The organism is Comamonas odontotermitis (assembly GCF_020080045.1).
GTDB classification, from domain to species: domain Bacteria; phylum Pseudomonadota; class Gammaproteobacteria; order Burkholderiales; family Burkholderiaceae_C; genus Comamonas; species Comamonas odontotermitis.
In genome coordinates, this window is record NZ_CP083451.1 from 3,574,069 (window position 1) to 4,035,441 (window position 461,373).

The window sequence follows — 461,373 nt, forward strand, 5'->3', positions numbered from 1 at the left end:
TCCTGGGCTTTACCATTGCAGCCTGCTCCTTGATGGCCATCATCTACGGGCTGATGGCACCCGAAAAATGGAACGCGCGCTTCAACCCCTCGCTCGATCAGGAGGCCGCACCCGGCCGCACCAACTGGATCACGGTGTTCGGCATTGCCGCTGCGCTGATGATCGGCACCGCCATCCTGATGGCCAGCTTCGCCTACAGCTTTGAGCACTATTTTCAGTACCAGATCGAAGAGGCGCGCAAGATTTCCCAGTGAAGATTGCTATTGTTTTTGCAAATGGCGGTTGAGAAAGCCAAAGACCTGCGCCTCATAGGCCTGTGGGGCAAAGCGATACAGATCGACATGCCCCGCACCAGGCACGACCCACAACTGCTTGGGCTCCGCAGCTACTGCAAACATCTGTTCGGTCTCGGCCTGCATGGTGTAGCGGTCGTCGGCGCCACCAGCCACCAGCACGGGGGCAGCAAGCTGCGCCAGATGGTCGACAGGCCGCACCTGGTCTGCCGCCAGGCCCAGACGCAGCGGCATCTGCCCCAAAAGCAAGGGCGACACCACCGCCGATAACGGACCCAGGCGCTCCCGCACACGGTTGTCCACCGCAGTTTCAATTCGGGTGAACACAGCTTCCAGCACCACCGCATCGGGAGGACGTCCCTGGTGCGCCAGCAACAGGCCCGCGCCACCCAGTGATGCACCGATGACGCCCAAGCGCTCGTGCGGGAGGCGGTTGCGCAGCCAGTCGAGGGCACTGCGCACGCCTGCAGCCTCTTTCGGCCCGAAGCTGATCATGTCGCCATCACTCTCGCCATGCGCGTACAGATCGATCAGCAGGACTGCGTAGCCACGTTGATTCAAGGCGCGCGCCCGGGGGAGCATGGCGCGGCGGTCTGCCCGCACACCGTGCAGCAACAGCACTGCGCCACGTCCAGGCGCCCCATCCGCATACCAGCCTCTGACGAGCCCTTCCGCTGAGCCAATCTCTACAGCCTGCGCATTCCAGCCCTCAGGCACGGGCCCCACAGGGTGCTGCTGCGGCTGGGCGATCCAGCTTCCCGCCGCCCAGGACACTCCTGCCACAGCCACCAACCCGGCAGCAGCTACCGCCAACCAGCGCCAACCACGAACCATCGGGCGCGCACCGCGAGAAACTGTGGAATCAGCCATACGTCAATGAAAAAAAGGTTGGCCGATCATATCTGCCAACCTTTTGCACCTGATGTGCCAATCCTTAGTACAGCTGTAGGCTGACCCAGTACGCGAACGCGGCGACAAAGGCGGCTGCCGGAATGGTCAGCACCCAGGCCCAGACGATATTGCCTGCCACGCCCCAGCGCACAGCGCTGGCACGCTGCGTGGAGCCCACGCCGACGATGGCCCCGGTGATGGTGTGCGTGGTGGATACGGGCACGCCCAGCGCAGTGGCAATGAACAGCGTCATCGCGCCACCGGTTTCAGCGCAGAAGCCGCCCACGGGCTTGAGCTTGGTGATCTTCTGGCCCATGGTCTTGACGATGCGCCAGCCGCCAAACATGGTGCCCAGGCCGATGGCCGCGTAGCACGAGACAATGGTCCACAGCGGTGGCTCGGCGTCGTTGGGCGACGCGTAGCCGGTGGACAGCAGCAGCAGCCAGATGATACCGATGGTCTTTTGCGCATCATTGCCGCCGTGGCCCAGGCTGTAGGCACCGGCAGACACCAGTTGCAGCCGGCGGAACCATTTGTCGACGCGACCGGGTGTGGCGCGGCGGAATACCCACGCAACGATCACCATCATCAAGGAGCCCAGCAAAAAGCCCAGCAGCGGCGAGACGAAGATGAAGGCAATCGTCTTCCAGATGCCGCTGGCAATCAGCGAGCCCGCGCCAGCCTTGGCAATGACCGCGCCAACAATGCCGCCGATCAGCGCGTGGGACGAACTGGACGGAATGCCGTAGTACCAGGTGATGACGTTCCAACTGATGGCACCCACCAGGGCGCCGAAGATCACGTGGGTGTCGACAATACCCGGCTGCACGATGCCTTTGCCAATGGTGGCAGCCACGCTCAGGTGGAAGACAAAGATGGCAACAAAGTTGAAGAATGCCGCAAACACCACTGCCTGGGTGGGCTTGAGCACGCCGGTGGAGACAACGGTCGCAATCGAATTGGCCGCGTCGTGAAACCCGTTCATGAAGTCGAACAGTATGGCAAGCGCCACCAGCACGACAATCACCCACAGGGCGGTTTGCATCGGTTCCATGGGGCTGCCCGATCAGGAGTTTTCGAGAATGATGCCTTCGATGTGGTTGGCCACATCTTCGCACTTGTCGGTGATGGTCTCGAGCAGCTCGTAGATCGCCTTGAGCTTGATCACCTCGCGCACATCGGGCTCTTCACGGAAGAGCTTGCTCATCGCAGAGCGCATCACGCGGTCAGCATCGCTCTCGAGGCGGTCGATTTCTTCGCAGGTCTTGATGGCCGCTTCGGTCGTGGCCGGCTCGGCAATGCGGTCGAGCATCTTGACGGCATCGCGCACGCGCTCGCAGCACTTGACGCTCAGGTCGGTGAGGCGGGTGATTTCCTCGGTCATGTGGCGCACGTCGTACAGCGCCATGGTTTCGGCCGAATCCTGAATCAGGTCCGCCACATCGTCCATGGTGTTGATCAGCGCGTGGATCTGCTCGCGGTCAATCGGGGTGATGAAGGTCTTGTGCAGGGTGCGGTTGACTTCGTGGGTCACACGGTCAGCGGCACGCTCGGCGTTGTCCACATCCTGGTTGTAACGCTCGCGCAGATGCGGATCGTTGTAGTTGGCCACCAACTGTGCAAATGCATGGGCCGCTTCGACGATGCGGTCCGCATGTTGGTTGAACAGTTCGAAAAAATTACCTTCGCGCGGCAAGAGTTTGCCAAAGAGCATGGGGGCACCTATACGGTTTCAATGCGGGAGAGGGATGACGGACGGGAGATCCGCCCGGGAGGGAAACAGTTGCTGCACTGCACAATTCATCAATTTTAAATGCAGCTGTCATTATTTTGTCTCAATTCAGGCAGCACCCCGAAAAACAAAGTAGACCGCGCCCAGGAGGCACAGCCCTGCCCAGAGGTAATCGAGCTTGAGCGGCTGGTCCAGAAACCAGACCGAAAACGGCACAAACACCAACAGGGTGATGACCTCCTGCATGATCTTGAGCTGGCCCACATTGAACTGCGTGGCGCCAATGCGGTTGCCGGGAACCTGCAGCATGTACTCAAAAAACGCAATGCCCCAGCTGACGATGGCGGCGATATACCAGGGCGAAGTGGAGAGGTTCTTGAGGTGTCCGTACCAGGCAAAGGTCATGAACACGTTGCTAAGGACCAGCAGCAGCACCGTTTGCACGGGCACAGGAATGGACTGGAGGAAATTCACACAATCACCTTGAAAAAGTTGCGCCATTGTCATGCAAGTGGCCGCTTTTTGCTGCCACGTGCCGCTGCGGCAACACTTTCATCAGCAGATTTCATCGTCAGCCCTTTCCCGTAAAGCGCCAGACGCTATCAAATCATGAGCAATAAAAAAGCACCGCCATGCGGTGCTTCTGATCGACTGTCGGCTGTCTGCGGGCTCTTCTGCCCGGCGCGCCCTACTCGCCCAGGTAGGCGGCGCGCACGCGCGGATCGGCCAGCAACTCCTGGCCCGGGCCGGTCATCGTGATGATGCCCGATTCCATCACGTAGCCACGGTCGGCAATGGCCAGCGCGCGGCTTGCGTTCTGCTCCACCAGCACGATCGTCACGCCCATGGCGTACACATCGCGCACCACTTCGAAGATCTTGTCCACCATGATGGGCGACAGCCCCATGGATGGCTCATCGAGCAGCAGCAGCTTGGGTTGCGCCATCAGCGCGCGCGCCATGGCCAGCATCTGCTGCTCGCCGCCGGACATGGTGCCCGCCAGCTGGTCCTTGCGCTCGCGCAGACGCGGGAAGATGTTGAACATTTTCTCGATGTCGGCCAGGATGCCCGCCTTGTCCTTGCGCAGGTAGGCCCCAAGCATCAGGTTGTCGGTGATGGTCTGGCGCGTGAAGACACCCCGCCCTTCGGGCACCATCACCAGGCCCTTGGCCACCAGATCCCAGGCACCCAGGCCCTTGATGTTCTGGCCCAGGAACTCGATCTGGCCGTCGTTGATCGCCTGCGTGGCGGTCACGGCCTTCATGGTCGTGGTCTTGCCCGCGCCGTTGGAGCCGATCAGCGACACCAGTTCGCCCTCGTGCACCTCAAAATCCACGCCCTTGACAGCCTGAATACCGCCATAGGCCACCTTCAGCCCGCGTACCTTCAACAACACCGGGTTGCTTGTCTTGTCCGTCATGCTCAATGTCCTCCGGTGCCCAGGTAGGCCTCAATCACTTTTTCGTCTTTCTGCACTTCGGCAGGCGTGCCCTCGGCCAGGCGCTTGCCATAGTCGAGAACGGTCACCCGGTCACACAAGCCCATCACCAGCTTCACATCGTGCTCGATCAGCAAGATCGTGCGGCTGTCTTTGCGGATGCGGTCGATCAGCTCGCGCAATTGCACCTTTTCGGTGGCATTCATGCCGGCGGCCGGCTCGTCGAGCGCGATCAGCTGCGGATCGGTTGCCAGCGCGCGGGCAATCTCCAGGCGCCGCTGGTCGCCATAGGACAGGGTGCGCGCCTTGTAATCGGCATAGCGCTCGATGCCCACGTACGCCAGCAGTTCGCGGGCACGTTCCTTGATCGCCATTTCCTCGGCCTTGAAAGCCTGGGTGCGGAAGATGGCGCCGATCAGACCGGACTGGCTGCGCACATGGCGCCCCACCATCACGTTCTCGAGCGCCGTCATCTCGGCAAACAGACGGATGTTCTGGAACGTGCGCGCAATGCCCGCCTTGGCCACCAGGTGCACTGCCGTCGGCTGGTAGGCCGTGCCTGCCAATTCGAAGGTGCCGCTATCGGGCGTGTACAGGCCCGTGATCACATTGAAGAACGTGGTCTTGCCGGCCCCATTGGGGCCAATCAGGCCGTAGACCTGGCCGCGCTCAATGGTCAAACCCACATCGGACAGCGCCTGCAGACCGCCAAAGCGCTTGGAAATACCTGCCACTTTCAGTGCAGGAGCGTGTGTACTCGTCATGCTCTATTCTCCTGCTCAGTCTTTCTGGATGGCGCTCTTGCCGTGTTCGGGCGCGGGCCACAGGCCACGCGGACGCAGCAGCATCACCACGATCATCGCCACGGCAATCAGCAACTGGCGCAGGATGGAGGCGTCAAGCCGCCCATCCGTCAGCTGCTGCAGCGGGCCAGCCACATAGCGCAACACCTCTGGCAGGGCCGACAGCAGCACCGCGCCCAGAATGACGCCGGGAATATGGCCCAGGCCCCCCAGCACCACCATGGCGACGATCATGATCGACTCCATCAGGCTGAACGATTCCGGAGACACAAAGCCCTGGAAGCCCGCAAACATGGCGCCGGACACGCCGCCGAACGTCGCGCCCATGCCGAATGCCATCAGTTTCAGGTTGCGGGTGTTGATGCCCATGGCCTTGGCGGCGATTTCGTCTTCGCGGATCGCCATCCAGGCGCGACCGATACGCGAGTCCTGCAGACGGTAGCAGATGGCCACGCTGGCCACCACCAGCACCAGGAACAGGTAGTAGTACAGGGTGACGGACGAGACCGTATAGCTGCCGATCTCCAGCGGCTTGGCAAAGTCAAAGCCGAAGATCTTGATCGAATCGATCTGACCCAGGCCCTTGGGGCCGTTGGTGATGTTGACAGGCTGGTCCAGGTTCAGCATGAAGATACGGATGATCTCGCCAAAACCCAGGGTCACGATGGCCAGGTAATCACCCCGCAGCTTGAGCACCGGAAAGCCCAGAATCATCCCCGCCAGCGCTGCCAGCAGCGCCGCCAGCGGAATCACCAGCCAGATCGAGGTGTGCAGCCCATTGGGGAACATGGCCTTGAAGCCTTCGAATGTCTCGGCCAGATGGGGCGAAGCCATCAGGCCCAGCATATAGGCGCCTACCGCGTAGAAGGCGACATAGCCCAGGTCCAGCAGGCCGGCAAAGCCCACCACGATGTTCAGGCCCAGGGCCAGCATCACATAGAGCAGCGCCAGATCGGCAATCCGTACCCAGGCATTGCCAAAGTACTGCAGGATGAGCGGTAATACCAGGAGCGCAACCGCGCCCAGAATCCATTGTGCTTTGTTGTTCTTCATGCTGTGTTCCCCTTACGCACGATCGGCCACACGCTCGCCCAGCAGGCCCGAAGGACGCAGGGTCAGCACGATGATCAGCACAATGAACGAGAAGATGTCGACATACTGGCTGCCCAGGATGCCGCCGGTGAGTTCGCCGATGTAACCGGCGCCAATGGCCTCCACCAGGCCCAGAATCATGGCGCCCACCACGGCGCCAGCCAGATTGCCGATGCCGCCGAACACTGCGGCGATGAACGCCTTCAGACCCGGCAGGAAACCCATGGTGTGCTGGGCAGTTCCATAATTCGATGCCCACAGCACGCCTGCAATCGCCGCCAGCACGGCACCGATCACGAAGGTGGCCGAAATCACCATGTCAGGCTTGATGCCCATCAAGGCCGCAACGCGGGGGTTTTCCGCCGTGGCACGCATGGCGCGGCCCAGGCGGGTGTAGTTGACCAGGTACATCAGCACCGCCAGCACAATGGCCGTCACGCCCAGCACCAGAATCTGGGTCGGCGTGATCACCGCGCCCGCCACTTCAAAGGGCTCAGCCGGCAGCAAGGTCGCATAGGGCTTGTAGTTGGGCTTCCAGATGATCATGGCCAGCGTCTGCAGCAGGATCGACATGCCGATGGCCGTGATCAGCGGCGCCAGGCGCGGGCTGTTGCGCAGCGGCCGGTAGGCCAGCTTTTCAATCGTGAAGTTGAGCACTGCCGCCACCACACAGGCAATCAAGGTGGCAATCAGCAGGATGATCCAGCCGGGCGTATCGGGCATGGCGCCCTGCATCCAGCCGATGATGCTCCAACTCGTCAGTACACCGATCATCAGCACTTCGCCGTGCGCGAAGTTAATCAATTGAATAATGCCGTACACCATGGTGTAGCCCAAGGCTATCAAAGCGTACATGCTGCCCAGGACCAGACCATTAATGATCTGCTGCAGCAAAATGTCCATAACCAACCCTTCACCAGTTGAACCACGATGGCAAAGACTGCATTCACCTGGTGATTACCCTGTAATACAGACCGCCTCTAACCGCGATAACAGTTTTATGCGGATCGCAGGAATTCTATCGACGGGCCGGTGTTTTCAAGCTCTTTCGCCGCTAGCGCTTTCCCTAGTCATTTGCGCCCAAAGGTCACGAAAATTGACGCTTTTGGTATCTCCTCCTAGGGAATTCACCAGTAATAAAGATATAAGCACGATGAATACTTACAAATAACTTACACCACCCGTGATTCCTTATTGATGACGCGCAAAAGAGTGCGCGGTATCAGTGCAAATGCCATTCCCGGTATTTACACCGGCTGAAACATCGGCTGGATGCAAGGCAGTTCCTTTCGAACCCAGCAGGCGCCCTGCTCTGTTGCGGGGCCTGTGCCGCCCTCTGACAAGGCTCCGTTTCCAGGCAGCGCCGCGGAATAAAAAACGCGGCCAGGCCGCGTTTTTTCCGAAAGGGCTGAAATTACAGCTTGCCCGCCATATCGGGTACCGCCTCGAACAGGTCGGCCACCAGGCCATAGTCAGCCACGCTGAAGATCGGCGCCTCCTCGTCCTTGTTGATCGCCACGATCACCTTGGAGTCCTTCATGCCCGCCAGGTGCTGGATCGCTCCCGAGATGCCCGCTGCAATGTACAGCTGCGGCGCCACGATCTTGCCCGTCTGGCCCACCTGCAGGTCGTTGGGCGCGTAGCCCGCATCCACCGCCGCGCGGCTCGCGCCAATGGCCGCGCCCAGTTTGTCGGCCAGCGGGGTGATGACTTCGTTGAACTTTTCCGCACTGCCCAGCGCCCGCCCGCCCGAGACGATGATTTTGGCAGCCGTGAGTTCGGGCCGGTCGTTTTTGGTGACTTCGCGGCCTGCGAAGGCGCTTTTGCTGCTGCCCTCGACAGCGGCCACGGTTTCGACGGCTGCCGTGCCGCCGGTGGCTGCTGCTGCATCAAAGCCGGTGGTGCGCACGGTGATGACTTTCTTGCCGTCGGTGCTTTGCACGGTGGCTATGGCGTTACCCGCGTAGATGGGGCGCTCGAAGGTGTCGGGGCCGTCTACCTTGGTGATGTCGCTGATCTGGGCGACGTCGAGCTTGGCCGCTACGCGGGGAGCCACGTTCTTGCCGCCTGCCGTGGCGGGAAAGAGGATGTGGCTGTAGTTGCCTGCAATGGCGAGCACTTGCGCTGCCACGTTTTCGGCCAGGCCGTCCTTGAGCGATGCGCCTTCAGCGAGGATGACTTTGGCAACGCCTGCGATCTGGGTTGCGGCCTGGGCTGCAGCGGCTGCGCCTTCACCCGCCACGAGGATGTGGACGTCGGCTCCGCAGGCCTTGGCGGCCGTGACGGTGTTGAGGGTGGCGGGTTTGATGCTGTGGTTGTCGTGTTCTGCAATAACGAGAGCGGTCATGTCTATCGTCCTTCAATTCAATGTGTCGGTATCGTTTGCGGCCTTCAAAACTGGCGGTCCCGTGCGGCGGGACGACTAGCAAGGGCCGCCCCGCAGCCGGGGCTGCCCCAGCGTGGTCGTCGTCCCCCTGGGGGGAAGGCGCCGCAGGCGACTCAGGGGGGATGGGTGAAGCTTAGATGACTTTGGCTTCGTTCTTGAGTTTGTCGATCAGGGCCGAGACGTCAGCGACTTTGACGCCTGCGCCGCGCTTGGCAGGCTCTGCCACTTTGAGGGTTTTGATGCGAGGGGTCACATCCACGCCCAGCTCTTCGGGCTTGACGGTGTCGAGCTGCTTTTTCTTGGCCTTCATGATGTTGGGCAAGGTGACGTAGCGCGGCTCGTTCAGACGCAGGTCGGTGGTGATGACCGCTGGCGTTGTCAGTTGCAGGGTTTCGAGGCCGCCGTCGACTTCACGGGTGACGCTTACCTTGTCGCCCGCGACTTCGACCTTGGAGGCGAAGGTGGCCTGGGGGAGGTCTGCCAGCGCTGCGAGCATCTGGCCGGTCTGGTTGCAGTCGTCGTCGATGGCTTGTTTGCCGCAGATGATGAGGCCGGGTTGCTCTTTGTCGACCAGGGCTTTGAGGAGCTTGGCAACGGCCAGGGGCTGGAGCTCTTCGGTGGTCTCGACCAGGATGCCGCGATCGGCGCCGATGGCCATGGCCGTGCGCAGGGTTTCCTGGCATTGGGCCACGCCGCAGGAGACGGCGATGATCTCGGTGACGACGCCTTTTTCCTTGAGGCGCACAGCCTCTTCCACCGCGATTTCGTCAAACGGGTTCATGCTCATCTTGACGTTGGCAATGTCCACTCCCGTGCCGTCGCTTTTGACGCGCACTTTCACGTTGTAGTCCACCACGCGCTTGACGGGTACCAGTACTTTCATAGTCGCTATCCTCTAAAGTTAATCATCAAGAAGCCTGTCATCGCCCGTCAATCAAGCGCAAACAGCTATCAAATCAGAAGCACTCATCAGGCAGAATCATTCGGGCAGCGTCAGCACGCCCTGCGCCTTCAAGGCCTGCAGTTGTTCGTCGGTCATGTTCAGCAGATTCTGCAACACTTCGCGCGTGCCTTCACCCAAGGTGGGTGGCGCATGGCGAATCGGAAGACGCTCGCCATCCATGCGATAGGGAGGCGCCATGACATGGGTCGATCCGGCCACCGGGTGCGGCATCTGCTGCACCACGCCGCTGTCCTGCGTGCGCTGTGAGGTGAGCGCCTCGTGCAGCCCCAGCACTTCGCCGCCCGGGATTCCGGCTTTCTGCAGGCGAGAGAGCAAGGTGGCGCGCTCGAACGTGCCCAGCAGTTCGATGATCATCGGCAGCAGCAGCTTGCGGTGCTTGGCGCGCTCCACATTGGTGGCAAAACGCGGGTCTTCGACGATGTCGGGGCGCATCACCACCTGGCGGCAGAACTTCTCGAATTGCGCGTTGTTGCCCACGGCAATGATCAGCGGCCCGTCCGACGCATAGAACATGCCGTAGGGCACGATGGACGGATGGGCATTGCCGTAGCGCTCGGGGTCCTTGCCCATCAGCAGCGCATCGAGCCCGTAGTAGCCCGTCACCATCACGCCGCTGTCGTACAGCGACATTTCGATCTGGCGGCCCCGGCCGGTGCGCTCGCGTGCAAACAGCGCAGCCAGCACGGCCTGCGCGGTGTACAGGCCGGTGGTCATGTCCACCACGGCCATGCCGAACTTCAGAGGTGGCTGGCTGGCTTCGCCGTTCATCGCCATCAGGCCTGCTTCGCCCTGCACCAGAATGTCGTAACCAGGGCGCGCGGCTTCTTCCGTGGCGGTGTTGTAGCCAGTGACCGAGCAGTAGATGATGTCGGGCTTGACGGCCTTGATCTGCTCGTAGCCCAGGCCCAGCTTTTCGGCGCCACCGAACTTGAAGTTGTGGATAACCACATCGAACTGCGGCACCAGCTCCAGGATCAGCGCCAGCCCTTCGGGCTTTTGCAGATCGACGGTGATGGACCGCTTGTTGCGGTTCATGCTGTTGTAGTAGGTGGTTTCGGTCTTGCCGATGCGCAGGCCCCAGTCGCGCGTGTCGTCGCCTCGGCCAGGGTGTTCCACCTTGACCACATCGGCGCCGAAGTCGCCCAGCACCATGCCGCACAGGGGGCCGGCAAATACGCGGGAGAGGTCGAGCACCTTGATGCCGGTCAACGGCCAATCGGCGCTGGTTTGAGTTTGGGCTTCACCCATTTGCATGTCTCCTTGTGATGAAATCGTGCGCTAGCGCCCGTCCCACCTACGCTATCAGCTATGGTTTTCGAATCTTCACATAATCTGCCGGGCGTTTTTCCAGAAAGGCGGTGATGCCTTCCAGCGCCTCATCCCTGCCCTGCGCGCGCACCATCAGCTCGGCTTCCATGTCGAGCTGCGCTTCCAGCGTCTGGCTGTAGGCGGCGCGGCATAGCTGCTTGATGCTGCCCATGGCCATCAGCGGCCCGCTGGCCAGTTGGGTGCCCAGCGCCACGGCCTCCTGCAAGGCGGCGCCGGGCTCGGTCAGGCGGTTGACCACCCCCAGCTGCTGCATGCGCTCGCCGCTGACGCGGTCGCCAGTCAGGCACATCTCGGTCAGCAACTGGCGCGAGAGGTGTTCGGCCAGAAATGCCGTGGCGCCACCGTCGGGCGAGAGGCCCACTTTCACATAGGCCACCGAAAACACGGCGTTGCGCGCCACCACCATCATGTCGCAGGCCATGGCCAGCGACAGGCCCGCACCCGCTGCCGCGCCTTCGACGGCTGCAATCACCGGCTTGGGGCAGTCGCGCAGTGCGCGTACCAGGTCGTGCAGGCCTTCGAGCAGTTCGCGGCGCTTTTCAATCGGTTGCTCGCGGCGCGTGGCGATACGGCGCAGATCGCCGCCAGAGCAGAAATGCCCGCCTGCGCCGGTCAGCACGATGGCGCCCACCGAGTTGTCGGTGGCTGCGGCTTTGAGGGCTTCGGTCAGGCCCAGGTAGAAATCGGGTGAGAGTGCGTTGCGCGCAGCCTCATTGTTGTTGGTGAGCACCAGCACGCCGCCTTCGCGGCGCGCCAGCAGCGCGGGTTGTGCGTTGCCTGCGGTGCTCATCAGGCGGCCTTGCGGGTATTTTGCGCAGCGCGCTCCTGGGCCTGCAGCTCCATGTAGCGCGCCAGGTGGTGGTCCATGTCGCCCAGTTGGTGGTCGATCATGATGAGGCGCTTGGCGTAGTGCGCCAGCGGCAGCTCCCAGGTCACGCCGATGCCGCCGTGCATCTGAATGGCTTCTTCCGCCATCAGGGTGCCGATCTGGCCCACGCTGTACTTGGCAGCCGAGAGCGCTTTCTCGCGCTCGATGGCGTCGGGGCTGTCGATCGCCGCAGCCGCGTTGATGACGGCCGAGCGCGCCTGCTCCGCCTCCAGCAGCATGTCGGCCATGCGGTGCTGCAGTGCCTGAAAGCTGCCGATGGGCACGCCAAACTGCTTGCGCGTGCGCAGGTATTCGAGCGTGTGGTTCTTGGCTACGTCCATTGCCCCCAGCGATTCGGCAGCCAGCGCCAGCAGGCCGAAGCCGGTGATGCGCTCCAACAGGGCATGGCCTTCGCCTGCCTTGCCCAGCAGCGCATCGGCGCCTACCTTCACGTTGGCCAGCGCCACCTCGGCAGCATGACCTCCGTCAATACGGCCATAGCCACGGCGGGTGATGCCTGCGGCATCGCCCGGCACCAGAAAGAGCGAGATACCGGCCTTGTCGTCCACAGCGTCCGCCGTGCGTGCAGACACCAGCAGCAGTTGCGCCTCGTCGCCAAACAGCACCACGGCCTTGCTGCCGTTCAGCACCCAGCCGTTGCCGCCCTGCTTGGCCGTGGTGGCCACGCGGTTCAGCTCGTAATGGTTGGCAGGCTCGTCATGCGCCAGCGCCGCAATCGTCTCGCCGCCAATGATGGCTTCGAGCTGTGCCTTCTGCGCGTCGGTGCCCGCTTCGGTCAGCGCACGGCCCACCAGCAGCGCGCCCAACAGGGGCTCGGCCACCAGATGGTTGCCCAGCGCCTCGAACACCACGCTGATGTCCACGCCTTCGCCGCCAAAACCGCCGTCGGATTCCTTGAACAGCGCACCGATGGCGCCCAGTTCGGCCAGCTTGGCATAGGTTTCGGCGCTGAAGCCCTTGGCCCCGTACGCAGCCTTGTTGCGGTATTCGGTGCCGTACTGCTCGCTCAGGTAACGGTTCAGCGCATCCGCCAGCATGCGGCGGTCTTCGTCCAGTTGAAAGTTCATCAAAATCTCCTTACAGGCCGAGGATCATCTTGGAGATGATGTTGCGCTGGATTTCGTTCGAGCCGCCAAAGATCGACAGCTTGCGGTAGTTGAAGTAGGCCGCTGCCGCAGTGGCCGCCTCCTTGGGGCCCACCGGTTCATCGGCGTATTCGGCAAACTGCGCCTCTTCGATATAGGGCAGCGCATACGGGCCCATGGCGCGGCGAACCAGCGACAGCAGTTCCTGGCGGATGACGGTGCCCTTGATCTTGAGCATGGAGCTTTCCGCGCCCGGCACACCGCCGCCTGCCACCGAGGCGATCACGCGCAGGTTGGTGGTGGCCATGTTCAGCAACTCGATCTCAACCTTGGCCATGCGGGTGGCGAACTGCGGGTCTTCGATCAGCGGCTTGCCATTGCGCTGCACGCGCTGGGCGATCACCTTGAGCTTTTCCAGCCCGGCCATCGAGAAGCCTACGCCAGCGATGCCGGTGCGCTCGTAGGTCAGCAGGTACTTGGCATAGGTCCAGCCCTTGTTCTCTTCGCCCACCAGGTTTTCCAGCGGCACCTTGACGTCGGTCAGGAAGACTTCGTTCACTTCCTTGTCGCCGTCCAGCGTGCGGATGGGGCGCACTTCCACGCCAGGCTGTTTCATGTCGATCAGCACGAAGCTGATGCCTTGCTGCGACTTGACCTCTTTGTTGGTGCGCACCAGGCAGAACATCATGTTCGCGTGCTGGCCCTGCGTCGTCCAGGTCTTCTGGCCGTTAACGATGTAGTGGTCTCCATTGCGCACGGCCGTGGTCTTGAGCGAAGCGAGGTCGGAGCCTGCGCCGGGCTCGGAGTACCCCTGGCACCACCAGTCGTCACCGTTCAGAATGCGCGGCAGCCAGTGGTTTTTCTGCGCGTCGTTGCCGTACTTGATCAGCACGGGGCCGAGCATCGACAAGCCGAACGGCACCAGGCGCGGGCCGCCTGCAATGGCACATTCGTCGTCAAAGATGAACTTCTGCACGGGCGACCAGCCAGTGCCGCCATGCTCCTTGGGCCAGTGGTAGGCGAGCCAGCCCTTCTTGTTCAGGATGGCGTGCCAGTTTTCCTGGTCAAAGCGCGTCAGGCGCTGGCCTGCCTTCACCTTGGCGGCCAGTTCCTTTGGCAGGCTGTCTTTCAGAAACGCACGCACTTCGGCGCGGAACGCTTCTTCTTCGGGGGTAAATTGCAAATCCATTGCTATCTCCTCAGTAACCGTGGGCAGGCAAGGCCTGTACATCTCAAACTCTCCGCTGCACGATCTACGTGACGCCGAGCAAGGGCCGCCCCGCAGCGCCTCAAGGGGTCAATAAATCTCGAACAGGCCGGCCGCGCCCATGCCGCCGCCCACGCACATGGTCACCACGCCCCACTTCACTTTCTCGCCACGGGCCTTGCGGCGCTGGCCTTCGAGCAGGATGTGGCCCGTCAGGCGCGCGCCGGTCATGCCAAAGGGGTGGCCAATGGAGATGGCGCCGCCGTTGACGTTGAGGCGATCCATCGGGATGCCCAGCTTGCGCTGGCAGTACAACGCCTGCGAGGCAAATGCCTCGTTCAGCTCCCACAGGTCGATGTCCTGCACCGTCAGGCCGTGGCGCGCCAGCAGCTTGGGCACGGCAAACACCGGGCCAATGCCCATTTCGTCAGGCTCGCAGCCAGCAATGGCCATGCCACGGAAGGCGCCCAGCGGCGACAGGCCGAGTCGGGCGGCTTCCCTGGCTTCCATCAGCACACAGGCGGCCGAGCCGTCCGACAGCTGCGAGGCATTGCCTGCAGTCACGAACTTGCCCGGCCCCTTGACCGGCTCCAGCTTGGCCAGGCCTTCGAGGGTGGTTGAGGGGCGGTTGCAGTTGTCCATGGTGGCAACCACGTCCTTGTAGGTGACTTCGCCGGTTTCCTTGTTCTTCTCGGCCATGCGCGCGGCGCAGGGCACGATTTCGTTGTCGAAGGTTCCATTGGCCTGGGCGGCTGCCGTGCGCTGCTGGCTTTGCAGCGAGAACGCGTCCTGGTCTTCGCGGCTGATGCCATAGCGCTGGGCCACCACATCGGCGGTGTCGATCATCGCCATGAAGAGTTCGGGCTTGTGCTCCACCAACCAGGGGTCGGCGTCTGCCGGATTGGTGTTGCTTGAGCGGATGAGCGAAATGCTCTCCACGCCGCCTGCCACCATGGCGGGCGCGCCATCCACAATGATGCGGCCAGCCGCAAATGCAATCGCCTGCAGGCCCGAGGCGCAGAAACGGTTGACCACGGTGCCGCCCACGCTGATGGGCAAGCCCGCGCGCACAGCAGCCTGGCGGCCGATGTTGCGGCCGGTGGTGCCCTCGGGGTAGCCGCAGCCCAGCACCACGTCTTCGATCAGGGCCGGGTCGATGCCAGAGCGCTCGACCGCTGCGGTGATGGAATACGCAGCCAGTTGCGCGCCAGGGGTGACGTTGAATTCGCCACGGTGCGATTTGGCCAGCGGCGTACGGGCGGTTGAAACAATGACGGCTTCACGCATTGCGTTGTCTCCTTGGGTCTGTTCGACCGTTGATTTTGATGCTTGATGCCGCCAGTGCTTGTTACATGCGCGCCAGCAGCTATTCTTTATATAGCAACCCAGGGTTTGGCGATTTGGAACGCCCCCGGGTTGCACCTCGGCGTCCTGGCCAGCCATTCCATGAATCCATCAAGCGAGCACGCGAAGGCAAGGCCGACAAGGTGATCGCTTGATTTAGAAATGGAATCAGACCGCCTTGTTCAGGCTCTCGAAGTTCTCGCCCTTCTCCACCAGCTCCACCAGCAGGGGCGAAGGCTTCCAGAACAGCGCGTCTTCCTTGGCGAACTCGCGGATGTCGGCCAGGATCTTGTCGAGGCCCACCATGTCGGCCCATTTCATCGGGCCACCACGGAAACGCGGAAAGCCGTAGCCATACAGGAAGGTGACGTCCACATCGAGCGGGCGCAGCGCAATGCCCTCGCGCACCACGTTCGCGCCCTCGTTCACCATGGCGGCCATGTAGCGGCGCATGATCTCCTCATTGCTGAAGCTGCGGGGCGTGACACCGGCGCGCTGGCGTTCGGCATCGACGATGGCGAGCACTTCCGGGTCTTGCTGGCCAGTGCGCGCGCCTTGCGGATACAGGTAGTAGCCGCGCTGGGTCTTCTGGCCGAACCAGCCTTTTTCGGCGATCCGGTCGGCAATCTGCACGTAGCGGGCCTTGGGGTCGCGGGTGGCGGCCTTGCGCTTGCGCGTGGCCCAGCCAATGTCGCCGCCCGCCAGATCGGCCACCTGGAACGGCCCCATGGGGTAGCCAAACTCGCGCACGGCTTCGTCGATCTGGTAGGGCGATGCGCCGTCTTCCATCAGGTAGTTGGCCGCCTCGCGGTACACGGCCAGAATGCGGTTGCCGATGAAGCCATCGCACACACCGGCGCGCACGGGTATCTTCTTCATGCGCTTGGCCAGTTCGAAGGCGGTGGCCACCACATCGGCGCTCACCTTGGCGGGCACCACAATCTCCAGCAGCTTCATGATGTTGGCCGGGCTGAAGAAATGCAGGCCGATCACATCCTGCGGACGCGAGATACTGGCGGCAATGGCGTCGATATCGAGGTACGAGGTGTTGGTGGCGATCACCGCGCCGCCCTTGCAGACCTTGTCCAGCTCGGCAAACACGGCCTTCTTGACGCCCATCTCTTCAAACACGGCCTCGATCACCAGATCGACCTGGGCAAGCGCCGCGTAATCGGTGCTGCCGCTGTAGCGCGCCATGATGGCGGCCTTCTTCTCGGCCGTCATGCGGCCCTTGGCGATCAGGCCGTCATAGACCTTTTCCACATTGGCCCGGCCACGGGCGATGGATTCGTCGTCGCGCTCCACCATCACCACAGGAAAGCCTGCATCCAGCGCGGCCACGGTGATGCCCGCGCCCATGGTGCCGCCGCCCACCACGCCAATGGTGTTCAGCGCGCGGGGCGCTGCGGCCTTGGCCTCGGGAATCTTGGCCGTTTCACGCTCGGCAAAGAAAGCGTGTATCAGCCCTGCACGTTGGGGGCTCTCCAGGCACTGGACGAACAGCTTGCGCTCGTTCTTCATGCCTTCGTCAAATGGCAGATCGAGCGCGCCCTGCACGCACTCGATGATCTTGCCGGGCGAGAACAGGCCACGGTTCTTCTTGGCCGATTCGGCCTTGGCGGCGTCCAGCTCGGCCTGCGCAGCAGCCTTGTCGGCCAGCGCTGCGGCCTCGCGGGTGCGGCGCACGGGGGCTTTGTCATCCAGCAGCTGGTTGGCGTAGGCAAGGCCCGCGCTGCGCGCGTCGGTCCCCGCAGGCGCCACCTGGTCCACCAAGCCCATGGCCAGTGCCTCTTCGGCTCCGGCATGGCGGCCCGACAGCATCAGGTCCAACGCAGCCTTGACGCCAATCAAGCGTGGCGTGCGCTGCGTGCCGCCAGCGCCGGGCAGCAGGCCCAGCTGCACTTCGGGCAGACCCAGCTTAGCGCCCGACACGGCCAGACGATAGTGGCAGGAGAGCGCCACCTCCAGGCCGCCGCCCAATGCCGGGCCATGGATGGCGGCGATCACCAGCTTGTCGCTGCTCTCCAGCTGCATCAGCACATCCGGCAGGCTGGGCGGCATGGCGGGCTTGCCGAACTCCCGGATATCGGCACCCGCAATGAAGGCTTTGCCGCTGCCCACCAGCAGCACCGCCTTGATCTCGCCGTCGCCCTGGGCCTGGGCCACGGCATCGGCCAGTCCCTGGCGCACCGCCTGGCTCAGCGCATTGACGGGTGGGTTGTTGATGGTGACGACCAGCACGCGCCCTTCACGGGCAGTGGTCACAACGGCGTTCTCTGCGCTCATGCATGTCTCCTGGGTATGAATGGAACCGAAGTTTCAACCCATTGTCAGCCACGGCAGGCTTATTTGACAATCACATAGATCATTGACAGACTGTCAAAGAAATTTGAACAATTACTTGTTTTTGTTGCATGGATCACTCCGCCCTGACACTGCTCGTGGAAATCATCGACGCTGGCAACCTGAGCCGCGCCGCTTCCAAACTGAAGATGAGCCGCGCCAATGTCAGCTACCACCTCACGCAGTTGGAAAAGACCGTTGGCGTGCAGTTGGTGCGCCGCACCACGCGCCGGGTGGAGCCCACCGAAGTCGGCCTGCGCCTGTACGAACACGGCCACGCCATCCGCAACGAACTGGCTGCGGCGGGTGAAACCATTCGCAGCCTGGGCAAAGGGTTGCAGGGCCGCGTGGGGCTGGCCGTGCCCAGCGGCTACGGCCAGTTGGTGATGACGGATTGGCTGATCGCCTTCAAGCGCCAATACCCCGACATCGTGCTGGACCTGATTTTCGAGAACCGCGTGGACAACCTCGTGCGCGATGAAGTGGACATTGCCGTGCGCGTGCTGCCCACGCCGCCCGACAGCCTGGTGGCGCGCCACATGGGCGAGATGAACTACGTGGCCTGCGCCAGCATTGACTACGCCCGCCAGAACATGCTGCCCCAGCAGCCCGAGGACTTGCGCCATGTACCGCTGATCACCAGCGGCGTCGTCGGCAAGCAGTTGCTGGTGCGCGCCTACCAGGGCGAGCTGCGCAAGGAGATCCGGCTGGAGCCCACCTTGATCTCCGAGCACTTTCCGTTTCTGCGCCAGGGCATCATGGCAGGGCTGGGCGTGGGCATCGTGCCCGATTACGTGATCCGCGCCGAGGTGGAACGCGGCGAAGTCGTCACCACCCTGCGCGACTGGCGGCTGAGCATCTTCGGCAACAACATGTACCTGCTGTGGATGCCCAACCGCCACCAGACCAAGGCCGTGCGAACGATGATCGACTTTCTGCTGGAGCGGGCCGAGGCGGAGCGCCCTGCCTGAGTCTGTGAAAACTATTAAAACAATAGCATCAAACGCATACTGGGTAAGCGCCAGGATTGCTTTTTGCATCAATCCCAGCTGCAGTCACAGCAGAATACAGTCCCTGACCTTGGGCTTGGCCGTGCGCGGCGGCTCGCCCACCACCTCCAGCACCGAAGATTCGATCGTGTAGCACAGGCTGCCCAGGGCCAGGTCATTGGCAGCCAGGCCAAAGGGGTGCTCCAGCTCGGCGCCCAGGGCCTCCAACGCAAAGAAGGTGTAGCCCAGAAAACAGACGATGACCGGCGTCATCGGGCCGATCGTGTCCAACAGGCCAAAGGGCAGCAAAAAGCAGTAGATGTACACGCAGCGGTGCAGGATGACCGAATAGGTGAACGGAATCGGCGTGCCCGAAATGCGCTCGCACCCACCCACCGCATTGCCCAGGCGCGCGAGCGATTGCTCCAGCGCGGGCACCACGGCCGCCGCCACCTTGCCGCTGCGCAACTGCTCGCCCACCCACTCCTGCACCAGCAGCAGCGCCATCGCGGCGGGAAAACGCGCACCGGCAACGCGCTCCACATCGCCCGGCGGCAAGAAGGCCGCGAGCTCGGCGCGTGCATCGCTCTCGCGCAACTGGTGCTTGAGCGCATAGGCAAATGCACACAGGCGCTGCGCCAGCAGCTTTGCATGGGCCCTGTCACCTGCCTCGTCACCCACCACGGCCAGCGCCTGCGCCGTCAGGTGGCGGCTTTCCACCAGCAGCACGCCCCACAGGGTGCGGGCTTCCCAGAACCGGGCATACGAGGTGCTGTTGCGAAAGCCGAGAAAAATCGCCAGCGTCAGGCCAATCAACGAGAAAGGCACGAAGTTCAGCGACACCTTCCAGTCCAGGATTGAGCCGTGGATCACGGTAACGACGATGGCCAGCACCGTGATGGTGATCAATTGCGGCAGGATCACCGGCAGGATGGAGCCGCGCCACACAAAGAGCATGCGCAACCAGTGCACCGAAGGACGAACGATCATGGCCGGTATTGTCCGCCTTGCCGCCCGCCTGCTGCGCAGAAATTGCTAAAAATCTGATGCTTTTGGCGGGCGCAGCCAGCGCCCTGGCCCCGCGTCAATCCTGCGCCTCGTCTTCAGCGGGCTTGGCAGCCGCGTTGCGCGCGCGCAGCTCGTCCAGCTTGGCGCCGATCTTGATCTCCAGGCCGCGCGGCACCGGTTGGTAGAAACTGGGCGGCTCCATGTCCTCTGGAAAATAGCTTTCACCTGCGGCAAAGCCGCCCTCCTCGTCGTGCGCATAGCGGTAGGCCTTGCCGTAATCGAGGTCCTTCATCAGCTGGGTGGGCGCATTGCGCAGGTGCAGTGGCACCGGCCGGGTGCCGTCCTGCTTGACGAAGGCCTTGGCCTGGTTGTAGGCCATGTAGCCCGCATTGCTCTTGGGAGCCACTGCCAGGTAGAGCACCGCCTGGGCCAGTGCCAGTTCGCCTTCGGGGCTGCCCAGGCGCTCGTAGGTGGCGGCGGCGTCGTTGCACATCTGCATGGCGCGGGGGTCGGCCAGGCCAATGTCCTCCCAGGCCATGCGCACGATGCGGCGTGCCAGGTAGCGCGGGTCGGCGCCGCCATCGAGCATGCGGCAGAACCAGTACAGCGCGGCGTCCGGGTCCGAGCCACGCACCGATTTGTGCAGCGCGCTGATGGTGTCGTAGAACTGCTCGCCGCCCTTGTCGTAGCGGCGCATGCGCTCGCCCAGTACCTTGAGCAGCCACGCATCGGTGATGGTTGCAACCTTCGCCTGCTCGGCGGTGATGGCCAGCGTCTCCAGCGTGTTCAAGAGGCGCCGGGCATCGCCATCCGCATAGGCGATCAAGCGCTCCATTGCTTCACTTTCGATGGCTGGAATCGCTTGCAGTGCCTGCGCCTTTTCGACAATCTGCCGCAAATCGTCAGCGGTCAGGCTTTGCAGCACATAGACGGCGGCGCGCGAGAGCAAGGCCGAGTTGACCTCGAACGAAGGGTTTTCGGTGGTGGCGCCGATGAAGGTGAAGAGCCCGCTTTCCACATGCGGCAAGAACGCATCCTGCTGGCTTTTGTTGAAGCGGTGCACCTCATCCACAAACACAATGGTGCGCTGTTGCATCAGGCCGTCGCGCGCAGATTGCGCCTGCTCCACGGCTTCGCGGATGTCCTTGACGCCGCCGAGCACGGCGCTGATCGAGATGAACTGCGCGTCGAAGGCATCGGCCATCAGGCGCGCAATCGTGGTCTTGCCCACGCCCGGCGGCCCCCACAGAATGCAGCTGTGCGGGCGGCCTGATTCAAATGCCAGCCGCAGCGGCATGCCTTCGCCCAGCACCTGCTGCTGGCCCACCACATCGGCCAGCGTGCGCGGGCGCAGGCGCTCGGCCAAGGGTTGGTGTGATGGATGGAAAGAAGGGCTACTCATACAGTGTGCGGCGGGTGCCGCACGCAGCGCCCACCCTGGTTCAGAACATCGGTCTCGGTTGATGGTACGCCTGCGCCATTGCTGCCAACAGCGCATGCACCGTACGGCATATCGTAGCCTGCCTGCAGCCTGCGCGCGGCAAAGCCATGGCTCGGCCGGTGCGGCAGGCAGCGCGATAGGCCGCCTGCTGCACAAGACAACCGCCCCTCCAGCGTCCCCACCCCCTGCAGGCCCATCGATTGACCGGTGTCACGGGCCTCTTTAGGATCGGGCACGCCCCTTTGCGGCGTTCCAAGGAGATACCCATGAGCGCAGATACCCCGGTGAAAGGCCCGGCTTCGTACTTTCCATCCATCGAGAAGACGTACGGCCACCCGGTCGCACACTGGTTCGGGATTCTGGACACGGTCAAGGAGAAAAAGCACATGGAACAGGTCGCGTTTCTGAAAGAGCACCACCAGCTCGGCCATGGGCATGCCAACGCCCTGGTGGCTTTCCACCTGGCCCGGCAAAAGGGCTAAGAACGCGTTTACGATCTCCTCCAGAACTACTTGCCTGGGGTCTGCAGAGAACCCCTAGCCGCCGTCCGGCATCCCTTGCCTGCGCGGGCCGGTTTCCCTATCATCCGGTCTGCCCTTACGCACCCATGCGCAAACAGGGCCGTAAGCGTTCAACGTCAAACAACGCGCCACCATCTCCGGCAGGGCCGGGGTGCTTGCCCTTTCTGGGCGAAAGGCGCCTTTGCTTGACCCGGTCTTTGACTTTCTTATGAACGCTTTCAACAAACCCACCATTTTCTTCGGCATCCCCAAGCTACCCGCCCGCTATGCCTCGCTGGTCATGCCGCTCCTGCTGTCCATTCTGATGACGTGCATCGTCTCGCTGATCAGCACCTTCAATGGCATCGGCCTCGCCCCCGAATTTGCGTCCAAGTGGCTCAGGGCATGGGGTGTTTCGTGGCTGGTCGCATTTCCGGTACTGCTGCTTGCGCTGCCGGTGGTTCGCAAGGCAACAGCGGCACTCGTGCATACCCGTTGAGCATTACGCGTTTCTGGGCATCAGCGCTTTCTCAGTAAGCGCTGGTAGCTATATTTAGAATAGCACCACCTTTGCCTATCCAGATATGACGCCGCACATCCAGGAAATTCCCGCCCACGAAGCGCCCATGGCGCTCCTGCTGCTTGCCGACCCTTCGGAAGACAAGATCCGCGCCTACCTGCCCGGGTCACGCTGCTTTGTGGCGTCCAACGGTGTAGAGATGGTTGCCGCATGCGTGGTCAAGCCCATGGGCGGCGGCATTCATGAACTCATGAGCATTGCCGTGCCACCTGCCCACCAGAAGCAGGGCCACGGGGCGACGCTGTTGCAATGGGTGATTGCCTTTTTCCGCAATGCAGGCGCACACCAGCTGGAAGTGGGCACAGGCTCGTTTGGCTATCAGCTCGCCTTCTACCAGCGACATGGGTTTCGGGTTTCCAGCATCGAGCGGGATTTCTTTGTCAACAACTACCCTGCACCCATCTTTGAAGACGGCATCCAGCTTCTGGACATGCTGCGCCTCACCTTGCCATATTCCGGCAAGGCACGCTGAAATGCTTCTGCCTTGGAGCATTTGGTGATTTCCTGCTGAAAATCAGACTTTTCGGCAAGGATGAATGCACTTTGCGCCGAAAGGACACATTTTTCGCGGAAAATAAGGGTTTATACGGACCCATGAGCGCTCTGCAGAAAAGGGCTGCCATCCACCGCCAGGAACCCGTTTGCCGGTGATGCAGCCATTGCACAGCCACCCACTTCGGCGGGATTGCCGCCGGCACCTGCAAAACGATGCGCCCTGCCATGCCGGCAGCGCGCACGGCCTCCGTGAATGAATCTTTCAGGCGCTGACGCTCCCCGCGCACCGCCTGTTCTGCATTGGGATCACCATGAAAACACTGAAAACCAGGGACATCATCGCCCTCGGGTTCATGACCTTTGCCCTGTTTCTGGGCGCTGGCAACATCATCTTTCCGCCGATTGTCGGCATGGCGGCTGGCGGCAATCTGCTGGGCGCAACCATCGGCTTCCTGCTCACTGGCGTGGGCTTGCCGCTTCTAGGCGTCGTGGCGCTGGCGCGCGTGGGCGGTGGCCTCGATACCCTCACCCACCCCATTGGCCGCATTGCAGGCACGGTACTCGCCTGCGCCATCTATCTCACGATTGGCCCGCTGTTTGCCACGCCGCGCACGGCCACGGTCTCGTTCGAGATGGGTCTGGCGCCCTTTGTCGGCAACACGCCCGTCATGCTGCTGGTGTTCACCATTGTCTATTTCTCGCTGGTGATGCTGCTGTCGCTGTTCCCGGGCAAGCTGATGGACAACATCGGCAAGATCATCACGCCGGTGCTGATCTTGGCGCTCGCCATTCTCGGTGGTGCCGCCATTTTTGCACCTGTGGGTGGCTACAGCACGGAAACTGCTGACTACAGCACCCAAATGGCAGCATTCGCCCAGGGTTTTCTGCAGGGTTACCAGACCATGGATGCGCTCGCCTCGCTGGTCTTCGGCATCGTGATCGTCAATGCCATCAAGGCTGCGGGCGTGGCAGACCGGCGCCTGCACACCCGCTACGCCATCTATGCGGGGCTGATTGCTGCCACAGGCCTGGGCCTGGTGTATGTGTCGCTGCTCTACCTGGGCGCGACGAGCGGAACACTGGCCGGCAATGCGGCCACCGGCGTGCAGATTCTGACGACCTATGTGCAGCACACCTTTGGCAGCGCGGGCCTGTACCTGCTGGCCGCCGTCATCCTTCTGGCTTGTTTGACGACGGGCGTGGGCCTGGTGAGCGCCTGCAGCGCCTTCTTCAGTGACCTGACCGGTTTTTCGTACCGGGGCGTTGTGGTGGCTCTGAGCATTTTCAGCGCCACCGTCGCCAACCAGGGCCTGGCGCAGTTGATCGCGGTCGCCGTGCCCGTGCTGGTGGGCATCTACCCCGTGGCCATCGCGCTGATTGCGCTGAGCCTGATGCACCGCTGGAGCCAGCCCAGCCGTGTCTACATTCCCGTGATGCTGGTGGCCCTGCTATTTGGCCTGCTCGATGCCGCCAAGGCACTGCAATGGACAGCCCTGGTGCCCGACTGGCTGGACCGCCTGCCCGGCGCAGCCCTGGGCATGGGCTGGGTGACACCGGTGGTTGCTACCCTTATTGCAGCAGCTTGCGCAGACTGGGTGAGCGCCAGGCAACAAAAACCTGTCAAGGCCTGAGGCCTGGCATCTTTGACGGGGCGAGCGCCTCGGCCCCTCCAACAACAAAGCCCTGGCAGCACATGCGGCCAGGGCTTTTCCACGATTGGAGTTCCGGTTTGCCGCCGGTTTACTGCCGGATCACTTCCGCCCCCGAGGGAATGCTGAATTCAAAGGCAGACGAGGGGAGCGATGGCAGGGTCTTGAGCCCCACAAACCGCACCACAGAGCGCTGGCCAAAGCCGTCTTCGATCTCCAGCGCCGTCAGCTCGTCGCCCTTGAAGCCGACCTTCACATTCTTGAGCTGGCCATCCTGGCCCTTGGGCGTGGCCAGCACCCATTGCTGACCATCGGCATCGGGGGCATTGGACAGGTTGAATTCGCTCTTCAAGGCCTGCAGGCTGGCTGCGGATGCGAGCAGTGCAGCGGGCGTCTGGCCCAGGGCCTTGCTCTGCTGGCGTTGGGTGACCTGGTTCAGATCGGCGTCGAATAGGGTCAAGGTGGTGCCGTCAGCCACGATGGTCTGCTCGAAAGGCTTCTTGTACAGAAACTTGAACTTGCCCGGCCGCTGGAATGCAAAGCTGCCGCTGGAAGTCTTGACGCGCGGCGCCTGGCCTTCCTTGGCGGGCGAGGTGACTGTCTGGGTAAAGCTGGCTTCGCCAGCCTGCGAATTTTTCAGAAACTGTTCAAGGCTTTGCAGGCCATCAGCCTGAGCCCAGCTGCTGAAGCCAGCCAGTGCGGCGGCGGCAATCCAATATTTCATCCGAATTCCTTTCTGGACACAGGCCAGCGCCTGCGCAATGGGGCAGATTATGGGGTTGGAATGCAAAAGGCACCGAAAGTGCCGGCAACTGCCAGGTTTTCGGTGCCTTTTGCGCTAATTTACGCGGCAGAGATGCTGGTAACCGCCTGCATCACTCGTCGCCGCCGGGCCTGTGGGCCACCAGCACCTCACGCTGGCCGCTGCCGGTGAGCGCACTCACCAGCCCTGCACGCTCCATCTCTTCGAGCAGGTTGGCCGAACGGTTGTAGCCGATGCGCAGCTTGCGCTGCACGTACGAGATGCTGGCCTTGCGGTCCTTGAGCACGATCTCGACCGCCTGGTCGTACATCGGGTCCTTTTCGCCGCTGCCGCCGCCGTCCTCATCGCCAAAGCCAGAATCGCCGTCGCCCGTGCCACCTTCGAGCACGCCTTCGATGTAATCGGGCTCGCCCTGCTCCTTGAGGTAGCTGACCACGCGGTGCACTTCGTCATCCGAGACAAAGGCGCCATGCACGCGCACCGGCAGGCCCGTGCCGCTGGCCATGTACAGCATGTCGCCCATACCCAGGAGCGCTTCGGCGCCCATCTGGTCGAGAATGGTGCGGCTGTCGATCTTGGAGCCGACCGAAAAGGCAATGCGCGAGGGGATGTTGGCCTTGATGAGGCCGGTGATCACATCGACGCTGGGCCGCTGGGTGGCCAGCACCAGGTGGATACCGGCTGCGCGCGCCTTCTGCGCCAGGCGGGCAATGAGCTCTTCGATCTTCTTGCCCACCACCATCATCAGGTCGGCCAGCTCGTCGATCACCACCACAATGTGCGGCAGGCGCTGCAGCGGCTCGGGGGTCTCGGGCGTCAGGCTGAAGGGGTTGGGAATGAACTCCTCGCGCGCCTTGGCCTCGTCGATCTTGGTGTTGTAGCCGGCCAGGTTGCGCACGCCCAGCTTGCTCATCAGCTTGTAGCGACGCTCCATTTCGGCCACGCACCAGTTCAGGCCATTGGCGGCCTGCTTCATATCGGTCACCACCGGGCACAACAGGTGCGGAATGCCTTCGTAGACCGACATTTCCAGCATCTTGGGGTCGATCATCATCAAGCGCACGTCCTTGGCCTCGGCCTTGTAGAGCACCGAGAGGATCATGGCGTTGATACCCACCGACTTGCCCGAACCGGTGGTACCGGCCACCAGCACGTGCGGCATCTTGGCCAGATCGGCCACCACAGGCTTGCCGATGATGTCCTTGCCCAGGCCCATGGTGAGCAGGCTTTTGGCCTCGTGGTACTCGTGGGAGCCCAGGATCTCCGTCAGGCGGATGGTCTGGCGCTTGGCGTTGGGCAGCTCCAGCGCCATGTAGTTCTTGCCGGGGATAGTCTCCACCACGCGAATCGACACGAGCGAGAGCGAGCGCGCCAGATCCTTGGCGAGGTTGACGATCTGCGAGCCCTTGACGCCGGTGGCGGGTTCGATTTCGTAGCGGGTGATCACCGGGCCAGGCGCAGCCTCGACCACGCGGACCTCCACGCCAAAATCCTTGAGCTTTTTCTCGATCAGGCGGCTGGTCATCTCCAGCGTCTCGTACGACACCGTCTCCTGCACCTTGGGCGCAGGATCCAGCAGATCGACCTGCGGAAGGCGCGTATCGCTCAATTCATTGAACAGCGGCTTCTGACGCTCCTTCACCACCCGGGCGCTGGGCTGGGCCTGCGGCTTGATGGGCTCGGCAATATGCAGCCCCGGCTCCGCCTGTACCGGGCGCACAGCCTTGCCCTGCGGTGGCAGGTCGAACATGCTGTCAAAGCCATCACCGGACGGATCGACACGGGCTGCAGCAGGGGCAGCACTGCTCACCTCGGCCTCGCGGGCCTGGGCGGCCTTCTTGCCGACCGCCTTGTCGGCGGCCGCTTCGCGGCGCAGCATCAGCTTCTGGAAGAAGCCTTCAATGCCCGCGCCTACCTTTTCGGTGATCTGGCCCCAGGAAAAACCCAGAATCCACGACATGCCCAACAGCAGCAGCATGACGCCCACGATGCCGGAGGCGGTAAAACCCATCCATTTTTCCGCCAGCGGGCCCAGCAGGTAGCCAAGCACACCGCCAGCCGCGCCGGGCAGCTTGGGCTCGAAGCGGTACAGGCGCGACCATTCCAGCGCCGAGCTGGCCAGCAGCAGCAGCAGCAGCCCGCCCCAGAACACGATACGGCGCCACCACAGTGGACGTGGGTCGCCCGGCGGGTTTTCACCGGCGCGCAGCCAGCGCGCCAGCGACGAAAACCAGGCCAGCACGGCAGCCACCACCAGCCACCAGACGGAAAAACCGACCATGAAGTAGCCGCCATCGGAGATCATGGCGCCCAGGCGCCCCATCCAGTTGCTGACGTGCCCCGCCGCCTGCGTGCCCGAGGTGGACCACGCCGGATCCTTGGGCGAGTAGCTCACCATGGCCGCCACGCAGAATGCCATCATCAGGAAAGTGATGATGAGGACCAGCTCATGCCCAAAGCGGCGCACCCCCATGACCAGCGAGGTGCCAGCGCTGTGGTGCGCGTTCGATTTTTTCGTTGAATTAGTAGCCATAACCTAAGGGCAAGAGCTTACCTGAAGAGCAATACAAATTCGATAGCAAAACAGACATGTCGGCCACAGTGATGCGGTACAGCGACGCGGGCCGCTGTGCGCGCCAACAGAGCAAGCGCTTGCCTGCGGATGCCTTTTTCCTGCTTCCCCAAGGCAATTTCTAATAAAAACTCCGTACTGTGCCCAGCATATAAACGCCGCAAGCTATGAAAACAGAAGCACTCATTCCGCTCAAGAAACACTTTGTAATTGCGCCAGCAACTTGACAAGCCTCAAAACAGCCATGTCCGGCCAATCTGCATTGGACGATTGTTGTCATTTGCTGCAGCGCACCAAATTGAGAATCTCCGCCCAAGATGGCTTGTGGCGATCAAGGACATTGATACAAACCATCCACGGGCAGGCCGTTGTGTTCGATACTCTTGGGTGTTACCGCCGACTGTGCTTGCCCGGTCGGCGCTGCCTTTTTGACTGGTGGGTGCGCAGCGCCCGCCCCACGAATGCGATAGGAGTTCCATGTCTTCCGTCAACCAACACGCCAAGGTGCTGATTCTGGGCTCGGGCCCTGCCGGCTACACCGCTGCCATCTACGCCGCCCGCGCCAACCTCGACCCGGTGCTGATCACCGGCATGGCCCAGGGCGGCCAGCTGACCACCACGACCGAAGTGGACAACTGGCCAGCCGATGTGATGGGCGTGCAAGGCCCGGAGCTGATGCAGCGCTTTCTGGAGCACGCAGAGCGCTTCAAGACACAGATCATTTTCGACCACATCAACAAGGTCGATTTCAGCAAGCGCCCCTTCACCCTGACCGGTGACAGCGGCACCTATACCTGCGACAGCCTGATCATCGCCACTGGCGCCTCGGCCAAGTACCTCGGCCTGCCTTCGGAAGAGGCCTTCATGGGCCGCGGCGTTTCGGCCTGCGCCACCTGCGACGGTTTCTTCTACCGTGAGCAACCCGTCTGCGTGATCGGCGGCGGCAACACCGCCGTGGAAGAGGCGCTGTACCTGTCCAACATTGCCAGCAAGGTGACCCTGGTGCACCGTCGCGACAAATTCAAGGCCGAGCCCATTCTGGTGGACAAGCTGATGGAAAAGGTCAAGGAAGGCAAGATTGAGCTCAAGACCCATTTCACGCTGGATGAAGTGCTGGGCGACGCATCGGGCGTGAACGGCATTCGCATCAAGAGCACGCAGGACGGCCATACCGAAGACATCCAGCTGCAGGGCTGCTTCATTGCCATCGGCCACCACCCCAATACGGACATCTTCCAGGGCCAGCTGGAAATGGAAAACGGCTACCTCGTCACGCAGATGGGCCGTGGCGGCTTTGCCACGCAAACCAGCGTACCCGGCATCTTTGCCGCAGGCGACGTGCAGGACCATGTCTACCGCCAGGCCATCACCAGCGCAGGCACGGGCTGCATGGCCGCGCTGGATGCGCAGCGTTTTCTGGAACAGGAATAAGCAGGAACAAACAAAAATAGCGCGCGCTGCGGAGAGGCCGCAGAGCAACGGAGCGGCGGCCACAAAACCCCACACAACGCAAGCTGGCCTATTTTTGGCAATCGCGTTATAATGCTTGGCTTTGCTGCTTGCCGCCTTTTGCATCTCTTTCGCAATCCACGGCGCGTGAACAGGAAACTACTGCCGGCTGGCCTGCCAGTTGGCAGTGAACATGGGCTACCGCCACCCTTTGATTGGCGAGGTGAGGCTGCAAGCCGAGCTGCTCTTTGTGACGCAGCCAGGGCGCGCAGCTGTTAAAACTTTCGGAGTGTCCTGATGGCACGCGTTTGCGAAGTAACGGGCAAGAAGCCCATGGTGGGAAACAACGTTTCCCACGCCAACAACAAAACCAAGCGCCGGTTCCTGCCGAACCTGCAATATCGCCGTTTCTGGGTGGAATCGGAAAACCGCTGGGTGCGCCTGCGTGTTTCCAGCGCTGCCCTGCGTCTGATCGACAAGAACGGTATTGATTCTGTGCTCGCAGACCTGCGCGCACGTGGCCAAGCTTAAGGAGATACACCATGGCTTCCAAAGGCGGACGCGAAAAAATCAAGCTGCAATCGACTGCAGGCACCGGTCACTTCTACACGACCACCAAGAACAAGAAGACGATGCCTGAAAAGATGGCAATCACCAAGTTCGATCCCAAGGCTCGCAAGCACGTCGAGTACAAGGAAGTGAAGCTGAAGTAATTCGGCCTTGCTGATCAAAGAACCGCCCGGCGCAAGTCAGGCGGTTTTTTTATGCCCGCATGCTCCATCAAGCCCTGGGCGGCATGCCCAGCTGGGCGTGCATCATGCGGCCCAGGGTGTGGTAGCCCTCTTCCACCTGCGGCGTGAATGGCATGCCACAGCTCAGCCGCACAAAGTGGTCGTAATGGCCCGTGTTGCTGAACATATCGCCCGGCGCAATACGAATGCCGACCGCTAAAGCTTCGTCATACAGGCGGCTGGCCGAGACCAGCTCGGGCAGCTCCAGCCAGATGGCAAGCCCCCCGGCTGGCAAGCTGAGGCGTGTGCCGATGGGGAAATACCGCGCCACCGCCTGCGCAGCCGCCTGCCGCTGCACGCGCAATTGCTGCCGCAGCCGCACCAGATGGCGCATGTAGGCGGGCGAGCCTACCGTGCGCGCACCCAGCAGTTGCGGCCACACCGGCAGATTGCGCGAACGGGCAAACTTGATCATCTGCACCCGCTCCTGCCAGCGGCCCGCGTTCATCCAGCCCAGGCGCAGCCCCGGCGCATAGCTTTTGGAGAGCGATGAACAATAGATCACCGTGCCGTCGGTATCCCAGGCCTTGCAAGGGCGCAGCACTTCGTCGGTCTCGACAAATTCGCGGTAGATATCGTCCTCGATCAGCGCCACGCCATAGGTACGGCACAGCACCACCAGGCGCTGTTTGTGGCTGTCGGGCATGGTGGCGCCCTGCGGCATCTGCAGGTGCGGCACCACGACAACGGCCTTGAGCTGCGGATGCGTGCGCAGCGCCAACTCCAGCGCTTCGAGCGACATACCGGTGTGCGGACTCGATGGAATTTCGAGTGTTTGCAGCTTTTTAGCCTCCACAGCTTGCAAGATACCGTAAAAAGCCGGAGATTCGATCGCTACCATGTCGCCGGGCTGGGTCAGCGCATCCAGGGCCAGATTCACAGCTTCCGAATTGCCAAAGGTGGCGGCCACATCCATCGGAGCCACGCGCACGCCAAAACTGAGTGCATAACGCGCCATGGAGGCCTGAAACTCCGGGTGGGTGAACGGCGCAGAGGGACCATGCACCAGTATCTGCGGCTGCTCGCGCAACAGGGCCACAGCATGGTGGTTCAGCAGCTTGGCATCGAACAGTTCGGGCGCCGGCATGGCACTGCCCAGATCGACCAGCAGCGGGCCCCGAAGCCGCGCCTTGTTCAGGTACTCGGCAGCGCGCGCGCCAATGCCCTCGAAGCGATTGTCCTGCATGGGCATGGGCGCCAGGCGCAATGGCTCACGTGCGGCGGGCATCTGCAAGGCGGTATCGCAGACAAAGTAGCCCACGCGGGGCCTGGCCTCGATCAGGCCACGCGACTCCAGCACGCGCAGCACCTGCAACGCCGTGCTGTGACTGACATGGTGCAGGCGCCGGATCTCGCGCACCGAGGGCATGCGCGCGCCCACGCCCAGCGTCTGCTGGGCAATGGCCTGCTCAAAGTGCGCAGCAATGCGCTCATACAAAAAGGTGTCATCGGCAGCATCCGATGCATCCAGCACCGGTAGCACGGGTACTTGGCGATGGGTCGCAGGGGGCGCCAGCAGGCTTTCGTCTATCAGGGACATGGGGTGATTCCAGGCTCGCAAGCTCTGTATCGTCCGTCTTTTCAATCGACCAGAACAGATACAGATGCCACGATTTTGAACCAGAACAGCAGCAACTCCAATGCCCTGTTCCGCATCACAGCGTGGTCACCTGTGTCTGTTGCGTTGCAGCACGATTTTTTACGCTAGAGGCCTCTACTGTGAAAGCTTCACCATGCGCCTCAGCCACCCACACACGCTCTCCAAAACGCTTGGCCGGACTGCCCCTCACACTTGCGGCGAACAGGTCATACCCCTGCAGATTGCCCCTAGCCAGGGCCTGTGGTGCCACCTGGAAGCGGGCAGCACCCTCCTTTGTACCGGCGGCCACCTGCAGATCAGCTCCCCCTGGTCCCCGGCACTGAAGCTCGACGCAGGCGATGCACCGTATTGCAACGGTGCCCATGCAGGCTGGCATTGGCTAGAGGCACAGGGCTCCGAACCCGTGCAATTGCACCTGGCCGAGCGCGCTTACGCTGGCTGGCATGGCGCATGGCTGGCCTTGGCGCGTTGGGTGGGGTGGAGCCGCTGAGGGCCCCCCAAGAAACGGGCCACATTGCGTGGCCCGAAATACTTCTCTTTTGATAGCTTTCAGCGCTTATCCATCAAGCACTGAAAGGCATTTTCAGTACTATTTTCTTTGCCACACTGCGGCAAAGAAGCCATCCGTCTGGTGCAGATGCGGCCACAGACGCAGGTACTGGCTGCCGGTGTCACCGCCGCTGCACAGGCTGGCGGCATTCTCCACCTTCAGGCCGATGAGCAGTTCACCCGCATCCAGCGGCACAAAATCGGGGTGGGCAGCAGCAAACGCCTCGGCAATGGCCTCGTTTTCAGCAGGCAGGATGCTACAGGTGGCATACACCAGACGCCCGCCGCTTTTGACCATGCGTGCAGCACTGCCCAGGATGGCCGCCTGCTTGACGGTCAATTCGTCGATGGCCTTCTGGCTTTGGCGCCACTTGAGGTCCGGGTTGCGGCGCAGGGTGCCAAGGCCTGAGCATGGTGCATCCACCAGAACGCGGTCCATTTTGCCTGCGAGGCGCTTGATGCGTTCGTCACGCTCGTGCGCAATGGCGGCAGGGTGCACGTTCGACAGTCCCGAGCGGGCCAGGCGCGGCTTGAGCGCCTCCAGCCGGTGGGCCGACACGTCAAACGCATACAGGCGCCCAGTGCTGCGCATGGAGGCGCCAATGGCCAGCGTCTTGCCGCCAGCGCCCGCGCAGAAGTCGGTCACCATCTCGCCACGCTTGGCATCCAGCAGCAATGCCAGTAGTTGCGAGCCTTCGTCCTGCACCTCCACCCGACCCTTTTGAAAGGCCTCCAGGCGCGAGAGCGCTGGCTTGTCAGCCACGCGCAGGCCCCAGGGCGAATATGGCGTGGGCTCTGCGGCAATGCCGACGGCCTTCAGCTCCTTTTGCAGGTCGGCGCGCTTGGTGCTGAGCGCATTGGCGCGCAGGTCGAGCGGCGCCATCTCCAGCATGCTAGCGGCCAGTTGCTCGAACTGGTCGCCCACCTGTGCCTGCAGTGGCTCCACCAGCCATTCGGGCAGGTTGTGACGGTGCTGCGGCATCAGGCTGTCAGGCGTAATGGCGTCACATTCATCGAGCCATTTCACCTCGGCCGGATTGAGTGCGCTTTTGACAAAGCTGCGCGGGCCGGCAAACCCGAGGATTGCCAGGCGCCTCTCACGCGCGCCGCTGCCCGAGCGGGCCAGCGTCTCAAACAGGGTTTTCTTGCGCAACACCGTATAGGCCGTCTCGGCCAGGGTGGCCCGCTCGCGCGGGCCCAGGTTGCGGTGGTCTCGGAAATATCGCGACACCACGGCATCTGCCGGGTGTTCAAAAGTCAGGACCTGCGCCACCAGCTCGGCGCAGGCATCTAGTAAGGCTTTGGGATGCATGGGCGCTATTGTCCCATTGCGCCAGTATCCGGGCACCGCCACCGGCTACCCGGCACTGCGCTATGCCACGGTGCGGTCATAGAACAAGGCAGCGGGGATTTCCGAAAGCACCAGCCCCGCCTTGTCGCCCAGCTCCTCCAGGCTGACCAGCCACAGCGGCATCAGACGCGTGACCAACAGCTCGCGTTCCAGATACCCGCGCAACTGGGCATGCCAGAGACGGTCTTCCTGGTAGCCGACGCCTGGGCGATCCAGCACCAGCAGCAAGGCCTGCGATCCGCGCATCGATTGCAGCGGCCGCACCAGCAACCATGCACGACGCAGCCGTTTGGCTGCCGCCAGGTGCAACTGGATCACCGCCAGCTCCGATTCCCACAACGGCTCGCCCAGTTCGGCATACGACCTAGCTTGGTGGAGCAGGCCCAGGTCATTCACTTCCTCGGACAGGTTCGTGCGCAACTGCTGGGCAAGCTCCTCGCGCCTGGCCCACTCCCGCCTGGCGCGGCGGATCGGCGCCTCGTAGTGCTCGTCGGCTTCCAGCACATCCAGCACGCCCCGCGCAAGGTTGCACCACTGGCCGCGCATGGCCGGCAGCACTTCGAAAGCCTGCGCCAGATAGGGCAGTTGCGCCTCCGGGTCCATATCGATATACAGGCTTGCGAACGCGCCGATGGCTCGCTTGCAATCAGCCTGCTGCTCCAGGGCCCGCTGGTAGAAAGGCTGTGGATCATCCCGGAACGCACCTGCCTGCATGTACCAGCCCAGTTCCACCAGACTGTCCGCCTGCAGATAGGGCTCGCGCGGCATCAGCGATTGCACCCGTGCATGGGTTTGCTGCAGCACTTGCCGATGCACCTGCCAATCGGAACCAAACCGCAGGCACCAACGGTCGTCCAGCAGTTCGATCCAGCGGTCCGAGCGCTTGCCCAGCCATGCCAAGCAGTTGCTGCTGGACATGGGGGTCAGACCCGGCGGCACATCCAGCGCGTCCAGCCTCTCCCGCAGACTGGGGGCCGTGTCTTCATAGCTCGCAAGCGCCTGATACTCCTGCTTCCAGGCCTGGTACACCCAGTTCACATCCATGCTGTGGTTCATCACCCCGGCCATCAGGCTGAAAGGGCCGATGGCCTGCTGCAGCTCATGGGCGCGCGACCAATGCATGGTCCAGAACCGCTCGCGCAGCCAGCGCCCGCGCACAGCCACCTCGGACAGCGCGTCGCCCATCAACTGCTTGCTCACCAACCTGGCGGCCAGGCGGTCTGCCACCAGTTCGTCATGCCGGGCCACCACAAAGCTGGCGGCCCACCAGCGCGGCAGGTACCAGCGCATGAAACGCTCGTTCAGCCAGCCCAGACGGGTCATCTGGCGCGCATCGGACAGGCGGTCGCGCAAGCGCTGCATGCGGCGGCGGCCGCGGTACACCCAAGCACCGAGCCAGCCCTGGTTGCGCCGCAGGTGTGCGTATTCCTGCGTCAGCACCGCAATGAGACGCGGGCGGTCGATCGCCATGGCCAGCGGCAAGCCCAGCAACAGGTAGTTGCGCTCCGGCAGCAAACCGCCAAGCCGCACCTGCTGCACAATGCGTGCGCTATAGTCTTCGGTGATCACCAGGTGATGGACGCGCGGGCCACCATTCTTCTGGCGGATACGTTCCAGCGCTTCATATACGCGCGGGCATTCGGGCTGCGGCACATGGATTCCGTCCGGCTCCACCCAGTCCGACCGGGTCAGGCGCAGCACGCTCAACATCAGCGCCAGGCCACCAAAGAAACCAAAGATCTGCAGCCCCTGGAAGCCATCACTGACAAACGACAACACGGCCCAGGCCAGCAATGCCAACCCCAGAATCAAGCCGCCCCAGATCCATGCTGCAGCCAGCAATGTCAACCCAAGAATCCGCCTGCGGAAAGCCCATGGCTGCTCCGCACTGGCCTGCTCATAGGCATCCACCCGCTGCACAAATACGATGTGCTCCAACCCACCCTCCAAAAATTGTTATCGAGGCCAGAGGCCGCAGACAATACCGTCTGCAGCGCACGATGAGCCACTTCTTTTTCAATGCGAGGCCCGATAGCCTCAAACAATTCTCAGATTATGGAACAAAGCCCCTCTCGCACACCAGGCATTTCGCCCGGTTTGTATCGCCACTACAAAGGACAGCTCTACCAGGTCATGCAAGTGGCACGCCACAGCGAAACCAGAGAATGGCTGGTCGTCTATCAGGCCCTGTATGGCGACTACGGGTGGTGGGTGCGGCCAGCTGCCATGTTCAACGAAACCGTGGAGGTGAACGGCTTGCGCGAGCCCCGCTTTGCGGCATACGTCCCTCTGCCGCAGGAGCGTTGAACTACATGCGCTCCAGCAGGGAACGCACGGCCTTCGGGTAAATCTGGTGTTCCTGCACAATCACGCGGGCAGCCAGCGTGGCAGCCGTGTCTCCCGGCAGCACGGGCACCAGACCCTGCTCGATGATCGGGCCTGCATCCAGATCAGCCGTGACCATGTGCACCGAAGCGCCAGCAAACCTGCAGCCCGCATCAATCGCGCGCTGGTGGGTATGCAGCCCGGCGAATGCGGGCAGCAAAGAAGGATGGATATTGACCAGGCGACCGGCAAAATGGTTGACAAAGCCCGGCGTAAGAATGCGCATGAAACCCGCAAGCACCACCAAAGCTGGCGAGTGCTGATCGATCTGCGCCATCAATGCAGCATCGAACGCTTCACGGCTGGCATAGGCCTTGTGATCAACAACTGCGGTCGCAATACCGTGATCGCGGGCAAATTCCAGCCCGCCAGCGTCTGCCTTGTTGCTCATCACGGCCACCACCCTGGCGCCCAGGCGGGTGTCCCAGCGCTCCTGCTGCGCAGTGCGCACAATGGCTGCCATGTTGGAGCCGCCGCCAGAGATGAGAATCACGATATTTTTCATGGAGGCGGCATTATCGCAGGCGGCAACATCCACAAACGCAGGCACGGGCCAAATGTCGGATAATCAAAAGCTTTACTGATTTCCATACAGCCATGTACATGCATGTACATGGGTCCATCCCGGATTCACTTCATGAGCGCCAAAGCACCTGTCGATCCCATCCGCAAATACCTTGAAACTGCCCGCCACCAGATTTCGGTGGGCAACCTCACCGGTGCCGCGCAAACCCTGAACGATGCCCGCCAGCGTTCGCCGCGCGATGCTCGCCTTTTCATGCTGGCCGCACTGATGGCCGAGAAGTCTGGCAATCTCCATGGTGCCTTTGATGCCATGCAGCGCTGCGTCACCATGGCTCCGGAATGGGGCCCTGGCCTGCTGGAACAAGCCCTGCTCTTTGCCCGCCATGACCGCGACAACGAAGCCATGGCGGCGGCAGAGAAAGTCATTGCACTGGAGCCCAACAACCCGCATGTCATTGCCGGCGTCGTCGACATTGCCCACCGCGTCGGCAATATCGAGATGGCGATCCGCCACCTGCAGCGCGTGCTCGAACTCACGCCGGGCGACCGGACCCTGCGCCGCCATCTGGCCGTCGATCTGGGCCATATCCACAAGTGGGATGAGGCTCTGGCCGTTTTTGAGCCGCTGATCAACGAGCAGCCTGGCGACCATCTGGCCCGCATCGCCCGCGTGCAGATGCTGCAGGCGCGTGGCACCATGCAAGACGCCTTGCCTGATACCGAAGCACTTCTTGCGCTCAAGGCCGATGACAAGGTCTACCAGTACTACCACCAGTTGGCCAAGGGCGAAGTACCCGCCCATGTGCCCGTGGAACTGACCACCCGCATGTTTGACGACATGGCCGGCACCTATGACAAGCACATGGTGCGCGCTCTGGGCTATCGCCTGCCCAAGCTGGCGGCCGATCAGCTGCTGGAAATCTTCCCAGACCGGCGCTTCAACCTGCTGGACCTGGGCTGCGGCACCGGACTGCTGGGCGCCGTACTGGGCCCCATTGATGGCTATATCCTGGGTGTGGACATGTCATCCAAGATGCTGGCCGAAGCCGCCAAGCACAAGGTGTACTACAAGTTCCACCAGGTCAATCTGCTCGAAGCGCTGTCAGCTACACCGGCCAACACCTTTGAAGCCATCACCGCGCTGGATGTGCTGATCTACGTGGGTGACCTGCAGCAAACGCTGGCAGATGCCTATCGCGTGCTGGCCCCTGGAGGCGTGCTGATCTTCTCGTGCGAGCACGGTGATGTGACCGGCCCCGACAGCCAGTTGCAACCGTTTGGCCGCTATACCCACACGCTGGCCAGTACCGTGCGTCTGGCCAAGGCAGCCGGTTTTGAGCGCGTCGACACTAAGGATGTGGATCTGCGCATGGAAGCGGGCCAGCCGGTAGACGGTTTCGTGGTGACGGCTTTCAAGCCCAAGGAAGGCTGATCTCCCAGCCCTCCAGGCAAAAGGCCTTGCATGTCTGCAAGGCCTTTTTTCATTCAATGGGCAAGCATCGACGAGGCTATGCCGCCAGACGCGAGCTTTTGGGCACATGTGCCATCAGAAATTCCATCTGGTCCGCCAGAATGCGACGGTTGCGCAGGATGAAGTCTTCCCACAGGCTTGGCGTGTAGGGCGCATACAACAACGGCATATGCGCCTGCTCGGGCGTGCGCCCTGCCTTGCGATGGTTACATGACGCACATGCAGTCACCACATTCATCCAGGTGTCGGGCCCTCTTTGCGAGACGGGAATCACATGCTCGCGCGTCAGATGGTCCTCGGCAAACCACTGGCCGCAGTAGGCGCAGATCTGGCGATCCCGGCAGAACAGCTTGCTGTTGGTGAGCGCCATGCGCATGGCAAACGGATCGATGCTGGGCTTGCCCCGGGTGCCGATGATGCTGGCCACCTCGATGCGCGACTGCAGGCCGGTGACCGCATTGTGTCCGCCGCGAAAACACGCCACATGCGAGCCCGCCTCCCAGCGAACATCGTCTGCTGCGTAATGCGTCACCGCCTCCTGCAAAGTGATCCAGGATTGGGGTACGCCGCTTGCCGATAGCTTCAACACCTTCACAATGGGCCTCCTGCACATTGGGAATAGATCCAGATACCGCAGAGCCCGCATGCCATCAAAGACACTGGCACCACCATGCATGCCATGCAGGTGCCTGGGCTCCAAGCCATAATGGTCAATATACACTTTTATTGTGAAATTTGACACCAGCGCGCGGCCAATGCGCGCAAGCAGCTATAAAAACTAAAGCAACGATGAAAATCTTCCGAGGATTCGATCACCCCCAGGTCACTCGCCATTGCGCCGTCACCATCGGTAACTTCGACGGCGTGCATCGTGGCCACCAGGCCATGCTGGCCTTGTTGCGCAGCGAAGCCCAGCGCCGGGGCCTGGCCAGTTGCGCGCTCACCTTCGAGCCCCACCCGCGCGACTACTTTGCGCAGGCGCTGAACAAGCCTGACATGGCGCCCGCCCGCATCTCCACCCTGCGCGACAAGCTCGATCAGCTCGCCCAATGCGGTATCGACCAGACCATCGTGCTGCCTTTCAACGCACGGCTGGCCGCGCAGGCGCCGCAGGCCTTCATTGACGATGTGCTGCTGGCGGGCCTGGGCACCGGCTATCTGCTGGTCGGCGACGATTTCCGCTTTGGCCACAAGCGCGCGGGCGACTATGGCATGCTGGTCAATGCGGGTCGCCTGCAGGGCTTTGATGTGGCGCGCATGAACAGCTACGAGTCCGATGGCCTGCGCGTCTCCAGCACGGCGGTGCGCCAGGCGCTGTCGCTGGGCGACATGGCAGGGGCCGCCAAACTGCTGGGTTACCCGTACGCCATCTCCGGCCATGTGGTGCATGGGCGCAAGCTGGGCCGCCAGCTGGCCGAGAGCCAGGCGGGCGCCGGGGACGGTTTTCGTACGCTGAACCTGCGTTTTGACCACTGGAAGCCGGCCGCCAGCGGCATTTTTGTGGTGCTGGTGCACGGCCTGTCCAAACAACCGCTGCCCGGTGTGGCCAATCTTGGCATCCGCCCTTCGCTTGACCCCAATGATGTGAACGGCGGACGCGTGCTGCTGGAAACCCATTGCCTGCAATGGCCCGCCGAACTGGGTGGGGACGGCGCTTACGGTAAAATCATCCGAGTGGAACTCCTACACAAATTGCACGACGAGCTCAAGTACGACAGTCTCGATGCCCTCACAGTCGGCATTGCCAAAGACTGCGCAGACGCCCGTGCCTACTTCAGCACCCCCACGCACGCCGAAACGCGTCGCCAGACCACGCGCGACCGAATTTGACGCCGACCTTGCTGCGCCCCGCCGCGCAGAAGTCATCGTAAAAGTGCGTGCCCGCGCGCGTCCTGCCTCACTTCTGCGCTCACCTATTTCAACCTGACCGGCCCCACCCCTTGCTCTGCGCCGGTTCAGGACCGTGTTTTGCTTTGAAGGTTTCTATGTCCGACAAAACGCCCCATGCAGAAAAAGCCTCTGCGTACCGTGCAACCCTGAACATGCCTGATACCCCCTTCCCGATGCGCGGCGATCTGCCCAAGCGCGAGCCGGGCTGGGTCAAGGAGTGGGAAGACAAGGGTCTGTACAAGAAGCTGCGCGATGCCCGCCATGGTGCACCCATGTTCATCCTGCACGACGGCCCTCCCTACGCCAACGGCAAGCTCCACATCGGTCATGCGGTCAACAAGATCCTCAAGGACATGATCGTCAAGAGCCGCCAGCTCGAAGGCTACGACGCACTGTACGTCCCGGGCTGGGATTGCCACGGCCTGCCGATCGAGAATGCCATCGAAAAGCTCCATGGCCGCAACCTGCCGCGCGATGAAATGCAGGCCAGGAGCCGTGCCTTCGCCACCGAGCAGATCGAGCAGCAGATGGTGGACTTCAAGCGCCTGGGCGTGCTGGGCGACTGGGACCACCCCTACAAGACCATGAACTACGCCAACGAGGCGCAGGAGCTGCGCGCGCTCAAAAAGGTCATGGAGCGCGGCTTTGTCTATCGCGGCCTCAAGCCCGTGTACTGGTGCTTCGACTGCGCGTCGTCACTCGCCGAATTCGAGATCGAGTACGCCGACAAGCAGAGCCAGACCCTGGATGTGATGTTCCCCGCTGCCGAGCCTGCCAAGCTGGCTGCAGCATTCGGCCTCTCCAAGCTCGACAAGGAAGCCTTCATCGTCATCTGGACGACGACGGCCTGGACGATTCCAGCCAACCAGGCACTCAACGTCAACCCGGATCTGGAATACAGCCTGGTTGATACCGAGCGCGGCCTGCTGATCGTGGCGTCCGCCCTGGTCGAGAAATGCCTCGCACGCTGGAAGCTCGAAGGCAAGGTACTGGCCACCGCCAAGGGCGAAAAGCTGGACCATATGCCCTTCAAGCACCCACTGGCACACGTGGACAAGGGTTTTGACCGTATCTCGCCCGTCTATCTGGCCGAATACGCCACCGCCGACGACGGTACCGGTATCGTCCACTCGGCACCAGCCTATGGCGTGGACGACTTCAACTCCTGCATGGGCAACGGCATGGACTACAAGGACATCCTGAACCCCGTGCAGGGCAATGGCGTGTACGCAGCCGATCTGCCGCTGTTCGGCGGCCAGCACATCTGGAAGGCCGTGCCCGTCATCATCGATGCGCTCAAGGTAGCAAGCCGTCTGCTGGACTCCAAGACCATCACGCACAGCTACCCGCACTGCTGGCGCCACAAGACGCCGGTGATCTACCGCGCTGCCGCCCAGTGGTTCATCCGCATGGACGAAGGCGAAGGCGTTTTCACCGACCCGGCCCAGAAGCCCGAGAAGACCCTGCGCCAGATCGCGCTCGAAGCCATCGACCACACCAGCTTCTACCCCGAGAACGGGCAGGAACGCCTGCGTGCCATGATTGCTGGCCGCCCGGACTGGTGCATCTCGCGCCAGCGCTCCTGGGGCGTGCCGATCCCCTTCTTCCTGCATGTGGACACGGGTGCCCTGCACCCGCGCACCATGGAGATCGTCGATCAGGCAGCTGACATGGTTGAAAAAGGCGGCATCGAGGCCTGGAGCCGTGTCACGGCCGAAGAAATCCTGGGCGCCGAGGACGCAAAGAACTACACCAAGAGCACCGACATCCTGGAGGTGTGGTTCGACTCGGGCAGCACCTTCTGGCACGTGATGCGCGGCACCCATGCCGACATGCACCATGACCAGGGCCCCGAGGCGGATCTGTACCTCGAAGGCCACGACCAGCACCGTGGCTGGTTCCACAGCTCGCTGCTGCTGGCATCTGCCATCTTTGGCCGCGCGCCCTACCGTGGCCTGCTCACACACGGCTTCACCGTGGACGGCCAGGGCAAGAAAATGTCCAAGTCGCTGGGCAACACCGTCGCGCCACAGGATGTGAGCAGCAAGATGGGAGCCGAGATCATCCGCCTGTGGGTGGCATCCACCGATTACTCGGGCGACCTGGGCATCGACGACAAGATCCTCGCCCGCGTGGTGGACGCCTACCGCCGCATCCGCAATACGCTGCGTTTCCTGCTGGCCAACACCAGCGACTTCGATCCGGCGACTGAAAGCGTTGACTACAAGGACATGCTGGAGATCGACCAGTACGCCCTGGCACGCGCAGCCCAGTTGCAAAAGGAGATCATCGGCCACTACCAGGTCTATGAATTCCACCCGGTGGTTACTAAGCTGCAGCTGTTCTGCTCTGAAGACCTGGGCGGCTTCTACCTGGATGTGCTCAAGGACCGGCTCTACACCACGGCACCCAAGAGCCTGGCCCGTCGCTCGGCACAGACCGCGTTGCACCAGATCACCCAGGCGCTGCTGCGCTGGATGGCGCCGTTCCTGTCGTTCACGGCCGAGGAGGCCTGGAAGATCGTGGGCAACAGCGACACCATCTTCCTGGAGAAATTCACCGACTTGCCCGAGGGCGATGACGCGCTGCTCACCAAGTGGACCCGCATCCGCGAGATCCGCGACGTGGTCAACAAAGATATCGAAACCGTGCGTGGCGAAGGCAAGGTGGGTGCATCGCTGCAGGCCGAGATCACCGTGGCCGCCCAGCATGAAGACCTGGCGCTGCTGCAAACGCTGGCCGATGACCTGAAGTTTGTCTTCATCACATCCGGCGCGCAGGCTGTGGCAGGCGACGAACTGGCGGTCACCGTCACGCCTTCGGAGCATGCCAAGTGTGAGCGCTGCTGGCACTACCGCGCCGATGTAGGAGCGAACCCCGAGCACCCGAGCCTGTGCGGCCGTTGCGACAGCAACCTGCACGGCAGTGGAGAAGTACGCACCAAGGCATAAGCGTCTTGCTGTAAAAAAGTGAGCTGTTTGCGCCTGCTGGACAATATTTTCCATATCAAACGATTTTGAAAATATTGCACAGCAAGCGCTGACAGCTATCAAAACCATTGCACCCAAAGTGACATGAGCAACAAGCAGATGACGGGAAAACGCGCTTTCGCGCTATGGCTGGCCCTGGCCGCCGTACTGTTCTGGCTGGACCAGTGGACCAAGGAATGGATTCTGTCCCACTACCAGTTGGGCGAGTACACCACCATCACCGGCTTCTTCAATATCGTGCGCGCGCACAACCCCGGCGCAGCCTTCTCGTTTCTGGCTACCGCCGGTGGCTGGCAACGCTGGCTGTTCACCGGCATAGGCGTCGTAGTGGGCGTGGTCATTGCATGGCAGCTTTACAAATACAGCCACAAAACGCTGTTCTGCCTGTCGCTCAGTTGCATTCTGGGCGGCGCCGTGGGCAACGTGGTGGACCGCATGCGCCACGGCTATGTGGTGGACATGCTCGATTTCCACTGGGCGGGCAGCCATTTCCCCGCCTTCAACCTGGCCGATACCGCCATCACCATTGGCGCCATCCTGCTGATTCTGGACGAGTTGCTGCGCATGAAGCGCGGCGAGCAGGCCTAGCCCGAAAAGCTAGCCGCATCGCACCTCGCCCAAAACCGCCCTCGTACAACGACGGCGGTTTTTTTACTTCTGCCCCACAGCAAGTCAAGCAGCCCCCATAGAGCCCTCTTCCAAAGCCAGTGAAAACAGGGAGAAGCGGTTGATCTGGCACTCAGGCTACCAGCCCATTGTCAAAAACAAAGAAAAATGGGCGCTATGGCATACGCCCTACAACAATTTGCTGCTATCAGGGGTATAGTGTTCGGTTCGCCTTATGAAACACCTGCTCAATCTTCTTGCCGCCATTGCGCTGCTGGTTTGGGGGTCTCATATGGTGCGCACAGGGGTGCTGCGCGTCTTTGGCGCCAACCTCCGCAACCTGCTTGCGCGCAGTATGAGCAACCGTTTCACCGCCATGCTTTCGGGCATCGGGGTGACCGCACTTGTGCAATCGAGCACCGCCACCTCGCTGATGACTGCCTCCTTCGTGGGGCAGGGCATGATTCCGCTCACCGCCGCCTTGGCCGTGATGCGGGGAGCCGACGTGGGCACGGCCCTGATGGCCGTCCTGTTCTCCACCGATCTGTCGTGGTTGTCGCCGCTGCTCATTTTCCTGGGCGTGGTGCTTTTCATCTCCAAGCAGGATTCCACCGCAGGCCGCGTGGGGCGTGTCTTCATTGGTCTGGGCCTCATGCTGCTCGCGCTGCGCCTGATTGTGGAGGCCACAGAGCCATTGTTGGCATCCGAAGCCGTGCGCACCTTGCTCGTCAGCGTCAAGAGCGACTTCTTCATGGAATTGCTGCTGGGCGCCATTCTTGCCATCGTCGCATACTCCAGCCTGGCCATCGTGCTCCTGATTGCTGCCATGGCCGCCTCGGGCGCCATCACGGCCGACATGTCGCTGGGCCTGGTGCTGGGCGCCAACCTGGGCAGCGGCGTGCTGGCCGTGCTGCAGACTGCCAAATCGTCCATTGAAGTGCGCCAGGTCACAGTAGGCAACCTCATCTTCAAGATTCTGGGCATCGCCATCGTCGCGCCGTTCACCGGCCTGTGGACAATCTATGCCGCGCCCTATATCAATGACGCCGGACGCTCGGCTGTTCTGTTCCACCTGGCGTTCAACATCCTCAACAGCCTGGGTTTCATCTGGTTCACCGGCATCATCGGCGACTGGATGCGCAAACTGCTGCCCAAAGAAGACGCCGCCAAGAGCGGCCCGCAGCGCCCGCGCCATCTGGACCCATCTGCGCTGTCCACACCATCCCTTGCCATATCGTGCGCCGCTCGCGAGGCTTTGCACCAGGCGGACGTTGTCGAATCCATGCTGATCGGCCTGCACAACGTGGTGCAGACCGACAACCAGCAACTCTCGCAAGACCTGCGCAAGCTCGACGACACCGTCGACGAACTGTACTCCGCCATCAAGTACTACATGACCAAGATCTCGCGCGCCGAACTGGACGAACGCGAGAGCCAGCGCTGGACGGAAATCATCAACTTCACCATCAACATGGAGCAGATCGGCGACATCATCGAACGCGTGCTCACCGATGTGGAAAACAAGAAAATCAAGAAGCGCCGCCAGTTCAGCAAAGCGGGCATGGAAGAGATCAACGAACTGCACGCCCACCTGCTGGACAACCTGCGCCTGGCGATGAGCGTTTTCCTGACCGGCAATGTGCGGGATGCGCAAAAACTGCTGGAAGAAAAAGCGCGCTTTCGCGATCTGGAGCTGGCCTACTCTGCGTCACACCTGGAGCGCCTGTCGCACAACACCGTGCAAAGCATCGAGACCAGCTCGCTGCACATCGACCTCATCAGCGATTTGAAACGTATCAACTCCCTGCTGTGCTCGGTGGCCTACCCCATTCTGGAATCCGCAGGCGCCCTGGCCCACAGCCGCCTCAAGGACGACCCCGAGCCCACCCGCCACTGACGGGAAGCCAGGGAGGCAGTTGCCAGCGCCAATCCTGGAAGCAAGGCCGATTTGGCATACAATGCCAGCTGTTTTCTGCGCCCCACTCGCGCAGCAATGACAAGGAAGCGTGGCAGAGTGGTTGAATGCACCGGTCTTGAAAACCGGCGATGGTGAAAGCCATCCGTGAGTTCGAATCTCACCGCTTCCGCCAGAAATCAAAAAAGCACTCGGCTTGCAACAGCAGCGAGTGTTTTTTGCATTTCTATAGCTTCCGAGAAGACTTGCTCCCTCTCAAGCACCAAACTGCAGACACCGCATGCTGAGCGTGCCGCTCTGAAACCCCTCGTACATCTGCATGGGTGCAGCACTGCCCTGCGCCGCACCCAGCGCGTACAGCAAGGGCCAGTAATGGTCTGGCGTAGGCACAGCCATCCTGGCGGAAGCGTGCAGTTGCTGGTAGTTCAGCAGTGCCTGGTCATCGCGCGCCAGCAAAGCCTTCTTGACGACATCATCGAACTGCTGCGCCCAGTCGCGCGCCGCCATCAGACCCTCAGGGGCACCACGCACCGTCGCCCGCAGGTTGTGCACGATATTGCCACTGCCAATGATCAGCACCCCCTTGTCGCGCAAGGCTGCAAGCTCACGCCCCACAGCGTAGTGGTACGCAGCGGGCTGGTCGTAATCGATTGACACCTGAAACACTGGCACATCCGCCTGGGGAAACAGATGGTGCAGCACCGTCCAGGTGCCGTGGTCCAATCCCCACTGGTCCGTCAGCTGTGCCCTTCCCGTGCGTACCAATGCAGCGGCTTCGGCAGCCATGGCCGGATGGCCTGGGGCCGGGTACTGCATCTCCTGCAAAGCAGCAGGAAAGCCCGAAAAATCATGAATGGTGCGGGGCCTGTCGTTGGCAGTGACCTCCGTGGTGCCGCGCGTCAGCCAGTGGGCAGACACCACCAGAATGGCGACCGGCTTTGCCAGCTTACTGCCCCAGCTGGAGAGCATATGGGTAAAGGTATTGCTGCTGACCGCATTCATCGGACTGCCATGGCCAATGAAAAGCACCGGCATATTGCCCGCCGGCACGGGCGCACTGCGCGCCAAGGCATCGCTCAAAGGCGTCAGCCCGGCCATGACAGCACCAAGGCTGCCAGACAACAGAAGAGAACGGCGGGAGTACATAGAAAAGGAAAGTAGCGAAGGCCCCGGTCAGAGCCAGGGCGGCGATGCAAGTTCCCGCCCTAAAAAACAAAAGGCCTGCCACTGGCAAGCCTTGTTCTTCTCCCAAATAGCGGTCACTGGTAGGGCGTGACAGACTTGAACTGTCGACCAAAGGATTATGAGTCCCACAAAAATTCTATTTGACTGGATAGGAGTGCATAGCCATATCAAATAAAATCAATTATTTATGAAAAATATACTGATCAAAAATACAGCAATCTGTTGACTAACATTCGCTAGAATATGGGAAGTTTGGCTACACAGTGGCTACACAGAACTTACGTGTAGCCAGGAAAAGGAAAGACTATGGCCCGCCCAAAGAAGGACACTCCGCTTGACTTGACTCAGCGCATACCATTGACAGTGGGGGCCATTGAGCGGCTGACCTGCCGCACTGACATCAAAGCACAGGCGTTTTTGCGTGACAGCGAGGTTCCAGGTCTGCGGGTTCGTGTTACCAATACTGGGGCGAAGTCATTTGTCTTTGAAGGGAAGCTGAATCGGCAAACCATCCGCCGCACTATCGGAGATGTGAAGACTTGGACAATTGAACAGGCCCGGGCCGAAGCTAGACGCTTGGCCGTGACTCTTGATAGCGGGCAAGACCCCAGGGAGATCGAGCGCCAGCAGCAAGCGCAAGCGCAAAAACGCAAGGCTGCCGCCCGAGTTCAAGCCGTAACCATGGGAGAGGCTTGGAAGATATACATCCAAGAACGTACCCAGCATTGGGGGGCTCTTCACCTGAATGACCACATACGCCTTGCAAGGGCCGGTGGTACTCCATCATTGAGGGGCACCAAGGGCAGAGGCGTTACGGGTGACGGCCCCTTATATGCGCTGCTGGCGCTGCCATTGTGTGAACTGACAGCGCCAACAATTGAAGCTTGGGCAGCCAAGGAGGGACAATCGCGGCCCACCACCGCACGCTTGGCATGGCGACTATTGCGCGCCTTCCTATCTTGGTGCGCCGAGCATTCAGAGTTTGCCGCTGTGGTGCCTAGCTCCAATCCAGCCAAAACTCGCAAGACCCGAGAGGCATTGGGCAAGGCTGGGGTGAAGCAAGATGCGCTGATGAAGGAACAGCTTGCTGCGTGGTTTGAAGCAGTGCGCGCCATCGGCAATCCAGTGGTATCCAGCTACTTACAGGCCATTTTGCTAACCGGTGCGCGCCCTGGCGAAATACAGGCCATGCGCTGGGAGGACATCAACGCCAAATGGCGTGGCCTGACCATTCGTGACAAGGTAGAGGGTGAACGCGTCATTCCACTTACACCCTATTTACACCATCTGCTGATGGCATTGCCCCGCCGCAATGCTTATGTGTTTTCCAGTGACCGTAAGACGGGCGCTGCGATTACCGATCCCAACCACGCACATGATCGGGCTTGCAAGGTGGCAGGTCTTGACAACCTCACTCTGCACGGCTTGCGTCGTAGCTTCAAGAGCTTGACGGAGTGGCTGGAAGTGCCCGCAGGCATTGTGGCCCAAATCCAAGGCCACAAACCAAGCGCCACGGCAGAGAAACACTACACCGTTCGTCCCCTTGATTTACTACGCCTACACCATGAGCGTATCGAGGCATGGATTCTGGAACAAGCCGAGGTGCAGTTTGACGCCTCAAAAGAGCCCGGCAAGCTGCGCGCGGTGCAATAGACCACCATTCAACCAGCGCCATCAATACATTGCCAATTACCCTGCTGCACCCGTGTGGCAGGGTACTTGTCCCATTGCTCACCCGTATGCAAACCTACAGGCACTGGCACAAATATATGTATGGATATACAGTATTATTACTACTCCCAGGCTAGATCTGTATTCCGAAAAGCGGGCTCCCTACCCGCCTGCCCTGGGTACTCTGTATAGGGCGTAATGCGGGGGGCCAAGATGGACGTGAGCCAATTGCCAGACTTGTCGGACTGGCGCTTTGTCGAAGTTTGGACGCTTGAAGAGGCTGCAATGCTGTGGGCTGCCATTGATCCACTCATGCACCACGGCAAGCGCATCGCTGAGTTGCAAGGAGCTATACAAGAGACGCAGTACCGCAAAGCACTCCTTTATCTTCGTGCAGCCACTGAAGCCGTTTGCGCTGGAACCCTGCCATTCACTGAAGCGTGGGAAGATCACCACGATGACCAAGGGAATTCTTGGACGAACAAGATTGCGTTCCCGAACCTGCCCGAACCTATTCGAATTGCGCCGCAGATGACACGCGTCAAGCAAGCTGCGTTCATCAAGTGGGCGCAAAGCAAGTGCATTCCCTCGTACCGGCGCAGCCTTCAATTGGCTCAGCCGACAATCGACCTGCATGCCATGCCAGAACCTCAAAAAGTCGCAGAGCCGGTGCTACTGCTGGCAAAACCATCTGCACTTGACGAGTCCCATCCATGCCACTCGGTGGAACTCAGAGCAGGTATTGAAGTTTGGGAAGGAGTGGTAGCAACCGGTGCCTATGAGCGGGGCAAGTCGCCCAAAACGGTATTGCTGGAGGCGCTTGATGCACATCCTCGGTACAGCCTACTCAGCACCGAGGCAAAAACGCGCATATCCACCGTTGCCAATTGGAGCAAAACGGGAGGGGCACCCAAAACGCCCACCAAAGCAAACCCACCCCCCCTTGGTGAGTAACCTCCCCACCTTTTCAAACCCGCATGGTTCTTGGCCTTGCGGGTTTTTTGCTGTCCAGTGACCTTGTGGCCTGGTAAACCTCCCCTCCCCTTGGCTTCCCAACTGACCCACCATTTATCCACCATTGCCCCCCCGCCCTTCAAGGCTCGACGGTGGGCAGGTTTTCTGAAGCTCCCCAGCTATTCATCAGTACCTGGAATCACAAAACTGCGGCTATCGCAACCAACGAAAGCAAACGATGCCCGCAAACACCAAACCTGTCGCAACACCTTTTCCGCCACTGGAGCAAGAAACCCGTCCTTGCGTACCCACTGCGCAAGCCGCCCACTACCTGATGCTGGCGCCGCAAACCCTGCGTGAATGGGCCTGCTATGGCAAATACCCTGCCGCACTTCGCCCGGTGCGCGTAGGCAGCCGCCTGGCTTGGCCTGTGTCCGGCATCCGCGCGGTGCTGGGCCTGCACTGCTCTTCGGAGGGCGCGTAAATGTTCATGGCAATTTTCTACCTGACAACCTGCATTCGCGCGTGGAGGGCAAGCCATGGCAGTTGACCCATCCCGCAAACCTGACCCGCAGAGCTACTACGAGGCTGAGGACTTGAAGCTGGGCAAGGGCAAAAAGTGGGTCACCACCGCCTGCGCTTTTCACGGCGGCAGTGACTCCATGCGGATCAACCTGCACAGCGGCGCATTCGTCTGCATGGCCGGTTGCGGCGCCCGTGGCGGTGATGTTCTGGCTTACCACATGGCAGCCTACGGACTGGGGTTCATTGATGCCGCAAAGGCGCTGGGATGCTGGATCGAGGACGGCTCCCTTGCGCCAGCAAAACCAACACCCTTTACTGCCCGCCAAGCGCTGGAAGTGCTGGCGGTCGAGAGCAATTTGATTGCAATTGCAGCAGCAAATATAGCTTCTGGGGTGGTGTTGTCGCAAGACGACCGGCAACGCGTACGGCTGGCTGCAAATCGCATCCACCAGATTGGGGAGGTATTTGCATGACCTATCAAAAATCGGCCTTCGAGGCGGTAGATGCCAGTGTTGCACAAGCGCTGGCCTTCCGTCCGCCCATGCGTGAAGCCGTGCATCACCAGAATTTCGATCTGCCAGCCGAGCCGACCTTTCCACCCCTGGAGGATGACGCCTTCGGCAAGAGCGGCCACTCGCCCGCGCACAAGCTCGCCAGCCGGGTGATTCTCCAGCGTGGCACAGACCTGCATCCCGAGCCAATCCGCTGGCTGTGGCAGCACTGGCTGGCGCTGGGCAAGCTGCACATTCTGGCTGGCGCCCCAGGGCAAGGCAAAACCACATTGGCGCTGGCCATGGCCGCAACCGTGACCATGGGCGGGCGCTGGCCAGACGGCACGCGGGTGGAGAGGGGCAACATCCTGATCTGGAGCGGTGAGGACGATCCGGCAGATACCTTGCTGCCCCGCCTGCTGGCCGCTGGTGCAGATCGTGACCGCTGCTACTTCATCCAAGGTGCGCAGAGTACGGATGGCAAGATGCAGCCGTTTGACCCGGCCCGCGATCTGGACGCACTGCGCCAAGCCATTGCAGAGATCGGCGGTATGCGCCTGCTGGTTGTTGATCCGGTGGTCTCAGCGGTAACGGGCGACAGTCACAAGAATACCGAGGTGCGCCGGGCCTTGCAGCCACTGGTGGATCTGGCTTCCGAGTGCGGCTGTGCGGTGCTGGGTATCAGCCATTTTTCCAAGGGTGGGCAAGGGTCAGACCCGGCACAGCGCGTGGTGGGCTCCGTGGCCTTTACCGCCGTGGCCCGCGTCGTGCTGGTGGCAGCCAAGGTCAAGAGCACAGAGACAGGTGAGGACGCCCGCATTCTGGCGCGCGCCAAGTCCAATATCGGTCCGGATGATGGCGGCTTTGAATACCACCTAGAGCAAACCGAGCCGCTCCCAGGCATTGAGGCATCGCGCATTGCATGGGGCAAGGCGGTGGACGGCACAGCCCGCGATCTGTTGACTGATCCAGAGGATGACAGCAGTGCAGAAGACAGCAACGACATTTGCGAGATGCTCAAAGCGTGCCTGACGGCGGATTGCTGGACGCCTGCCGATGAAGCGCAGCGAAGTGTTCTCAAAGCCGGTTTCAGCAAAAAGCAAATCTGGACAGCCAGCAAGAAACTGGGAGTGGTTCGCAAAAAAGGGGAAAACGGGGCGCGTGATGGATGGTACTGGCGACTGCCCCAAGACTCTGGTTCCACCCAAGATTCCAAGATTCCCAACTTTCAAGACGTGGAATCTTGGAATCTTGGCAGGGAATCTTCTGCAAGCAACCCGGGTGTGAAGGCCGACAAGGAGGTGTTCTGATGCATGCAGAAAACATCCTTGCCGAGCTGTTGGCATGTGGCATCACCCCTACGGTCACGCCAGACGGCACCGGCATTGAAGTGGATGCCGGTTGCCTGACCGATGCGCAGAGAGTCTCCATCAGAGCGCACAAGCCCGAGCTGATCGGCTGCATCCAGAAGACGGCACGCATTACCTCTGAGCTGATGGCCGCTGCCATGCGTGCTTGTGACTATTGGCGTGACAGCTCCAAGGCCCGGGAGCAAATGCGCCTGGAGATTTTGGAGACCAGGCCAGAGCACCGAGAGGAGCTGCTGCGCATGTTCAAGGCCGACTACCCGGCATCTGGAGCGCAAAACGCATCTGCTGGCGAAGGGTAGAAACACGCCACGGCAGTACCCGGTTTTGAGACCAGTACGCGCGCGCGAGGTTTCCTCACCACCACATACCAGCGCACTTCATAGCGAACTCGCAAACGCAGGCACAAACGACAAAGCCATCTACCCCAGTCGCCGCGACTGTGGCTGACTGGGGCTGCAGGTGACTTCTTAATGAGTTTGAGAGGGAAAAATGGCGTTGTTGCATAAATCGGCCATAGACCGAGGTATCCCCAGCCCCAGATGCAGTTATGCAGCAGCGACCGTCTGGGGTGTGCCCAGCGCGGTAAATTGATTGAGGATAGATGCACGGATATTGAGCTCGGCCACCTGCCGCTCAAACGTCCTGGCCATCACCTTCTCGCCCAGGCGCTTGAAGCAATTCATCTTGGTCTCCACCAGCGACCTTCGGTGGTATCCGCTCCAGCGTTTCCAGATAGCTCTCCCAAACCGCCTACACGCCTTAACCGCTTCATTGCGGTGAGCAAATGCCACCCCTTTGCGCAGCTTCGCTCCTTTGCGTGGCGGGATGATTGGAATGGCTCCCCTCAGGTAGCACGCCTTATGTACATCCTGCGTGTCGTACGCTCCATCACCGGTAAAACTAGCTATCTCTTCATTGCTTGGGATTTGACCTAGCAGGTCAGCTGCCATGGGCGAGTCGCCCACTTCATTGGTGGTGACTGCGATGGCCCGAATCTGCAGCGTCTGGGCATCAATACCCAGATGCACTTTGCGCCACTGGCGGCGGCGCTCGGCACCGTGCTTTTTGGTCTTCCACTCACCTTCGCCTAAGAACTTGATGCCCGTGGAGTCGGCCAGCATGTGCAAGCCTTTGTCGCTTGCGCGGTAGTGCACTTGCACATTCAAGCTGTTTTGCCTGCGGCACACCGTGCTGTAGTCGGGCACTGGCCAAGGCAGGCCTGCCATACGCAATAGCGATTGCACCAGGCCCAGCGTCTGGCACAAAGGCTGGCCAAACAAGCACTTGATGGTCAGACAAAACTGGATGGCCGCATCTGAGAAAGTTTGACTGCGCCCACGCTTGCCGCTAGGCACGGCCAGCCACTGCATCTCTCTATCCAGCCAGATGCTCAGGTCCCCTCGCGCCTTCAACGCTGCGTTGTACGCCTTCCAGTTTGTTGTGCGGTACTTGCGCCGTCCCCAGCTTGTCTCACTCATCTCCTCAGCCTACGCTAGCTGAGGACGGCATTTGTGCAACAACGCCCATCATCCCATCAGGACGAAGAAGTAAATCTGACCCACCCGTACACATTCTTTCCTTGCTCTCAGCCGTTGGGCACGGCAGTTCTGCGAGCCGTTTGACCCGCCTTTCGCTTGTCCTTGAGCCGGTAGCTCTCGCATATGATCTGTACGATATGCGCGTGGTGCAGGAATCGATCCAGCATCGCCGTGGTGAGCGTCTGGTCATCTGCAAACGCGCCGGCCCACTGGGTGAGAACGGCAGGTTGCTGGTCAGCACCATGGACCCTCTCTCGTAGCGCTTGGCTACCACGTTGAAGAACAGGTTGGTCGCCGCATGCATCCGCGCATTGGCGATCTCGTCCAGCCAGCAGCGCACATGCACGTTGGCCTCTTTGGCCCGCAGCTTCAGGCTCACTGCCTTTAGAGAGGCCGCCAATGGCACCAGAAAGCTGCCTTTGAGGTAGCCGTTGAACCGCTCCACCTTGCCCTTGGTCTTGGCCCGGTACGGCCTGCATAACTTGCTGACGAACCCGCATTCCTCGGCGAGCTCACGCAGGCTCTCGTTCCAGCGGTGCATACCTTCGCCGTAGGCATCGCGATCAATCACCACGGTCTTGAGGTTGTCGAACATTACATGCTCGGGCACCCCGCCGAAGTAGGCTAGCTCTTAAACCGCTTCTTGACATGTTTATCGCCCTGCACCTCGGGCAGCCGCGAGATACCGTGCCGCTGCAAGCAGCGGTGCAGAGACGAGCGCGTCAGATGCGGGATAGTCGGCTGCAGCGCGTAGAGACAGTCATCCAGCGGCAGCATGGTATGCCTGCGAAAGGCGACGATCGCTGCCTCATCCTCAACGGACAAAACGGTGGAGCGCGGCTGCCTGGGCCCTGTCGGCAGATCGGTGACCGAAGGCCGATTCTTCCACTTCGCCACCGTCTTCTGATTGATGCCATAGCGTGCAGAAAGCGCTCTCAGGCTCTCTTGACTATGTTGTATCGCTCGACGGATCGCCTCCGTCGTTGTGGCGCTGCCGTGCAGAACCTGGCCCATAGTGCTTCCTTCCATTCATGAGAAAAGATTGCACCATCAAAACCTGGGACCATACACCTAGGACAAGCGAATCGCCCCCCCATTTGCCGGTGTGGGACTGTATTGACCCGGTGAAAACCATCCTCAGATGGAGCCGAGTTTGCCTCTGTCCGTGGGGTTAGGGCCCGTTTACTGGCCCCCGGGGCTTGGAACTGCCGAGCCATCAAGGCTGGCTCGCTCCCAATTAATCTGGTCGTGTTCGCGCAGACGAAACAACATGGCGTGATGCAGTTGCTCCCACACCCCAGCCGCCTTCCGGTCGCACAGTCGACGCCAGCAGGTCATGCCACTGCCAAAGCTCATGGCTTGGAGCAAGTCCTCCCTCGGGCTGCCTGTTTGAAGCACGAACAGAATCTCATTGAGGGCGGCTTCATCGCTCACGGTGAGCGTTCTGGGGCCACCTTTGCTGGATGGAACAAATGCTGGAATCAGTGGCTGCAGCTGTTGCCACAGCTCTTTGCTTACGGGACGTCGGGCCATGAGGGCGCTGAGCATAGCCGATGGGACCTTGGCCAGCGAATTCCATCAGGGACCGCGGCAGCGTGCTGTCGCAAAAGTCCCGATATACGCGTGCAATCTTGACCTTCCTGGCATCACGAACTGACGGCTTGGCAAACCGGAGCGTCCATATACGCTCTTATTCGCCAAAAAGCAGCTTTGTATACTTCTTGGACACAGCCCCACTGCGCTGTCCATTCGCGCTGTAATAGCGATCCTCACGACACAACCGCTCTTTTACGTCGCAGAATAGTCCGTTCGCAAAGGTGAACTCAGTCAAATCGACATCGCTCGAAGTGAGCACCTCGTTTGCAGCAGCCTTCTTACCGAGATACTTCTCTGTCAGGTCACGGGAAATCCCCTTATCGTTGGCGCATACATATCGGTCGCAGAGCACGCCCGGCGCGGGCGACTGGATCTTGGCGAAAGGCTTTGCCTGCAAGGGCATAACGGACGAGGCCAGCAGCGCGGCCACAGAACATAAGAGCGTTGTCTTGTTCAATGCGATAACCTCCGTTAGTCAGTGAGTTTCTGATTTTCGCCAGGCGTGGCGGAACAGGCTCACAGCCCATCCCAGTCCGCCGAACAGTACGAGCGCCCAACCCAGCAGCAACAGGGCGAATGGCTCCTGTAAGCGGCCGTCCGGCGCGATGGACCCGCCAAGAAGGGCGAACAGCAATAAGCAACTGACGCCGACAAGCATGAAGAGTCCAGAAATGATTCTAAGTTTCAATGGGAACCTCGCTGTTTGCTTTTCTGACCCAAACACTTGTCGAAAGTTCAATCTAGAGCTCAATCAGGCATTCATCCCTCTTGATCCTATGACCTGTTCACTAAGGAAGTTCTGCAAAACCCCATTCGCTAGCCCAGCACAGCCTGATGTTGAACGGAAGGTCGCCTGATTCCTGCGCAATCCGCTGCTTAGGCCCGATTAGCATGGTTTACAGGCCCGTTTCAGCCCTTGCAGTGCCACCTCGGCACCCCGCAGACACTCCTACCCCTGCAGCGCCATGATCCGCTTCCTGGCCGTCCACAGATTGCCCAGCGCAAACAGCATCGTCAGCCGTGCCGTGTTCTTTTGGAGGCCCCTGTAGCGCAGCTTGGCATACCCAAATTGCTGCTTGATCACTCTGAACGGGTGCTCCACCTTGGCCCGCACACTGGCCTTCAGGCGCTCGGCCTTCTCCAGCAGTTTGTGCAGCTCCCGATGGGCATCGAGCGCCTTGCGCTTGCCCGGGCGCATGGCCACGTGCCACTTGATCTTGGCCTTGGCTTTGCTCCCTTGCATCTCCTGGCGCTTGTCCACTCCCTGGTAGCCCGCATCACCCCAAGCATGCTTTTCTTTGCCATGCAGCAGGCCTGCTGCCTGCGTCACGTCGTTGACGTTGGCGGCCGTGCCGATGACGGTATGCACCAGTCCTGAGTCGGCATCCACGCCAATGTGCGCCTTCATTCGGCCTTGTTGCATTACAGAGACTTCCCATAAAAGCAAGCGCTGATGGTTTTCTTTTTGATAGACCTGAATGCCGTGGTGTTCAAGAGGCGTAAAACGAGGAACAGACTGCACATCTACAGACGGGGTTGTGCACCTGGTGTGCGCCCCAAGAAACAAACCGCGCAGCAGGGCTCCTTTCAAATCCCGTGAGCATGTGCAGGTCGTGCCCTTCCAGTCCCGAGGATAGAACAACTCGTTCTTGAGGCGGCCGAAGAAGCCTTCGCAAGCCGCGTTGTCAGGAGAGCAGGCCTTGCGAGACATCGAGCGGGTGAGGTTCGCCTCGCTCATCCTAGAGAGCCAGCCTGGCCAACGGTAGTGGCCACCACGATCAGAGTGGACCACTGGACGATCGCTTGTGTCTGCCACTGTCTCAATCGCTGCATCCAGCATTGAGTTGACCAGCTCTGCGTCCGGGCTCGTTCCAATGGTCCAGCTCACCACCATGCCGTCGAAGGGCGTTGTTGCACAAATGCCGTCCTCAGCTAGCGTAGGCTGAGGAGATGAGTGAGACAAGCTGGGGACGGCGCAAGTACCGCACAACAAACTGGAAGGCGTACAACGCAGCGTTGAAGGCGCGAGGGGACCTGAGCATCTGGCTGGATAGAGAGATGCAGTGGCTGGCCGTGCCTAGCGGCAAGCGTGGGCGCAGTCAAACTTTCTCAGATGCGGCCATCCAGTTTTGTCTGACCATCAAGTGCTTGTTTGGCCAGCCTTTGTGCCAGACGCTGGGCCTGGTGCAATCGCTATTGCGTATGGCAGGCCTGCCTTGGCCAGTGCCCGACTACAGCACGGTGTGCCGCAGGCAAAACAGCTTGAATGTGCAAGTGCACTACCGCGCAAGCGACAAAGGCTTGCACATGCTGGCCGACTCCACGGGCATCAAGTTCTTAGGCGAAGGTGAGTGGAAGACCAAAAAGCACGGTGCCGAGCGCCGCCGCCAGTGGCGCAAAGTGCATCTGGGTATTGATGCCCAGACGCTGCAGATTCGGGCCATCGCAGTCACCACCAATGAAGTGGGCGACTCGCCCATGGCAGCTGACCTGCTAGGTCAAATCCCAAGCAATGAAGAGATAGCTAGTTTTACCGGTGATGGAGCGTACGACACGCAGGATGTACATAAGGCGTGCTACCTGAGGGGAGCCATTCCAATCATCCCGCCACGCAAAGGAGCGAAGCTGCGCAAAGGGGTGGCATTTGCTCACCGCAATGAAGCGGTTAAGGCGTGTAGGCGGTTTGGGAGAGCTATCTGGAAACGCTGGAGCGGATACCACCAAAGGTCGCTGGTGGAGACCAAGATGAATTGCTTCAAGCGCCTGGGCGAGAAGGTGATGGCCAGGACGTTTGAGCGGCAGGTGGCCGAGCTCAATATCCGTGCATCTATCCTCAATCAATTTACCGCGCTGGGCACACCCCAGACGGTCGCTGCTGCATAACTGCATCTGGGGCTGGGGATACCTCGGTCTATGGCCGATTTATGCAACAACGCCTTGCAAGATAACGGCTCTAGTATAGGCTTTGACTGGAGGTCCATAAAACACTCTAATCTCCACTATAAATTCCATGCAAAATTCCACCAATGATGCTTGGAACTAGAATAACGAGAAGCAAAAAGACTACTAAAACACTCTTCATCGGTGTAATGCTGGCAAGAAAGAATGCTAAAAAAAAGCCAGTTGCAACGCCTGCATAGATTCTCCAGAATCGCCTAAAATCAAGAAAATGAGTTACTGTATCTATTGTGTCAAATATAAATTCGAGCACACTTGACTCCTTTCGGTTAGCTTGAATATATATGCCATGCGATATTTGTAAATTATGCATATGAATATTCGTGTCGCACGGTCCTTAAATTCAAAAATATATAATATCAAACTAAGAAAAATTTAACGTGAAATTTATGAATTCTTGATCGCTCAGATAATATATGCCCAATGAATGGCTTGCCAAGATACACGGCAGTAGAGGCACATTCTTGATAAGCCTCAGATAGAGCCATATGTGCTGTATCAACAGAATAATTCTTACATGAGCTCATGAAATTCGGGTCTTTCCATCTCAAAGGGCAAACCCCAATTTCCTCAAGAAGAATTAATAGATTTTCTTTTTCCTTGGTTAGGCGCTTAAATGCATTATTTCTTTTTATTATTCCAAATGATCTTAGAGTACAATCTAATTCCAGTTGTGAAACATGCCATATGGTAATACATAGCATCTCGTGAAGATGCAGCCATGAATAAAAAATATTGTTTCTATTCAATTTCATTATTGATACTTTTTGTTAAATAACAATGCGCGACATCATTATTAAGCGGAGAATTTTACTTCATAATAATCATAAAATGGCCTGAATTAAATTTAACTCAGGCCATTAATTTCATGAATAGCCATTTAGAAGCGCAGTGAGATTCTAAATTTTTATGCTTGCGCTCAGTTTTTAATGGATAGACTTTTATTCATGCCTGCGACGTATTTGCAGATAGCATATCCCACCTAATGCGATGGCCAGAAATAGCAAACCGTATTTTGAAAGCGAAGGGACAGGGGTAGCATTATTTGCGCCAGAGACTTTAATGGTGACGGTTGTTTTTTGGCAAACCGCTGGATTAGAAATGTCGCACAGCGCATATGTCATGGAGTAAACGCCAGCAGCTGTATTTGCAGTCGTATTGACGCTACCTGTAGCAGGGTCTAGAGTAATGCCTTGATTAATGGCAGATTGTGTACTACTATCAGATTCAATCTTAATAATTGAATTATTCAGTGTTGCAGGTTGGTTATTTATCGTGTCATTTTCTCTGACATTTGCAACCGGTGTGCTTGCTACTCCAGAAACTGCTGTTCCCATATCCATTGCTGGGGCTATTTTTGATGTTCCAGTATCGGTTACTTCAATATTAACTGAAGTTATATTGCATACTGTTTGGTCAGCCGCATCACACAAGGTATATTCTAAGGTATAAATTCCTGACGGTGTCTGTGCAGTTGTTGAAACCTCTCCAGTCTTGCTGTTAATAACTATCCCTTGAGCAATTGCTGCTTTGGTGTCACTATCAGTCCCTATGAAGATAGTAGAGTTGCTGGGAGTTGCCGGCTGGCCATTGATTAAATCATTGGCACGAACATCTTTTACAGGGGTGCCAGCTGTACCCGCAGGGACTTTTCCAGTATCAGGACTAGGATCTGCATTTGCACTGCCAGGTGGTACAACTACCACGGTTATTAATGCCGTGTTGCACACAGTGGAGTTTGCCTGAAGACACAATTGATAAGTTAACTGGTAGGTGCCAGCAGGTGTTGCCGCAGATGTATTTACTGCCCCAGTTTTATTATCTACGCTAATACCTTTGGTTAGGGCCTGAACAGTGGATCCATCTTTGCCTAATGTAAACGTCGAATTATTTTCCGTGGCAACAGCTCCGTCGACAAAGTCATTAGAGCGGATATTGTTAATAACTGTTCTTGGTACGCCTTCTACGCTACTTCCACTATCTTGGAAAGGGGTGGCCGATGGGATCGAGTTATTAACAAATGTGCACTTTACTGCATGATTTGCTGAAGGGTTAGGAAACTGATATGTAAGTGACGTACCTGATCCTGACGCTACTTGAGTATTGTTGTTTAGTGTATCAATGCATTGATAAACAGTAGAGTAAGAATTGGTGCCATTATCTATTCTGGTTTGCGTTAACGTGTATATGCCTCCTGGGACACTAATGGCATCTGCAGTGCCAGCCTCAGACACACTTGCGTTTGTTTGTGCCTCATACACTTGGCCACCACCTGTAGGAGGATTCAGCGTAACCTTAAAATCATCTGAAGGATTTGCACGAGTTGCAAAACTAGTCTTCACAGACAACGTTCCATTCAGGTGGCAAGAAGCTAGGTCAAATAGGCCGCGTGCACCGAAGTCGAAATCTGGCTGGGACAGAATTGCACCAGTGTGCACGTTGACTATTGTCTCTTTATTGAGGCCAGTATTGCTAGGGGCGCTATTAATAACTAAAGTTCCATCGCTTAAAAAAGCAGCTCCGTTTGGTGGGGTAACACCATCAACTGTGGTAATGATTTTACCTAGATTCAACGTAGGTGTTGGTGTCGCTGCTACCATTGGAATGGGGGCTGGAAATTGATACAGCATTCCTTTGTTGGTAGGCGTTACGACAGGGATACTCGATGGCGTATATTCGGTGGTGTAATACAGGTTGCCAGCAGCATCAAAGGTAATATCTCCGTTGCGGGCTGATCTTGCGGGGTCACTGCCAGCAGGTAGATTTACAATTAGATTTGCTACGCGGCCAATATATGTATTTGTATTTGTATTAAATGCATAAACAGGAAGGGTTACTGTTCCATCGGGATTTGCTGCCCCCGTAATTGCCATGAAATATATTCCGTCACTTCTAATTGCGCCGCTAAGAAAATCGCCATCGGTGCCAGCTGGAATACTGGAGTCTGCAAATGAATATTTATTGGTTTGTCGGTTTGCTGGGTTGTATGAATAAACCGCATGGCCACTCACGCCAGGTGTGACCTCATACTGGGCAACTCCATAAAATATTCCTGATTTACCAACGGCTAAACCATTAACGGAGTCCTGAGTTGGAATAGAGTCAAATGGATTAAAGGTTGCTGGTTGTGTCGTCAGATCCATTTGCAATAGAATATTTCCTCTGCGTGCAACGCCAAACAAATTATTGGAGGAGCAAATCGAGGTGGGTGGCTTAGACACAATGGTCGTCACCCCGAGGCTGGTGGGATTATTGGCCGTCGCTACACCATTGGAATTCAGTGTTGCAATACTGTTCACTCCCAACGGCGAAGTTAGGCTGTTAGCCTTCGCTTCAACCACTACTACGCAACGACTACTTGTATTACTTAAGGCGCCAACAAGTGTGGCGTTCACGGTATTGTTAGCTACGTTTAAATTATTTGCGCAGTTTGAAGGATTATAGTTCTCGTCGAATACACCTAAGATTGTGACATTGCTTAGAGTGTTTTCGATATTAAAAGATGCGGTAGCACCTGAGTTGGCTGGAATAGTGGTAGATGAGTCTGTGCTCTTAAAGCCTAAAAAAAACTGAACAGTGTCATTTAATTGAAAGGCAACAGCTAAATAGGGAGTGCTGGCGTTGTCTGCGTCAGTTTTTGGGGTTAGTACATTTGGTGGAACTCCAGCTGCTCCGCTATAGCGTTCGCGAAGTTCAAGACCTAAGCTTTGAGCAAATACTGAGTTGCTGCACAATAATATTAATAGAAAAAAGCTGTGAAGTATTTTCTTGGTCATTTTAGGCACCATGTAAATTGAGAAATTTGATAATGAATTCCATATGCAATTGATATCAACTGAGTAGGGCTGAAATATAACTCTAGTCATTAGTTAACTCACAGGTCCTCATAGGCGGGAGCGTTTTGCGTACGCTGCGCACTGGTGACCTTGACATGGGAATGGCGAAGCTGCCGTTACGCATGGCCTGCAACCGTGTGGCGGTACGGCCGAGTCGCCTGTTTAGGGCCATAAAAGCGTAGCATTCGATTCGTTTTATTACTTTCCAGATTCCGCCAATCCAACGTCCTTCCACGCAGAGATGCGATGGAAGAGGCGGAATTTAAAGGGCGGAACACCAGCCACGTTCTGGAATGCGCGGGTGAAATGTGCTGCGCTCGAATAACCCATGGACATAGCTATGTCTGTGATCTTGATGTCTGTCTCTTTGAGCAGATGCGCGGCCTTCTCAAATCTGACTGTATTCAAGATGTCACGGTAGCCCATCCCTGCTTCCGCCAGCAAGCGCTGAAGACTGCGGGTGCTGGTGTTGGCCATGTCGGCAATGTCTCGGAGTGACGGAGTTTTTCCATCGATGTAAGCTGGTAATAGCAGCCTTAAAGAATGGATCAAACTATTCGGGTTTTCTAGAGCCGACTCGAGATCGGTGTTGTCGTCTCTCTCCTTATTGATAGGAGTCAAACCCAAATACTCCACGGGGACATCGATCCAGGAGGACTTTTCCGCCGCAAGAAAACGCGTAGCGGGCCATAGCGCTTGCACTGAGAGGCCTGGGACATATCGTGCCTCGAATGCCATGGTTTCGGGCGCCCATCGACGCCCAACAAAGTGACGGACGATTTCGATTGGTAGGATATTCTGAATCCACTGTGGGTATTCTAGATGGTGGTGCCCAGCAGTACCCTGGAGGTGGGTACAAACCCGAAGGCTGGACTTATGAAACTCCAACCACATCTTGGAGTTGGTGGCCTCAAATCGCGTTCGAAGGCAAGCAACTCGAAGTGCCTGAAACAGCGTCGGAGCATTCGCCATTTGCAGACGTGTGCCATAGGTCAAGTGCTCTACCGTATATAATTTTGCGATCTCCCAGCCGCAGTCAGTGATGCCCTGGGCCCGCGCGGCAGTTTCAACGAAATGGATGGAGTTTTTAATCGGGAGATATGCATCTTCCTTGCCATAGAGGAGGGCTGGCAACTTGTGTTTCTCTAGGAGGGACTCCGTCGGAGCCCCAATTTTCCCCAGCATTTCCCAGAATAGAATGATGTGCTGACCGCGTGTGAGCGGAATTTCGGCCATTGCGCTCTCCCATTACTTGCCCGTGAGTCACCCAGGAGGAGGGAAACATCTCAAGCCATTACTTCCTTTGGAGTGCAACAAGCAGATCAGTGACGGCGCATTGGCCGAAATGATAATCTATTTATCTAGTCTCCGATTAATTAACGGAAGTGGTTTAAATAATAATTGAATCTAGAATGTCAGTTGGCTAAATTAAGTAAAATTAATAATGATTATTAGAGAGTCTGTTGCCGAATACTTTCGGAGTGGCCTGTGTTAGGTAACGACTGCACGTATCGCCAACGCATGTGCTTGGCAAGGTCTGAGCAACTGAGACGATTGGGGGCTTGAGGCAACACTGCCTGGGCCTGGGCCTGCGCGGCAGCCCCGACGAAACGGAGGGGAGTTTTTGATGGGGACATAGGCGTATTCCTTGCCGTAGAGGAACGCTGGCAACTCGTTTTTCTCCAGGAGGAACTCCGTCGGAGCCTAATTGTCCCCAGCATTTTCCAGAATAGGACGATATGCTGACCGCGTGTCAGCGGAATTTCGACCATTGCGCTCTCGTGTCACTTGCCCACGAGCCACCTGGGAGGAGAGAAACGTCGCAAGGTATCATCTTTGCAACTATTATTAAGTGAGCACTGGAAATTTACTTACCATTTCCCGCCAACATCTCCTGTGGAGTCCGTCAAGCAGATCAGTGACGGCACATTGGCAAAAGGGTATCCAGTTTTGCCTGACCATCAAATGTCTGTTCGGCTTGCCTCTGCGGCAAACCTTGGGCTTGGTGCAGTCGTTACTCAAATTGATGGGCCTGCCTTGGGCTGCGCCCGACTACAGCACGGTGTGCCGTAGGCAAAAGAGTCTGGATGTTCTGGTGCACTACCGTCCAAGCAGCCATGGCCTGCACATGCTCGCTGACTCCACGGGCATCAAGTTCCTGGGCGAAGGCGAGTGGAAAACCAAGAAGCATGGTGCAGAGCGGCGTCGTCAGTGGCGCAAGGTGCACCTTGGCATAGATGCAGAAAATATGCAAATACGGGCCATGGTGGTGACCACCAATGAAGTCGGTGACTCGCCAGTGGGTGCCGAGTTACTGAATCAAATCCCCAGCCATGAAACTGTGGTCAGCCTCACGGGTGATGGAGCGTATGACACGCAGGACGTGCATGAGGCTTGTCACAGGCGGGGAGTCATCCCCGTTATCCCGCCGCGCAAAGGAGCAAGGCTGCGCAAAGGACTGGCATTCACCCATCGCAATGAGGCAGTCAAGGCATGCAAGCGATTGGGTCGTGCCATCTGGAAACGCTGGAGCGGCTACCACCGCAGATCACTGGTGGAGACGAAGATGAATTGCTTCAAGCGCTTGGGTGAGAAGGTGATGTCCAGGACGTTTGAGCGACAAGTAGTCGAGCTCAACATTCGGGCATCCATCCTCAATCGCTTCACCGAGCTGGGCACGCCCCAGACGGTTGCCCTGGCATAACTACGTCTGGGGTTTGGGGAGACGCAGCCTCAGACCGATTTGAATACGAAGGACTTCCCGCCATCTTGGTCTGTTTGATATGCAGTGTCACGATGGGTCGGCAAGCCAATTTCTTCGTCATTCATCAGGAGTCATGCCATGCAAACTATCGTCCGTGTCGGGGTATATCTCGCAAAGAATGTGCTGCAAGTCCATGCAGTAGATGCTCAAGGCAGGATGGTCACTAACCGATCTATCCAGCGCAGCAAGTTCTTGGCATGTTGCGCTCAATTACCTGTAGGGTGTCTGGTAGCCATGGAAGCTTGTGGTGGTGCTCATCACTGGTGTAGGAAATTGCTACGCATGGGGTTGGATGCTCGCATGATGGCCGCAGCCTTGGTTTCCCCTTATCGTATGCAGGGCAAAGGTGGCAAGAACGATGCCAACGATGCAGCCGCTATCTGTGAGGCGGCTAGTCGTCCCCAGATGCGCTTTGTGTCCGTCAAAACACTCGACCAACAGGGTATGCTCTGCGTGCACCGGCTGCGCGAGGGCTTTAAAGAAGAGCGCACCGCCTGTAGCAACCGTATCCGTGGGTTACTCGCTGAGTTCGGGATTGTGTTGCCGCAAAGTCCCCGAGTTTTACGTGCACATCTGCACGATATCTTGGAGGATGCAAGCAATGACATTGCCGGTACGGCTCGCCTTGTGCTGCAGCAGGCCCTTTCGCATTGGCAGGAACTCGACGCCCACATCCATTGGTGCGAGCAGCGTATCAATGCCCATTACAAAGACGACGAACAAGTCCAGCGGGCAGCTGGCATCAAGGGATTAGGTGCACTGAGCGCATCAGCCGCCGTAGCAACAGTCGGCGACTTCAAACAATTCAAGAACGGGGCGCAGTTCGCTGCTTGGCTGGGCTTAACGCCCAGGCAAAACTCCAGCGGTGGCAAATCCAGCCTTGGCCCCATTACCAAGCGCGGGGATAGTTATCTGCGCACGCTACTGATTCAAGGTGCCAAAGCGGTAGTGCTCACCGGCAAGTACAACCTAGACCCCATCTCGCAGTGGGCCATATCCCTGAGGCAGCGCGCTGGATGGCAAAAGGCCGTCGTGGCCTTGGCCAACAAAAATGCGCGAATCCTCTGGGCACTGATGACACACCAGCGCCGCTATGAAGCGAGCCACATTAGCTCAAGGCCATTAGCGGTCTTGGCTTAAAAATTCTCTGAACTTGCCAGACGTGAAATCAAAGATGCAATGAACAGGTCAGACCAGCAGCAGGCAAGCTCGATTGTTGCACTGTGAGTCGCAAGACATCACGGGATTTGAAAGGAGCCCTGCTGCGCGGTTTGTTTCTTGGGGCGCACACCAGGTGCACAACCCCGTCTGTAGATGTGCAGTCTGTTCCTCGTTTTACGCCTCTTGAACACCACGGCATTCAGGTCTATCAAAAAGAAAACCATCAGCGCTTGCTTTTATGGGAAGTCTCTGTAATGCAACAAGGCCGTGTCAGATAGCCTGACTCCGGCGCGATGGCTGCGAGAACTACGCCTATAACTTCGGAGTCCACTTCGACAATGGCAACAGGCCACACGAGAAATAACTTCTCAATGCCGATGCAAAACTGGGTTCGCTAACCAACCCGGAACTGATCGCGTCCGTCAACAAAAGAACTGAACTCGGTGTGGAGGGGGGGGGCTGAAAGTTGAGAACCCTGTCGGGTGGACACCGCACTGTTCCTCACGCGCAGAAAATTTCCCCCGTATGATTTTTATTCAAACATCAGCAAATCGCCCGCTAGCCTGCATGGATGCTGGCTCTGAGGGCTCTTTGAATTCGTTTGATTTGTTGATTCCCGTTTGATTGCTGTTAAAGCTTTAACATCCGTCCCGCTAGGCCTGACGAAGAAGCCATACTAGATGCTCTAGGAGTCAGGACTGGGGAGCGCTGGCAAGCCGGAGCACGCTACACAGCGTGGACATCTATCCGTATCCCGTGTGCAAGGGGGCGCCACCTCGCTATCTCTGGCCGCTAATGACCGCGGTGGTCACAGCTCCGATGTTTACGATATCCCTCATGGCGAGTTTCCCCAGGGTCGTGCCAAATATTCATTTCGGAGATGTACGCGCGCGAGCGCCATTGTTTCTTCTCTATGTGGCCGCCTCGTAGGTACGCAACCTGTGGTACGCAGCAAGGTACGCGCACAAAGTCCGCCATGCCATGGTCATCATTTCGACGACGTGCACAACCATTGCAACACAGGCTGAGGTGAGCGCCAACAAAGCCTAGGGTGTACCAAAAGTCCATTCCCTCCTGACAAGGACCGACATCGAAACCAAACTTTTGCGCTGTCAGGTTAGAAAATTCGTTTTTTTGGGTTGGTGTGGCACAACTTCATGCCAGGCGCGCCTATGACGACCCAAGCCACAAGGGACTTTCACAGAAGTTGAGAACTTTTGAGATGTACGCGTACGCGCGCGAGACACTGACGGATGAGCAACACCAGGAGGTAAACCTGAGCTGCAAAACCATGCACCGATGGCTACACAGTGGCTACACGCATTATAGAAAGGAAATTTTGCTACCCATTAAATAGCAGACTTCCTATATGAGTACTGGTAGGGCGTGTTGGACTTGAACCAACGACCAAAGGATTATGAGTCCTCTGCTCTAACCAACTGAGCTAACGCCCCAGCACCACCACCTTTGCAGGTGAAGCTAGGCATTCTAGCGTCTATTTGGAATGGCTCAGCGCGTTGGAAACCAGCTTTGAGGTGATTCCAACAATCTGGATCATCTTTTCATAAGACATGCGCTTGGGCCCGATCACCCCCAGGGTACCCACGATCTTGCCATTGATCTGGTAAGGCGTACTCACCACCGACAGCTCCTGCACCGGCAATATCTGGCTTTCACCGCCGATATAGATCTGCACGCCTTCGGCCCGGTTGGAGCTTTCGAGCAGATGCAGAATCTGGGTTTTCTGCTCAAACAGGTCAAACGCGCGACGCAGATTGGTCATGTCATTGCTGAAATCGCTGACAGCCAGCAGGTTGCGCTCGCCCGCGATGACCAGCTCGTCCTGCGCCTGGTCCTCATCCTCCCCGACATGAACAGCCGCCAGCATCAGGGCGCCAATCTCGTCGCGCAGCTTTTCCACCTCTTTGCGCAACAGCTGGCGCACCTGGTCAATGGCCAGGCCCGCATAGTGTGCATTCAGGTAGTTGGCCGTCTCGATCAGCTGACTTTGCGAGTAATCGGATTCGGTGAAGATCACGCGGTTCTGCACATCGCCATCGGGCGACACCAGAATCACCAGAATGCGCTTTTCCGACAATCGCAGGAATTCGATATGCCGAAAGGATGAGCTTTTACGCGGAGCCTGCACCACACCCACAAACTGCGACAGGTCGGAAAGCACTCCCGCAGCGCTCGCAATCACCTTTTGCGGCTGCTCAGGCGCAATTTCCGCAGATACCATTTGGTCCTGCTCGACCGTCAACATCGTGTCGACAAACAAGCGGTATCCTTTCGCAGTAGGCACCCGGCCTGCGGAAGTGTGCGGACTGGCGATCAGGCCCAACCCCTCCAGATCAGCCATCACATTGCGTATGGTGGCAGGAGACAGATCGAGGCCAGACGCCTGCGTGAGCGCACGCGACCCCACCGGGTGACCATCCGCTATGTAGCGTTCCACCAGGGTTTTCAGCAGCAATCGGGCGCGATCATCGAGCATGGTGGCATTTTAATGATGTAATTTGCGTATGCAGTCTCGCTTTCAACACATTGCCCTGATTGGCAAATACCATGCGCCGCCTTCTGCGGAGGTGCGCCAGCAGTCCATTGTCGCCTTCAGCCAGATTGCCAGCTATGTCGAGGCCCGGGGCGGCACTGCTTACCTGGAGCAGGAGACGGCCAACTTCACCGGCATGGACCACTACCCCACGCTCAGTCTCGACGAGGTGGGCAGGCGCTGCGATCTTGCCATTGTGTTGGGCGGCGACGGCACCATGCTGGGCGTGGGGCGAGAGCTGGCCAAGTACAACACGCCGCTGGTGGGTATCAACCAGGGGCGGCTGGGCTTTGTGACGGATATTCCGCTGCAGACTTTCCTCGCTCCCTTGTCGGCCATTCTGGCGGGCGAGTACGAAGAAGAGATTCGCTCGATGATCCATGCGCTGGTGATCCGCGATGGCGAGTGCGTATTCCAGGCCTTGGCGTTCAATGATGTGGTCGTCAACCGTGGCGGCACATCGGGCATGGTGGAGCTGCGGGTGGAGGTGGACGGCCAACTGGTGGCCAATCAGCGCGCCGACGGCTTGATCATCGCCACCCCCACCGGCTCCACAGCCTATGCGCTGTCGGTAGGTGGCCCGATCGTGCACCCGGCGCTGGCCTGCTGGGTCATGGCGCCGATTGCGCCGCACATGCTCTCCAACCGCCCGATCGTGGTGCCCGATACACAGGAGATTTCGATCGAGGTGATTGGCGGACGCGATGTAGCGGCCAATTTCGATATGCAGTCGCTGGCCTCCATTCTGCGTGGCGACAAGATTCTGGTGCGCAGCGCTCCCCATAAGACACGATTCCTCCACCCTCGCGGCTGGAACTACTACGCCACCTTGCGCAAGAAACTGGGCTGGAACGAAGGGGGCATCACACCATGAGCCTCAAGCGCATTGCGCTGCGCGATTTTGTGATCGTCGAGCAGTTGGAGGTTGATTTTTCGCCCGGCTTCACTGCCTTGACCGGAGAGACCGGCGCTGGCAAATCGATTCTGATCGACGCACTGCAACTGGTGCTGGGCAGCCGCGCCGATACCGGCTTTGTGCGCCAAGGCGCTGTCAAATCAGAATTGATAGCAGAGTTTGATACGCCGTCTGCGCTGATGCCGTATTTGACTGAAAATGAGCTGCAGCCCGATGCATCATTGCTGCTGCGCCGCGTGATTGATGCCCAGGGCAAGAGCAAATTCTGGATCAACGGCGTGGCGGCGACCGCAACCCAGCTGCGCAACATTGCCCCGGCCCTGGTCGACATTCACGGCCAGCACGCCTGGCAAAGTTTGATGCAGGCAGAGCCCGTGCGACGCCTGCTGGATGCCTACGCCAATGCCGATTGCAGCGGCGTTCAAGAGGCTTACCTCGCCTGGCGCGCCGCAGACAAGGCGCTACAGCAGGCCCGCAGCATGGAAGCGACCCACCAGCGTGAGCGCGAGCGGCTGCTGTGGCAGATATCCGAAGTGGACAAGCTTGCCCCCGCCGAGCAGGAATGGGAAGAACTCAACACCCAGCATACGCGGCTGTCCCACGCCCAGGCCCTGATGGATGCCGCCACCCATGCAATGGGCGCCCTGGAAGATGAGGACAGCGGCGCCAGCGTGCAAGCCAATCGCGCGTTGCACACCTTGCAGGCGCAGGCCCATGTCGAGCCACAATTTGCCGCCATGGCTGAAACACTGGAAGGCTGCATCGCACAGCTGGAAGACCTGGCGCGCTCGCTGGGCGGCTATTTGCGGCATGCAGAGCTGGACCCTGACAAACTCGAACAACTGGACGAGCGTCTGGGCAGCTGGATCAGCCTGGCTAGGCGCTACAAGCGCCCGCCCGAAGAACTGCCCCCGCTGCTGCAAGGCTGGAAGAACGAACTGAAAGCCCTGGATGCGTCTGCAGACATTGATGCGCTGGAGAGTGCTTCCGCACAGGGTTGGAAAGTCTACGAAAAGGCTGCCCAGGCGCTCAGCAAGATACGCACGCGCGCCGCGGAGCGCCTGTCGCAAACCATTACCAACGCGATGCAGGAGCTGGGCATGGCTGGCGGCCGCTTTGTCGCCACCATTCATCCGGCCAAGGAGCCCCGCGCCGATGGCATGGACGATGTGGAGTTGCTGGTGGCCGGACACCCTGGCACCGAACCCAAGCCCATTGCCAAGGTCGCCTCGGGCGGCGAGCTGTCTCGCATCTCACTGGCCATTGCCATCTCCACCAGCCAGCTCGGCCAGGCTCCTACCTTGATTTTTGACGAAATCGACTCGGGCATTGGCGGTGCCGTTGCCGATGCCGTGGGCCGCGTCATGCACGCACTGGGCCAGGATCGCCAGGTGCTGGCAGTCACCCATCTGGCGCAAGTAGCTGCACGCGGCGACACCCATCTGGTGGTGACCAAACAACGCAGCAAATCCGGCACCAGCAGCCATATCAGTGCAGTGACGGAGAATGGCCGGGTCGATGAGATCGCGCGGATGCTCGGCGGGGAGCATATTTCTTCCACCAGCAGGGCACATGCACGGGAAATGATTGCAGGAGGTGTACATGACCAATAGCGCAGACCGGCGAACGCCGCTGCAGGTAGTGGTGCTGACGGGCATGGCCGGCTCGGGAAAGTCGGTCGCGCTGCATGCGCTGGAAGACATTGGCTACTACTGTGTAGACAACCTGCCGCCAGAGCTATTGCCCTCGCTGGTGTCGCTGGAGCATTGGCAGCATGGCAACCGCGTTGCCATTGCCATTGACGCGCGCAGCGCCAAGGCCTTGTACCTGGTGCCCGAGCAGCTTGAAAAGCTGCGCGCGACCGGCGCCCAGGTGCAGCTCATCTACATGGACGCGCTGCGTGACATCCTGATCCGGCGCTTTTCCGAAACGCGCAGGCGCCACCCGCTGACCAATGAAACGCTGCAGGCCGGCCCGCGCGCCCTGGTGCAGATGATTGACGAAGAACGCGCCCTGCTGGCCGATCTGCGCGAGCAGGCGCATGTGATTGACACCAGCAACCTGCGCGTGTCGCAATTGCAGGCCTACATCAAGCAGTTCATGCAGGCGCCTACGTCCAGCTTGACCCTGGTCTTCCAGTCATTCGGCTTCAAGAACGGCATTCCCATGGACAGCGACTACATGTTCGATGTACGCATGCTGCCCAACCCTTACTACGAGCCGGATCTGCGCAGCCACACCGGGCTGGAGGCGCCGGTTGCGCAGTTTCTGGCACAGCAGCCAGCCGTGCTCAAAATGCGGGAAGACATCATCCGCTTCCTGGACAACTGGCTGCCCGAGATGGTGCTCAATCACCGCAGCTATGCCACCGTCTCCATCGGCTGCACCGGCGGCCAGCATCGCTCGGTCTACCTCGTCAACGCACTGGCGCAGCACTTCCAGAGCCGCTGGACCACACTGCAGCGCCACCGCGAACTAGACCAGAGAACGCATTGATGGCAGCGGCAGTGCGCCCCTGCACTGCAAAGCATGCCTGCGTTTCGCAAAAACCATAGCATCTTGCGCTTACCCCTACTGGGTTTCAAATAAAAATCAATCAAAACCCAGTCATGGAGCGCGCAAACAGCTCTCTTTTTTGATAGGTACCTGGATAACCAAGCCACCAATAAGGCTGAAGTCGCTGTTCAGCCCTGCAGCAAACTGCGCACAGGCGCAGGCAAACCCAGTGCGGACAATTGATCGCGCCGGCACCAGCCTCCGGCTGTCGCTGGTAGCGGTGGGTTTTCGGCATGAATCCGCTCCGGGTGCAGATGCAGATCCTTGTGGGTGAGCACATGCAGAAACGGCGCGAGCGGCTCTGGCGCAGCACCGCCCCAATCCTGGGCGGCCTGCTGCAACTGCGCTGCGGTTTCGTACACCGGCAGGCAGTACAAGCTGGCCCATATGCCTTTGGCCGGGCGCTTTTCCAGCCAGATGGCGCCGTCGGCACGCTCCACCCACAGCAGCCACCAGCTGGCTGAAGTGCGCTTGAGCTTCTTGGTCTTGACCGGGTAGCGTTCGGGCGCACCTTCGCGCCGCGCTGCGCAACTACCATGCACGGGGCACAACAGGCAACTGGGCTTTTTGGGTGTACAAATAGCTGCACCCAGGTCCATCATCCCTTGGGTGTATCGTGGCATCGCGGTGGGGAGGTCGGTAGTCGGCAGCAGGTCTTCCGCCAGTGCCCAGAGCCTTTTCTCGGCAGCGCTGCTGGCCAGATCGTCCGAGAAACCCAGCGCCCGTGTCAGCACCCGTTTGACATTCGCATCCAGAATGGCTGCGCGTACTGCAAAGCAGAAAGATGCAATGGCGCTGGCGGTCGATCGGCCGATGCCGGGCAGTGAAGCAAGTTCTTCAACCGTGCGGGGAAAGGCGCCGCCAAAACGCGACATGACTTCCTGCGCACAGCGGTGCAGGTTGCGCGCCCTGCTGTAGTAGCCCAGGCCGCTCCACAGCGCCATCACTTCTTCATCACTCCCTGCCGCCAGGTCTGCAACCGTTGGAAAACGTTGCAGGAACCGCTCGTAGTAGCCCAGAACCGTGGTGACCTGCGTTTGCTGCAGCATGATTTCTGACAGCCAGACGCGGTACGGGTCGCGGGTGTTCTGCCAAGGCAAGTGGTGGCGTCCGTGGCTTTGCTGCCAGGCGACGATCTGTTGTGAAAATTGACTCAAATCTAGACTCGAAAAGAAAGAACTGCGGATGGTAGGCATCGGAATCAGCCATGGTGCACCTCCGATGCAAGCGCCCGGTCAAAGATGATCAATGACGGAGCTGGCCTGGCCTCGGGTCGTCGGCGCCACTTCCTATTTCTGGCACTTGCGGCAATAGTACGTGCTGCGCTGGCCTTGCTTGATCGCAATCACAGGCGCCCCACACTGCTTGCAGGGCTCCCCTGCCCTTCCGTACACATTGGCCTGCGCCTGAAAAGCGCCCGCATAGCCGTTGACCTGCACAAAATCCTTCAAGGTGCTGCCGCCCAGATCAATGGCTTTTCCCAGCACCTGGGGAATGGCCGTGTGCAGGCGCTGCGCCTGGGCCTTGGTCACCTTGTTTGCAGGCCTGGAAGGCAGAATGCCCGCAAGGAACAGCACTTCGCTCGCATAGATATTGCCAACCCCGACCACCAGTTGCCCACCCAGCAGCAACTGCTTGATTGGCGTGCTGGAGCGCTTGAGCCCGTCTGCGAAATAGTTCAGGCTGAACCCTTCGTCAAACGGCTCCATGCCCAGATGGTTGAGCAGCTTGGCCGCCATGTCCGACGCGATATCCGGCGCCCATACCACCGCACCAAAGCGCCTGGGGTCATGCAGCCGCAGGACACCCCGGTCCGTCACCAGATCGAAATGGTCGTGCGGCCCGGCGGGCGGCAAGTCGGGCGCAATCTGCAGGCTGCCCGACATTCCCAGGTGCAGCAGCAAGACGCCCTGGTCCAACTGCAAAACAATGTATTTACCTCGTCGCAGAACATGCTGCACCATGCGGCCGGCAAGGGTTGCGGGCTCAATCCCCAGCGGCCAGCGCAAGGGCTTTCCAAGCAAGATGCGTTCAATGGTGGCGCCCTGCAAGGGCTGAACCAGTCCGCGTCTTGTCACTTCCACTTCTGGTAACTCAGGCACTGTTTTCCTTCTGCATGGCTCGTGGGCTATCGTTTATTATGGGCTGATGAAGCACGCTCTCCGATATTTGGCATATTTTCTGGCAACCGGTTTGACCGTGCCCGCGCTGGCAAATGCAAGCCCCACCGCGCAATCCCATCCTTCCGCAAAAGGGCAGAGCATCGCCTCCGCAGAACGTGCGGAAGATGCCCAGTCTCAGCTGGACGCCGAGCTTTTCTATGAGCTTTTGCTGGGCGAAATGTACGCCAGCCAGGGCGACGCCACCACCAGTGTGGAACTGCTCCTGGATGCTGCACGCCGCACCGGCGATGAAAAGGTGTACCAACGGGCCGCGCAAATTGCACTGCTCTCCCGCTCTGCCCAGAAAGCCAGCATGGTTGCCCAGGCCTGGAGGCAGGCGCATCCGCAATCGCGCCAGGCCAGCCGCTATTTGCTGCAGGTCATGCTCTCGACCAACCACGGCGAAGAGACAGGCGCGCTGCTGAAGCAGGAAATTGCCCTGGCCAAGCCCGACGAAAAACTCGAATGGATTCGCGCCATTCCCAGTATCTACCGACGTGTCAGCGACCAGAAGCAGGCCGCACGCATTGTGCGCGAAGCACTGACGCCAGAACTGGAAAATCCAGCCACAGGGCCTGACGCCTGGGCAGCCATCGGCACCATGGAACTTGCCGCAGAGCAGCCCACAGCGGCGCTGGAAGCCGCTCGCAAGGCGCTGTCGCTCGATGCCAGCAACCAGGCTGCGGGCCGGCTGGCTGCGGCCCTGGTTGCTGCCAATGTGCCCGAGGCCGAATCACTGGTCACCGACTTTCTCAGCAACTCCAAAAGCGCCGATGCGCATCTGGCCTATGCCCGCAGCCTGATGAATGCCGACCGCCTGGAAGAAGCCCAGAAGCAGTTGAACGAGGCTACACGGATCGATCCCAGCTCTGCCGATGCCTGGATTCTCAAGGCGGCGCTGCAGGCCCAGCTCAAGCAGTATTCGGATGCCGATGTATCCCTGCTCAAACTCGACACCTTGATCGACAAGTTCCCATCCCAGGTTCTGCAGCGGGAAGTGCGCATCCAGAGCCTGATGCTGCGCGAACAGATGGCAGAAGCCCAGAAGAAATGGGAAGAAGCCGAGCACTGGGCCGACGAAATCGCCAAAACCGGCAACCAGCCCCTGGCGACACTGCGCAAGGCGTCCATCCGCATGCAGCAAGGCCAGTTTGAAGCGGCAGCTGCCTTGCTGAACGACTTGCCAGAAACCAATCCCGGGGAAATTCGCACCAAGCTGTCTGCGCAGGTTCAGTTGTATAAAACCGCCAAGAACTACACCCAGGCGCTCGAAGTGCAATCCAAACTCGTGGCTATGCAGCCCAACGACCCGGATCTGCTTTACGAACAGGCCATGCTTGCCGAACGCGCCGACAAGATCGAAGAGACAGAAGCACTGCTGCGCAAGCTCATCGCACTCAAGCCTGATCACCACCATGCCTACAACGCGCTGGGTTACCTGCTGGCAGACCGTGGCCTCAAGCTCGACGAGGCCAAGTCCCTGATCGAAAAGGCGCTCAGCATGGTGCCTGGCGACCCTTTCATCACCGACAGCCTGGGCTGGGTGGAGTACAAGCAGGGCCATCTGGAGCAGGCCGCACAGTTGCTGGAAAAGGCCTACACCAAGCAGCCCGACCCGGAAATCGGTGCGCACCTGGCCGAAGTCTGGTGGAAGCAAGGCAAGTCCAAGCCTGCAGAAGAGTTGCTGCGGGCCGCCAGAAAGGATGCGCCGGACAACGAAACCGTGCTCAAGACCTTCAAACTCCTGGGCATTGAGCCATGACACCTGTGACAGGTTTGAGCAAGCCACTCGCCAGAAGGCGCTTTTGCGCCACACTGGCGGCCGGGACGGCACTGGCCCTGCTCGCAGGTTGCGCAACGCCCCAGCGGCAATTGACCGCAGCGGCCGGCGCAGGTTACTGGAGCGGGCGCATGTCCATGCAGGTGCAGACTGCACCACCGCAGACGACCAGCGGCAGTTTTGAGCTGTCCGGCAGTCCACGCCAGGGCGAACTGGTATTGCTCAACCCGCTGGGCAACATTGTGGCCCGCGTCCATTGGACTGCAGAGCAAGCCAGCGTCACTCAAGGCAATACCGTCCGCGAAAAGGCTTCGCTCGATGAATTGACCGAGGAACTCCTGGGTGCCAACCTGCCCATCGCAGCACTTTTTGACTGGCTGCAGGGCCGCAATACGCCCGCAGTGGGCTGGCAAGCCGACCTGGATGCCTTCAGCGACGGAAAAATCACTGCCCAACGCACCTCGCCCCTCCCGGAAGCCAGCCTGCGCATCGTGCTTGAGCGCCCTTAGCCCTTTGTTGAATTGATCCGCACCATGCGTACGCTGTACGACGTCCCCGCCCCGGCCAAACTCAATCTCTTTCTGCACATCACCGGCCGCCGTGCAGACGGCTATCACCTGCTGCAGTCGGTCTTTATGCTGATCGACTGGGCCGATGAACTGCATTTTGAAACCAACCCCTCCGGCACCATCACCCGAGAAGACCTGGGCACGCCATTGCCCGCAGACGACCTGATCACCCGCGCAGCGCGGGCGCTGCAGCAAGCCACAGGCTGCACGCAGGGGGTCCATATCGGTGTTCACAAGCACCTGCCCGCGCAGGCCGGAATGGGAGGCGGCTCGTCCGATGCCGCCAGCACCCTGCTGGCGCTCAATCAATTGTGGAATCTACAACTGAGCCGCGATAAGCTGCAACGCATCGGGCTGCAGCTTGGGGCCGATGTTCCGTTTTTTATTTTCGGAAAGTCGGCTTGGGTGGAAGGAATCGGTGACATAATACGCCCACTCGAAAACGAGCAGCAGCTAGCAGACACCGCGCTGATAGTTGTGAAGCCGCAAGAAGGCCTGGATACGAAATTAATTTTTTCAAACCCCAACCTGAAACGCGATTCAAAAGCTGCTACAATTTCGGACTTCGCTGCAAAGCACTTTGATTTCGGTCAAAACGACTTGCAGCCGGTCGCAGAAAGCCTGTGTCCATCGATAAAAAAAGTCAGTGACTTTCTTGAATCGCAAGGATTACATGCTAGAATGACGGGCTCAGGTAGTGCGGTGTTTGCAGTAAAAAAGCAAGCTATTAGCTGCCAAAGCAGTTTTTCACAAGACTGGACAGTGAAAGATTGCAAAAGTCTTATTGAGCATCCCTTGTTTGGATGGGCAAGAGACTAAAGGTTTTTAGGAATCAGTGTTGCTTAGCATTGATTCTTGTAGGGGAGTCGCCAAGCTGGTTAAGGCACCGGATTTTGATTCCGGCATGCGAAGGTTCGAATCCTTCTTCCCCTGCCAATTTCTTACCGCGCAAAAGCAGCGCTCACAGCTAACCCATACCCACTGGGACGCTATGCAAAACCATCATCCAGACTTCATGGTTTTCAGTGGCAATGCCAACACAGGCCTTGCTACTGAAATTGCACAACACCTTCACACCTCTTTGGGCGCAGCCGATGTAGGCCGTTTCTCCGATGGAGAGGTCACGGTGGAGATCAAGCAAAACGTCCGTGCGCGCGACGTTTTTATCATTCAGCCCACCTGTGCTCCAACCAATGACCACCTGATGGAATTGCTGGTGATGGTGGATGCATTGAAGCGCGCATCGGCCGAACGCATCTGTGCCGTGATTCCATACTTTGGCTATGCCCGCCAGGACCGCCGCGTGCGCTCCACCCGCGTGCCCATCACCGCCAAGGTGGTTGCCAACATGCTGCAGGCCGCTGGCGTGAGCCGCGTGCTGACCATGGACCTGCACGCAGACCAGATTCAGGGCTTCTTCGACATTCCGGTGGACAACATCTATGCGTCGCCAGTGTTGCTGGGCGATCTGCGCCAGAAGAACTACGAAGACCTGATCGTCGTATCGCCGGACGTTGGTGGTGTGGTGCGCGCACGCGCCCTTGCCAAGCAACTGCAATGCGATCTGGCCATCATCGACAAGCGTCGCCCCAAAGCCAATGTGTCTGAAGTGATGCACGTCATCGGCGATATCGATGGCCGCAACTGCGTCATCATGGACGACATGATCGACACCGCGGGCACCTTGGTGAAGGCTGCCGAAGTGCTGAAGGAACGTGGCGCCAAGAAGGTCTACGCCTACTGCACACACCCCATCTTCTCGGGCCCTGCCATCGAACGCATCGGCAATGGCGCAGCTTTGGACGAAGTCGTGGTTACCAACACCATTCCCCTGTCAGCGAGCGCCCGCGCTTGCGGCAAGATTCGCCAGCTGACCGTGGCTCCGCTGTTTGCAGAAACCATTCACCGCATCGCCACGGGTGAATCGGTGATGAGCCTGTTCCAGGACGCCTGATGAATTTTCGGGCATTGCCCCAAAATTCATCATCTGCTAAAATCGACTGTTTTCGCTGGCCGCTGCAAATGCAGCGGCCTTTTTAACCGGGTAGGCTGGTCGCGGCCTATCCCCATTGGAGTATAAAAATGAACGTTGTCGCTTTTGCGCGCGCTAAGCAAGGTACGGGTGCGAGCCGCCGCCTGCGTAATTCTGGCCGTACGCCCGGCATCATCTACGGTGGTGCAGCCGAGCCTCAATTGGTTGAAGTGGACCACAACACGCTGTGGTACGCCCTGAAGAAAGAAGCTTTCCACGCATCCGTGCTGGAAATGGATCTGGACGGCGCCAAGAGCCAAGTGCTGCTGCGCAATGTGCAGTACCACCCCTTCAAGCAACTGGTTCTGCACGTTGACTTCCAACGCGTGGACGCCAACACCGTGCTGACCATGAAGGTGCCTGTGCACTACTCCGGCGCCGAAGAATCGCCTGCAGTGAAGATCGACAAGTGCATGGTTACGCCAGTCGTGACCGAAATCGAAGTCCGCTGCATGCCCAAGGATCTGCCTGAATTCATCAACGTGGACCTGAGCAAGCTGGAAAAGGGTGCAACCCTGCACCTGAACGATGTGGCTCTGCCTAAGGGCGTGACCCTGGTTTCCCACAGCAATGCTGCTGTGATCTCCGTGGCTGCTCCTGCTGGTGGCGCTGCTGACGAAGCCGCTCCTGCTGCTGAGTAAGCACATAGGTATGACGGCGCATTGGCGCTGAAATACCCCAAAAGGCTGCATTGGTCACAATGCAGCCTTTTTTTCATCTCCATGCTCCATCGAGACAATAGCTCTTCTTCAGAAGGACATCACCCGCACCCTGCAGGGTATGCGGAATGCACCTTCGCAGCACCGATAATTCTCGCCCATGATCAAGTTGTTTGTTGGCCTCGGCAACCCCGGACCGGAATATGAAGGCACCCGCCACAACGCGGGCTTCTGGTGGATCGATGCGCTCGCCAGCCATCTGCGCGTACAGCTCACTCCTGACCGCAACTACTACGGCCTCGTCGCCCGCACAACGGTGCAAGGCGAATCCATCTGGTTGCTGGAGCCGCAAACTTTCATGAACCTCTCCGGTAAGTCGGTGGGCGCTCTGGCACGTTTTTTCAAGATCAAGCCAGAAGAAGTTCTGGTCGCGCACGACGAGCTCGACCTTCCCCCTGGTCAGGTCAAGCTCAAGAAAGGTGGCGGTCATGGTGGCCACAATGGCCTGCGCGACATCCATGCGCAACTGGGCTCGCCTGACTACTGGCGCCTGCGCATCGGCATTGGTCACCCCGGCAACAAGGAGGAAGTGCCTCACTGGGTGCTGCGCAAGCCAGCCCCCGACCAGCGCACTTTGATTGAAGACAGCATCATCCATGCCATGCAGGCTGCACCAGAACTCCTGTCCGGCGACATGGAAAAGGCCACCCTCAAGATCCACACCACCAAACCGGCCCGTCCCAAGCCTCCACGGCCCGCGGGCACCTGATCTTGCCCCCAAATACCGAAAAAGCGCCCTGATGGCGCTTTTTTCGTTTTGGACGATGAACGACGCAGCAGGCTACAAGCCCTTCTCTGCCTGAAGACGCAGGTACTTCTGCATCAGCGTCTCCTGGTTCTCCACAAACTCGGGGTTGACCGGAATACACGCTACCGGACAGATCTGCACGCATTGGGGTTCGTCAAAGTGCCCTACGCACTCGGTGCATTTGTTCGGCTCGATCTCGTAGTACGCCTCTCCCAGATAGATGGCATCGTTCGGGCATTCAGGCTCGCACACATCGCAGTTGATGCACTCATCGGTAATCATCAAAGCCATGGTTGCACCTCCATGTTGGAATGGAGCAAAAAGTGTGACATGAGCGACATTATCCCGCCTTCGCCTTCGCCATACTCGCGTCTTTGCGAGTAAGCATGCATGGTGTGCCGGAATTTTTCGCGTTATGCTGGCAACGCTTACCAAGACAAGAGTCTTCGCTATTGTTTTTGAGAACACTTAACCACGACAGCCGACCATGGGTCTTTTTTTCATCAAGCGCACCCTCACGCTGCTGCTCACACTGCTGGGTACGTCCATCGTCGTGTTTCTGGTGCTTGAAATACTGCCCGGCAACGCAGCCCAGATGCTGATGGGGCCTGATGCCGCTCCCGAGGCAGTGGCCGAACTGGCCGAGCAACTGGGCCTGAACCAGCCAGCCTGGGAGCGCTACTGGCACTGGATCAGTGGCCTGGTGCAACTCGATCTGGGCAACAGCTACAGCTATGGCACACCGGTGCTGGAGCTGATCTCCGAGCGCCTTGCCCTCACCGTTCCGCTGGCAGTGATGGCCATGGTCATCACCACCGCCGTGGCCCTGGTTGCCGGAATCTATGCTGCCAGCCACCATAACAAGATTGGCGACGTCAGCGTCATGGGTCTGGCGCAGCTGGGCATCGCCATTCCCAACTTCTGGTTTGCCATTTTGCTGATTCTGTTGTTTTCGGTGCAGCTCAAATGGTTTTCGGCCGGCGGCTTTCCGGGCTGGACGGAGGCATCGGGCGGCTCGTTCTGGGGCGCCATCAAGGCGCTGATGCTGCCCGCCGTGTCCCTGGCCGTGGTGCAGGCGGCCATTCTGGCCCGCATCACGCGGTCTGCCGTGCTGGAAGTGCTGCGCGAGGATTTTGTGCGCACCGCTCGCGCCAAAGGCCTGTCCCAGCGTGCTGCGCTCTACAAGCATGTGCTGCGAAATGCGCTGATTCCCGTAGTCACCGTCATGGGGCTGCAATTTGCCAATCTGCTGGCAGGCACCATCGTGGTGGAGAACGTGTTCTACCTGCCAGGCATGGGACGGTTGATTTTTCAGTCCATCGCCAACCGCGACCTGATGGTGGTGCGTAACTGCGTCATGCTGCTGGCATCGATGGTGGTGGTGGTCAATTTCCTGGTCGATCTGCTCTACGCCATGATCGACCCCCGTATCAAGGCCAGTGACATCTAAGCTATGAGCCAGCCCTCTTCCCCTCTGGCAGCGCCGCTGCCGACTACAGCGCTTCCGGCGCGCGCGGCTCCCGCAGCCCCCAGCTTCTGGCGCCGTGCGCGGCACAACCCCAGTTTCATCATCGGTGCTGTCCTCACGCTCGCGCTCCTGCTGGCCGCAGCGATTTCGTATCTGTGGACGCCGTGGTCTCCCTACGATATCAATATGGAAGCCAAGCTCCAGGCTCCGACGCTGGCGCACTGGCTGGGCACCGATGCCTATGGCCGGGATGTGGCGTCGCAATTGCTGGTGGGCGCCCGCAATTCGATTCTCGTAGGCCTTGTGGCGGTGGGCATTGGTCTGACCATCGGCACCGCCCTGGGGCTGCTGGCGGCTGCCAAGCGCGGCTGGGTGGAAGAAACCATCATGCGGCTGTCCGACTTCACCTTTGCCTTTCCCGCCATTCTCTCGGCCATCATGTTGACGGCCGTGTTTGGTGCGGGCATTGTCAATTCCATCATTGCCATCGGCATCTTCAATATTCCGACCTTTGCACGCATCACCCGTGCATCGGCCAATGCCATCTGGTCGCGAGAGTACATTCTGGCGGCCCGCTCCTGCGGCAAGAACAGCTGGAGCATCACCTGGCAGCACGTGCTGCCCAATATCCTGTCGGTTTTGATCGTGCAGGCCACCATACAGTTTGCACTGGCGATTCTGGCCGAGGCCGCGCTGTCCTACCTGGGCCTGGGCACACAGCCGCCACAGCCGTCCTGGGGCCGCATGCTGAGCGAAGCGCAGACCCTGATGTTCCAGGCCCCCCTGCTTGCTGTGTTTCCGGGCGTGGCGATTGCGCTGTCGGTGCTGGGCCTCAATTTGCTCGGCGACGGTCTGCGCGATCTGCTCGATCCCCGTCTGGCCCGCAAACGCTAAGGATTGGCCATGGCTTTGATAGATGTATCCAACCTCAGCATCCAGCTCCAGACGCACCGTGGCCCGGCACGGGCTGTGCGCGACATCAGTTTCCAGATCGAGCGCGGGCAGGCACTGGGGTTGATTGGCGAATCGGGCTGCGGAAAATCCATCACCGCCATGGCGTTGATGGGTTTGCTGCCCGAATCTGCGCAGGTGAGTGGTAGCGCATTGTTTGACGGCCACAGCCTGGTTGGCCAGCCCGACCGCTGGTGGCGCACGGTGCGCGGAAACCGCATCGGCATGATCTTTCAGGAGCCGATGACGGCATTGAACCCCGTGCAGACCATTGGCCACCAGATCAGCGAGCCCCTTCGCCTGCACAAAGGCATGAGCGCACGCCAGGCCCGCAACGATGCCATTGCCATGCTCGATCGCGTCGGGATCGCCCAGCCAGCGCAGCGTTACGATGCCTATCCCCACCAGTTCTCCGGCGGCCAGCGCCAGCGCATCACCATTGCGATGGCGCTGGCCTGCGGGCCCGATCTGTTGATTGCCGACGAGCCCACCACGGCGCTGGATGTGACCATCCAGCAGCAGATCCTCGATCTCATCAATGGCCTGGTGGCCGAGCGCAACATGGCGCTGCTGCTGATATCGCACGACCTGGGGGTGATCTCGCAGAACGTCGACAAGATGGTGGTGATGTACGGCGGCACCGTGGTCGAATCGGGCAGCACCGAGGCAGTATTCGAGCACATGGCCCACCCCTATACCCGCGGCCTGCTGGCGGCGCGCCCCAGCATGCAGCCGCGTGTTGATGGCAAGCCCCAGCGCCTGCAGACCATTGCCGGCACCGTGCCGGAGCTGGTGGACCTGCCTGTCGGTTGCACCTTTGCCGGACGTTGCAGCTTCACCCAGCCGGCCTGTGCTGCGCAGGTGCCGCCTTGTATTGATCTGGTGGCTGAAGCGGCAGGAGAACCTGACCAAGCCCACCAGGTGCATTGCCTGCGCCCCGAAGCCTACGCAACAGCCACCACCGACGCAGGAGCCACCGTATGAGCAGTATCCCTTTGCTGGAGGTTCGCGATCTGGTGCGCACCTACACCCTGCCCCGCGAAAAACTCTTTACCGCGCCGCCCACGGTAGAGGCGCTCAAGGGCGTGGGCTTTAGCCTGCATGCAGGCAAGAGCCTGGGCGTAGTAGGCGAGTCGGGCTCAGGCAAATCGACCCTGGCACGCCTGGTGATGGCGCTTGACGCACCGACCTCCGGCCAGGTGCTGCTGCAGGGCCAGGATTTGCACCGCATGCCGGCGGATGCCCTGCGCAGCGCGCGCAAGGATTTCCAGATGGTGTTTCAGGACCCATATGGCTCGCTGGACCCGCGCCAGACGGTGGAGCGCATCGTCAGCGAGCCACTGCAGGCTCAGGGAGACAGCAGCCGTGCCGAGCAGCGCGCCCGCACCATCGAGGTGTTGCAGCAGGTGGGCATGCGCCCGCAGGACGTGGACAAGTACCCGCATGAATTCTCTGGCGGCCAGCGCCAGCGCATTGCCATTGCGCGCGCCCTCATCACAAAGCCCCAGCTGATCGTGGCCGATGAACCGGTCAGCGCACTCGATGTGTCCGTACAGGCCCAGGTGCTCAACCTGATGCAGGACCTGCAGACTGAGTTTGGGATCACCTACATGCTGATCAGCCACGATCTGGCCGTCATCAACCATCTGTGCGATGAAGTGGTCGTTCTCTACAAGGGCGAAATCGTGGAGCGCGGCACGCCCGCGCAGCTGTTCCAGCATGCGCAGCACCCCTACACGCAAAAGCTGGTGGGTGCAGTGCCGCAGGTACGGCCCCGGCGCCGCCATCTGCAGGCTACACAGACCATGCAGGCGCAGGCCATGCCAAGTCCTGTATAACCTGAGTCTCAAGGTTCTGTCTTTGGAGGAACGTGGCAGGTCATCTGCGGTGCAGCACACAAAAACCATAGCTGCCAGCGCTTGATGCTCTTGGTCTTAAACCCTAAGACCATTGATAATGCAGCAGCGACGCGCGCCACCCGCTCTTCTTTTCAGAGCAGAACCGAGGACCATGAATCCGTCATCCGCTAGAAAATTGTTCCAAGGAGTTCCTGGATGCTGAATCGTAGAAATCTGCTTGCCGCAGGCGCACTGGCCCCGCTGCCACTGTGGCTGCCCGCCACCGCCCAAGCGCAGAACAAGAAAGACACTGTTGTGCTCGGCATGACGCTGGAGCCGCCAGGGCTCGATCCCACGGCCGGCGCGGCCTCCTCCATTGCGGAGATCACCCAGTACAACATCTATGAAACGCTGACCAAAGTCAATTCCGATGGAAGCGTATCGCCCCTGCTGGCCGAAAGCTGGGAAGTCTCGCCCGATCTGAAGACCTATACCTTCAAGCTGCGCAAGGGCGTCACCTTCCACAACGGCGAGGCCTTCAACGCCCAGTCGGTCAAATTCTCGTTCGACCGCGCCGCTGGCGAAAAAAGCACCAACAAGGACAAGCGCACCTTTGCCAACCTGACAGCCCAGGTGGTGGATGAGCACACCGTCGTGATCCTCAACAAGGAAATCGACCCTGACCTGCTCTTTGTGCTGGGCCAGGCTACCTCCATCATCGTCGACCCCAAGAGCGCCGATACCAACGCCACCAAGCCCGTGGGCACTGGCCCCTACAAACTGGGCAACTGGAGCAAGGGCGCGTCGATCACCCTGGAGGCATGGCCCCAGTACCGCAATGCAGGCACCATTCGCATCCGCCGCGCCACCTTCCGCTTCATCTCGGATGCTGCGGCCCAGGTGGCTGCGCTGCTGGCAGGCGACGTCGATGTATTCCCCCGCGCAACGCCTCGAGGCGTTGACCAGTTCAGATCCAACCCGCGCTACCAGGTGGTGACCAGCGGATCGCGCGCCAAGACCATCGTCGCCATCAACGAACGCCGCAAACCGCTCGATGATGTACGCGTTCGCCGCGCGCTGTCGGCCGCCATTGACCGCAAGGCCGTGATCGCAGGTGCTGCAGAAGGCCTGGGTGTGCCGATCGGCAGCCACTACGTGCCCGGCGCGTTCGGCTATGTCGATACCACCGGCATCAACCCCTATGACGTCGAGAAAGCCAAGAAGCTGCTGGCCGAAGCCGGTGTCAAGACGCCTCTGCAGCTGACCATGACCCTCCCTCCCACGCCGTATGCGCGCCAGGGCGGTGAGATCGTCGCAGCCCAGCTGTCCAAGATTGGCATCGATGTGAAGCTGCAGAACGTGGAATGGGCGCAGTGGCTCTCGGGCACCTATACCAACAAGAACTACGACCTGTCGATCATCTCGCACGTCGAGCCGTTTGACCTGGAAAACTACACCCGCACGGATTACTACTGGGGCTACAAGTCGGAAAAATTCAACAAGCTGTTCGAGCAGATCAAGCTGGAAGCGCGCCCCGCCGACCGCGCCCGCCTGCTGGGCGACGCGCAACGCCTGCTGGCCGAGGACGCCGCCAACGTCTACCTGTACCAGCCGCAGTGGATCACGGTTGCCGCCAAGAACCTGCGCGGCCTGTGGAAGGACATGCCGATCTTCGTCAACGACCTGTCATCCATGTACTGGGCATAAACAACGCGGCTTGCTACGCTTGCTGCAGGGCCTGTTCGCCTCACGCCAAGCCCATCACAGGCAACGTGCCGTGATGGGCTTTTTTCATTGAAACCCAACCGATTCCACTCACCGTCTCCATGACCGCGCTGCACGATCTGCCCGCCACCGAGCTCCTGGCCGCCTACCAAAGGCACGAGCTATCCCCTGTCGATGTCATGCAATCCGTCATCGACCATGTATCGCAGTGGGAGCCACGGCTGTGCGCCACCTACCTGTACCGCCCCGAACAAGCCCTGGCGCAGGCGCGCGAAAGCGAAGCGCGCTGGAGCAGGAACGCACCAGCCGGTCTGCTGGACGGCGTACCCGTCACCATCAAGGAAAACATTGCCACACAAGGCGACCCGCTGCCCGCAGGGACGGCCGCCGTCAAGCTGGTGCCTGCGGCTGCCGATGCACCGCCCGCAGCCCGCATGCGGGAAGCGGGCGCCATCATGTTCTCCAAGACCACCATGCCCGATTACGGCATGCTGTCGTCAGGCCTCTCCAGTTTTCACCATCTCGCGCGCAACCCCTGGGATCTGAGCAAGGGCCCGGGCGGCTCCAGCGCTGGCGGTGGCGCGGCTGCCGCAGCTGGCTACGGCCCGCTGCATATCGGCACCGACATCGGCGGCTCGCTGCGGCTGCCTGCCAGCTGGTGCGGCATCTACAGCCTCAAGCCCAGCCTGGGGCGCATTCCGATCGATCCGCCCTACACTGGTCGCGCCGCAGGGCCGATGACGCGCACCGTAGCCGATTCGGCACTGATGATGCAGGTGCTCTCGGCTCCCGACGTGCGCGACACCATGAGCCTGCCCGCGCAAGACATTGCCTGGAGCTCGGTGGCAACCACCACACCTGATTTCATCCGGGGCAAGCGCATCGGCCTGCTGCTCGATGCAGGCTGCGGATTGCCGCTGGAGCCCGAAGTCAGAGCTGCCGTTGAACGTGCCGCCCATCTGCTGCAGGAGGCAGGTGCACAGGTCACGCGTATGCAGCCTTTCATGACACAGGGCATGCTCGACGGCATGGACCACTTCTGGCGCATGCGCTCGTTCACCGACATGCAGGCGCTCAGCAGCGAACAGCGCGACAAGGTGCTGCCCTATATTCGCGCATGGGCCGACAGCGCCCAGGGCATGAGCGGCACGGAGGTCTTCCACGCCAGCCAGCAATTCCACCTGGTGCGCGTTGCCACCGTTCGCGCCACCAGCGCGTTCGACTATGTCATCTCTCCGGTTGCACCCCATGTGGCATTCCAGGCCGAATGGGCCGGACCCACCAACGACCCAATGCGCCCGCTGGAGCATATCGGCTTTACCGTGCCCTACAACATGTCTGAGCAGCCTGCGGCCTCCGTCAACTGCGGCTACACCGCAGCCGGCCTGCCCATCGGCCTGCAGATGGCAGGCGCCCGGTTTGACGACCTGGGCGTTCTGCAGCTCTCGCGTGCTTTCGAGCAGATCCGCGATCCACAACACCCCTGGCCGCAGCCGCCAGCGGCATAAGAGAGGAATGCAGCATGGGCGCCCAGCATGACCTGTACGGTAACCCGGTCAGCTGCGATGCGGCCGCCTTGCCCTATCTGAACGACTTTGCCGAAGGCTTTGCCGCGTGCGAGATGCGCGTGCTGCGCCTGCTGGAGATTGCCGGGCAGGATGACAGCCCGCTGGTACAGATCTGGAGCGCCGCGCTCCATCTGTTTGCAGAAGATGCCCAGGCTGCCTCCAATGCTCGCCCCTTTTTGCAGCGCGCACGCGCCATGCAACCGCGGGCCAATGCCCGCGAAATGCTTTGGCTGACAGCCATCGAAGCCTGGGCAGATGGCGATACCCCCCTGGCGGCAGCGCAGCTGGAAGCGCTGGTGCAGCGCCATCCCCGCGATCTGGCAGCCTTGAAACTGGCACACTACCACGCCTTCAACCTGGGCGATTCTCCTGCCATGCTGCGCATGGCGTTCACGGCCCAGCCGCACTGCGCCGATGTGCCCTACTTTCACGGCATGCTGGCCTTTGCCTACGAGCAATGCCACCTGCTGCGCCAGGCAGAAGGCGCGGCACGCCACGCGGTGCACATGCGTTTCAAGGAACCCTGGGCCCACCATGCGCTCGCCCATGTATTGCTGACCGAAGGCCGTGTGGACGAGGGCCTGGATTTCATGCAGAGCGCCAGCGGCAGCTGGAGCGGCCTCAACTCCTTCATGCAGACGCACAACTGGTGGCATCTGGCGCTGTTCCTGGTGGAGGACGAACGCCACGACGAAGCCCTGCAGTTGCACGACAGCCAGGTCTGGGGCGTGGTGCCCGCCTACTCGCAGGACCAGATCGGCTCCATCTCGCTGCTCGCGCGGCTGGAGCTTGAAGGGGTCGATGTGGGCCACCGCTGGCAGCAGCTCACGCCATACCTGCTGCAGCGCCAGCATGACCATGTGCTGCCTTTTCTGGATCTGCAATACCTGTACGGCCTGGCCCGCGCCCAGCAGTGGGAGGCCGCGCAACAACTGCTCGCCAGCATGCAGCGCCACGCCGATGCGCAGGAACACCCCCAACTGCGCGCCATCTGGCAAGAGGTCTGCCTGCCCGCAGCGCGAGGCGTGCTGGCCCATGCACAGGGCCAGTACCAGCAAGCGGCCCGACAATTGGGGCCGCTGATTGCACGCCTGGTGGAAATCGGCGGCAGCCACGCTCAGCGCGACCTGTTCACCCAGTTGTACTGGAGCGCATTGCGCCATACCGGCCGGTGGACGGCCTTGCAGAACCTGGTGCAGCCCTGGCGCAACCAGCAGCCGCAGTCCAAACGGCTGGCACGGCACATGCAGCGCATCTACCAAGGGCTGGGCCTTCCCCCTGCCCTGGCAGATTCAGAGAACTAAGAGCCGCTAACACAACCCAGCAAATCGTAGATTTGCGGTTGAGACGAGGAGTGGCAGTACAAAAGTACGACAAGGCAAAGCAACGACGTATCAAGGGTTGTGTTAGCAGCTCTAAGACACCCAATCCGACTGCAGCAATGCCCGCACCTGCTGCACCAGCGCGGATTCTGCCGCGCGCGCTGGCAGCAGGCCGAACTGCACCCGCGTGAGGCTCGGCAAACCCGCTTCGGGCAAGACGGGCGCCATGTGCTGTGTCAGAGTCGCCGCATTGATGCACGCCACCCCCAGGCCTGCAGCAATGGCCGATTGCAAACCCGCTACCCCGGAGGCCTGGTGCGCCACCACATAGTCCACGCCCTGCTGCCGCAGGCGGGCTTCGGCATATTGGCGCAGCGCACAGGTCTCGGGCAGCACGAGCAGCGGCAAGGGCTGTCCGGCCTCTGGCACCCAGTGGCGTGCGCGGGCCCAGACCAAGGCCTCCTCCGGGCCGAGCGTCTGCAAACGCTGCCTGAAGGGAGGCGTTGCCATCACCACTCCCAGATCGCATTGCCCCTGGGCATGCGCCGTTTCCACATCGGAGCTTTTGAGAACGCTCACCTCCAGCCGCACAGCAGGATGCTGCTGCGCCAGAGCCTTGAGCATGTGCGCCAGCGCGTCGGGCTTGTAGTAATCGGTGACAGCGAGCTTGAGCGTGCCCTGCAGCGCCATGCCACGCATGTCACGCAAGGCATGGTCTGCCATTCCCACCAGTGCCCGTGCATGGCCCAGCAGTTGGATGCCCGCTGCCGTGGGCACCACGCCTGTCTTGCTGCGCAGCAGCAGGGGTTTGCCCACGCAGTCTTCCAGTTTTCTGATCTGCTCACTGACGGCCGACTGCGAAAGAAAAAGCTGGGGCGCTGCAGCCGTCAGGCTGCCTGCATCCACAACGGCCATCAGGGTTCTGAGCTGCGCAAGGTCGAGATGAGCCATGATTTATCCAACGGATTAACAGATGGATTCAATCATATCTTCCCGTTTTACAGATGCATAGAGGGCTTTCAGAATAGAGCCATCGTTCATCTTTCAAGGTTTTTCAGGAGAACACCATGCCCCACATCGCCATCCAGCTTTCCGGCCCGCGCAATGCCCAACGCCAGCAGCAGATCAGCGAGGCCATTGCCCAGTTGACGCAGGACATTCTGGGCAAGCGGCCCGAAGTCATCGCCATCACGTTCACACAGGTTGCGGCGCAAGACTGGTGGATTGCAGGCAAGACCCTGGAGGAATTGGGCCAGTCCGCGTTTCAGCTGGATATCAGCATCACCGACGAAACCAATACCAAGGCAGAGAAGGCGCGCTACCTGCAAGCCGTCTATGACACGATGGCCGCGCTGCACCCGCAGTTGCACCCGGTGTCATATGTGCATGTCATCGATGCCCGCGCTGCCGCCTACGGCTATGGTGGCAAAACGCAGGAATACCGCTACCACCAAGGGTGACAAGCGCATATCAGCGCTGCGACGTGGCCAGCTTCACCGCCAGCCCCACAAACACCACGGCCGTGATCTTGTTGAGCCAGAACTGCGCCCGGGGTGAACGCAGCAGCAGATTGCCAAAGACGCCGGAGAACAGCGCAATGGCGCCGAACACCAGAAACGCCGCCAGTATGAACACCGCGCCAAAGACAAAGATCTGCGGGCCGATCGGGCCAATGGCGGGGTCGGCAAACTGCGGCAAAAATGCCAGAAAGAAGATCAGTACCTTGGGGTTGGTGAGGTTCATCACCACGCCACGGCGCACCATGGCCAGCAACTCCTTACTACTGATTTCATAGCCATTGGCGCTCTCTGCGCTTGCGCCATTGCCTGATTTCTCTGCAGAAACAGGCGCCCGCCACGCCCCCCAGGCCAGGTAGGCCAGATAGGCTGCGCCGCACCACTTGAGCACGGTGAACGCAATGCTGGAGGCGGCAAACACCGCCGCCAGCCCCAACGCCACCGCCGTGGTGTGCACGACCACCCCCAGGCACAAGCCCACCACCACGGCAATGCCTACACGCCAGCCGCGTTGCACCGATTGCATCAGCACAAACAGGTTGTCGGGCCCCGGCGACAAGGCCAGCAGCACCGCAACACCAAAAAAAGCAACCAGGGACTGAAGGGTAGGCATAGAAAGGTATCCAGGCGACTTACAGACAAAGGCAGAAACCGGCACATTATGGCTTGCCGCCTGCCAGTTGCCATCTAGCCCCACTTACGCGCGCGACAGCGGGGCGGTCACGATCCAGCCTTCCAGCGGGTCCGCACCCGTAGGCAGACCGTAGAGCGCATCGCCCTGCAGATGACGGCTCAGGCCCCAGGCGGCCTGCAGCATGCAGATGGCGGCATCCAGGTGATCGCCGCTTGCGTCCTGCAACATGCATTCCTGCTGCGACGCACTGGCACTCAGGCGCAGCTGCAACGAATGATCGCCTTGCAGCAGGGCCGCCAGGCAATCCTGCCGCGCAGCAGCGCGCTCGGGTGTCTGGCGCTGCCTGTCATCGCTTTTGTAGCTGCCGCGGCCAATCAGCTCGCGGGCCAGCAAGCCGGGATAGGCTTCCAACGCGACCTTGCGGCTCTTGCGCCGAAGCAGGCCTGGAAAATCGGCCCCCGCGGCAAGAAGGCGCGGCACACCGGCATGCAGCATGTAAGCCACAGGGGGATTGACCCATTTCATCGACGGGCTGGAGCCCGCCGGGCCATCGGTAGCGCGGTGCGCAAACTTGCCGCCTACGGGCCGCCCTGCGCAAAAGGCCTTGAACTGCTCACGAATCAGGGTGCGATCCAGGCCTGCATAGTGTTGCATGCAGGCTTGCCAATCGATAGGCCAGCCCAGTTGCTCCACCAGTTCGCGCGGCAGCGCAAACGGCAAATCAAAGCCGCCCACCCAGGCGATGTCCTGCGCGAGAAAATCGCTCCACGCATCCAACGTGGCAAAACACGCAAAGCCTTGCAGCTGTACGCTGCGGCTGGCCGCATCCCAAGCACCATACGCCTGCACAATGGGTTTTCGCCTGCCGGGGCTGCTGCTGAAATCGCAGCCCAGCACCAGGGGATGCGCAGATGGCATGGCAGGCCGCGCCATCGCTCAGCCCAGCCCCAGCGCCGTCACGCCCACTGCAATCAGTACGGCCCCGGCAATACGCAAGGCGCGGTCCCCTTCGCCCAGCAGCTTGCCACCGATCAAGGCGGCAAACAGCATCGACACCTCACGCGCTGGTGCCACGTGCGAGATGGGCGCGCTTTGCACAGCGTACAGCACCAGCACATAGGCGATCGGGCTGAAGATGGCAACCACCAGCGCGTATTTCCACTGCAGTTGCCACAGGCGCCAGGTTTCCGCCCGGTTGCGCAGGCCCAGCGGCGCCAGCACCACGCAGCGCAGCAGGTTGCCCATGTAATCGAGCAGAATCGGCGACATCAGCAGCACCTTGACGGCATAGCTGTCCACCACCGTGTAGGCGGCAATGAAGACACCCGTCAGCAAGCCGTAGTACAGGCCTTTGATGGTGCGCTCACGCTTTTCGCCCCTGCCGCCCTGGGTGGCCGTGCGCAACATGGCCGGGCCGCCTGCAATCAGAAACACGCCCGCCACCACGCCGGCAATACCCAAGGCCCCCATTGCTGACAGGTGCTCGCCCAGAAACAGCACCGCCACCAATGACGACAGCAGAGGCCCGCTGCCGCGCGCCAGCGGGTACACCACCGTAAGATCGGCCACACGGTAGCCGCGCAGCAAAATGATGAAATAAAACACATGCAGCAGCGCACTGGCCGCTACAAAGCCCCATTCCGCCCAACCCCACTGCGGCACCACCTCGCGGCCCAGCCACCAGCCCAGCGGTAGCCAGACGATGGCATTGAGCACCGAGGTGAACAGCGAAAAGCGGGCATCGCCGCCGGCCTTCTTGGCAACGATGTTCCAGAACGCATGGATGATGCCCGCAACAATGATCAGCGCAAACGCGTAGAGCGTCATGTCCCCTCTTTGCTCAAAAAATGGCTTCTGTGCCGCACTGGGTCAGAAACCGCCGCGCTTCGAAGCAAGCACCGCGCTGCAGCACGGGCAAAAAAACCGCCCGGCAAAGGCCGGGCAGTTGGTGATGGTGGATGGAGGACTTCAGTTACCTGCACGCTGCGGAATCAGCGAGAGAAATTCACGCCGCAGGTTGGGGTTGGTCAGAAACTCGCCACGCATCACGGAGTTGAGCATCTTCGAGTCCATTTCGCGCACGCCGCGCCAGGACATGCAGAAATGCGAGGCCTCCAGCACCACGGCCAGGCCATCGGGTTGGGTCTTGTTCATGATCAGGTCCGCCAGTTGCACGATGGCTTCTTCCTGGATCTGCGGACGGCCCAGCACCCAGTCCACCAGGCGCGCATACTTCGACAAGCCGATCACATTGGTGTTCTTGTTGGGCAGCACGCCAATCCATACCTTGCCGATGACCGGGCACAGGTGGTGGCTGCAGGCGCTGCGCACAGTGATGGGGCCCACGATCATCAACTCGTTCAGGTGCTCGGCATTGGGGAATGCCGTCACCTCGGGTTGCGGCACATAGCGGCCCTTGAACACCTCGTTGATGTACATCTTGGCCACGCGGCGCGCTGTGTTGCGGGTGTTGTGGTCGTCTTCGGTATTGATGACCAGGCTGTCGAGCACGCCCTGCATCTTGTGCTCCACCTCGTCCAGCAGCTTTTCCAGCTCGCCGGGTTCGATGAAATCCGCGATGTTGTCGTTGGCATGGAAGCGCTGCTGGGCCGCCACTATCCGCTCGCGGATCTTGACGGACACCGGTGTGCCTTCTGCGCTGGCAGGTGCTTTTTTCGGATCGGATAGTTCGGTAAACATAGCAGGCATGGTACCAGCGAAATCTGTCCTCATGGGTATTGGTGTTTATCGCCCGCTGCGCTTATGTGACGCGCGCAAGAAGCTATATTTTTTATAGCGAACCATTCTAGAGCGTTGCCGGTCTTCGTCTGGCAGCATGTACCCCTCCCGGAGCGATCCCTCTCTCCCATGGCCCACCGCTTGCAGCAAAGCGGCGCTGGCAGCGAATGCCCGCGCATCCGGCCCTCCGTCAATCCCGCAGGCGGAACTCTGCAATCAGCGGCAGGTGATCGGACATGCGCCACCAGATGCGCCCGCGCGGAACAAACAGGCCGCAGGGCGTCAGGCCCCGCGCGTAAACATGGTCGAGCTGCACCACCGGCAGGCGCGAGGGATAAGTCATCAGCGGCTGCTCGTCGTACTCGAACAGCCCGAACCCGGCGAGCATGGACTTGACCTGGAACCCCCAGTCGTTGAAATCGCCCGCTACCACCACCGGCTCGTCGTCCGGTACGTATTCGTTGATGAACTGCTGAATCTGCGCCGTCTGGCGCAAGCGGCTGCCATGCACCAGCCCCAGGTGTACCACCACTGCATGGACACGGCGCCCGGCAATCTGCATGGCGGCATGCAGCAGGCCGCGCTGCTCGAAGCGGTGGTCCGAGATATCGCGGTGGTGCGTCTCCAGGATCGGCCAGCGCGTGAGCAATGCATTGCCGTGCTCACCCCACTTGGTCTGCGCATTGGTGTAGTAGGCAGCGGTGTAGCCCAGCGGCGTCAGAAAGTCAGCCTGCGTCTGCTCAGGCCAGTTGTCAAAAAAACCGGCTTCCTTGCGATTGTCCTTGCGCACCTCCTGCAGGCAGACGATGTCGGCATCCATTTGCTCCACGGCGAGCCCCAGGTTGTGGATCTCCAGCCTGCGTATCGGCCCCAGCCCTTGCACACCCTTGTGGATGTTGTAGGTGGCCACGCGCAGAATCGGATGTTCGTCGTCAAGTTCGGTCATGGATGCAGGAACCTTGGCAGCCACAAAATGGCTTCGCTGTTCGATATGGAATAGCAACGCTCTGCCGCCTCTCTCCAATCATGCCACGCATAGGCGCTGTGCTCTCGCGGGCTGAGGGTGATGTTGGTGTAGGACGGCACCTGCAGGCTGAGTACGTGCTCGGTGTTCAGGCGGACCCCGGGTGCATAGCGGTGCAGCCACTGTGGATAGATGGGGTAGATGTTCTCCAGGTTCCAGTCGCGCAGGGTGCAATCGGGGTGATGGGCATCAATCCCCGTTTCTTCGCCCACCTCCCGGATCGCGGTCTGCACCCAGGTTTCATCTTCCGCATCCTTGCTGCCCGTCACAGGCTGCCAGTAATCGACTCCGGCCATGCTGCCCACACGGCGCAGCAGCAATACCTGCAAGTCAGCCGTATGGATGATGACCAGTACAGATTGCGGAATTTTGAAAGGCTTGGAATTCACAATGGTGGGGCGCGGGAAAAATCACAACAAGGCAGTTGCAGCGGCCTGCATCCTTTAAAAAAGAATAGCATTCAGCGCTTATCCACTGAGCGCGAATCGCCTTTTTTTCCAGAACTTGCATGGCCATTGGCACCCGCCGTCGCCACCGGAGGCGGCAGATCCTTGGCCTGCAACAGGCGCACCTGCTGCACCAACTGGTTGTGGGCATGGAGGAATGCCGCCGCAATGACCTTGCCTTCGTTCGTATTGCTCCAGCCGGCGCCAGCGCCACCTCCCAGCTTGCCCAATACCACGCCCCCCATACCCAGATCAGTGGCGCGGGCCGAACCCGTGGCCGCAGCGACCTGCTCCGTGGTTTCATTGTCGGTAAGAAAGAGCGCCGTCTGCGCTTCCTTGAGCTTGACCTGCTCTGCCACACCAGCCAACCCCGCAATGTCGCGCAACATGGGAATCATCGCAATGATGCCAGCGAGACCGCGCCCTGCATCCTGCTCGCTGAAAGTGAGGTTGGGCACCATGGTGTACTGCGCTTCGTAGCCTTTGCGCTTTTCCACCGTGCCATTGGGGCGCAGAAAGCCTGCATCCTGCAGTTCGCCCTCGCGGATCGTGCCCTGCAGGCCGCCCGCACGGTCCACCACGCGAAAACAGCCACTTTGCTGCATCAACAGGCGCACCAGTGGTACCGGCGTGGGTGGCAGGTTGGCAGCGCTGGGCATCACATAGCCGCGCGGATTCTCCAGCAAGGCCACAGTGGCAATCGGCGCATCGCAGCGCTCCAGGCTGGCATGGGCATTCTGCCCGCCAGCAGGCCCGGCGGAGCCCGATATCTCCGACCCGCCCTCGCCCAACTCGGTCTTCTTTTCGCCGCAGGCGGCCAGCGCCAGTGCCGCAGCAATGGCAATTACCGCTCGTACCGTGCCTGCCTTGGTGTAGTGCATGCCTCGCCTCTCCAGATCATGAGCCCGCAAGCATAAAGCCTTGCTTTCAATGCAAAACGCCAAAACCTTGCGGCTTTGGCGTTTTATCGTTGCCAGATGCATCAGCCCCAAAAACCGATGCCGGGCCAGTGCTTACTGGGCAGCGACCGCATTGCGCAGCTTGATGTGCAGCTCGCGCAACTGCTTTTCGTCCACGGCCGAAGGCGCCTGCGTCAGCAAATCCTGGGCGCGCTGGGTCTTGGGGAAAGCAATCACGTCGCGGATGGACTCGGAGCCCGTCATCAGCGTGATGAGACGGTCCAGGCCGAACGCCAGGCCACCGTGCGGAGGCGCGCCGTACTGCAGCGCATCCAGCAGGTAGCCGAACTTGGCACGTTGCTGCTCAGGGGTGATGTTCAGGGCGTCAAACACCTTGGCCTGCACGTCGGCACGGTGGATACGCACCGAGCCGCCGCCCAGCTCCCAGCCGTTCAGAACCATGTCGTAGGCCTTGGCGATGCACTTGCCGGGTTCGGTGGCCATGAGTTCTGCGTGACCGTCCTTGGGGCTGGTGAAGGGGTGGTGCACAGCGGCCCAGCGGTCGTTTTCCTCGTCGTACTCGAACATCGGGAAATCCACCACCCACAGTGGTGCCCACTTGTTCTCGAACAGGCCACCGGCCTTGCCGAAATCGCTGTGGCCGATCTTGATGCGCAACGCGCCGATGGCGTCGTTGACGATCTTTTCCTTGTCTGCACCGAAGAAGATCAGGTCGCCATCCTGAGCACCAGTGCGCTTGAGAATCTCAGCAATAGCTGCATCGTGGATGTTCTTAACGATGGGCGACTGCAGGCCATCACGGCCCTTGGCCAGTTCGTTGACCTTGATGTAGGCTAAGCCCTTGGCGCCGTAGATCTTGACGAACTCGGTATAACCGTCGATTTCACCACGCGAGAGGCCGCCCTGCTCGCGGGCGCCACCAGGAACGCGCAGGCCCACCACACGGCCGCCCTTCATGTTGGCCGCGCCGGAGAACACCTTGAAGTCCACGTCCTTCATGACATCAGTCAATTCGGTGAACTCCAGCTTGACGCGCAGATCCGGCTTGTCCGAACCAAAGCGGTACGCCGCGTCCTGGTAGGTCATCATCGGGAATTCGCCCAGATCCACGCCCAGCTGGGTCTGGAACACTTCCTTGATCATGCGCTCGAAGATCGCGCGGATCTCTTCCTCGTTCAGGAACGAGGTTTCACAGTCGATCTGCGTGAACTCGGGCTGGCGGTCGGCGCGCAGGTCTTCGTCACGGAAGCACTTGGTGATCTGGTAGTAACGGTCGTAGCCGGCCACCATCAGCATCTGCTTGTACAGCTGGGGCGATTGCGGCAGTGCGTAGAACTCGCCGTCGTGCACGCGCGAAGGCACCAGATAGTCGCGAGCGCCTTCTGGCGTGGACTTGCCCAGCATCGGGGTTTCGATGTCGATGAAGCCTTCCTTGTCGAGGAAGTTGCGCACCTGGATCGCGGTCTTGTAGCGCAGCATCATGTTGCGCTGCATGACCGGGCGGCGCAGGTCCAGCACGCGGTTGGTGAGGCGCACGGTTTCCGACAGGTTGTCGTCATCGAGCTGGAACGGAGGCGTGACCGAGGCGTTGAGCACATTCAGCTCGTGGCACAGCACTTCGATCTTGCCGCTCTTGATGGAATCATTGGTCGTGCCTTCCGGACGGGCACGCACCACACCCTTGACCTGCACGCAGAATTCGTTGCGCACGCCCTCGGCGGTCTTGAACATCTCGGCGCGGTCCGGGTCGCAGACCACCTGCACATAGCCTTCGCGGTCACGCAGGTCAATAAAGATCACACCACCGTGGTCGCGACGGCGGTTTACCCAGCCGCACAGCGTTACGGTTTCGCCCATCTGGGCCTCGGTCACCAGACCGCAGTATTGCGAACGCATTGCCATAGCCAATCTTCCTGCGCCTTGTGGGCGCTCTAGTCCTTTAGTTTTTGGAGATCGAGGGACGCTGCTCCGGAGGAGCCACCACACCCATCGACACGATGTATTTGAGCGCGGCGTCCACGCTCATATTCAGTTCCACACAGTCGCTTTTGCGCACCATCACCAGATAACCGCCCGTGGGGTTGGGGGTGGTGGGCACATACACGCTGACAAATTCTTCCTGCGCACCCACTGCGACCAGATGATCAGCCAGCTCGCCGCCGGGCGCGCCCGTCACGAAACCGATGGTCCACATGCCGGAATGCGGCCATTGCACCATGACGGCGGTACGGAATGCATTGCCGCTTTCGGAAAACAGGGTGTCGGACACCTGTTTGACGCTGGAATAGATCGAGCGCACCACCGGTATGCGGCTGACCAGGGCATCCCCCCAGCTCACCAGCTTGCGGCCAACGAAATTGCTGGCCGTGCCCCCCACCAGCAGCAGGATCGCCAGGGTGAGTACCACGCCGAAACCCGGCACATGGTAGCCCAGGACCTTGTCTGGCTGCCAGCTCTCCGGCAGGATCTGCAGGGTCTGGTCAAGCGTGCCGACGATCCAGCCGAGCACCCAGACCGTGATCACGCCGGGCACAACGACCAGCAATCCGGTCAGCAGCCATTTGCGCAGTGCAGCCATGGGTGGTGGGAATCCTTATGCAGCAGAGCTGGTTAAGGTTGCGGGTGCCGCAGCAGGCGCAGGCGCAGGCGCTGCAGCGGGCGCAGCCTTGCTGTCGCTGGACGAGCTAGCTCCGCCCGCGTCCGAGCTGGATTTCTTACCGCTGAAATCGGTGGCGTACCAGCCGGTGCCCTTGAGCTGGAAGCCCGGCGCAGTCAGCTGCTTGGAAAAGCTCGCTTGCTTGCATTCGGGGCATTCGGTCAGCGGCGCATCCGATATTTTTTGCAAAACATCCTTGGCAAATCCGCAGGCACTGCACTTGTAGGCGTAAATAGGCATCGCGCAAAGTCAGAAAACGAAGGGAAACCCTTGATTATAGGCTGGCTTGCACAAACCAGCCCGGGCCGCCGGGCCTTTCGGGATTCGCAGGCATGGATTGAAAAATGAAAGCTGACAGCGCCTGTTGCTATTGAAGTTCATATCAAAAATGACATGAAGGCCAATAGATATAGGCGCAGGCAGCTCTCATTTTTATAGAAACCGCCCTGCTTCAGCGCGCCATGGCCCCTGCGGGCGCGGCGTCCGGCTCAAACGGAATCACATCCGTCTTCTGGTTGGGGACCCACTGTGGTGCAAGCGAGCCTGCCACCATGCCGGCAAAAGCGGACAGCACACCGGCCAGCTGCGCCGGAAAAGCGCTGCCCCAGGCCATGTTGAGGCCCGCCAGCCACACGCCGATGCCCAGAAACACCGCCAGCAGGGCGCCTTGCGTGGTCGCGCGCTTCCAATACAAACCCATGGTGAGCGGCACAAACGCCCCCACCAACGGCACCTGGTAGGCGCCGGACACCAACTCATAGATCGGCGTGCCTTCCATCTTGATCGAGTACGCAAGGACACAGGCGCTGAACACCAGCACGCTGATGCGCATGGTGCGCAGGTTGTCATGATCACTCACATGGGGGCGGAACTGGCGCCAGATGTTCTCGGTAAAGGTGACGCTGGGCGCCAGCAGCGTGGCCGATGCACAGGATTTGATGGCCGACAGCAGTGCGCCGAAGAACAGGATCTGCATGATGAACGGCATCTTCTCCATCACCAGGGTGGGCAGCACCTTCTGCGGATCTTCCTTGAGCAGGCTCGCCGTTGCCTCGGGCATGATGATGAGCGCACTGGCCACCAGGAACATGGGCACAAAGGCAAACAGGATATAGGCAGAGCCACCGATCACCGTGCCGCGCACGGCCGATTTCTCGCTGTTGGCCGACATCACGCGCTGGAACACGTCCTGCTGCGGAATCGAGCCCAGCATCATGGTGATGGCTGCGGCAAAGAAAAACACGATGTCATGCCAGGTCGGCTCGGGCCAGAACTGGAACAGGTCACGGCTGGTGGCCAGATCGATGACCTTGCCGGCGCCGCCCGCCATGTCGGAAGCAAAGAACGCCAGCACCATCAGGCCGACCACCAGGATGATCATCTGCACGAAATCAGTCACCGCCACCGACCACATGCCGCCAAACAGCGTGTAGGCCAGGATCGAAACCACGCCGATCACCATGCCCATCGAGGTGCTGATTGCGCCATGCGAGAGCAGGTTGAACACCAGCCCCAGTGCCGTGACCTGCGCCGACACCCAGCCCAGATAGCTGAGCATGATGATGAGCGAGCAGATGATCTCCACCGACCGGCCGTAGCGCTTGCGGTAGTAATCGCTGATGGTCAGCAGGTTCATGCGGTAGAGCTTGGCGGCAAAGAACAGGCCCACCAGAATCAGGCAGGTGCCCGCGCCAAACGGGTCTTCCACCACATTGCGCAGGCCGCCTTCGATGAACTTGGCGGGCACGCCCAGCACGATCTCCGAGCCAAACCAGGTGGCAAACGTGGTCGTAATGATCATGAACAGGGGCAGATGGCGCCCTGCGACTGCAAAATCCGCCGTGTTCTTGACCCGTTTGGCGGCCCACAGGCCCACGCCAATGGTTACAAAAAGGTAGGCAATCACCATGTAGAGCAGCACGTTGTCACTCCTGCAAAGCGTAAAAGGTCAAAAGATACGAACGCGAATCAGGAGCTGCAGCACCACCAGCCCCAGGACAAAACCGATACCGCCACTGACAATGATCTGCAGCAGCTTGTTGGTCAGCTTCTGCTGCGCCAGCAGTTCCTTGAGAGTCTCGTCGTTGTCGCGGCCCTGTTGCGACAGGTACTGGTGCACCAGGCGCGGCATGTCCGGCAGCAGCTTGGCATAGCGCGGCGCCTGGCTTTTCAGCTCACGCCACAGGCGCTGCGGCCCCATCTGGTCGAGCATCCACTTTTCAAGGAAAGGCTTGGCCGTGCTCCACAGGTCCAGATCCGGATCCAACTGTCGGCCCAGGCCTTCGATGTTGAGCAAGGTTTTTTGCAGCAGCACGAGCTGCGGCTGAATCTCGACATGGAAGCGCCGCGAAGTCTGGAACAAACGCATCAGCACCATGCCCAGCGAAATCTCCTTGAGCGGGCGGTCGAAGTACGGCTCGCACACTGCACGGATCGCCGCTTCCAGCTCGTCGACCCGCGTGTCGGGCGGCACCCAGCCGCTTTCGATGTGCAGCTCTGCAACACGCTTGTAATCACGGCGGAAGAAGGCCGTGAAGTTCTGCGCCAGGTATTCCTTGTCAAACTCCGTCAAGGTGCCGACGATGCCGAAATCCAGCGAGATATAGCGGCCAAAGCTCTCGGGCTCCAGGCTCACCTGGATATTGCCCGGGTGCATGTCGGCGTGGAAAAAGCCGTCGCGAAACACCTGGGTGAAGAAGATGGTCACGCCGTCGCGCGCCAGTTTTGGGATATCGACGCCAGCGGCACGCAAGGTTTCAACCTGGTTGATGGGCACGCCATTCATGCGCTCCATCACCATCACCTCCTGGTGGCAGAAATCCCAGAACACCTCAGGAATCAGCACCAGATCGAGCCCTTCCATGTTGCGGCGCAACTGGGCAGCGTTCGATGCTTCGCGCATCAGATCGAGTTCGTCGTGCAGGTAGGTGTCAAACTCTGCCACCACCTGACGCGGCTTGAGGCGCTTGCCGTCGGCAGAGAATTTCTCCACCAGCTCAGCCATGGTGCGCATCAACGCCAGGTCGCTGTCGATCACCGGCAGCATGCCTGGCCGCAGCACCTTCACGGCCACATCGCGCAGCTCGCCAGCGCGGGTGCGGATGGTGGCAAAGTGCACCTGGGCTATGGATGCGCTCGCAACTGGTTTTTCATCAAAGCTGACGAACACCTCGGCAATCGGCTTGCGGAACGCCCGCTCGATGGTCTCGACCGCGATGCGCGGGTCAAACGAAGGCACGCGGTCCTGCAGCAGCGACAGCTCTTCGGCAATATCGGGGGGTAGCAGATCACGCCGGGTCGAAAGCACCTGTCCAAACTTGACGAAGATGGGTCCGAGCTGCTCCAGCGCTTCGCGCAGCCGCTGGCCGCGCGGCTGCGTCCACTTGCGGCCCAGGCGCAGCACACGGGTGATGCCCTTGAGCCACGGGTGGTTGAAGCTGGAGAGCACCATGTCGTCCAGCCCATAGCGCCACACCACCCACAGGATGGTAAAGCCACGGAAAAAACGCTTCATGAGGGCTGGCGCTCGCTGGGAGAATCGGCGCCTGCGCCATAGCCCGGGGGCGTGGGCGGCGCTGGCGGTTGCGCCTGCTGGTCGGAGCGGCCACCGCCAAAGCGGTCTGCCGTGCGCACCCCCATGTTGACGAACTGACGCAGCGCCACTGCGATGCGCTGACCAAAGGAAGCCAGCCAGTGCGCGGGCGTATCGCCCACGATGCGTGCCAGGTCTTCCTCGACGTCCCAGCGGACATGGTCGACCAGCCACTGGATCTCGGCGGCGAACTGCACATCGCCGTCAATGCGGATGGCGGGCTTTTCGCCCTGCAGCACATCACGCGCCAGCGCGAGTGGCGATTCATCGACCACATGCACGCGCAGATCAGGCGTTGCGCCAGGCTCTGCAAGGTCCAGCAGGCCGGCTGGCGTGATCTGCAGCGCCAATTGAATGCTGCGCCACTGCACCTGAACCACACGCCCACTTTGGCGCGTGAGGCGCTCCATGGCGATGCTTTCCTGCATCAGCACATGGTTCAGGAACAGCACCACACGGTGTTGCACCTCGGACACCAGCCACTGCGGTGGTTGGGCCGAATCCAGAATGCGCGCAAAAATGCCGCCCGGAAAAGAAAAAGGGGACTGTGTTGCCATAGTCCCCAATTATTCCCCAACTCGATCGCCCATGCCTCCGATTAACAGGCATGGCGATGGAGTTTTATGACACCGCGCCAAGAACGTGTTTGCAATCTCTACGCATCCGCGTTGGAGTGCAATCGGGATGAGTTCGAAGCGATGGGCCGCAGCTTGCACCGGGGTGCAAGCAAGGGACAGCGCACAGAAATCGCCCGATTTCACTCCAACCCGGAGGGACAGTGGCCTTGCGGGCGGTCTGCGTTGTTGCAAATCCTCGCAATAGCATGGCTATTGCTGCGGTATTGCGCCTAGCATCCCATCCCGCAAAGCCACTGTCGCGGCGCGAGGAGATCGCAACCACGTTCTTACTGCAGTGCTTGCAGACCGGCGACCAGCCAGCCGCTGGAGCCGTCCTTCGGCTTGGTCATGTTCCACACTTCGCGGAAGGGGCTGGGGCCCGCATTCGCCTCTTCGCGGATCATGCCGGAGAACTCGACGCTGGCCATGTAGGCATTGCCCAGGTCCTCGATACCCAGCAATTGGGCTTCAAGCATCACGACATCGGTCTGGTTGGGCTGCACGCCTTCGCGGTGCTGCTCGCGGTCCTGCAACTGCCCCTTGACTTCCGTCAACATGGTATCGGTCATCATCGAGCGCAGGGTCTGAACATCACCACGGTCCCAGGCGGCCTGCAAGGTCACGAAATTGCGTTTGGCCGCATCCAGAAAGCCCTGGGTATCAAAGCCTTCGGGCACGCCCCAGTTCTGCGAGCCACCCAGGGCCGAGCCGATCATGCTGCCGCCTGCGGCCGCAGCTACGGGCGCCGCACCTTGCTCCCAAGGACGAGCGGATGCATCATTGCCCACTTTCTCAGGGTTGTACTGGCGCGCCATGGGAGCCGATTCGGGCGCCTGAGGCGTGGCGTTGCCTGCGCCCTGGAAGGCGAAAGGCGAGTTGCCGGCGGGCGCTGCCGCACCACTCTTCTTGCGCATGATGAAGCCGACAATCGCCAGCACCGCCATGATGGCCAGACCTACCAGCAGCATGTTGGCAAACGCTTCACCGAAGCCCAGGCTATGTGCCAGCCAGGCCAGGCCCAGACCGGCGGCCAGGCCACCCAGCATGGCGCCCCAAGGTTTCTTGGGCGCAGCCTGCGGGGCTGCATTCGGGGTTGCGGGGCGCTGTGCCTGCTGGGCAGGCGCGGCCTGGCTGGGCGCCTGGGAAGGCGTTGCCTGGCGTTGCGTCACATTGCTCGATTGCTGCCCCACGGACTTGCCGCCTCCCATGCGTTTGGCATCAGCATCCACATGCACAAATGCCAGCAGAACCACCAGGGCGACTGACCATAGTTTCATCATATTTGCTCCATTCTTTTAACGGCCCACGCACCCCTCGGTGTCGGCCTGTTTGCTGTTACGCCCCTTACCTGCATGGTCGGCTTGTTGTGTTGTAGTGCGCCAGACGCTGGGCCGCGTCCGTCTTTTCAACCTGCCATGCGATTCAAATCATCAGCACTTGATGCCCACATGCAACGCGGTGATACCCGCCGTCATGTTGTGGTAGTCGACATGCCCAAAACCTGCCTGATGCATCATGGCCTTCAACTCCTTCTGGCCAGGGTGCATGCGAATCGATTCAGCCAGATAGCGGTAGCTGTCCGCGTCACCCGCCACCATCTGCCCGATACGTGGGAGCACCTGGAAGGAATACAAGTCGTACGCCTTCTCGAGCGGCTTGGCCACCTTGGAAAACTCCAGCACCAGCAGCTTGCCGCGCGGCTTGAGCACGCGGTTCATTTCCTTGAGGGCCACATCCTTGTGCGTCATGTTGCGCAGGCCGAAAGCCACGCTCACCACGTCAAAGTAGTTGTCGGGAAAAGGCAGCGCCTCGGCATCGCACACCATGGTGGGCAGATGAATGCCTTTGTCGATCAGGCGGTCACGCCCCACCCGCAGCATGGCTTCGTTGATGTCGGTGTGCACCACCTGGCCGCTCTTGCCCACCTTCTTGGCAAAGGCCAGGGACAGGTCGCCCGTACCGCCGGCGATATCCAGCGCGCGCTGGCCTTCCTTGAGGTTGGCGACCATCACGGTGTACTGCTTCCAGATGCGGTGCAGCCCACCGGACATCAGGTCGTTCATCACGTCGTACTTGCTCGCAACCGAATCGAACACGCCGCGCACTTTGCGCGCCTTGTCCTTTTCATCAACCGTCTCAAATCCAAAGTGGGTGGTACTCATAGTTCGAATGCTAGCAAGCTCTGCAACGCCTCTCCTGACAAACCCCGCCATATGGGCGGGTATGCAATCAAAGGTATTTGATGCCGCAGCTCAATATGATCAAGCGCATGCAGCTATCAAATCAATAGCTTTATATACAAAATATTTCGTCTGATCCATGCAGCGCATGGCCTGCACAGCGCCCCGCCTCGCGCAGCGGCGCGCTTTTTCCGATCAATGGTGGTGGCCGCAGCTCCCGCCCGAAGCGCCTGCCTTTGGCGCCATGGGCTGGTCGCGGTCCACACCGGCAGCCTGCAACTTGTCCAGATAACCCTGCCACAGCTCGCTCTGCCGCTCACCCAGTTCGTACAGGTACTGCCAGCTGTAGAGGCCGCTTTCATGCCCGTCCGAGAAGATGGGCTTGATGGCGTAGTTGCCCACCGGCTCCACGGCAACGATGGTTACATCGCGCTTGCCGGTCTGCAGCACCTCCTGCCCGGGGCCGTGACCCTGCACCTCGGCAGAGGGCGAATACACACGCAGCAGCTCGAACGGCAGCTTGAATGCAGCGCCATCGGCGTACTGCACCTCCAGCACGCGCGAGGCGCCATGCACGGTCAGCGCGGTCGGTGTCGGGGTGTCGCGGTTCAAGCCAGCCATGGGGTTCCTTTGCAGATCCACAGCTCGCACTGCAGATAAAACAGCCTCTTGCGCACATCTGGCGTGCGCAATGCCATCCAAAACAATAGCAATTATGCCGCAACCAGACGCTCAAGCGCAGCAACCATGCGCGCCTCGGCGGCGGGCAGCTGCGCGGCCAGTTCAGCCTCTAGCGCAGTGTTGCGCTCGCGCTGCACCGCAGCCCACACCGAGCCCGGAAAGTGGCTGTCGTCGCTGTAGCGGGCAATCACATGCCAATGCAGATGCGGCACCATATTGCCCAGTGCCGCCACATTGATCTTGCGTGGTGCAGGGGTCATTGCACGCAGTGCCAGCTCCACGGCCACGACGGCATCCATGCACCATTGGCGCTGATCGGCAGGCAGATCGGAGAACTCTGCCACATGCGCAGCCCAGACCACACGATAAAAAGCAGGAAAACCCGCTTCTTCCGCATGGATGACACGCAAGGCGCCGCCCGCACGAGCGCCCTGCCATACCAGGCGGCCACCTGTGCCGTGGCACAGCGGGCAACCGGGGTTCGGTTCGATGGCAGGGTTCGTCATACCAGCACCCGCTCGATGCCGCCGTTATTGGCGCGCTGCACGTATTCGGGCATCCAGTTTTCACCCAGGATCTCGCGCGCCATCTCGACGACGATGTAGTCAGCCTCCAGCAGGCCGTTCTGCAGATCGTCCTGGTAGCGGTTGAGGCCCTGCAAGCAGCTCGGGCAGCTGGTCAGAATCTTGACGTTGTCCTTGGCGTCCACCTGGCCTGCATCGCGCAACTGGGCTTCGCCCTTGCGGATTTCCTCGGTCTTACGGAAGCGGATCTGGGTCGAGATATCGGGGCGGGTCACGCCCAGCGTGCCCGATTCGCCGCAGCAGCGCTCGCTCTTCAGCACGTTGTCACCCACCAGCGCCTTCACGGTTTTCATCGGGTCCTGCTGCTTCATCGGCGTATGGCAGGGGTCGTGGTACAGGTATGCACTCTTGCCCTGCAAGGTCACGCCCTTTTCCAGCAGGTATTCATGGATGTCGATGATGCGGCAGCCCGGGAAGATCTTGTCGAACTGGTAGCCCTGCAGCTGGTCGTAGCAGGTACCGCAGCTCACCACCACGGTCTTGATGTCCAGGTAGTTCAGCGTGGTTGCCACGCGGTGGAACAGCACCCGGTTGTCGGTGATCATCTTCTCGGCCTTGTCGAACTGGCCGCTGCCGCGCTGTGGATAACCGCAGCACAGGTAACCCGGCGGCAGCACGGTCTGCACACCGGCATGCCACAGCATGGCCTGCGTGGCAAGGCCCACTTGGCTGAACAGACGCTCCGAGCCGCAACCGGGGAAATAGAACACCGCCTCGGTTTCCGAATTGGTGGTTTTCGGGTCGCGGATGATGGGCACGTAATCCTTGTTCTCGATATCAAGCAAGGCGCGCGCCGTCTGCTTGGGCAAGCCGCCAGGCAGTTTCTTGTTGACGAAGTGGATCACCTGCTCCTTGATCGGCGCAGTGCCCACGCTCGCTGGCGGGTGCGCGGTCTGGCGCCTGCCCAGGCCCTTGAGCACATCAACGGCCAGCCGCTGGGCCTTGAAGCCCACGCCCACCATGGTCTTGCGCAGCAGCTTGATGGTGTCGGGATTGGTGGCATTGAGCATGGCCATCGCCACCTTGTTGCCGGGGCGGAAGCTCTTCTTGCCCATCTGGCGCAGCAGATTGCGCATGTTCATGGTCACGTCGCCAAAGTCGATCTTGACCGGGCATGGCGTGGCGCACTTGTGGCAGACCGTGCAGTGGTCCGACACGTCCTCAAACTCCTGCCAATGGCGGATGGACACCCCACGGCGCGTCTGCTCCTCGTAGAGGAATGCCTCCACCAGCAGCGATGTCGCCAAAATCTTGTTGCGTGGCGAATACAGCAGATTGGCGCGCGGCACATGGGTGGCGCACACCGGCTTGCATTTGCCGCAGCGCAGGCAGTCCTTGACCGAATCAGCAATCGCGCCGATATGGCTTTGCTGCATGATGAGCGATTCATGCCCCATCAGGCCAAACGACGGCGTGTAGGCATTGGTCAGATCAGCATACATCAGCGATTTGCGCGATTTGTCGCCTTCGTGCGTCTGCTCCAGCAGCAGGCGGCGCTCCTCGGCCCGCAGCAGCTTGCCCTTGTTGAAGTGGCCGTGCGGGTCGATCTTGGCCTTATATTCGGCAAAGGGGCGCAGTTCGTCGTCGCTCAGGAACTCCAGCTTGGTGATGCCAATGCCATGCTCGCCCGAGATCACCCCACCCAGGCTGCGAGCCAGGGTCATGATGCGCGCCACCGCCGCATGGGCCGTGGTGAGCATCTCGTAGTCATCACTGTTGACGGGCAGGTTGGTGTGCACATTGCCATCCCCCGCGTGCATGTGCAGCGCCACGAACACGCGGCCCTTGAGCACGCGCTGGTGGATGGCCACCACCTCGTCCATGATCGGCTGGTAGGCCGAGCCGGTGAAGATCGCAGCCAGCGGCGCGCGCAGATCGGCTTTCCAGCTCGCGCGCAGGGTATGGTCCTGCAGCAGGCGGAACTGGCCTTCCACGTTGTTCAGCCAACCCTGCCAGCGCCCATGCACCTCGGTCACCAGCGACAGGGCCTGCGCCACGCGGTCTTCCAGCAGTTCTGCGGACGGAATCTCGCTCGCGTCGTCCTGCTTGCCCAGCGGCAGTTGGCCATTGGCAAAAAAGGCGTGCAACTCGTCGCACAGCTTGATCTTGTTCTGCAGCGACAGCTCGATGTTGATGCGTTCGATGCCGTCGGTGTACTCGGCCATGCGCGGCAGCGGAATCACCACGTCTTCGTTGATCTTGAAGGCGTTGGTGTGGCGGCTGATGGCCGCCGTGCGCTTGCGGTCCAGCCAGAATTTCTTGCGCGCCTCGGGGCTGATGGCAATGAAGCCTTCACCGCTGCGCGAATTGGCGATGCGCACCACCTCGCTCGTCACGCGTGCCACGTCGTCCGGGTTGTCGCCCACGATGTCGCCAAACAGCACCATCTTGGGCAGGCCGCCGTGCTTCTTGCTCTTGGTGGAATAACCAACCGCCTTCAGGTAGCGGTCATCCAGGTGCTCCAGCCCCGCCAGCAGCACGCCCGAGCGCTTTTGCTCGGCGAACATATAGTCCTTGATCTCGACGATCGAAGGCACCGCATCCTTGGCATTGCCAAAGAACTCCAGGCACACCGTGCGGGTGTGTTCCGGCATACGGTGCACCACCCAGCGCGCGCTGGTAATGAGGCCATCCGTGCCTTCCTTCTGCACGCCCGGCAGGCCCGAGAGGAACTTGTCGGTCACATCCTTGCCCAGACCTTCCTTGCGGAACTTGTAGCCCGGAATGTCGAGCCGCTCCGTGCGCAGCAGCTTCTTGCCTTCGGCATCGAGGTACTTCAGCTCGAAGCTAGCCATCTCGGCATCGTGGATCTTGCCCAGGTTGTGGTCCAGGCGCGTCACCTCCAGCCACTGCGCATCAGGCGTCACCATGCGCCAGCTGGCCAGGTTGTCCAGCGCCGTCCCCCAGAGAACGGCCTTCTTGCCGCCTGCATTCATGGCGATGTTGCCGCCAATGCACGATGCCTCGATCGATGTCGGGTCCACGGCAAACACAAAACCACCGCGCTCGGCCGCATCGGCAACGCGCTGCGTCACCACCCCGGCCTGCGACCAGACCGTAGGCACCAAGTGATCCACACCGGGCAAAGACACCATCTCCACCTCGGTCATCTTTTCCAGCTTTTCGGTATTGATGACCGCGCTGCGCCAGGTCAGCGGAATCGCGCCACCCGTATAGCCGGTGCCGCCACCGCGCGGCACGATGGTCAGCCCCAGCTCGATACAGGCCCGCACGAGCCCAGCGATCTCTTCCTCGCCATCGGGCGTCAGCACCACAAAGGGGTATTCGACGCGCCAGTCAGTGGCATCGGTCACATGGCTCACGCGCGAGAGGCCATCGAACTTGATGTTGTCCTTGGCCGTAATGCGCCCCAGGGTGCGCTGCACCTTGCGGCGCAGCTCCGTGGCCTCCTGCAGGGTTGTATCGAATTCGGACACTGCAACCTGGGCGGCTTCAATCAACTGCCCCACCAGCGCATCGCGCGCAGCGTCTTCTGCGGGTGCGCGGCGTTTCTGCACCTCGGCCAGGCGGTGGTGCAAGGCTTCCACCAGTTGCTTGCGGCGGCCGGGGTTGTGCAGCAGGTCATCCTGCAGGTAGGGGTTGCGCTGCACCACCCAGATATCGCCCAGCACTTCATAGAGCATGCGGGCCGAGCGGCCCGTCTTGCGCTCCTGGCGCAGCTGGCCCAGCAGGTTCCATGCATCGAAACCCAGCAGGCGAATCACGATTTCACGGTCGGAGAACGAGGTGTAGTTGTAGGGAATCTCGCGAAGACGGGCTGGCCCGTCGACCTGTGCTTGCAAGGTAGCCAGCGCAATCGGTGCATTCATGGATGAAACCTGTACGGGAGCGTGGGGCTCCCTGGGAGTTGGCAGTGGGGGCACCGATTTTATGACATGGGGCAATTACGCATGGCTCCAGCCCGCAAAAGCAGATATGTCGCTCCAGTTCTCCAAGATCAAAGCCTTTTCCCAGCACCAGGAATTTTCTCTATTTTTCTCATTTGATCGAATTTGAGCATTTAATCGGGTCGGGACATGCCTAACACAGATGTTTGACCCCCTTGTGTGACAGCCCCAACGATGGACTAGGCAAATTCCCGGGTGGTTACATTTTTTCTTTCAACCTAGAATACAGCCTGTCTTACAATCGTAACGTCTTGTATTTGTTGACGCTGTATGCCTGTACAACCGGGTTTCCCCAGTTGCTTCACCAACGGCGATATGCCACAACGTCACAGAACATTCACAAACGCCTCATACGATTCGTTTTTGAGCGTTTTTCATAACCCAGGAGCATTCATGCACTTCAAGCGTTTGGCCATCGCTGCCGGTATCGCAGCCACCACAAGCCTGTCCGCCCATGCAGTCACCGACATCCAATGGTGGCATTCCATGACCGCCGTGAACAATGAGTGGGTCAACGATCTGGCCAAGGAGTTCAATGAAAGCCAGAAGGAATACAAGATTGTTCCTACCTACAAGGGCGCCTACGACGAATCGATGACCGCTGCCATCGCGGCCTTCCGCTCGGGCAACGCGCCAGACATCCTGCAGGTGTTCGAAGTGGGCACCGCCACCATGATGGCCTCCAAGGGCGCCACCGTGCCCGTGGGCAAGGTGATGGCCGACGCTGGCGTCACCTTTGACCCCAAGGCCTACATCCCTGCCGTGGCCGGTTACTACACCGCCCCTAATGGCCAGATGCTGAGCTTCCCCTTCAACAGCTCGACCACCATCTTCTATTACAACAAGGACGCCTTCAAGAAGGCCGGCCTGAACCCCGACAAGGCCCCCACCACCTGGCCTGAAGTGTTTGAAGCTGCCAAAAAGCTCAAGGCAAGCGGCCACAGCTGCCCCATGACCCTGGCATGGCAAGGCTGGACCCAGCTGGAATCCTTCTCCACCTGGCACAACGTCGAGTTCGCCACCGAGCAAAACGGCCTGAGCGCCAATGGCTACAAGGCGCGCATGAAGATCAATTCGCCCCTGCACGTCAAGCACATCGACAATCTGGCCGCAGCAGCCAAGGCTGGCGAGTTTGTCTACAAGGGCCGTGGCTCGATTCCTCAGGCATCGTTCACCGCTGGTGAATGCGCAATGATCCAGACCTCGTCGGGCTTCTACGGTGATGTGGCCAAGAACGCCAAGTTCGCCTACGGCCTGTCGACCCTGCCTTACTACTCTGATGTCAAGGGCGCGCCTCAGAACACCGTGATCGGCGGCGCCTCGCTGTGGGTGATGGCAGGCAAGTCGGCCGACCACTACAAGGGCGTGGCCAAGTTCTTCGAATTCCTGTCGCAGACCAAGGTGCAGGCCGCCTCGCACCAGCGCACCGGCTACCTGCCTGTGACCATGGCTGCCTATGACCTGACCGAAAAGTCCGGCTTCTACCAGAAGAACCCTGGCACCGACACGGCCGTGACGCAGATGATCCGCAAGGTGACCGACAACTCGCGCGGTATCCGCCTGGGCAACTACGTACAGATCCGTACTATTGAGGACGAAGAACTCGAGCAGGTCTGGGCTGGCAAGAAGAGCGGCAAGGAAGCGCTGGACTCCATCGTGACCCGCGGCAACGAGCTGCTCACCCGCTTCGAGAAATCGTACAAGAAGTAATCCTTTCACGGACTCGCATCTGCCCTGTCTACACGGGGTGGATGCAGGCCTGATCCCGCCCTCCGGACGCTGAAAAAAGCTCCGGCGGCTTTTTTGTTTTTAAGCTCCATTATGGAAAAACGCGTCCTTTTCCGATCCAAGTGGCTACCCTGGGTGCTGATAGCACCGCAGCTGCTGATCATCGGCATTTTCTTTTTCTGGCCCGCCGCGCAGGCAGTGCTGCAGTCGTTCCAGATGGAAGACGCTTTCGGCATGAGTACGGAATGGGTCGGCCTCGACAACTTCCGCACCCTTTTCGCCGACCCGACCTATCTCGACTCGTTCTACCGCACCGCCATCTTCTCAGTACTGGTTGCGGGCATCGGCATTGCCTCATCGCTGGCACTTGCCATTTTTGCGGACCGCATCGTGCGCTTCGCCATGGTCTACAAGACCTTGCTCATCATTCCCTATGCCGTGGCACCCGTGATCGCTGGCGTGCTGTGGATCTTCATGTTCTCGCCATCCATCGGCGTGGTGGCCTATTTCCTCGACAAGCTGGGCTATACCTGGAACCACCTGATGAACGAAAACCAGGCCATGGCGCTGATCGTGCTGGCCTCGGTGTGGAAGCAGATCTCGTACAACTTCCTGTTCTTCCTGGCTGGCCTGCAGTCCATCCCCAAGGCGTTGATCGAAGCTGCCTCCATTGATGGTGCCGGTCCATGGCGCCGTTTCTGGAACATCCAGCTGCCACTGCTCTCACCCACCACCTTCTTCCTGCTGGTGATCAACATCGTCTACGCCTTTTTTGACACCTTCGGCATCATCGATGCGGCCACCCATGGCGGCCCCGGCCAATCGACCTCGATTCTGGTCTACAAGGTGTATCTGGACGGTTTCAAGGCGCTTGACCTGGGTGGATCGGCCGCGCAGTCGGTGATCCTGATGTGTATCGTTGTTGTGCTGACTGTGATCCAGTTCCGCTACGTTGAAAAGAAAGTGCAGTACTGATCATGGTGGACCGCAACCCCTGGCTTAGTTTCTTCTCGCATGCCGTGCTCATCCTCGGCGTGGCACTCGTGGCCTTCCCGCTGTATCTGGCGCTGGTGGCTTCGACGCACACCTCTACCGAAATCGTGCAGGCGCCTATGCCGCTGCTGCCCGGCACCCACATGTGGGAAAACTACAAGGAAGCGCTGCTGGGCTCCGGCAAGCTCGGCTCCAACACCAATGTAGTGCACATGATGTGGGTGAGTTTCGTGGTCGCCATGATCATCACCGTGGGCAAGATCGCGATCTCGCTGCTGTCGGCGTTCGCCATCGTCTACTTCCGCTTCCCCTTCAAGATGGTCTGCTTCTGGGCGATCTTCCTGACGCTGATGCTGCCTGTGGAAGTGCGTATCCTGCCCACGTACAAGGTCGTGGCCGAGCTGGGCCTGCTCAACAGCTACGCGGGTCTGTCCCTGCCGCTGATCGCCTCGGCGACCGCCACCTTCCTGTTCCGACAGTTCTTCCTGACGGTGCCGGACGAACTGGTAGAAGCAGCGCGCATTGACGGCGCCGGTGCCATGCGCTTTTTCAAGGACATCCTGGTACCCCTGTCCAAGACCTCGATCGCGGCCCTGTTCGTGATCCAGTTCATCTACGGCTGGAACCAGTACCTCTGGCCGCTTCTGATGACCACCTCGGAGGACATGTACCCCGTGGTCGTCGGTATCAAGCGCATGGTTGCTGGCGGCGGTGAAGCTGCCATCGACTGGAACATCGTGATGGCCACGGCCATTCTCGCCATGCTGCCGCCAACCTTGGTGGTGATGCTGATGCAAAAGTGGTTTGTCAAAGGCCTGGTGGATACCGAAAAGTAATCCCCCGTCTTACCCATCCACCATCTTTGACCGATTGAAAAAAAACCCGTTATGGCTTCCATCTCTCTCAAGAACATCGTCAAACGCTATGGCAGCGGCAAGTCTGCCGTGCCCGTCATCCACGGCGTCAACGCCGAAATCAAGGACGGCGAATTCATCGTGCTGGTCGGCCCTTCGGGCTGTGGCAAATCGACCCTGCTGCGCATGATCGCAGGCCTCGAGGAGATCACCGGCGGCGATCTGATGATCGGCGACCAGGTCGTCAACAACCTGGAACCTGCCAAGCGCAACATCGCCATGGTGTTCCAGAACTATGCGCTCTATCCGCACATGAGCAACTACGAGAACATGGCCTATGGCCTGAAGCTCGCCAAGGTGCCCGAGGACGAGATCAAGCTCCGCGTCGACAAGGCCGCCAAGATTCTGGAACTCTCCCACCTGCTGGACCGCAAGCCGCGCCAGCTGTCGGGCGGCCAGCGCCAGCGCGTGGCCATGGGCCGCGCCATCGTGCGCCAGCCCCAGGTCTTCCTGTTTGATGAGCCTCTCTCCAATCTGGATGCCAAGCTGCGCGGCCAGACCCGCATCGAAATCCAGAAGCTGCATGCCGAGCTGGGCATCACCAGCCTGTTCGTGACCCACGACCAGGTCGAGGCGATGACCCTGGCCCAGCGCATGATCGTGATGAATGGCGGCAATGTGGAGCAGTTCGGCACGCCCGAAGAGGTCTACCACACCCCCGCCTCCACCTTTGTGGCCGGCTTCATCGGCTCGCCTCCGATGAACCTGCTCAAGAATGCCCCTGGTGGCAAGTCTGGCCAGATTCTGGGCATTCGCCCTGAGCACATCGACCTGGTGCCTTCGGGCGGCTGGGAATTCAAGGTGGACACCGTCGAACTGCTGGGCGCAGAACGCCTGCTGTATGGCAAGGTGGGCGGCGAAGACCTGACCGTGCGCGTGGAAGAAGGCCAGGCCTACCCCAAGCCCGGCGAGACGGCGCGGATCCAGGCACGCGAAGACCGCCTGCACTGGTTCAACGCCGAAACCGGCAAGCGTATCTAAAACAGCAGCGAGTCGACGTGCGGCGCCTCAGGCCTGTTCTGAGGCAGCCACCACGGCCTGCCATGCAACGCAACGCACAACAAGCGCCCAAACTCATACTTTGCGGCGCTTTTTTACGCACTGCGGTTGATGTTTTTGCCAAAGGTCTATAGTCAAACACAGCTTTTTAGCCCGTCCCTCAAGCGCCAAAAGCTACTAAATTGATAGTATTCGAGAACGCCATGACACCCTCCACCCACTGGCCCTATCCCCGCTGGATCGCCCACCGCGGCGCTGGCAAGCTTGCGCCCGAAAACACCATGAGCGCCTTCCGCCTGGGCGCATCCTTTGGCTACCGCATGTTCGAGTGCGATGCCAAGCTCAGCAGCGACGGAGTGCTGTTTCTGATGCACGATGCTGATTTGAAGCGCACCACCAATGCCCAGGGCACGGGCAGCGACCTCAGCATGGGCGCGCTGGCCCAACTCGACGCCGGCAGTTGGCATTCGCGCAGCCATGCGGGCGAGAACCTGCCCACACTGGAAGCCCTGGCACGCTGGTGCTTGGCCAACCAGCATTTCCTCAATGTCGAGATCAAACCCACGCCCGGCCAGGAACTGGAAACCGGCCGTGCCACTGGCGCGCTGATGAACCGCATCTGGCCCCAAAATGTGGTGCCGCCGCTTTTCACCTCGTTCAAGCCCGATTCGCTGCGGGGCGCCCGCGAGGTTGCACCACACATCCCGCGCGGTCTGCTGGTGGACAAGTTTGCCGATGGTTCGGGCGAAGCCGACCTGCAACTGGCCGTGGAACTGGGCTGCCAGGCCCTGGTGCTCAATCATGCGCTGTGGAACACCGCGCTGGTAGCCAAGGTGCACGCCGCTGGCCTCTACTGCAGCAGCTACACCGTCAACGACGAATGGGCGGCCCAACGCCTGATCGATCTGGGCACGGACGGCATCATCACCGACCGGGTCGACCTGTTCAGCCCCGCCCAGGACGGCCCGAAGCTATGAAGAATGGAGCAGACAGCGTTTTTTCCATTTGATTTTTTGAATGAAAAGTCATAAAAACCATGGAGTGACGTGCGCAAACTGCTCCTGTCTTGATCGCACCCTCAAAAAAGCCCGGCAATGCCGGGCTTTTTCGCCAAAGTGCCTGGCCTCAGTCCATCTTGGTACCCGATGCCTTGACGGCCGCCGCCCAACGCGGCATTTCGCCCGTCAGGAATTTGGCGAACGCATCGGCGCCCAGGAAAGCAGGATCAGCGCCCTGCTCTACCATTCGCCCGCGCACATCGGGCATCTGCATCACCTGGCCAAAGGCACTGCTGAGCTTGGCCACCACCTCCTTGGGCGTACCAGTGGGGGCGAGGAAACCATAGAAACCCACCACCTCGAAGCCCTTGAGCCCGCTTTCGATGGCGGTAGGCACTTCGGGCAGCGCAGGGTTGCGCTCCTTGCTGGTCACGGCCAGTGCACGCACCTTGCCTTGCTTGTGGTAGGCGGCCGCCTGCGGAATGCTCTCGGCCATGAACTGGACCTGGCCACCCACCAGATCGGTGAAAGCCGGTGCGCTGCCCTTGTATGGGATATGAACCAGATCAAGACTGGTCGTGCTCTTGAACATCTCGGGCACCAGATGGCTGATACCACCATTGCCCGCCGAACCGAAGTTGACCTTGCCAGGATTGGCCTTGGCATAGGCAATGAACTCCTGCAGATTCTGGGCCGGCACCTTGTTGTTGACCAGCAACGCCAGCGGCTGCATCGCCGTGCGCGCCACCGGCGTGAAATCCTTCAAGGTGCTGTAAGGCAGCTTGGGATAGAGCGCCGGGTTGATCACCATCACACCAGTATTGGCGAGCATCAAGGTGTAGCCGTCGGCGGGCGACTTCATCACATCCTGCGCACCCACCGCACCACCTGCGCCGGGCTTGTAATCCACGATGATGGGCTGGCCCAGCACGCCCTGGAGCTTGTCGGTCAGCAGACGGGCATGCTGATCCAGCGGACCGCCAGCCGGAAAGCCGATGACGACGCGTATCGGCTTGGTGGGAAACGGCTGCTGCGCCTGCGCAGCGGTCACAAATGCCAGCCCAGCCACGACGGACAGGCCGATCAACACAAATTTCTTCATCGAGTGTCTCCCACAGGTTGTTATCAAAAGAGAAGCTTGCAGCGCAAGTTCTGCCTTATTTATAACGATAAAACTGCCTAAAAACCTTTTACGGCAAGCGTCAGTTACTCACTTTTTTGATGGGTGCCGAGCATTCCCGGCAGTACAGGCGCCGAAACCTCCGGGGCGTGCCCCGCTGCCTTGCGACGCCTCCATACCCACAGCCACCCCAGGCATTGCAAGCCGGTCAGAAGCACCAGCATATCCAGCGCCAGTTGGGCAGCCCATAGATGCTTGCTCATGTCGCGCACGCCTTCACCCAACAGCACGATGATGACCTGAGACACCACAAACAGCCCCAGCAGCAGGCTCCCCGCCGCCAACTGGCGCAGCCCGCTGGCATGGCGGCTGCGGCTGGCCGCAAAAAGCAGCAGGGAGCCCAACAGGAACAGTGGCGCCAGCGGCGTGATGGTACGCTCACGCACCTCGGTCATGCGCAGCAGCAGGTCCGTCACCCCAGATGCTCCGCCTTCCACCCGCCTGAGGTAGAAACTTCCAGGAAACACATGGAAGTACTGCACGGTGAAATGGCTGGGCAACGCATATTCGGCCAGGCGCCACAGAACTTGCGGATGGTGCAGGTAGGGCCGCAGTACGTCGGCCTTGCCCAGCTTGGGCGTGACGGAGTAGCAGGTGTGCTCGGTGTGCTGCACCTGGGTGCCGCCCGGGCCGGAGAGCGCATTGCCCCAGGCATCCACACCGATGCAGGCACGCCGGTCTGCCGGCACGCCCAGGTCATCGAGCTGCGCAGGCGTCAGCACCATGTACGAGCCCAGGTACACCCCATGGTAGGCATTGAGCCCGGCATTCTTGCCGATCAGCAAGGGCACCAGGCACACCACTTGTACGGCAAACAGGAGCTTGAGGAGTGCCCTGTCGGGCACCATCCGCTGCCAACGGCTGGCAGCCCACACGCACACCAGCGCCAGCAGCGGCAGATAGAAGTACTGCACCTTGGCCAATCCGCACACCAGGGCCCCAAGGCCCAGGCACAAAATCCGAACCGTCCGGCGCGATGCCAGCATACCCACCAGCAACAGGGGCAGTGCAACCAGGCATGCGTATTCGGCATAGAACGATTGGGCCATGCCGATGTTATGTGCCATGAAGAATACGGCCAGCCAGCCCAGGGCAAACACCGTGCACCACACCGCCCCGCGCTGCAATGCGGCTGCGCACTGCCAGGCCAATGCGCCAGCATACGCCAGCAGCAGCAGCTTGGCCGCCAGCGCGGTGCGGGAGATATCGAAAACCGCCCCCGGCAGGTAACGCTGCACCCAGCCTGCAAAGGTGAAGATGTGGGAAGCCAGTTCTGGATTGCCAGGCATGCGGAAGGGCCGCTCCGGCAGCGCCCAGCGAATGCCGTCCCCCAGAGGGGTTAGGTACAGGTGACCGACAACGCGCTGAAAATCATTGGTATCGACAAACAGCAAGGCCTGCGATCCGCAGATCAGGGCCACGCCAGCGACTCCCGCAGCAAAGAAACCAATAAAGAAAAGCCACCTGAAACGGCGGCTTGGCGGGGTCTGTGCGGAGGTCATCCCGCAATTATGTCTGAATTGTAAAGCTGCGAGGAGCTAACGCCGCCAGCTGCCCAGCACGGCCCACTGGCTGGTGGCGAGAGTCAATACCAGGAGCGCATAACCCACCACGCTGCCGTCGCGTCCCTGCCACAGCAACGCGACAAAAAGCGCAGCACATCCCGCCAGAAAATGCAGCGCCAACTGCCCATACCAGGGCAGGAGCGGTGTCGCCTTGCGCGCAAACACCCAGCGCGCGAGCACCAGGAGCACCGCCAAGAAGGCGGCGGGGGCACAGAAATTCAACAGATGCCACAGGCTGGCGATAGCAGGCATAAAACGAGGTGATTGATATAAGTCAAGGTGGTACTGACACGACAAGCGCTGGTTTGGCAGAGATTTTATAATCCATGCCATGGCAGTTTGGGCCCTGGGCATCAACCACACGACGGCGCCGGTCGATATACGCGGCCGGTTTGCATTTGCACTCGACAAGATTGCGCCGACTTTGCAGAGTCTGCGCTCCTCGATTTCGGGTGTGCATAGCCACGCCGGTGTGGAAACCGCCATCCTGTCCACCTGCAACCGCACCGAGATTTACTGCGCTGCCCGCGAGCCTGCGCTGGACCACACCCTGCGCTGGCTGGCCCAAAGCGGCAATCTGCCGCCCGAGGCGCTGCAGAAATACACCTATTCCCTGCAGGACGGCTTTGCCGCGCGCCACGCCTTCCGCGTGGCCAGCGGGCTCGACTCCATGGTGCTGGGCGAGGCGCAGATTCTCGGCCAGATGAAAAATGCCGTGCGTGCCGCCGAAGACGCCGGCTCGCTGGGCACCACCCTCAACCAGCTCTTTCAGCGTAGCTTTGCAATCGCCAAGGAAGTGCGCTCATCCACGGAGATCGGCGCGCACAGCATCAGCATGGCGGCAGCGGCCGTGCGCCTGGCAGGCCAGCTGTTCGAGGATCTCACCAGGATCCGCGTCCTGTTTGTCGGCGCAGGCGAGATGATCGAGCTATGCGCCACGCACTTTGCGGCCAAGCAGCCCGCGCACATCACCATCGCCAACCGCACCCTGGAGCGCGGCGAAAAGCTGGCCGCGCAGTTTGGCGCCAGCACCATGCGCCTGTCCGAGTTGCCCGATCACCTGCACGAGTACGACGCCATCATCAGCTGCACAGCGTCCAGCCTGCCCATCATTGGCCTGGGCGCCGTGGAAAGCGCGCTCAAAAAGCGCAAGCGCCGCCCGATCTTCATGGTCGATCTGGCCGTGCCGCGCGATATCGAAGCCGAGGTCAAAGACCTGGGCGATGTGTATCTCTACACCGTGGACGACCTGGCCCATGTCGTCAAGGCCGGGCAGGAGCTGCGCCAGGCAGCCGTGGTGCAGGCCGAAACCATCATCGACACCGGCGTGCAGCGCTTTGTGCAATGGATGGACCAGCGCGCCCCAGAGGGCGGCGCGGTACCACTCATCCAGCAGATTCATGCACAGGCCGACGTCTGGCGCGCAGCCGAGATAGAACGCGCCAAAAAGCGCCTGGCCAAGGGCGAAGATGTGGATGCCGTGCTCGAAGCCCTCTCGCGCGGCCTTGCGCAGAAGATGTTGCACGGCACCATGGCCGAGCTGCACACGGGCGACGCCGATGCACGCGCACAGACCGCCGATGTGGTCTCACGCCTCTTTCTGCGTGGCCAGCGCGGCGGCCACCAATCCGGCTTGTAGCGACGCTGCTCCCGCTGCAGCCACCCGCTCCTTTCCTTCCTCTTTTCGCTCCTGTTTTTGATAGCGTGCCACTTGTACGGCTGCCGCTGCAGGGCTATTTGACACCAAAATCATCATGAAAGACTTCCTCCGCCAACAGCTGGAACGCTATGTCGAACGCCTCAAGGAGCTGGATTTCCTGCTCTCGCGCGAAGACATCATGGCCAACATGCCGCAGTTCATGAAGCTCTCGCGCGAGCACACCGATGTGGCAGCCGTGGCCGAACGCTATGCACGCTTTGTGCAGGTGGAATCGGACATTGCAGGTGCCCGCGACATGCTGGCCGACCCGGACATGGCCGACATGGCGCAGGAAGAGATCACCAACGGCGAGGCCGAGTTGGAGCAACTAGCGGCTCAGCTGCAGCGCATGCTGCTGCCCAAGGATCCGGACGATGCCCGCCCCGCCTTCGTCGAAGTGCGGGCAGGCACGGGCGGCGACGAATCGGCGCTGTTTGCCGGCGACATCACCCGCATGTACACGCGCTACGCCGAACGCATGGGCTGGAAGGTCGAGATCATGAGCGCCAACGAGGCAGAACTCGGTGGCTACAAGGAAGTGGTGCTGCGCATTGACGGCGGTGACAACGTATACGGCACCCTGCGTTTTGAAAGCGGCGGCCACCGCGTGCAGCGCGTCCCCGCCACCGAAACGCAGGGCCGCATCCACACCAGCGCCTGCACCGTGGCCGTGATGCCCGAGCCCGACGAGCAGCAGGCCATCACCCTGAACCCGGCCGACCTGCGCATTGATACCTTCCGCGCCAGCGGCGCAGGCGGCCAGCACATCAACAAAACCGATTCGGCCGTGCGCGTGGTGCACTTGCCCACCGGCATCGTTGCCGAATGCCAGGACGGCCGCAGCCAGCACAGCAACAAGGCCAAGGCGCTGCAGGTGCTGCAGGCGCGCATCCAGGAAAAGGAGCGCAGCGAGCGCGCCGCCAAGGAAGCGGCCATGCGCAAGGGCCTGATCGGCTCGGGCGACCGCAGCGACCGCATCCGCACCTACAACTTTCCACAAGGCCGCTGCACCGACCACCGCATCAATCTGACCCTGTACAAACTGAGTTTCATCATGGATGGCGACCTGAAGGAGTTGATGGACGCCCTGCAATCGGAGCGCGAGGCCGAGCTGCTGGCCGAGCTGGAAGTCAACCAGTAAACCAGCAAGACTGGCGCACCATGTTCACCCACCGCCCCGGTATTGCCATACGCTCGGCGTTGTGCGTTGCATTGGCACTGGCTGCCAGTGGCACCTCTGCCCAGTTGGCGCGCAAGCCATCCATGTACGAAGACGGTCGCGCGGCTGGCACCGCCGCGCCGCAGGAGCTGATGGCGCGGCCTGCAGGCACGCCGACGCCCTCGCAAGCCATGGGCAATCACAGCAGCCAGCCTTTTGCGGCAGCGCTGCATAGCCAGGCGGAGTTTGACCAGTTCGCCCGCGTCTACAACACAGGCACGCCGCTGGCCCAGCCCCATGTCATCTTTGTGATCGATCGCCAGGCCCGGCCGGCACCTCGCCTGTATTTCATCAACACCCCCCGTTTTCAGTTGCATGACCGCTTTCTGCGCGAGCAAGGCCTGCTCGTGGGCGGCAAGGAGGCATTGAACCGCAACTACCGTGACGCCGGCCGCCGCTTCATTCTGGGCACGCTCAGCTGGCAGCCGCAGATCGATGGCTTTGTGTACGAGTTCTGGGAAGGCGATCAGTTGACCGCCACCCTGCTGCGCGAGACCGAAGCCCGGCTGCAAGGCAGCTTTTTTGCGCCCGTGCGCTTCAAGGCCAACTCCAGCGCGCAGGAACAGGTGGCTGCCGGCGCGGGCATCGCGCCGGTCACGCAAAGCGCCCTGATCGGACAGCAACGCTTCTTGCCGCTGAACCCAGGCCAGGCCGTAGGCCGCCTGCGCCTGGTGGACGATATCGACCAGGCGCGCGACCTGCTGCCCAGCGACATCGTCGTGCTGCGCCAGGTGCCCATCACCCTGCCACCCGTCGCTGGCGTGGTGACCGAGCAGCCCTCCACCATGGTCTCGCACGTCAACCTGCTCGCCAGGGGCTGGGGGGTGCCCAATGCCTATGTGCGCGATGCCAGCCGCGTGCTGGCGACCCACAACGGCCAATGGGTACAGTTGACCGTAGGCGCCAAGGACTACCAGCTGCGTGCCGCAACGGCCGACGAGCGCGAGAACGCCATCCAGAAATCGGCGCTCAAGCGCAGCGTTGCGGGCGCCAGCATCCACAAGGACACGCGAACGACCGCCCTGCAGCCGCTGGCTGCCCTGCGCGCGCAAAATCGCAGCCAATGCGGTGCCAAGGCCGCCAATCTGGGCGAGGTGCGACATGCCGCCATAGCGGGCATCAGTGTGCCGGACGGCTTTTGCGTGCCCTTTGGCAGCTATACCAGTGCCATGCAACGCTTTGGCCTGGCAGAAAAAATGGCGCGCATGCAGCAGCAGCCCGGCTTTGACAGCGACGCCGCCGTGCGCCGCACTGCTTTGGCAGCGCTGCGCACCGAGATCGAGCAGATGCCGCTGGACGCCACCCTCACCCAGCATCTGCAGGCACGCTGGGCCAGCCAGTTGCAGACAGCAGGCGTGTTCGTACGCAGCTCATCCAGTTCGGAAGATCTGCCCGGCTTTAGCGGAGCGGGCCTCTACACCACCGTGCCCAACGTGAAGGGCGAAGCCGCGCTGCTGGACGCCGTGCGCAAGGTATGGGCCTCGGTCTTCAATTTCGAGGCCTGGGAGGCGCGCCACGCCGCAGGCATTGCGCAGGACGCCGTCGCCATGGCCGTGCTGGTGCAAAAGGCGGTGGATTCTGAGGCCTCGGGCGTGATGGTGACGCGCGACCCACTGGGTGGCACGCCACACAGCGTTTTCATTGCTGCCAAGCGCGGCATCGGCATCCGCGTGGTGGAGGGCCGCCGCGTGGCCGAGCAGGTGCTGTACTCGCGCCGCAGCCGCGCCGTGCAGGTACTCAGCCGATCTGCCGAAGACACCGAACTGCGCCTTGCACCCGGTGGTGGCGTGCAGGAAGTGGCAGTGGCACAGCGCCAGGTGCTGACGGATGCACTGGTGCAACGCCTGGCAGATGCAGGTGCGGCGATCGAAGCGCGCTTTGGCGCGCGCACGCAGGACATCGAATGGGCCGTGGCCGGAGACCGTATCCTGATCCTGCAATCCAGGCCTTTTGTGCAGTCTGCGCGCAACTAGAAAGCGCAGATTGCTATCAAAATCATAGAAATGAATGCATCCACACCCATGACGGTTGCGCAGGCGCTGGCCCAGGCAGCTGCCCAAGGCATCGCGCGCATCGATGCGCAGATGCTGCTGCTGCACCTGTGCGGCCAGCCCACACACAGCCGAGCCTGGCTCATCACCCATGACGGCGATGCCTTGACCGCCGAGCAGGCGGCCCAGTGGCAGCAGTTGCTGCAACGCCGCGCAAACGGCGAGCCCGTCGCCTACCTGACCGGCCACAAAGGCTTTTACGGACTGGATCTGGCGGTGGACGCCCGTGTGCTGGACCCGCGCCCTGACACCGAAACCCTGGTGGACTGGGCACTGGAGCTACTGCCCGACAACGGGGAAGCCCCCCCACAGCTGCGCTTGGCCGATCTGGGCACGGGCAGCGGTGCCATTGCACTGGCCCTGCAGCATGAGCGGCCCGCCGCCGAGGTGTGGGCGGTGGATGCGAGCCTCGATGCGATTGCGGTCGCCAGGGCCAATGCGGCGCGGCTGCAATTGCCCGTCCACTTTGCCCACAGCCACTGGCTGTCGGCGCTGCAAGGCGACTTTGATGCCATCGTCACCAACCCGCCCTATATCCGCGATGACGACCCGCACATGCCCGCGCTGCGCCACGAGCCGCGCCAGGCCCTGACGAGCGGTGCCGACGGCCTGGACGATATCCGCCACATCGTGAACACCGCGCCACAGTACCTGCGAAGCGGCGGGTGGCTGTTGATCGAGCATGGCTGGGACCAGGCGGGCGATGTTCGCGCCTTGCTCACAGCACGGGGTTTTGCCCAGATACAAAGCCGCAAGGACCTTGCTGGCATCGAGCGCGCCAGCGGCGGACAATGGACTTCCGTGAAATAATGGTCTCCATCCGGCTTGATATGGGGCGGTCTGCCCTTACCTAAGCGCTAATTCACACAACACTGAAACCACTCTCCCAAGACGGAGCCAACCCATGAGCGATACCCAACAACGCATCGACCAACTGGTCAAGGGCAATGACATCGTGCTGTTCATGAAGGGAACAGCCAGCTTTCCACAGTGCGGCTTCTCCGGCCGCGCCGTGCAGATCCTCAAGGCCAGCGGCGTTGATGCCAGGAACATCACCACCGTGAACGTGCTGGAAGATCCCGAAATCCGCGAAGGCATCAAGAACTACAGCCAGTGGCCCACCATTCCCCAGCTGTACGTGAAGGGCGAATTCATCGGTGGCTCGGACATCATGATGGAAATGTACGAATCGGGTGAATTGCAGCAACTGGTGGCTGCGGCCTGATCCAGATTAATTCCTCACAAAAGCCGCCTACAAGGCGGCTTTTTTGTGCGCGCCACGCAGCTCTTGCAATGGCCTTGTCGCCGCTGGGAGCAGGCGCATGCGGTAAGCTGGCTGGGGTTTGGCATTGCGCCCTTCAAGAGCGGCAAGCCCAACCATGCCAATCTGGCGCTGCAAAGCCTGCAGCGTCGCCCTCACGAAAGCACTTGCCAGCCGCTTGGCTGGCATGCGACCATTGAACAAATTTCAAGAATCGGCAGTGCCCACGCGCCCTGCCAACGCTTTCGCCGATAGATGCGAGCAGCCGGTCTGCACTGCTCCAACCGTTTTTGCTTATGAATGTGACGCAGAGCCTCCTCACCATTGCCTTGCTGATTGCCCTCAGCGCCTTTTTCTCCACAGCGGAGATTTCGCTGGCTGCTTCGCGCCGCCTGCGGTTGCGGCAAATGGTGGACGATGGCGATGCGCGGGCTGCCCTTGTCATCCGCACACAAGAGCAGCCAGGCGAATATTTCACCGTGGCGCAGATCGGCGTCAACGCAGTCGCCATTCTGGGCGGCGTGGTCGGTGAAGGCGCGCTTACCCCCTTCTTTGCAGCATGGACCGAGCCTTGGCTGGGTACCGAGCGCGCCGCCACCGTTGGGTTTCTCGCCTCGTTCACCCTGGTGACTTCTCTGTTCATCCTGCTGGCCGACCTGCTGCCCAAGCGCCTGTCGATGACTGAGCCCGAGCGCCTGGCCGTGCTGGTGTGCCGGCCCATGCAGTGGCTCACGGTAGTGTTCAAGCCGCTGGTGTGGCTTTTCAACCGGCTGGCCACAGGCCTCACACAGCTCCTGGGCCTGCCCACGGTGCGGGACGAGCGCATCACCTCCGAAGACATCCTCGCGCTGACCGAAGTGGGCGCCAAGACCGGCCTGCTCGCCATCGGAGAGCAGCAGGTGATCGCCAATGTGTTCGAGCTTGACTCGCGCACCGTGGGCTCAGCCATGACGCAGCGCGATCGCATTGCCTTCTTCTACCAGGACGACAGCGACGACATCATTCGCGCCCGCATCGCCGAAGAGCCGTTTTCCACCTACCCGGTATGCGTGGGCGACATCGACCATGTGGTGGGCTATGTCGATGCCAAGGATCTGTTCCAGCGCGTGCTGAACAACCAGCCCATCAAGCTGACCGACGAGGCGCTGGTGCACAAGGCGCTGGTGGTGCCCGACCGGCTGACGCTGGCCGAGGTGCTCACCCAGTTCCGCCAGGCGCACGAGGATTTCGCCATCATCGTCAACGAATACAGCCTGGTGGTTGGCGTTGTCACGCTGAACGATGTGATGAGCACCGTGATGGGTGACCTGGTCGGCCCGTCGGATGAAGAGCTGATCGTGCGCCGTGACGAGACATCATGGCTGATCGATGGCATCACACCCATCGAGGATGTGGAACGCGCCCTGCTGCTGAACGAGTTGCCGCATGCCGAAGAGTACGAGACCCTGGCGGGTTTCCTGATGGTGATGCTGCGCCGCATCCCCCGCCGCACGGACAAGGTTGTCTGGGGCAAGTACCAGTTCGAGGTGATGGACGTGGACAGCTACCGCGTCGACCAGGTGCTGGTGACCGTGGTCGATCCCAACAAGGTACCCGACACGCCGGTGCCGCCGTCCACGCCACCGGTCGCCTGACGCACTGAGCCACCTCGCCAGGACTGCATTCACGCGATGTGGCCCCGAATGGGGGAAGCAACAAAAAACCACCTCACGGTGGTTTTTGTATTTTCAGGCTTTGGCACTTACTGAGTGGACGCAGGCAGCTATCAATCAAGGAGCAACCAGATTATTGATCAGGCTTCCGTTTTGTTTTCAAACAGCCATTGGCGCTGCGCGCCGTACACGAGGTTGGGATAGGTATCCTTGCCTCGGCTGCCGTTGTAGCGGCCCAGGGCCATGAACAGATCGCCGTTTTCACGGTCGATGTAGTGGCGCAGGATGACACAGCCAAAACGCAGGTTGGTCTGCATGTGGAACAGCTTGCCTGGATCGCCGTCGCCGATCACCCGCGTCCAGAAAGGCATCACCTGCATGTAGCCGCGTGCGCCCACGTTGGACATGGCGTACTTGCGAAAACCGCTTTCCACCTGCACGAGCCCGAGCACCAGCGATTCGTCAAGACGCGCACGCTTGGCCTCATACCACACGGTCTGCAGGAAATCGCGGCGCACTTCCCAATCGGGCTTGCGGCGGCGCAAGCGGTCGCTCATCGAGCCAAGCCAGCGCAGGTAGCGTATCTTGGCTTCGGTCGAGACGAACACCGGCTCGGGAGGTGCTGCACTGTTGATGGCGGCACTGAGAGCCGAGCGCACGGAGTCGATCAGGGGCTCTTCCAGCTGGCCGCCCGCATGCGCAGCCTGTGGTGCAGCCAGCCACGCGCCCGGCCCCGCCAGCAGCGACGCCATGGCCGCGCGGCGCGATACACCTGCGGATGAAACAATGGACGAACCCGTCATCTCGACAATCCCTCAGAACAACTCTGCGCTTGTGCGCTTTTTTAAGATTTTTGAATACGGCTGGTGACAAAGCCCAGCACGTCAGCCACGGCCACCTTGGTGGCGGCGGTATCCCGGCGGTGTTGGTACTCCACCATGCCTTCCTGCAAACCGCGGTCACCCAGCACCACGCGGTGGGGCACGCCGATTAGCTCCCAGTCGGCAAACATGGCGCCAGGGCGCTCGCCACGGTCGTCCAGTATCACATCCACGCCCGCAGCCAACAAGTCTGCGTGTAGCTTTTCAGCCGCAGTCTTCACGGCTTCGCTGCGGTCCATGCCGATGGGGCAGACCACCACGGTGAACGGCGCAATCGCGTCGGGCCAGATGATGCCGCGCTCGTCATGATTCTGTTCGATGGCGGCAGCTGGCAGGCGTGTGACGCCAATGCCGTAGCAGCCCATCTCGAATTCGGCAGGCTTGCCGTTCTCGGCCAGGAAGGTCGCCTTCATTGCCTTGGAGTACTTGGTGCCGAGGTAGAACACATGACCGATCTCGATGCCGCGCTCGATCAGTAGCTCGCCCTTGCCGTCGGGCGATTTGTCGCCAGCCACCACATTGCGCAGGTCAGCCACCACCTCAGGCTCGGGCAGATCGCGGCCAAAGTTAACACCTGTCAAATGGTAATCGGCCTCATTGGCTCCGCAGACCCAGTCGGCCATCACGGCTACATCGCGGTCTACCACCAGCTTGACGGGCTTCTTCAGATTGACCGGGCCCAGGTAACCAGGCTGGCAGCCAAAATGGTCTTCAATCTCGGCCACCGTCGCAAAGCGGAAATCCGCCAAGCCCGGCACCTTGCCAACCTTGATCTCGTTCATGTCATGGTCGCCGCGCAACAGCAGCAGCCAGACCTGGGTTTTGACGATATCACCCGCCTCGTTGCGCTCGTCGGTCGCCAGCACCAGCGATTTGACGGTGTTCTGCAGGGGCAGCTTCAAAAGCTCTGCCACATCAGCGCAGGTGCTCTTGCCGGGCGTGGCGGTCTTGGCCATGGCCTGGGCGGCAGCGGGGCGCGCCTGCACAGGTGCCAGAGCCTCGGCCTTTTCGATGTTGGCCGCGTAGTCGCTGTCAGGGCAGTAGACGATGGCGTCTTCACCCGTGGCGGCAATCACCTGAAATTCTTCGCTCAAGTCGCCTCCGATGGCGCCGCTGTCGGCACGCACGGCACGGTACTGCAGACCGAAGCGGTCGAAGATGCGCCTATAAGCGGCGCGCATGGTCTGGTAGCTGATCTGGGCGGCATCGCGGTCCTTGTCGAAGGAGTAGGCGTCCTTCATGATGAACTCGCGGCCACGCATCAGGCCAAAGCGGGGGCGACGCTCGTCGCGGAACTTGGTCTGGATCTGGTAGAGGTTCTTGGGCAGCTGCTTGTAGCTCTTGAACTCCTGGCGGGCGATATCGGTCACCACCTCTTCGCTGGTGGGCTGGATCACAAAATCGCGCTCGTGGCGGTCCTGGATGCGCAGCAACTCGGGGCCCATCTTCTCGAAACGGCCGGTTTCCTGCCACAGCTCTGCCGGTTGCACCACGGGCATCGATACCTCGATGGCGCCTGCACGGTTCATCTCTTCGCGCACGATGGCTTCGACCTTGCGGATCACACGCAGCCCCATCGGCATGTAGTTGTAGATGCCTGCACCGAGCTTTTTGATCATGCCGGCGCGGGTCATCAGCTGGTGGCTGACGATTTCAGCGTCCGCAGGCGCTTCCTTCAAGGTCGAGATGAGAAATTGCGAAGCTTTCATAGTCTGTAGCAATGAGCCTAGTAGTTGCCCGCTTGAAGATGGCTTCAAGGCGCAGGCATAATGGACACAGTTTAAAAAATTGGGGTTAGATTATGCTGGACCGAGATGGCTTTAGGCCAAACGTCGGCATCATCCTGCTCAACCAGCGCAATCAGGTGTTTTGGGGCAAGCGCATCCGCACCCACAGCTGGCAGTTTCCGCAGGGCGGTATCGACCGTGGAGAAACCCCCGAGCAGGCGATGTTTCGAGAGCTGCATGAAGAAGTGGGCTTGCGACCAGAGCATGTCCGTATTGTGGCTAGAACGCGTGACTGGTTGCGATACGAGGTGCCCGAGCGCTTCATTCGACGCGATGCAAGAGGCTATTATCGCGGACAAAAGCAAATATGGTTTTTGCTCCAGTTAACCGGCAACGATTGGGACCTGAATCTACGTGCCACCAACCATCCCGAGTTCGATGCCTGGCGCTGGAACGATTACTGGGTGCCACTCGATGTGGTGGTGGAGTTCAAGCGCGGCGTGTACGAGATGGCTCTGACCGAGCTGTCGCGCTATGTACCCCGCCAGGACGCCCGCAACCGCTACTTGCGCAGCAATGCGCGCCAGCGCGACCATGAGCATGGCGAGCATTACCCGGCAGCGCTTCCCGCGCAGGCCGTGACTGAGACGCTGCAGGTGACCGTGACCACCACCACGGTCAGCTACCACTCGCCGCTGCGTATGATGCAGGAGATGGAGCTGCCCCCGGGCGCCAGCTTCGACCCCGATCCGGCCAACGCCACCCGCAGCAACCCGCCTTCCGGCAAGGCATGACCCAGCCTGCATCCCGCTGAAACACAAAAGCGCCCCTCCGGGCGCTTTTGTTTTGATAGCCGCCTGCGCCCTGCTACCGAGCACCGGAAGCCCATTTCATCCATGGTTCAGTGGCCGGTCAGCACCATGTTGTCACGGTGCAGCATTTCAGGCTCGCCGGTATAGCCCAGCAGTTGCTCGAATTCGCCAGAGGGCTTGCGGCACAGGCGGCGCGCCTCGGTACTGCCATAGTTGGCAAGGCCCCGCGCCAACTCAATGCCTTCGGGGTCGCGCACGCCAATCACTTCGCCGCGCGAGAACTCGCCATGCACGCTGACCATGCCGATGGGCAGCAGGCTCTTGCCTTCGCTGCGCAGCTTTTGCGCAGCACCAGCATCCACCGTCACATAGCCATGCATCTGCAGGTGGTCCATCATCCATTGCTTGCGAGCTTGGTTCTTGTGGGTATCGGCCACCAGCAAGGTGCCAATTGCCTCACCCGCCACCAGGCGCAGCAGCGCGTTCTGCTCGCGCCCCCAGGCGATGACGGTCGATGCACCCGAACCCGCCGCCCGCTTGGCCGCCAGAATCTTGGTCAGCATGCCACCCTTGCCGATGCCGGAGCCGGCGCCGCCCGCCATCGCCTCCAGCTTCAGATCGCCCGCCTGCGCCTCGTGCACGAACTGGGCATCGGGGTTCTTGCGTGGATCAGCGGTGTAGAGGCCCTTTTGGTCTGTCAGGATCACCAGTGCATCGGCTTCCACCAGGTTGGCCACCAGCGCACCCAGGGTGTCGTTGTCGCCAAACTTGATTTCGTCGTTGACCACGGTGTCGTTCTCATTGATCACCGGCACCACGCCCAGTTGTAGCAAGGTCAGGAGCGTGACACGCGCGTTCAGGTAGCGCTCGCGGTCTGCCAGATCGGCGTGCGTCAGCAGCACCTGGGCGCTACCCAGATTCTGTTCGCGCAGCTTGGTTTCGTACATCTGCACGAGACCCATCTGGCCGACGGCAGCAGCGGCCTGCAGCTCATGAATCTCCTTGGGGCGCTGGTGCCAGCCCAGACGCTTCATGCCCTCGGCAACGGCCCCGCTGGAGACCATGATGACTTCGCGCTTGATGCCGTCATCGCCATGCACCAGGGCCGCAAGCTGGCGGCTCCATTCAGTGATGGCGCCTTCATCCAGGCCTTTGCCTTCGTTGGTGACCAGACTGGAGCCGACCTTGACCACGATGCGACGTGCGTCGCGCAGAACATTCGATGCCATTTTTTGCTTTTTCTGGCGTTTGCGCCCGCCTGGCAAGCGCAAGCAGCTATCAATAAATGAGTAACCTATGGATGCAGCGGCCGCCGCTCAATCGGGCGACGAAAAACGCGGATCGTCCGAGTAATCGGGCTGCTCCAGCTCAGCACCTGCCACAAAGCGCGGATCCACCTCTTGCGGCTCCTGCTCTGCCTTTTGCATGCTGTGCACGAACTGGAAGATTTCCTTGATCAGCGGCTCACAGCCCTCACGCGTCAGAGCCGAGATTTCGTACACCGGACCCTTCCACTTGTAGCGCTTGACGAAATCCTTGACCTTGGCGGCACGTTCCTCGACCGGAATCATGTCCAGCTTGTTGAGCACCAGCCAGCGCGGCTTGCTGTAGAGTTCTTCGTCGTATTTCTTCAACTCTGCCACGATCGCCTTGGCCTGCGCAACGGGATCCACACCCTCGTCGAACGGCGCCAGATCGACGATATGCAGCAGCAAACGCGTACGCTGCAGGTGGCGCAGAAACTGGTGGCCCAGGCCCGCACCGTCGGATGCGCCTTCGATCAGGCCAGGGATATCGGCCACGACAAAGCTCTTCTCAGGCCCTACACGCACCACGCCCAGATTGGGGTGCAAGGTGGTGAAAGGATAGTCGGCAATCTTGGGGCGGGCGTTGGATACCGCAGAGATGAAGGTGGATTTGCCCGCATTGGGCATGCCCAGCAGCCCAACGTCTGCCAGCACCTTCAGCTCCAGCTTCAGGTTGCGGCGCTCACCTTTCCAGCCAGGGGTTTTCTGGCGCGGAGCACGGTTGATGGCGCTCTTGAAGCGCAGGTTGCCAAAGCCGCCGTCACCGCCCTTGGCAATGGTGATTACCTCGCCAGGGTTCAGCAGTTCAAAAAGCACCTCACCGGTTTCAGCGTCGGTAATGATGGTGCCCACCGGCATGTGCAAGGTGATGTCCTTGCCGGCGGCACCAAACATGTCCGATCCCTTGCCATGCTCGCCCCGCTCCGCATCATGGCGACGCGAGTAGCGGTAGTCGATCAGGGTATTGAGGTTGACATCGGCCAGTGCGTACACGTGGCCACCACGACCGCCGTCGCCCCCATCAGGACCGCCGAATTCCTTGTATTTTTCGTGGCGGAACGACACACAGCCATTGCCACCATCGCCAGCTGCAATGTCAATAAACGCTTCATCTACGAATTTCATGGTCGTTATCCACCCGCCCAGATACCGGGAATACGGGATTTGTCTGCTGCACCTTGCCGAGATGCCCGGCTGCAGCGCTGCCAAAACCGCTATTGTCGCATCCACAGCAACAGCGGCATGGCCCAAAAACACCAAAGCCCCGCCGGTGCGGGGCTTTGACCAGGGCCGAAGCCCAGGAGACACTTGTTTGTCTTAAGCAGCCTTGGTGATGCTCACCGTGTGCTTGGACAGAGCGCCCTTGGTTTCGAAGGTCACATGACCATCGACCAGAGCAAACAAGGTGTGATCCTTGCCCACGCCGACATTGGTGCCGGGATGGAACTTGGTGCCGCGCTGGCGAACGATGATGGAACCTGCGCTGATCAATTGACCACCGAAAGCCTTCACACCCAGCATTTTTGGCTTGGAATCACGTCCATTTCGCGTAGAGCCGCCGCCTTTTTTCTGTGCCATGAGATATAGCTCCTGTTAAGCTGCCAACATTAAGCAGCAATTGCACCGATTTGCAGTTCGGTGAACTGCTGGCGATGGCCTTGACGCTTCTGATAGTGCTTACGACGACGCATCTTGAAAATGCGCACCTTGTCGTGCTTACCATGGGCTACCACCGTAGCCTTAACCGTTGCACCGGACACCAAGGGCGTGCCGATCTTCAGTTCTGCGCCGTCGCCGACTGCCAGGACCTGATCGATCACGATTTCTTGGCCTACGTCCGCAGCAATCTGTTCTACCTTGATTTTTTCGCCGGAAGCAACGCGATACTGCTTGCCGCCGGTTTTTATGACCGCGTACATATGAACCTCTAAAAGGGGATAGCTTGCAAAGAAATTTCGCAAGAGCCGAAGATTCTATCACGCTCCTCAAAAAGCTGCAAGCAGTACTCTCATCCAGTCTTCTAGCGCATGTAAAGAGCACATCACCAAGGCTGGCACCGGGGCATGTGCACCAGGATTACTGCCACGGTTTCTATAATGCTGCATCCATAAAAATACCGAGATAGCCGCCTTGTCCGAGTCCAACACCACCACTCAGCCCCATCCTCTCAGCCTGGTCGCCGACGACATGCGTCAGGTGGACGCCGTCATTGCCCACCGGCTGAGCTCCTCGGTTCCACTGATTGGAGAGATCGCGCACTACATCATCTCGGCAGGCGGCAAACGGCTGAGGCCTGCATTGCTGCTGATGGTGGCCGGCGCGCTGGGCTACAAGGGCGAGCAGCGCTTCAATCTCGCAGCTGTGGTGGAATTCATTCATACCGCCACCTTGCTGCACGACGATGTGGTTGACGAATCAACCATGCGACGCGGCAAACCGACGGCCAACGAGAGCTTTGGCAATGCAGCCAGTGTGCTGGTTGGCGACTTTCTGCATTCGCGCGCCTTCCAGATGATGGTGGATGCCGACAGCATGCAGGTCATGCAGATTCTCTCGGAAGCGACGAACATCATCGCCGAAGGGGAAGTGCAGCAGCTCATCAACACCCACAATGTGGATCTGGATGAAGCAGGCTATCTGACCGTCATCCGCTCCAAGACCGCCAAGCTCTTCGAAGCCAGCGCACGCCTTGCCGCCGTACTGGCGAGCTCGGACGCAACAGTGGAGACTGCCTGCGCTGGCTACGGCCGCGCGCTGGGCACCGCATTCCAGGTGATCGATGATGCGCTGGACTATGACGGCGACACCGAAGTGATGGGCAAGAACATCGGCGACGACCTTCGCGAAGGCAAGGTCACCCTGCCCCTGATCATCGCCATGCAACGTGCAACAGCGGCAGATCGTCAATTGATTGTGAGTGCCATTGAAACAGGCGCCACCCCGCATATGGCTGAAATTGTGCAGATGGTCAAAGCCACCGGTGCGCTGGATGCCACCCGCGCCGCAGCGGGCCAGCAGGCCCAGGAAGCCATCGACTGCCTGGAGCATCTCCCCCAGAACACATTCACCGAAGCCTTGCGCGGCCTGGCTTCGCAACTGCTTACACGCCGGGTGTAAGAACGACCAAGGCCACCACGGCTTGGTCAATGAAGGCAAACTGTCGTACATCCACTGCAGACAGGCAAGGAGAGCCGGGCTTTTTTTGTTAAATCTCCGAACAACTGCTACAGTTTCCGGAATACGCAGAGAGGCTATCTACGATAGGCGTAACCGATTACATGGCTGACAACACCACAATTTCTCCAGCACCATCCATTGCACTGCCGGGCATCGCCCGTGCCTTGGTCGCCAGCGGCAAGCTTCCGTTGGCCAAGGCCGAGGCTTTGTATGCCAGCAGTATCAAGAGCAAAAACAGCTTCATTGGAGAACTGGTTGCCAGCGGCGCTGTTTCAGGCATTGATGTCGCCACCATCATTTCTGCCGTCTACAGCGTCCCGCTGATTGATCTTGACGCGGTCGATGCAGACCGGCTGCCCAGCGGGCTTCTGGATGCCAAACTGGCATCCGCCAACAAGATCGTCGCACTCGCCAAGCGCGGCAATCGCCTGGTGGTAGCCACTGCAGACCCCACCGACCACTCCGTGGCGGAGCAGATCAAGTTCAGCACGCAGCTCAGCGTGGATTGGGTGGTTGCCGAGCACGCCAAGGTAACCAAGCTGCTCGAATCGGTCGCCAAGCAAACAGGAGACAACCTCAACGACATGGTTGGCGATGTCAATCTCAATGAGTTTGAGATTTCGGACGATACAGACTCGACCGACAAGAGCGCCAACGATGAGATGGACGTCGAGGATGCGCCCATCGTCAAATTCCTGCAGAAGATGCTGATCGATGCATTCAATATGCGCGCATCCGACCTGCATTTTGAGCCCTACGAGCACAACTACCGCATTCGCTACCGTATCGACGGCGAACTGCGCGAGATTGCATCGCCGCCGACAGGCATCAAGGACAAGCTCGCCTCCCGCATCAAGGTCATTTCGCGCCTGGACATCTCCGAAAAGCGAGTGCCGCAGGACGGCCGCATGAAGCTGAAGATCGGTGCGGACCGGGTGATCGACTTCCGTGTGAGCACCTTGCCAACCCTGTTTGGCGAGAAGATCGTGATCCGTATTCTGGACCCGAGCAGCGCCAAGCTGGGCATTGACGCCCTTGGCTATGAGCCCGTTGAGAAGGAGCGCCTGCTTGATGCGATCAAGCGTCCCTACGGCATGATCCTAGTGACGGGCCCGACTGGCTCGGGCAAGACCGTGTCGCTCTATACCTGCCTCAATATCCTGAATACGCCAGCAGTCAACATCGCCACGGCAGAAGACCCTTCGGAAATCAATCTTCCGGGCGTCAACCAGGTCAACGTCAATGAAAAGGCGGGCCTGACCTTCGCGACGGCCCTCAAGGCGTTTCTGCGGCAGGATCCTGACATCATCATGGTGGGTGAAATCCGTGATCTGGAAACGGCCGATATCGCCATCAAGGCCGCACAGACAGGTCACTTGGTGCTCTCAACGCTGCACACCAACGACGCCCCCACCACGCTCACTCGTATGCGCAACATGGGTATTGCGCCGTTCAACATCGCGTCCAGCGTGATCCTGATCACCGCTCAGCGCCTGGCGCGGCGTCTGTGCCCCAATTGCAAGCGCCCGACGGAAATTCCGCACGAGAATCTGCTGGAAGCCGGATTTGCCGACGAAGATCTGGATGGAACCTGGATGCCCTATGAGGCGGTCGGATGCGATGCCTGCAACAATGGTTATAAGGGGCGGGTCGGTATCTACCAGGTGATGCCCGTTTCCGAAGAGATTCAGCGCATCATCCTGCGCGACGGCAGCGCACTGGAAATCGCGGAACAGGCCGAGCTGGAGGGCGTACGCTCCCTGCGCCAGTCTGGTCTTCACAAAGTCAAAAAGGGATTGACCTCGCTGGAAGAGGTTCTGGCCGTCACCAACGAATAAAGCAATGAGGGCAGGGAGAAATGGCAACAACCGTCAACAAGAAAACATCGAACGAAGCCGTTTACGAGTGGGAGGGTAAAGACCGCAACGGCAAGATCGTGCGCGGCGAAACCCGCGCCGGCGGCGAGAACCAGGTAGTCGCGTCCTTGCGACGCCAGGGCATTTTGCCGTCCAAGATCAAGAAGCGCCGCATGCGCTCGGGCAAGAAGATCAAGCCCAAGGATATTGCGCTCTTCACCCGCCAGTTGGCGACCATGATGAAGGCAGGCGTTCCATTGCTGCAGGCCTTTGACATTGTGGGCCGTGGCAGTACCAACGCCAGCGTGACCAAGCTGCTCAATGACATTCGCAGCGATGTCGAATCGGGCTCGTCGCTCAGCACCGCCTTCCGCCGCCATCCGATGCAATTCAATGCCCTGTACTGCAACCTGGTGGAAGCTGGGGAAGCCGCCGGTATTCTGGAAAGCTTGCTAGATCGCCTGGCCACCTACATGGAAAAGACCGAGGCGATCAAGAGCAAGATCCGCTCGGCGCTCATGTACCCAGCGGCAGTGATCATTGTTGCTTTCGTGGTGGTTACCATCATCATGATCTTCGTGATCCCTTCCTTCAAAGAAGTGTTCACCTCCTTTGGCGCCGATTTGCCGGGCCCGACGCTCATTGTGATGGGCATCAGCGACTTTTTCGTCAAGTACTGGTATTTGATCTTCTTTGGCATTGGCGGTGCCGTGTACTTCTTTCTTCAGGCCTGGAGGCGCAGCGAAAAAATGCAGCGTTTCATGGACCGCTGGCTGCTTCGCATCCCTATTTTTGGCCCATTGATTGAAAAGTCCTGCGTAGCCCGCTGGACCCGTACGCTGTCGACCATGTTTGCGGCAGGTGTTCCGCTGGTGGAAGCCCTGGACTCCGTGGGCGGCGCCTCCGGCAACTCGGTATTTGCTGTCGCCACCGAAAAGATCCAGCAGGAAGTCTCCACGGGTACCAGTCTGACCGTGGCCATGGCCGATGCCAATGTGTTTCCATCAATGGTCATCCAGATGTGTGCCATTGGTGAGGAGTCCGGCTCCATCGACCATATGCTGGGCAAGGCTGCGGACTTCTACGAAGCCGAGGTGGACGAGGCCGTTGCCGGCCTGTCCAGCCTGATGGAGCCCATCATCATCGTGTTCCTGGGCACCATCATCGGCGGCATCGTGGTATCCATGTATCTGCCCATCTTCAAGCTCGGCCAGGTGGTGTAAACGTGTCGGAAAGTTCCTTGTATGTGGCCTTGTTTGCGCTGCTGGGTTTGCTGGTCGGCAGTTTTTTGAATGTGGTGATCCACCGCCTACCGATGATGCTGGAGCGGCATTGGAAGCAGGACGCTCAGGCCCTTTTGGCGGGAGACGCAGAGGCCCCCGGCGTGGAAGGCGAAGTAAAGGCTGACCGCTTCAATCTCTGCACCCCTGCTTCGCGCTGTCCGCATTGCCAGCACCAGATCCGCTGGTTCGAGAATATTCCCATCGTCAGCTGGCTGTTCCTGCGCGGCAAATGCAGCCAGTGCAAAACAGGCATCTCCGTGCGCTACCCCTTGGTGGAATTGGCCAATGGACTGCTGTGGGCCTACTGCATTCATCGCTGGGGGCTGACTGCCACTGGCGCAGCCTGGTGTTTTTTCTCGTCCATGCTGCTCACCGCAGCCCTGATCGACTGGGACACGACCCTGCTGCCAGACGACCTGACTCTGCCGCTGCTGTGGGCCGGACTGCTGTGCAGCGCGCTGGGCTGGATTCCGGTACCCATCAAGGATTCGCTTTTTGGGGCCGCCGCAGGTTATCTGTCGCTGTGGAGCATCTATTGGGCCTTCAAGCTGCTGACCGGCAAGGAAGGCATGGGGTATGGCGACTTCAAGCTGCTGGCCGCATTGGGCGCCTGGTTTGGCTGGCAGGCGCTCATTCCAATTGCGTTGTTCTCTTCCGTAGTGGGCGCGGTGATTGGAATCGGCCTCAAGGTCTTTTCCAGCCTGCGTGAAGGCGGCTATATGCCGTTTGGCCCCTTCCTGGCAGGTGCTGGCTTCTTGGTGATGTGGTTTGGCACCGGCATCATTGACCGCCTGCTGCAGCCCTGATTTACGGATCAGAAGGCGATGAAACCCCGCATCGGCGTCACAGGCGGTATCGGCAGCGGCAAGAGCACGGTCTCCGAGCGGTTTGCGCAGTTGGGCTGCGCCGTCATTGATGCCGATCAGATTGCACGTAGCCTGACACTGCCGGGTGGTGCTGCCATTACCGCCATCCGAGCGCAATTTGGCGCGCATTTCATCACCCAGGATGGCGCGCTCGACCGCGCCCAGATGCGAGAAGCCGTTTTCAGGGACCCTTCCGCCAAACAGCAGCTGGAAGCCATTCTTCACCCCTTGATTCAGCGCAGCATCTTTGATCGCTATGCGGATGCGTGTTCGCACAGCGATGCAAGAATGGTCATTTTCGATATTCCGCTCCTGGCCGAATCGGGCCAATGGAGCCCACGGCTGGACCAGGTCATCGTCGTGGACTGCGAGGAGCGCACGCAACGGGCCCGCGTGCAGGCGCGCAGCCAGCTTTCTGCCGAAGCGGTGGATGCCATCATGGCGCAACAGGCCAGCCGGGAACAACGCCTGCGCAAGGCCGATTGGGTCATCTGGAATGAAACGCTCTCGTTACAAGCGCTAGGCGATGAGGTCCTGGGCCTATACAATGAATTGATAGCAGCCCTTGCGCTCCAACACTGACGTCTTTCTGTGATTGTTTACGAGTACCCATTTAACGAACGCGTACGTTCCTACCTCCGGTTGGAGTATCTGTTGCGCCGGTTGGATGTACTTCTGCAACGCAGCACCGATGTCGACCACCATTTCGCCATCACCACGCTGTTCGAGATCATGGATGTGGCCTCGCGCACCGATTTGAAAGCCGACCTGCTCAAGGACCTGGAACGCCAGCGCCAGCAGTTCAACGCCTACCGTGCCAGCCCCATGATTGCCGTCGACATGCTCGACAAAGTGATCGCTCAACTGGACAGTGCCCACGCACAGCTGCGCGAACAAAACGGCAAGCCCAGCCAGTTGCTGATCGAGAACGAGTGGCTGATGGCCATCCGCAACCGCTCGGGCATCCCAGGCGGCACCTGCACTTTTGACCTGCCCAGCTACCACACCTGGCTGCATGCGGACAGCGAATTGCGACGCGCAGATCTGCAACGCTGGACTGAGCCTTTTGCGCCACTGGCAGGTGCACTCTTTCTGTTGCTCAAGCTGTTTCGCGATTCCGGCACCCCACAGCGCATTGCCACCATCCGCGGGCAGTTCCAGCAAAACCTGCCCCAAGGCCGCACCTACCAGTTACTGCGCCTGCGGCTCGACCCGGAAGCCGCTCTGGTGCCCGAAATCAGCGGCAACCGGCTGATGATCTCGATCCGCATGCTGCACAAGGCCGACAACGGCCAGATGGTGCTCACCCAGCAGGACGGTCAGTATGAAATGGTGCTGTGCGCTTGATCGATTGATTTTTTGCTGAAAACTGGCTGCAGCGTACAGCTGATATGTGCTGATTGCTATGGTTTTCTAAAAGCATATGCCTCAGCAATGGTTGAGTGGCCCCGTCTACAATCACTGCATGAGTATGACCACGGACCACGCCACCCCAGCCATCACCTGCCCCCAGTGCGGCGGCCCCTCCAGTTTTGCCAAGAGCAACCGATTCCGCCCGTTCTGCAGCGAACGATGCAAGCTGATTGACCTGGGAGCCTGGGGCAATGAGGATTTTCGCGTGCCCGCCGAATCTCCGCCGCTGGATGCGCAATATGGCGACCCGCGCCACGAAGACTAGCCGAATCGAGTCATCGCAAGGGCGCCACGCAAACGGATTCACCGGGGCTTCTGCCAAAAAGAGAGCTGAAAGCGCTTGGCTACATTGGCATTGACTGTATTACCTATCTCAATCCAAGTAACAGCAAGCACCATCAGCTATATGTTTTGATGCACCACTGCATTCTGGTGCATAGCGTGCCCGGTTACTGCCCTTCCACCAGGGCTGCATTGGCGTACTGCGCCACATCAAACGGCAGCCCGCGCTCTTCGCTCAGCCATTGCAGTACCGGAAAAGACCCCTCCAGCACCGGCCGCACGGTCAGCGGCAACTGTTGCCAAGACATCTGCTGGCCTTCGCGCATCTCGAATTCGCCCGACCATTGCGTCACCTTGCACCAATGCAGGCGCACCAGCGCGTGCGTGTAGCTATGCTCCGTCACCTTCCAGGCGATGCAGTTGGCAATGGTGATACCCAGCTCCTCCTGCAACTCCCGGCGCAAGGCCTGCTCCACCGTCTCACCTTCTTCCAGCTTGCCGCCGGGAAACTCCCACCAGCCCGCACGCGGCTTGCCCGCCGGGCGGCTGGTGATCAGCAGTGCGTTGTCGCTCTCGCGGATCAGCACGCCCACGGCCACTTCCGTATATTTGCGTGGCTCTGCGCCAGTTGTGGATAACTCAGTCACTTTTCACCCAATTTCCGTTTAATCTTCTTCAGCCTCTTCGCCCAGATCTGCCACGTCGGCAATGCGGGCTCGGCCAACCGCCTGGCGGTTGGCTCCGCGCCCCGCCCAATCGCGTGCAAACTGATGCGCCACCCGGCCGCTGCGCGATCCACGCTCCAGCGCCCAGACCAGCGCCTCGGACCGGGATGCTTCAATCTCGTCCGCAGGCACGCCCAGCGCCGACAACCACTGTGCCACCACGCGCAGGTACTCATCCTGGCTGAAGGGGTAGAAGCTCACCCACAGGCCAAAGCGCTCCGACAGCGAAATCTTCTCTTCCACCACTTCACCCGGGTGGATTTCGTCGTTCTCGCCCTTTTGCTGCGCCAGGTTGTCCGTCATGTATTCGGGCAGCAGGTGGCGCCGGTTGCTGGTGGCGTAGACCAGCACGTTGGGCGTGGCAGCGCTCACCGAGCCATCCAGGATCGATTTCATCGCCTTGTAGCCGGGCTCGCCCTCTTCAAAGCTCAGGTCATCGCAATAAATGATGAACTTCTCGGGGCGGCCCGCCACCACATCCACAATATCGGGCAAATCGGTCAGGTCGGCCTTGTCCACCTCGATCAGGCGCAGCCCCTGGGGGGCGTAGCTGTGCAGGCAGGCACGGATCAACGAGGACTTGCCCGTGCCGCGCGCACCCGTCAGCAACACGTTGTTGGCCGTCCGCCCTTGCACAAACTGCTCGGTATTGCGCGCAATCTTGTCTTTCTGAACATCAATGTTCTGCAAGTCACTCAATTGCATGGCCCCTACGTGGCGCACCGGCTCCAGCACACCGCAGCCGTTGGCGCGCTTGCGGTAGCGCCAGGCAATCGCGTCATTCCAGTCGGCCGGAGCCTGCAGCGCCTGCGGCAGCACCGCCTCGATACGCTGCATCAGTTGCTCGGCACGCACCACCAGACGCTCCAATGGAGAAAAAGAGGAATCCAAGGACACGGTATCTGTCTCCGATTTACTATATTTTCAATAGCTACCAGCGCTTGACGAGCAAGCGCCAGAACGCAATAACGCTTAAAAATACCACAATACAAAGCACAAAGGGCCCGTAGGCCCTTGGTGGTATGTCGCAAGCTACGGAGGCTGCCTTTCCCACTACAGAGGGGCGGCCATGCCGGGATCCGCAGGTGCTGGCTGCACTGCTCAGGAGCGGTAGTCGGCGTTGATGCTGACGTAGTCGTGGCTCAGGTCGCAGGTCCACACGGTGGTATTGGCCGCGCCGCGGCCCAGTTGTACACGCACGATGATTTCCTGCTGCTTCATCACGCGCTGGCCATCGGCTTCTTCGTAGGATGGGTTGCGACCACCCTTGGTGGCCACATGCACATCGTCCAGGTACAGCTCGATTCTGGTCTGGTCCAGGTCTTCAATGCCGGCATAGCCCACGGCGGCCAGAATGCGGCCCAGGTTGGGGTCGCTGGCGAAGAAGGCGGTTTTGACCAGTGGCGAATGGGCAATCGCATAGGCCACCTGGCGGCATTCTTCCTCGGTACGGCCCTGCTCCACCTCGATCTGGATGAACTTGGTAGCCCCTTCACCATCGCGCACAATGGCCTGCGCCAACTTCTGCGCAACATCGCGCAATGCAGCCATCAAGGCCTGCCCGTCGGCGCTGCTCCAGTCGGTCAACGCCGCATTGCCAGCCTGGTTGGTGGCAACCACAACAAACGAGTCATTGGTCGACGTGTCGCCATCAATCGTGATGCGGTTGAAGGACTGGTCTGCCAGTTGTTTGGCCAGCGCGGGCAGCAGTGCTGTATCAATGGCAGCATCCGTTGCCAGAAAGCTCAGCATGGTTGCCATGTTGGGGCGAATCATGCCGGCCCCCTTGCTGATGCCGGTGACATGCACCGTCTTCCCATCCACCACGGCCTTGGCAGAAAAGGCCTTGGCAATGGTGTCGGTCGTCATGATGCCCTCAGCCGCCTTGGCCCAATTGCCAGGCTGAGCGTCTGCGATGGCAGCGGGCAGGCCAGCAGTGATACGGTCCACCGGCAGCGGCTCCATGATGACGCCGGTCGAGAACGGCAATACCTGTTTGGCATCGATTTTCAGCAAACCGGCCAGCGCATCGCAGGTGGCGTTGGCACGGGCCAGTCCATCCGTACCCGTGCCTGCATTGGCGTTGCCTGTGTTGATGACCATGGCTCGAATGGCGCCCTGCGTAGCCAGATGCTCGCGGCAGATCTGCACGGGTGCCGCACAGAAACGGTTTTTGGTGAACACCCCGGCCACGTGGCTGCCTTCATCGAGCAGAAATACGGTCAGATCCTTGCGGTTGGCCTTGCGCACACCGGCCTCCGTCACACCAATGCGAACACCGGCGATCGGTGCCAGATCCTGCGCCACAGGGGCTTTCAAATTGACGGGCATGTCAGTCTTTCAAAAATGAATGAGAAAGAAGGGAAAAACCAAGAAAAAACGGGCTCTGCACCTGTCAAAGCCCGTCTTCTACAGCATTACAGTGTCAAGCGAGTTTACCGTGGCAGAGCTTGAAACGTTTGCCGCTGCCGCATGGGCAGGGATCGTTGCGGCCCACGCGCATGCCCTCGGGCAGCGCCAGCGGCTCCATGGCTTCCGCCTCTTCCGCCGAGGGCTCCTCCGCACCACTGTAGTGGACGCTGGTGCGGGCATTGCTTTGCTCCAGCTGTTCAGTGGCTTCGTCGAGCTGCTCGGGCGAGCGGATCTGCACCTGCATCATCACGCGCGTGACCTGACTCTTGACGTGGTCGATCAGTTGGCGGAACAGCTCAAATGCTTCGCGCTTGTACTCCTGCTTGGGCTGCTTTTGCGCATAGCCGCGCAGATGGATGCCCTGGCGCAGATAATCCAATGCAGCCAGGTGGTCACGCCACGAGGAATCCAGCGTCTGCAGCAGCACGGCACGCATGAACTGCATGAAGTTTTCCTTGCCCGCCTGCTCCAGCTTGCTGCTGAAGATGCGCGCGCCTTCGGCGACGACCTTTTCCTCGATCTCTTCGTCGGTCAGCGATTCGGAGCCGTCCAGCAGTTGCGCCAGTGGCAGATCGATCTGCATCTCTTCGCGCAGCGCCTTCTCCAGGCCTGGCAGGTCCCACTGCTCTTCCATCGACTGCTCGGGCACATACTGGCGCACGATGTCGGCCAGAGTGCTGTCGCGCATGCCATCAATCATGGGCGACAGATCAGCGGAGTCCAGAATTTCATTGCGCTGCTGGTAGATGACCTTGCGCTGGTCATTGGCCACGTCATCGTATTCCAGCAGCTGCTTGCGCATGTCGAAGTTGCGCGCTTCCACCTTGCGCTGTGCGCTTTCGATGGAGCGGGTCACGATACCTGCTTCAATGGCTTCGCCATCGGGCATCTTCAGGCGTTCCATGATGGCCTTGACCCGGTCGCCCGCGAAAATGCGCATCAACTGGTCGTCCAGCGACAGATAGAAGCGCGAAGAGCCCTTGTCGCCCTGACGGCCTGCACGGCCGCGCAACTGGTTGTCAATACGGCGCGATTCGTGGCGCTCCGTCGCAATGATGCGCAGACCACCCAGTTCGGTCACCTTGTCATGCTCCAGCTTCCACTCGGCGCGCAGGGCTTCTACCTTGCTCTTGCGCTCCGACTCGGACAGCGATTCGTCGGACTCGATGGCGGCAATCTGCTTTTCGATGTTGCCACCCAGCACGATGTCGGTACCACGGCCAGCCATGTTGGTGGCGATGGTGATCATGCCGGGGCGGCCCGCCTGGGCAATGATGTCGGCCTCGCGCTCGTGCTGCTTGGCGTTGAGCACCTGGTGCGGCAGGTTTTCCTTCTTCAGAAGCTCGTCGATGATTTCCGAGTTTTCGATCGAGGTGGTGCCCACCAGCACCGGCTGGCCGCGCTCGTAGCACTCGCGGATGTCGGCAATGGCGGCCATGTATTTTTCGGGCGTGGTCTTGTAGACACGGTCGAGCTGATCATCACGCTTGCTGGGACGGTTCGGCGGAATCACCACGGTCTCAAGACCGTAGATCTCCTGGAACTCATAGGCTTCTGTATCGGCCGTACCCGTCATGCCGCCCAGCTTGGCGTACAGGCGGAAGTAATTCTGGAAGGTGATCGAAGCCAGCGTCTGGTTCTCGGCCTGGATCTCCACGCCTTCCTTGGCCTCCACAGCCTGGTGCAGGCCTTCGCTCCAGCGGCGGCCCGACATCAGACGGCCGGTGAACTCGTCCACGATCACCACTTCGCCGTTCTGCACCACATAGTGCTGGTCGCGATGGTAGAGGTGCTCGGCGCGCAACGCCGCAAACAACTGGTGCACCAGGGTGATGTTGGTGGGGTCGTACAGCGAAGCGCCTTCGGCGATCAGGCCCTTCTCGGCCAGAATGCGCTCGGCGGCCTCATAGCCCGCTTCGGTCAGATTGATCTGGTGGCCCTTTTCATCGACCGTGAAATCGCCCGGTTTGGTGACGCCTTCACCCGTGCGCGGGTCGGCTTCGCCTTCCTGGCGGGTGAGCAGCGGCACCACGGTGCGCATGGCCAGATAGGCGGCCGTATGGTCTTCGGCCTGGCCGGAAATGATCAATGGGGTGCGCGCCTCGTCGATCAGGATCGAGTCCACCTCGTCAACGATGGCGAAATTCAGATGGCGCTGCACGCGCTCCGTCTTGTCCTGCACCATGTTGTCGCGCAGGTAGTCAAAGCCGTATTCGTTGTTGGTGCCGTAGGTGATGTCTGCGTTGTAAGCCGCCTGCTTTTCATGCTTGGGCAGTTGCGACAGGTTGATGCCCACCGACAGCCCCAGGAAGTTGTAGAGGCGGCCCATCCAGGTCGCATCGCGTGTGGCCAGGTAATCATTCACGGTCACCACATGCACGCCGTTGCCTGCCAGCGCATTCAGGTACACCGGCAAGGTACCGGTCAGCGTCTTGCCCTCACCTGTGCGCATTTCAGCAATCTTGCCGTAGTGCAGGGCCATGCCGCCCAGCATCTGCACATCGAAGTGGCGCATCTTCATCACGCGCTTGGAACCCTCGCGGACCACGGCAAACGCTTCCGGCAGGATGTTGTCCAGCGATTCGCCCCCGGCAATGCGGTCCTTGAATTCCTGGGTTTTCTGGCGCAATTGCTCGTCGCTCAGCTTTTCGTACTCTGGCTCCATCGCATTGATGCGCGCCACGACCTTGCGGTATTGCTTGAGCAGGCGATCATTGCGACTGCCAAAAATTTTGGTGAAGAAATTGGTTGCCATGCGAACAAAACCACGCGGCGCAAATCAGCACTGGTGCCAATTCCGCCGCGCGACCGGAATTCCTAGTGATTAGTGTTGTGTCAGATGGAGACTATGCACCCGGATTCAATACCGGCTGCACCACCTGCCAAATAAAACATTCTACAACCCTGACTAGAATACGTCGTGGCAGGTGCGCCAATCCATGGTCATCCGCCAGCGCACAACCTATGACACCCTCCAACCGCAGGCATTACGCCATCACCGTCGAACAAGCCGCCAGCGAAGCGCCAACACTCGCCAGCCTGGCCGCGCTGACACGCGAATCCACCACCCGCTACAAGCTGGTGGAGTTCCTGGTGCCTCCGATGCTGCGCCCCTCCATCAAACCCGGCCCCATTGACGGGGATCAATGGTGCCTGCTGGTGGCCAACAATGCCTGCGCCGCCAAGCTCAAGCAACTGGTCCCCGCCATGGCCGCACACTTGCGCGTCAAAGGCTATCCAACGGCCGACATCCGGCTGAAAGTGCTGGGCCAAGGGACAAATCGCCCTTCCACCTACTATTAAATCAGTAGCATTCTGCGTGCACCCATCATCACCAAAGACCCATTTAGGCAATAAAAAAGGCCTGCATCGCAATGCAGGCCCTGGAATTGGGATGGTGCCGATTATCGGAATCGAACTGATGACCTACCGCTTACAAGGCGGTTGCTCTACCAACTGAGCTAAATCGGCAACATTCGGAATTCTATACGCGAAAGCGCGCAAAAAAGCCGAATTCTGCCTATTTCACCAACTTGAGCGAAGGTTTGCCAGCCTTGGGGGGCTTGCTTGGCCCATCGCCCTCGGGCGGAGCCGTGTCGTCACTGGACGATACGACCTGCATCACCGGCGGCGAGGAAGCCGAAGCATCGGAGGCATCCTCCTCATCAGCCGAACCTTGCAATGCCTGTATTGCAATATCTGCGTCGTCGTCCAACAGATCCTCTGGTGGCGGAAAGCCCATGCCCTGGCCGGTTTCACGCGCAAAAATGGCAATGACGCGGCTGACTGGCACCATGATTTCACGCGGCACACCGCCAAAACGGGCAGTGAACTCAATGTAGTCATTGCCCAGCTTGAGCGCATTGGTGGCGTCGTAGCTGATGTTGAGCACGATTTCACCATCTTTGACAAATTCGCGCGGCACCTGCACGGTCTTGTCCACCCGCACGCTCAGATAAGGCGTGAGCCCGTTGTCGTTGCACCACTCCACCCAGGCGCGGATCAGGTAGGGCTGGGTCGAGGTTGTCTGGATTTCACTCATTCGGCACTTTCTGCTTGTCGCCCGGGCAGCCGCGCAAGGCCAGCTCGGGGAGCCCGGCCGCCAAGCCGGGCCAGGCGATCATTACTTGCGCATCACCTTTTCCGAAGGCGTCAGTGCCTCAATGTAGGCAGGGCGCGAGAAAATACGCTCGGCGTACTTGAGCAGAGGCGCGGCATTCTTCGACAGTTCAATGCCGTAGTAGTCCAGGCGCCACAGCAGCGGAGCAATAGCCACATCCAGCATGGAGAAGTTCTCGCCCAGAATGAACTTGTTCTTCAGGAACACCGGTGCCATCTGCGTCAGGCGGTCACGAATTTGCGAACGTGCCTTTTCCAGCGCCTTTTCATTGCCCTTGGCCGCACGCTCTTCGAGCGTGTGCACGTGGGTGAACAGCTCTTTTTCGAAGTTCAGCAGGAACAGGCGCACACGGGCACGCTCCACAGGGTCGCCGGGCATCAGCTGGGGATGCGGGAAGCGCTCGTCAATGTACTCGTTGATGATGTTCGATTCGTACAGAATCAGATCGCGTTCCACCAGAATGGGCACTTGCCCATAGGGATTCATCACGCTGATGTCTTCGGGCTTGTTGAACAGGTCCACATCACGGATTTCGAAGTCCATTCCCTTCTCAAACAGCACAAAGCGGCAGCGGTGGGAGAAAGGGCAGGTCGTTCCCGAATAAAGCACCATCATGGTGGAAGGCTCCTAAAATCAAAAAGAGTGGGTAGCAGTCAATGCCGCCCACTCTACACAAATCGGCAACCAGAATTCAAGCCCTGAAAACAGGGCCGGGCCTGGCTGCTCGCAAAAACAGTGATTACTTCACATCTTTCCAGAACGCTGCATTCAGGCGCCAGGTGATGAGGATCAGACCCAGCAAGAAGATCAGCACCCAAACACCCACGCGAATGCGGGTGTTCTGGCTGGGGTCACCCATCCATTGTAGATAGTTCACCAAATCACCCACATTCTTATCGAATTCGGCCGAACTCATCGTGCCGGGGGTCACTTGGTTCCATCCCTTGAACAACTGCACCTTGTGGCCGTGTTCCTCCACCTCCTCATACACCGGTGTGCGCACACCCTGCAGCTCCCACAGCACATGCGGCATGCCTACAGACGGGAAGGCCATGTTGTTCCAGCCTGTGGCCTTGGTGTCGTCCTTGTAGAAAGTACGCAGGAAGGTGTAGAGGTAGTCTGCCCCCGTACCCTGGCTGCCGGCACGCGAGCGCGCCACCAGCGTCAGGTCGGGCGGATTGGCCCCAAACCACTCCTTGGCCTGTTTGGGGTCAATGGCCGCCTTCATGGTCTCGCCCACCTTGTCGGTGGTCAGAAGCAGGTTGTCCTTGATCTGCTGCTCGGTCAGGCCAATGTCCTTGAGGCGGTTGTACCGCATGAACGAGGCGGAGTGACAACTCAGGCAGTAATTGACAAACAGCTTGGCGCCGTTTTGCAAAGACGCCGTATCGTTGGTGCTGGTCTTGAACTTGTCCCAGGCAACACCGCCTTCAGAGGCCTGCACCGGAGCTGCCCCCATCCAGACACCAACGGCCAGCAAGGTGGAAAGAATTATTTTTTTCATCGTGATGCTCTCCCGGGCTCAGTGCGCATGAAAGGTAACCCGGTCAGGCACCGGTTTGGGCGTTCCCTTGCGGCTCCACCAAGGCATCAGCAGGAAGAAACCAAAATAGAACAAGGTACCCACCTGTGAGACTTTTTCGCCAATGGGCGATGGAGGCTGTACTCCCAGATACGCCAACACGATGAAATTGACCACGAACACCGCGTACACATATTTGTGCCAGTGCGGGCGGTAACGGATCGACTTGACCGGGCTGTGATCAAGCCAGGGCAGGAAGAACAGGATGATGACTGCCAGGCCCATCACCACCACGCCCCAGAACTTGGCATCAATCCCCGACAGCGCCTTGATGCCCGTAAAGGCAAAGGCACCGAACAGCGCCAGCACCACGACAGCCACGGCAATCAGCAGGCCCTTGAGGGCACCAGCCATGCGCGTCTTCACGCAGACAAAGGCAACGGCAATGATGAGGATGGCCGAGAGCGCAACCATCATTTCGCTGGTGATGGCTCGCAGCATCGAATAGAACGGCGTGAAGTACCACACGGGCGCAATGTGGTTCGGCGTCTTCAATGGGTCGGCCGGAATGAAGTTGTTGTATTCGAGGAAATAGCCCCCCATCTCCGGCGCAAAGAACACGATGGCCGAGAAGATGAACAGGAAAACAGCCACACCGAAGATGTCGTGCACCGTGTAGTAAGGGTGAAAAGGAATGCCATCGAGCGGATTGCCCTTGGCATCCTTGGCCGCCTTGGGGCCCTTGATCTCGATGCCATCCGGGTTGTTTGATCCCACATCGTGCAAAGCCAGCAAGTGGGCCACCACCAGGCCGAGCAGCACCAGCGGCACGGCAATCACGTGGAAGCTGAAGAAGCGATTCAGCGTGGCATCGCCGACCACATAGTCACCACGAATCAGCAGCGCCAGATCAGGGCCGATGAAGGGAATGGCCGAGAACAGGTTCACGATCACCTGCGCGCCCCAATACGACATCTGACCCCAGGGCAACAGATAGCCCATGAAAGCCTCTGCCATCAGGCACAGGAAGATGGCGCAACCAAAGATCCAGACAAGCTCGCGTGGCTTGCGATAGCTGCCGTACAGCAGGCCACGGAACATGTGCAGGTACACCACAACGAAGAAGGCCGAGGCCCCCGTGGAGTGCATGGTGCGGATCAGCCAGCCCCAGGGCACGTCACGCATGATGTACTCGACCGAGGCAAAAGCCACGGCTGGCGCACCAATCACGCCACCCACCGGATTGGCGTCTGGCTTGTAGTGCATCACCAGGAAGATGCCGGTGACGATCTGAAGCACCAGCACCAGGAGCGCCAATGAGCCGAAGATGTACCAGAAATTGAAGTTTTTCGGAGCGTAGTACTCCGACATGTGAACGCGATAGGCATCAAAAGCCGTGGGAAAACGGTTTTCCAGCCAGTTGCTCGCCTTGGCGCCAATGGAGGCATTGGGCGATATGTCCTTGAATTCGTGTGCCATGCCGCCTCCTTATGCCTTTTTGTCTTCGCCGATCAGCAGCCTGGTATCCGAGAGATACATGTGCGCTGGCACTTCGAGGTTATCGGGTGCGGGCTTGTTCTTGAAGACGCGGCCAGCGAGGTCGAATGTCGAGCCGTGGCAGGGGCACAGAAAGCCGCCCTTCCAGTCATCGGGCAGTGATGGCTGCGGGCCAGGCGCCAGCTTGTCGGTCGGCGAGCAGCCCAGATGGGTGCAGATACCGATCACGACCAGTACATCGGGCTTGATGGAGCGGGTTTCGTTCTTGGCGTAATCAGGCGTGGGATACGCCGTACGCTCTGATTTGGGATCGGCCAGTTGGCCGTCGAGCTTGGGCAATTCAGCCAATTGCTCCGGGGTGCGGCGCATGATCCAGATGGGCTTGCCGCGCCACTCTGCAGTGATCTTCTCGCCGGGCTTGAGCTCCGAGATATCCACCTCGACCGCTGCACCGGCGGCCTTGGCCTTCTCCGAAGGCTGGAAAGAACTGACAAAGGGAACTGCAGTGGCAACTCCACCCACTGCGCCTGCACATCCTGACGCTATCAGCCACGTCCGCTTACTGGAGTCGATGGAAGAATCACTCATGGGGCTCCTTGATCAAGGCTTATATCTCGGTTTTGGGCGGATTGTACGGATGGAGCCCCCTGTCATGCAATGCGCCGAAACCCTCGAAGCTGAGCGATACTGTAGCCCATGTTTATTTATGCTAGGAGCCTGGTATGAGCTTCATGAAGGAGTTCCGCGAGTTCGCGGTTAAAGGCAATGTGATGGATCTGGCCGTCGGTGTGATCATCGGTGGCGCATTCGGCAAGATTGTCGATTCGGTTGTGAACGACCTCATCATGCCGCTGGTCGGCATGATCTTCGGCAAACTGGATTTTTCCAATCTTTTCGTAGTGCTTGGCACCGTTCCCGACGGTATTCCACGCACGCTCGATGCGCTGAAAAAGGCGGGCATTCCGGTGTTTGCCTATGGCAACTTCATCACCGTCGCGGTCAACTTCCTGATCCTGGCATTCATCATCTTCCTGATGGTCAAGCAGATCAATCGCCTCAAGCGCGAAACACCTGCCGAGGCCCCTGCAGCACCTGCTGAAGACATCGTGTTACTGCGTGAAATTCGCGACAGTTTGCAGCAGAAACGTTGATCTTTCGCAACGATATAGACCGCTCGTACAAAATTTTGCAAAGAGAAGCAGCCGAGAGGCTGCTTTCTTTTTTCACGGGCCATTCGTTGCGTTCCCGCCGGTGGTCGGCGAGCAGCCCAGAGGCAGAAAGAACGCGAAATCTCAGACCGCGACCAGGTGTTGCGCCGTCTTCACCGCCTCGATCAGGCTTGCTGCGTCCGCCACGCCCTGTCCCGCAATATCGAACGCCGTGCCATGGTCCGGGCTGGTACGCACCAGCGGCAGACCCAGGGTCACATTGACGCCCTGCTCCAGCCCCAGATACTTCACGGGAATCAGACCCTGGTCGTGGTACATCGCCACCACCACATCAAATTCGCCCACCTTGCCCGGCGCACTGCGTGCGCGCATGAAGACGGTATCGGGCGCTTCGGGGCCCGTCACATCCATGCCTTGCGCCCGGGCCGCTGCAACGGCCGGAGCAATCTGCTCGATCTCCTCACGCCCCATGTGGCCGGCCTCGCCTGCGTGCGGATTCAGCCCTGCCACAGCGATGCGCGGCGCACGGCCCAGCGACCTCTCAAGCGCTGCGTGGGTGATGTGCAGCGTCTCCAGTACATTGGCGCTCGTCACCGCATCGATCGCGTCGCGCAGGGAGACATGAATACTGACCAGAACGGTGCGCAACGATTCATTGGCCAGCATCATGCGCACCGGCATCTGTGCAATGGGCACACCGGCATGGGCCGCGGCTTCTGCCTGCAGAAGTTCCGTATGGCCGGGAAAATCCACCCCCGCCAGATGCAGTGCCTCCTTGTGCAAGGGGGCTGTCACGAGGCCATCAATTTGCCTGCGCAAGGCCGCGCGCGCAGCCCATTGCACGCAGGCCGCAGCAGCGCGCCCCGCCTCTGCCTGCACCAGCCCAAAGGGCAGCGGGCCGGGCAAACTAGGCAGCGGCAGTACCGGCACGCAACGCGGCGGTACCTGCAGCGCATCTTGCGCGGCTGCAATCACCGCAACAGGCAAGGCGCAGCGCCCCGGCCCTTGCAGCAACTGCGCGGCGCGGCGCAGGGTGGCCACGTCGCCCACGACGAAGCAGCCTTGCATACGCTCAGGCGCATCACGAAAGGCCTTGGCAATGATCTCAGGGCCAATACCGGCGGGATCGCCCTGGGTGATGGCCAGAAGTGGAGTGCGGCTCACGGCACAAACCTTTGATTAAAACAAGCTCCAGCGCATATTCATCAAGCGCAAAAGCTATTAAATGAATAGCAAAATCAGGCCGGATTATCGATGTCGATGAACTCGTGCACAACGCCCAGTTGCTGTGCCACCAGCGCTGCCACAGCCGGGGCTCCGTAGCGCTCGGTGGCATGGTGGCCACCGGCAAAAAAGCTCACACCAGTCTCGCGTGCCAGATGGGCCTGCGGTTCAGAGATTTCGCCGGTCAAAAAACCATCGGCACCGGCCGCGATGGCGGCCTCAAAAAAGCTTTGCGCCCCCCCGGTACACCAGGCCATGCGACGGATGGGGCGAGGGTTTTCGCTTGTCGCCAGCGTGACGGAGCGACCCAGGGCCTGTTGTATCTGCGCCGCAATCTGCTGTGCAGACGCTTCCGGGATGCTGCCGATAAAGCCGAGATCCTGCTCCCCGAAGCGCCCGTCTGCCTGCCAGCCCAGGTGCACGCCTAGCTGCGCGTTGTTGCCCAGTTCCGGATGGGCGTCGAGCGGCAGGTGGTAGGCAAACAGATTGATGTCGTGCTTGATCAGGCGCTCAATGCGCTGCTTCATCCAGCCGGTGATGCGCCCGTCATACCCGCGCCAGAACAGGCCATGGTGCACAAAGATGGCATCTGCCCCGGCGGCGATGGCCGCATCGATCAGCGCGCGCGACGCGGTCACGCCGCTCACCAGCTTGCGGATCTCGGTCTTGCCCTCGACCTGCAGGCCGTTGGGGCCATAGTCCTTGAATCGTTCGGGTTGCAGCAGGGTATTGAAGGCCTGCAGCATGTCTTGGCGGGTGGTCGTCATGGCGCAATTGTCTCAGAAGGGAATTTCTCTTATGCCTGAAACACACGATAACCACCGCAGAGTGGCCATTACACTGGCGCGCCCTCCTCCTGCCCCTCCACCTGATTTCCCCATGCTTGGCGTTGCACTTCTTTTCATCGGCGCGGTTCTGATCGTCAATGGCCTGTCGCTCGCTGGCCGCATCGCGCCCCGGGACACGGTGGCACTCAACCTGCTGGTGGGGCTGCTGGCACTCTTCACCAACCTGCTGGGGCTGGTGCGCGCAGGCGGCACGCCGGATTACCTTGCAAGCGCGGGCGGCCTGCTGTTCGCCTTTACCTACCTGTATGCGGCGGCCACCCACTGGTTTGGCCTCAAGGGCGAGGGGCTGGGTTGGTACAGCGGCTTCGTGGCCATCAGCGCCCTGGTTTTTGCTGCAGCGCAGCAGGACTGGCGCATGGCGACACTCTGGTTGCTATGGGCCAGCCTGTGGCTGCTCTTCTTCGTCTCCTTGGGCCTGGGCCGCCGCCTGCGCCTGCTGCCGCACTACACCGTTGCCTGCGGCGTGGGCACCTGCTGGGCGCCGGGTCTGCTCATGCTCACCGGCCGCTGGTAGGCTTAGGTTGCCAGCCCGTGCTGGCCAGGGGCCAGAAACCCAGCACCGCGCCCAGAATGCCCATGGCTGCCACGTAGTGGGCAGGTGCCATCACATCGGTCTGCTGCCAGACGGAGACCAGCATGGGCGTGAGCCCGCCAAATACCGCGTAGGCCATGTTGTAGGCAAAGGACAGGCCGGTGAAGCGCACCGGCGCCGGGAAGGCGCGAACGCCCACCACTGGCAGCAGCGAGATGCTGCCCACAAAGAATCCCACCAGCGCATACGACCACAACAGCGACGCATCGGTGCCCGGCAGGCCCAGGTAGAAAACATAGGCGGTAGCGCTCATGCCTAGCCAGCCCAGCATCATCACCACCCGGGTACCCAGGCGGTCGGACAGCCAGCCCCAGAACACGCATCCCAGCGTCAGGGTGACCGTGGCCAGCGCATTGGCCTTCATGGCCGAGGCCGGGTCAATGTGGAATACCTTCTGCAGATAGGCAGGGGTGAACAGCACCACCACCACGATGGCAGTGGACAGCACCCAGGTCATCAACGCCACCAGCACGCAGGCCGCGCGGTGCTCGCGCAGAATGGTCTTGATCGGCAACTCGCGCCCGGCTTCCTTGCGTGCCTGGAGTTCCTGAAATACCGGCGTCTCGTGCAGAAAGCGGCGCAGGTACACCGACACCAGGCCGAAGACACCGCCCAGAATGAACGGGATGCGCCAAGCCCAGTCGTGGATCTCGGTGGCGCTGTAGCTGCTGTTGAGCCACACGCCAATGATGGAGCCCAGGAAAATACCGCCGGTGATGCCGGAAGTGAGTGCGCCAATGGCAAAACCATAGTGCCGCGCCGGTGCGTGCTCGGCCACGAACACCCAGGCGCCCGGCATCTCGCCGCCAATGGCTGCACCCTGCAGCACGCGCATCAGCAAGAGCAGCAAGGGCGCGGCAATGCCGATGGAGGCATAGGTGGGTAACATGCCAATCACCAGCGTGGGCACCGCCATCAAAAAGATCGACAGCGTGAACATTTTTTTGCGACCTAGGATGTCACCGAAGTGCGCAATCAGGATGCCGCCCAATGGCCGCGCCAGATAGCCGGCGGCAAAGATGCCCAGGGTCTGCAGCTGGCGCAGCCAGTCAGGCATTTCGGCCGGGAAGAACAGCGTACCGATCACGTTGGCAAAAAAGACGAACACCACGAAGTCGTAGAACTCCAGGGTGCCGCCCAGGGCGGAGAGGCCCAGGGTCTTGTAGTCGCCGCGCGTCAACGCGCGGGCAGGCGCTGCAGCGGCAGCGCCTTGGGGGAAGGTTTGCGAAGTCATGTGTCCTCTAGCTTTCAGAAGACAGCGCGGTGCAATGCGGCGCAGTTATGAGCGCAATCACCGGGTTCGGGATCGCCGGGGTACGGGATCGTGGCAGGCAAGCCTGGAGGATGGCCAGTTCGCGAGGAACCGCAATGTGCAGGAAAGGCGCAGTCAAAACGACAATTTTAGGTATAAACCCTTGCAACAATCACCGCCCGGGCACCCACCAACCATCGCCATCAGCGATGCCCGCAGCCTCCGTGCACGATACAAAGGGGTGGCGCAGCCGCAAAAGCAGAGGCGTCCGGACACGAATGACATAATCACCCCATGCGGGGCCGCCATTGGTGCGCTCCAGACCCATGGCATCCTCTTCCCTTTCGCCTCTATGAAACGCCTCTGGCTTCTGTTTACCCAGGTAGTCACCGTACTGCTTGGCATCTATTTCGTCGTGGCTACCCTGCAGCCCAGCTGGCTGCAGCGCAATAAAAATGTGCGCAGCAATGCGGGTATTGCCCTGATTGAAGCGCCCAAGGACGACAGCACCCATGCCGCAGTCGCCACCAGCAGTTTCAGCCCCGCAGCCAAGAAGGCCGCCCCTGCCGTGGTCAGCATCAATACCAGCACCGAGGTCCGCCATCCGCGTGCCAACGATCCGTGGTTTCAGTTCTTCTTCGGCGACCAGGGCGTACAGAACCAGGCAGGCCTGGGCAGCGGCGTCATCATCAGCCCCGATGGCTATGTGCTGACCAACAACCATGTGGTGGAAGCAGCCGACGACATCGAAGTGACCCTGACCGACGGCCGCAAATCCAAGGCCCAGGTGATTGGCACCGATCCGGAGACCGATCTGGCCATTCTCAAGATCACGCTGGACAAGCTGCCCGTGATCGTGCTGGGCAATTCGGAATCGGTCGAAGTCGGTGACCAGGTGCTGGCCATCGGCAACCCCTTCGGCGTAGGCCAGACGGTCACCAGCGGCATCATCAGCGCACTGGGCAGGAGCGAGTTGGGCATCAACACCTTCGAGAACTTCATCCAGACCGATGCCGCCATCAACCCGGGCAACTCCGGCGGCGCGCTGGTCGATGTGAATGGCAACCTCGTGGGAATCAACACCGCCATCTATTCGCGCTCGGGCGGCAGCATGGGCATCGGCTTTGCCATCCCTGTGGCCATTGCCAAGAACGTGCTCGACAGCATCGTGCGTGACGGCAAGGTGACGCGCGGCTGGATCGGTGTGGAACCCAACGACCTGACGCCCGAGCTGGCAGAGACTTTTGGCGTGAAAGCCGACGAGGGTGTGATCATCACCGGCGTGCTGCAGAATGGCCCGGCAGCCCAGGCAGGCATCCGCCCCGGTGATGTGATCACCCAGGTGGGTGAAAAGCCCGTGCGCCATGTGCAAGAGCTTTTGACCGCCGTGGCCGGCCTGATGCCCGGCACCGAAGCGCAGATGCAGATCCGCCGCAACGAAAGCAGCCTGACCATCCGCATCACGCCGGATACCCGCCCCGCCAGCGGGCGCGCCGTGCCGCAGATGCCTCAGGGGCGACGCTGAACCGCTGCCTGCAGGAGCAGACACCCAGGTCTGGCAGAGCCCCATGCCCGGCATTTCAGCAAACATCGCTTGCTGAAATGCCTCTGCCCACGGTCAAGAAACATCGTTGAAATTCAATGACATCAAGCGCATGAAGCTCTTCTTTTCGTAGCAGACTTCAACCAAAAACGCCAAAACTCCCCCACTACGGCGAGCATCGGCAAAAACAAAGAAAGCCCCGTGCTGGAAAGCAGCCGGGGCTTTTTTTCTGCTCTTGAGACCCGTAAGCAGGCCATCGCATCTGCAGCCGCTCAGGCTGCGCTGTTGGTGTCCGCCTCTTCGTCCTTCTTTGGCGCGTTGCGCGAGAACCAGGTTGCGCCCCAGATGCCAATCTCATACAGAATGCACATGGGCACCGCCAGCGAGATCTGTGAGAGCACATCGGGCGGCGTCACCACAGCGGCAATGATGAAGGCCAGCACGATGAAGTAGCCGCGGAAGGACTTGAGCTTGTCGATTTCGACAATGCCCAGGCGCACCAGCAGGATCACGACAATCGGCACCTGAAACGCCAGGCCGAAAGCCAGATACAGCGACAGAATGGCTTCGACGTAAGAGGCGATATCGGGCGTTGCGGCCACGCTTGACGGCGTGAAATGCTGGATGAAGCCGAACATGCGGTCCAGCACGAACAATTGCACGAAGGCAATGCCAGCGTAGGCCAGCAGGCTGCCAAAAAATATCAGTGGCAGTGCAAAGCGCTTTTCATGGCTGTAGAGCCCGGGCGCCACAAAGGCCCACAGTTGGTACATGATCCAGGGCAGGGCCAGCAGCACCGCCGCCATCCCCAGCACCTTGAGCGGCACGATGAACGGCGAAAACACGCCGACGGCAATCAGCTTGGCGTCAGGCGGCATGTGCGCCTTGATGGGGTGGGCGATGAAGTTCATCAGCCCATCGGGGCCAGGCCAGATGGCCAGCAGGATCAAGGCCACGACAATGCCGCCGATGCTGTAGACCAGGCGGTTGCGCAGCTCCATCAGGTGCTGCACGAAGGGCTGCTCGGTGCCGGCCAGTTCGTCTTCTTGGGAGGGAGTTTCGGACATGGAAAAATTCTTGTGAACAGGTGCCTGCCGTCAGTTGCGGGCGGACGCGAGGCCGCTACCCTGCATTCTCCGCATCACGCCTTGGGACCGCGCGACTTGGGCCGGAAACGGGCGACCCGGGCTGCCCCTGATTGCACGTGGGTGCGCACGCCTGCGCGGTGCTTGTACCACTGGGGCGTCGCGCCACGTTTGACGCGCCAGTTCTTGCGCGGGTGCTGGTACACCGGAGAGACGGACGAAGCCGTACTGCCATAGCTCTCGGCATAGGGGTCTGCGGTGTAGAAGTTGTCTTCGCCGGTCGACGACTCCCCCGACAGTGCGCCCTTGACGCCATGCGCCTCGTCGTTCAGGTTCTTTTCGAAATCGGAGGCATTGGTGCGGATCGTGCTTTCCACATCGCGCGCTGCCGATTCGACGCTGTCCTTCATCTTGCGCAGCTCGTCGAGTTCCATCGAGCGGTTGACCTCGGCCTTCACGTCATTGACATAGCGCTGCGCCTTGCCCAGCAAGGTGCCAACCGTGCGGGCCACGCGCGGCAGTTTTTCGGGGCCGATCACGATCAGTGCCACCGCACCGATCAAGGCCATTTTGGAGATACCGAGATCAAACATTCCAGTCCCAACGATGGCAGGCCAGCGACAGCGACCGCACGGGCATGGCCAGCACGGTCGTCACGGGCATGCGGCGCATCAGCCCTTGTTCTTGGCTTCGACGTCGATCGTGGTCTTGTCTGCCACGGGAGTCTGGCCCACCTGCTGCTGAGCCGTAGTGGTAGATGCTGGGGCAGCGGCGCTTTCGTTGCCGTCCTTGATGCCATCCTTGAAGCCCTTGACGGCACCGCCCAGGTCCGAGCCAATGTTCTTGAGCTTTTTGGTGCCAAACACCAGCACCACGATGGCCAGAACGATCAGCCAATGCCAAATAGAAAAGGAACCCATGAATTTCTCCTTGCGAATGCAAACATTTTAGACGCCCCGGGCGCCTGCAAGTTTCGTAATACTGTCACGCAGCGCGGTATTAACTCAAGCTGGAATCAACCTTTGCGCCAGGGACGGGCGCCGCCCAGGATGTGGATGTGCAGGTGGTGCACTTCCTGGCCACCCTCTTCGCCCGTATTCACCATGAGGCGAAAGCCGCCTTCGGGATAAGGGTTGCAGCCATTGGCCCGGGCCAGCTCGGGCGCCTTGACCATCATGCAACCCAGGAGGGGCGCATCCTCGGCAGTCACCTGGGCCATCGACGGGATATGGCGCTTGGGCACCATCAGCAAATGCACGGGTGCGGACGGGTGGATGTCCTTGAAGACCAGCATGTCCTCGTCTTCATACACCTTGCTCGAAGGGATATCGCCCGCGATGATTTTGCAGAAAATGCAGTTTGGATCGTGCATAAGATTCATGAGTAAAAAGATGCCTTGGTGCGCATCCACTGTGCGCATGCAGCTATACCAAGCATAGCGCAATCGGCCTGCTGCACCCGCAGCACGGGCGACAGCGCCATTACACCTTGAAGCCCGAGCGCACGCCAACATCGGCGCGGTGGCGCTTGAGCCAGGCGAGGCCCGATTCGCGCCCCTTGTCCATCAGCTCGCGCACAAAGGCCATGTCGGAGCGGTTCTTGCTCGATGCCCCATAGGCCTTGAGCACCTTGCCGCCATCCACATGGTGCATCAGCATGTATTTGTAGCGCTCGGAATCGAGCTTGCCCTCTTCCAGCAGACGGCGCACAAAGCCCATGGCACGCAACTCGGCCAGCAGGCTGGCGTTGAATGTGATCTCATTGATGCGATCCATGATTTCCTGCGCGTTGGACGGCACCTCGTCATACTCGATCGGGTTGAGCTGCACCAGCAGCACATCGCTGTTGCCCGTCTGGTAGATCAGCGGATAGAGCAGCGGATTGCCGGAATAGCCACCGTCCCAGTAGAACTGGTCACCCACCTCAACCGCCTTGTACAGCATGGGCAGGCAGGCGGATGCCATCACTGCGTCTGCCGAAAGCCGCTTGCCGCTGAAGACTTCGCCCTTGCCGGTGCGAACATTGGTGGCGCAGACGAAGACGCGCGGCGCGCTCTTGCCCTGCTCCTGCTGCAGAAAGTCGAAATCCACCACGCGCTCCAGCAGGCGGCGCAGCGGATTGATATCGAGCGGGTTGGTCTGGTAGGGCGAGAACCACTGGCTCATCATGTCCATGATGGCCTTGCCCGCCGCAGGCACGCCCGCCATCAGGCTGCCCATGGTGCCCACGCCTTCCCAGAACTGACGCAGGCTGGCCCGAGCGGCTTCACAGCCCGCTTCATGGGCTTCGCGCCTGTCCTTGATTTCGACGGCCGCGCGGCCATAGCCGTAGGCCATCACCACCGCATTCATGGCCCCGGCACTGGTGCCGCTGACACCTTCAAACCACAGGCTGCGCTCTTCCAACAGGGCGTCCAGCACCCCCCAGGTGAAAGCGCCGTGCGAGCCGCCGCCCTGCAGCGCCAGGCTGATGGGCGGCGTATTCTCGTCAACGCCCTTGGACCGTGCAAGCCGCGTGCGCTGCGGCGCAGTTCCACCCGCCTCAGCCGCCTGCGGGGACAGCGCGCCGTCTGCCGGCTCGATGTGGTTAGCCATGGACGGCCTGGTCCTTGTTCATGGCGACCATGCCGCGCACGATGCGGTAGAGGAACCAGATCGAGATGATGGTCCAGGCGATCCATCCCGGCACCAGAAAGAATATCCACAGCGGTGCAGTCACTACATACAGGATGCCCGCCCAGATCACACTGCGGATGCGCCAGGAAAAATGGCTCTCCTGCCAGGTACCCCTGGCATCGCCACGCTTGACCAGATCGATCACCAGCGCCACGACGAGCAGGAACACGCTGACCTGCGCGCTTGGCACCACCGCAGCCACGGCCACGATCAGGTGCAGAAAATAGCTCACCCAACCCCAGGTTTTCAGGCTTTCCATTTCAGCCGCATCCACGGCTTTGACTTCGATCACATCACTCATGGAACACTCCCTTCTTCGGCTTCACGACTCTTGACCTTGCGCATGGCCTTTTCTTCCAGGCCACTCAAGCCTTCGCGGCGCACCAGCTCATTGACCACATCCTGCGGGCTGAGGCCATAGTGGGCCAGCGCCACCATGGTATGAAACCACAGATCGGCCACTTCGTACACCAGCTTGGCAGCGGGTGCGCCGTGGTCGACATCCTTGGCGGCCATCACGACTTCGGTGGCCTCTTCGCCCACTTTCTTCAGAAATGCATCCGGCCCCTTGTGCAGCAGGCGTGCCACGTAGCTGGACTCCGGATCGCCGCCATTGGCGGGCTTGCGCGACTCCAGCAGCTCCGCCAGGCGCATCAGCGCATCGGTTGCAGGCAGGGCAGAGGAAGAATTCTTGTCGGTCATAACAGCAATGTATTTCGCCCTGCCCCTATGGCAAAGGCTTCGGGCCAGGGCTTTGGGCCATGGCCCTTATTTATAGATGGATTCAGGATCTTTCAAGACCGGATCGACCGGTTGCCACTGGCCTTCGCGCAGTACGCTGTAGAAACAGCTGTGACGGCCCGTGTGGCAGGCAATGCCCGGCTCGTGGCCGGTTTGCGTCACGGTCAGGAGGACCACATCATTGTCGCAGTCGATGCGAATCTCGTGCACCTGCTGCACGTGGCCAGACTCCTCGCCCTTGAACCACAGCTTGCCACGCGAGCGGCTGAAGTACACCGCCCGCTGCAGCTCTGCCGTCTTCTGCAGCGCCTCGCGGTTCATCCAGGCAAACATCAGGACATCGCCCGAGCCTTTTTCCTGCGCAATGACGGGCACCAGACCCTGCGCATCCCACTTTATGTCGTCTAGCCAAGTCATGTGGCGATTGTCGGCGATCTGCGATACCCCCTGAACCCGCCAAACGATGTCCCTGGTATTGAATTTTTTATAAAAAAGTGAGCAACCCGTGGTTACTGGGTATCAGATAGCATGCTTTTTCTATCCAAAGTCCTTACAGAGAATACGCCACATGCTCCCCTTTTGGAAGCACGCAAGGAATCCGCACCGCCCAAAGAAAAGAGGCTGGCGCACTACACGCCAGCCTCTTGAGCTCCTCCAACGCCTGCTGCGTCCTAACGTCTGCCGCTCCTGCTCTGCCAGCCTGCAGCCAGCATCAGCAGTACAGCCAGCAGCAACAGCATCGTGCGCGAATCCACCGGGACGGGCGCAGGCACGGCAGGCGGTTTCGGACCAGGCGTGTAGGTGGCTGCAGCCGAAAGGCTCGCCGTACAGGCATTGATGCCTGCCGGATCATTCTGCGTGTCCCAACAGGCCTGCGCCGTATTGGTGACAGGGGCGGGAGTGGCCACGAACTGCGCCTCAAACACCACCTCGACCCGGTTTGCACCTGTGGCCGTTCCGTTGTCCGGTGCCAGCGTGGCATCCACGACAAGGCGGTTGTTCGCCTGGTCGTAGTAACAGCCCGCAGGCGGGGCCACCACCGTGGAGGCGCCATTGGCCGCGCAGCTCACGCTGCCGCTAACGAAGGTCATGCCTTCAGGCATCGGGTCGCGCATCTGCACCACCATCGCCGCAGGATTGGGGTTGTCCAGCACAATGATCCACTTCACATGCCCATCGCTGCCCTGTGCGGCGGCCTTGGTGATGAAGGGCGGATCGACGACTACCGGCGGCACCGGCTCGATCGGATCGCTGTCAGTGGCGGTACAGCTCGCTGGCGTGCTGGGCTCAGTGCCAGCACCGGCCACGCAGCCGCCGCCCACCAGGTTGGCCGTGTTCACGGCCTGCGCCCCAGGTGCTGCCGCGCCGACAGTGCCAGTCACTGTGTAACTGACAGAGCCACCATTGGCCGCCACCGTGATACCCGTGCAAGCCAGGCCTGCGCAGGTGCCGAGATCAGACCCGGCCGAAGCAGCCCCCGGGGCAATGCTGGTGATGCCCGACAGGCCGCTGACTACTGCGTCACGCCACTCCACCCCGTTTGCCGCCGTGCCGCCGGTATTGGTGATGGTCACCGTGTACGTGGTCTGGGTGCCCGCCGTCAGTTGGTTCACACCATTGGTCTTGCTCACGAGGAGCGCAGCTGGCATGTTCACCGGTACATCCTCCGTGCTGGGGTTGCAGGCCAGCGGGTTGCCATCGAGCTTGCAGGCTGGGTCGCCTCCGCCGCTCAGGTGCGCTGTGTTGGTACCCGCTGTCGCCCCCACGGTGGCATCACTCGTGTCGATGGGGATCGTGATGATGTAGGTGCCCAGGTTCAGCGTCACACCTGTAGTGCCGCTGAGTACGCAGTCCGCTCCCAGGCTGGTGTCTCCTGCTGCTCCGCAGGCTTCCAGCTTGGGCACGCTCGCTCCTGTGCCCGCCTCTACCGTCGGCGCACCCGCCAGCTTGATGCCGCTGGGCAGTGCATCGGCAATCGTGATCCCGTCCATGGTCGGCGCACCAGCTATCGTCACGGTGATCACGTATTTCTGGCCCGACGCTCCCTTGATCAGCGCAGCAGGCTCTGCCACCTTGGTGGCCGAGACCTGCGGCAAGCCGCTGTTCTTGTAGGTACACAGCAGCTCAGGCGCACCGGCTGGCACCGTCAGATCCTTGCCCGCCAGGCTGCCAGCACTGCACGACACCGTCTTGGTGTACTTGGCTGTGTTGTCAGGATTGGAGAACACTTCTTCGGGCAGCGTCAGCACGTCGCCCGCATACACGGTGGCGGCGTTGGTGCCGGTATCGGTCTTGTCCGAGTCCGTGGCGGTCGAGATGATGGAGGCCGTGGTGCCGTTGTAGGCCGCCGTGATGTTGACCGTCTCACCGCTGGTGCCGTTGATCCACTGCTTGGCCAGCTTGAGCTGCGCGCTCTTGCGCGTGTTGGTGACCGTGCAGGTGACTGCCGCATTGGGCATGGCAAAGCTGGAGACAGCGCCAATGCCGTTGTCGCAGCTGTAGGCCACGTCATAGTTGGCGCTGTTGCCTGCCGTCCAGCCCTCTGCAATCGCCACGGTGCTGCCCACGATGGCCGTCGCCGTGGCATCCACCACTGCGCCGCCCACGGCCGAGCTGCCGCCCACCGCACCGGTCACGCCGGAGCCAGTGATGGCCAGGCTCACCGCATCACCGCTCTTGCCGTTACTCCATGCCTTCTTGAGCGTGATTCCAGCTGTGGCCTGCCCTGTCAGGTCGCCGCAGGCATTGGCACTTGCAGCCGTTGTACCCGTAATGCTGGCGGTATTGAAGGCGCCATTGCCGGCACTGCCGTTGCAGGCCAGCGCCATGCCCCCCACCATCGTGTAGTCAATGGTGACCGTATAGGTGTGCGTCGCACCGGCTGCGATGGGCAGGCTGGATGCGCCAATCTGCTGCTCGGCTCCGTTGGCTGGGTTGCTGCGTGGGAAGGCACGGCCTCCCAGCACACCGCCGCCAGCTGGCTGAGCATTGATGCTGGTCAAGGTGGCACTGCCGGCAAAGCCAGGGGTGTCAGAGAGCGTGTAGCTGCCGTCCGAGCCGCCCGTGTTCTTCACCGTCAGCTGGTAGCTTGCCGTGTACTGGTTAAGACCTGCGGCAGCATTGATCGCAGGTGCAGACTTCTCCACCGTCAGCGCCGCTGGCGTGTTCACATCGGTGGACCAGTTAGCGCAACTGGTCGTTGTCGCATCGCAGGCGGCGCCTGGCGGGCTTGGCGGATTGCCGCTGCCGCTGGGGTGGGTTGCTGCGTAATTGACCAACGCCCCGGCTGTGGCTGGCGCCTTGACTGTCACCGTAAAGGATGCCGATGGAGACTCACCGCCCGCCTCGGTCAAGGGGCCCGGCACGGCGCAGGTCAGCAAGGTCTGTTTGTCGCTGGCAGCGCCAGTACAGATGTCACCCTGGGCCGACACGAACTCCATGCCTTCAGGCAGCAGATCCTGCACGGTCAGGACCGGTCCCGTCGGCAGTTCGCCGGTATTGGTCAGCGTCAATGTGTAGTTGAACTGTTCACCGGTCAGCACGACGCGTGGACCCGTCTTTTGCAGGGTGATTTTGGCATTGGCCTTGAGCGGGTTGACGATGCTGCCCACGGCACCAATGGCGATGACATCCGCTGGCGGGGTCGTGCTTTCCGCAGCCCAGCTGTAGTTCGCAGGCGGTGTGGCCTTGCCGGTTTCATTCAGGGCGGAGCATGTGGCTCCTTTCGGCACCTGCACCGTGGTGCTGCCCGAGACGCCATTGGCCGCAATGCCCACCGCGCCCGTGTAGGTGCCGGTATCGCAAACCAGCGAGAAACCATAGTTGCCTGGCGCACCAGTGGCTGGCGCGCCCGTCACCGTCTTGTTGATGGTGACGCTCACCTGATCGCGCGTCAGTGAGTTGGCGATCGTAGCTGCCAGCGTGCCGCCCGCTGCCATGGGGCCACCGGGATTCGTGATCTGCTCCGCTCCCCAGGTGTAATTGGCTACCGGCGGCTTGGCCCCTTCGGTCACCGTACAGCTGGAGCCTGCTGGGATATTGCCGACCGATGCCGAGGACCCTGCAGACACATTACCGCTGGCAGAGAAGCCGCCAGCAGGCGCTGCACCACCCGTGCAGCTCACGCTGAAAGGAAAGCTCAGGGCAGGCAGCGGGCTGGGGCCGCCCGTCACGGTCTTGCTCACCGTCAAGGTGCCTGGATTGGCACTGAGAGAATTGGCAATGCTGGCCGCCAATGCGCCACCGGGAGCCATGGCCCCCGCTGGGTTCGTGATCTGCTCCACGCTCCAGGTGTAGCCGGGCACGGCAGGTTTATTGCCCTCGGCCACACTGCAGGTGGAGCCCGCCGGAATGCCGGTCACCTGCGCCGAGCCACCTGCGGCCACATTGCCGCTGGCATTGAATGGAGCAGCACCGCCAGAGCAGCTCACGCTGAAAGGAAAGCTCAGAGGAGGCAGCGGACTGGGGCCACCGGATACGGTCTTGCTGACCGTCAAGGTACCCGGCAGTGGCGAGAAATTGGCCACCACGGCCATGTCGGCGTTCGTCGGCGTCAAGGTGCAGTTGTTTGTGTTCTGGCCCTGACTGCAGGCGGCGCCCGTCCAGCCTGTGAAGCTCCAACCCGGTGTGGTGGTGGTGACCTGGCAGGTGCTGGAGACGCCGCTCGCTACCGGTGATGGCGTGCAATTGGCGCTGCCGCCATTGACAACGCCCCCGCCCACCGGGTTGACCGTGGCCGTGACGTTGTAGGTGATGGGGGCGTTGGTGATGGTGCAGACGATGTTGTCACCAGCTACGGGGTTGAACTCGGGCCATTGCAATTGCGTGCCCTGCGCCGTTCCTGGGCCGCTGGGCGCTGCTGCCGTAGAGCCCGAGCAACTGAGGCTGGATGTGTACGCGCTGGGCAGCTGGTCTGCACCCGTGCCATTGGCCTTGAGGGCCTCAAAGAACTGCAGCGTCTTGCCTGCCTGAAGCACCTGCAGGCCAGTGGTTGCGGTGGCGGGTACGGTAGTGCCAGTCGTGGTTGCGCTGGATGCCGGAATGCCTCCGGAAGACATGCGGATCTGGAACTGATCGGTAGCCGCAATGCGACCCGTCAGGTTCTTGTTGAGGGTTACCCACACAGGCGTGGGTGTATTCTGGCAAGCGGCATCGCTGCTCGTGCCAGCCCCCATGCCGGTGACTGTCGCGGTTACGCTGTTGAACAGGCCCTTGCCAGTGGTTCCGTCGCAAATGTCAGCACCCACCTTGCCTGGTTTGACCGTGAAGCGCACGACCATCGAATAGGTTTCGGTTCGGCCACTGGCGAGCCCATGGCTGCTGCTCAGCGTCCAGGGGCCAGCCCCATTGATGGAGCTGGGCGGATTGCCGCCGCACGCCGTGCCTCCGCCACCACTTCGGGTGCATGTCAGCGACTGCAGGCTGTTGATCGTCACATCGCCATCAAAGCCCGGCGTGTCGGTCAATGCATAGGTTCTGTTGCCCGTAGTGTCGTTCGTGACCACAACCGTGTAGCCGATGTCGAACTGATCAGGCTGGCCCGCCACTGGCACGGGGGCCGATGCCACGGTTTTCTTGACATTCAGCGGGCCATCATCATCAACAATGGTGTAGACCGCTGGCGACGCATCCTGCCCGCACACATCATTGGAGCTGCGCACATATTGGGAGGATGGCTGGATCTCGAAGTTGATGGTCTTGCTGGCTCCGGCAATGGCGTTGCCAACGATATAGATTGGCAGCTGGATCAAGCTGGCAACCGATGTGCCGTCGTAGCTGCCAGCTGCCACATTGACTGTGAATGTATCGCTGGTGCCACTGCTTGTGCCCGTGAAGTAATCAACACCCCGCACCGCGCTTCCGCCGGTGATCTTGACGGTAACGGTCATGCCTCCCGCAGGAACCACGCCATTGACCCGAAAGGTGGGCAGATCAGTGCCTCTTTGCGAGCCACTGTCGCCTTCCAGATCCGAGTAGCTGGTCTTGGAAAAATCGACAAACGGAGTGAGGGCCAATTGCACGTTGTCCAGGAAATTTCCTGAGCTGGCTCCGCCAGCCGATCTGATCGACTCGAATCCGAAGTTGGTACCACCGGTCGCCCCGGCATACGTGAAGGCGCCACTGTAGTCGCGCCAGCCATTGGTGGCGGCCGGCACCGGCGTATTGACCGTTCCCAGGTATGCAACTGGTGTGTCCATTGCACCATTTGATGTCGTTCCCACCTGCGCGACCGAGGTAGTGGCGCCGATCTTGACCTCTGCCACGTCTCTGACCGTGGCGCTTGACCGCCCCCGGTGGCTGAACCGCCAGTTGACCGTTTCACCCTGTACCAGGCAGATTTTCTGGTAGAGCCGCGAGGCCTCATTGGCGTTCAGCTCCACAAAGTTGGAGCCATTTCTTGCCACAACCCCCATGAAGCTGGAGCTCCACATCTCGATCAGCCCACCCGTGGCCACGAGATTGGGCAGGTTGCAGGTTCCACTGACCGAGCCCGCCCGGTGTGTGGTGTCCCAGCCCGGCACGTTGTCGCTGGGCATGGTTTGGTAACAGCTGGCCGGCAGCACCGGCTCCTCAAAACCCGGGTTGATAAAAATGCGCTGCACCTGTGCTTGCGCTGGCACTGCAGCGACGCAGGCCAAAGCCAGAACGCCTCCCAACGCCCATGGGCGCCAGCCCAAGACCGGAGGGGTTTTGCGAAAGTTCGAAACCGGGGAAGGCAGTGCCTGTGGGGGCGCCGCATTGCGATACGGGCTTGGAATGATCATCATTACTCTTCATCCAACTGAACGCGCCAGCAAATGCAAAGCGGCGGAGGTGGGCGTGAGAGGATTCATCCTCAACACACCTTCCTCCGCCGCTTTGTATGGGCTGTGGGCGCTCAAATAATTAAATAAATTTAAGAATCGCCATTGTTTATTAATATTTGTAACTATTGTACAAATGAATCATCTTATAGATTTCGATCAAATTGTTAATAATTCTATTTTTCAACTATTCCACTATAGAGAACGCCAAAAAATACCCTCTAAAAACACAGGATGCAAGCACTCACACCCATCAACAATTGATCAAAATTCTTAATTAATATGATTAGATATTTTTGAAAATCGCGAAGGATCTTCCTTACCCCACCTTTGGCGACATCCTTGCACCCAGTCAGCCGCCGTACTGCGATCCGCAGAAACGATGTTGAAAAAAGGAGCTGCCAGCGTCTGAAACCAGACGCTGGCAGCTCCTTATTTGAGAGCATCTGGCCCACAAGGCCAGAAAGGGTCTACTGCCGCACAGGAATGCCTCGCTGCGCCATCAGCGCCTTGGCCTGCCCCACGGTGTATTCGCCGTAGTGGAAGATGCTGGCGGCCAGCACTGCGTCCGCACCACCCACGGTAACGCCATCGGCCAAATGCTCCAGATTGCCAACGCCACCCGATGCGATCACCGGCACGCCAACGGCATCGGCCACGGCGCGCGTCAGCTGCAGGTCAAAGCCGCTCTTGGTGCCGTCGCGGTCCATGCTGGTCAGCAGAATCTCGCCCGCGCCGCGGGTGGCCATTTCAGAAGCCCAACGCACGGCATCCATGCCCGTGTTCTTGCGGCCGCCGTGGCTGTACACATCCCACCCTGCGCCCACGGGCTGACCATTGGCACCGATGCGTTGCTCATCCTGCGCGCTGCGGCGTTTGGCATCGATGGCCACCACGATGCATTGCGCACCGTATTTGTCGCTGGCGGCGTTGATGACTTCCGGGTTGGCAATGGCCGCCGAGTTGAAGCTGGTCTTGTCCGCACCGGCATTGAGCAGTCGGCGCACGTCTTCGACCGTGCGCACGCCGCCACCGACGGTCAGCGGGATGAACACCTGGCTGGCCACGGCCTCGATGATGGGCAGGATCAGGTCACGCCCATCGCTGGTGGCGGTGATGTCCAGGAAAGTCAGCTCGTCCGCGCCCTGCGCGTTGTAGCGTGCCGCAATTTCCACCGGGTCGCCAGCATCACGCAGTTCGACAAAATTGACACCTTTGACGACACGGCCGCCCGTGACGTCCAGGCAGGGGATGATGCGTTTGGCAAGCATGGAAACTCTCGTGAAAGATGGAAGAAGGCAGACGAATTTTCTACAGGGCAAAACCATACCACGCCAGGCCTTGGCGGTAGCCATTCGCCCGTGAAAAGCCCCTGCCCCGCTTCACCTGTGCGTCACCGCAGCCACAGGGCGCCCTGACAGGGCCCCCGGAGACCCTCTGCCAAGGCCTGGCAATGAAAAACCGCCGCGAAATCGGCGATTTCTGCGGCGGTTTTCCGGAATGGACCCACAGGATCAATGCACGCTGCGGCCCATGCCGATCTGCCAGCGCCAGACGTCCTCCATCATGCGATCGAGCCCCAGCTGCGGCTGCCAGCCCAGCAGCGCACGCGCCTGGCTGATATCGGCCCAGCAGTGGGCCGCATCGCCATTGCGGCGCGGCCCGACACGGAAGGGCACGGCGCGGCCATTGGCATGCTCGAACGCGCGCACCAGCCCGAGCACCGACGTCGGCTGGCCCGAACCGACGTTGAGCTTGAGCAGCCCCGCGTGGCCCCGCAGATAGTGCAAGGTGGCGACATAGGCACGCGCCAGATCGGTCACGTGCAGGTAATCGCGCACCGGCGAACCGTCCGGGGTGGCGTAGTCGTTGCCGAAAATGCGCAGGCAGTCGCGCTTGCCCGCTGCCACCTGGGCCAGGTAAGGCGCCACATGGGTGGACATGCGGGGCGGGTCTTCGGCGATCAGGCCGCTTTCGTGGCAGCCCACGGCATTGAAGCTGCGCAGCAGCGCCATGCGCCAGCGCTTGGGGGAGGCCTCGTCCAGGCTGGAGAGCACCTGCTCGACCATCAGGGCCGTCTGCCCGTAGGGCGTGCTCGCGCAGACCTGCGCATCCTCGCGCACCGGCATGGCAGGCGTGTCGCCATAGACGATGGCCGACGACGAGACGATCAGATTGCGGATGCCAGCGGTCTGCATGGCACGCAACAGACCCACGGTACCCGAGACGTTGTTGTCGTAGTAACGCAGCGGCTCGCGCGCGGCGTCGGCTGACGATGTGAGAAAGGCGTTGTGGATCACCGCATCGAAATGCTGCTCGTCAAACAGCTGCTCGAGCATGGCGGTGTCGCGCACGTCAGCATCGATACACGGAGGCGCAAAACCCAGGATCTTCTCCAGCCGCTGCAGCACCGAGCGGCGTGCATTGCTGAAGTTATCCAGGATCAAAAAAGGCAGCCCTGCTTCTGCGAGGGCAACACAGAGGTGAGAGCCGATATAGCCGGCTCCGCCAGTCACGAGTATCACGGGGTGCTTTCTAACAGTCTGCGGAATGCGTGTCCAGCATCTGCTATGGATTCTGACATTTCGCGCGAGGCCTATTGTCCGATACGCCGGGAAATTGCGGCGAATTTGGCCCATATCATATGTGCCACGCGGTAACAACTGGCATTTGTTGACATTTATCAATGTCCAACCAGGATCCGCCAGTATGACAACGCATCAGCATCGCCTTCCTACCGTCGCAGCAGGCACTTTTCAGGCAGCCGCCTGACACACACCCCAACGGTTTGTTGCAATAGAAAAAGCCGCACAGCGTGCGGCTTTGCAAGCGGAGTGGCCAGCCTCAGCCTTCGCTCAATTCATCGGCGCGGTTCTGCGCCGCTTCAAAATCGAGGTCGCCGGTATAGATGGCGCGGCCACAGATCACGCCTTCCACGCCTTCGGATTCGACCGCGCAAAGCGCCTCGATATCGGCCATGCCCGACAGACCGCCCGATGCGATCACCGGAATGCGGATGGCCTGCGCCAGCTTGACCGTGGCATCCACATTGATGCCGGTGAGCATGCCATCGCGGCCAATGTCCGTGTAGATGATCGACTCCACGCCCCAATCCTCGAAACGCTTGGCCGTTTCGATGACCGAGTGGTTGGTGATCTTGCTCCAGCCATCGGTGGCCACCATGCCGTCCTTGGCATCGAGGCCCACGATGATGTGGCCTGCAAATGCGGTGCAGGCGTCCTGCAGAAAACCGGGGTTCTTGATGGCTGCGGTGCCAATGATGACGTACTGCATGCCAGCATCGATATAGCGCTCGATGGTGTCCAGGTCGCGGATACCGCCACCCAGTTGCACCGGCAGTTCATCGCCGAACTCCTGGAGGATGGCCTTGATGACATGCAGGTTCTTGGGCTGGCCGGCGAACGCGCCATTCAAATCCACCAGATGCAGGCGGCGAGCGCCCGCATCGTACCAGCGGCGCGCAACCTCGACAGGGTCTTCGCCGAACGTGGTGGATTGATCCATATCGCCCTGTTTCAGGCGTACGCAGTGACCGTCCTTCAGATCAATGGCAGGAATGAGCAGCATGGTGGTGGTTGGCTGACGTTGAAAACAAAAAGGATTGAGGAAAAGGCTTAGGGATTCCAGTGCAGGAAGTTGCGGTACAGCGCCAGGCCCTGGTCCGCACTCTTTTCCGGGTGGAATTGTGTCGCAAAAATATTATCGCGGCCAATCGCACATGCAAAGCGCTCGCCATACTCGGCCGTGCCATGGCATTGGCTGGCCTCTGCGGGCTCGGCATAGAAGCTGTGCACGAAGTAGAAATACGATTCGTCAGGCACCCCTTGCCAGACCGGGTGCGGCTTGCCCGCCGGGGTCTCCTGGCGCACCTGGTTCCAGCCCATCTGCGGCACCTTGAAGCGGCTGCCATCTGCCTGCAGGCGGCCCGCCAGCTGAAACTTTCTCACCTGTCCGGCAATCAGGCCCAGGCCCGGCGTATCGCCTTCTTCGCTGTGGTCGAGCAGCATCTGCATGCCCACGCACACACCAAACAGCGGCTTGGTGGCCGCAGCTTCGAGCACGCTCTCCTGCAGGCCGGAGGCCCGGAGTTCGGCCATGCAATCGCGAATGGCGCCCTGACCGGGCAGCACGATACGGGTGGCAGCGCGCACCACGTCCGGGTCCGAGGTGACCACGACCTGCACCGCCGAGCCGGCTGCGGCGGCCTGCACCGCCTGCGATACCGAGCGCAGGTTGCCCATGCCGTAATCGACCACCGCCACGGTGTTGTTCTTCAAATTCATAGCAGCCATCGCTTTTTGATAGGGGATTTCAGAATGAATTCACATTGAAAACTATACGTAGCAATTGCTACACGCTCTGATTTAGAGAGCGCCCTTGGTGGAAGGGATGACGCCCGCCATGCGCTCATCATGCTCCAGCGCAAAGCGTAGCGCACGCGCAAAGGCCTTGAAGATGGTTTCACATTGGTGGTGGGCGTTGAAACCCTTGAGGTTGTCGATGTGCAGGGTAACGCCCGCATGGTTCACAAACCCCTGGAAGAATTCGTATACCAGCTGCGTGTCGAGCTGGCCGATGCTACCTGCGGTGAACTTGACCTCCATGTGCAGGCCGGGGCGACCCGAGAAGTCGATCACCACGCGCGAGAGCGCTTCGTCCAGCGGCACATAGGCGTGGCCGTAGCGGCGAATGCCTTTCTTGTCGCCCACGGCCTTGGCAAAGGCCTGGCCCAGGGTGATACCGATGTCTTCGACTGTGTGATGTCCGTCAATGTGCAGATCACCTGCGCATTCGATGTCCAGATCGATCAGGCCGTGACGGGCGATCTGGTCGAGCATGTGGTCGAGAAACCCGATGCCGGAGTGAAGGCGTGCCTTGCCGGTACCGTCAAGGTTGACACGCACGGCGATGCGCGTTTCTGCCGTGTTGCGCTGCACCTCGGCAATGCGGGGCAGTGGTTGGGCTGCAGAGGGGATGATATTGCTCATAGGCTTTCTTTCAATGCCGCCAGCATCTGGGCGTTTTCTTCGCGGGTACCCACGGTCAGGCGCAGGCAGTTGTTCAACAAGGGGTGCATGGCAGAGACATTCTTCACCAGTACGCCACGCGCCTTCATCTCGGCCTGTGCCCGGCCTGCATCGCGCACGCGCAGCAGCACCATGTTCGCCTCGGACGGCCAGACTTTTTCGACACCGGCGATGGCCTCCAGCGCATCGATCAGTGGCTGGCGCTCGGCGCGGATGGCAGCGGCCTGCTCCGCGTACAGCGCCTCGTGCTCCAGCGCAAAGATAGCAGCTTCGCAATTGAGCACGCTCACGTTGTAGGGGGGACGCACCTTGTCCAGCTCGTTCACGATAGCGGCAGGCCCGATCAGGTAGCCCAGGCGCGCACCGGCCAGGCCAAACTTGGAGAGCGTGCGCATCAGCAGCACATGCGCATTGCGCTGCGGCTCGGCCTGCATGCGGGTGATCCAGCTGCGGCAGGCAAAGGGCTGGTAGGCCTCGTCCATCACCACCAGGCCTCCCACCTGCGCCACCGCATCGATGATGGCCTGCACCTTGTCTTCATCCCACAGCGTGGCCGTGGGATTGTTGGGATAGGCGAGGTAGGTGATGGCAGGCTGGCGGGTGGCAATCGCCGCCTGCATGGCGGGCACGTCCAGATCAAAATCGGCCGTCAGATCGACACCGATGAAGTCCAGCCCCTGCAGCTTGGCCGACAGCGGGTACATGACAAAGCCGGGCATCGGCGCGAGCATGGTGGCGCGGCCGCCCTGGGCAGGCTGCGCAGTGGCCAGTGCCAGCAGAGTGATGAGCTCGTCCGAACCATTGCCCAGCAGCACGACCGAGCCCGCAGGCGCGCCTGCGTAGGTGGCCAGCATGTTCTTCAGCACTTCCTGGCGCTCGCCCGGGTAGCGGTTGATTTCGAGCGCACCCAGGCGCTCGCCCAGCTGCTTTTGCAGCTCGGAAGGCAGGCGGTACGGGTTCTCCATCGTGTCCATCTTCAGCAAGCCTTGCGAGGCCTGCACATGGTAGCCCTGCATGGCGCGCACATCGGCGCGAATGCGTTGCAGGGCTTTGGACGGGGTGTCTGGAACGGTCATGGGATGGAGTCTTTCACACAGGGCACGGGTTGACCAGTTTGGACGGCGCTTAGAACGTGTTTACGATCTCTACGCAGCCGCGTTGGAGTGCAATCGGGATGAGTTCGAAGCGCTGAGCCGCAGCTTGCACCGGGGTGCAAGCAAGGGTCAGCGCACAGAAATCGCCCGATTTCACTCCAACCCGGAGGGACAGTGGTTTTGCGGGCGGTCTGCGTTGTTGCAGCGCTTGCCAATAGCTGGCTATTGGCCGCGCACTGCGCCTAGCAGCCCATCCCGCAAAGCCACTGTCGCGGCACGAGGAGATCGTAAACACGTTCTTACGCCTTCTCTTCTTGGGGGGCAGACTGCAGCAGCGGGTGCAGCACGGTCACGCCGCCAAACTCTGCACCGTGGGGCAGGTGCAGGCTGAGCATGTGGCTGCAGCCGCTGTGCTGGGCGCAGGCCACAGCCAGACAGTCGCCAAAATCCAGGGCATGGCGGGCCTGTACGGCCCAGGCCGTCTCCAGCGTGGCGGCATCGGTCTTCCATGGCGTCCAGGTCTGGTAGCGGCGAATGGCAGCCCGGGCATCGCCCTGAGGCATGGGGTTGGCGGCGGTGGTGACCTGGTCGTAGAACTCGGTGAGGGCCTGGTTGCCGGTGCGGCCCGTGCGCGTGCGCCAGAGCCAGTCGAGCCAGCCCAGGGTGGCCTCGTACAGCGCGCCGTCCGATACGTTTTCGGACGCGATCAGGACCGAGGTGTCCACAAACACCGTGCTCATGCCTGCTCCTTCTTGCCGCTGGGGTTGTTTCTGCCATTTTGGCCACCCGCGCGCACCAGTTGTGCGCTGCGCGCTTCCTTTTCAGGAGCACCATCAGCGCCAGCGCCGCCTTGCCAGGTGCGCTCGTCGGTACGCCAGGCGAGATAGGCCCGCTCGTAGGTGTCTTCGCGCTGCTTCATCTCGGCCATGAAGTCGCCCACCATGCGCGAAACACTGGTACCCCGGCGGGCCGCCTCTACGCGCGCCCACTCCAGCACACTGTCTTCCACGGTGATGGTCAAATTCTTCATGGATCGAAGTTTACACGAATTTCGTGTCACACGAAATTCGTGTATTAAATTACAACCCCGCCGACCCGTTCACCCAGGCTTTCGGCCCATGCCATGATGGCGGCCATCTGTAGTGCCACCCATGTCGATCACCTCTCCCACACCCTTCTCCTGCACGCTGCAGGATCTGACCGCCGTGCTGACCCGCCACCATCCCTGGACGGTGCTTACCGGGGCCGGCATCAGCACCGGCAGCGGAATTCCCGACTACCGTGACGAGCACGGTGCATGGAAGCGCCCCGCCCCGGTCAATTTCCAGGACTTCATGGCACATGCCACCACACGCCAGCGTTACTGGGCGCGTAGCCTGGCAGGCTGGCCGGTATTTTCACAGGCGCGGCCCAATCTTGCGCACCAGGCGCTTGCACAGCTGGAGCACGCAGGCTTTGTGCAAGCCGTCATCACGCAGAATGTTGACGGCCTGCACCAGCAGGCAGGCAGCCGCAATGTGGTGGATCTGCACGGCCGCCTCGACGAGGTCATCTGTATGGGCTGCGGCACCATCAGCCCACGTGCCGCTTTTCAACATGCACTGGTGGCCGCCAACCCGCATTGGCACCACCACAGCGCGCCTGCCGCACCGGATGGCGATGCCGACCTGAGCGGCGTGGATTTTTCGGCCTTTTCGGTACCTGCCTGCCCGGTGTGCGGCGGCATTCTCAAGCCCCATGTGGTGTTTTACGGCGAGAATGTGCCGCTTGCCCGCAAGCAATATGCGATGGAGCAACTCGCTGCCAGCCGCGCCCTGCTGGTGGTTGGCAGCTCGCTCATGGTCTATTCCGGACTGCGCTTTGTGCATGCGGCCAAACAGCAGGGGTTGCCGGTGGCAGCTATCAACCTGGGCGCCACGCGAGCCGATGCCGAACTGGATTTCAAGCTGCGCGCGCCCTGTGACGAGGCCCTGGCCCAGCTGTCTGCCGTGCTGAAAGCGCCTGCTCGCGATCCCAGCCCGTAGCCAGACCGCCAACAACCGCTGTCGATCCAGGCCACCAATGCGGTCCGGAGCGTTTACAGTGTGCCCCTGCATGACCCGTTCACCCGCTATTTGATTTTGCTCAATCTCTCATGACCAGCGCCTCTCTGCCGTCGACCCCCCTGCCGCGTGCCCTTTTCTGGGTCGCCGTCATCTATGCGCTGGCCTGGTCGCTCGTGCCGCCTTTTCTTGCACCCAGCTTTCCGCTGGATATTGTGGAGAGCCTGGGCTGGGGCCGGGAATGGCAATGGGGCACCTACAAGCACCCACCGCTGCCCCCTATTGCGCTGCATGTGTTCTGGGTGGTGTTTGGCCGTTTCGGGCCCTTTATCCTGAGCCAGCTGTGCGTGGGCCTGACGCTGTGGCTGGTGTGGCTCACGGCCTGCCGCCTCGTCTCGCGCGACCGCGCACTGATCGGCACCGTGCTGACCATGGGCGTGGTCTTCTACACCCGGCCTGCGCTGGAGTTCAACCACAACATCGCGCAGATGCCTTTCTGGGCGGGCATCTGCTACTTCTACCTCGCCGCCTGGCAGGACGGCAAGCTGCGCCAGTGGCTGGCCCTGGGCGTGATAGCGGGCGTGGGGCTGCTGTGCAAGTATTCCATCGGCCTGCTGCTGGCATGCCTGGCCCTTTTCACCGTACTGACACCAGCGCGCAGCGTGCTGCGCCGGCCCGGCCCGTGGCTGGCCATTGTGGCCATGGCGCTCGTCTTTTCCCCGCATGCCCTCTGGCTGCATCAGAACGACTGGCTGCCTTTTGCCTATGCGCGGGGACGCACTGCCAAGGTCGGTACATCGCCGCAGATGGGAGCCCTGTCTTTTCTGCTGACCCAGATGCTCAACCACCTGCCGCTCCTGCTGGTGGTGCTGTTCGCCTGGGCGCGAACCCGATTCACCAAGCAGCTGGCACCTGCGCAATCGGGCTGGAACATCCACAGCAGCCAGCCGCGTTACCTGCTGCTGATCGCTCTGGCCCCGGGCCTGCTGCTGGTACTGGTAGGCCTGGTGGCCGGAGTGCGCCTGCGTGACATGTGGGGCGTTCCGATCTGGCCCTTCACCGGCCTGCTGGTGGCCAGCCTGCTGCCTGCGGCCTGGCTTGCCAGCATGCGCCCTTACCTGCTGCGCGGCATCACCGTATGGCTGGTGCTGATTTCGCTGCTCTCGGGCTCGTACCTGGCTTACGTGCACGACTGGCGCAAGCGCCCCGTGCGTTCCGACTGGCCCGCCGCAGCCCTGGCCCAGCAGGCCGGCCAGACCTGGAACCAGCTCTCCACCTGCCCGCTGGACACCGTTGCCGGCGATGCATGGACCGCTGGCTTGATTGCCATCCACACGCCCAGCCAGCCATCGGTACTGCTTTTTGGCGACCCGCGCTTTACCCCGTGGGTGACGGCCGAGCGCGTGCAGCGCCATGGTGCGCTCTGGGCGTGGAGACCGGAAGACGCGGAGGACGGCGAGCCCGCGCCGGTGGCCGTTCTGCAAGACCTGGGCAGCCGCCCCGATATGCGGATGCAGGAAGGCACCTGGAGCATTCCCTGGCCGCGCGCACAAAAGCAGCAACCGCTGGTGGTGCAATGGCGGGCTTATGTGCCTGCGGCCTGCGAGCGGCGTTGAACCAGCCACCCGGCCCCACTGCTGGCGTTTCGGGTGGTTCAGACATTCATGCGGCCTTGCCTGACTGCGTTCGTGATTTGAACGGATTCAAGGCATGATGGATGGTCAATGAAAAACACCAATACCTTGTCGGCGCAGGAAGTGGTGGCACATCTTCGGCGCGCCCTCCGGGCAGAGATCACCATCACTGCCGAAGAGCGGTCCGCTCCCTATAAGGGAGAAACAAGCTACAAGGTGGGAGACTGGCGTATCGGGGTCTTCTACTACGAGGGACGCCTCGACTACTGTGACCGGGTGTCGGCACCGAACGGAAGGGCTGGCGGGTACGCCGATTGGGCGGATAGCAATGGCGATGGCAACCCCGTTTCCCTCCTGAGCACCGAAGAGGCCTTGGCGCTGGAACAGATTTTCAATCTGGCCCACTGACTCTCCACCAATTGCACGATAGGTGGTGAGTTACGGTAAGGATATGAGGGGCGCACCTATAGCCGCAGCAATAGCCATGCTACCGGGGGAAAGCAACAACGCAGCCTGCCGCTCTGGCTAAACGCCCCCCTACTAGACACTAATAACCAGGCATCCGCAAACCCGCTCTCTGCAAGTTGTGTAGAGATCACAAATAGGTTCCGAGAAGTTGAACCACTGCAGCAGCAGATGGATACACAGCAGCACCGCCTCGCCTGCGAAGGCAGGCTGGCGAGTCGCCTCTAGCAGGCGACGCGGCTCGATGAGCGCGACCAGCGCAGGTCAGGTAACGACCAAATCCACCACATTCACCAACTTCCGCTACGGGTTCGCTTGAATGTCTTCTTGAACTCGGTAGCAAGGCCGATTGCTTCATCTATGGATGATCCGCCTGCGCTGTAGAGAGTCGGTCGCTGTGCAGAGATTCCCCTAGCGGCCTGCTGATCATTCAACCAAAACTTGAAAAATGATGCAATTGAGACAGTGCGAATCAATTATTTTGATTTATATCAAAATAGGTGCCGCCATCGCCAATTTTTGCACTTTTGAAAAAATACTTTGCAATCAAAAAATCAGACTTTATATAAACTAAAAACATAAAAAAGCATCGCATCCATCAAATTCTAAAAATAATGAAATCTAATTATTTTATAAAATTCCAACAAATTTATTTATATTGCAAATTTATATCTAAACGACACACTCAAAGAAGTAGCAAAATTGATGCACCTCATTTGAAATGTTTAGAACCTCACTATTGACAAAATTCAAAATGGAGAGATTTACCATGGGAAAAATTCTAAGAGTGTTGAGATGCATGCTCATTGGCATGTTTTTAATTGGAGGGGGTCAGTTGGCCTTTGCACAGAAGGTGCTGATGCTGACTACGAATGTCACAGGCCCGAATACAGAGAATCAAGAGGCAATCGATTTATACAACAATATGCAGGCCGAATTTACGGCAGTGGTGGGGGCATCCAACTTAACCCGTCTATCTGTACTCGGGGATACCAATGCTATCTCGCAAGCCACATTTTCCAATGCCCAAGGGCCTTATGACATTGTTATTGTCTCAAGCGTTTACCGCCTTATTGACAGCACCAATTGGGCTGTCTTGCAGAACGCAGTAGCAAATCGATGGGCCAATTCCATTATATTTTTTGTTGACGCGTGCTGCGGCGGCGCCAATGGGTCTGCAATGCTGACAGCACTGAATGGCGCAACGGGATCCTCTTTCAGTCTAGGAACCGTGCAGGCGGGATACGCGACATTCCCTTTGAACACCAACGCTTCCTTGGCTTCTTCATTCACTGGCCTCAATCCGATCCATGGTGGTGACCTCGCTTATATCAACAATGTACCTGCCAACAATGCACTTTACCTTGCTACGGGTACTCCATCTACCAGCTTCCCTTCTGCCGGCTCAACGGCACCAGTCAACGATGTATATGGACTATTGATACCTGCAGACCAATCAAATGCTGGCAGAGGTGCCTGCGTTTTCGCCACAGTGGATGCATCTCCCTTCTTTGATCTGCTCCCAGGCTACCCGATGTGGACCAACAACCGAGGCAAAATAGGGCCAGCCTTTGTGAATGCAGCAACGTCTACAAGTGGCAGTTGTGGTTATCCCAAGGTCACAAAGTCATTTGATGTAACGGATATATATCTGGGCGATAACGGTAGCACACTGAGCATTCAGTTACTCAACGACACTACCTCAGCCATATCGGTCACTAACCTCACGGATAACCTTCCTGCCCCCTTGCAGATTGGTGCGGGTGTAGCGGCAAGCCATACCTGCACAGGAGGTACCCTTACAGCCACGTCAGGTGCAAGCAATATCAACTTCACCGGGTTCAGCATTCCTGTTGGGGGCTGCAGTGTATCGGTGCCAGTCATCTGGCCCATCACCTCTGCGGGCCTACAGGCCTGTGTCAGCACACCAACGGTTATCAACACCATCACACCCGGAGTTGACTTTGTCACCTCTGTCGGTCAAATCACCACACCAGCCACGGCGTCGCTTACCTGTCATGCCGCGCAGCTCACCGTATCCAAGCAAATTGTGTGGCCTGCCAATGTCACCCCGGTCGATCTGACGGGAACGAGCTACCCCGTATCAGTAGCCTGTACTGGTACAAACGGCATGGCAATGCCACTGATTGATACAGCCATAACGCTCACATCGTCTGCCAGCGGAAACACCATTGTCAGCCCTGTGATCGCGAGCGGCTCTTGTGTGGTTACGGAAACATCGCGCCCGGCCCCGCCTGCCAACCATATCTGGGTTGAAACCGCACTGCCCAGTGCAACAGTTGCCATGGCCGCGCCGCCCGCAGCCAACACTGTGCAGATCAGCAACACCCTGGCCCGGGCCACAACTGATATCACAATTCAGAAAACGGTGAGCGGCGGGCCTGCAGCAGGTATGTCTGGCGTGTTCAACTTCACCGCCAACTGCGGTGCAGACGGCACCTTCCAAGCCGCTGTCACACTCAATGCGACGAGTGTGGGAGCCATTGCCATCACCAACGTTCCGCAAGGCGCAAGCTGTACCATCAGCGAAAACGCCACGCTGCCTGCAGCACCCGCAGGCTATGCATGGAGTACCAATGCACCGCCTGCTGTGACCAGGGTGACCACAGCCACCGGAAATGTAGCCACCTTTGTCAACACGCTGACCCGGCTCACATCTGGTATCACGATCCAGAAAACGGTGAGCGGCGGGCCTGCAACCGGTGTGTCAGGCGTGTTCAACTTCACTGCCAACTGCGGCCCAGACGGCACCTTCCAAGCCGCCGTTGCACTGAGCGCTGCAAATACTGGCTCCATTGCCATCGCCAATGTTCCTCAAGGTGCCAACTGCACTATCAGCGAGTCCGCTGCGCTGCCTGCTGCTCCCGCTGACTATGCCTGGGGCGTTCTGCCTGCTGCTGTGACCTTGGTAACCGCGAGCAGCGGAAATGTGGCGACGTTTGTCAACACACTCACCAGCACCGCAGCACCCGTACCGAACCCTGTGCCGACTCTTAAGGAGTGGGGTTTGATGGCACTGTCACTGTTCCTGGTGATGATGGGCGCAGTGCAGATGCGCAAGCGCCAAAGTTAATTCCGAAAGCCTCCTCCAATGTGAATGCCAGTCAGTTAAGCGCTGACTGGCATTTTTCTTTGTGGAGAACTTGCAGCAAGGGCAGTTTGACACCGCACGGAAAACTTGGCCCCTAGCTACGCATAGAGAACACCAAAGGTTCGCATTCCAAAAGGGCTCGGGACCGAGCGGCAGCAGTGCGCCGCCAGTAACCGGCTATCGACCAGTTATTGGCAAGTGCTATAGCACTGCAAGCCGCCCGCTCAGCCTCTGCTCGGGTCGAGGATTTCCATCAAGGCCTCAGCCGCATTTCCGCCGCGCGGGCATGGCCCTGCAGGCCTTCGCCATAGGCGAGCACGGCGGCTGTTTTGCCCAAAATCTGTGCACCGGCTTCGCTCACTTCGATGAGGCTGGAGCGCTTCTGAAAGTCGTATACACCCAGTGGTGACGAAAAGCGCGCCGTGCCGCTGGTGGGCAGCACGTGGTTGGGGCCAGCGCAGTAGTCGCCCAGGCTTTCGCTGGTGTAGGCGCCCAGGAAGATCGCGCCTGCATGGCGCAGCAAGGGCTCCCAACGGTGCGGGTCGCTGCTGGAGACTTCCAGGTGCTCGGGGGCAATGCGGTTGGAGATGGCGCAAGCCTCTTCCATATCGCGCGTCAGGATCAGCGCGCCGCGGTCGGTCAGGCTCTTGGCGATGATGGCCTTGCGCGGCATCTCGGGCAGCAGACGGTCAATTTCGCGCTGCACGGCCTCGATGTAGGCGGCATCGGGACACAGCAGAATGGACTGCGCCAACTCGTCATGCTCGGCCTGGCTGAACAGGTCCATCGCTACCCACTCGGGCGGCGTCGTTCCGTCGGCCAGCACCAGGATCTCGGAGGGGCCGGCAATCATGTCGATGCCCACGATGCCGAACACGCGCTTCTTGGCGCTGGCCACGTAGGCGTTGCCGGGGCCAGTGATCTTGTCCACCTTGGGAATGGTGGCCGTGCCGTAGGCCAGGGCCGCTACGGCCTGGGCACCGCCGATGGTGAAGGCCCGGTGCACACCCGCCACATAGGCAGCGGCCAGCACCAGCGCATTCTTTTCGCCCTTGGGCGTTGGCACGACCATGATGATGTCCTGCACGCCCGCCACATGGGCAGGGATGGCGTTCATCAGCACGCTGGAGGGATAGGCCGCCTTGCCACCCGGCACGTAGATGCCCACGCGGTCCAGCGGCGTGACCTTCTGGCCCAGCAGCGTGCCGTCTTCGTCGCGGTAGCTCCAGCTTTCGCCATTGGCCTTCTTCTGCGCCTCATGGTAGCTGCGCACGCGGCGTGCGGCCGATTCCAGGGCCTCGCGCTGCTCGGAGGGCAGGCCCTCGAAGGCCGCCTTGAGTTCGTCCTGTTTGAGCTCCAGCGCAGCCATGCCCTCAGCCTGCAGGCCGTCGAAGCGAGCGGTGTACTCCAGCACAGCCGCATCACCGCGCTTTTGCACATCGGCCAGGATGTCTGCCACGCGCTGCTCGATGGCTGCATCCGTATCGGCCGACCAATGCAGGCGCTGCGCAAATTCATGCTCAAAAGTGGCACTGGCAGTTGACAGTCGGGCGGGAGCAGCTACGAATTCCATAGTAATCACCAGGGTGTGAAGTCCATCATTTTCCATGTCTGGCGCATCGAGATGCAGCGAAGACGGCAACCGACCGGATGGCCGAGGGAGGGATCAGTTGTTTTTGGCAATGCCTGCCGCAAACACATCAATGATATGGCGCAGGCGCTGCTGCTTGAGCTTGAGCGCGGCCTGGTTGACCACCAGGTGCGAGCTGATATCAATGATGTGCTCGACCTCCTTGAGGTTGTTGGCCTTGAGTGTGTTGCCGGTGCTCACCAGATCGACGATGGCATCGGCCAGGCCCGTGAGCGGCGCCAGCTCCATGCTGCCGTAGAGCTTGATCAGGTCGACGTGTACGCCCTTGTTGGCAAAGAACTCGCGCGCGATCTCGGTGTACTTGGTGGCCACGCGCAGGCGGGCACCACGCTTGACGGCCTGCTCGTAGTCAAAATCGTTGCGCACGGCCACGCTCACGCGGCACTTGGCAATCTGCAGGTCCAGCGGCTGGAACAGGCCGCTGCCGCCATGCTCCAGCAAGGTGTCCTTGCCGGTCACACCGGCATCGGCGCCGCCATACTGCACATAGGTAGGCACATCGGTGGCGCGCACCAGCACCACCTGCACATCGGGCTGGGTGGTGGGAAAAATCAGCTTGCGCGACTTTTCCGGGTCTTCCAGCACCTCAATGCCAGCGGCGGCCAGCAGGGGCAGCGTTTCGTCAAAGATGCGGCCCTTGGAGAGGGCCAGGGTGATCATGGTGTTCTTGTCCATGGAAGCACTTTCGCTGCTGATTTTGAATGAAACCAGCCATCAGCGCATAGTGGATGCGCGCCAGCAGCTATCAAAACAATAGTATCAAACCGATTGCGCCGCCCACTCGGCGGGCGTGAGGGTCTTCATTGACAGGGCATGCACCTCGTCGGTGTGCATTTTCTGGCCCAGCGTAGCGTAGACCAGCTGGTGGCGCTGGATCAGGCGCTTGCCTTCAAACGCGGGCGAGACGATGGTGGCAAACCAGTGGCGGCCATCGCCTTCCAGCGCGATATGGTCGCAGGCCAAGCCTGCGGCAATGATGTTTTGGAGTTCGTCAGCAGTCATTTCAGTTTCTGATTTTGTAGCCCGTGCGCAGCAGATGCACAGCCAGTGCGCTCACCAGCAGCCATGCCACGCCCACAATGCCCAGACTCAGCCACGGCGAGGTATCGCTCTGGCCGAAAAAGCCATAGCGGAAGCCGTCGATCATGTAGAAGAACGGGTTGAGGTGGCTGACCTTCTGCCAGAACGGTGGCAGCGACTGGATGGAATAGAACACGCCCGAGAGGAAGGTCATCGGCACGATGACGAAGTTCTGGAACGCAGCCATCTGGTCGAACTTGTCGGCCCACAGCCCGGCAATCAGGCCCAGCGTGCCCATGAGCGCAGCGCCCAGCACGGCAAACATCAGAGCCCAGGGCAGCGACGCAAAATGCGGTGGTGCGAAGAACAAGGTCACCACGTACACGCCCACACCCACCGCCAGGCCGCGCACCACGGCCGCGCCCACAAAGGCAAAGAACCAGCCCCAGTGCGACAGCGGCGTGAGCAGCACGAACACCAGGCTGCCCATGATCTTGCTTTGCACGAGGCTCGATGAGCTGTTGGCAAATGCGTTCTGCAGCAGGCTCATCATCACGAGGCCGGGCACCAGGAATGCGGTGTAGCTGACGTCATTGAACACCGTCACCCGGCCTTGCAGCACGTGGCCGAAGATCAGCAGGTACAGCACGGCGGTCAGCACCGGCGCCGCGATGGTCTGGAAGCTCACCTTCCAGAAGCGCAGCACCTCTTTGTAGAACAGGGTTTGCCAGCCGTTCATCGCGCCACCCCCTGGCCCAGCTGGGCAGTGGCGTGGGGGGATGCGGCATCGCGGGACATCACTTGCAAGAACACATCCTCCAGGTCCGCGCGGCGGATCTCCAGGTCTTCCACGGGCACGCCCACGCTGCGCAACTGCGCCAGAATGCGCTCCACATCGGCCGCGCTGGCAGCAGGCAGCTGCACGATGCGGCCGGTGATGCGTGCCTGCGCCGCCAGATCGGCCGGCAGCAGCGCATCGGTCTTGAACTGCAGCACATTGGACGAGCCGCCCTGCAGCAGCTCGGCCATGGTGGAGAGCGCAACGATATGGCCCGAGCGCAGCATCGCGATGCGGTTGCACAGGGCTTCGGCCTCTTCCAGGTAATGGGTGGTGAGCAGCACCGTGTGGCCCTGCTTGTTGAGCTTGCTGACAAACTGCCACAGGGTCTGGCGCAATTCCACATCCACACCCGCCGTGGGCTCGTCGAGCACGATGATGGGCGGTTTGTGCACCAGCGCCTGAGCCACCAGCACACGGCGCTTCATGCCGCCCGAGAGCTGGCGCATGTTGGCATTGGCCTTGTCGGCCAGGCCCAGGCTCTCCAGCAACTCGTCAATCCAGGCATCGTTGTTTTTGACACCGAAGTAGCCGGACTGGATGCGCAGCGACTCGCGCACGTTGAAGAAGGGATCAAACACCAGCTCCTGCGGCACGATACCCAGCTTGCGGCGGGCATTGGCATAGTCCTCCCGCACGTCGCTGCCGAGCACCTTGACGGAGCCGCCGCTGGCGCGGGCCAGGCCCGCCAGAATGCTGATCATGGTCGTCTTGCCAGCACCATTGGGGCCGAGCAGGCCAAAGAATTCGCCTTCCTCGATATCGAGGTTGACGTTATTCAATGCCTGGAAAGGACCCTTGGCGGTCTGGTAGACCTTGGAGACGGATTGGAAGGCGATGGCGGACATGAGCCAGCCATTGTAGGCGCAGCGCGCGCGGACTGCTGAACTGGGGAGAAAGATGCAACAGGGGTGCTTTACGCGCAGCCCGCCGCAGGCTTATGCCACCTGCAGCATGCCCTCGACGCCATAGAGGCGCGCCAGCGAAGCGGCGGCTGACGGCAGGCCCGCCACCTGAAAAGTCTGGCCTGCGGCAAGCGCCGTGCGCCGGCATTCCAGCAATACGGCAAGCGCCGCAGAATCGAAGACCGCCAGCGCGCTGGCATCCACCACCGCTGCGCTGCCTGCTGGCAACCGTGCCAGGCCCGCCTGCAATTGCTGCAGGCAGGCGGTGGCCTGGGCGTTGGTGAGGGTGGATGGCAGCCGAAGCGCAGTCATGCCTTACTTGCCCGCGTTGGCCGTGTTGCGGGCTGCGATGGAGTCGATCAGTGTCTGGATGCTGCCACCGGGCTTGTTCAACTCCTGCTGGAACTGGTTGCGGTAGGTCTCGACCATCCAGATACCCAGCACATTCAGGTTGTAGATTTTCCAGCCCATGCCCTGGCCCGGTGTCTTTTCCAGTCGGTAGTCGAGCTGAATCGGGTCGCCACGGCCCAGGATTTCGGAGCGCACCACCACTTCCTTGTCGCCCTCTTGCATGCGCACAGGCTTGACGCTGATGGTCTGGTCGCTCACCTGGTGCAGGGCGCCCGCATAGGTGTTGACCATCAGCTTCTTGAACTCGTCCTGCAACTGCTGCTGCTGGGCTGCGGTGGCATTGCGCCACTTGGGGCCGACGGCAGAAGCCATCATGCGGCGGAAATCCACATTGGGCATCACCACGCTGTCGACGTAGGAGGTGATCTTGCTCACATCGCCAGCGCGGATGCTCTGGTCGGTCTTCAGGGTGTTCAGCACCTGTTCAGACAGTTGCTTGATCATGGCGTCGGGTGCCATGTCGGCCGCGCTCGCTGCCAGCGGCGCTCCTGCGAGGCACGCCACCGCAGCCCATGCGGCAGAGTATTGCACCCATGCGCGACGATTCATCATGTCCATTCCTTTCAAGCAGCCTTCTGCATGTGCAGACGAGTGCATTTTTGACACGAACGCCGGCGGAGAAGTTCAATCCGGCGTGTGTCTGGTGTAAATGTTTATGTCTTACTTCTTGAACACCTTGCCCATCGGGGTCGGTTCGGCAGCGGATTCGTTCATCCACTGCGTCTCGTCCTCCACCTCGTCAGGCGTTGCGGCACGGTGGCGCAACTGCAGGTAGGCATCGCGGGTAAAGCTGTACTTGTCGAGTGCTGCAGCCTCCACCAGCGAAGTGGTGCCCAGCAGGTTGGCGCGGGTGTTGACGACGCGCAACGCATAGATGGAGTTGCGCGCGCCTATGTCGTTGACGTAGCCAACGGGATCGCCTTGCCAGTCCACGACAAAGCCCACCGAATCACGCACCGACGAAGGGCCGAGCAGCGGCCAGACGATGTAGGCGCCCGCAGGCATGCCGTAATGCGCCATGGTCAGGCCAAAATCCTGCTTGCGGCGCTCGATGTCCATGTCCGAGGCGATGTCGATCAGGCCACCGAGGCCAAACACCGTGTTGGTGGTAAAGCGCACCACGCTGTTGTAGGTGCCCTCACCCTTGAGCTGCAAGGCGTTGTTGACGACAGACCACAGATCGCCCAAGTTGGAAAAGAAATTGGTCACAGCTGTGCGCACGGGCTTGGGCGTGATGTCCTTGTAGCCGGTGGCCACAGGCTCCAGCACCGCGTTGTCCAGCGCATCATTGAACTTGAACACCGCACGGTTGTAGGGCTCCAGCGGGTCGCGGGGGTCGGCATTGGGGCCGGTGGCACAGCCGGCCATCAGGGCACTTGCACCCAGCGCCCCAGCCATCAGCCAGCTGCGGCGCGCGCCAAATCGGGTTTGCGTCTTGGTCATCGTTGTTCTCTTGTTATTTCTAGAATCATTCTTGTGGCTTGGTGCTCGCGCCTTCCGAGGCCTTGCCATACAGGAACTGGCCAATCAGATTTTCCAGCACCACCGCCGACTGGGTGTTGGTGATGGTGTCACCAGCAGCAAGGGCTTTCTCGTCATAGCCCGGCTCGACACCCACATACTGGTCGCCCAGCAGGCCGCTGGTCAGGATCTTGAACGAGCTGTCCTTGGGAAAGGCATAGCCGTTGTTCAACTCCAGGTGCACATCGGCCTGGAAAGTCTTGTCATTGAACGTGATGTTCTTGACCTTGCCCACCTTGACGCCAGCGCTGCGCACCGCCGCCTGCGGCTTGAGGCCACCAATGTTATCGAAGCGGGCAGTGACCTCATAGCCTTTGCTGAAATCCAGGGTCAGCAGATTGCCTGCCTTGAGCGCCAGAAACACCAGCGCGGCAGCTCCCAGCATCACGAACAGGCCGACCCAAAAATCGGTTTTAGAGGGTTGCATATGCAAATCCGTTTCTTGTCACTCTATTTTCTATAGCATCAAATGCTGAACATGGTTGCGGTGAGCAGGAAATCCAGCGCCAGCACTGCCAGCGACGCCATCACCACCGTGCGCGTGGTGGCGCGCGACACGCCCTCAGGCGTGGGCTTGGCCACGTAGCCTTGCAGCAGCGCCACAAAGGTCACCGTCACACCGAACACGAAGCTCTTGATGACGCCATTGCCCAGATCGGTCAGCACATCGACACCGTTCTGCATCTGGCCCCAGAAGGCGCCGCCGTCGATATTGAGCATCAGCACGCCCACGATCCAGCCGCCGATCACGCCCACTGCGCTGAACACGGCCGCCAGCAAAGGCATGGTGATGAGGCCCGCCCAGAAACGCGGTGCCAGGATGCGCTCGACCGGGTCGACCGCCATCATCTCCATGGCAGACAGCTGCTCGCCGGCTTTCATCAGCCCGATTTCGGCCGTGAGTGCCGTGCCGGCACGCCCGGCAAACAGCAAGGCGGTCACCACGGGCCCGAGTTCGCGCAGCAGGGTCAGTGCCACCATCATGCCCACGGCTTCGGTCGAGCCGTAGCGCTGCAGGATGTAGTAGCCCTGCAGGCCCAGCACAAAGCCCACGAACAGGCCCGAGACGCCGATGATGGCTAGCGAATAATTGCCCAGAAAGTGAATCTGGTCGCGCAGCAGCGCCGGGCGCCTGAGCACATAGCCCAGCGCGACCACCAGACGCAGCAGCAGCCGCGTGGCCTCGCCCACGCCCACCGCCTTGCTGCGCAGTGCAAAACCAATATCTGAAGGATGCCACCAACGCATCAGCGGCCCCCTTTCCTGGCTGCCCCGAAGTCTTCTTCCATGCTGGGCCCTGGAACGTGAAAAGGCACCGGGCCCTGTGGCAGCGCTCCCACAAACTGGTGCACCAGCGGATCGGTGCTGGCCCGGACCTCGTCGGGCGAACCTTGCGCGGCCACCACGCCCGGGCCCAGGATGATCACCTGATCGGCCAGCTTGAATGTTTCTTCGACATCGTGCGAGACGATGATGGTCGTCAGCCCCATGGCATCGTTGAGTTCACGGATCAGCTGCGCCGAGGTGCCCAGCGAAATCGGGTCCAGCCCGGCAAAGGGCTCGTCATACATGATGAATTCGGGATCAAGCGCAATCGCCCGCGCAAGCGCCACGCGTCGCGCCATGCCACCCGATATCTGCGAGGGCATCAGATCGCGCGCGCCGCGCAGGCCCACGGCCTGCAGTTTCATCAGCACGATGTCGCGGATCAGCGGTTCTGCCAGATCGGTGTGCTCGCGCAGCGGAAACGCCACGTTCTCGAACACGCTCATGTCGGTGAACAGCGCGCCAAACTGGAACAGCATGCCCATGCGGCGCCGTGCTGCATACAGCTGGGCCTGGTTCATCGCACCCACATCCTGCCCGCCCACCAGCACTTCGCCAGCCTGGGCGCGCACCTGACCGCCAATCAGCCGCAGGATTGTGGTTTTTCCGCCGCCGGACGCCCCCATCAGTGCCGTCACCTTGCCGCGCGGAATCGTCAGCGACACATCGCGCAGGATGGTGCGGTCGCCATATCCAAAGGTGACGTTGCGTAGCTCTGCGAGTGGTGTGGAAGCGGTAGATGGCATAGAAAAACCGGATGGAACCGGCTTGATCATCATACGTGATCGCCGTCATCCTCATTGTCGTCAATTGGTGAACGCAGCAACCCTCTGGCGGCAACATTTGCAACAAACATTCACGCATGTATTTATAGCATCACATCACCACTTTGCCAGTGGAGGCCCCTTGCCGCCGCAGGCTATTGGCGCGGCAGTTGCACGATTTGCTGCAGTGCGGCAGCCCTGCGCCATCGGCCTACGGCACTGCTATGAAAATTGCATTTTCAATAGCAAAAAGCGCCCATCTGTCGGGCGCTTGAGGTCAATATCGGCCACTCCGGCAGCACTTTTCTGCGCGCTGGAGCATTCTCTTTCACTCACTCAGAGCATGTTTTCCAGGAACGACCGGATGCGCGGGTGGCTGCATTCCTCAAAAAAGGCCCTCGCCTGCTTGGCTTCGATCAGCTCGCCCTGGTCCATGAACACCACGGTATTGGCCACTTCACGGGCAAAGCCCATTTCGTGCGTGACCACCAGCATGGTCATGTGCTCTTCAGCCAACTCGCGCATGGTGCGCAGCACTTCGCCGGTCAGTTCGGGGTCCAGCGCGGAGGTTGGCTCGTCGAACAGCATGATGTCCGGCTCCATGGCCAGCGCGCGCGCAATGGCCACGCGCTGCTTCTGGCCGCCCGACAGGCGAGCGGGGTAGGCATCGGCCTTTTCCGACAGACCCACCTTGCACAGCAGCGCCTGCGCCTTGGGCATGATCTGGTCGCGCGTCATGCCCTTGACGATCATCGGCGCCTCGATGATGTTCTCCAGCACCGTCAGGTGCGGGAACAGGTTGAACGACTGAAACACCATGCCCATGCGGCGCAGAATGGGGCGCAGCTCGGCGTCGGGCACGTACTGCGCCACGCCCTGGGCATTGTTCTGCACCAGGGTGGCACCGCCCACCACGACGGAGCCGGAATCGATCACCTCCAGGTGGTTCAGGCAGCGCAGGAATGTGCTCTTGCCCGAGCCCGACGGCCCGATCACCGCCACGACCTCGCCCTTGTGGATATCGAGCGACACGCCCTTGAGCACTTCGGCACCGCCGAAGGCCTTGTGGATGCCACGGGCCTGCACCATGACGCCTGCCTGGGTGAAATCAAGCGTCGTACTTGGCATAGCGTTTCTCCAAACGGTTGAAGCCCCAGGTCAGCACCAGGGTCATGATGAGATAGAAGGCCGCAGCCACCACGAAAGGCGTGGTGGTGAAATCGCGCTGCACGATGCCGCGCGCAGCGCGCAGCAGGTCGTTCAGTGCCAGCACGTAGATCAGCGAGGTGTCCTTGACCAGGGTGATGGTTTCGTTGCTGACTGGCGGCAGGATGGTGCGGATCATCTGCGGCAGCACGATGCGGCGCATGGTCTGGCCATACGACAGGCCCAGCACCTTGGCGCCTTCGTACTGACCACGGTCCACGCTCTGGATACCGGCGCGGAAGATCTCGGCAAAGTAGGCTGCGTAGTTGAGCGCAAACGCCACCACGGCCGCAGGAAAATCGGGCAGGCGAACGCCGACCACCGGCACGAACGGCAGCGCAAAGTAGATGAACAGCAACTGCAGCATCAAGGGCGTGCCGCGCATCAGCCAGATGTAGCCCTCGACCAGGCGCGAGAGCCATTTGAAGGGCGAGATGCGCGCCAGCGCCAATGCCAGGCCCAGCGGCACCGACAGCACCAGGGTGATGACAAACAGCTTGAGAGTCACCAGGGCGCCATTGGACAGCGGCCCCAGAAGTGAAATTACATAATCCATCGCATGCCCTCAGGTGGCGCCCTGCCTCGCGCGCCGTATGCCTGACGGTGTGCGGCGCATCTCGCCACCACACACTTCTATCAAAAAGAGAGCTGGTGGCGCTCATCCACATTGAACTTCAATGGCTTTCGTGCCAATGAACCAATATGGCTGCGCGCTACCAGCTATGTTTTTTGCAGATTTCTTGCACCAGCAGGGCGCGGTGTGCGCCCAGCAATCCGCTATCAGTGCTTGATCACGTCCGCGCCAAACCACTTCTTGGCGATCTCTTCGGCCTTGCCGTCCTTCTTCATCTCGCCCAGCACGTCGTTGATCTTGTTGCGGGTGGCCTCGTCGTCCTTGCGGAAGCCCACGCCGTAGTCTTCCGTGCCAAAGTCGTCTGCCAGCACCACATAGTTGTCAGGCTTCTTGTTGACCAGGTAGCGTCCTACCACCTCGTCCACCACCACCACATCCAGGCGACCGGCTTCCACGTCCATCAGCGCAGCAATGTTGTCGCCAAACAGCTTGGTTTCCTTGAACTTGGACGACAGATCCTTGTCCTTTTCCATCGCCGTCACGGCGCTGGAGCCTTCCTGGGCGCCCACCACCTTGCCGGCCATGTCGGCCTTGGTCTTGATGGGCGAGCCAGCCTTCACGATGATGATCTGCTTGTTGACCATGTACGGATCGGTGAACAGGATCTTTTCCTTGCGCTCTTCCAGAATCGTCAGGCCGTTCCACAGCGCATCCACGCGCTTGCCCAGCAACTCGGCTTCCTTGGCGTTCCAGTCGATGGGCTTGAATTCCACTTCGATGCCTGCGCGCTTGGCCGCTTCGCGGGCCATGTCGATGTCAAAACCCACGATTTCGTTCTTCTCGTCACGGAAACCCATGGGCGGGAAGTTGTCGTCCAGGCCCACCACCAGCTTGGAAGCCACAGCAGCGACCGGTGCAGGCGCTGGTGCCGGCGTTTCTGCCGCAGGCTTGGGAGCTTCATTCTTGCTGCAAGCGGCAAGCAGGGCAGACAGCGCCAGGGTGGCAACGAAGGAACGTTTTTTCATGGTGTCCAACAACGCAAAGAGAAAGACAAAATAAGAGCACCTGGCTTGTTCGGGACAAGATACCAAGTGCGGGCGAAGCGGGTATTGTCTCCGATCACACGAATTTCGTGTCGCCTTTATGGAAAACTCTGCCGGGCTAGTCGGACGTCGGCAAGCCGCTACGATGGCGACCCTGGCTGGCACAGGCTGGCCCCTGCCGTGATTTTCAATGGAATATGCCGCCATCGCTTACCCTGCAAGCGCTGGCAGCTATCAAACTATGACCACCCTCTCGCCCGCACTGCGCAAGGCCTTTGAAGAAACCCAGTACCACGTACTGCACCAGGCGCCCTTTGGCTTGCAGGTAGGCCAGGCCCAGCCTGCGCTCGCGGCCATCTACCTGCAGCACCAGACCGATTGCGCGTGCCTGATCACCGCCTTCAACCCGATGGGCGAATTGCTGGACAAGGACGAAAACATCGAGCGCCATGCCCAACTGGGCCGCGCCCTGGGCGCCGCCGGCTACGCGGCACTGCCCACTGTGGCCCAGCACCCTGCCAACGGCTGGCCCGCCGAGCCGGGCTTTCTCGTCATCGGCATGGGCCGCGAGGACGCCCAGCGCTGGGCCGCCGAATGGGAACAGCTGGCGGTGCTGTGGACCGCAGCCGATACCGTACCCCAGTTGCTGGAAACCCAGGTGCCGGGCTGGTTGCGCTGACCGCCAGAATCGGCCCGGCTGAAGGGCGTGAACGCGGTTCTCGATAGTGCCCCCCGCCCCTTGCCTGCTTGACTCGCCTCCATGAAAGGAAATCACATGCTGTTGATTGTTGGTACCGTCCGCCTGCCTGCCGCCAACCTGGAGCGCGCCAGACCTGCGATGCAGGCGATGGTGCAGGCCTCGCGTGCCGAAGCCGGGTGCCTGGAGTACAGCTATGGCGAAGATGTGCTGGAGCCGGGCTTGATCCATGTGAAGGAGTTGTGGAGTGACCAGGCCGCGCTGGATGCACATTTCGCATCCAGCCACATCCAGGCCTGGCGCGCCGCATGGCCTGCGCTGGAGATTGGTGACAGAAACCTGCGCGCCTATGATGTGGGATCGCCGCGCAGCACCTGATGCGCGGCTTGCAATGTGCGGCTTGCCCTCCACCCTTGCGGGAAAGTATTGACGATGCCTGACTTCAACAACTGGCTGGCCTTTGGCCTCATCTCACTGGGCATGGTGCTGACACCAGGGCCCAACATGGTCTACCTGATCTCGCGCTCCATCTGCCAGGGGCGCACCGCAGGCCTGATCTCCCTGGGCGGTGTGGCACTGGGCTTCGTGTTCTACATGGTGTGCGCGGCTCTGGGCATCACCGCCATCGTGATGGCCATCCCATTTGCCTATGATGCGCTGCGCATTGGTGGTGCTCTGTATTTGCTGTATCTGGCGTGGCAAGCCGTCAAACCCGGGGGACGCTCGCCGTTCGAAGTGCGGCAACTGCCGCAGGACAGCCCGCGAAAACTGTTTGCCATGGGCTTTCTCACCAACCTGCTCAATCCCAAGATCGCTGTGATGTACCTGTCGCTGCTGCCCCAGTTCATCAGCCCCGTGAATGGCAGCGTCTTTTCGCAGTCGATGGTGTTGGGTTTCACCCAGATTGTGATCAGCGTCAGCGTGAATGCCGCCATTGCAATGCTGGCAGGCTCCATCGCCGTGTTTCTGGCGCAGCGCCCCAGCTGGATACAGATTCAGCGCTGGTTGATGGGCACCGTGCTGGCAGGCCTTGCCCTGCGCATGCTGACCGAGGCGCGCAAGTAGCCCGGCAGCAGCCGGTCGGCCTCGGCGTGCTGCAGGCAACAGGCGCTGCGCCTGCGCTGTTGCCCTTGTGGGTATTTACAGTTGCTGCAGCGACTGCACGGCCTGCGTCAGCAGCGCTGCCTTGGCGCGCGAGCGCTCGTTGGCCGCTCCACCGTAGCCCCGCTTGCTGCCTGTCAGCATGCGGGTGTGGGCCACCTGCTTGACATATTTGGTACGCGCGCGGTCGCGCAGGTTGCGCGCTTTTTGCAGCAGACGGCGGCGCTCCTTGACCGGCAATGCACCAACCTGTTGCTCGGCCTGGCTCAACTGGAAAAGCGACAGCTCCTGCTTGTCGAGAATCTGGTGCGGTTCATAGGCAGTCGGCATGGCATTCCTTTCAAAGATTCCAATGGGTCACGAGGTTCGAGTGGGTCGAATGGGTCGAATGGATCGCTGTAGCGGCCCAAGCCGCCACCTCTGAAGCTATCCTGCCATTATTTATAGAGCCGTCCTATCAATCGCCACGTCAGACAACGCCGTCCTTGTGCCAGCGCAGCAAAACTGCAAACTGCTCCGCCCGATGGTGACGCCTGTGCAGGTCAGCCGCGCAATTGCTCCGCGTGGTGGCGCACATGGTCTTCGATGAAGGTCTGGATGAAGTAGTAGCCGTGGTCGTAGCCCGCATGGCGGCGCAGCGTGAGCGGCTGGCCCGCCTTGGCGCAGGCAGCCTCGAAGGCTTCGGGCAGGAGCTGCTTTTCGAGCAGAAACTTGTCGGCCAGCCCCTGGTCGATCAGGATGCCTGCCGGGTATGGCGCCTGCAACTGCGCGGCCATCAGCTCGGTGGCGTCATGCTGCGCCCACACTGCCTTGTTGTCGCCCAGGTAGCCAGAAAAGGCTTTCTGACCCCAAGGGCAGTGAATGGGGTTGGCAATGGGTGCAAAGGCCGATACCGATTTGAACACCCCGGGGTGGCGCAGCGCCAGAGTCAGCGCGCCATGGCCGCCCATGCTGTGACCAAAAATGCCCAGGCGCTGCAGATCGACGGGCAGCCTGGCGTCCACCAGCGGCAGCAGGTCATGGAGGATGTAGCTTTCCATGCGCCAGTGCAGCGCCCAGGGCTTGGCCGTGGCATCGAGGTAGAAACCGGCCCCCACGCCAAAATCCCAGCTCTCCGATTCGCCCTGCAGGCCCGCCCCGCGTGGGCTGGTGTCACACGTCAGCAGAGCCACATTCAGCTCGGCCGCCAGGCGCTGCGCGGCAGCCTTGATCATGAAGGTCTCTTCGGTGCAGGTGAGCCCTGCCAGGTACAGCAGCACAGGCACCTTTTCACCCTCGATTGCCTTGGGCGGCAGATAGACGGAGAACTTCATCGCCAAGCCCGTTTCGCTGGAGAAATGCTCGTAGAAGCGTTGCGCACCTCCAAAAGAGGCGTGGGCAGCAGTGAGCTTGAGGGTAGAGGCGGCGTCAACCATGGAAATCCTTTTCAATTCACTGCGTCGTCTTGCCAGGGCGGGCCGCAGGCATGCCTGCCTGTTGTGCTGCCGCGCGCAGTTTGTCTTTCTTGCTCATGCGCTTGCCCTTGATGCCGCCGTTGTTTCCGTCTTCCTGCGGCTGGGGCGTGGGCTCGGGCTCAGTCACCGGATAGGCGGGCAACTGCTCCAGCTCCACAGCAAGCGCATTGCGTTTGGCAATCAGCTTCCAGTGCGCCAGGCTTGCGGGCGTGACCAGGCTGATGGCCAGGCCGCTCAGCCCTGCACGGCCAGTACGGCCGATGCGGTGTGTGTAATCGGTCGGCGAGCGCGGCAGGTCGTAGTTGACGACCAGCGGCAGCGCATTGACATGGATGCCGCGCGCCGCCAGATCGGTGGTGATCAGCACCTGCCACTGGCTGCTGCGAAACTCCTGCAGCACCTGCTGGCGTGCCCCCTGGCTCAGCTCGCCATGGAAGGCCGTGGCGTTGATGCCCCGGTCGTACAGTTTGTTGGCCACGTGCTCCGCGCTGTAGCGGCTGGCCACGAACACCAGCATGCGCTGGCCCTTGTACTGCTCGATCAGATCGCGCAGCACCGGCGTGCGCTTGGCGGCATCCACGTACAGCGCGCGCTGCTCAATGGTGGCGTCTTCCAGGTGGGTGGATGCGATCTCGACACGCGCATGGCCGTCGCGCAGCAGCTGGGGCACCAGGGCCTGTACGGCTGGGGCAAACGTGGCCGACAGCAGCAGGGTCTGGCGCTGCGCCTTGGCAGGCACCAGGGCCAGCACACGGTTCAACTCGTCAGCAAAGCCCAGGTCCATCAGGCGATCGGCCTCGTCCAGCACCAGGGTGCGAATGGTGTCCAGCCGCAGTTTGCTGTGATCCACCACATCCAGCAGACGCCCGGGGGTGGCAATCACCATGTCCACGCCCCCGCGCAGGGCCAGCAGTTGCGGATTGATGGATACACCGCCCGTGAGTACTGCCACCTTGGGGCGGCGGCCCAGTGCCTCGCCCACAAAATAGACCAGTTCGGCCACCTGCGTGGCCAGCTCGCGCGTGGGCACCAGAACCAGTGCCTGGGTTTCGCGCGCCCCGGGCCTGTCGCACGCGTCGCTCAGCATCCAGGCCTGCAACAGCGGCAGCACATAGGCGGCGGTCTTGCCCGAGCCTGTGGGCGCGCAGGCCAGCAGGTCACCCCCGTCCAGAATGGCGGGGATGGCTTGCTGCTGGATGGCCGTGGGCGCAATCAGCCCCTGCGATTGGGCGGCATGGGCGAGCGATGGCGCAAGGCCAAGTGTGGAGAAGGACATGGAGACAAGGGCGCGGCGGCTGCCGCAATAAAGCATTCAGCCCGCCATTGTCGGGCCTGCGGGCCGATTGCGTGCGGCGAGGTTTTATTCGACGTAATTGACGACCGAGCGGATCGACTTGCCTTCATGCATCAGGTCGAACGCCTCGTTGATCTGCGCCAGGCCCATGGTGTGGGTGACAAACGGTGCCAGCTGGATCTTGCCCGCCATCGCGTCTTCCACCATGCCAGGCAGTTGCGAGCGGCCCTTGACACCGCCAAAAGCCGTGCCCATCCACTTGCGGCCGGTCACCAGCTGGAACGGGCGGGTCGAAATCTCCTGCCCGCTGCCTGCCACGCCGATGATGATGCTCTGGCCCCAGCCACGGTGCGCGCATTCGAGCGCGGCCCGCATGACGTGGACGTTGCCAATGCATTCAAAGCTGTGGTCCACGCCCCAGCCGGTCATCTCGACGATCACCTGCTGGATTGGCTTGTCATGGTCCTTGGGGTTGACGCAATCGGTGGCGCCAAAGGTGCGGGCCAGCTCGAACTTGCCGGGGTTGGTATCGACGGCAATGATGCGACCGGCCTTGGCCAGCTTGGCGCCCTGGATCACCGCAAGGCCAATGCCACCCAGGCCAAACACGGCCACGGTATCGCCTTCCTGCACCTTGGCGGTGTTCTTGACAGCGCCCAGGCCTGTGGTTACGCCGCAGCCCAGCAGGCAGACCTGCTCGGGGTTGGCATCGGGGTTGATCTTGGCCAGCGACACGGCAGCCACCACCGTGTACTCGCTGAACGTGGAGCAGCCCATGTAGTGGTAGATGGGCTCGCCGTTGTACGAGAAGCGCGTGGTGCCGTCGGGCATCACGCCCTTGCCCTGGGTAGCGCGCACGGCGGTGCACAAATTGGTCTTGCCGCTCTTGCAGAACAGGCATTCACCGCATTCGGCGGTGTAGAGCGGAATCACATGGTCACCAGGCTTGACGCTGGTCACGCCCTCGCCCACTTCCACCACAATGCCTGCGCCTTCATGGCCCAGCACGGCGGGGAAGATGCCTTCGGGATCATCGCCACTCAGCGTGAAGGCATCGGTGTGGCACACGCCAGTATGGGTGATCTTGACCAGCACCTCACCCGCCTGGGGCGGCGCGACGTCGATCTCGACGATCTGCAGGGGCTCTCCGGCTTTGAAGGCAACAGCGGCGCGGGATTTCATGGGTGGACTCCTTGTAGGTCAAACGATTTATGACAGATATTCATGACACGGACGATGCCCAAGTTGCGAGACAGCGAGGAAGGGCCTACGCCGGCCGCGCCGCCCCACACCGAGGCTGTCGTTCCCCTGCCTGCATGGCATCGCCACGCAAGGGTAGCGGGAAGGCGCACAGCGCCACAGGGGGGATATTCATTTCAGGTACGAGCGCAGCAGCGCCAGCATCTCCTCGATATCGGCCTGCGACGGCGCCGGTTGCCTGGCCATGGTCTCGCGCAGATGGCTATCGAGCAGATCGGCCATCAGCCCGTGCACGGCTCCGCGCATCGCAGCCAGCTGCTGCAGGATGGGCGCGCAGTCGGTGCCTGCCTCCACCGCGCGCGCCAGCGCATCGGCCTGTCCACGAATGCGGTTCAGGCGCGTGATGGCACGGCGTTTGTCTTCGGCAGAATGAGGCATGGTGCAGATTTTACATATACTGGTAGATAGTATAAAAGATCAGCGCACAGCCAGTAAACGCAAAACGCACAAAATTCACCGTTACTCAGGGGGAGTACACTACCAACCAGTCTCACCGCTTACCAGTTGCCAACAAAAAAGCCGCACACCTTCCGGTATGCGGCTTGGTTTTACAGCTGTGGATCAACAAGGCAAACGGTCAGGTTGCCTTTTCACGAGACCCCAAAGGGCGACCGGGAAGGCCACCCCACCCTATCAACGTGGCAGGTCGCTTTCTCCCATCAGGAACTCATCCACCGCGCGCGCTGCCTGGCGGCCTTCGCGCAAGGCAACCGGTCAGGTTGCCTTTTCACGAAACCCCAAAGGGCGACCGGGAAGGCCTCCCCGCCCTGTCAACGTGGCAGGTCGCTTTCTCCCATCAAGAACTCATCCACCGCGCGCGCTGCCTGGCGGCCTTCGCGCAAGGCAACCGGTCAGGTTGCCTTTTCACGAAACCCCAAAAGGGCGACCGGGAAGGCCTCCCCGCCCTGTCAACGTGGCAGGTCGCTTTCTCCCATCAGGAACTCATCCACCGCGCGCGCTGCCTGGCGGCCTTCGCGGATCGCCCAGACCACCAGCGACTGTCCCCGGCGCATGTCGCCAGCGGCAAACACCTTGCTCACATTGGTGGCGTAGCCTCCGGTGAAATCGGTCGTTGCCTTGGCGTTGCCGCGTGCGTCCTTGTCCACACCAAAGGCGTCGAGCACGCTGGCGACCGGATTCACAAAGCCCATGGCCAGCAGCACCAGGTCAGCAGGCCATTCTTTTTCAGTACCCTTGACTTCAGTCAACTTGCCGTCCTTGAACTCGACCTGCACGGTGGTCAGGCTCTTGACCTTGCCCTTGTCGCCGTTGAACGACTTGGTGGAGATGGCGAACTCGCGCACCGCCCCTTCTTCGTGGCTGGAGCTGGTGCGCAGCTTGATCGGCCAGTAGGGCCAGACCAGCGGCTTGTTTTCCTCTTCGGGCGGCATGGGCATCACCTCGAACTGGGTGACGCTCTTGGCGCCGTGGCGGTTGCTGGTGCCCACGCAGTCGCTGCCGGTGTCGCCGCCACCGATCACGATAACGTGCTTGCCATCGGCTCGCAGCTGGCCCTTGAGCTTGTCGCCCGCATTGATCTTGTTCTGCTGGGGCAAAAACTCCATCGCAAAGTGGATGCCGTCCAGATCGCGGCCCGTCACGGGCAGATCGCGCGACTGCTCGGAGCCGCCGGTCAGCAGCACGGCGTCGAACTCGGCCTTGAGCTGCTCGGGCGAGACGGTTTCCTTGGCCCAGTTGGTGACCTTGCTGTCCTTGCCCAGGCCGTCCTTGCCCGCCACCAGCACACCGGTGCGGATGGTGACGCCTTCGGCCTCCAGCTGCTTGGCGCGGCGGTCGATATGGCTCTTGTCGAGCTTGAAGTCAGGAATGCCGTAACGCAGCAGGCCGCCGATGCGGTCGTTCTTTTCGAACAGGGTCACATCGTGGCCCACGCGAGCCAGCTGTTGCGCCGCCGCCATGCCGGCCGGGCCGGAGCCAATCACGGCCACCTTCTTGCCGGTCTTGGCGCTGGCCGGGCGGGGCAGCACCCAGCCTTCTTCCCAGGCACGGTCGATGATGGCGTGCTCGATGGACTTGATGCCCACCGGGTCGTTGTTGATGTTGAGCACGCAGGCGGCTTCGCACGGCGCAGGGCAGATGCGGCCCGTGAACTCGGGGAAGTTGTTGGTCGAGTCGAGCACGTGGAAGGCTGCTGCCCAATCCGCGCGGTACACCAGATCGTTGAAATCCGGAATGATGTTGTTGACCGGGCAGCCGTTGTTGCAGAACGGGGTGCCGCAGTCCATGCAACGGGCGCCTTGCTGCTTGGCCTGCTGCGAGTTCAGGCCGACAACGAATTCCTTGTAATGCTTGACGCGCTCTTCAACGGGCGCATAGCCCTCGTCGATGCGCACAAATTCCATAAAGCCAGTGACTTTTCCCATGATCGGATCTCTTGCTTGGCTACCGCCTGCGCCATGTGGGCAGGCGGCAATCGTGGTCTATTAGGTCTTTTGAAAAGGGTGGTGGACGTCAGCGGCCGCGCCATTGGTACAGCGCAGCCGTTATGCATCACTTTGCCGCTGCGTCTGCACTCTTCTTGGCGGAGGTCTTGGCCTTGGTCAGCTGCGCCTTGGCTTCTGCCTTGGCATACATCTCGCCCAAAGCGCGCTTGTACTCGGTCGGGAAGACCTTGACGAACTTGGCGCGCGAAGCCTCCCAGTGGTCGAGCAGTTCGCGGGCGCGCTTGCTGCCCGTCCAGCGCAGGTGGTCGGCCAGCAGTTGCTTGAGCTGGGCTTCGTCGGTCTGTCCATGGTGCCAGACGGCCTTGTCGATGGAGGCCTCCTGCTCCGCCTGCGGCAGCACCTTGTCCAGCGCCACCATCGCGGTGTTGCAGCGGCTGGCAAACTGGCCGTCTTCGTCATAGACGTAGGCCACGCCACCACTCATGCCCGCCGCAAAGTTGCGGCCGGTCTTGCCCAGCACCAGCACGGTGCCGCCGGTCATGTATTCGCAGCCATGGTCGCCCGTGCCTTCCACCACCGCCGTTGCACCCGACAGGCGCACGGCAAAGCGCTCACCGGCCACGCCGCTGAAGAAGGCTTCGCCCGTGGTTGCGCCGTACATCACGGTGTTGCCGACGATGATGTTCTGGTGCGCATCGCCACGGAAATCGAGGCTGGGGCGCACCACCACACGGCCGCCGGACAGGCCCTTGCCGGTGTAGTCGTTGGCATCGCCAATCAGGTACAGGGTGATGCCGTTGCAGAGGAACGCGCCAAACGACTGCCCGCCTGTGCCTTCCACGCGGATGTGGATGGTGTCGTCCGGCAGGCCTTCGGGGTGCACCTTGGTGACCGCGCCCGAGAGCATGGCGCCCACGGTACGGTTGACGTTGCGCACGGTCTCCAGAATCTTCACGCGCTCGCCCTTGTCGATGGCGGGGCGCGATTTCTCGATCAGGATGTTGTCGAAGGCTTTTTCCAGGCCGTGTTCCTGCTCTTGCGTGTGGAACAGCGGCACATCGGCACCCACCTCGGCACGCGCCAGCAGGCGGCTGAAATCCAGACCCTTGGCCTTCCAGTGGGTGATACCAGCCTTCATGTCGAGCAGGTCGGCGCGGCCGATCAGGTCGTCGAACCTGGCGATGCCCAGCTGGGCCATGATCTGGCGCGCTTCTTCTGCAATGAAGAAGAAGAAGTTCACCACGTGCTCGGGCTTGCCGCTGAATTTCTTGCGCAGCTCGGGGTCTTGCGTGGCAACGCCCACCGGGCAGGTGTTGAGGTGGCACTTGCGCATCATGATGCAGCCTTCCACCACCAGCGGCGCCGTGGCAAAGCCGAACTCATCGGCACCCAGCAACGCACCGATCACCACGTCGCGGCCGGTCTTCATCTGGCCGTCGGCCTGCACGCGGATGCGGCTGCGCAGGCCGTTGAGCACCAGGGTCTGCTGGGTTTCGGCCAGGCCGATTTCCCATGGCGAGCCCGCATGCTTGATGGAGGACCAGGGCGATGCGCCCGTGCCGCCATCGTGGCCGGCAATCACCACGTGATCGGCCTTGCACTTGGCCACGCCTGCGGCAATCGTGCCCACGCCGACTTCGGACACCAGCTTGACGCTGATCGACGAATGCGTGGCGACGTTCTTGAGGTCGTGAATGAGCTGTGCCAGGTCTTCGATCGAATAGATGTCATGGTGCGGCGGTGGCGAGATCAGGCCCACGCCGGGCACCGAGTAGCGCTGCTTGCCGATGTATTCGGACACCTTGCCGCCAGGCAGCTGGCCGCCTTCACCGGGCTTGGCGCCCTGGGCCATCTTGATCTGGATCTGGTCAGCCGACGCCAGGTACTCCGCCGTCACACCAAAGCGGCCCGATGCCACCTGCTTGATCTTGGAGCGCAGGCTGTCGCCTTCCTGCAGGACGTAGTCGGACTCGATCTGATCCTTGCCGATGACCGATGCCAGGCTCTCGCCCTTCTTGATCGGGATGCCCTTGAGCTCATTGCGGTAGCGTGCGGGGTCTTCGCCGCCTTCGCCGGTGTTGCTCTTGCCGCCGATGCGGTTCATCGCCACTGCCAGGGTCACATGGGCTTCGGTGCTGATCGAGCCCAGCGACATGGCGCCGGTGGCAAAGCGCTTGACGATCTCGGCCGCCGACTCGACCTGCTCGACCGGAATGGCCCGGGCCGGATCGATCTTGAACTCGAACAGGCCGCGCAAGGTCATGTGGCGCTTGCTCTGATCGTTGATGAGCTGCGCGTATTCCTTGTAGGTGTTGAAGCTGTTCGAGCGCGCCGAGTGCTGCAGCTTGGCAATCGCATCGGGGCTCCACATGTGCTCTTCGCCACGGGCGCGCCAGGCGTATTCGCCGCCGGTATCCAGCATGGTGGCCAGCACCGGGTCATCGCCAAACGCAGCCTTGTGGCGGCGGATGGCCTCTTCGCCGATCTCGAACACGCCCAGGCCTTCCACGCGGCTGGAGGTGCCGGTGAAGTACTTGTCGATGGTCTCGCTGTTGATGCCGACGGCCTCGAACAGCTGCGCACCGCAGTAGGACATGTAGGTGGACACGCCCATCTTGGACATGATCTTGGACAAGCCCTTGCCGATGGCCTTGATGTAGTTGTAGATCGCCTTGTCTGCCGACAGGTCACCGGGCAGGTGCTTGTGGATCGAGGTGATGGTCTCCAGCGCCAGGTAGGGGTGCACGGCTTCGGCACCGTAGCCGGCCAGCACGCCGAAGTGGTGCACTTCGCGGGCGGTGCCGGTCTCCACCACCAGGCCGCACGCAGTGCGCAGGCCTTCGCGGATCAGGTGCTGGTGAATAGCCGAGAGCGCCAGCAGTGCCTGGATGGCCACGCGGTTCTTGCTGACTCCCTTGTCGCTGATGATCAGGATGTTGTGGCCAGTCTTGATGGCGTCCACAGCCTGCGCGCACAGCGAGGCCAGGCGCGCTTCCACGCCTTCGCTGCCCCACTCGAGCGGATAGGTGATGTCGAGCACCGCCGAATTGAACTTGCCGGCCGTGTGCTCGCGGATGTTGCGCAGCTTGACCATGTCGGCAAAATCGAGCACCGGCTGCGTCACTTCCAGGCGCAGCGGCGGGTTGACCTGGTTGATGTCCAGCAGGTTGGGCTTGGGGCCGATGAAGGACACCAGGCTCATCACGATCGCTTCACGGATCGGGTCGATCGGCGGGTTGGTCACCTGCGCGAACATCTGGCGGAAGTAGTTGTAGAGCGGCTTGTTCTTGTCAGACAGCACGGCCAGCGGGCTGTCGTTGCCCATGGAGCCGATGCCCTCTTCGCCGTTGGCAGCCATGGGGCTCATCAGGAACTTGATGTCTTCCTGCGTGTAGCCAAAGGCCTGCTGCAGATCCAGCAGCTCGGGCGAATCCTGCTCGTCGGCAATGGCGCCGAACTCCTGCGAGGCCTGGGCCTGCTGGTCGATCTGCGACTCGCCTGCCACGGGAGTTTCCACATCATCCAGGCGGATGCGCAGGTCTTCGATCCAGCGCATGTAGGGCTTGGCGTTCGTCAGCGACGACTTGACTTCCTCGTCGTCAATCAGACGGCCTTGATCCAAGTCAATCAAAAACATCTTGCCCGGCTGCAGGCGCCACTTCTTGACGATCTTGTGCTCTGGCACGGGCAGCACGCCCGATTCGGAACCCATGATCACGAAATCGTCGTCGGTCACGCAGTAGCGCGCGGGGCGCAGGCCATTGCGGTCCAGCGTGGCGCCGATCTGGCGGCCGTCGGTGAACACGATGGAGGCCGGGCCGTCCCAAGGCTCGATCATCGAGGCGTGGTACTCGTAGAACGCGCGGCGGCGCTCGTCCATGGTGGTGTGCTGCTCCCAGGGCTCGGGAATCATCATCATCACCGCCTGTGCCAGCGGGTAACCTGCCATGGTCAGCAGTTCCAGGCAGTTGTCGAAGGTGGCGGTGTCGGACTGGTGCGCAAAGCTGATCGGGTAGAGCTTTTGCAGATCGTTGCCCAGCACGGGCGAGCTCATCACGCCTTCACGGGCGCGCATCCAGTTGTAGTTGCCCTTGACGGTGTTGATTTCACCGTTGTGCGCCACATAGCGGTAAGGGTGGGCCAGCGGCCACTCGGGGAAGGTGTTGGTGGAGAAGCGCTGGTGTACCAGACCCAGCGCCGATACACAACGCTCGTCTTCCAGGTCGCGGAAGTAGGTGCCCACCTGGTCGGCCAGCAGCAGGCCCTTGTAGATGACGGTGCGGCTGCTCATGCTGGGCACGTAGTACTCTTTGCTGTACTTGAGCTGCAGGTTCTGGATGGCGGCGCTGGCCGTCTTGCGGATCACGTACAGCTTGCGCTCCAGCGCGTCCTGCACGATCACATCGGCGCCACGGCCAATGAACACCTGGCGGATGATCGGCTCTTTCTCGCGCACCGTGGGCGACATCGGCATGTCGCGGTTGACCGGCACATCGCGCCAGCCCAGCAGCACCTGGCCTTCGGCCTTGATCGCGCGCTCCAGCTCTTCTTCGCAGGCCAGGCGCGAGGCATGTTCCTTGGGCAGGAATACCATACCCACGCCATATTCGCCAAAAGGCGGCAGGGTCACGCCCTGGGCGGCCATTTCATCACGGTAGAGCGCATCCGGCAACTGGATCAGAATGCCCGCGCCGTCGCCCATCAGCTTGTCTGCACCGACTGCGCCGCGGTGGTCGAGGTTTTCGAGAATCTTGAGGGCCTGGGTCACGATGGCATGGCTCTTGTGGCCCTTGATGTGTGCCACAAAGCCAACGCCGCAGGCGTCGTGTTCCATTGTCGGGTCGTACAGACCCTGAGCTTGCATGTGCTCGCGTGCAGATGCCACCATGGCGCAATCCTTCAAATAATCTATCGCGGGAAGGCCAATGTAGAGCAGCAGCTAATACCCGAGCAAGAACTTTATTCAGGGTCAGATACCTATTTATTTGACATTGAATTTTCAATAATTAAATTAGGGTCATATTAAATTCAATAAAAAAGATGTTGATTTATATGGATTTCATGAATTTATTCGGCCTTGACCGGCTGCAGGCGTGGTCGCCCCGCACTCTTTTTGTGCAAACGCCGCTCGGTCGTGGACTGGAGCTGCTGCACAAAAGCGTCGCCCCCCAGTGCCCAGCCGCCATTGACGGCCGCCTCCAGAGCCTTGGATTCCCGTTGCGACAAGCCTTGCGCCAGCAAGCGCGCGTATTCCGCCTCGCGCGCAAACGGGGTATTGCCCAAGGCCCAGAAGGCAGCGGGGTCGCGCAACCACGGGATGTTTTTTGCACCTAAATGGTGCGCGCAGCTGGACCAAGGGTAATCTGCAGCCTGCACCGCCTGCCCTGCCCGCTGGGCACAGGCGTCAATGTAGATGATGCATTGCAGCAACGGTGCCGCTGGCTCCACCACGGTGGAGCGATAGCGCCCTTCCCACAAAGTGCCGGTGCGCACATGCCGTGCGTTGAAGTAGCGCACATAGGCCCGGCCCAGCGCCTGCATCAACTGCGGCAGGCCTTGCTCGGTCTGCGGAGTAACCAGCAGTTGGAAATGATCGGGCATCAGCACAAAGGCATGCACCGCGACCAGATGCGTCTGCGCCAGTTGCTGCAGCAGCTCGACAAAAGTCTGGTAATCGTCCGCGTCCACAAACACCGTTTGCCGGTTGTTGCCCCGGTGCAGCACATGATGTGGCAGGTTGGGAATGGTGAGACGGGGAAGGCGGGCCATGGGGGTCAATCAATGCGTGGTCGATGCGGGATCTGGCATGGAGATTATCCGTGCCTGCGCCCAGCGGATGCAAAAACAACCCGCCGCGCCGCTTCGCGCCTCCAACCAGCCAGCAGCTACCAGCTGGTGATGCCCAGCACCAGCAGCAGTGCAAGGCAGGTGCCCGCCAGCCCCAGTGCCAGCAGACGCGGGCCGTGCAGCTTGGTCCACAGCAGAAAGCCAGTGAGCGACAAGGCGATCAGCGCGCCCGCCAGGGTGTCGGTGAGCAAAATCCAGGCCACGCTGGCGCCCGCGCCGGTGTGCAACCGAACCAGCTTGCCCAGAAAATTCGGATCGGTGCGCTCCACGCTGACGGAGCGGTTGCCCACCCAGTACTCTGCATTGACCACGGCGCGCGGCGTGTTGAACGCGATTTGCCAATGCTCTGGCTGCGTAGCCCCGGGCCAGGGCGCGGGACCTGCGGGCTCCACCTTCTTGCGGTGCGGCTCGCGGTTGAGGGCCATCGATTGCTTCAGGTACGCCGCCAGTTCATCGACCGTGGCGGGCGGTGGAGACGGCAGCTCCAGCTGCCATTGGGTTTTGGCGTAGCTGGTTCCCGGCACCTTCATGGTGGCGCGGTGGTTCAGGAAAAAGCCGGTCAGTCCAAACAGCAGGCCCATCACTGCGCCCCACACCCCCAGCCATGCGTGGGTGCGCCGCAACCATTTCAGTACCGCTGGGCGGTGCCAGCGCCGCGGCACAAAGAGATGGCCGCCCGCTGGCTGCGGGCGCTTGCCAGATGGCGCTGGAGCTTGCTGAAAACCAAGTCGCGCGCTGTGCTGCGGTTGGCCGCTTGCGGGGGGAGTCATGGAGCGCAGATGGTTCAGAAACGGTAACGAGCGACCAGTTGCACCGAGCGCGGCGCGCCGGGCAGGTTGAGGTTGGGGCTGGAGCCGTGGCCTGCCACGATGTAGCGGCGATCAAAGATATTGTTCAGCTTCAACTGCAGATCCACACCGTTCATGCGGTAGTACCCCATGGCGTCCACCGTGGTGTAGCCCGGCAAGGTGACGGTATTGCCCGGGTTGGCAAAGCGCGCACCCACATAGTTCACGCCGCCGCCAATGCCAAAGCCGTTGCCCAGCGCCTTGGTCAGCCAGATGTTGGCGCTGTGCCGGGGCGTGAGCGTGGGCCGCTTGCCTTCCACGGGCTGGCCCGCATCCTTGGCAGGCGACGAGGTCATTTCCCCCAGCAGATAGGCGTAACCCGACCAGATCTGCAAGCCATAGGGCAGGTTGCCCGCCAGACTCAGCTCCAGCCCGTTGGTGCGTTGCACGCCCAGCGGAACCACCTTGTTCGTCACCGCATCCACGCTTTTGATATTGGTGCGCTCCACCTGGAACAGCGCCGCAGTCGCCGTTGCCTTGCCTTCCAGCACATCCCACTTCACGCCCACCTCCTTGCTGGTGGTCATCTCGGGCGCCAACTGGGCATTGGTAGCTGCCAGCGCAAAGGTCTCACCAGACGGCTGGAACGATTTGCTGTACGAGGCGTAGTACGACAGCGCGGCGCTGGGCTGGTACACCACACCCAGCCGCGGGCTCCAGGCCACATCGGTGCGCGCCAGATCGGTGTTGGCTGGCAGCAGGTCGTCGGTCTCCTGGCGGAAGCGGTCGTACCGCACGCCCGCCAGCAGCTTCCACTGCGGCGCCAGGCTCACCAGGTCTTGCACATAGGCGCTGGCCACATTGAACACGCTGTTGTTGTTGGCGCCAGGTGCTGCCGTCAACTGCGGCGGCACCACGGGCAGCACCGGCTTGAACAGGTCGATGGTGCCCGGCACCGCCTGGCTGATGTTGAGCAGCGCCTTCTTCTGCCGCCCCAGCTCCAGCCCGTACAGCATCTGGTGCTGCATGCCCGCCAGCTGCAGCTTCTGCGTGAGTTCCGTCTGGTTGAAAAAGCCGTGCTCGCCCCGCTCCACATGGCCCCGGGTCAGTGTTGCGGTTTGCGCCGCCTCGTTCACCGAGCCGACCAGCGTGTTGCTGCGGTCCAGCGAATAGTCGTAGTAGCGCAGCGCATTGCGCAGGCTCAGGCTGTCGTTGAACCGGTGGTTGAAGGTGGCGGAGAACGAGCTGACCTCGCTGGTACTCACATCTGCCTGCCGCGCATTGGCTGCGCCATAGTAGGTGCCTGGCGATACGTTCACGGGCCGGCCCTGGTAGGCGGGCACGCCAAAGTCGGTGATGCGGCTGTCCTTGAGGTAATCGGCCTGCAGCAGCAGATTCGTGTCGGCGCTGAATTTGAACAGCACCGAGCCTGCCAGCGCCTTGCGATCGAGAAACTGCGGATCACGGTAGCTGTCGGCGCGCTCCAGTGCGCCCGTCAGGCGGTAGGACACCACGCTGTCCGCAGGGGCGCGCGCAATGTCGAACTCCCCCCGGCGCTGCTTCCAGCTGCCCAGGGTCAAGCCCACTTCGTTCAGGTTGGCGCCCGGCTTTTTGGTGATGCGGTTGATGAGCCCGCCCGATGATCCGCGCCCATACAGCACCGATGCCGGGCCCTTGAGCACTTCCACCTGCTCGATGTTCGACAGATCCCGAAAGTACAGCGCGTCATCGCGCATCCCATCGACAAACTGGTCCGCAATCGCCGAAAAGCCCCGGATGGTGACCTGGTCGCGCTGCCCGTCGCCGTGCGACATGCCAATGCCGGGCACGGCCTTGAGCACATCCTGCATGGATTGCGCCGCCTGGTCGCGCATCAGGGTCTGTGGCACCACGTTCACGGTCTGCGGAATATCACGCAAAGGCGCTTCGATCTTGGTGGCGCTGGTGGCGGTGACTGCGTCGTAGCGCGCTTCGGCTTCTGCACTGCCCTGCACGCGCACCTCTTCGAGCGTGGTTTCGGCAGCAGGTGCGGTGGATGAAGCAGGTGCAGCAGGTGCCGACTGTGCCTGCACGCAAGTGGAAAACAGGGCCGCAGCTGTTGCAGCCCAGGGTTTGAGGGGGTGAGCCATTTCGATTCCTGTTATGGGTTGGCACGAATCTGGTCTGGCTGCAGGGGGCGGGAAGCCCGGCTTGTCTTGCTACTACCGAGAAAGCCCGCACATATTAATGAGAAATGATTCCCATTTGTGAAGAGCTGATGAATTTGTATAAACACAACCATGGCAAGCCCGGCGCGGCATGGCTCTGGCACGTAGACTCAATCACCGTTTGCACTCTTATCGCTATTATTTTTGAATATCTAGTGCGCTCCTGTAGAGCGCCAGCGGGCGTTTTTCATTCAAAACCACCGCCCAGCACAATCAGCGCCGCACCGCTCCCGCCCGCGTCGCACCGGATCCAGCCCGGTAGCCCAGCAGCGCCGACACGCGCCCAGCCGCCTGAAGCAGCTGTGGCAGCAACTCCTGGCGCATGATCTCGGGCGTGGTGCGGTTGGCCTGGCCGCTGATGTTCATCGCAGCAACCACCTTGCCTGCTGCATTGCGGATGGGGGCTGCGACCGAGGTCAGGCCCTCCTCCAGCTCCTGGTTCAGCAGGCACCAGCCCTGCACGCGTACCTGGCCAATCTGTGCCAGCAGCGCATCGTCGTCCTGCACCGTCAAGCGGGTGAACTGGCTGCGGTCGCGTGTTTCAAGCAAATGCTGCAGCTCGTGCGCGGGCAGTTCGGCCAGCAGCACGCGTCCCAGCGACGTCCAGAACGCAGGCAGGCGCGAGCCGATGCCCAGGTTGGTGCTCATGATCTTGTGGGTATGCACGCGCATCACGTACACCACGTCCTGCCCGTCCAGCACCGCGATGGAGCAGGATTCATGCACCTGCTCCACCAGCGCGTCCATCACCGGCTGGGCGCTGTGCCACATCGGCATGGATGTCAGGTAGGCAAAGCCGAGATCGAGAATTTTCGGCGTCAGCTCGAATGCCCGGCCTTCCATGCGCACGTAGCCCAGGGTGTGCAGCGTCAGCAGGATGCGGCGTGCGCCCGCGCGGGTCAGGCCCGTGGCGTCCGCCACCTCCGTGAGCGTCTGGCGCGGCGCGGCAGCACCAAAGCTGCGGATCACTTCCAGCCCGCGCGCAAAGGATTGCACGTAGCTGTCACTGGGGCGGAGGGTCTGGTCGTCGTCTTTCATAGCGATCTCTGCGGCAAGCGCAACATGGCAGCAAGGTGGAGCGCAGCCATGGCTGCAAAACTGCAAAAGTCAGTCACCAAGGCGTCGGTGGCAGTTGAACCGAAAGTCTATAATTCTTTTATCGAACTATTGTTCTATATACGAACATTTTGGTCAATCCCCAAGGCTGCAAAAGTCACCCAGGCACCAGCGTCGCCATCGTGCCTGATGCACTTCTGTGGTCACATGGGGCCATGCGCTGCCGAACCGGATGGCAGCACGGGTTTCTACTGACAGGAGACAGCGGATGATCAACAAGATTTCGGACTCGGTGGCCGAATCGCTCAGCAAGGTCCAGGACGGCTCGACGGTGCTGATCGGCGGTTTTGGCACAGCCGGCATTCCCTCGGTACTGATCGACGGGCTGATCGCCCAGGGCGCGCGCGAGCTGACCGTGGTGAACAACAACGCGGGCAATGGCGACACGGGCCTGGCAGCCCTGCTCAAGACGGGCGCTGTGCGCAAGATCATCTGCAGCTTTCCGCGCCAGGTGGACAGCTATGTGTTTGACGGGCTGTACCGCAGCGGCAAGATCGAACTGGAAGTCGTGCCCCAGGGCAATCTGGCCGAGCGCATGCGCGCAGCAGGTGCCGGCATTGGCGCCTTTTTCTGCCCTACGGCCTACGGCACCGAGCTGGCAGCAGGCAAGGAAACGCGCGAGATCAATGGCAGGCACTACGTGCTCGAATACCCCATCTACGGCGATGTGGCCCTCATCAAGGCCGAACAAGGCGACCGTTGGGGCAATCTCACCTACCGCAAATCGGCGCGCAATTTCGGCCCGGTGATGGCGGCAGCGGCCAAGTACACCGTGGCCACCGTGCACGAGATTGTGGAGCTGGGCACGCTGGACCCGGAAGCCGTCGTCACCCCCGGCATCTATGTCAACCAGGTGATCAAGATCGACCGCGTGGCCACGCAGGCCGTCGGCATCAAACAGGCTGCCTGATCGGCCGCAGCGCAGGAGATAACACCATGAGCAGCTACCAAAAACGCACCAAGGATGAGCTGGCCGCACGTGTGGCGCAGGACATCCATGACGGCGCCTACGTCAACCTCGGCATCGGGCAGCCGACCGCGGTTGCCAACCACATTCCCAAAGACCGCGAAGTGATTCTGCAGTCGGAAAACGGCATCCTCGGCATGGGGCCCGCCCCGGCGGCTGGCGAGGAAGACTACGACCTGACCAATGCCGGCAAGCAGCCCGTGACGCTGCTGGCGGGTGGCTGCTACTTTCACCATGCCGACAGCTTTGCGATGATGCGCGGCGGCCACCTCGACATCTGCGTGCTCGGCGCTTTCCAGGTGGCCGAAAACGGCGACCTGGCCAACTGGAGCACCGGCGAGCCCGGCGCCATTCCCGCCGTGGGCGGCGCGATGGATCTGGCCATTGGTGCCAAGCAGACCTGGGTGATGATGGATCTGCTCACCAAGAAGGGCGAGAGCAAGATCGTCAAGCAATGCAGCTACCCGCTCACCGGCATCGGCTGCGTCAAGCGCATCTACACCGATGTGGCAACGATCGAAGTCACGCCCCAGGGCCTCAAGCTCATCGACACCGTGGCCGGGCTGGACAAGCCCGCGCTGGAAGAGATGATCGGCCTGCGCCTGATCTAACCACCCTTCCTTTTCATTGACACCCATTCAGGAGACCACCATGACCGACGCATTTATCTGCGATGCCATCCGCACCCCTTTTGGCCGCTACGGCGGCGCGCTCTCCGGCGTGCGCACCGATGACCTGGGCGCAGCGCCCATCAAGGCGCTGATGGAGCGCAACCCCGGTGTGGATTGGAAGGCCGTGACCGACGTGATCTACGGCTGCGCCAACCAGGCAGGTGAAGACAACCGCAACGTGGCCCACATGTCGAGCCTGCTGGCCGGCCTGCCCGTGGATGTGCCCGGCGCCACCATCAACCGCCTCTGCGGCTCGGGGCTGGACGCCATCGGCACTGCAGCCCGCGCCATCAAGGCGGGCGAAGCGCGCCTGATGATTGCAGGCGGTGTCGAATCGATGAGCCGCGCACCGTTTGTGATGCCCAAGGCGGAGTCCGCCTTCAGCCGCAGCAATGCGGTGTATGACACCACCATCGGCTGGCGCTTCATCAACAAGCAGATGAAGGCGCAGTACGGCGTGGACTCCATGCCCGAGACGGCAGAGAACGTCGCGGATGACTTCAAGATCGAACGCGAAGCGCAAGACCGCATGGCGCTTACATCGCAGCAAAAAGCCGCCGCCGCCATTGCCGCAGGCTACCTGGCCCAGGAAATCGTGAACGTCGTCCTCCCGCAGAAGAAGGGCGACCCCATCGTTGTGAGCCAGGACGAGCACCCCCGCGCCACCACAATCGAAGCGCTCGCCAAGCTCAAAGGCGTGGTGCGCGAGGGCGGCACGGTAACAGCGGGCAATGCATCGGGTGTGAACGACGGCGCCTGCGCCCTGCTGCTGGCCAACGCCGAAGCCGCCAAACAATACGGACTGACCCCCAAGGCGCGCGTGGTGGGCATGGCCACTGCCGGCGTGGCGCCGCGCATCATGGGTTTTGGCCCGGCACCTGCAGTGCGCAAGGTGCTGCAGCTCACGGGCCTGACCCTGGACCAGATGGACGTGATCGAACTGAACGAAGCCTTTGCCGCGCAAGGCCTGGCCGTGCTGCGCGATCTGGGCCTGGCCGATGACGACAAGCGCGTCAACCAGTGGGGCGGCGCGATTGCCCTGGGCCACCCGCTGGGCGCATCGGGCGCGCGCCTGGCGACCACGGCAGTCAACCAGCTGCACACGCTGGGCGGCCGCTACGCGCTGTGCACCATGTGCATTGGCGTGGGCCAGGGTATTGCGGTGATTCTGGAAAAGGTCTGAAAACCTTTCCCGGCGCACACCAGCACCTCCCTGAAGACGGCCGAAAGGCCGTTTTTTCATTACGATAATTCAACAAAAAGAAATTCCAGAGCCCTACCATCAAGCGCCAAATGCTACCAAATATATAGCAATCTACATGCTTGGGATGGCACGTGGCAGTGAAACCCCCAATTCGTTTACGGCGCAAGCCCGTTCTGCCCCAGTGTCTGCGCCATCGCCTGCTGCAGCCAGGCATGTACCTGCGCGGTACGCGCATCTTCCAGCCCGCGCGCATGGATCAGCACATAGCCGGAGCCATCTGCGCGCCAGCCCAGCGGGGCCACCAGGCTACCTGCCTGCACGGCGGCATCGGCCATGTACACCGACGCCAAGGCCACACCCAAACCGCTGATGGCGGCCTGCAGGCACAGATAGAAATGCTCCAGCACCATGCGTTGCGGCAGGTCTGCCGGGCGGTTGCCCGCCGGGCTGCCAGCCCACCAGTTGGCCCATGCCTGCGGGCGCGTGGCGGAATGGAGGGCCACGCGTGCGGCAGAAGGCTTTGCACCCGCCGAATCAGGCAATAACCAATGTTGTGCAAGCGCTGGCTGGGCCACCGGCCCCATGTATTCCGGCGCAACGGCATGCACCTGCCAATGCGGCTGCAGCGCAAAATCGTTGCGGCGCAGGGCGAGGTCGATGCCATCCCGCCCAAAATCCACCGCACCACCGCCCGCCACCAGGTGCAATTGCACGCCAGCGCACGCCGCCTGCAATTGCGGCAGACGGGGAATGAGCCAGTGCATGGCCAAGGTTGGCTCGCACGACAGCACCAGCGGACGCGTGGCTACAGGCGCGCGCACGGCATCCACAGCCTGTGCCAGGGTCTGCAGCGCCTGCGTGCAGGCCTGGTGCAGTTGCTGGCCAGCAGCGGTGAGGTGTACGCCCCGGTTGCGCCGCTCGAACAAGGCCACGCCCAACGCCTCTTCCAATTGCCGCAACTGCTTGCTGACGGCACCTTGCGTCACGTGCAAGGCGTCTGCCGCCCGCACCACAGACCCCGTGCGCGCCACTGCCTCAAAGGCCTGCAGGCTTTTCAACGGTGGAAGGCGCTCCGAATTCATTGAATTTTTCTCATCTTTCTTGCAGAGAATAAATCGATATTCTTTCTTTTATACCTCTTTCACAATGCGCCTCATCATTGAATTGAAGGAATGTATATGGAATGGCTCGCAGTGATCAGCATCACTATTTTGGCAGTCATCAGCCCCGGGCCCGATTTTGCGATGGTGACGCGCTGTAGCCTGCTGTATGGCAAGCGCATCGGCATGCTGGTGGCCTGGGGCATTGCCCTGGGGGTGCAGGTGCATGTGTGCTACAGCATGCTGGGCGTGGCTTGGCTGCTGCAGCATTCGCCCGCGTGGTTTACGGCCTTCAAGCTGGTCGGCGCAGCCTACCTGGTTTGGGTGGGCTGGCAGACTTTGCACAGCCCTGCTCTGCCCGCAGCGGTGGATGGGCCTGAAGGCAACCACAGCCCGGCGCAGACCAGTACCATGGGGCCCTGGGCAGCAGTGCGCACCGGCTTTTTCACCAATGCGCTGAACCCCAAGACCACCTTGTTTGTGGTGAGCGTCTTCTCGCAGGTGGTTCAACCGGGCGCGCCGTCATGGGTGCTGGTGGGCTACGGCCTGTTCATCTCTGTCGCGCATGGCGCGTGGTTCACGGCGGTGGCCTGTGTGCTGGCCACACCGGCGATCCGCAATCGCGTGCTGCAGAAGGCGCAATGGCTCAACCGGGGCATTGGTGCCGTCTTGATGGCCATGGGCATCGCACTGGCCTTGGCGCGCTGATACATCAGTAAAAAGAGCTTTCTGCGCAATGGCGACATGCGCAAAAAGCTCTTGTTTTGATAGCAAATGAGGCTATGCTTGCTGGATATCTGCAGCAACTGGCAAAGGGTAGCGGTGCTGCAGCAAGGTATCGAGGCCAAACTCAGCAAGCAACTGCTGCAGCCGCTCGGCCGCGCTGCGCTTTTTCTGGCCGGTGTAGCGCGCCAGAATCAACTCGTTCTTCATGCTGTGCTCCCAGCCCACCAGCTCGGTCACCGTCACCTGGTAGCCCTGGCTTTCCAGGTACAGGCAGCGCAGCACATTGGTGATTTGGCTGCCTATCTCGCGCGTGTGAATGGGGTGGCGCCACAGTTCGGCCAGCGGCGTGCGCGACAGCTGCAACGCCTTGTTCTGGCGCAGGCAGGCTGCCACCTCGGCCTGGCAGCAGGGCACCAGCACCATGGCCCGGGCCTTTTTCTCCAGGCCGAAGGCAATGGCATCGTCGGTGGCGGTATCGCAGGCATGCAGGGCGGTCACGATGTCGAAGCGCTCAGGCATGGTGTCGGCACGGGTGGAATCGGCCACCGACATGTTCAAAAACGCCATGCGCTCAAATCCCAGGTCTGCGGCCAGCTGTTGCGACGCATCAACCAGGGGGGCGCGCGTTTCAATGCCGTAAATGCGACCGCGACCCAGTTGCTTGAAGAACAGGTCGTACAGGATGAAGCCCAGGTAGGACTTGCCCGCGCCGTGGTCGGCCAGGCTCACGGCGTGCTCGTTCTGCGACAGCTCGGCCAGCAGGGGCTCGATGAATTGGTAGAGGTGGTAGACCTGCTTGAGCTTGCGGCGCGAATCCTGGTTCATCTTGCCGTCGCGCGTGAGGATGTGCAGCGCCTTGAGCAGTTCGATCGACTGCCCGGGCTTGAGACCCAGTTGCTCGGCAATGTCCTGCACCACAGGCTGCTTTTTGCCAGCGGTGTTCACGTCACGCTGGGGCTTGGTCTTTGTCATCAATCGGCTTTCTGATCGTCGGCATTGCCTGCTGCGGCATTTTTTTGCGATTCCTTGTGAGGAAAGGGGCAACGCGCACCCACACCCAGATCCAGCCAGCCTTCGAGGCCCAGTTGATCGAGCGTGTCCATGTTCTTTTCGTAGATCGACTCCGCCTCGGGAAACACTTCGACGGCCTTGTCGATGCTGTCTTCGCGCAGCAGGTGCAAGGTGGGATACGGCGAGCGGTTGGTGCAGTTGGTCACATCGTCCACGTCCGTCCCCTCGAACTGGTAGAGCGGATGGAATGACGCTACCTGCAGAATGCCGCCCAGATCCAGCTCGTCGATCATGTCGTCTGCCAGCTCCAGGAATTCGTTGAAATCCAGAAAATCGTGCAGCGCATACGGCAGGATCAGCAAGGTGGTGTCGCGCTTTTCGGGGTTGGCCTCGGCCAGGGCCTCCAGTTCGCGGTGTAGTGCCTGGGCCACGCCCTCCACGTCGTCGGCGTCGCTGACGGTGTAATGGATCTGCCCTTTGACATGCACGCCCTTGGCAAACGGGCACAGGTTGAGGCCGATCACCGCCTTCTCCAGCCAGTTCACGGTGTCGGCAATCACGACTTCGTGCATGGATGTGCCTTGCGCAGGCGTCGCGTGATCATCGGTCATGGCGGGCTTTCTGGTGGGTATTGTGTAGGTATTCGCAGACGGCGCAGACAGGCGGTGCACAGCGGCGTCGGCAGCCTGCAGGGCTTACAGGAGCGTGTCTACGCTCCCAGGGCTGCAGGGCAAGGCGGAATTGGGCACATTGTAGCGATTGCGCTTTTCTCGCCCATGGCAGTAGAGCAATCGCTCGCTTGCGCAGCGGCGCCCAACAGGCTCCGAGCCTGCACGATGGGCGGCTATCCGCCCGTTGCAAGCGCATGCCTACGCCGTCAAAACCGCTATTCCGTCAATAGCTGCTTGCCGGTCAAGCGCTCATGCTCACGCAGGGCATAGCGGTCTGTCATGCCAGCGATGAAATCGGCTACCACGCGCGCGCAGTGGGCTAGCTCCAGGCCCTGGGCCCGCGCGGCATAGCGCGGCTTCATCTCCTGGGGCCGGGCCAGGTAGATATCAAACAGCTCGCGCACCACGATCTTGGCGCGGCTGGTGGTGTCCACCACCTGGGGATGGCGGTAGAGGTTTTGAAACAGAAAGCGCTTGAGCGCTGCAGATTCCGCGCGCATGGCATCGCTGAAGCCAACGAGTGGCGGCAGCGCCCGCACCGCATCTGCGCTTGCGGGCTGCGCGGCCTGCAAAGCGGCCCCCGTGTTGCGGATCACGTCGTACACCTGCTCGCTGAGCAAGCGGCGAATGGTCTCGTACAGCCAGCGGCGCTGCCAGTTGCTCTCCTGCAGTTGCGGATGTTCGCGCACCGCTTCGTCCGCATAGCGTGCAAACAGCGGAATCTCCATCAGTTGCTCAACGGTAATGAGCCCTGATCGCACGCCATCATCCACATCATGTGCGTTGTAGGTGATCTCGTCGGCGAGGTTGGCCAGTTGCGCCTCCAGCGCGGGCTGCCCGCCCACCAGAAAGCGATGGCCTACGCCACCGGGCTCCCGCGCCTCCAGCTTGCGGGCGTTGGCGGCAGAGCAGTGCTTCAAGATACCCTCGCGCGTTTCAAAACACAGATTGAGGCCGCTGTAGCCGGGGTAGCGCTCTTCCAGATCGTCCACCACGCGCAGGCTCTGCAGGTTGTGCTCAAAACCGCCAAAGCCTGCCATGCAAGCGTTGAGTGCATCCTGCCCAGCGTGGCCAAATGGCGTGTGCCCCAGGTCGTGTGCTAGGCAAATGGCTTCGGTCAGGTCTTCGTTGATGCGCAGTGAGCGCGCAATGGAACGGCCCAGCTGAGCCACCTCGATCGAATGGGTCAGCCTTGTCCGAAACAGGTCGCCTTCGTGGTTCAGGAACACCTGGGTCTTGTAGACCAAGCGGCGAAACGCAGAGGAATGCACGATGCGGTCGCGGTCGCGCTGAAACTCGCTGCGCGTGGGCGCGGCATCCTGCGCATGGATGCGGCCCTTGCTGAGGTGCGAATAGCAGGCATACGGCGCAAGCTCGGCCTCGGTCCATACGGGAGATGAATCTACGGCCTGCATGCTCCCCTTTCCATCAACCTCGGGATGCGATCAATCGCGAGAGAAAACCGCATACCGCATCACCGCTGGCAGCTGTTTTGCAGAAAGGCGCCGTCATGCCGCGCAGCAGGTATCGATGACTTCGCGCACCAACGCATCAGGCGCCTCGCGCACCACGGCTTTGCCCGGGCCATCAATCAATACAAAGCGGATGGCGCCCGCCTGCGATTTCTTGTCCAGGCGCATCAGCTGCAGGTAGCGCCCGGCATTGTCCTGCGTATCCAGAATGGCCCCCCGTACCGGCAGCCCTGCCCTCTCGATCAAGACCCGCAGGCGCTGCACAAAAGCGGAATCCACCAGGCCAAGGCGCTGCGACAGCTCAGCGGCCATCACCATGCCGGCCCCTACGCCTTCGCCATGCAGCCACACGCCATAGCCCATGCCCGCTTCGATGGCATGGCCAAACGTATGGCCAAAGTTCAAAATGGCGCGCAGATCGGCTTCCTTCTCGTCCTTGGAGACGACGTCGGCCTTGATCTCGCAACTGCGGCGCACGGCATGGGCCAGGGCTTGCTTGTCGCGTGCCATCAGCGCATCCATGTTCGCTTCCAGCCAATCCATGAAGGCCATATCGGCGATCGGCCCATACTTGATCACTTCTGCCAGCCCGGCGCTCAGCTCGCGCGCAGGCAAGGTATCGAGCGAATCGAGATCGCACACCACCAGTTGGGGCTGGTAGAACGCACCAATCATGTTCTTGCCCAGCGGATGGTTGATGCCGGTCTTGCCCCCCACCGATGAATCCACCTGGGACAGCAACGTGGTTGGAACCTGCACAAAAGGCACTCCGCGCATGAAGCTCGCGGCAGCGAAGCCCGTCATGTCCCCCACCACGCCACCACCGAGTGCAAACAGGACCGTCTTGCGATCGGCACCGCTTTGCAGCAAGGCATCGAAAATGGCTTGCAGGGTGTGCCAGTTCTTGTGCGCTTCACCATCGGGCAACTGCAGCACCTGCACCTGCGGATAGCGGCCTGAAAGCGCGCGCTGCAGCCGCTCGGCATACAACGGTGCCACAGTTTCATTGCTGACAATCAGCGCCTGTGCCGCCTTGGGACAGGCCGCAAACGTGTCTGCCAACGACATGGCGCCACCAGCAATCACGATGGGATAGGAACGATCACCCAGATCGATATGGACAGTTTCGGTCACGGTTGATGAAGCTAATGATGGGTAACTGGTGATTATCTTATCCGGCTCCAGTCCTTTTAACAGCCTGGACTAGATGGATATCGGCCTGCCTTGCCTGGGCTCTGCAGCACGTCAGTCTGTGTGACGTCAATCCGCACTCCGTGCCGACAACATGCCTCAGCAAATCGCAGATTTATGTTGAAGCCAGAGAACCTCTCTACCAATGCGGACCCCAGGCAGGATAGGGCAATGACATGCATACCCATGTTAGCGCTCTTCGCGCAGGGCGCCACCCCATGGTATCAATCCCTTGTCACTACGACTTCGTTGCCGCCCCTGCCATGGGAACCACGCCCGCGAGCTCGGCCTGCATTGTCACTTTGCGCACCACCTGCGCGGTCGAGCAGCGCACGGTGTCAATGACGAAATGCGCTGTCTCCTCATACAAAGGCGCGCGCACCGCCAACAAATCTCGCAAGCGCTTGAGCGGATCTTCGCCCTGCAGCAACGGCCTGCTGGTGTCATTTCGCAGGCGGCGGGCAATGTCTTCAGGGCTGGATTGCAAATAGAAAACCGTAGTATTTGCATGCAACACGGCGCGGTTCTCAGCTCGCAGCACCGCTCCCCCCCCCGTTGACAGCACACAGGCTGACTGCCCACGCGCAAGATCGGCAAGAACTTCCGCTTCCGCATCCCTGAAAGCCTGCTCGCCATGCGCTGCAAAAAAATCCTTGATGGCGCAGCCCAGACGACGCTCCAACACAAGATCTGAATCCACAAACTCCACGCCCCAATTGCGGGCGAGCTGACGGCCAATTGTGGATTTTCCAGATCCCGGCAGACCAATGAACGCAATAACAGAAGACATGAAACACCAAAATGCAAGAATCGGAATTCGGGGACTATGGCATAAAACAAAGCCCCAAGCCAAGGCTTGGGGCTTTGTTTATATAAGCCTCTCTACTTGCAGTTTATGGAGTAGTGGCTGGTGTTTCGTGACAGCTAGGATCATCCAACACTGTAATGGAGACTTGGCGTGTCACTGAGTTGGTTGCATTCGACGCTGTTACAAAGAACTTCGCCATACCAACGCTCTCGCAAGTTAGGGCCCCCTTGGCGGCGATCAGCCCAGTAGTACCGGTAGCACTTGCATCCAGCCAGCCCGGCAAGCCTTGATAAGACCAATTAATCGTGCCACCACCTGATGCAGAGAATGCATAAGCATAGCCACTGCCTACGACACCAGAAGGTAATGGGCAAGCGGTATTGATTCCGCCAGAACAGCCCAAGATATCAAACGCGACAGGGGTTGCAGGCAGCTCACCCGTGATTGTCAGCTTCATTTGCTGCGTTACAGTTGCTCCAATCGAATCCGTAACGCGCACAGTGACTGTATAGCTACCGGGCTTGGCCACCCAGGGCGTGCCTTGCAACACACCAGAACTACTCAAAGTCAAACCAGTCGGTAGACCTGCAACTGCTTCAAATGTGTAAGCCGGCACCCCTCCACTAGCAGTCAACGCAGCATAGAAGGGCTGTGCATTACTGATGGTCAGACTTTCGAGTTGAGTAGCATCAAGTGCCAAAGGCGTCGTGGCAATAGCCTTTGCCACTGGCACCGCAACCAAACGCGTTATAGGCTCTTGAATCCCATTCGTCACATCATTGTCCGCTCGATCCGAGGTCAACTCTAACAGCACTGCTCCTTCAGAAGCCCCGCTTGCCAAGGAGAATTGCGCAACTCCGCCATTGGAGCGCAAACTCATCGAGGTTGCAGTCTTACCCTCAATCATCAGCCGTGCGCCAGGTGCAGCTGAACCACCACGAATACTAACCTGCACATTGGCACTGGTTCCAGCCGATACCGGTTGATTATTATCATTCCACAACTGCGCTTGCATGGCAATGCGGGTATCCAAGCCAGAAACATTACCACTCGTTCCCAAGGTTCCCGTTGACAATAGCGTTATGTCTCCTGGAGTATTGGTGCTAGCACTACCTACAACTACATTGGCGCTGGAAGTATAAATTTTTCCATCACGGGGGTCGGTGACAGAACACACTACAACAACTGTACCAGCCTTATCTTTGGCATGCAGATGGAAAGACGCGCCCCCAGAGTTAGCCCCAAGCGTGATGGAGCGATATGCCAAAGGGTTACCCTTATCATCTTCATGAGCCTTATCCCCATCCAAATAATAAAGAGAACCGGAATCCAAGCCAGAAGCGATATTACAGCCAAAGATATTCTCCCCCCCAGGAATGGCTTCACCACCCCGCTTAGCAGAAACATACATGCTGGTTGTGTATGGAGCATAAGCACCTTGACCCGCTGCATAACCATATAAATTAACTGGCAGCGATGCTTTATCAGAACGCAAGGAAATGCTGTACTGCTCTTCGGTTGCACCACTACTACCACCACCACCACCGCAAGCTGTTAATATTACAGGAATGCCCAAAAATAAAGGCCTCATTTTCAGCAAAATTTTCATTTCCATTACTCCCATTTTCAACGCATCTCACCACGATCCGAAATCATCTTCGGAGTTATAAATACCAACATTTCACGCTTTTCCGATTCGCGAACATTGTTTTTAAACAAATTACCGATAACAGGAACATCGCCAAGCAGAGGTATCTTATTCGTAGTTTGCGTTTCCTGCAACTCAAAAATACCACCAATTACTACAGTACCACCATTCTCAACCAGCACCTGAGTTTTGATATGTTTAGTATCAATAGCGGGTCCAGCAACCGTATCTGCCCCTTTAGAGTCTTTAGAAACATCCAAATCTAGAATAATATTCCCCTCAGGCGTAATTTGGGGCACAACCTCCAGCTTCAAAACTGCCTTTTTGAATTCAACTGTGGTCGCGCCATTTTGTGCTGAGTTTTGATATGGAATTTCCGTACCTTGCTCGATCAGAGCCTTGGTTTGATCTGCAGTTATCAATCGCGGACTAGAGACAATTTTACCTTTACCATCAGCCTCCAATGCCGACAACTCCAAGGACAAGAATCGATTTGCCGCAGAATTAAAAATGGAAAGAGCAAATGTCCCTGCTGTACCAGAAGCTAAGGTAGCAGCAGGTAAATTCACAAAATTACCATTCGATGTATTGGAGCCGCCCATTCCAGTCGTTCCAACTGCATTGTCATAGCTCGTACCAAAGCCTACCCGATTCCCCCCCCCAAGTGAGTACCCGCCATCCCCTCCTTTTGCCGCACGCATATCTCCCCCACCCAATCGAACACCCAAAGAGCGACCAAAAGTATCTCGTGCCTCTACAATTCGAGCCTCAATAAGCACTTGACGCACAGGAACATCCAGCGTCACCAAAAGACGCTTAAATTCCTCTAGTTTAGCAGGAATGTCCGTGATAAAGATTTGATTCGTTCGAGGCTCAGAAATTGCTGAACCTCTAGATGTTAAAAATCTACTTTGAGCTCCAGAGGTACCGCCACTTCCTGAGCTACTAGTAATTTGCTTCAACAAATCCGTCGCTTTTGCATAATTCAGCTGGAATGACTGTGTCTGCAATGGCGTTTTTTCTTCCAGCTTTGCGACCGCATCAAAATCCTTTTGAATGCGCTCGTCAATTTCATCCTTGGGAGCGATCCAAAGTACGGTTCCTGACTTGCGCATTCCTAGGCCCTTGGCATCCAGAATAATCTGGAGTGCCTGGTCCCAGGGCACATCCTTCAAACGCAATGTCAAAGATCCATTGACCGTATCTGAGGTGACGATATTGAAGTTGGTGAAATCTGCAATCACCTGCAGCAGAGAGCGGACTTCAATATTCTGGAAACTCAGCGACAGCTTTTCTCCGGTGAATGTTCCACCAGATCCCAGCTTGTTGGGATCAGACTTGCGTTGACGAACTTCAACGACAAACTGGTTGTCGCTTTGGTAGGCGCTATGCTCCCATTCGCCCGTGTTCTTCAGGTCGACATAGGTGGCATTACCGGCCTGGCGAGAGGAAATCATCCGGACAGGCGTGCCGAAATCGGATACATCCAGCTTTCGCCGCAACCCCTCGGGCAGCGTCGTGTGCTGCAACTCCAAGGTCAATCCATCCGCCATCTTGGCAATGTTCACCCCGACACGGTTGTTGGGCAGAGCGATGACCAGGCGTCCGGCACCATCGGTTCCGCGACGGAAATCAACATCAGACAGAGGCTGCGAGAACGCGTTGCCGTCAGCAGAAAATTGCTGATCCTGCTGAGTGGCCGTCACTTTCTTGGCAGCTGGCTCGATTGCAACCAGCAGGTCCTTCCCACTGACTTCTGTCTTGTAGGTGGTGCTTTCTTTCAGATTCAGTACCAGTCGCGCCTTAGTATCGGTCTCCACCACATTCAATGAGCGCAAGTTCCCCTGGTTGAGCTCGATGCGGTTGCTGGGCAGCGCACTCTTGAAGCCGGGCAGATCCAGCACGACGCGTGCAGGAGACTGGATGCTGAAGGTCTCGGGCAGTGCGAGAGGCGCGCCGTCCGTCTCGATCTTGACGAGTTCCACGCCATCACGCACGACAGTGGAGACACTGTTGATCTTGCCTTGCGCCAACACCGAGGCAGGCAACAATAGCATCGCTGCCAGCGGCAGCAAAAGAGTGAATTTTTTCATTTTTTGGCCTCCTGCAGTTCGAGGACTGCATCTCTCTCTACCCATTCACCAACGCCGTCCTGGACGATTTCACGTATGGTGATGGAGCTCTCATTGACGTTTTTGATCTTGCCGTAGTTCTGCCCCATGTACATGCCTTTGTTGACCTGATAGATCAGGCCATCCACCTTGACCAGGCCTACATCTGCACTGCCTTTTTTGAGAAAGCCCACCATGGAGATGCCATCCAGCGGAAATGACTCCAATTGCTCCTTGCGACGGACTCGCTCTGGAGCAACCAGCGCATCGGAGATCGTAGGCGGCGCACTGCCGCTACCGCGCAGCACGGCAGCCAGTCGCTCCTTGCTGAAAGGATCCAAGGTGGTCGCCGCCACATATGCCTGTGGCACAAACTCCTTGGGAGGAGCGATGGGCTTTACAGAAGGTCTGGTTGCCGCTTGTTCCTGTTGCATCCATGTGTGGAGATTGTCGCTTTCATCATCGCACGCAACGAGTAAAGACGCAGTGGCAACGCCCAAGAGAAGCTGAGTAAAACGATTCATTCCGCCCCCTTATTTCTTGGCCTTGGTCTTGGCATCCTGCTGCTCCTTGAGCTCTTGCGGATCCAGATAGCGGAAAGTACGGGCAGTAGCATCGAGCACCAGCATGTCAGAGTCCTTGTTTGCAGGTGCCAGTCCAATATTGTTCAGCGTCACGATGCGCGAGAGGTTCGCAATATCGGCAGCAAAAAAACCGATATCGTGGTATTTGCCATTCACCTTGATTGAAATTGGCAACTCTGCATAGTAATCCTTCACCACCGTTTGCCCGGGCTTGAACAGATCAAACTGCAGGCTGCGACCAATACCCGCCTGATTGATATCGGACAGGAGAGCGGCCATTTCAGCCTTGCTGGGCAACTGCTTCTCGAGCTGCGTCACATATTGCAATACCTGCTCGCGCTGCTTGCGCAATGCTTCCAGATTGACGGCCTTGCGCAAACGCGATTTGTAATCGTCCTTGAGCTGCAATTCCTTGCCTTGGGAGGCGGTCAGTTCCTCATCGAAGTTGCTCAGATACAGATACCAGCCCAGGCCCACGACCAGAGCAGCGATCATGATCAGCAGCATCCAGCGCGGGGCCGCAGGCCACAACGAAGGATCCTTGGGATCCAGATTCTGGAACTGCCGCTGCAGATTTTTGAATCCCTCTCCCAACTGCATATTCTTTTTGGTTGCCATGGCAGTCCCTATTTCTTTTGATCAGGCGAAGCATTCGCCTGTTCCATTTCACTGGAGCGGACCAGCCGGAAGCGAAGGTTAAAGCCAGATACCCGTTTCTTCTCTTTGGCATTGACCTGAGTCGTGGTACCCACAACCTCCACCAATTCAGGCTTGGAGAGCCAGGGGGTTTTGGTGGCGAGGCTGTTGAGCAATTCCGACACCCGCTCATTGGACTGTGCAATCCCTTGAATCTGTACGGTTTGCTCCTGTTGCTTGAGGCTCTCGACATAGACGCCATCGGGCAACTGCAGCACCAGTTCATTGAGCAAATGCACAGGAAGATTGCGATCCGACTGCAGGTCTTCCACCGCCTTCTGCCGTGCCTTCAGCGCAGCGATTTCGGCGTCAATCTTGGCCACATCGGCAATCTTTGCATCCAATGCCTTGATCTCGGAAGTCAGGAGCGCATTACGCTGCTCCTGCTGGTCAAGTCGATATTGGTAGAGCAGATAGATGGCACCACAGATAGCAGCACCAAACAGCGCAGCAGCCAGCATGGAGACCTGAAAGTTCTCTTTGCGCTTTTTTCGTGCAAGTTCCCGGTGGGGAAGCAGATTGATCAAAATCACGCTGCATACCTCCGCAGAGCCAGACCGCAGGCCGTCAGATAGGTGGAGAAATCCTTGTTTTTGCTGCGCGAGCGAACCGCAGCATCCATCACCATTTCTTCAAACGGGTTGGCCACGGAGGTTGCAAACCCCGTCGCGTCAATCACTGCATCGGTCAGGCCGCTGAGAACCGCTGAGCCGCCCGCCAGCAGAATGTGGTCGATTCTGTTGTGTGGCGTGCTGGTGAAGAAGAACTGCAGCGCACGGTTGATTTCCTGCCCGACGCTTTCCACAAACGGACGCAGCACCACTGTCTTGTAATCGGCAGGCAGATCGTTGTTGCGCTTTTTCTGCTCAGCCTCTTCCTGCGAAAAGCCATACTGCCGCATGATCATCTGCGTGAGTTGTCCGCCGTTGAACGATTGATCGCGCTCGTAGATCACATTGCTGTTGTGGATGATCTGCAGAAAAGAGGCGTTGCCACCAATTTCGAAGATGGCGATGAAGGCATCCTTGCCCTTGCTAGGCATATTGCTGATCAGACGGCGTGCTGCCAGCGCCGTGGCGTTCGATTCAATCTCCAGCACAGCGGGCTTGAGCCCTGCCGCTTCCGCCAGGCCCTGGCGATCCTGCACCGTTTCCTTGCGGGCAGCGGCAATCAGCACGTCCACGTCTCCCACGGAGTTGGCGGATGGCCCGATCACACAGAAGTCCAAATTCACCTCATCCAGGGAAAAAGGTATGTATTGGTTAGCTTCTGATTCAACTTGAAACTCCATTTCCAGCTCGGACAAGCCGGCGGGGAGTACGATTTTCTTCTGGATGACTGCAGAAAGGGGCAGCGCCAGCGCAGCCTGCTTGGTGCGTGTACCGCTTTTTTTGACGAGGCGGCGCAATGAATCGGCGACCTCATCAAAACGCTCAATGCCCGACTCGGTGACCCAGCCAGGCTCCAGTAGCTCTTGTGCACAGCGTTCAACCACATATTGACCGCCGCCACTCCTCCCCAGTTCAACCAACTTGATGCTCGACGCGCTCACGTCAATGCCTAACAGGCTTGGCGGCTGGCGTCGGAACATAGATCCCATTGAGACCAAGATGGACTCCTCCCTTATTTTTGCTCTATGTTGAGCTACAAAACTTAACACCCTCTATGGATGCTATCAGCAAGATAGTCGCGCAGCAAAGAACGGCGTGATCTGCATTTCAATTCGTTGTCAAAACAATACGATACAAGGTATACATTGAAATTTAGATGACATTTGGCCCAGCCTAAATCACACCTGCCTGTGCAAGCGCGGCTATGCCCCGCGTGATAGGATTTCCCGCTTATGCATGCCTATCTTGACTGTCTGACCCAATGAATCCAGACGCCCCCCTCTCGCGCCGAACCCCTGAAAAGCCCCAACCCAGGCCAAGCAGCCTGGGCAGCAAGGTGCTCAAGTTCTTTGGCGGCCTGATTGCATTGTTCATTGCTCTGGCAATCGCTGCGGTCGCTGTCGTTGCTGTCGGCCTGGCCATGGCCTACCCCAATCTGCCCGATGTTTCGGAACTGGCCGACTACCGCCCCAAACTCCCCATGCGAGTCTACTCGTCAGAAGGAGCGTTGCTGGGCGAATTCGGTGAAGAACGTCGAAATTTGACACCCATCAAGGAAATTCCGAAGATCATGGTCGATGCCGTTCTTGCCATTGAAGACACGCGCTTCTTTGAGCACAACGGCGTCGACTACAAGGGCATGGCCCGGGCCCTGCTGGCCAATCTCGGAAGGGAAAAGGCCCAGGGCGCGTCCACCATCACCATGCAGGTGGCGCGCAATGTGTATCTGTCTTCAGAAAAGACCTATACCCGCAAGATCTATGAAATCCTGCTGACCCTGAAGCTGGAGCACACGCTCTCCAAGAACCAGATTCTGGAAATCTACATGAACCAGATCTACCTGGGCAACCGCGCCTATGGTTTCTCGGCAGCATCAGAGACGTATTTCGGCAAGCCGCTCAAGGACGTGACCGTGGCCGAAGCGGCCATGCTGGCCGGCCTGCCCAAGGCGCCATCGGCCTACAACCCGATCAGCAACCCCAGGCGTGCCAAGGTGCGCCAACTCTACATCATCGACCGGATGGAAGAAAACGGCTTCATCACCAAGGCGCAGGCCGACGAAGCCCGTGCCGAGAAGCTGCGCATCCGCTCCAGCTACGCCGACAACAAGGTGCATGCCGAATATGTGGCCGAAATGGCGCGCCAGCTGATCTTTGCGCAGTACGGCAGCGAAGCCTACACACGTGGCCTGAACGTCTACACCACCTTGATCGCCAGCGACCAGGAAGTGGCCTACGATGCGCTGCGCAAGGGCATCATGGACTACGAAAAGCGCCAGCACTACCGGGGGCCCGAGAAGTTCATCAACCTGCCCAAGACCCAGCAGGAGCGCGACGACGCCATCGACGAAGCCCTGGCCCAGCACCCGGACAACGGCAACATTCTGGCTGCCGTGGTGTTAGAGGCAACGCCGCGCAAAGTGGTGGTGACCCGTGCCGACGGCGACCCGATCGAGATTACGGGCGAAGGCCTCAAACCCGTGCAGTCCGGGCTGAGCGACAAGGCGCCACCCAACACCAAGCTGCGCCCTGGCGCCGTGGTGCGCATCATGGAAACCAGCAAAAAGACCTGGGAACTGACCCAGCTGCCCGAGGTGGAAGGCGCCTTTGTTTCGCTGGATCCGAACTCCGGCGCCATCAAGGCCCTGGTGGGAGGTTTTGACTTTGACAAGAACAAGTTCAACCATGTCACCCAGGCCTGGCGCCAGCCCGGCTCCAGCTTCAAGCCGTTCATCTATTCCGCCGCGCTGGAAAAAGGGTTTTCTCCGACCACGGTGATCAACGACGCACCGCTCACCTTCCCCGGCTCGGGCGGACAGCAACCCTGGGAGCCCAAGAACTCTGACGGCCGTTTCGATGGGCCGATGACCATGCGCCAGGCCCTGGCCCGCTCCAAGAACCTGGTGACCATCCGCGTCATGCAATCCGTGGGCGCCAAGAAGGCGCAGGAATGGGTCACCAAGTTTGGCTTTGATGCCGACAAGCACCCGCCCTATCTGCCCATGGCTCTGGGCGCGGGCGCTGTCACCCCCATGCAGATGGCGGCAGGTTATTCGGTATTTGCCAATGGCGGGCACCGCGTCAATCCGTACCTGATTGCCAAGATCACCGACCACCGGGGCAACGTGCTGTCTGAGTTCACACCTCCGGCGGTAGAGGACCTGCCCCGCGCCATCGATGCACGCAACGCCTTTGTCATGGATTCGCTGCTGCAGGACGTGGCACGCTACGGCACCGCCGCCAAGGCACAGGCCCAGCTCAAGCGCCCGGACATCTACGGCAAGACCGGCACCACCAATGACTCGGTCGACGCCTGGTTTGCAGGCTTCCAGCCCACCACGGCAGCGGTCGTATGGATGGGCTACGACAACCCGCGCAGCCTGGGCGCGCGTGAATTCGGCGGCGGCCTGAGCCTGCCCATCTGGATCAACTACATGCAGCATGCACTCAAAGGCGTGCCCGTGGCCCAGATGCAGCCGCCCAGCGGCCTGGTCAACCAGGGTGGCGACTGGTACTACGAGGAATATGCGCGCGGCGGCCCGAACCTGGGCCTGGATACCCCGATACCGGGTGCGACTTCGCCCGTGCCGGCGCCCAATGCGGAAGAGCGCAACAAGATCCTCGATCTGTTCCGAGACTAGAGATTCTCATGCCGACAAACACAAGCCCCGCATCGCGGGGCTTGTTTCATGGCGCTATCGATTTTGCAGCTATAGGCACAACCCCATCAAGCGCCAAACACCAGCTTCATGGCAGATTGTGCAGTCGCATCGCGCGTCAGGTCGGCATAGAAGTCATTGCCGGTCTTCGTATCTTTCCACAGCTTGCCATCCCATTTGTAGTGATAACCGCCCGATTTGGCCGCCATCCATACCTCATGCAAGGGCGGCTGCAGGTTGATGATGATCTGGCTGCGGTTGGAAAAGGTCAGCGTCACCATACCCCCTACGCGCTGGGCGTCGATGTCAGCGTCGGTGTCGTCATTGATGCGGTCGCACGTCTGCTCCACGGAGAGCAACAGCTTTTCGGCAGCATCCAGGTATTCGAGTTCGTTCATTACAATGTCTCTATGCGGAGTATTTCTCAAATTGTATGCAAGGCCATTGTCCTTGCCGGCGGTGCGGCAGTCCTGGCGGCCTGCGGCCAAAAGGGCCCACTGTACCTGCCCCAGGAGCCTGCGGCAGCCAACCGCGCCACCCTGCCCCAAACCCTCGATCCGCGCGGAGAGACTCCCGAGCCCGATCTCAAGCCTCTGCAGCCCAACATCAGTAATCAAAAATAATAGCGCGCTGGGCCTGAAAAATGGGTGCTGTCGCCGCGCGCGGCTTCCAACCAGCAGGCAATTCAACCGCTTGGCCGTTACTTGATTCACATCAAGTCTCGCTCGCCCTGCATTCGCTACAGTGCAACGCGTTGTAACGAATGCATGGAAAAGAGATGGCGCTGGCACCTGTGGAACTGTACCGGGACGAGCACCACGCTTGTCTGATGTTCACCGATCTGGTGGAGGAAGATGCGCAGGCCGTACAAGCCAACCAATTCCTGATCGTGGACCATGGCACCGGTGCCATCATCGATCCAGGTGGCAATCTGGCCTTCAACGAGCTGTACATGGGCATGGTGCGCTATTTTTCGCCCCACAAGCTCTCGTACCTGATTGCCTCGCATGCCGATCCGGACATCATCGCTTCGCTGGACCGCTGGCTCACCTCCACCAAGGCGTCGCTGGTCATCTCCCGCGTGTGGGAACGCTTCGTTCCGCACTTCACCAAGGTGGGCAAGACGGAAAACCGTGTCATTCCGGTGCAGGATGCCGGCGGCATTCTGCCCCTGGGCCAAAGCCAGCTGCATATCCTGCCCGCACACTTTCTGCATGCAGAGGGCAATTTTCACTTCTACGACCCGATCAGCCGCATTCTGTTCACCGGCGACCTGGGCGTCTCGCTGACTGACGGCTACATTGCCCGCACGCCGGTGACGGATCTCGCACCGCACATTGCGCGCATGGAAGGCTTTCACCGCCGCTACATGGTCTCTAACAAGGTGCTGCGCCTGTGGGTGGCCATGGCGCGCCAGCTGGAGATTTCTCTGATCGTGCCGCAACATGGCGCCCCCATCATGGGACAGGCGATTGCACAGTTTTTTGACTGGCTGGATCACCTCATGTGCGGTATCGACCTGATGGACAACCAAAGCTATACCCTGCCCCGCGCACCGATCTCGCCACAACCGGTAGCAGCGGCGCGTTAAGCCGTCAGCGCACTGCGGCCCGCAAGCGCCTGCGCTGTACCGCCCACGCCACGCGCGCCATCAGCAGTGCAGCCAGTATGCTGCCGTATACCCACACGTCGCCAAAATGGTTTTTGCCCGCGCGCATCCACCAAAAATGCAGCACGCCCAGGATGGCGACGGCATAGACCGCGCGGTGCAGCTTCTGCCAGCGCCGGCCGCCCAGGCGTCGCACCAGGGCAGGGAGGGAGGTGACCGCCAGCACCAGCAAAACCAGCCACGCCAGGGTGCCCACCAGAATGAAGGGCCGCTTGGGCAGATCGGCAACGATGCCTGCCCAGTCCAGCCCCATGTCGAACACCACATAGGCCAGCCAGTGCAGCGTGGCATAAAAGAAGGTGTAGAGGCCCAGCATGCGGCGGTATGCCGCCAGTTGCGGCCAATGCAGCCACTGGCGCAGCGGCGTTACAGCCAATGCCACGCACAGAAAGCGCAACGCCCAGTCTCCCAGAGATCGCAGCAGTGCCTCGGCGGGGTTGGCCCCCAGTCCGTCCGTGGCGGCCAGATAGAACAGCCAGGCTGCAGGCAGCCAGCACAGCAGGTGCAGGGCCGTGCGAATGGCGGCCTTTGCAGCGGAAGATGACATCATTTGCTATGAATAAAGGAGTTGCAGCGCTTGCTGGATAATCCCTGGCGGCCAGTTTTCTCAGAAATTCTTCTTCAGATCCATACCCGCGTACAACGCTCCCACCTGCGCCTCGTAGCCATTGAACAGCAAGGTCTTGTGCCGCTTGGCAAACAGGCCGCCCTCGCCAATGCGGCGCTCGGTCTCCTGGCTCCAGCGCGGGTGCGGCACGCCCGGGTTCACATTGGAGTAAAAGCCGTACTCGTTGCGTGCCGCCTTGTTCCAGGCAGTGCCCGGCTCCTTTTCGGTCAGACGGATGGTGACAATGCTCTTGGCGCTCTTGAAACCGTACTTCCAGGGCACCACCAGGCGCAGCGGCGCGCCGTTCTGCTTGGGCAGTTCGTTGCCATACATGCCAAAAGCCAGCAAAGCAAGCGGGTGCATGGCCTCGTCCAGACGCAGGCCCTCGGTATAGGGCCAGTCCAGCACACGGCTTTTGAGGCCCGGCATCTGCTTGTCATCTGCCAGGGTGACGAACTCCACATACTTGGCGCTGCCTTGCGGCTCCACCTGCGCCAGCAGCTTGGACAGCGAATAGCCAATCCACGGAATCACCATGGACCAACCCTCGACGCACCGCAGGCGGTAAATACGCTCTTCCATGGGGCTGAGCTTGAGCAGCTCTTCAATGCCAAAAGTCCTGGGCTTGTTCACCAGGCCTTCGACCTTCACCGTCCAGGGGCGTGTCTTGAGGCTTGGGGCATTGCGCGCCGGGTCTTCCTTCTCCAGACCGAACTCATAGTAATTGTTGTAGCTGCGCGCGTCGGTATAGGGAGTGAGGGGCTCCATGGTCATCGCCCCTGCAACGGTGGATTTGACCGATGTCATCTGCGCCAGCCCTTCCACCGCCTTGCCTTGTGCCCAGACGGCACTGCCAGTTGCTGCCATCCCACCCGCTGCGGCCAGGCGCAGCCACTGGCGGCGCTGCAGGTACAGACTCTGCGAAGTGATTTCGCTGCTGTTCGGGTGGATAAAGCCGCTATCGTTGTCTTGTATCAGCATGGCGAATTCCTCAAAACGGTAGGCATTGGAGTTTGCCAAGAATACAAAAATTCCCCGCTCTGCACCCTGAAAATAAAAAAACTCCCCGCAGGGAGTCTTTTTGCCAAGCCCGGCCTTCTACAAAGTACCGTAGCTGTGCAGACCGGAGAGAAACATATTGACTCCGAGAAAGGCGAACGTCGTCACCACCAGCCCCACCAGCGCCCACCAGGCCGAGACGGTACCGCGCAGCCCCTTGACCAGGCGCATGTGCAGCCAGGCCGCATAGTTCAGCCAGACGATCAGCGCCCAGGTTTCCTTGGGGTCCCAGCTCCAGTAGCCACCCCAGGCCTCGGCCGCCCACAGGGCGCCCAACACGGTGGCAATCGTGAAGAAGGCAAACCCGACGGCGATGGCCTTGTACATCAGGTCATCCATCACCTCCTGCCGGGGTGTGGCGCGGTTGATCCAGTTGCGTGCAGCAATCATCAGCGCAAAAAACACCAGAAGCGGCACGGCCATGCGCAAGGTCTTGTCGATGGCCGGGAAGAAATTGGGGTCGCCCGCCAGGCGGAAAGCTCCAAGCGGCAGCACCAGTACCAGCACGGGCACCAGCACCAGGCCCACCCACAGCGCGCGCTGGGTAGCCGATTTGAGCAGATACGCCAACGCCACCATGGCAGCCAGTGCAAACGTGCCATAGCCCACAAAGTTGGCCGGTACGTGCAGCTTCATCCACCAGCTCTTGAGAGCCGGCACCAGTGGCTGGATTTCGTGCGCCTGGCGCACCACGGTGTACCACAGCAAAAAGCCCACGGCAGCGCTCACCACCAGCATCACAAACGCTCCCAGCGAGCGGGTGCGGTAGTGCTGCTCGAAATACAGGTAGAAAAGCGCCGTCATCCAGGCAAACAGCACGAACACCTCATACAGGTTGCTCACCGGGATGTGACCGATGTCCGGCCCCATCAGATAGCTTTCGTACCAGCGCGCCATCGTGCCCACCAGGGCCATGGTTACCGCCAGCCAAGCCAGGCGCGTGCCGATCACCGACAGCGCCGAGCCTTCACCCCTGGAGAACATGCCGATCCAGTAAAAGATCGTGCTCATGAAGAACAGCACGCTCATCCACAGAATGGCCGACTGGCTGGAGAGAAAGTACTTGAGGCCGAATACCGTCTCCGAGCGCGCAAGCTGGCCCGCACCGTCCACCCGGTACAGGCCGATCGCCAGCAGCGACAGCGCTGCCACCACCACCATCAGCAGTTGCAGCGGCCGCCAGAACCAGCCCAGCCAGATGAAGAATGGCACGCTGGCCACCAGAATGCCTTTTTCGTAGACGTCCATGTGATGGCCATACAGGAACAGGGCATAAGCACCACCTGCCGCCAGAGCAAGGGCAAACAGCCAGTCCCACAGAGAGCGACCGCTGAAGTAGCCTTCGCTCAGTTGCACGGTTTTGACCACATTGCCTACAGGCGGCTGCTGCACGCCGGTTGTCGCGGTATTCATCACTGGCCTCCCACAGGCTTGACGCCCAACAATTTCTCACTCAGCCCTTCAAACTCGCGGTCCACATCCATGGTCTTGCGGTTGGTGGACAACGCCATGCGCGCGTCCGTGCTGCCATCGTCCCGCGGAGCCAGCCACACCCAGACACGCCGGTCTCGCACATACAACATGGCGAACACCCCCAGAATCAGGAACAGGCAACCCAGGTACACCACCAGCTTGCCCGGCGCCCTGGCCACTTGAAAGACACTCGCCTGCACCTGCTCGAAATTCGTCAGCTCAAATACCACGGGCTCGGGATACAGTTGCACATCGCTGAGCGACAGCACGGCCTGGGTCATGAACTTCTGCGTTTTCTCGTCTGCCGCCAGAGGCTGCAGGCCATCTCCAGCGCGTGCAGACTGCATCAGCTCAAACAACACGCCGTTGAGGATGCGCACCAGCACCTCGCTGGCCTTGGGGCGCTCGGCCTCAGGCACATTCTGCTCCATGAAATCCGAAATCGCCTGCAAACCCGCGACCCGCTCGCCCTTGTCATTGGTAGCACCTGCAAAGATCGTCAATGCCTTGAGGGCGGAGGCATGCAGTTGCTCGCGCAACTCTGCCCGATCTGGCGCCACCGAAGCCTCCACATACCGGCCCACTGCGGCTTCACGCATCGCCGGGTCCTGCAGGGCTGTTTTCAGGCGCATGAAGCCGCGCCAACTGCTCTGGTCATCCGCAGGCACGCGCAAATAGCGGAACTGGCCTGCCAGGGTATCGCGCACCCCCCACAGAAAAACGGGCTGGCCATCACCCGTATCCACGGGCAGCATGTAGTTGTTGAACTCGCGCGCCTGGCCGGATGCATCGCGCAGCTTGTAACTGACACTGGGCCCCACGTTGCGCAACTCTTTGGGTGTGAGCACCTTGTTGCCCGCCCCCAGGTGGTTGTCCAGGGTCGATTTCAGATCCACCTTGCGCACATCGATAGCGCCTTCACTGTCCTGGCCTTCGCCATTGCCGCCCATGTTTTCCACATTGATGGTGCGCAGCCCGGTGAATTCCAAGGTGAGCGGGGGCTTGCCCTCGCCGGTATTGATGGAGGTGGAGCCGCCCACCTCGCCCTGAATGTCGAAGCTCTTGAAGCCTGCCGCCAGCGGCACGGCCCGCAATGAAAGGCGCGAGCCGCCGTCGTCAAAGCTTGACTGGTAGATTTCGATGCCCTTGAAGCTGGCCGGGTGGTTGACTTCAATGCGCTTTTCGACTTTTTCACCAGTTTCTTTGTCGTGGATCACTACATCGCTTGCAAACAACTTGGGCATGCCGGTGGAGTAGTACTCGACGATGAATTTCTTGAGCTCGACCGCGAATGGCAGCTCCTGCAACAGGATGCCATCCGACTGGCTGAGAATGGCGGTGTCGGACTGCGTCCCCTCGGCCACCATCAGATTGCCGCGAAATGTGGGGTTGCTGGCAGACAGACGGTGCTGCTGCGCCACTTCCGCGACCAGGCCTCCACCGGTATAGACCGACTTGCCACCCAGCAGCATCTGCGCACGCACGATCAGATCGCCATCCAGCAAGCCGCCCAGGCAGATCAGCACGATGGCGCTGTGCGCGGCCAGGTACCCGATCTTGTTGGCAGCGCCAGCCTTGGCAGCCACCATCCAGCCCTCGTGGCCAGCACCCGTGCGCTCCTGCAGTCGCACCTTCCAGCCGCTCCCCGCCAATTGCTGGCCCACACGCTGCGCAGCCTGTGCCGGAGTTTCAGCCAGATGCGCCTGCGCCTTGTGGTGAAAGGCCTGCAAGCTTTGCACACGCACATTTTCCTTGTAGTTGCGCAGATCCGCCAGGTATTTGGGCGCGTGCTTGGCGATGCACAGGCTGGTGCTGGTCACCAGGAACGCCAGAATCAGCAGAAACCACCAGGCGCTGTAGACCGCATTGAGCTTGAGCGCCATGAACAGTTGCGACCAGAAAGGGCCGAACTGGTTGACGTAGTTGGCTGCAGGCTCATGCTGGCGCAGCACGGTACCGATGACAGAGGCAATGCAGATCACCGTCAGCAGGGCAATCGCAAAGCGCATGGAAGAGAAAAGCTCGTACAGTGCACGCCCTTGAAGACGTGGCCTGGGCGCATGCCCCTGCACAGAAGAGAGTTCAGACATGTATCAACAACGCAATCGGTACAAAAGCAAAGGGCGAACCGTCGTTGTCCGATCAGTCCGCCCCGGTTGGGTCAGCGCTTGCGAGCAAGGTTCCCTGTAGAGAGCCCATCTTAGACGGTAGACTGCCAGGGATAACCCGTAATCCCTGAACTGCCAGGGACGATTCCCCGACAGCGCGGAAGCGATCAGCGCAGGCCGGCGATGTAGTCGGCTACAGCCTTGATCTCCTTGTCGTTCATTTTGGCAGTCACCCCCGACATCTGGATGCTGTTGTTGCGCTTGCCATCACGGAAGTCGTGCATGGTCTGGACAATATAGTCCGCATTCTGGCCTGCCAGACGGGGGTATTGCGCCGGGATACCCGCACCATTGGGGCTGTGGCAGCCGGCGCAGGCGGCGATCTGGCGGTCCGGCAAGCCTCCGCGGTAAATGCGCTCGCCCAGAGCCACGGTATCCTTGCTCTTGGCAAAGCCCAGCTTGCCCGGCTTGCTGGCCAGCCAGTGCGAGATATTGCGCATATCGCCATCCGTGAGGCCAGCAACCATGCCTTGCATCACTGGATTGCTGCGCTTGCCGCTCTTGAATTCTTCCAGCTGCTTGATGAGGTATTCGGGATGCTGCTGCGCCAGCTTGGGATTGATGGCAATGGAAGAATTGCCGTCTGCATTGTGGCAAGCCGCGCAGACGGCGGTGTAACTGGCCTCGCCTTTCACCAGATCCGGCTTGGCAATTTTGGGCGCGGCCTCCGATGCCGAAAATGCAGAAACGGACGAAAAAGCCAATACAGCAGTCGTCAACAGGGAGGCGATCAACTTCATATCGAGGGTCTTTATCTGGTTTATATGCACACGGCCGGAACGACCGGCTCCTACAATGCTACCTTAGATGAATTCAAAAACATATGATGACAATGCCTAGTACCTCCCCAGCCGTTGCAGACGCGCCAAACATTGATGGCAAGTCTGCCATGGGATGGATGCACACTGCGCGCTTTCTGACAACAGCAGCCCAGTTACATCAACTACCCGTCATCAATGTGCCCGAATTTGCCTTCGTGGGTCGCTCCAATGCAGGAAAATCGACCTCGATCAATACATTGACACAACAGAACCAGCTAGCGTTTGCATCCAAGAAACCCGGGCGTACCCAGCACATCAATCTGTTTGCACTGGGCAAGAAGGGCGTGACCGATGCTGTGTTGGCCGACTTGCCGGGCTACGGCTACGCGGCGGTGTCGCGCGAAGACAAGCAGCGCTGGCAGCAGGTGATGGTGAACTACCTCGTCAGCCGCCCCAGCCTCACTGGCATCGTGCTGCTGTGCGACCCGCGCCTGGGGCTGACCGAGTTGGACGAAGCATTGCTCGATATCATTCGCCCACGCGTCGAACAAGGTCTGAAATTTCTGGTTTTATTGACGAAAGCCGATAAATTGACTCGCGCCGAGCAGGCCAAGATTCTGTCGATCACCAAGCTCAATGCCGGTGGCGGCGAAGTGATGATGTTCAGCGCCCTGAAAAAGCAGAACGTAGACAAGGTGGCCCAACTGCTGTGGCAATGGTCGCACCCGGAAGGCGTTGCAGACCCCGAAACAGTGCCGCTGTCACTGGAATAGCCCAAGGGGTTCTCTGCAAAAACCTCGCCAGATGGGAGGGACGGGGACTGGGATAAGCCGCAAGGCGTCTTTTAAAGGCAATGGCCGTAGCTATTGACGAAAAGGACAAAGCAGCGGACCGCCCGAGACCGCGTTCAGGCCGCAGCAGGGAGTTTCGCAGAGGGGCTCTAGTTACAGGCTGCGCCCCGCCCTTGTACGGTGGCGACATAGGGTTGTTGCAGCAGCACTGCCCCACCGCTGCTTACCGGCCGAATCGCTTCATTTTTGATAGCTATCAGCGACTGTTACACAAGCGCCAGCAGCTATTTTCTTATGAATAAACCGACGCTTCTCCCTCCGGCCGGGTCTTGAAGCGTTTATGGACCCAATAGTACTGCGGCACCATGGTGCGGATCTGCGCCTCCAGCTCCCGGTTCTGGCGCGTGGTGTCGGCCACCACATCATCCGTCGGGAAGTTCTGCCATGCGGGCGAGATCGTCACCTCATAGCCGGCGGGCGTCAACCGGGTGTACATGCCGATCACCTTGGCACGGCCCAGCTTCGCAAAACGTGACAAGGAAGGAATCGTCGCTGCAACCTGGCCGAAATACGGCACGAACAGCGAATCGCTCGGGCCGAAATCCATATCCGGCAGCAGATACAGCAGGCCATGGTCCCTGCGCAGGCTGGCAATGATGGGTTTGACGCCATCGTCACGGTTGAGCATGCGCACGTCGCCGAAGCGCTGACGGCCCTGGCGAATCCAGGCATCCACATCGGCATTGGGTTGGGTGGAAAAGATCGAGGTGAACGGCCGGTTGCAGTAAATGGTGAGCGCCGTGCCCCCTGCGTCCATACCGTAGAAATGCGGCGCGAACATGATGGTGGGGATATCCCCCTCCAGCTCTTCAAGTGCGCCAGTCATCCGGGTGCGCTTTTCCACCGTTTTTTGCGGAGCGAACCACAGCCAGCTGCGATCAAGCCAAGTTTGACAGAAGACAACAAAACTCTCTTTAACCCAGGCCCTGCGCTGAGCAAGCGACGCCTCCGGAAAGCACAACTCCAGATTGCGCAGGGCAATTTTTCGGCGCGAAGGCACCAGATAGAACAGGATGCGGCCCAAACACCAACCGATGCCGCGCAACACCGACAGGGGCAGGTGTGACATCAACCACATCCAGCCAATAAACAACTTACCCATGTTTGTGACTTTCTGGCTCCGCCGCGACCATACTCCGGGGCTGCTTGTAGCGCGCATAGCCCCACAGATACTGCTCAGGACTCTCGCGGATCAAGTGCTCCATCTCCTGGTTGATCTGCATCACGGCAGCTTCCATATCGGTGGCCAAGGGCTCGGCCAACTTGCGCACATGCAGATCAAAGCCCTGCCCCCAGGGCCGGCGCACACAGCGCGCCAATATAACAGCCGCACCTGTCTGTTGGGCCAACTTGGCAGCCAGCGTCATCGAATAGGCAGGCTTGCCAAAAAACGGCGACCAGATGCCCTGTCCATCGGGCGGCACCTGGTCGGGGAGCAATCCCACACTGTGTCCCTGGCGCAGGGCCTTGATCATCTGGCGCACGCCCGCCATGGTGGTGGGTGCAGATTCCAGCCCGGGGCGGGATCTTGCGGTCTCCATCAACCTGGCCAGCCATGCCTGGCGTGCCGGGCGGTACAGCACCGTGATCGGCCCGTGCACCACACCCCAGCGGCGGGCCATGGCCTGCGCCGATAATTCAAAGCAGCCCATGTGCGGCGTCAGGAAAACGATGCCTTTGCCTGCGGCAATACCGTCATCGATTACCTCTGCACCATGCATCTCGCACGGCAGCGGCTGACCAAACCACAGACGCGGTACCTCGGCCACCATGCGCCCGGCATGGGCAACGGCGCGGCGCACATCGGCAAACCGGTAGCCCGCCTGCGCCGCGTTGGCCACAAACCGCCTGCGATAGGTGGGAGACGCGACAAAGGTGAGCCACCCCATGGCAGCACCCAGCCCATGCAATAGCCACAATGGCAGTGCAGCAAACAGTCGAAACAAGAAAGGCATTAGAATAGGAGGGTCGCTGAGTTAAAGAGCAACTTGCAGGGCGACTTTAAAACAAAACTGCTAAAGCGTTCGCCAAGCTCCTGAAGGACTCGGGCAACGCAATTGCCCAAGTACTGAAGGAGTTTTTTGTTTATGGCAAACAGCGATTTTCTGTTCACTTCGGAATCGGTCTCTGAAGGCCATCCCGACAAAGTGGCTGACCAGATCTCCGATGCGATTCTGGACGCTATTTTCACCCAAGACCCGCATAGCCGCGTGGCGGCCGAGACACTGACCAACACCGGTCTGGTGGTATTGGCGGGCGAAATCACAACCGGCGCCAATGTGGATTACATCCAGGTGGCGCGCGACACCATCAAGCGCATCGGCTACGACAACACCGATTACGGCATTGACTACAAAGGCTGCGCCGTGCTCGTGGCCTATGACAAGCAGAGCCAGGACATCGCCCAGGGCGTGGACAAGGCGAGCGATGACGAACTCAATACCGGCGCTGGTGACCAGGGCCTGATGTTTGGCTACGCCTGCGACGAGACGCCCGAGCTGATGCCCGCGCCCATTTACTATGCCCACCGCCTTGTGGAACGCCAGGCCCAGTTGCGCAAGGACGGCCGCCTGCCTTTCCTGCGCCCCGACGCCAAGAGCCAGGTGACCATGCGCTACGTGGACGGCAGGCCCCACAGCATCGACACGGTGGTGCTGTCGACCCAGCACAGCCCTGATCAGTCGGAGACTGCCACCAAGATGAAGGCCAGCTTCACTGAGGCCATCATCGAGGAAATCATCAAGCCCGTGCTGCCCAAGGAATGGCTGCAGGACACCAAGTACCTGATCAACCCGACCGGACGCTTCGTCGTCGGTGGCCCGCAGGGCGACTGCGGCCTGACCGGCCGCAAGATCATCGTGGACACCTATGGCGGTGCCTGCCCCCACGGCGGCGGCGCCTTCTCGGGCAAGGACCCAACGAAGGTGGACCGCTCGGCCGCCTACGCTGCCCGCTATGTGGCCAAGAACGTGGTGGCTGCTGGTCTGGCACGCCAGTGCCAGGTGCAGGTGGCTTACGCCATTGGCGTGGCACGCCCCATGAACATCACCGTGTACACCGAAGGCACCGGCGTGATCCCCGACGCGGAAATCGCCAAGCTGGTGGCTGCGCACTTTGACTTGCGCCCCAAGGGCATCATCCAGATGCTGGACCTGCTGCGCCCGATCTACAGCAAGACTGCTGCCTACGGCCACTTTGGCCGCGAAGAGCCTGAGTTTACGTGGGAGCGGACCGATAAAGCGGCATTGCTACGCGCTGCTGCAGGCTTGAAGTAAATTTTCAGCCTCTCTGAAATCCGCCTGGAGCAATCCGGCGGATTTTTTTATGGGTTGTCGTGGGTACTACTCAGCGCTCACAACCCCCGCACACTCAGCGCCAGCTGTCGCCGGAAAGCAGGCCGTACACGGTGCAGTTGCGCCGGGCGATGGGCGCCTCCGGCCAGCATTTCACCGGGCACGGGCTCAAGCATGCCCAGCTCATCCATCTTGCGCCTGAAGCTCACCTTGTTCAAAGGCTCGCCCAGAATGCCCTCATACACCAGCTGAAGTTGCGGCAGGGTGAAGGTCTCCCCGAAAAAATGCACGGGCAACGATGAATACTGGCTTTTGCTGCGTACGCGTGCCAGCGCCGCTTGCAGGATCAGCCCATGGTCAAACGGCAACTGGCCAGGCGCGTCCACAGGCACAATCTTCATATCCGAACGCTGCACAGGCAATCTCTCCTGCGGAACCAGTGCGCAATAGGCAATCGCCACCGACCAGCCACGCGGGTCGCGCGCCGGGCCGGTGAAAGTGGCCAGTTGCTCCAGGTAGGCCCCCTCGATACCCGCCTTGGTGCGCAGCACGCGCACTGCGCTGGCATGGGCATCGGCGTCCTCGTCCGCATGGATGTACCCGCCCGGCAAAGCCCAGACACCGGCGAAAGGTGCATGAGCGCGCTGGACCAGCACCACACTCAGCACACCCTCTACCAGCGTGAGCACCACGACATCCACGCTGGTCAGTACATGGGCATGTGCCGTTTCACTTTGATTCATTTTTGTACCAAGCATTTCTTATGAAGCTGCAGTATGCCCCTGCCACCCGCAGGCATCAATATGCATGCATCATTCTCCTCATGAATCTTCCTTGCCTTGATTCATTTAGTTAGTTGCAAAATTATTCTAACTAGAATAGACTGCAATACATCGAAGGAGACGGACATGCGCCACCGCACACAGTTACTCATCATCGACCCGCAAAACGACTTTTGCGACCTGCCCCAGGACTGGCGCCCCGCTACTGCTGCAACCAGCATGCCTTTTGCACCCAGCCTGCCGGTGGCAGGTGCCCATGCAGACATGCAACGCCTTGCAAAGTGGATCGGGCGCCAGAGCGAGCGGCTGGACAACATCACCATCACGCTCGACTCCCACCAGGCCTATGACATTGCCCATCCCGCTTTCTGGCAGCAAGGGAATGGCAGCGCGGTGCAGCCCTTCACCACCATCACCGCCGATCAGGTGCGTGCTGGCAGCTTCGCGCCCCGCAACGCTGCCGAGCGCGATCGCACACTGGCCTATCTCGATACGCTGGAAACCCAGGGCAGCTACACCTTGATGGTATGGCCGCTGCACTGCGAGATCGGCAGCATTGGCCACAGCGTGCATGCCGACGTGTTGACCGCCTGTCGCCACTGGCAGACCGCGCGCCAATGCGCTGTGCGCCATGTGTTCAAAGGCATGAATCCCTTCACCGAACACTACAGCGCCATTCGCGCGGAGGTGCCTGATCCGCAGGACCCCGAGACCGGCCTGAACACCGCCCTGCTGCAACATCTGGCGCAGGCGGACACCCTGGTGATTGCCGGTGAGGCGGGCAGCCACTGCGTGCGCGCCACCACCGAGCACATCGTGCAGAACATCGGCACGTTGTGGGGAGCAGACGACTGCTCGCGCATCGTGCTGCTGACCGATTGCATGAGCCCGGTTGCAGGTTTTGAGTCTGCACAAGAAACCTTTTTGCAGCAGATGCATGCCATCGGTGTACGCTGCACCACCAGCACTGCTTTCAATTTATAAGCATTTTTGACCACTAGCGCTTGATAGATAAGCGCCAGCAGCTCTCATTTTGATAGAGAAAGACGCGGTATGCAGCCCATCATCACCAGCCTGCTCGACACCGATTTGTACAAGTTCACGATGTGGCAGGCCATGCTGCACCGGCATCCGCAAACCCAATCCACCTACCGCTTTGTCTGCCGCTCTACGCCCGAGTTTCCGCTGGTGGATCTGCTGGACGAGGTGCGGACAGAGATTGACGCGCTGTGCACGCTCAAGTTCAAGAAAGATGAGCTGGACTACCTCGCCAGCCTGCGCTTCATGAAAAGCGATTTCATCGATTTTCTGCGCATCTTCCAGTTCCAGCGCGATTTCATCGAGGTAAAGGCCGACGGCAGCAGCCTGCACATCGTCGCCAATGGCCCGCAGGTGCATGTGATGGGCTTTGAGATTTTTGTGCTGTCCATCGTCAACGAGCTGTACTTCCGCCGCTTTGACCAGGCCTCTGCCCTCGCCGAAGGGCGCAGACGACTCGGAGCAAAAATAGTGCGTCTGCAGGAGCTGGCGCAGGAAGCCAAGCACCGCCATCCCTTCGAGCTGTTTGATTTCGGCGTGCGTCGGCGCTTTTCCGGCCCCTGGCAGCGCGAGGTGGTGCAAGCCTTTGCCAGCCAGACGGCGCAGTGGTTCAAGGGCACCTCGAATGTGCTGCTGGCGCGCGACCTGAACCTGGTCCCCATCGGCACCATGGCCCACGAATACCTGCAAAGCTACCAGGCCCATGGCGTGCGCCTGCGCGACTTCCAGATCGCCGCACTCGAAGACTGGGTGCAGGAATACCGGGGCGACCTGGGTATCGCACTGACCGACACCGTTGGCATGGACGCCTTCCTCGCCGACTTCGACATGTACTTTGCCAAGCTCTTCGATGGCCTGCGCCACGATTCGGGCGACCCCAAGGAATGGGGTGAAAAGGCACTGGCGCACTACGCCAAGCTGCGCATCGATGCCAACTCCAAGCGCCTGGTGTTCTCCGATGGCCTGACGCTGGACGCCGCACTCGATCTGTACCAGCATTTTGCCGACCGCATTCAGTGCGGCTTTGGCATCGGCACCCAACTGGCCAACGACATGGGGCTCAAGCAGCTGAACATCGTGATGAAGCTCACCCATGCCAACGGCCAGCCGGTAGCCAAGCTCAGCGACAGTCCGGGCAAGACCCTGTGCGACGACGAAACCTATCTGGCGTACCTCAAACAGGTCTTCCACGTGAAATATTGATTCAACCATCCCGCCACCGGAAGCAGACAGAGCGACCGGTGGGTGCGGACATGGGAGGAAATGGAAGGAAATGACCATGCTCAAGATCACCCTTGCCCAACTGGACCTGACCGTGGGCGACATCGACGGCAACATCGATCAGATGGTGCAGGCTGCCCAGAAGGCGCAGGCAGAAGGCGCGCAACTGGTGGTCTTTCCAGAGCTGTCGATCACCGCCTACTACCCCGGGGACCTGCTCGACGAACCCGAGTTTCTCGCCCGCGTGGACGCCGGCATTGCCCGCCTGCGGGAAGAGACCCGCAAGCTGCCCGGGCTGTACTGGGTAGTGGGCGCCCCCACCCGCCGCCAGGGCCCCGGCAAGCAGCTGCACAACAGCCTGCTGGTGCTGCAAGACGGCACTGTGCGCCTGCAGTACGACAAGCAATTGCTGCCCACCTACAACATCTTTGATGAGCGCCGCCATTTCGAGCCGGGGCGCGACGCTGCCAAGGTACTGCGGATCGGCAATGCACAGGTGGGCTTTCTGATCTGCGAAGACGGCTGGAACGACAGCGGTGCCGACTACGCCACCAACCCCTTCGAGCGCATGGCGGATGCTGCACCCGACGTCGTCGTCAGCATCAACGCCAGCCCCAGCCACCTGGGCAAGCGCGAGCAGCGCCACCAGATCTTCAGCGAAGCGGCCACCCGCCACGGCCTGCCCATCCTCTACGTCAACCAGATCGGCGGTCAGGACCAGATCGTGTTCGATGGCGCCTCGTTTGCCGTGCAACCCGGCGACGGCATTGTGTGGGAGGCCCCTCGCTTTGCAGAAGCCACCTGCACCCTGGGCTTTGACAATGGCCAGTTCCGCACCTCCAGCGGCCAGGCCACGCAACGCCCGGCCATACAGGGGCTGCCGACCATGGAGTTCTACCGCCAGCAGATCATCCTGGGGCTGCGCGATTACGCCCGGCGCTGCGGCTTCCGGCAAGTGGTGGTGGGCAGCTCCGGCGGCATTGACTCGGCCCTGACGCTGGCGCTCGCCACCGAAGCGCTCGGCCCCGACAACGTCGTCGGCATCACCATGCCGTCGCGCTACTCATCCAGCGGCTCGGTGGATGATTCCGTCGCACTGTGCCGCAACCTGGGCATTGCGCTCAAAACCCACCCAATAGCAGATTTGGTGGCCGCTTACAGCTCTCAATTCGAGAGCAGCTTCAACACCCCGCTACAGGGTCTTCCGCTGGAAAACCTGCAGGCGCGCATTCGCGGCACCATCCTCATGGAATTCAGCAATGCCTTCGGCCACCTGCTGCTGACCACGGGCAACAAGTCGGAAATCTCGGTCGGCTACTGCACCCTGTATGGCGACACCAACGGCGGCCTGGGCCTGATCGGCGACCTGTACAAGACCGAGGTCTTCGCGCTGTCACGCCACATCAACGACAGTGCAGGCCGCGAAATCATTCCGCAAGCCATCATCGACAAAGCGCCATCGGCTGAACTGGCGCCTGGCCAGAAAGACGAGGACAGCCTGCCGCCGTATGAAATCCTGGACGAAATCTTGAAAATTCTCATCGAAGGCCAGCGCCTGTCCACCCAGGAGTACACAGCCGCCTGCGTCTTTGTCGGCAACCTGCAGATGACGGAAAACGGCCGCGCCATGGTGGCCAAGGTGCAACGCATGGTGCACCGCAGCGAGTACAAGCGCAGGCAGGCGCCGCCGATACTGCGCCTGCGCCCCCGCGCCTTCGGCACCGGCCGCCAGATGCCGATTGCGGCATGGTATCCGTGACTCACCACAGCACCGCTGCTACCCAGGCTCTTGCCCCGGGTCTTCCGCATGGGGGCAGCGCCAGCTTGGAAAATTGCAACCGCAATGCACCGACAATGACACCATGAGCCCTACGACCGACACCTATGACCTTGCCGTGCTGATCGGCCGCTTTCAGCCCCCTCACCTGGGCCACCTGGCCTTGCTGCAACAGGCACTGGCGCGTGCGTCCAGGGTCATCGTGGTACTGGGCTCGGCCATCCAGGCGCGCAGCCCCAAGAACCCCTTCACCTGGCAGGAGCGTGCGCAGATGTTTGCCGGCGCACTCAGCCCGGCCGATGCCGCGCGTGTGGAGTTTGTGCCGATCCGTGATTACTACGACGAGCCCCGCTGGGTGACCGCTGTGCGCGAGGCCGTCACCAGCCACAGCCAGCCCGGCGCACGCATCGGTCTTGTGGGCCACTTCAAGGATGCAAGCAGCAGCTACCTCGCGCACTTCCCCGGCTGGGATCTGGTGAGCCTGCCGCGCCAGAACAGCATTGACGCCACACCCATCCGCGATGCCTACTTTGGTGCACCGGCTGCCGGGCCGGCAGGCGACTTGAGCCCGCTGAAAGAGATGCTGCCTGCCAGTTCGCTGGCATTTCTGCAGCGGTTCAGCCAGACGCCTGCGTATGCGGAACTGTGCACCGAATGGCAGATGCTGCGCAAATACCGCCAATCGTGGGCGGTCGCGCCCTACCCGCCGGTCTTCGTCACCGTTGATGCCCTGGTGCGCTGTGGCAATGAAGTGCTGGTGATCCGCCGCGGCCACGCGCCTGGAAAAGGCCTGCTGGCGCTGCCCGGTGGTTTTCTGGAGCCGCGCGACACCTTGTGGCAATCCTGCCTGCGCGAGCTGCAGGAAGAGACCCACTGCACACTGGAAGAGACCAGCCTCCGCGCCGCACTGCAGTCGGTCACCGTGTTCGACCACCCGGACCGCAGCCAGCGCGGCCGCACCATCACCCATGTGCATTACTTTGACCTGAAGCAGAGCCCCAAGCCCGCCGTGCGTGCCGATGACGATGCCGCAGAAGCCTTCTGGCTCAGCATCGACGCCATCCGGGCGCGCGAGGCAGAGTTCTTTGAAGACCATTTCCAGATTCTGCAGAAGCTCCTGGTGCCCAGTTTCACTGCGTACTGAAAGCAGGGCCCGTATCGCTGCGCCTCACAGCATCCAAGACTACGTACATTTCACCAAGACCGCTTGACCATGCCCGCCCTCCACATTCGCCCCGCTACCATCGACGACACCGACACCATCCTGCGCTTTGTGCGCGACCTGGCCGTTTACGAAAATGCCGAGCACGAGGTGCTTTCGACACCCGCCCATGTGCACAAGACCATGTTCAGCGAAGGCGCGACGGCACACGGGCTGATCTGCGAGCAGGATGGCCAGGCCATCGGGTTTGCGGTTTACTTCTTCAACTACTCCACCTGGCAAGGACGCAACGGTCTGTACCTGGAAGACCTGTATGTAGACCCTGCCTATCGCGGCAGTGGCGCGGGCAAGGCCATCTTGCGGCACCTGGCCCGTATTGCGGTAGAAAAGGACTGCGGCCGCTTCGAATGGAGTGTGCTCGACTGGAACACGCCCTCGATCCAGTTCTACGACAGCCTCGGCGCCAAGCCGCAGAGCGAGTGGATTCGCTACCGCATGACCGGACAGGCCCTGCGCGATCTGGCTCAGGCCTGAGAACGTGTTTACGATCTCCTCGCGGCTGTATAGAGATCGCAAACACGTTCTGAGGGGCACGCGCCCCCCGTAGTGCCTCTCAAGGGTTTAACGGCCGGCCCGCTCCAGCATGGCGTGCAGCAACACATTGCAGCCAGCTGTGATGTGCTCGGGCTTGGCATCTTCGATCTCGTTGTGCGATATGCCATCCTTGCAGGGAATGAAGATCATGCCCGCAGGCGCCAGACGCGCCATGTAGACGGCATCATGGCCCGCGCCGGAGACGGCATCCATGTGTGAATAGCCCAGCATCTGCGCGCCACGCCGCACGGCGTCGATGCAATCGGGGTTGAAAGGCTGCGCGGTATAGCTGGACACCAGATCGATCTTGATCGGCAGCCCTGTTTCTCGGCTGATACGATCCGCCACCGCACGAATGTCCTGATCCATGGCTTCGCAGTCGGCATCGGTCGCATTGCGCAGGTCGATGCTGAATTTCACCTCTCCCGGAATCACATTGCGGCTGTTGGGGTGCACATGCACCATGCCCACCGTTCCGCGCCCGTGCGGCGGGTGGCGGTGCGCACAGGCCACCACCTCCTGCATTACCTGGGTGGCGACCTGGAGCGCGTCTTTGCGCAGCGCCATGGGCGTGGGGCCGGCGTGCGCTTCCATGCCGGTGACGGTGCAGTCGTACCAGCGAATGCCCAGCACACCGGTCACCACGCCAATGGTCTTGTCGTGGTCTTCCAGCACCGGACCCTGCTCGATATGGGTCTCGAAGTAGTAGCCAATGGGGTGATCGCCCGGCTCCTGCGGGCCGATGTAACCGATGCGCGCAAGCTCGTCCTTCACGCTCTTGCCTTCGGTGTCCTTCGCGGCATAGGCGTGCTCCAGCGTAAATGCCTTGGCAAAAACGCCCGAGCCCATCATCACCGGAACAAAGCGGGAGCCTTCTTCGTTCGTCCAGAATGCCACCTCGATCGGCGCTTCCGTCTCTATGCCGTGGTCGTTGAGCGTGCGCACCACCTCGATGCCTGCGAGCACGCCGTAGTTGCCGTCGAACTTGCCGCCCGTGGGCTGGGTGTCGATGTGGCTGCCCGTCATGATGGGCGGCAGGCTGTTGTTGCGGCCGGGGCGGCGCATGAAGCCATTGCCAATCTTGTCGATGGTAACGGTCATGCCTGCCTCCTTAGCCCAGCGCGTCACCAGGTCGCGGCCCTGGCGGTCAAGATCGGTCAGCGCCAGACGGCACACGCCCCCCTTGGCGGTAGCACCAATCTGGGCCAACTCCATCAGCGAATTCCAGAGCCGCTCTCCATTGACGCGCAACTGGCTGGTATCGGTCTTCACTTTCGTGTCCATGTTCGATCTCCTTGTTTCATTGCGCGCGAGCAACAGCCGTGGGCGCCATTTCCTGCGCGCGCTTTTGCACCGCCTGGAAGTTGGGGCCGAACGCCGGCCGCTTGAAATACTGGCCTGCATTCTTCTCGGCCCGCAGATCGCCGTTGGCATACACGACCTTGCCGCGGCTGATGGTGTGGCTGGGCAGGCCTGTCACCTGTCGGCCCTCAAAGATGTTGAAGTCGCCCTTGGAGTGCTGGGTCTTCACCGACAGCGTCTTGGTGGCTTTCGGGTCCCACAGCACCACATCTGCATCTGCGCCCGCGCCGATGAAGCCCTTGCGCGGATAGACGTTGAACAGTTTGGCCGTGTTGGCCGAGGTAATGGCGACGAATTCGCTGGGCGTGAGGCGCCCCGTATTCACGCCGGCATCCCACACCACAGCCATGCGCTCTTCGACGCCGCCGGTGCCGTTGGGCGTCTTGGCAAAGTTGTCTTTGCCAGCTGCCTTTTGTGCAGCGCAGAACGTGCAATGGTCCGTTGCCGTGGTGTGCAGGTGACCGGCCTGCAGGCCGCGCCACAGCGCCTCCTGGTGCTCCTTGGGGCGGAACGGAGGGCTCATCACATAAGCTGCGGCAGTGGCGTAATCGGGATGGCGGTACACGCTGTCATCAATCATCAGGTGACCGGCCAGCACTTCGCCATAGACGCGCTGACCGCGCGCACGGGCACGAGCAATGGCATCTGCCGCCTCGATGCAGCTCACATGCACCACATAGATGGGCACGCCCAGCACATCGGCAATCGCAATGGCGCGATTGGCAGCTTCGGCCTCGACCATGGGCGGGCGCGACAACGGATGGCCTTCGGGGCCGGTGATGCCCATGCGCGCCACTTCCTGCTGCAGCAGATAGACCAGTTCGCCGTTCTCGGCGTGCACGGTGGGCATTGCACCCAGCTCCAGCGCGCGCCGGAAGCTGTTGACCAGCGTTTCGTCGTCGCACATGATGGCGTTCTTGTAGGCCATGAAGTGCTTGAAGCTGTTGATGCCCTCATCGCGCACCAGCACCCCCATGTCCTCGCGCACCTGATCGCTCCACCAGGTCACGGCCACATGGAAGGAATAGTCGGATGCCGCTTTTTCCGCCCAGCCGCGCCACTTGCGGTAGGCATCCATCAGCGGCTCCTGCGGATCAGGAATCACGAAGTCGATGATGCTCGTGGTGCCACCGGCCAGGCCTGCGGCGGTACCAGTGAAGAAATCGTCGGCGGTGACCGTGCCCATGAAGGGCAACTGCATGTGCGTGTGCGGATCGATGCCGCCGGGCATCACGTACTGGCCGCTGGCGTCCAGGGTTTCGGCGCCGGCAGGCGCCTGCGCCGCAGCCCCCTCGCCCACTGCCACGATCTTGCCGTCTGCCAGCAGCACATCGGCACGCTCCTCACGGTCTGCGTTCACTACGGTGCCACCACGGATCAGAAGGGGGCGGCTGGCTGTGCTCATCATGTCTCTCCTTTGGGTTCAGGTCACAAAAATTCGTGCAGGGCTCCGCTCACGCCCGCCGCAGTGCGGCCTGAGAAGCCACCACATGGCTTGCCATGCCGATGCGGTACACCACGCCTGCAATGAAGAGGCCAATGAACCATGCATACGCATACAAGTCCTTGAAGATAGCCCCCACATTCGGGAAACTCGCAGGAAACGCTGCATTCAGAAAGCCTGGAATATTGGGCGCCACGCCACAGGCGAATGCGGCAACCGCCACCCAGTTCCAGCCGCCGGAATAGCTGTACTTGCCGCCTTCACGGTAGAGCTCGGGCACATCGAGCTGCGTGCGGCGGATGAGGAAGTAATCCACCATCAAGATCCCGGCAATGGGGCCCAGCAGTGCGGAATACCCGATCAGCCAGGTAAAGATGTAGCCTTGGGTCGACTCCAGAATCTTCCAGGGCATCATCAGGATGGCAATCGCCACCGTGATGTAGCCGCCCGTGCGGTAGCTGATGCGCTTGGGGTCGAGCGCAGAGAAGTCGTAGGCCGGCCCCACCAAGTTGGCAGCCAGGTTGACGCTCACCGTGTCTACCAGCAGCACGATGAGCGCGATGAGCACAGCAGCTCCGGTCATGCGCGCAGCCACATCCACTGGATCCCACAGCGCCTTGCCGTAGATGACGACGGTGGCCGAGGTGACGATCACCGCCAGCGCCGCCAGCAGCCCCATGGGCACAGGCAGGCCAATGGCCTGGCCCACCACCTGGTCACGCTGCGACCGGGCAAAACGGGTGAAATCAGGAATGTTCAGCGCAAGCGTGGCCCAAAAACCGATCATGGCCGTGAGCGACGGCCAGAAAGTACCCCAGAACTGACCCGCCTTGGCTTCGCCCGGGGCAAATGCGGACGGCTTGTCCAGAATCGGGCCAAAACCGCCGGCCTTCTCATACACCCACCACAGCAGCACAAAGCAGATCACGATCTTTGCCGGTGCGGTGTAGGTCTCGAGCTTGCGGATGGACTCAATGCCATGCACCACAAAATAGAACTGAATGGCCCAGAAGACCAGGAAGCAGATGAGCTGCGCGATGTTGATGCCAAGACCTGCAATCTTCTCGCTCTCGAGCGGATGGCCAATGATCACACCCAGCAGCGTATAGATCATCAGGCCGCCGAACCAGGTCTGGATACCGTACCAGCCGCAGGCCACCAATGCGCGCAGAACCGCCGGGAGCTTTGCGCCCCGGGTGCCAAACGATGCGCGCGCCAGCACCGCATAGGGAATGCCATATTTGGCGCCCGCATGCCCGATGAGCAGCATTGGCACGAGCACGATCACGTTCGCGATGAAGACGGTCATGACCGCCTGCATGGCCGACATGCCGCCTTCCACCAGGCTGGCTGCCAGCGTGTAGGCAGGAATGCACATCACCATGCCTATCCACAACGCCGTGAAGTGGTACCACGTCCACGTTCGCTGCGATGCTTGCGTGGGTGCGAGGTCGTGGTTCCAGAGGCCGCCGGCTTCACTGCCAGCGGCGCCTCCTGCTTGCGCGTCATGGGACATTGCTCACTCCTTGAGAGGTGTTTTCAATACGTTCTAATCATCCAAATCCAAAATCTTGCGTTCCATCCTGTAGGCACTTCTGACAAAGCAAAAAGCGCGCCACCACAGGTGATAGCGCGCCAGCCATTTATGGCGCGACCTGCGCCGTCACCCGAGCCGGGTTGTTGGGGTGTGTCGTCCAGTTGGCGTACTCGCCCGTCACGGCTTTGCCGGTGCGCGCGTCCACCTCACCGGGCTGAAGGCAGCGCATCGAGATCGTGTCGGGCACCGGGCAGATCGAGACGCACAGGTTGCAGCCCACGCATTCGGCTTCGTTCACCTCGAAGCGGCGTTCACCCGCCTCGCCCTTGTTATAGAAGATGGCCTGGTGCGAGGTGTCTTCGCACACCACATGGCAGCGCCCGCACTGGATGCAGCTGTCCTGGTTGATCACCGCCTTGTCGATGTGGTTGAGGTTCAGGTCCTTCCAGTCCTTGACGGTGGGCACCGCACGGCCACAGAAGTCATCGATGGTCTTGAAACCATGCGAGTCCATGTAGTTCGACAGGCCATCGCACATGTCCTGCACGATCTTGAAGCCATACACCATGGCGGCGGTGCACACCTGCACCGTGCCGCAACCCAGCGCAATGTATTCGGCCGCATCCTTCCAGGTGGTGATGCCACCAATCCCCGAGATGGGCAGGCCCGCAGTCTGCGGATCGCGGGCGATCTCGGCCACCATGTTCTGGGCAATCGGTTTGACGGCCGGGCCGCAGTAGCCACCGTGCGACCCCTGTCCGTCGGTGCTGGGGTGCATCACCAGCGTATCCAGGTTCACGCCCATCACCGAATTGATGGTGTTGATCAGCGACACCGCATCGGCCCCGCCCGCCTTGGCCGCCCGCGCCGGAAAACGCACATCCGTGATGTTGGGCGTGAGCTTCACGATCACCGGCAGACGGCTGTAGTGCTTGCACCATTCGGTCACCATCTGGATGTACTCAGGTACCTGGCCAACTGCCGCGCCCATGCCACGCTCACTCATGCCGTGTGGGCAGCCAAAATTCAGCTCGATACCATCGGCGCCGGTGTCTTCAACCATCGGCAGGATGCGCTTCCAGCTCTCTTCCACGCAAGGCACCATCAGCGATGCAATGAGCGCGCGGTCCGGCCAGGCCCGCTTCACCCGGGTCATCTCTTCCAGATTGGTCTTCAAAGGCCGGTCGGTGATCAGCTCGATGTTGTTGAGGCCCACCACGCGCCGGTCCTGCGACATGAGCGTGGAATAACGCGGCCCGTTGACGTTGACCACATGCGGGTCCTCACCCAGTGTCTTCCAGACCACGCCGCCCCAGCCGGCTTCGTAGGCGCGGGTGACATTGATTTCCTTGTCGGTGGGAGGCGCAGACGCCAGCCAGAAGGGATTGGGGCTGCGGATACCCAGGAAATTGCTGCGAATATCGGCCATGACGACTCCTTGATTCAGTGGAAACGGTGCGTATTGCGCGCTGTCATGCGCTGATGCCGACTTCGCGCATCAGCATGCGGTGCATGGCTGCAGCGGCGCGTTTGCCATGCTCCACAGCCTCCACCGTCAGATCGCGGCCGCCCCAACGGCAGTCACCCCCGGCCCATACCCGCTCCACGCTGGTCTGGCCGTCATCGTCCGTTTCGATCCGCCCCCCTTTGAGCGCAACACGCGAACCCGCAGGCTCTGCGATATAGCTCTGCCCGATGGCCTTGAGCACCATGTCGGCGGCAAGCACCGTGGTCTCCCCAGTGTTCTGCAGCTTGCCATCCACCAGCTGCGTGCTTGCCAGGCGTATGCCGGTGACCGCACCGTTTTCCACCAGCACCTCCTGCGGCGCTGCCCACAGACGGATCGTCACGCCATGGGTCTGCGCCCATTGCTGCTCCACAGTCGACGCCGACATGGCATCCTGTCCGCGCCGATAGACGATGGTGACTTCTTCTGCGCCCAGCAGGCGGGCCTGGACGGCGGCATCCACCGCAGTCATGCCGCCACCGATCACCACCACACGCCGGCCCACAGGCACCGTGGATTTATCGCTCGCCTGGCGAATATCGGCAATGAAATCGACCGCGTTGCGCAAGCCCTGGGCCGCTGGCTCGGCAATGCCCAGATCATTGACACCGGCAAGGCCCAGGCCCAGAAACACGGCGTCGTGGCTGGCCAGCAGGCTGTCCAGGGTAAAGTCACGGCCCAGCCGCTGGTTGTTTCGTGGGGCAATGCCCCCCACCGACAGCAGCCAGTCAATTTCCTTCTGCGCGAAATCATCGGTGGTCTTGTAGCTGGCAAGGCCATACTCATTCAAGCCACCGAGCTTGGGCTTGGCGTCCAGCAGGCTCACATCGTGACCTTGCAAGGCCAGCAGGTGCGCGCATGCCAGCCCGGCAGGGCCCGCACCCACCACGGCCACCTTCTTGCCCGTGGGGTCGGCCCGCTTGAACAGCGGCGCGCCGCCAGCAGCCATGAACCGGTCGGTTGCGTAGCGCTGCAGTGCGCCGATTTCCACTGGTTTGTCCTCATTGGTGTTGCGCACGCAGGCCTGCTCGCACAGCACCTCGGTGGGGCACACCCGGGCGCACATGCCGCCCAGCGGATTCGATTCGAGAATGGTTTTGGCCGCGCCCCGGATATTGTCCTGCGCGATGCGGGCAATGAAGCTGGGCACATCGATGCCGGTGGGACAGGCCGTGGCACAGGGCGCGTCGTAGCAGTAATAGCAGCGCTCGGCTTCGATCGATGCCTGCGCCCACGTCAGCGGCGGGTGTGCATCGGAAAAATTGTCGGCGTATTGATCCGCGCCAAGCCGTCCTGCGCGCACACCGCATCCCTTGGATCCATCCATGACTCATCCTCCTCGACCGGGTTATCAGCACCAGTTCGAGCGGCGTCATCACTCTGCCGCCTTCCCAGCGCCATCGCATCCACAACTCACCAAGCAGACCGGAATGCTGCGCAATCCGTCCGCCTCCAAAGCTGCACCAACCGGGGAGGGTTCATCAGGCCCTCATCGTGGGTGTTTTATCTTCTGCGCTGCTGTTGCCGCAACGCTGTTGAAATCCATTAAAAGCCTTATTAAAGTTTTACGCACTGGTAAAAACACTAGCATTGAACAATCGATTACGGACTGCTTCCGCATAGCGTGTTGACCGCCGCCACTTCATACACCTGAAAGACTGGGTTCATTTTGTTGTGCGTCAAAGTACACAATGGGCATGGCATCTGGCCGCACAATAGGCAGGTAGGCGCCCGTCCCAGCTTGTGGCGCCATCCGAGCTTGTGAGTTGCCATGTCCAGCGCGTCACCGTCCTCCACCGCCTCTGCGGATTCATCTTCGGGCTACAGCCTGCTGCGCGGCCCGTCGGCAGCACGCCTGCGCAAGCAGAACCACATCCTCTCCTGCGCCGAAGAAGTGTTTGCACGCGATGGTTTCGAGGGCGCCTCGCTCGAGGCCATTGGCGCGGCATCGGGTTTCAGCCGCCACAACCTGCTGTACTACTACCCCAGCAAGGAGGCGCTGTACCAGGCCGTACTCGAATCGCTGCTGGACGACTGGCTTGTCCACATGACAGACCTGTCCAAAGATGGTGATCCCCGCCAGCAGATCCGCGAGTACATCCGCGCCAAGTTTGCGTTTTCGCGCAACCGCCCCTTTGCGAGCCAACTGTTCACCAAGGAGATGATTGCGGGTGCCCCCTTTGCGGGCGCTGCCGTACGCGAACGCATTGCACCGCTGCTGGCGGCCAACGTAGCCGTGTTTGAGTACTGGGCCACGCAAGGCCTGATTGCGCGGGTCGATTTCACCCATCTGATGTTCACCATTTGGGCACTGACCCAGGGCTACGTGGACCAGCGCACCCAGTTTGCTTTGCTGCTGGGCCAAAGCCAGCTTGAACCCACCGATTACCTGACGGCTGAAACCCTGCTCGTGCAGATGATTGCAGCCACCCTGAAGGTCGATCTGGCGAGCTGATGGCTTCCTTCAAGAGATACGAAGGCTCCAATTTGCTCCTGTTTCAATAGCTATATGCGCTTGCGCTGCAAGTGCTTATTCTCATTTTCGCCTGAAACCCTGCAAGACCATGAGCGGCCAACACCGATTTTTTAACCCCCCGCTCTTGAACTGTCATCAAACACCCTTATTATTAGCACTCGAAGGGGTGGAGTGCTAAGTGCCGCCAACACAACCCTTGATACGTCGTTGCTCGGCCTTGTCGTATATCTGTACTGCCTGCTGCCTCGCGCCTCGTTTCAACCGTAAATCTACGATTTGCTGGGTTGTGTTAGCGGCTCTGGTTCACCATTCCTGACCGTTTTGCACTCAAGGCTTAGCCCTTTGCGCTGGGCCTTTTCCCATCAAAACCCGGTATTTGATATTGAAGGAGTTGTTATGAACCTGCGTCCTCTGCACGATCGCGTGATCGTTAAGCGCCTGGAAAACGAAACCAAGACGGCTTCGGGCATCTACATTCCTGACAACGCAGCGGAAAAGCCCGACCAAGGCGAAGTGCTGGCTGTCGGCCCAGGCAAGAAGAACGACAAGGGCGAAGCCATCGCCATGGGCGTGAAGGTCGGTGACCGCGTGCTGTTCGGCAAGTACTCTGGCCAGACCGTGAAGGTCGACGGCAATGAGCTGCTGGTAATGAAAGAAGAAGACCTGTTCGCAGTCGTCGAAAAGTAATCTTTCGCTCATTCAATTTTCATAGCTACCAGCGGTTGATACATAGACCCTGGAAGCATATTTGAACCCAATCTTTGTAGGAGCCAAAAATGGCAGCAAAAGACGTAGTATTCGGCGGTGAAGCACGTGCACGCATGGTTGAAGGCGTGAACATTCTGGCAAACGCCGTCAAGGTAACCCTGGGCCCCAAGGGCCGCAACGTGGTGCTGGAGCGCTCGTTCGGCGCCCCTACCGTGACCAAGGACGGTGTGTCCGTGGCCAAGGAAGTGGAACTCAAGGACAAGCTGCAGAACATGGGCGCCCAGCTCGTGAAGGAAGTGGCCTCCAAGACCAACGACATCGCCGGTGACGGCACCACCACCGCTACCGTGCTGGCTCAGGCCATCGTGCGCGAAGGCTCCAAGTATGTGGCCGCTGGCCTGAACCCAATGGACCTCAAGCGCGGCATCGACAAGGCTGTCGCCGCCCTGGTGGAAGAGCTCAAGAAGCAATCCAAGGCTACCACCACCTCCAAGGAAATCGCCCAGGTCGGTTCGATCTCCGCCAACTCCGACGAATCCGTGGGCAAGATCATTGCTGACGCGATGGACAAGGTCGGCAAGGAAGGCGTGATCACCGTCGAAGAAGGCAAGTCGCTGGACAACGAACTCGACGTCGTTGAAGGCATGCAGTTCGACCGCGGCTACCTGTCGCCCTACTTCATCAACAACCCAGAAAAGCAAGCCGCTGTCCTGGACAACCCCTTCGTGCTGCTGTTCGACAAGAAGATCAGCAACATCCGTGACCTGCTGCCTACGCTGGAAGCCGTGGCCAAGGCTGGCCGTCCTCTGCTGATCATTGCAGAAGACGTCGAAGGCGAAGCCCTGGCAACCCTGGTGGTCAACACCATCCGCGGCATCCTGAAGGTTGTGGCTGTGAAGGCTCCTGGCTTCGGCGACCGCCGCAAGGCCATGCTGGAAGACATCGCCATCCTGACCGGTGGCAAGGTCATCGCTGAAGAAGTCGGCCTGTCCCTGGAAAAGGTGACCCTGGAAGACCTGGGCCAAGCCCAGCGCGTCGAAATCGGCAAGGAAAACACCACCATCATCGACGGTGCTGGCCAAGCTGCTGAAATCGAAGCCCGCGTCAAGCAAATCCGTGCCCAGATCGAAGAAGCGACCAGCGACTACGACCGTGAAAAGCTGCAAGAGCGCGTGGCCAAGCTGGCCGGCGGTGTTGCCGTGATCAAGGTTGGCGCTGCAACCGAAGTCGAAATGAAGGAAAAGAAGGCCCGCGTGGAAGACGCGCTGCACGCAACCCGTGCTGCCGTGGAAGAAGGCATTGTGGCCGGCGGTGGCGTGGCCCTGCTGCGCGCCAAGCAAGCCGTGGGCAGCCTGGCTACCGGCAATGCCGAGCAAGACGCCGGCATCAAGCTGGTGCTCAAGGCCATCGAAGCGCCTCTGCGTGAAATCGTGTCCAATGCCGGTGGCGAGCCATCGGTGGTGGTGGATGCCGTGCTCAAGGGCAATGGCAACTTCGGCTTCAACGCTGCCAATGACACCTACGGCGACATGCTGGAAATGGGTATCCTGGACCCAACCAAGGTGACCCGTACCGCACTGCAGAACGCTGCTTCCGTGGCATCGCTGCTGTTGACCACCGAGTGCATGATCGCAGAAGCCCCCAAGGCTGAATCCGCTCCTGCCATGCCCGACATGGGCGGCATGGGTGGCATGGGCGGCATGGGCATGTAATTGCCACCGCTGTCATAGCACACCATCGGGCCTCGGCGTTCTGCGCCAAGGCCTGATACAGAAAACCCGGCATCTTTTGGTGGCCGGGTTTTTTCATGCCTGCATGCGGACAAGACTGCTATCAATTAATTAGCATCTAACGCTTATCCGACGCATGTCGGGAGCCAATTTCTTCAAAATTCCATGCTTACGCAGCCATCCCAGGGCTCTTCTTGGCTGGTGCCGTGCGCTTGAGCACCGCGCCTGTACGCGTTCCCAGGTAGGTACCCGCTTCGTAGGCGACAGCGCCGTTCACGATCACACAGTCAATACCTGCAGCGGCCTGCATCGGGTCGTCAAAGGTGGCGGTGTCACGCACCGTGTGCGGATCGAACACGGTCACATCGGCAAAGTTGCCTTCGGCCAGCACTCCACGGCGCTCAACACCAAAGACCTGGGCAGTCAGGCCCGTCATCTTCCACACGGCGGTCTCCAGCGGAAACAGGCCTACATCGCGGCTGTAGTGGCCCAGCACGCGCGGGAATGTGCCCCACAGGCGCGGGTGCGGGCGCTCGTTGGAAGGAATGCCGTCCGAGCCGATCATGGTGGGCTCGAAACGGAGGATGCGCTGCACATCGCGCTCGTCCATGCTGAAGTAGATGGCGCTGGCTGGTTGCAGGCGGGCCGATGCCTCGGCGCGGGAGACCCCCCAATCCTTGGCGATCTCGCCCAGCTCCTTGCCTTGCAGCTCCGGGTGCGGCTCGCTGGTGGCGATCAGTATCTTGCCAGGCAGGCGCTCTTCCTGCAGGTGCAGCATGGTGGAGCTGGCATGGTAGGGGTAGCAGTCGAGCGATACGCACTGGCATTGCATGGCCGATTCGATCTGCGGCAGGGTCTTGGTCGAATTGCCCCAGTTGGCCTGGCCCGCCAGCTTGTGGTGCGAGATGACCACGGCCGCCTGCGCACCTCGGCCAATCTGCAGGGTTTCGTCGATGGACTGCTGGCAGTGCACACCTTCGTCGCGCATATGGGTTACGTACAGCGCATCGAATTCAGCCAGGGGCTTGGCTACCTCGCTCACTTCTTCGGTAGTCGCGGCGGCAGCCGGCGGATAGTAAGTACCGGTGGAGAGTCCTACGGCGCCCGCCGCCAGCGCCTCGCGCAGCAGCGCCTGCATGTGCGCAATCTCGTCCTGGCTGGCTGCGCGGTTCAGATCGCTCATCGCCAGCACGCGCAGATTGGTGTGGCCCACCATGGGGATCACATTGACGGCAGGCGGCGCTGCCGTGAGTGCGGCCAGGTACTCCTTGAAGGTGGAAAACCGGGTCTTCGCGTCGCTCAGCAGATTGAGCGGCGCAGGCATAGGCGATTCCGGCAGGAGTGGCGCCACGCTGATACCGCAGTTGCCTGTCACCACCGCCGTCACGCCTTGCGACACCTTGAACTCCATCTGAGGCTGCAGCAGCAACGCCTGGTCATCGTGCGTATGCGAATCGATGAAACCGGGCGCGACGATCTTGCCTGCCGCATCGATGACCTGGTCAGCCGTGGCAGCCTGCAGATCGCCGATGGCCACAATCTGGCCCGCGCGAATGCCCACATCGGCCTTGAAGCGCGGGCGCTTGCTGCCGTCAATCACTTCGCCACCGCGAATCAATATCTCAAAATGCTGTTCTGCCATGGTGCAGCCCCGAGGTTCAATACGATGAAATACTATAAAAACAGAAGCTGTCAGCGCAATCTGGAAAAGCGCTGAAGGCCATTTTCAATCAAAAATTATCAATCCACCTTGGCGCCACTGGTCTTGACCACGGCGCCCCATTGCACGCGCTCCGAATCGGCCAAGGTCTTGAAGGCTTCCGGCGGCCCGCCCAGAGGCTTGAAAGCCATCCGATCGAGCTGCGCAATGATCTCGGGGGTTTTGAGCACGTCGTTCAGCGCGGTGTTCAGCGCCATCACCACATCGCGTGGTGTGCCCGGCGGTGCCACCAACCCGCCCCAGGCATTCATCACGAAGCCGGGCACCCCGGCTTCCTGCATCGTCGGCAGATCGGGGAACTGGGGTGAGCGCTCCTTGCTGGTCACCGCCAACGCGCGCACCTTGCCAGCCTGTACCTGCGGGGCAGCGGTCACAATGTTCTCAAAATAGAACTGCAGGCTACCTGCCATCAAGTCGCCCATGGCCTGCGGCGAGCCCTTGTAAGGGATGTGTTCAGCCGATTGCAGGCCCATCTTCGTCTTGAACAGTTCCGCTCCCAGATGGCTGGTGGTGCCGATGCCCCCCGATCCATACTGCAAGGGCTTGTCTGCCTTCTTGCCGTAGGCCACAAGCTCGGCCACCGTTTTGGCAGGCACGTTGTTGTTGACCAGCAAGAAGCTGCTGGTGGTGGCAATACCGCCCACCAGCACCAGAGTCTGCGGGTTGTAGGGCAAGCGGCTGAAAAGAAACTCGTTGGTCGTCAGCGTGGCATTGTTGCCATAGGCCAGCGTGTAGCCGTCGGGCGCAGCGCTGACCAGGGCCTGGATGCCGATATTGCCGCCCGCGCCGCCCTTGTTGTCGATCACCACAGGCTGGCCCAGTTTTTTGGACAGCTCGTTGCCGATCAGGCGCGTGAGCACATCGGGGCTGCCACCCGCCACTCCGGGCACGATGATCTTGATCGGCTTGTCCGGGTATGCGGCCTGCGCTGCAAAGGCGGCCGCGCATGCAGCAGCCATTACCCATCGGCGTGTCCAGTTCCCTGCGGCCATGCGGCTCTCCTTGTCTGTGATCTGTCGGGCTAAACGCATGCCATGCTAGAGGCGGCTCTGCGCAAGTGCTGTCGCGCATGTGTTCATACGCCCGCGCGTTGTGATTTGCAGCAGTTGGCAAAACACACGAAATCCCCACGCCACATGGGTAGAGGCAGATCCGATAGGCTTGGCCTTGAAACAAGTTCATCCCAAAGAATCCATGACAAGCAAGAACCTCCTGGGCCAGCTGCAATTCCTGCGCGAAGCCGAGCGTCTCAAGAGCGTGCTCAGAAGCGCGCATACTTCCACCGGCAGACCGGAAAGCACCGCCGAACACAGCTGGCGGCTGTGCCTGATGGCCATGACATTCGAGCAGGAACTGGGCCCGCTCGACATGTGCAAACTGCTCAAGATGTGCATCATTCACGACCTGGGCGAGGCCATTCACGGCGATATTCCCGCCATCGACAAAGGCGCACATCCCGACAAGAGCGCGCAGGAAAAAAGCGATCTGCTGCAACTGAGCCAAACGCTGGAGTCCGCGCAGCAGGATGCCTTGCTGGCCCTGTGGCAGGAGTACGAAGATGCCGCCAGCCCCGAGGCCCGGGCGGTCAAGGCGCTGGACAAGCTGGAGACCATCCTGCAGCACAACCAGGGACAGAACCCTGCGGATTTCGATTACGGCTTCAACCTCTCCTATGGTCGCCAATACACCGATGCCACGCCGCTCTTTGCAGCGCTACGCCAGGCGGTGGACGAGGACACGCGCCAAAGAATGCAGGGCAACTGACGGGTGGCACACAAGGCGGGCGGTACCCGCCTCCGAGCAATCGCTGGCGTGAAAAGGCCCACGGCTCCATGAAAACCGCGGGCCTGGGTATGCAAAAAAGCTGAAGCCTAGAACCAGCCCTTATCGCGCCTTCTCGAATGCCTGTGCCAGGCGCTCCACGGCCTGCTCGATCTGCGCCACATCCGGTGCAGCGAAGGACAGGCGCATGGAGTGCAGATCGGCATTGTCGGCATAAAAGGCCTTGCCGGGCACAAAGATCACATTGGCAGCAACCGCTGCATCAAACAGCTTTTGCGGATCGATGCCTTTGTCGAATGTGAGCCAGACAAACATGCCGCCTGCAGGCTGCACAAACTGCACAAGATCACCCAGTCGGGCCTTCATTCCATCGGTCAGCGCCTGCATGCGGCGCCGGTACTCGGCACACGCCGCAGCCACCGCCTGGGCGTAGCGGCCCGACTGCAGGTAGCTCGCCGCCACCGCCTGCGCCAGCGGCGAAGTGCACAAGTCGTTGGTCTGCTTGGCCACAATGGAGCGGCGCAGCACGGCGGGGTCTGCCACCATCCAGCCCACGCGCAAGCCGGGTGCTACGGTTTTGGAGAGGCTCGACAGGTATACAACCGGGTTCTCGCCTTCCGCCTCGCCTCTCTGCTCTTGCAGCAGCTGCTGCGCCGCTGCATAAACCGGCGCGGGGCGCTGGTCGGTAAAGGCCAGTTCGCCGTAGGGATCGTCTTCCACCACAACAAAGCCGTATTGCAGTGCCAGTTGCACCAGCCTGGTTCGCCGCTCCTGCGTCAGCAAGGTGCCGCAGGGGTTGGAGAAATTGGGCACGGTATAGAGGAGACGCGGGCGCTCATCTTCAGGCAGCTCTTCCAGCAGCACCTGCAGTGCATCCAGGTTCAGGCCATGCCCATCCACCGGTGTGCTCAGGATACGGGCACCGGCCTGGCGCAACGCCGCAATGGTGGCCGGATAGGCTGGCGTCTCCACGCACACCACGTCGCCGGGCTGCACCAGCACCCGCAGCAGCAGATCAAAGCCCTGCTGGGAGCCGGTGGTCACCAGTACGTCGCTGGCTGCACAGCGAATGCCGCGCGCCTGGCACTGCGCTGCCAGTTGTTCACGCAGTGCGGGTGAGCCTTCGGTAGCACCATACTGCAGCGCGGTGGCCCCCGTGGTCATGGCCTGTGCCGCCGCCGTTGCGAGCCCTTCCTGGTCAAACAGGCTGGGCGATGGATAACCACCAGCCAGCGAGATCATGCCGGGGCGGCTGAGATAGGGAAACAGTTCGCGGATCGGCGAGCCCTGCGGATTGGCGAATGCCGGGGTGAAGCGGAAAAATGACATGGTTGCGTGTCTCCTTGTTGTTCTTGAATAGCAAATCTGGTCCGGACAGGCATGCGGCACACCAGGATCGTGCCCCGGTTACATCTAAAAGCGCCTGCTCGACGTCTGTCTCTATTGGCTTTGGGCAATTCTCATATTGCAGACTGAAGCAAGGTGCGCGCTGTCAGCGATGCTTTTGAAAGCATCTGCCAGACTGCACGCGCCCTATTTCCTATTTCTTTACTTGGCCACACCCAGATCCACCGTGCCGCACAGGCGCTGCGGATCGAGCCGCTCGCGCCAACCATCGGCCCATTGCTGCAGCAGCGCAGGTGTGAATTGCCGGTAGTAAGCGATGTTGTGCGGGCCCACGCCATGCTCGGCGCTGTAGCTGCCACCAAAATCCTGCACCACCATCGTGTAGATCGCATCGCGCAGGCGCTGCACCACGGCTGCGTCGTAGGGCTCGGCTGCATCCTTGCGCCAGATGACATTGAAATGCACGCCGCCATCGGCAATGTGTCCGAAATCCACCACCGTCAGAAACGGGTAGTCGCGCGCCACCAGTGCGCGGCCCTGGCGGCAGAATTCCATGATGCGCGAGCGCGGTACGGAAACGTCGAACGCAATCGGCTTGCCCAGCGCACGCGCGCCTTCGCTGATGCTGTGGCGCAGGTGCCAGAGCTCTTGCGCGTTGCCCAGCGCCGCGTTGACGATGGTCGATTCGAACTGGTCTTCCAGAAAGCCGTTCAGTGCTTCCTGCAGATCCAGATTGCTGTACTTGGTGGCCGCATTGGCCTCCAGCTCGATCAGAATGGCGAAATCAGGTGCGCCTTCGGGTGCAAACGGGTTGCGCAGATTGGGCACATGGTCAATGGCAGCCTGCATGGCGTTGCCGGAGATGCCTTCGAACGCGGCCAGCCAGTCGCCCAGATCACGCTCCATGGCCTGCAGCAGCTCCATCACGGCCTCATCCGATGCAGGCACCACCAGCGCCGTGGCCCGCTGCGTGGGGCGCGCATGCACCTGTATCGTGGCCTGCGTGACGATGGCGCCAGCGCCCGAACCACCCACCAGCAGTTGCTTCCAGTCCACGCCGGTATTGTTCTTGCGCAGCGCGCGACCCAGCTCCACCACTTCACCCGGCGGGTGCATCAGCACAGCCTGCACCGCCATCAGGTTGGAGCGCACATCGCCGTAGCGGATCAGGCGCGTGCCACCGGTGTTGGTGGCAATCATGCCGCCAATCGATGGATTGGCGCCCAGGTCGATGGGAAACCACAGGCCATGCGGCTCCAGCTTGTCATTCAACTCCTGCAAGGTAACGCCAGCATCCACCACCACGCTGCGGTTGGCTGCATCCACCTCGCAGGTGGCGCGCAGGCGCGACAGGTTCAGCACGATCTGCGTGCCGCTCATGTCGGGCGTGCTGGCCCCCACCATGCCGGTGTTGGCCCCTTGCGGCAAAAGCGGAATCCGCTGCGCCGCGCAGAGGCGCACCACCGCCTGCACCTGCTCAACATTCGCTGGCCGCACCACCAGGCGCGCGTGGCCCTGGCCGTAGCGCGCGCCTTCTTCGTAGGCGGCCATATCGGCACCCTGCAGCACACCGCTGGCGCCCACGATGGCGTGCAGCTCGGCCAGCAGCGCCGTGTTGTCCACTGTATGGCTTGCCTCGATTGCACTCATGACTCAGGCCACGCTTTCTACAGCATTGGCAGACAGCGCTGCGCGGACAGCACGCAGCGACTCATCCTGCATCGATTGGTACAACGCAATCTCGTCGTGCACCTTGGCCCCCAGGTCGGCTTCGAAAGCCTGTTGGGCCTGGTTGGCTGCGTAGTGTTTCTGCTCTTCGCCACCCAGGTTGGACTGGAAGATGCCTGCCGCACTGACGGGCAGAAAATCTTCGTACACGATGGGCTCGGCGCGGACGACGCCGCTTGCGATCAGCGCTTCGATATCGGTATCAACGGCATCAGAGGCCAGGTCCGCATCGGTGTTTTGCAGCACATAGCGGTAAAAGGCCAGGCCCTGCTGGCGCATTGCTTCGTGCGCGTCGGGGAAGGCCGTAAACGCCGTCTGCAGGCGATCCTGGTAGTTGGTGCTGGCGCTGCCGGCATTGCCCATGCTGCGCACATTGGCCAGCAGCTCGTCATACAGCGCGCGGCCCTTGCGGGTGAGTGCCACGCCGCGCTGTTCAATCTCGCCAAAGCGCGCGGTGTGGGTACCCTGGCCACTGCTGTCGCCGGGAAAGTTCACCTTTTCCTGCAGCGCCTTGAAGCTGGTCTGGCGCAGCAAAATCGGGCAATGGCGGCGCGGCGGACCTTCGACCACATCCTTGGCATCCATGCCATGCTGCGGCATGCCCGCCTGTGCGGCATCGATGTCCAGCGTACGCGGCGTCAGGTGGTTGATGTGCGGGCCTTTGAAGCAGACCACATCGGCAATCAGGCGGTGCGCCTTGTGCAGCTTGTCGTAGGTGGCCGCATCGACAGTGGCCTCGCTGTGCCAGCGGAAGGTCTCCAGCGCCTCGTTCACAAACTCGGTGGCTTCGGCGTCCGTCAGGCCACCAGCGGCTTCATGCTGCGCAATCAACGTCAGCGCCCGTGCCGTGAAGATATTGCGTTTGGCCAGAATGGCGGCAGCCTCGTCGCGCAAGGCAGCATCGGCGATCAGGTCCAGGCGCAGCAGCGAGGTGAACACCCGAAACGGATTGCGGTTGAGCGACTGTGTGGCGACCGGCCGGAAGGCGGTGGAATGCACAGGCACACCGGCTACCGACAGATCGTAGTAGCCCACGGCTTCCATGCCCATCACGGCGAACAGGCGGCGCAGCGTGGACAGCTCCTGCTGCGTGCCGACACGGATGGCGCCGTGGCGCTCCACATCCAGCCGCGCCAATTCATCGGCCTGCTGCATGGCTGCCGCCAACTGTGGCTGCGCCTGCAGCACCTGCCCGTTCACGTCGGCCACCAGGTCGATCAAGGAGCCGTATTGCGGCACTTCTTCGCGGTACATATCGGACATGGCGCGGGAAAAGCGCGCGCGAACTTCATCGGGGTGAACAAACGCAGTCATTACAAGTATAAATTTAATAGCATTAAAACCATGCAGGATAGGCGTAGATGGCAATTTTCTCGCCATCGACCATCCTATCCTTCACTGCGCATGATGCTAGAAGCCGCCTTGCCTGCGGTCAAACGCCAATAGCGCGCGACTTTGTTCCAAATACGCACAATATCAAGACGGGCTCAGAGCGCCGCATGCACATCTGCAGCGCACATCGGCTGTGGCCAGAGCTATTGAAACTCGGCCATCGATGCAGACAACTATTGGCTTTTCAAGCCACCAACGCCGCCCGCTTCTGGCGTGAAGTGTGCACGCAACCCGGCATACAAGGCCTTGAACCGCATATGCCGCCTCTGGTGGCTCTCAGCCTTTGTGAAATCGGGTTCAAAGCGCTGCCGCACCACAGGGGTTGTACACACGGCACTCGCCATGCCACCATCGGCCAGGTGCGCCAGACGGGCCGCCCCCAGCGCCCCGCCGGCTTCGCCCCCCTCGTGCAAGGTGAGTGGAACTTCAAGGATGTCCGCCAGCAATTGCGCCCACCAGGTGCTGCGCGCCCCCCCACCCACCAGTGCCAGTGCACCGGCAGGCGACTCCAGCGTATCCAGGCCATCGCGCAACCCCATGCTCACGCCCTCCACAACGGCATACGCCAGGTCTGCCCGGCCATGTGCCTGGGTCAGGCCAAACAGAACGCCTTGAGCGTGGGGATCGTTGTGGGGAGAACGCTCTCCGCAGAGGTAGGGAAGAAACAGCGGAGCATGTACACGGGCGCTGTTGTCCAACGATGCGGCAGCAGCGAGCAGCGCAGCTTCGTCCTGGAAACCCAACGTACCAACGGCCCACCGCACGGCGCTCGCCGCCGAGAGCATGACCGACATCTGATGCCAGCGGCCCGGCACGGCGTGGCAGAAAGCATGCACGGCCTGCCCGGGGTTCGGGGCAAAGTGCTGGCCTGCGATGAAGATCACCCCCGACGTACCAAGGGAGACAAACCCCTGCCCCGGATTGACCACACCCATGCCAACCGCGCTGGCAGCATTGTCGCCACCGCCCCCCGCAATCACCACACCGCCCTTGTGGGCTGTGCCGATACCCCAGCGCCTGGCCAGTTCCGGCCGAAGCCAGGCTGATGCGTCGCTGCCTTCTACCAGCTTCGGCATGTGAGCCCTTGTAAGGCCGGTGGCAGCCAACAGCTCATCCGACCAATCGCGCCGCCCAACATCCAGCCACAGGGTGCCGGAGGCATCCGACATGTCGCTCACCGCATCGCCGCTGAGCAGCAACCGCAACCAATCCTTGGGCAATAGCACGCGAGCGATGCGGGCGAACAATGCGGGCTCCATCTCACGCATCCACAGCAGCTTGGGCGCCGTAAAGCCCGGCATGGCCAAATTGCCTGCAATGCGGGTCAGGTGAGGCACACGCTGGCTGAGTTTGGTGCACTGCTGCGCGCTGCGGCCATCGTTCCACAGTATGGCGGGACGCAGCACAGCGCCCGCAGCATCGAGCGCTACAGCACCATGCATCTGCCCTGATAGACCAATGCCTCTGACCTGGGCCAAGGCATCCGCGTGAAGCGCGCCCAACGCGGCCATCACCCCCTCCAGGGCCTGTGCCCATTGGCTGGGGTGTTGTTCCGACCACAGCGGCTGTGGATGGTCGACCGAAAGCGGCGCATCTGCGATGCCAACGATGTCGCCCTCATCCGTCAGCAGCAAGGCCTTCAGCGCAGATGTGCCCAGATCCAGCCCAAGATACATGGGTTCAATCTTTCATATAAGGAGAAATGGCATTGCACAATCTGTGCATGCAACGGCGTGCCGGCCATTCGCGGCCCTGGCGCTGTTGCATCAACGCTGGCCTCCAAACCGGTGGTCTGCCTGCCGCCGGAATTCGGTTGGCGTCATGCCCTTGATTTCCAGAAAGCGGCGATTGAAGTTGGCGACATTGTTGAAGCCCACCTGGTAGCAAATGTCCGTCACATAGTGGTCCGTCTGCATCAGCAAGTGGCATGCATTGTTGATGCGCACGCGATTGACAAAATCGGTAAAGCTGTTGCCGGTGGAGCGGCGAAAGAATCGAGAAAAGCGCGATTCCGTCATACCCAACTCCGCTGCCAGATCGCCCATGCTGATCGAGCTGCCCACATGGGTGGTGATGCGATCGACGATCCGGCTGATCTGGTCCTGCTCTGCGCCGCCGTCACCTTGCATTTGCACGGTGGACAACAGCCGATAATCCGTGCATTGCGTCAGATCGGCCATGAGCTCGCAGAAGTGGCCAAAGCGCCGAATGCCACGCGATGCCTTGATCAGGTCCCAGTGCGCGCGGGCACGCTCGGACACGCCAAAGAACTCCACGCCATAACGTGCGCGCCCAAGCAGTTGCATCACATCATGCAGCTCGGGAATGCGCTCACCTGCGCTTTGCAGAGGCTCGTGGAGAAACTGGATGACCAGATCGCGCTCCTCCACCGTTTTTCCACCCGTGTCCAGCGATATCCAGTTATGTGGCAGTCGTGGCCCGCACAACACCAGATGGCCCGGCTCAAACGGCCCGATCCAGTCTCCGATAAAGGCTTTGCCCGATGTTGCCGTGATGAGGTGCAGTTCGTACTCGTCATGGAAATGCCAGCGTGCCAATGGCGTGGGAAAACCGTGCGCCAGGCAACGCACCAGGCCGGCCTCTTCGGGCGTTTCATAGCCCAGCGCGGGGGAGCGCAGAAATTCGCGCTCCAATTCCGGTTGGCGCTGGCGAGGGCGCACCTGGACAGGATGTGGAAATGTGCTCATGGCGACATCAAAGCCGTTAAATCACCTGGCCGCCATCAACTTCTGGGGCCACAGTGCGCAGATGTGCCTGCCGCTTTGCGGGCCAGGATGATGTTGTGCCATGAAACTTTCTCCCCCCTGTTATATCTGCCAAACAGTGTCTGCAGCATGTACCCCAAGGCCTTTGCGCATTCCGGGATGAGAGACTGCGTGCATCCATGCGGCTCGGACGCTGCAAACAAGCCTGCAGAAAAGCAACGCCAGTGACATTCACGCATTGCTCCCGCGCGCCAGCAATGCATCCACTTCCACGCGATGCGGCGGATTGGCGCCTTCACGCGTGCAGTTGATGGCGGCTGCCGCAGTGGCAAACTTCAGAACATCCCGCCAGCACTCGGAGGGCAATGCCGCCAAGGCTGCAGTATCTTCAACCCCACGCTCCAGCAAAGCCACCGACAGGCCTGCTGCAAAGGTATCGCCTGCACCAATGGTATCAGCCACTTTGATAGGGGGCGATGCGACTTCCAATGGCGCTGCCCCCGGGCGGTACAGTGTTGCCCCTTCCCCGCCGCGCGTGATGACTATGGCACGTGGCCCAAGGCGTAAGCAATCGGCTGCCACATCGGCGAGCCCCCGCCCCGGCGCCAGCAGTGCCGCATCCTCATCACTCATCTTGACCACATCCGCGGCAGCAAACCATTGTTCGCAGCGCTTGCGCCAGCTGAGAGGATCGGCGATCAGGCTGGGCCGTGCATTCGGATCGAACAACACCATGCGCTGGCCACGTTGTGCTTGTACGAATTCAGTAATACGGGTGGCAGCCGGCTCCTGAAGCAGCGCGATCGATCCAAAATGCAGCCAGCGGCAACTGGCTGGCAGAAGGGGTAGCTCCGCTGGCGACCAGAGTGTGTCTGCCGTGCCCTGCATGTAAAAGGCATAGCGGTTGCTTGAGGGCGTTCGCTCCACAAAGGCGAGCGTGCTGGGTGCATCGCTGCGCAGCACAAAACGGGTGTCGATGCCATTGCCTTGCAGGTAATCCAGCAGACGCTCACCAAACAGATCCGACGAGAGCTGGGTGACAAAGCCTGTCGGTTGCCCCAGCCGCGCGCAGGCCACGGCACTATTGGTGAGCGCGCCACCTTCGTGCCCCTGGAAAACCAGCCCGCTGGCAGCGGTAAAGTCGATCAGCGATTCGCCGACGAACATGATGCGCATCGAAGCTGTCATACAAGGCCCCCGGCCAGGTCAGTCCATGCCTGTATCATGCCGCGGCCTGCAACTGGGCAACCCGGCTGGCTGCGCGGCGCACCGCATCGGTCAGACGCGCTTCGCCTGCAATATCGCCCCACAAAATCTTGTCGGCGCACAAAGCCTCCACGGGATCGGCAGCGGCGCAGATAGCATGCGCTACGGCTGGATTCATGCTCTGGTCCTGGTAGGTATAGCTCAACTGCCCTGCATGCCAGCGCTGTAGAACGGCAAGAAACAGGGCGGGCAGCATGGCCACACTGTCAATCTCAGCATGTGCCGCCAGCCGCTCGCGTACGGTGGGCGCGATGAAGCCCGGAATCTTGGCAAACCCATCGGCCGCCACACGCTGATTGGTGTCACGGATGGCGGGGTTGGAAAAACGCTCCAGCACTACATCGCGGTAGGCGGGTAAGTCGACGGGACTGGCGTGACCGGGTTGGCTCAGACAGGGGATGGCATCGTTGGTGACATAGTCGTAAGCCATCTGGCGAATGGCCGGTGTACGCACGCCTTCGTGGATGTATTGCAGCCCGCAGAGCGTAGCGGCCCACGCGATACAGCTATGGCTGGCGTTGAGAATGCGGATCTTGGCTTCTTCATATGGCTGCACGGATTGCACCAGTTCTACACCCACGCGCTCCCAAGCCGGGCGACCAGCAATGAAATCATCCTCGATCACCCACTGAATGAAGCTCTCGGCGGTGACCGGCGCAGCATCATCCCAGCCAGTGGCGTGACGCACGCGACCACGCAAGTCGGCAGGCGGACGTGGCGTGATGCGGTCCACCATGGTGTTGGGGCTGGCCGTGTGCGCCTGGGCCCACGCCAGCAGCGGCGCATCTCCAGCGTATTCAATGAAATCCAGCAGCCCGGCACGAAAGCGCTCGCCATTGTGGCGCAGATTGTCGCAATTGAGCAGCGTCACCGGCCCTGCCTTGGCTGCCATGCGCGCGCGCAAAATGGCAGTGATTGCGCCATAGATGGTCGTGCCTTCTGCGCGCAATTGACCGCGCCGTGCGCATTCGAGATCCACCAACAGATCGGGGTAGCTCAGATCCAGCCGATGCTCGTGGTTCAGGTAGTAGCCTGCTTCGGTGACGGTGAACGAGATGATGCGTGTAGCCGGATCGGCCCCTCGGGCCAGCATGGCAGCCTGGCCCGGTACATAGGGGATGATCTCCTGGATGGCTTCGATGCGCTCGTAGCGGTACTCGCCTGCGGGAGACACGGTTTCCAGCGTGTAAGCGCCATTTTGCGCACGCAGCGCATTCAATACATCCGCCATGTCGGGCCGCAGATTGGTGCCAGCCAGCGACCATTGCACCTCGCCCGCACCGCGCAATGCCTGCAAGTATGCCGCTTGATGCGCGCGATGAAAGGAACCCAATCCCAGATGAAGCACCACCAGCCCGGCGGGTGCAGGAGAAGATGTCACACAGACCTCCCAGAAATTCTGACTACAAAATCACGCAGCGGCAAGGCTGCGGCCGTCACGGTTGAACAGGTGCAGCATCGACGGATCCACCTCCACCCCCACGCCGTCGCCCGCATGCAGCGTTGTGCGATCGTTCTGTCGCGCCACCATGGTGATGCCATCGATATTCACGTGGATCAGCGTATCTGCCCCCAGCGCTTCCACCAGTTCCACGCGCCCCGGCATACCGCTGGCTGCGCCTGGGTGGATGCGAACACTCTCGGGCCGCACGCCGACAAACCCATCTGCCGGCAATCGCCCGTCACTCAGTTGCGACACCGTAGGCAACGCGTTGGCTGGCAGCATGTTCATCGATGGCATACCAATGAACTGGGCGACGAACTGGTTGGCCGGTCGGTCGTACAGCGCAAGTGGCGATCCCACCTGCTCAATCAGCCCATCCTTGAACACCACCACCTTGTCAGCCAGGGTCATGGCTTCCACCTGGTCGTGCGTCACGTAGATCGTCGTGGCGCCCAATGATTCGTGCAACTTCTTGATCTCTACCCGTGTATTGCCGCGCAACGCGGCGTCCAGATTGGAGAGCGGCTCGTCAAACAAGAAGACCTTGGGCGCACGCACGATCGCGCGCCCGATGGCCACGCGCTGGCGCTGGCCCCCCGAAAGTTCCTTGGGCGTACGCTGCAGGTATTTGGAGAGATTGAGCTTGTCAGCGGCGGCTTCGACCTTCTGCCGGATCTCCGGCGCCGGCACCTTGGCAAGCTTGAGCGCAAAGGACATGTTGTCGTACACGCTCATGTGTGGGTAGAGCGCGTAGCTCTGAAATACCATCGCCAGATCCCGCTTTCCCGAGGGCGCATGGGTGATGTCGCGTCCGTCCAGCAGCATCTGCCCGCTGCTGACCGGCTCCAGGCCGGCGATCAGGCGCAGCAGGGTCGATTTTCCGCAGCCCGACGGGCCGACGAAGACGATGAATTCGCCTTGTTCAATCGACAGATCCACGCCTTTGATGATGTGTGCATCGCCAAACCGCTTCTGGATGTTCTTGAGTTGGAGGAAAGCCATGATGTTGTCTCCATCTTTTGGTTACTTGACCGCACCAAAGGTGAGGCCCTGAACCAGTTGTTTCTGCGAAAACCAACCAAAAACCACGATTGGTGCAATGGCCATCAGCGAAGCCGCCGACAGCTTGGCCCAGAACAGACCCTCCGGGCTGGAGTACGACGCGATCAGCGTGGCCAGCGTGCCTGCCTTGGCTGATGTGAGGTTCAGCGCCCAAAAGGCCTCGTTCCAGCTCAGCACCAGGCACAGCAGACCACAGGAGGCCATGCCACCCACCATGAGGGGCATCACCACATAGCGGAACTCCATCCACAGCGTGGCACCATCCATGCGCGCAGCTTCCAGAATTTCGTGCGGGATGTCCTTGAGGCTGGTGTAGAGCATCCACACCATGATGGGTAGATTGGAAAGCGTAAATACCACGATCAATGCAGGCAGGCTATCGAGCATGCCTGCGGTCTGCGCCATCACGTAGACAGGCACCAACGCGCCAACCGCGGGCATCATCTTGGTGGAGAGCATCCACATCAGGATGTCGCGCGTCTTTCTGGTACGGAAGAACGCCATCGAATAGGCCGCAGGCAATGCAATCGCCAGACCAATGAGGGTAGAGGCCACACTGGTGATGAGCGAGTTGCGCGCATACAGCAGGTAATCGCTGCGGCGCTGTACTTCGGCAAAATTTTCCAGCGATGGCTCAAAGACGAAGAGCGGCGGCACGGCAATGGCCTGCAACTCTGTCTTGAACGCCGTGAGAAACAGCCAGCCAAGCGGAAAGAACAGCAGCAGCGAAACGGCCCATGCAGCCGCCGTTCGGGCCAAGGTAGGAACAAGAGTGCGGAGCGCAAAAGGGTGGGATGACATGCAGGGCTCCTCAATCCAGGTTTTTTCCGATGATGCGAATCAAGAAGGCCGCGACGATGTTGGCCAGCACCACTGCAAAAAGCGCACCGGCAGAGGCCACACCCACGTCAAAATTGAGCAGCGACTGCTTGAAGATCATGTAGGTGATATTTGTGCTGGCATTGCCCGGGCCGCCGCCGGTCGTGATGGCGATCTCGGCAAAGACCGAGAGCAGAAAGATCATCTCGATCATGATGACCACCGCCATCGGCCGCCCCAGATGCGGAAGCATGAGGTAGAAGAAGCGCTGCGGTCCATTCGCGCCATCCATGCGCGCAGCTTCCATCTGGTCGCGATCCAGTGACTGAAGCGAAGTGATGAAGATCAAGCATGCGAAGGGCAGCCACTGCCAGGAAACCATGATGATGATCGACAGCAATGGCCAGTCGGTCAACCAGTCAACCGGTTCGGCGCCGAAGCTGCGCCACAGATCGGCCAGAATCCCATAGATCGGATTCATCATCATGTGCTTCCACAGCAGCGCATTGACGGCGGGCATGACGAAAAAAGGCGAGATCAGCAACACCCGCACAAGTCCACGCCCTGGAAAAGGCTCGTTGACGAGGAGCGCCAGCAGCACACCCAACACCACGGTGATGCCGATCACGCTGCCAATGAGCAGCAGCGTGTTCCACACAGCCGGCCAGAAATCAGGATCAGTGACGAAGTACTGGAAATTTTCAATACCTGAAAAACTGCGCTCACCCGGTTGCATCAGGTTGTAGTTGACGAACGAGAAGTACAGCGTCATCAACAGTGGCACGATCATCCAGAGAAGGAGCGCAATCACAGCAGGCGCCATCAGGGCGCGGGGAAGCAGACGTTGCATAAGGCATTCCGGCTAACAACAGTGAACATGAGCGTGAGAAATGGCTTGGCGCATGTATGAACCTACAGGCTCCAGCCTCTTCTCAAACGCCTTGCCTTTATCCCCGCAGTCACTGCTGCATGGATAGGGCTGGTGCGTACTCCACAGGGAGTGCACAAGCAAGAAGCACGAATGCGCTTACTTGTAGTAGCCGCCCTTTTTCATTTCACGCTCGGCCATCGTCTGCGACGTCTTGAGCGCCTGCTCGACCGACACCTTGCCTGCGAGTGCCGCGCTCATCTGCTGGCCCACTGCAACGCCAATGGCCTGAAACTCCGGAATGGCTGCGTACTGCACGCCCGCATAGGGCGATGGAGGCAATGTGTTCTCTCCAGCATTGGGGTTGGCCGCATCGATGGAGCGCTTCTCAGCTGCAGCAAATCCGGCGACCTTCTGGAACTCCGGGTTCGCGTACGTCGATTTGCGCGTACCCGTAGGTACTGCCCTCCAGCCGTGCTCCCTGGCAACCAGGCTGATGTAATCCTTGGAGGTGGCCCACCGGATGAACTTCTGCGCTGCCTCGCCCTTGGATGAGCTGGCGGGAATGGCCAGATTCCACGACCACAGCCAATTGGCACCCTTGGGGGTGACAGCCACCGGCGCCTGTGCATACGCCACCTTGTCGGCCACCTTTGATTGCTTGGGATCCGAGATGAAAGAGGCAGCAATGGTCGCATCCACCCACTGAGCGCACTTTCCTTCGTTGAAGAGCGCCAGGTTTTCGTTGAAGCTGTTGGCCGATGCGCCCGGGGGGCCATTCTTTTTCATCAGATCGACGTAAAAGCCGATTGCATCCTTCCACGGCTGGGTTTCAATCTGCGGTTTCCAGGCCATGTCGAACCACTGGCCACCGTAGGTATTGACCATGGTTGTCAGAAGCGCCATGTTGTCGCCCCAACCAGGTTTGCCACGAAGGCAGATGCCGTATACACCGGCCTTGGGGTCGTTAACCTTGGTCGCAAAATCCTTGACCTCTGTCCATGTCGGCGGATCGCTGAACTTGACGCCCGCCTTGTCAGCGAGATCCTTGCGGTACATGAGCATGGAGCTTTCTGCGTAGAAGGGCGCCGCATAGAGCTTGCCCTGGTGGCTCAGCCCGCTGCGAATGGCAGGCAGCAGATCGTCCACGTCATAGGCGGCATCGGTGGCAATGGGCTGGAGCCAGCCTTTCTTCGACCAGATCGGCGCTTCATACAAACCGATGGTCATCACATCGAACTGCCCACCTTTGGTGGCGATATCGGTCGTCACACGCTGACGCAAGGTACCCTCTTCCAGCGTCACCCACTTGAGCTTGATGCCTGGGTTGGCCTTCTCAAAAAAGGGGGTGAGCTTCTGCATCTCGATCATGTGGCCGTTGTTCACGGTGGCAATGACGAGTTCGGTATCCGCATGGGCATCAAACCCGACAGTAGCGAGTGCAAGCACGAGGCCGGCTGGGGCAAAGCGCATCATGACATCTCCTTGGTGTTATCTATGACCGAGGATTGTCCGCATGCCCGCTTGCGAGTCCGGTACCATTTTCTCCACATTCAATACTCTCTTGCACCAATGCAATAGGGTATTCCCTTTTTTAGAGATACAAATACAGATAGAAGTTACGCCACCACGAAACCACCGCCTACCGCGAGGCGATCACAACCACCTGCGCGGTCTGGCCAGCCGCCCCTTCTCCGCCGCACACCCCGGTGCTCCATACAATCGGAGGTACGGCATGGGCCCGATGTGAACGGAGCCCGGCGATAGAAATTGGCAACAAAAAACCCAGCCAAAGCTGGGTTTGCAATCAAGCCAGGGAGAAGACCTTACTGGTCGGCGTAGGCTTCCAAGGGCTTGTCGTTGGGTTCCAGGATGAGTTTCTTCAGCGTGTCGCTCATCGGCAGATTCAAGGCCATGTTCTTGGGCGGAATCGGCTGCATGAACCACTTGTCGTATACCTTGGCCAGTTCGCCGGATTTCATCAGCTTGGTCAGGCTGTCGTCCACCGCCTTCTTGAAAGCAGGGTCGTCCTTGCGGAACAGGATGGCAATGGGCTCGGAGCCCAGCACTTCTCCCACGATCTTGTAACCCTTGGGATTGGCGGAGTTGGCAATCACGCCCGCCAGCAGGTTGTCATCCAGCACAAAGGCATCGGCACGGCCGGATTCGAGCAGCATGAAGCTCTCGAAATGGTCCTTGCCCAAGGTGGTGGGCAGGTTGACGTTGTTGTCCTTGCCAAACTTGCGCAGCAACTGCACGGCCGTGGTGCCTGCCGAGGCGGCCACGTTCTTGCCGTCAAGCTGCTTGAGGCTGGTGATGTTGGAATCTGCCTTGACGGCTGCGCGCACCTGGCTCACATAGGTTGTCACCGCAAACGACACCTGCTTTTGGCGGGTGAGGTTGTTGGTCGTGGGGCCGCAGCCGATGTCCACCGTGCCGTTCTGCACCAGCGGCATGGTGTTCTGCGCGGTCAATGCCATGTATTCGATCTTGGCATTGGGCGCGATTTCCTTGAGCACGCGCTCGCACAGTTCCACGTGGTAGCCGCCAAAAGTCTGGTTGGAACCAATGGCATAGGCCATGGGTGCCGAGCTTTCGCGCACGCCCATCACCACCTTGCCGGTGCTATTGATCTTGTCGAACGTGCTTTGCGCCATGGCTGCGCCGCCTGCGGCTACGGCCATTGCCGCCACCGCCATCTTGATGCTGAATTTCATTATTGGTATCCCCTTGGAAATGACGAATGCAGCAGTCCGGTCGATCTCCGGGCTGCTGCGCCAGCCTTGTCAGTGTGCTGTGGGCTCTGCGCGGTCGCCATCCAGAAAAGCCCCGAGTGGGAGCCGGCCCGAAAGTTTGCGCTCGCGCAATAACTGAACAAGTATTCCAGAGACCGAGAGGATTCCCAACCGCTGATTCGGAAGCATGTATTACCGAATTGGAAACAACATGCTGCAGCGCAGTGTCAAGCAGCCATTGTCGTCAAGGAGCCAGCTTGTTCACGAGTGCCTGGGTGGAAGGGTCCACGCCCTGCCAGTCGTTGCGGTCGCGCCGGGCGAACAGTTCTTTGGCCAGTTGCTTGCCCAGCTCCACGCCCCATTGGTCAAAGCTGTTGATGCCCCACAGGGCCCCGCTGACAAATACACGGTGCTCGTACAGCGCAATCAGTGCGCCCAGCGTCATGGGCGAGAGCTTGTCCACCAGCAGGAAAGTGCTGGGGCGGTTGCCCGGGCAGTATCGGGGGCCGGTTTCCTCGGTGCGCCCCACCAGCAGGGCCTGGGCCTGTGCGATGGCGTTGATGACCAGGTTATTCTGGTGGCTCGCCAGCGTCTTGCCGCCATCGCGGGCCGCGATGAACTCGACTGGAATCACATCCCGCCCCTGGTGGATCATCTGGAAGAACGCATGCTGGCCATTGGTGCCTGGCTCCCCCCAGACCACGGGAGAGGTGGAATATGGCAACACCTGGTTGTACACGTCCATGCCCTTGCCATTGCTCTCCATCTCCAGCTGCTGAAGGTAGGCTGAGAGACGTCGCAGGCCATGGCTGTATGGTGCGACGCAGCGCGAACCAAAGCCGAAGAAGTTGCGATACCAGATATCGAGCAGACCCATGCGCACCGGCAGGTTCAACTCCAACGGCGCCGTCTTGAAGTGCACATCCATGTCATGCGCGCCGCGCAGCAACGCACGAAAATGATCCGCCCCCACCGCGATCGCAATGGGTAGCCCGATGACCGACCACAGCGAATAGCGGCCACCCACCCAGTCCCAGAAACCCAGGGTGGTATCGATACCAAACTTGGCGGCAGCCTCGGTGTTGGTTGTCAGCGCCCAGAAATGCCTGGAAATCGACAATGCCGCAGCACGGTCGTCGCTGCCACCTTGCGCCACAAACCACTCCCGCGCCGAATGCGCATTGACCATGGTCTCCAGCGTGGTGAATGATTTGGAGGCCACCAGGAACAAGGTGGACTCGGGCCTGACCTGCGCCAGCACGTGGCCCAGCTCATGGCCATCCACATTCGAGACGAAGTGGAAGCGTTTGCCTTCGATACGCCAGTCTTCCAGCGCATTGACGACCATGGCCGGCCCCAGGTCGGAGCCGCCGATGCCGATATTGACGATGTCGGTGATCTGCGGATTGGCTCGCACCTGCTCGGCCAGCGCCAACATCTGGTTCAGGCTGGCGTGGACTTCCTGCAAAGCGCCGCGCACCGCAGCGTTGCTGCCAGGCAGCCAGCTGTTCAGCCCTTCTTCGGGCTGGCGCAGCAACCAATGCATGACGGCGCGGTCTTCCGACTGATTGATGGCATCGCCTGCAAACATCGCATCGCGATAGCGTTCCAGCTCGCATTCGCGCGCCAGTTGCAGCAGCAATTGCTGGCTGGTCGCATCCACCCGGTTCTTGGACAGATCGGCAAACACGTGTGGCGCCTGCTGCGAGAAAGAGGCATAGCGGGACGGATCCTGCACAAAGGCCTCGCGCACGTCCAGCTGCTGGCCGGTCGTCCCAAAATACTGCTGCAGCTGCTGCCAGGCAGGCGTCTGGTCGCAGCGCTTGCGCTGCATGGAGAAAGCTGAGTTCATGGTGGTGGGCCTGCATACCGGAGGCGCAGGCGCTTGAGAAACAATCACTGAAACGGTCTGGCAAGCTGCAGTCTGATCGACCCGGCGCGAAGAGGCCAGGCGAAGACGGCGACGCAGGCCGAATGCAGTCCTCTATCAGGCCGCTTGCAGCAGTTTATCGAGCTTGATGGCATCGGCGACAAAGGCACGAATGCCCTCGGCCAATTTCTCGGTGGCCATCGCATCTTCATTCAATGCAAAGCGAAAACCTGCTTCGTCGTACTGCACGGGCTCCAGCTGCATGCGCTTGGCGGCATCGGCTGACAGAGCCTGCGCCACTGGCGCATCGGCGGCGGCCAACTGCGCCAGCAGATCGGGCGATATGGTCAGCAGGTCGCAGCCAGCCAATGCAATCACCTGGCCGATATTGCGGAAGCTCGCACCCATCACCTCGGTTGCAATGCCAAAGTGCTTGTAGTAATTGAAGATGGCCCGTACCGATTGCACGCCCGGATCATTGGCGCCAGCCATGGCGGCCTCGTCCCAGTTGCTGCCCGCCTGCTTTTTGTACCAGTCGTAGATGCGCCCCACAAAAGGCGAGATCAGCTGTACCTTGGCTTGCCCACAGGCAATGGCCTGGCATTGCGCGAACAGCAAGGTCAGGTTGGTGTGGATGCCTTGTTCTTCCAGGCGCTTGGCTGCCTGAATGCCTTCCCAGGTCGATGCGACCTTGATCAGCACGCGGTCGATATGCACGCCTTCGGCCTGGTACAGCGCGATGATGCGCTGGGCACGGACCACGGTGGCCTCAGTATCGAATGAGAGGCGCGCATCGACTTCCGTCGACACCCTGCCAGGAATGATGGACAGGATCTCGGTGCCAAAGCGCACCAGCAGACGGTCCATGATTTCATCGGTGGGCTTGCCGCGGAACTTCTGCACTGTTTCCGTCAGCAGCGGCGCATATTCCGGCTTTTGCACGGCTTTCAGAATCAGCGACGGATTGGTGGTGGCATCCTGCGGCTGGAATTGCGCCAGTTGGTGGAAATCGCCGGTATCTGCCACCACCGTGGTCAGCGCTTTCAGTGCATCGAGTTGGTTCATGGTCGCTTGCTAAAAAAGAGAGCTTTCAGCACCCATCCATATTGGGTTTCAATGATTTTTATCACTAAACTCCAATCAAGACGAGCGCCATCAGCTATGGTTTTTGCACTACTTCCGCTGTTTTCCAGGGGAATGCATGCATCGCTCACTTCGTTTGTACGACAGAGACGCCGTGCTGGCCCAAGCTTAACCCAACTTGCGCCCCGATCGGCAGCACCCGGCCCAGATCGGGCGAGACAACAAAAATCGCGCCCAGTGCCGTATCGAATGTGTATTCGTAGCCGCTTCCCAGATAGGCGCGCTTGGCCAGGGTAGCGGCAATGCCTGTGCCCGCAGCCTCAATCTGCCATGCTTCGGGCCGCACGGCCACTTTCACCTCTCCGGGTACCACCGGCTGGCGCGGGTTCAGCACCAATGGCCCCAGATGCACGCGGCCATCGGCCTGGGCCACTCCCGGGAACAGCATGGCTTCACCCATGAAACCCGCCACAAACTCGGATTGCGGCGCCTCGTACAGCTCTTGCGGCGTACCACGCTGCGCGATGCGCCCCACATCCATCACGATGATCTGGTCACTGACGGCCAGCGCCTCGCTTTGGTCATGCGTCACGTAGGCAACGGTCAGTTGCAGGCGCTGCTGCAGTGCGCGAATCTCTTCACGCATTTCGCGGCGCAGGCGCGCATCCAGATTGGAAAGGGGCTCGTCAAACAGCAGCACTGCCGGCTCCAGCACCAGGGCCCGCGCCAGGGCCACGCGCTGCTGCTGGCCACCCGACAGTTCACTCGGCAGCCGGTCATCGAACCGGTCCAGACCCACATTGCGCAGGGCTTCCACCGCGCGGCGCCGACCTTCCTCCTTGGCCACACCGGACATGCGCAGACCGTACTGCACGTTTTCCAGCACGGTCATGTGCGGAAAGAGCGCGTAGCTCTGGAACATCATGCTGACGTTGCGCTGCGCGGGGCCCAGCGTGGTCACATCCTGTCCGTCGATGAAGATACGGCCACTGGTGGGAGATTCGAGCCCGGCGATCATGCGCAGGGTCGTGGTCTTGCCGCAGCCCGAAGGGCCGAGGATGGTGCTCAGGCTGCCTCTGGGTACCTCAAAACTGATGTCCTTCACTGCCAACGGCGCATCAGCACTGCTGCCATAGCGTTTGGAGATATTTTCAAAAACAATACCGCTCATATCAATGCACTCCCTGCGTTCCTGCTGCAGCCTTGGCCTTGCGGCGGCCCAGCGAACGCTCTCCCACCAGCCACTGGATGGCCGCCGTTACCAAAGACATCAGCACGATCAGCACCGTGCAGTAGGCCAGCGCAATGCCATAGTCGCCATTGCCGACGCGGCCGATGATGTAGGTGGTTGCCAATTCGTTCTCGGCGGTGACCAGAAAGATCACCGCGCTCACCGTCGTGATCGCCCGCACAAAGCTGTAGACCAGCGCCGTCACCAAGGCGGGCTTGAGCAGCGGCAGCACCACATGGCGCAAGGTCTGCACGCTGCCTGCGCGCAGCATCATCGAGGCTTCATCCAGCGATTTGTCCAGTTGCTTGAACGCCGCCGTACCCGCACGCACGCCAACTGGCAGGTTGCGGAACATGAAGCACAGAATGATGATGAGCGAGGTTCCCGTCAGCTCAAAAGGTGGGACATTGAAGGCCAGGATATAGCTCACGCCCAGCACCGTGCCAGGGATGGCAAAGGCCAGCAGCGCTGAGAACTCGAACGCGCTCTGGCCCTTGAACTCGGTACGCGCCAGGAGCCACGCAATGAGCAACCCAACCGTAGCGGTCATTGGCGCCGAAATGGCAGCAAGCTTGATGGTAGTGAAGAACGAGTTCCAGGCCGTGCCCGCCCACACGATGCCAAACTGCCCCCACTCCAGCGCAAAAGCCGAGCGGAAATGGTTCAGGGTCGGCGTGTAGTCACGCCCCCAGGTCTGCACAAAGCCGCCGGCAAACGCGAACGCATACACCACCAGGGTGAACAGCATCCATGGCACTGCAATACCGTATACCGCACGACGAATACCAGTCGGCAGCGGCATGGGAATGCCCGCATCGCCCTTGCCAGATACCGTGGTGTAGCTCTTGCTGCCCAGTACCTTGCGCTGCAGCATGAAAACGCCCAGCGCAAATACCATCAGAATCCAGGCGAGTGACGCGGCACGCCCCTGGTCGTACTGCGCACCAACAATGGAGAAGAAGATTTCGGTAGACAGCACCGCAAACTGACCGCCCACCACAATCGGGTTGCCAAAATCGGCCATGCTTTCGATAAAGCCGACCAGGAACGCATTGGCAAGACCCGGCTTGAGCAGCGGCAAGGTGATCGTCCAGAAAGTCTGCACCGGGCTGGCGCGCAGCGTTTGCGCTGCCTCTTCCATGCTGGGTGCCACACCTTGCACCACGCTGCGCATGATCATGAAGGCAATCGGCGTGAACGCGAAGGTCTGCGACACCCACACGCCAAACCAGCCATAGAACCAACGCGTCGGCTCGATGCCGAACCAGGACTCAAGCGCTGCATTGACGATGCCTGCGCGGCCAAACAGCAGAATCAGGCCCAGGCCCACGACAAACGGCGGTGTGATGATGGGCAGCAGCGCCAGCACATTCAGCGCCTTGCTGCCCTTGCGGCCTGAACGCTCGGCCATCAGCGCCATCAAGGTCCCCAGGAAGGTGGTGCTGGCAGCCGTCATCAGGCCGATGAACAAGGTGTTCCAGGCCACACCGCAGCGCTTGCCATCGCTGATGCAGGCCAGCCCGAAATTGCGTTCGTTGAAGACGCGGCCGATGATGGCGGTCCACTGCAATTGGTTGTCTTCGGTGAAGAAGGCACCAGCGAGCGCCTTGGTGACCGGGTAGACGATGAAAAGTGCCAGCAGACTCGCGCACCCCACCACGGCTGCCGCGACAAACAGATCGCCCTTGAAGAACCCGCGTCGCGCCAGACCGAAGGCGAACAGAACCATCAGGCTGGTGAGCACGACAAATGCCCCCCAACCGAAGCCGAATTGGCGCACATCCAGCTCGCCCCAGGCCTGGTTCATCCATTCGTACGACCAGCCGCGCGCGCCAATGGAAAAACCGCTGCCGAGCAAGGCCAGCAAACCCAGCGCACCACCCAGCAGCAGAACCGCACCCTGCTTTTTGCCCGCAGGCATGCCGGCCGCCACCGCTGCCAGCGCCAATCCGGCTACGCCGCCCCACAGCCAACCCCTGCCCCATTGCAAGGCCTGCATCAGTCCATTGCCCGCCGATTCGTCGCTGAACACATCAGCGACCTTGGCAAGCCCGTTGGCATCCTGAATGGCATACCACGGCAGCACCACATAGGCTGCCAGCCCTAACAACACCCAGGCCCAGAGCGCCTGGTTGGCGCCCTGGGCCTTGCGTGCAGGGCGTATTGCCGGTGATGGCACCGGCATTTTTGCTACTGCATTCATTGCTTTCTCCGCCCGGATGACGGGCGCTAAGACCTGTTTTACTTGGAGTCCTGAACTTCTTTTTCCCACTTCGAGATCAGGCGGCGGCGCTCGGCGCTGGCGCCGTACTTCGCATAGTCGTAGTTGATCAGCTTCATCTTGGCGGGATCAACGACACGCGGGTCCTTGGGCACATTCTTGTTGCTGGGCAGTTGGTACTGTTTGGCCGCCAGACCGAATTGCTGGCCGCCCGGCGTCAGCGCCCATTCATAGAACGCCTTGGCGTTGGCGGTGTTGGGACCATGCTTGACGATGCTCATGGAACCGATTTCCGCCCCCGTGCCTTCGGCAGGGGTGTTGGAATCAACCGGAAAGCCATGTACGGCCTCGGTGGTCACATCATGCACAAAACTGATCGACACCATGGTCTCGCCCCGCGCCACCGCCTTGACCGGCGCCGTGCCCGCACGGGTATAGGTGGAGATGTTCTTGTTGAGCGCGCGCAGGTAATCGAAGGCCTTGTCCTCACCCATGATCTGCACCAGGGTGGCAATCACCGTATAGGCGGTGCCGCTGCTGGCGGGGTTGGCCATCTGCACCTCGCCCTTGTACTCGGGCTTGATCAAATCAGCCCACGAGGCAGGCGCTGCCACCTTTTTCTTGGCCAGCAGCTCCTTGTTGAAACCAAAGCCCAGAGGGCCCAGGTAAACGCCCACCGTGCGGAACTTGGAATCTTCTGCCTGGCGAACCGCCCAGGGGTACAGCTCCTTGAGCAGCGGCGATTTGTATTCCAGAGTCAGGCCCATCTCGGCTGCCTGCAAATGCGTGTCGCCGGTACCGCCAAACCACAGGTCGGTCTTGGGATTGGCCTTTTCGGCATTGAGCTGTGCCAGCGCCTCGCCAGAGCCCTTTTGCGTGATGTTGACCTTGACACCCGTCGTCTTGGTATAGACCGTGGCCATGGTGTTGCACCATTCGGCCTGCACCGAGCAGATCACATTGACTTGCCCCTGGGCTTGCGCTCCCCACGCTGCGGCCACCAACGCGCCACCTATCAACCAACGCTGCATAGTTTTCTCCTTGCCGGATAAATGTATTAATTGCTCGATTGTCGCTGTCGATTATCGTCATCAAACTGACATATTTCAAAAAGCGACGCTTCATTCGCCTGAGGGCTTCCACCGATCAATGAAACTAAGTTACATTAATAACTGCCTTAATGTTCAGGAAGTTTCATGAGCTTTGATCTGGTTTTGTTTGGTGGCACCGGTGATCTGGCATGGCGAAAACTGCTGCCCGCACTGTTCCAATCCTTTCGGCATGGCAGCTTGCCAGCAGACGGCCGCATCATTGGCGTCGGCCGCAACGAGATGTCCGATGACGAATACCGTGCGCTGATTGCCCAGCGCCTGGCCGAGGTGGAGGCCGACAAGCGCCCCAACAACGGTGAGTTCGCGCAGTTCGCGCAGCTATTGCGCTACCAGCGCATGGATTTGTCGCACCCGGGCGACTACGCAGCGCTGCGCGATCTGCTTTTGCAGCGCAAGGCCGATACGGTGGTGATGTACCTGGCAACGGCGCCTTCACTGTTTTCCACCGTCGTCGAGCAATTGGGTGCCTGTGGACTGAACACGCCGCACACGCGTGTGGTGCTGGAAAAGCCGCTGGGCCACGATCTGCCATCGAACATGGCCATCAATGCCGCAGTGCGGCAGGTATTCGACGAGGCCCAGATCTTCCGTATCGACCACTACCTGGGCAAGCCGTCGGTACAGAACCTGCTGGCATTGCGCTTTGGCAACACGATTTTCGAGCCGCTGTGGCGGCGCGAGAACATCGCCAGCATCGAGATCACGATGGCCGAGCAGTTGGGCGTGGAAAAGCGCGGCGAGTTCTACGACACCACCGGAGCACTGCGCGACATGGTGCAGAACCATGCGCTGCAACTGCTGTGCGCAATAGGCATGGAGCCGCCCATCAGCGCCGATGCCGATGCGATACGCAATGAAAAGCTCAAGGTGTTGCAATCGCTCAAGCGCTGGACGCCCGAGACGCTCAGCCGTGATGTGGTGCGCGGCCAGTACGCGCCCGGCCAGATCAAGGGCCAGCCCGTCCCCGGTTACCGGCAGGAAACTGGCGTTGCGCCCCACAGCCAGACAGAAACCTTTGTGGCGCTACGCACCGAAATCAGCAACTGGCGCTGGGCCGGTGTGCCGTTCTTCATCCGTACCGGCAAGCGACTGGCGGGCCGGGAGGCCTCCATCGTGGTGCATTTCCGCCAGGTGCCCCACGCCATCTACCGCACGCCCATGGGCGCGGCCAACCGCCTGGTCATCCACCTCCAGCCCAAGGACGGCTTGACCCTGCACCTGATGGCGGCAGCGCAAAGCCAGGGCGATGCCGGAGGCGTTCAGACGCTTTCCCCCGCTGCGCTCGACCTCGATTTTGACCAGCGCTTTGGCAGCGAGCGGGTCGGCGCTTACGAGCGCCTGCTGCTTGATGTAATCGCCGGGCGCCTGAACCTGTTCGTTCGCGCAGACGAGCAGGAAGCAGCCTGGCAATGGGTAGAGCCGATCCTGGAGAACTGGCAGCAGGCCAACGCCAACGGAGAAGGGCCACGGCCCTACGCGGCAGGCAGTTGGGGCCCCGGTGCTGCCAGCGCATTGGTGGCACGCGATGGCCATAGCTGGATGGAGGAACTGTAAAGATGCTGGATCGCATAACCGCCTCCCTGCCCTCGCTGGCCCCGGCTGAACAGCGCGTGGCACGCCTGGTACTGGCCGACCCGCGCGCGTTCGCATCGCTGCCGGTGCGCGAGCTGGCTGATCGCTCCCATGTCAGCAAGCCTACCGTGGTGCGATTTTGCCGCAGCATGGGCTATGACGGGCTGGCAGATTTCAAGCTCAAGCTTGCTGGCAGCGTGAGCGAAGGCGTGCCCTTCATCCATCGCAGCGTGGATGCCGATGACAAGACCAGCGATGTACTGGTAAAGGTGGTTGACAACTCGGTAGCCGCTTTTCTGGCCTACCGCAATGCCGCCAGCACCACGGCGCTGGAGGCGGCAGCCACCGCCATCGTCGCGACCTGGCGCGCGGGCAAGCGCATCGAGTTCTATGGAGTGGGCAACTCCGGCATCGTGGCGCAGGACGGGCAGCACAAATTCTTTCGCCTGGGCGTGACCAGCCTTGCCACCAGCGACGGCCACATGCAGGTGATGAGCGCCACCATGCTGGGTGCCGGAGACTGCGCCATCGTGATTTCCAACTCGGGCCGCACGCGCGACCTGATGGACGCCACGGACATCGCCAAACGCAACGGCGCCACCACCATCGCCATTACCGCCAGCGGCTCGCCGCTCGCGCGTGCCGCAGACATTCACCTTGCCGCCGACCACCCCGAGGGCTACGACCGATACAGCCCCATGGTTTCACGCCTGCTGCACCTGCTGATCATCGATGTGCTTGCCACCGGTGTAGCCCTGCGTATTGGTGAGCCGCTGCAACCCGTGCTGCTACAGATGAAGGACAACCTGCGCGCCAAGCGCTATACATGATGCAGCGCCTTGGCCACAGCGGATGCCACTCGGCGCAAAGGCTGGCCGCCAGGTCCTGGGCGAAAGAATGGGCAGCACCAGCTGCCCATTTTGCTTTGCACCACCAACTACTCAACGGCCACCTGCAAAGGATTTGGTGCTGTACAGATCCGTGGGCAGACGTTTGAGCACCGGCAGGTCTGTCGCAGCATCCTTGGCCTGAGACTCGATGTAATTGAATAGCACGTCGGCATCGAGCACGCCAATGTCCAGGCGGCGATCAGCTGGAACCGATGCCAATGTCTTGTAGCCATCACCCCCATTGGCATTGAAGCTCAGCACGAAGAGCCGATAGGTCTTGCCCTGGTCCAGAGAGGCCCACTGGCCGGTCAAGGCGTCTCGCACTTCGATGCCCGAAACACGGCTGCCAAAGGCCGATGCGGCATTCACATCAAAACGCAGGCCACCCGTGTAAGGGTAGGGACCCGTGGTGCCGCCAGCGCCATAGACCGCCTCCAGCCCGTCTTCCAGCATGTTCTTCACCTCTGCACCGGTCACATTCAAGCGGTACAGCATATTGCCAAAAGGCAGCACCTGGATGACGTTGGCAGCAGTGACTTCTCCGCTCAAGGGAATGCGCACCCCACCACCGCTTTGCAGAGAGATATCGGCGCCACCATATTTGGCGTTGGCCACTTCCAGATACGCCTGCGCCACCAGCTGCTGGATATCTCCGCCACGCAAGCTGACACCGCCTTCGGCATTGCATGCGGCGCTGGAGCGACTGTAGTCCATGGTGCCTTCACCACCGGGCACCCGGCGCGAGCACAGCTCCTGCGGGGCCACTGCCACCTTGGTGGTGTTGAAGCTGGCAACCTTGTCGGTGAAAGCTTGCAGCACTGCCTGGGCCTTGGCAGACGGCGCCGTCATCCTCAGGAATCCCGCGGCATTGACGCTGTTCACAATGGCACTGCGCTGCGCCTCCATCACATCCTGGCCGCCAATCTGGAACTTGTCACCGATCAGCACATGTGGCGTTCCCTTGCATTCGCTGACCTCGCCATCTTTGTTGAACTTGACCTTGAGCTCACCCACCACCTGCGAATATTCCCAGGCCTGCACGATGCACACGGGTTTACCGTCCTTGTCGGTAGTGCCGGTCGGGTACGCGCCCGCGGGAGAGCCCACGCCGAGGGTCTTCATCGCCTCTGGTCCCAGCAAGGTGTGAGAATCGCCACCCACGATCACATCCACACCACGCAGCTTGCGGGCCAGTTCCCTGTCATTGTCGTAGCCGATGTGGCTGAGCAGCACTATGCGTTTGATGCCCTGGGCCTGCAGCTTGTCAATCTCGCGCTGCGCCGCCGTGGCTTCATCTTCAAACATCGTGTCCTTGTCGGGGCTGGACGAGGCCTTGGTCTTCTGGGCAATCGTCAGCCCCACGATACCGATCTTGTTGCCGCCACGCTCCATCACAGTGGAGGGGCGCACCATATTGGGTGCGCGACTCGGATTCAATGCCGAATTGGCGCCGAACTGTACATTGGCACTGAGTACGCTGGTGTTGCAGCTACCGCTCTTGAGTCGGTCGAGAATGCCCTTGAGACCGGTATCTCCCTTGTCGAATTCATGGTTGCCCAGCGTATAGGCATCAAAGCACACCGTATTGAGCATCGCCATGTCGGCCTCGCCATCCGCGCCCGCACGGTTGAAGTACAAGGTGCCGGTGATTGCATCGCCCGCATGCAGCTTGAGTACATTGCCTGATTGGGCGGCCAGCTCCTCGATGGCAGCGGTCACCCGCGGAAAGCCCGCAGCATTGACGGTGACTGCCGTCGTCTTGCCATCTACAGGCAATTGCAAGGTCGCAGTCTTGCTGGCCAACGTGGAGTGATGGTCGTTGACATGCAGAATGGTCAGTACATCGTCTTTTGCGCCATCGTCCGAGCCGCCTCCTCCACAGGCAACCAGCACGGCAGCAGACACGCCGCACACCGCCCAATACATCGCCTGACGCGCACACTCTCGCATCCACACTGCTGCCATGCCCATCTCCGTTTCAAGAAAGGACTCCATGGTTTGGCAGTTTGATGACGTGCGTATGAATCCCGCAAGGCACAAGGCGTCAACGTATCTTCATCCGTTCATAGGCAAGAGAACGCCCGTTCTCTTCAAATCCGGGCGTAAAAAAACCGGCATGCACGCTGCCGGCCTTTCAAGAGAGCATCTGCTTAAGCGGCAATGACGGGAATGCGCTTCTCCTCCACGGCGTGGCACGCCACCTTCACTCCATCATCATCCAACAGTTGAGGACGCTCATTGCGGCAGCGGTCATTGGCCAATGGGCAACGCGGATTGAAGGCGCAGCCGGTCGGAGGATTCAACGGATTGGGCACCTCGCCTTGCACAGGGGTACGCGCCTTGCCGGTATCGTGCATCTTGGGAATGGCGTCAAGCAGCATGCGCGTATAGGGGTGACGCGGCTTGGCAAACAGGGTCTGTTTGTCAGCCAATTCCACCAAACGGCCCAGATACATCACGCCGACCTGGTCACTCACATGGCGAACCACCGCCAGGTTGTGCGAGATGAACAGGTACGTGAGGCTGCGCTTTTTCTGCAGGTCTTTCATGATGTTGAGCACCTGCGCCTGCACCGATACGTCCAGCGCCGATGTCGGCTCGTCGCAGACCAGGAACTCCGGCTCGGTCGCGAGGGCGCGCGCAATCGAAATACGCTGGCGCTGCCCGCCCGAGAACTGGTGCGGGTACTTGAGCATGTCCATGGGAGCCAGACCCACCTGCACCAGCAACTCCGCCACGCGGGCTTTGAGCTGCTCGGTATTGGTGATCAGGCCGTGCTCCTTGAGAGGCTCACCGATGATCTGCTCGACCGACCAGCGGGGGTTCAGGCTGGCATACGGGTCCTGAAAGATCATCTGCACGCGTCGGCGCATGGCTCTTGCGTTCGGGTCCTTGAACGCGGCGTGTGCATCCTGGCCGTCAAAGGTGAAGGTGCCACGCGTGGGGCCATACAGGCCCACCAGCAGGCGCGCCACGGTGCTTTTGCCGCAGCCCGATTCGCCCACCAAGGCGAGCGTCTTGCCTTTCTCGATATCGAAGCTCACCCCGTCCACAGCTCGAAGCAGGCTGCGCGGCTTGCGTTCCAGCACGCGGTTGAGCCACGGGGCCGACACATCAAAAGTCTTTGCCAGGTCGCGTGCCTGCACCAAAGGCCCACGTCCAGCCGAGCCTGCCGCCGTACCGGTTGCAGTGTTTTTTTCCATCGTCGCCACCTCGCTCATACCGTTTCCTCCGTCGCTGCCACACCCGGCCGATTGTCGGCTGCATGCAACCAGCATGCGGCCTGCGTCGCCCCTGCCGCCATCAAATCGGGGCGCTGCTCCATACAGCGGTCGAACACCTTGGTGCAGCGCGGGTTGAATGCACAGCCCTTGGGAATAGCATTGAGGCGCGGCATGGCGCCATCGATCTGGTTCAGACGCTCACGGTCTGCCTCCATATCCGGAATCGAGGCCATCAGGCCACGCGTATAGGGATGTGCAGGATGGTTGATGACCTCATGCACCGGGCCGATTTCCGCAATGCGGCCGGCATACATGACGGCCACGCGGTCACAGGTCTCGGCAATCACCCCCATGTCGTGGGTGATGAGCATGACGGCAGCACCGCGCGTGCGGCAGATGTTCTTGAGCAAGGTGATGATCTGCGCCTGGATCGACACATCGAGCGCCGTGGTAGGCTCGTCGGCCACAATCAGCTTGGGCTCGGCAGCCAGCGCCAGTGCAATCACCACACGTTGGCGCATGCCGCCGGAGAACTGGTGCGGGTAGTGGTCAACACGCTCCTCCGCCGCCGGAATGCCGGTGTCTCTGAGCAGCTGGATCGCACGCTCGCGCGCATCCTTGTCCGACAGCTTGAGATGGGTCTGGATGGTCTCGATCAACTGGCGCCCCACCGTGTAGAGCGGGTTCAGCGAGGTCAGTGGATCCTGAAAGATCGCGCCAATGCGACGGCCACGGATATGGCGCATCTTCTCAGGCGGCAGATGATCGATACGTTCGCCCTCCAGCACGATCTCACCCGAGGCCACATGGCCCGGCGGCTCCAGCAAGCCAATGATCGAGGCTCCAGTGAGCGACTTGCCCGCGCCCGATTCACCCACCACACCCAGGATTTCTCCGGGAGCAATGGAGAACGAAATATTGTCCAGAGCCCGCAATACACCATGGCGATTGGGGAACTCGACCACCAAATTCTTAACTTCCAACAACGACATCGTGGTTCGTCCTTCTTCGTCTTGTGATTGCACCATCAGCGCAGGCGCGGGTTGAGCGCATCGCGCAGCCAGTCGCCCAGCAGGTTGACCGACAGCGCGATCAGCACCAGCATCAGGCCCGGGAAGATGGTGATCCACCATTCGCCAGAGAACAGGTAATCATTGCCCACACGGATCAGGGTGCCGAGCGACGGCGATGTGGGAGGTGCGCCCACACCCAGGAATGAAAGCGTGGCTTCAGTGATGATGGCCGTAGCTACCTGGATCGTGGCCAGCACCATCACAGGACCCAGCACATTGGGCAACACATGCTTGATCATGATGCGCAGCGGCGCCACGCCGGTCACTCTGGCAGCCTGCACGTATTCCTTGTTGCGCTCCACCATCGTGGAGCCGCGCACCGTGCGCGCATACTGCACCCAACCCGTCAGTGATATCGAGATGATCAGCACGCCAAAGGCCAGCGATTCATTGGCGTTGGGAAACAACGCACGCCCCACACCTGCAATCAGCAATGCCACCAGAATGGCAGGGAAAGACAGCATCACATCGCACAGGCGCATCAGCACCGAATCGATCCAGCCCCCCTTGAAGCCCGCCAGCAAACCCAGAGCCACCCCGACAACAACCGATAGCGCCACCGATGCCAGGCCCACGATCAACGAGATGCGCGCGCCGTACATCAGCGCAGAAAGAATATCCCGGCCCTGGTCATCCGTGCCCAGGATGTACTTCCAGCTGCCCTCCTCGCTCCACACGGGTGGAATGCGGGCGTCACTGAGCTCCAGGGTGGTCAAGTCAAATGGGTTGTGCGGAGCCACCCAGTTGGCAAAAATCGCGCAGAACACACAGATGGCTGCAATGATGGCTGCCACGATCGCCATCGGCGATTTTCGGAAGCTGTAGCCCACATCGCTATCGAGCCAGCGTTTGAGTCGGTTTTTCGTCGTCATCAATATTTCTCTCATCTATGGTGGCACTGCCGGTCATGGCCTGGCAGCACCGATCCATCACTGCTTATTTCTTCACCGTCATCCATTTGAAGGGCATGAAGCCATCGGCCATCTGCACCAACTCCACGTTCTTGCTCACACCCCAGTTCATGTACTGCTGGTGCAGCGGCAGGTAGCCGACATCGTCGGCAACGATCTTCAGCGCCTCCTGGATCTGCGCATTGCGCTTGGCCGTATCTGTCTCCGACTGCACCTGCCGGGTCAGCGCGTCCACCTTGGGGTTGCAGTAGTTACCGTAGTTGAACGCCCCTGCGCCCTTGCCATCGTTGCAGTTCATCAGGGCCAGCAGCGGGTTGTGCGCGTCATAGGTCGACGGCGTCCAGCCAAGGATGTAGAACGCCGTTTCGTGGCGCATGATGCGCGGGAAATAGGTTCCCTTGGTTTCTGCGTTGAGCTGCACCTTGACGCCAATCTTGGCGAGGTTGGCCGATACCGCCTGGCAGATACGGCTGTCATTGATGTAGCGATCATTCGAGCAGTTGAGCGTCACCTCGAAACCATCGGGATAGCCCGCATCGGCCAACAGCTTCTTGGCGGCAGCCGGGTCATATGGCAGGCGCTTGATGTCGTCGGTATAGCCATTGACGCCCTTGCCGATCAAGGTGGCCAGGTTGCCGGAGGCACCACGCATCACCTGCTTGTGCAGGCCCTCGATATCGATGGCCTGGTAGAAGGCCTGGCGAACGCGCTTGTCCTTGAACGGATTCTTGCCCTTGACGCTGGAGTTGAGCAGCTCATCGCGCTTGTGGTCCATGCCCATGAAGATGGCACGCAACTCCGGCCCGGAAACCACCCGCGTGCTGCCGGTGTTGTTGACGCGGTCAATGTCCTGCACCGGCACCGGGTCGATCACATCGACCTGGCCGGACAGCAAGGCCGCGACACGCGTGGCATCGTTGGCAACCAGCGTATAGACCACCTCCTGCACATTGCCATCCACCTTGTCCCAGTAGTTACCACTGCGGCTGAACACGGTGCGCACATTGGGCTGTCGCTCGCGTACACGGAAAGGGCCCGTGCCATTGGCCTTGAAGGAGGCCGCGTTCTCAATACCCTTGCGGCGGTCGACGGGGTTGACCGCGTTGTTCGCCTCCGTCCACTTCTTGCTCATGATGTAGACCTGCGAGATCATGCTGGGCAGGATGGGGGCGGGCTCCTTGGACTCGATCTCGACGGTGTAGTCATCGATCTTGCGCGTCTCCTTGATGGCGTTGGTATAGGTCTTCATGTCCGAGCCCTCCAACTGCGTGCGCATCATCGAGAAGACCACATCGTCTGCCGTGAACGGCGTGCCATCGTGGAACTGAACGCCCTTGCGCAGGGTGAAGCGCCAGACTGTCGGCGATGTCTGCTCCCACTTGGTGGCCAGCACCGGGCGAAGGCTCAGATCCTTGTTGCGCCCGGCCAGTGGCTCATAGACGTTGCCCGTCACGCTCAATTGCACGGTTTCATTGAAGGAATGCGGGTCCATCGACAAAGCATCGCCCTGGGCGCCAATGCGTACCGTCTGCGCCCCCGCCAGCATGCAGCCCGCAGCCAGCATGGCCACCACCAAGGTCTTGTGCATTGCATGTTTCATCATCTACCCCTTGTGAATGCCGACTCGTGGCCGGCTCTCGTTGGACAAGCTTCAGACCGAAGCAAGTGGCATACCACGCTCCACAATGCCGGCGTGCAGCGCGGCCCCGAGGGGTAGCACATCGTCATTGAAGTCGTAGCGGTTGTTGTGCAGTGGGATGATGTCGTCACCGACCGCCTGGCCCAGGCGCAGATATGCACCAGGCTTGTGCTGCAGCATGAAGGAAAAATCCTCCGCGCCCATGCTGGGGTCCATGTTGCGCACGACCTGAGCCTCGCCGACCAGCTCGGCAGCCACATCGCCAGCAAACAAGGCTTCATCGGGTGTGTTGATGGTGGCCGGGTACGAGCGCTCGTACTGAAGCTGCGCCGTCACGCCAAAAGCAAGCCCGACGGCCTGGCACAGCTCGCCCAACCGGCGCTCCACCAGATTCTGCACATCGGGGTTGAAGGTGCGCACCGTTCCCACCAGAGTGGCAGAGCCTGGCGTGACGCTGAAGGCGCCCAGGTCGCCCGACTGCACTGCGCAGATACTGACAACCGCAGCATCAATGGCACGCACGTTGCGCGACACGATGGACTGGATGGCAGTGATCAGGTGTGCAGAAGCCAGCACCACATCATTGGTCTGGTATGGATGCGCGCCATGGCCACCTTTTCCAGCCACATTGATCTGGATGCGGTCGGCCGCCGCCATCATTGCACCCGGGTTGATGCCAATCGTGCCCTGGCGCATGGCAGGCCAGTTGTGCATGGCATAGATGGATTCCACCGGGAATTGCTCGAACAGCCCATCCTGGATCATTTCACGCGCGCCCGCGTAACCTTCTTCTCCCGGCTGAAAGATGAGCACGGCGCTGCCATCAAAATTGCGGGTTTCAGCCAGATAGCGCGCAGCACCCACCAGCATGGCGGTATGGCCATCATGGCCGCAGGCATGCATCAGGCCTTGTTTGCCTGATTTCCAGCTGCAGTTGCCCTGTTCGGTGATGGGCAGCGCGTCCATGTCGGCACGCAAGCCAATCATGCGGCGGCTCGCATGCTTCTTGCCACGGATGACCCCTACTACACCGGTCTTGCCGATCCCCTGGTGGATTTCGTCAACACCGCACAGACGCAGTGCTTCTGCCACGCGGGCTGCGGTGTATTTTTCTTCAAAGCCAAGCTCTGGGTTGGCATGCAGATCGCGGCGAAACGCCGTGAGCTCAGGGTGAATCTGCGCCAGATGAGAAAACGCCCGCGAACTGGCGCTGTATGGAAGACGCTGCATGTCAGTGTCCTCCCGACTTTTCGACGCGCAGGCGCGGGTCGACCACGAAATACAGCAAATCCACAATCAGATTGATGACCACAAAGATCAGCGCGATCAGACACAGGTATGCCGCCATGACGGGAATATCGGCAAACGTCACCGCCTGGATGAACAACAGCCCCATGCCCGGCCACTGGAACACGGTCTCCGTAATGATGGCAAAGGCAATCAGGCCGCCCAGCTGCAGACCGGTAATGGTCATGACCGGTACCAGCGTGTTCTTGAGTGCATGGCCAAAGTAGATGGTGCGATTGGTCAGGCCGCGCGCCTTGGCAAACTTGATGTAATCGGTGCGCAGCACCTCCAGCATCTCGGCACGCACCAGGCGCATGATCAAGGTGAGCTGGAAAATAGCCAGGGTGATGGCCGGCAGAACGATGTGGTGCCAGCCCTTGGCGCTGAGCAGCCCGGTGCTCCAGAAACCCAGCTGCGTAGTCGTTCCGCGGCCAAAGCTTGGGAACCAACCCAGGTGCACCGAGAAGATCAGGATCAAGAGGATACCGATCAGGAAGGTAGGCAGCGAGACACCCAGCAGGGACAGGGTCATGAACATCTGGCTCATGAACGTGCCACGCTTGAGTGCCGCATACACCCCCATCGGCACACCGATGACCAAAGCCAGCACGGCGGCGACCATGGCGAGCTCAAAGGTAGCCGGAAAACGTTCGGCAATGAGCGAAGACACCTTAGCACCCTGGCGGAGGCTGATGCCAAACTCCCCCTGAGCAGCATTGACCAGAAAATGCCAGAACTGCACGAAGAACGGCTGGTCCAGCCCCAGGGCCTTGCGCAACTCGGCAATCTGATCGGGAGTTGCGTCTTGCCCCAGCAGGAAGGTGACCGGATCACCCACGTACTGGAACAGCATGAAAGAAATGAACGCCACGGCGACCATCACGATCACCGCCTGTATCAATCGGCGCAATATGAATGCAAACATAGCTGACTCTCTTCAATGGCAAATCAACGGTTTGCGCCCGTCCTGTTTGCCTAACCCGCTATCTCTTAAATAGCCCGGCGCCGCCAGCGGCACCGGACACAAGGCCAAAATTCTCTATCAGTTGATGGTCACCAGCTTGATGTCCACACGGTTGTCCGCGCGGTGCACCATGTCGATGTTCTTCTTCATCGCCCAGGGGATCATCTGGTCATACAACGGCAGGTGGGATACGGTGTCGTTCGACAGTTGCAGACCTTCGGTCAGCATGCGCGTGCGCACGGGCTGGTCGGTTTCCGTCTTCACGCGATCCACCAGATAGTCCATGCGCTCATTGCTGTAACGGCCCACGTTGTAGTTGCCGTCGCCACCCTTGCCCACCGTGCGCACCAGCGATTGCAGGCTGTAGAGCGAATCGAATGTCGGCACACCCCAGCCCAGCATGTAGATGCTGGCTTCATTGCGCTGAATCATAGGGAAATAGGTGGCCATTGGCAGGGTACGCAGCTTGGCCTTGACGCCAACCTTGGCCCACATGGCAGTCACCGACTGGCAGATGGCCTCGTCACTGATATAGCGGTTGTTGGGGCAGGCAAAATCCACCTCGAAACCATTGGGGTAGCCAGCCTCGGCCAGCAGCTTCCTGGAAACCTCTTGGTCATAGGGCAGGCGCTTTCCAACCGCTTCGGTCCAGCCATTGACCTGGGGCGCCACCAAGGTGCCGGTAGGCTTGCCCAGACCACGCAGAATGGTCTTGGTGATGGCATTGATGTCAATGGCCTGGTAGAGCGCCTGGCGGACCTTCTGGTCCTTGAGTGGGTTCTTGCCTTTGACGCTGGAGCCTGGCAGCTCATCGCGGAACTGGTCCATGCCGAAGAAGATGGTGCGGTTTTCCAAGCCTTCGAGGATCTTCAGATCCGGGCTGGCACGCAGGCGGTTCAGATCCTGTGGCGTGGGGTCCAGCACCATGTCCACTTCACCAGAGAGCAGTGCCGCCATGCGGGTGGCCGCCGACTTGATCGGCGTATACGTGATTGCTGTCACGTTGCCCGGCATATTGCCCCACCAGTTGGGGTTCTTCTTGAGCACCATCTTCACATCAGGTTGCCAGGACTCCAAGATGAAGGGGCCTGTCCCCATGGCATTGCGGTGCGCGAAGTTCTCATCGGCCTTCTTGATGTCCATCGGCTCTGTGGACTTGTTCTTTTCAGCCCAGGCCTTGCTCATCATCCGCAGTTCGGTGAGTTGGCGCAGCAAGACCGGATTGGGATCGACCATGTAGATGTCGATGGTCGAATCATCCACCTTGACGACCTTCTCGATGCCCTGCACAAAGGGGCCATAGTTGGATGTCTTGCCCATCGCACGGGTGATGGAGAACACGGCATCGTCTGCCGTAAAAGCCGATCCATCCTGAAACTTCACGCCTGTGCGCAGGTTAAAGCGCATCTGCTTGGGATTCACCTCTTTCCACGAAGTGGCCAACAGCGGCTCGGTCTGGAAATTTTTACTGTTATAGGTAACCAGAGTTTCGTAGACGTAAGGATGGATGGCGTTATGCAGACCGTTGTTTTGCGCGTGGATATCCCAACTGGCCACATCGGCCTGGCTGGCCCATTTGAAAGACTTGGCCTGGGCAACACCAGTTGCCATGGCGGCGGCTACCGCTATTGCAGCTAGAGCAAGAGAAGGCTGTTTCATAAGGTCTCGCAGAAAAAAGAGTTCCACTATGCCGCAAGGAACTCAACTGCCTCATGGTGCTTCCCCCAGGGTAGGAAATCGTCAAATTTGTGAGTTTTCTGTTAAACGTTGCCTATGCCTCATTTCACAGACTGCACAAGAATGTTTTCAATATGAAAATCACTATTTGGCAACACAAATAGAGATAGCAATCACTAACACTTCGCACGCAGAATTCCTGTTATCGCACCGCATTGAAAACAATGACAGATACCGGTTTCAGATATTCCTCAATATCCCGCGAACACCTGCATGGGAGTCGACTATTTGTAGGACAATTCCCTACAGATTGACAACAAAACCAGACTGGCGACAAGCATGGGCAGCAGGTAGCTGTTCAGTCCCGGCATTTGATGGATCGGATCTATCTTGAACCGTTCAGGTTCGGATGTCCACTGTTTGCAGATGAATTCGTAGGGTGTCAGGCCTTTGAGGGTCTTGAGCCTGCGGCCGAAGTTGTATGCATCGATGAAGTTGGCGAGGTGCTGCCGCAACTGCGCGTGATCGTCATAGTGGAAGCGCTTGACGGTGGCTTCCTTGATGGTCCGGTTCATTCGCTCGACCTGCCCATTGGTCCACGGATGCTTGACCTTTGTGAGGCGATGTTCGATACCGTGTTCCTCGCAGACTCGACCAAAGATGTGCTGGAAGGCGTACCGGTCTGAACTGCGGTTGGCAAACTGAATGCCGTTATCGGTGAGCACCGTATGGAGGGTGTACGGCACCGCTGCGATCACATTGCGCAAGAACTGCGCCGCAGTCATCTTGTCAGCCGAGGGATGGAGTTCGGTGAGTGCGAACTTGGACGTCCTGTCGATGGCCACGAAGAGATAGAGCTTGCCCTCGACTGTCTGCACTTCGGCGATGTCGACATGAAAGTAGCCAATGGGGTAGCTCTTGAACCGCTTCTTGGCTGGCTTATCGCCCTGCACCTCGGGCAGCCGCGAGATACCGTGCCGCTGCAAGCAGCGGTGCAGAGACGAGCGCGTCAGATGCGGGATAGTCGGCTGCAGCGCGTAGAGACAGTCATCCAGCGGCAGCATGGTATGCCTGCGAAAGGCGACGATCGCTGCCTCATCCTCAACGGACAAAACGGTGGAGCGCGGCTGCCTGGGCCCTGTCGGCAGATCGGTGACCGAAGGCCGATTCTTCCACTTCGCCACCGTCTTCTGATTGATGCCATAGCGTGCAGAAAGCGCTCTCAGGCTCTCTTGACTATGTTGTATCGCTCGACGGATCGCCTCCGTCGTTGTGGCGCTGCCGTGCAGAACCTGGCCCATAGTGCTTCCTTCCATTCATGAGAGAAGATTGCACCATTAAAATCTGGGACCATACAGGTAGCCAATGCCTGCATGCACCAACAGCCGACCTAGCCATGCTGTCTCGCGAAGAGCCATGTGACTCGTCCTGTCATAGGTTGACACCTATTCGCGACTAATCTCCAGCCCAAGCTGGTTGGCGAGAGACGCCCGATGTACTGCATCGGGCGTTTTGTATTTTAGGGACAGGTGCGGCCGGCGCTCGTTGTACAGCCGTACCGATTCGCCCACCATGGTGCGGGCCTGCGAGAGATCGGCAGGTCGTTGCAACAAGTATTCCATCTTGAGGATTCCATTGACCCGCTCAGCCAGAGCGTTTTGGTAGCAATCGTAGCCATCGGTCATGGAGCAGGTGATGCGGTGGCGTGCATGGATGCGCTGGTATTGAGCCGAGCAGTACTGAACACCTCTATCAGAGTGGTGTACGAGCGGCTGATCTGTTCGCCGCTGACGCAGTGCCATCTTCAACGCTTGGCTGACCTGCTTGGTCTCCAGACTATCGTGCACGTGCCAGCCCACGATCTTGCGCGAGTAGGCATCGGTCACCAGGCTCAGATAGGCAGTCTTCTCCTTGGTGGGTAGATACGTGATGTCAGCGACCCATAGCTGCTCACAACCACTTGCCACTGTTTTGGTCGGGCCCTCCTTGAGTAGATTGGGGTGCCTGCGGTAGTGATGATGGCTATTGGTGGTCTTGTGGTACGCATGCCGTGGCAGCACCAGCATGCGTGCTTGGCGCAGGACAACGAACAGTGCATCGCGCCCGATCTGGATTCCCGCCTGTTCAAGCGGCGGCTTGAGCAAGTGCAGCAGTTTGCGTGTGCCAATGCGTGGCTGATGGCGCCTCTCTTCACTGGCCAACTCCACCACCGCCTTGTCCCGCTCGCTGCGTGCACGCTGGCAGACCAGGCGCTTGTAGTGCGCTTGGCGGCTGATTCCCATGTAGCGGCAAGCCCTCGTGACGCTTAACCCTTTGACGAGCTTTTGCGTGAGGACTTGCCCGCAGGCTTTTTTGTGACTTGGACTCCGTAGTCGCGCTTGAGCACGTTCACTACCGCTTCAAAGAAGACCGCTTTCTCGCGGGCTTCTTTCAGTTGCACTTCCAGCTCCTTGATGCGCTGCTCTGGAGTCAGCAGCTTGGGCGATTCAGGCATCTTCTGTAATCCTTTGCCCCTTGATGATGCAGCTTTCCAGTCCTGCCGTCCGTGCTTGCGAAGCCACACCAGTACAGTTGAGGCGCCCTGGATTCCGTACCGCTCATGGGCCTGCCGGTAGGTCAGCTCACCTCTTTCTACTTGATCGACTACTGCGAGTTTAAAAGCCAGCGTGTAGTCCCGTTGCGTTCTCTTAACCCACTGTTCCATTTGACTTTCCTTTCTGTTCTTCAGAAAGGTGTCAACCCAATTCAGGACGGGTCAATGTGCAAAATAAAAAAGCCCGTCTTTCGACGGGCTTTTGACTTTTCAGATTGAAGCTGGGAAACCCAGCAGTCAATTAGAAAGCGTGACGGATACCAACGGTCAGAGCGTTTTGGTTCTTGCCGCCAGCTGGGGTAGCGATACCCAGGCCGTTAGCGCTGACGCTGAAGGTTTCAGACTTTTGGTTCTTCAGGAAAGCGTAGGTGCCGTACAGAGCGGTGCGCTTGGACAGGTTGTGCACGTAGCCCAGCGACAGTTGGTGAGCCTTGCCGTCCACCGACTTCACGTCGTAGTAGTTGTAAGCAGCACGGACTTCGCCAGCAGCGCCCACAGGAGCGGTCACGCCCAGGGAAGCGGAGTTCATCTTCCACTTGTCACCACCACCAACAGGGGTGTTACGTTGTTGACGGATCAGACCAGCCAGCTTCACAACACCGAAGTTGTACGAAGCGCCCAGACCCAGGGATTGCTCCTTGTCGAAAGCAGCAGATGGGTCGTTTTGTTGTTCCAGACCCAGGCCAACGCTCAGAGGGCCGTTGTCATAGCCAACAGAACCACCGATGTAACGGCCGAACGAGCTGTCGCCAGCGGTTTCACCGAAACCGTAGTTGATGCCAGCCTTGAAGCCAGACATGCCAGGAGTGTAGTACGAAACCATGTTCGACACGCGGAAAGGCGAACCAGCCACGCCGAAGCCGAAGTGTTGGCCGATACCAACTTGACCGAACACGTCGTATGCGCTCACAGTGTTGTAAGCAGCGGTCAGTTCACGACCCAGACGCACTTCACCGAAGTTGCCCATCAAGGACACGGTCGAGCGACGCTTGAATTCGAAGCCAGGACCCGAAGCGCCACCGCCAGCACCGGTGCCGGAGTCGTTCTGAATAGCGCCTTCCAGCCAGAAGCCAGCCTTCAGACCACCACCCAGGTCTTCCACGCCGCGGAAGCCCAGACGGCTGGTAGCGTTACCAGAGTTGGTCAGGCCGTACACGGAGTCGCCACCGCTGGTCTTAGCGTAGGTCACGCCAGCGTCAACGATACCGAACAGGGTCACGGAAGATTGAGCCATTGCGGCGCCGGAAGCGGCCAGCACTGCCAAGGCAACAAGAGATTTTTTCATTGCGAGTTACTCCAAGGTTTAACAGACGGCGCTGGTACGGGGGGGTTGATGTCAGCCTCACGGATCTGCACAACTTCTACCTGCTCCCGCGCCAACCTCCTAGTGTGGAAGTTATCTCTATTTCAACAGACCACAGTCGGTTGCGCAAACAAATTCCCCCACTTGGACGACGAATCCGTGTAAATCGTTGCTTGTGTGCAACGTTTAACGAATGTCAGCAGCCGTTGTTTTTTCAAAAAAATTTGCCGCAAAACAAGGCCTTGCGAGAGCAATATGCCAGCCGTTTGCAGCAGTTCCATTGTAGTGGGTACCATTGGCAGTTATGCAAGACCGACTTCTTTGTGCCGCTGATACTGCGCTCCGTACCCTGTTTGCAACACCTCGCGCCAGCCAGCCCTCGCCGGCTTCGGGCATCGAGGAGGCCGATCTGAGTGAGGCAGAGAAAAAGCTCTCTGGCGCCTATATGCGCGTGAACCATGTCGGAGAGGTCTGCGCCCAGGCGCTCTATACGGCTCAGGCCATGGTGACCAAGGATGAACGCCTGCGCGAACACCTGCTAGAAGCGGCACAAGAAGAGATGGACCACCTGGCTTGGACCCATCAGCGCCTTCAGGCTCTTGGCGAACGCCCCAGCATTCTGAATCCCCTGTGGTTTGCTGGCGCGTTTCTGATCGGAACCGTGGCAGCCAAGGTGAGTGACCGCGCCAGCCTGGGTTTTGTGGAAGAAACCGAAAACCAGGTGTCCGCTCACTTACAGTCCCACATCGATCGCCTGCCGCCACAGGATGCCGCGTCGCTCGCCGTGGTTGCACAGATGAAGGATGACGAAGAGCGCCACGCAGCCGCCGCAGTGGACGCCGGAGCGGTGCCCGTTCCCCCTCCTGCCAAGGCTTTGATGCAAGTGGCCGCCAAGGTGATGACGACCACCGCGCACTATATCTAGTGCATTTTTTATAGACCTTGCGCCTGCTGCACCTGAGACAGGTTGGCCCCGCCATCCTGCGGCGATCCAATTCCCTGATCGCCACGGAGCGTCAATGAAACGGATTCGCCGGGCAGTACCCCCGGCAACTCTGTAATTTTTGATAGCTGCCCACGCTTGCCAGTCAAGCGCCAGAGATCTTTTTCGCCCCGATCAGGCTTCCACCAGATCAAAACCGGTCGTGATCTCGGCGGTCTTGCTCAGCATGATGCTGGCCGAGCAGTATTTTTCGTGGCTCATGGCAATGGCTCGCTCCACCGCTGCAGGCGGTATGCCCTTGCCCGTCACCGTGAACTGCATGTGGATCTTGGTGAAGACCTTGGGCTCGGTGTCTGCTCGTTCCGCTTTCAAGGCGACGGTGCAGTTCTTCACATCATGGCGGCCACGCTTCAAGATCAGGACCACGTCGTAAGCCGTGCAACCGCCCGTACCCGCAAGCAGCAACTCCATGGGCCGCGCCGCCAGGTTTTGACCACCATTGGCTGGATTGTTCGCATCTGGCGCACCGTCCATGGCCACCACATGGCCACTGCCGGTTTCGGCGACAAAACCCATTCCTGATCGCGCACCGCTTGCGCCTGTCCAGGTGACTGTGCATTCCATTGCATCTCTCCAAAATTCAACGGCTGCCAGTGTGACAGAAACGGCGCTGTCCACACCAACCATTGATGGCTATAGCCATGATTGTGAAAAAACATGAGCCGTCGGCATAATTTTGCTGCATTGCAACAGAATCACCGCTATACTTGGTTCATCTGCTCTTCGCAGTCTTCGCCCCGCAAGGGCTGACGAATGTAGCATGCTGGTTGTCTCCTCCACCTCTCAATGGTGGTTTCAAGCCCCTGATGCATATCAGGGGCTTTTTTTATCCTTGTACCCAAGCACACGGCCGCCTCCACTCAATCGCCCGCGATCCCAGCAACGATCCCAGGCCAGCCGAACAGCCCACGCGGCGACAAATCTGCCGCCGTGCCGCTGTATGGTGCGCCAGCGGTTATAGTGCAGCGATCCCTATTGATGCGCTGATTGTCCACCGGCACTCTCCAGGCAGCCACAAGCGACGCCTCGGGTCAGCGCATCGGCAGACACCCTTTGTCTGCACCCGGCCGATCCCTTTGCCTGTCTGTCCTGTTGCCCATTTCCCCAAGCGTGCATTTCCTATGCCCTCCAAGACTGCTGCCGCGCTGACGCCGGCCGACTACCTGAAGAAAATCCTGACCGCGCGCGTCTATGACGTCGCCGTGGAATCAGATCTCGACCCTGCCAAGAATCTGAGCCGTCGCCTGCACAACAAGGTGCTCTTGAAGCGAGAAGACCAGCAGCCGGTGTTCAGCTTCAAGCTGCGCGGGGCCTACAACAAGATGGCCCAGCTCTCACCCGAGCAGCTCAAGGCCGGCGTAATCTGCGCATCGGCGGGCAACCATGCCCAGGGTGTGGCGCTGTCCGCCAGCCGTCTGGGCGTGCGCGCGGTGATCGTGATGCCCGCAACCACCCCGCAGATCAAGGTTGATGCTGTCAAAAGCATGGGCGGTGAAGCCGTGCTGGCAGGCGAGAGCTTTTCCGATGCCTACGAACACGCCCTCCAACTGCAGAAGGAACAGGATCTGACCTTCGTCCACCCGTTTGACGACCCCGATGTCATCGCCGGGCAAGGCACGATTGCAATGGAAATCATGCGCCAGGTGCAAAAAATCGGCTCGTCACAGCTCCATGCCGTGTTCGTGCCGATTGGGGGGGGCGGTCTCATTGCCGGCGTTGCCAACTACATCAAGGCCGTACGCCCTGAGATCAAAGTCATCGGCGTGCAGATGAACGACTCCGACGCCATGGTGCAGTCGGCCCGTGAAGGCAAGCGTGTTGCACTGCCTGATGTTGGCCTGTTCGCCGACGGCACGGCCGTCAAGCTGGTGGGTGAAGAAACCTTCCGCGTTGCCGCGAGCCTGGTCGATGAATACATCACAGTGGACACCGATGCCGTCTGTGCAGCCATCAAGGACATTTTTGCCGACACCCGCTCGGTGGTGGAGCCATCTGGCGCCATGGCGGTCGCTGCCATCAAGCAGTATGTGGCCAAGCACAAGACCAAGGGCGAGACCTATGCCGCGATTCTGAGTGGCGCCAACATGAACTTTGACCGCCTGCGCTTCGTGGCCGAGCGCGCCGACGTGGGCGAAGAGAAGGAAGCGTTGCTTGCAGTCACCATTCCCGAGGAGCGGGGCAGCTTCAAGCACTTCTGCGAAGTGGTGGGTAACCTGCCCGGCGGTGCGCGCAGCGTCACCGAGTTCAACTACCGGATCAGCGATGACCGTCGCGCTCATGTGTTCGTCGGCATTTCAACCAACAGCAAGGGGGAATCGGAGAAGATCACCCGTAACTTCCAGAAAAACGGCTTTGAGGCGCTGGATCTGACCTTTGACGAGTTGGCCAAGGAGCATGTACGCCACATGGTGGGTGGCCATTCAGCGCTCGCCAAGGATGAGCGCCTGCTGCGTTTCATCTTCCCTGAGCGGCCCGGCGCGCTGTTCAAGTTTCTGAGCCTGATGGCGCCCAACTGGAACATCTCCCTGTTCCACTACCGCAACCAGGGTGCAGACTATGGCCGCATTCTGGTGGGCATGCAGGTACCCAAGAGCGACTCCAAGGCCTTCGAGAAATTCTTGAACAACCTGGGCTACCCCTGGGTGGAAGAAACGAATAACCCGGCCTACCAGCTGTTCCTCAGGGCTTCATCATAAGATCGGCATCCAGCGCACATATACAGGTCGTTGGATGCTATTTTTGGCATAGCAAAAACAGCACCATGCAAGCCCTTCGCCATTTTTTGCTGGCCGTACAGTTCTTCACCCGCATCCCTATCACAGGCCGCCTGGCGAACTGGGTGGGCTACAGCCCCGAAATGCTGCGCGCCAGCGCAGGGCATTTTCCCGGTGTAGGCTGGATCGTGGGCTTGGTGGCAGCGGGCATCCTGGCCGCCTTTGACCAGTTGCTGCCTGCTGGCAACACCTACAGCTCCCTGGTTGCCGCCATTTTCAGCACCCTGGCGACCGTGCTGCTGACCGGCTGCTTCCATGAAGATGGCCTGACTGATGTGGTAGACGGCCTGGGCGGCAGCCATGATCGCGAGCGCGCGCTGGACATCATGAAAGACTCGCGCATTGGTGCCTATGGCGCCATGGCCATGTTGCTGGCTGTACTGAGCAAAGTGGCGCTGCTGGCCTTGCTGACCAGCCACCGCCTGAGCCTTGCAATGGCCGCGCTCATCGGCGCCCACGTCATTGCACGGCTGTGGCCCATGCTGGTAGTCCGCAGCCTGCCGCATGTAGGCGACACCGCCAAATCCAAAAGCAAGCCGCTGGCCGAATTCATCACCCGCAAGGGTCTGGTGAGTTGCATGCTGTGGGCGCTGCCTTCTGCAGTGCTGGTTGCCTGGTGGCAAGGCCTGCCCGCCCTGCTACCTGCATTGGCTTTGAGCGCCGCCGCCGCGCTATGGATGCGCCAGTGGTTCCATCGCCGCCTGCAAGGCTTTACCGGCGATGGGTTGGGAGCGATCGAGCAGGTGAGCGAGATTGGCTTTTATCTCGGGGTTGCGCTCTCGATTCGGCCTTCTTTCTAGTACTAAGCCTCTGCTCCAATGACAAAGGCCAAGCGGCAATGCGCTTGGCCTTTGTCATTGGAACATACATGCGCACCGTCAATCTACCGGATTCACCTCCCGCCAATTGATCAGTTTTACCGCACGGCCAGTAGCGGATTTCAGCTTGAGTTGAACCACATTGCCTGCAGCGTCTCCAGCCAGCCCGGTGGTCTCGCCATCTTTGCTGATGACCGTATTGTCCGTTGGTATAGCGCTAAAACGGCGTTGATGCACTACACAGAGACTTCCCATAAAAGCAAGCGCTGATGGTTTTCTTTTTGATAGACCTGAGTGCCGTGGTGTTCAAGAGGCGTAAAACGAAGAACAGACTGCACATTACAGACAGGGTTGTGCACCTGGATCGTCTTGGCAGACAGGTCAGTCAAAAGTTAATGATCAGCGCTTGCATTGACGGGAAATCCCTGTATAGCAACAAAGCCGCGTGAATGGTTCCGAGAAGCGTGCGCAGGAGACCAGGTCCGGCACCCTGCGCTTGCACGAGCTCAAGAAACCCCTTTTCTTGATTGTCAATAGCTATTACTGAAAAATTTCCAATAGATCCGTCTATCTAGGTGGAACGACCATTCGTCGTGTTTCAAAACGCCCCCATTGATACATCAATATTATTGAAATCATGAGTCGGATCCATCATCTCTATCAATCACATCATCACAAAGGCTCCGAAGGCTTTACCGCCATTGAGTTGTTGGTGGTCATCAGCATTATTGCCGTATTGGCTTCATTAGCAGGGCCAAGCTTTAGTGGCTTGATTGAGCGCTGGCGTGTGCGCTCTGCAGTCGAAGACCTGCAATCCGTGTTGTATTACGCACGCGCCGAAGCGATCAAGCGCGGCGGTAACGTAACGCTTGAACCAGCGTCGGGTGGATGGACCAGTGGCTGGGAGGTCAAAAACGGCGGCACTACGTTACAGACATCTCCTGCACCTACCCGCGTGGATATTCGTTTAGCTGATAGCAGCGACGCAAATGTCAGCGGCAGCATTGGCGCGGATCAATGGGGGCAGCTTGCCAGTACGGCCGGCAGTGGACAGGTGTTTGTCTTTCGGCTCACGCCTGCAGGGGCCAGCGCTAGCAGTCCAGCTGCTACCAGTTTATGTGTCTATCCCGCGGGCAGCATCCGGCGCCTTGGCGATGGAAGTGGTGCGTGCTGAAGAGCACTCTACGCCGCCTAAGCACCTAGTCCTCTTATGTGTATCTCCTTATTTCGTCGTTCCGTCCCCCCCTGGTGGGGCAGAGAGGCTTTGAGAGTCCCCGAAATCACGAGTCCAAGTTATCCCCAAAGACACCCCATGCCGCAACAATTGAACTCCGCATCGAAGGCTTTGACTATCTCGTCTGCGCAGACTCGTGCATATCGCGCTAGTGGCCAACATGGCATTACCTTGATTGAATCGCTCATTGCCATTTTGGTAGCCGCACTTGGCATTCTTGGCATCATCGGCGTGCAATTGCGTACCCTCGCCGACACGCAAACGACGGTACGGCGTGAACAAGCTATTCGGCTGATTGAAGATTTCAGCGAGCGCATGAAAATCAGTCCCAATGCCCTGGTCAACATGGGAAGTTATACCAGTGGGTGGTCGACCTCCCTGCCAACTCCAGATGCTGGTACGAGCTGCACAACCGGCACCTGTACACCTGCCCAGCTTGCTGCCTATGACCTGGCGGAATGGAAGCAGCTCGTGCAGGCCAGCCTTCCCATGGGTGACGCCAACGTCTTTCAAGCGACAGGAGAAACGGTTGCAGCCAACCGCCGCCAGCTTGGAATCATGATTCGCTGGCGAGAAAACGAAAAAAATCAAGACGCCGACTATCTTTCAAATCTTCAAATCAGTGCGGCCGCTAACGGCAGTGGCGGTACAGCCGTCACCTGTGATACCGGCTACACCTGCCATCTGCAATATATCCCCGTCAGTGCTCGATGCGCTCCATATAACGGCACTGCTACCACTCGGTATTTCTGCCCTGGAAATTAAATCTTAGCAATGGAAAGCAATATGAAAAAAGAACTGGCTGCCTGCGCTTACGGTTTTGGCGTACAAAGACAAACAAATATAGAAAATCTGCAGAGTCATTATCTGAGGTCGCGTCAGCACGGCTTCACCCTGGTTGAGCTCATGGTCGGTATCGCCATCGGCCTGCTCGTTGTTGCCGTAGCTGGAGGGGCATTAATGGTATCGCGAGGTGTGTCTGGCACGGTCAGTGATGCCAGCACTCTGCAACAACAAGCCAGTTATGCCTTTCGTGTCATCGGGCAACAATTGCGCCAGTCTGGATCACTTTATCTCAATCTAGATCCCAATAGCGTGGGCAACGCGACTTCTGCAACAGAGGCCTCCGCTACCCCCTATGCCCTGCCTGTTGCGATCGAAACAAAGAAGGCAGGGGCCGACAATAGTTTTGACCCCCGTCAGATTTCTAATAGCCTCACTGGCACCAATAGTACGGTCACCGCTGGCTATCGCCGCTACAAAGAAGACTCTTATCAGCCAACTGCCGCAACACCTGCCATGCAATCCCAATCGCGTGATTGCATGGGTGGGCCCACTGATGACACGGCGAATGATGGGTACGCTCGCCTGCAAAGCACATTTAGTCTGGCCTCAGATGGCACTCTTCGCTGCACTGGCACAACCAGCACTACCGCGCAACCAATTATTCGAAACGTTGCCAATTTCCGCTTGCGATACCTTGTTCTTAGTGGTGGGGGCACCAGTAACCCCGCTGTCAGATACGTGGATGCGGGTGCTACTGGTTCTGGCATCTCTAACTGGGCGCAGGTGACGGGTGTAGAGGTTTGTCTGGTGCTGTTTGGAAATGAACGTATGGACATTCCCACAGGCACCAAATATACCGATTGCGACGGCGCCACTACCGTTGATATGTCCAGCGCTACAGCGACTGACATGTCAGGCAGTGCAATAGGCACAGCGCGCGCTGGGCGCATGCACATGGTGTTTCGAAATATCTACCAACTGCGTAGCCAGGGGCTGATTGGCAGCGTGCTGTAAGCCCAAAAATACCGCGCAAAGCAATAATCATGATTGAAAATCGTTTCTTTTATTTTTCTCCTGGTCGAGGCAATCAGCGCGGCATAGCGCTGTTTGTTGTTATTGTTTTCGTGATGTTATCCATGCTGCTGGCATTATGGGCATCACGCACATCGCTGTTTAGCGAAATGATAGTAGGCAATGATGCAGATTATCAGAGAGCGTTTGAAGCCGCCCAGGCTTTAATGCAAGACGCAGAGTTAGATATACGGGGTGAAAATGCGAATGGTACTGTATGTACGCCCGACACGGGCGATAGTAAAGTCTGCCGTCGCAGCAGCGTGCCCCAAATTCCGCTAACAGAGGCAGAAGTTGCCCCGCTGTTGTCGGAGCTTGCGAATAAAACCTACCAGTGCAGTCATGGCCTATGCGTCAAACATACCAAAAAACAGGACTTCTGGAACATTCCCAGTAGTGTTACCAGTCAGGGTTTTAATCTCGCTCAGATGACAGGTACCAATACGAGCGACGGCAGTCCCGTTGGTGCACGTTACGGTATGTATACCGGCGCGCAGCTTGGTAGCAGTGGTAATGCCAATCCTATTTTGGCTGATCGCAGCAGCGCTACCAGCGGTGGATGGTATTGGATCGAAGTGCTCAAGTACGACGAAAGCAGCAGGACATCCGGTCTGATTGTGGCGCAAAGTGCAGGCGTCAGCACTGCCAATAACAGCTATCTGTCTGCCAACTTGGTTCCTAACGTTATGTACCGCATCACTGCCCTGGCCTATGGCCGAAAAGCAGGCATGCCGCCTGTCGTAATCCAAGAAACCTATGTGCGACAAAAAACGAAAGACCTATAAAGAGAATCCATAGGACGCCCCTGCTGCAAAAGCTGCCAAAACACGGACCGCATACATTAATTTTTTATTCGCTGCAGCCTCGCTCTATTAATAAATAATTGATCTAAGAGAGGAATACTTCATGTCTATCGATCTCCCCCAAAAAAGACGTTTCAGAAAAAATGTGCTGGCCCTGGCTGTTAGCGCCGCCTTGGCCCCTCACGCAGGTTGGGCCATTGACATTGCGACTGCACCGCCGGGCACCAAGCAGCCATATGTGGCGCCGAATGTGATTCTGTCATTGGATGATTCTGGCAGTATGGAATCCAAGGACATGGCTAATGGTACAAAAACTCGCACCCAGGTACTGAAAGAAGCCTTATCCGCCGTATTTAACGACATGACGTTGCTGCCTGATGGAAAAATCCGCTTTGCATGGCAGTCCATGAATAGACACGGCGGTCCGACTTCTGAGGCATTGCTGGGCACGGCAGCAGCCGCGGCAAATATATCGCCCATTACGACCAATAACATTAACTTTATGCGTCCATTGCAGGGAGACCATAGAGCTAATTTTCTTAACTACGTCACTGCTTACACATCTCCCGGCGGCACACCAACGCACCCAATGATGCAGCGTGCGGATGAGTATATGCGTGGAGCCATGAACCGAAATGGTCCCTGGGCGACAACCCCTGGCCAAGGCAACGGTGAATACTTGGCTTGCCGCCGAAATTACCACATTCTGTTCACTGACGGTGGCTGGAACGCAAGTTATGTAGCGACTTCGCCTGTTAATTACGATGGTACAAGCCGGACCTTGGCAGATGGTATTTTCTATGATCCTACTTCTGTCAATACCCGTGTGTACAAGGATATGGATCCGATGACAACGATTGCGGATTGGGCCTTTAGAAGCTGGGCGACGCCGTTGCAGAATCCTACCAATCCACTATTTGGGGGAACTACCGTACAGCCTTCCAATAAATATACAAGTGCACCGGCATCAGAGACATTCACCAACAGGGTCACCCATACAACTGCGACGATACCTAAGTATTGGAATCCGCGCTATGACCCGGCCACCTGGCCACATATGCAAACCTATACCATTGGCTTTACTGCCAATGCAATTCCTCTTTATAACTTTGCTTCTGACGATGTATCGGTTGCGAAAGTGAGCAATGTCACTGCTCCTTCGGCCACACTGCCATATGGGTTTGACGGCAGCTTTGCGGACTATGCGAACGGCACTTATGTTTGGCGCGCCTCCGGCAACACCATGAGTGACAGCCGAACTACAAAAGTCGATCGGGGCCACGACATGTGGCATGCCGCGCTTAATGGCAGAGGTGGCTTTTATGCGGTCACTCAGGCTAATGACTTGAAAAAGGCTTTTGAGGACATTATCGACAAAATCAATACTGCCAACGAAGCTCAAACTACCGCTACCGCCGCCAGCGGTACCAGTGCGGCTCGCATAGACGTTGGTACCTTTACCGCCCGCTATGAGCCCCAAAAGGCTTGGAAGGGCTCTGTTTCATCCGCAACAGTTAACAAGGACGGCACTGCCACGGCCGGCTGGAGCGGCAAGACCACTGCCGATTTGCTTGATGCCATGGCGCCAACCAGTCGTGTCATTTTGAGCTGGAGTGATAAATGGACGACTGGCACAAATGTGAATAATGTGGCCTCTCTGTCCTTCAATAAAGGGGGCGTTCCTTTCAAGTGGGCTAGTGATGAGAGCAATCTGAGTACGCCGCAAAAGGCTAAGCTGGGCTTGGATACAGCCACACCCGTCGCTACCAGTGGACAAGACATTCTCGAATACATTCGCGGTGTACGCAGCAATGAGGCGACAACGGGCCCATTCCGAACACGGCAAAGTGCTCAGGGCGACATCGTCAATTCCGGCATTTGGTACACGGGCGCCCCCGCTCAAAGCTATGCATTACAAGGGTATGACAGCTTTGTGCGTGCACAAAAAAGCCGCACCCCGATGATTTATGTGGGTGGCAACGATGGGATGTTGCATGGCTTTTCTGCCACTGATGGCACCGAGAAAATTGCTTATGTACCCAATGGCGTGCTGTCAAAGCTCAAAGATTTGGCAGATCCCAATTATTCCCATAAGTACTATGTAGATGGCTCGCCGATGACAGGCGATGTGGAGTTGGGCGGAGTGGTTGCACCAGTTGGCGGAACCAGTTACTACCAGACAGACTGGCGCACCTTGCTGGTGGGGACACTAGGGTCGGGTGGTAGGGGTTATTTTGTGCTCGACGTGACCAATCCCGTTTCCGCCAGTAGTTCCATAGCGCCGGCTTTTGGCGATACGGCCGCCTTGGCTCAAAAGTTGGTACGGCTTGACCGGACACGAGGTCAAGCCGATACGCTTGATTGCACTACCGTTACTGATACTGCGCAAAATTCCGCCTGTTTGAGAATGGCAAGTGAAGATGCAGATATTGGCCATATTACTGCCCAGCCCGTGCTGAACGAGACTGATCCATTGCAAACTACCCAGATCACCCGCACAAATAATGGTCGCTGGGCGACGATACTGGGCAATGGCTACAACAGTTCAAACCAACGCCCAGTTTTGCTTGTGCAGTATCTCGATGGCGCACAGGAGCTGCTGCGTATTCCTGCGACCGCAGATACTGCGGGCAACGGTAATGCCAAGGACAATGGATTGTCAGCACCTCGCTTGGTCGACTTGAATGGCGACGGTCGGGTGGATATCGCTTATGCGGGCGACAATCTTGGCAATTTATGGAAGTTTGATCTGACCAGCGAGACGGTGACAGCCAATGCTGATGGTGTTGTAACTGCAGGCTGGGGTGTGGCATTTGGTGGCCAGCCACTGTTTACGGCGCTGGCTCCGGCAGCACTCAATGGGGCGCGTACTACAACACCATCCGACACTAACCGGCAACCTATTACCGCACCGCCCACCGTACGCGCCAATGACCGGCAAACAGGTGGCGCTGTTCCCGGCACCACAAAAGCCTTGGGAGGCATGATGGTCGCATTTGGCACTGGCCGCAATATAGCGACTGACGATCCGATTGATAAAAAGGTGCAGACCTTATATGCAGTGCTCGACAATACGCGCTATACGATCGATCACACCAATGGCACCAAACAATGGTTGAAGGTAGCTGCCGCCACCACCTGTCCAACCCCTCCTGGTGAATGCCTCGAGGTTCCTGCGCCCAGGACTGTCAGCATGGCTAACTTGGTCAAGCGCCAGATTACCGCCGCTTCAGTAGGAACGAGTCTGGGAGCTGGCCGTGTGGATGAAGACTCTGGCAATCCCCTCTATAACGCCAGCGGCTTGTGGATCGCCGGCAAGCAAGGCTGGTACATGGATTTGCCCGAGGTGGGTGAGCGTCTGCTCAAGAGCTTGGAGTTGTACGATGGCTCTAATGTCTTGCTGGCTTATACCCAAGTGCCCGCCAAGGGGTCTGTGGATTCTGCTACTGCGACTAATGTTGAGAGTTGTAACCCGATTACCGTCGATGACGAACGCCAGTATCGAACCATGTTAAACATCATGGATGGCAAGCGCCCCACAATGCAGCTGATCGATGTAGCTGGTAATGGCTCTTACAGTAATGCAGACAACGACAATGCATCTCGGCGCCAAGTAAGTAAGGGAGGACATAACGTCATCGCCTCTTCGGACACGAGGACCAAGGATATAGGAACCTGCCCGCCTGGCACCATTTGTACGGACGAAATCCTGCGTGCGCCCGAACAATCTTTGCGTCCAAGCTGGCGTAAGGTGAAATAACGAGGAGCCACGAAAATGCATAAAAAATATACGCTGTCTTGGCCACGCGGTTTTACGCTGATCGAGGTGATGATTGTGGTGGCTGTGGTTGCAATCCTATCTGCGATCGCTCTACCTAGTTACCAGGAATATATTCGCCGCGGCCATCGGGCTGATGCACGAGCGGGCTTGCTGCAAGCTGCGCAATGGATGGAGCGAGCCGCAACAGCAGGAGGCAATTATCCAACAATACTGCCGAAATCCTTGCAATGGAGGCTTGCTGATGACACTCCAGATCCACAGAAACGTTACACCATTGGGTTTGCATCCGGTAATACTGCGAGTGCGTTCACACTACAGGCGGTCCCCCAAAACCCTGGCCCCCAGGCAGGCGACAAGTGCGGCACTTATACGCTGACCAATACTGGTGTGCGCGATGTTACGGGCGCCAGCAGTGATGCTGCCAGCTGCTGGGGTAAATAGAGCCTTTGCTGCATAAATCGATTTGAAATCGACCTACCCTAAACCCCAGACGCAGTTGCACCACAGCCACCGTCTGGGGAAGCTCAGCCTCAAAATAATTTATGCAATAAAGCCCAAGGTATGGCGAAATGGTCAGCAATCGCCAGTTGTCGCAAAGCCACCAAACATCTGTTGGCAGAAGATCTCATCCAATCGCGAAGCTTTCACTTCTCTCGCCGTACATGCCCCAGCACCGAGCACTGCAACCGTCTCAACACTCCCCCCCTCCGCCCCTGTGGCTGCAACGCCATGCCCAGCCCATCGTTGCTCCCGGGGTTTGTTATGGACGCAGCAATCTGGCGGCTGACGACAGGGCCACGGCGGCTGCTGCCGCTGCCTTGCAGCGAGCCTGGCAGGAAGAGGGACTGGCGCCGGGCGAAATATGGCATTCCCCGCTACAAAGATGTGAGCAACTTGCGCTTTCCCTTCAAGCACTTGACTCTGTTTTCACACTGAAACCCGATCCCGATCTGGTCGAAATGAATTTTGGCGACTGGGAAGGCCTGCGCTGGGATGCCATCGCCCGCACCGAGATGGACGCCTGGACTGCCGATTTCTGGAACCACCCACCCGGCGGCGGCGAATCGCTGGCTGCGATGATGGCTCGCGTGGGCCGTGCTTTGGCCGCTGCACGCGTGCAGTCGCAGGCAACAGGCCAGCCCGTGCTGTGGCTGGCCCATGCCGGGGTGGCACAATGTGCACACTGGCTCATTACGCGTGGCGAGCGCCAGCCCACCGCCAAGGACTGGCCTTCGGTCAAGCTGGGTTATGGCGAATGGATTCGGTTACCGCTTCGCTGAGCCATTGCAGCCCACATCCAGCCAACTCACCTTGACTGAGGCCTGGCAAGCTGTCAGTACGACCGCAGCACAATGCCCCAGCGTCCTTCATGCTGCACGGCAACCCACAGATTGCGATGGCGGCTCAACTCGGCATCATCCGCACTACGGCGGGTGTAATCCACCACGAAGTGCACCTTGTCCGCACTGGCGAGCACCGGAGAAATGGCCTCGTAGCGGGTGTGGGTCCAGCCAGTGGCACGCAAGAGCGCAAAGAAATCCGGTGGATGGCTCCCCGGCTGCTGCCACACCAGCAATTGCGTTCCGGACCACATCTGGTGCGGAAAGTGGAGGCATGCGTCCATGCCCGGCAGATCCTGCTGGTTGAAAGCATCGGTAAACCGCTCAAGGCATTGTGTCGCCTGCGCGATGACAGTGGCAATATCGCCCTCCTGCCGGGGCTGACCGATCAGCGCATCCGCAATGCGGCTCATGGCTCTGGTCAGCGATCGCGCAGCACGCCGGTGCTGTGGTCCACATTGGCTTGCTGCGCGGCTGCTGCCGGTGCGGCCGAAGGCTGTGGCTCAGCGCCTATACCCTTGATGGTTGGCAACTCGATGGTGACTGCAGCGGGGCCATCGACGTCAGCGCCCAAGCTCACGGCACGGGGGGCATCGCTGTGCAGCGACTGGAGCACAAGACCATCGGCCACCGTGCTGCCTACGCGAAACACCTTGGCCGGCTGGTCGTCCACTGCGATCACAGCGGCTCCGCCGCCGCTGTTTTTGCCAGCCATGACCCCCAGCAAGCGCCAGCGTGTGGGAGCCGCGGGTGCGACAACAGGCGCACCGTCCAGCACGCCTAGCACGCGTGCCATGGCAGCGCCGCTGGCCTGTATAGGCGCGGTGCCGCCTGCCTGGGGTACCGCAGACACCTGGCGCGGTGCCGAGAGCGTCAGCCCCCAGAACACTGCCAATGCAGCGGCGCCAGCCCATAAAAAGCCGGCGGCGAGCCGAGGAGACCAGGGATTGCGCGAGAGTGTCACCATTCGCAGATTATGATGCACGCAGATGTCATTTCCGAAACTTTGCCCAGAGAGCATGATGTTTTCTACCCGCCTGCTGCCGGCTGTGCGCCGCGCCTCAGCCCACGTTCAGCGTGGCTTTACCTTGATCGAGCTGATGGTGGTGCTGGTCATCATCGGAGTGCTGGCCGCACTGATCGTACCCAATGTGATCGGCGCCGCCGACGAAGCGCGGGTCACCGCCGCCCGCACCGATGTGACCAACATCATGGGCGCTCTGAAGCGCTATCGGCTGGACAACCAACGCTATCCCACCGCAGAGCAAGGGCTGGCTGCACTCATCAACCGCCCTGCCAGCGGCCCGCAGCCCATGAACTGGAAGCCCTATCTGGAAAAGCTGCCCAAGGACCCCTGGGGCAACCCATACCAGTACCTGAACCCCGGCGTGAAGGGCGAAGTCGATGTAATGAGCTTTGGCGCAGATGGCCAATCGGGCGGCGACGGCAACAATGCCGACATCGGCAGCTGGCAGTAAGTCGGCAGGAACGTGTTGGCAGCCATGGGCACCCGCAACGTTTTCGAACTTATTTCGGCTGCTGGCATGCATCCATATTGCGGATGATCATCAAAAACCATAGCAAATCAATGCACGGACTCCACCAAGGCTTTACGCTGGTGGAGCTTCTGGTCGTGATCGCACTGATGGCACTGGTGAGCATCGGCGTCGTATTTGCCATGGGAGACAACAACCAGGACCAGTTACAGCGCGAAGGCCAGCGTCTGGCCGCACAGCTGGAGGCAGCGCGCGCGCAATCTCGCGCCAGCGGTCAGCCTGCACGCTGGCGTGCGGACAGCAATGGTTTTGTGATTGAAGGCCTGCAGGGCGGCACGCGCCGGGTGGCATGGTTGCAGCCGCCGGTCGCAGCGCGTACCGGGGGCGACATCATCCTGGGCCCCGAGCCGCTGATTGGCCCGCAAGCCATTGCCATCGCACATTCCAGCCGAAGTGCCAGCACGGTACTCGTGGCGACCGACGGCGTGCGCCCGTTTGCGCTGCAAGGCCAGTAGGACTGCAGGCCATGGGACATCACACGCGCAGCCTGCATGGGCATAGCCAGGGCTTCACCCTGATCGAGGTTCTGGTGGCGCTCGCCATCGTTGCCATTGCACTGCTGGCTGGTGGCAAGGCCATGAACGCCCTCACGCAGACCGCAGGGCGCCAAAGCGATGTGATGCTGGCCCAGCTGTGTGCCGAGAACCAATTGGCCGCAGCGCGCCTGTCACAGCAGCTGCCGGGCCTGGGCACCAGCAGCGTGGCCTGTGAACAGGCCGGCCGCGTTTTTGACGTACGCGTGGGCGTGTTTCCCACTCCCAACCCGGATTTCCGGCGCATCGACGCGCATGTGTTTGACGGCGCCACCCCACTGCTGCGCCTGACGACGATCGTGGGCAGATACTGAGATGTGCCCTGCCCTGAATCACTTCACGCCCCCCCCTCAGGGGAGAGATGACATTCACCAGGCCAGCCCGCGCTGCGGGGCGGCCCCGGCTGGCTATGCAGCGCTAAAGCCGCGCAAAATTGCCGGTGGCTCCCAAGGTTTCACGCTGATCGAGCTATTGATCGCCATTGCCATTCTGGCCGTGATGACGGTGGCCAGTTGGCGCGGCATCGATGGCATGGTGCGCGCACAGGAGCAGGCCAGGGTCTACAGCGAAGAAGTGATGGTGGCGCAGGCAGCGCTGGCGCAGTGGAATACGGATTTGAACGCGATCGAGCGCGTGGGCGCCACCATCCCCATCGAATGGAATGGCCGGGTATTGCGCATCACCCGCCGCAGCAGCGACATCAACGAGCAAGGGCTGCGCGTGGTGGGCTGGGCGTTGCGCAATGTGCAGGGTCGCTCCCATTGGGTGCGCTGGCAGTCGCACCCGCTGCGCAATGCGCAGGAATGGCAGCAGGCCTGGGAGATGGCCAACCACGCCGTGACCAATGGCGCCATCAATGGCAATGCAGGCAACAACGGCGACGGCATTCCGCAGACCACCGTGCTGATGCCGGTGCGCGGGTGGCAGTTGCTGTATTTTCGCGGCAACAGCTGGAGCAATCCGCTGTCGAGCAGCGCCACCGATACCCGAGCCGACCCGAACAACCCCACCGACACGCCCCTGTCCGATGGCGTGCGCCTGAGCCTGGAGCTGCCCGCACCCGGAGCCCTGTCCGGCACCATCACATCCGATTGGGTGAACCCCATTCTGGGGGGCAACAAATCATGAGATATGGCACCCGCCTGGGTCAGCGCGGCGCCGCCCTGCTGGCAGCCATGCTCACCGTCACCCTGGTGGCCACCATTGCGGCCAGCGCCGTGTGGCAGCAATGGCGAAATCTTGAGGTAGAAGGAGCCGAGCGCACGCGCGTGCAGGCCGCGTGGCTGCTGCTGGGCGGGCTGGACTTTTCGCGCCAGATCCTGCGCCATGACGCGCGTACCAGCGGCGGCACCGACTCGCTGACCGAGCCCTGGTCGGTTCCACTGGCCGAGGCACGCCTGTCCACCTTTCTGCAGGCTACCAACAACCAGACCAATGTGGACGATGCCACCATCGACGCGGCGCAGGCCTTTCTGTCCGGTGCCGTGGTGGATGCGCAGGCACGGCTCAACATTCGCAACCTGGTCAGCAGCAATGCCTTGAATCCAACAGCCCGGCGCCAGTTCGAGCGCCTGTTCGAGCGCCTGGGCCTGCCCAGCGCTGAGTTGACCCTGCTGAGCCAGCAAGCCCTGGCCGCATTGCGCAGCGAAGGCAAGACCGCCAATGCCCCACTCCTGCCCCGCACCTACAAAGAACTGGCCTGGTGGGGCTTGTCACCCGCCACGCTGGCAGCACTGGAGCCCTATGTGACACTTCTGCCGCAAACCTCGCTGGTCAATATCAATACGGCTTCGCCCACGGTCATCTGGGCAGCAGTCGATGGCCTGGACTTTGCTACGGCCCAGCAGATCGCGCAGATGCGCACAACCAAGGCATTTGAAAACACCACAGACATCAAGCAACGCTTTCCCAACAACCAGGCACTGTCAGCGGCGATTGGCCTGCTCGATGTGAGAACCGCCTACTTTGAAGTCTGGGCGCGTCTACGCTTTGATGACCTGGTGGTGCAGGAGAAATCGCTGGTCTACCGCCAGGGCCTGTCCGTGTCGACCGTGGTGCGCGAGCGCGGAGCAGCCATGCCCGCCTCTTTGCTGGCAGAAGGCAGCTCGGCTTTTCCGGGAGGGCAGTGACCGCTCTCTCTTCTTGTAACAACGTCAGCCACGCTTGCTGGCCCCATCACCCAGAAAGTGTCTTTCGCTATAAAAACAAGAGCATCATCTACTTTCCAGACTTGAATTTTTCATATATCTCGGTCAAAACCCAATCGCAATGTGCGCCAGCCGCTATTACTTTTGAAAACACCTACCGCTACAAGGCAGCAGCGACGAGATCGCCGTAGAGACAAGCCATGACAAGCGTATTGCAGTTCGGTGAACGCCAGCCCTCTACAATGCAGCGCACAACACGCTCATGAGTACATTACTGATTTCATTGCCGATGGCCAATGGCCCGGACACAGGCGCCCTGGGAGCTGGCACAGCCCCCAGCTACAGCTATGCCTTGTCGCCGGACGGCGAGGCCATCAGCCAGCAAGGTAACACCACTGCCGGACTCTTGCCCCAGCCGGGCCGCACGGGCGAAGTGGTGGCCGTGGTGCCGGCGGCCATGCTGTCATGGCAACGCGCGCCCCTGCCGCAGGGCGTGGGGCCTGGGTCGCCCCGCCTGCGCGCCGTGCTGGAGGGAGTGCTGGAAGAGCACCTGCTCGACGACCCGGCCCAGCTGCACTTTGCACTGCAGCCGGATGCTGTGGCCGGCGAGCCCATATGGATTGCCTGCTGCCCCCGCGCCTGGCTGCGCGAACATCTGCAAAACCTGGAAGCCGCTGGCCGCGCCGTTGCCCGCGTCGTGCCCAGCCATGCGCCCGGGGAACCTTCGCCAGATGGTGCACAACTGCTGATCACCGGCAGCCCCGAGTGGCCGCAAGCCGTGGTGTACGGCACCGGTCCGGATGACGCCGTGCTCGTGCTGCCGCTGTCGCGCGACACCCTGCCGCTGCTCCCCCCCCTGGATGCTGACAGCGCAGTGCATGCCGAGCCTGCTGTGGCCGGCACAGCCGAGCAACTGTTGCAGCGCCCGGTACGCCTGTACTCCCCAGCCCAATCCATGTTGGATGCTTCGCGCAGCGACTGGGACCTGGCCCAGCTGGAATTTGCCAACAGTGGCCGCAACCGCCTGCAGCGCCGCCTGGGCAGCGGGCTCAACGATGTACTGCATGCCCCCGCCTGGAAACCGGCCCGCTGGGGCGTAGTCGCCCTGGCACTGATTGCCGTGATCGGCGCCAACATCTGGGCTTGGCAGGAGCGCCAGCAACTGCGCGCCAAGGCAGCGCTGGTGCGCAGCACGCTCACCACGACCTTCCCCAAGGTGCAGGTGGTGGTCGATGCCCCTGTGCAGATGGCCCGCGAAGTGGCCAACCTGCGCCAGGCCTCGGGTGGCCTGACAGCGGGTGACGCCGAGCCACTGCTCGCTGCGGCGGGTGAAGCACTTGCCGCACTGCCAGCCAGTGCCACGCCATCGGGCATCGAATACAGCAACAGCGAATTGCGCCTGCGCGGCCTGCCCACCGATGGCTTTGATGCCTTCCGCACCAAGCTGCAAGCCCAGGGCTTGCGCGCCGACATGCAAAACGACCAATGGGTGATCCGCGCGGAGGCCCGGCCATGAGAAACAACGCATCCATGCCTGGCCGCAAAGCGGCTTCCACCAATACCGCCTTCGCGCAACTGCGCCAGCGCTGGATGGCGCTCGATGCCCGCGAGCGCCATGGCGTATCGCTAGCTGCAGCGGTGGTCCTGATTGCCCTGCTGTGGTGGCTGGCCATTGCCCCCGTGTTGCAGGCCTGGCGCACTGCGCCCGCAGAACACGCACGGCTGGATGCCGACCTTGCCCGCATGCTGTCACTGCAAAGCGAAGCGCGCCAGCTGCAATCGGCCACCACCTTGACGACCGCACAGGCGCGCCAGCAGCTGGAATCCAGCCTCACCCAGCAACTGGGCGCGACCGCCAAGCTGTCTGTGCTGGGCGAACGTGTCACTGTCACACTGAGCAATGCATCCGCAGCTTCCACCCAGCGCTGGCTGGGACAGGTGCGGGCCAATGCCCATGCCATTCCCACCGAGCTGCGCCTGACGCGCAGCAATGCAGCCAAGGCAGATGCTGCGCCCACCTGGTCAGGCAGCATCGTGCTGCAACTGCCGGTGCAGGCCGGGCAGTAAGGCGGCACATTTCCATGTCCCAGCATCGCTCGCACCCGACCATGACTGCCGCCAGGCCCGCGCGCGCGCCCTGGCGCTGGGCAGTGGCCGGAGCATGCATGGGCGGCGCGGCGGCACTGGTGGCATACGCACCCGCCTATTGGCTGGCCCATGGCCTTGCCTGGGCAACCCAAGACCAGTTGCAACTGCGCGAGCCGCGCGGCACGGTCTGGAACGGATCAGCCCAGTGGGTGCTGACCGGTGGCAAAGCCAGCCGCGACCAGATGGCGCTGCCCGGCCGGGTCGATTGGCAATTGCGCCCCCAGTTCACGGGCCTTGCCATGCGCTGGAATGCGGACTGCTGCATGGCAACGCCGCTGCCCATCCATATCCAACCCCATTGGGGTGGCGCCACCATCACACTGGCATCGCACGAAAGCCGCTGGCCTGCTGCCCTGCTTGCAGGCCTGGGCACACCGTGGAACACCATCCAGGCCCAGGGACAGCTGCTGCTCAAAACGCGTGATCTTTCGCTCGCATTGAATGCAGGGCGCCTGCAGGTGCAAGGTGGCGCCGAGCTGGATGCCATGGCAGTTACATCGCGCCTGTCCACCATCCAGCCTTTGGGCAGCTACCGGGTGCAGGTACAAGGCGGCGACATGACCACCTTGCAACTGTCTACCCTGGACGGCGCCCTCCAACTGCAGGGCAAGGGCCAATGGATTGGCCAGCGCCTGCGTTTTCAGGGTGAGGCCTGGGCGGCCGAGGGCCGCGAAGCAGCCCTCGCCAATCTCTTGACTATGATTGGGCAGCGCAACGGCAAGCGTGTGCTGCTATCGGTGGGCTAGATGAACGCTCCCCTGAATCGCTTCGCTTTTTCCCTCAAGGGAACGATGACTATGGATAGCGCCCATTTGGTGCCTTGCGACCTGAATGACTGAATTTATGAAGAATCTCACACAGAACAGCGTTCGATTTGCTCTGCATTCAATCGCAGCAAGCCTTTTGCTGGCGGGCGCCACAGGCAGCATCCATGCGCAAACCGCTGTCAGCACGGCCACATCCAGCATTCGCCCGGGCGAGCCGGTGACGCTGAACTTTGCCAATGCGGACATCGAATCCATCGCTCGTACCATGGCCACCATCACCGGCAAGAACGTGGTGGTGGATCCGCGCGTCAAGGGCACAATGAACCTGGTGACCGACAAGGCGGTAACGCCCAGTGCAGCCTTCGAACAGTTTCTTGCCGCGCTGCGCCTGCAGAACTACACGGTGGTCGAAGCCGCAGGCCTGTACAAGGTGGTGCCCGAGGCCGATGCCAAGCTGCAGGGCGGCACCGTGCGCATCAGCCAGGGCGGAGCCGGTGGCCAGGTGCAGGGCGGCGGCCAGATCGTGACCCAGATCTTCAAGCTGAACTACGAAAACGCCAGCAACCTGGTTCCCGTGCTGCGCCCCCTGATCAGCCCCAACAACACCATCAACGTCAACCCCGGCAACAACTCGCTGGTCATCACCGACTACGCCGACAATCTGCAACGCCTCTCGCGCATCGTTGCCAGCATGGATGTGGCCAACGCCAGCGATGTCGAGATCGTGCCGCTGCAGCATGCCGTGGCCAGCGACATCGTCCCGCTGCTCCAACGCCTGGTAGAAGGTGGCAACGCCGCCACCAGCAGTGGCGGCGTACCGAGCGCTGCCGCGCAGCCCGGCGGAGCCCAGGCAGACAACGCCTACCGCACGGCCATCCTGGCGGACAGCCGCACCAACAGCATCCTGCTGCGCGCGGCCAACCCGGCCCGCCTGACCCAGGCCAAGAACCTGATCAGCAAGCTCGATAGCCCGAGCCGGGGCGACGCTTCCGGCAACATCCATGTCGTGTACCTGCGCAACGCCGATGCCACGGCGCTTGCTACCACCTTGCGCGCGGCGCTGACCGGCCAGGATGGCGGCGGAGCCAGCCCGGCCACCAACCTGTCGAGCAGCAGCCAGAACAGCAACACCCGCATGGGCGGCAGCACCTCGCTGGGCGGCACATCCTCGGGATCGCTGGGTACCAGCACCAGCAACAACAGCACCCTGGGTGGCAACAACCGCCTCAATACCGGCACGGCCCTGAGCAGCAGCACCGACACCGGCAGTGCCACTGGCGGCATCATCCAGGCCGATACCGCAACCAACTCGCTGATCATCACCGCGCCCGAGCCGCTGTACCGCCAGATCCGCGCCGTGATCGACCAACTGGACAGCCGACGCGCCCAGGTGCTGGTGGAAAGCCTGATCGTGGAAGTCAGCGCCGAGAAGGCCGCCCAGTTTGGCGTGCAATGGCAAAGCCTTCTTGGCCAGGGCAACAATGTGGTGGGCATATTGGGCAACAATTTCAGCGTGGGCGGTGCCAACCTGTTCGACCTCGCAGCAGGCATTGCCACCGGCCAGAACAATGGCAACTATTCTGGAGCAAAGCCCAGCGCAGGCATGAACGCAGGCATCGCCTTCAAGCACAACGGCGAATACGTGCTTGGCGCCCTGGCCAACCTGCTGCAGTCCAACGCGGATGGCAATATTCTGGCCACGCCCAATCTGCTGACCCTGGACAACCAGGAGGCGCAAATTCTGGTGGGCGAAAACCGGCCATTCGTGACCGGCTCCTATGCATCCACCAACAGCACCAGCACGGTCAATCCCTTCACCACGGTCGAGCGCAAGGATGTGGGCCTGACCTTGCGCGTACGCCCGCAGATCAATGCCAACGGCACGGTCAAGCTGACCATCTACCAGGAAACCTCCAACGTCATCGACGGCACGGCCAAGGACACCAACGGGCCCTCCACCACCAAGCGCTCCATCGAGTCGACCGTGCTGGTGGATGACGGCTCCATCATCGTCATCGGCGGCCTGTTGCAGGACCAGTACTCCGGCTCTGTGCAAAAGATCCCGTACCTGGGCGACCTGCCCGGCATTGGCGCGCTGTTCCGCAGCGACTCCCGCTCGCGCAAGAAAACCAATCTGATGGTGTTCCTGCGTCCCGTTGTCATGCGCGATGCAGATACCACGCGCCAGGTCAGCCTTGACCGCTACGACCTGATGCGCGGCCTGCAGATCAGCAACCAACCGACGCCGAGCACCATGGTGCCGGTCAACGATTCGGCCATCATCACGCCGATGTCACAGCAAACCTCCGGCACCCCGCTGGGCTATTCCGAAGCGCCGGTGTTGCAGGCACCAGCACTCACCGTCACGCCGCAAGGCATGCGTTTCGAGCCTTGATCGAAGAACGGTTGACCTGATGCGCCACCCTCTGCCCTATGCCTTTGCGCGCAGCAGCCAGTTGCTGCTGGAAGAAGATGCCGACCAATACCTGCTGTGGCACGGCGCCGTGCCCAACGGCGCCGCACTGTCCGAGGTGCTGCGCAAGTTTCCGGTCCAGCATCTGGCCCAACTGGCCGACGCCGAGCTGGCCCAGCGCATCAGCGCGGCCTACTCGCACAGCGAATCGAACGCCGCGACCGTGATCAGTGAAGTGGAGGAAGGCACCGATCTTTCGCGCATGATGCAGGACATCCCGGCGGTGGAAGACCTGCTGGAATCCGCAGGTGATGCGCCCATCATCCGCATGCTCAATGCCTTGCTGACCCAAGCCGCGCGTGATGGAGCCAGCGACATCCATATCGAGCCCTACGAGCGCCATTCGAGCGTGCGCTTTCGCATCGACGGCGCACTGCGCGAAGTGGTGCAGCCGCACCGCGCGCTGCACGCAGCTCTGATCTCGCGCCTCAAGATCATGGCCGACCTCGACATTTCGGAAAAGCGCCTGCCGCAGGATGGCCGCATCAGCCTGCGCCTGGGCACGCGCGCCATCGACGTGCGCGTCTCCACCCTGCCCAGTGCCCATGGCGAGCGTGCCGTGCTGCGCCTCCTGGACAAGAGCGAAAACAAGCTCAGCCTTGGCTCGGTCGGCATGCAGGGTGAAACCCTGCGCCGCTTTGAAAAGCTGGTGGCCCAGCCACACGGCATCGTGCTGGTGACCGGGCCCACGGGCTCGGGCAAAACCACCACGCTGTATGCCGCGCTGAGCCAGCTCGATGCCAGCCAGGGCAACATCATGACGGTGGAAGACCCGATCGAATACGAATTGCCCGGCATCGGCCAGACACAGGTCAACCCCAAGATCGACCTGACCTTTGCCAAAGCCCTTCGCGCGATCCTGCGCCAGGACCCGGACATCATCATGATCGGCGAAATCCGCGATTTCGAAACCGCACAGATCGCCATCCAGGCCTCGCTCACCGGTCACCTGGTGCTGGCAACGCTGCACACCAACGATGCCACCAGCGCCATCACCCGCCTGACCGACATGGGCGTGGAGCCGTTTCTGCTGTCGTCATCGCTCCTGGGTGTACTGGCCCAGCGCCTGGTGCGCCGCGTGGATGACACCGAGCCCAGCGGCTACCGCGGCCGAACCGGCATCTTCGAGCTGCTGGTGGTGGACGACCAGATCCGCGCGCAGATCCATGCGCAGGCGCCGGAATCCGAGATTCGCAGCGCCGCCATCGCCGCCGGCATGCACCTGATGCGAGATGATGGCGAACGCCTGGTGCGCGAAGGCATCACCACCGCCGAGGAAGTAGTGCGCGTCACCCGAGACTGATTCCTGCTCCGATGTCGAATGACGCTCCACATCACCCCGGTAAACCCGTGCCGGACGCCAGCTGACCCGGTGTTTGCGACAATCGCCGCATGATCGACTCCCTCACCCAATGGGCCGCTCCGTATGGTGGCGCCCTGTTTGTTGCCATGACGGCGCTGGCCGTCATATCGCTTGCTGCTCTGTGGCATCTGCGCCCGCGCCTCTCAGGTCAGCAACTGCGGCGCATGATGCGCGTTGCAGCCCTTGTGGCCCTGGCGGGCTCCTGGGTGGCCATGCAGCAAGGCGAGCAGTACCTGGCCACGGCGCTGCTGATCCTGCTGTGGGGCATTCTGGTGGGCATCACCTGCGCGCGCGAAATCGCCAGACGCAGATAAGCCACCTACAAGCCGTCAAACCTCAGGCACGGGCCCCTTGCGGGTCGGTGCTTTTTTTGTGCCAGCCTTGCGTATAACAGTCGGTGAGGCAGGCACCGGCATCAACACCCCGCAAAGCAGCTGCTCCACGCACTGGTCAATCACCTGCTCTGCCGTGTAGTCGCCATCTTCCTGGTACCAGCGGCCAATCCAGCTCAGCGCACCGGCAATCACAAAGGCCGCCATCTTGGGATCACAGGGGCGCAGCAGGCCTTGCTCTATCCCCTGCGCCACCAGCTTGCGAAACTCGTGGTCAATGGCTGACTTGAGCCTGCGCAGCTCCTTGCGGCTTTCAGCGGGCACCTGCTCGTCTCCAACGCGGATCAGGCAGGTGCCGAAAGGCTGGATCACGATGGCCGCATAGCTGCGCATGCAGGCCTGCAACTGGTCCAGCGCATTGCCCCCAGCCCGGCGCGACGCCTCGATGCCGTCCAGCGTCATGTGCAAGCCCTTGCGCACGCACTCCAGCAAAATCTCGTCCTTGTTCTTGACGTAGTAGTACAGCGTAGGTTTGGAAACCTGCAGGCGCGCGGCAATGTCGTCGAGCGAGGTGGCAGGAAAGCCGCGTTCGTTGAACATCTTTGCCGCAGTCGTCAGCACCGCATTGCGCTTGGCCTCGCGCTGCACCTCGCGGCTGGGCGCGCCGGCCCAGGGCGATTCCTCCGCCACCAACCGCCCCGTGGGCTTGCCCGATCGCGGGGCCACTTTGCGCTGTTTATCTGTTGATTTAGCAACTGTTGACGCCATCATCATTCCTCATCGGAGCGGGAAAATACCGATGTCATACGGGATCATCATCTTCAAAATCTACTCACGAGTAAAGAGTCTACGCAAAAGTAGACCACCACCGCATCGAACATACCCGTAGAGGAAGCCGATGGAGACAAGACAGCCGGGCAGTGCCAAGGCAACTGCCCCTTTGTTGCAGGTAGATGGAGTCACGCTGGCGTTTGGCGGCGTCAAGGCGCTGTCAGGCGTGGGCTTTGGCGTGCAACCAGGCTCGATCACCGCCATCATCGGCCCCAATGGCGCGGGCAAGACCTCGCTGTTCAATACCATCTCGGGCTTTTACCGCCCTACCAGTGGCAGCATCCATTTCCAGGGCCAGGACATCACGCGCATTTCCGCGCCCCGCAGGGCAAAACTGGGCCTGGGGCGCAGCTTCCAGAACATTGCGCTGTTTCGCGGCATGACGGTGCTCGACAACATCAAACTGGGCCGCCACGCCCACCTCAAGACCAATGTATTCGACGCCCTCTTCTACCTGGGCCGCGCCCGCCGGGAAGAAGCCGAACTGCGCCGTGATATTGAAGAGCGCATCATCGATTTCCTCGAAATCGACCACATCCGCCACGCGCCGGTGGCTGCCCTCTCGTACGGCCTGCAAAAGCGCGTGGAGATGGCGCGAGCCCTGGCCATGCAGCCGCAGATTCTGATGCTGGACGAGCCCGTGGCCGGCATGAACCGCGAAGAAACCGAAGACATGGCACGCTTCATTCTGGACGTGCGCGCCGAATGGGGCGTCACGGTACTGATGGTGGAGCACGACATGGGCATGGTGATGGACCTGTCCGATCACGTAGTGGTGCTGAACTTCGGACAGGTGATTGCCCAGGGCACGCCTGCCGTGGTGCAGGCAGACCCCGAAGTAGGCCGCGCCTACCTCGGGTCGGGCGATGTGGGCGAGTTGCGCAGCAAGCTCCAGGCCGCTACGCGCCCGGCTACCACAACTTCAGGAGCCGCATGATGGATTGGGCCTACCTGTTCGAGATCAGTCTGACGGGCTTGGCGAGCGGCGGCCTCTATGCGCTGGCGGCGCTCGCCTTCGTCATGGTCTACAAGGCCACGCGCGTAGTCAATATCGCCATTGGCGAAATGCTGATGGCAGGCGGTTATCTGTTCTTCACCTTCGCCGCCATGTGGGCACTGCCACTGTGGCTGGCCATTCCAGCCGCCGTGCTGGCCTGTGGCCTGCTCGGCGCGGTGATCGAGCGCACCATGATCCGCCCGCTGCTGGGCGAGCCGCCCATCTCCGTCTTCATGGTCACAGTCGGCCTGTCGTCGGTCTTGATTGGCCTGGTTGAAATGATCTGGACCGCTGACCAGCGCCGCCTGCCCGAGTTCATGCCCAACCAGCCCATCATGGTGGGGGACGCCTTTCTCGCCCCCAAGGTGTTCTGGGGGGCGGTGATTGCGGCAGTCTTCATCGCGTGCGTGTTGCTGGTGTTCCGATTCTGGCGCGGCGGCGTTGCGCTGCGGGCAACGGCCAGCGACCAGGCTGCCGCCTATTCGGTCGGCATCAATGTGCCACGCGTCTTTTCGCTGGCCTGGGTGGTGTCGGCCATGCTGGCAGCCATCTCCGGCATCATCGTCGGCTCCATTGGCGGCATCTCGTCGAGCATGGGCGTGTTTGGCCTGTCTGTACTGGTGGTGGTGATCGTGGGCGGCCTTGACAGCGTGCTGGGCGCCCTGGTCGGCGGCCTGATCATCGGGCTGGTGGAGGCGCTGGCAGGCGTCTACCTGGGCGGCGAGTACAAGCTGCTGGCCACCTTTGTCGTGCTGGTCATCATTCTGATGATCCGGCCCTATGGCCTGTTTGGCACGCACGAGATCGAACGTCTTTAAGGGCACAACACCATGCGCATCGGAACCCTCAAAGAAAGCTATACCGCAGACGCCGCGCTGTTCGACTCGCGCACGCAAAAGATCTGGCTGGCCATAGCCTCCATGCTGCTCATGCTCTTTCCCTTTGTGGCCAGCGATTACTGGCTCTACCTGGCATGCCTTGTGGCCATCCATGTGGCAAGCACCACCGGTCTCAACATCCTGACAGGCTACACCGGCCTGGTCAGCCTGGGCCAGGCAGCCTTCATGGGGCTGGGCGCCTACACGGTCGCCATTCTGCAAACCCGCTGGGGTACGCCGTTCGCATTGAATCTGCTGGCTGGCGGCCTGGTAGCCATGGTGGGCGGCATCATCGTCGGTATTCCTTCGTTGCGCGTCAAGGGGCTGTATCTGGCAATTGCCACGATTGCCGCGTCCTTCATCGCCCATTTTCTGTTTGCCAACCTCAAGATCACCGGTGGCACGGCAGGCATCTCCTTGCCGCCCGCGCGCATGCTGGGTATCGATCTGGATACATCGTTCCGCCTGTACTGGCTGATCGTGCCGGTAACGGTGCTGATGCTGCTGGCTGCTGCCAACCTGTTCCGTACCCGCATCGGCCGCGCCTTTATCGCCATCCGTGACCGCGACATCTCGGCGGAGGTGCTGGGCATTCCGCTTCTGCGCTACAAGCTGCTGTCGTTTGGCCTGTCGTCGTTCTATGCAGGCGTGGCAGGCGGCCTGTGGGCGTACTTCTTTCGGGTGGTCACGCCCGAGAGCTTTCCGCTCACCATGTCCATCTTCTTTCTCGCCGCCATCATCGTGGGCGGCATGGGCTCCATCCTGGGCGGCATCCTGGGCGCAGTGTTCATGACCATGGTGCCCGAGTTGCTCAAGCTCATCGTCGACCTGCTGCCTGGCGGGGCGGAACTGACCGTCTTTCTCTCGCCCGTGCGCCTGATCATCTTCGGCGGGCTGATCATCGCCTTTCTGGTGTTCGAGCCGCTGGGGCTCGCAGAAATGTGGCGCCGTGTGCGGCGCTTCTTCCACCTGTGGCCTTTCCGCAATTGAGTGGTGTGGGCCACTGATTTTCTCTCAACAGAATCACAGGAGACAAGCATGGAGCAACCACACATTTCGCTCAAGCGCCGCAATCTGATGCTGGGAGCCGCTGCGGCGGGCGTGGCGGCACTGACGCAGCCCTTGTCGGTGCTGGCCCAAGGCGCCGACGAGATCGTCATCGGCGGCTCGATTCCAATGACCGGCGTGTTCGCTTTTGCCGGGGTGGGCATCAATGCCGGCATGCAGGATTACGTGAAAATCGTCAACGACGCAGGCGGCATCAAGGGCCGCAAGATCAGGTATGTACCCGAGGACACGGGCTACAAGGTCGATGTCTCGGTCGCCACCTTCAAGAAACTCACGAGCCAGAACAAGATCAATCTGTATTACGGTGACAGCACCGGCTTTGCCAAGACCATCAACCCGGAGCTGGATCGCAATGGCCAGATTCTGATGGCTGGCGCCTCGTTCGCATCCGAGCTGAACGACCCCAAGAAATATCCCAACCAGTTCCTCGTCGGGCCGGATTACACCGAGATGTTCGGTATTCTGCTCAAGCACATCGCCAAGGAAAAGCCAGGGGCCAAGGTCGCCTTCGTCTACTCGGATTCGGAATTCGGCCGTGACCCGATCGAAGCGAGCGAAGCCGCGGCCAAAAAGCTCGGCCTGTCGGTGCCGATCAAGATCATGACACCCGCTGGCAGCGTGGATGTCTCCACCGAAGTCATCAAGCTGCGCCGTGCCGCGCCCGACTACACTATCTTTCACGGCTATATCCTCGCGCCCATCCCGGAGTTCATCAACCAGGGCAAGCAGCAAGGCATGAAGAGCAAGTGGATGGGTACCTTCTGGACGATGGACAGCTCCACCGTCATGAAGATGGGCGAGGCCGCCGACGGCTTCATGGGTGTCATGCCTTTCCGCTACTACTACGACACCGAGAAAGCCCCGATGCTGGAGAAGATTCGCGCCATGCGGCCCGAATACCAGAGCACCGCCTACGTCCAGGGCTTTCTGGCGGCCATGCTGTTCCTCGAATCCGCCAAGCGCTGCCTCGATGCCGGCAAGCCGCTGTCGGGCCCCAACCTGAAGGCTGCGCTCAACAGCCTCAAGGACTTCGACACCGGCGGCCTGATTGGCGTGCCCATCACCATCAGCGGCAACTCGATTCCGGTTGGCCGCGTCTACCAAGCCGATATGAAGGCCCAAAAAATGGTGGCTGCCTCTGATTGGATCAAGCTGTGAACTCCCCGCTGAGCGGCTGCGCAGCCTCCCTTTCTCACCCACCGCTTCGCGTGGCGGGAAGGAGAACGGCACCCTTGCTGCGGTGCGGCCCTTGCTCGGCGCTCCACGCTCAGGCTCTGCGGGTGCTCGCATCGCAGATCCGGCATGCACTGTGACGTTCTGCCCATGACCATGACCGACGCTGGCTCAGACTACGTCCTCGAAGTGAACAACATCGAGGTCATCTACAACAAGGTGGTGCAGGCCTTGCGTGGCCTGTCGCTGGCAGTGCCGCGTGGGCAGATCGTGGCTCTGCTGGGCAGCAACGGCGCAGGCAAGAGCACCACGCTCAAGGCCGTATCGGGCTTGCTGGCGCTGGAGAATGGCGCGCTTGAATCAGGCACCGTTCGCTTCAACGGCGCCAGCACCGCCGGTATTGCGCCACAGCAGTTGGTGCGCCAGGGATTGAGCCATGTGATGGAAGGCCGCCGGGTGTTTGAAGACCTGACGGTGGAAGAAAACCTGCTGGCGTCCACCTATGCGCTTTCTGGCCGCCCGCAGGCCGCCAAGCCGGACTTTGACCTGGTCTACACCTACTTTCCGCGTCTGCACGAGCGGCGCAAGGGCCTGGCCGGCTACCTGTCGGGCGGAGAGCAGCAGATGCTTGCCATTGGCCGCGCGCTGATCGCACAGCCTGAGCTGATTCTGCTGGACGAGCCCTCGCTCGGCCTCTCTCCCAAGCTGACCGAGGATATCTTCAGCATCATCGCCCGCATCAACGCCGAACGCGGTACCTCCATGCTGCTGGTGGAGCAGAACGCCACTGTCGCGCTGGCCGTGGCGCACAGCGGCTACATCATGGAAAACGGCAAGATCGTGATCGACGGGACGGCCGAGCGCCTGGCCAGCGACCCGGATGTGCGCGAGTTCTATCTGGGCATGGGCGGCGGAGGCGAGGCAAAGAGCTTCAAGGACATCAAGCACTACAAGCGCAGGAAAAGGTGGCTGTCTTGAAAGAACACACCCCTCAAGCGCTACGCGCCTTCCCTCCACACCCGCATCGCAAAACGATGCGGGCAGGCGGACGGAGCCCTCGGTGCGGAGCGGCCCTTTCTCGGTGCCGCGCACCTGAGCCGTGCCAGTTTTTAGGAGTACGCCAGGCACGGCGTACTGGATGAGCGCTATGAATCTTCCTGAACTCACCTTGCCACAGATGCTACGCCAGCGCGCCCGCACCGATGCGCAGCGCATCGCCATCCGGCAAAAGGATTTTGGCATCTGGAAGCCCATCAGCTGGGCGCGGTACCACGAGCGCGCCTGCCACTTCGGCCTGGGTCTGGCTGCCCTGGGCATGACGGAGCGCGGCCATGTCGGCGTGATTGCGGAGAACCGCATCGAATGGGTGCTGGCCCAGATGGGCGCCGGGTTGATCGGGGCCATCACCGTGGGGGTCTACCCCACCAGCCCTACGGCCGAAGTGGCCTATGTGATTGGCCACGCCGATGTCGAGATCATGGTCTGCGAAGACCAGGAGCAGACGGACAAGGTGCTGGAAGCACTGCCCAACCTGCCGCTGCTGAAAAAAATCATCGTGATGGAAACCAAGGGCCTGCGCAGCTTTGCTCCTGAGGTGCGCGCGATGATCACAACATTTGACGAGGTGGAGAAGCTCGGCGCCGCCAACCGCCAGTACCACATCATCGACGAAGCCCTGGCCCGGCAGGCGTTCGATGACATCGGGCTGATGATCTACACCTCGGGCTCCACTGGCAAGCCCAAGGGCGCGATGATCTCGTGGCGCAACATGCGCGGTGTGGCGCCCGGCATCATCGAGCGCCTGCAGCTCGATATGCGCACGACGCACCTGTCCTACCTGCCGCTGTGCCATGTGGCAGAGCAGATGCTCACCACCTTCTGCCCCATCTATCTGGGCTCGCAGGTCAATTTCGGCGAATCCATCCGCACCGTGCAGGAAGACCTGCGCGAGGTCGCGCCCAGCATGTTCCTGGGTGTACCTCGCATCTGGGAAAAGCTCCATGCCGCCATCACCATCAAGATGATGGAGACTGGCCGCCTGCGCAGGGCGCTGTACGCCAAGGCCTATGCGGCCTGCGCGCCGTTGGCCGAAAAGCCCCGCAGCCGCTGGACCGGTGGCGAGCGGCTGCGCTTTGCCGCCAGCTACTGGCTGGTCTTCAGGGCGCTGCAGAACTTCATCGGCCTGCGCGAAGCCAAGGTAGCGCTCACCGGTGCCGCCCCTATTCCACCCGATGTCGTGCGGTACTTTCGCGTGCTGGGTGTGCCGCTGATCGAGGTCTATGGACTCACCGAATCGACCGGCATGATCACCGGGCACCGGCTGGACGATGTCATAGTGGGCACCGTGGGGCCAGTCACGCAAGGCGTGGAATACCGTCTTGGCCAGGCGGGCGCTGCGGACGACAGCAGCCAGGGTGAGCTGCAGATCAAGGGCGATATGGTGTTTGCCGGTTATTACAAGAACCCCGAGGCTACCGCCCAATCCATCCAGAATGGCTGGCTGCACACGGGCGATGTGGTGCGCGAGGTGCAAGGCCAACTCAAGATCGTCGACCGTCTCAAGGACATCATGATCACTGCTGGCGGCAAGAACCTGACGCCATCCGAGATCGAGAACACGATGAAGGGCAGCCCCTACATCAAGGAATGCATCATCGTGGCCGAAGGCCGCAAGTTTGTTGCAGCGCTGGTGCAGATCGACTATGAAACCGTCGGCAAATGGGCCGAGGCCCAGCGCCTGCCATTCACCCACTTCCGCTCGCTGGTCGATGCGCCGGAGGTACGCGCACTGATCGATGCAGAAATCAGCCATGGCAACCACCGACTCGCCCAGGTCTCGCAGATCCGCAAGTTCCACCTCTTGCAGAAGGAGCTGGATCACGACGACGGCGAAGTGACCGCAACCATGAAGGTGCGCCGCACCAGTATCTACAAGACCTATGCGCAAGAGATCGAGGCACTGTACCAGTAGTCTCATGGATGGCTGCAGCGCCACTCCCAAAAGCGCATCCAGCTATTAATTCAGGAGCAAAACATGACATCCACCGCGCCCTTGCTCATCCGACGGCAGGCAGGCATCGTCACCCTGCAGTTCAACCGCCCTGAAGCATTCAATGCACTGAATGTGGAATTGGCTCAGGAATTTGCCGCCGCAATGCGCTCGCTGTCTGCCGACCAGGGACTGCGCGCTCTGGTGCTGCAAGGCGCAGGCAAGGCTTTCATCGCAGGCGGCGACCTGGCCACCCTGCAGGCCAACCCCACGCAAGGCGCCCAGGATTTGCTGGATCCGTTGATCGAAGCGGCCACCCTGATGCACCAGCTGCACGTCCCCATCATCGCCCAGGTACATGGCGCCGTGGCAGGCGCCGGCCTGTCTCTGATGATGCTGTGCGATTTTGTGCTGGCCGCGCAAGGAACACGCATGAATCTGGCCTACATCAATATCGGCGCCAGCTGCGACATTGGCGCATCGTGGACATTGCCGCGCCTCGTGGGCCTGCGCCGCGCGCTGGAAATTGCGATGCTGGGCGAAAACCTCGACGCCGACGAAGCGCTGCGCCTGGGCCTGGTCAACCGCGTGGTGCCTGCTGCGGAGCTGCAGGCCGCCACCAACGCCCTGGCAGAGCGGCTGGCCAATGGCCCTACTCAGGCCTATGCGCAAATGCGGCGCCTGATGCGCGGTGGTTTCGAGCGCGATCTGCCCACGCAATTGCGTGCCGAAGGTGAAGCCTTTTTGCACTGTGCCCAAACGCATGACCTGCCCGAAGGCATCAACGCCTTTTTTGCCAAACGCCAGCCACAGTTCATCGGCGCCTGAGTCACCCCGTCCTTTTGCATATCCTCGGAGTTCCCCATGCCCCATCGTGATGTATTCGTCGCCAGTTGCGCCCGCACCGCCATCGGCACTTTTGGCGGCAGCCTCAAGGACGTGCCCAACAGCCAATTGGCCACCATCGCCGTCAAGGCAGCCATTGAGCGTGCGGGCATCGCCGCCGATGCGGTCGGCCACGTGGTGATGGGCAATGTGATCCCCACCGACACCAAGGATGCCTATCTCGCGCGCGTGGCGGCCATCGATGCAGGCTGCCCGATCGAGACGCCCGCGATGAACGTGAACCGCCTGTGCGGCTCGGGCCTGCAGGCGATCGTGTCGGCAGCGCAGGCCATTGGTTATGGCGACTGCGATGTGGCCGTCGCGGGCGGCAGTGAAAGCATGAGCCGGGGCCCCTATTTTGACCAGGCTGCGCGCTGGGGCCAACGCATGGGCGATGCCAGAAGCATCGACTACATGCTGGGCATCCTGCATGACCCATGGCAGAAGATGCACATGGGCATCACCGCCGAAAACGTGGCCGAGCGCTACCGCATCAGCCGCACCATGCAGGATGCACTGGCTGCGCAAAGCCAGCAGCGTGCCGCCGCAGCCATTGCTGCAGGGTATTTCAAGGAGCAGATCACGCCCGTGCGGCTGGAAACCCGCAAGGGCACCACCGTGTTCGACACCGATGAGCATGTCCGTGGAAGTACCAGCCCAGAGGTGCTGGCAGGCATGAAGCCCGCCTTCAAAAAGGATGGCGGCACAGTGACCGCCGGCAATGCCTCGGGCATCAACGACGGCGCGGCAGCCGTCACCCTGGTGGCTGGCGACCGGTTGGCTGCGCTGGGTATCCAGCCGCTGGCGCGCCTGGTAGGTTGGGCGCATGCGGGTGTGGAGCCTGCGTACATGGGTATCGGCCCCGTACCAGCTACACAAAAGCTCATGCAGCGCACCGGACTCACCGTGGGCGACATGGATGTGGTCGAAGCCAATGAAGCCTTTGCCGCCCAGGCCTGCGCAGTGATTCAGGAACTGGCGCTGGACCCTGCCAAGGTCAACCCTAATGGGTCAGGCATTTCGCTCGGCCACCCGGTGGGCGCCACCGGCGCCATCATCACCACCAAGGCGATCTATGAGTTACACCGCACCGGTGGCCGCTACGCCCTGGTGACCATGTGCATTGGTGGAGGCCAGGGCATATCGGCGATTTTCGAACGGGTGTAAACGGTTGTACCTGCTATCGATATCCACAGTCAGCAAAGGATATTTGCCTAGGCAAGAATATCTGCATGACTGAGACACACAAACGACCCGCCCTTTCGATGTTGGATCTGGTGGCCGTGCGCGAAGGCGGCACGGTCGCCCAGGCGCTGCAACTGGCGGTGCGCACCGCGCAGCATGTCGAATCCCTTGGCTTTGCACGGTACTGGCTGGCGGAGCACCACAACATGCCGGGCATTGCCAGCTCGTCCACCGCCGTGCTGATTGGCCATATCGCCGGGGCTACACAGCATATCCGCGTGGGCTCGGGCGGCATCATGCTGCCCAACCATGCCCCACTGGTGGTGGCCGAAGCCTTTGGCACCCTGGCAGAGCTGTACCCGGGCCGCATCGATCTGGGCCTGGGCCGTGCCCCTGGTACCGACGGCATGACCATGCGCGCCCTGCGCCGCGACCGGGTCGAGAGCGAAGAAGACTTTCCCCGCGATGTGATGGAGCTGCAACGCCTGCTGGCCGATGCAGAGCCGGGCCAAAAGCTCATTGCCACACCAGGCGCAGGCACCCGTGTGCCGATCTGGCTGCTGGGCTCCAGCCTCTTTTCTGCCCAGTTGGCCGCGCACCTCGGCCTGCCCTATGCGTTTGCATCACATTTTGCGCCGCGCATGCTGTACCAGGCAGTGCAGCTGTATCGCGACCTGTTCAAACCGTCTGCCGCCCTCGCCAAGCCCTATGTGATCGTTGGCGCACCCGTGATCGCCGCGCCCACCGACGCTGAGGCTGAGTACCTGGCCAGCAGCACCTACCAACGCGTGCTCGGCATCCTGACGGGCCAGCGCGGCTTGCTGCCGCGTCCGGTGGAAGGCTTCATGGAAAAACTGAACGACGCCGAGCGCCAGGCCATTGAAGGCTTTCTCGCCGTTGCATCGATTGGCGGGCCTGATCGTGTGCAACAACGCATGCGGCAGTTGGCCGACTCCACCGGCGCCGATGAGCTGATGCTGGTGAGTGACGTCTACGACGGAGAACTGCGCCTTCGCTCGCTGGATATTGCCGCACAGGCCGTGCGTTCCTGGGGTTAAAAACTATCATTTTGATAGCTATTAGCGCCCATCATTCGTACGCTGCTGCGTCTTTTCACTTAAAGCACACGGCAAGGGTGTACAGCCGCGCTATGCTTGGGGCATGTCCGTCTCCCCACGAATTGCCCTGACCGGGGTATTGAGCGCCTGTGCGCTCAGCACCCTGCTGGCTGGCTGCATTCAGCAGCCGCCTGAAGACCCGCCCTCCACATCCGCGCCTGCCCAGCCACAGGCGGCGGCTTTGCCAGCATCCCCCGCTGCCAACGAAGACCCTCAGCTCGCTGCGCACATGAAGACGCCGGAGTTCCGCCGCGAATACCGCACCAAGCAGGAACAACTGCAGAACGAAGCACAGATCCAGGAAAGCGCTCCCTGGCTGGGACACACGGGCCTGAGCGATGCACAGGAGCGCGCGCTGCCGCGCTATGTGCGCATGGAACTGGGCCAGTCTCTGCAAGACGCCCATGCCGTCCAGGCCCAGGATCTGGAGTACATGGGCAACTACCCTGAACCGGATGGCACGGTGTACTACTGGCGCATTCCTGACAAGGCCAACGCCCATGGGGATACACACGCCGGCCCTGCCTATGCCTACATCCGAAAAGGCACGGACGGTGTGTACTACACCGACTGGGGCAACCGCACACCGCCGCTTGGCTAGTCAAATACCTGCTCATACGGCGCATCAGGTCACTCCAGGCTGACACGCCCGCAGGACTTGCTGCCCCGTGTGTGCAAGCCCTGGCAGGAATAATGCATATTCCGCCCATGGCCGGTGGCTGCTTTCATAATGGCCAGTGGAGACACCACACCATGAACAACGCACCGCACCCCGTGCTGGCCGATCCCCGCCGCGATCCCCAGCAGTTTCTTCTGGACCTGTACCGCACCGCTGTGCAGCGCGCGCAGCCCCTGCACAGCATGGCGCAGCATCTGCCAAAGCCACCCAAGGGCCGCACGGTGGTGCTGGGCGCGGGCAAGGCGGGCGGCTCCATGGCCCAGGCACTCGAAGCGCTGTGGCCAAAAGATGCACCGCTGTCAGGCCTAGTGGTTACGCGTTACGACCATATTCCGCCGCGCCCGCAAGGACTGCCCCAGCGTCTGGAAATCGTGGAAGCTGCGCACCCCGTACCCGATGCGGCAGGCCTTGCCGCAGCCGAGCGCATACTGGCGCTGACCGAAGGATTGACGGCGGATGATCTGGTGCTGTGCCTCATCTCAGGCGGTGGATCGGCCCTGCTGACACTCCCAGCCGAAGGCATTGATCTGCAGGAGAAGCAGCGCATCAACAAGGCCCTGCTCGAGAGCGGTGCCGCCATCAGCGAGATGAACTGCGTGCGCAAACACCTCTCACGTATCAAAGGCGGTCGCCTCGCTGCCGCCTGCCACCCGGCCAAGGTGGTAACGCTGACCATCAGCGACGTGCCCGGTGACGATCCCTCGATCATCGCCAGCGGCCCCACGGTGCCCGATGCATCGACCTGCGCAGATGCTCTGGCCATCCTGGATCGCTACCAGATCAGCGTGCCCGACTCCGTGCGTGCCGCGTTGGAAGATGGAACACTGGAAACGCCCAAGCCTGGCGATCCACGCTTTGCAGGCCATGAAGTCCACCTGATCGCCACGCCCCAGCAATCGCTGGACGCCGCAGCCGCAGCCGCGCGCTCGGCCGGTATCGCCGCCCATGTGCTGTCGGACGAAATCGAAGGCGAATCACGCGAAGTAGGCAAGGTGCATGCCGCCATGGCGCGCGCCGTAGCCCGCCATGGCATGCCATTTGCACGGCCCTGCGTCATTCTCTCGGGTGGCGAAACAACGGTGACCATCCGCCCCCGCCAGCCTGGCGCCGCCAAGGGGCGCGGCGGCCGCGCGGGGGAATTCTGCATGGGCCTGGCGCAAGCACTACAGGGCCAGGAAAAGGTCTGGGCCCTGGCCGCCGATACCGACGGCATCGACGGCGTGGAAGACAATGCCGGCGCACGCGTGGCACCAGACACCCTGCAACGCGCAGCAGCCATGAGTCTGCGCATCAGCGACCATCTGGACCGCAACGATGCCTATGGTTATTTTCTGGCACTCAATGACCTCGTGGTGACCGGCCCCACGCATACCAACGTCAACGATTTCCGGGCAATTCTGGTGCTTTGATTGCTTTAATTTTTATAGCAATGAGCGCTTGATTGAAAAGCGCCTCAAAGCATCACGCCCTTCAAATCCCGCTAGCCACCATTGGGCAGATTCTCCCACCAGGCAGCATCGAAGGTGCCTTGCAGAAACGCGATGAACGACTGCACCTTCTGCGGTACAAGGCGCGGCGACGGGTAGACGGCGTGGATCTCCTGCTCGGGCAGGCGGCAGGTCTTGAGCACCTCGACCACACGGCCGTCTTTCAGCGATTCATGCGCCACATAACGCGGCAATGCCGCGATACCCATGTGCGAGCGCGCGGCAGCCAGCAAGGCCGATAAGTTATTGGAGCGCAAGCGCCCCGTCACAGGTACCGAGACCGGCTCACCACTGGCATTGCGCAGCCGCCAGATATCGTTGCCCTGCACGCTGCTGTAGATCAGCGCGGAGTGCTCTTTCAGATCGGATGGCCTGCGTGGCGTTCCATGCTTGCGCAGATACGATGGCGACGCCACCAGCGTCCAGGGGTTCACGCCCAGCATGCGCGCGCCCAGCGAAGAATCTGCCAGCTTGCCCAGGCGCAGTGCTACATCAATGCCATTGGCCACCAGATCGGTGTAGCGGTCCTCAAAGCTCAGGTCCACCTGCACCTGGGGGTTGTGCTTCATGAATTCCATCGCCAGCGGAATCAACACGCGTCTCCCGAAGGCGACCGAGCTGCCAATGCGCAACTGGCCTTGCACCTGCGTCTGCCGCACCTTGACCACGTTCTCGGCCTCGGCCACATCACTCACGATGAGCTTGCATTTTTCGTAGTAAAGCGCGCCAGCCTCGGTCAGGCTCACGCCGCGCGTATTGCGGTTGAGCAGGCGTACCTTCAACCGCGCCTCCATGGCCGCAACCTGCTTGGTCACGGTGGGTTGGGTGGTGGAGAACTCCTGCGCCACCTTGGTGAAGCTGCCGGTCTCCACCACGCGCACAAACATGTGCATGGCATCGAGTCTGTCCATGATTTTGTCTCCTTGAAGTGTTCTGCCCGAACCGCGCGCAATGCCGCCGTTGCACCTGAACGCAGATGCTGGCGGCGCGGCGCTCCAAGCGAAACGCTCTTATCTATTCTTGAGTGGAATAAATTTTATGGTCTGCATGCGCCTTCCGGCAAGCGTTTGTCTTCAATACAGTCAATCCCAGTTGTAAAGGAGACCTCATGGCCAAAATGAAAGCAATCGAAGCCGCAGTCCGCGTGCTCGAAAAGGAAGGTGTGACCGTTGCATTCGGCGTGCCCGGCGCTGCAATCAATCCGCTGTACGCAGCAATGAAGGACCACGGCGGCATCGGCCACATCCTGGCCCGCCACGTCGAGGGCGCGAGCCACATGGCCGAAGGCTATACCCGCGCCGTCGCAGGCAACATCGGTGTGTGCATCGGCACCAGCGGCCCGGCGGGTACCGACATGATCACCGGCCTGTATTCGGCCAGTGCCGATTCCATCCCGATCCTGTGCATCACCGGCCAGGCACCACGTGCCCGCCTGCACAAGGAAGACTTTCAGGCCGTAGATATCGCATCCATTGCCAAATCCGTCACCAAGTGGGCCACCACTGTGCTGGAGCCCGCCCAGGTGCCACGCGCCTTCCAGCAGGCGTTCCATCTGATGCGCTCCGGCCGCCCCGGCCCCGTGCTGATCGATCTGCCCATCGACGTGCAACTGGCAGAGATCGAATTCGACATCGACACCTACGAGCCACTGCCTGCTTACAAGCCTGCTGCCTCGCGCAAGCAGGCCGAGAAGGCCATCGAAATGCTCAACACATCCGAGCGTCCCTTGATCGTCTCCGGCGGCGGCGTCATCAATGCCGACGCGGCCGACCTGCTCGTGGAGCTGGCAGAAACGCTGAACGTGCCCGTAATCCCCACACTGATGGGCTGGGGCACCATCCCCGACGACCACCCATTGATGGCAGGCATGTGCGGTCTGCAAACCAGCCACCGCTATGGCAACGCCACCATGCTGGCATCGGACTTCGTGTTCGGCATCGGCAACCGCTGGGCCAACCGCCACACCGGCTCGGTCGATGTGTACACCAAGGGCCGCAAATTCATCCACGTGGACATTGAACCCACCCAAATCGGCCGCGTGTTCGCGCCCGACTATGGCATCGTCTCCGACGCCAAAGCGGCGCTGGAGCAATTCGTTGCCGTGGCCCGCGAATGGAAAGCTGCGGGCAAGCTCAAGGACCGCAGCGCCTGGGTCTCCGAGTGCCAGGGCCGCAAGAACAGCGTCGAATACCTGCGCAAGACCAACTTCGACAATGTACCGATGAAGCCTCAGCGCGTGTACCAATGCATGAACCGCTCGCTGGACCGCGACACCACCTATGTATCCACCATCGGCCTGTCACAGATTGCAGGCGCCCAGTTCCTGCACGTGTACAAGCCCCGCAACTGGATCAACTGCGGCCAGGCAGGCCCACTGGGCTGGACCACGCCTGCCGCCCTGGGTGTGCGCGTGGCCGATCCCAAGCGCAAGATCGTGGCCCTGTCCGGCGACTACGACTTCCAGTTCATGATCGAGGAGCTGGCCGTGGGAGCGCAGTTCAAGCTGCCCTACGTCCATGTGCTGGTCAACAACAGCTACCTGGGTCTGATCCGCCAGGCGCAGCGCGCCTTCAGTATCGACTACTGCGTGCAGCTCGCCTTCGACAACATCAACATGAGCGAGGATGAGGCCGCGCGCGGTTATGGCGTGGACCACGTCAAGGTCGTCGAGGGCCTGGGGTGCAAGGCCATCCGCGTGCACCGTCCCGAAGACTTTGCCCCCGCCATGCAACAGGCCGAAGCCTGGATGGCCGAGCACCAGACACCGGTCGTCATCGAATGCATTCTGGAGCGCGTGACCAATATCGCCATGGGCACCGAAATCGACAACGTGGTCGAGTTCGAGGGTCTGGCCGCAGGCAAGGCCGATGCCCCCAGCGCGCTCGCCCTGCTGGATTGAACGTTCCCCTTTTTCACTGGAGTTTTGCCATGCCCCGTTTTGCTGCCAATCTCAGCATGCTGTTTACCGAGGTACCCTTCCTCGAGCGTTTCGAGCGCGCCGCCAATGCAGGCTTTGAAGCTGTCGAATTTCTGTTTCCCTATGCCCACACGGTCGAAGAAATACAGGAGCGGCTCAACGCCACAGGCCTGCAGATCGTGCTGCACAACCTGCCTGCGGGCGACTGGGATGCGGGTGAGCGCGGCATCGCCTGCGACCCCAGGCGCGTGGATGAATTCCGCGCCGGTGTGGCCAAGGCCGTGACCTATGCCCACGCACTGAGCGTGCCTCAGCTCAACTGCCTGGCCGGCAAGGTACCGGCAGGTGTGGACGCAACCACGCTGCGCCGCACCTTCGTCGAAAACCTGCGCTTTGCCGCCGCAGCGCTCAAGATGGCCAACCTGCGCCTGCTGGTCGAACCCATCAACCCGTTCGACATTCCCGGCTTCTACCTGAACCGCACGGACCAGGCGCTGGACATTCTGGACGAAGTGGGCGCCGCCAACGCCTTTGTGCAGTACGACATCTACCATGCCCAGCGCACCGAAGGCGAACTGGCAGCCACCCTGCAAAAGCATCTGGCCCGCATCGGCCACGTGCAGTTGGCCGACAACCCGGGCCGCAACGAGCCGGGCTCGGGCGAGATCAACTACCCCTTCCTGTTCTCGCACCTGGACCGCATCGGCTACACCGGCTGGGTCGGCTGCGAGTACAAGCCCGCCAAAGACACCGAATCCGGGCTGCGCTGGATCGAGACTGTTGCAGGCCAGAAATGCGCTGCCGTGGCCGCCTGATAAGCGCCATCCACTATAGAAATTGATATTCAAGAAAACCAAGGAGATCTCTTCATGAATGCAACGCCCCTCAAGCTCGGTTTCATCGGCCTGGGCATCATGGGCGCACCCATGTGCAGCCACCTGATCGCGGCCGGCCACCAGCTGTTCGTCAATACCCGAGGCAAGATGCCTGCGAACATCGCTGAAAGCAGCGCGACCCAATGCACCACCGTGCGCGGTGTGGCCGAGCGGGCGGACATCATCTTCGTGATGGTGCCCGACACGCCTGATGTCGAAGAAGTCCTGTTCGCCGAAGACGGCCTGGCTGCAGGCCTCAAGGGCAGCACAGGCAAGATCGTGGTCGACATGTCCTCCATCTCGCCTGTTGCCACCAAGGAATTTGCCAAGCGCATCCAGGCCCTGGGTGTTCAGTACCTGGACGCGCCCGTCTCCGGTGGCGAAGTCGGCGCCAAGAATGCCACGCTGTCCATCATGGTCGGTGGCCCGGACGCCGCCTTCGAGCGCGTCAAGCCGCTCTTTGAGAAGATGGGCAAGAACATCACGCTCGTGGGCTGCAATGGCGACGGCCAGACCGCCAAAGTCGCCAATCAGATCATCGTGGCACTGAACATCGAGGCGGTGGCCGAGGCATTGCTGTTCGCATCGCGCGCTGGCGCCGACCCTGCCCGCGTGCGCGAAGCGCTGCTGGGTGGCTTCGCTTCTTCGAAGATTCTGGAAGTGCACGCCGAGCGCATGATCAAGCGCACCTTCGACCCGGGTTTCCGCATCGCGCTGCACCAGAAGGATCTGAACCTGGCGCTCTCCAGCGCACGGCAATTGGGTGTATCGCTGCCCAACACGGCACAGGCGCAGGAGCTGTTCAACAGCTGCGTGGCACATGGCGGCGCAGGCTGGGACCATTCGGGCCTGGTGCGCGCACTGGAGATCCAGGCCAACTTCGAGATCGGGCAGAAAGCGCCCGCATAAAACACCCGTTGGCATTGCGAGTGAAAGGCCGGCTGACAGAGTCGGCCTTTTTTATGGCAAGCGTGGCCCGGAAGGAAACCGCTTCTTCGACGAGTGCTGGCCAGGCTTTTTTGCGCCTCTCTCCACAGCCCCTCGGCACAGGCGCGCTATGCTTGCGCCATGTCCCGTTCTGCCCGTCTACTGCAACTGCTCGATCTGCTGCGCCGCGCGCGCCAGCCACAAACCGGGCCAGCATTGGCCCAGACCCTGGACATCAGCCTGCGCACGCTCTACCGCGATATCGCCAGCCTGCGTGAACAAGGCGCTGCCATTGAAGGTGACCCTGGCGTGGGATTCGAGATGCGACCCGGTTTTCTGCTGCCGCCCTTGATGTTCAACGCCGATGAGCTGGAGGCCTTGCTGCTGGGCGCACGCTGGGCCAGCCTGCAGGCAGATCCTCACCTTGCCCGGGCCGCCGAAGCTGCCATGGCCCGCATCCGAACCGCGCTGCCGCTGGACTTGCGCATTGCCGTTGACACCAGCGGACTGCTGGTGCCCAATATGCATGAGACTCCTGCGCCAGAGGCTTGGCAGGCCGCGCTGCGCCGCGCCATCCGCGCCGAGCACAAGGTAGTGCTGCACTACCAGGACCAGCATGGCACCTTGACCGAGCGCCTGGTATGGCCCGTGGCCATGGCCTATTTTGAGCGCAGCCGGGTCGTCACCGCCTGGTGCGAGCTGCGCCAGGCGTTTCGCCATTTCCGCGCCGACCGCGTGCACCACCTTCAAGACCTGGGTGAGCGTTACCCAGAGGCGCGCCAGCACCTGATCCAGCGCTGGCTGGCCGAGACGGGTTACACGCTGGATTAGAAGACGCTGAGGCTCCGAGAACCTGTTCACTGCTGACAAAAACTGTCAGCGCCTCTTTCTACATTGCCTGCATGGCAGCTTCGCCATGACGACAAGGACATACCGTGAACGCTCACAACCCCGCTCCACTTCGCTTTTTCTACCACCCCCAATCGCGCGCCCGCATCGTACGCTGGATGCTGGAGGAATGCGGCGCCACCTATGAGCCCGTGCCACTGGAATTCGGCACCACAATGAAGGCGCCGGAGTACCTGGCGCTCAACCCCATGGGCAAGGTACCCGCACTGCAGCATGGCGACACGGTGATCACCGAGACCGCCGCCATCCTGGCCTACCTGGCCGATCTGTTTCCACAAAAGCAATTGGCTCCAGCGCTCGGCGATCCGGCACGCGGCACCTACTACCGTTGGCTGTTTTTCGTGGCGGGGCCGGTGGAAGCCGCCATCACCGCCAAGGCCGAAGGCTGGCTGGCCCAACAGACGAACGAGCAGGCCCTACGCGCCGGCTTTGGCCGTTTTGACGATGTGGTTCGCAGCCTGCAGCTGGCCGTCCAGGGCAAGCGTTATGTGTGCGGCAACCATTTCACCGCTGCTGACCTGTGCCTTGCCAGCTACATCGGCTGGGGCATGATGGAAGGCAGCCTTCCGTCTCTGCCTGAGTTCAAGACCTACGCCGAGCCCCTGCTGCAGCGCCCGGCCTCGCAGCGCGGCGACGCACTGGACGGTCCCATGGAGACCGAAGCGTCCGCTGCGGTCTAACGCAAAAGCGGTTTCGCCGCCCGGTTGGTGCGCGCCAGACCATCTAAATTGATAGCAACCGGCATCGCTTGACCATGCAACCTGCGCATGTGGAGCGATGCCATCGCCGTGCCATGGGGATCAGGCACAATAGACCGGATGTGGCCGGTGCCACCTTGTTCCACTCAGCCACCCATGCCAGCTTTTTCGTACGAAGTTCTAGACGCCCAGGGCCAGACCCGCAAGGGAATGATCGAGGCCGACAGCGCCAAGGCAGCACGCAACCAGCTGCGCGCCCAGGCCATGGTGCCGCTCGTGGTCGAGCCCACCTCCGGCAGCGACGACACGACGCCCGGTGTGGCGCGCAGCCGCCGTTCGGTCTTCAACGCCACGGGGCTGGCGGTCTGGACGCGTCAGCTCGCAGGCCTCATCAGTTCTGGCCTTCCGCTGGAGCGGGCGCTCACCGCGCTGATGGAAGAGATCGACAGTGAACCGCAGCGGCAACTGGTGGCCAGCCTGCGGGCCGAGGTGAATGGCGGATCAACCTTTGCCAATGCTCTGGGGCTCTACCCCCGCGATTTTTCGCAGATCTACCGCGCCGTGATCGACGCAGGCGAGCACAGCGGCCACCTCGACCGTGTGCTGGAGCGCCTGGCCGACGACCTGGAGGAGCGCGAACAGCTCAAGAACAGCCTGGTGGGCGCAGCGCTCTACCCAGCCATCGTCACCTGCTTTGCCTTTGTGGTGGTGATGGTGCTGATGAGCTATGTAGTGCCGCAGGTCGCCGAGGTATTTGCCGGAACCAAGCACGCGCTGCCGATCCTCACCCGCATCATGCTGGCCTTCAGCGAACTGATCCGCCACTGGTGGTGGCTGGCGGCTGGTGTGGCGGTAGTAGGCACGGTGATGCTGCGCCTGTCGCTGCGGCAGCCGCATTTTCGACAACGTTTTGATGCGGCATGGCTGCAGTTGCCCATCGTCGGTAAGCTGGCCCGCAATTACAACGCGGCGCGTTTTGCCTCCACGCTGGCCATGCTCAGCAACGCTGGCGTGCCCATTCTGAAAGCCCTGCAGGCTGCTGCGCAGACCGTGAACAACCAGGCCATGCGCCAGGATGCCATCGACGCGCTGGACATGGTGCGCGAAGGCGCGCCGCTGGCATCGGCCCTGGCACAGAAAAAGCGCTACCCTGCGCTCCTGTCCATGTTTGCCCGCCTGGGCGAGCAGACTGGCGAGTTGCCGCAGATGCTGCAGCGCGTGGCCAACCAGCTGGCGGGCGATGTCAAGCGCCGGTCGATGCGCCTTGCAACCATCCTGGAGCCGCTGCTCATCGTCGGCATGGGCATTGTTGTCGGCATCATCGTGATGGCAGTGCTGATGCCCATCATTCAGCTCAACCAGTTTGTGCGCTAGCGCATGCGGCGCTGTGCGGCCTTATCTGTCGCACCGCATTTTTAGCCCCCTGAGTCCGTAGAGAACCCTATGCCCGTCACGCTCGATAACAAGCTCGTCGTTGCCATCTCATCACGGGCGCTGTTCAATTTTGAGGAAGAGAACCTCGTGTTCGAGCAGGGTGACGACCGCGCCTATGTCGCGCTGCAGATGCAGAAGCTGGACGTACCTGCACCTCCGGGCGTGGCGTTTTCGCTGGTCAAGAAGCTCCTGGCTTTCAACAGCGGCACCGACCAGAAGGTGGAAGTGGTACTCCTGTCGCGCAACGATCCCGTCAGCGGCATGCGCGTGTTCCGCTCCTGCAAGGCGCATGGGCTCGACTCGATCCAGCGCGGAGTTTTCACACAAGGGCGTGATCCATTCAGCTACCTCAAGCCGCTGGGCGCGCACCTGTTTCTCTCCGCCAATGCAGTGGATGTGCAGCAGGCGCTGCAGCTGGGTTTTCCAGCGGCGCGCGTGCTGACCGAATCGGTTCAGGCGCACGACGGCCATCCGCATGAAGTACGCATTGCCTTTGACGGCGATGCCGTGCTGTTCTCCGACGAAGCCGAGCGCGTCTACCAGGCCCAGGGCCTGGATGCTTTCCAGCGTCACGAGATCGAGCGCGCCTCGCACCCGCTGCCCGATGGCCCTTTCAAACCCCTGCTGGCCGCCCTGCACCGCCTGCAGCAAGATACGCAGAGCCAGATGCGCATCCGCACGGCCCTGGTGACGGCGCGCAGCGCGCCAGCCCATGAACGCGCGATCCGCACCCTGATGGACTGGAACATTGGCGTGGACGAGGCGATGTTTCTGGGAGGCCTGGCCAAGGGAGAGTTCCTGCGCGAGTTCGAGCCGGATTTCTTTTTTGACGACCAGACCGGCCACGTCAACAGTGCCGCACGCCATGTGCCCGCCGGCCATGTGAGCAGCGGGATTGCCAACACCTGAGGGCAGAAGCTGGCGCCGCCCTCGGCTTGCTGCTCTGCCCGCATGAGAATGAATGAAAAGAGCCACCGGCAGCCTCACAGAAGGCGCTGGCAGCTCCTTTTCAATGGCAATTCAAGCCATCAGAACTGTTTGACGAACCCCACGGTCACCGAGCGGCCCCGCAGCGGCGCTGCGTTCTTGATGTACGAGGTGTGCGCATACGCGAGCTTGTCGGTCAGGTTGTCCACCTTCAGGTAAGCCTGCCATGGCGAGCCGTCGCTGGCGCGGTCGTGGTAGCTCAGGCGCCAGCCCAGCATCCCGTAACCGGGCGTTTCGGTTTCGTATTCCGCCACCTTGTTCTGGCGTTTGACGAGCGTCCATTCCGCTTCGCTGCGCCAATGCTCCCACTGGCCCGCCAGCCGCAAGCCGACGCGTGCGGGAGACAGGCGCGGGATGTGGCTGCCGTCATCCAGCCTCGCGTGCACCATATCACCCCAGACCGTGGCTCGCCAGTTGGCATTGATCTTGTGCTGCACCTTGGCTTCCAGCCCGGTAAAGGTGGCCGTCTGCTGGCTGTATTGCAGCAGTTGCAGACCGTCTACCGCGTCCAGCGTCTTGCCGTAGATGTAGTTGGCAATGTGGTTGCGGTAGAGGTTGACACTGGCAATGGTATTGCCCTGGGAATCGAATTTGCGCTCCAGCCCCAGATCGATGTTGTTGGAGCGCTCGGCGCGCAGCCTCGAATTGCCCAGCTCGTAGGTGGCCGTTGCCATGTGCAGGCCATTGGCATACAGCTCTTCGGCGGTCGGCATGCGGGTCGCGGTGGTGAGATGACTCGTCAGGCGCCAGCCGGGGGCGAAGCGCCAGCCTGCTCCTATCGACGCAGAAGTGCCGTGGTGGCTGCGGCGCTCGCCACCGCCAGCCTCGTCGGCATCGACACTCTGCCAGTCATGGCGCACTGCGGCTTCAACGCTGACATCGCCAAACCGCTGCTGCTCCATCAGGAACAGGCCATTCTGGCGGGTAACGGTAGGCTGGAGATAGGCTTCCTCTCCTACGGCGCTAAAGCGCCGGCGTGAGGTTTCCAGGCCAAACACGCCCGTCCATCCGGCAATGGGCTCGTGCACGGCTTCCAGGCGCAGATCGTGCGCACGGTTGCGGAAGGTGGTGGCCACTGCTCCATCCTCGACCTCGTCGTGCTTATAGTCCGTGACACCGCCGCGCAGGCGCACGGCACTGATCCCTGCAACAGGGTTGCGCCACTCGCCGCGCAGATCGTAGCGCTCACTCTTCAGGCGCACCACGGGTACATCGCCGCTTTCATGGTCGTGGTCATGATCTTCATGGTCGCCGTCGCCATGGTCATGCCCGCCGCAGTGCAGGTGCAGGCCATGCAGGTGGCAGCCTTCAATACTATGGTTGTGGCCAGGCAGGCCATAGTTTGCCGTCTGCCGCGTGTAGGCCGCGCCCAGATAGCTGCCGTCGTCTCCAATCCAGGAGAGGCCAACGCTGCCATCATTGCCTCGCGAGCGGCTGCCTGCCACCTTGCCTCCGCCTTCCCAGCCGCTGCCGACGCGGTAATCGTGCGCATTGCGGGCCATGCCCTCGGCATGGATGGCGAAATTGCCGCTGCCGCCGGTCACCGACACGGCTCCTGCTGCACCCGCACCGCCTGTGCCCGCGCGCATTTCGACCTGGCCTTCATAGCCTTTTTTCGGCACGCTGGTGGGAATCTTGTCGTCCAGCACATTGACGACGCCGCCAATGGCTCCCGCGCCATAGATCAGCGCCGATGGGCCGCGCAATACCTCGATCTGCCGCGCCAGCATGGGTTCGGTGGTCACCAGATGGTCTGGACTGACGGTAGAGGCATCCTGGATCGCCGCGCCGCTTTGCAGCACCTTGACGCGCGCACCGTCCATGCCACGGATCACCGGACGGCTCGCCCCTGCGCCAAAGTGGGTTGCCTGAATGCCCGGCTCCCCTGACAAGGTATCGCCCAGGTTGGCGCCCCGGCGTTGTACCAGCTCGTCGCCGGTCAGCACATCGGCAGGCGTGGTCAGGTCATCCACGCTGCGCGCCAGTGCATCGGCCTGCACCGTCACCTGGCCCAGCGTGACCTCTTCGGGGGCTTGCTGCGTGTCCGCAGCGTTTTGTGCAAACACGGCCGTACTGGCGCACAGCGCAGCCACTGCAGCAACGATGGCCGGTTGCGCCAGACTCGCCGTGAAGGAAGAAAAGTATTTGGAAGAATAAGACATGGCATGCCCAAGGGCTGCGCGCCCGCATGCAACGCCAGCGGGCAGGCAACCAAAGATAGAAAGAAACGGCCTGTTGCGCCTATGAATGAAGCGCTTTAAGCTACAAATTAAATAGCATCAACCCATTTCAGATCAAAGGATCGCGCGGGTACACAACACACTCCCGTTGCCGCGGCCCAGCAAAAGCCTGGCCCGGCTGGCGCATTCAGCAGCGCAGATACCTGATTCAGAAATGGAACAGCGCCGTGGGCGGGCCACGCGCAAAGAACAGCGCCGGGCTCTGGCGCAACAGTACGGCCCCCATGCAGGCATTGCGCACGGGTGCAAACAGGAAGGTATGCAAGGCCGTGGCCACACCGGCCATGGCGGGCCCCAATGCCAAGTGGTGAAAAAGCTCGCAGTCAGCGCTGCCGTGCGCGCCAAACCAGCGCTCGATACCGCTTGTCGCCGGGCTGTCGGCCACCGGGTTGTCGGCCACCTTTTTATCTGCGGCGGGCCAGGAGCCATCTGCAGCGGCTTGGGCAATACCAGGCACGGGCAAGCTAGGCGCACCAGCGTCGTTCTTCCACGCCTCCAACGCTGCCCCCGCGCGCGGCGCATGCGCTACCTGGTGCATCTGGCCAAGCATGGCCATGAACACCTGCAAAGCGCAGCAGGCCAAGAGCCAACGCACGCAGACCGCACGCACCCGTCCATTGGCCTGCCGAGCCATGAAGCAGCGGGTTGGGTGAAGGCGGAACATGGGGTGGACTGCGCGTTGTAAACCGACAATTATTGCAACATCGTTGCATTATTCCACATCGCGGGCATGAAAAAGGCCTGCATGGCAGGCCTGGGTGGATATATAGCGGCGGCAAGTACTTACAAGAAGCGCTCCAGCAGCTTGCGCGACGCCTTGTCAAGCCTGGTGGTGTCGGGCAGTTTGTAGTGAATGCCGTCTGCCGACGTGATCAACAGGTTCTGTCGGCTGCCGAGCTTGCGGATGTCTTCTTCCGCCTTCAAGGTCATGCGTACCGGGCCACGGTCGGTCTCGACCTCCCAGATGCTGGGCACGGAGAAGGTAGAGACACTGAGGATGCGCTCGATCAGCGGCTGGAACTCGCGCGCGGCCAGGTCTTCATCGAGCAAGGCGCGCGCTGCAGTATCAACGGCGTCCAGATCGGGAATCCACAGTGCTTCCTTGCCGTCTTCGGCAATCAGCGAAATGCCATGCACCGGGGCAGACAGCGGAAAGGCGCGTACCGGGTTGACCACGGCACTGGTTCCGTCTTCCTTTTGCAGCACCAGGCGCCCAAAGGGGTTGCGCGTGAGCGGCATTGGTGCTGCCACCTGAGCGGCAGGGGTGAGGTTCGTATTCATACGGGTACTTTCTGCGCCGGATGGTCAGGCGTTGTCGTTCAGCGACTCGGCATTCGTTTTGGGAATCGCCTGCACGTCGTAGGTTACGCCAGCGGCGCGCACCGTCACCACGCCTGCGGCTTCGGCATCTTCTTCGGCGCGGCGGGCCTGGGCCATGTACAGGCGCCAGTAGGCACCTTCCTTGGCCATCAGTTCGTCGTGCGGGCCCACTTCCACAATCTCGCCGCGGTCCATCACCACCAGGCGGTCGGCCTTGCGCAGGGTAGACAGGCGGTGGGCAATCGCAATCGTAGTACGGCCTTGCACCAGGTTGTCCAGCGCACGCTGGATTTCCTTTTCGGTTTCAGTATCGACCGCAGACGTTGCCTCGTCAAGAATCAGGATGCGCGGATCGATCAGCAGCGCCCGTGCAATCGAGATACGCTGACGCTCACCACCCGACAGGCCCTGGCCGCGCTCACCCACGAGCGAGTCGTAACCATGCGGCAGGCGCAGGATGAATTCGTGCGCATGGGCAGCGCGGGCGGCAGCCACGATCTCTTCGCGCGTGGCGTGCGGCTTGCCATAGGCAATGTTTTCGGCAATCGTGCCAAAGAACAGGAACGGCTCCTGCAGCACCAGGCCGATGTTGCTGCGGTAATCCGACACCGCAATGCGGCGCACATCCACGCCATCGAGCTGGATCGAGCCATCGGTCACGTCATAGAAACGGCTGATCAGGTTGACCAGCGTGCTCTTGCCCGAGCCGCTGTGGCCCACCAGGCCAATCATCTCGCCGGGCTTGATCTGCAGGTTCAGATCCTTGATGACCGAGCGGCTGCCATAGCGAAAGCCCACGTTCTCCATGGTGATCGCGCCCTGCACCTTGCCCAGCTTGACCGGGTTCGCCGGGTCGGGCACGTTGCTCACATGGTCCAGAATGTCGAAGATGCGCTTGGCGCCAGCGGCTGCCTTCTGTGTGACGGAGACAATGCGGCTCATCGAATCCAGCCGGGTATAGAAGCGGCCGATGTAGGCGATGAAGGCCGTCAGGATACCGACCGTGATCTGCTCGTTGGCCACCAGGTAGATACCGAATGCCCAAACGATGAGCAGGCCGATCTCGGTCAGCAGCGTGACCGTGGGGGTGAACAGCGACCAGGTCTTGTTGACGCGGTCGTTGGCCTCCAGGTTGACCTGGTTGGCGTGGGCAAAGCGGTCGGCTTCGCGCTGTTCCTGGGCAAAGGCCTTGACCACGCGGATACCCGGAATGGTGTCGGCCAGCACATTGGTCACCTCGGACCAGACACGATCAATCTTCTCGAAGCCGGTGCGCAGCTTGTCGCGCACGGTGTGGATCATCCAGGCGATGAAAGGCAGCGGCACCAGCGTTACCAGCGCCAGCCAGGGGTTGATCGAGAACAGAATGACCGAGGTCATCACGATCATCAGCACATCGGTGGCGAAATCCAGCGCGTTGAGCGACAGGAACAGGTTGATGCGGTCGGTCTCTGCGCCAATGCGCGCCATCAGGTCGCCCGTGCGCTTGCTGCCGTAGAAATCGAGCGACAGCTTCAGCAGGTGGTTGTAGGTGGTGGTGCGCAGATTGGCGCCGATGCGCTCGGACACACGCGCCAGCACAAAGGTGCGCGCCCAGCCCAGCACCCAGGCCACCAGAGCAGACACCAGCAAGGCCCCCAGGTAGAACATCACCAGGCTTTTATCGATCTTTTCGCCGTTCTGGAACGGAATCAGGATCTTGTCCATCAAAGGGATCGTCAGGTACGGCGCCACCATGTGCGCGGCGGTGGACAGCAAGGTCAACACAAAACCCAACAACAATTGCATTTTGTAGGGCTCGGCAAACCGCCACAGGCGCAGCAGCACCCAGCTGGAGGTGGGTGCGTTGTTCTGGCGAGCGCAGGCCGGGCAGTCTTCGGCATCAGGGGGCAACAGGGTGCCGCATACCTGGCAGTGGGCGCGTTCATCCTCCAGGTGCTGGTAAGCCTCATTGCGCAACAGGCGCTCGCGCTGCTGCTCGAATTTCTGCACCAGCCCCAGCACGGCGGTCTGGTGGGTCAGGGTCATGCGCCACAGGCCCAGGCGCTGTGTGGTGTCGTGCAGTTCCAGATTACCTACACCGCCATGGTCATAGAAGCGTACGCTCAAATCCGTAGCAAGCGCCCACTCGCTCCACTGCCGGGTCGTGGGATCGGCCACCAGAACCCGCTGTGACGTCAGGGCGATCAGACCGCTGGCAAAACGCAAATCAGCCCCCAAGTCAACGGGAGCGACGGCTAAGACGTTTTCTTGGTTATTGAGCTTGGCTCGCAGTTCGGCCCCCAAAGGGCCAGCAAAGAATGCTGAAGCATCCGCGGATTGGTGATTTTGCATATAGCGTTGTTTTTCCCCGCCCTCGGCGGTCGCAGCTGCCCGGCGTTGCTGCCGGCAGGCCGCTTATTATTGCGGCGATACGGAATGACGTTGGCACCCGTCCATCTCCCCATTAACGCATGACCATGCATTTGGGCTGACAGCCCACCGCCTTGCCCGATTTGGGCGCACAATGCATTCCCATCGACGGCAATTCTCCAGAATTGTTACCAATGTTTATCCGCTGATTGATATGGCGAAATTCAACGACATCCAACTCTTGCGCACAACTTTCCTGCGTGGCCCCAGCGTCTGGACCTACCGCCCGGTACTCGAGGTCTGGCTTGATCTGGGAGAGCTGGAAGACTATCCGTCCAACAAGATTCCCGGCCTCAATGAACGCCTGACCAGTTGGTTGCCCGACCTGATCGAGCACACCTGCGGTGTCGGCGAGCGCGGCGGCTTCATTCAGCGCCTGGAGGGCGGCACCTGGATGGGCCATGTGCTGGAGCATGTGGTCATTGAACTGCTGAACCTGGCGGGCATGCCTGCCGAGTTTGGTCAGACGCGCGAGATCTCCAGGCGTGGCGTTTACCGCATGGTGTTCCGCTGCCCCGAAGAAGCCGTAGCCCGCGTAGCGCTGGAGCATGGCCACAAGCTGCTGATGGCGGCCATCAACGATGAGCCATTCGATCTCAAGCCCGCCGTACATGCCATCAAGACGGCGATCAATGACCGCTACCTCGGCCCGTCGACCGGCTGCATCGTCGATGCCGCCAGCGAGCGCCGCATTCCCCATATCCGCCTGAACGATGGCAACCTCGTGCAGCTGGGCTATGGCGCTGCACAGCGTCGCATCTGGACGGCTGAATCCGACCAGACCAGCGCGATTGCCGAAGGCATTGCCCAGGACAAGGATTTCACCAAGCGCCTGCTGACCGCCTGTGGCGTACCTGTGCCGGAAGGCCAGATCGTCGCATCGCCCGAGGAAGCCTGGGAAGTGGCACAGGACATCGGCTTCCCCGTCACCGTCAAGCCATCGGACGGCAACCACGCCCGTGGCGTGACGCTGGAGCTGTCTGAAGAAGCAGACATCAAGGCCGCTTTTGCGCTGGCAGAGCCTGAAGGCTCGGATGTCATTGTCGAAAAATTCATCGACGGCGTGGAACACCGCCTGCTGGTGGTGGGCGACAAGGTCGTCGCCGCCACCAAGGGCGAAACCGTGAGCGTGTACGGCAATGGCAAGGCCACGCTGCGCGAGCTGGTTGCCGTGCTGAACCAGGACCCGCGTCGCGGCCCCGAGCAGGAATACCCGCTCGACTGGATCAACCTGGAAGCCGGCGCCGTCAAGCTGGAACTCAACCGCCAGCATGTCACCCCGGACAGCGTGATTCCCCAGGGCCAGGGCGTGCTGCTGCAACGCAATGGCAACATGGCGATCGATTGCCTGGACGATGTGCACCCCGACGTGGCGTACTACGCCGTATTGGCGGCAAAGATCGTGGGCCTCGACATCGCTGGCATGGACATGATCCTCAAGGACGTCTCCCAGCCCATGCAGGGCCAGGGCGCGATCCTGGAAGTCAACGCAGGCCCGGGCCTGCTCATGCACCTCAAGCCCACCAGCGGCGCGCCGCGCCCCGTGGGCATGGCGATTGCCGATCACCTCTTCCCGCGTGAAGACGGGCCTGGCGCTGGCCGCATTCCCATTGCAGGCATCGTTGGTACCCGCAACAACGCCTTCATCGCACGCCTTGTGGGCTGGCTGCTGCAACTGTCGGGCAAGGCCACCGGCGTTGCCAGCAGCGAAGGCATGTTCATCGCCAACCGCCAGACGCAAAAGACCGATACCGGCAACTGGGCTGGTGCCCATCGTCTGCTCACCAACCGGCTGGCCCAGGCCGCCGTCATCCAGACCACGGCCCGCTCCATCCTCGAAGAAGGCCTCGCCTACGACCGCTGCCTGGTCGGCGTGGTCACCGACATGGATGGCTACGAGCAACTGGCCGACCACGATGTGCTGGAGCCCGGCCAGATGCGCCGCGTGATGCGCACCCAGATCGATGTGGTGCTGGACGAAGGTGCAGGCGTGCTGAACGCCGACCTGCCCGAAGTGGCCGACCTCGCCGAACTGTGCGACGGCGAAGTGATCCTGTATTCGACTGATGCCGGCAACGAAGCCGTAGCCGCCCACCGCGCCAACACCGAAGCCCAGCACGAAGGTGGCCGCGCCGTGTTCGTCAAGGGCAACAACGTGGTGCTGGCCACCGGCACGCAGGAACGCGTGCTGGGCACGCTCGATGCCCTGTCGCTGCCCGGCGGCAAGAAGCCCGATACCCCTGCGCTGCTGGCTGCGATTGCAACGGCCTGGGCGCTCGATATCACGCCCGATCTGATCGGCGCGGGCATCAAGACCTTTGAATACCAAGTTTGAGGTTGCACCTCAATTGCTCCTATAAATATAGCTGTTACCGCTTCCCCCATAAGCGAAAATCAATAAATAGCTTGATATTCAGCTGAAAGAACACTATGCAGATCACCCGCACCCGAGCCCTGCGTGGCCCCAACCTCTGGACCCGCAGCACCGCCATCGAAGCCGTCGTGCACTGTGACGACAGCGAACTGCTGTACACCGCCATGCCCGGCTTTGAAGAAAAGCTGCGCGCGCGCTTCCCCACCATTGGCACGCTGCAGCCGCATGGCGCGGCCCAGCAGCTGTCACTGGCCTATGTGCTGGAGCGCGCTGCCCTGTCGCTGCAAGCCCAGGCTGGTTGCCCCGTTACCTTCAGCCGCACGCAGGAGACCGTGGAACGCGGCACCTTCCAGGTGGTGGTTGAATACACAGAAGAAGCCGTGGGCAAGCTGGCCATGGAAAAGGCCGAGGCGCTGATCCAGGCCGCACTGAACGACACCGCCTTCGATGCGGATGCCACGATTGCCCAATTGCGCGAGTTGGACGAAGACGACCGCATTGGCCCCTCCACGGGTGCCATTGTCGATGCCGCCGTCGCCCGGGGCATTCCGTTCCGGCGCCTGACCACCGGCTCGCTCGTGCAGCTGGGCTGGGGCTCGAAGGCCCGCCGCTTCCAGGCGGCAGAGCTCGACTCCACGAGCGCCGTTGCTGAATCGATTGCGCAGGACAAGGACCTGACCAAACGCCTGCTGCATGCCGCTGGCGTGCCCGTGCCCATGGGTCGCCCCGTGGTCGATGTGGAAGACGCCTGGGCCGTGGCCCAGGAAGTGGGCCTGCCTGTCGTGGTCAAGCCGCAGGATGGCAACCAGGGCAAGGGCGTGGTGGTCAACATCACCACCCGCGAAGGCCTGGAAGCTGCCTACAAGGTGGCAAGCGAATTTGGCGATGAAATCCTGGTCGAGCGCTTTCTGCCCGGCCACGACTTCCGCATGCTGGTCGTTGGCGGCCAGCTGGTGGCAGCGGCCCGCCGCGAGCCGCCCCAGGTGCTGGGCGACGGCCAGCACACCATCCGCGAGCTGGTGAACATCGTCAACCAGGACCCTCGCCGCGGCTCGGGCCATGGCACGGCGCTCACCAAGGTTCGCCTCGATGACATCGCCATCGCCCGCATCGCCAGCGAAGGCCTCACACCAGACAGCGTGCCCGCCCAGGGCCAGCGCGTGGTGCTGCGCAACAACGCCAACCTGTCCACCGGCGGCAGCGCCACCGATGTGACCGACGATGTGCATCCCGAGATCGCCGCACGCGCCATTGAAGCCGCCCAGACCATCGGCCTGCACATCTGTGGCGTGGATGTGGTCTGCGAAACCATGCTCAAGCCGCTGGAAGAGCAAAGCGGCGGCATTGTCGAAGTCAATGCCGCCCCCGGCCTGCGCATGCACCTGGCGCCCTCGTTCGGCCGCCCGCGCAATGTCGGCGTGCCCATGGTGGACGAGCTGTTCGCCCCGGGCGACGATGGCCGTATTCCCGTGGTGGCCGTCACCGGCACCAACGGCAAGACCACGACCACACGCGTGATCACCCACCTGTTCACCTCGCACGGCTGGCGCACCGCCATGACCAACACCGATGGTGTGTGGGTCAACGGCCGCCAGATCGACAGCGGCGATTGCTCCGGTCCCAAGAGCGCCCGCAACGCCCTCGCCCACCCCGAAACCGATGCAGCCGTGCTCGAATGCGCGCGCGGCGGCATCCTGCGCGAAGGCCTGGGCTTTGACCGCTGCCAGGTGGCGGTCGTCACCAACGTGGGCGAAGGCGACCACCTGGGCCTGAACTACATCACCACCAAGGAAGATGTGGGCGTGCTGAAGCGCGTCATTGTGCAGAACGTGGCGCCTACCGGCTATGCCGTGCTGAACGCGGCCGATCCGCTCGTGGCCGCCATGGCCCATGTCTGCCCCGGCAAGGTCATCTTCTTTGCGGCCGACCGCCACCACCCCGTCATGGCCACGCACCGCGCCCAGGGCAGCCGCGTGGTCTATGTGGATGGCGACAGCATCGTGGCCGCCGAAGGCTCGTGGCGCGAATCCATTCCGCTGCGCGAGATTCCGCTCACCCGCAATGGCACCATCACCTTCCAGGTGGAAAACATCATGGCATCCATCGGCGCCGCCTGGGCGACGGGCCTGCCCTGGCAGACCATCCGCCGCGGCCTCGCGGGTTTCTTGAGCGACAGCGACAATGCGCCTGCCCGCTTCAATGTGATGGATTACAAGGGCGCCACCATCATTGCCGACTACGGCCACAACCCGGATGCCATGCGCGCCCTGGTGCAGGCCGTGGAAGCCATGCCCGCCAAGCGCCGCAGCGTGGTCATCAGCGGCGCGGGCGATCGCCGTGACCAGGACATCATCGAGCAGACCCAGATCCTGGGCAAGGTGTTCGACGACGTGATCCTGTACCAGGATGCCTGTCAGCGTGGCCGCGAAGACGGCGAGGTGCTGGCCCTGCTGCAAAAGGGCCTGCAAGGTGCGCCGCGCACCAGCTATGTCACCGAAATCCACGGCGAATTCATCGCCATCGACCACGCGCTCTCGCGCCTGCAACCGGACGACCTGTGCCTGGTGCTGGTGGACCAAGTGGAAGAAGCGCTGGCACATCTGCGCAAGCACGTGGCAGAAGCCGCGCTGGCCTGAAAAACTGCGCAGCGACCGCGCTGCCCCCCAAGATGCCGGCCCGGCTGGCATCTGCTATAAAAATAAAATACAAAATCCTTGACAGATGCGCGATAGCGCAGATTTCAAGGATTTTTTACAGGAGTATTCGATGATGCGATTTGCCCCTTGCCTGCGCGCCATGCTGGTGGCCGGTGCCTGCGCCGCAGCAGGCCACGCCATGGCCAGCCCGGAGACCATTGGATCGGTGGATACGGTCTTCAAGCTGGTCGGCCCCGACCACAAGATCGTCGTCGAAGCCTATGACGACCCCCAGGTCAAGGGCGTGACCTGCTATGTCTCGCGCGCCAAGACCGGCGGCATCAAAGGCGGCCTGGGCCTGGCGGAAGACCGCTCGGAAGCGTCGATTGCCTGTGTGCAGGTAGGCCCCATCACCATCGAAAAGCCGATCAAGCAGCAGGATGAAGTCTTCAGCGAACGCACATCGCTGCTTTTCAAGCGCCTGCGCGTGGTGCGCATGGTCGACACCAGCCGCCACGCACTGGTGTACATGACCTATTCCGACCGTGTGATCGAAGGCTCGCCCCAGAACAGCGTGACGGCGGTGCCGGTGCCCGCTGCGGTACAGATACCCATACGCTGACCAACGCAGTTGCTGCTGCGCGAGACGCCTTTGTACATCTTCGTATATTGGCCTAGCGCAGCATCGACGACATGGCTGACAGGCAGTTGACCATGCGCACGGCAGATTCGATCTCGGGCGCGCTGAAGCGTACGGTGCAGCCATCCACACGCTCCAGCGTCGGCCACTGGCAGAACAGATCGGCCATGCCGGGCGAGGTGGCGGTGATCTCCACCCGCACCGGGCTGGCGGCCAGGAGCGGCTCGCACTGCGCGCGTTGCGTCAGCGCCAGCACCACCCCTTCACGGATCGCGGCCTGAGACTGCTCGGGCGACAGGCTGATGCCGCTTGCGTGGCCCGTGGCGCGCTTGGTCTGCACAAACACGGCGCAGGGAAAGAGGGCCTCGTTTTCTGCGCGCAGCACATCATCGCCTGCCAGCATCACCACCGGCGCGCCATAGGCACCGGCCAGCGCACCGTAGATATGGGCTTCGCTGGCTGTCTGGCCGTTGATACAGACCCGCGCAAACGCAAAACCATTGATGGTGTGCGCCAGAATGCCGCGCCCCTGGGCGCGCGAGTGGTAGCCCACCATGCACACCGCATCCACGCCCAGCTCCACACCGGCCACCATGCTCAGGTAACGCGGCTTGCCTTGAATCACCTGCGCCCGCGCATCCAGCAGATCGGGCGGCATATTGCGAAAGCCGCCGTGCGAATCGTTGACGAACACCTCGGTGGCCCCGGCTGCAAAGGCGCCATCAATCGCCGCATTGGCCTCCTGGGCCATCCAGCGGCGGGCACGCTCATACTCGGGGTTGCCCGCACGCACCTGTTCGGCGTGGTAGACACCGGCCACGCCTTCGATATCAACAGAAATCAGTACTTTCATTGCTCAGTCTTTCCACAGATCCTGCCAGCCCCAGCGGCGATGGCCATCGCGCCCTTGCACCGTCTGCGCATGCCACATCGCATGGTAGATGGCCTGCTCCACGGCGTCGGACGCGGCGCGGAACAGCGGATCGAGCTGCGCCTCGTGCAGCATTGCCACGGCGGGCATGGGTTCGTTCACATCGGCGGGCTGCGTATAGGCACAGCTGAACGCCAGCGCAATATCGCCGCTGCCGTGGCCATAGCAGGAGCCGGTATTCGCCAGCCCCGCAGCAGCGCGCCGGGCCACACGGCTGAGCTGGCGGCTGTCCAGCGGCGCATCGGTGGCCAGCAGCATGATGATGCTCCCCTTGTCCACACCATCGCCGGGCGCGGCCTGCTGCTCCTTGGCCTGCAGGCGCTGCTGCAGTACCGCACCCACCGGCACACCGCCCCAGCGCAGGTCAGCGAGCTTGCCCATATTGGCCTGCACCAGCGCCCCCACGGTGTAGTGGCGGTCCGCTATTTCCACCACGCGCGAGGCCGTACCGATGCCGCCCTTGAGCTGAAAGCACGACATGCCGCGCCCCGCGCCCACTGCGCCCTGGGCCACCTCATAGGCGGCAGATTGCACGGCCTGGCGGTAGTGGTCTGCCGTCACCGCCATGCGCTGGATGTCGCTCAGGTAGCCGTCATTGCACTCCAGCACCAGCGCATTCACCGTGGGCAGGCTGCGGCCGCATTCGGGGTTGGCGGCAATGCACTCGGCAATCTGTGCCTGCACCACGGCCGGCACGCCAAAGGTATTGGTGAGTGCGATGGGCGTTTCAATCTGGCCCAGCTCGGCCAGTTGCACCAGGCCCGCACTCTTGCCAAAGCCATTGATCACCGCCAGCCCCGCTGGCAGCTTGTGCAAAAAGGGATTGGCCACCGGCGGCACCACCACCGTCACACCGGTTTGCAGGTCGCCTTGGGCAACGGTGCAGTGGCCCACGCGCAGGCCCGCCACATCGGTAATGGCATTGCGCGGCCCGGCGGGCAAATGGCCGACCCGGGGCACAGCGGCGCAGGCTGCCAGCAGTTGTGCATCAGTCAATGTGCGCCCCCGAATCCTGCACCACCTGCTTCCAGTAGGCCAACTCGGCAGGCAGCGCTGCCTTGAAGCTGCGCGGATCGGACTGCACGGGCTCTGCGCCCAGCCCCTTCAACCGCTCTGCCATGGCGGGCGTTGCCATCACCTTGGCGATGGCAGCGTGTAGCCGGGTGACGATGGCATCAGGCGTGCCAGCGGGTGCAAACAGGCCGTACCAGCTGGTGACCGCAAGATCCTTGCCCAGGGGCGCAATATCGGGGGCCAGCTGCGTCGGCTTGTCGGAGGCGACACCCAGCACGCGCAGCTTGCCGCTGGTCACAAAGGGCATCACACCGGGAAAGCTGCCGAACGTCATGGGCAACTGGCCCGCCACCACATCGGTGGCCGCAGCCGATGCGCCCTTGTACGGCACATGCAGCAGCTCGATCTTCTTCTGCTTTTTCAGCATTTCGCCCAGCAGGTGGTTGAGCGTGCCGTTGCCTGCCGAGGCATATTCCACCTTGCCCGGGTGGGCCTTGGCATAGGCCACCAGCTCGTCCAGCGTTTTGGCGGGGAATCTGGGGTTGACTACCAGCAGGTATGGCGCCACCGCCAGTTGCATGATGGGCGTGAAATCCTTGAGCGGATCAAACGGCACCGTGGTGTAGAGCGCCGGGTTGATGGTGTAGGCGCTTTGCGCTGTCACCAGGAAGGTGTAGCCGTCTGCCGCAGCGCGCGCCACCTGGCTGGTGCCCAGGTTGCCATTGGCACCGGGCCGGTTCTCCACCACCACGGGCTGGCCCAGCGAGTTCTCCAGGCCCTGCGCCACCGCGCGGGCAATCACATCGTTGGCACCACCGGGCGCCTGGGGCACGATGAAGGTGATGGGTTTGGCAGGCCAGTTGCCCACCGCCTGCGCCCAGGCCTGCGGCGCGCCAGCGAGCACAGCAGCGCCAGCGGCCACTACCAGCCACCTGCGCTTGAAGAAGAAAACAGCTGTTGACGAACGGCCAGTGCGCGCCACAACATCAAATTTCATAGCAAACTCTTTCGGTAGTTTTGAACTTGTTGGCAGCACCCTCCGGTTGCTGCGCAATGGAGCCTGTGCATTGTTGCACCGGTCACGCCGGTGGCCGGGCGACAAAGGCTTGCTTGTCGTGGCGGTCAAAACCCGCGCCTTCATAAAACTGCATCACCGCTTCGTCCTTGCGGCCAGTCATCAGCATGGCCTTGTAGCACCCCTGGGCCCAGGCCTGCTGCAAGGCGTGCTGCAGTACAGCCTTGCCAAACCCGCGCTGCCGGAATGCGCTGTGCGTCACCACGTTCTCAATCAAACCATACGGTCTGCAGCCGCGCGTGAGGTTGGGGATGGTGGTGAGCACACAACTGGCCACCAGCTGGCCGTCCACCAAGCCGCCCACGTAGACATTGCGCGGATCGGCCACCAGGTCTGCCCAGATGGCCTCCACGCGAGCAGGAGACGGCAGAGGGTCGTCTGATGCATGCAAGTGCTGGTAGAGCGCCAGCAGCGCCTGCAAATCGCCAGCGACAAGCGGCCGGATATGCAATACGGAATCTTTCATGGCGCGGCGGCCCACGGATGACACGGAAGCTGCCAATTTACAGGCAAAGCGCCCACAGCACGCGCGAACCGTTCCGCCTTGGCGACAAAAGCTGCTACGGCTACAGCAATACCAGCCCCGGCGGCAGGCTGTCGCCAAAGCTGCGTTTCTGGTCTTCGGCTTCCATCTGCACCACCTGCTCCACCATGGCGATCCAGCGCGGCGGGGCGCCTGCGGCGCGCATTTTCTCCAGCACCTGGGCACGCGCGGCATCCGCCAGATCGCGCGCGCGGTCTCCGGTCATGCGGGCCATCTGCACGGCGGCGAACATGGCGGTTTCGTTTCTGCGCCAGTCCTGGGCGAGCGTGGCGTTCAGAAATTCCTGCGCAGCTTCGGGTGGCATCACGAGGTGCGCGTTGGCAGCCAACGGCTGGCGCGCGGCAAGGCGGCCGATGGCCCACCAGGTCTGCACGGTTTCCTCGGGGCGCTTCAAGCGCTGCAGCATCCACTGGCCCATTTCCTGGCGGTACTGCCAGGGCACGGCCTCCATGGCAGCAAACAGGCGCAGCATATCGTCGTAGCTGCCATGGCTGCTCTTGCCCCGGGCAGTTTGCTGCACGGCTTTTTGCATGTGGCCAGCCACGTCTTCGAGCAGTTCCATCTGCTGCGCTTCGCTCAGGCCCGCCGCCACGCGGCGCCAGAACACCCACCACTCGGTCCAGTTGCCTGCTTCCTTGCCATGGCCCAGTCCATGGGGATAGAGCGCCCAGACCTGCTCCATGCGCCAGGCATCGAGTTCTGCCCCCACTCCGGGCCGCAGGCACCAGCCTGCGAGGTTGAGCCAGACGCGCTCATGCTCCACGGTGCGGCGGCGGCGCCGGGCGCGGGCCAGCAAGGCATCGAACAAGGCGCGCAGCAGGGCAATGCCCCAGGCCTCGCGCGGGCCCAGCACTTTTTCCAGCGATTGGCGCAATTGGCGCACTTCCTTGGCCGTCACGTCCTGCGCCTGGTTGCCGAAAATGCGATCGATCAGTGCGACGGCCTCAGGCAGGCGTGCATCGTGTGAATTCAAGCCATTTTGGCCTCTGGCGCTTGCTTCGTCTGCACCATCAGCTACCAAATCAGTAGCATCAATGCCATCGCTCACTGCATCGCTTACTGCACCACGTACAGCACCACGCACGGAGAACGGCAGCAGCCAGGAGGGGGAGGCATCGCCAGACTTCTGCGCGGGTACGCAGCGCACTTCCAGCGTGCCCACTTCGGTCATGCTGGCCTGCAACTGCACTTCGACCTGTGCCTTATCGCGCCCTTGCGGTGCGGGCAGCACCGTGGATAGCGGTGGCAGCTCCACCCAGCCCTCGCCGCCGATCGCGGCAATCTGCCCCGCCTGCGCCGGTATATCGCTGCGGCTGCTGGCCAGCAGATTGAAGCGCACGGCCTCGCCCAGCCGCAGCGCAAAGCGCCGGCCCGAGAGCACGATGCGCACACCCTCTTCCGTGCCGCGCGGCAACAGGCAGATGCCTTGCGGGCGGGCGCCAGATTTTGCGGGCAACAGCAGCCAGTAGCTACGCGCCGAGCCGCCGCCGATCTGCGGCAGGCGCGCGGCAATCACTGACTTATCAATTTTGATAGCAGCCTGCGCCTGATCCTGCTCGTCCGAATCCGCTTTTTCTTCAATAACCGGCTGAAAACGCGCCAGTCCATACGCTGCCGCGCCGCGCGCCACGGCCCAGTCAGGGTGCGGGTTGTGCAGCACGCGCACCGGGCTGCCGCGCCAGGCCGAGAGCTGCTCGGTCAGCCGCTCCACCACGGCATGGGCGTGGAAGACGCCGCCGTTGAGCAGCACGGTATCGGGCAGATGGGCTGCATCAGCGCCAGCAGCGTGTTGCGACAGAAACTGCGCCAGATGCCGCGAAATCGCCGCATCGGCCGGATACGGCAGGCCAAAGCCGCGCAGCGCGCCCTGCCGCCGGGCGGGAATATCGCTGATCTGCGCGGGCGGCAAAAAACCATCGACCACCCATTGGCGCACCTGCTCGCGCGTGAGCGTGGCGCTACGGGCCTGGGCCAGCAGGCGGCTGCCGCCGCCCAGCAGCGTCACCGCCACACGCTCAGGCGCATCGGCAGCCAGCAATTGCTCCTTGGCGATGCGGCAGCGCTGCACCAGTTGGGCAAATCTTGGGGCTGGCAACCGCTCGCCCTCCCCTGCAAACTGCGCCTCCAGCTGGTGGGCGAGCGCCAGATCCATGTTGTCGCCACCCAGCATCAGGTGCTCGCCCACGGCCGTACGCGTGAGCACGGGCAGGCCGCCGTCGGGCGACGCCTCCACGCGGATCAGCGTCAGGTCGGTCGTGCCGCCGCCCACGTCGACGACCAACACCAACCGGCTGCCCGCCAATTGAGATGCCAGCTGTTCGCCCTGCAGCACCAGCCAGTCGTGAAAGGCGGCCTTGGGCTCTTCGAGCAGATGCACACCGGGCAGGCCCGCCAGCTGCGCGGCCTCCAGCGTCAGCGCACGCGCGCCTTCGTCGAACGAGGCAGGCACCGTCAGCACCACGGTCTGCTGGTGCAGCGGGGCCTCGGGGTGTGCGCGGTCCCACGCGGCGCGAACATGGGCCAGATAGGCGCTCGATGCCGCCAGCGGAGATACCTTGGCCACATCTTCAGCAGCGCCCCAGGGCAGGATGGGCGCCGTGCGATCCACGCCGGTGTGCGACAGCCAGCTCTTGGCGCTAGCCACCAGCCGCTCCGGCACGGCCGTGCCCAGATCACGCGCCCAGCGGCCGATGACGGCAGGCGCCTGCGCATCGGCACCCTGCGGCGGCCAGGGCTCACGCCAGGCGTCTCCCAGCTCGCCGGGTGCCGCCTGGTAGCGCACCGAAGGCAGCAGGGGCTGCGCAAGCACCTCGCCAGCCGTGCTGCGCTGGGGAATGTTCAGCAGTGCAATCTCTCCGGCCACACCGCTCAAAGGCACGCTGGCGACGACGGTGTGGCTGGTGCCCAGGTCGATGCCCACCACATAACGCGCGGAGCCAAAAGAAGTGCTTTCAGTCACGGCAGTCATGCGGCAGGTGGTTCAGATCAAGGTATCAATACGCGGCAGGCTCGGCGTCTGCGGCTACAGTCTCCGCCCGCACATCGAACTCCACCTTCCAGCGCTCGCTGCCGCCCACCGGCACGGCGTTGAGTTCCAGCGTGCCGATGTCGGTCACGCGGGCATGCAGGGTGACGGGGACCACTTCGCCGCTCGCGCGGCCCTCGGCGGGCAGGTGTGCTTCAATCTCCTGCAGTTCCACCAGTTCTTCGGGGCCCCAGAAGTCCAGCATGGTGCCAACGGCGTCGCTGCGGCGCACGCTGGAGCCAAAGAAGCGCAGGCGCACCGGCTCGCCCACGACGAGGCCGAACTCTTGCGCGTCCAGCGCCACTTCCGTGCCCTCTTCCATGCCGAAGGGCGCCAGGCACAGGGCCGAGATGGGCGGCTCCATGCCGGGGATGGCTGGCATGTTCGATTCCACGCCCACGTAATAGCTTTGCGCCGTGCCACCACGGATGCGCACGCCGTGGCCTTGGGCTGCGATATGGCCGTAGTAGGCGGCGCCGCGCGCAACAGCCAGATCGAGGTTGGCGCCATCGAGCAGGCGCGCGGGCTGCGCACCTTCGGCAGCGAGCCAGCCGTTCACAACGGCGAGAATGCGCTGCTCGATCTGCCCGGCCTTGAGTACGCCGCCATTGAACAGAATAGCCGTGGGGTGCAGGAAGCTCGCGCCCGCAGGCTGCGTGCCTTGCAGGCCTTCGATCTGCTCGCAAGCCCCGGCCTGGCGCGACAGAAATGCCGCCAGGTGGCGGGTGACGGCCGCGTCCTGCGCATAGGGCAGGCCCAGCTGCGTGAGCGCGCCGCGCGCACGGGTCTGGGGCTTGTCGCTGACGGCGACCTGTGGGAAGAAGCCTTCCACCAGCATGGCGAGCACTTCGGCGCGCGTCACCTCGGTGCGGATGCTGCCGCCGATGAGCTTGCTGCCACGGCTGGGCACCACCACGGGCACGGCCTGCAGGTTTTCGTCAGCCAGCAACTGCTCCTTGGCGGCGCGGCAGCCATGGGCAAGCGCCCGGGTCTGCCAGGCATCGAGCTGCTTGCCCTCTTGTGCAAGCTTGCGCGCTACGCCGTAGGCCAGGGCCAGGTCCATGTTGTCGCCGCCCAGCAGGATGTGCTCGCCCACGGCGACGCGCTGCAGTTCCAGATTGCCATCGCGCTCCAGCACGGCGATCAGCGACAGGTCGGTGGTGCCGCCGCCCACGTCCACGACGAGGATCACGTCGCCGTTGCTGACCTGCTTGCGCCAGTCGCCACCCGTGGCCTGAATCCAGCTGTACAGCGCGGCCTGGGGCTCTTCGAGCAGTGTCAGGTTCTGGAACCCCGCCGCCTTGCACGCCTCGGCCGTCAGCTCGCGCGCCGCGGGGTCGAACGATGCGGGAATGGTGACGGTGATGTCCTGGGCGTCAAACGGCGCCTCGGGGTGGGCCTGCTCCCAGGCCCAGCGCAGGTGCGAGAGGTAGCGGATGGAGGCGGTGAGCGGCGATACACGGTGCACCTCGGGTGGCGCATCGGCGGGCAGCAGCGGCGAGCGGCGGTCCACACCGGGGTGGCACAGCCAGCTCTTGGCGCTGGAGACCAGCCGGATCGGCGTGGCAGCGCCGCGCGTGCGCGCCAACTCGCCCACCACAAAATCCTGCTGCGCGCCCCATGGCAGCGCCATGTCGGCAGCCGTCAACTCGCTCTCGTGCGGCAGGTACAGAAAGGATGGCAGCAGCGGCTTGGCCTCTACGCTGGCCGGCCCGGTGAGCTGGGGAATGTCCAGCACGCCCTGCACCACTTTCTCGCCGTCGCTGGCGGACCTGTCCACCCATGACAGCGCGCAGTGCGTGGTGCCCAGGTCAATGCCGATGCTGTACTGTGCGTTGTGCTCCATGCTCACAGCTCCACCTCGGCCTGCGCGATGATTTTGGCGGCTTGCGTATCGGTGAGTTGCGGCAGCTTGACTTGCGTCACTTGCCAGCCGCGATGCCCCAGCGTGCCGGTGAAGGGCGCCTGGCCCACCACATGGCCGGTCAGCCGCACGGCAGCGGCGTTAAAACCGGCCTGCAGGGTGATGCGGCTGCCTTCGGCCTCAGGGCGCACGGGCTCCATGGCGAAATGCTCGCGCAGCACCTTGCGGCAGCCTTCGTGCACCACACGGGCGGCAGCGCCAATCTCGGCATCGGTGTAGGGTGCGACCTCTTCCTGGATGAAGTCGACAAAGCGCGCCTCGCGCTGCATCAGGCCCAGCAGTTGCAGGGCTGCGGTGTCGGTCGGCACCTCGACAGTTTTTTCCACCAGCTTCTCGACCGGCACCTCGACGCGCTTTTCCACGGTCTTCTCGACGATTTTTTCCACGGGCACTTCCACGCGGACTTCGACGATCTTCTCGACAGGGACCTCAACGCGCACTTCTTGGGGCTGCACATCGGCAGCCAGGGCCTCACCGCCGCGCAGGCGGCTGACATCGCCCGCCAGACGGCCGTTGCCGAGAATGGCGAAGAAACTGCCGATCGCAATGGCGATGCGGCTGAAAAAAGATGGGGGGGTGTTGTTCATGAAAGCACCAACATACGCCCGCACCGGAGCCCAGGCTGCGCAGAGCGCACCGGGCCGCCAGGAATATCGGGCGGTTCAAAATCAGGCATGCAGGGCCACGGGGGCATCTGCAAAAGCGGTGATTTTACGGGTTGCGCCTATGCCCCCGCAGTGCGCCCCAGCTCATGGCACTTCTCGATCTGGCGATAGGTTGGTTGACTTTGCCAAGGCCCCTGGCCCGCCATGCGCCAGTACGGTCGTCATGCCGTCTTTGCAGGCTGCCACGCCGTTGCAGGCCATGGCACGGCAGCGCTGCGCTGTGCTGCGCTGTGCTGCGCCAGAATTTATACAAAACCGGCCGCCAGCGCTTGGTGGGTGCGCGCCAGATCATTAAATAGCATAGCAAACAACCTGCTAACGACCCTCTACGTGCCACCAGGCTGGCAGCAAGGCACGCACCTGGGCGCGCCGGTAACGGTCGTCGATCAGCACCACCACACCCCGGTCCTGCTCGGTGCGGATCACCCGGCCTGCGGCCTGCACCACCTTGCGCAGGCCCGGATAGAAATAGGTGTAGTCGTAGGCCCGGGCGGCGCCAAACCGCCCTGCCATGGCCTGCATCATGTGTTCGTTGATGGGGTTGACCTGCGGCAAGCCCAGGGTTGCCACAAAGGCGCCAATCAGGCGCTTGCCCGGCAAATCCACCCCTTCGGAAAACGCGCCGCCCAGCACGGCAAAGCCAATGCCCTGCCCGTCTTCCACAAAACGGTCGAGAAAGGCCGTGCGGCTGGCATCGTCCATTGCCGCCGTCTGCTGCCACAGGGGCAGGTGGGGGTGTCGCTCCAGCATGCAGGCCGCCACGCGCTGCAGGTAGTCAAAGCTGCTGAAGAAGCACAGGTAGTTGCCCGGCAGGCGGGCGTACTGCGCTGCCACCAGATCAGCAATTGGCGCCAGCGACCGCTCGCGGTCCTTGAAACGGGTGGAGATATGGCCCGCCACCCGCACCTGCAACTGCGCCGCATCAAATGGCGCAGGCACATCGACGCAACGCGAGGCCTGCGGCAGCCCCAGCAGATCCTGGTAGAACTGCGACGGGCTGAGCGTGCCCGAAAACAGCACCACGGCCTGCGCTGCCGCATAGCGGGGCGCCAGGTGCGGTGCAGGCACCACATTGCGAATGCACAGGGTGGACAGCGGCTTTCTGCGCCCTGCTGTGCGGGCCATGGCAGCCTGCCCGCTGGCATGCCGGCTCACATCAAACAGCGCATGGGGACCAAACTGCTCGGCCAGCGCCAGCCACTGCAGCGCTGCCAGGTAAAAATCCAGCACCGCGTCACCCGGTAGCAGCGGGCTGTCGCCCTGGGCATCGGCAATCGCGCCCACCACGCGCTGCAGGGCGCCCAGCAAGCCGGAGGGCACGCTCTCATGCACCTCGTAATCCTGCTCCTGCGCCTGGTTGATGGCGGCCCATTGGCGCTGCAGGCCATCGAGCGCCTTTTTGACCGCGCCCGCAGCCGATGCACGCGCGGCCACCAGCGCCCACTGCGGCAGCTCGGCGGTGTACATGCGGCGAGCGCGTTCGAGCAGGTTGTGCGCCTCGTCCACCAGCACGCCCACCTTCCACTGGTTGACTTGCGTCAACGCATACAGCATGGCCGCGCTGTCGAAAAAGTAGTTGTAATCGCCCACCACCACGTCGCTCCACCGCGCCAGCTCCTGCGTCAGATAGTAGGGACAGATCTGGTGCGCCAACGCCACCTGCCGTACCTGCGCAGGCTCCAACGCGCTGTGGTGGGCAAACGCCTGGGCGCGCGCATCCGCCAGCCGGTCGTAAAAACCACGGGCCAGCGGGCAGGAGTCGCCATGGCAGGCCTTGTCCGGGTGCTCGCAGCTTTTGTCGCGCGCCTGCAAATCCACCACCCGCAGCTGCACGGCCTCGCCCTGGCTGCGCAGCTGTGCGTTGACTGTGGCGAGCGCCTGCAGCGCCAGCCCATGGCCGGTGCCCTTGGCCGTCAGAAAGAACAGCTTGTCCAGCCCCTGTGTGGCACAGGCCTTGAGCATGGGAAACACCGTGCCCAGCGTTTTGCCGATGCCTGTGGGGGCCTGCGCCATCAGGCAGGCGCCCGCCTCGCCGGTGCTGGCTGTGCGGTACACCGCCACCGACAGCTCGCGCTGCCCGGCGCGGAACTGCGCAAACGGAAACCGCAGCGTCGCCAGCGCCGTATCGCGTGCGCTGCGGTGCGCCGCTTCGCTGCGCGCCCAGGCCAGAAAGCGCTGACAAAGCCCTTCAAAAAACTGCTGCAGCGGCGCGGCGTCCCAGGTTTCGGCCAACACTGCCTCCTGCTGCGTGCCGATGTTGAAATACACCAGCGCCACCCGTATCTGCGGCAAGCCACGCGCCTGGCACAGCAGGTGCGCATACACCTTGGCCTGCGCCCAGTGCAGCGCGCGGTGGTTGGCGGGTACCCGTTCCAGCTGGCCACGGTAGGTCTTGATTTCCTCCAGCTGCTGCGCATCCGGGTCAAACCCGTCGGCCCGGCCTCGCACCAGCAGATCCTCCCACTGGCCGGACAGGCTGATTTCCGCCTCGTACCCCTGGTTGCGCCGTGCGCGCACGATGCCGTGGCCTTCCGTGCCTTCGAGAGCCGTGGGCGCAGGGGTGAAGCGCAAGTCCAGATCGCCCGCGCGGGCCGTGAACTCGCACAACGCGCGCACGGCAACGGCGTAGCTCACGCAGTGCCTCCACCCGATGTGTCCACGCTGGGCTCGTCTGGCGCGTCCCGAGAGAGCGTCTCCCCATCGCGCCAGCGCACATGGCACACGCGCACCGCAATGCCATGCGCGGCGCAGTATTCCAGCCAGCGGATCTGGTTGTCCTGCAGCTTGTCGCCCGGGCCTTTCACCTCTACCAGCTCGTAGCGCTGCTCTGCGGGCCAGAAGCGCACCAGATCGGGAAAGCCGCTGCGGTTGCCCTTCACATTGCACAGCAGCCGCGCAAACAGCAGCTTCAGATGCGCCGCAGGAATGCAGGCCAGCGCCAGCGCCAGCAACTCGGGCGTCAGCGTGCCCCAGAACACAAAGGGCGACTGCGTGCCCGCCTTGGCGTCAAACCGCTGCAGAATCACCTCGCGCCAGCCATCGCCATCGAGCAGCGCCAGGCATTCATCAAACAGCGCTGCTCTGCGCGCTGCAAAATCAGGCGCGCCCAGGTCTGCCGGGCCGGTTTGGAAAGGGTGGAAAAATGCCCCTGGCAGCGGCGCAAAAATGGCTGGCCAGCACAGCAGGCCAAACAGCGAGTTGATGAGCGCGTTCTCCACATAGAACACCGGCGCCGCACCGCTCTGCCAGTGGTCACGCAGTGCGTATTCCACAGCTGTGGGCGGCCGTGGCGCCTCCAGCTCCACATCGATGCGCATCTGCGCCACCTCGGGCTGCAGATGGGCGCGGCGGCCAGGACGGGCCTCGCCCAGGCTGCGCAGCAGGCGCGGCAACATGCGCGCAATGCGCTGGCTTTCCTCGTCGCTCTCCGGCGCAGCCTGCGCCGTCCGCGCCAGAGCAAGCGCATCGCCAAAAAGCGCCTGCCGCTCCAACACCCGAATGCGCCGGTGGCGCGCGCCCGGGTAGTTGCACCGCGCATACGCCTCGCTGGCAAGCGCCCAATCCTGCGCACGCTCACAGGCCTGGCCCACGCGCAGCAGCAGCTTGGCGCGGCGCCGCTCCAGCCAGGGGTTGCGCCAGCAGTCTTCGCCACGGCCATCGTCAATGGCCGCCAGCACTGCCGCCGCATCCCCGCTCTCGTCCAGCAACTGGCGCAGCTGCTGCAGGGCCAGATACCCATCCACGTCGGCACGCGATTGGAAAGCCCGCGACTGCGCATCGAACGCCACCGATTCGTATTGGAAGATGCCCAGATCGGCCAACACAAACTCCGACCAATCCTGGTGAAGATTGCCAAAGAACATCAGCCGCAGCCGCTCGGCCAGATCGCTGATCGCCACGCGCCATGCCGCATGCGGAGCAGCAGGAAACCATGCCGCGTAGGGCTTCGCCTCTGGTTCGGTCTGCTGCAAAATTTGAAGCATTTCGCGCTTACCCAGCGAGCGCTGCAGCCCAAAATCATTCAGTATCTGCAGCAACTCTGGCTTGGTGTGCAGCGCAAACAGCTCGTCCAGCGCCATGGCGGCATCCGCATCGATCCAGCCTTGCGCGAGCAACGGGCCTGCGGCCGCCCGAACATCGGGGATTTCCTCGTACACCAGCTTGTCCGCCCGAAACCACGGTCCCCGCCGCATCAGCATGCGCACCAGCAGCGCCTGCGACGGCTGCGGCAGCCCGGAAAAACCGGCCAGAAACGCCTGCTCACGCACATCCAGCAAATCCGCATAGCGCTCGCCAATCCAGTCGAGCGCACGCTGAAAGTTGTGCAGGTAGTAGAAACGGTGGGGCGGCAGCATTTGCGCAAATGATACTGTTTTTTCATACAGCACCATTCACTGCGGTCACTCCACCGTCACAGGCAAGCAGGGATTCATGCGCGTGCATGGCGCCCTGGCTTTGCTAGGCGAAGCAAGCGGCTGGCTCAATGCGTCATACAAAAGAGAACCTCTCAAAACCCCTGAAATTTCAAAAAATCGTCTCGCAACCCTTTGATTTTTTGATGCCGATTTTTCAGAACAGAGGTTTTGAGATGCTCCCCATTGTTGAGCGTCGACTGTACCCGCCGCACAAACATACCCGCTCGCCACACACCATCAGTGCATTAATGCCATCCACTCGATTTCACAAATCTACTCAAATATACCCCCATAACAAACAAAAAAATGAATATATAGAAATTACAAACAATTCATATACTATGCCACTATATATGGTGAGTATAAAATATTCATCAACCCCAATCAGGATATAGATCGAATTCACAATTGAATAGAAAAGTATAGAAATTATAATACTCGACCTTAGGTAGAATTTGTATTTAATTTTTAGCAAAATAAAAATTAAACAGCACATCAAAATCACTAATATAACCCCCCCCTCGAGCACTCCAAAAAATATGGAATCATACAAGATATTTTTTTTTGCTGATTTTGAAAAAAAAAGCAGTAAAAAAGTGATGAAAATCTTAATTGCGATGTATACAATTATTATTTTTACGCATAGAGAAAATACCAATCTTCGCTTTGCTACCATGATTTAGATTTAAACCAGTCTGCATGAATTTTATACGGCGTCCCAGTATTAAAGTTAACACCCACCTTCTCTGCCAAGCTATAATAATCCCAAGGATTTTTATATGCATCTCGAATATAAAAACGCAGCGAGCAAGTTCCATGATACTCTCCGGTGTTACAAGTCAAACTCCCAGAGCAAGTCCCTTTATTATATAATTTCCCTCTTCCAATTGGCTCCATACAATCGCCATCGTCAGCTACTGCATAGTCGCCATCAAATTCCTGAACACTAATAGTTTCACTAACAATCTTATTGTCACTTAGGCATGCGTAATTTTGTGCACTTCCACACTTTCCTTCCAGTACTTGCCGAAGGCGGTTTTTGTAAAAAGAAAAAGTACTTTCCATTGCGGAACTAACAGACGGCGTTTTTATAAATTCATCTAATAATCCTATTGAATTTAAGCCAACAACATCAGAACTGGCCCCCCCAACTCTATTGTAATAATCACCCCAGCGAAATTTACTGCATTTATTAAATCGATCAAACGACTGCAAACCGTGTGAATCTATTATGTTTAATGGATTTGAATTTGCGTATGCATAAAGAGAGACTCCTGCACGAAGCCCAATCGGATCGGCTTGAATATATCTTCCATAATTAAAATTATAGTCTCTATGAAAGTTATATGAGGTATCAGTCTCGTTATCGTAATACTGTCCAGGAAATCTAAAATTTACCAAAATGCTGCTCTCTGGTAAAATGTTCGTCGCCCCAAAGGCTTCACTAATGGCCTTCCAACTTACATCGCCATCAATAGATGTTGCCAGTATAGGCGTCCCCAAGTGATCTGTGTGCAGATAATGGTACTGACTATTTATATTTGACAAGCTACTGTCAATGACACTTGCCTGCCACAGGGGATCGGTGCTCCACAGTCCTTGCTGACCCGTCTGAGGATTAAATCCATACGCCTTTGTGATTTGACCATTCTCATTAACTTCTGCCACAAGTGCATTTTCGGTATAGACAAACCAAGTGGTAGTCTCACCCTTATTATTTTTAATATTCTTTGCAATCCGCCTTCCAAAAGGATCATATTTATAACTAGACTCCACCTCTGGAGAGGTTTGATTATTCAAAGTTTTCACAAACCTAATAACGCGTTCTGCGGCATTATATTCATATTCTCTTTTTTCTTGACCATTTACTTCCTTCTGCACATGACCCTGAGGGATATAGCTGACTTCAGTATCTAAAACAGATACCGTACCAAATGGAATAGATCGCGGGTATCGAGTAAGTTGGTTGTCCGCATTGTAGCTCCATACACCAAGCTGATGCCTGCTCCCTATGCGATTACCCAATGGGTCATAATCATAATTTTCTTTGGGCAGGCCTAGATTTTTCAAACTATCATCCGGTTCAATTCCTACAATTCTATTCATGCGATCATAATAGTAATCAGTCTGACCAATCTCAGATTTAGTTTGAACAACATTCCCCATTAAATCATATTGAAGGAATTGCTTTGCCAAAGTTTTATTGTTATGATTTTTTATTTCAAAACCAATAGATTGCTGCAGATTGTCATAAATTATTCTCTTAACAACACCTGGCGCACTAATACTTCCAGGCATCATCCATTGATAATCATCATATTTGATAATACTTTCATTCGGAAGAATAACTTCACTCAAATACCCATTAATATATTTATAGCGCTGACTACTGCCATCCGAATATAAATTGCTTTTCAATTGTCCATCAACATTAAAACTCTGGCCAATAGTCAAATTTATCTCGGCAAATCCATCAATTTTCCCATATCGGATAAGGCTCTCAATAACTCTTCCTTGAATATCTATTTTATAACTAGCACCACTAATCAAGGTACCACTGCGGTCATTTTGTTCGTATTTAATTAGATGACCATCAGCATCATAAAAGTAGTCAATTTTTTGATCGATACGATCATCAGAAAATTTTATTACCTCCTTAACTTTGAGGCTCGCACTATCGTAGATATATGTGCGGATGTTGCCACCAGCATCAGTTCTACTAATCAGATTACCTAGGGCATTGTAGGCATATTTAATCGTGCCGCCCTGAGGGCGAATTTCCTTGATGGGATGCCCCACCTTGTCGTATTCAAACTTGTGGGTGTTGCCGTTGGCATCGGTCAGGCTGATGAACTGGTCATGCGCATTCCAGCCTTGTTTGGTGCTTTGCCCCGCCGGATCTGTGCTCTGGATGTTTCTCCCCATGGCATCGTATTGGGTGAGCGTGGCTCTTCCAGCTGGGTCGGTGCTGGCTACGCGCTGGCCCAGCGCATCGTAAGCTTGGCTTTGCGTGCGGGTTTCATTGTTTCCCAGGTGCTGGGTGACTGTAGTTTGCCGGCCTTGTTGGTCGTACTGGTAGGTTTCTTTGTAGGTGGGGTATTGGGTGGCGATGAGTTGGCCCGCCTGGGTTGTGCCGTCCTCCCCGTATTCATAGCGGGTGACGTTGCCAGCCGGGTCTTTGCTGGCCTGGATGCGGCCTCTTTCGTCGTAGGTGGTTTCGATGATGAGCCCGCTGGGGCTGATGGACTGGATGGGCCAGCCGTTGCTGTCGTAGACCGTTCTGCGGCCCGCGCCTTCGGTTTCACCTGGGGCGAGGATTTCCACGACCCGGCCTTTTTCATCATAGCGGGTGACGGAGGTGTTACCCATCGGGGTGATGGTGTGCGTTCTGCGACCTCTGGCGTCATAGCGCATTTGGGTGGCTGTTGATTTCCACGCAAACCTGACCCACCGGGGATGCGGATAAAAACTTGGACTGGTTTACGCCGCAAGTCCAAGGCTCGCCCGGTATTCAACAGGGCTGAGAGAGCCAAGGGATATCTTGATCCGCTTCTCGTTGTACCAGCGGATGTACGAGTCGACCACCTCAATGAACTGCTCGATGGTCGTGCCCTTCCAGTCCCGAGGATAGAACAACTCGTTCTTGAGGCGGCCGAAGAAGCCTTCGCAAGCCGCGTTGTCAGGAGAGCAGGCCTTGCGAGACATCGAGCGGGTGAGGTTCGCCTCGCTCATCCTAGAGAGCCAGCCTGGCCAACGGTAGTGGCCACCACGATCAGAGTGGACCACTGGACGATCGCTTGTGTCTGCCACTGTCTCAATAGCTGCATCCAGCATTGAGTTGACCAGCTCTGCGTCCGGGCTCGTTCCAATGGTCCAGCTCACCACCATGCCGTCGAAGCAATCGATGATGGGTGACAGGTACACCTTGCCTGCTGGGATCTGGAATTCTGTAATGTCCGTGAGCCACTTTTCATTTGGGGTGGCCGCCTGGAAGTCACGGTTGATGATGTTATCTGGTGCCGGGCTGATCTCGCCGAGGTAGGACGCGAACCTGCGCCGCTTGGGCTTTGCGACGACCAGATTCTCTTGCTTCATCAGCCGCTGCACCACTTTCTCGGAGATCGGGCCTTGCTCTCTGGCCAGAGAGGCTTGCAGCCTGCGGTAGCCGTAGCAGCGGTGGTTGGACTCAAAGATCTCGGTAAGGGACTGGCGCACCACAAGGTACTTGTCGCCGACCACTGTGCGGGACCGATGGTAGAAGTACGAGCTGCGTGCAAGACCCAACTGTGCGAGGAGCTCTGGCAGGCGGTAGTGCTCCTTGAGGGCGTCAATCAGCAGTGTCTTCTCCCGGTTGGACAGGAGCTGCAGATCGACGCCCAGACCTTTTTTTAACAGTTCATTGGCCTTGTTCAAGAGGTCCTGCTCAAGGCGCAGTTGCCTGACTTCGCGGCGCAGTATCTCAACCTGGCGCTCGAGTTCTTCGCGCTCTCGCTCCTGCGGTGATTGATCGGTGTGTTTCATTGATGCGGGTGCCTCACGTCCCAGCAGCTGGTTCTTCCAGTTGTACAACGTTGGCCGGCATACGCCGAACTTATCAGCCACTGTTTGCGCACTTTGCTGCCGAGTGCAAAGCTCCATGACTCCCGCTTGCTTCAAGCTCTCGGGATACCTTCGTTGACCCACACTGCTAACCAGAGCCCTTCTGGCCTCAGGGAATGCCTCACGCACCCATTTGGTAAGCGTTCCACGACCGGGGTAGCCCAGCGCCCTCATGGTGGCCGCGATGCATCGGTCATGGGTGAGGTAGTGCTCGATGGCTGCGGCCTTCTGCGCCTGCGAGAACTTCGGTTCACGGCCTGCGTAGCCAGCGGACAAGTCGAGCTTGAGTTGGTACTCGTTGTACCAACCCTTCAAAGAATTCTTCGTCGGATAGCCCAGCTGCCGGATGGTGGGCCTGACGCGCTTGCCCAGCTTGATGTAGAGCTCAACGGCTCGGATTCGATCTTCGTAGGAATACATGAACTACCTCCTGGTAGTCCAAGTTTTCGTCCGCATCCCCACTGGGTCATTTCTGCGTGGAAATCAACACCCCAAGCACAAACAGCGCGCATATGGCGAACCAACCCCTCGCCAGCTGAGCTGGCAGTATTTTTCTATGCATAGCCCGTCTCTATTTAGTATGACTATCAAACCAAATGTAAACGAGCTTTACAAAGCTGCCAAGTTACTTTGTCAAGACAGGGGGATCAATCCGACAAACGGTCATCGTCAGGATTTTGTCAGCTTGAACTGATAACAAACAGAACGTTCACAAACCCAAAGCGGGGCATCAACCTGCTACGTAGGCGCCCCTCAAGACGCGTCCTACCGTATATAGCCTTAGCAGCCTATTAAAAGATGTTGCTAGTCATTCGCGCTTGCAACCCAGGATTTGACAGAACAAATGTCATGGTAATCATTGAGCCCAAGAACACGACTTTTCCATATATCCAGCATTACTTCGTCTGTTTTGTGCATTGACCTGCTGTACTGCCCCTGGCCAGGGGCAGTCCATGCGACTTCTTGAGCGTCCGTTGATCTCATGCCATGGAGTGACGCTTGGCTACGTACCTAGCCGGGTGTGCGTCAGACCTACCCCTGGGTTTTGCGCCTGCAGAGGCAGAGCAGGCTTTGCAAATACCATGCGTCATTGCCCCGCCCACCATGGAGTTGCCGGTCACTCCACCGTCACACTCTTGGCCAGGTTTCTCGGCTTGTCCACATCCGTGCCGCGAGCCAGGGCCGTGTGGTACGAGAGCAATTGCAGCGGCACCACATGCAGAATGGGGCTGAGCGCGCCATAGTGCTCGGGCATGCGGATCACATGAATGCCCGGGGCGTTTTCGATGTCGGTGTTGGCATCAGCCAGCACATAAAGCACCCCGCCCCGCGCGCGCACTTCCTGCATGTTGCTCTTGAGCTTTTCCAGCAATTCGTCATTCGGGGCGACGGTCACCACCGGCATTTCGCTGTCCACCAGCGCCAGGGGGCCGTGTTTCAGCTCGCCAGCCGGGTAGGCTTCGGCGTGGATGTAGCTGATTTCCTTGAGCTTGAGTGCGCCTTCCAGTGCAATCGGGTAGTGGATGCCACGCCCCAGGAAGAGCGCGTTGTTCTTGCGCGCAAAGTCTTCGGCCCAGCTCACCACCTGTGGCTCCAGCGCCAGCACGGCCTGCAGCGCCACCGGCAAATGGCGCATCTGCTCCAGGTAATGGTCGGACTCGCTCTCGGTGATCTTGCCCTTGGCCTGGCCCAGCGCCAGGGTCAGCAGGAACAGGCCTGCCAATTGCGTGGTGAAGGCCTTGGTCGAGGCAACGCCAATCTCCACGCCTGCCCGGGTGATGTAGGCAAGCTTGCATTCGCGCACCATGGCGCTGGTCGCCACGTTGCAGATGGTCAAGGTATGGGTCATGCCCAGGCCTTGTGCATGGCGCAGCGCAGCCAGCGTATCAGCGGTTTCGCCCGACTGGCTGATGGTGACGACCAGCGACCGGGGGTTGGGCACGCTTTTGCGATAGCGGTATTCGCTGGCCACTTCCACATTGCAGGGAATGCCCGCCAGGCCTTCGATCCAGTACTTGGCTGCGCAGCCACTGTAATAGCTGGTGCCGCAGGCCAGGATGAGGACGTTGTCGATTTCCTTGAACACGCGCCACGCGGCGGTGCCGTCCGCGCCATCAAACAGCTCGGGCACCACGCTCACCACACCTTCCAGGGTTTCAGCAATGGCGCGCGGCTGCTCGAAGATTTCTTTCTGCATATAGTGGCGGTAGGGCCCCAGTTCTACCGCACCACTATGGGCATGCACGGTCTTGACGGGGCGCTCGCTCGCCTCCATGGTTTTGCCCGCATGGTTCACGATCCAGTAGCGGCCGATCTGCAGGTCGACCATGTCACCTTCCGCGAGGTAGACGATCTGGTCGGTAACGCCCGCCAGCGCCATGGCATCGCTGGCGAGAAAGTTTTCGCTCTGCCCCACCCCCAGAATCAGGGGCGACCCCGCCCGCGCGCCCACCACACGGTGCGGCTCATCCTTGTGCATCACTGCAATGGCATAGGCTCCGCGCAATTCCTTGATGGCAGCCTGCACGGCTTCGAACAGATCGCCGTTGTAGTGGCTGTCCACCAGGTGCGAGATGACCTCGGTATCGGTCTGGCTCAGAAACTCATAACCCTTGGCCTGCAAGGCAGCGCGCAGGGCTTCATGGTTTTCGATGATGCCGTTGTGCACCAGCGCCACGCGACCCACAGCGTTGGAGTCGCCCACGCCCGGGCCGGCGCTGAAGTGCGGATGCGCATTGTGCACGGCTGGCGCACCATGGGTGGCCCAGCGCGTGTGGGCAATGCCGGTGGCGCCCTGCAGGTGTTCCTTGGTCACCTGCTCCATCAGTTCTGCCACGCGGGCCGTGCTGCGGGCACGGTGCAGACCGGTGCCCTGGTTGCCTTCCAGGCTGGCATCGTGCACTGCCACACCACATGAGTCATAGCCCCGGTACTCCAGCCGCTGCAGGCCTTGCACCAGCACCGGGACGATATTGCGCGTAGAAACGGCTCCAACAATGCCACACATGGGTTTCACTCCTTGATCGATGGCTGCAGTGTAGATACGTCAAAAGAAAATTATTCATCTATTTTTTTATTTTTATGAAATTAAATTTCTCCATTTCAATGATTTGAAATATTATTTCTAAATGGACAAGATTTTGAATGAATTAGAACTCGACATCATCGATCTGCAATTGCTGGACGCCTTGCAACACGATGCCTCCATCAGCAACCAGGCTCTGGCGGAAAAAGTGCATGTCTCGCCGCCCACATGCCTGCGCCGCATCAAACGTCTGCGCGAGCTGGGCTTGATCGAGACACAGGTCGCCCTGCTCTCCAGTGATGCGCTGGCACGGCTGCAGGGCTTTGGCCTGACCGTGCTGGTGGAAGTCAGCCTGGAGCGGCAAGGAGCCGAGGCGCTGGATGCATTTGAAGCCCTGGTGGTGGCAAGCGACCACGTACAGCAATGCTGGCGCGTGAGCCCGGGACCGGATTTCGTGCTGGTAGTCTATGCGCACGACATGCCCGCCTATCTGGCCATGGCACAAAGGCTTTTCACATCGCAGGCCAATGTGCGCAATGTCAAAGCCTATTTCGCGACCAAGCGCAGCAAATTTGTAACACGCATCCCCATTCAGAAAGGTCCTCATCTCACCCATGTACAGTAACCAGCGCTGCACATGTTTTCGATCTGCTGAATGAGTTTAGAGTCTTTCATGTGCCTGGCAAATCACCCACTCACACACGTCTGCGCGGCTCCTGCGCCACAGGCAATGCAAACAAAAGTCAGGGCACAGCCGCAATATCTGCGGCAGAGCTGGACTGGTAACCCACCAGGTCAGACCCTCTATATGCTCTTGAATGGATAGCTGCTCAGGTCTGCGTGGATTGCGCTGCTGATTGTTTTGATGAATGCGGTTCGTTTGAAATCTGTCTGTTCAGCACTGCCACCGATGGATGCCTCCAGTATCAATAGGTCAGGCCTCCAATGGAGCCCTTCGGCTATCAGGCGCCAGTTCGCATTCGCGCCGGCACAGGATCACTACGGCATTTGAACCCACTGCCTGTCGAATATCACCGGTAACCATCCGCAACACCCTTGCCGCCTTGCGAGCGAAGCTTCATACTTACCATACGGGTATCAATTCGTAACTGGTTTTTGAAATTTGGGTCAGATAACCATCACGAGTTCACTCGTTGAGAAAGAGAGGTCCGCATGGAATACATCAACAACGACAGCACCTTGCAGCGAGGTCCGTGGGGCCGCATGGTTCTCATGCTTGCCTGCGCGCTGGCTGCAGCAGGCGCCTTGTGGCAGCTGGATGCAGGCTGGCCCGCGTGGCTGGCCGTGGTGACACCGGCGCTGCTATGGCCCGCATTGGCCCAATGGATGTCGCAGCGCAGCAGACAATCAGACAGCAACGATGTGATTCTTGCCTTTGTGGATGGCGTCATCATCGGCATCTGGATGGCGCTGACACATTTCAATCTGCTCGCCAGCCTCGTGATGCTGATGGTGCTGGTGCACAGCACTTTTGTGCTGCAAAGTGCGCGCCATGCCGTTCTCGTGGTCGCGGGCGCCATTGCTGGTCTGGCAGTCTGCGGCCTGCTCACTTCTTTTGCCATGCGGTACAACCCCGGCATAGCCGCCGTTCTGGGTAGCCTGCTGGGCCTGGCGATCTACCTGACGACGCAGGGCATCATCACCAGCCGACTACAGGACTCGCTGGTGCACAAGGAACAGATGCTGACCGTGATGCGCCGGGTGGATGCCATGACCGGATTTTTTGGCCGTGCCTACTGGAACGATCTGGCCGCACGCCTTTTCAGCTATGCAAGGCAAAAGGACATTCCCGCCTTCATGCTGGTGGTGGATGTGGACAACTTCCGCGACATCAACAGCCGCAAGGGCGAGACTGCAGGGGACGAAGTCATCATTGCCGTAGCCAACACCTTGCGTACCTGCGTGCGCCCCGGCGACGCTACCTGCCGCTTTGGTGGTGATTCGTTTGGCGTGCTGCTGTCGGGTGTGAACCTGGATGTGACCAATAAGATTGCCGACCGCATCCACAACCAAGTGCAGACGCGCCGCCTGCGTGACTGGCCCGATGTGCAGATCAACGTCAGCATCGGCATCGCCAGCCTGGCCAAGTACCACCAATCGGTAGAAGAATGGATCAAGCAGGCCGAAAGCGCGCTGGAGCAAGCCAAGGGAGCCCCGCGCATGCCTGCCGCCATGCCGGAACTGGAGCCGATCTCTGCCGAACACCTGGCCGAGCTGGCAGGCAACCCCCCCCCTTCGGCACCCGCCCGCGCCTGAGACCCAAGCGCTCACGCCAAAAGCCCGCCAGTTCAAGACGGCGGGCTTTTTGCTTTGGCCTGCGCACTGATCCGTTTGTGGCCCGCCCCCAGCTGGGCTGGAATGCACCTACACGGCTCGATTGCTTGCTTAATTGCCTGTTTTCTTGGCAGGCCGCGCCCAGTTGGCAATGCTTACCTGCTTGCCCCGCGCCACGCTCAAGGCGCCGGGCGGCGTATTCTTAGTGATGGTAGATCCGCCGCCCACCGTGCCCCCTGCGCCAATGGTGACCGGCGCCACCAGCACGCAATTGCTGCCGATGTGTACATCTGCCTCGATCACCGTGCGGTGCTTGTTGGCGCCGTCGTAGTTGGCGGTGATGCTGCCAGCGCCGTAATTGACGCGCTCGCCCACCGTGGCATCGCCCAGATAGGCCAAGTGGTTGGCCTTGGCGCCATCGGCCAGCGTGGAGTTTTTCACCTCGACGAAATTGCCGATGTGCACCTCACGCCCCAGTTGCGCGCCCGGGCGCAGACGCGCGAAAGGCCCAATCAGCGCACCTTCGCCAACACTGGCGCCCAGCTTCTCGCCATCGATGTGGGTAAAGGGGTGAATCACAGCGCCCGCTGCAATGCTGGCGTTGCTGATGTGGCAGTACGCACCGATCTGCGCACCGTCTCCAATGGATACCTTGCCGGTAAAGATGCAGCCCACATCAATGTCCACATCCTGCCCGCATGCCAACTGCGCGGGCACACCCCGGGCATCGTCGCGCACATCAAAGCGCGCTGGGTCGGCCAGCCGCACGCCCTGCTCCATGAGCGCCCGGGCCGCTCGCACTTGGTGGGCACGCTCCAGCTCGGCCAGTTGCAAGGGGCTGTTGACTCCTGCCACCTGCAGCACATCGCCGATGCGGTGACCGACCACGGGCACGCCGTCTGCCACTGCCATGGCGACGATATCGGTCAGGTAGTACTCGCCCTGTGCGTTGTTGTTGTTCAGCCTGGCCAACCAGGGTTTCAGGTGTTTGACCGGCACGGCCATGATGCCGCTGTAGATCTCGGCAATGGCCCGCTCGGCCTCCGTCGCGTCCTTTTGTTCAACGATGCGCTGCACGGTGCCTGCATCGTTGCGCACAATGCGACCGTAACCGGTCGGGTCGGGCATGGCAACCGTGAGCAGCGCCATCTTGTCGTTGCCAGCGGCGCGCAGCAGATCTTGCAGGGTATCGGCCTGCGTGAGCGGTACATCGCCCGACAGAACCACCGCCATGCCATCACCCGCCAAAGCCGGTACGGCCTGCTGCACGGCGTGGCCCGTTCCCAGCTGCGGCTCCTGCCGTACAAATTTCAGATCAAAACCAGCTCCGGCGCCCGTTCCTTTTACGATGGCTGCTTCTACTTCTGCAGCGCCGTGCCCGGTGATCACCACGGCAGAGCGCGCCTGCAACTGGCCTGCCGTGTGCAGCACATGCTGCAGCAAGGCGCGCCCCGCCAGCTTCTGCAAAACCTTGGGATGGCGGCTTTTCATGCGCGTGCCTTTGCCCGCGGCCATGATGATGATGTCGAGTGGAGCAGTCATGGAGAATGAATGGGAGGCAACTCTATAGCGCTGCCAAATGGGAACAGAAGGACAAAACTGCGCAATTATCGCGCGCCAGCACCCCAGGCTGTGCTGGCGGGTACCCGATGCGACACCCTGAAACAAAACAGCCTGCACAAGGCAGGCTGTTGGCGTGTTGGGGATTACGCCGTCGCGGCGTACTTGATGCGAGTCAACTCAGATGTTGTAGAGCATGCTGCCGTCGGTCTTGCCCCACTGGAAGCGGGAGAACCACTTGGCTGGCTGCTCATCCAGATTGGGCTGACCGCCTTGGTTCTTGGGGAAGTGGTAGACCAACGGCTCGCCGCCCTTGCCTTCCAGCACCACCGACTGACCCGCCTTGAGCTGCAGGGTCTGGCCCGCCTGCAACACCACGTCGCCAGCCTTCTGGCCTGCTTCGTTGCTCAGACCCAGGCCCAGCGTGACCCAGGCAGCGCCTTGCGAGATACGCAGCACCGCATCGCGCTGGGGCACAAAGCTGGTGGCCTGACCAATGGACAGGTTGCGCATCTCTGCCGCTGCCGAAGCAGCACGGCCGGAAGAACGCAGAGCGCCAGCACCCGCAATAGTGCCAGCGGACAGAACATGAGATGCAGACATTGCCATGGTATGGACTCCTTGCTGTAGAGCGCCCGAATGAAACATCGGGTTAACCCTAGACACGTATCTTCCTACGTAGCCTGTGCCCCGTCCAATGAATTAAAGAATGCGGATCCATGCGGGTTATGCATTAATGGTTTACCCTAGTATTTGGTGATTTTTGATACCAATGCAGAAGGGCAAAGCACTGTCAGCTATCAAAAAATGAGTGCCAAAGGCTTTCTCGCCGCCGACCCGTTCGGACTCCTGTGTGCTTCCTGCCACAGCAGGCGGTACATCCATGGGCAGCGAACCAGAAACGGGTACCGCGCCCACATAAAGCCTGAAAATGACAGATCGCCTCTGCACTACGCCTTTGCTGGCTGGTGCAATGCCCCCCCGTGCCGACACTGCCATCCACCATGCCCGACGACGCCCAGCCGACATCGCCGCTCCGCACCCGCCCGATTGCTGTCGGCCACCTGCGCGCCTTTCTGGCCGTGGCTCGTTACCTGAACTTCCGCGCGGCAGCGGAAGAGCTGGCACTGACCCAATCGGCTGTCAGCCGGCAAATTCAGGCGCTGGAAGACGAGGTGGGTGTTGCGCTCTTCCTGCGCCACACCCGTGCTGTGGAACTCACCAGTGCCGGTGCCCAATTGCAGCGCGCCGTCACCCCGGCGCTGGAGCGCATCGATGCCTCCGTGCGCCTGATCCGCCAGACCAGCGGACGCAAAAGCGTGGCCATCACCACCTGGGCCAGCTTTGCGTCGATGTGGCTTATTCCGCGCATGGAAGCATTTCAGCGCGACAACCCCGAGATCGACATCCGCATCGACGCCACCGACAACGTGCTGGACCTGGAAACCTCCGATGTCGATCTGGCCCTGCGCTACAGCCTGCCCCAGCACGCCGCGCGCGGCGCACAGCGCCTGTTTGGCGAGCAGTTGGCCGTTGTCGCGAGCCCCTGGCTGCTCAAAAGCACAGCGCCCATCACCCAACCGGCCGATGTGGCCCGCCACACCCTGATCGAAGCGGGCGACGCCCACCGCCTGCAGCACCTGGACTGGCTGACCTGGGAGCGCTGGCTGGATCTGCACGGCTGCGCCAATCTGCAGCCCAAGCGCTGGCTGTTCCTCAACTACGCCCACCAGATCGCCCAGGCAGCCCTCACCGGCCAGGGCCTCGCGCTGGCACGCATGCCGCTCGTGGCTGATTCACTGGCCAGTGGCGACCTGGTCGAGGTGCTGCCCGAATTCCGCATGGACTCACCCCTCGCCTACTGGCTGCTGATCGGTCCGCGCAGCCAGCAGCGCCCCGAGGTCACCGCCTTCTGCGCCTGGCTGCAGCTGCAGGCCGCGGCAACGCGGGCGGCGATCGGGGATAAAACTGCCTCTTAACTGAAGTCAGTTTCACAGAGGCAGAGCGGTATCTGAGTTTTCAGCGTCCTCGCATCATTCTGATGATCCAGGTCATAGCTCAGTCCGCTTTTGAATGCCTATGCTCTATTTTCATTGCATGTCACGACAACCCAAATTGAGGAGAGATATATGAAATCGGAGATTGCAGCCTTGGCCTTCAGCTTGGCTTGCCTCGTTGGTCCCGCCCACTCGGCGTCCAGTTTTTCTGTCAGCCCTGGAACCTGGATAGTGACCAATGAAATCAATGGGTTGCCTGGAAGAGGCATGGGTATTGAGGTACGTGATGACTTTCTACTCATGTCCGTATACAACTACACCCCAACTGGTCAGGCGACGTTTCATCTGACAATGGGCCCAGTAAAGAGCAACAAGTACACAGGAGATTTACGTAGCTATCGAGGCGGCCGCTACTTCGGTGGGCCGGCGCTGGATGGTGAGGACAATGGATCGGCCGGACAGGTACAGATCAAATTTACCAGCGCTACTACCGGCACCATCCAATTTCCGGGAGAACAGGAGCAAGCCATATCGCGTTATGTTTTTGACGGATTGCAACCAGGCGAGATACTGGGCTACGGAACCGGTGCAATCTATATGCTCACGGCGCTAGACAGCGGCAACCAGCCACGCAGTGGAGCCGCTATTGCGCTTAACAATACCGACGCACGCGGCTTGCGCACCGACAATGGCCCTTGCAGGGTATCCGGTGATATGGCCACATGCGATATACCGTGGGAGTTTGGCAAGAGTACCGCGACTGTCAGCTTCCGCCGCTTTGGTCGCCAACTTGAAGGCACCTACCAGCGTAAAGGCACTTCCACGCAATACCGCATGATTGGGACACGGCTGGCATCCAGCAACATACCGGCCACAGCGGATTCAGTCGCATACGATACGCCAACTCGAGGCTGGACTACCGAAAAGTCTGATGGCTATAGTGTTCCAGAGCCCGGACTCTGGGGTATCAGCAGCGAGCTCAATGGCAAACCCGGCCGTGGCATGGTCATGGATTTGCAAGCCAGCACTCTTTTCATGCAGATGTATGCCTACGAACCCGATGGCAGCCCCACTTTCCGTATTGGCATGGGCGAATTCAAAAATGGCACGAGCACTTTGGCAATGCAGCAGGTTCGTGGGGGTCGCTATTTCGGAAGCGGTGCTTTGTCAGGCGCTGTGACAGGGTCGGACGGAAACGCCCAAGTTCGCTTCACATCAACCACAACAGGACAGATCCGCCTTCCCGGAGAAGACTGGGTGGATATGCAAAAGCTCATGGTTGGCGCCGTGTCCCCCAATCCAGCATCGCTGCTCGGCAAATGGCTGACACTGGATGTCTTTGGCTTCGCGGGAGTCGTCAGCAAAATTGATGATCTAACACAGGTGAAGGATGGAAAGGCCCAAGATGCCACAGGCTCTACCAAGTGCTGGTTTGAAACCACACCACAGGGCACAGTGCGTTGCAAGAGCTTTTCTCGTGAGTACCGCTTTACCCCTGCCTATGGTATTCAGGCTACAGCAGCTTCCACCATGGTGATGGCATGGGACGATACGCCGACTAACGAGGTGGAGGACACGCTGGTATTGGTTCAGCGCATCGTCGACAGCAATGGCGTGGCCAGCGGCAGCTTGAACAAATAAGCAATTCAAGTGCAGGGCGCTCCGAGGCGTGATATGTAATACATATCACGCCCACCCAAATCGCACATAGACAGGCCCAGGCGCCCTCCCTACAGTCGGTTGTGACTGCGCCGCACAGGCGCGCAGCCTATAACGACAGCAGGAGACCGCCTTGAACACCTTCTTTACCCGCCGCGGCGCGCTCGCGCTGTGCGCCGTCAGTCTGATGGCCGCATTCAGCCCGGTGCTGCACGCGCAGGATTTCCCCAGCAAGCCGATCAAATTCATCGTGCCCTTCGGGCCGGGCAGCGGCACCGATACGTCCGCGCGCTATTACAGCAAAAAGCTGCAGGAAGTGACCGGCCAACCTGTAGTGGTGGAAAACCGGCCCGGTGGCAACGGGTTCATTGCCGTCAAGCAGGCCTTATCAGCCCCCGCCGATGGCTACACGGTGTTCATCGGCAGCAATTCCACCCTGGCGGTCAATACCGCGCTGTTCAAGGCCCTGCCCTATGATCCGCAAAAGGACTTTGCGCCGCTCACCATGCTGATGCGTGCCCCCGCCGTAGTGGTGGCACCCGGTGATGGCGAGGTGAAGACGCTGCGCGAACTGGTGGCCAAGGCGCAGGCTGCGCCGGGCAAGGTCAATTTTGGCGCTGGCTCGGCGGGCTACCAGTTGATGGGCGAGCTGCTCAACGATGTGGCCAAGGTGCAGACCGTGCATGTGCCTTTCAAGGGCGCGGGCGAAGTGGCCACCGCCGTCGCAGGCCATACCGTGGACTATGCGTTTGCCGAAGCCACCTCGGTGCAGGAGCTGATCAAGGCCGGACGCCTCAGGGGCCTGGCTGTGGCATCGGATGCGCGCGTGCCCGCCCTGCCCCAGGTGCCGACCGCCAAGGAGGCGGGCCTGCCCGGCATCGAGGCCTATACCTGGGTGGGCGCGATGGTGAGCAGCAAGACGCCGCCCGACATTGCCGCCAAGCTGGCCGGCTGGTTCACCCAGATTGCCAGCCTGCCGGAAACCCAGCAGTTCTACGCCCACCTGGGCGCCACCGCCATGAGCGGCGGCCCGGAGCAGATGCGCAAGTTTCAGGCCGATGAGATTGCGCTGTGGAAGCGGATTGCCGCGCAGGCCAAGATCGAGCTGCAGTGAACTAAATACTATGTTTTCAGTAGCATTCAGCGCACACCATTAGGGCGTCATCGCTTTTTTCGCCCCGAATCAAGCGGCCACAGGGTAGCGGCTGGAGATAGCCACGCGGTTCCACATGTTGATGACGATGGCCAGCCATTCGATGGAGGCGATCTCGGCGGGGCTCAATTGCGTGGCAGCTGCGGCGTACACCTCGTCGGGCAACTGGCCGTCTGCAATCTGGGTGATGGCCTCGGTCAGAGCCAGCCCAGCTTGCTCCTTGGCGCTGAAGTAGCCCGTCTCGCGCCAGCCGGGCAATACGGCCAGACGGTCAGCGCTTTCGCCCGAAGCCAGTGCGTCGCGCGAATGCATGCGCAGACAGAATGCGCAGCCATTGATCTGCGAGGCGCGCATCTTGATCAGGTGAGTGAAGCCCTCACTCCAGCCCGCGTCGATGGCGGCCTTGGTGGCAAGCTCGTCGGTGGCTGCAACGGCCTTGTAGATGGCGGGAAGGGCTTTGCCCAGGTTGACGCGGTCTTGCATGGATGTCCTTTTAAACCAGTCTCTTAGAAGGTGTTGACGATAGCAGCGCGGCAGAATCCGAGTCCACGGCACGCCTTCACGCGCGCCGCTTCACGAACGCAAATAGAAACTATATTTTGATAGCAAAAAGCGCTTACCCATTGGTCGCCAGCGCCTGAAAATGGCATAACTGCGCGGACTGCACCCACGCGGCCCTCAAAGACGTGGGCCGGGCACCCGGCTGCCAATGGGCCGAGGCTGGTAGTCGGGTTCGATATGGCAGCCCGTGTTGCTGCTGGCCTTGCCCTCCTGCGTTACAGCCGGGCGCGATGCCTCCTGGGTGCAGCGCTCGGCAACGCTGCGCGGCGTGGGCTTGTCGCCCTGGTCGATCCAGGCCAGCAAGCCCGTCATGGCGGCGCGGTATTCCGGGTCGCTCAGGTAGCTGTGGCCGCCCTCGCTGGTGTAGACCTGCACCAGCGTGCCAGCCGTGCCCGCCGCTTCGCGGATCTGCTGGTAGCTGTTGGCCAGCTCCACAAAAGCCGTCTGGTCGCGGATGCCACGCAGGGTGACGGTGGGCAGCTGCGTGCGGCCCGTGGGGCGGCTGTCCGCCAGCAACTGGCCCACGGCCTGCGGGTCGGCGGCGTAGCGCAGCACGCCTGCGTTGAGCTGCTGCTGCGCCTCTGCATCCACACCCTGGTAATAGGTACGGGTGTTGTCAAAGGGGTTGCGGTCGCCCAGACGGTGCTGCGTCAGATCACGGAAGAGAAAAGTCGCCCAGTTCAGGTGGCCGTTCAGGCTTTTCTCGGTGACGGGCACCGCCGCCAGAATGCCCTGCAGGCGCCGGGCCTGCTCAGGCGTGCGCTCGGCTGCAGGTTTGTCAATGCCCGTGCAGTCGTGCACGCGGCGCTCCAGCTCGGCGCGCGTCATGGTGCTGCCAGCGGGCAACCCCTGCCACAGCGGGTACTGCGGCTCACTGGGCAGCGGGTGGTTTTGGCAGTAGTACTGGTAGACCGCGCGCAGATCCAGCCGCATGGTGTAGGCATCGATGCCACCGCCCAGCACGCCGCTGGTGAGCAACACACCGTCGAACGCGGGACGGCCGGATTGACCCACCGGCTGACTGCCGTACCGCTCTGCCGCAACCGATGCCACACCGCCGCCATAGCTTTGGCCGTGCAACACCATGCGGCGCGGCTGGCCAATCCGCTGCACAAACCACTGGCGCAGATCCTCCATGTCGTCTGCCGCCATCGTCACGCCGTACCCCCCGCGCCGGTAGCTGGTGCCCGCCCAGGCGTAGCCGGTGGCCGGCATCACCGCCCAGCGGGTGGCGTCCTCCTCCACCCGCTTGATACTGGCCTTGCCCAGGCTGGGGCCGCCGTGGGCGTGCATCACTGCTACGCCTTGCGCGGCCTGCCAGCCCGCTGGAATGATGGCCATCACCTGCGCGCCGGAAGGCATTGCAGCGGTAAAGCAATGCGCGTCGGCAGGCACCGAAGGCGGGCAAGCGGCAGCCGCAGGCTCGGCACCGGCGCGCGCCCAGACTGCAGCGGGCATGCCCAGCGCCAAGGCAAGCGCCCACAAGGCTTGGGGTTTGTTTTTTTGCATGAATCAGGCCTTCCTGGCTTTGCTGGAGCGCGCCAGCAGCTATGAAAATAGGAGTTCGGATAGAAAAAGAGCCGCCCCCATTGGAGGAGCGGCTCTTTTATAGAACAACCAGCCCTGCAAGGCCAGCCCGGCAGGCCCAGCTTTACGCCAGCGTTACCCGCGCAAACTTGCGTTTACCCACTTGCACCACAAAAGTGCCGGCATCCAGCTTGAGCGCCTTGTCACTGACGACAGAGCCATCGATGCGCACGCCACCACCGTCGATCAGGCGATTGGCTTCGCTGCTCGATGGCGCAAGGCCCGCCTGCTTGAGCAAGGCACCAATGCCGAGCGGCGCACCGCTCAGGGTGACTTCAGGGATGTCGTCGGGAATGCCGCCCTTGCTGCGGTTGATGAAATCCTGCTCAGCCGCTTCGGCTGCCGCGCCGCTGTGGAAGCGCGCAGTGATTTCCTTGGCCAGCATGACCTTGGCGTCCTTGGGATTGCGGCCACCTTCGATTTCCAGTTTGAGCGCGGCGATTTCCGGCAGGCTCATGAAGGACAGCAGGGTGAACCAGTCCCACATCAGGTCGTCCGAGATCGACAGCACCTTGGCGAACATGGTGTTGGCGTCTTCGGTGATGCCGATGTAGTTGTTCTTGGACTTGGACATCTTGTGCACGCCATCCAGCCCCACGAGCAGCGGCATGGTCAGCACGCACTGCGGCTCCTGCTGGTATTCCATCTGCAGGTGGCGGCCCATCAGCAGGTTGAATTTCTGGTCGGTGCCGCCCAGCTCCAGGTCGCTCTTGAGCGCGACCGAGTCGTAGCCCTGCAGCAGCGGATAGAGGAATTCGTGCAGGCTGATGGAGCTGCCTTCTGTAAAGCGTTGGTGAAAGTCGTTACGCTCCATCATGCGGGCCACGGTGTACTTGGCCGACAGCTCGATCATGCCGCGCGCGCCCAGCTTGTCGCTCCACTCGCTGTTGTAGCGCAGTTCGGTCTTGCTCGGGTCCAGCACCTTGTAGGCCTGCTCGCGGTAGGTTTCGGCGTTCACCTTGATCTGCTCGGCCGTCAGCGGCGGGCGCGTGCTGTTGCGGCCAGAAGGGTCGCCGATCAGGGTGGTGAAGTCGCCGATCAGGAAGATCACGGTATGGCCCAGGTCCTGCAGCTGGCGCATCTTGTTGAGCACCACGGTGTGGCCGATGTGGATGTCGGGCGCCGTCGGATCGAGGCCGAGCTTGATGCGCAGGGGCACGCCCGTGGCTTCCGATTTGGCCAGCTTCTTGATCCAGTCTTCCTGAGGCAGCAGCTCGTCCACCCCACGCAGGCTGACCTGCAAAGCCTCCTGTACGCGGTCGGTCACGGGATAAGTTGTAACAGTCGATTGATTCATATGGGGTTTCTCAGGTTGCCCAAAAAGCAAGGGGCGTTATACTCAGCCCCTTGTTTTGCAGCGTTTTATTCTAGTCGCGTCTGTCAGACGTCGCCTGTAGTGGTAGAAAGCCACAGTTGTTAACACTGCATCCATCCATTTTTTGTGCCCTTTTGTCACGGACCGTGCAGATCAGCGCGGTCGATTGTTGTGTCCCGCTGTCGCAAAGCGCATGTGGCCTGGCAAAACTGCATACCGTTTATCGGGATTGAACATTGAACAACGGATTCATCACGGCAGGCCACGCCATCGCGCGCCAGCTCGTCAATACCGCCCAACAACACCCCAAGCGCATTGCGGCCGCCCTGGCTGTTCTGCTGATGACCGCCGGCGGCGGTGCCTTCGCCGTGGCCCAGCTGGGCCCCAATCCGGCAGACATGCCGGTGCACACGGTGGAATACAGCGTTCCTTCGCTGGCTTCGGAGTTCTCCATTGCAGACCTGGTCGATGGGCCAGGTTTTTCTTTGTACCGCACCGATGAAGTACGCGGCAACGATACCCCGGAGTCACTGCTGCGCCGCCTGGGCGTTGCCGATCCGGCTGCTGCCGCCTTCATCCGCAGCAATGCCAAGGCCCGCGCCGCCATCATCGGCAAGGCAGGCCGCCAGATCACCGCAGAAACCACCAACACCCATGAGCTGACGGCCCTGACCGTGCGCTGGGCAGGTGAGAGCAGCGAGGTCTTCCAGCGCTTCACCATCCGCAAGAACGGTCGGCAGTTCGACACCATCACCGAATTCGTGCCACTCTCCCGAGGCACACGTTTGGCCGGTGGCGTCATCCGCAGCTCACTGTATGCATCCACCGATGCAGCCAACATCCCGGACAACGTGGCCAACCAGATGGCCGATGTGTTTGGCGACAAGATCGATTTCCGCCGCGCGCTGCGCCCGGGCGACCGCTTCTCGCTGGTCTACGAAACCCTGGAAGCCGACGGTGAAATCCTGCGCTCTGGACGTCTGTTGAGCGCCGAGTTCCGCAACAACGGCAAGACGCACGAGGCGCTGTGGTTCCAGCCCTCGCCCAAGGTCAAGGGCGATTACTACAATTTCGCAGGTGACAGCAACCAACGCACCTACATCGGCTCGCCGGTCAAGTTCACCCGCGTCTCCAGCGCATTTGCCATGCGTCTGCACCCCATCCACAAGACCTGGAGCGCCCACAAGGGCACCGACCTGGCCGCCCCGCAGGGCACGCCCGTGCGTACCGTGGGCGACGGCGTGGTCACCTTTGCCGGCGTGCAGAACGGCTACGGCAATGTGATCTACATCGACCACGGCAACAAGCACGAAACCGTGTACGCCCACCTCAGCCGCATCGAGGTCAAGCAAGGCGAAAAGGTGAGCCAGGGCGAGGAAATCGGAGCCGTGGGCCAAACCGGCTGGGCAACCGGCCCGCATCTGCATTTCGAGTTCCGCGTGGCAGGTGACCAGGTCGATCCGCTCGCCATGGTGGCCAACAGCGAAACCAACCAGCCGATCAACAAGCAGTCGCGTCCGGCATTCGATGCGCTCTCCAAGAGCATGCGCCTCGCCCTCAATACGCAGATGGAGTCGCTGGCTGGCGAATAAGCTGCCGCCGCGTACAACACAGTCCAAGTACACCCCAAGGCCCCAGCGATGCGCTATCGTTGGGGCCTTTGGTTTTGGTAGGGAACACTGCAGTCATGACTGAACGTTTTATCGGCCTGATGTCCGGCACCTCACTCGATGGTGCAGACGGCGTGCTGGCCCAGTTCGAGCAGGGGCAACTGCAGGTGCTGCAGTTCGCCACCGCTCCGTTTTCCGTAGCACTGCGCGCTGAATTGCTGGCGCTCAACAGCGCCTGCGACAACGAACTGCACCGCGCAGCCCTCGCCGCCAACGCCCTGGCACGCGGCTACGCTGGCGTGGTGCACGCCCTGCTGCAAGGCAGCGGCTTGCAGGCTTCGGACATAACCGCCATTGGCGCCCATGGCCAGACGGTGCGCCACCAGCCAGGCCTGTGGGATGGCACCGGCTACACCCTGCAGATCAACAGCCCGGCGCTGCTGGCCGAGCTGACTGGCATCCCCGTAGTAGCCGATTTCCGCAGCCGCGACGTGGCTGCGGGCGGCCAGGGAGCGCCGCTGGTGCCCGCCTTCCACCAGGGCGTTTTTGGCGCGCCGGGCGCGCTGCGCTGGGTGCTCAATGTCGGCGGCATCTCGAATGTGAGCCGCCTCGATCTGCGCACGCAAAGCGATGTCCGCGGCTGGGATTGCGGCCCCGGCAATGCGCTCATGGACCACTGGAGCCAGCAGCACACCGGCAAACCCTACGATGACGGCGGGCGCTGGGCCGCTTCCGGACAGGTGATACCGGCCCTGCTGACCGCCCTGTTGGCCGAGCCCTTTCTGGCCCAGCAACCGCCCAAGAGCACCGGGCGCGACCTATTCAATCCTGCGTGGCTGGCGCCGCTGCTGGCCACGCATGCAGCAGGGACTGCTCCCGCCAATGTGCAAGCCACCCTTGCCGAGTTCACCGCTCAGGCCATTGCCCAGGACATGCAGCGCCATGGCGCTGCCCCCGGCCAGCAACTGGCCGTGTGTGGTGGTGGTGCGCTCAACCAGCACCTGATGCAACGCCTTGCCGCCCTGCTACCCGGCATACAGGTGGGCAGCACGGCCACCCATGGCCTGCCGCCGCTGCAAGTGGAAGCCGCCGCTTTTGCGTGGCTGGCACACCAATGCTGGCACGGCCTGCCAGGCAACCTGCCGGCGGTAACCGGTGCACGCGGGCCGCGTGTGCTGGGGGCCATCTATCCCGCCTGAGCGCGCAAGCTACCGTTTTCATAGCAATCAGCGCTCACCCATCAGGCGCTGATTGCCATTTTCACTGGAAATCACTGGGTTCGCGCCACGTGCCAATGCGATCAGGCATCACCGCCATCGGGTGCAGGCTTGACCGGTTCGTCCTTGTCCAACTGGCTGAACACCAAGGTGGCGGCCAAAGTCATCAGCGCCACCGTCATGAAGGTGGCGTGGATGGCCCGCAATGACTTGGCCGGGTCCGCCTGCCACATCTCCGCGTAACCTGACAGCAAGGCCCCGGCCAGCGCCACGCCGATGCCCATGGCCAGCATCTGCACCATCGACAGCAGGCTGTTGCCGCTGCTGGCAAATTCGCCATCCAGGTCTTTCAGCGTGACCGAGTTCATCGCCGAGAATTGCATGGAGTTGAAGCCACCAAAGATAAACAGTTGCAGCAGCAACAACCAGGTGGGCTGGCCAGGAACCGTCCAGCCAAACGTCGCCAGCATCAAGGCCACCATGATGGAGTTGACCTGCAGCACACGGCGGTAGCCAAAACGCTGCACGGTCTGCACCGCAATGCGCTTGACCAGCATACTCCCCAGCACCGTGGCCAGCATCATCAGGCCCGCGTTCATCGGTGCAAGGCCCAGGCCCACCTGCAGCAGCAATGGAATCAGAAATGGCGCCGCCCCTGTACCGAAGCGGGCAAACAGATTGCCCAACAGCCCCACCCGCAGCGAGCGCACGCGGAACAGCACCGGTGCAAACAGCGGCTCGGGCACGCGCAGCGCGTGCATCCAGTAGCTGGCAAGGCTTGCGAGGCCGAACACCATCAGCACCACCACCAGCGCCATGCCCAGCCCCATGCCGGACATGCCGTCCAGCGCCACCGAAATCGCCACCATGCCGAACGACAGCAGCGCGTAACCCACGCCATCAAACTGGCGTTGCAAAACGGGGGCGCTCTCGGGCATCCAGCGCCTGGTCGCCCAGATGCCGAACAAGCCGACCGGCACATTGATCCAGAAAATCCAGTTCCAGGTTGCCACCTCCACCAGCCAGCCGCCCAACGTCGGGCCCAGCAGCGGGCCCACTTGCCCCGGTATGGCAATGAAACTCATGGCGCGGATGAAATCCCCCTTGGGGTGGCTGCGCAGCACCGCAAGCCGCCCCACCGGCAGCATCATGGCGCCGCCCACACCCTGCACCACACGCGCGGCAATCAGAAAGCCCAGGCTCGGAGAGAGTGCGCACAGCACCGATCCCAATACAAACAGGCCAATGGCCCACATGAACACCCGCTTGGTGCCAAACCGGTCGGCCACCCAGCCGGAGGCCGGAATCAGCATGGCCGTGGTGAGCGAGTAAGCCACGATGACCGATTGCATCTTCAGGGGGCTTTGCCCGAGCGAGCGGGCCATCGCGGGCAGCGCCGTGTTCAGAATCGTGGCATCCAGCGATTGCAGGAAAAAGGCAATCGCCACCAGCCACAGCAGGCGCTCCTTGTGCGGCGCCAGAGGTGCACGGGTGATTTCAGCAGGCATAGGCAAAACAAAAGCCGCTGGCGGGCAGCGGCTTGGTCGATGATGAAGGGAAGGCTGTGTGTGGTGTGGCGCCTTCCTGCATGGGCAGCGTGTGGCTTATACCGAGAAGCTTGAGCCGCAGCCGCAGGTGGTGGTGGCGTTCGGGTTCTTGATCACGAACTGCGCGCCCTGCAGGTCTTCCTTGTAGTCGATCTCGGCACCCAGCAGGTACTGGTAGCTCATCGCGTCGATCAGCAGCGACACACCATTCTTGGTCATGGTGGTGTCGTCGTCATTGGCGATTTCATCAAAGGTAAAGCCATACTGGAATCCCGAGCAGCCGCCGCCTTGCACGAACACGCGCAGCTTCAGATCGGGGTTGCCTTCTTCGGCAATCAGGTCAGCCACCTTGGCCGCTGCACTGTCGGTGAAGACGATGGGGGCGGGCATTTCTGCCACAGAGGTTTCAGCAACTTCGCTCATGGGAGGCGACTCCAGTCAATATTTGGTAATTGGAAAGGATGGTACCGCAATCAGTCGTCTGGCGCTGCAGCGCGAGGGGGTGACGCCAATTGCAGTGTGGGAATTGGGCCACGCAAGCTGCCGCCTGGGCCGGGCCGCTGAAATGCAAGCCACAGCGCAATGGGGCGGCCATAAAAAAACCGTCCCGAGGGACGGTTTTTCGAGGCAAGTAGCCAGCAATTAACGCTTGGAGAACTGCTTTGCGCGGCGTGCAGAACGCAGACCGACCTTCTTACGCTCGACTTCACGTGCATCACGGGTCACATAGCCGGCTTGGCTCAGCTGTGGCTTCAGTGCTGCATCGTAGTCGATCAGAGCGCGGGTGATGCCGTGGCGGGTAGCACCGGCCTGGCCGGATTCACCGCCGCCGTGCACATTGACCTGAATGTCGAAAGCTTCGACATTGCCGGTCAGCACCAGAGGCTGCTTTGCGATCATGATGGAGGTTTCACGGCCGAAGTACTGCTGAATGTCTTTGCCATTCACAGTGATCTTGCCGGAGCCCTTCTTCAGAAACACACGGGCGACGCTAGACTTGCGACGGCCGGTGCCATTGTTCCAATCACCAATCATCTCAAGACTCCTTAGATATCCAGCACTTTAGGCTGTTGAGCGGTGTGAGGATGCTCAGCACCACCGTAGACCTTCAGCTTCTTGATCATGGCGTAGCCCAGAGGACCCTTGGGCAGCATGCCCTTGACAGCCTTCTCCAGAGCACGGCCAGGGAACTTGGCTTGCAGGTCACGGAAATTGGTTGCCGTGATGCCGCCAGGGAAACCCGAGTGACGGTAGTACACCTTGTCCGTGTTCTTGGTACCAGTGACCTTGAGCTTGGAAGCGTTGATGATGACGATGTAGTCACCGGTGTCAACGTGAGGTGTGTAAATGGCCTTGTGCTTGCCGCGCAGACGGAGTGCCACTTCGCTGGCGACACGTCCGAGCACCTTATCGGTGGCGTCAATCACAAACCACTCGTGTTGCACCTCAGCGGGTTTTGCGCTGAATGTAGACATGAGATTTCTCTTTCAATAGAGGGTTTGGCAGGCCCTTTTCCGCGGTCGGTGCTTCTTCTTGATACCGGCAGCCCTATGGATTGCCGGTACAGGAAGCCTCTTAGGCGGGGATATGGCTGGCTCGCGCAGATGTCTGCACAAGACGGCCATGCTTCGCCGCGGGACCCATAAATCGCTGCGAAGCCCTCCATTATAAAAGCTTTGGCTGCGGCCGTAAAGTACCCATTCACGTTGCAGACCAGGGGTTTTGGGGATCAACATGCCCCTTTGGCGCGGTTGCAGCCTCCAAGATCGCTACCATTGGCGCCCTATGTTCAGTTACCGCCACGCCTTCCATGCCGGCAATCACGCCGATGTGCTCAAGCACACGACCCTGATTGCCATCTTGCAATACCTCACGCAAAAGGACGCTGCGCTGGCGGTACTGGACACCCATGCCGGTGCAGGGCTGTACCGGCTGGATGGCGACTACGCCACCACCAGTGCCGAATCGAATGAAGGCATCTTTCGCCTGGAGGGTGCAGAAAACCTGTGCCCGCTGCTCCAGGACTATGTGGACATGGTGGCCGCCTTCAACCACAGCACCACGGTCAAGGTCTACCCGGGCTCGCCCTTCATCACGCAGCGTCTGCTGCGCGAGCACGACAAGCTCAAGCTGTTTGAGCTGCACCCCACGGACTTCCGTTCGCTCTCGGGCAACATCGCCCAGCTCAAAGCGGGCCGGCAGGTACAGGTGCTGATGGAAGACAGCTTTGACGGCGTCAAGAAGTTTCTGCCGCCACCGTCGCGTCGCGCGCTGGTGCTGTGCGATCCCAGCTATGAATTGAAGAGCGACTACGGCCGCGTGCAGGACATGGTGGCGGACAGCCTGGTGCGCTTTCCCACCGGCACCTACGCCGTCTGGTACCCGATCATCCCGCGCCAGGAAGCGCACGATCTGCCGCGCCGTCTCAAGACCTTGGCCAACAAGGCAGGCAAGAGCTGGCTGAATGCCGAACTGACGGTCAAGTCCAGCAAGATCACCGCAGCCATGCGCCAGGGTGAAGAAAAGCGGCCCGGTCTGCCTGCCAGCGGCATGTTCATCATCAACCCACCCTATGTGCTGCAAGACCAGTTGAAGCAAGCCTTGCCCCAGATGGCAGAGTTGCTGCAGCAGGACAGCAACGCCGGGTACACACTCGAGAGCGGCGGCCACTGATATCGGGTCAAATACCGCGCCAGTTAGCGACAGCTGAGCGCTGACCGCTATTGTTTTTAGCGGCGCTTTTGCGCCGCCGTCTTGGCGGGCACGGGTTTGCTGGCCCGGGCGGGAACGGTTGCCTTCACGCGGCCCGTGTTTCTGTCTCGCGCCACGGTGGATTTGCCCTGCCCCGTGTGGCGCGCAGGCGCGGCCAGACGCCCGCCATTGCGGCCACCGGCCGTTACAAAGGACGGGCAGCGTTCTGCATCATCGTCCAGCGTCCACAGCTCCACCGGCTTGATACCCAGCCCGAGCATGCCCAACTCCTGCGCAGCCCCCTGGCTGAGATCGATGATGCGATCGCCCGAGTAGGGTCCGCGGTCGTTGACACGCACCACTACCGTTTTGCCGGTGACCATGCTGCGCACGCAGATCTGCGTGCCAAACGGCAGGGTTTTGTGGGCTGCGGTGAAACCTTCCTTGTCAAACCGCTCGCCATTGGCGGTTTTGCGTCCGTGAAACTGGCCGCCATACCAGGAGGCCATGCCCTGCTGATCACTGGAGCGGTAGGGGTCCTGCTTCAAGGTGTCTGGAATATCGGGAACATCCCAGCGCCGCGAACGGCTGTCGCTGCTGCCCAACTGCCCTGACGGCGGCAGCGCCAGGCCCAGGCCCCGTCGTTCGTCAAAAAGTCCGGCCGAGCGATCCCCTGCGCTGTCGGGCGCCGGAGAGGCCGCAGCGGCATCGACGCTCGGGCTAGATGTATCGGCAGGTTTGGCCGAATCCGGCAGAGCGGGCGGTGCAGGGCTTGCCGACGCAGAAGATGCCGGAGCGGTTGCGTCCGCAGTCGCCTGCTGTGTTGCAGCAGATGCGGTATCAGCCGCAGCTTGTGTGTTGCCATCACCATCCACCGGCGCATGCACACAGCCATTGACCAGCAGCGCCGCGCCCATTGCGGCCAGCAGGCGGCGGCAGGTGGGCGGAATGGATGGTAACAATGGTGGCAACGGCAACTCCCTCGGCATGCAGCGCTTGTAGCCACTGCGCTGCGGGCCGAGGCAGTGGCGCTTACAGCCCCAGGCGGTCACAGATCGCCAGTGTGGCGGCGCTTTGGTTCATCGTGTAAAAGTGCAGGCCCACCGCTCCTCTGCGGCGCAGGTCTTCGCACATCTGAGCCACCACATCCAGCCCGAAGGAGCGGATGCTGGCAACATCATCGCCAAAGCCTTGCAGACGCAGACGGATCCAGCGGGGGATTTCTGCGCCACAGGCATCGGAAAAACGCATCAGCTGCGTCGATCCGGTGATCGGCATAATACCCGGGATGACCGGAACGTCGACACCGCGTTTTTGTAAATCTTCTTGAAATCTGCAAAACGCATCGGCATTGAAAAAGTACTGCGTGATGGCCGAATCAGCGCCCGCTTTCACCTTGGTGATGAAGGCCTGCAGGTCGGCCTCGGGGCTGCGCGACTGCGGATGCATTTCCGGGTAGGCTGCCACTTCGATGTAGAAATCCTTGCCGAATTCCTGTCTGATAAATGCCACCAGATCGCTGGCATAGTGAAACTCGCCGCCCAGGCCATAGCCGCTGGGCAGGTCGCCGCGCAATGCCACCAGGCGCTTAACGCCCATGTCCTTGAGTTGCTGCAACTGCTCGCGCACGCTGGCCTTGGTGGCACCCACGCAGGAGAAGTGCGATGCGGCATCCACGCCTTCTTCCAGGATCGCCTTGACCACGCCAAAAGTGCCTTCCTGCGTGGAGCCACCTGCACCGTAGGTGACGGAGCAGAACTGTGGCTTTCGTGCATACAGCTCCTGGCGCACGCCGCGCAGCTTCTGCGCGCCCTCGGGCGTCTTGGGCGGGAAAAATTCAAAGCTGATGGGGAATGTCATGGCCGTCCTGCTCTTGGTCTCATTGGTATGGTTGATCAGCGCTCGTTGCGCTTCTTCTGCTTGGAACGCGCGGGGCCGGGCTGACCAAAACTGGCCACTTCGGGGTCCTCATACAGTTCCTGTTTCTCACGCTTGGCGCGCATGTCAGCACGTGACGGGCGTTTTGCTGCCTTCTTGACCGCCGGCTTGGACTCACCCGTCTCCGCCGCATCGGTACTGGTATCAGCATCTACTGGCGCCTTGATCTGTGCGCCTTGCTGGGCATGCACAAAAAATTCGTGGTTGCCATCACCGCCTTCAATGGGCGAATCCAGCCACTGCCTGACCGTGAGGCCCTGGTCCGTAAGGCAGTCGCGGATGCGCTGCTCGACCTCGGCATACAAGGCCTTGTCGCGCACAATGCCGCCCTTGCCGATCTGGCCGGGCTGCAACTCGAACTGAGGCTTGACCAACATCAACAACTGGCCGTGGGGTTTGAGCACACGGGCCACAGCGGGCAGCACCAGCGTGAGCGAAATGAACGACACATCGCCAGTCACCACGTCGAAAGCGGGCGTGATGTCCACATTTTCGGTACCCGGCCTGCGGCGGCGCTCCACAGGCGCCGTTCCCTCAAGCCGGGCTCGCGCCTTGGCGCTGCGCTCGGCCTTGAAGTTTTCTATCTCCTGCTCCTTGGCGTCGTCACTGTCGTCGTAGTCGTCGCTCACCTGGCCGCCATTGCGCATCCATGCATAGGGCGCTACAGGCTGGGTGTCGTTGTCCTCTTCCTCTTCGACGATTTCGCAAAGGGCTTCATCGCACGCCGCCTGCAGTGATTCCGGAGTCAGCGAACGGGCATTGAAACCTTCGACGCAGACCACGCGTGCGTCGCTACGCAGCCGCTCATGCAACTGACCTTGCCCTACATCAATGCCGATGACCTGGGCAGCGCCTGCCTGCAGCAGGCAGTCGGTAAAGCCACCGGTGCTCTGGCCCACATCAAGACAGCGCAGGTCTTTGACCGCAATGCCGGTGGCTGCCAGCGCGCCTTCAAGCTTGAGACCACCGCGCGAGATGTACTTGGCTTCCGATGCATCCAGCAATTGCACTTCAGCGCCCGCAGGAATCTCGTCGCCATTCTTGGCAACCTTGATCCATGGCGCCAGCACCGTGGTGCGCCACTGCACGCCAGACGCAATCAATCGCTGCGCCTGCGAGCGCGTTGATGCGAGGCCCGCATCCACCAAAAACACATCAGCGCGCATGCGCAATCCTCTCTCATTTTGATAGCCATTGGCGCATACTCAAAGCCAATCATGGATAGATTTTCATCTACAACCAGCTCTAAATAAGCGCCAACAGCTATGATTTTTGCACCGTCTTTCTCTTTATTTAAAAGAGCGGTGCGACGCAGCCTGAAGCTCAATAGCGGTAAGTTTCAGGCTTGTAAGGGCCTTCCTTCTTCACGCCGATATAGGAAGCCTGGTCATCGGTCAGCTCGGTCAGCATCGCGCCCACCTTCTTGAGGTGCAGGCGTGCCACCTTTTCGTCCAGAATCTTGGGCAGCACGTAGACCTTGCCCACTTCATAGGCTTCGGGCTTGGTGAACAGCTCGATCTGGGCGATGGTCTGGTTCGCGAACGAAGACGACATCACAAAGCTGGGGTGGCCCGTGGCGCAGCCCAGGTTCACCAGGCGGCCCTTGGCCAGCAGGGTGATCTTCTTGCCATCGGGGAAGGTGATCTGGTCGACCTGTGGCTTGACTTCTTCCCACTGGTACTTCTCGATCGAGGCAACGTCGATTTCGTTGTCGAAGTGACCGATGTTGCAGACGATGGCCTGGTCCTTCATCGCAACCATGTGCTCGTGGCGGATGATGTCCTTGTTGCCAGTGGTGGTCACAAAGATGTCGGCCTTGTCGGCGGCGTATTCCATGGTCACGACCTTGTAGCCTTCCATGGCAGCTTGCAGGGCGTTGATCGGGTCGATCTCGGTCACCCACACCTGGGCCGACAGCGCACGCAGCGCCTGGGCCGAGCCCTTGCCCACATCGCCATAGCCAGCCACGCAGGCTACCTTGCCGGCGATCATCACGTCGGTGGCACGCTTGATGCCGTCCACCAGCGATTCACGGCAGCCGTACAGGTTGTCGAACTTGGACTTGGTCACCGAATCGTTCACATTGATCGCGCGGAACAGCAAGGTGCCCTTGGCCGACATTTCGTTCAAACGGTGCACGCCGGTGGTGGTTTCCTCGGTCACGCCCATGATCTGGGCCGACTTGCGGCTGTACCAGGAGGCATCGACAGCCAGCTTGGCCTTGATGGCGGCAAAAACGATCTTTTCTTCTTCGCTCGTGGGGTTGGCCAGCACGGACAGGTCCTTCTCGGCCTTCTTGCCCAGGTGCATCAGCATGGTGGCATCGCCGCCATCGTCCAGGATCATGTTCGGGCCTTCGCCTTCGGCGCCCTTGTCGCCGAATTCAAAGATAGCGTGGGTGTAATCCCAGTAGTCCTTGAGCGATTCGCCCTTGATGGCGAAGACGGGCGTGCCGGTCGCGGCAATGGCGGCAGCGGCGTGGTCCTGCGTGGAGAAGATGTTGCACGAAGCCCAGCGCACATCGGCGCCCAGTGCCTTGAGCGTTTCGATCAGCACGGCGGTCTGGATCGTCATGTGCAGCGAGCCGGTGATGCGGGCGCCCTTGAGAGGCTGGGCCGCAGCGAACTCTTCGCGGATGGCCATCAGGCCTGGCATTTCGGTTTCGGCGATCTTGATTTCCTTGCGGCCCCAATCGGCCAGGGAAATGTCGGCAATCGCGGAATCAGCGGGGTTGAAACGAACAGCAGCGTTCATGGTTTTCTCCAAAAAATGAATGAAAAACCACGTTCTACGGCAGAAGGAGATACACCATCTCACCGCACAGAAAGCGTGGGTGAGCGTCGTTGCGATAGGGGATCCGAGCCTCACGCCCCGCCTGATGGGGACGCTGCAACGCTCCTCGGATAGCGCGTCATTATAAACGCCGCCGCATCTTCTGCGCTGCAGCAGGTCTCAAGCCCGTTTGGGAGCCGGGCGGGAAGCCGCAAGCAGAATCCGCTGAAATTTCGGGCAATCCATATGGCGAGGCGCGGGGCACTGGGCGGCATGGCGCAGGCCTTCGCGCAGCGTGGTCAGCCGGCGTATGGAGCGGTCCAGCTCATCGGCCTTGCTGGCAAGCGCCTGCCGGTCCACTTCCAGCGTGCCGTCGTCACCGAACATCTGCCGAATTTCGGCCAGCGAGAAACCCGCCGTGCGGCCCAGCGCAATCATGGCCAGTTGCTGCAGCACCTGGGGCTGGTACTGGCGGCGCAGGCCATGCCGCGCGCAGGAGGAAATCAGGCCCTGGGCCTCGTAGTAACGCAGGGTGGCAGCGGTAAGACCCGAGCGGCGCGCCACCTCGCCGATATCGATGAGCATGCGTGGTTGACTTGAAGTTGACTTCAATTTGCATAGTGGGTGTTTTCTTCCGACAAGGCAAGCCATATGCACATTGACAACCCTGTTTCCCTCTCTCATATCCTGGTCCAGACCCTGGCAGTGGGCCTGGGCGCCACCGCCATCACCGACCTCTGGGCCCTGCTGCGCAAGCGCCTGTTCGGCACCCCTGCACTCAATTACGCACTGGTCGGGCGCTGGCTGCTCTATCTGCCAGAGACCCGCCCCGCGCAAGTGCCGATCCCCGCTGCAAAACCCAGGGCACACGAGGCCGCCGTGGGTTGGACCGTGCATTACCTCATCGGCCTGGTGTTTGCCCTGACCCTTGTGGCCCTGGAGGGTATGGCATGGCTGAGCGCACCCACCTTGTGGCCTGCACTGGCTTTTGGTGTGGCAACCGTGGTGTTTCCATTCTTCATCATGCAGCCGGGCATGGGCATGGGTGTGGCGGCCAGCCGCGCGCCCCGGCCCTGGATTGCACGCTTGCACAGCATCGTCACCCATGCCGTCTTTGGCCTTGGCATGTATGCGACGGCCATGGCGCTGCAAAAAATGATGGGTTAAACGGGTTCTGAAGCGGCTCTAAGCCGCCGCCAGCCCCACGAGGCGGTAACCCACCTGCAACTCCGTCTGCAGGTGCCGGGGCTGGGCCGGGTCGGCCTCGATCTTCTGGCGCAGGTTGGCCATGTGCACGCGCAGGTAATGGGGCCTATCCAGGTATTCCGGCCCCCACACCTGCAGCAGCAGTTGGCGGTGCGTCAGCACGCGGCCCTGGCCCGCGATCAGTGCAGCCAGCAGTCGGAACTCGATGGGCGTGAGGTGCACGACCTCCGATCCCCGGCTGACTTCGTGCGTGGCCAGATCGACCGTCACCTCGCCAAAGCGTGCGCGGCTGGAAGGCGCTGTGTCGGCAGGCATCTGCTGGCGGCGGCGCAGCAGCACGCGCAGCCGCGCGAGCAGTTCCGGCACACCGAAGGGTTTGGTCAGGTAATCATCAGCGCCGGTGTCGAGGGCGGCTACCTTTTCCTCTTCGCGGTCCCGGGCCGACAGCACCAGCACCGGCAGAGGGCTCCAGCTGCGCAGTTGGGCAATCACACTCTTGCCATCGGCATCGGGCAGGCCCAGGTCCAAGACCACCACATCGGGCTGACGGCTCGCGGCCTCGATCAGGCCACGCCGTGCCGTCTCCGCCTCGAACACCTGCCAGCCTTCGTCCTCCAGGGCCAGGCGGATAAAGCGGCGTATTGCCAGGTCATCTTCAATCAATAGTACGCGGTGGGCTGCAACAGTCATGGGGAAAGCCGTTTCAATCGTCCAAAGCCGGTTGCTCAGGCACGGACAGGCGAATGGTAAAGATGGTACCCGGCCCTGGATTGGCCGACGCAAGTTCCAGCTTCCCGCCATGGGCTTCCACGATGCGCTGCGCCAGCGTGAGACCCAGGCCCATGCCGGAGACGGAGGACTCGACCACGCCACGCGTGAACGGCTCAAACAACAGTGCCGCATCCAGGTGTGCTGGCAGTCCTGGCCCATCATCCTGTAGCGTAAGGAGACAATGATCGATGCCCTTTGCATCCTGCTCCACATGGCAGGCCAGCGTCAATGTCGTGCCGGGCGGCGTGTATTTGGCAGCGTTGTCCAGCAGGTTGACCAGCACACGTTCCATCAGCACCGCATCCACATGCAGCAGCGGCAGGCCTGCTGGCAGATCGGTGCGCACCACATGCCCGGCCAGGCGACCGTGCATCTGCCGCAGTGCACTGCCCACCAGCTCTTCGGCGGGCAGCCATTCGCGCTTGAGATGCACGCCGCCCTGCTGCAGGCGCGCCATGGTCAGCAGGTTATCCACCAGTTGCTGCAATGCCTCGGCCTGGTTGCGAATCTGCATCAGCATGTCTGCCGCCGCACCCGGTGGCACCCGTGGCAGGGCGGCTTGGGCTGCGCCCAGAATACCGGTCAGCGGCGTACGCAGATCGTGCGACACCGCTGAGAGCAAGGTGTTGCGCAGCCGCTCGCCTTCCATGGCCACCTGGGTCTCCTGCGCCACCTCGACGAAGTGCACGCGTTCGAGCGCCAGTGCAATCTGGCTCGCACAGGCATCCAGCAGGCGGCGCTCTTCCGGCACATGAAGCCGCTGCGGCCTGCGCAAGTGCAGCACCAGTACACCGCGCGCGCGCACCGGCGCCATCAGCGGCACATACAGCGCGGGCGATGCGGGCAGGGTGTCAGTGCCCTGCCCCGCAGGCTGGCCGTGCTCCATGCTCCAGCGCGCAATGCTGGCATCCATGGGGCCTTCGCTACCGGCAACGGCATGCAGGCTTTCCTGCGCATCGGGCAATTGCAGACCTGTCTGTGCATCGAACACGCCCGACACCGTGGTGAGCGCAATCTGCGCCACTTGCTCCTGCGTGAGCGCGCCTGACAGGTCGCGCGCCAACCGGGCCAGCGCCCCGGCGCGCCGCTCCCGCTCTGCCGCCACACGCGCCTCGTGGCGCAACCGCGCCATGAGCTGGCCGCAGACCAGGGCCACGCCCAGCATCAGGCAGAAGGTGAAGATGTACTGCGTGTCATTGACGCTGAACGAATTGCGCGGCGGCACAAAGTAGAAATCAAACAGCAGCACCGACAGCAGCGCAGCCCAGGCACCCGGCCCCCGCCCCCAGCGCAAGGACGACAGCACCACCACCAGCAGGAAGAGCATGACCACGTTGGCCGGATCGAACACCTGCAGCAGCAGCTCTGCCACCACGGCGGCGGCCACGCAAGCCAGGGTGGCTCCGGCGTAACCGAGCCATGCCACCGGCTTGCGCTCATGCACCGGCTTGCGCACGGCGCTCCCGTTCTTGGGGACAGGCGGAGACAGCACCAGCACGTCCAGCCCCGGGTCCAGCCGCGCAATCTGCTCGGGCAGGCTGGCCGCTGCCCACGGCAGCCAGCGGGAGACGCGGCGCTGTACGCGTGCGAGCACCAGATGGCTGGCATTGCGCTCATGGGCAAAGGCCACCAGCGCCTGGGCCACGTCGGCGCCGGGGATCGTGGCCGTGTCAGCGCCCAAGCGCGCGGCCAGCGCCAATGTTTTGAGCACTCCCTCCTGCGCGCGGCGCGGCCGGTGCTGGCGCTCGGGGGCATCCACATAGACCACCATCCAGTCGGCTTCCAGCCGCCGCGCCAGCCGCGCTACCTGACGCACCAGCGCATCATCGCCCGCATGGCCGCCCACACCGACAAGCAATCGTTCACGGGCGGGCCAGACTTCACCGATGGCGCGCTCGCGCCGGTAGTCGCGCATGTCCTCGTCAACACGGTCGGCCGTGCGCCGCAACGCCAGCTCACGCAGGGCCAGCAGATTGCCCAGACGAAAGAAGTTGTGCGAGGCGCGCTCGGCCTGCTCCAGCGGGTAGACCTTGCCTGCCTTGAGGCGCTTGAGCAGCTCCTCGGGCGGAATGTCGACGACGATCACCTCATCGGCGTTGTCAAAAACCTGGTCGGGCACAGTCTCATGCACCTTGATGCCCACGATGCCGCCCACCACATCGTTGAGGCTTTCCAGGTGCTGCACGTTGAGCGTGGTCCAGACATCGATGCCTGCGGCGAGCAGTTCCTCCACATCCTGACAACGCTTGGGATGGCGTGCCCCCGGCACATTGCTGTGCGCCAGCTCGTCGAGCAGCAGCACCTCGGGGTGGCGCAGCAGCGCGGCGTCAAGATCGAACTCGGTCAATTGCCGCCCCTGGTAGGGCAGATGGCGGCGCGACAGTTGCTCCAGACCGTGCAATTGCTGTTCTGTCTCGGCCCTTCCATGCGTTTCCACGAGGCCCACCAGGATGGAGCGGCCCGCATGCCGCTCGCGCTGTGCGGCCGCCAGCATGGCATAGGTCTTTCCCACACCGGCATTGGAGCCAAAGTAGATGCGCAGCTTTCCGCGTGCAGCCTGCTGCTGCTCGGCATGCAGCTGCGCCACCAGCGCGTCCGGGTCTGGACGCGCTGGTGGCGCCGGAGTATTGTTGGTGCTTACCGCCATCGTCTTGGCATTGTCGGTGTTTTCAGCGCCAGGCTCATACCAGCCCCAGAGCCGTCAGCAACATATCGATGATCTTGATGCCCACGAACGGCACGATCAGCCCGCCCACCCCGTAGACCAGCATGTTCCGCCGCAGCAGCACCGCCGCCCCCACGGCCTGGTAGCGCACACCGCGCAGGGCCAGCGGCACCAGGGCAATGATGATCAGGGCATTGAAGATCACCGCACTCAGGATGGCCGAGTCGGCGCTGTGCAGTTGCATCACATTGAGGGACGCCAATTGGGGGTAAGTGCCCACGAAAGCCGCCGGAATGATGGCGAAATACTTGGCCACGTCGTTGGCGATGCTGAAGGTGGTGAGCGCGCCGCGCGTCATCAGCATCTGCTTGCCGGTTTCCACCACTTCGATGAGCTTGGTGGGGTTGCTGTCCAGATCCACCATGTTGCCAGCTTCCTTGGCAGCCTGCGTACCGCTGTTCATGGCGACTGCCACATCGGCCTGCGCCAGGGCTGGCGCATCGTTGGTGCCGTCGCCCGTCATGGCCACAAGGCGGCCAGCCGCCTGGTGCGAGCGGATCAGACGTAGTTTGTCCTCGGGCCGGGCCTCGGCCAGGTAGTCATCCACGCCCGCCTCGGCGGCAATGGCGGCCGCGGTAAGCGGGTTGTCGCCCGTCACCATCACCGTCTGGATGCCCATGCGGCGCAGTTCGGCAAAACGCTCGCGCATGCCGGGCTTGACGATGTCCTTGAGCTCGATGACGCCCAGCACACGGGCGCCATCGGCCACCACCAGCGGTGTGCTGCCCTTGCGCGACACATTGTCCACCGCCTGCTGCACACCGGCAGGCAGGCTGCCGCCCAGAGCCTCCACGTGCTGCCGTACCGCATCAAAGGCGCCCTTGCGCAGTTGGCGCGCACCTTCTGGCGTGGAAAGATCCACGCCGCTCATGCGCGTCTGCGCGGTAAAGGGCACAAATTCGGCTGCAAGGTCCTGGGCGTTGCGTTCGGCAACGCCATGGCGCTCTCGGGCCAAAGCCACAACGCTGCGGCCTTCGGGGGTTTCATCGGCTATCGATGCCAGTTGCGCGGCTTCAGCCAACTGCTGCACCGACACACCCGGCGCAGGCAAGAATTCACTCGCCTGGCGATTCCCCAAGGTGATGGTGCCGGTCTTGTCCAGCAGCAGCACATCCACATCGCCTGCAGCCTCCACGGCACGGCCCGAAGTGGCGATTACATTGGCCTGCATCATGCGGCTCATGCCGGCAACGCCAATGGCCGACAGCAGCCCGCCAATGGTGGTAGGAATCAGGCAAACCAGCAATGCCACCAGCACAGCCATGCCAACCACCGTGCCTGAACCCGCCTGCGCCACGGCAAAGGCCGAGAACGGCCACAGCGTGACGATCACCAGCAGGAAGACCAGAGTCAGACCCACGAGCAGAATGGTCAGCGCCAGTTCATTGGGTGTCTTCTGACGTTTGGCCGATTCGACCATGGAGATCATGCGATCCAGGAAGGATTCACCAGGGTTGACCGTGATTTCCGCCACCAGCCAGTCCGACAGCACGCGTGTGCCACCCGTTACTGATGAAAAGTCGCCGCCCGCCTCGCGGATCACGGGTGCCGATTCACCAGTAATCGCGCTTTCATCCACCGAGGCAACGCCTTCGATCACCGTGCCATCCAGAGCGATGGTGTCTCCGGCCTCCACCAGAATCACTGCGCCCTTGCGCAGCTCGCTCGCCCGTACCGGAATCCATGCACTGCCGAAATGTGGCTGCTGCAGTGCCTTGGCCACGGTATCGCGTTTCATGCTGCGCAAGCTGGCCGCCTGGGCGCGGCTGCGGCCTTCGGCCAGCGCCTCGGCAAAGTTGGCGAACAGCACCGTGAACCATAGCCACAGCGCAATCGCCAACGCAAAACCGGCGCCTTCGCTGCCTGCAGCGGAGCCGGGCTCACGCAGATTCTGCACCCACAGCAGCGTGGTCAAGATGGCGCCCAGATAGACCACGAACATCACCGGATTGGCCCATTGCGTGCGCGGCGATAGCTTGCGCATCGCATCGAACAGGGCATCGCGCACCAGGCGTGGCTCGAACAGGCTCGTGCCTGCTTTCACTTTAAGGCTGCTCATGGCTCACTCCTTTGCAGCAGGTTGCTGTGTATCCAGCGCCATATTGAGGCGCAGCACATTGACGCGTGGCTCGCCCAGCAGACCAAAGGTACGCCCCTGCGTGCTCTGCGCAATCAACTGCCGCACCTGGTCTTGGTTCAGCTTGCGCGCCTGCGCCACACGCGGCAACTGCAGCAAGGCATTGGCCACGGAGATGTGTGGATCCAGACCCGACGCCGAAGCCGTGACCGCATCCACGGGCACCACCGCATCGGTGGCCAAGGCGTTATCGGCGCGGTACTGCACTACGCGGGCAGCCACTGTCTCGGCCAGTTCCTTGTGGGTACCTCCCTGGTTGCTGCCACTTGACTGTGCGGCGTTATAGGGCGCAGCGATGCTGGCGCCCTCCTTGTCGGGGTCCGGCGCCACCGTGGCGCTGGGCCTTCCGTGGAAATAGTTGGCACCCGCAAACTGCTGGCCGATGAGGGCCGAACCCAGCACCTGGCCATTGCGCTCGACCAGGCTGCCATTGGCTGCATACGGCAGCAGAGCCTGAGCCACGCCGGTTGTCGCCAGCGGATAGACAATGCCGCCGACCAGCATGACGGCCGCGGCGGCGCGTACGCTGCTGGCCACCAGACGCCCCCAGGAAGCCGGAGACGATTCGGTATCCGAAGCCGATGCTACGGATACGGAGAGGGAAAGAGAAGACGATTTCATAGTGTTGCTCCCAGCGGAGATATCAGTGCGCCCTGGCAACGCCCCAGGCTCTGAGACCGGCCTTCCCAAAGTGTGGGCAGCCGGACAAGGGCCGCCCCGCAGCAAGAGCTGGGGAAGGCGCGAAGCGACTCAGGGGGTGTGCATGCATCAGGGATAGAGGTGCCCCACCAGCATTTGCAGGTGCTCCACGACAGGCCCCAGCGCCAGCGCTGGCAAAAAGGTGAGCCCGCCCACCACCAGCACCACAAACACCAGCAACCCCAAGAAGAGTGGCGATGCCGTGGGAAAGGTGCCAGGCCCCGCAGGCACTGTGGTTTTGGCCGCCATGCTGCCGGCCACCGCCAGCATGGGCAGCAGCGTGAGAAAGCGCCCCACGATCATGGCCAGACCCAGCGTGGTGTTGAAGAACGGCGTATTGGCATTCAGCCCCGCGAAAGCCGAGCCGTTGTTGGCTGTAGCCGAAGCATAGGCATACAGAATTTCCGAGAAACCGTGCGGGCCACGGTTGTTCAGACTGTCGGATGCGCCAGGCCACAGCATGGCCAGCGCCGTGAATCCCAGAATGCTGGCCGGATGCGCCAGCACCGAGAGCATGACCAGTTTGATCTCGCGCACCTCGATCTTCTTGCCCAGAAACTCCGGCGTGCGGCCGATCATCATGCCGGCCAGGAAAACCGTGAGGATGGCGTATTGAATCAGGTTGATCAGCCCCACCCCGTCGCCCCCGAACACGCAGTTGAGCATCATCAGTGCCAGCGGCGTGATGGCACCCAGGGGCGTGAGCGAATCGTGCATGGCATTGACCGAGCCTGTAGTGGCGGCTGTGGTGGTGGTCACGAACAGCGCGGTGTCGGCAATGCCAAAGCGCAATTCCTTGCCCTCCATATTGCCGCCTGGCTGCGCAAGGCTCCACTGCTGGTCGGCCCCGGCTCGTGCCAGCAGGCTGCTGCCTTGCTGCTCGGCCATGAACACCAGGCTCAGAAAACCTACGAACATCACCATGCAGGCGCCATACAGCACCCATCCCTGGCGACGGCGCAGCAGCATGGAGCCAAATGCATAGGTCATGCTCGCGGGAATCAGCAGCATGGCCAGGATGTGCAGCATATTGGTGAGCGGCGTCGGATTCTCGAACGGATGCGCAGCATTCGCGTTGAAGAAACCACCGCCATTGGTTCCCAGATGCTTGATGCTCTCCAGGCTTGCAACGGGGCCCGTCAGCAGTTGCTGGCGCGCGCCTTCGAGCGTGCTTGCCCAGGTCTCGGTGTGCAGCGTCTGCGGAATGCCCTGCCACACATAGACCAGTGCAAGCACAAAGGAGAGCGGCAGGAGCACGCGCCAGAACACGCGTACGTAGTCCACCCAGTAGTTACCCACATCCTTGCTGCTGGAACGGGCCAGACCCCGCACAAAGCCAGCGCCTGCAGCCACACCCGTGGTCGCCCCCGCAAACATCAGAAAGGTGATGACCGCCATCTGCGTGGCATTGGAGAGACTGCTCTCCCCCCCATAGGCTTGCCAGTTGGTGTTGGTGATGAACGAAGCAGCGGTATTGAATGCCAGATCAGGTGCTTGGGCCGCGAATTGCAGCGGATTGAGCGGCAGCCAGCCTTGCAGCCGCAGCACCAGATAGCCCAGCAGCATCATGGCCGCATTGGACAGCAACAGGGCCGCGCCATAGCGCTGCCAGCCCATATGCTCGCCAGGGTTCACGCCCAGCGCGCGGTAACTGAGCCGCTCCAGCCAGGTGTGGTGGTCGCTGGTAAAACACCGCGCCAACCACTGGCCCATGGGAATGACTAGCACCGTCAGAGCCGCGAGTACTGCGGCAAATTCTATCCAGGGTAACCACATGGTGTGCTCCCTGTCAGATGCGCGTCAGCGCGCGCAAAAAGCCCAACAGTCCCGCAAAGCAGGCGAACGTCAGGCTCACAAAGATCAGATCTTGCAGCATTTGCATGGTGGTCCCTTCAGAATTTTTCGGGGCGCAGCAGCGCGTAGCCGAGATAGGCAAAGAGCCCGCCAGCGGCAAGCACCGCCAATACTTCCACCCAGTGGTAAGGCATTTCCATTTCCTCCTGCCCCGCCCGGGCGCTCAATGTGCGCAGACGAAGCCATACAACGACGCTGGCCCAACGCCAGCGCTGGAAGAAATGTAAAAATATGCGCATCAAGCGCGTGTAGAGAATGGGGCAGAAGGTATCAAGATCGCATCAAGAAGGATGCAAGAACACCTACCAGCACCCGACTGACTGGCGCCATCAGCTATGAAAGGTATAGTGACGCAGCGTTTTTCCCCTTTGGCATCTCTTTTTCCATGGCATCCACTTCGCACCGCGGCAACTCGTTCGACATCCTCCGGATTTGCGCAGCGCTGGCCGTGATCGTCTGCCACCACTACTACATCAGTGACCACGAGGGCCCCGGCTGGATGAATGTGGGCATGATCGGCGGCGTGGCCGTGATGACCTTCTTCACCATCAGCGGTTACTTGGTCACCACCAGTTGGCTGCGCGAGCCACACCTGGTCAAGTTCTCTGCCAAGCGCCTGCTGCGCCTGTGGCCGGGCATGCTGGCCGCCATGGTGCTGAACATCTTTGTATTTGGCCTGCTGTTCACCAATCTGCCAGCCAGGGAGTTCCTGAGCCATGGCCAGACGCTGGAGTACTTCAGGAACCTGTTGATGTACCGCGCCTACGTCAACCTGCCCGGCGTGTTCATGAACAACCCCCTGGACACACTGATGAACGGGCCGCTGTGGACCATCCCCATGGAAACGATGTGCTACGCCGCGCTGGCCGCGGCCGGCGTGGTGGGTGTTTTCCGCAAGCGCTGGATCGCAACCTTTGCCCTGCTGGGCTACATCCTGGTGTTCATCGTGGGCTACAACGCCGATTTCTTGGGCGTGATGATGCACTGGTACGAATACCCGGCCTACTTCGCCTGTGGGGCGCTGATTGCTTTGCACCGTGATCGCTTCCTGCCCCATGCCGCCGCCATCACCTTCGGCCTCATTCCGATTGCCATGTTCTTCTGGCTCACCGGGCTGCAGCACACATCCGGCCTGCTGGTGCTGCCAGCGCTGCTCATCTACCTGGGGAGCACGACATCGGTTTTTTCGGGATGGGTCAGCCGCCTGGGCGATCCCTCCTACGGCGTCTACCTCTCGGGCTGTCCCATTGCACAGGCGGTGTATGCGCTGTGGCCGTCGATGAACTTCTATGCCAGCATGGCACTGTCCTGCGTGCTGTCGATGCTGCTGGGCTATGTACTGTGGCACTGGATTGAGTCACCTGCGCTACGTCTGAAGCGCTTGCTGGCCAAGTGAACGCGTCACCTCAGCCATCTGCATCTTCTCCCATGCGTTCAGAGCATCACAACCATTTCGATACCATCCGGCTGCTCACGGCATGGTCGGTCATCGTTGCGCACCACTATCCGATCACCGGTGTCACAGCACCGGCCTGGATCAGCAACCAGTGGCTGAATTGGGCCTGGCTTGGCGGCGTGGCGGTGATGACGTTCTTTGTCATCAGCGGCTATCTGGTCACACTCAGCTGGATGCGGGAGCCGCGTCTCCTGCCATTTCTGTGGAAACGGGTGCTGCGGCTCTGGCCTGGACTGTGCGGTGCGGTGCTGATGTGCATCTTCGTCTTTGGCCTTGCCTTCACCGCACTGCCTGCACCAGCGTTTCTGCGATCTGCCGGTGCGCTGGAATTTGCAGGCAACCTGACCCTGGTGCGTGCGGCCACCGGTTTGCCGGGCGTCTTCACAGGCCAGCCCGTGGAAGGCGCCATGAACGGCCCGCTGTGGACCATTCCGCTGGAATTCTTCAGCTATTGCGCGCTTGCGCTGGCAGGCCTTCTGGGGATTCTGCGCCATCGCCGGGTGGCATCGCTGCTGTGCGCGGCCTATATGCTGTGGTACCTGCTGTGCATGAACGATGATGTGACGGGCGAGTTGGTGCTGTGGCCCATGTATACCGCCTATTTTGCAGCAGGCTGCCTCATCGGCCTGCATGCACAATGGTTCCGCCAGCATGCCCCCCGATTGCTGATGGTGCTGCTGCCGCTATGCCTGCTGGCCTATTTTCTGACGCCCCACCAATCCACGGCCCGCTTCCTGCTGTGGCCAGCGCTCATCATTGCCATCGGTAGCCGCAGCGCTCGGCGCAACTGGCTTCACAGAGTCGGCGATCCATCCTACGGCATCTATCTCTACGGATTCCCTGTCGCACAAGCGATCACTGCGCTGTGGCCCCAGCTGCCTTTTGGCATCAATCTGGCCGTCACCATCGCCACAGCCACCGCGTTGGGGTGTGCGTCATGGCGGTACATCGAATCGCGTGCGCTTCGCTACAAGAACCCTGGTTTCCTGCGTAAAGCAACCCCTTTGGGCAAACATCCTGCCATCCGCTAAAATTGCGCCAGTTTCAGCCAGCGCCTGCTGGCTTTGTTTTTTGCAGTCCTGCACGGACCTGCCCCCATTTTTACTGCTACTGTGTCCTACGCTTCCGAAACCCGCCGCCGCCGCACCTTCGCCATCATCTCCCACCCGGATGCTGGTAAGACCACGTTGACCGAAAAGCTGCTGCTGTTCTCGGGTGCCATCCAGATCGCAGGCGCCGTCAAGGGCCGCAAGGCCAGCCGCCATGCCACATCCGACTGGATGGAAATCGAAAAGCAGCGCGGCATCTCGGTGGCCTCATCGGTGATGCAGATGAGCTACCGCGACCATGTGATCAATCTGCTCGACACCCCAGGTCACAAGGACTTCTCGGAAGACACCTACCGCGTGTTGACGGCCGTGGACTCCGCACTGATGGTGATTGATGCTGCCAACGGTGTGGAAGCACAAACCCGGCGCCTCATCGAAGTCTGCCGCCAGCGTGACACGCCCATCATCACCTTCGTCAACAAGATGGACCGCGAAGTGCGTGATCCGCTGGACATCATGGACGAGGTGGAGCGCGAGCTGGGCATGCCCTGCTGCCCCATCACCTGGCCCGTAGGCCAGGGCAAAAGCTTTGGCGGCATCATCAACCTGCGCTCGCAGAGCATGACGGTGTTTGCCGCAGGCAGCGAAAAACGCCCGCAGGATTTCGAAGTGATCCCGCTGTCGGATACCGTCAAGCTGCGCGCCCGCTTCGGCAAAGCCTTTGACGATGCGCTCGAATCCATGGAACTGGCCGTGGGCGCCTCTGCCGAATGGGACCATGAAGCCTTCCTGGCAGGCAAACTCACCCCCGTGTTCTTTGGCTCGGGTGTGAACAACTTCGGGGTGATGGAAGTGCTGGATGCCGTGGTCGACATGTCGCCACCGCCCGGCCCACGTGTAGCCTTTACCGAAGTGAACCGCAATCGCGAAGAGCGCACCATCCACCCAGAAGACAAAAGCTTCTCAGGCGTGGTGTTCAAGGTGCAGGCCAACATGGATGCCAACCACCGCGACCGCATCGCCTTCGTGCGCGTGGCCTCGGGCAAATACACACCGGGCATGAAGATGAAGGTGCAGCGCACCGGCAAGGAACTGCGCCCCACATCGGTCGTCACCTTCATGTCCCAGCGCCGCGAAGCAGTCGATGAAGCCTACGCTGGCGACATCATCGGCTTTACCATCCATGGCGGCGTACAACTGGGCGACTCCATCACCGATGGCCCGAGCCTGCAGTTCATGGGCCTGCCTTTCTTCGCGCCTGAAATGTTCATGACCGTGGTGCTGAAGAACCCGCTGCGCACCAAGCAGTTGCAGCAAGGCCTGATGCAATTGGGCGAAGAAGGCGCCATCCAGGTCTTCAAACCCGATGTCGGCGGCAATATGCTGCTGGGTGCGGTGGGCCAGCTCCAGTTTGAAGTGGTGCAACACCGCCTGAAGACCGAATACGACTGCGACGTACGCCTGGAAGGTTGCCAGTACACCGGCGCACGCTGGATCACGGCCAATTCGCCTGCCGAGTTGCGCGAGTTTGAAAACGCCTACCCCATGCGCCTGGCCCACGATGCGGCCGACACCCTGGCCTACTTATGCACCAGCCCGTATGACGTGCGCTTGGCCCAGGAACGCTTTCCCAAAATCCACTTCCATCCGCTGCGGGAGCATGCGGGGTTGAGCCTCAGTAGTGCAAATTAATTGATTAATTAGTACCGAAATAGTACCACCAGCAGTCTTCCATATATAGATGTTTTTCTTAAAACCATAGGCATCGACAGAAAATATAGATAATGAAATTATTTAACTCAAAGAATATAATTTTCTTTATTTTATTTATTCTTATTGGCTTTATATATATCGCCAATACTTGGTCGCCATCGTCCTATGCCCATGTCTTAAAAAATCATTTTAGCTATGAAGAAGTAAAACCAGACTTTGGAAAATCAAGACCAGTTCGGAGTGATGAATGGGCGGTTGTTACACCTCTGACGCAAGCGCTGGTTCGTAATGACTATAAACGATACAACGAAACTTCGTTATACCAAGAAGATCTACGCATCAATTATGGCCTACCTATTGCAGACTGGGGCATTATTTTCAAGCCAACAATGTGGCTCTATGGGCATGTTAACCCAGCCTACGCCTACTCTTTTCATTGGTTCGCAATTTTTTCTCTTTTTATAGTTGGATATTCTTTTTTATTCAAAAAATTTGGCGCCAGCAATGTTGCTGCCATTTCACTTTCATTTGGTTTATATTTTACAGGATTCAGTCAATTTTGGTGGAATGAAAAAGGACCAATAATTGCATACTTTCCCTGGGTAGTTATACCATTTTTCTTAAAGACAAGAATCATCTGGAAACTTGTCTTATTTTATTATTTTTCTGTTGCCTGGTTATTAACAAATTTATACCCACCAATTCAAATATCTTTGGCGTTTGTCGGATTTATAATCTTACTCATTCATCATCCCAAATTATTTAGACTCCCATCAATCATATATATCGCCATTGCCGCAGCGCTTGCAGCAGGCACTGCGGGACTTTATCTAAAAGACTATTTGATAGCAACCAGTGCAACGCTTTACCCCGGCGGCCGGCACTCCATGGGAGGAGATGTTCCTTTCCGATTTGTGATTTCCTGGCTTTTTCCCGGGCTTAATTTCACATGGGGCTATCGCAGTTTAATTGGATTAAATATATCCGAAATTGGTGTAGTTGGCATGTACTACTACATTGTCATTGCATTTTTCTTGAATTATAAGAATTTTGGAGAAATATGGAACAATTCCTCCAAACGAAAAATCTTTCTTATTTTGACAACTGCATTCATATTGCAATTATCCTGGATGATTTTACCCATACCCTCAAAAATAGGTATGTTTTTGCTTTGGGATAATGTTCAACCCTCCAGAATGCAGTTCGCAAGTGGCGTAACCCTGATCTTGCTCGCCCTTTACACAGTAAGCAACACGGGAATTATTCTTTCTCTTCGCCGTCTGATTTTACTTTCTGGATTTATTATTGCTGCATGGTGGGCTTTCAAACAACCTTACGGCATCAAGCGCTTCGAGGATCTTGTCTTCATTCCAATAATTATAGTTGCATACGCAATATCAAAAAAGAGAGCATCCTCTCATCACGAGGCAATTGCTCTCTCTTCGATGATTTTTGGAGCAATTCTTTTTGGAAGATTCAACCCACTACAATCAGCCTGGCCTATATTTAATATTCCTCAAAACCAAACAATTCGACATCTCCAAGAACTTCAAGACTCTAACAATGGTGTACTTGTTTTCCCAGGCTTGCCGGGATCGATCGCTAATGGGATGGGTTTTCGCTCTCTAAGCCATACTACTCCAACTCCCCATATGGAGTTCTGGAAAAAACACTTTCCTGAAATTCCATCGGATCAATTGAATTTGATATTCAATCGATACTCACATATCAACCCAGCGGCAATTCCTTATCCAAAGCTCCTTCAAGCAGATGCAATTGCAGTTCCCATTAATCGCTTCACAAAGACCAGTCAGGTTATAGAAGTTTCACACTACCCGGAGAATCTTCCGAATGATGGATATTTCTCTCTTGAGAGAAAAAGTCCTGATATTATGCAGTTGAATGGCTGGGCAGGATGGAAAGGAGCCACGGATTCTCATGGTATGGAGATCATTTTCGATTCGAAATTAAATGAAAAAATTGAAATGATCTCTATTCTTCGTCCTGACCTCCCAAAAAATACCAACCAGAGAATATCGGCATTGAACGGCTTCCAAATCATGATACCGAGATCGGATGTAAAAAATCCGACCTGCATCACATTGATTTCTGTTGACAGATCAACAGGCGAACGTCGTCTTTTGACGAATCCACCAGAAATTCCGTTGTGTCAATCATTTTCATCACAATAACGAAATGAGTCATTCGCAAACACAAAGTCTTTATCGAAATCTACGCATTGCCGTCATCCTTCCCTGCCACAACGAGGAGTTGACGGTGCGCCCGGTGGTCGAGGGCTTTCGCGAGGCGTTGCCCGAAGCGGAAATCTACATCTTCAACAATCTCTCGACCGATCGAACCGCTGAGTTGGCCATTGAAGTCGGCGCGCATTTACGCAACGTCAATCTCAAGGGCAAAGGCAATGTGGTGCGCCGCATGTTCGCCGATGTAGACGCAGATGTGTATGTGATGGCCGACGGCGATGCGACCTACCATGCCCCTTCGGCGCGCATCCTGATCGACCAACTGATCGACCAGCAGCTGGACATGGTAGTGGGTGCGCGCGTGGAGGCCGAGCCAGAGGCGGGTGACAAGGGCGAGGCCTACCGGCCGGGCCATCGTTGGGGCAACAAGCTGCTGACGGGCACCGTGCAGAAAATCTTTGGCGGGAGCTTTCGCGACATGCTCTCCGGCTACCGGGTGTTTTCCCGGCGCTATGTCAAATCGTTCCCTGCGCATTCGCATGGTTTCGAGATCGAGACAGAACTGAATGTGCATGCCCTGGAGTTGCGCATGCCCTGTACCGAAGTCGATACGCCTTATGGCGCAAGGCCCGAGGGATCCGCGAGCAAACTGTCAACGTACCGCGATGGCTGGCGCATTCTCAAGACAATCGGTCGACTTGTTGTGAGTGAAAAGCCGCTGCAGTTCTTTGGCTTGCTGGGTGCAGCGCTGGCCCTGTTGGCGGTGATGCTGGCTGCACCCATCCTGATCGAGTATGGCCATACCGGATTTGTCCGCCGCTTTCCAACCCTGGGCCTGGTAACCGCCTTGGTGGTGTGTGGTGGCATCTCGTTTGTCACAGGGCTGATTCTGCAGGCCATCACACTGGCCCGCCGGGAGGCCAAGCAATTTGCCTACCTGGCAAGCACGGCAGCTGGAAAGTGAAGCCACTCGGAATCAGCCGCTCGTTTCTCTGGTTTCTGGTTGCGGGCGGATTGGCTTTTCTGGTGGATGCGGGCGTGCTGACCCTGCTGCGTGACGTATTGGGGGTCTATGCCGCACGCGCCATCTCATTCTGGCTGGCGGCCACCACCACATGGCTGATCAACCGGAATATTTCCTTTGCCGGCCGCAATGCGTCTGGCGGACTGGGAGCCGAGTATCTTCGCTACCTGGGGCTGATGCTTGGTGGCGGTACAGTGAACCTTGGCGTCTACTCGCTGCTGGCCTGGCTGCTGCCGCAAGGCCCATGGTGGCTCATGCTGTACGTGGCTGCAGGCACCGTAGCGGGCATGGCGGTCAATTATCTGGGCCTGAGCCGGCTGCTGTACCGCAAGCGGCGGGCAGACTAGCTCCATGGCAATGGGTGGTCGACCACTGCATGGGCTGCGGCGTGTACCGCAGCCGCTCATACCGGCAACAGGGATCGATGGCCATGGCCTGCCACCCCACAAGACAACAGACCGTACCCGTCCAAAGAATGCATGAAACAAATGGATTTACGCCCAGCCAACAACTTTGATGCCCTGCGACTGTTTGCCGCATTGTCTGTGCTTTACAGCCATCAATTTCCTCTTACAGCGACAACGCCTCCTGCGTGGATGAACGTGGCCATGATTGGAGGGGCCGCAGTGATGGCCTTTTTCGTCATCAGTGGTTATCTGGTCACCTTGAGCTGGTGGGCACAGCCACGGCTGTTGCCGTTTGCGGCCAAACGTGTCCTGCGTATCTGGCCTGCATTGACAGCGGTGGTCCTGCTCGCGCTGTTCGTACTGGGCCCCGTGTTTACCAAGGTCTCATTGCATGATTACTGGCAGAGCCCCATGACCTGGGACTATCTGCGCAACATCGCACTGCAGATACGCTTCAGCCTGCCCGGCGTTTTTACCGATCATCCGCTGCCCAACGCCGTCAACGGTTCCCTATGGACCATCCCTATCGAAGTCAGTTGCTATGCAGTGCTGGCTGCTGCCGGACTACTGGGCTTGCTGCGCTCGCGGCGCATATGGACCTTGCTCTGCGTGGCCTATCTGGTCTGGTTTCTCACGACCATGACGATGGACCTGACGGGGGCCATGAACCATTATTGGGAATTTCCTGCCTATTTCGTCTTTGGCTCCCTGATAGCCGCATTCAACAAGCAATTTCTGCAGCATCGTGCAGTGTTTGCCGTTGCTGCATCCGTCTGTGCACTTGTGGCATACGCTCTTGGGTTTTCATATTCGGCGCTTTTGCTTTTCATGCCTGCCACACTGCTGGCGGTTGGCACCGCATCATGGCCCATACTGTCTCAGGCCGGCCGGCTTGGCGATGTATCGTACGGGGTTTATCTATATGCATTCCCGATTCAGCAGTGCGTGCGTGCATTGGCCCCTGGCCTCGGTTTCACCACCAGCCTGGTGGTGGTCGTTGCGCTCACGCTCGCGGCAGGGTGGCTCTCCTGGCGTCTGGTGGAGGCCCCTGCTTTGCGCCTAAAAACCTATCTGCGATGATTATCAATGCAGTACAGAAAAGACATTGATGGTTTGCGTGCCATCGCTGTAGGCTCAGTCATCCTCTTTCATGCTGGTTTTCATAATCAGATTCCGGGAGGTTTTTTTGGCGTTGATATCTTTTTTGTCATCAGCGGCTTTCTGATTGGCCGAATTCTATTTACAGAAATATCTGAAGGCCGATACAGCCTACTTCGCTTCTATGAACGACGGGCACGCCGCATTCTCCCAGCCTTGCTTTTCGTGCTGTTGGTTAGCAATATTTTTGCAAGAATTTCACTAACTCCATTAGAGTTCTCTGATTTCCGGAACAGCCTGCTAGCCACCCTCGGCTTTGGCTCCAACATTTATTTCTGGCTACACAGCAGCTATTTTGAGCCTGCCAGTGAGCTGAAACCATTGCTTCATACCTGGAGCCTTGGGGTGGAGGAACAGTACTACATCCTTTTTCCGCTGCTGGCCTTTGCCTTGAAGCAATCACGCTGGCGCTCTGCTCTCATCGCGCTCTGTGCTGCAGCGAGCTTTGTGTGGGCCGTTGCCACTGTTTCAGAATTTCCTAATGCAGCTTTCTATCTGCTGCCCGCACGGGCTTGGGAGCTTTTGTTAGGTGCATTAGGTGCTTTATGGGCGAGTCAATTCTCTGTCACCTCAAGAGTACGCATTGGCCTCTCAGTGACAGGGCTAACGTTGATTATGGTAGCGCTATTTGGTCTGAATGCGCGCTTACCGCACCCCGGCACCTATACATTGATCCCAACTGTAGGTACAGTTTTGGTGTTGGTCGCACAGAGCCCCAGTGGAATCGCCACAAAAATACTACAGTTACCGCCAATGACGTTTATCGGAAAAATAAGCTACAGCGCGTACTTGTGGCATCAACCACTTTTCGCATTCTCGATATATCGCTTTGGCAAGCATTCATTTGAGCAGTATGCATTGCCTTTGATCGCAATCACCCTTCTATTTGCGTATGGATCTTGGAAATTCATTGAAAATCCATTCCGCAATCCGACTTATACATCTAAAAAATTATTGATTTGGTGCAGCTCAATTTCCTTGGTTTTGTTAGCCAGTGTCTTTATTCCACAAAAATGGCTGCTTCAGAACCGTACCAATGAGACTTTGCAGGAATTGAGCAAAATCGAGAATCTTTACAATCACTTTGAGTTTCAAAAGAACATAAGAAACCAAGTCTGCCATTCGGTATCAATGGATCAACGCAGTCATAATGGTTGCCTGGAAACACGCAAAAAAAATATTGTGATTTTTGGCGACTCCTATGCGGCATCGCTCTACCAAGGACTGCTATCGGTACGGGATAGCCATTATTCCGACTATGGAATCATTCAATTGACCGATGGCAACGCCCCGCCTTTCTTATTAGAAGGCCAAATTGATGGAGGAGCATCCCTGCAAGCCATTAACTCAGCCAAGCTTCAGACCATTGAAGCAATACAGCCGCAAAAGATCGTCATGACGTGGATGATCTCCGGCAAAAACAGCACCAATGATCCGCGAAAGGAACTTGCCGCTCTGAACGATACCATTGAGCGCCTGCGCGCAATTAGCCCGGCAAGCCATATTTTTGTCGTTGGCCCGGTACCCAATTGGTCAGTGTCGCTACAAAAGAACCTCATGGATTTCATAGCAACCCATGGTGATTTTCCGCACTATATGCAACAGGGCCTATCGAACAAGGAAGCCCAGTGGGATACCTACTTCAACAGCCATTTACATCAGGCCAAAACCACCTATCTGTCTGCCCTGGATGTGTTCTGCACAGCAGCGGGTTGTCTGACCTCGGTCGATGGCACCGTTGAAGGTATGACATCGGTCGATTGGGGGCATCTGACCAAGGCCGGATCTATATATCTGGCCGAAAAAATAGCCCCTCAAATTTTTGAATAGCCTCGTTTTTCCGCAATGCAAGCTCTTGATACCTGGAATCCTTCCCACGGCCCCATTGTGGGCCTGTTGACCGATATTGACGACACCCTGACCACCGAAGGCGTGGTGCCTGCCGAAGTGGTGCAGTCCATCGCAGCGCTCAAGGCCAAGGGCCTGGCGGTGATTCCGATCACGGGGCGCCCCGTGGGCTGGAGTGTGCCTTTTGCGCAAGAGTGGCCTGTCGATGCCATCGTGGCAGAAAACGGTGCTGTGGCGCTGCGCCGCAACGCCCTCGGAGGGCTGGACAAGCTCTACCAGCAGGACGATGCGACACGCATTGCCAACTATGCCAACATGCAGGCAGTACTGGAGCAGATCGAGGCAACGGTACCAGGCGCACGGCGCGCCACTGACTCGGTGGGCCGTGAATGCGACATTGCGGTGGATCACAGCGAATTCACCCATATGCCGCAGGCCCAGATCGACCAGTGCGTCGCCATCATGAAGGCTGCAGGCATGAATGCCACGGTCAGCTCCATCCATATCAACGGCTGGTTCGGCGGACACAACAAGCTCGAAGGCGCGCGCTGGATCGTAAAGACGCTGTTTGGCAAGGATCTGGATGCCGAGATCGGCCAGTGGTGTTACATCGGTGATTCCACCAACGACCAGTTGATGTTCCAGCACTTTGAGAACAGCTTTGGCGTTGCCAATATTGAGCGGTTTGTGCCTCAACTGTCGCACCTGCCGCGCTATGTAACGCGTGGCGAGCGCGGTGAAGGCTTTGTGGAGCTGGCCGAACGCCTGTGTGCGGTGGCGTAAGCAGCGGGATCAGGCTCCTCAAGCTTGCACACCATGTGCGGCTACTGCCCCTCCAAGAGGGGCGTTTTTCATCTTGAGCTGGCCCGGCAATGAAAAACGCTTCCCCGTGCCCACACTTTCGCACCACGCGCAGCCATCACCTTTTGTTTTTGAATAGACGAAAGGAGAGCATGGGCCGCTCAGCAGTTAATGATTTTAGATATTTCATATCAAAATCATTGCCCCACCTGCGCTTAACGCTCTGTTTTCAGTAGCGATCAGGGTTTGAAATCGAACTGCTGCTGCAGGATGACCTTGATGGGCTGGTTGGCCTTCATTGCGGGGCGGTATTTCCACTTGCGCACGGCTCGTTCCACTTCGCCGGCCATGTCCTTGGAGGTGGTGGTCAAGGTCTTGACCTCACTCACGGTGCCGTCCACATTCACGACAAATTGAACGCGCACGCTGGCAGGTTGCGCCAGCGCGCCTGCTGGGTAGGGATAGCGCGGAGATGCGCCCGTCAGCAATTGAGGCGCACTGTCACAGGCGTTTCCTGCGCAGCCTGCTGCGGACAACGGCTCCGCAGGGGGCGACGCTGCTGCTGCCGCATCAGGTTTCTCGGCGGTTTTGGCGGTTTCCTGTGTGGCACAACCGGCCAGCAAGGCGGCAAACATGGTCACAACGGCAGAACTGGTACGGATAAAAGACATGGCCTGAAAACTTCCAGAATAGAACTTGCGTAAACAGGAATGCATCATCGGCATTTCCATCGGAGCATCACTTTGCTCACGTCAAATTTGCGCAAATCATGCATTAGATACACGGCAAGGCGCATCCGCCTGCGCTTTTTGGCAACAGGGCGGCACACCACAACCCCCATGTTTTACCATGAGCGCGCGGCCACATTGTGGAGAAACCTGGGTGCACGTCTTCCCCACCGCGCCTGCGGGCCTGGAATTACGTTGGTGACTCCGCGTATTTGCGCTTGCGGTTAGCATGTATGCGCCCGTCCGCCTGTGCTGCGGCGCGATCACCAGGGTTTGCCTGCACAAGGCATGGTTTGCCCAGGCAGGCCCGAAACATTCCCAAGACATGCAAGGAACAACCGCAATGACCACCGCGTATCCGGATACCCGACTGCTGATCAACAACGAATGGTGCGACGCCTCGGATGGCAAGACCATTGATGTGGTGAACCCTGCGACCGGCAAGACCATCGGCAAGGTGGCGCATGCCACCAAGAAGGACATGGATCGCGCGCTGGAAGCCGCGCAGGCAGGCTTCAATACCTGGCGTGCCATGCCCGCAATCGAGCGCGCAGGCATCATGCGCAAGGCTGCCGCCCTGCTGCGCGAGCGCGCCGATGCCATCGCCAGCCTGCTGACGCAGGAGCAAGGCAAGCCGCTGGTGGAAGCCAAGGGCGAAGTGCTGGCCGGTGCCGGCATCATCGAATGGTTTGCCGACGAAGGCCTGCGCGTGTATGGCCGTATCGTTCCCGCCCGTGTGGCCAACGTGCAGCAACTGGTGATCAAGGAGCCTGTCGGCCCGATTGCTGCCTTCACGCCCTGGAATTTCCCGATCAACCAGGTGGTGCGCAAGCTGGGCGCCGCACTGGGCACGGGCTGCTCTTTCCTGGTGAAGGCGCCCGAAGAGACCCCCGCATCGCCCGCCGCGCTGCTGCAGTGCTTCGTGGATGCCGGCATTCCTAAGGGCGTGCTGGGCCTGCTGTACGGCTCGCCTGCTGAAATTTCGGAATACCTGATTCCCCACCCCATCATCCGCAAGGTGACGTTTACCGGCTCCACCGCCATCGGCAAGCAACTGGCTGCACTGGCTGGCGCGCACATGAAGCGTGTGACCATGGAACTGGGCGGCCACGCGCCGGTGATCGTGGCCGAGGACGCCGATGTGGAACTGGCCATCAAGGCCACTGCGGCGGCCAAGTTCCGCAACGCGGGCCAGGTCTGCATCTCGCCGACGCGCTTTTTGGTGCACAGCAGCATCAAGAACGAGTTCATCGATGCCTTTGTCAAGCGCGCCGAGGGCCTCAAGCTGGGCGATGGCCTTGCCGATGGCACGACCCTGGGCCCTCTGGCCAATGCCCGCCGCCTGACCGCCATGGCCAAGGTGGTGGAAGATGCCGCTGCCAAGGGCGCCAAGGTGGCTACCGGTGGCGCGCGCGTGGGCAGCGAAGGCAATTTCTTCGCCCCAACCATTCTGGCCGACGTGCCCATGAACGCCTCGGTGTTCAATGACGAGCCCTTCGGCCCGATTGCCGCCATCCGCACCTTCGACAAGCTCGAAGACGCGATCACCGAAGCCAACCGCCTGCCCTTTGGCCTGGCCGCGTATGCCTATACGCGCTCGTACAAGAACGTGCAGATGCTGTCCAACCAGATCGAGGCCGGCATGGTCTGGATCAACCAGCCCGCCACACCAACGGCCGAATTCCCCTTTGGCGGCGTGAAGGACTCGGGCTACGGCAGCGAAGGCGGTCCCGAGGCGATGGAGGCATATCTCAACGCCAAGGCCGTGTCGATCACCGCTGCATAAGCTGTACCAACTCAGACCTGCCCCAAAATAAAAAAGCAAGCCTGCGGGCTTGCTTTTTTATTGCGGAAGGCAACACCTCCCATCAAATGCTACATTTTAAATAGCAATCTGTGCTTACCAATTAAGCGCCAAAGCCTTCTTTGGTTGAAAAAACGCTGTACAAAGGCGGTTCAACGCTCTGCAGCATCCGCTTCCCTTTCGCGCCGGCTGGGAAGACCGAAGGCCACTGCCCCCAGTGCGCCCTGCACCAGCGCATATACGCCATAGATCAAGCCTACGCCAACCGCCACAGCAGCCGGCACACCGAAGGGCGCCAGCGCCGCAGCGCTGGCCGCCTCGCGCGTGCCCCAGCCGCCCACACTCACCGGCAGCGCCGCCATCAAAAAGATGGGCGCCATGGCAAAGGCCCATGCGGCAACCGGCAGATGAATGCCCAGCGCCAGACCACCCAGCGCCAGAGCCCCTGCCGACAACACCTGCACCAGCGCCGACGAAGCCGCCTGCACCAGCATCTGCGCATGAAAATCAGGCCGCTGCGCCGCCTGCAGCAGTGGCAGCAGCCACGCAGGCAAATGAGCCGCATCGCGCCTGCCCAGCCACCACAACAGCAACCAGGGCAGTGCAATCCACAGTGCCGTGCCTGCCAGCATGGCCGCAACAAACCAGGCCTGCGGCACTCGCACTACGGGTGCCAGTACAGGGGCTGCCACCGCCGCGCCCAGGGCGCCAATCGCGCACAGCATCCACAGGCCGCTCAGCCGGTCCAGCAGCACCGACAGCGACGATGCCGCCTTGCCCTGCCCCGTGCGCTGCAGCACCACGGCGCGGTATACATCGCCGCCCACCACGGCACCGGGCAGCAAGGCATTGAGACCGATGGCCTGAAAGTACCAGCGCAGTGCATCGGGCCAGCGCATCTCCGCGCCCAGCCAGCGCGCCAGTGCGCGCCAGCGCCATGCAGAAACCACGTTGGATGCGATGGCCGCGCACAAGCCCGCTGCCAGCCACCCGCCATTGGCCGCGCGCAGGCGCGCCCACAGTGCAGCGGGGTCGGCAAAATAGGCAACGGCGCCCAGCAGGAGGGCGCCGCTTGCGGCCTTGATACAGGCTTTGTGGACTCGGTTCACGCAGGCGCCAGGCTCATATGGCGGCAGTGGCTGCCGCGCGCGGCACCTCTACGCGCACCATCTGCGGGGCCTCCGCCGTGGTGTCGATGCGGTATTCGTCCGCGTAGTACTGGCGACCACCGCCCGATTCGTAGTACACACGGGTCAGCATTTCCCCGATCAGGCCTGCGGCCACAAAGGTCATGCCCATCAGCACCAGCATCACGCCAACAATCAGGAGCGGCCGGCCACCGATGCTCTCGCCCATCAGCTTGACGACGAACAGATAGGCCAGGATGAGAAAGCCGGGCGTGGCCAGCCACAGACCCAGGCCGCCAAAGGCGTGCAGCGGGCGCTGGCGATAGCGCATCAGAAACACCATCAGGATCAGATCCAGGATGACGCGGAAGGTACGGTCAATGCCGTATTTGGACACGCCCGCCGTGCGCGCATGGTGGCGCACCGGCACTTCGGTGATGCGCGCACCGGCATCGCGCGCCAGCGACGGAATGAAGCGATGCAGCTCGCCGTACAGGTGAATACGGTCGATGATGTGGCGGCGGTACGCCTTGAGGGCGCAGCCATAGTCGTGCAGTTGCACGCCAGTGGCGTTGGATATGAGCCGGTTGGCTATTTTTGACGGCAATTTGCGCGAAATTGCTGCATCCTGGCGATCCTTGCGCCAGCCGGACACCATGTCCACGCTGGCATCGGTTTCCAGGCGGTTGAGCAGCAGCGGAATATCGTCCGGCTCGTTTTGCAGGTCGGCATCCAGCGTCACCACATATTTGCCACGCACGCGGTCAAACCCGGCCTGCAGCGCGCTCGATTGGCCGTAGTTGCGGGCCAGAATCACCGGCCGCAGCCAGGGGCGGGTCGATGCCAGCTCCAGCAGCAGCCTGGCGCTGTCGTCCTTCGATCCATCGTCCACGGCAATCAGCTCGTAGCTGAGCGGCTGCGCGCGCATGGCCGCATCGATCCGGTCCACCAGGGCGGTCAGGTTGTCAAATTCGTTATAGATGGGGACGACGATGGATACGGCAGGAGAAGACACGGCGCTTGGTATTTTGCTAAAACAGCGGTCGCCTATACTACCTGATCCGCCCTTTCCTCTGCTGCTGATGCGACAGGCCAGGCTCTCGCCCAGGCCCCGTGCGCATGGGCGCATCCGTGTTTCTGCCATGACGTCTTCGCCCTCCGCTTCTGCCAAAGACTGGCAGCAGCCCCTCTACCAGCACCCGCTGGCCTGGATACTGCTGCTGGCCTGTGCGCACATCATCTCGCGCGTCACCATCTCGGAGGGCATGAAGTGGGACGAGTCCGAGCAAATCCTCTGGTCGCAGGAGTTCCTATTGGGCTACGGCTCTCAGCCCCCCGCCTACAGCTGGCTGCAATGGGCCGTGGGCCAGGTGCTGGGGCCATCGGTGCTGGCGCTCTCCATCGTCAAACACAGCCTGATCGTGCTCACCTATGTGCTGGCCTGGCAGGCCGCGCGCGTGCTGCTGCCCGCCAAGGGCGCCTTCTGGGTGGCAGGCGGCCTACTGCTGATGCTGCCCTTTGGCTGGGACAGCGTGCGCGACCAGACCCACACCATCCTCGTGACCGCCATGACTTTTGGCACCTGGTGGATGGTGCTGCGTCAGGTCAAGACGCCCAACCCTGTCCATTTTGTCTGGCTGGGCGTGTTCTGCGGCCTGGGCATGCTGGCCAAATACAGCTTTGCCATGCTGATCGGCGTGCTCTTTGTGACTGCACTGACGGTGCCGCAGGTGCGCCGCGCCATACTGGGCCATGGCTGGTGGCTCGCTCCGCTGGTGGGCCTGCTGATCTTTGCGCCACACGCCTGGTGGCTGTCGCAGCATTGGCGTGAGGCCACCACGGAAACCATCCACAAGATGGACATCTCCACCCAGGTCTCGCACCTCAAAGGCCTGGGCGCCCTGGCCAAGGCCGTATTTTCCACGCTGGGGCTGTGGCTTATTGTTGCGCTGGCAACCTATCGGGGGCGCTTGTGGAGGGCCGCCTACCGCGCAGAGGCAACAGCAGGTGCCGTGCCCGACTGGCGCGCCTGGGCATGGCCGCTGCTGCGCCGCTATCTGGCCCTGGTATTCCTCATTCTGATCGCCATGGTGGTGGTGGGCGATGTCAGCAGCTTCAAGCAGCGCTGGGTGCTGCCCCTGACGGCCATTGCACCACTGGCGCTGTATGCCTGGCGCCCGGCCCTGCTGGCGGAAGGAACGGGCCGCGGCTATACCACGGCGGTAGTGCTGTTTGCGCTGGTGTTCTGGACCCTCGCCACGATCCGCCCCTGGCAGGCTGACTGGCGCCACGACCCCGACGAGCTGAACCACCCGGTTGCCCAACTGGCCCAGCAGCTGGCGGCCGCTGGCTACGACGGCAAAGGCGTGATTGTTGGCTCCGACCACATGGTGGCCGCCATGCTGCGCTCGCACAACCCGCATGCCTATGCCATGTCCTGCACCGCCGAGTGGGGCCGCATGGCCGAATGCCTTGCAGGTGGCCGCGCCCGGGCTGCCGATTCCCGTGTAGGCCTGCTGTACATTGCACGCATGGACAAGGCCGCGCCCGACTGGTGGGACACCGTGCTCGCCAGCCACCCAGGGGCTGCACCGCAGTCCTTCACCATTCCTTTCGTCCATATGCGCGCCAGCACGCCGCCCATGCAATACCAGTATGTGTGGCTGCCTGCCCCCGTGAACCCATGAACACTGTCCTCGTCACCGGCGCCGCCGGTTTTATCGGTATGCACTGTGCCCAGCGCCTGCTCGCCCAGGGCCTGGCTGTGGTGGGCATCGACAACCTCAACAACTACTACGATGTGGCGCTGAAGGATGCGCGCCTGGCACAGCTGCAAAGCCACCCCCATTTCCGCTTCGTGAAGCTGGATGTGGCCGACCGCGCAGGCATGGCTGCCCTCTTTGACGAAGTGCGCCCCCAGCGCGTGCTGCACCTAGCCGCCCAGGCCGGCGTGCGCTATTCCATCGACCAGCCCGACGACTACACCGACAGCAACCTGCTGGGCTTTGGCAATGTTCTGCAAGGCTGCCGCAAGCACGAGGTGGCGCACCTGGTGTACGCCAGCAGCTCCAGCGTGTACGGCGGCAATGCCAAGATGCCCTATGCCGAAAGCGATGCGGTCGACCACCCGATCAGCTACTACGCGGCCACCAAGAAGGCCAACGAGCTGATGGCGCACACCTATTCGCACCTGTATGGCATGCCCACGACCGGGCTGCGGTTCTTCACCGTGTACGGTCCCTGGGGTCGGCCCGATATGGCCTTGTTCAAGTTCACCAAGGCGATTCTGGCGGGCGAGACCATCGACGTGTATGGCAACGGCGAGTTGGTACGCGATTTCACCTTCATCGACGACATTGTCGAAGGCATCCTGCGCGTGCTGGACAAGCCTGCGGCTCCCGATGCCGGCTACGACGCGCTGCAGCCCAACCCGGGCACCAGCACCGCCCCTTACCGCATCTTCAACATCGGCAACAGCAATCCCACGGTGCTGATGGACTACATCGCAGCGCTGGAATCGGCCTTGGGCACCACCGCCAACAAGCGTATGCTGCCCATACAGCCGGGCGATATGCACAGCACATCGGCCGACACCCGCGCCCTGCAGGCCTGGGTGAACTTTGCCCCATCGACCACTGTCAGAGACGGTGTCCAGCGCTTTGTGGACTGGTACCGCTCGTTCTACCGCGTATGAAAGTCACTGTTTTCGGAACCGGCTATGTCGGTCTTGTACAAGGGGCCGTGCTGGCCGACGTAGGCCACCAGGTGCTCTGCGTGGATGTGGACGCCGCCAAGGTGGCCGCACTGCAGGCCGGGCAGATTCCCATCCATGAGCCGGGCCTCGACAAGCTCGTGACCAGCAACCACGCCAACGGCCGCCTGCGCTTTACCACCGATGCGGCCGAAGGCGTGCGGCACAGCGAGGTCATCTTCCTGGCCGTGGGCACCCCGCCCGATGAGGATGGCAGCGCCGACCTGCAATACGTGCTGGCGGTGGCCCGCACCATTGCCCAGCACATGACGGGGTCGCGCATCGTCATCAACAAATCCACAGTCCCCGTTGGCACCGCCGACAAAGTGCGCGACGTGATCGCGCAGGGCCTCGCCGCTCGTGGCGCGAGCTACGGCTTTGACGTGGTCTCCAACCCCGAATTCCTGAAGGAAGGCGCCGCAGTCGCCGACTGCCAGCGGCCCGACCGCATCATCATCGGCACGGGCAACCCGGCATCCGAGGCCCGGCTGCGCGAGCTGTACGCGCCCTTCAACCGCAACCACGACAGGATCGTCGTGATGGATGTGCGAAGCGCGGAGCTGACCAAGTACGCCGCCAATGCCATGCTGGCCACCAAGATCAGCTTCATGAACGAGATCGCCAACCTGGCCGAACGGCTGGGCGCCAATGTGGAAGCCGTGCGCCGCGGCATCGGCAGCGATCCTCGCATTGGCTACCACTTCATCTACCCCGGCGCGGGCTATGGCGGCAGCTGCTTCCCCAAGGATGTGAAAGCCCTGGTCCGCACCGCGCAGGACACCGGCTTCGAGCCCCTATTGCTGAACGCCGTGGAGGCCCGCAACGAAGCCCAGCGCAACGTGCTGTTCGAGCGCATCAGCGCCTTCTATGGCGGGCAGTTGCAGGGCAGAACCATTGCACTGTGGGGCCTGGCCTTCAAGCCCAATACCGACGACATGCGCGAGGCACCCAGCCGCAACCTGCTCGAAGCCCTGTGGGCAGCAGGCGCCCGGGTACAGGCCTACGACCCGGTGGCGATGAAAGAAGCGCGACGCATCTATGGCGAGCGCGACGACCTGGTACTGGTGGACAGCGTGGATGCAGCCGTGCAGGGCGCCGATTGCCTGGCAATCGTCACCGAGTGGCAAATCTTCCGTGCGCCCGATTTCGAGCAACTCGCCGCCAGCCTGAAGGACCGCATGGTGTTCGATGGCCGCAACCTGTACGACCCGGCGCAGGTAGCCAGCTACGGCCTGGGCTATGTCTCCATTGGCCGCCAGCCTGTGCGGCCCAAGGGCCATTGAAGCGCGCCCCCCAACAGCGGGATCGGGAGCATGACTCGTCCTGTCATAGGTTGACACCTATTCGCGACTAATCTCCAGCCCAAGCTGGTTGGCGAGAGACGCCCGATGTACTGCATCGGGCGTTTTGTATTTTAGGGACAGGTGCGGCCGACGCTCGTTGTACAGCCGTACCGATTCGCCCACCATGGTGCGGGCCTGCGAGAGATCGGCAGGTCGTTGCAACAAGTATTCCATCTTGAGGATTCCATTGACCCGCTCAGCCAGAGCGTTTTGGTAGCAATCGTAGCCATCGGTCATGGAGCAGGTGATGCGGTGGCGTGCATGGATGCGCTGGTATTGAGCCGAGCAGTACTGAACACCTCTATCAGAGTGGTGTACGAGCGGCTGATCTGTTCGCCGCTGACGCAGTGCCATCTTCAACGCTTGGCTGACCTGCTTGGTCTCCAGACTATCGTGCACGTGCCAGCCCACGATCTTGCGCGAGTAGGCATCGGTCACCAGGCTCAGATAGGCAGTCTTCTCCTTGGTGGGTAGATACGTGATGTCAGCGACCCATAGCTGCTCACAACCACTTGCCACTGTTTTGGTCGGGCCCTCCTTGAGTAGATTGGGGTGCCTGCGGTAGTGATGATGGCTATTGGTGGTCTTGTGGTACGCATGCCGTGGCAGCACCAGCATGCGTGCTTGGCGCAGGACAACGAACAGTGCATCGCGCCCGATCTGGATTCCCGCCTGTTCAAGCGGCGGCTTGAGCAAGTGCAGCAGTTTGCGCGTGCCAATGCGTGGCTGATGGCGCCTCTCTTCACTGGCCAACTCCACCACCGCCTTGTCCCGCTCGCTGCGTGCACGCTGGCAGACCAGGCGCTTGTAGTGCGCTTGGCGGCTGATTCCCATGTAGCGGCAAGCCCTCGTGACGCTTAACCCTTTGACGAGCTTTTGCGTGAGGACTTGCCCGCAGGCTTTTTTGTGACTTGGACTCCGTAGTCGCGCTTGAGCACGTTCACTACCGCTTCAAAGAAGGCCGCTTTCTCGCGGGCTTCTTTCAGTTGCACTTCCAGCTCCTTGATGCGCTGCTCTGGAGTCAGCAGCTTGGGCGATTCAGGCATCTTCTGTAATCCTTTGCCCCTTGATGATGCAGCTTTCCAGTCCTGCCGTCCGTGCTTGCGAAGCCACACCAGTACAGTTGAGGCGCCCTGGATTCCGTACCGCTCATGGGCCTGCCGGTAGGTCAGCTCACCTCTTTCTACTTGATCGACTACTGCGAGTTTAAAAGCCAGCGTGTAGTCCCGTTGCGTTCTCTTAACCCACTGTTCCATTTGACTTTCCTTTCTGTTCTTCAGAAAGGTGTCAACCCAATTCAGGACGGGTCAGCACGCACAAAAAAAGCAAGTCCACGGACTTGCTTTTTTACGGTCAAAACACGCTATAGCGCTTAACCATCAAACGTTTCAAGCTCATTTTTTGATAGTAACATGCCCGTCAAAACGCATATCGCGGTAGGCCACGGTGCGTGAACCCTTGGCCATGCGGTAGCCCCACCAGATCACCAAAAACACCGGCAGGCCGATATAGGTAGCCACCACGCCACCCCAATCGATCTGGTCTTTCAGGAATGCCTCGTAGTTCTGGCCCAGCGTGATGGTGAGGCACAGAACGAAAGCAAAGATCGGCCCGAAAGGGAACCAGGGCGATACATAGGGCAGTTGCGACACATCATGCCCCTGCGCCACAAAGCCCTTGCGAAAGCGGTAGTGGCTCACGGCAATGCCCAGCCAGGCGATGAAACCTGTCATGCCCGAAAGGTTCAAAAGCCACAGGTACACCGTCTTGGGGCTGAACAGAAAGCTGAAAAAGCACAGCCCGGCCATCACCGTGGTGGCCAGCAGCGCCAGCACCGGCACCCCGTTGCCCGACAGACGCGCAAATGCCTTGGGCGCCATGCCCTGGCAGGCCAGCGTGTAGAGCATGCGCGTGGAGGCATACATGCCCGAATTTCCTGCCGACAGCACCGAAGTGAGCACCACCGCATTCATGACGGCAGCCGCCGACAGCAGCCCGGCTTTCTGGAACACCAGGGTAAAGGGGCTCACGCTGATGTCGCCCACCTCGTTGCGCAGCAGCTGCGGGTCGGTGTAGGGAATGAGCGAGCTGATGACCGCAATCGCCAGCACATAGAACAGCAGAATGCGCCAGAACACCTGGCGCACCGCGCGCGGAATGTTGCGTGCGGGGTCTTCCGACTCTGCCGCTGCAATGCCGATGAGCTCCGTCCCCTGAAAGGAAAAGCCCACAATCATCGCCACGCCGATCAGCGCTGCAAAGCCCCCTGCAAAGGGCGCATCCCCCACTTGCCACGTAGCCAGAGCACCCCAGATGCCGTTTTGCGGGCCGCCATGGAGAATGCCTACGATCATGGCCACGCCAATCGCGATGAACACCAGCACCGTCGTCACCTTGATGGCGGCAAACCAGTACTCTGCCTCACCAAAGCCTTTGACCGAGATGGCATTGAGCGCCACCATCAGCAGCAGGAACAGGGCACTCCACCAATAACCCGGCACATCGGGAAACCAGTATGTCATCACCAACTGCGACGCCACCAGATCGACCGCAATCGTGATCGCCCAGTTGTACCAATAGTTCCAGCCCAGCGCAAAGCCAAAGCCTTCGTCGACATAGCGCGCGCCGTAGGTGGCAAACGAACCCGACACTGGCATATAGGCCGCCAGCTCGCCCAGGCTGGTCATCAAAAAATACACCATCAGGCCGATGACACCATAGGCGAGCAGCGCGCCGCCGGGCCCGGCCTGGGCAATGGTGGCGCCAGAGGCCACGAACAGGCCCGTGCCGATGGAGCCGCCAATGGCAATCATCGACAGATGGCGGGCCTTGAGGTCGCGGCGCAGCTCGGTCGCGGCGCCGGAGGGAGAGGAACGGGAAGCAGTACCCGGCATAGAAACAGCGCAGCCATAGCTGCGCGCACAACAAACAAGGGTGCCATTATCAACGCAGCCGCTCGCCCCTGCCGGGGAGCGGGCGCTAATCCGCAGCCTGTGCCTTGCTTTAGACCCTAGCCACGCTTATGCGCCAGCCGTAGTTAGCGTTTGCATCAGTCGCCAAGACTGCCCAGGGGCCAGGGTGACGGGGACGTCGATGCTGGCTGCCTCCACGCACAGCATCTGGCGCCAGCCATCATCGGGCATGTCGGCCAGCTCCTGGCTCAGCGCCGCACCCGGGTTCCACACCACCACCTCACTGGCATTTGCACTGTTTTGGATGGTCAGCGCCCGTCCGTCATGCGCAAATTGCTGCGAAATTTGTAGCAATTTACCGCCAGCGCCGGGCGTCGAGAACACGCGATCAAAACCCGCTCCCGGCGCGGCGCCAAAATCGATCTGATCGGCCGCTTCGGCAAAGCGGGTATCGGCCAGCGCATCCCAGCACGCAGCGCCCTGCAGGCCTGCAAGCTGCGTCTGCGTGATCTCATCCACCTGCAGATAGCTGTGCAGCGCGCAGGTCATGGCCCAAGGCGTGCTGCCGATGTTGCGCACTTCCAGCGTGATGGCCAGCGAGTTGGCGCCAACTTCAGCACGCAGTACGGCATCAAAGGCCTCGGGCCAGAACTGCCGGGTAGCCAGGCCATCCTGCAGGCGCAGTGCAATATGCTGCGCGCCACATTCCACCACCTGCCAGCCCAGGTTGCGCACAAAGCCATGCTTGGGCAGTGATCCGCGCGTGTTGAACTGGGGAAAGCACACCGGCACGCCTCCACGGATGGCCGTCTTGCCATCGCGCGCGCTGGCGGGGCTCAGGTACAGGTGTTCGCGGCCATCTGCCGTCTTCCACGACAGCACTTGCGCGCCCTGCTCTGCCACGAGGAGGCTGCTGCCGTCCGCCCATTGCTTGTACCAGGCGGGAAAACCTTCCCAGACGAGTGCCGCCCAGCCGTGTGTGTTGTTCATGGAGTTCCTTGTTGGATATCAGGTGCAGATTGTGCAAGCTGCCAAGTGCCGTAACAGCGGCAGTAGCAGTGACAGTGTCTGGAAAAATCACAAGGAGCATAATCGCTCCCGTCCGCTCCGGTACATCCGCCGGGAGGATTCGCCTCTGTTGCAGGCACCTATTTGAAAGACCCTCCACCTGTCGCGCGCTGCTGCAGCATGCGCCGGGAGGCCTGGGCCAGACGCTGCGCACGCCCGCGCAGCAAGGAAGAAACATGACCTGGCAAGACTTCAAGCACCAATACCTGGTGCGCTTCTGGTCGCCCGTGCCCGCAGTGATTGCGGCAGGCGTCCTCTCTGCATATTACTTTGGCCTGACCGGCACTTTCTGGGCCGTCACCGGCGAGTTCACCCGGTGGGGCGGCCATGTGCTCCAGTTCTTCGGGGTCGATCTCTCGAACTGGGGCTACTTCAAGGTCATCGGCCTGCAGGGGACGCCGCTCACCCGCATCGATGGTGTGATGATCATCGGCATGTTCGTAGGCTGCTTCTCGGCTGCGCTCTGGGCCAACAACGTCAAGCTGCGCATGCCCAACCACCGTATCCGCGTGGTGCAGGCCATCGTCGGCGGCATCATTGCTGGTTTCGGCGCACGCCTGGCCATGGGCTGCAACCTGGCGGCGTTCTTCACCGGCATTCCGCAGTTCTCGCTGCACGCATGGTTCTTTGCCATTGCCACGGCCATTGGCTCACTGTTCGGCGCCAAGGTGAGCATGCTGCCCATCTTCCGCATTCCGGTCAAACTGCAGAAAGTGAACGCCGCCCAGCCGCTGTCGGCGCGCGAAGCCCAGGCCAAGAAGCGCTTTCGCCTGGGCATGTTTCTGTTCGTCGCTTTCATCTGCTGGGCGATTGCCAAGGTGTTCGATGCACCCAAGCTCGGCTTTGCCGCTTTGTTCGGGCTGATGTTCGGCCTGATCATCGAGCGCGCCCAGGTGTGCTTCACCTCGGCTTTCCGTGACCTGTGGCTGACCGGACGTACCCAGATGGCCAAGGCCATCATCTTCGGCATGGCCGCTGGCACCATCGGCGTCTACAGCTACGTGCAACTGGGGCTCGATCCCAAGATCTTCTGGGCAGGTCCCAATGCCGTGATTGGCGGCCTGCTGTTTGGCTTTGGCATCGTGCTCGCAGGCGGGTGCGAGACCGGCTGGATGTACCGCGCCGTCGAAGGCCAGGTGCATTACTGGTGGGTGGGTCTGGGCAACATCATCGGCTCCACCCTGCTGGCGCTGGTATGGGACGATCTGGCCCCCGCCATCGCCATCAACTACGACAAGATCAACCTGCTCAAGGCCCTGGGCCCGCAGGCGGGCCTGCTCACCACCTATGTGATGCTGGCCATCTCGCTGCTGCTCGTGCTGTGGTGGGAGCGCCATTTCTTCAACCGCAAGCAGCGCCAGCAATCCATTCAGGCCAGCGTGCGCCCTGCCGTTCAGTAAGGAGTTCTTCCCATGTCCAATTACACGCCCGACTACCGCCTCGACATGATGGGCGAGCCCTGCCCGTACCCAGCCGTTGCCACGCTGGAAGCCATGCCCAGCCTCCAACCCGGCGAAATCCTGGAAGTGATCTCCGACTGCCCACAGTCGATCAACAACATTCCGCTGGACGCCAAGAACCACGGCTACGAAGTGCTGGAAATCCAGCAGGATGGCCCGACCATCCGTTACCTGATCAGGAAGTGACCTCCCTGAGGCACCAGGCACTTTCGCCACCCCCTCTGCAAAGGATTCCCCATGACCCAGAAAATCGTCATCATCGTGCATGCCGCACCCTATGGCAGCGAGCGCTGCCTGTCGGCCCTGCGCGTGGCCACCGCACTGGCCGGGCACGATGCCAGGCCGGAAGTGAAGGTGTTCCTGATGTCCGATGCCACTGTCGTCGGCCTGCCGAACCAGCATGACGGCACGGGCCCCGGCCTGCAGGCCATGGTGGAAACCTTGGTGGCCGAGGGCGTCACCATCAGGCTCTGCCGCACCTGTGCGCTGGCACGGGGCCTGGCCGAGTTGACCTTGATCAACGGTGTGAGCATTGGCACGCTGCCCGAGCTGGCCGACTGGACATTGACCGCCGACAAGGTCCTCACCTTCTGATCCAAGCCATTGAAAAAGGGACAGCCTGGTTCAGGCTGTCCCTTTTTCATGGCGCTTACGCAATCAGGCCCGGCAGCACCGGGCGCCATGCATCAATATTCCCAGAAGATGCGCTGGATTTCCTTGGGATCGCTGGTCTTGGTCAGGGCCAGTGCAGCCAGCAGGCGTGCCTTTTCAGGACGCAGGTCGTGGGCAACCACCCAGTCGTACTTGTCGTCAGGCTGCTCGGCATTGCGCAGCACAAAGCCGTAAGGCACGCGCGACGAGCGAATCACCTGCACGCCCTTGCTGCGGGCTTCCTGCAGTGCCGGGACAATGCGGTCGGCCACCGAGCCGTTGCCGGTGCCTGCGTGGATGATCGCCTTGGCGCCCGTACCGACGAAGGCATCGATGCCCGTGCGCGGCACATTGCCGTAGCCATAGACGATCTCCACTGGTGGAAGACTGGTGATGGAATCGATATTGAACTCGGACTGCATGGTATGGCGCTTGACCGGCGCGCGGAACCAGTAGTTCTTGCCCTCCACCACCATGCCCAGCGGGCCCCATTGGCTCTGGAATGCGCCGGTCTTGATGTTCACGTCCTTGTTCACATCTCGGCCCGATTGGATCTCGTCGTTCATCGTGACGACCACACCCTTGCCTTCGGCATCCTTGGCGGCGGCCACGCTCACGGCGTTCACCAGGTTCAAAGCGCCATCAGCCGACAGGGCCGTGCCAGGGCGCATCGATCCCACCACCACGATGGGCTTGTTGGTGTGCACCGTCAGGCTCAGGAAATATGCCGTCTCAGCCAGGGTGTCCGTGCCGTGGGTGATGACCACGCCATCCACATCGGCCTGCTTGACGAGGGCCGACACGCGCTTGGCCAGCACCAGCAGGTTGTCGTTGGTGAAGCTCTCGGAGGCAATCTGGAAGACCTGCTCGCCGCGCACATTGGCGACCTTGGACAGCTCGGGCAGCCCTGCCAGCAGCTTGTCCACAGGCACCTTGGCCGCACTGTAGGTTGCACTGTTCATGGCCGAAGCACCTGCGCCCGCGATGGTGCCGCCAGTGGCCAGCACCACCACATTGCGTGCCCCTTGCTGTGCTGGCTGCGCCGCTGCTGCTGGCGCTGCCGCAACAGGTGCTGCCGCTGCGGGCGCACTGGCAGCTTGCGGGCTGCTTGCGCAGGCGCCCAGGCTCATGGTGATGGCCAGCGCCAGAGCGCTCATGGCAGGCAGTTTCCAGCGGGTGGCAGGAACGTGATGCAAAGTTGTAGTTGGGTTGGAAGACATCGGATGCCTTTGGCTTTGAGATAAAACCTCTATATTAAAAAAGTCGGGCTATGTGTCGCATTGGTGAACATCCCTATGGCTTTTCACGAATCTATAAATTGACGCATTGCAGCAAACAACGGTAACCCAAAAAACATTTCGTCATCCAAGGGCTATCCCACGGGCGGCCCCCGTCTTGCCACAGGCCCGCTAGACTCGGCAGACCGGGCCTGTTCCCGCTTTTCCCACTTCACCATCAGCCGCTTGCACACAGCGGCTGCGCTGGTTGTCCCGTTTGCGGCCATGGTGTCTCCACGACACCTTCTGCCCACCGTATCTTTTCCGGCTGCATCTGGACCGCATCGCAGGAGATTTGTGCATGTTTTCATGGTTTGAACGGCGTGTGCCGTCCTACCCAACGGCCGAGCCACAAGTTCCGCCCAAGGGTTTTTTCGCTTTCATGTGGGCCTGCACGCAAGGCATGCGCGGCTGGATCGGCCTGCTCACGGCCACGTCAGCGTTGCTGGCGGTGTATGAGGCCGTGCTGTTTGCCATCATGGGCCATGTGGTTGACTGGCTGGCCACGTTCTCACCCACGACGTTCTGGGCCGACCAGGGCCGCACGGTCATCGGGATCGTCGCCATTTTGCTCAGCAGTGTGCTGCTGCTGGCCCTGCACACGCAGGTGATGCACCAGGTGCTGGCGATCAACTTCCCGATGCGGCTGCGCTGGGTGTTCCACCGGCTGATGCTGGGGCAGAGCATGTCCTTCTACGCCGACGAGTTTGCCGGGCGCATCACGACCAAGATCATGCAGACGGCGCTGTCCGTGCGCGAGGTGATCTTCATGATCGTCGACGTGCTGGTGGGCGTGAGCGTCTACATGATCGGTATCCTGATTCTGGCCGCAAGCTTTGAATGGCGGCTGATGATTCCATTTGCCTTGTGGCTGGCCGCCTATATCGGCGCCTGCGTATTCTTTGTTCCGCGCCTGGGCAAGATCGGCAAGGCCCAGGCGGATGCGCGCGCGCTGATGACTGGCCGCGTGACCGACGCCTATACCAACATCGCCACCGTCAAGCTGTTTGCGCACACCCGCCGCGAGGCCGAATATGCCCGCAGCGCGATGGACGCCTTCAAGCAGACCGGCCACGCGCAGATGCGCCTGGTGAGCCTGTTCGAGATCACCAACCACCTGATGATCACCTTGCTGCTGCTGGGCTCGACTGGCACGGCGCTGTACCTGTGGACCAACGGCCAGGCCACGGCCGGCGTCGTGGCGGCGGTGATTGCCATGGCGCTGCGCCTGATGGGCTATTCGCACTGGGTGATGTGGCAGATGACTGGCCTGTTCGAGAACGTGGGCACCATCCAAGACGGCATCAATACCCTGACCAAGCCGCGCACGATCGTGGATGCAAAGGAGGCCAAGCCGCTGGTGGTGAACCGTGGCGAGATCACCTTCGACAACGTGAGTTTTGCATACAAGGACGCGGGCCGCCCGGTCATCGACCATCTCCACCTCACCATCCGCCCGGGCGAGCGCATTGGCCTCATCGGGCGCTCGGGCGCTGGCAAATCGACCCTGGTCAACCTGCTGCTGCGCTTTCACGATGTGGCGGGCGGCCAGATCCGCATCGACGGCCAGGACATCGCCCATGTTACGCAGGACAGCCTGCGCAGCAACATCGGCATGGTGACGCAGGACACCTCGCTGCTGCACCGCTCCATGCGCGACAACATCCTGTACGGCCGGCCCGATGCCACCGAGGAGGAGATGCTGCGCGCCGCCGAACGCGCCGAAGCGGCAGATTTCATCGGCAACCTTTCCGACCGGTTTGGCCGCACGGGCTATGACGCGCAGGTGGGCGAGCGCGGCGTCAAGCTTTCGGGCGGTCAGCGCCAGCGCGTGGCAATTGCACGCGTGATGCTCAAGGACGCACCGATCCTGCTGCTGGACGAGGCTACCAGCGCCCTGGACAGCGAGGTTGAAGCGGCCATCCAGGAGAGCCTGGACAACCTGATGCATGACAAGACGGTGATTGCGATTGCGCACCGCCTGTCCACCATCGCCGCCATGGACCGCCTGATCGTGATGGACAAGGGCCAGATCGTGGAAGAAGGCACGCACCAGCAGCTGCTGGCGCGCGGCGGCATCTACGCCAAGCTGTGGGCCCACCAGAGCGGTGGCTTTCTGGCCGAGCCCATGGAAGGGCCCCTGTAGTACCGCTGCAGGCCGCTTTTTGAGATGGCACTTGCGGCCGCTTCATCAAACTCCTGAATCAATAGCATCCAGCGCTTACACAGCAAGCGCTGGATGCTATTTTTATTTATCTACCGTCGATAGCGACCACCAGGGTAGGCCATCGCGCACCTGCTCCGCCGATCGATTGATTGATTGATTCGATATTCAGAACAATCAATCCCGTATCAAGGGGTTTATCCCAAACGGTCGCAAAAATACACTGAATACATCGATCAACGAGAAGCAAACGCGGTGACAGAAGCCGCCACCCGTTGAGCGAACCGGCAGGCCATGGTGACCCGTCGGAATCTCAAAGGAATTTAATAATGATGAACGCACGTATTTTTTCGATTGCAGGTCTCACCGCTGTTCTGGCCATGGGTGCCGGTGTTGCACAGGCCAACCCATTTGAAGGCGACCAGGCCATTGCACCACGCGCTGCAGCTACCAGCAGCCTGAGCCGCGCCGAAGTGCAGGCCCAATTGGCCGATGCGCAGAAGAATGGCACCCTGCTGCTCAAGGGCGACAAGCTGCAAGCCAACCCCTACGAGCAAGGCCAGGGCCTGTCACGCGGTGCAGTGGTACAAGCTGCCCATGACGCCCTGATCGCTGGCAAGCTGCCTGAAGGCAACGGCTCCTTCGGCGAATAAGCACGGTAGCCTCATCCGGATCGGGCGGCGCTGACGCAGCCTCCCCGTCCTCCAGGCGACCGCCATGAACCCGGTCGTCTTTTGTTCAAATTAATAAACGCAGATTGACGGTGGCGGGCAAAGCGCCCACCGCCACGGCATGAAGTGCGTGGCACGGCTTGAACGTCGCAAGACAGGGAGCCGCAAAGCTCTCAGGCCGTGCTCTTGATGGCCACTGCTGACCCCAGCAGTGGCCTTTTTTGCACTTTTGCCGAGGCAAGCCGCTACAGAATCAGGAGTCATGGCGCTTGATGGGCAGGCGCAACAAGCCTTTTTGGCAAATACTTCCACCAGCAGCCCGAGCCTCATAAAAAAACGCAGCCACCCCGCCAGGTGGCTGCGCTCGTCCTCGCAACTGAAATCAGAAGCGGGATCAGCAGTCGCCGATGCGCTTGCTGGTCACGGTGGTCTGCATGTTCTGGCCTGCCATGTCCATCTTGGTGGTCACGACGTTCTCGGTCGGTGACTTGTAATCGGCTTCGAGCACCATGCTCATCTTGCCCTCGCCGCAGCTGAACGACATGGTTTCCTTGCTGCCGCTGGTCTTGATGTCTGGCGCATTGCAGCCGGACATGTTCTTGAGCTGCGAATCGGCCAGCGCCTGCAAGGTCTTGGAAGCCATATCGGCGGTGATGCACATCTCCTGGATCAGCTTGCCGCCTTCAATGCGGGCATTTTCCAGATTGGCGGCCTTCTTCTGCTCAGGCGTCATGCTCTTGAACGCCTGCTCCATGCCTGCCAGTGCCTGCTGGCCCATGGGGCCGCTCATCTCGGTGGTAGCACTCCACTTGCCAGCCTGAACCTTGGCCGCAGGTGCTGCAGCCGGGGCAGGTGCTGCTGCGGGGGCGGCTGCAGGCGCAGGTGCGCTGCCAGCCTCATCCTTCTTGCCGCAACCCACGAGGCCAGCACCAGCCACCACGGCAGCCACTGCCATCCAATTTGCAAACTTTGCCATATGCTTCTCCGTATTGCAGCGGGCGCCCCGCCTGTCAGCTGCGCATGTCACGTTGCCGCCCCCTATGGGCGCAATCATGGTGCGGCGGATTATAGAACCCCGAAATTCCATAGAACAAATCAATTAATTGCCTTGCTTCAATGAAACCATTGTTATTATTTATAACCATTCGGGTCCGGTCGTCTCTTGCAGCACGGCAGCAGGCACTACGATAAGCGGCTGTTCTCGCCGATCACCACATGCGCATCCTCCACACCTCCGACTGGCATCTGGGCCAGCATTTCATGGGCCAGAGCCGCCAGGCCGAACACCGGGCGCTGATTGACTGGCTGGTGGCGCAGGTCGATACCCATGGGGTGGATGCCGTGCTGATTGCCGGCGATATCTTCGACACCGGCGCACCGCCCAGCTATGCCCGCGAGCTGTACAACCAGTTGATTGCCCGGCTGCACCAGGCCGGCGTTGCGCTGCTGGTGCTTGGCGGCAACCATGACTCGGTCAGCGTGCTCGATGAAAGCCGCGACCTGCTGCGCCACCTGGGCACTCAGGTGATTGCCGCCACAGGCGCGCCGCACCAGCATGCCATCACACTGCCCCTGCGGGTATCTGGCGATCCCGGCTGCATCGTCTGCGCCCTGCCCTTCATCCGCGCCCGCGATGTGCAGCAAAGCCTGGCCGGGCAAAGCGCACTCGACAAACAACTGGCCCTGCAGGCCGCCATCCAGTCCACCTACCAGCAGGTCTACGACGCCGCGCTCACCCAGCAGGCTGCGCTGCTGCAATCCCTGGGCCGCAAGCTGCCCATCATCGCCACCGGGCACCTCACTACCGTGGGCGCCAGCAGCAGCGAATCGGTACGCGAAATCTATGTGGGTTCGCTGGAGGCGTTTCCGACCAATGCGTTTCCGCCTGCCGACTACATTGCGCTTGGCCATATCCACCAGCCGCAGAAGGTAGGCGGGCTGGACCACATCCGCTACAGCGGATCGCCGATTGCACTGGGCTTTGACGAGGCGCGGCAGACCAAGCAGGTGCTGCTGGTCGATGTGGGAGAGGATGGCCTGCAGGCCGTCACGCCGCTGCCGATTCCGGTGTTCCAGCCCATGTACGCCCTTCGCTGCAGCCTGGCAGCATTGCCAGATGCTCTAAAAAAAATAGCAATCAGCGCAGACACAGAACGTGCCACCTGGCTGGATATCACCATTGAAGAAGACGACTACCTCGCCGACCTGCCCGCCCGCGTGCAAGCCCTGACCGACGGGCTGCCCGTGCAGGTGCTGCGCATCAAACGCCAGCGCGGCACGGCCGCGGCGCAGTTGCAAAGCGCCACCATGGAATTGCTGGGCGACCTCACTCCGCTGGAAGTCTTTGCACGCCGCCTGGCGCTGGAGGCGCTGGAGGCGCCACTGCAGCAGGCCCTGACCGAGCGCTACCAGGAGGTCGTGCACACAGTGACTGCCCCAGGCGGAGACGCGGCATGAAAATCCTCAGGCTTCGCCTCAAGAACCTCAATTCGCTCAAAGGCGATTGGGACATCGACTTCACCGCCGCGCCCTTTGCCGACAACAGCCTGTTTGCCATCACCGGCCCCACGGGGGCGGGCAAATCCACCCTGCTTGACGCGATCTGCCTGGCGCTCTACCACCAGACGCCGCGCCTGTCCGCCATCAGCGCCAGCAGCAACGATGTGATGACCCGCCATACCGCGAGCTGCGAAGCCGAGGTGGAGTTCGAGGTCAAAGGCGTGCGCTACCGCGCCTTCTGGAGCCAGCGCCGCGCGCGCGACAAGGCCAGCGGCGCGCTCCAGGCACCCAGGGTCGAGCTGGCGCGCGTGGCAGATGGCCACATCCTCAGCACCCAGAGTGCAGACAAGCTCCGGCAGATCGCGCAGATCACCGGGCTGGACTTTGCGCGCTTCACCAAATCGATGCTGCTGGCCCAGGGCGGTTTTGCAAAGTTCCTGGAAGCCAGCGCCAATGACCGAGCCGAACTGCTCGAAGAGCTGACCGGCACCGACATCTACAGCCAGATCTCGCAAGCCGTGTTCGAGCGCGCGCGCGAAGCACGCCAGGCACTGGAGCGGAACAAGGCCCATGCAGGCGGCATGCAACTGCTGCCAGAGGACGAGCGTGCCCGGTTGGAAGCGCACGCGGCCCAGTTGCAAACCACCCTGGGGGAGCTCCACACGCGCCACACCGCACTGCAAGCCCTGCAACACTGGCAGACGCAGACTGCGCAAGCTGCCCACGCACACACGCAGGCCAACCAGGCCCTGGATCAGGCCCGGCAAGCGTTGCAGGCTGCTGCGCCTGACTTGCAGCGCCTGCAAGCCCATGGCCCGGCACTAGCCATCGCACCGCTGCATGCGCGCTGGCTACAGGCTCAGGCTGCCAGTGCAGCAGGGCGCACCCAGCAAGAACAACTGCAAGAGGCATGGGGCCAGGCCCGCAGCGCGCAATGGCATATCCATCAGCAAGCCAGCCAACTGGCCGCGCAATCACTGCAAAAAGAAGAGCAAAAACTCCAACAACTGCAGACGCAGCAAGCCGACAACTCCCACTGGCTGCATAGCCACGCAGCCCATGCACAGCTGGGCGAACACCTCAGTGGCTGGCGCGAGCAACTGGAACGGCGCCAGTTCCATCTGCAGCAGCTGCAGCGTGAACAAGACGAGCTGCAGCAAGCCCAGCAACAGGGTGGCGCCTTGCAGCAGCAAGCCACGGATCAGGCTGGCGTGCTGGAGCAGGCCCAGGCTGCCCGGCAGCAGGCAGACGCCGCAGCGCGCGATGCCTTGCAGGCGCAGCAAGCCCGGCTCACTGCCCATGGCGGCAGCCTGGCCCAGTTGCGCGCAGCCTGGCAGACAGCCCAGCAACATCTGCAAGCCTGGCAACAGCTGCAGCACCATGCCAGCCAGCGCGAGCCGCTGGCCCAGCAAGAGATACAGCTCACCGCCGAACTGAACAAATGCGCGGCCCAGGCGCAAGAGCAGCAGGTTGCCCTTGCCGCAATGCGCAGCCAATACAAGGCCCAGAAGGAGCGGGTGGCCGACAAGCAACAATTGCTGGCTCAGGAAGAGCGCATCCAAAGCCTAGAAGCGCACCGCCATGCATTGCAGCCCGGCCAGCCTTGCCCGCTGTGCGGATCGCAGGAGCATCCGGCCCTATCGGCATACGCGGCGCTGGATATCTCTGCCACCGCAACGGCGCTGCAGCGCGCGCAAGCCGAGCTTGAAACACTGCAGCACCAGGGCGAACAATTGGGTGCAGGCCACGCGGCGAGCCTCAGCCAGCAGACCAGCCTGCACAGCCAGCTGGAAGGCCTTGCGGCACGCATTGCCCAATGGAACAGCCAATGGGAGCAACTGCGCCAGACCACGGTGAGCGCATTGCCGCAGGACGCCTGGCAGCAGCCAGCGGTGCTTGCCCAGGCCCAGCAGGCACGCGCCACGCAAACCGACGACCTGCAACAGACCCTGGAGAATGCAGAAGCTGGTGAACGCAGCCTGCAAAGTGCCAAGGACGCCGCCCACGCGGCCGCACAGGCGCTGCAAAACGCCCAACACCAGCATGAGCGCCTGCAGCAAGCCCGGCAGGACAACGCCACATTGCAACAGCGGCTGGCCGCCTCGGTGCAAAGCCTGCAGGCCAGCGCCACTTCCGCAGATGCGGCGCTGCAGGCGGCACTGGCCCCCCTGGGCTTGCAAGTGCCCGGCGACGCCTCCACCAATGCCTGGCTACAGGAGCGCCAGCATGACTGGCAGCAATGGCAGCAGCACAGCGCCCAGCAGCAGTCTCTGGCACAGCAGTTGGCCCTGCAACAGCAGCGCGTCAGCCAGTGCACCCAGGAAGCGAGGCAATGGCAGCAGCGAGCCGCGCAGTTGCAGCCTTTGAATACACCTAGCCCGGCGGCATCCGCCCTGCCCGCCACGCTGGACGATTGCACCGTTTTGCTGGAGCGCACCAACCAGCAACTGGCCAGCCTGGAAGGCCAGACCCAGCAAGCGCGCAGCCACCTGGCGCAACTGCAGCAGGAGGAGGCGCAAGCCCATGCGGCGTGGAATGCCGCCCTGCAAACCAGTCCGTTCAGCGATGACCGCGCTTTTGCACGGGCCCTGTTGCCGCAGGCCGAACAGCAACGGCTTTCCGCGCTGAGCGATGCCTTGCACGCTGCCGTGCAGCGCGCGGCCACCCTGACCGAGGAAGCAGAGCAGCACCACCGCCAGCTGCAGGCCCAGGCTTTGACGCAGGAGGCGCCGCAGGCCATTGCCGAGCAATTGCTGGCGCTGGAGGCCGAGCGCACCCGCACTGCAGAGCACATGGGCGCCCAGCGTGCACGCCTGGCTGATGACCAGGCCCGCCGCACCGGCCAGCAGGCCCTGCTGGCACAGATTGCGGAGCAGGAGCAGGACAGCGACCTGTGGCAGCGGCTCGACAGCCTCATCGGCTCGGCCAAGGGCGACAAATTCCGCAAGTTTGCGCAAGGGCTCACGCTCGACCACCTGCTGCTGCTTGCCAACCGCCACCTCACCCGCCTTCATGGCCGCTACCTGCTGCGCCGCAAACCCACGGGCGAGCTGGAGCTCGACATCGTGGACAGCTGGCAAGGCGATGTGGCACGCGACACACGTACGCTCTCGGGCGGCGAGGCTTTCCTCGTCAGCCTGGCCCTCGCGTTGGCGCTGTCCGACCTGGTCAGCAACAAGACCTCGATCGACTCGCTGTTCCTGGACGAAGGTTTTGGCACGCTGGACGGCGAGACGTTGGAGGTGGCGCTCTCCGCTCTGGACGCGCTGAACGCCAGTGGCAAGATGATCGGCATCATCAGCCATGTGGAAGCGCTCAAGGAACGCATCCCCGCGCAGATCCGCGTGGAAAAAGGCGCGGGGGTGGGTCACTCCAGGTTGGTGATGTGAGGGTGGGTCGGCACCCTGTGTAGTTGGGAAAGCAGCCCGTCGAACCAGGATGCGCGATTTGCCTCCTGAAACTGAAGAAAAACAGCCTGTAGCGTCTTCCCATCAAGCGCTTATTGCTATCAAAATAAAAGTGCCTTGTGTCGCTTTTCCGAGCATATGCCAAGGCCAAGCGGGCCATTGCCGCCGCCCGGGCAGGCTTTGCCGTACCATCCCCAGCCTTGCTTGATAGGTACAAGCCATGATCCGGATCGCAGAACTCAAACTCCCCCTCGCGGCGGTGCCCTACCACCCCGAGAACCACACCGAATTCCCTCCCACGGAAAAGCTCACGCAGCTGGCGAGCGAGCGCCTGGGAATTCCCGCCCAGGCCATTGCCAGCCTGCATGTGCACAAGCGCAGCTTTGACGCCCGCAAATCTGCACTGCTGGCGGTCTACATCGTCGATGTCACGCTGACCGATGAAGCTCTGCAGGCGCAGTTGCTGGCCCGCTTTGCAGACGATTCGCACGTGAACCCCACACCCGACATGGCCTGGAAGCCGGTGGGCCAGGCGCCCACCAGTCTGGCAGAGCGCCCGGTAGTGGTCGGCTTTGGCCCCTGCGGCATCTTTGCCGCCCTGGTGCTGGCGCAGATGGGATTCAAGCCCATCGTGCTGGAGCGCGGCAAGCAGGTGCGCGAGCGCACCAAGGACACCTGGGGCCTGTGGCGCAAGCGCGAGCTGACGCCCGAATCAAACGTACAGTTTGGCGAAGGCGGTGCTGGCACCTTCTCGGACGGCAAGCTCTACAGCCAGATCAAGGACCCGCGCCACCTGGGCCGCAAGGTGATGACGGAGTTCGTCGAACACGGCGCGCCGCCCGAAATTTTGTACGCCGCCCATCCGCACATCGGCACCTTCAAGCTGGTGAAGGTGGTGGAAGGCATCCGCGAGGAAATCATCCGCCTGGGCGGTGAAATCCGCTTTGAACAGCGTGTGACCGATGTGGTGATTGATGCTGCCCCCCATGGCGAAGACGTACAGCGACAGCTCACTGCCCTGCAGGTGCTGAACCAGGCCACTGGCAAGAGCTACACCCTGCCCGCCCGCCATGCCGTGATGGCGCTGGGCCACAGCTCGCGCGACACGTTCGCCATGTTCTATGAGCGCGGCGTGGCCATGGAAGCCAAACCCTTCTCGGTGGGCTTTCGCATCGAACACCCGCAAAGCGTGATCGACCGCGCGCGCTGGGGCAGGGATGCCGGCCACCCGCTGCTGGGCGCTGCCGACTACAAGCTGGTGCACCATGCCAAGAACGGTCGCGCCGTCTACAGTTTCTGCATGTGCCCCGGTGGCACCGTGGTGGCCGCCACCAGCGAACCGGAGCGCGTGGTCACCAATGGCATGAGCCAGTACTCGCGCGCCGAGCGCAATGCCAACGCCGGCATGGTCTGCGCCATCACCCCGGAAGACTACCCGCAGGACGCCGAAAGCTTTGCCTGGGCCTTTGGCGGCAAGACCTATGGCGTGGAAGAGCTACAAAAAGGAGAGCATCACCCGCTCTCCGGCATTGTGCTGCAGCGCCAATTGGAATCCAGGGCCTATGTGCTGGGGGGCAGCAACTACAGTGCGCCCGGCCAGCTGGTGGGTGACTTCGTCACAGGCCATCCATCCACGGAGTTCGGCGCCGTGCAACCTTCGTACAAGCCCGGCATCAGCCTGGGCGACCTGCACCAGGCCTTGCCAGGCTATGCCATCGAAGCCATGCGCGAAGCCCTGCCTGCGTTCGGCAAGAAAATCCGTGGCTACGACATGGCAGACGCCGTGCTGACCGGCGTGGAAACGCGCACTTCCTCCCCCGTCAAGATTGGCCGGGGAGCAGATTTTCAGAGCGACAACACGCGCGGCCTCTATCCGGCCGGAGAGGGCGCCAGCTATGCGGGCGGCATTCTGTCAGCTGGCGTAGATGGCATCAAGGTCGGCGAGGCTGTGGCCTGCGACATTCTGGGCCTGCCCGTGCCTTCATCGGGCGCGCGCGGCTCGGGCGGGGCTCTGTAAAAACAGCTGCGGCATCACGCCAACTACAGCGGCCTGGCCGCGCGACCCCGGTGCAATGCCGGGGCGCCGTAGCGTGCCCCATATGCCTGCATCTCCACGCGCGGTTCCATGTGCCACGCACATGAAGCCGACTTTCTTGGCTTGTTTTTAGAGCCGCCAACACAACCCAACAAATCATAGATTTGCGGTTGGGACGAGGCGCCGGGCCACGTCAGGCCGTGCCGCGTCAGGCCGGGCCACGTCAGGCGAGGCTGCAGGCAGTACAAAGGTACAACAAGGCTTGGCGCCCCCGGCTAGGCGCCCCCGGCTGGGCGCCCCCGACAAAGCAACAACATATCAAGGGTTGTGTTGGCGGCTCTTATTGGCGGGAGCCCGTCCGCGCCTTTCATGGCAGCCTACTTCAGATGGTCAGGCGGCACATCTACGGGACCTTAGATCTACTGGCCGCAGCGGCTACAAGCACAAGAACCGAGCTTGGCCAGTGGTGACGATCAGCTCGGCCAAGCACATCAGACCCACCTGCGGATAGTCCAGATTTTTACCGCTTCCACCTGCAGTTTGGCATGAAGGCGCAAGGCCAAGTCTCGCCCCCCAGTCCATGCAATCACCCAACCCGGAAAGGCAGATCTATACACCTGAAATGTGAATAAATTTAGGCATCTAGCACAAAATTAAATTTATGTTTTTATATTTCTTGATCAAATAACTCTATCGGAAATAGTTGAATTGTGTGTGAATGTACACTCAATGTGAGTGATCACCAGCGTCCAACTCAAGTCACATACCTGTTCCAACTGCTTTAGTGAGAGTAAATTGAACAAATTTATAAAATCTAAATTACTTTATCTAATTGCCACGATAGTGACAATTTTAGGAATGGCAGGTGCACCAGCCCAAGCCGCACTGGTCAACTTCTACAGTGCGACTGGCAAGCTGGGGCTATCGGTTGACGGTTGTGGTACGTTAGCCAATGAATGCAATATCCGCGTCAACAAGCCCAGCGCAACCTCCACCGTCAAGATTGCGTTCTTGATGACGGCCGCCAGCCCCGGAGCTACCTTGGCTGACAACAGCATTTCTCTGGCAGGACAGCCCATTGCCTGGACAGAAAATGTTCTGAGCAACGTGATTGGCATACGCAACTACCGTGCAGACGTCACTTCTGTCGTCAAACCCATCATTGATGGCGCAGCGGTGGGCCTGTCCAACATCGTTGTCAATGAGTCGGTTGCGACGAGCGGGCAAGTGGACGGCAGTGTGCTTGTTGTGGTGTTTGATGATCCGAGCCAGACCAAGGACTCAAGCGTTCTGTTGAACTTCGGGGCACAGTCCTCGGCCGGCGATACCTTCAACGTGACACTGGCAAGTCCCATTGACCCAGCCGTGCCGGGTGCCCAATTGGATATGGGGTTGGGAATTTCTTTCGGTTATCAGGAAAATTCCACCAACCAGAACAGCATGGTTCAAATCAATGGCCAGACCCTCACCTCTTCTGCTGGAGGTGATGATGATGGCGAGCATGCCAATGGCGCACTGCTCACGGTGGGCGGAATCGGCGACAGCAATGACAATCCTGCAGACCCGCTTGCATTGGCAACAAACGCGCGGTCAGACGATGAGCTGTATTCGTTGCTGCCATTCCTGACCTCCAGCACAACAGCCATCTCCACCTATACCGTCAACGCGTCCTCGGACGACAACATCTTCTTTGCCTACTTCCAAAGCTCGACCCCGGCGATCATTGGTTCGGGCATTCTGCTGAGCCAACTGGTGGACACCCATACGGTGGGTGCTACCCATGATGTGCAAGCCGTCATCACCGACACCAATGGCGTCCCACAACCCAATATCAGTGTCACTTTCACGGTCACCACCGGCCCCAATGCAGGCCAAACCTTTACGGCCAATACCGACGCCAATGGGAAAGCCAACTTCAGCTACCCGGGAACCGGTGGTGTAGGCAGCGACGCTATCGAGGCATCTTTTGTTTCTTCCAACAATACGATTACCTCCAACGTGCTGAATGTCACCTGGACCGCTCCAGTGCTGCAGATTGCTCTGAGCCAGACCGTGGACACGCACCCCGTGGGAACTTCACATGAGGTACAAGCCGTCATTACCGATGAAAATGGCGCACCACAACCCAACGTCAGCGTCACCTTCACGGTCACCTCCGGCCCCAATGCAGGCCAAACCTTTACGGCCAATACCGACGCCAATGGGAATGCCAACTTCAGCTACCCGGGAACCGGTGGTGTAGGCAGCGACGCTATCGAGGCATCTTTTGTTTCTTCCAACAATACGATTACCTCCAACGTGCTGAATGTCTCCTGGACTGCTCCGGTGATCAAAACACCAGCACCGGTTCCAGGCTTAGGAGGCTTTGCGCTGCTGTTTACGGCTCTCCTCTTGGGTTTTGTGGGCGCATTGATGAGCCGCCGCAATCCCGCACGGTAAAAGCGCAGCCGACATTCAATGACACAACTCTCTTCGAGAGAAATCTTATAGAGATTTAAAAAAATGAAAAATGCCACCTTCGGGTGGCATTTTTATTGAACGGTACGCGCTTGCATGTTTCGGATTTTCGAGTTATTAATCTCGCGCAAATAGGCTTAAAAATTCCTTAAGAATGCCGCTTTTTACACCATCGCAGCCTTTGCACCACAAGTGATGAACATTCTTCGCAGGCCCATCCTACAATTTTGGATTGTTCTGACTGAAGATATTGCTGAAGGTTTTTCATGGCTGGCTCCATCCTCCGCACGTTGAATTCCTGCCTGGGCACAGCGCTTGTGTGTGCGCTCTCCAATATGGCTTGTGCCGCCGATATAGACAGCCTGGGCAGCGGCAGTGGCTCGGCACTATCTGGGTGGTCATTCGGCTACGCCCCTTATACCTACCACTTTTCGGACGCCAAAAAAGAGCACGATTACGAACCCGATGACGAGAAGCACAAATATGTGTGGCTGGTCAATGCAGAAAAACAGCTTGATGAACGCCAAGTAGCTGGTTTTGCGTATTTCAGCAACTCATTTGGCCAGCCCAGCCAATATGCCTATTACGGCTGGCAGTTCAGGCCCCTGTCTGGCACGCCACAGCTGTTTTTCAAACTCACCGGTGGCGTAATCCACGGCTACAAATACCCATACCATAAGAAGATTCCGCTCAACAACAAGAACGGTTGGGGCCTTACTGCCATTCCTGCGCTGGGCTGGAACTTTGACGAGCACTGGGGCGCCCAGCTCAATCTGTTGGGCAAATCAGCGCTGATGTTTCAGCTGAACTACTCAATCCGTTGATCGCCACCAGTCGGCGCTCCCCAAGCAAAAGCGCCGCGAGGCGCTTTCTGCATGAAGGGCTGCCTCAGCAGGATATTCAACGCCGCTCCCAATGTCCGCCACGGGCCTGCCAGCCGCGCGGGCCACGCACCCATTCGCGGGGCACCCAACGGTCACCACGGTGCGGCGGCGTGGCCCAGCGCCCCTGGCGCCAAACATAGCGGCCTCCGCTCCAATCCCAGAAGCCGCCAATCCAGATCTGCGCCGCTACCGGCGCCACGGCAACCGGTGCCGGCTCATACTGTACGGGCGGAGGCGCTTCGGGTGACACCACCACGGCCCCGGCATTGCCGTAGTAGTACGGGTCGGCAGGTGCCACGACACAACCGGTCATCAGCGCGGCGACCGCCAAGGCCCCTGCGCAGAGCACCGCAGGGCGCCAGGAATGGGGGGTGGGGGACATGGTACATCTCCAGTCATTGCGATGGGCCTATTACAGAAAACACGCCTTAACGCTGCGTGAGCCGTGCGTAAACCGCTGGTAAAAGGCAGGCCCGCGCGGATCTGCGCCAATAACCCACACCGACCTCAAGCACGCCAACACATCCGGCGCGGGCAGCCGATAACCATAAAAAAAGCACTGCCGAAGCAGTGCTTTTGAGAAAGGGCTGGCGGCCTGTTATTGCGCCTGGCTGTTTTGCAGTGCGGCAACGCGCTCTTCGATGGGCGGGTGCGAGCTGAACAGCTTGCCCAAACCGCCGGTAATGCCCATGGCCTGCATGCTCTGGGGCAGTACACCGGGCTGCATGCCGCCCAGGCGGTACAGCGCATTGATCATCGGCTGCTTGCGGCCCATCAGTTTGGCAGCGCCGGCATCTGCACGGAATTCACGCTGGCGCGAGAACCAGGCCACGATGATGGCTGCGAGGAAGCCGAACACGATATCCAGCACGATGGTGGTGATCATGTAGCCAATGCCGGGGCCGGAGCTTTCTTCGTCGTTGCGGCGCAGGAAGGAATCGACCGCATAGCCGATGACACGCGAGAGGAAGACGACGAAGGTGTTCATCACACCCTGGATCAGCGCCATGGTCACCATGTCACCGTTGGCGACGTGGGCCACCTCGTGGCCGATCACGGCCTCGATTTCCTCGCGCGTCATGCCCTGCAGCAATCCGGTGGACACCGCGACCAGCGCCGAGTTCTTGAACGCGCCCGTGGCAAAGGCATTGGGCTCGCCTTCGTAGATACCGACCTCAGGCATGTTGATGCCTGCGGAGTCGGAAAAACGACGCACGGTTTCCACGATCCAGGCTTCGTCCGCATTGGCAGGCTGGTTGATGATCTTGACGCCCATGCTCATCTTGGCAATGGGCTTGCTCATCAGCAGCGAGATGATGGCGCCGCCAAAGCCCATGATGAAGGCAAAGCCAAGCAGAGCGCCCAGGTTCAGGCCATTGGATGTGAGATAGCGGTTGACGCCCAGCAGGCTGGCGACAATGCCCAGCACCACCACGACAGCGACGTTGGTCAGCAAGAACAGAAAAATTCGTTTCATTGAGGGGTTTCTCCAATAAGGGGAACGCATTGATCGCTAATTGAGGCAAAGTTTCGGTAATTCAAGGCCTTACCTGCCTTTTTCTGGCATCGACTGGTGTTGTTATCAAGGTTTTGGCAGTCGTGCCGCGCGAAATACGCAAGAGTCATCGTAGAAGGAAAAGTTCTCGTTTTCCTGGCTCCACCCTGGAACACCCAACACTGGCAGTGGTGTAAATGGTTTGGTCGCGAGCGGCGCTGCGTCCAGGGCTTGTGCGATGGCTGTATCGATATTGTCCCCCAAGCGCGCAGCGAATGGGTGGCAAAAAACATGCGCGGTGATCGGTTTTCTCGGCTGGACGAGTTTCTCGAGCAGCGCGTGGCCCGTCAGAATCAGTTGCGCATCGGACCACAAGGGCCGAAGGTCGACGAAAAGACGCTGCCACTCGCGCGCCCGCAGCGCCTGCCACAGCGGCTCGGGGGCCAGCAACACTGCCCCGTTTTCGTCGAACAACGTAAGCGCGTCGCGCAATGCGCCACGCTGCGCGCCCACACCCTGCAATGCAATGGCCTGCGCCTGCCAGGCATTGAGCCGCGCCTTGGTGCGCGGAAAACGGTGCCAGACAAGGCCGTTGAGCGCATCGTGCAGATGCTCGCGCGTGGGCACACAGCCGGTGCGGGCGATGAAGGCTTCATAGGCCTCACCTTCTGGCAGGTCGGTCTGCGGTACAAAGCGCAGCTCGCAGCCTCCCAGCTGATTGAGCACGTCCGCCACCCGGTTTTCCGGGTTTGCGGACAGCATTTGCACTCGCGAGACCAGGCCACGGTATGGCGCCAGCCAGGGAGCGCTCCAGTCCAGGGCCGACCAGAGGGATTGGGCTGCCGAAGTCAAAGCGCTGAGGCAAAACAGGCCGCCAAAGCATGGCTGGCTAGCGCGAAAACTCATCTTTCAATAGCAACTATCTCAGGCAGCCACCAGCTTCCAAGGCAGGGCTTCACCAGAACGCAGGGGCTTGAGTTCTGTCTCGCCAAACGCGAAGGCTTCCGGCGGCGTCCAGCTCTGGCGTGCCAGGGTGATGCGATCCGTGTTGCGCGGCAGGTTGTAGAAATCAGGGCCGTGAAAGCTGGCAAAGCCTTCAAGCTTGTCCAGCGCACCCGCATTGTCAAACACCTCAGCGTACATCTCGATGGCTGCGTGCGCGGTGTAGCAACCTGCGCAACCAGTGGCTGCCTCCTTCAACTGCGCAGCATGCGGGGCACTGTCGGTACCCAGGAAAAACTTCGGACTGCCACTGGTGGCCGCCTTGACGAGCGCCTGGCGGTGCACCTCGCGCTTCAAGACCGGAAGGCAGTAGTAGTGCGGGCGGATGCCACCGGTGAAGATGGCGTTGCGGTTGTAGAGCAGGTGCTGTGCGGTGATGGTGGCGGCGGTATGGCTGTCGCTGTCTTCCACATACTGCGCGGCTTCCTGGGTGGTGATGTGTTCGAAGACGATTTTCAGCTCCGGGAAATCACGGCGCAGCGGAATCATGTGTTGGTCGATGAAGGCGGCTTCGCGGTCGAACAGATCGATGTCGCTGCTGGTGACTTCACCGTGCACGAGCAGCAGCATGCCTGCGCGCTGCATGGCCTCGAGCGTGGGGTAGATCTTGCGAATATCGGTCACACCATGGTCGCTGTTGGTGGTGGCGCCTGCCGGGTAGAGCTTGCAGGCGACCACACCCGCTGCCTTGGCACGCACGATCTCCTCGGGCGCCAGATTGTCCGTAAGGTACAGCGTCATCAGCGGCTCGAACGACAGCCCCTGCGGCACCGCCGCCAGGATGCGCTCCCTGTAGGCCTGCGCCAGAACAGCCGTGGTGACTGGTGGCTTGAGATTGGGCATGACGATGGCACGCGCAAACTGCTGCGCCGCGTGCGGCACGGTTGTGGCCAAGGCAGCGCCGTCGCGCAAGTGGATATGCCAGTCATCTGGACGAGTGATGGAGAGGGTCTGGATCGTGCTCATCACACGATTGTCGCATTGGTCATATCTCCGTAACATGCAATCGAGAAGAGCCTCATGCCCGCCAAGGCACCTGACCCGTCCTAGATTAGGTTGACACCTGGGACGGTAATTCAAGCCGGCGGATGCCGGCCAAGGACGCCCGATGCACCGCATCGGGCGTTTGCATTTTCAACGATAGATGGGGACGCTCGGTGTTGTAGATCCTCACCGACTCGCCCACCATGCGCCGGGCCTGCTCCAGGTTGGCGGGCCGCTGCAGCAACAGCTCGCCTTTGAGGATACCGTTGACCCGCTCGGCCAGCGCGTTCTGGTAGCAGTCGTAGCCATCGGTCATTGAGCAGTACAGGCCGTGGCGCCGATGG

General features: G+C 60.7%; 398 protein-coding genes, 4 tRNA genes, 7 pseudogenes and 1 riboswitch (2 of these 410 cut by a window edge). Of the genes and pseudogenes, 172 read left to right on the forward strand and 237 right to left on the reverse strand.

The features are described from left to right. Nucleotides 1–254, forward strand: the 3' portion of a protein-coding gene (locus LAD35_RS16485) for a TM2 domain-containing protein (RefSeq protein WP_224150063.1). The gene continues 202 nt to the left of window position 1, outside the view; the window shows 254 of its 456 coding nt (coding positions 203–456); the start codon falls outside the window, past its left edge; its stop codon occupies nucleotides 252–254. Between the two features lie 6 nt (nucleotides 255–260). Here the strand turns inward: LAD35_RS16485 and LAD35_RS16490 are convergent, their stop codons facing one another. The 16 genes from LAD35_RS16490 to LAD35_RS16565 all read right to left on the reverse strand — a co-directional run bounded on the left by LAD35_RS16490 (nucleotide 261) and on the right by LAD35_RS16565 (nucleotide 17,739). Continuing rightward, nucleotides 261–1,163, reverse strand: a complete 903-nt coding sequence (locus tag LAD35_RS16490; protein ID WP_224150064.1) for an alpha/beta hydrolase — start codon at nucleotides 1,161–1,163, stop codon at nucleotides 261–263. 64 nt (nucleotides 1,164–1,227) lie between these two features. Beyond that, a complete protein-coding gene (locus LAD35_RS16495) occupies nucleotides 1,228–2,238 on the reverse strand; it encodes an inorganic phosphate transporter (protein ID WP_224150065.1) in 1,011 nt (336 codons plus the stop codon). Between the two features lie 12 nt (nucleotides 2,239–2,250). Next, on the reverse strand, nucleotides 2,251–2,898 hold the full coding sequence (locus tag LAD35_RS16500) for a DUF47 domain-containing protein (RefSeq protein WP_184707707.1): 648 nt from the start codon (nucleotides 2,896–2,898) through the stop codon (nucleotides 2,251–2,253). A 126-nt stretch (nucleotides 2,899–3,024) separates the two neighbouring features. Continuing rightward, nucleotides 3,025–3,390: a DMT family protein gene (locus LAD35_RS16505; protein WP_184707709.1), complete on the reverse strand. Its 366-nt coding sequence runs from the start codon at nucleotides 3,388–3,390 to the stop codon at nucleotides 3,025–3,027. A gap of 214 nt (nucleotides 3,391–3,604) precedes the next feature. After that, a complete protein-coding gene (locus LAD35_RS16510) occupies nucleotides 3,605–4,336 on the reverse strand; it encodes an ABC transporter ATP-binding protein (RefSeq protein ID WP_224150066.1) in 732 nt (243 codons plus the stop codon). A gap of 2 nt (nucleotides 4,337–4,338) precedes the next feature. Further along, a complete protein-coding gene (locus tag LAD35_RS16515; protein ID WP_224150067.1) occupies nucleotides 4,339–5,118 on the reverse strand; it encodes an ABC transporter ATP-binding protein in 780 nt (259 codons plus the stop codon). A 15-nt stretch (nucleotides 5,119–5,133) separates the two neighbouring features. After that, complete coding sequence (locus LAD35_RS16520; RefSeq protein WP_224150068.1) at nucleotides 5,134–6,210, reverse strand: ABC transporter permease subunit; 1,077 nt, start codon at nucleotides 6,208–6,210, stop codon at nucleotides 5,134–5,136. 12 nt (nucleotides 6,211–6,222) lie between these two features. Beyond that, complete coding sequence (locus tag LAD35_RS16525; RefSeq protein WP_184707717.1) at nucleotides 6,223–7,152, reverse strand: branched-chain amino acid ABC transporter permease; 930 nt, start codon at nucleotides 7,150–7,152, stop codon at nucleotides 6,223–6,225. A gap of 511 nt (nucleotides 7,153–7,663) precedes the next feature. Continuing rightward, nucleotides 7,664–8,596: an electron transfer flavoprotein subunit alpha/FixB family protein gene (locus LAD35_RS16530; RefSeq protein WP_224150069.1), complete on the reverse strand. Its 933-nt coding sequence runs from the start codon at nucleotides 8,594–8,596 to the stop codon at nucleotides 7,664–7,666. Between the two features lie 172 nt (nucleotides 8,597–8,768). After that, complete coding sequence (locus LAD35_RS16535; RefSeq protein WP_224150070.1) at nucleotides 8,769–9,518, reverse strand: electron transfer flavoprotein subunit beta/FixA family protein; 750 nt, start codon at nucleotides 9,516–9,518, stop codon at nucleotides 8,769–8,771. A gap of 96 nt (nucleotides 9,519–9,614) precedes the next feature. Further along, nucleotides 9,615–10,847, reverse strand: coding sequence for a CaiB/BaiF CoA transferase family protein (locus tag LAD35_RS16540; RefSeq protein ID WP_224150071.1), 1,233 nt, complete (start codon nucleotides 10,845–10,847; stop codon nucleotides 9,615–9,617). 58 nt (nucleotides 10,848–10,905) lie between these two features. Beyond that, nucleotides 10,906–11,718 carry an oxepin-CoA hydrolase, alternative type gene (locus LAD35_RS16545; RefSeq protein WP_224150072.1) on the reverse strand — a complete coding sequence of 271 codons (813 nt, stop codon included), beginning with the start codon at nucleotides 11,716–11,718 and terminating at the stop codon, nucleotides 10,906–10,908. Then, nucleotides 11,718–12,884 (reverse strand): acyl-CoA dehydrogenase family protein, encoded by a 1,167-nt coding sequence (locus LAD35_RS16550; protein ID WP_224150073.1) that lies wholly within the window; start codon nucleotides 12,882–12,884, stop codon nucleotides 11,718–11,720. The genes LAD35_RS16545 and LAD35_RS16550 overlap by 1 nt, the downstream gene beginning before the upstream one ends. A gap of 10 nt (nucleotides 12,885–12,894) precedes the next feature. Continuing rightward, nucleotides 12,895–14,091, reverse strand: coding sequence for an acyl-CoA dehydrogenase family protein (locus LAD35_RS16555; RefSeq protein WP_224150074.1), 1,197 nt, complete (start codon nucleotides 14,089–14,091; stop codon nucleotides 12,895–12,897). A gap of 108 nt (nucleotides 14,092–14,199) precedes the next feature. Continuing rightward, entirely contained in the window at nucleotides 14,200–15,396 is a 1,197-nt protein-coding gene (locus LAD35_RS16560) for an acetyl-CoA C-acyltransferase (RefSeq protein WP_224150075.1), read from the reverse strand. A 225-nt stretch (nucleotides 15,397–15,621) separates the two neighbouring features. After that, nucleotides 15,622–17,739, reverse strand: coding sequence for a 3-hydroxyacyl-CoA dehydrogenase NAD-binding domain-containing protein (locus tag LAD35_RS16565; protein WP_224150076.1), 2,118 nt, complete (start codon nucleotides 17,737–17,739; stop codon nucleotides 15,622–15,624). A gap of 128 nt (nucleotides 17,740–17,867) precedes the next feature. On the opposite strand from LAD35_RS16565, the gene LAD35_RS16570 reads away from it, so the two are divergent. Beyond that, nucleotides 17,868–18,767 carry a LysR family transcriptional regulator gene (locus LAD35_RS16570; protein ID WP_224150077.1) on the forward strand — a complete coding sequence of 300 codons (900 nt, stop codon included), beginning with the start codon at nucleotides 17,868–17,870 and terminating at the stop codon, nucleotides 18,765–18,767. Nucleotides 18,768–18,851: 84 nt separating this feature from the next. Here the strand turns inward: LAD35_RS16570 and LAD35_RS16575 are convergent, their stop codons facing one another. The 3 genes from LAD35_RS16575 to LAD35_RS16585 form a co-directional block, all read right to left on the reverse strand. Further along, a complete protein-coding gene (locus LAD35_RS16575) occupies nucleotides 18,852–19,775 on the reverse strand; it encodes a bestrophin family protein (protein ID WP_224150078.1) in 924 nt (307 codons plus the stop codon). A gap of 94 nt (nucleotides 19,776–19,869) precedes the next feature. Then, entirely contained in the window at nucleotides 19,870–21,195 is a 1,326-nt protein-coding gene (locus tag LAD35_RS16580; RefSeq protein ID WP_224150079.1) for a replication-associated recombination protein A, read from the reverse strand. After that, nucleotides 21,192–21,470 carry a hypothetical protein gene (locus tag LAD35_RS16585; protein WP_224150080.1) on the reverse strand — a complete coding sequence of 93 codons (279 nt, stop codon included), beginning with the start codon at nucleotides 21,468–21,470 and terminating at the stop codon, nucleotides 21,192–21,194. The genes LAD35_RS16580 and LAD35_RS16585 overlap by 4 nt, the downstream gene beginning before the upstream one ends. Before the next feature lie 30 nt (nucleotides 21,471–21,500). On the opposite strand from LAD35_RS16585, the gene LAD35_RS16590 reads away from it, so the two are divergent. From LAD35_RS16590 to brnQ, 4 genes are all read left to right on the forward strand, one after another. Further along, nucleotides 21,501–21,716, forward strand: coding sequence for a DUF4287 domain-containing protein (locus tag LAD35_RS16590; RefSeq protein WP_224150081.1), 216 nt, complete (start codon nucleotides 21,501–21,503; stop codon nucleotides 21,714–21,716). 247 nt (nucleotides 21,717–21,963) lie between these two features. Next, nucleotides 21,964–22,233: a DUF2798 domain-containing protein gene (locus LAD35_RS16595; protein WP_224150082.1), complete on the forward strand. Its 270-nt coding sequence runs from the start codon at nucleotides 21,964–21,966 to the stop codon at nucleotides 22,231–22,233. 85 nt (nucleotides 22,234–22,318) lie between these two features. Further along, nucleotides 22,319–22,786, forward strand: a complete 468-nt coding sequence (locus LAD35_RS16600; protein WP_224150083.1) for a GNAT family N-acetyltransferase — start codon at nucleotides 22,319–22,321, stop codon at nucleotides 22,784–22,786. A gap of 334 nt (nucleotides 22,787–23,120) precedes the next feature. Continuing rightward, nucleotides 23,121–24,440: a branched-chain amino acid transport system II carrier protein gene (gene brnQ / locus LAD35_RS16605; RefSeq protein WP_224150084.1), complete on the forward strand. Its 1,320-nt coding sequence runs from the start codon at nucleotides 23,121–23,123 to the stop codon at nucleotides 24,438–24,440. A 109-nt stretch (nucleotides 24,441–24,549) separates the two neighbouring features. On the opposite strand, the gene lolA is transcribed toward brnQ, so the two are convergent. Together lolA and LAD35_RS16615 are read right to left on the reverse strand one after the other, a co-directional pair. Continuing rightward, on the reverse strand, nucleotides 24,550–25,182 hold the full coding sequence (lolA, locus tag LAD35_RS16610; protein WP_224150085.1) for an outer membrane lipoprotein chaperone LolA: 633 nt from the start codon (nucleotides 25,180–25,182) through the stop codon (nucleotides 24,550–24,552). A gap of 151 nt (nucleotides 25,183–25,333) precedes the next feature. Beyond that, nucleotides 25,334–27,754: a DNA translocase FtsK gene (locus LAD35_RS16615; RefSeq protein ID WP_377779752.1), complete on the reverse strand. Its 2,421-nt coding sequence runs from the start codon at nucleotides 27,752–27,754 to the stop codon at nucleotides 25,334–25,336. A 516-nt stretch (nucleotides 27,755–28,270) separates the two neighbouring features. Between LAD35_RS16615 and trxB the strand changes: the two genes are divergently transcribed. The 3 genes from trxB to rpmG all read left to right on the forward strand — a co-directional run bounded on the left by trxB (nucleotide 28,271) and on the right by rpmG (nucleotide 29,955). Then, complete coding sequence (trxB, locus tag LAD35_RS16620) at nucleotides 28,271–29,224, forward strand: thioredoxin-disulfide reductase (protein WP_224150086.1); 954 nt, start codon at nucleotides 28,271–28,273, stop codon at nucleotides 29,222–29,224. 315 nt (nucleotides 29,225–29,539) lie between these two features. Then, nucleotides 29,540–29,773 carry a 50S ribosomal protein L28 gene (rpmB, locus tag LAD35_RS16625; RefSeq protein WP_012207163.1) on the forward strand — a complete coding sequence of 78 codons (234 nt, stop codon included), beginning with the start codon at nucleotides 29,540–29,542 and terminating at the stop codon, nucleotides 29,771–29,773. Between the two features lie 11 nt (nucleotides 29,774–29,784). After that, entirely contained in the window at nucleotides 29,785–29,955 is a 171-nt protein-coding gene (rpmG, locus tag LAD35_RS16630) for a 50S ribosomal protein L33 (protein ID WP_184709551.1), read from the forward strand. 67 nt (nucleotides 29,956–30,022) lie between these two features. On the opposite strand, the gene LAD35_RS16635 is transcribed toward rpmG, so the two are convergent. Further along, nucleotides 30,023–31,573 (reverse strand): aminotransferase-like domain-containing protein, encoded by a 1,551-nt coding sequence (locus LAD35_RS16635; RefSeq protein ID WP_224150087.1) that lies wholly within the window; start codon nucleotides 31,571–31,573, stop codon nucleotides 30,023–30,025. Nucleotides 31,574–31,766: 193 nt separating this feature from the next. Between LAD35_RS16635 and LAD35_RS16640 the strand changes: the two genes are divergently transcribed. Further along, nucleotides 31,767–32,123: a hypothetical protein gene (locus LAD35_RS16640; protein WP_224150088.1), complete on the forward strand. Its 357-nt coding sequence runs from the start codon at nucleotides 31,767–31,769 to the stop codon at nucleotides 32,121–32,123. 99 nt (nucleotides 32,124–32,222) lie between these two features. Here the strand turns inward: LAD35_RS16640 and LAD35_RS16645 are convergent, their stop codons facing one another. Together LAD35_RS16645 and LAD35_RS16650 are read right to left on the reverse strand one after the other, a co-directional pair. After that, nucleotides 32,223–33,494, reverse strand: a complete 1,272-nt coding sequence (locus LAD35_RS16645; RefSeq protein WP_224150089.1) for an RsmB/NOP family class I SAM-dependent RNA methyltransferase — start codon at nucleotides 33,492–33,494, stop codon at nucleotides 32,223–32,225. Nucleotides 33,495–33,554: 60 nt separating this feature from the next. Further along, on the reverse strand, nucleotides 33,555–35,471 hold the full coding sequence (locus LAD35_RS16650; RefSeq protein WP_224150090.1) for a M48 family metallopeptidase: 1,917 nt from the start codon (nucleotides 35,469–35,471) through the stop codon (nucleotides 33,555–33,557). A gap of 117 nt (nucleotides 35,472–35,588) precedes the next feature. Between LAD35_RS16650 and LAD35_RS16655 the strand changes: the two genes are divergently transcribed. Then, nucleotides 35,589–35,840 (forward strand): DUF1653 domain-containing protein, encoded by a 252-nt coding sequence (locus tag LAD35_RS16655; RefSeq protein WP_224150091.1) that lies wholly within the window; start codon nucleotides 35,589–35,591, stop codon nucleotides 35,838–35,840. 1 nt (nucleotide 35,841) lies between these two features. On the opposite strand, the gene purN is transcribed toward LAD35_RS16655, so the two are convergent. Further along, a complete protein-coding gene (gene purN, locus LAD35_RS16660) occupies nucleotides 35,842–36,423 on the reverse strand; it encodes a phosphoribosylglycinamide formyltransferase (protein WP_224150092.1) in 582 nt (193 codons plus the stop codon). 132 nt (nucleotides 36,424–36,555) lie between these two features. On the opposite strand from purN, the gene LAD35_RS16665 reads away from it, so the two are divergent. Further along, nucleotides 36,556–37,875, forward strand: coding sequence for a methyltransferase (locus LAD35_RS16665; protein WP_224150093.1), 1,320 nt, complete (start codon nucleotides 36,556–36,558; stop codon nucleotides 37,873–37,875). 76 nt (nucleotides 37,876–37,951) lie between these two features. Here LAD35_RS16665 and LAD35_RS16670 read toward each other — a convergent pair whose 3' ends face one another. Continuing rightward, a complete protein-coding gene (locus LAD35_RS16670; RefSeq protein ID WP_184709535.1) occupies nucleotides 37,952–38,509 on the reverse strand; it encodes an HNH endonuclease in 558 nt (185 codons plus the stop codon). A 194-nt stretch (nucleotides 38,510–38,703) separates the two neighbouring features. Between LAD35_RS16670 and LAD35_RS16675 the strand changes: the two genes are divergently transcribed. The 5 genes from LAD35_RS16675 to LAD35_RS16695 all read left to right on the forward strand — a co-directional run bounded on the left by LAD35_RS16675 (nucleotide 38,704) and on the right by LAD35_RS16695 (nucleotide 45,490). Continuing rightward, complete coding sequence (locus LAD35_RS16675) at nucleotides 38,704–39,744, forward strand: bifunctional riboflavin kinase/FAD synthetase (RefSeq protein ID WP_224150094.1); 1,041 nt, start codon at nucleotides 38,704–38,706, stop codon at nucleotides 39,742–39,744. Between the two features lie 155 nt (nucleotides 39,745–39,899). Then, entirely contained in the window at nucleotides 39,900–42,755 is a 2,856-nt protein-coding gene (gene ileS / locus LAD35_RS16680; protein WP_224150095.1) for an isoleucine--tRNA ligase, read from the forward strand. Nucleotides 42,756–42,878: 123 nt separating this feature from the next. Next, on the forward strand, nucleotides 42,879–43,382 hold the full coding sequence (lspA, locus tag LAD35_RS16685; protein WP_224150096.1) for a signal peptidase II: 504 nt from the start codon (nucleotides 42,879–42,881) through the stop codon (nucleotides 43,380–43,382). Between the two features lie 253 nt (nucleotides 43,383–43,635). Next, the gene (locus LAD35_RS16690; protein WP_224150097.1) at nucleotides 43,636–45,297 is read left to right on the forward strand and encodes a Na/Pi cotransporter family protein; all 1,662 of its coding nucleotides are present in this window, start codon (nucleotides 43,636–43,638) and stop codon (nucleotides 45,295–45,297) included. Nucleotides 45,298–45,400: 103 nt separating this feature from the next. After that, nucleotides 45,401–45,490, forward strand: a tRNA-Ser gene (locus tag LAD35_RS16695). Between the two features lie 80 nt (nucleotides 45,491–45,570). Here LAD35_RS16695 and ygiD read toward each other — a convergent pair. Then, a complete protein-coding gene (gene ygiD, locus LAD35_RS16700; RefSeq protein ID WP_224150098.1) occupies nucleotides 45,571–46,461 on the reverse strand; it encodes a 4,5-DOPA-extradiol-dioxygenase in 891 nt (296 codons plus the stop codon). Nucleotides 46,462–46,806: 345 nt separating this feature from the next. Here ygiD and LAD35_RS16705 point away from each other — a divergent pair, with 345 nt between their 5' ends. The 6 genes from LAD35_RS16705 to LAD35_RS16730 all read left to right on the forward strand — a co-directional run bounded on the left by LAD35_RS16705 (nucleotide 46,807) and on the right by LAD35_RS16730 (nucleotide 51,810). Continuing rightward, the gene (locus LAD35_RS16705) at nucleotides 46,807–48,153 is read left to right on the forward strand and encodes a tyrosine-type recombinase/integrase (protein ID WP_224150099.1); all 1,347 of its coding nucleotides are present in this window, start codon (nucleotides 46,807–46,809) and stop codon (nucleotides 48,151–48,153) included. Nucleotides 48,154–48,384: 231 nt separating this feature from the next. Beyond that, nucleotides 48,385–49,125 carry a hypothetical protein gene (locus tag LAD35_RS16710; RefSeq protein WP_224150100.1) on the forward strand — a complete coding sequence of 247 codons (741 nt, stop codon included), beginning with the start codon at nucleotides 48,385–48,387 and terminating at the stop codon, nucleotides 49,123–49,125. 238 nt (nucleotides 49,126–49,363) lie between these two features. Continuing rightward, nucleotides 49,364–49,609, forward strand: coding sequence for a hypothetical protein (locus tag LAD35_RS16715; protein WP_224150101.1), 246 nt, complete (start codon nucleotides 49,364–49,366; stop codon nucleotides 49,607–49,609). A 55-nt stretch (nucleotides 49,610–49,664) separates the two neighbouring features. Then, nucleotides 49,665–50,123, forward strand: coding sequence for a hypothetical protein (locus LAD35_RS16720; protein WP_224150102.1), 459 nt, complete (start codon nucleotides 49,665–49,667; stop codon nucleotides 50,121–50,123). After that, a complete protein-coding gene (locus LAD35_RS16725; RefSeq protein WP_224150103.1) occupies nucleotides 50,120–51,451 on the forward strand; it encodes an AAA family ATPase in 1,332 nt (443 codons plus the stop codon). Before LAD35_RS16720 ends, LAD35_RS16725 begins: the two co-directional genes overlap by 4 nt. Then, on the forward strand, nucleotides 51,451–51,810 hold the full coding sequence (locus LAD35_RS16730) for a hypothetical protein (protein WP_224150104.1): 360 nt from the start codon (nucleotides 51,451–51,453) through the stop codon (nucleotides 51,808–51,810). The genes LAD35_RS16725 and LAD35_RS16730 overlap by 1 nt, the downstream gene beginning before the upstream one ends. A gap of 246 nt (nucleotides 51,811–52,056) precedes the next feature. On the opposite strand, the gene LAD35_RS16735 is transcribed toward LAD35_RS16730, so the two are convergent. The 9 genes and pseudogenes from LAD35_RS16735 to LAD35_RS16770 form a co-directional block, all read right to left on the reverse strand. Next, nucleotides 52,057–52,989 (reverse strand): IS5 family transposase, encoded by a 933-nt coding sequence (locus tag LAD35_RS16735; protein ID WP_224150105.1) that lies wholly within the window; start codon nucleotides 52,987–52,989, stop codon nucleotides 52,057–52,059. A 107-nt stretch (nucleotides 52,990–53,096) separates the two neighbouring features. Next, entirely contained in the window at nucleotides 53,097–53,216 is a 120-nt protein-coding gene (locus tag LAD35_RS22450; protein ID WP_396022755.1) for an ATP-binding protein, read from the reverse strand. A 98-nt stretch (nucleotides 53,217–53,314) separates the two neighbouring features. Continuing rightward, nucleotides 53,315–53,671, reverse strand: a pseudogene (locus tag LAD35_RS22330) (IS21 family transposase); the annotation flags it as partial. A gap of 5 nt (nucleotides 53,672–53,676) precedes the next feature. Further along, nucleotides 53,677–54,063 (reverse strand): annotated as a pseudogene (locus LAD35_RS16745) (IS481 family transposase); the annotation flags it as partial. A 171-nt stretch (nucleotides 54,064–54,234) separates the two neighbouring features. Beyond that, a pseudogene (locus tag LAD35_RS16750) lies at nucleotides 54,235–54,582 on the reverse strand (transposase); the annotation flags it as partial. A gap of 157 nt (nucleotides 54,583–54,739) precedes the next feature. Beyond that, complete coding sequence (locus LAD35_RS16755) at nucleotides 54,740–55,048, reverse strand: YcgJ family protein (protein ID WP_317986748.1); 309 nt, start codon at nucleotides 55,046–55,048, stop codon at nucleotides 54,740–54,742. A gap of 72 nt (nucleotides 55,049–55,120) precedes the next feature. Further along, nucleotides 55,121–55,369, reverse strand: a complete 249-nt coding sequence (locus LAD35_RS16760) for a DUF3955 domain-containing protein (protein ID WP_224152752.1) — start codon at nucleotides 55,367–55,369, stop codon at nucleotides 55,121–55,123. Nucleotides 55,370–55,594: 225 nt separating this feature from the next. Further along, nucleotides 55,595–56,053: pseudogene (locus LAD35_RS16765) on the reverse strand (IS5 family transposase); the annotation flags it as partial. A 201-nt stretch (nucleotides 56,054–56,254) separates the two neighbouring features. After that, nucleotides 56,255–56,548, reverse strand: a pseudogene (locus LAD35_RS16770) (transposase); the annotation flags it as partial. Between the two features lie 47 nt (nucleotides 56,549–56,595). Between LAD35_RS16770 and LAD35_RS16775 the strand changes: the two are divergent. Further along, the gene (locus LAD35_RS16775) at nucleotides 56,596–57,528 is read left to right on the forward strand and encodes an IS5 family transposase (protein ID WP_224150106.1); all 933 of its coding nucleotides are present in this window, start codon (nucleotides 56,596–56,598) and stop codon (nucleotides 57,526–57,528) included. Nucleotides 57,529–57,634: 106 nt separating this feature from the next. Here LAD35_RS16775 and LAD35_RS16780 read toward each other — a convergent pair whose 3' ends face one another. The 3 genes from LAD35_RS16780 to LAD35_RS16790 form a co-directional block, all read right to left on the reverse strand. Beyond that, nucleotides 57,635–57,856: a hypothetical protein gene (locus LAD35_RS16780; RefSeq protein ID WP_224150107.1), complete on the reverse strand. Its 222-nt coding sequence runs from the start codon at nucleotides 57,854–57,856 to the stop codon at nucleotides 57,635–57,637. 688 nt (nucleotides 57,857–58,544) lie between these two features. Continuing rightward, a complete protein-coding gene (locus LAD35_RS16785) occupies nucleotides 58,545–61,379 on the reverse strand; it encodes a hypothetical protein (RefSeq protein ID WP_224150108.1) in 2,835 nt (944 codons plus the stop codon). 258 nt (nucleotides 61,380–61,637) lie between these two features. After that, nucleotides 61,638–62,675, reverse strand: a complete 1,038-nt coding sequence (locus LAD35_RS16790) for a helix-turn-helix transcriptional regulator (RefSeq protein ID WP_224150109.1) — start codon at nucleotides 62,673–62,675, stop codon at nucleotides 61,638–61,640. Between the two features lie 706 nt (nucleotides 62,676–63,381). On the opposite strand from LAD35_RS16790, the pseudogene LAD35_RS16795 reads away from it, so the two are divergent. Beyond that, nucleotides 63,382–64,143: pseudogene (locus LAD35_RS16795) on the forward strand (IS5 family transposase); the annotation flags it as partial. A 138-nt stretch (nucleotides 64,144–64,281) separates the two neighbouring features. Further along, a complete protein-coding gene (locus LAD35_RS16800; RefSeq protein ID WP_224150110.1) occupies nucleotides 64,282–65,343 on the forward strand; it encodes an IS110 family RNA-guided transposase in 1,062 nt (353 codons plus the stop codon). Between the two features lie 1,398 nt (nucleotides 65,344–66,741). On the opposite strand, the gene LAD35_RS16805 is transcribed toward LAD35_RS16800, so the two are convergent. Next, a tRNA-Ile gene (locus LAD35_RS16805) sits at nucleotides 66,742–66,818 on the reverse strand. Nucleotides 66,819–66,859: 41 nt separating this feature from the next. Next, on the reverse strand, nucleotides 66,860–67,861 hold the full coding sequence (hrcA, locus tag LAD35_RS16810; protein ID WP_224150111.1) for a heat-inducible transcriptional repressor HrcA: 1,002 nt from the start codon (nucleotides 67,859–67,861) through the stop codon (nucleotides 66,860–66,862). A gap of 28 nt (nucleotides 67,862–67,889) precedes the next feature. On the opposite strand from hrcA, the gene LAD35_RS16815 reads away from it, so the two are divergent. Genes LAD35_RS16815 through rapZ form a run of 3 tightly spaced genes read left to right on the forward strand, consistent with a single transcriptional unit; the run spans nucleotide 67,890 to nucleotide 71,330 of the window. Beyond that, nucleotides 67,890–68,792: an NAD kinase gene (locus tag LAD35_RS16815; RefSeq protein ID WP_224150112.1), complete on the forward strand. Its 903-nt coding sequence runs from the start codon at nucleotides 67,890–67,892 to the stop codon at nucleotides 68,790–68,792. Beyond that, a complete protein-coding gene (gene recN / locus LAD35_RS16820) occupies nucleotides 68,789–70,447 on the forward strand; it encodes a DNA repair protein RecN (RefSeq protein WP_224150113.1) in 1,659 nt (552 codons plus the stop codon). Before LAD35_RS16815 ends, recN begins: the two co-directional genes overlap by 4 nt. Beyond that, nucleotides 70,437–71,330 carry an RNase adapter RapZ gene (gene rapZ, locus LAD35_RS16825; RefSeq protein WP_224150114.1) on the forward strand — a complete coding sequence of 298 codons (894 nt, stop codon included), beginning with the start codon at nucleotides 70,437–70,439 and terminating at the stop codon, nucleotides 71,328–71,330. The genes recN and rapZ overlap by 11 nt, the downstream gene beginning before the upstream one ends. A gap of 188 nt (nucleotides 71,331–71,518) precedes the next feature. Here rapZ and mutY read toward each other — a convergent pair whose 3' ends face one another. Continuing rightward, nucleotides 71,519–72,586 carry an A/G-specific adenine glycosylase gene (gene mutY / locus LAD35_RS16830; protein ID WP_224150115.1) on the reverse strand — a complete coding sequence of 356 codons (1,068 nt, stop codon included), beginning with the start codon at nucleotides 72,584–72,586 and terminating at the stop codon, nucleotides 71,519–71,521. Between the two features lie 93 nt (nucleotides 72,587–72,679). Then, nucleotides 72,680–73,492 (reverse strand): bifunctional DNA-formamidopyrimidine glycosylase/DNA-(apurinic or apyrimidinic site) lyase, encoded by an 813-nt coding sequence (gene mutM, locus LAD35_RS16835; protein WP_224150116.1) that lies wholly within the window; start codon nucleotides 73,490–73,492, stop codon nucleotides 72,680–72,682. Between the two features lie 97 nt (nucleotides 73,493–73,589). Between mutM and LAD35_RS16840 the strand changes: the two genes are divergently transcribed. The 7 genes from LAD35_RS16840 to pth all read left to right on the forward strand — a co-directional run bounded on the left by LAD35_RS16840 (nucleotide 73,590) and on the right by pth (nucleotide 79,361). Further along, entirely contained in the window at nucleotides 73,590–75,314 is a 1,725-nt protein-coding gene (locus tag LAD35_RS16840) for a tetratricopeptide repeat protein (RefSeq protein WP_224150117.1), read from the forward strand. Beyond that, complete coding sequence (locus LAD35_RS16845; protein ID WP_224150118.1) at nucleotides 75,311–75,841, forward strand: outer membrane lipoprotein LolB; 531 nt, start codon at nucleotides 75,311–75,313, stop codon at nucleotides 75,839–75,841. Before LAD35_RS16840 ends, LAD35_RS16845 begins: the two co-directional genes overlap by 4 nt. Before the next feature lie 24 nt (nucleotides 75,842–75,865). Beyond that, nucleotides 75,866–76,720: a 4-(cytidine 5'-diphospho)-2-C-methyl-D-erythritol kinase gene (gene ispE / locus LAD35_RS16850; protein ID WP_224150119.1), complete on the forward strand. Its 855-nt coding sequence runs from the start codon at nucleotides 75,866–75,868 to the stop codon at nucleotides 76,718–76,720. Between the two features lie 40 nt (nucleotides 76,721–76,760). Then, nucleotides 76,761–76,837, forward strand: a tRNA-Gln gene (locus tag LAD35_RS16855). Nucleotides 76,838–76,892: 55 nt separating this feature from the next. Further along, entirely contained in the window at nucleotides 76,893–77,855 is a 963-nt protein-coding gene (locus LAD35_RS16860) for a ribose-phosphate pyrophosphokinase (protein ID WP_224150120.1), read from the forward strand. A gap of 128 nt (nucleotides 77,856–77,983) precedes the next feature. Further along, the gene (locus LAD35_RS16865) at nucleotides 77,984–78,574 is read left to right on the forward strand and encodes a 50S ribosomal protein L25/general stress protein Ctc (protein ID WP_224150121.1); all 591 of its coding nucleotides are present in this window, start codon (nucleotides 77,984–77,986) and stop codon (nucleotides 78,572–78,574) included. A gap of 178 nt (nucleotides 78,575–78,752) precedes the next feature. Then, nucleotides 78,753–79,361: an aminoacyl-tRNA hydrolase gene (pth, locus tag LAD35_RS16870; RefSeq protein WP_224150122.1), complete on the forward strand. Its 609-nt coding sequence runs from the start codon at nucleotides 78,753–78,755 to the stop codon at nucleotides 79,359–79,361. 72 nt (nucleotides 79,362–79,433) lie between these two features. On the opposite strand, the gene LAD35_RS16875 is transcribed toward pth, so the two are convergent. Further along, nucleotides 79,434–79,691, reverse strand: coding sequence for a YfhL family 4Fe-4S dicluster ferredoxin (locus LAD35_RS16875; protein WP_224150123.1), 258 nt, complete (start codon nucleotides 79,689–79,691; stop codon nucleotides 79,434–79,436). 196 nt (nucleotides 79,692–79,887) lie between these two features. On the opposite strand from LAD35_RS16875, the gene LAD35_RS16880 reads away from it, so the two are divergent. The 7 genes from LAD35_RS16880 (at nucleotide 79,888) to LAD35_RS16910 (ending at nucleotide 88,254) form a co-directional block, all read left to right on the forward strand. Then, nucleotides 79,888–80,850 carry an ABC transporter permease gene (locus LAD35_RS16880; RefSeq protein WP_224150124.1) on the forward strand — a complete coding sequence of 321 codons (963 nt, stop codon included), beginning with the start codon at nucleotides 79,888–79,890 and terminating at the stop codon, nucleotides 80,848–80,850. A gap of 3 nt (nucleotides 80,851–80,853) precedes the next feature. After that, a complete protein-coding gene (locus LAD35_RS16885) occupies nucleotides 80,854–81,762 on the forward strand; it encodes an ABC transporter permease (RefSeq protein ID WP_224150125.1) in 909 nt (302 codons plus the stop codon). 9 nt (nucleotides 81,763–81,771) lie between these two features. Beyond that, on the forward strand, nucleotides 81,772–82,803 hold the full coding sequence (locus LAD35_RS16890; protein WP_224150126.1) for an ABC transporter ATP-binding protein: 1,032 nt from the start codon (nucleotides 81,772–81,774) through the stop codon (nucleotides 82,801–82,803). Then, nucleotides 82,800–83,657, forward strand: a complete 858-nt coding sequence (locus LAD35_RS16895) for an ATP-binding cassette domain-containing protein (protein WP_224150127.1) — start codon at nucleotides 82,800–82,802, stop codon at nucleotides 83,655–83,657. Before LAD35_RS16890 ends, LAD35_RS16895 begins: the two co-directional genes overlap by 4 nt. Nucleotides 83,658–83,873: 216 nt before the next feature. Then, nucleotides 83,874–85,364, forward strand: coding sequence for an ABC transporter substrate-binding protein (locus LAD35_RS16900; protein WP_224150128.1), 1,491 nt, complete (start codon nucleotides 83,874–83,876; stop codon nucleotides 85,362–85,364). Nucleotides 85,365–85,483: 119 nt separating this feature from the next. After that, on the forward strand, nucleotides 85,484–86,890 hold the full coding sequence (locus LAD35_RS16905; RefSeq protein WP_224150129.1) for an amidase: 1,407 nt from the start codon (nucleotides 85,484–85,486) through the stop codon (nucleotides 86,888–86,890). 14 nt (nucleotides 86,891–86,904) lie between these two features. Then, entirely contained in the window at nucleotides 86,905–88,254 is a 1,350-nt protein-coding gene (locus LAD35_RS16910) for a tetratricopeptide repeat protein (protein ID WP_224150130.1), read from the forward strand. Between the two features lie 111 nt (nucleotides 88,255–88,365). Here LAD35_RS16910 and LAD35_RS16915 read toward each other — a convergent pair whose 3' ends face one another. Beyond that, nucleotides 88,366–89,223: a LysR family transcriptional regulator gene (locus tag LAD35_RS16915; protein ID WP_224150131.1), complete on the reverse strand. Its 858-nt coding sequence runs from the start codon at nucleotides 89,221–89,223 to the stop codon at nucleotides 88,366–88,368. A gap of 116 nt (nucleotides 89,224–89,339) precedes the next feature. Here LAD35_RS16915 and LAD35_RS16920 point away from each other — a divergent pair, with 116 nt between their 5' ends. Beyond that, nucleotides 89,340–89,732: a tautomerase family protein gene (locus tag LAD35_RS16920; RefSeq protein WP_224150132.1), complete on the forward strand. Its 393-nt coding sequence runs from the start codon at nucleotides 89,340–89,342 to the stop codon at nucleotides 89,730–89,732. A 10-nt stretch (nucleotides 89,733–89,742) separates the two neighbouring features. On the opposite strand, the gene LAD35_RS16925 is transcribed toward LAD35_RS16920, so the two are convergent. The 18 genes from LAD35_RS16925 to LAD35_RS17010 all read right to left on the reverse strand — a co-directional run bounded on the left by LAD35_RS16925 (nucleotide 89,743) and on the right by LAD35_RS17010 (nucleotide 109,692). Continuing rightward, complete coding sequence (locus tag LAD35_RS16925) at nucleotides 89,743–90,402, reverse strand: LysE family translocator (RefSeq protein ID WP_224150133.1); 660 nt, start codon at nucleotides 90,400–90,402, stop codon at nucleotides 89,743–89,745. A gap of 84 nt (nucleotides 90,403–90,486) precedes the next feature. Next, complete coding sequence (locus LAD35_RS16930; protein WP_224150134.1) at nucleotides 90,487–91,341, reverse strand: DUF429 domain-containing protein; 855 nt, start codon at nucleotides 91,339–91,341, stop codon at nucleotides 90,487–90,489. An 18-nt stretch (nucleotides 91,342–91,359) separates the two neighbouring features. After that, complete coding sequence (locus LAD35_RS16935; RefSeq protein WP_224150135.1) at nucleotides 91,360–92,250, reverse strand: DMT family transporter; 891 nt, start codon at nucleotides 92,248–92,250, stop codon at nucleotides 91,360–91,362. 141 nt (nucleotides 92,251–92,391) lie between these two features. After that, nucleotides 92,392–93,123, reverse strand: a complete 732-nt coding sequence (gene folE, locus LAD35_RS16940; protein ID WP_224150136.1) for a GTP cyclohydrolase I — start codon at nucleotides 93,121–93,123, stop codon at nucleotides 92,392–92,394. A gap of 229 nt (nucleotides 93,124–93,352) precedes the next feature. Further along, on the reverse strand, nucleotides 93,353–94,108 hold the full coding sequence (locus LAD35_RS16945) for an endonuclease/exonuclease/phosphatase family protein (protein ID WP_224150137.1): 756 nt from the start codon (nucleotides 94,106–94,108) through the stop codon (nucleotides 93,353–93,355). Continuing rightward, nucleotides 94,105–94,575, reverse strand: a complete 471-nt coding sequence (nudB, locus tag LAD35_RS16950) for a dihydroneopterin triphosphate diphosphatase (RefSeq protein WP_224150138.1) — start codon at nucleotides 94,573–94,575, stop codon at nucleotides 94,105–94,107. The genes LAD35_RS16945 and nudB overlap by 4 nt, the downstream gene beginning before the upstream one ends. 71 nt (nucleotides 94,576–94,646) lie before the next feature. Further along, complete coding sequence (locus tag LAD35_RS16955; RefSeq protein ID WP_224150139.1) at nucleotides 94,647–95,513, reverse strand: CsgG/HfaB family protein; 867 nt, start codon at nucleotides 95,511–95,513, stop codon at nucleotides 94,647–94,649. A 132-nt stretch (nucleotides 95,514–95,645) separates the two neighbouring features. After that, complete coding sequence (gene aspS / locus LAD35_RS16960) at nucleotides 95,646–97,454, reverse strand: aspartate--tRNA ligase (protein ID WP_224150140.1); 1,809 nt, start codon at nucleotides 97,452–97,454, stop codon at nucleotides 95,646–95,648. A gap of 37 nt (nucleotides 97,455–97,491) precedes the next feature. Continuing rightward, nucleotides 97,492–98,130, reverse strand: coding sequence for a DUF502 domain-containing protein (locus tag LAD35_RS16965; RefSeq protein WP_224150141.1), 639 nt, complete (start codon nucleotides 98,128–98,130; stop codon nucleotides 97,492–97,494). Nucleotides 98,131–98,145: 15 nt separating this feature from the next. Continuing rightward, nucleotides 98,146–98,448 (reverse strand): FmdB family zinc ribbon protein, encoded by a 303-nt coding sequence (locus LAD35_RS16970; protein WP_224150142.1) that lies wholly within the window; start codon nucleotides 98,446–98,448, stop codon nucleotides 98,146–98,148. Between the two features lie 211 nt (nucleotides 98,449–98,659). Beyond that, complete coding sequence (locus tag LAD35_RS16975; protein WP_224150143.1) at nucleotides 98,660–100,129, reverse strand: sodium:solute symporter family protein; 1,470 nt, start codon at nucleotides 100,127–100,129, stop codon at nucleotides 98,660–98,662. 27 nt (nucleotides 100,130–100,156) lie between these two features. Next, nucleotides 100,157–101,722 carry a ubiquinone biosynthesis regulatory protein kinase UbiB gene (ubiB, locus tag LAD35_RS16980; protein ID WP_224150144.1) on the reverse strand — a complete coding sequence of 522 codons (1,566 nt, stop codon included), beginning with the start codon at nucleotides 101,720–101,722 and terminating at the stop codon, nucleotides 100,157–100,159. Then, a complete protein-coding gene (locus LAD35_RS16985; RefSeq protein WP_224150145.1) occupies nucleotides 101,719–102,357 on the reverse strand; it encodes a ubiquinone biosynthesis accessory factor UbiJ in 639 nt (212 codons plus the stop codon). Before LAD35_RS16985 ends, ubiB begins: the two co-directional genes overlap by 4 nt. A 347-nt stretch (nucleotides 102,358–102,704) precedes the next feature. Then, nucleotides 102,705–103,697 (reverse strand): Tim44 domain-containing protein, encoded by a 993-nt coding sequence (locus LAD35_RS16990; protein WP_224150146.1) that lies wholly within the window; start codon nucleotides 103,695–103,697, stop codon nucleotides 102,705–102,707. 150 nt (nucleotides 103,698–103,847) lie between these two features. Further along, nucleotides 103,848–104,579, reverse strand: a complete 732-nt coding sequence (gene ubiE, locus LAD35_RS16995) for a bifunctional demethylmenaquinone methyltransferase/2-methoxy-6-polyprenyl-1,4-benzoquinol methylase UbiE (RefSeq protein ID WP_224150147.1) — start codon at nucleotides 104,577–104,579, stop codon at nucleotides 103,848–103,850. 213 nt (nucleotides 104,580–104,792) lie between these two features. Further along, on the reverse strand, nucleotides 104,793–105,218 hold the full coding sequence (locus LAD35_RS17000) for a gamma-butyrobetaine hydroxylase-like domain-containing protein (protein WP_224150148.1): 426 nt from the start codon (nucleotides 105,216–105,218) through the stop codon (nucleotides 104,793–104,795). A 92-nt stretch (nucleotides 105,219–105,310) separates the two neighbouring features. Then, nucleotides 105,311–105,784, reverse strand: a complete 474-nt coding sequence (locus LAD35_RS17005) for an HIT family protein (RefSeq protein ID WP_224150149.1) — start codon at nucleotides 105,782–105,784, stop codon at nucleotides 105,311–105,313. After that, nucleotides 105,781–109,692: a DUF3683 domain-containing protein gene (locus tag LAD35_RS17010; protein ID WP_224150150.1), complete on the reverse strand. Its 3,912-nt coding sequence runs from the start codon at nucleotides 109,690–109,692 to the stop codon at nucleotides 105,781–105,783. The genes LAD35_RS17005 and LAD35_RS17010 overlap by 4 nt, the downstream gene beginning before the upstream one ends. On the opposite strand from LAD35_RS17010, the gene LAD35_RS17015 reads away from it, so the two are divergent. The 6 genes from LAD35_RS17015 (at nucleotide 109,691) to ugpQ (ending at nucleotide 115,381) form a co-directional block, all read left to right on the forward strand. Beyond that, a complete protein-coding gene (locus LAD35_RS17015; RefSeq protein WP_224150151.1) occupies nucleotides 109,691–109,879 on the forward strand; it encodes a hypothetical protein in 189 nt (62 codons plus the stop codon). The two genes, LAD35_RS17010 and LAD35_RS17015, sit on opposite strands and share 2 nt — an antisense overlap. A gap of 284 nt (nucleotides 109,880–110,163) precedes the next feature. After that, nucleotides 110,164–111,480 carry a sn-glycerol-3-phosphate ABC transporter substrate-binding protein UgpB gene (gene ugpB / locus LAD35_RS17020; protein WP_224150152.1) on the forward strand — a complete coding sequence of 439 codons (1,317 nt, stop codon included), beginning with the start codon at nucleotides 110,164–110,166 and terminating at the stop codon, nucleotides 111,478–111,480. 111 nt (nucleotides 111,481–111,591) lie between these two features. Further along, nucleotides 111,592–112,473 (forward strand): sn-glycerol-3-phosphate ABC transporter permease UgpA, encoded by an 882-nt coding sequence (ugpA, locus tag LAD35_RS17025; RefSeq protein ID WP_224150153.1) that lies wholly within the window; start codon nucleotides 111,592–111,594, stop codon nucleotides 112,471–112,473. Nucleotides 112,474–112,475: 2 nt separating this feature from the next. Further along, nucleotides 112,476–113,327 carry a sn-glycerol-3-phosphate ABC transporter permease UgpE gene (gene ugpE / locus LAD35_RS17030; RefSeq protein ID WP_224150154.1) on the forward strand — a complete coding sequence of 284 codons (852 nt, stop codon included), beginning with the start codon at nucleotides 112,476–112,478 and terminating at the stop codon, nucleotides 113,325–113,327. A 51-nt stretch (nucleotides 113,328–113,378) separates the two neighbouring features. Continuing rightward, nucleotides 113,379–114,386, forward strand: a complete 1,008-nt coding sequence (locus LAD35_RS17035; RefSeq protein WP_224150155.1) for a sn-glycerol-3-phosphate import ATP-binding protein UgpC — start codon at nucleotides 113,379–113,381, stop codon at nucleotides 114,384–114,386. Between the two features lie 221 nt (nucleotides 114,387–114,607). Continuing rightward, entirely contained in the window at nucleotides 114,608–115,381 is a 774-nt protein-coding gene (ugpQ, locus tag LAD35_RS17040; protein WP_224150156.1) for a glycerophosphodiester phosphodiesterase, read from the forward strand. A gap of 148 nt (nucleotides 115,382–115,529) precedes the next feature. On the opposite strand, the gene LAD35_RS17045 is transcribed toward ugpQ, so the two are convergent. The 3 genes from LAD35_RS17045 to LAD35_RS17055 form a co-directional block, all read right to left on the reverse strand. Beyond that, the gene (locus tag LAD35_RS17045; RefSeq protein ID WP_224150157.1) at nucleotides 115,530–116,504 is read right to left on the reverse strand and encodes a Bug family tripartite tricarboxylate transporter substrate binding protein; all 975 of its coding nucleotides are present in this window, start codon (nucleotides 116,502–116,504) and stop codon (nucleotides 115,530–115,532) included. Nucleotides 116,505–116,608: 104 nt separating this feature from the next. Beyond that, nucleotides 116,609–118,084 (reverse strand): glycan biosynthesis hexose transferase WsfD, encoded by a 1,476-nt coding sequence (gene wsfD, locus LAD35_RS17050; protein ID WP_224150158.1) that lies wholly within the window; start codon nucleotides 118,082–118,084, stop codon nucleotides 116,609–116,611. Nucleotides 118,085–118,120: 36 nt separating this feature from the next. Then, the gene (locus LAD35_RS17055; protein WP_224150159.1) at nucleotides 118,121–118,399 is read right to left on the reverse strand and encodes a hypothetical protein; all 279 of its coding nucleotides are present in this window, start codon (nucleotides 118,397–118,399) and stop codon (nucleotides 118,121–118,123) included. Nucleotides 118,400–118,478: 79 nt separating this feature from the next. Here LAD35_RS17055 and hemA point away from each other — a divergent pair, with 79 nt between their 5' ends. The 6 genes from hemA (at nucleotide 118,479) to LAD35_RS17085 (ending at nucleotide 126,011) form a co-directional block, all read left to right on the forward strand. Continuing rightward, nucleotides 118,479–119,786 (forward strand): glutamyl-tRNA reductase, encoded by a 1,308-nt coding sequence (hemA, locus tag LAD35_RS17060; RefSeq protein WP_224150160.1) that lies wholly within the window; start codon nucleotides 118,479–118,481, stop codon nucleotides 119,784–119,786. A 115-nt stretch (nucleotides 119,787–119,901) separates the two neighbouring features. Further along, a complete protein-coding gene (gene prfA / locus LAD35_RS17065) occupies nucleotides 119,902–120,987 on the forward strand; it encodes a peptide chain release factor 1 (protein ID WP_224150161.1) in 1,086 nt (361 codons plus the stop codon). A gap of 20 nt (nucleotides 120,988–121,007) precedes the next feature. Beyond that, the gene (locus tag LAD35_RS17070; protein WP_224150162.1) at nucleotides 121,008–123,038 is read left to right on the forward strand and encodes a PEP/pyruvate-binding domain-containing protein; all 2,031 of its coding nucleotides are present in this window, start codon (nucleotides 121,008–121,010) and stop codon (nucleotides 123,036–123,038) included. A 30-nt stretch (nucleotides 123,039–123,068) separates the two neighbouring features. After that, the gene (prmC, locus tag LAD35_RS17075) at nucleotides 123,069–123,926 is read left to right on the forward strand and encodes a peptide chain release factor N(5)-glutamine methyltransferase (RefSeq protein WP_224150163.1); all 858 of its coding nucleotides are present in this window, start codon (nucleotides 123,069–123,071) and stop codon (nucleotides 123,924–123,926) included. Nucleotides 123,927–124,020: 94 nt separating this feature from the next. Beyond that, on the forward strand, nucleotides 124,021–124,341 hold the full coding sequence (gene grxD / locus LAD35_RS17080; RefSeq protein ID WP_224150164.1) for a Grx4 family monothiol glutaredoxin: 321 nt from the start codon (nucleotides 124,021–124,023) through the stop codon (nucleotides 124,339–124,341). Nucleotides 124,342–124,673: 332 nt separating this feature from the next. Then, entirely contained in the window at nucleotides 124,674–126,011 is a 1,338-nt protein-coding gene (locus LAD35_RS17085) for a hemolysin family protein (protein ID WP_224150165.1), read from the forward strand. A gap of 158 nt (nucleotides 126,012–126,169) precedes the next feature. On the opposite strand, the gene LAD35_RS17090 is transcribed toward LAD35_RS17085, so the two are convergent. Both LAD35_RS17090 and LAD35_RS17095 read right to left on the reverse strand, forming a co-directional pair. Beyond that, nucleotides 126,170–126,832, reverse strand: coding sequence for a lytic transglycosylase domain-containing protein (locus LAD35_RS17090; RefSeq protein WP_224150166.1), 663 nt, complete (start codon nucleotides 126,830–126,832; stop codon nucleotides 126,170–126,172). 41 nt (nucleotides 126,833–126,873) lie between these two features. Next, nucleotides 126,874–128,619: a proline--tRNA ligase gene (locus LAD35_RS17095; RefSeq protein ID WP_224150167.1), complete on the reverse strand. Its 1,746-nt coding sequence runs from the start codon at nucleotides 128,617–128,619 to the stop codon at nucleotides 126,874–126,876. 92 nt (nucleotides 128,620–128,711) lie between these two features. Here LAD35_RS17095 and LAD35_RS17100 point away from each other — a divergent pair. Next, a pseudogene (locus LAD35_RS17100) lies at nucleotides 128,712–129,237 on the forward strand (RNA pyrophosphohydrolase); the annotation flags it as partial. Between the two features lie 301 nt (nucleotides 129,238–129,538). Here LAD35_RS17100 and proB read toward each other — a convergent pair. The 4 genes from proB to rplU form a co-directional block, all read right to left on the reverse strand. Continuing rightward, complete coding sequence (gene proB, locus LAD35_RS17105) at nucleotides 129,539–130,678, reverse strand: glutamate 5-kinase (RefSeq protein WP_224150169.1); 1,140 nt, start codon at nucleotides 130,676–130,678, stop codon at nucleotides 129,539–129,541. Between the two features lie 87 nt (nucleotides 130,679–130,765). Continuing rightward, the gene (cgtA, locus tag LAD35_RS17110) at nucleotides 130,766–131,881 is read right to left on the reverse strand and encodes an Obg family GTPase CgtA (RefSeq protein ID WP_224150170.1); all 1,116 of its coding nucleotides are present in this window, start codon (nucleotides 131,879–131,881) and stop codon (nucleotides 130,766–130,768) included. A gap of 192 nt (nucleotides 131,882–132,073) precedes the next feature. Continuing rightward, nucleotides 132,074–132,334, reverse strand: a complete 261-nt coding sequence (rpmA, locus tag LAD35_RS17115) for a 50S ribosomal protein L27 (RefSeq protein WP_184707125.1) — start codon at nucleotides 132,332–132,334, stop codon at nucleotides 132,074–132,076. Nucleotides 132,335–132,363: 29 nt separating this feature from the next. Then, complete coding sequence (rplU, locus tag LAD35_RS17120; RefSeq protein ID WP_184707123.1) at nucleotides 132,364–132,675, reverse strand: 50S ribosomal protein L21; 312 nt, start codon at nucleotides 132,673–132,675, stop codon at nucleotides 132,364–132,366. Between the two features lie 268 nt (nucleotides 132,676–132,943). On the opposite strand from rplU, the gene LAD35_RS17125 reads away from it, so the two are divergent. From LAD35_RS17125 to LAD35_RS17155, 7 genes are all read left to right on the forward strand, one after another. After that, nucleotides 132,944–133,873 carry a polyprenyl synthetase family protein gene (locus LAD35_RS17125; RefSeq protein WP_224152754.1) on the forward strand — a complete coding sequence of 310 codons (930 nt, stop codon included), beginning with the start codon at nucleotides 132,944–132,946 and terminating at the stop codon, nucleotides 133,871–133,873. A 161-nt stretch (nucleotides 133,874–134,034) separates the two neighbouring features. After that, nucleotides 134,035–135,771, forward strand: a complete 1,737-nt coding sequence (gene pilB / locus LAD35_RS17130) for a type IV-A pilus assembly ATPase PilB (RefSeq protein WP_224150171.1) — start codon at nucleotides 134,035–134,037, stop codon at nucleotides 135,769–135,771. A gap of 20 nt (nucleotides 135,772–135,791) precedes the next feature. Further along, on the forward strand, nucleotides 135,792–137,012 hold the full coding sequence (locus LAD35_RS17135; RefSeq protein WP_224150172.1) for a type II secretion system F family protein: 1,221 nt from the start codon (nucleotides 135,792–135,794) through the stop codon (nucleotides 137,010–137,012). A 2-nt stretch (nucleotides 137,013–137,014) separates the two neighbouring features. Beyond that, the gene (locus tag LAD35_RS17140; RefSeq protein WP_224150173.1) at nucleotides 137,015–137,878 is read left to right on the forward strand and encodes a prepilin peptidase; all 864 of its coding nucleotides are present in this window, start codon (nucleotides 137,015–137,017) and stop codon (nucleotides 137,876–137,878) included. A gap of 18 nt (nucleotides 137,879–137,896) precedes the next feature. Continuing rightward, nucleotides 137,897–138,520 carry a dephospho-CoA kinase gene (gene coaE / locus LAD35_RS17145; protein ID WP_224150174.1) on the forward strand — a complete coding sequence of 208 codons (624 nt, stop codon included), beginning with the start codon at nucleotides 137,897–137,899 and terminating at the stop codon, nucleotides 138,518–138,520. Between the two features lie 9 nt (nucleotides 138,521–138,529). Next, nucleotides 138,530–139,285 (forward strand): cell division protein ZapD, encoded by a 756-nt coding sequence (gene zapD / locus LAD35_RS17150; RefSeq protein ID WP_224150175.1) that lies wholly within the window; start codon nucleotides 138,530–138,532, stop codon nucleotides 139,283–139,285. A 118-nt stretch (nucleotides 139,286–139,403) separates the two neighbouring features. After that, nucleotides 139,404–139,616, forward strand: coding sequence for a DNA gyrase inhibitor YacG (locus tag LAD35_RS17155; RefSeq protein WP_396022756.1), 213 nt, complete (start codon nucleotides 139,404–139,406; stop codon nucleotides 139,614–139,616). 184 nt (nucleotides 139,617–139,800) lie between these two features. Here the strand turns inward: LAD35_RS17155 and LAD35_RS17160 are convergent, their stop codons facing one another. The 4 genes from LAD35_RS17160 to secA all read right to left on the reverse strand — a co-directional run bounded on the left by LAD35_RS17160 (nucleotide 139,801) and on the right by secA (nucleotide 145,525). Further along, the gene (locus LAD35_RS17160) at nucleotides 139,801–140,280 is read right to left on the reverse strand and encodes an NUDIX domain-containing protein (RefSeq protein ID WP_224150176.1); all 480 of its coding nucleotides are present in this window, start codon (nucleotides 140,278–140,280) and stop codon (nucleotides 139,801–139,803) included. Nucleotides 140,281–140,298: 18 nt separating this feature from the next. Next, nucleotides 140,299–141,195, reverse strand: coding sequence for an ATP-binding protein (locus tag LAD35_RS17165; RefSeq protein WP_224152758.1), 897 nt, complete (start codon nucleotides 141,193–141,195; stop codon nucleotides 140,299–140,301). A gap of 264 nt (nucleotides 141,196–141,459) precedes the next feature. Next, a complete protein-coding gene (argJ, locus tag LAD35_RS17170; protein WP_224150177.1) occupies nucleotides 141,460–142,689 on the reverse strand; it encodes a bifunctional glutamate N-acetyltransferase/amino-acid acetyltransferase ArgJ in 1,230 nt (409 codons plus the stop codon). A 94-nt stretch (nucleotides 142,690–142,783) separates the two neighbouring features. Beyond that, entirely contained in the window at nucleotides 142,784–145,525 is a 2,742-nt protein-coding gene (gene secA, locus LAD35_RS17175; protein WP_224150178.1) for a preprotein translocase subunit SecA, read from the reverse strand. A gap of 209 nt (nucleotides 145,526–145,734) precedes the next feature. Here secA and LAD35_RS17180 point away from each other — a divergent pair, with 209 nt between their 5' ends. Beyond that, nucleotides 145,735–146,073, forward strand: coding sequence for a hypothetical protein (locus LAD35_RS17180; RefSeq protein ID WP_224150179.1), 339 nt, complete (start codon nucleotides 145,735–145,737; stop codon nucleotides 146,071–146,073). Between the two features lie 92 nt (nucleotides 146,074–146,165). Here LAD35_RS17180 and LAD35_RS17185 read toward each other — a convergent pair. From LAD35_RS17185 to petA, 6 genes are all read right to left on the reverse strand, one after another. Next, a tRNA-Thr gene (locus tag LAD35_RS17185) sits at nucleotides 146,166–146,241 on the reverse strand. A gap of 49 nt (nucleotides 146,242–146,290) precedes the next feature. Further along, nucleotides 146,291–146,812, reverse strand: a complete 522-nt coding sequence (locus tag LAD35_RS17190; RefSeq protein ID WP_224150180.1) for a ClpXP protease specificity-enhancing factor — start codon at nucleotides 146,810–146,812, stop codon at nucleotides 146,291–146,293. Nucleotides 146,813–146,893: 81 nt separating this feature from the next. Then, nucleotides 146,894–147,505: a glutathione S-transferase N-terminal domain-containing protein gene (locus LAD35_RS17195; protein WP_184707100.1), complete on the reverse strand. Its 612-nt coding sequence runs from the start codon at nucleotides 147,503–147,505 to the stop codon at nucleotides 146,894–146,896. A gap of 124 nt (nucleotides 147,506–147,629) precedes the next feature. Beyond that, nucleotides 147,630–148,394 (reverse strand): cytochrome c1, encoded by a 765-nt coding sequence (locus LAD35_RS17200; protein ID WP_224150181.1) that lies wholly within the window; start codon nucleotides 148,392–148,394, stop codon nucleotides 147,630–147,632. 18 nt (nucleotides 148,395–148,412) lie between these two features. Next, nucleotides 148,413–149,891, reverse strand: a complete 1,479-nt coding sequence (locus tag LAD35_RS17205) for a cytochrome b (RefSeq protein ID WP_224150182.1) — start codon at nucleotides 149,889–149,891, stop codon at nucleotides 148,413–148,415. 9 nt (nucleotides 149,892–149,900) lie between these two features. Then, nucleotides 149,901–150,497, reverse strand: a complete 597-nt coding sequence (gene petA / locus LAD35_RS17210; RefSeq protein WP_224150183.1) for a ubiquinol-cytochrome c reductase iron-sulfur subunit — start codon at nucleotides 150,495–150,497, stop codon at nucleotides 149,901–149,903. A gap of 134 nt (nucleotides 150,498–150,631) precedes the next feature. Here petA and mscL point away from each other — a divergent pair, with 134 nt between their 5' ends. Beyond that, nucleotides 150,632–151,060 carry a large conductance mechanosensitive channel protein MscL gene (gene mscL / locus LAD35_RS17215; RefSeq protein ID WP_224150184.1) on the forward strand — a complete coding sequence of 143 codons (429 nt, stop codon included), beginning with the start codon at nucleotides 150,632–150,634 and terminating at the stop codon, nucleotides 151,058–151,060. Between the two features lie 141 nt (nucleotides 151,061–151,201). Here mscL and pdxA read toward each other — a convergent pair whose 3' ends face one another. After that, the gene (pdxA, locus tag LAD35_RS17220; RefSeq protein WP_224150185.1) at nucleotides 151,202–152,242 is read right to left on the reverse strand and encodes a 4-hydroxythreonine-4-phosphate dehydrogenase PdxA; all 1,041 of its coding nucleotides are present in this window, start codon (nucleotides 152,240–152,242) and stop codon (nucleotides 151,202–151,204) included. A 74-nt stretch (nucleotides 152,243–152,316) separates the two neighbouring features. Then, entirely contained in the window at nucleotides 152,317–153,069 is a 753-nt protein-coding gene (locus tag LAD35_RS17225; protein WP_317986714.1) for a Nif3-like dinuclear metal center hexameric protein, read from the reverse strand. A 31-nt stretch (nucleotides 153,070–153,100) separates the two neighbouring features. On the opposite strand from LAD35_RS17225, the gene LAD35_RS17230 reads away from it, so the two are divergent. Next, entirely contained in the window at nucleotides 153,101–153,664 is a 564-nt protein-coding gene (locus tag LAD35_RS17230; protein WP_224150186.1) for an AmiS/UreI family transporter, read from the forward strand. On the opposite strand, the gene LAD35_RS17235 is transcribed toward LAD35_RS17230, so the two are convergent. After that, nucleotides 153,648–154,976, reverse strand: coding sequence for an MFS transporter (locus tag LAD35_RS17235; protein WP_224150187.1), 1,329 nt, complete (start codon nucleotides 154,974–154,976; stop codon nucleotides 153,648–153,650). The two genes, LAD35_RS17230 and LAD35_RS17235, sit on opposite strands and share 17 nt — an antisense overlap. 370 nt (nucleotides 154,977–155,346) lie before the next feature. Between LAD35_RS17235 and LAD35_RS17240 the strand changes: the two genes are divergently transcribed. Continuing rightward, nucleotides 155,347–156,519 (forward strand): S1C family serine protease, encoded by a 1,173-nt coding sequence (locus LAD35_RS17240; protein ID WP_224150188.1) that lies wholly within the window; start codon nucleotides 155,347–155,349, stop codon nucleotides 156,517–156,519. A gap of 290 nt (nucleotides 156,520–156,809) precedes the next feature. Here LAD35_RS17240 and tatC read toward each other — a convergent pair whose 3' ends face one another. The 17 genes from tatC to LAD35_RS17325 all read right to left on the reverse strand — a co-directional run bounded on the left by tatC (nucleotide 156,810) and on the right by LAD35_RS17325 (nucleotide 175,013). Continuing rightward, nucleotides 156,810–157,604: a twin-arginine translocase subunit TatC gene (tatC, locus tag LAD35_RS17245; RefSeq protein ID WP_224150189.1), complete on the reverse strand. Its 795-nt coding sequence runs from the start codon at nucleotides 157,602–157,604 to the stop codon at nucleotides 156,810–156,812. A gap of 74 nt (nucleotides 157,605–157,678) precedes the next feature. Then, entirely contained in the window at nucleotides 157,679–158,215 is a 537-nt protein-coding gene (gene tatB, locus LAD35_RS17250) for a Sec-independent protein translocase protein TatB (RefSeq protein WP_224150190.1), read from the reverse strand. 78 nt (nucleotides 158,216–158,293) lie between these two features. Continuing rightward, nucleotides 158,294–158,542, reverse strand: a complete 249-nt coding sequence (tatA, locus tag LAD35_RS17255; protein ID WP_184707077.1) for a Sec-independent protein translocase subunit TatA — start codon at nucleotides 158,540–158,542, stop codon at nucleotides 158,294–158,296. A 95-nt stretch (nucleotides 158,543–158,637) separates the two neighbouring features. Further along, nucleotides 158,638–158,994 (reverse strand): histidine triad nucleotide-binding protein, encoded by a 357-nt coding sequence (locus tag LAD35_RS17260; RefSeq protein WP_224150191.1) that lies wholly within the window; start codon nucleotides 158,992–158,994, stop codon nucleotides 158,638–158,640. A gap of 109 nt (nucleotides 158,995–159,103) precedes the next feature. After that, nucleotides 159,104–160,216: a patatin-like phospholipase family protein gene (locus tag LAD35_RS17265; protein WP_224150192.1), complete on the reverse strand. Its 1,113-nt coding sequence runs from the start codon at nucleotides 160,214–160,216 to the stop codon at nucleotides 159,104–159,106. After that, a complete protein-coding gene (locus tag LAD35_RS17270; RefSeq protein WP_224150193.1) occupies nucleotides 160,209–160,598 on the reverse strand; it encodes a DUF4870 family protein in 390 nt (129 codons plus the stop codon). The genes LAD35_RS17265 and LAD35_RS17270 overlap by 8 nt, the downstream gene beginning before the upstream one ends. Further along, nucleotides 160,595–160,999: a phosphoribosyl-ATP diphosphatase gene (locus tag LAD35_RS17275; protein ID WP_224150194.1), complete on the reverse strand. Its 405-nt coding sequence runs from the start codon at nucleotides 160,997–160,999 to the stop codon at nucleotides 160,595–160,597. The genes LAD35_RS17270 and LAD35_RS17275 overlap by 4 nt, the downstream gene beginning before the upstream one ends. A gap of 66 nt (nucleotides 161,000–161,065) precedes the next feature. Next, complete coding sequence (hisI, locus tag LAD35_RS17280) at nucleotides 161,066–161,455, reverse strand: phosphoribosyl-AMP cyclohydrolase (RefSeq protein ID WP_224150195.1); 390 nt, start codon at nucleotides 161,453–161,455, stop codon at nucleotides 161,066–161,068. 254 nt (nucleotides 161,456–161,709) lie between these two features. Further along, the gene (locus LAD35_RS17285; RefSeq protein ID WP_224150196.1) at nucleotides 161,710–167,805 is read right to left on the reverse strand and encodes a DUF5979 domain-containing protein; all 6,096 of its coding nucleotides are present in this window, start codon (nucleotides 167,803–167,805) and stop codon (nucleotides 161,710–161,712) included. A gap of 506 nt (nucleotides 167,806–168,311) precedes the next feature. Continuing rightward, the gene (gene hisF, locus LAD35_RS17290; protein WP_224150197.1) at nucleotides 168,312–169,112 is read right to left on the reverse strand and encodes an imidazole glycerol phosphate synthase subunit HisF; all 801 of its coding nucleotides are present in this window, start codon (nucleotides 169,110–169,112) and stop codon (nucleotides 168,312–168,314) included. 243 nt (nucleotides 169,113–169,355) lie between these two features. Further along, entirely contained in the window at nucleotides 169,356–170,366 is a 1,011-nt protein-coding gene (galE, locus tag LAD35_RS17295; protein ID WP_224150198.1) for a UDP-glucose 4-epimerase GalE, read from the reverse strand. 319 nt (nucleotides 170,367–170,685) lie between these two features. Beyond that, complete coding sequence (hisA, locus tag LAD35_RS17300; protein WP_224150199.1) at nucleotides 170,686–171,429, reverse strand: 1-(5-phosphoribosyl)-5-[(5-phosphoribosylamino)methylideneamino]imidazole-4-carboxamide isomerase; 744 nt, start codon at nucleotides 171,427–171,429, stop codon at nucleotides 170,686–170,688. A 47-nt stretch (nucleotides 171,430–171,476) separates the two neighbouring features. Further along, entirely contained in the window at nucleotides 171,477–172,145 is a 669-nt protein-coding gene (gene hisH / locus LAD35_RS17305) for an imidazole glycerol phosphate synthase subunit HisH (protein WP_224150200.1), read from the reverse strand. Nucleotides 172,146–172,226: 81 nt separating this feature from the next. Further along, complete coding sequence (hisB, locus tag LAD35_RS17310) at nucleotides 172,227–172,850, reverse strand: imidazoleglycerol-phosphate dehydratase HisB (protein ID WP_224150201.1); 624 nt, start codon at nucleotides 172,848–172,850, stop codon at nucleotides 172,227–172,229. Then, on the reverse strand, nucleotides 172,847–173,965 hold the full coding sequence (hisC, locus tag LAD35_RS17315; RefSeq protein WP_224150202.1) for a histidinol-phosphate transaminase: 1,119 nt from the start codon (nucleotides 173,963–173,965) through the stop codon (nucleotides 172,847–172,849). Before hisC ends, hisB begins: the two co-directional genes overlap by 4 nt. A 317-nt stretch (nucleotides 173,966–174,282) precedes the next feature. After that, nucleotides 174,283–174,723, reverse strand: coding sequence for a PIN domain-containing protein (locus LAD35_RS17320; RefSeq protein WP_224150203.1), 441 nt, complete (start codon nucleotides 174,721–174,723; stop codon nucleotides 174,283–174,285). After that, a complete protein-coding gene (locus LAD35_RS17325) occupies nucleotides 174,720–175,013 on the reverse strand; it encodes a DUF6364 family protein (protein ID WP_224150204.1) in 294 nt (97 codons plus the stop codon). The genes LAD35_RS17320 and LAD35_RS17325 overlap by 4 nt, the downstream gene beginning before the upstream one ends. A gap of 121 nt (nucleotides 175,014–175,134) precedes the next feature. On the opposite strand from LAD35_RS17325, the gene LAD35_RS17330 reads away from it, so the two are divergent. The 4 genes from LAD35_RS17330 (at nucleotide 175,135) to LAD35_RS17345 (ending at nucleotide 181,218) form a co-directional block, all read left to right on the forward strand. After that, nucleotides 175,135–176,007 carry an NAD-dependent protein deacetylase gene (locus tag LAD35_RS17330; RefSeq protein ID WP_224150205.1) on the forward strand — a complete coding sequence of 291 codons (873 nt, stop codon included), beginning with the start codon at nucleotides 175,135–175,137 and terminating at the stop codon, nucleotides 176,005–176,007. Nucleotides 176,008–176,117: 110 nt separating this feature from the next. Next, nucleotides 176,118–177,641 (forward strand): glycosyltransferase family 39 protein, encoded by a 1,524-nt coding sequence (locus tag LAD35_RS17335; protein ID WP_224150206.1) that lies wholly within the window; start codon nucleotides 176,118–176,120, stop codon nucleotides 177,639–177,641. A 108-nt stretch (nucleotides 177,642–177,749) separates the two neighbouring features. After that, nucleotides 177,750–178,067, forward strand: a complete 318-nt coding sequence (locus LAD35_RS17340; protein WP_224150207.1) for a DUF7693 family protein — start codon at nucleotides 177,750–177,752, stop codon at nucleotides 178,065–178,067. 826 nt (nucleotides 178,068–178,893) lie between these two features. After that, complete coding sequence (locus LAD35_RS17345) at nucleotides 178,894–181,218, forward strand: IPTL-CTERM sorting domain-containing protein (RefSeq protein ID WP_224150208.1); 2,325 nt, start codon at nucleotides 178,894–178,896, stop codon at nucleotides 181,216–181,218. Between the two features lie 271 nt (nucleotides 181,219–181,489). Here the strand turns inward: LAD35_RS17345 and hisD are convergent, their stop codons facing one another. From hisD to LAD35_RS17415, 14 genes are all read right to left on the reverse strand, one after another. After that, complete coding sequence (gene hisD, locus LAD35_RS17350; protein ID WP_224150209.1) at nucleotides 181,490–182,809, reverse strand: histidinol dehydrogenase; 1,320 nt, start codon at nucleotides 182,807–182,809, stop codon at nucleotides 181,490–181,492. Nucleotides 182,810–182,902: 93 nt separating this feature from the next. Further along, on the reverse strand, nucleotides 182,903–183,547 hold the full coding sequence (gene hisG, locus LAD35_RS17355) for an ATP phosphoribosyltransferase (protein WP_184707169.1): 645 nt from the start codon (nucleotides 183,545–183,547) through the stop codon (nucleotides 182,903–182,905). A gap of 99 nt (nucleotides 183,548–183,646) precedes the next feature. Further along, a complete protein-coding gene (locus LAD35_RS17360; RefSeq protein WP_224150210.1) occupies nucleotides 183,647–183,889 on the reverse strand; it encodes a BolA family protein in 243 nt (80 codons plus the stop codon). Nucleotide 183,890: 1 nt separating this feature from the next. Beyond that, the gene (locus LAD35_RS17365; protein ID WP_224150211.1) at nucleotides 183,891–184,646 is read right to left on the reverse strand and encodes an ABC transporter permease; all 756 of its coding nucleotides are present in this window, start codon (nucleotides 184,644–184,646) and stop codon (nucleotides 183,891–183,893) included. Next, nucleotides 184,643–185,593, reverse strand: coding sequence for an ABC transporter ATP-binding protein (locus LAD35_RS17370; RefSeq protein ID WP_224150212.1), 951 nt, complete (start codon nucleotides 185,591–185,593; stop codon nucleotides 184,643–184,645). Before LAD35_RS17370 ends, LAD35_RS17365 begins: the two co-directional genes overlap by 4 nt. Before the next feature lie 90 nt (nucleotides 185,594–185,683). Then, on the reverse strand, nucleotides 185,684–185,962 hold the full coding sequence (locus LAD35_RS17375) for an STAS domain-containing protein (protein WP_224150213.1): 279 nt from the start codon (nucleotides 185,960–185,962) through the stop codon (nucleotides 185,684–185,686). A gap of 3 nt (nucleotides 185,963–185,965) precedes the next feature. Continuing rightward, nucleotides 185,966–186,613 carry an MlaC/ttg2D family ABC transporter substrate-binding protein gene (locus LAD35_RS17380; RefSeq protein WP_377780216.1) on the reverse strand — a complete coding sequence of 216 codons (648 nt, stop codon included), beginning with the start codon at nucleotides 186,611–186,613 and terminating at the stop codon, nucleotides 185,966–185,968. Nucleotides 186,614–186,721: 108 nt separating this feature from the next. Beyond that, nucleotides 186,722–187,504, reverse strand: coding sequence for an MlaA family lipoprotein (locus LAD35_RS17385; protein ID WP_377780217.1), 783 nt, complete (start codon nucleotides 187,502–187,504; stop codon nucleotides 186,722–186,724). A gap of 25 nt (nucleotides 187,505–187,529) precedes the next feature. Continuing rightward, nucleotides 187,530–188,009 carry an outer membrane lipid asymmetry maintenance protein MlaD gene (gene mlaD / locus LAD35_RS17390; protein ID WP_224150214.1) on the reverse strand — a complete coding sequence of 160 codons (480 nt, stop codon included), beginning with the start codon at nucleotides 188,007–188,009 and terminating at the stop codon, nucleotides 187,530–187,532. A 38-nt stretch (nucleotides 188,010–188,047) separates the two neighbouring features. Beyond that, entirely contained in the window at nucleotides 188,048–188,830 is a 783-nt protein-coding gene (gene mlaE / locus LAD35_RS17395) for a lipid asymmetry maintenance ABC transporter permease subunit MlaE (protein WP_224150215.1), read from the reverse strand. Continuing rightward, the gene (locus LAD35_RS17400) at nucleotides 188,830–189,654 is read right to left on the reverse strand and encodes an ABC transporter ATP-binding protein (protein WP_224150216.1); all 825 of its coding nucleotides are present in this window, start codon (nucleotides 189,652–189,654) and stop codon (nucleotides 188,830–188,832) included. Before LAD35_RS17400 ends, mlaE begins: the two co-directional genes overlap by 1 nt. Before the next feature lie 354 nt (nucleotides 189,655–190,008). After that, a complete protein-coding gene (locus LAD35_RS17405; RefSeq protein ID WP_317986715.1) occupies nucleotides 190,009–190,800 on the reverse strand; it encodes an amino acid ABC transporter ATP-binding protein in 792 nt (263 codons plus the stop codon). Next, a complete protein-coding gene (locus LAD35_RS17410) occupies nucleotides 190,781–191,434 on the reverse strand; it encodes an amino acid ABC transporter permease (RefSeq protein WP_224150217.1) in 654 nt (217 codons plus the stop codon). Before LAD35_RS17410 ends, LAD35_RS17405 begins: the two co-directional genes overlap by 20 nt. 224 nt (nucleotides 191,435–191,658) lie before the next feature. Then, nucleotides 191,659–192,477 (reverse strand): amino acid ABC transporter substrate-binding protein, encoded by an 819-nt coding sequence (locus tag LAD35_RS17415; protein WP_224150218.1) that lies wholly within the window; start codon nucleotides 192,475–192,477, stop codon nucleotides 191,659–191,661. A gap of 259 nt (nucleotides 192,478–192,736) precedes the next feature. On the opposite strand from LAD35_RS17415, the gene LAD35_RS17420 reads away from it, so the two are divergent. From LAD35_RS17420 to LAD35_RS17430, 3 genes are all read left to right on the forward strand, one after another. Further along, nucleotides 192,737–193,174, forward strand: a complete 438-nt coding sequence (locus LAD35_RS17420; protein WP_224150219.1) for a DUF3293 domain-containing protein — start codon at nucleotides 192,737–192,739, stop codon at nucleotides 193,172–193,174. A 96-nt stretch (nucleotides 193,175–193,270) separates the two neighbouring features. Continuing rightward, entirely contained in the window at nucleotides 193,271–193,570 is a 300-nt protein-coding gene (locus LAD35_RS17425) for a putative quinol monooxygenase (protein ID WP_224150220.1), read from the forward strand. A 54-nt stretch (nucleotides 193,571–193,624) separates the two neighbouring features. Then, nucleotides 193,625–194,257 (forward strand): LysE family translocator, encoded by a 633-nt coding sequence (locus LAD35_RS17430; protein WP_224150221.1) that lies wholly within the window; start codon nucleotides 193,625–193,627, stop codon nucleotides 194,255–194,257. A gap of 75 nt (nucleotides 194,258–194,332) precedes the next feature. On the opposite strand, the gene LAD35_RS17435 is transcribed toward LAD35_RS17430, so the two are convergent. The 11 genes from LAD35_RS17435 to LAD35_RS17485 form a co-directional block, all read right to left on the reverse strand. Beyond that, nucleotides 194,333–194,623: a hypothetical protein gene (locus tag LAD35_RS17435; protein ID WP_224150222.1), complete on the reverse strand. Its 291-nt coding sequence runs from the start codon at nucleotides 194,621–194,623 to the stop codon at nucleotides 194,333–194,335. A 212-nt stretch (nucleotides 194,624–194,835) separates the two neighbouring features. Beyond that, the gene (fghA, locus tag LAD35_RS17440) at nucleotides 194,836–195,708 is read right to left on the reverse strand and encodes an S-formylglutathione hydrolase (RefSeq protein WP_224150223.1); all 873 of its coding nucleotides are present in this window, start codon (nucleotides 195,706–195,708) and stop codon (nucleotides 194,836–194,838) included. A 16-nt stretch (nucleotides 195,709–195,724) separates the two neighbouring features. Beyond that, the gene (locus tag LAD35_RS17445) at nucleotides 195,725–197,023 is read right to left on the reverse strand and encodes a DEAD/DEAH box helicase (protein ID WP_224150224.1); all 1,299 of its coding nucleotides are present in this window, start codon (nucleotides 197,021–197,023) and stop codon (nucleotides 195,725–195,727) included. Nucleotides 197,024–197,107: 84 nt separating this feature from the next. Beyond that, the gene (locus LAD35_RS17450) at nucleotides 197,108–198,223 is read right to left on the reverse strand and encodes an S-(hydroxymethyl)glutathione dehydrogenase/class III alcohol dehydrogenase (RefSeq protein WP_224150225.1); all 1,116 of its coding nucleotides are present in this window, start codon (nucleotides 198,221–198,223) and stop codon (nucleotides 197,108–197,110) included. Between the two features lie 189 nt (nucleotides 198,224–198,412). Further along, nucleotides 198,413–198,679, reverse strand: coding sequence for a metal/formaldehyde-sensitive transcriptional repressor (locus tag LAD35_RS17455; RefSeq protein WP_224150226.1), 267 nt, complete (start codon nucleotides 198,677–198,679; stop codon nucleotides 198,413–198,415). Between the two features lie 530 nt (nucleotides 198,680–199,209). Then, nucleotides 199,210–200,685, reverse strand: coding sequence for a glutamate synthase subunit beta (locus LAD35_RS17460; protein WP_224150227.1), 1,476 nt, complete (start codon nucleotides 200,683–200,685; stop codon nucleotides 199,210–199,212). Nucleotides 200,686–200,812: 127 nt separating this feature from the next. Continuing rightward, nucleotides 200,813–205,594: a glutamate synthase-related protein gene (locus tag LAD35_RS17465; RefSeq protein WP_224150228.1), complete on the reverse strand. Its 4,782-nt coding sequence runs from the start codon at nucleotides 205,592–205,594 to the stop codon at nucleotides 200,813–200,815. 179 nt (nucleotides 205,595–205,773) lie between these two features. Next, entirely contained in the window at nucleotides 205,774–206,475 is a 702-nt protein-coding gene (locus tag LAD35_RS17470; RefSeq protein ID WP_224150229.1) for a transposase, read from the reverse strand. Nucleotides 206,476–206,591: 116 nt separating this feature from the next. Further along, nucleotides 206,592–207,323, reverse strand: a complete 732-nt coding sequence (locus LAD35_RS17475; RefSeq protein WP_224150230.1) for a PepSY-associated TM helix domain-containing protein — start codon at nucleotides 207,321–207,323, stop codon at nucleotides 206,592–206,594. 14 nt (nucleotides 207,324–207,337) lie between these two features. After that, nucleotides 207,338–209,470: a TonB-dependent receptor gene (locus LAD35_RS17480; protein WP_224150231.1), complete on the reverse strand. Its 2,133-nt coding sequence runs from the start codon at nucleotides 209,468–209,470 to the stop codon at nucleotides 207,338–207,340. Nucleotides 209,471–209,761: 291 nt separating this feature from the next. Beyond that, a complete protein-coding gene (locus LAD35_RS17485; protein ID WP_224150232.1) occupies nucleotides 209,762–210,586 on the reverse strand; it encodes an IclR family transcriptional regulator domain-containing protein in 825 nt (274 codons plus the stop codon). Nucleotides 210,587–210,634: 48 nt separating this feature from the next. Here LAD35_RS17485 and LAD35_RS17490 point away from each other — a divergent pair, with 48 nt between their 5' ends. Genes LAD35_RS17490 through pcaF form a run of 4 tightly spaced genes read left to right on the forward strand, consistent with a single transcriptional unit; the run spans nucleotide 210,635 to nucleotide 213,485 of the window. Continuing rightward, nucleotides 210,635–210,859 carry a hypothetical protein gene (locus tag LAD35_RS17490; RefSeq protein WP_224150233.1) on the forward strand — a complete coding sequence of 75 codons (225 nt, stop codon included), beginning with the start codon at nucleotides 210,635–210,637 and terminating at the stop codon, nucleotides 210,857–210,859. A 13-nt stretch (nucleotides 210,860–210,872) separates the two neighbouring features. Further along, nucleotides 210,873–211,574 carry a 3-oxoacid CoA-transferase subunit A gene (locus LAD35_RS17495; protein WP_224150234.1) on the forward strand — a complete coding sequence of 234 codons (702 nt, stop codon included), beginning with the start codon at nucleotides 210,873–210,875 and terminating at the stop codon, nucleotides 211,572–211,574. Nucleotides 211,575–211,600: 26 nt separating this feature from the next. After that, nucleotides 211,601–212,242, forward strand: a complete 642-nt coding sequence (locus tag LAD35_RS17500; RefSeq protein ID WP_184706993.1) for a 3-oxoacid CoA-transferase subunit B — start codon at nucleotides 211,601–211,603, stop codon at nucleotides 212,240–212,242. Between the two features lie 40 nt (nucleotides 212,243–212,282). Next, nucleotides 212,283–213,485 (forward strand): 3-oxoadipyl-CoA thiolase, encoded by a 1,203-nt coding sequence (gene pcaF, locus LAD35_RS17505; protein ID WP_224150235.1) that lies wholly within the window; start codon nucleotides 212,283–212,285, stop codon nucleotides 213,483–213,485. 176 nt (nucleotides 213,486–213,661) lie between these two features. Here pcaF and LAD35_RS17510 read toward each other — a convergent pair whose 3' ends face one another. Then, nucleotides 213,662–214,588, reverse strand: a complete 927-nt coding sequence (locus tag LAD35_RS17510) for a LysR family transcriptional regulator (protein WP_224150236.1) — start codon at nucleotides 214,586–214,588, stop codon at nucleotides 213,662–213,664. 96 nt (nucleotides 214,589–214,684) lie between these two features. On the opposite strand from LAD35_RS17510, the gene LAD35_RS17515 reads away from it, so the two are divergent. Then, nucleotides 214,685–215,314 carry a LysE family translocator gene (locus tag LAD35_RS17515; protein WP_377779695.1) on the forward strand — a complete coding sequence of 210 codons (630 nt, stop codon included), beginning with the start codon at nucleotides 214,685–214,687 and terminating at the stop codon, nucleotides 215,312–215,314. A gap of 72 nt (nucleotides 215,315–215,386) precedes the next feature. On the opposite strand, the gene LAD35_RS17520 is transcribed toward LAD35_RS17515, so the two are convergent. The 11 genes from LAD35_RS17520 to LAD35_RS17570 all read right to left on the reverse strand — a co-directional run bounded on the left by LAD35_RS17520 (nucleotide 215,387) and on the right by LAD35_RS17570 (nucleotide 227,133). Next, nucleotides 215,387–216,304 (reverse strand): class I SAM-dependent methyltransferase, encoded by a 918-nt coding sequence (locus LAD35_RS17520; protein ID WP_224150238.1) that lies wholly within the window; start codon nucleotides 216,302–216,304, stop codon nucleotides 215,387–215,389. Further along, a complete protein-coding gene (locus tag LAD35_RS17525; RefSeq protein ID WP_224150239.1) occupies nucleotides 216,304–216,954 on the reverse strand; it encodes a DUF1415 domain-containing protein in 651 nt (216 codons plus the stop codon). Before LAD35_RS17525 ends, LAD35_RS17520 begins: the two co-directional genes overlap by 1 nt. 275 nt (nucleotides 216,955–217,229) lie before the next feature. Beyond that, entirely contained in the window at nucleotides 217,230–218,429 is a 1,200-nt protein-coding gene (locus LAD35_RS17530) for a deoxyguanosinetriphosphate triphosphohydrolase (RefSeq protein WP_224150240.1), read from the reverse strand. Between the two features lie 93 nt (nucleotides 218,430–218,522). Then, nucleotides 218,523–219,620 (reverse strand): 3-dehydroquinate synthase, encoded by a 1,098-nt coding sequence (aroB, locus tag LAD35_RS17535; protein WP_224150241.1) that lies wholly within the window; start codon nucleotides 219,618–219,620, stop codon nucleotides 218,523–218,525. 295 nt (nucleotides 219,621–219,915) lie between these two features. Beyond that, nucleotides 219,916–220,467, reverse strand: coding sequence for a shikimate kinase (locus LAD35_RS17540; protein ID WP_224150242.1), 552 nt, complete (start codon nucleotides 220,465–220,467; stop codon nucleotides 219,916–219,918). Nucleotides 220,468–220,570: 103 nt separating this feature from the next. Beyond that, complete coding sequence (locus LAD35_RS17545; RefSeq protein ID WP_224150243.1) at nucleotides 220,571–222,100, reverse strand: Ig domain-containing protein; 1,530 nt, start codon at nucleotides 222,098–222,100, stop codon at nucleotides 220,571–220,573. A gap of 11 nt (nucleotides 222,101–222,111) precedes the next feature. Then, nucleotides 222,112–224,190 carry a type IV pilus secretin PilQ gene (gene pilQ / locus LAD35_RS17550; protein WP_224152768.1) on the reverse strand — a complete coding sequence of 693 codons (2,079 nt, stop codon included), beginning with the start codon at nucleotides 224,188–224,190 and terminating at the stop codon, nucleotides 222,112–222,114. A 32-nt stretch (nucleotides 224,191–224,222) separates the two neighbouring features. Next, nucleotides 224,223–224,768, reverse strand: coding sequence for a pilus assembly protein PilP (locus tag LAD35_RS17555; RefSeq protein ID WP_224150244.1), 546 nt, complete (start codon nucleotides 224,766–224,768; stop codon nucleotides 224,223–224,225). Nucleotides 224,769–224,777: 9 nt separating this feature from the next. After that, nucleotides 224,778–225,446 carry a type IV pilus inner membrane component PilO gene (pilO, locus tag LAD35_RS17560; RefSeq protein ID WP_224150245.1) on the reverse strand — a complete coding sequence of 223 codons (669 nt, stop codon included), beginning with the start codon at nucleotides 225,444–225,446 and terminating at the stop codon, nucleotides 224,778–224,780. Between the two features lie 8 nt (nucleotides 225,447–225,454). Then, nucleotides 225,455–226,057, reverse strand: coding sequence for a PilN domain-containing protein (locus LAD35_RS17565; RefSeq protein ID WP_224150246.1), 603 nt, complete (start codon nucleotides 226,055–226,057; stop codon nucleotides 225,455–225,457). After that, nucleotides 226,054–227,133 carry a pilus assembly protein PilM gene (locus LAD35_RS17570; protein WP_224152770.1) on the reverse strand — a complete coding sequence of 360 codons (1,080 nt, stop codon included), beginning with the start codon at nucleotides 227,131–227,133 and terminating at the stop codon, nucleotides 226,054–226,056. The genes LAD35_RS17565 and LAD35_RS17570 overlap by 4 nt, the downstream gene beginning before the upstream one ends. 263 nt (nucleotides 227,134–227,396) lie before the next feature. Here LAD35_RS17570 and LAD35_RS17575 point away from each other — a divergent pair, with 263 nt between their 5' ends. Next, nucleotides 227,397–229,775, forward strand: coding sequence for a penicillin-binding protein 1A (locus tag LAD35_RS17575; protein ID WP_224150247.1), 2,379 nt, complete (start codon nucleotides 227,397–227,399; stop codon nucleotides 229,773–229,775). Nucleotides 229,776–229,861: 86 nt separating this feature from the next. Here the strand turns inward: LAD35_RS17575 and cyaY are convergent, their stop codons facing one another. Next, the gene (gene cyaY, locus LAD35_RS17580; RefSeq protein ID WP_224150248.1) at nucleotides 229,862–230,191 is read right to left on the reverse strand and encodes an iron donor protein CyaY; all 330 of its coding nucleotides are present in this window, start codon (nucleotides 230,189–230,191) and stop codon (nucleotides 229,862–229,864) included. A 12-nt stretch (nucleotides 230,192–230,203) separates the two neighbouring features. Here cyaY and lptM point away from each other — a divergent pair, with 12 nt between their 5' ends. Further along, a complete protein-coding gene (lptM, locus tag LAD35_RS17585; RefSeq protein ID WP_224150249.1) occupies nucleotides 230,204–230,416 on the forward strand; it encodes an LPS translocon maturation chaperone LptM in 213 nt (70 codons plus the stop codon). A gap of 155 nt (nucleotides 230,417–230,571) precedes the next feature. Then, entirely contained in the window at nucleotides 230,572–231,384 is an 813-nt protein-coding gene (locus tag LAD35_RS17590; RefSeq protein ID WP_224150250.1) for an oxygen-binding di-iron domain-containing protein, read from the forward strand. Nucleotides 231,385–231,388: 4 nt separating this feature from the next. Here LAD35_RS17590 and LAD35_RS17595 read toward each other — a convergent pair whose 3' ends face one another. The 5 genes from LAD35_RS17595 to LAD35_RS17615 form a co-directional block, all read right to left on the reverse strand. Then, nucleotides 231,389–232,009: a protein-methionine-sulfoxide reductase heme-binding subunit MsrQ gene (locus LAD35_RS17595; RefSeq protein ID WP_224152772.1), complete on the reverse strand. Its 621-nt coding sequence runs from the start codon at nucleotides 232,007–232,009 to the stop codon at nucleotides 231,389–231,391. Between the two features lie 60 nt (nucleotides 232,010–232,069). Next, entirely contained in the window at nucleotides 232,070–233,050 is a 981-nt protein-coding gene (msrP, locus tag LAD35_RS17600; RefSeq protein WP_224150251.1) for a protein-methionine-sulfoxide reductase catalytic subunit MsrP, read from the reverse strand. Nucleotides 233,051–233,167: 117 nt separating this feature from the next. Then, nucleotides 233,168–234,541, reverse strand: a complete 1,374-nt coding sequence (gene ccsB / locus LAD35_RS17605; protein ID WP_224150252.1) for a c-type cytochrome biogenesis protein CcsB — start codon at nucleotides 234,539–234,541, stop codon at nucleotides 233,168–233,170. Continuing rightward, a complete protein-coding gene (locus LAD35_RS17610) occupies nucleotides 234,541–236,691 on the reverse strand; it encodes a cytochrome c biogenesis protein ResB (RefSeq protein ID WP_224150253.1) in 2,151 nt (716 codons plus the stop codon). The genes ccsB and LAD35_RS17610 overlap by 1 nt, the downstream gene beginning before the upstream one ends. A gap of 185 nt (nucleotides 236,692–236,876) precedes the next feature. Then, a complete protein-coding gene (locus tag LAD35_RS17615) occupies nucleotides 236,877–237,509 on the reverse strand; it encodes a c-type cytochrome (RefSeq protein ID WP_224150254.1) in 633 nt (210 codons plus the stop codon). Nucleotides 237,510–237,595: 86 nt separating this feature from the next. On the opposite strand from LAD35_RS17615, the gene yihA reads away from it, so the two are divergent. Then, nucleotides 237,596–238,303, forward strand: coding sequence for a ribosome biogenesis GTP-binding protein YihA/YsxC (yihA, locus tag LAD35_RS17620; RefSeq protein ID WP_224152774.1), 708 nt, complete (start codon nucleotides 237,596–237,598; stop codon nucleotides 238,301–238,303). A 310-nt stretch (nucleotides 238,304–238,613) separates the two neighbouring features. Here the strand turns inward: yihA and LAD35_RS17625 are convergent, their stop codons facing one another. Together LAD35_RS17625 and LAD35_RS17630 are read right to left on the reverse strand one after the other, a co-directional pair. Next, nucleotides 238,614–239,483 carry a lysophospholipid acyltransferase family protein gene (locus tag LAD35_RS17625; protein ID WP_224152776.1) on the reverse strand — a complete coding sequence of 290 codons (870 nt, stop codon included), beginning with the start codon at nucleotides 239,481–239,483 and terminating at the stop codon, nucleotides 238,614–238,616. Continuing rightward, nucleotides 239,476–240,336: a lysophospholipid acyltransferase family protein gene (locus LAD35_RS17630; RefSeq protein ID WP_224150255.1), complete on the reverse strand. Its 861-nt coding sequence runs from the start codon at nucleotides 240,334–240,336 to the stop codon at nucleotides 239,476–239,478. The genes LAD35_RS17625 and LAD35_RS17630 overlap by 8 nt, the downstream gene beginning before the upstream one ends. 132 nt (nucleotides 240,337–240,468) lie before the next feature. Here LAD35_RS17630 and metK point away from each other — a divergent pair, with 132 nt between their 5' ends. Continuing rightward, on the forward strand, nucleotides 240,469–241,656 hold the full coding sequence (gene metK / locus LAD35_RS17635; protein ID WP_224150256.1) for a methionine adenosyltransferase: 1,188 nt from the start codon (nucleotides 240,469–240,471) through the stop codon (nucleotides 241,654–241,656). A 77-nt stretch (nucleotides 241,657–241,733) separates the two neighbouring features. Here metK and LAD35_RS17640 read toward each other — a convergent pair whose 3' ends face one another. After that, a complete protein-coding gene (locus tag LAD35_RS17640) occupies nucleotides 241,734–242,417 on the reverse strand; it encodes an NUDIX hydrolase (protein ID WP_224150257.1) in 684 nt (227 codons plus the stop codon). Nucleotides 242,418–242,582: 165 nt separating this feature from the next. Here LAD35_RS17640 and LAD35_RS17645 point away from each other — a divergent pair, with 165 nt between their 5' ends. The 5 genes from LAD35_RS17645 (at nucleotide 242,583) to LAD35_RS17665 (ending at nucleotide 248,188) form a co-directional block, all read left to right on the forward strand. Beyond that, on the forward strand, nucleotides 242,583–243,440 hold the full coding sequence (locus LAD35_RS17645; protein WP_224150258.1) for a cysteine hydrolase family protein: 858 nt from the start codon (nucleotides 242,583–242,585) through the stop codon (nucleotides 243,438–243,440). 69 nt (nucleotides 243,441–243,509) lie between these two features. Continuing rightward, nucleotides 243,510–244,697 (forward strand): nicotinate phosphoribosyltransferase, encoded by a 1,188-nt coding sequence (gene pncB, locus LAD35_RS17650; protein ID WP_224150259.1) that lies wholly within the window; start codon nucleotides 243,510–243,512, stop codon nucleotides 244,695–244,697. A 76-nt stretch (nucleotides 244,698–244,773) separates the two neighbouring features. Next, nucleotides 244,774–246,474 carry an NAD+ synthase gene (locus LAD35_RS17655; RefSeq protein WP_224150260.1) on the forward strand — a complete coding sequence of 567 codons (1,701 nt, stop codon included), beginning with the start codon at nucleotides 244,774–244,776 and terminating at the stop codon, nucleotides 246,472–246,474. A 103-nt stretch (nucleotides 246,475–246,577) separates the two neighbouring features. Beyond that, the gene (locus tag LAD35_RS17660; RefSeq protein WP_224150261.1) at nucleotides 246,578–247,636 is read left to right on the forward strand and encodes a bifunctional nicotinamide-nucleotide adenylyltransferase/Nudix hydroxylase; all 1,059 of its coding nucleotides are present in this window, start codon (nucleotides 246,578–246,580) and stop codon (nucleotides 247,634–247,636) included. Nucleotides 247,637–247,705: 69 nt separating this feature from the next. Then, entirely contained in the window at nucleotides 247,706–248,188 is a 483-nt protein-coding gene (locus LAD35_RS17665) for a GNAT family N-acetyltransferase (RefSeq protein ID WP_224150262.1), read from the forward strand. A gap of 87 nt (nucleotides 248,189–248,275) precedes the next feature. Here the strand turns inward: LAD35_RS17665 and LAD35_RS17670 are convergent, their stop codons facing one another. From LAD35_RS17670 to LAD35_RS17690, 5 genes are all read right to left on the reverse strand, one after another. Continuing rightward, a complete protein-coding gene (locus LAD35_RS17670) occupies nucleotides 248,276–249,532 on the reverse strand; it encodes a Zn-dependent hydrolase (protein ID WP_224150263.1) in 1,257 nt (418 codons plus the stop codon). A 16-nt stretch (nucleotides 249,533–249,548) separates the two neighbouring features. Further along, nucleotides 249,549–251,015: a dihydropyrimidinase gene (hydA, locus tag LAD35_RS17675; RefSeq protein ID WP_224152778.1), complete on the reverse strand. Its 1,467-nt coding sequence runs from the start codon at nucleotides 251,013–251,015 to the stop codon at nucleotides 249,549–249,551. Between the two features lie 49 nt (nucleotides 251,016–251,064). Then, nucleotides 251,065–252,570, reverse strand: coding sequence for an NCS1 family nucleobase:cation symporter-1 (locus tag LAD35_RS17680; RefSeq protein WP_224150264.1), 1,506 nt, complete (start codon nucleotides 252,568–252,570; stop codon nucleotides 251,065–251,067). Between the two features lie 127 nt (nucleotides 252,571–252,697). Then, the gene (gene preA, locus LAD35_RS17685) at nucleotides 252,698–254,020 is read right to left on the reverse strand and encodes an NAD-dependent dihydropyrimidine dehydrogenase subunit PreA (RefSeq protein WP_224150265.1); all 1,323 of its coding nucleotides are present in this window, start codon (nucleotides 254,018–254,020) and stop codon (nucleotides 252,698–252,700) included. Nucleotides 254,021–254,063: 43 nt separating this feature from the next. Then, nucleotides 254,064–255,425 carry an NAD(P)-dependent oxidoreductase gene (locus LAD35_RS17690; protein WP_224150266.1) on the reverse strand — a complete coding sequence of 454 codons (1,362 nt, stop codon included), beginning with the start codon at nucleotides 255,423–255,425 and terminating at the stop codon, nucleotides 254,064–254,066. On the opposite strand from LAD35_RS17690, the gene LAD35_RS17695 reads away from it, so the two are divergent. The 4 genes from LAD35_RS17695 to groL all read left to right on the forward strand — a co-directional run bounded on the left by LAD35_RS17695 (nucleotide 255,424) and on the right by groL (nucleotide 258,994). Next, on the forward strand, nucleotides 255,424–255,729 hold the full coding sequence (locus tag LAD35_RS17695; protein ID WP_224150267.1) for a hypothetical protein: 306 nt from the start codon (nucleotides 255,424–255,426) through the stop codon (nucleotides 255,727–255,729). The genes LAD35_RS17690 and LAD35_RS17695 overlap by 2 nt on opposite strands. Nucleotides 255,730–255,869: 140 nt before the next feature. Next, a complete protein-coding gene (locus LAD35_RS17700) occupies nucleotides 255,870–256,553 on the forward strand; it encodes a TetR family transcriptional regulator C-terminal domain-containing protein (RefSeq protein ID WP_224150268.1) in 684 nt (227 codons plus the stop codon). 417 nt (nucleotides 256,554–256,970) lie between these two features. After that, nucleotides 256,971–257,261, forward strand: coding sequence for a co-chaperone GroES (gene groES / locus LAD35_RS17705; RefSeq protein ID WP_184706909.1), 291 nt, complete (start codon nucleotides 256,971–256,973; stop codon nucleotides 257,259–257,261). Nucleotides 257,262–257,350: 89 nt separating this feature from the next. Beyond that, nucleotides 257,351–258,994 carry a chaperonin GroEL gene (gene groL / locus LAD35_RS17710; protein WP_224150269.1) on the forward strand — a complete coding sequence of 548 codons (1,644 nt, stop codon included), beginning with the start codon at nucleotides 257,351–257,353 and terminating at the stop codon, nucleotides 258,992–258,994. 187 nt (nucleotides 258,995–259,181) lie between these two features. Here groL and LAD35_RS17715 read toward each other — a convergent pair whose 3' ends face one another. Then, a complete protein-coding gene (locus LAD35_RS17715) occupies nucleotides 259,182–260,654 on the reverse strand; it encodes an N-acyl-D-amino-acid deacylase family protein (protein ID WP_224150270.1) in 1,473 nt (490 codons plus the stop codon). 98 nt (nucleotides 260,655–260,752) lie between these two features. Next, nucleotides 260,753–261,724: a Bug family tripartite tricarboxylate transporter substrate binding protein gene (locus tag LAD35_RS17720; protein WP_224150271.1), complete on the reverse strand. Its 972-nt coding sequence runs from the start codon at nucleotides 261,722–261,724 to the stop codon at nucleotides 260,753–260,755. A gap of 202 nt (nucleotides 261,725–261,926) precedes the next feature. Here LAD35_RS17720 and LAD35_RS17725 point away from each other — a divergent pair, with 202 nt between their 5' ends. Continuing rightward, nucleotides 261,927–262,496 carry an HD domain-containing protein gene (locus tag LAD35_RS17725; RefSeq protein WP_224150272.1) on the forward strand — a complete coding sequence of 190 codons (570 nt, stop codon included), beginning with the start codon at nucleotides 261,927–261,929 and terminating at the stop codon, nucleotides 262,494–262,496. Between the two features lie 120 nt (nucleotides 262,497–262,616). On the opposite strand, the gene LAD35_RS17730 is transcribed toward LAD35_RS17725, so the two are convergent. From LAD35_RS17730 to LAD35_RS17810, 17 genes are all read right to left on the reverse strand, one after another. After that, nucleotides 262,617–263,843: an aminotransferase-like domain-containing protein gene (locus LAD35_RS17730; protein WP_224150273.1), complete on the reverse strand. Its 1,227-nt coding sequence runs from the start codon at nucleotides 263,841–263,843 to the stop codon at nucleotides 262,617–262,619. 219 nt (nucleotides 263,844–264,062) lie between these two features. After that, nucleotides 264,063–265,511, reverse strand: a complete 1,449-nt coding sequence (locus LAD35_RS17735) for an FAD-binding oxidoreductase (protein WP_224150274.1) — start codon at nucleotides 265,509–265,511, stop codon at nucleotides 264,063–264,065. A gap of 3 nt (nucleotides 265,512–265,514) precedes the next feature. Next, on the reverse strand, nucleotides 265,515–266,903 hold the full coding sequence (hglS, locus tag LAD35_RS17740; RefSeq protein WP_224150275.1) for a 2-oxoadipate dioxygenase/decarboxylase HglS: 1,389 nt from the start codon (nucleotides 266,901–266,903) through the stop codon (nucleotides 265,515–265,517). A 251-nt stretch (nucleotides 266,904–267,154) separates the two neighbouring features. Further along, nucleotides 267,155–268,657: a xylulokinase gene (xylB, locus tag LAD35_RS17745; RefSeq protein WP_224150276.1), complete on the reverse strand. Its 1,503-nt coding sequence runs from the start codon at nucleotides 268,655–268,657 to the stop codon at nucleotides 267,155–267,157. Between the two features lie 90 nt (nucleotides 268,658–268,747). Next, entirely contained in the window at nucleotides 268,748–269,689 is a 942-nt protein-coding gene (locus tag LAD35_RS17750; protein WP_224150277.1) for an AraC family transcriptional regulator, read from the reverse strand. 249 nt (nucleotides 269,690–269,938) lie between these two features. After that, nucleotides 269,939–270,883, reverse strand: coding sequence for a carbohydrate kinase family protein (locus LAD35_RS17755; RefSeq protein WP_224152780.1), 945 nt, complete (start codon nucleotides 270,881–270,883; stop codon nucleotides 269,939–269,941). A gap of 46 nt (nucleotides 270,884–270,929) precedes the next feature. Next, on the reverse strand, nucleotides 270,930–272,321 hold the full coding sequence (dalD, locus tag LAD35_RS17760; RefSeq protein ID WP_224152782.1) for a D-arabinitol 4-dehydrogenase: 1,392 nt from the start codon (nucleotides 272,319–272,321) through the stop codon (nucleotides 270,930–270,932). A 63-nt stretch (nucleotides 272,322–272,384) separates the two neighbouring features. Beyond that, nucleotides 272,385–273,419: an ABC transporter ATP-binding protein gene (locus LAD35_RS17765; protein WP_224150278.1), complete on the reverse strand. Its 1,035-nt coding sequence runs from the start codon at nucleotides 273,417–273,419 to the stop codon at nucleotides 272,385–272,387. Nucleotides 273,420–273,440: 21 nt separating this feature from the next. Further along, on the reverse strand, nucleotides 273,441–274,280 hold the full coding sequence (locus tag LAD35_RS17770; protein ID WP_224150279.1) for a carbohydrate ABC transporter permease: 840 nt from the start codon (nucleotides 274,278–274,280) through the stop codon (nucleotides 273,441–273,443). Between the two features lie 10 nt (nucleotides 274,281–274,290). Beyond that, a complete protein-coding gene (locus LAD35_RS17775) occupies nucleotides 274,291–275,148 on the reverse strand; it encodes a carbohydrate ABC transporter permease (protein ID WP_224150280.1) in 858 nt (285 codons plus the stop codon). A gap of 177 nt (nucleotides 275,149–275,325) precedes the next feature. After that, complete coding sequence (locus LAD35_RS17780) at nucleotides 275,326–276,642, reverse strand: ABC transporter substrate-binding protein (RefSeq protein WP_224150281.1); 1,317 nt, start codon at nucleotides 276,640–276,642, stop codon at nucleotides 275,326–275,328. Between the two features lie 350 nt (nucleotides 276,643–276,992). Further along, complete coding sequence (locus LAD35_RS17785; protein ID WP_224150282.1) at nucleotides 276,993–277,883, reverse strand: transporter substrate-binding domain-containing protein; 891 nt, start codon at nucleotides 277,881–277,883, stop codon at nucleotides 276,993–276,995. A 262-nt stretch (nucleotides 277,884–278,145) separates the two neighbouring features. Further along, on the reverse strand, nucleotides 278,146–279,753 hold the full coding sequence (gene pgi / locus LAD35_RS17790) for a glucose-6-phosphate isomerase (protein ID WP_224150283.1): 1,608 nt from the start codon (nucleotides 279,751–279,753) through the stop codon (nucleotides 278,146–278,148). 135 nt (nucleotides 279,754–279,888) lie between these two features. Continuing rightward, nucleotides 279,889–280,836: a transaldolase gene (gene tal / locus LAD35_RS17795; RefSeq protein WP_224150284.1), complete on the reverse strand. Its 948-nt coding sequence runs from the start codon at nucleotides 280,834–280,836 to the stop codon at nucleotides 279,889–279,891. A 145-nt stretch (nucleotides 280,837–280,981) separates the two neighbouring features. Further along, nucleotides 280,982–282,025 carry an ABC transporter ATP-binding protein gene (locus tag LAD35_RS17800; RefSeq protein WP_224150285.1) on the reverse strand — a complete coding sequence of 348 codons (1,044 nt, stop codon included), beginning with the start codon at nucleotides 282,023–282,025 and terminating at the stop codon, nucleotides 280,982–280,984. A 1-nt stretch (nucleotide 282,026) separates the two neighbouring features. Continuing rightward, complete coding sequence (locus LAD35_RS17805; RefSeq protein WP_224152784.1) at nucleotides 282,027–284,270, reverse strand: ABC transporter permease; 2,244 nt, start codon at nucleotides 284,268–284,270, stop codon at nucleotides 282,027–282,029. Nucleotides 284,271–284,326: 56 nt separating this feature from the next. Then, on the reverse strand, nucleotides 284,327–285,337 hold the full coding sequence (locus tag LAD35_RS17810) for an ABC transporter substrate-binding protein (RefSeq protein WP_224150286.1): 1,011 nt from the start codon (nucleotides 285,335–285,337) through the stop codon (nucleotides 284,327–284,329). Between the two features lie 165 nt (nucleotides 285,338–285,502). On the opposite strand from LAD35_RS17810, the gene zwf reads away from it, so the two are divergent. Together zwf and LAD35_RS17820 are read left to right on the forward strand one after the other, a co-directional pair. After that, nucleotides 285,503–286,972, forward strand: coding sequence for a glucose-6-phosphate dehydrogenase (gene zwf, locus LAD35_RS17815; RefSeq protein WP_224150287.1), 1,470 nt, complete (start codon nucleotides 285,503–285,505; stop codon nucleotides 286,970–286,972). Between the two features lie 2 nt (nucleotides 286,973–286,974). Beyond that, entirely contained in the window at nucleotides 286,975–287,820 is an 846-nt protein-coding gene (locus tag LAD35_RS17820) for a MurR/RpiR family transcriptional regulator (RefSeq protein ID WP_224150288.1), read from the forward strand. A gap of 111 nt (nucleotides 287,821–287,931) precedes the next feature. Here LAD35_RS17820 and LAD35_RS17825 read toward each other — a convergent pair whose 3' ends face one another. From LAD35_RS17825 to LAD35_RS17875, 11 genes are all read right to left on the reverse strand, one after another. Further along, a complete protein-coding gene (locus LAD35_RS17825; RefSeq protein ID WP_224152786.1) occupies nucleotides 287,932–289,806 on the reverse strand; it encodes a bifunctional metallophosphatase/5'-nucleotidase in 1,875 nt (624 codons plus the stop codon). A 224-nt stretch (nucleotides 289,807–290,030) separates the two neighbouring features. After that, entirely contained in the window at nucleotides 290,031–291,083 is a 1,053-nt protein-coding gene (locus LAD35_RS17830; RefSeq protein WP_224150289.1) for an ABC transporter ATP-binding protein, read from the reverse strand. Nucleotides 291,084–291,097: 14 nt separating this feature from the next. Further along, the gene (locus tag LAD35_RS17835; protein ID WP_224150290.1) at nucleotides 291,098–292,096 is read right to left on the reverse strand and encodes an ABC transporter ATP-binding protein; all 999 of its coding nucleotides are present in this window, start codon (nucleotides 292,094–292,096) and stop codon (nucleotides 291,098–291,100) included. A gap of 35 nt (nucleotides 292,097–292,131) precedes the next feature. After that, nucleotides 292,132–293,049: an ABC transporter permease gene (locus LAD35_RS17840; RefSeq protein WP_224150291.1), complete on the reverse strand. Its 918-nt coding sequence runs from the start codon at nucleotides 293,047–293,049 to the stop codon at nucleotides 292,132–292,134. Nucleotides 293,050–293,113: 64 nt separating this feature from the next. Beyond that, nucleotides 293,114–294,676: an ABC transporter substrate-binding protein gene (locus LAD35_RS17845; RefSeq protein WP_224150292.1), complete on the reverse strand. Its 1,563-nt coding sequence runs from the start codon at nucleotides 294,674–294,676 to the stop codon at nucleotides 293,114–293,116. Between the two features lie 63 nt (nucleotides 294,677–294,739). After that, nucleotides 294,740–295,957, reverse strand: coding sequence for a M20 aminoacylase family protein (locus tag LAD35_RS17850; RefSeq protein ID WP_224150293.1), 1,218 nt, complete (start codon nucleotides 295,955–295,957; stop codon nucleotides 294,740–294,742). Nucleotide 295,958: 1 nt separating this feature from the next. Further along, nucleotides 295,959–296,939, reverse strand: coding sequence for an ABC transporter permease (locus LAD35_RS17855; protein ID WP_184706854.1), 981 nt, complete (start codon nucleotides 296,937–296,939; stop codon nucleotides 295,959–295,961). Nucleotides 296,940–297,056: 117 nt separating this feature from the next. Beyond that, entirely contained in the window at nucleotides 297,057–298,589 is a 1,533-nt protein-coding gene (locus tag LAD35_RS17860) for an ABC transporter substrate-binding protein (protein WP_224152788.1), read from the reverse strand. 350 nt (nucleotides 298,590–298,939) lie between these two features. Further along, a complete protein-coding gene (locus LAD35_RS17865) occupies nucleotides 298,940–299,956 on the reverse strand; it encodes an IS481 family transposase (RefSeq protein WP_224150294.1) in 1,017 nt (338 codons plus the stop codon). 144 nt (nucleotides 299,957–300,100) lie between these two features. Beyond that, nucleotides 300,101–301,359 (reverse strand): IS3 family transposase gene (locus tag LAD35_RS17870; protein WP_396022757.1). Its coding sequence is split into 2 segments (ribosomal slippage): nucleotides 300,101–301,011 and nucleotides 301,011–301,359, totalling 1,260 coding nucleotides; the frame shifts between segments, so codons are not numbered across the junction. A gap of 130 nt (nucleotides 301,360–301,489) precedes the next feature. Continuing rightward, nucleotides 301,490–302,533: a porin gene (locus tag LAD35_RS17875; RefSeq protein WP_224150296.1), complete on the reverse strand. Its 1,044-nt coding sequence runs from the start codon at nucleotides 302,531–302,533 to the stop codon at nucleotides 301,490–301,492. Nucleotides 302,534–302,855: 322 nt separating this feature from the next. Between LAD35_RS17875 and coq7 the strand changes: the two genes are divergently transcribed. Further along, the gene (gene coq7 / locus LAD35_RS17880; RefSeq protein ID WP_224150297.1) at nucleotides 302,856–303,476 is read left to right on the forward strand and encodes a 2-polyprenyl-3-methyl-6-methoxy-1,4-benzoquinone monooxygenase; all 621 of its coding nucleotides are present in this window, start codon (nucleotides 302,856–302,858) and stop codon (nucleotides 303,474–303,476) included. 192 nt (nucleotides 303,477–303,668) lie between these two features. On the opposite strand, the gene LAD35_RS17885 is transcribed toward coq7, so the two are convergent. Then, complete coding sequence (locus tag LAD35_RS17885; RefSeq protein WP_224150298.1) at nucleotides 303,669–304,118, reverse strand: OsmC family protein; 450 nt, start codon at nucleotides 304,116–304,118, stop codon at nucleotides 303,669–303,671. Between the two features lie 557 nt (nucleotides 304,119–304,675). Between LAD35_RS17885 and ilvA the strand changes: the two genes are divergently transcribed. From ilvA to LAD35_RS17930, 9 genes are all read left to right on the forward strand, one after another. After that, nucleotides 304,676–306,250, forward strand: coding sequence for a threonine ammonia-lyase, biosynthetic (ilvA, locus tag LAD35_RS17890; RefSeq protein WP_224150299.1), 1,575 nt, complete (start codon nucleotides 304,676–304,678; stop codon nucleotides 306,248–306,250). Nucleotides 306,251–306,315: 65 nt separating this feature from the next. Continuing rightward, entirely contained in the window at nucleotides 306,316–307,128 is an 813-nt protein-coding gene (gene cobS / locus LAD35_RS17895; RefSeq protein ID WP_224150300.1) for an adenosylcobinamide-GDP ribazoletransferase, read from the forward strand. 655 nt (nucleotides 307,129–307,783) lie between these two features. After that, entirely contained in the window at nucleotides 307,784–308,320 is a 537-nt protein-coding gene (locus tag LAD35_RS17900) for a GspH/FimT family pseudopilin (RefSeq protein ID WP_224150301.1), read from the forward strand. A gap of 138 nt (nucleotides 308,321–308,458) precedes the next feature. Then, entirely contained in the window at nucleotides 308,459–309,145 is a 687-nt protein-coding gene (gene pilV, locus LAD35_RS17905; RefSeq protein WP_224150302.1) for a type IV pilus modification protein PilV, read from the forward strand. 21 nt (nucleotides 309,146–309,166) lie between these two features. Beyond that, entirely contained in the window at nucleotides 309,167–310,180 is a 1,014-nt protein-coding gene (locus tag LAD35_RS17910; RefSeq protein ID WP_224150303.1) for a PilW family protein, read from the forward strand. A 29-nt stretch (nucleotides 310,181–310,209) separates the two neighbouring features. Then, nucleotides 310,210–311,022 carry a pilus assembly PilX family protein gene (locus LAD35_RS17915; protein WP_224150304.1) on the forward strand — a complete coding sequence of 271 codons (813 nt, stop codon included), beginning with the start codon at nucleotides 310,210–310,212 and terminating at the stop codon, nucleotides 311,020–311,022. Nucleotides 311,023–311,143: 121 nt separating this feature from the next. Continuing rightward, a complete protein-coding gene (locus LAD35_RS17920) occupies nucleotides 311,144–314,800 on the forward strand; it encodes a pilus assembly protein (protein ID WP_224150305.1) in 3,657 nt (1,218 codons plus the stop codon). 15 nt (nucleotides 314,801–314,815) lie between these two features. Then, nucleotides 314,816–315,262 (forward strand): type IV pilin protein, encoded by a 447-nt coding sequence (locus tag LAD35_RS17925; protein WP_224150306.1) that lies wholly within the window; start codon nucleotides 314,816–314,818, stop codon nucleotides 315,260–315,262. Between the two features lie 221 nt (nucleotides 315,263–315,483). Then, nucleotides 315,484–316,101 (forward strand): histidine phosphatase family protein, encoded by a 618-nt coding sequence (locus LAD35_RS17930; RefSeq protein WP_224152790.1) that lies wholly within the window; start codon nucleotides 315,484–315,486, stop codon nucleotides 316,099–316,101. Between the two features lie 53 nt (nucleotides 316,102–316,154). On the opposite strand, the gene LAD35_RS17935 is transcribed toward LAD35_RS17930, so the two are convergent. Continuing rightward, entirely contained in the window at nucleotides 316,155–316,574 is a 420-nt protein-coding gene (locus tag LAD35_RS17935) for a hypothetical protein (RefSeq protein WP_224150307.1), read from the reverse strand. Nucleotides 316,575–316,582: 8 nt separating this feature from the next. Further along, a complete protein-coding gene (locus LAD35_RS17940; RefSeq protein WP_224150308.1) occupies nucleotides 316,583–317,128 on the reverse strand; it encodes a type II secretion system protein N in 546 nt (181 codons plus the stop codon). Nucleotides 317,129–317,180: 52 nt separating this feature from the next. On the opposite strand from LAD35_RS17940, the gene gspG reads away from it, so the two are divergent. The 11 genes from gspG (at nucleotide 317,181) to LAD35_RS17995 (ending at nucleotide 327,462) form a co-directional block, all read left to right on the forward strand. Beyond that, entirely contained in the window at nucleotides 317,181–317,639 is a 459-nt protein-coding gene (gene gspG, locus LAD35_RS17945; protein WP_224150309.1) for a type II secretion system major pseudopilin GspG, read from the forward strand. A 110-nt stretch (nucleotides 317,640–317,749) separates the two neighbouring features. Then, a complete protein-coding gene (locus tag LAD35_RS17950; protein WP_224150310.1) occupies nucleotides 317,750–318,172 on the forward strand; it encodes a prepilin-type N-terminal cleavage/methylation domain-containing protein in 423 nt (140 codons plus the stop codon). An 11-nt stretch (nucleotides 318,173–318,183) separates the two neighbouring features. Continuing rightward, entirely contained in the window at nucleotides 318,184–318,564 is a 381-nt protein-coding gene (gene gspI, locus LAD35_RS17955; RefSeq protein WP_224150311.1) for a type II secretion system minor pseudopilin GspI, read from the forward strand. A gap of 1 nt (nucleotide 318,565) precedes the next feature. Further along, nucleotides 318,566–319,378: a PulJ/GspJ family protein gene (locus tag LAD35_RS17960; protein ID WP_224150312.1), complete on the forward strand. Its 813-nt coding sequence runs from the start codon at nucleotides 318,566–318,568 to the stop codon at nucleotides 319,376–319,378. Next, nucleotides 319,375–320,379, forward strand: coding sequence for a type II secretion system minor pseudopilin GspK (gene gspK, locus LAD35_RS17965; protein ID WP_224150313.1), 1,005 nt, complete (start codon nucleotides 319,375–319,377; stop codon nucleotides 320,377–320,379). Before LAD35_RS17960 ends, gspK begins: the two co-directional genes overlap by 4 nt. Before the next feature lie 280 nt (nucleotides 320,380–320,659). Continuing rightward, nucleotides 320,660–321,913, forward strand: coding sequence for a type II secretion system protein GspL (gene gspL, locus LAD35_RS17970; RefSeq protein WP_224150314.1), 1,254 nt, complete (start codon nucleotides 320,660–320,662; stop codon nucleotides 321,911–321,913). Then, on the forward strand, nucleotides 321,910–322,464 hold the full coding sequence (gene gspM / locus LAD35_RS17975; protein WP_224150315.1) for a type II secretion system protein GspM: 555 nt from the start codon (nucleotides 321,910–321,912) through the stop codon (nucleotides 322,462–322,464). Before gspL ends, gspM begins: the two co-directional genes overlap by 4 nt. Nucleotides 322,465–322,478: 14 nt before the next feature. Next, nucleotides 322,479–323,291, forward strand: a complete 813-nt coding sequence (gene gspN, locus LAD35_RS17980) for a type II secretion system protein N (RefSeq protein ID WP_224150316.1) — start codon at nucleotides 322,479–322,481, stop codon at nucleotides 323,289–323,291. A gap of 97 nt (nucleotides 323,292–323,388) precedes the next feature. Continuing rightward, nucleotides 323,389–325,707 carry a type II secretion system secretin GspD gene (gspD, locus tag LAD35_RS17985; protein ID WP_224150317.1) on the forward strand — a complete coding sequence of 773 codons (2,319 nt, stop codon included), beginning with the start codon at nucleotides 323,389–323,391 and terminating at the stop codon, nucleotides 325,705–325,707. 19 nt (nucleotides 325,708–325,726) lie between these two features. Continuing rightward, a complete protein-coding gene (locus tag LAD35_RS17990; RefSeq protein ID WP_224150318.1) occupies nucleotides 325,727–327,088 on the forward strand; it encodes a GspE/PulE family protein in 1,362 nt (453 codons plus the stop codon). 89 nt (nucleotides 327,089–327,177) lie between these two features. Continuing rightward, nucleotides 327,178–327,462, forward strand: a complete 285-nt coding sequence (locus LAD35_RS17995) for a hypothetical protein (RefSeq protein WP_224150319.1) — start codon at nucleotides 327,178–327,180, stop codon at nucleotides 327,460–327,462. Between the two features lie 15 nt (nucleotides 327,463–327,477). Here the strand turns inward: LAD35_RS17995 and LAD35_RS18000 are convergent, their stop codons facing one another. Then, complete coding sequence (locus LAD35_RS18000; protein WP_396022758.1) at nucleotides 327,478–328,251, reverse strand: TetR/AcrR family transcriptional regulator; 774 nt, start codon at nucleotides 328,249–328,251, stop codon at nucleotides 327,478–327,480. Between the two features lie 127 nt (nucleotides 328,252–328,378). Here LAD35_RS18000 and LAD35_RS18005 point away from each other — a divergent pair, with 127 nt between their 5' ends. The 11 genes from LAD35_RS18005 to LAD35_RS18055 all read left to right on the forward strand — a co-directional run bounded on the left by LAD35_RS18005 (nucleotide 328,379) and on the right by LAD35_RS18055 (nucleotide 340,692). Continuing rightward, nucleotides 328,379–329,248, forward strand: a complete 870-nt coding sequence (locus tag LAD35_RS18005; RefSeq protein WP_224150321.1) for an ABC transporter ATP-binding protein — start codon at nucleotides 328,379–328,381, stop codon at nucleotides 329,246–329,248. Then, a complete protein-coding gene (locus tag LAD35_RS18010; protein ID WP_377779909.1) occupies nucleotides 329,245–330,126 on the forward strand; it encodes a branched-chain amino acid ABC transporter permease in 882 nt (293 codons plus the stop codon). The genes LAD35_RS18005 and LAD35_RS18010 overlap by 4 nt, the downstream gene beginning before the upstream one ends. A gap of 12 nt (nucleotides 330,127–330,138) precedes the next feature. Continuing rightward, nucleotides 330,139–331,176 carry a branched-chain amino acid ABC transporter permease gene (locus LAD35_RS18015; protein ID WP_224150322.1) on the forward strand — a complete coding sequence of 346 codons (1,038 nt, stop codon included), beginning with the start codon at nucleotides 330,139–330,141 and terminating at the stop codon, nucleotides 331,174–331,176. A gap of 48 nt (nucleotides 331,177–331,224) precedes the next feature. Beyond that, nucleotides 331,225–332,412, forward strand: coding sequence for an ABC transporter substrate-binding protein (locus tag LAD35_RS18020; RefSeq protein ID WP_224150323.1), 1,188 nt, complete (start codon nucleotides 331,225–331,227; stop codon nucleotides 332,410–332,412). Nucleotides 332,413–332,583: 171 nt separating this feature from the next. Next, complete coding sequence (locus tag LAD35_RS18025; RefSeq protein ID WP_224150324.1) at nucleotides 332,584–333,405, forward strand: ABC transporter ATP-binding protein; 822 nt, start codon at nucleotides 332,584–332,586, stop codon at nucleotides 333,403–333,405. A gap of 169 nt (nucleotides 333,406–333,574) precedes the next feature. After that, nucleotides 333,575–335,398, forward strand: coding sequence for an AMP-dependent synthetase/ligase (locus LAD35_RS18030; RefSeq protein ID WP_224150325.1), 1,824 nt, complete (start codon nucleotides 333,575–333,577; stop codon nucleotides 335,396–335,398). Between the two features lie 63 nt (nucleotides 335,399–335,461). After that, the gene (locus LAD35_RS18035) at nucleotides 335,462–336,244 is read left to right on the forward strand and encodes an enoyl-CoA hydratase/isomerase family protein (RefSeq protein ID WP_224150326.1); all 783 of its coding nucleotides are present in this window, start codon (nucleotides 335,462–335,464) and stop codon (nucleotides 336,242–336,244) included. 36 nt (nucleotides 336,245–336,280) lie between these two features. Continuing rightward, entirely contained in the window at nucleotides 336,281–337,468 is a 1,188-nt protein-coding gene (locus tag LAD35_RS18040) for an acetyl-CoA C-acyltransferase family protein (RefSeq protein WP_224150327.1), read from the forward strand. 65 nt (nucleotides 337,469–337,533) lie between these two features. After that, complete coding sequence (locus LAD35_RS18045) at nucleotides 337,534–338,544, forward strand: LLM class flavin-dependent oxidoreductase (RefSeq protein WP_224150328.1); 1,011 nt, start codon at nucleotides 337,534–337,536, stop codon at nucleotides 338,542–338,544. Between the two features lie 103 nt (nucleotides 338,545–338,647). Continuing rightward, entirely contained in the window at nucleotides 338,648–339,205 is a 558-nt protein-coding gene (locus LAD35_RS18050; RefSeq protein ID WP_224150329.1) for a hypothetical protein, read from the forward strand. Between the two features lie 152 nt (nucleotides 339,206–339,357). Further along, nucleotides 339,358–340,692, forward strand: a complete 1,335-nt coding sequence (locus LAD35_RS18055) for a glycerate kinase type-2 family protein (protein WP_224150330.1) — start codon at nucleotides 339,358–339,360, stop codon at nucleotides 340,690–340,692. Between the two features lie 71 nt (nucleotides 340,693–340,763). On the opposite strand, the gene LAD35_RS18060 is transcribed toward LAD35_RS18055, so the two are convergent. Continuing rightward, the gene (locus LAD35_RS18060; RefSeq protein ID WP_224150331.1) at nucleotides 340,764–341,681 is read right to left on the reverse strand and encodes a LysR family transcriptional regulator; all 918 of its coding nucleotides are present in this window, start codon (nucleotides 341,679–341,681) and stop codon (nucleotides 340,764–340,766) included. Nucleotides 341,682–341,878: 197 nt separating this feature from the next. Here LAD35_RS18060 and gcl point away from each other — a divergent pair, with 197 nt between their 5' ends. The 7 genes from gcl (at nucleotide 341,879) to LAD35_RS18095 (ending at nucleotide 349,439) form a co-directional block, all read left to right on the forward strand. After that, nucleotides 341,879–343,669, forward strand: coding sequence for a glyoxylate carboligase (gene gcl, locus LAD35_RS18065; RefSeq protein WP_224150332.1), 1,791 nt, complete (start codon nucleotides 341,879–341,881; stop codon nucleotides 343,667–343,669). A gap of 29 nt (nucleotides 343,670–343,698) precedes the next feature. Continuing rightward, on the forward strand, nucleotides 343,699–344,502 hold the full coding sequence (gene hyi / locus LAD35_RS18070) for a hydroxypyruvate isomerase (protein WP_224150333.1): 804 nt from the start codon (nucleotides 343,699–343,701) through the stop codon (nucleotides 344,500–344,502). Nucleotides 344,503–344,556: 54 nt separating this feature from the next. Then, a complete protein-coding gene (gene glxR, locus LAD35_RS18075) occupies nucleotides 344,557–345,471 on the forward strand; it encodes a 2-hydroxy-3-oxopropionate reductase (protein WP_224150334.1) in 915 nt (304 codons plus the stop codon). A 159-nt stretch (nucleotides 345,472–345,630) separates the two neighbouring features. Continuing rightward, nucleotides 345,631–346,320 (forward strand): helix-turn-helix transcriptional regulator, encoded by a 690-nt coding sequence (locus LAD35_RS18080; RefSeq protein ID WP_224150335.1) that lies wholly within the window; start codon nucleotides 345,631–345,633, stop codon nucleotides 346,318–346,320. A 104-nt stretch (nucleotides 346,321–346,424) separates the two neighbouring features. Further along, complete coding sequence (locus tag LAD35_RS18085) at nucleotides 346,425–347,078, forward strand: glutathione S-transferase family protein (RefSeq protein WP_224150336.1); 654 nt, start codon at nucleotides 346,425–346,427, stop codon at nucleotides 347,076–347,078. A gap of 174 nt (nucleotides 347,079–347,252) precedes the next feature. Next, nucleotides 347,253–348,470, forward strand: a complete 1,218-nt coding sequence (gene gspF / locus LAD35_RS18090; protein ID WP_224150337.1) for a type II secretion system inner membrane protein GspF — start codon at nucleotides 347,253–347,255, stop codon at nucleotides 348,468–348,470. Nucleotides 348,471–348,539: 69 nt separating this feature from the next. After that, nucleotides 348,540–349,439 (forward strand): 5'-nucleotidase, encoded by a 900-nt coding sequence (locus tag LAD35_RS18095; RefSeq protein WP_224150338.1) that lies wholly within the window; start codon nucleotides 348,540–348,542, stop codon nucleotides 349,437–349,439. A gap of 119 nt (nucleotides 349,440–349,558) precedes the next feature. On the opposite strand, the gene LAD35_RS18100 is transcribed toward LAD35_RS18095, so the two are convergent. The 4 genes from LAD35_RS18100 to LAD35_RS18115 all read right to left on the reverse strand — a co-directional run bounded on the left by LAD35_RS18100 (nucleotide 349,559) and on the right by LAD35_RS18115 (nucleotide 355,411). Continuing rightward, nucleotides 349,559–351,679, reverse strand: a complete 2,121-nt coding sequence (locus tag LAD35_RS18100; protein ID WP_224150339.1) for a TonB-dependent receptor domain-containing protein — start codon at nucleotides 351,677–351,679, stop codon at nucleotides 349,559–349,561. Nucleotides 351,680–351,905: 226 nt separating this feature from the next. Beyond that, complete coding sequence (locus tag LAD35_RS18105; RefSeq protein WP_224150340.1) at nucleotides 351,906–352,421, reverse strand: hypothetical protein; 516 nt, start codon at nucleotides 352,419–352,421, stop codon at nucleotides 351,906–351,908. Nucleotides 352,422–352,540: 119 nt separating this feature from the next. Then, a complete protein-coding gene (locus LAD35_RS18110) occupies nucleotides 352,541–353,038 on the reverse strand; it encodes a cyanophycin metabolism-associated DUF1854 family protein (protein ID WP_224150341.1) in 498 nt (165 codons plus the stop codon). A 24-nt stretch (nucleotides 353,039–353,062) separates the two neighbouring features. Beyond that, entirely contained in the window at nucleotides 353,063–355,411 is a 2,349-nt protein-coding gene (locus LAD35_RS18115; RefSeq protein ID WP_224150342.1) for a cyanophycin metabolism-associated ABC transporter, read from the reverse strand. Nucleotides 355,412–355,643: 232 nt separating this feature from the next. Here LAD35_RS18115 and LAD35_RS18120 point away from each other — a divergent pair, with 232 nt between their 5' ends. The 3 genes from LAD35_RS18120 (at nucleotide 355,644) to LAD35_RS18130 (ending at nucleotide 361,121) form a co-directional block, all read left to right on the forward strand. After that, on the forward strand, nucleotides 355,644–357,824 hold the full coding sequence (locus LAD35_RS18120) for a cyanophycin synthetase (RefSeq protein ID WP_224150343.1): 2,181 nt from the start codon (nucleotides 355,644–355,646) through the stop codon (nucleotides 357,822–357,824). 95 nt (nucleotides 357,825–357,919) lie between these two features. Next, nucleotides 357,920–360,499, forward strand: a complete 2,580-nt coding sequence (cphA, locus tag LAD35_RS18125; protein WP_224150344.1) for a cyanophycin synthetase — start codon at nucleotides 357,920–357,922, stop codon at nucleotides 360,497–360,499. Nucleotides 360,500–360,632: 133 nt separating this feature from the next. After that, the gene (locus tag LAD35_RS18130; RefSeq protein ID WP_377779915.1) at nucleotides 360,633–361,121 is read left to right on the forward strand and encodes a CreA family protein; all 489 of its coding nucleotides are present in this window, start codon (nucleotides 360,633–360,635) and stop codon (nucleotides 361,119–361,121) included. Between the two features lie 52 nt (nucleotides 361,122–361,173). Here LAD35_RS18130 and LAD35_RS18135 read toward each other — a convergent pair whose 3' ends face one another. The 11 genes from LAD35_RS18135 to LAD35_RS18185 form a co-directional block, all read right to left on the reverse strand. Continuing rightward, nucleotides 361,174–361,992: a M55 family metallopeptidase gene (locus LAD35_RS18135; RefSeq protein ID WP_224150345.1), complete on the reverse strand. Its 819-nt coding sequence runs from the start codon at nucleotides 361,990–361,992 to the stop codon at nucleotides 361,174–361,176. Nucleotides 361,993–361,995: 3 nt separating this feature from the next. Then, complete coding sequence (locus LAD35_RS18140; protein WP_224150346.1) at nucleotides 361,996–363,066, reverse strand: DmpA family aminopeptidase; 1,071 nt, start codon at nucleotides 363,064–363,066, stop codon at nucleotides 361,996–361,998. Then, nucleotides 363,059–364,081 (reverse strand): Bug family tripartite tricarboxylate transporter substrate binding protein, encoded by a 1,023-nt coding sequence (locus LAD35_RS18145; RefSeq protein WP_224150347.1) that lies wholly within the window; start codon nucleotides 364,079–364,081, stop codon nucleotides 363,059–363,061. Before LAD35_RS18145 ends, LAD35_RS18140 begins: the two co-directional genes overlap by 8 nt. 82 nt (nucleotides 364,082–364,163) lie before the next feature. Beyond that, entirely contained in the window at nucleotides 364,164–364,625 is a 462-nt protein-coding gene (locus LAD35_RS18150) for a GNAT family N-acetyltransferase (protein ID WP_224150348.1), read from the reverse strand. 100 nt (nucleotides 364,626–364,725) lie between these two features. Beyond that, nucleotides 364,726–367,662, reverse strand: a complete 2,937-nt coding sequence (locus tag LAD35_RS18155) for an Hsp70 family protein (protein WP_396022759.1) — start codon at nucleotides 367,660–367,662, stop codon at nucleotides 364,726–364,728. A 34-nt stretch (nucleotides 367,663–367,696) separates the two neighbouring features. Continuing rightward, complete coding sequence (locus LAD35_RS18160; protein WP_224150350.1) at nucleotides 367,697–369,574, reverse strand: Hsp70 family protein; 1,878 nt, start codon at nucleotides 369,572–369,574, stop codon at nucleotides 367,697–367,699. A 2-nt stretch (nucleotides 369,575–369,576) separates the two neighbouring features. Beyond that, nucleotides 369,577–370,239 carry a DUF2760 domain-containing protein gene (locus tag LAD35_RS18165; RefSeq protein WP_224150351.1) on the reverse strand — a complete coding sequence of 221 codons (663 nt, stop codon included), beginning with the start codon at nucleotides 370,237–370,239 and terminating at the stop codon, nucleotides 369,577–369,579. 393 nt (nucleotides 370,240–370,632) lie between these two features. Then, nucleotides 370,633–372,951 carry an ATP-dependent DNA helicase gene (locus tag LAD35_RS18170; RefSeq protein WP_224150352.1) on the reverse strand — a complete coding sequence of 773 codons (2,319 nt, stop codon included), beginning with the start codon at nucleotides 372,949–372,951 and terminating at the stop codon, nucleotides 370,633–370,635. Continuing rightward, complete coding sequence (locus tag LAD35_RS18175) at nucleotides 372,948–374,672, reverse strand: VRR-NUC domain-containing protein (RefSeq protein WP_224150353.1); 1,725 nt, start codon at nucleotides 374,670–374,672, stop codon at nucleotides 372,948–372,950. Before LAD35_RS18175 ends, LAD35_RS18170 begins: the two co-directional genes overlap by 4 nt. A gap of 729 nt (nucleotides 374,673–375,401) precedes the next feature. Further along, on the reverse strand, nucleotides 375,402–378,101 hold the full coding sequence (locus LAD35_RS18180; protein ID WP_449720086.1) for an RHS repeat-associated core domain-containing protein: 2,700 nt from the start codon (nucleotides 378,099–378,101) through the stop codon (nucleotides 375,402–375,404). Nucleotides 378,102–378,212: 111 nt separating this feature from the next. After that, the gene (locus LAD35_RS18185; RefSeq protein ID WP_224148987.1) at nucleotides 378,213–379,751 is read right to left on the reverse strand and encodes an IS3 family transposase; all 1,539 of its coding nucleotides are present in this window, start codon (nucleotides 379,749–379,751) and stop codon (nucleotides 378,213–378,215) included. Here LAD35_RS18185 and LAD35_RS18190 point away from each other — a divergent pair. Then, on the forward strand, nucleotides 379,750–380,025 hold the full coding sequence (locus LAD35_RS18190; protein WP_224150355.1) for a hypothetical protein: 276 nt from the start codon (nucleotides 379,750–379,752) through the stop codon (nucleotides 380,023–380,025). The genes LAD35_RS18185 and LAD35_RS18190 overlap by 2 nt on opposite strands. A 423-nt stretch (nucleotides 380,026–380,448) precedes the next feature. Here the strand turns inward: LAD35_RS18190 and glmS are convergent, their stop codons facing one another. Beyond that, on the reverse strand, nucleotides 380,449–382,338 hold the full coding sequence (glmS, locus tag LAD35_RS18195; protein ID WP_224150356.1) for a glutamine--fructose-6-phosphate transaminase (isomerizing): 1,890 nt from the start codon (nucleotides 382,336–382,338) through the stop codon (nucleotides 380,449–380,451). 133 nt (nucleotides 382,339–382,471) lie between these two features. Between glmS and LAD35_RS18200 the strand changes: the two genes are divergently transcribed. Both LAD35_RS18200 and LAD35_RS18205 read left to right on the forward strand, forming a co-directional pair. Then, entirely contained in the window at nucleotides 382,472–382,981 is a 510-nt protein-coding gene (locus LAD35_RS18200; RefSeq protein ID WP_224150357.1) for an Lrp/AsnC family transcriptional regulator, read from the forward strand. Nucleotides 382,982–383,529: 548 nt separating this feature from the next. Next, on the forward strand, nucleotides 383,530–384,633 hold the full coding sequence (locus tag LAD35_RS18205) for a sensor domain-containing diguanylate cyclase (protein ID WP_224150358.1): 1,104 nt from the start codon (nucleotides 383,530–383,532) through the stop codon (nucleotides 384,631–384,633). Between the two features lie 129 nt (nucleotides 384,634–384,762). Here the strand turns inward: LAD35_RS18205 and glmU are convergent, their stop codons facing one another. Next, nucleotides 384,763–386,193 carry a bifunctional UDP-N-acetylglucosamine diphosphorylase/glucosamine-1-phosphate N-acetyltransferase GlmU gene (gene glmU, locus LAD35_RS18210; protein ID WP_224150359.1) on the reverse strand — a complete coding sequence of 477 codons (1,431 nt, stop codon included), beginning with the start codon at nucleotides 386,191–386,193 and terminating at the stop codon, nucleotides 384,763–384,765. 198 nt (nucleotides 386,194–386,391) lie between these two features. Then, a complete protein-coding gene (locus tag LAD35_RS18215; protein ID WP_224150360.1) occupies nucleotides 386,392–386,820 on the reverse strand; it encodes a DUF2917 domain-containing protein in 429 nt (142 codons plus the stop codon). Between the two features lie 395 nt (nucleotides 386,821–387,215). On the opposite strand from LAD35_RS18215, the gene LAD35_RS18220 reads away from it, so the two are divergent. From LAD35_RS18220 to LAD35_RS18230, 3 genes are all read left to right on the forward strand, one after another. Then, nucleotides 387,216–388,190 carry a LysR substrate-binding domain-containing protein gene (locus tag LAD35_RS18220; RefSeq protein WP_224150361.1) on the forward strand — a complete coding sequence of 325 codons (975 nt, stop codon included), beginning with the start codon at nucleotides 387,216–387,218 and terminating at the stop codon, nucleotides 388,188–388,190. Nucleotides 388,191–388,340: 150 nt separating this feature from the next. After that, a complete protein-coding gene (locus LAD35_RS18225) occupies nucleotides 388,341–389,849 on the forward strand; it encodes a hypothetical protein (RefSeq protein WP_224150362.1) in 1,509 nt (502 codons plus the stop codon). Between the two features lie 205 nt (nucleotides 389,850–390,054). Beyond that, nucleotides 390,055–390,981 carry a Bug family tripartite tricarboxylate transporter substrate binding protein gene (locus LAD35_RS18230; RefSeq protein WP_224152796.1) on the forward strand — a complete coding sequence of 309 codons (927 nt, stop codon included), beginning with the start codon at nucleotides 390,055–390,057 and terminating at the stop codon, nucleotides 390,979–390,981. 69 nt (nucleotides 390,982–391,050) lie between these two features. Here LAD35_RS18230 and LAD35_RS18235 read toward each other — a convergent pair whose 3' ends face one another. The 3 genes from LAD35_RS18235 to tyrS all read right to left on the reverse strand — a co-directional run bounded on the left by LAD35_RS18235 (nucleotide 391,051) and on the right by tyrS (nucleotide 394,465). Next, nucleotides 391,051–391,503, reverse strand: a complete 453-nt coding sequence (locus tag LAD35_RS18235; RefSeq protein ID WP_224150363.1) for a carboxymuconolactone decarboxylase family protein — start codon at nucleotides 391,501–391,503, stop codon at nucleotides 391,051–391,053. 195 nt (nucleotides 391,504–391,698) lie between these two features. Continuing rightward, nucleotides 391,699–393,090, reverse strand: a complete 1,392-nt coding sequence (locus LAD35_RS18240) for an alpha/beta hydrolase family protein (RefSeq protein ID WP_224150364.1) — start codon at nucleotides 393,088–393,090, stop codon at nucleotides 391,699–391,701. A gap of 142 nt (nucleotides 393,091–393,232) precedes the next feature. Further along, complete coding sequence (gene tyrS, locus LAD35_RS18245; RefSeq protein ID WP_224150365.1) at nucleotides 393,233–394,465, reverse strand: tyrosine--tRNA ligase; 1,233 nt, start codon at nucleotides 394,463–394,465, stop codon at nucleotides 393,233–393,235. 254 nt (nucleotides 394,466–394,719) lie between these two features. On the opposite strand from tyrS, the gene LAD35_RS18250 reads away from it, so the two are divergent. Both LAD35_RS18250 and LAD35_RS18255 read left to right on the forward strand, forming a co-directional pair. Continuing rightward, on the forward strand, nucleotides 394,720–396,075 hold the full coding sequence (locus LAD35_RS18250) for a M23 family metallopeptidase (protein ID WP_224150366.1): 1,356 nt from the start codon (nucleotides 394,720–394,722) through the stop codon (nucleotides 396,073–396,075). 95 nt (nucleotides 396,076–396,170) lie between these two features. Then, a complete protein-coding gene (locus LAD35_RS18255; RefSeq protein ID WP_224150367.1) occupies nucleotides 396,171–397,292 on the forward strand; it encodes an anhydro-N-acetylmuramic acid kinase in 1,122 nt (373 codons plus the stop codon). Nucleotides 397,293–397,393: 101 nt separating this feature from the next. On the opposite strand, the gene mdtD is transcribed toward LAD35_RS18255, so the two are convergent. The 4 genes from mdtD to rplM form a co-directional block, all read right to left on the reverse strand. After that, nucleotides 397,394–398,818, reverse strand: a complete 1,425-nt coding sequence (mdtD, locus tag LAD35_RS18260) for a multidrug transporter subunit MdtD (protein WP_224150368.1) — start codon at nucleotides 398,816–398,818, stop codon at nucleotides 397,394–397,396. Between the two features lie 96 nt (nucleotides 398,819–398,914). Next, nucleotides 398,915–399,280: an iron-sulfur cluster insertion protein ErpA gene (gene erpA, locus LAD35_RS18265; RefSeq protein ID WP_184711243.1), complete on the reverse strand. Its 366-nt coding sequence runs from the start codon at nucleotides 399,278–399,280 to the stop codon at nucleotides 398,915–398,917. A gap of 219 nt (nucleotides 399,281–399,499) precedes the next feature. After that, a complete protein-coding gene (rpsI, locus tag LAD35_RS18270; protein ID WP_184711245.1) occupies nucleotides 399,500–399,892 on the reverse strand; it encodes a 30S ribosomal protein S9 in 393 nt (130 codons plus the stop codon). An 11-nt stretch (nucleotides 399,893–399,903) separates the two neighbouring features. Then, a complete protein-coding gene (rplM, locus tag LAD35_RS18275; RefSeq protein ID WP_224150369.1) occupies nucleotides 399,904–400,332 on the reverse strand; it encodes a 50S ribosomal protein L13 in 429 nt (142 codons plus the stop codon). A 310-nt stretch (nucleotides 400,333–400,642) separates the two neighbouring features. Here rplM and LAD35_RS18280 point away from each other — a divergent pair, with 310 nt between their 5' ends. After that, on the forward strand, nucleotides 400,643–401,530 hold the full coding sequence (locus LAD35_RS18280) for a 23S rRNA (adenine(2030)-N(6))-methyltransferase RlmJ (RefSeq protein WP_224150370.1): 888 nt from the start codon (nucleotides 400,643–400,645) through the stop codon (nucleotides 401,528–401,530). A gap of 56 nt (nucleotides 401,531–401,586) precedes the next feature. On the opposite strand, the gene LAD35_RS22455 is transcribed toward LAD35_RS18280, so the two are convergent. From LAD35_RS22455 to LAD35_RS18305, 5 genes are all read right to left on the reverse strand, one after another. Then, complete coding sequence (locus tag LAD35_RS22455) at nucleotides 401,587–402,519, reverse strand: septal ring lytic transglycosylase RlpA family protein (RefSeq protein WP_377780054.1); 933 nt, start codon at nucleotides 402,517–402,519, stop codon at nucleotides 401,587–401,589. A gap of 61 nt (nucleotides 402,520–402,580) precedes the next feature. Continuing rightward, the gene (gene metF, locus LAD35_RS18290) at nucleotides 402,581–403,408 is read right to left on the reverse strand and encodes a methylenetetrahydrofolate reductase [NAD(P)H] (RefSeq protein ID WP_224150371.1); all 828 of its coding nucleotides are present in this window, start codon (nucleotides 403,406–403,408) and stop codon (nucleotides 402,581–402,583) included. Nucleotides 403,409–403,443: 35 nt separating this feature from the next. Then, nucleotides 403,444–404,652, reverse strand: coding sequence for a TlyA family RNA methyltransferase (locus LAD35_RS18295; protein WP_224150372.1), 1,209 nt, complete (start codon nucleotides 404,650–404,652; stop codon nucleotides 403,444–403,446). Between the two features lie 157 nt (nucleotides 404,653–404,809). Next, the gene (gene ahcY, locus LAD35_RS18300) at nucleotides 404,810–406,240 is read right to left on the reverse strand and encodes an adenosylhomocysteinase (protein ID WP_224150373.1); all 1,431 of its coding nucleotides are present in this window, start codon (nucleotides 406,238–406,240) and stop codon (nucleotides 404,810–404,812) included. Between the two features lie 74 nt (nucleotides 406,241–406,314). After that, a riboswitch (S-adenosyl-L-homocysteine riboswitch) is annotated at nucleotides 406,315–406,393 on the reverse strand. 45 nt (nucleotides 406,394–406,438) lie between these two features. Beyond that, complete coding sequence (locus tag LAD35_RS18305) at nucleotides 406,439–406,843, reverse strand: helix-turn-helix domain-containing protein (RefSeq protein WP_224150374.1); 405 nt, start codon at nucleotides 406,841–406,843, stop codon at nucleotides 406,439–406,441. A 66-nt stretch (nucleotides 406,844–406,909) separates the two neighbouring features. On the opposite strand from LAD35_RS18305, the gene LAD35_RS18310 reads away from it, so the two are divergent. Then, on the forward strand, nucleotides 406,910–407,425 hold the full coding sequence (locus tag LAD35_RS18310) for a DUF2938 domain-containing protein (protein ID WP_224150375.1): 516 nt from the start codon (nucleotides 406,910–406,912) through the stop codon (nucleotides 407,423–407,425). An 18-nt stretch (nucleotides 407,426–407,443) separates the two neighbouring features. Here LAD35_RS18310 and LAD35_RS18315 read toward each other — a convergent pair whose 3' ends face one another. The 6 genes from LAD35_RS18315 to LAD35_RS18340 form a co-directional block, all read right to left on the reverse strand. Beyond that, complete coding sequence (locus LAD35_RS18315; protein ID WP_224150376.1) at nucleotides 407,444–408,154, reverse strand: response regulator; 711 nt, start codon at nucleotides 408,152–408,154, stop codon at nucleotides 407,444–407,446. 13 nt (nucleotides 408,155–408,167) lie between these two features. After that, nucleotides 408,168–410,882 carry a sensor histidine kinase gene (locus LAD35_RS18320; protein ID WP_224150377.1) on the reverse strand — a complete coding sequence of 905 codons (2,715 nt, stop codon included), beginning with the start codon at nucleotides 410,880–410,882 and terminating at the stop codon, nucleotides 408,168–408,170. Nucleotides 410,883–410,916: 34 nt separating this feature from the next. After that, nucleotides 410,917–413,019, reverse strand: a complete 2,103-nt coding sequence (gene kdpB / locus LAD35_RS18325) for a potassium-transporting ATPase subunit KdpB (protein WP_224150378.1) — start codon at nucleotides 413,017–413,019, stop codon at nucleotides 410,917–410,919. A 3-nt stretch (nucleotides 413,020–413,022) separates the two neighbouring features. Then, a complete protein-coding gene (gene kdpC / locus LAD35_RS18330) occupies nucleotides 413,023–413,718 on the reverse strand; it encodes a K(+)-transporting ATPase subunit C (protein WP_224150379.1) in 696 nt (231 codons plus the stop codon). Nucleotides 413,719–413,865: 147 nt separating this feature from the next. Beyond that, nucleotides 413,866–415,572 (reverse strand): potassium-transporting ATPase subunit KdpA, encoded by a 1,707-nt coding sequence (gene kdpA, locus LAD35_RS18335; protein WP_224150380.1) that lies wholly within the window; start codon nucleotides 415,570–415,572, stop codon nucleotides 413,866–413,868. Between the two features lie 116 nt (nucleotides 415,573–415,688). Continuing rightward, on the reverse strand, nucleotides 415,689–415,889 hold the full coding sequence (locus LAD35_RS18340; protein WP_224152800.1) for a potassium-transporting ATPase subunit F: 201 nt from the start codon (nucleotides 415,887–415,889) through the stop codon (nucleotides 415,689–415,691). Nucleotides 415,890–416,035: 146 nt separating this feature from the next. Here LAD35_RS18340 and LAD35_RS18345 point away from each other — a divergent pair, with 146 nt between their 5' ends. From LAD35_RS18345 to LAD35_RS18385, 9 genes are all read left to right on the forward strand, one after another. After that, nucleotides 416,036–417,046, forward strand: a complete 1,011-nt coding sequence (locus tag LAD35_RS18345) for an acyltransferase family protein (protein ID WP_224150381.1) — start codon at nucleotides 416,036–416,038, stop codon at nucleotides 417,044–417,046. 32 nt (nucleotides 417,047–417,078) lie between these two features. Next, entirely contained in the window at nucleotides 417,079–418,137 is a 1,059-nt protein-coding gene (locus LAD35_RS18350) for an acyltransferase family protein (RefSeq protein ID WP_224150382.1), read from the forward strand. Nucleotides 418,138–418,218: 81 nt separating this feature from the next. Further along, nucleotides 418,219–419,847 (forward strand): peptide chain release factor 3, encoded by a 1,629-nt coding sequence (locus tag LAD35_RS18355; RefSeq protein WP_224150383.1) that lies wholly within the window; start codon nucleotides 418,219–418,221, stop codon nucleotides 419,845–419,847. Nucleotides 419,848–419,939: 92 nt separating this feature from the next. Continuing rightward, nucleotides 419,940–422,060, forward strand: a complete 2,121-nt coding sequence (locus tag LAD35_RS18360) for a DUF7657 domain-containing protein (RefSeq protein WP_224150384.1) — start codon at nucleotides 419,940–419,942, stop codon at nucleotides 422,058–422,060. 4 nt (nucleotides 422,061–422,064) lie between these two features. Further along, nucleotides 422,065–423,036, forward strand: coding sequence for a glycosyltransferase family 2 protein (locus LAD35_RS18365; protein ID WP_224150385.1), 972 nt, complete (start codon nucleotides 422,065–422,067; stop codon nucleotides 423,034–423,036). Further along, on the forward strand, nucleotides 423,033–423,443 hold the full coding sequence (locus LAD35_RS18370; RefSeq protein WP_224150386.1) for a GtrA family protein: 411 nt from the start codon (nucleotides 423,033–423,035) through the stop codon (nucleotides 423,441–423,443). Before LAD35_RS18365 ends, LAD35_RS18370 begins: the two co-directional genes overlap by 4 nt. 141 nt (nucleotides 423,444–423,584) lie before the next feature. Continuing rightward, complete coding sequence (locus LAD35_RS18375) at nucleotides 423,585–424,583, forward strand: acyltransferase family protein (protein WP_224150387.1); 999 nt, start codon at nucleotides 423,585–423,587, stop codon at nucleotides 424,581–424,583. Between the two features lie 6 nt (nucleotides 424,584–424,589). Continuing rightward, nucleotides 424,590–426,491: an acyltransferase family protein gene (locus LAD35_RS18380; RefSeq protein WP_224150388.1), complete on the forward strand. Its 1,902-nt coding sequence runs from the start codon at nucleotides 424,590–424,592 to the stop codon at nucleotides 426,489–426,491. A gap of 15 nt (nucleotides 426,492–426,506) precedes the next feature. After that, nucleotides 426,507–427,292 (forward strand): HAD-IIB family hydrolase, encoded by a 786-nt coding sequence (locus LAD35_RS18385; RefSeq protein WP_224150389.1) that lies wholly within the window; start codon nucleotides 426,507–426,509, stop codon nucleotides 427,290–427,292. Nucleotides 427,293–427,549: 257 nt separating this feature from the next. Here LAD35_RS18385 and LAD35_RS18390 read toward each other — a convergent pair whose 3' ends face one another. Continuing rightward, nucleotides 427,550–427,981 carry an energy transducer TonB gene (locus tag LAD35_RS18390; protein ID WP_224150390.1) on the reverse strand — a complete coding sequence of 144 codons (432 nt, stop codon included), beginning with the start codon at nucleotides 427,979–427,981 and terminating at the stop codon, nucleotides 427,550–427,552. A 400-nt stretch (nucleotides 427,982–428,381) separates the two neighbouring features. Here LAD35_RS18390 and LAD35_RS18395 point away from each other — a divergent pair, with 400 nt between their 5' ends. Continuing rightward, nucleotides 428,382–429,824 (forward strand): NAD-dependent succinate-semialdehyde dehydrogenase, encoded by a 1,443-nt coding sequence (locus LAD35_RS18395; RefSeq protein ID WP_224150391.1) that lies wholly within the window; start codon nucleotides 428,382–428,384, stop codon nucleotides 429,822–429,824. Between the two features lie 170 nt (nucleotides 429,825–429,994). Here LAD35_RS18395 and LAD35_RS18400 read toward each other — a convergent pair whose 3' ends face one another. Continuing rightward, the gene (locus tag LAD35_RS18400) at nucleotides 429,995–430,951 is read right to left on the reverse strand and encodes a lysylphosphatidylglycerol synthase transmembrane domain-containing protein (protein ID WP_224150392.1); all 957 of its coding nucleotides are present in this window, start codon (nucleotides 430,949–430,951) and stop codon (nucleotides 429,995–429,997) included. 13 nt (nucleotides 430,952–430,964) lie between these two features. Then, a complete protein-coding gene (locus LAD35_RS18405; protein WP_224150393.1) occupies nucleotides 430,965–431,984 on the reverse strand; it encodes a glycosyltransferase family 2 protein in 1,020 nt (339 codons plus the stop codon). Between the two features lie 127 nt (nucleotides 431,985–432,111). On the opposite strand from LAD35_RS18405, the gene LAD35_RS18410 reads away from it, so the two are divergent. From LAD35_RS18410 to LAD35_RS18420, 3 genes are read left to right on the forward strand one after another with little or no spacing between them, the layout of a single operon-like run. Further along, nucleotides 432,112–433,656, forward strand: coding sequence for a glycosyltransferase family 39 protein (locus tag LAD35_RS18410; protein WP_224150394.1), 1,545 nt, complete (start codon nucleotides 432,112–432,114; stop codon nucleotides 433,654–433,656). Next, nucleotides 433,653–434,663: an NAD-dependent epimerase gene (locus tag LAD35_RS18415; protein WP_224150395.1), complete on the forward strand. Its 1,011-nt coding sequence runs from the start codon at nucleotides 433,653–433,655 to the stop codon at nucleotides 434,661–434,663. The genes LAD35_RS18410 and LAD35_RS18415 overlap by 4 nt, the downstream gene beginning before the upstream one ends. After that, complete coding sequence (locus LAD35_RS18420; RefSeq protein WP_224150396.1) at nucleotides 434,660–436,003, forward strand: UDP-glucose dehydrogenase family protein; 1,344 nt, start codon at nucleotides 434,660–434,662, stop codon at nucleotides 436,001–436,003. The genes LAD35_RS18415 and LAD35_RS18420 overlap by 4 nt, the downstream gene beginning before the upstream one ends. 57 nt (nucleotides 436,004–436,060) lie before the next feature. On the opposite strand, the gene LAD35_RS18425 is transcribed toward LAD35_RS18420, so the two are convergent. The 3 genes from LAD35_RS18425 to LAD35_RS18435 form a co-directional block, all read right to left on the reverse strand. Beyond that, nucleotides 436,061–437,319 (reverse strand): IS3 family transposase gene (locus LAD35_RS18425; protein ID WP_396022749.1). Its coding sequence is split into 2 segments (ribosomal slippage): nucleotides 436,061–436,971 and nucleotides 436,971–437,319, totalling 1,260 coding nucleotides; the frame shifts between segments, so codons are not numbered across the junction. A 138-nt stretch (nucleotides 437,320–437,457) separates the two neighbouring features. Next, a complete protein-coding gene (locus LAD35_RS18430; RefSeq protein ID WP_224150397.1) occupies nucleotides 437,458–438,957 on the reverse strand; it encodes an amino acid permease in 1,500 nt (499 codons plus the stop codon). 126 nt (nucleotides 438,958–439,083) lie between these two features. Further along, nucleotides 439,084–439,965, reverse strand: a complete 882-nt coding sequence (locus LAD35_RS18435; RefSeq protein WP_224150398.1) for a D-hexose-6-phosphate mutarotase — start codon at nucleotides 439,963–439,965, stop codon at nucleotides 439,084–439,086. Between the two features lie 74 nt (nucleotides 439,966–440,039). Here LAD35_RS18435 and yedE point away from each other — a divergent pair, with 74 nt between their 5' ends. From yedE to LAD35_RS18450, 3 genes are read left to right on the forward strand one after another with little or no spacing between them, the layout of a single operon-like run. Further along, nucleotides 440,040–441,443, forward strand: coding sequence for a selenium metabolism membrane protein YedE/FdhT (gene yedE, locus LAD35_RS18440; protein WP_396022760.1), 1,404 nt, complete (start codon nucleotides 440,040–440,042; stop codon nucleotides 441,441–441,443). Nucleotides 441,444–441,455: 12 nt separating this feature from the next. Continuing rightward, on the forward strand, nucleotides 441,456–441,689 hold the full coding sequence (yedF, locus tag LAD35_RS18445) for a sulfurtransferase-like selenium metabolism protein YedF (RefSeq protein ID WP_184704016.1): 234 nt from the start codon (nucleotides 441,456–441,458) through the stop codon (nucleotides 441,687–441,689). Between the two features lie 51 nt (nucleotides 441,690–441,740). Further along, the gene (locus tag LAD35_RS18450) at nucleotides 441,741–442,097 is read left to right on the forward strand and encodes a DsrE/DsrF/TusD sulfur relay family protein (protein ID WP_224150400.1); all 357 of its coding nucleotides are present in this window, start codon (nucleotides 441,741–441,743) and stop codon (nucleotides 442,095–442,097) included. Nucleotides 442,098–442,189: 92 nt separating this feature from the next. On the opposite strand, the gene LAD35_RS18455 is transcribed toward LAD35_RS18450, so the two are convergent. After that, complete coding sequence (locus LAD35_RS18455) at nucleotides 442,190–443,284, reverse strand: type II asparaginase (protein ID WP_224152802.1); 1,095 nt, start codon at nucleotides 443,282–443,284, stop codon at nucleotides 442,190–442,192. Between the two features lie 448 nt (nucleotides 443,285–443,732). Here LAD35_RS18455 and LAD35_RS18460 point away from each other — a divergent pair, with 448 nt between their 5' ends. Beyond that, a complete protein-coding gene (locus LAD35_RS18460; protein ID WP_224150401.1) occupies nucleotides 443,733–445,577 on the forward strand; it encodes an ABC transporter ATP-binding protein in 1,845 nt (614 codons plus the stop codon). Between the two features lie 347 nt (nucleotides 445,578–445,924). Beyond that, nucleotides 445,925–446,248, forward strand: a complete 324-nt coding sequence (locus LAD35_RS18465) for a DUF4148 domain-containing protein (RefSeq protein ID WP_224150402.1) — start codon at nucleotides 445,925–445,927, stop codon at nucleotides 446,246–446,248. Between the two features lie 412 nt (nucleotides 446,249–446,660). On the opposite strand, the gene LAD35_RS18470 is transcribed toward LAD35_RS18465, so the two are convergent. Then, the gene (locus LAD35_RS18470) at nucleotides 446,661–447,242 is read right to left on the reverse strand and encodes a DUF3617 domain-containing protein (protein WP_224150403.1); all 582 of its coding nucleotides are present in this window, start codon (nucleotides 447,240–447,242) and stop codon (nucleotides 446,661–446,663) included. 239 nt (nucleotides 447,243–447,481) lie between these two features. On the opposite strand from LAD35_RS18470, the gene sbcD reads away from it, so the two are divergent. From sbcD to LAD35_RS18495, 5 genes are all read left to right on the forward strand, one after another. Further along, complete coding sequence (sbcD, locus tag LAD35_RS18475) at nucleotides 447,482–448,723, forward strand: exonuclease subunit SbcD (RefSeq protein WP_224150404.1); 1,242 nt, start codon at nucleotides 447,482–447,484, stop codon at nucleotides 448,721–448,723. Then, nucleotides 448,720–452,154 (forward strand): AAA family ATPase, encoded by a 3,435-nt coding sequence (locus LAD35_RS18480; protein WP_224150405.1) that lies wholly within the window; start codon nucleotides 448,720–448,722, stop codon nucleotides 452,152–452,154. The genes sbcD and LAD35_RS18480 overlap by 4 nt, the downstream gene beginning before the upstream one ends. Nucleotides 452,155–452,392: 238 nt before the next feature. Further along, nucleotides 452,393–454,189: an NAD(P)/FAD-dependent oxidoreductase gene (locus LAD35_RS18485; protein WP_224150406.1), complete on the forward strand. Its 1,797-nt coding sequence runs from the start codon at nucleotides 452,393–452,395 to the stop codon at nucleotides 454,187–454,189. Between the two features lie 753 nt (nucleotides 454,190–454,942). Beyond that, nucleotides 454,943–456,646 carry an Ig-like domain-containing protein gene (locus LAD35_RS18490; protein WP_224150407.1) on the forward strand — a complete coding sequence of 568 codons (1,704 nt, stop codon included), beginning with the start codon at nucleotides 454,943–454,945 and terminating at the stop codon, nucleotides 456,644–456,646. Nucleotides 456,647–456,930: 284 nt separating this feature from the next. Further along, nucleotides 456,931–457,488 (forward strand): hypothetical protein, encoded by a 558-nt coding sequence (locus LAD35_RS18495; protein ID WP_224150408.1) that lies wholly within the window; start codon nucleotides 456,931–456,933, stop codon nucleotides 457,486–457,488. 76 nt (nucleotides 457,489–457,564) lie between these two features. On the opposite strand, the gene LAD35_RS18500 is transcribed toward LAD35_RS18495, so the two are convergent. The 5 genes from LAD35_RS18500 to LAD35_RS18520 form a co-directional block, all read right to left on the reverse strand. Further along, complete coding sequence (locus LAD35_RS18500; RefSeq protein ID WP_224150409.1) at nucleotides 457,565–457,930, reverse strand: hypothetical protein; 366 nt, start codon at nucleotides 457,928–457,930, stop codon at nucleotides 457,565–457,567. A gap of 216 nt (nucleotides 457,931–458,146) precedes the next feature. Next, complete coding sequence (gene htpX, locus LAD35_RS18505) at nucleotides 458,147–459,025, reverse strand: protease HtpX (RefSeq protein ID WP_224150410.1); 879 nt, start codon at nucleotides 459,023–459,025, stop codon at nucleotides 458,147–458,149. A gap of 105 nt (nucleotides 459,026–459,130) precedes the next feature. After that, entirely contained in the window at nucleotides 459,131–459,805 is a 675-nt protein-coding gene (locus LAD35_RS18510) for a DUF3025 domain-containing protein (RefSeq protein ID WP_224150411.1), read from the reverse strand. Between the two features lie 162 nt (nucleotides 459,806–459,967). Next, complete coding sequence (gene pyrC, locus LAD35_RS18515) at nucleotides 459,968–461,011, reverse strand: dihydroorotase (RefSeq protein ID WP_396022761.1); 1,044 nt, start codon at nucleotides 461,009–461,011, stop codon at nucleotides 459,968–459,970. An 85-nt stretch (nucleotides 461,012–461,096) separates the two neighbouring features. After that, nucleotides 461,097–461,373, reverse strand: a protein-coding gene (locus LAD35_RS18520) for an IS3 family transposase (RefSeq protein ID WP_396022754.1) (it continues 985 nt past the right edge of the window). Within the gene, nucleotides 461,097–461,373 belong to an annotated coding region that runs on past the window's edge; the region does not span the whole gene.

Coding starts and splice junctions, on each gene's coding strand:
- ugpE (WP_224150154.1), top strand. CDS start 112,476: ATGGTGGACCGCAACCCCTGGCTTAGTTTCTTCTCGCATGCCGTGCTC.
- groL (WP_224150269.1), top strand. CDS start 257,351: ATGGCAGCAAAAGACGTAGTATTCGGCGGTGAAGCACGTGCACGCATG.
- LAD35_RS17470 (WP_224150229.1), bottom strand. CDS start 206,475: ATGGCCCGCCTTCCCCGTCTCACCATTCCCAACCTGCCACATCATGTG.
- proB (WP_224150169.1), bottom strand. CDS start 130,678: ATGGCATCGAATGTTCTGCGCGACGCACGTCGCATCGTGGTCAAGGTC.
- LAD35_RS18165 (WP_224150351.1), bottom strand. CDS start 370,239: ATGAACAACACCCCCCCATCTTTTTTCAGCCGCATCGCCATTGCGATC.
- LAD35_RS17720 (WP_224150271.1), bottom strand. CDS start 261,724: ATGGCCGCAGGGAACTGGACACGCCGATGGGTAATGGCTGCTGCATGC.
- LAD35_RS18045 (WP_224150328.1), top strand. CDS start 337,534: ATGACTGAGACACACAAACGACCCGCCCTTTCGATGTTGGATCTGGTG.
- LAD35_RS17445 (WP_224150224.1), bottom strand. CDS start 197,023: ATGTCCTTCTCCACACTTGGCCTTGCGCCATCGCTCGCCCATGCCGCC.
- LAD35_RS17200 (WP_224150181.1), bottom strand. CDS start 148,394: ATGAAAAAAATAATTCTTTCCACCTTGCTGGCCGTTGGTGTCTGGATG.
- lptM (WP_224150249.1), top strand. CDS start 230,204: ATGCGGAGTATTTCTCAAATTGTATGCAAGGCCATTGTCCTTGCCGGC.
- LAD35_RS17415 (WP_224150218.1), bottom strand. CDS start 192,477: ATGAAAAAACGTTCCTTCGTTGCCACCCTGGCGCTGTCTGCCCTGCTT.
- pgi (WP_224150283.1), bottom strand. CDS start 279,753: ATGAACTCAGCTTTCTCCATGCAGCGCAAGCGCTGCGACCAGACGCCT.
- LAD35_RS16720 (WP_224150102.1), top strand. CDS start 49,665: ATGGCAGTTGACCCATCCCGCAAACCTGACCCGCAGAGCTACTACGAG.
- gspM (WP_224150315.1), top strand. CDS start 321,910: ATGAGAAACAACGCATCCATGCCTGGCCGCAAAGCGGCTTCCACCAAT.
- tatC (WP_224150189.1), bottom strand. CDS start 157,604: ATGTCCGAAACTCCCTCCCAAGAAGACGAACTGGCCGGCACCGAGCAG.
- LAD35_RS22450 (WP_396022755.1), bottom strand. CDS start 53,216: ATGCTGGATCGATTCCTGCACCACGCGCATATCGTACAGATCATATGC.
- LAD35_RS17555 (WP_224150244.1), bottom strand. CDS start 224,768: ATGAATCGTTTTACTCAGCTTCTCTTGGGCGTTGCCACTGCGTCTTTA.
- LAD35_RS16655 (WP_224150091.1), top strand. CDS start 35,589: ATGGAACAAAGCCCCTCTCGCACACCAGGCATTTCGCCCGGTTTGTAT.
- ygiD (WP_224150098.1), bottom strand. CDS start 46,461: ATGTACTCCCGCCGTTCTCTTCTGTTGTCTGGCAGCCTTGGTGCTGTC.
- LAD35_RS16555 (WP_224150074.1), bottom strand. CDS start 14,091: ATGGATTTGCAATTTACCCCCGAAGAAGAAGCGTTCCGCGCCGAAGTG.
- LAD35_RS18110 (WP_224150341.1), bottom strand. CDS start 353,038: ATGAATACGAACCTCACCCCTGCCGCTCAGGTGGCAGCACCAATGCCG.
- LAD35_RS16580 (WP_224150079.1), bottom strand. CDS start 21,195: ATGAGTAGCCCTTCTTTCCATCCATCACACCAACCCTTGGCCGAGCGC.
- LAD35_RS17825 (WP_224152786.1), bottom strand. CDS start 289,806: ATGTATTGGGCGGTGTGCGGCGTGTCTGCTGCCGTGCTGGTTGCCTGT.
- LAD35_RS16890 (WP_224150126.1), top strand. CDS start 81,772: ATGGCTTTGATAGATGTATCCAACCTCAGCATCCAGCTCCAGACGCAC.
- LAD35_RS16595 (WP_224150082.1), top strand. CDS start 21,964: ATGAACGCTTTCAACAAACCCACCATTTTCTTCGGCATCCCCAAGCTA.
- LAD35_RS18080 (WP_224150335.1), top strand. CDS start 345,631: ATGTCCCGTTCTGCCCGTCTACTGCAACTGCTCGATCTGCTGCGCCGC.
- LAD35_RS17405 (WP_317986715.1), bottom strand. CDS start 190,800: ATGCCAAGTACGACGCTTGATTTCACCCAGGCAGGCGTCATGGTGCAG.
- ugpB (WP_224150152.1), top strand. CDS start 110,164: ATGCACTTCAAGCGTTTGGCCATCGCTGCCGGTATCGCAGCCACCACA.
- coq7 (WP_224150297.1), top strand. CDS start 302,856: ATGCAAGACCGACTTCTTTGTGCCGCTGATACTGCGCTCCGTACCCTG.
- gcl (WP_224150332.1), top strand. CDS start 341,879: ATGGCCAAAATGAAAGCAATCGAAGCCGCAGTCCGCGTGCTCGAAAAG.
- erpA (WP_184711243.1), bottom strand. CDS start 399,280: ATGAGCGAAGTTGCTGAAACCTCTGTGGCAGAAATGCCCGCCCCCATC.
- LAD35_RS18175 (WP_224150353.1), bottom strand. CDS start 374,672: ATGCTGCCGCCCCACCGTTTCTACTACCTGCACAACTTTCAGCGTGCG.
- LAD35_RS18350 (WP_224150382.1), top strand. CDS start 417,079: ATGCGTTCAGAGCATCACAACCATTTCGATACCATCCGGCTGCTCACG.
- LAD35_RS18030 (WP_224150325.1), top strand. CDS start 333,575: ATGAATCTTCCTGAACTCACCTTGCCACAGATGCTACGCCAGCGCGCC.
- LAD35_RS17855 (WP_184706854.1), bottom strand. CDS start 296,939: ATGTTTGCATTCATATTGCGCCGATTGATACAGGCGGTGATCGTGATG.
- hisH (WP_224150200.1), bottom strand. CDS start 172,145: ATGAATTTGAAGAACAACACCGTGGCGGTGGTCGATTACGGCATGGGC.
- LAD35_RS18340 (WP_224152800.1), bottom strand. CDS start 415,889: ATGCGCATATTTTTACATTTCTTCCAGCGCTGGCGTTGGGCCAGCGTC.
- trxB (WP_224150086.1), top strand. CDS start 28,271: ATGTCTTCCGTCAACCAACACGCCAAGGTGCTGATTCTGGGCTCGGGC.
- gspD (WP_224150317.1), top strand. CDS start 323,389: ATGAAGAATCTCACACAGAACAGCGTTCGATTTGCTCTGCATTCAATC.
- LAD35_RS16875 (WP_224150123.1), bottom strand. CDS start 79,691: ATGGCTTTGATGATTACCGATGAGTGCATCAACTGCGATGTGTGCGAG.
- LAD35_RS18015 (WP_224150322.1), top strand. CDS start 330,139: ATGCGCATCGGAACCCTCAAAGAAAGCTATACCGCAGACGCCGCGCTG.
- LAD35_RS17345 (WP_224150208.1), top strand. CDS start 178,894: ATGGGAAAAATTCTAAGAGTGTTGAGATGCATGCTCATTGGCATGTTT.
- LAD35_RS17865 (WP_224150294.1), bottom strand. CDS start 299,956: ATGGGCCAGGTTCTGCACGGCAGCGCCACAACGACGGAGGCGATCCGT.
- LAD35_RS18415 (WP_224150395.1), top strand. CDS start 433,653: ATGAACACTGTCCTCGTCACCGGCGCCGCCGGTTTTATCGGTATGCAC.
- LAD35_RS18500 (WP_224150409.1), bottom strand. CDS start 457,930: ATGTCCCCCACCCCCCATTCCTGGCGCCCTGCGGTGCTCTGCGCAGGG.
- LAD35_RS17335 (WP_224150206.1), top strand. CDS start 176,118: ATGACCAGCGCCTCTCTGCCGTCGACCCCCCTGCCGCGTGCCCTTTTC.
- metK (WP_224150256.1), top strand. CDS start 240,469: ATGGCAAACAGCGATTTTCTGTTCACTTCGGAATCGGTCTCTGAAGGC.
- LAD35_RS17930 (WP_224152790.1), top strand. CDS start 315,484: ATGCCCCAGCACCGAGCACTGCAACCGTCTCAACACTCCCCCCCTCCG.
- LAD35_RS18435 (WP_224150398.1), bottom strand. CDS start 439,965: ATGAACAACACACACGGCTGGGCGGCACTCGTCTGGGAAGGTTTTCCC.
- LAD35_RS17070 (WP_224150162.1), top strand. CDS start 121,008: ATGTTCACCCACCGCCCCGGTATTGCCATACGCTCGGCGTTGTGCGTT.
- LAD35_RS17805 (WP_224152784.1), bottom strand. CDS start 284,270: ATGCCGGTGCCATCACCGGCAATACGCCCTGCACGCAAGGCCCAGGGC.
- zwf (WP_224150287.1), top strand. CDS start 285,503: ATGAGCTTTGATCTGGTTTTGTTTGGTGGCACCGGTGATCTGGCATGG.
- LAD35_RS17035 (WP_224150155.1), top strand. CDS start 113,379: ATGGCTTCCATCTCTCTCAAGAACATCGTCAAACGCTATGGCAGCGGC.
- LAD35_RS18375 (WP_224150387.1), top strand. CDS start 423,585: ATGGATTTACGCCCAGCCAACAACTTTGATGCCCTGCGACTGTTTGCC.
- LAD35_RS16965 (WP_224150141.1), bottom strand. CDS start 98,130: ATGGCTGCACTGCGCAAATGGCTGCTGACCGGATTGCTGGTCGTTGTG.
- LAD35_RS18390 (WP_224150390.1), bottom strand. CDS start 427,981: ATGTCTTTTATCCGTACCAGTTCTGCCGTTGTGACCATGTTTGCCGCC.
- LAD35_RS17460 (WP_224150227.1), bottom strand. CDS start 200,685: ATGGGAAAAGTCACTGGCTTTATGGAATTTGTGCGCATCGACGAGGGC.
- hrcA (WP_224150111.1), bottom strand. CDS start 67,861: ATGCTCGATGATCGCGCCCGATTGCTGCTGAAAACCCTGGTGGAACGC.
- LAD35_RS17610 (WP_224150253.1), bottom strand. CDS start 236,691: ATGTCTGAACTCTCTTCTGTGCAGGGGCATGCGCCCAGGCCACGTCTT.
- LAD35_RS16545 (WP_224150072.1), bottom strand. CDS start 11,718: ATGAGCACCGCAGGCAACGCACAACCCGCGCTGCTGGCGCGCCGCGAA.
- LAD35_RS18220 (WP_224150361.1), top strand. CDS start 387,216: ATGCCCGACGACGCCCAGCCGACATCGCCGCTCCGCACCCGCCCGATT.
- LAD35_RS16790 (WP_224150109.1), bottom strand. CDS start 62,675: ATGGCCGAAATTCCGCTCACACGCGGTCAGCACATCATTCTATTCTGG.
- pth (WP_224150122.1), top strand. CDS start 78,753: ATGATCAAGTTGTTTGTTGGCCTCGGCAACCCCGGACCGGAATATGAA.
- LAD35_RS16860 (WP_224150120.1), top strand. CDS start 76,893: ATGCAAAACCATCATCCAGACTTCATGGTTTTCAGTGGCAATGCCAAC.
- LAD35_RS18130 (WP_377779915.1), top strand. CDS start 360,633: ATGCGATTTGCCCCTTGCCTGCGCGCCATGCTGGTGGCCGGTGCCTGC.
- LAD35_RS18040 (WP_224150327.1), top strand. CDS start 336,281: ATGCCCCATCGTGATGTATTCGTCGCCAGTTGCGCCCGCACCGCCATC.
- hisF (WP_224150197.1), bottom strand. CDS start 169,112: ATGCTTGCCAAACGCATCATCCCCTGCCTGGACGTCACGGGCGGCCGT.
- LAD35_RS16735 (WP_224150105.1), bottom strand. CDS start 52,989: ATGAGTGAGACAAGCTGGGGACGGCGCAAGTACCGCACAACAAACTGG.
- LAD35_RS17770 (WP_224150279.1), bottom strand. CDS start 274,280: ATGTCATCCCACCCTTTTGCGCTCCGCACTCTTGTTCCTACCTTGGCC.
- LAD35_RS16895 (WP_224150127.1), top strand. CDS start 82,800: ATGAGCAGTATCCCTTTGCTGGAGGTTCGCGATCTGGTGCGCACCTAC.
- LAD35_RS16525 (WP_184707717.1), bottom strand. CDS start 7,152: ATGGACATTTTGCTGCAGCAGATCATTAATGGTCTGGTCCTGGGCAGC.
- LAD35_RS17015 (WP_224150151.1), top strand. CDS start 109,691: ATGGATGAAACCTGTACGGGAGCGTGGGGCTCCCTGGGAGTTGGCAGT.
- rplM (WP_224150369.1), bottom strand. CDS start 400,332: ATGTCTACATTCAGCGCAAAACCCGCTGAGGTGCAACACGAGTGGTTT.
- gspF (WP_224150337.1), top strand. CDS start 347,253: ATGCCAGCTTTTTCGTACGAAGTTCTAGACGCCCAGGGCCAGACCCGC.
- LAD35_RS17270 (WP_224150193.1), bottom strand. CDS start 160,598: ATGAGTGATGTGATCGAAGTCAAAGCCGTGGATGCGGCTGAAATGGAA.
- metF (WP_224150371.1), bottom strand. CDS start 403,408: ATGACATTCCCCATCAGCTTTGAATTTTTCCCGCCCAAGACGCCCGAG.
- LAD35_RS16635 (WP_224150087.1), bottom strand. CDS start 31,573: ATGTCCCTGATAGACGAAAGCCTGCTGGCGCCCCCTGCGACCCATCGC.
- hyi (WP_224150333.1), top strand. CDS start 343,699: ATGCCCCGTTTTGCTGCCAATCTCAGCATGCTGTTTACCGAGGTACCC.
- LAD35_RS17450 (WP_224150225.1), bottom strand. CDS start 198,223: ATGAAATCCCGCGCCGCTGTTGCCTTCAAAGCCGGAGAGCCCCTGCAG.
- LAD35_RS17755 (WP_224152780.1), bottom strand. CDS start 270,883: ATGCGCATCATGTTCGTCGGCGAATCGCTGATCGACTTTACCGCTGCC.
- LAD35_RS17820 (WP_224150288.1), top strand. CDS start 286,975: ATGCTGGATCGCATAACCGCCTCCCTGCCCTCGCTGGCCCCGGCTGAA.
- hisA (WP_224150199.1), bottom strand. CDS start 171,429: ATGCTGCTCATTCCTGCCATTGATCTGAAGGACGGTCACTGCGTACGC.
- LAD35_RS17525 (WP_224150239.1), bottom strand. CDS start 216,954: ATGACCGATGATCACGCGACGCCTGCGCAAGGCACATCCATGCACGAA.
- lspA (WP_224150096.1), top strand. CDS start 42,879: ATGAGCAACAAGCAGATGACGGGAAAACGCGCTTTCGCGCTATGGCTG.
- LAD35_RS17230 (WP_224150186.1), top strand. CDS start 153,101: ATGCCTGAAACACACGATAACCACCGCAGAGTGGCCATTACACTGGCG.
- kdpB (WP_224150378.1), bottom strand. CDS start 413,019: ATGAGCAGCCTTAAAGTGAAAGCAGGCACGAGCCTGTTCGAGCCACGC.
- LAD35_RS17785 (WP_224150282.1), bottom strand. CDS start 277,883: ATGAAATTCAGCATCAAGATGGCGGTGGCGGCAATGGCCGTAGCCGCA.
- LAD35_RS18460 (WP_224150401.1), top strand. CDS start 443,733: ATGTTTTCATGGTTTGAACGGCGTGTGCCGTCCTACCCAACGGCCGAG.
- LAD35_RS17645 (WP_224150258.1), top strand. CDS start 242,583: ATGCGCCACCGCACACAGTTACTCATCATCGACCCGCAAAACGACTTT.
- LAD35_RS16490 (WP_224150064.1), bottom strand. CDS start 1,163: ATGGCTGATTCCACAGTTTCTCGCGGTGCGCGCCCGATGGTTCGTGGT.
- LAD35_RS17640 (WP_224150257.1), bottom strand. CDS start 242,417: ATGAATCAAAGTGAAACGGCACATGCCCATGTACTGACCAGCGTGGAT.
- hydA (WP_224152778.1), bottom strand. CDS start 251,015: ATGAGCACAGCCAGCCGCCCCCTTCTGATCCGTGGTGGCACCGTAGTG.
- LAD35_RS17575 (WP_224150247.1), top strand. CDS start 227,397: ATGAATCCAGACGCCCCCCTCTCGCGCCGAACCCCTGAAAAGCCCCAA.
- LAD35_RS17380 (WP_377780216.1), bottom strand. CDS start 186,613: ATGATGAATCGTCGCGCATGGGTGCAATACTCTGCCGCATGGGCTGCG.
- LAD35_RS17940 (WP_224150308.1), bottom strand. CDS start 317,128: ATGGTGACACTCTCGCGCAATCCCTGGTCTCCTCGGCTCGCCGCCGGC.
- LAD35_RS18410 (WP_224150394.1), top strand. CDS start 432,112: ATGACGTCTTCGCCCTCCGCTTCTGCCAAAGACTGGCAGCAGCCCCTC.
- LAD35_RS18240 (WP_224150364.1), bottom strand. CDS start 393,090: ATGCAAAAAAACAAACCCCAAGCCTTGTGGGCGCTTGCCTTGGCGCTG.
- ccsB (WP_224150252.1), bottom strand. CDS start 234,541: ATGAATACCGCGACAACCGGCGTGCAGCAGCCGCCTGTAGGCAATGTG.
- LAD35_RS17010 (WP_224150150.1), bottom strand. CDS start 109,692: ATGAATGCACCGATTGCGCTGGCTACCTTGCAAGCACAGGTCGACGGG.
- LAD35_RS18180 (WP_449720086.1), bottom strand. CDS start 378,101: ATGGGTAACACCTCCGTCACCCGCTATGATGAAAAAGGCCGGGTCGTG.
- LAD35_RS16900 (WP_224150128.1), top strand. CDS start 83,874: ATGCTGAATCGTAGAAATCTGCTTGCCGCAGGCGCACTGGCCCCGCTG.
- LAD35_RS16645 (WP_224150089.1), bottom strand. CDS start 33,494: ATGCATCCCAAAGCCTTACTAGATGCCTGCGCCGAGCTGGTGGCGCAG.
- LAD35_RS18280 (WP_224150370.1), top strand. CDS start 400,643: ATGTTCAGTTACCGCCACGCCTTCCATGCCGGCAATCACGCCGATGTG.
- msrP (WP_224150251.1), bottom strand. CDS start 233,050: ATGCTGATACAAGACAACGATAGCGGCTTTATCCACCCGAACAGCAGC.
- LAD35_RS17205 (WP_224150182.1), bottom strand. CDS start 149,891: ATGGCACACGAATTCAAGGACATATCGCCCAATGCCTCCATTGGCGCC.
- mlaD (WP_224150214.1), bottom strand. CDS start 188,009: ATGCAACCCTCTAAAACCGATTTTTGGGTCGGCCTGTTCGTGATGCTG.
- LAD35_RS18100 (WP_224150339.1), bottom strand. CDS start 351,679: ATGTCTTATTCTTCCAAATACTTTTCTTCCTTCACGGCGAGTCTGGCG.
- LAD35_RS17700 (WP_224150268.1), top strand. CDS start 255,870: ATGTCCAGCGCGTCACCGTCCTCCACCGCCTCTGCGGATTCATCTTCG.
- LAD35_RS17810 (WP_224150286.1), bottom strand. CDS start 285,337: ATGCAGCGTTGGTTGATAGGTGGCGCGTTGGTGGCCGCAGCGTGGGGA.
- LAD35_RS16575 (WP_224150078.1), bottom strand. CDS start 19,775: ATGATCGTTCGTCCTTCGGTGCACTGGTTGCGCATGCTCTTTGTGTGG.
- wsfD (WP_224150158.1), bottom strand. CDS start 118,084: ATGACCTCCGCACAGACCCCGCCAAGCCGCCGTTTCAGGTGGCTTTTC.
- LAD35_RS18145 (WP_224150347.1), bottom strand. CDS start 364,081: ATGAAATTTGATGTTGTGGCGCGCACTGGCCGTTCGTCAACAGCTGTT.
- LAD35_RS17340 (WP_224150207.1), top strand. CDS start 177,750: ATGAAAAACACCAATACCTTGTCGGCGCAGGAAGTGGTGGCACATCTT.
- LAD35_RS18485 (WP_224150406.1), top strand. CDS start 452,393: ATGATCCGGATCGCAGAACTCAAACTCCCCCTCGCGGCGGTGCCCTAC.
- cphA (WP_224150344.1), top strand. CDS start 357,920: ATGCAGATCACCCGCACCCGAGCCCTGCGTGGCCCCAACCTCTGGACC.
- LAD35_RS16530 (WP_224150069.1), bottom strand. CDS start 8,596: ATGACCGCTCTCGTTATTGCAGAACACGACAACCACAGCATCAAACCC.
- LAD35_RS16565 (WP_224150076.1), bottom strand. CDS start 17,739: ATGAGCGCAGAGAACGCCGTTGTGACCACTGCCCGTGAAGGGCGCGTG.
- LAD35_RS17265 (WP_224150192.1), bottom strand. CDS start 160,216: ATGGCTAACCACATCGAGCCGGCAGACGGCGCGCTGTCCCCGCAGGCG.
- LAD35_RS17435 (WP_224150222.1), bottom strand. CDS start 194,623: ATGCCGACTGCCTATGAACCGCACCAGATTCTCGACAAGCAGGAGCTG.
- LAD35_RS16935 (WP_224150135.1), bottom strand. CDS start 92,250: ATGACGCTCTACGCGTTTGCGCTGATCATTGTTGCGGGCATCATCCAT.
- pilB (WP_224150171.1), top strand. CDS start 134,035: ATGGCTGACAACACCACAATTTCTCCAGCACCATCCATTGCACTGCCG.
- LAD35_RS18185 (WP_224148987.1), bottom strand. CDS start 379,751: ATGTATTCCTACGAAGATCGAATCCGAGCCGTTGAGCTCTACATCAAG.
- LAD35_RS18215 (WP_224150360.1), bottom strand. CDS start 386,820: ATGGCAATGTCTGCATCTCATGTTCTGTCCGCTGGCACTATTGCGGGT.
- LAD35_RS17545 (WP_224150243.1), bottom strand. CDS start 222,100: ATGGAAATGAAAATTTTGCTGAAAATGAGGCCTTTATTTTTGGGCATT.
- LAD35_RS17005 (WP_224150149.1), bottom strand. CDS start 105,784: ATGACGAACCCTGCCATCGAACCGAACCCCGGTTGCCCGCTGTGCCAC.
- LAD35_RS17370 (WP_224150212.1), bottom strand. CDS start 185,593: ATGTCCGCCATCGCCTTCCAATCCGTCTCCAAGGTCTACCAGACCGCC.
- LAD35_RS16500 (WP_184707707.1), bottom strand. CDS start 2,898: ATGCTCTTTGGCAAACTCTTGCCGCGCGAAGGTAATTTTTTCGAACTG.
- hisB (WP_224150201.1), bottom strand. CDS start 172,850: ATGAGCAATATCATCCCCTCTGCAGCCCAACCACTGCCCCGCATTGCC.
- LAD35_RS16970 (WP_224150142.1), bottom strand. CDS start 98,448: ATGCCTATTTACGCCTACAAGTGCAGTGCCTGCGGATTTGCCAAGGAT.
- LAD35_RS17330 (WP_224150205.1), top strand. CDS start 175,135: ATGTCGATCACCTCTCCCACACCCTTCTCCTGCACGCTGCAGGATCTG.
- LAD35_RS16785 (WP_224150108.1), bottom strand. CDS start 61,379: ATGACCAAGAAAATACTTCACAGCTTTTTTCTATTAATATTATTGTGC.
- LAD35_RS17235 (WP_224150187.1), bottom strand. CDS start 154,976: ATGACTTCGCAAACCTTCCCCCAAGGCGCTGCCGCTGCAGCGCCTGCC.
- LAD35_RS17625 (WP_224152776.1), bottom strand. CDS start 239,483: ATGGGTAAGTTGTTTATTGGCTGGATGTGGTTGATGTCACACCTGCCC.
- LAD35_RS18430 (WP_224150397.1), bottom strand. CDS start 438,957: ATGCCGGGTACTGCTTCCCGTTCCTCTCCCTCCGGCGCCGCGACCGAG.
- pilQ (WP_224152768.1), bottom strand. CDS start 224,190: ATGCTATTGTTGCCTGCCTCGGTGTTGGCGCAAGGCAAGATCAACAGT.
- LAD35_RS17510 (WP_224150236.1), bottom strand. CDS start 214,588: ATGAATTCGGAGCGCCTTCCACCGTTGAAAAGCCTGCAGGCCTTTGAG.
- LAD35_RS17195 (WP_184707100.1), bottom strand. CDS start 147,505: ATGATGGTGCTTTATTCGGGAACGACCTGCCCTTTCTCCCACCGCTGC.
- LAD35_RS18105 (WP_224150340.1), bottom strand. CDS start 352,421: ATGTTCCGCCTTCACCCAACCCGCTGCTTCATGGCTCGGCAGGCCAAT.
- LAD35_RS18005 (WP_224150321.1), top strand. CDS start 328,379: ATGGAGACAAGACAGCCGGGCAGTGCCAAGGCAACTGCCCCTTTGTTG.
- cobS (WP_224150300.1), top strand. CDS start 306,316: ATGCAAGCCCTTCGCCATTTTTTGCTGGCCGTACAGTTCTTCACCCGC.
- LAD35_RS17155 (WP_396022756.1), top strand. CDS start 139,404: ATGAGTATGACCACGGACCACGCCACCCCAGCCATCACCTGCCCCCAG.
- LAD35_RS17495 (WP_224150234.1), top strand. CDS start 210,873: ATGATCAACAAGATTTCGGACTCGGTGGCCGAATCGCTCAGCAAGGTC.
- hglS (WP_224150275.1), bottom strand. CDS start 266,903: ATGACTGCGTTTGTTCACCCCGATGAAGTTCGCGCGCGCTTTTCCCGC.
- gspK (WP_224150313.1), top strand. CDS start 319,375: ATGAGATATGGCACCCGCCTGGGTCAGCGCGGCGCCGCCCTGCTGGCA.
- LAD35_RS16905 (WP_224150129.1), top strand. CDS start 85,484: ATGACCGCGCTGCACGATCTGCCCGCCACCGAGCTCCTGGCCGCCTAC.
- ileS (WP_224150095.1), top strand. CDS start 39,900: ATGTCCGACAAAACGCCCCATGCAGAAAAAGCCTCTGCGTACCGTGCA.
- LAD35_RS18095 (WP_224150338.1), top strand. CDS start 348,540: ATGCCCGTCACGCTCGATAACAAGCTCGTCGTTGCCATCTCATCACGG.
- yihA (WP_224152774.1), top strand. CDS start 237,596: ATGACAATGCCTAGTACCTCCCCAGCCGTTGCAGACGCGCCAAACATT.
- prfA (WP_224150161.1), top strand. CDS start 119,902: ATGAAAGACTTCCTCCGCCAACAGCTGGAACGCTATGTCGAACGCCTC.
- tal (WP_224150284.1), bottom strand. CDS start 280,836: ATGAACCAACTCGATGCACTGAAAGCGCTGACCACGGTGGTGGCAGAT.
- LAD35_RS16515 (WP_224150067.1), bottom strand. CDS start 5,118: ATGACGAGTACACACGCTCCTGCACTGAAAGTGGCAGGTATTTCCAAG.
- LAD35_RS16845 (WP_224150118.1), top strand. CDS start 75,311: ATGACACCTGTGACAGGTTTGAGCAAGCCACTCGCCAGAAGGCGCTTT.
- LAD35_RS16705 (WP_224150099.1), top strand. CDS start 46,807: ATGGCCCGCCCAAAGAAGGACACTCCGCTTGACTTGACTCAGCGCATA.
- LAD35_RS16990 (WP_224150146.1), bottom strand. CDS start 103,697: ATGATGAAACTATGGTCAGTCGCCCTGGTGGTTCTGCTGGCATTTGTG.
- LAD35_RS17950 (WP_224150310.1), top strand. CDS start 317,750: ATGCACGGACTCCACCAAGGCTTTACGCTGGTGGAGCTTCTGGTCGTG.
- LAD35_RS17915 (WP_224150304.1), top strand. CDS start 310,210: ATGATTGAAAATCGTTTCTTTTATTTTTCTCCTGGTCGAGGCAATCAG.
- lolA (WP_224150085.1), bottom strand. CDS start 25,182: ATGAAATATTGGATTGCCGCCGCCGCACTGGCTGGCTTCAGCAGCTGG.
- LAD35_RS18010 (WP_377779909.1), top strand. CDS start 329,245: ATGATGGATTGGGCCTACCTGTTCGAGATCAGTCTGACGGGCTTGGCG.
- pilV (WP_224150302.1), top strand. CDS start 308,459: ATGCCGCAACAATTGAACTCCGCATCGAAGGCTTTGACTATCTCGTCT.
- LAD35_RS16570 (WP_224150077.1), top strand. CDS start 17,868: ATGGATCACTCCGCCCTGACACTGCTCGTGGAAATCATCGACGCTGGC.
- LAD35_RS17260 (WP_224150191.1), bottom strand. CDS start 158,994: ATGCACGATCCAAACTGCATTTTCTGCAAAATCATCGCGGGCGATATC.
- argJ (WP_224150177.1), bottom strand. CDS start 142,689: ATGCCCGTCAATTTGAAAGCCCCTGTGGCGCAGGATCTGGCACCGATC.
- LAD35_RS18235 (WP_224150363.1), bottom strand. CDS start 391,503: ATGCAAGACCGCGTCAACCTGGGCAAAGCCCTTCCCGCCATCTACAAG.
- LAD35_RS18225 (WP_224150362.1), top strand. CDS start 388,341: ATGAAATCGGAGATTGCAGCCTTGGCCTTCAGCTTGGCTTGCCTCGTT.
- LAD35_RS16925 (WP_224150133.1), bottom strand. CDS start 90,402: ATGCCTACCCTTCAGTCCCTGGTTGCTTTTTTTGGTGTTGCGGTGCTG.
- LAD35_RS17530 (WP_224150240.1), bottom strand. CDS start 218,429: ATGCAGGCCGTAGATTCATCTCCCGTATGGACCGAGGCCGAGCTTGCG.
- LAD35_RS17660 (WP_224150261.1), top strand. CDS start 246,578: ATGAGCCCTACGACCGACACCTATGACCTTGCCGTGCTGATCGGCCGC.
- LAD35_RS17275 (WP_224150194.1), bottom strand. CDS start 160,999: ATGACCGACAAGAATTCTTCCTCTGCCCTGCCTGCAACCGATGCGCTG.
- LAD35_RS17490 (WP_224150233.1), top strand. CDS start 210,635: ATGGCTGCAAAACTGCAAAAGTCAGTCACCAAGGCGTCGGTGGCAGTT.
- LAD35_RS16675 (WP_224150094.1), top strand. CDS start 38,704: ATGAAAATCTTCCGAGGATTCGATCACCCCCAGGTCACTCGCCATTGC.
- LAD35_RS16560 (WP_224150075.1), bottom strand. CDS start 15,396: ATGCGTGAAGCCGTCATTGTTTCAACCGCCCGTACGCCGCTGGCCAAA.
- folE (WP_224150136.1), bottom strand. CDS start 93,123: ATGTTTACCGAACTATCCGATCCGAAAAAAGCACCTGCCAGCGCAGAA.
- LAD35_RS18510 (WP_224150411.1), bottom strand. CDS start 459,805: ATGCTGTCCGCAAACCCGGAAAACCGGGTGGCGGACGTGCTCAATCAG.
- gspI (WP_224150311.1), top strand. CDS start 318,184: ATGGGACATCACACGCGCAGCCTGCATGGGCATAGCCAGGGCTTCACC.
- LAD35_RS17715 (WP_224150270.1), bottom strand. CDS start 260,654: ATGGCAGAACAGCATTTTGAGATATTGATTCGCGGTGGCGAAGTGATT.
- LAD35_RS17045 (WP_224150157.1), bottom strand. CDS start 116,504: ATGAAGAAATTTGTGTTGATCGGCCTGTCCGTCGTGGCTGGGCTGGCA.
- LAD35_RS18135 (WP_224150345.1), bottom strand. CDS start 361,992: ATGAAAGTACTGATTTCTGTTGATATCGAAGGCGTGGCCGGTGTCTAC.
- LAD35_RS17520 (WP_224150238.1), bottom strand. CDS start 216,304: ATGACAAAGACCAAGCCCCAGCGTGACGTGAACACCGCTGGCAAAAAG.
- LAD35_RS18230 (WP_224152796.1), top strand. CDS start 390,055: ATGGCCGCATTCAGCCCGGTGCTGCACGCGCAGGATTTCCCCAGCAAG.
- rapZ (WP_224150114.1), top strand. CDS start 70,437: ATGACCAATAGCGCAGACCGGCGAACGCCGCTGCAGGTAGTGGTGCTG.
- LAD35_RS17875 (WP_224150296.1), bottom strand. CDS start 302,533: ATGAAAAAATCTCTTGTTGCCTTGGCAGTGCTGGCCGCTTCCGGCGCC.
- LAD35_RS17500 (WP_184706993.1), top strand. CDS start 211,601: ATGAGCAGCTACCAAAAACGCACCAAGGATGAGCTGGCCGCACGTGTG.
- LAD35_RS16915 (WP_224150131.1), bottom strand. CDS start 89,223: ATGGCTCATCTCGACCTTGCGCAGCTCAGAACCCTGATGGCCGTTGTG.
- ilvA (WP_224150299.1), top strand. CDS start 304,676: ATGCCCTCCAAGACTGCTGCCGCGCTGACGCCGGCCGACTACCTGAAG.
- LAD35_RS18310 (WP_224150375.1), top strand. CDS start 406,910: ATGCACATTGACAACCCTGTTTCCCTCTCTCATATCCTGGTCCAGACC.
- LAD35_RS16590 (WP_224150081.1), top strand. CDS start 21,501: ATGAGCGCAGATACCCCGGTGAAAGGCCCGGCTTCGTACTTTCCATCC.
- LAD35_RS17920 (WP_224150305.1), top strand. CDS start 311,144: ATGTCTATCGATCTCCCCCAAAAAAGACGTTTCAGAAAAAATGTGCTG.
- LAD35_RS17465 (WP_224150228.1), bottom strand. CDS start 205,594: ATGGTGGCATCTGCACGCGAGCACATGCAAGCTCAGGGTCTGTACGAC.
- LAD35_RS17900 (WP_224150301.1), top strand. CDS start 307,784: ATGAGTCGGATCCATCATCTCTATCAATCACATCATCACAAAGGCTCC.
- LAD35_RS17365 (WP_224150211.1), bottom strand. CDS start 184,646: ATGAACGGCTGGCAAACCCTGTTCTACAAAGAGGTGCTGCGCTTCTGG.
- LAD35_RS17750 (WP_224150277.1), bottom strand. CDS start 269,689: ATGAGCACATTTCCACATCCTGTCCAGGTGCGCCCTCGCCAGCGCCAA.
- aspS (WP_224150140.1), bottom strand. CDS start 97,454: ATGGCAATGCGTTCGCAATACTGCGGTCTGGTGACCGAGGCCCAGATG.
- secA (WP_224150178.1), bottom strand. CDS start 145,525: ATGGCAACCAATTTCTTCACCAAAATTTTTGGCAGTCGCAATGATCGC.
- LAD35_RS17190 (WP_224150180.1), bottom strand. CDS start 146,812: ATGAGTGAAATCCAGACAACCTCGACCCAGCCCTACCTGATCCGCGCC.
- rpmA (WP_184707125.1), bottom strand. CDS start 132,334: ATGGCACAGAAAAAAGGCGGCGGCTCTACGCGAAATGGACGTGATTCC.
- LAD35_RS16865 (WP_224150121.1), top strand. CDS start 77,984: ATGAACGTTGTCGCTTTTGCGCGCGCTAAGCAAGGTACGGGTGCGAGC.
- brnQ (WP_224150084.1), top strand. CDS start 23,121: ATGAAAACACTGAAAACCAGGGACATCATCGCCCTCGGGTTCATGACC.
- kdpA (WP_224150380.1), bottom strand. CDS start 415,572: ATGTGGTTACCCTGGATAGAATTTGCCGCAGTACTCGCGGCTCTGACG.
- LAD35_RS18305 (WP_224150374.1), bottom strand. CDS start 406,843: ATGCTCATCGATATCGGCGAGGTGGCGCGCCGCTCGGGTCTTACCGCT.
- LAD35_RS18160 (WP_224150350.1), bottom strand. CDS start 369,574: ATGGAGCACAACGCACAGTACAGCATCGGCATTGACCTGGGCACCACG.
- LAD35_RS17630 (WP_224150255.1), bottom strand. CDS start 240,336: ATGCCTTTCTTGTTTCGACTGTTTGCTGCACTGCCATTGTGGCTATTG.
- LAD35_RS17730 (WP_224150273.1), bottom strand. CDS start 263,843: ATGTCATTTTTCCGCTTCACCCCGGCATTCGCCAATCCGCAGGGCTCG.
- LAD35_RS17935 (WP_224150307.1), bottom strand. CDS start 316,574: ATGAGCCGCATTGCGGATGCGCTGATCGGTCAGCCCCGGCAGGAGGGC.
- htpX (WP_224150410.1), bottom strand. CDS start 459,025: ATGAAACGAATTTTTCTGTTCTTGCTGACCAACGTCGCTGTCGTGGTG.
- LAD35_RS17090 (WP_224150166.1), bottom strand. CDS start 126,832: ATGACGGGTTCGTCCATTGTTTCATCCGCAGGTGTATCGCGCCGCGCG.
- groES (WP_184706909.1), top strand. CDS start 256,971: ATGAACCTGCGTCCTCTGCACGATCGCGTGATCGTTAAGCGCCTGGAA.
- LAD35_RS17000 (WP_224150148.1), bottom strand. CDS start 105,218: ATGGCTGGCTTGAACCGCGACACCCCGACACCGACCGCGCTGACCGTG.
- LAD35_RS17225 (WP_317986714.1), bottom strand. CDS start 153,069: ATGACGACCACCCGCCAAGACATGCTGCAGGCCTTCAATACCCTGCTG.
- gspG (WP_224150309.1), top strand. CDS start 317,181: ATGATGTTTTCTACCCGCCTGCTGCCGGCTGTGCGCCGCGCCTCAGCC.
- kdpC (WP_224150379.1), bottom strand. CDS start 413,718: ATGAAATCGTCTTCTCTTTCCCTCTCCGTATCCGTAGCATCGGCTTCG.
- LAD35_RS18020 (WP_224150323.1), top strand. CDS start 331,225: ATGGAGCAACCACACATTTCGCTCAAGCGCCGCAATCTGATGCTGGGA.
- LAD35_RS17695 (WP_224150267.1), top strand. CDS start 255,424: ATGACTCATCCTCCTCGACCGGGTTATCAGCACCAGTTCGAGCGGCGT.
- LAD35_RS17725 (WP_224150272.1), top strand. CDS start 261,927: ATGACAAGCAAGAACCTCCTGGGCCAGCTGCAATTCCTGCGCGAAGCC.
- LAD35_RS16910 (WP_224150130.1), top strand. CDS start 86,905: ATGGGCGCCCAGCATGACCTGTACGGTAACCCGGTCAGCTGCGATGCG.
- LAD35_RS17925 (WP_224150306.1), top strand. CDS start 314,816: ATGCATAAAAAATATACGCTGTCTTGGCCACGCGGTTTTACGCTGATC.
- LAD35_RS18115 (WP_224150342.1), bottom strand. CDS start 355,411: ATGCAAAATCACCAATCCGCGGATGCTTCAGCATTCTTTGCTGGCCCT.
- LAD35_RS17735 (WP_224150274.1), bottom strand. CDS start 265,511: ATGAGTGCAATCGAGGCAAGCCATACAGTGGACAACACGGCGCTGCTG.
- LAD35_RS17665 (WP_224150262.1), top strand. CDS start 247,706: ATGCCCGCCCTCCACATTCGCCCCGCTACCATCGACGACACCGACACC.
- LAD35_RS17325 (WP_224150204.1), bottom strand. CDS start 175,013: ATGAAGAATTTGACCATCACCGTGGAAGACAGTGTGCTGGAGTGGGCG.
- rpmG (WP_184709551.1), top strand. CDS start 29,785: ATGGCTTCCAAAGGCGGACGCGAAAAAATCAAGCTGCAATCGACTGCA.
- cgtA (WP_224150170.1), bottom strand. CDS start 131,881: ATGAAATTCGTAGATGAAGCGTTTATTGACATTGCAGCTGGCGATGGT.
- LAD35_RS17910 (WP_224150303.1), top strand. CDS start 309,167: ATGAAAAAAGAACTGGCTGCCTGCGCTTACGGTTTTGGCGTACAAAGA.
- LAD35_RS16755 (WP_317986748.1), bottom strand. CDS start 55,048: ATGCCCTTGCAGGCAAAGCCTTTCGCCAAGATCCAGTCGCCCGCGCCG.
- petA (WP_224150183.1), bottom strand. CDS start 150,497: ATGAGTGATTCTTCCATCGACTCCAGTAAGCGGACGTGGCTGATAGCG.
- ubiE (WP_224150147.1), bottom strand. CDS start 104,579: ATGAGTACCACCCACTTTGGATTTGAGACGGTTGATGAAAAGGACAAG.
- LAD35_RS17670 (WP_224150263.1), bottom strand. CDS start 249,532: ATGGACACGAAAGTGAAGACCGATACCAGCCAGTTGCGCGTCAATGGA.
- LAD35_RS17540 (WP_224150242.1), bottom strand. CDS start 220,467: ATGTCTTCTGTTATTGCGTTCATTGGTCTGCCGGGATCTGGAAAATCC.
- LAD35_RS18050 (WP_224150329.1), top strand. CDS start 338,648: ATGTCCGTCTCCCCACGAATTGCCCTGACCGGGGTATTGAGCGCCTGT.
- LAD35_RS18120 (WP_224150343.1), top strand. CDS start 355,644: ATGGCGAAATTCAACGACATCCAACTCTTGCGCACAACTTTCCTGCGT.
- LAD35_RS16495 (WP_224150065.1), bottom strand. CDS start 2,238: ATGGAACCGATGCAAACCGCCCTGTGGGTGATTGTCGTGCTGGTGGCG.
- LAD35_RS17515 (WP_377779695.1), top strand. CDS start 214,685: ATGGAATGGCTCGCAGTGATCAGCATCACTATTTTGGCAGTCATCAGC.
- LAD35_RS18385 (WP_224150389.1), top strand. CDS start 426,507: ATGCAAGCTCTTGATACCTGGAATCCTTCCCACGGCCCCATTGTGGGC.
- LAD35_RS16540 (WP_224150071.1), bottom strand. CDS start 10,847: ATGGGTGAAGCCCAAACTCAAACCAGCGCCGATTGGCCGTTGACCGGC.
- LAD35_RS18470 (WP_224150403.1), bottom strand. CDS start 447,242: ATGGCAAAGTTTGCAAATTGGATGGCAGTGGCTGCCGTGGTGGCTGGT.
- tyrS (WP_224150365.1), bottom strand. CDS start 394,465: ATGAATCAATCGACTGTTACAACTTATCCCGTGACCGACCGCGTACAG.
- LAD35_RS17860 (WP_224152788.1), bottom strand. CDS start 298,589: ATGGCAACTGGTGTTGCCCAGGCCAAGTCTTTCAAATGGGCCAGCCAG.
- LAD35_RS17410 (WP_224150217.1), bottom strand. CDS start 191,434: ATGGATTATGTAATTTCACTTCTGGGGCCGCTGTCCAATGGCGCCCTG.
- LAD35_RS18295 (WP_224150372.1), bottom strand. CDS start 404,652: ATGCGCGCTGATGTGTTTTTGGTGGATGCGGGCCTCGCATCAACGCGC.
- LAD35_RS17095 (WP_224150167.1), bottom strand. CDS start 128,619: ATGAAAGCTTCGCAATTTCTCATCTCGACCTTGAAGGAAGCGCCTGCG.
- LAD35_RS17455 (WP_224150226.1), bottom strand. CDS start 198,679: ATGCCTCATTCTGCCGAAGACAAACGCCGTGCCATCACGCGCCTGAAC.
- LAD35_RS17425 (WP_224150220.1), top strand. CDS start 193,271: ATGCTGTTGATTGTTGGTACCGTCCGCCTGCCTGCCGCCAACCTGGAG.
- rpmB (WP_012207163.1), top strand. CDS start 29,540: ATGGCACGCGTTTGCGAAGTAACGGGCAAGAAGCCCATGGTGGGAAAC.
- pilO (WP_224150245.1), bottom strand. CDS start 225,446: ATGGCAACCAAAAAGAATATGCAGTTGGGAGAGGGATTCAAAAATCTG.
- LAD35_RS16930 (WP_224150134.1), bottom strand. CDS start 91,341: ATGCCATCTGCGCATCCCCTGGTGCTGGGCTGCGATTTCAGCAGCAGC.
- LAD35_RS17595 (WP_224152772.1), bottom strand. CDS start 232,009: ATGTCATCTTCCGCTGCAAAGGCCGCCATTCGCACGGCCCTGCACCTG.
- LAD35_RS18455 (WP_224152802.1), bottom strand. CDS start 443,284: ATGAGCCTGGGCGCCTGCGCAAGCAGCCCGCAAGCTGCCAGTGCGCCC.
- LAD35_RS17615 (WP_224150254.1), bottom strand. CDS start 237,509: ATGAAGTTGATCGCCTCCCTGTTGACGACTGCTGTATTGGCTTTTTCG.
- LAD35_RS17485 (WP_224150232.1), bottom strand. CDS start 210,586: ATGAAAGACGACGACCAGACCCTCCGCCCCAGTGACAGCTACGTGCAA.
- LAD35_RS17840 (WP_224150291.1), bottom strand. CDS start 293,049: ATGACGACGAAAAACCGACTCAAACGCTGGCTCGATAGCGATGTGGGC.
- preA (WP_224150265.1), bottom strand. CDS start 254,020: ATGGCCGATATTCGCAGCAATTTCCTGGGTATCCGCAGCCCCAATCCC.
- LAD35_RS16640 (WP_224150088.1), top strand. CDS start 31,767: ATGCGCCTCAGCCACCCACACACGCTCTCCAAAACGCTTGGCCGGACT.
- LAD35_RS16815 (WP_224150112.1), top strand. CDS start 67,890: ATGCAGTCTCGCTTTCAACACATTGCCCTGATTGGCAAATACCATGCG.
- mscL (WP_224150184.1), top strand. CDS start 150,632: ATGAGCTTCATGAAGGAGTTCCGCGAGTTCGCGGTTAAAGGCAATGTG.
- cyaY (WP_224150248.1), bottom strand. CDS start 230,191: ATGAACGAACTCGAATACCTGGATGCTGCCGAAAAGCTGTTGCTCTCC.
- grxD (WP_224150164.1), top strand. CDS start 124,021: ATGAGCGATACCCAACAACGCATCGACCAACTGGTCAAGGGCAATGAC.
- LAD35_RS18365 (WP_224150385.1), top strand. CDS start 422,065: ATGAGTCATTCGCAAACACAAAGTCTTTATCGAAATCTACGCATTGCC.
- LAD35_RS18060 (WP_224150331.1), bottom strand. CDS start 341,681: ATGGACAGACTCGATGCCATGCACATGTTTGTGCGCGTGGTGGAGACC.
- hisC (WP_224150202.1), bottom strand. CDS start 173,965: ATGACCGTTCCAGACACCCCGTCCAAAGCCCTGCAACGCATTCGCGCC.
- ugpA (WP_224150153.1), top strand. CDS start 111,592: ATGGAAAAACGCGTCCTTTTCCGATCCAAGTGGCTACCCTGGGTGCTG.
- LAD35_RS16920 (WP_224150132.1), top strand. CDS start 89,340: ATGCCCCACATCGCCATCCAGCTTTCCGGCCCGCGCAATGCCCAACGC.
- LAD35_RS16730 (WP_224150104.1), top strand. CDS start 51,451: ATGCATGCAGAAAACATCCTTGCCGAGCTGTTGGCATGTGGCATCACC.
- LAD35_RS16550 (WP_224150073.1), bottom strand. CDS start 12,884: ATGAACTTTCAACTGGACGAAGACCGCCGCATGCTGGCGGATGCGCTG.
- LAD35_RS16885 (WP_224150125.1), top strand. CDS start 80,854: ATGAGCCAGCCCTCTTCCCCTCTGGCAGCGCCGCTGCCGACTACAGCG.
- LAD35_RS18255 (WP_224150367.1), top strand. CDS start 396,171: ATGACTGAACGTTTTATCGGCCTGATGTCCGGCACCTCACTCGATGGT.
- LAD35_RS16615 (WP_377779752.1), bottom strand. CDS start 27,754: ATGGCTACTAATTCAACGAAAAAATCGAACGCGCACCACAGCGCTGGC.
- LAD35_RS17125 (WP_224152754.1), top strand. CDS start 132,944: ATGCGTCAGGTGGACGCCGTCATTGCCCACCGGCTGAGCTCCTCGGTT.
- LAD35_RS17775 (WP_224150280.1), bottom strand. CDS start 275,148: ATGCAACGTCTGCTTCCCCGCGCCCTGATGGCGCCTGCTGTGATTGCG.
- LAD35_RS16690 (WP_224150097.1), top strand. CDS start 43,636: ATGAAACACCTGCTCAATCTTCTTGCCGCCATTGCGCTGCTGGTTTGG.
- LAD35_RS16535 (WP_224150070.1), bottom strand. CDS start 9,518: ATGAAAGTACTGGTACCCGTCAAGCGCGTGGTGGACTACAACGTGAAA.
- LAD35_RS18190 (WP_224150355.1), top strand. CDS start 379,750: ATGAACTACCTCCTGGTAGTCCAAGTTTTCGTCCGCATCCCCACTGGG.
- rplU (WP_184707123.1), bottom strand. CDS start 132,675: ATGTACGCGGTCATAAAAACCGGCGGCAAGCAGTATCGCGTTGCTTCC.
- LAD35_RS17420 (WP_224150219.1), top strand. CDS start 192,737: ATGACCACCCTCTCGCCCGCACTGCGCAAGGCCTTTGAAGAAACCCAG.
- LAD35_RS18360 (WP_224150384.1), top strand. CDS start 419,940: ATGAAATTATTTAACTCAAAGAATATAATTTTCTTTATTTTATTTATT.
- LAD35_RS17835 (WP_224150290.1), bottom strand. CDS start 292,096: ATGTCGTTGTTGGAAGTTAAGAATTTGGTGGTCGAGTTCCCCAATCGC.
- LAD35_RS16880 (WP_224150124.1), top strand. CDS start 79,888: ATGGGTCTTTTTTTCATCAAGCGCACCCTCACGCTGCTGCTCACACTG.
- LAD35_RS17655 (WP_224150260.1), top strand. CDS start 244,774: ATGCTCAAGATCACCCTTGCCCAACTGGACCTGACCGTGGGCGACATC.
- yedF (WP_184704016.1), top strand. CDS start 441,456: ATGTCCAATTACACGCCCGACTACCGCCTCGACATGATGGGCGAGCCC.
- LAD35_RS18000 (WP_396022758.1), bottom strand. CDS start 328,251: ATGATGGCGTCAACAGTTGCTAAATCAACAGATAAACAGCGCAAAGTG.
- LAD35_RS16800 (WP_224150110.1), top strand. CDS start 64,282: ATGCAAACTATCGTCCGTGTCGGGGTATATCTCGCAAAGAATGTGCTG.
- LAD35_RS16710 (WP_224150100.1), top strand. CDS start 48,385: ATGGACGTGAGCCAATTGCCAGACTTGTCGGACTGGCGCTTTGTCGAA.
- LAD35_RS17400 (WP_224150216.1), bottom strand. CDS start 189,654: ATGCCATCTACCGCTTCCACACCACTCGCAGAGCTACGCAACGTCACC.
- LAD35_RS17990 (WP_224150318.1), top strand. CDS start 325,727: ATGCGCCACCCTCTGCCCTATGCCTTTGCGCGCAGCAGCCAGTTGCTG.
- hisD (WP_224150209.1), bottom strand. CDS start 182,809: ATGGAATTCGTAGCTGCTCCCGCCCGACTGTCAACTGCCAGTGCCACT.
- LAD35_RS18150 (WP_224150348.1), bottom strand. CDS start 364,625: ATGAAAGATTCCGTATTGCATATCCGGCCGCTTGTCGCTGGCGATTTG.
- LAD35_RS18480 (WP_224150405.1), top strand. CDS start 448,720: ATGAAAATCCTCAGGCTTCGCCTCAAGAACCTCAATTCGCTCAAAGGC.
- LAD35_RS17850 (WP_224150293.1), bottom strand. CDS start 295,957: ATGCAGCGTCTTCCATACAGCGCCAGTTCGCGGGCGTTTTCTCATCTG.
- LAD35_RS17995 (WP_224150319.1), top strand. CDS start 327,178: ATGATCGACTCCCTCACCCAATGGGCCGCTCCGTATGGTGGCGCCCTG.
- LAD35_RS18420 (WP_224150396.1), top strand. CDS start 434,660: ATGAAAGTCACTGTTTTCGGAACCGGCTATGTCGGTCTTGTACAAGGG.
- pncB (WP_224150259.1), top strand. CDS start 243,510: ATGCAGCCCATCATCACCAGCCTGCTCGACACCGATTTGTACAAGTTC.
- LAD35_RS17830 (WP_224150289.1), bottom strand. CDS start 291,083: ATGGAAAAAAACACTGCAACCGGTACGGCGGCAGGCTCGGCTGGACGT.
- LAD35_RS17960 (WP_224150312.1), top strand. CDS start 318,566: ATGTGCCCTGCCCTGAATCACTTCACGCCCCCCCCTCAGGGGAGAGAT.
- LAD35_RS17360 (WP_224150210.1), bottom strand. CDS start 183,889: ATGACTGCTGACGAACTCCAAAACATCATTGCCGCAGGCTTGGCCTGC.
- LAD35_RS17240 (WP_224150188.1), top strand. CDS start 155,347: ATGAAACGCCTCTGGCTTCTGTTTACCCAGGTAGTCACCGTACTGCTT.
- LAD35_RS18450 (WP_224150400.1), top strand. CDS start 441,741: ATGACCCAGAAAATCGTCATCATCGTGCATGCCGCACCCTATGGCAGC.
- LAD35_RS16945 (WP_224150137.1), bottom strand. CDS start 94,108: ATGACCGAACTTGACGACGAACATCCGATTCTGCGCGTGGCCACCTAC.
- LAD35_RS17475 (WP_224150230.1), bottom strand. CDS start 207,323: ATGACTCCCCCCGCAAGCGGCCAACCGCAGCACAGCGCGCGACTTGGT.
- gspN (WP_224150316.1), top strand. CDS start 322,479: ATGTCCCAGCATCGCTCGCACCCGACCATGACTGCCGCCAGGCCCGCG.
- coaE (WP_224150174.1), top strand. CDS start 137,897: ATGAAACCCCGCATCGGCGTCACAGGCGGTATCGGCAGCGGCAAGAGC.
- LAD35_RS16520 (WP_224150068.1), bottom strand. CDS start 6,210: ATGAAGAACAACAAAGCACAATGGATTCTGGGCGCGGTTGCGCTCCTG.
- LAD35_RS17385 (WP_377780217.1), bottom strand. CDS start 187,504: ATGACCAAGACGCAAACCCGATTTGGCGCGCGCCGCAGCTGGCTGATG.
- LAD35_RS18205 (WP_224150358.1), top strand. CDS start 383,530: ATGGAATACATCAACAACGACAGCACCTTGCAGCGAGGTCCGTGGGGC.
- LAD35_RS18315 (WP_224150376.1), bottom strand. CDS start 408,154: ATGACTGTTGCAGCCCACCGCGTACTATTGATTGAAGATGACCTGGCA.
- LAD35_RS18395 (WP_224150391.1), top strand. CDS start 428,382: ATGACCACCGCGTATCCGGATACCCGACTGCTGATCAACAACGAATGG.
- gspL (WP_224150314.1), top strand. CDS start 320,660: ATGAGTACATTACTGATTTCATTGCCGATGGCCAATGGCCCGGACACA.
- LAD35_RS17180 (WP_224150179.1), top strand. CDS start 145,735: ATGACACCCTCCAACCGCAGGCATTACGCCATCACCGTCGAACAAGCC.
- mdtD (WP_224150368.1), bottom strand. CDS start 398,818: ATGCCTGCTGAAATCACCCGTGCACCTCTGGCGCCGCACAAGGAGCGC.
- LAD35_RS18035 (WP_224150326.1), top strand. CDS start 335,462: ATGACATCCACCGCGCCCTTGCTCATCCGACGGCAGGCAGGCATCGTC.
- glmS (WP_224150356.1), bottom strand. CDS start 382,338: ATGTGTGGCATTGTTGGAGCCGTTTCTACGCGCAATATCGTCCCGGTG.
- LAD35_RS17320 (WP_224150203.1), bottom strand. CDS start 174,723: ATGAGCACGGTGTTTGTGGACACCTCGGTCCTGATCGCGTCCGAAAAC.
- LAD35_RS17085 (WP_224150165.1), top strand. CDS start 124,674: ATGAATGTGACGCAGAGCCTCCTCACCATTGCCTTGCTGATTGCCCTC.
- LAD35_RS17800 (WP_224150285.1), bottom strand. CDS start 282,025: ATGAGCGGTATTGTTTTTGAAAATATCTCCAAACGCTATGGCAGCAGT.
- LAD35_RS16665 (WP_224150093.1), top strand. CDS start 36,556: ATGAGCGCCAAAGCACCTGTCGATCCCATCCGCAAATACCTTGAAACT.
- ahcY (WP_224150373.1), bottom strand. CDS start 406,240: ATGAACGCTGCTGTTCGTTTCAACCCCGCTGATTCCGCGATTGCCGAC.
- glmU (WP_224150359.1), bottom strand. CDS start 386,193: ATGACTGCTCCACTCGACATCATCATCATGGCCGCGGGCAAAGGCACG.
- pcaF (WP_224150235.1), top strand. CDS start 212,283: ATGACCGACGCATTTATCTGCGATGCCATCCGCACCCCTTTTGGCCGC.
- LAD35_RS17055 (WP_224150159.1), bottom strand. CDS start 118,399: ATGCCTGCTATCGCCAGCCTGTGGCATCTGTTGAATTTCTGTGCCCCC.
- LAD35_RS17480 (WP_224150231.1), bottom strand. CDS start 209,470: ATGGCTCACCCCCTCAAACCCTGGGCTGCAACAGCTGCGGCCCTGTTT.
- LAD35_RS16775 (WP_224150106.1), top strand. CDS start 56,596: ATGAGTGAGACAAGCTGGGGACGGCGCAAGTACCGCACAACAAACTGG.
- LAD35_RS17285 (WP_224150196.1), bottom strand. CDS start 167,805: ATGATGATCATTCCAAGCCCGTATCGCAATGCGGCGCCCCCACAGGCA.
- LAD35_RS17165 (WP_224152758.1), bottom strand. CDS start 141,195: ATGCAGCGTATCGAGGCGGTGCTGCCGCAGGCGCTGCAGGCTCCGGCC.
- LAD35_RS17680 (WP_224150264.1), bottom strand. CDS start 252,570: ATGTCCCATGACGCGCAAGCAGGAGGCGCCGCTGGCAGTGAAGCCGGC.
- LAD35_RS17765 (WP_224150278.1), bottom strand. CDS start 273,419: ATGGCTTTCCTCCAACTCAAGAACATCCAGAAGCGGTTTGGCGATGCA.
- LAD35_RS18345 (WP_224150381.1), top strand. CDS start 416,036: ATGGCATCCACTTCGCACCGCGGCAACTCGTTCGACATCCTCCGGATT.
- LAD35_RS17375 (WP_224150213.1), bottom strand. CDS start 185,962: ATGACTGCGCTTCGGCTGCCATCCACCCTCACCAACGCCCAGGCCACC.
- purN (WP_224150092.1), bottom strand. CDS start 36,423: ATGAAAAATATCGTGATTCTCATCTCTGGCGGCGGCTCCAACATGGCA.
- LAD35_RS18320 (WP_224150377.1), bottom strand. CDS start 410,882: ATGGCGGTAAGCACCAACAATACTCCGGCGCCACCAGCGCGTCCAGAC.
- LAD35_RS16985 (WP_224150145.1), bottom strand. CDS start 102,357: ATGGCAACACAGTCCCCTTTTTCTTTTCCGGGCGGCATTTTTGCGCGC.
- LAD35_RS18495 (WP_224150408.1), top strand. CDS start 456,931: ATGGCTGGCTCCATCCTCCGCACGTTGAATTCCTGCCTGGGCACAGCG.
- LAD35_RS17430 (WP_224150221.1), top strand. CDS start 193,625: ATGCCTGACTTCAACAACTGGCTGGCCTTTGGCCTCATCTCACTGGGC.
- prmC (WP_224150163.1), top strand. CDS start 123,069: ATGAATGCATCCACACCCATGACGGTTGCGCAGGCGCTGGCCCAGGCA.
- fghA (WP_224150223.1), bottom strand. CDS start 195,708: ATGGTTGACGCCGCCTCTACCCTCAAGCTCACTGCTGCCCACGCCTCT.
- pyrC (WP_396022761.1), bottom strand. CDS start 461,011: ATGAGCACGATCCAGACCCTCTCCATCACTCGTCCAGATGACTGGCAT.
- tatB (WP_224150190.1), bottom strand. CDS start 158,215: ATGTTTGATCTCGGTATCTCCAAAATGGCCTTGATCGGTGCGGTGGCA.
- LAD35_RS16715 (WP_224150101.1), top strand. CDS start 49,364: ATGCCCGCAAACACCAAACCTGTCGCAACACCTTTTCCGCCACTGGAG.
- sbcD (WP_224150404.1), top strand. CDS start 447,482: ATGCGCATCCTCCACACCTCCGACTGGCATCTGGGCCAGCATTTCATG.
- LAD35_RS16510 (WP_224150066.1), bottom strand. CDS start 4,336: ATGACGGACAAGACAAGCAACCCGGTGTTGTTGAAGGTACGCGGGCTG.
- LAD35_RS18465 (WP_224150402.1), top strand. CDS start 445,925: ATGATGAACGCACGTATTTTTTCGATTGCAGGTCTCACCGCTGTTCTG.
- mutY (WP_224150115.1), bottom strand. CDS start 72,586: ATGCCTACCATCCGCAGTTCTTTCTTTTCGAGTCTAGATTTGAGTCAA.
- rpsI (WP_184711245.1), bottom strand. CDS start 399,892: ATGATTGGTGATTGGAACAATGGCACCGGCCGTCGCAAGTCTAGCGTC.
- LAD35_RS17135 (WP_224150172.1), top strand. CDS start 135,792: ATGGCAACAACCGTCAACAAGAAAACATCGAACGAAGCCGTTTACGAG.
- LAD35_RS17845 (WP_224150292.1), bottom strand. CDS start 294,676: ATGCACAAGACCTTGGTGGTGGCCATGCTGGCTGCGGGCTGCATGCTG.
- hisI (WP_224150195.1), bottom strand. CDS start 161,455: ATGACTTGGCTAGACGACATAAAGTGGGATGCGCAGGGTCTGGTGCCC.
- xylB (WP_224150276.1), bottom strand. CDS start 268,657: ATGTATCTTGGGCTGGATCTGGGCACATCTGCGCTGAAGGCCTTGCTG.
- LAD35_RS17690 (WP_224150266.1), bottom strand. CDS start 255,425: ATGGATGGATCCAAGGGATGCGGTGTGCGCGCAGGACGGCTTGGCGCG.
- tatA (WP_184707077.1), bottom strand. CDS start 158,542: ATGGGTTCCTTTTCTATTTGGCATTGGCTGATCGTTCTGGCCATCGTG.
- ubiB (WP_224150144.1), bottom strand. CDS start 101,722: ATGAAGCGTTTTTTCCGTGGCTTTACCATCCTGTGGGTGGTGTGGCGC.
- hemA (WP_224150160.1), top strand. CDS start 118,479: ATGGCAGTTTGGGCCCTGGGCATCAACCACACGACGGCGCCGGTCGAT.
- LAD35_RS17780 (WP_224150281.1), bottom strand. CDS start 276,642: ATGATGCGCTTTGCCCCAGCCGGCCTCGTGCTTGCACTCGCTACTGTC.
- LAD35_RS16725 (WP_224150103.1), top strand. CDS start 50,120: ATGACCTATCAAAAATCGGCCTTCGAGGCGGTAGATGCCAGTGTTGCA.
- glxR (WP_224150334.1), top strand. CDS start 344,557: ATGAATGCAACGCCCCTCAAGCTCGGTTTCATCGGCCTGGGCATCATG.
- LAD35_RS18055 (WP_224150330.1), top strand. CDS start 339,358: ATGAACAACGCACCGCACCCCGTGCTGGCCGATCCCCGCCGCGATCCC.
- hisG (WP_184707169.1), bottom strand. CDS start 183,547: ATGATCACCCTGGCCCTCTCCAAGGGCCGCATCTTTGACGAAACGCTG.
- LAD35_RS18380 (WP_224150388.1), top strand. CDS start 424,590: ATGCAGTACAGAAAAGACATTGATGGTTTGCGTGCCATCGCTGTAGGC.
- LAD35_RS18025 (WP_224150324.1), top strand. CDS start 332,584: ATGACCGACGCTGGCTCAGACTACGTCCTCGAAGTGAACAACATCGAG.
- LAD35_RS17590 (WP_224150250.1), top strand. CDS start 230,572: ATGGCGCTGGCACCTGTGGAACTGTACCGGGACGAGCACCACGCTTGT.
- LAD35_RS16600 (WP_224150083.1), top strand. CDS start 22,319: ATGACGCCGCACATCCAGGAAATTCCCGCCCACGAAGCGCCCATGGCG.
- recN (WP_224150113.1), top strand. CDS start 68,789: ATGAGCCTCAAGCGCATTGCGCTGCGCGATTTTGTGATCGTCGAGCAG.
- mlaE (WP_224150215.1), bottom strand. CDS start 188,830: ATGCGTTGGTGGCATCCTTCAGATATTGGTTTTGCACTGCGCAGCAAG.
- LAD35_RS17885 (WP_224150298.1), bottom strand. CDS start 304,118: ATGGAATGCACAGTCACCTGGACAGGCGCAAGCGGTGCGCGATCAGGA.
- ispE (WP_224150119.1), top strand. CDS start 75,866: ATGCGTACGCTGTACGACGTCCCCGCCCCGGCCAAACTCAATCTCTTT.
- ugpQ (WP_224150156.1), top strand. CDS start 114,608: ATGACACCCTCCACCCACTGGCCCTATCCCCGCTGGATCGCCCACCGC.
- LAD35_RS16955 (WP_224150139.1), bottom strand. CDS start 95,513: ATGCACTACACCAAGGCAGGCACGGTACGAGCGGTAATTGCCATTGCT.